The following is a 461,373-nucleotide window of genomic DNA, read 5'->3' as shown; positions in this document are numbered from 1 at the left end:
GAACGCTTCATGCCGCAACGGCGGATCAACAGTCTCGACTTGCCGAGCCCTGCGCACAAACTGGAGATGCTCCAGCGCACCATCGAGCAACTGACCGCTGCCGGCTACCGCTACATCGGCATGGATCACTTCGCCCTGCCCGATGACGAGTTGGCGATCGCTCAGGAAGAACACACCCTGCAACGCAACTTTCAGGGCTATACCACCCACGGCCATTGCGACCTGATTGGTCTGGGCGTGTCGGCGATCAGCCAGATCGGCGATTTGTACTGCCAGAACAGCAGCGACCTCACTGCCTATCAGAACAGCCTGGCCAGCGCGCAGCTGGCGACCAGTCGCGGCCTGGTGTGCAACGCCGACGACCGTTTGCGCCGCGCGGTGATTCAGCAGCTGATCTGCAATTTCAAACTCGAATTCGCCGAGATCGAGCAGCAGTTCAACATCGATTTCCAAGGCTATTTCGGCGCGCTGTGGCCGCAGTTGCAAGGTATGGCCGAGGATGGCCTGATCAGGCTCGAGCGCGAGCGCATCGAGGTGCTGCCGGCGGGCCGATTGCTGGTGCGCTCGGTGTGCATGGTTTTCGATGCGTACCTGGAGCAGCAGAACCGCCAGCGTTTCTCGCGGGTGATTTAAGGCTTGGTCAGCAACGAGCCGACCTTGAGGTTCTGGTCAGGATTGAGCGCCGACTGGTTCATGACTTTCGACAGGGCGAGGTTGGCGGTGATCAGGCCACTGTTGAGGGCGGCAATGGCGCCCCGCAGTGCGGCGAGCTTGTTGATCTTTTCCTCGTTGGAGAGGGTTCTGTCTGACATGACCGCCGCCATGCGGGCTTTTTTCTCGATGATTTCTTTTTGAATCTTGCGAATCATCTTCAGCAACTGTTGGATGTTCTCCGGTAAGCCACTGTTGTCGATGTCACTGTTTTCGCCACCGACAGCGGCGGATTTGGCGATGGCCGCGCCGGACAGCGACACTTTGACGCCCTCGACCAAGGTCGGGGTTGCCGTGTGCGACAAGTCTTCATCGCGATCGATTGCAGCGTCGGTGCTGGTCATCTCCGGCGAAGCGGCAACGCCGCTGCTGCCGGGGCTTAGCGTACCAATGGCGGTCATCGGGGCCTTCCTTGGTTGAGTGCTGATAGCGGGTTATCGGCCGCCGGTGCTGCGGCTTTATGTCTGTAGGACAACGCCGCCACGTGCTGGCCTGAATGTCCTCCCGTGGGTTACCCTTACGGCTTATGTGTGTTTTCCCACAAGGATTGAAGAAATGTCCGAGCCAGTCAAACTGCGCGCTCACAACCAGGCCCACTGCAAGGATTGCAGCCTGGCCCCGCTCTGCCTGCCACTTTCTCTGAATCTGGAAGACATGGATGCGCTCGACGAAATCGTTAAACGCGGCCGCCCGCTGAAGAAGGGCGAGTTCCTGTTCCGCCAGGGCGACACCTTCGATTCCGTTTATGCAGTCCGCTCCGGCGCGCTGAAGACCTTCAGCCTGAGCGATGCCGGCGAAGAGCAACTGACCGGCTTCCACCTGCCGAGCGAACTGGTCGGACTGTCGGGCATGGACACCGAAAAACACCCGGTCTCGGCCCAGGCGCTGGAAACCACTTCGGTTTGCGAAATCCCCTTCGAACGCCTCGACGAACTCGCGCTGCAATTGCCACAACTGCGCCGCCAGTTGATGCGGGTGATGAGCCGCGAGATTCGTGACGACCAGCAAATGATGCTGCTGCTGTCGAAGAAAACCGCTGACGAGCGCATCGCCACTTTCCTGGTCAACCTGTCGGCACGCTTCCGTGCTCGCGGCTTCTCGGCCAACCAGTTCCGCCTGAGCATGTCGCGCAATGAAATCGGCAATTACCTGGGCCTGGCGGTGGAAACCGTGTCGCGGGTGTTCACCCGTTTCCAGCAGAACGAGCTGATTGCCGCCGAGGGCAAGGAGATCCATATCCTCGACCCGATTCAGCTGTGCGCGCTGGCCGGCGGTTCGATCGAAGGCTGATCACGACCCGCGGTTGAGCGAATCGTTTCAGCCGCGGGTATACTGCGCCGTTTGCAGCCCTGCCAGGACACCCCGATGGTCTTCGACTCCTTCGACATCAAATCCCTGATCCGCCCCGTGATCGACTTCCCGAAACCGGGCGTGATCTTTCGCGACATCACCCCGCTGTTCCAGTCGCCGACGGCCCTGCGCCTGGTGATGGACAGCTTCGCCCATCGCTACGTCGAAGCCGACTTTACCCACATCGGCGCCATGGATGCCCGTGGCTTCCTGATCGGTTCGGTACTGGCCTATCAGTTGAACAAGCCGCTGGTGCTGTTCCGCAAGCAAGGCAAACTGCCGGCGGACGTACTGGCCGAAGGTTACGCCACCGAGTACGGCGAAGCGTTTCTGGAAGTGCACGCCGACAGCCTGTGTGAAGGCGATTCGGTGGTGATGTTCGATGACCTGATCGCTACCGGCGGCACGCTGATTGCGGCAGCCAACCTGATTCGCCGCATGGGCGCGCGGGTACATGAAGCGGCAGCGATCATTGATCTGCCGGAGCTGCAAGGTTCGCAGCGTCTTGAGGACATGGGCATTCCTACCTTTTGCCTGACGCAGTTTGCTTTGACCGATAAATAAACAGCGTCTGACCGGCCGCTTTCGCGAGCAGGCTCGCTCCCACAGGGAAATGTATTTCAACTGTGGGAGCGAGCCTGCTCGCGAAGGGGCCGACAGCTACACCGCAGGACTTAGAGCCCCATCTGCTTGCTGATGATTTCATTCATCACTTCCCGCGTCCCGCCGCCAATCGACAGAATGCGGTTATCCCGATACAGCCGCTCCACCAGGCTTTCACGCATGTAACCGAGCCCGCCAAGAATCTGCACGGCTTCGGTGGTGATCCGGTCGGAGGTGTCAGTGGCGAAGTTCTTCGCCATGGAAATTTCCTTGATTACGCTGTGCCCCGCCGCCATTTTTGCCGCTTGCCGGTAAGTGAACTCCCGCGACACTTCCAGCACCGTGGCCATTTCGGCGAGGCGATGCTTGATCACCTGAAACTTGCCGATGGGTTTGCCAAATGCCTCACGCTCGCGCGCCCACTTCAGGCTCTCCTCCAGCGCCAATTGCGCAGTCATGTTGGCCATCAGCGCCAGCGCCAGGCGTTCGCTCTGAAAATTGCCCATGATGCAGGCGAAGCCCATGTTCTCGGCGCCGATGAGGTTTCCTACAGGCACGCGGCAATCGTCGAAGAACAACTCAGCGGTGTCCGACGCCCACCAGCCCATTTTCTTCAACTGCCGACCGACACTGAAACCCGGCGTACCCTTCTCGATCAGCAACAAGCTGATGCCGCCAAACCCCGGCGCACCGGTACGCACCGCGACCGTGTAGAAATCCGCGCGCACGCCGCTGGTAATAAAGGTCTTGCTGCCGCTGACCCGGAAGCAGTCGCCGTCACGCACCGCGCGGGTTTGCAGGTTGGCGACGTCGGAGCCGCCGCCGGGCTCGGTCACCGCCAGGGCGCTGATCTTTTCGCCGCTGAGCACTTGGGGGACGACCCGCTCTCGCACCTCAGGCCGCGCCCATTTGACGATCGGTGGCAAACCGATATCCAGCGAACCCAACCCCGCCACCAGGCCACCAGAGCCACAGCGCATCAGCTCCTCACTGGCGGCGACCTTGGCGAACAGATCGCCTTCATGGCTGCCGCCAAGCGCTTCGGGATAGCCGATACCGAGAATGCCCGCCGCACCGGCCTTGAGGTACAGCTCACGGGGAAAGCTTTCGGCTTCTTCCCACCGATCGATGTCCGGCAGGATCTCGCGTTCGACGAAACGTCTGACGCTGTCGCGGACCAGTTGATGGCTGGGGTCGAAGTATTCCTGAAAGGCAGGCATGGGCGAGCTCCACGGAAGGGTTCGCCGACGTTAACCGAGCGCTTGCTTGGTTATCAATGAAATTGTGTGAATCAGATCGACCGCGGCGCGGCCATCGCTGGCAAGCCAGCTCCCACAGGGTTCGGTGTGGACACATATGCTGTGGGTCACATCCAACACTGTGGGAGCTGGCTTGCCAGCGATGTGGCCCGAAAGGGCGATAGAGACTTACAGGGAGATAGGTTTACGCCCGGCAAACGAATGCGCCAGCGTGCCGCCGTCGACCAGCTCCAGCTCACCGCCCAGCGGCACGCCGTGGGCAATCCGCGAGGCGACCAGGCCTTTGTTGTTGAGCAACTGCGCGATGTAGTGCGCGGTCGCCTCGCCTTCCACGGTCGGGTTGGTGGCGAGGATGACTTCGGTAAAGGTCCCCGCCTCTTCTATCCGCGCCATCAGTTGCGGAATCCCGATCGCTTCCGGCCCCAGGCCATCCAGCGGCGACAAGTGCCCCTTGAGCACGAAATAGCGGCCACGGAAGCCGGTCTGCTCCACCGCATAAACGTCCATCGGCCCTTCGACCACGCAGAGCAGCGTGTCATCGCGGCGCGGGTCGGCGCATTGCGGGCAGAGGTCGTCTTCGGTCAGCGTGCGGCACTGGCGGCAATGGCCGACGCCTTCCATGGCCTGGCTCAAGGCCTGGGCCAGACGAGTGCCGCCGCTGCGATCACGTTCGAGCAACTGCAACGCCATGCGCTGAGCGGTTTTCTGACCCACGCCTGGCAAGGTGCGCAAGGCGTCGATCAGTTGGCGAATCAAAGGGCTGAAGCTCATGGGTAAACAGTCCGACTAAACAACGAGACGCGGTTTATACCCGCGCCTCTGGCCAGCGTCAAATCCTCAGTCCTGGGCGACCCGGACCACCAGTTTGCCGAAGTTGCGCCCTTCCAGCAGACCGATGAACGCCTCAGGCGCCTGCTCCAGGCCTTCGACCACGTCCTCGCGGAATTTCACCTTACCGTCGCGTACCCACGGCACCATGTGGCTGATGAATTCCGGCTGACGATCACCGTAATCGTCGAAGACGATGAAGCCCTGAATACGCACACGCTTGGTGAGCAAAGTGCGTTGCAGCATCGGCAGGCGATCCGGGCCGGTCGGCGCCTCGGCGGCGTTGTAGCCGGCGATCAGGCCGCACAACGGGATGCGCGCCTTGGGGTTGAGCAACGGCACGACGGCATCGAAGACATGGCCGCCGACGTTCTCATAATAAATGTCGATGCCGTTCGGACAGGCTTTGGCCAACTGTTCGGCGAAGTCATCGGCCTTGTGGTCGATGCAGGCATCAAAACCCAGCTCCTCGACCACGTATTTGCACTTCTCGGCCCCACCGGCCACGCCGACCGCACGCAGACCTTTGATCTTCGCCACTTGCCCGACCACCGAGCCGACGGCGCCGGACGCCGCAGCCACTACCAGGGTTTCACCCTCTTTCGGCTGGCCGATGTCCATCAGGCCCATGTACGCGGTCATGCCCGGCATACCCAGCACCCCGAGGGCCATCGACGGGCTCGGCAGGCCGGCCGGGATCGGCATGATGTTGCGGCCGTCGCTGATGCTGTGGCTCTGCCAACCGGTGGCGCCAACCACCAGATCACCGGTGTGGAATTTCGGATGATTGGACTGCTCGACCCGGCTGACCGCACCACCGGTCATGACTTCGCCGATTTGCACTGGCGCAGCGTAGGACGGTGCGTCGCTCATACGCCCGCGCATGTACGGGTCGAGCGACAGGTACAGGGTTTTCAGCAATACCTGACCGTCCTGCAGATCGGGCAATGCCTCGCGCTCGAGACGGAAGTTCTCCGGGGTCGGCGCGCCGGTCGGGCGCGAGGCGAGGACGAAGCGTTGATTGAGGGTGAGAGGGTCGGACATGTCAGCGTCTCCTGTGAATGGGGGAATTCGGTGTATAGGGAGCAGACCTTGGTAGCGGTGGTGTGTTCGATGTTTCTGCAGTTTTGACCGAGGCTCGCTCCCACTGATCGTTCCCACGCTCTGCGTGGGAATGCAGCCCGGGACGCTCCGCGTCCCAATCGCAAGCTGGAACGCGGAGCGTCCCCAGAGGCATTCCCACGCAGAGCGTAGGAACGATCCGCGCCGCGCAGAAACAAAAATGCCAGGCGCAATGCCTGGCATTTTGTGTAGCTCATCTGTCGCCCAAAGGCGAATCAGAACGGCAGTTTCATACCCGCTGGCAGGTTCATGCCGGCGGTCATGCTGCCCATTTTTTCCTGGCTGTTGGCTTCGATCTTGCGCACGGCGTCGTTGACGGCGGCGGCGACCACGGCTTCCAGCATCTCTTTGTCGTCTTCGCTCAGGCCTTCGACCAGGCTTGGGTCGATACTCACGCTTTTAACGTCGTGACGACCGGTCATCACCACGGTGACCATGTCGCCGCCGGCCTTGCCGGTGACTTCGGCGTTGGCCAGTTCTTCCTGCATCTTGGCCATTTTTTCCTGCATCTGCTGCGCCTGCTTCATCAGGCCGGCCATGCCACCTTTCATCATGGGAATCACCTCAAACGTACTTGGATAAAACAGCGCCCGGCCATCTTGGCCGAGCACCTTCAGTTATTAGCCTTGGGTGACCAAGGCGTCGACAGGTTCAATAGTATCGCTTCGCACCACCGCGCCGAACTGCTGAACCATCTGCTGGATGAACGGATCACCGTGGATCGATTCCTCCGCCTCACGCTGGCGATTGGCGCGGCGGCGGGAGGCGGCCTGGGCCGGGGTTTCCTGCTCGGGCTTGATCAGCTCGATGGTCAGCGTCAGCGTGCGCCCGTGGAACTGGTTCAACGCGTCGTTGAGACGACGCTGTTGCGTGGCGTTGAACAGTGCGCTGTGGGCCGGATCGAGGTGCATCAGCCAGTGATCGCCATCGACCGCAATCAATGTGCAGTTGGCGGCGATGCTGCCGGTCATGCCGGAAATCGGCAGCTTCGGGAACAGCTCCAGCCATTGCAGGGCCAGACCGGTGGCCGGCGCGGCGGCAGGTTCCGGCTCGGGTTCAGGCTCAGGATCGGCGGCGTGTTCGCTGGCCAGTTCGTCGAGGTAGCTGTAGGCCGAATCCATGTCCGGCTCGATGTAGTCCTCATCCAGCGGCGGTTCATCGTCCATGTCCATGCCTGGTGTAGCGGCATCGACGTCAGCGACGGACGGCTCGGGAATTGGCGCAGCGGCCCACTCCGGCGCATCCGGGACCACGCTGTCCGGGGTCGGCAGCGGCATCGGCGGCAATTCAGGCTGCTCGCCAGCAGTTTCCAGCACCGGTTCGACGGCGGGTTGCTGTACTGGTGCCGGCTCGGGCTCGGCTTCCACCGGGTCGTTCCATGGCAAATCGACCACGGTTTCGACGGCGACTGGCTCAGGCTCCGGTTGCGCTTCGACAACCGGCGCCACAGGTTCTGGCTCGGCAGCCGGCGCTGCTACCGGTGCGGGCGCGGGTGCTGGCGCAGCAGCCGCAGCCGCAGCGACCACCGGCGCAGGCTTCGGCGCGGCAGCCACTGAGTTTGCGGAATCAACTGTGGCCTGGCTGATCCCCACTGGCTTTAGCGGTTGCCTCGGCGCGTCCGCCGTATCCGCCGGGCGGAACGCGAGCATCCGCAGCAAGACCATCTCGAAACCGCCACGCGGGTCCGGCGCCAGCGGCAAGTCGCGGCGACCAATCAGACCCATCTGGTAATAGAACTGCACATCTTCGGCCGGCAACGCCTGGGCCAGGGCCAATACGCGATCACGGTCGCCATGGCCATTGTCGACGCCTTCCGGCAGCGCCTGAGCGATGGCCACGCGGTGCAGCACGTTGAGAATTTCCGAGAGCACGCCGTTCCAGTCCGGACCTTGCTCGGCCAAGTGACGCACGGCTTCGAGCAGCGCCTTGGCATCGCCCTCGATCAGCGCATGCAGCACGTCATAGACCTGACCGTGATCCAGTGTGCCGAGCATGGCCCGCACGTCGGTCGCGAGGACCTTGCCTTCACCGAACGCGATGGCCTGATCGGTCAGGCTCATGGCGTCGCGCATCGAGCCGTCAGCCGCACGACCAAGCAGCCACAGTGCATCGTCTTCGAACGGTACGTTCTCCGCCGTGAGCACGTGGGTCAAATGCTCGACCACACGCTCGGGCGTCATGTTCTTCAGGGAGAACTGCAGGCAACGCGAAAGAATCGTTGCCGGAAGTTTCTGCGGATCGGTGGTCGCCAGGATGAACTTGACGTAGGGCGGCGGCTCTTCGAGGGTTTTCAACAGCGCATTGAAGGAATGGCTGGAAAGCATGTGCACTTCGTCGATCAGGTAGACCTTGAAGCGCCCACGGCTTGGCGCGTACTGCACGTTATCGAGCAGTTCGCGGGTGTCTTCGACCTTGGTGCGGCTGGCGGCGTCGATCTCGATCAGGTCGACAAAACGGCCTTCATCGATCTCGCGGCATACCGAACACTCGCCGCAGGGGCTGGAGGTGATACCTGTCTCGCAGTTCAGGCACTTGGCAATGATCCGCGCGATGGTGGTCTTGCCGACCCCGCGCGTCCCGGTGAACAGGTAGGCGTGGTGCAGCCGTTGGCTGTCCAAGGCATTGATCAGAGCCTTGAGCACATGGGTCTGGCCGACCATTTCGCGGAACGAGCGTGGACGCCATTTACGTGCAAGAACCTGATAACTCATCGAAAACCGTCGCAGCGAAGGAAGCAGAAGCGGCTAATGCTAGCGGAGCAAGGGCAAAATTGCATCCGGTGTCCTCGTCTAATATGGCTAAGCTGCATCAGCAGAGGCTTTTATCAGCTCGGGATGGGGAATTACCGGAGCGTCTATGCGGTGGGCCGTGGCGGCATTGCTGGGTATCAGCCTCAACGCGATGGCAGCGCAAGCGCCGTTGCGCTTCGCCGTGCCGGACAGTTGGGCGATGCCGATGATGCAACTGCAAGGCGGCAGACCTACCCAGGGCATCCTGCACGACGCCCTGCTCAGCCTGGCGACCCAGGTTGGTGCGCCAGCGCAATTCGTCGTCCTGCCGCGCGCGCGGGTACAGAGCGCCATGGAACACGGCGACATCGATGTGCGCTGCTATGCCGCACAGTCGTGGTTGCCGAATCAGTCCGGCGATTACATCTGGAGCGTGCCGTTGTGGTTTCAGCGCGACCTGCTGGTCAGCCGCAAGGAGCAACCGGCGCAGATCGATCCCGCCCGGCTGCCGCGCCAGGCCATCGGCACCGTCCTCGGTTACAGCTACCCTACCCTGCAACCGCTGTTCGACGCTGACCAGTTGCAACGCGAAGACGCGCGCAATCAGGAACAGGTACTGGAAAAGCTGTTGGCCGGGCGATACCGCTATGCGGTGAGCAATCAGTGGACACTGGACTGGATCAATCAGCGCCTGCTGCCGGAGCAGCAGTTGCAAGGGGTCGCGGTGCTGCAGGAACAGAATATTGGCTGCTATGTGAGGAACGACCCGAAGGTGCCGGTGCAACGGATCCTGCGCACGCTGCTGCGAATGAAAATGTCCGGCGAGATCGACGACATTATCCGGTTGTACACCGGCGCCTCTTCAACCACACCCTAACCGCCTGTGGGAGCGAGCCTGCTCGCGAAAGCGGTATGTCAGGCGACACAGTTGTTGAACACGCCGACGCCTTCGCGAGCAGGCTCGCTCCCACAGGGTTGGCCGGGTCAATAACCGTGCGATTCGCGGAATTTCGGCTCGCGGCTGTGGTGATAATCGATCCATTCCACCACGTCATAAGGCAGATAAAGCTGCTGCCGGGCACGGGACACGGCGATGTACACAGCACAAATGCGCTGATCGAACTCGTAGGCGTCCTTGAATTTCTCGTTACTGAGCAACGTCCGGGTCAACAGCACGCGCTTGAATTCCATGCCGCCGGCCTGCTCGGCCATCATCAACAGACAGGCCTTGCCCGGCTCGATGATCTTTTGGCTCAGTCGCGTCAGGTCGGCAATCATGAAGCCGTTTTGCAGTTGCGCTTCGATCCACAAAAAAGCTTCATCGAAACGGTTGGCCTCACGCACTTGCCGCCAATCGGCCATGTCGCTGAAATACGGATGCGGCCCCTTTTCGCTGGACCCGGCGTTGTAGAAATCGCGGCGGAACAGTTCGATGGCGGTGGTCATGAAATGTTTGATGTCGTCCTGCGCTTCCCTGTCGGGAAAACTGAAGGCGCAACTGGAGTCGTGCAGATGGATGGCCCACATCATAGTGTCCCACGGTGACGCGGTCAGCACCACGCAACCTTCGGGCGGTACGAAGGCTTGCGGGTAGTACTCGATATCGACGTCGGCGTGACGAGCGCCTTCGAACGGCACTTTGCTCTTGTGCGTGTGGCGCGAGATCAGCGGATTGACCAGGCGCTCGACATTGCGCCCCGAACGCACCGAATAGCAGATATCGCTCTGACGGACTTCACGCTTGCGCTTGGGCGCCTCGCCCGTGGCCTGCTGATATTCATCGCCGAGGGTGATCAGCACCTGCTGCCCGCGCTCGATGATTTGCAGCAGCGACGCCGGCACGTCCTGGCTTTCGTCGATGATCACATGGGTGTAGCGCGGCGGGACGCGGCAACCGGCGAGACTGGCGCGCTTGATCATGAGCAACGTCTGAAAACCGCTCTGGCTGGCCCAGGCCGGATTGGCCTCGAGATAGACCCACAGGCGACTGGAGTACTCCAACAGCGCCTGGGCGTCCATGCCGGTCAAGGGCTGCTGGAAGTGCGGCAGATGCCTAGCGGACAGCGTGTGGTCTCTGGAGGCGCAATACAGCTCCAGCACGCGCAGGCAAACTTCGAGGGTGCCTGGCCCGTCGTGGTGACGAAAGCCGAAGATATTCAACTCCTGCGCCAGCGCCGGCTTGCTCGGAATCCGCGCGGGCGCCTTGGCCATATGAAACCGGGGGCCAAGCAGCTGGGCCTGGGCAAAGTCGAAAAACGTCTGACCGATCTCAGTGTTGTGCACTTGGGCGATGTGCTTGCGCAGCGTCGCCAGTTTCGCCGGGGTGCGCGCCAGCACCAGTGTGCGTTTCGAGCGCAGGCATTCGATCAGTGCGCTGAGCATGTAGCTCTTGCCGATGCCCGCATAGCCCTGCACGTGTAGGTCTTCGTCGAGGTTGGCTCGGAAGGTTCGCAGCAGTTTGTCCTGCGCCGCGCTTAACCAGTGTTCACGCTCGCGTGGCGTGACCATTTGCTGGCGAAACGGGTTGTTCTGTTGCTGGTGGCGGACTTTGTAGTCCACATCCCATTGCCCGCCGGGCAACAGAAATGCCTGCGCGGCGACTTCATCGGCCATGAGAAAGCGCAGGTTCAGGCCTTTGAGCGCATTGAGGCCGAAATACAATTTGCGCGAATCGAACAGACGCCGCGCCTCTGCAAGCAGTCCCGCCGATCCGGTGCGCCGAGAGGTGACAGACCAGTCAATGAGTCTGGCGAGAATCTTCTCCGCTGCGCTGGCGCTCAAATCCTGTTCCGTGGCCTGGGCGAGGTTCTGGATGACCAGCACTGCCGCCAGTTCCGGGTCGCTCAGGCTGGCCAGTGTCGCGACACCCTCGGGCTGCAACAGCGCCGTACACACATCATGGGTGATGGGCAGAAATACCGGGGTGGCCAAATCAAAATGTTCCGGGTGCATACAACCTCGCCGCCTGGGCTTTAATACAACACCAGATCAGTCCTGGTCATTCTGGTCGTGCATTTCATGGGACTGCGGCAAGTTTCCCTCACGGCTGGACTCGGGGCTGATCCGCAGCTCGAAGGAGTAGCCGCCGAGCGTGCCGGACATGCCACGTCGTTCAGTGCCGCTGGCCATCGCCCCCGCATCGATCTGCGCCTGCACTTCGTAGAGCGCCATTTCCAGCAGTTTGCGCAGGTGTTCAGGGTTTTGAGCGCTGGCGTGCAGTTGCAGGTCGTACTGGCCGGCCACCGATTCAGTGATGACGGGCTGGTCCTGCACCGCGAGCGGCTGCGCAGTTTCTTCAGCCGCGTTGAACACGGTCGAAGCCGCCAGAATCGCGGCGTGCTCCTCATCCATCAGGTCGAGCACTCGCGACAACTCCAGCGTGCGCTCGGGCTGATCCTGCATCTGCGCTTTGACTTCCAGACGACGTAACTGCCATTCGCGCAGTTTTTCCCGGGTCAGATCGTCAATTTCACCCACTTGCCTTACCTCTCAATGCCAGGCGAGGGAGTATGCCACTGTTCGCCTTCAACAGCCGCACGGGTACCGGGGCGCTGCGCTGCTGATCCGCGCGTTTCTGATGGCGGAGCAACGCCACTAGCCAAATCGCAGGCATAAAAAAACCGCAGTGGGCGAAACCCATGCAGTTCTCTTTGAATCCTTGGTTGGTTCGTTAAGGTGGTGCCCCCACCAGCCACACCCCGGCACACAATGTTCCCGCTGTGGCTGCTTCCTTCCGGATCTGACCAGGTTCACGGGTAATCGTTGCGGGGGGACCGATGGGGTCACCATAACGACGCTTGCCTGTCGGCGAGCCGCGCCATTGTACCTGTCTGAGATGAACTTACAACCGTTGGTTGCAGATAAAAAACCTGAACGGCTTCAAAGACATAAACATCACGGCCTGCGACACCTACAAGGCCAGCACCTCATCCGCCCTGCCGCCCGCCTGCTGGATCACCAGATGAATGAAGTGCAACTTGGCGATCGCCGCCGCCGGCAGTACGAACGGGTAGAAATCCGGCTGGCCCATGCTGCGCGACAGTTCGTTGAGCATGCCGGCCAGTTCGATCCACGCATTGACGAATGACAGGAAAGCGCCACCGCCGGGATGCTCGGGGTCGTACAGGGTGCTGGTGGGAAACGGCTGATAGTCGAAGTCCATTTCCCGCGCGCTCATGCCGAAGCCCAGCGCCGTGTCGACCGCATCCATCATGTGCAGGTAATGCGCCCAGGTTTCCGCCCAGTCTTCCCATGGGTGCATGGTCGCGTAGGCACTGACGTAGTGCTGCGGCCAGTCCAGCGGCGCGCCTTGCTGGTAATGCCGGTCCAGCGCCTCGGCGTAACTGGCGCGCTCGTCGCCGAACAGATTGCGGAACGCGTCCAGCCAAGGGCCGTTGGCGATGAGGCGATCCCAGTAGTAGTGGCCGACCTCATGGCGAAAATGCCCGAGCAGCGTGCGGTAAGGTTCGTGCATCGCCGCCCTGACCTGCTCACGGTGCGCATCGTCGGCCTCTTTGATGTCGAGGGTGATCAGGCCGTTGGCATGGCCGGTCATCGGCGCGTTGCCTTCGAGGTCGACACCGATGAAGTCGAACGCCAGCCCGGTTTCTTCATCCGTGGTTTTCGGGATGACCGGCAAGCCGAGGGTGATCAGTTGCGCGACCAGTCGACGCTTGGCGATTTCGACCTTGCGCCAGCGTTCGGGATTTTCCGTGACGGACAGGTCGGGAATGGTGCGGTTAAGGCTGCAAGCGATGCACAAGGTGTCGTGATCGTTGGCCGGCAGCAGCCAATTGCACGCGGCGGGCATGTCGAGGTTGGCGCAGCGGCGGAACAGTCCGGCGTCGGGATCGGCGTCGAGCGTCCAGGTGCCCTCTTCCGGCCCCGGCTGCAGCGAGGTCAGGCGACTTTCTTCTGGTTGATAGCCAAGCAAGGCGTTACAGGCCAGGCACTGACTGTTGCGAAAGAACAGCGACTGGCCGCAACGGCACGGCCAGACTTTGCTGTTGCGCGAGGATCCGGCCACGAACGGCGCGATGATGCGGGAACTGAGCTGCTCGAAAAAGCGGTGCATGGCGATCTCTCCCTGGGACTGGCCAAGACTAGATCATTCTGAAGACAACATCGTTCCCGAATATAGCCCGCTCCTGAGTGACACCGCCGTTGTGGCGAGGGGATTTATCCCCGCTCGACTGCGCAGCAGTCGCAAAAAAACCGTACACGCGATACAGATGAAATGATCGGTCGCAGGGTTTTGGGGTCGCTGCGCAACCCAGCGGGGATAAATCCCCTCGCCACGGGTGTCGCCGAACGGGGATAAATCCCCTCGCCACAGGTGTCCATCCGGACAGGGGTAAATCCCCTCGCCACAGGGGCTCATCCGGTCAGACAGGGACGCCGTGGGTTTTGAGGAAGGCGATAAACGCTTCCTCGTCCATGACCTTCACCCCCAGCTCGTTGGCCTTGGTCAGTTTCGAGCCGGCACCCGGCCCTGCGACCACGCAATGGGTTTTCGCCGACACCGAACCGGCGACCTTGGCACCCAGGCTTTCCAGATGATCCTTGGCCACATCCCGGCTCATCAATTCGACCTTGCCGGTCAGCACCCAGGTTTCGCCGGACAACGGCAGACCGTCGACGACTTTCTTCTCGCTCTGCCAATGCATGCCGAAATCGCGCAGCTGCTGCTCGGCCCGCTCGGCCAGTTGCCGATGCTCAGGCGAGGCGAAGAATTCGCGCACCGAGTTGGCCTGCTTCTCCGGCAATGCCTGACGCATGTCCAGCCAGTCAGCGTTCATCACCGCTTCCAGCGAGCCGAAGCGGTCGGCGAGTTTCTGCGCACCACCGGGGCCAACGAAAGGAATGTGCAGTTTGTCGAGCAAGCCGCCCAGCGTGGTACTGGCGGCGAATTCGGCGCCCAGTTCGCCCTGATCCTGAATCTGCAAACCATGGCCGAGCAATTCGCTGATGACCTGCCGGTTGTGCGCATCCTCAAAGAAACTGTGGATCTCGTGCGCCACTTCCAGGCCGACATCCGGCAGGTAGGTCAGCACATGCGGCAAGGCCTGTTGCACGCGCTCCAGCGAACCCAGCGAGCGCGCCAGCACCTTGGCCGTTTCTTCACCGACATCGGGGATGCCGAGGGCGTAGATGAGACGTGCCAGGCTCGGTTGCTTGCTGTCTTCAATGGCTTTGAGAAGCTTGTTGCTCGATACCTCGGCAAAGCCTTCCAGATCGACGATGTCGTCGAATTTCAGCGCATACAGATCGGCGGGCGAGCTGACCAGGCCTTCGTCGACCAGCTGCTCGACGCTCTTGTCGCCCAAGCCTTCGATATCCATAGCCCGACGCGAGACGAAGTGAATGATCGCCTGTTTCAGTTGCGCACCGCAGGCCAGTCGGCCGACGCAGCGATAGACCGCGCCTTCGCTGAAGGTTTCCTTGCCCTTGCTGCGCTTGACCAGTTGCGTGCGTTCGACGTGCGAGCCGCACACCGGGCAGCTTTGAGGAATGGCGACCGGGCGCGCGTCATCTGGGCGACGCTCGGTAACTACCTGCACCACTTGCGGAATCACATCACCGGCGCGGCGAATGATCACCGTGTCGCCGATCATCAGGCCCAGCCGCGCGACTTCGTCCATGTTGTGCAATGTGGCGTTGGCCACGGTGACGCCGGCGACTTTCACCGGTTTCAGACGCGCCACCGGAGTCACCGCACCGGTGCGGCCGACCTGGAATTCCACGTCGAGCAGCTCGGTAAGTTCTTCCATCGCCGGGAATTTGTGCGCGATCGCCCAGCGCGGCTCGCGGGCGCGGAAGCCCAGTTCACGCTGGTCGGCGATGCTGTTGACCTTAAACACCACGCCATCGATTTCATAGGCCAGCGAGTTACGGCGCTCGCCGATGTCGCGGTAATACTCCAGGCACTCATCGATGCCCTTGGCCAGCTTCAGTTCGTGACTGATCGGCATGCCCCACTTCTGCAACTGCTTGAGGTTGCCGATGTGGGTGTCGGCGATATCGTGAGACACCTGACCGATGCCATAGCAGCAGAATTCCAGCGGCCGGTTGGCGGTGACCTTCGAGTCGAGCTGGCGCAGGCTGCCTGCTGCCGCGTTACGCGGGTTGGCGAAGGTCTTGCCGCCGATTTCCAGTTGCGAAGCATTGAGGCGCTCGAAACCCGCCTTGGACATGAACACTTCACCGCGCACTTCCAGCGTCGCCGGCCAGCCTTCGCCGTGCAGCTTCAGCGGAATATTGCGCACGGTACGCACGTTGACGCTGATGTCCTCGCCGGTGGTGCCATCGCCACGGGTGGCGCCGCGCACCAACAGACCGTCCTGATACAGCAGGCTGACCGCCAGGCCATCGAGCTTCGGCTCGCAGCTGTATTCCACCGCCGCGCCGCCACCGAACAGATCGCCGGCCGGCACGTCGAGGCCTTCGTTGACGCGGCGATCGAATTCGCGCATGTCGGATTCTTCGAAGGCGTTGCCGAGGCTGAGCATCGGGATTTCGTGACGCACCTGAGTGAACGCGGTCAGCGCCATGCTGCCGACGCGCTGGGTCGGCGAGTCGCTGGTGATCAGTTCCGGGTTGGCCGCTTCCAGTGCCTTGAGCTCGTGGAACAAGCGGTCGTACTCGGCATCGGGAATGCTCGGCTCGTCGAGAACGTGATAGCGATAGTTGTGCTGATCCAGCTCAGCGCGCAGCTCTAGAATGCGGGTTTTGGCGGCGGTCATGGGTGTTCTCTCATAAAGCAAAAGAGCAGCCGAGGCTGCTCCAGTTTTATTCCATTATCGGCGGCGGGGCCAGAAGATCGCAGCCTCGTTGCACTCGTCAGCTCCTACAGTATCGCGATCCTCTGTAGGAGCTGCCGAAGGCTGCGATCTTTTGATCTGGCCTTAGCGCTTCTGGGTCAATGCGCGGCGTTCGAATTCGACGATGCGCTGACGGTAATGCTCAATCGTCTGCGCGGTCAGTACGCTGCGCTGATCGTCTTTCAGTTCGCCGTTCAGTTCCTGCGACAGCTTGCGGGCTGCCGCGACCATCACGTCGAAAGCCTGCTTCGGATGACGCGGGCCTGGCAGACCGAGGAAGAAGCTCACCGCCGGAGTGCTGAAGTGGTCGATGTCGTCCAGGTCAAAGATACCCGGCTTGACCGCGTTGGCCATGGAGAACAGTACTTCGCCGTTGCCGGCCATGCTTTCGTGGCGGTGGAAAATGTCCATCTCGCCGAAACGCAGGCCGCTTTCGAGAATGTTCTGAAGCAGCGCAGGGCCTTTGAAGCCGGCCGGGTCGCGGCAGATCACGCTGATCACCAGGACTTCTTCGGCTTGCGGCTGATCTTTTTCCGCCACGGCCGCTGCAGGCTTGCTGTCTTCGGCGAAATCGTCGTCACGGCTGCTGAAGCTCGGGCCGCCGTCCAGATCGAGGTCGAGGTTGAGGTCGCCCTGCGCCGGGCCGTTGCTGCCGCGCTTGCCACGTTTCGAACCGGACTCGCGCGGCTCGCGGGCTTCGCGGTTGGGCATGCTCACCGACGGCAGATCGTGCTCGTCCAGTTGCGGCTCTTTGTGCGTATCCAGGACGCGGGCCGGGCCCAACAGCTCGGCGCTGGTGTCCTCGTCCGGCAGATTGGACAGGCTCCGGTCGAGACGGAATTTCAGCTTTCCCTTGCCGCCACGCATACGGCGCCAGCCATCGAAAAGAATACCGGCTATCACAATGATGCCGATGACGATCAGCCACTCGCGCAGACCGATTTCCATGTAATCCCGTGCCTCTATAAAAAATGCTGAAAAATAAGGGGTTTACACTGCGTAAACCGCTTTAAAACGTGGCGCCAACTCTATGTTCTGACAGGCGTTTTGCCCACGTATACGAAAAATTGACATTAAACTAGCACGATCAAAGGCTTCGCAGCTACAAGCTTTAAGCTCCAAGCCACAAGCCGTCCACTTGCAGCTTGGAGCTTGTAACTTGCAGCGGCGCCGCTAGGCGTCCACCATCGCCATCGCCTCCTCGACATCCACCGCCACCAGTCGCGAACAGCCCGGTTCATGCATCGTCACACCCATCAACTGCTCGGCCATTTCCATGGCGATCTTGTTGTGGGTGATGTAGATGAACTGCACGGTCTGCGACATCTCTTTGACCAAGCGTGCGTAGCGTCCAACGTTAGCGTCATCCAGTGGCGCGTCAACCTCATCGAGCATGCAGAACGGCGCCGGATTCAACTTGAAGATGGCAAAAACCAGGGCCAGTGCAGTCAGGGCTTTTTCGCCGCCGGAGAGCAAATGGATGGTGCTGTTCTTCTTCCCGGGCGGCTGCGCCATGATCGTCACCCCTGTATCGAGTAGATCTTCGCCCGTCAGTTCCAAATACGCGCGCCCGCCACCGAAAACTTTCGGGAAAAGTGCCTGCAAACCACCGTTGATCTGATCAAAGGTATCTTTGAAACGGTTTCGGGTTTCCTTGTCGATCTTGCGGATGACGTTTTCCAGCGTCTCCAGCGCCTCGACCAGATCGGCGTCCTGCGCATCCAGATAACGTTTACGCTCCGATTGTTGCGTGTATTCATCGATGGCCGCGAGGTTGATTGCACCCAGGCGCTGAATCCGCGCATTGATGCGTTCGAGTTCTTCTTCGGCCTCGCGTTCACTGGCTTGTGCGGTCAATGTGGCGAGCACGCCGTTGAGATCGTAGCCGTCCTCAAGCAATTGATCCTGCAAAGCCTTGCGCCGTACGGTCAGCGCCTGCCATTCCATGCGTTGCTGTTCGAGCTGGCCGCGAATCAACTGCGATTGCTGCTCGGCCTGGGTGCGGCGTTTTTCCGCGTCGCGCAATTCACGATCGGCGTCTTCCAGGGCGATCTGCGCGGTCTTGAGCTCTTCATCGACGGTCATGCGCTTATCGAGCAGTTCTTCGAGTTTCAGACGCAGCTCTTCCAGCGGCGCCTCACCCTCCTCCAGATTCAGACTCAACTGTTCGCGCTTTTCAGTCAGGCGCTCGGCCTGCATCTCCAGACGCTCCAGCGCCTGTCGCGTGGAGTCATGCTGGGCGCGCAACGAGCCGAGACGCACGGCCAATTGATGGGCGTGATCCTTGTGCTGCCGCGCTTCCTGACGCACGCGATCGAGGCGTTCGCGCAGGCTGTCGCGCTGGGCCAGCAGCAACTCGCGCTGCTCGGTGTCGAGCGCCATGGAATCCAGCGCTTCCTGCAAATTCATGCGCGCTTCGCCGACCTGCTCGTGCTCAAGCTCGCGCTGTTCGGCGAGCTCGACCAGTTCTTCATCGAGACGGGTGCGGCGCAATGTCAGCTGTTCGGCTTTGGCCTTACCGGCGGACAACTGCGCTTTCAGTTCGCCTTGCTGGCGCGCTTCGTCCTGCAGCAAGCGGCGCAGATGTTCGCGGCCGTTTTCCTGCTGGCGCTGTTGCGCGCGCAGGGTTTGCAGGCGGGTCTCCATGGCCTCGACCGTGGCTTCACGCTCCTCGCGCTCAAGCTGCAAGTCTTCGATTTCCTGGCCACGGGCGAGCATGCCGCTTTCCGCTTCGCTGGCGCGACGTACACGCAAGAAGTGCCGACCGACCCAATAGCCATCGCGACTGATCAGGCTTTGCCCGGCGCTCAACTGACCGCGCAACGCCAGCGCCTGTTCAAGGCTGTCGACCGGTTTGACCTGGCCGAGCCACGGCGACAGATCGATCTGCGCCTCGACTTTGTCCAGCAGGCTGCCCGCCACCCGCACGCCATCGCTGGCCGGGCTGAGCAGGCGCAAATCGCCTTGAGTGAAACCGGACAGATCGAAGCCGCTGAAATCGTCGACCAGCACCGCTTGCAGATCGGCGCCGAGCACGGTTTCCACCGCCAGTTCCCAACCGGCCTCGACCTTAAGGCCTTCGGCCAGGCGCGGACGCTCGGCGAGGTTGTGTTCCTTTAACCATTCGGCGGTGCCGGTGCCCGGATCGAGCGCCGCTTGCTGCAAGGCTTCCAGCGACGCCAAACGACCGTTGAGCCGCTGCAGATCGCCCTGCGCCTGCTGCTGTGCGGTCAACGCTTGCTGTAATTCCTGACGCAGTTGTTCAAGCTTTTCGACCTGCGCTTCTTCGCTGGTCTGCAAATCTTCGAGGGTCGCTTCGGACTCGGCGAGCTGCTCGTTGAGCGCCATGATCGCCGCGTCTTCCGGGTCGGCGGACAGCAACGCGCGCTCTTCAGCGAGGCGCTTCTGTCGGTCAGCCAGACGCTCCATGCTGCTTTCCAGCTGCTGGATCCGCGACTGCTGGACTTCAGCCTGACGGCGCGGTTCGGCAGCGGTCAGGTTGAAAGCATCCCACTGCTCCTGCCAGCCGTGCATGGTGGTTTCGGCTTCTTCGAGGGCCGCAGCGGCTTCCTCGGCGGCGGCACTGGTGACTTCCTGCTCGGGGGTGAGCATGTCCAGTTCTTCGCCGAGGGTCAGCAACAGCGTGCGGTCGTGGCCCAGATGCGATTCAGTTTCCAGACGCGCGCGCTCGGCTTCTTTCAGATCGTCCTGCAACTGACGCAACCGCTGCTGGCCGTGCTGAATGCTCTGCTCGACCCGGGCGATGTCGCCGCCGACCGAATAGAAGCGGCCCTGCACCAGATTGAAGCGCTCGGACAGATCATGGTGACCGTCGCGCAGGCGTTCGATGGCCGCATCAGCGTTACGCTGTTCAGCGACCAGCGCTTCGAAACTGACCTCCTGATTGCCAATGATCGACTCGCGCTGACCGACCTGCTCATTGAGATCCTGCCAGCGCAGGGCCGACAGTTGCGCCTTGAGCTGACGCTCTTCGGCCTTGAGTTCCTGATACTTTTTCGCCGCCTCGGCCTGACGGTGCAGGCGCTCGAGCTGGCGCTCCAGCTCTTCGCGCAGGTCGGTCAGGCGGGCGAGGTTTTCGTGGGTGCGACGGATGCGGTTCTCGGTCTCGCGGCGGCGCTCTTTATATTTCGAGATGCCGGCGGCTTCTTCGATGAAGTTACGCAGGTCTTCGGGCTTGGATTCGATCAGCTTGGAGATCATCCCCTGTTCGATGATCGAGTAGCTGCGCGGACCGAGGCCGGTGCCGAGGAAAATATCGGTGATGTCGCGCCGACGGCATTTGGTGCCGTTGAGGTAATAGGTGGTCTGGCTGTCGCGGGTGACTTTGCGGCGGATGGAAATTTCCGCATAGGCCGCGTATTCGCCGAGCAGCGTGCCGTCTGAGTTGTCGAAGACCAGTTCGATACTGGCCTGGCTCACCGGTTTGCGGCTGGTCGAGCCATTGAAGATGACGTCGGTCATCGACTCGCCACGGAGGTTCTTCGCCGAACTTTCGCCCATCACCCAGCGCACGGCGTCGATGATGTTCGACTTGCCGCAACCGTTCGGCCCGACGACCGCCGCCATGTTACTGGGGAAGTTCACCGTGGTCGGGTCGACGAAGGATTTGAACCCCGCCAGTTTGATGCACTTCAGCCGCACGCTCAGGCAACCGTCAGCGCAGACACCACCAGATCGCAGCTGCGCTGGGCATACGCCGTGAGCACGATGCGGATCTGCGGCAAATCACGGGCGAGTACGGCGGCGAGCAAGCGTTCGAACAGTTCGAGGAACTCGCTCATTTCCGCCTTGCGCTGTTCGAGGGCGAGGAAATACGCGCGGCTCATCGCCGGCTGGAGGTTCTCGACGGTTTCTTGCAGGTACGGATTGTTGGCAAACGGATAGGCGGCGCGCATCACCGCGAAGCTGTCATCGACGAAGCTGCGGATATCGCCGCGTTCGTAATTGGCGGTCAGGCGCTGCTGAATCTGCACGAAGGGCGCCATGTCCGACTGCACTTGCCAGCCGTTGGCCACGGAATTGCCGAGCAGGATGTACAACTCGCTCATCAGCGTGCACAGGCTCTGCACCTTGTGCGGCGTCAGCTCGGTAACGTGGGCGCCACGACGCGGCAGGATCGCGATCAGGTGACGGCGCTCGAGGATCAGCAAGGCTTCGCGGACCGAACCGCGGCTGACGTTGAGCGCCAGCGTGACCTTCTGTTCCTGGATGCGCTCTCCCGGCTTCATTTCGCCACGAATGATGCGTTCGGCGAGGTGGTGAGCGATTTGCTCGGCGAGGCTGTCCGGCGCCTTGAACGTCATGGTTGTCCTTCAAACTCTATCGATCTGCACAAGCGGCGCAGTGTAGCGCAAATGCACGGTCATGGCGGAGTGCCCACTCAGCGGTTTTTGGCACGAATCCCGCAAAAAAGCGCGGTGACCGATGAAGGTCAATACTGAATAGACACGCTGTTGATCGACGAAACGGATTTTCCTGACCTTTAAGTCAGAAAACCATTGACCGAAAAGTCAGACCTGCTAAATTCGGTTCACGTCGGTTAACAACAATAATGAGTCTGCGAGGCCTTCCGTGATCCAGTTTTTACTTAACCAGGAACTCCGTAGCGAGCACGCCCTGGACCCGAATCTGACTGTGCTCAATTATCTGCGCGAACACGTAGGCAAGCCCGGCACCAAAGAAGGTTGCGCCAGTGGCGACTGCGGCGCCTGCACCGTGGTGGTTGGCGAGTTGCAGACCGATGATACGGGGCGTGAACATATTCGCTATCGCAGCCTCAATTCGTGCCTTACTTTCGTCTCGTCCTTGCACGGTAAACAACTGATCAGCGTTGAAGACCTCAAGCACAAGGGCGAACTGCACAGCGTGCAGAAAGCCATGGTCGAGTGCCACGGTTCGCAGTGCGGCTTTTGCACCCCCGGTTTCGTCATGTCGTTGTTCGCCCTGCAAAAGAACAGCGATGCGCCGGATCAGGCCAAGGCTCACGAAGCGCTGGCTGGCAACCTCTGCCGCTGCACTGGTTACCGCCCTATTCTCGCCGCTGCCGAACAATCCTGCTGCGGCAAGCCTGCGGATCAGTTCGACGCCCGCGAAGCCGAGACCATTGCCCGCCTCAAGGCCATCGCGCCGACCGATATCGGCGAACTCAACAGCGGCGACAAGCGCTGCCTGGTGCCGCTGACCGTCGCTGACCTGGCCGATCTCTACGACGCTTATCCACAAGCGCGGCTGCTCGCCGGCGGCACCGATCTGGCGCTGGAAGTCACCCAGTTCCACCGCACTCTGCCGGTGATGATCTACGTCGGCAACGTCGCCGAGATGAAGCGCATCGAAACCTTCGATGACCGCATCGAAATCGGCGCCGCCACTGCCCTCTCCGACTGCTACGAGGCGTTGAATGCCGAGTACCCGGACTTCGGCGAATTGCTGCACCGCTTCGCCTCGTTGCAGATCCGCAATCAAGGCACCCTCGGCGGCAACATCGGCAACGCCTCGCCGATCGGTGACTCGCCACCGCTGCTGATCGCCCTCGGCGCGCAGATCGTGCTGTGCAAAGGCGAAACCCGCCGCACCTTGAACCTGGAAGATTACTTCATCGACTATCGTGTCACCGCGCGTCAGGAAAGCGAATTCATCGAAAAAATCATCGTCCCGCGCGCCAGCGCCGAGCAGTTGTTCCGCGCCTATAAAGTGTCGAAGCGCCTGGACGACGACATCTCCGCCGTCTGTGCTGCGTTCAATCTGCGCGTGGAGAACGGCGTGATCGCCGACGCTCGGGTGGCCTTCGGCGGGATGGCGGCAATCCCCAAACGCGCTGCGCATTGCGAAGCCGTGCTGCTCGGTCAGCCGTTCAACAACGCCGTGATCGAACGCGCCTGCGCCGCGCTGGCCGAGGATTTCACACCGCTCTCGGACTTCCGCGCCAGCAAGGAATATCGCCTGCTCAGCGCGCAAAACCTGCTGCGCAAATACTTCATCGAACTGCAAACACCGCACATCGAGACTCGGGTGACCGCTTATGTCTAACCATCACGCCGTAGAGAAGACTCAAGCTGAATTGGCCGAACTGTTCGCCCAGGACCTGACCACCGGTGTCGGCCGCAGCGTCAAGCACGACAGCGCCGCCAAGCATGTGTCCGGTGAAGCGCAGTACATCGATGATCGCCTGGAATTCCCCAACCAATTGCACCTGTATGCGCGCCTGTCGGACCGCGCCCACGCGAAAATCCTCAGCATCGACACGTCGCCGTGCTACGCCTTCGAAGGCGTGCGCATCGTCATCACCCACGAAGACGTGCCGGGCCTGAAAGACATCGGCCCGCTGATGCCGGGTGACCCGCTGCTGGCCATCGATGACGTGCAGTTCGTCGGCCAACCGGTGCTGGCGGTCGCGGCGAAAGACCTGGAAACCGCACGCAAAGCAGCGATGGCAGCGATCATCGAATACGAAGACCTGGAACCGGTGCTCGACGTCGTCGAAGCCCTGCGCAAGCGCCATTTCGTGCTCGACAGCCACACCCACCAGCGCGGCGACTCGGCCTCTGCACTGGCCACGGCTGAACACCGCATTCAGGGCACGCTGCACATCGGCGGCCAGGAGCACTTCTATCTGGAGACACAAATCTCCTCGGTGATGCCCACTGAAGACGGCGGCATGATCGTCTACTGCTCGACGCAGAACCCGACCGAAGTGCAGAAACTGGTCGCCGAAGTGCTCGACGTGTCGATGAACAAGATCGTCGTCGACATGCGCCGCATGGGCGGTGGTTTCGGTGGCAAGGAAACCCAGGCCGCGAGCCCGGCGTGCCTGTGCGCGGTGGTCGCGCACCTCACCGGCCAACCGACCAAGATGCGCCTGCCGCGCGTCGAAGACATGCTGATGACCGGCAAGCGCCACCCGTTCTACGTTGAATACGACGTCGGCTTCGACAGCAGCGGCCGTCTGCACGGGATCAACATGGAGCTGGCCGGGAACTGCGGCTGCTCTCCGGACCTGTCCGCCTCGATCGTTGACCGTGCGATGTTCCACTCGGACAACTCCTACTATCTCGGCGATGCCACCATCAACGGTCACCGTTGCAAGACCAACACCGCCTCGAACACTGCTTATCGCGGCTTCGGCGGCCCGCAAGGGATGGTCGCGATCGAGGAAGTGATGGACGCGATTGCCCGGCATCTGAAGCTCGACCCGCTGGCGGTGCGCAAGGCCAACTACTACGGCAAGACCGAGCGCAACGTCACCCACTACTACCAGACCGTCGAGCACAACATGCTCGAAGAGATGACCGCCGAGCTGGAAGAAAGCAGCCAGTACGCCGAGCGCCGCGAAGCGATCCGTCGCTACAACGCCAACAGCCCGATCCTGAAAAAAGGCCTGGCGCTGACCCCGGTGAAATTCGGTATTTCCTTCACCGCCAGTTTCCTCAATCAGGCCGGTGCGCTGATCCACATCTACACCGACGGCAGCATCCACCTGAACCACGGCGGTACGGAAATGGGTCAGGGCCTGAACACCAAAGTCGCTCAGGTCGTGGCGGAAGTGTTCCAGGTCGAAATCGATCGTGTGCAGATCACCGCGACTAACACCGACAAAGTGCCCAACACTTCGCCGACCGCTGCCTCCAGCGGCGCCGACCTGAACGGCAAAGCCGCGCAGAACGCAGCACAGACCATCAAGCAACGCCTGGTCGAATTCGCCGCGCGGCACTACAAAGTCAGCGAAGAAGACGTCGAATTCCGCAACGGCCACGTGCGGGTGCGCGAGCAGATTCTGACCTTCGAAGCGCTGATCCAGCAGGCGTATTTCAATCAGGTCTCGCTGTCCAGCACCGGCTTCTACAAGACTCCGAAAATCTACTACGACCGCAGTCAGGCGCGGGGCCGTCCGTTCTATTACTTCGCTTTCGGCGCAGCCTGCTGCGAAGTGATCGTCGACACCCTGACCGGCGAGTACAAGATGCTGCGTACCGACATCCTGCATGACGTCGGCGCCTCGCTGAACCCGTCGATCGACATCGGTCAGGTCGAGGGCGGTTTCGTCCAGGGCATGGGCTGGCTGACCATGGAAGAGCTGGTCTGGAACAACAAGGGCAAGCTGATGACCAACGGCCCGGCCAGCTACAAGATCCCGGCGGTGGCCGACATGCCGCTGGATCTGCGAGTGAAACTGGTGGAAAACCGCAAGAACCCTGAAGACACGGTGTTCCATTCCAAAGCCGTCGGTGAACCGCCGTTCATGCTCGGCATCGCCGCGTGGTGCGCGATCAAGGACGCGGTGGCGAGCCTCGGGGATTATCAGCATCAGCCGAAGATCGATGCGCCGGCCACGCCGGAGCGGGTGTTGTGGGGCTGCGAGCAGATGCGCCAGCTCAAAGCGGTGAAGGCTGTCGAAGCTGAAACCGCGGTTGTTTGATGATCGTTCCCATGCTCTGCGTGGGAATGCAGCCCGCGACGCTCTGCGTCGCATCCTGAACAGCGGACGCGGAGCGTCCAGTGATGCATTCCCACGCAGAGCGTGGGAACGATCTGAGAGGTGTGTATGTACAACTGGATCGACGCCCTCGCCGACCTGCAGAATCAGGGCGAGCCCTGTGTGCTGGTGACGATCATCGAAGAACTCGGTTCGACGCCACGCAACGCCGGCTCGAAAATGGTCGTCAGTGCCGACCGCCTGTTCGACACCATTGGTGGCGGGCATCTGGAATTCAAAGCCATGCAGATCGCCCGCGAGATGCTCGCCAGCGGTAAGCAGGACACCCATTTGGAGCGTTTCAGCCTCGGCGCCAGTCTCGGCCAGTGCTGCGGTGGCGCTACGGTGTTGCTGTTCGAACCGATGGGCCAGGTGCAGGCGCAGATTGCCGTGTTCGGTGCCGGCCATGTCGGCCGCGCGCTGGTGCCATTGCTCGCCAGCCTGCCCTGCCGGGTGCGCTGGATCGATTCACGGGAAGAGGAATTCCCCCAACAGATCCCCCACGGCGTGCGTAAAATCGTCGCCGAAGAGCCTGTGGATGAGATCGACGACCTGCCCGCCGGCAGCTATTGCATCGTCATGACCCACAACCATCAGCTGGACCTGGAACTCACCGCCGCGATCCTCAAGCGCAACGACTTTGCCTGGTTCGGCCTGATCGGCTCGAAAACCAAACGTGCCAAATTCGAACACCGCCTGCGCGATCGTGGTTTCGACCCGAGCGTGGTGCAGCGCATGCGCTGCCCGATGGGCATCGGCGAAGTCAAAGGCAAACTGCCTGTGGAAATCGCCATCTCCATCGCCGGCGAAATCATCGCCACCTACAACGCCAACTTCGGCCAGCACAGCGCCCGCGCCGAACCGATTGCCCGACTGCTGCCCGCTTCGCGCCGCAGTCAGGCCGCCAAACTCAAAGCCTCAAACTGATTAGAGAACCCTCATGCCTCTGACTCGCAAAGCCTACCGCGCCGCCATCCTGCACAGCATCGCCGACCCTGCCGAAGTCGGCATCGAAGCCTCTTATGAATATTTCGAGGACGGCCTGCTGGTGGTCGGCGACGGCAAGATCAGTGCCCTCGGCCATGCCAGCGAACTGCTGCCAACCCTGCCGGCAGATATCGAGATCAACCATTATCAGGATGCGCTGATCACCCCCGGCTTTATCGACACGCACATTCACCTGCCGCAAACCGGCATGGTCGGCTCCTATGGCGAGCAACTGCTCGACTGGCTGAACACCTACACCTTCCCCTGCGAAAGCCAGTTTGGCGACAAGGCCCACGCCGACGAAGTGGCGGATATTTTCATCAAGGAACTGCTGCGCAACGGCACCACCACGGCGCTGGTGTTCGGCAGCGTGCATCCGCAATCAGTGAATTCGTTTTTCGAAGCCGCTGAAAAGCTCGACCTGCGCATGATCGCCGGCAAGGTGATGATGGACCGTAATGCCCCGGACTATCTGGTCGATACCGCCGAATCCAGCTACGTCGACAGCAAGGCGCTGATCGAGCGCTGGCACGGCAAGGGCCGCTTGCACTATGCGGTGACGCCGCGCTTCGCCCCAACCAGCACCCCGGAACAACTGACCCTGGCCGGGCAACTGCTGACGGAATACCCGGATCTGTACATGCAGACCCACATCAGCGAAAACCTCAAGGAAATCGAGTGGGTCAAAGAGCTGTTCCCGGAGCGCAAGGGTTACCTCGACGTCTACGATCATTACCAGTTGCTCGGCGAACGCTCGGTGTTCGCCCACGGCGTGCACCTGTGTGACGAAGAATGCGCGCGACTGGCGGAAACCGGCTCGGCAATCTCGTTCTGCCCGACCTCGAACCTGTTCCTCGGCAGCGGCCTGTTCAACCTGCCGATGGCGGAAAAGCACAAGCTCAATGTCGGCCTCGGCACCGACGTCGGCGGCGGTACCAGTTTCTCCCTGCTGCAAACCCTCAACGAAGCCTACAAGGTCATGCAACTGCAGGGCGCGCGGTTGAGCCCGTTTAAGTCGCTGTATCTGGCGACCCTCGGGGGTGCGCGGGCGCTGCGCCTGGAAGACAAGATCGGTAACCTGCAACCGGGCTCCGATGCCGACTTCCTCGTGCTGAATTACAACGCCACGCCGCTGCTGAGCTATCGCTTGAAGCAGTCCAATAACATTGCCGAGACGCTGTTTGTGTTGATGACCTTGGGCGATGACCGGACGGTGCAGCAGACTTACGCTGCGGGGACGCTGGTTCATCAGCGCTAACCTCTTCGCACTGATCGTTCCCACGCTCTGCGTGGGAATGCAGCCCGTGACGCTCCGCGTCACTGGACGCGGAGCGTCCCTAGAGGCGTTCCCACGCAGAGCGTGGGAACGATCATCCCCGGTGGTGTTTACCACGGAGGATTTTTGTTGCCGGTCAGATTGTCTTCGCGAGCAGGCTCGCTCCCACCTTTGAAATGCATTCCTCTGTGGGAGCGAGCCTGCTCGCGAAAGCCGCGACTCGGTTTCAGCTTAGAGCTTGGCCGCTGGACGCCCCGGCTTCTTGGTCTGCAACAAATGCGAGAACACCGCATGCAGATCATCCGACGCGCCTTCCTCGTCGAGGTTGAGCTTGCTGTCGATGTGATCCATGTGATGCATCATCAAGTTCACCGCCAGTTCACCGTCACGCTTTTCGATGGCATCGATCAGCTGCGTGTGTTCGTCGTACGAGCAATGCGAGCGGTTGCCGCTTTCGTACTGGGCGATGATCAATGAAGTCTGCGACACCAGGCTGCGCTGGAAGCTGATCAACGGAGCGTTCATCGCCGCTTCGGCAAGTTTCAAGTGGAATTCGCCCGACAGGCGGATACCAGCACCGCGATCGCCACGGGAGAAGCTGTCGCGCTCGTCGTTGACCATCTGCCGCAATTCGGCGATCTGCTCGGCGGTGGCGTGTTGCACGGCCAGCTCTGTGATCGCGCGTTCGACCAGACGCCGGGCGAGGAACACTTGACGCGCTTCTTCAACACTCGGGCTGGCGACAACGGCGCCACGATTCGGCCGCAACAGCACCACGCCTTCATGGGCCAGACGCGACAGCGCGCGGCGAATGATGATGCGGCTGACCCCGAAGATTTCCCCCAGCGCTTCTTCGCTCAGCTTGGTGCCGGGCGCCAGGCGCTGTTCGAGGATGGCCTCGAAGATATGCGCGTAGACAATATCGTCCTGGGTTCCGCTGCGGCCGGCTTTGCCTGCTCGCGGTTGTTTCTTGAGGGGTTGCAACTGTTCGTTCATGGGCACTCGAGTCGGGAAAACTGCGGCGAATAGACCGTGACTGTAATACGGCACAGTAGGTCGCTGGCAAGTATCGCGTAAAAAACAGCGCGATTGTACACAATGAATGGTGGCAACACGACTGTACGGCTGTTTGCGCCTGCGGCTGTATTGCAACGGTTTGTCAGGTTTGAGTTTAGGCTTGATCGCAGAATCCGCTGCATGACCGCAATCCTCCCACAGAGGTTCTGTGTTGTGGCGGACATCTCCATTGCTATAAGGAACACCGCCGTCATGACCGACGCCACCCACGCTCGCCTGCGCCCTCTGGCCGACACTTCGCCTTCCGCCATCGTCGCCGGTTTCATCGCGATGATGACCGGCTACACCAGTTCGCTGGTGCTGATGTTCCAGGCCGGGCAAGCCGCCGGCCTGAGCAGCGGGCAGATTTCCTCGTGGATCTGGGCGATTTCTATCGGCATGGCGGTGTGTTCGATCGGCCTGTCGCTGCGCTATCGCACGCCGATCACCATCGCCTGGTCGACACCCGGCGCGGCGTTGCTGATCACCAGCCTGGGCGGTGTCAGTTATGGCGAGGCAATCGGCGCCTATGTCACCTGCGCGGTGCTGGTGACGATCTGCGGCCTGACCGGCAGCTTCGAACGGTTGGTGAAAAAGATCCCGGCCTCTCTGGCGGCGGCCTTGCTGGCAGGGATTCTGTTCAAGATCGGCAGCGAAATCTTCGTCGCCGCGCAACACCGTACCGGTCTGGTGCTGGGGATGTTCTTCACCTATCTGCTGGTCAAGCGCCTGTCGCCACGCTATGCCGTGCTCGCGGCGCTGCTGATCGGCACCGCGCTATCGGGCTTCATGGGGCTGCTGGATTTCAGCGGCTTTCATCTGGAAGTGGCCACCCCGGTGTGGACCACGCCGCACTTCTCCCTGGCCGCGACCATCAGCATCGGCATTCCGCTGTTCGTGGTGGCGATGACCTCGCAGAACATGCCCGGCATCGCCGTGCTGCGTGCCGATGGCTACAACGTCCCGGCCTCGCCACTGATCACCACCACCGGCATTGCCTCACTGCTGCTGGCGCCGTTCGGCTCCCACGGCATCAACCTCGCAGCAATCAGCGCGGCAATCTGCACCGGGCCACACGCCCATGAAGATCGCAACAAGCGTTACACCGCAGCGGTGTGGTGCGGGGTGTTCTACGGGATTGCCGGGGTGTTCGGTGCCACGTTGGCGGCGTTGTTTGCGGCGTTGCCGAAAGAACTGGTGCTGTCGATTGCCGCGCTGGCGTTGTTCGGCTCGATCATCAATGGCTTGAGCATCGCCATGAGCGAGGTGAAGGAGCGTGAGGCGGCGTTGATCACGTTTATGGTCACGGCGTCGGGGTTGACGCTGTTTTCCATTGGTTCGGCGTTTTGGGGGATTGTTGCGGGGGTTTTGACGCTGGTGATTTTGAACTGGAACAAGCGTTGACGGTATAAAAGCTTCGCGAGCAGGCTCGCTCCCACAGGTAAGTCGAGTCGCTCAGGTGAATCGTGTGGGAGCGAGCCTGCTCGCGAATGCGTCCTGCAGGACGACAAACCTGGCAGGCAGGCATAAAAAAACGGCGACCCGAAGGTCGCCGTTTTTTCAGTATCACTTGGCCGCGTTGATCGGCTTTTCCGGATACCACACGTCCAGCAGCGGGCTAACGGTCATACCGGTCAGTTCGCTACGGTTTTTCAGCCAGGCTTCAACGGCAGCGCGCTGCTCTTCGTTGACCGAGCCACGCTTCTGCAGGCATACCAGACCGAAGTCGTCGCCGCCAACATAACCCAGACCGTTGGCTTCCATGGCTTCTTTGATGAATGCTTCGAGGAAAGCGTCAATGGCTTCTTCGGACAAGTCTTCTTTGAAGTCCAGGTTCAGTTCGAAACCCAGCTCTTGAAATTCATCTACGCACAGTTTTTTGCGCAGACGCTGGGAACGGTTAGTCGCCATTGGAACAATCCTCTTAAGTAATAACGGCCGGCACTTTACCAGTTTAAGCCAGCGATTGCCCGACTCTCTGGTCGCTGCGGCCGACCGCCTGTAAAAAAATAACCACTTGGCCGGCCCCGACACGGCACAAGCCGTTACAGCTTGGGGCATAATGCCGACACTTTCATGACCACTGAGGGCCTTTTCATCCATGTCCTCGTCTTTTTTCCCCTCTTTTGCAGGGTTTTATTGCATATGATCAAATCGTTGCGTCCACTGTTTCTCGCCGGCCTTCTTCTGCCTCTGGCCCTGCCTGTCTCCGCTGCCACCATCAACACTTCCCTCACCCCGAACGTCGAAAAAGCCCTCAAGGCCAGCAAGCTGCAGCCCACTGCGCTGTCGCTGGTGATGGTGCCGCTCGACGGTCCGGGCACGCCGACGGTGTTCAACGCCGACGTCTCAGTCAATCCGGCCTCGACGATGAAACTGGTCACCACTTACGCGGCGCTGGAAATGCTCGGCCCCAACCATCAGTGGAAAACCGAGTTCTACACCGATGGCACCCTGAGCGGCGGCATTCTCAACGGCAACCTTTACCTCAAGGGCGGCGGTGACCCGAAGCTGAACATGGAGAAACTCTGGCTGTTGATGCGCGACCTGCGCGCCAATGGCGTGACCCAGATTACCGGCGACCTGATCCTCGACCGCAACTTCTTCGTGCAGCCGCAATTGCCGGAATTCAACGATGACGGCAACGACGACAACAAGCCATTCCTGGTCAAACCCGACTCGCTGCTGGTCAACCTCAAGGCCCTGCGCTTCGTCGCGCGCAATGACGGTGGCCGCGTACTGATTTCGGTTGAGCCGCCGATTGCCAGCATCCGCATCGAAAACACCGTCAAGGCGCTGCCGTCCAAGCAATGCACCGGCGGCGTGCGCTACAACCCGGTGCCGCAAGCCGATGGCAGCGTGACCGTAACCGTCGGCGGCCAGTTGGGCGAAGGCTGCAGCTCGCAGACTTACCTGTCGCTGCTCGACCACGCGACCTACACGGCTGGCGCCGTCCGCGCGATCTGGAAGGAACTGGGTGGCAGCATCCAGGGCAAGGATCGTCTGGCGCCAACGCCGAGCGGCGCCAAACTGCTCGCCCGCGCGTACTCGCCGGATCTGGCCGAGATCATCCGCGACATCAACAAATACAGTAACAACACCATGGCCCAGCAGCTGTTCCTCAGCCTTGGCCAGCGTTTCCGCAACGATGCCGACGGTGATGACGCGCGGGCCGCGCAGCGCGTGGTGCGGCAGTGGCTGGCGAAGAAAGGCATCACCGCGCCGCATCTGGTGATGGAGAATGGCTCTGGTTTGTCGCGGGCCGAGCGGGTCAGCGCGCGTGAGATGGCCAACATGCTGCAAGCCGCTTGGCACAGTCCGTACGCCGCCGAGTACATTAGCTCGCTGCCGATTGCCGGTACCGACGGCACCATGCGCAAACGCCTGAAAACCACGGCGATGCGCGGTGAGGCGCACGTCAAGACCGGCACCCTGAATACCGTACGCGCGATCGCCGGCTTCAGCCGTGATGTGAATGGCAATACCTGGGCGGTGGTGGCAATCCTCAACGACAAGGCCCCGTTCGGCGCCTCGTCGGTGCTCGATCAGGTGCTGCTGGATCTGTACAAACAGCCGAAACTGCCGCAGACCGCTTCGGTGCTGTAACGCAATCCAAGCCACACCACAAAACCCTGTGGGAGCTGGCTTGCCAGCGATAGCGGACTGTCAGTCACCGAATATGCTGACTGGAATAACCCTATCGCTGGCAAGCCAGCTCCCACAGGTTTGTGGTGTATCGAGCATCAGCGGCTCAGCTCATCTCCCGCTCAACCCGATCCCGGCCATTCTGCTTCGCTGCATAAACCCCTGAGTCGGCGCGTAGCAACAGCGCATCCGCGCCCTCTCCCGGGCGCCAACTGGCTATGCCGAAACTGGCGGTGACTACGCCGACCACGTCCACCGGCGCGCCGCGCAAACCTTCCCACAACTCCCTCGCCAGCATGTAGGCGTGTTCGCCGTCGATGTCCGGGCACAGCACCATGAACTCTTCGCCGCCCAGACGGCAGAACACGTCGGTGCGGCGCAGGCGATGGCCGATCCGCTCGCAGACTGCTTGCAGCACGCGGTCGCCGACGGCGTGGCCGAACTGATCGTTGATGCGTTTGAAGTGGTCGATGTCGAGCATGATCACCGACAACTCACCGCCGCCACGCTCGACCCGGGCCATTTCGGTGGTCAGGCGTTCCTGGAAATAGCGGCGGTTGTGAATGCCAGTCAGCGAATCGGTGATCGACAACGCGCGCAATTCTTCTTCAACGCGCTTGAGATCGGAAATGTCCGAGATATAACCGTGCCACAGCACCCCGCCGCCCGGCAGTTCTTCAGGCGTCGCCTCGCCGCGTACCCAACGCAGACCGCGTTCAGGCAGTTGCACGCGGTATTCCTCCCGCCACGGGCTGAGGTTTTCCGCCGATTCGCGGATTGAGCTGCGCACGCGAATTGCATCCTGCGGGTGGATTCGACTGAAAATCGCCTCGGCGTCGAACAGCAGCGCATCCGGTTCCAGCTCGTAGATCTCGCGAATGCCGTCGCTGGCGTAGATCACGCTGAAGCGTCCGTCGAATTCCATTTTGAATTGGTAAATGCCGCCCGGAACATGGGCGCTGAGCTTCTTTAGCAGAATGTCCCGCGCCGCCAGCACTTCGTGCACGCGCTTGCGTTCGGTGATGTCAATGCAGATCGCCAGATGACCGACCCACAGGCCTTGCTCGTCAAGCACCGGGGTGGCGAGCATGTTCACCGGCAGATGACTGCCATCGCTGCGTACCAGGGTCCATTCGCGTGCTTCATGACCGCCGACTTCGCCGCCCTCGACCAGCATCGCGTGGCAGGTCGGAATGCTTTTGCCGTAGCGCGCACTCAACTCGGCCGAACGCGCCGCCAGCTCGCGAGGCAAATGCAGGTTCTCCAGGGTCATGCGTCCGACGACTTCGGCGCTGCTGTAGCCGAGCATTTGCTCGGCGCCGGGATTGAAAGTGTTGATCACCCCGCGCAGGTCGGTGGCAATGATCGCGACCTGAGTGGCGGCATTCAGCACGCCGCGCAGTTGACCGTGGGTGCCGCGCAACTCCTGCTCGCGCTCATGCAGTTCCTGGGTGCGCACCTCGACCAGGCGCACCGCGCGCTGGCGCTGGCTGACCAGCACGTAAAGCAAGGCGCTGAGCAGTGCGCTGAGCAAGCCGCCCAGAATGATCACGCTGCCCACCGACGAATGGTTGGCTTGCATGAACGCTTCGCTCGGCAGGATATCGACCTGATAGTCGTGATCGGCCATGCGTAGCAAGCGCGTCGCCGCCAGATCGCCGGGCACCGCCTCGTTGGTCGATTCGAACAGCGCCTCGTGCTGACCTTGGGTCGAAAGGTCGAGAATGCGCACCGACAGATAATCGTGCAGGGCATCGGGCAGTCCGTCGGCGAGCAACTGGCGCATGCTGATCACCGCCATCACATAGCCGAACGGCTGCGATTCTCCGGCGCGACTGACCGGCGCCAGTAGCAACACCCCACGCGCGTAGGACGGCTCAATCCCGACCAGGTGCATCGGTTGCGACACCGCCATGCTGCCGAGCTGGTCGGCGCGTTGCAGGGTTTCGCGGCGCAAGGGTTGGGCGAGCAAGTCGTAGCCCAGCGGTGGCGCCAATCGGCTTTGGGTCTGGGTGTACAGCACCGGCACGTACTCCTCGCGCGGCGCCGCCAGCTGCAGCTCGCCCTTGGCGTCCAGTTCGCGAATGGTGAAATTGCTCAGGCCCTCATCACGCACCTGCTGTTCGAACGCGGCTCGCTCAGCACCGCGGACTCTCGGCGCGAAGGTATAGGCCTGGGTGCGCAGCAATAAAGGGCGGGAGTAGCCGTCGAATTCGGCGCGGGACACAGATTCGGAGTTGGCGAAGAACCGCCGCAGACCATCGAGACGTTGCTCCTGATCCTGAAAACGTTCGGCGATGCGGCTGTAGCGTTCGTTGGCCAGCAGTTGGAAACGCTGACGCGATTGTTGCTGAAACTGGTTGAAGGTGCCCCATGCGAGCAGCCCGGTGAGAATCCCGCCGGCAAGCAACACCAGCAAAGCGACCAGCCAGGCTGAGACGTCTTCACTGATGAAACCGAGGATTTTCGGGCGCACGGGGTGCAACGGCATAAGCACGACTCACTCCGCCAGATTTGCGGGAAAACCCCATTGGCGGTGTGTGAGTTATAGCTATTAGCCACTAATTTAGCTAGCACCGCTGGATCCACCGAGCCGTTAAAAATCAAGGCTCTGTGGATCCAACCAGTTAAAGCGTCAACGAGCCGTGATTTTCCAGGCGCGGTGGATCTTGGTATTGCGGGCGAAATCCGGATCAATGGTCTGCGCACTGATTTCCTCGACCGCATAACGCTCGGCGAGGTTTTCCTCCGACTGGAACTTGCGGAAGTTGTTGGAGAAATACAACACGCCACCCGGTGCCAGCCGCGCCATCGCCAAGTCGATCAACTGCACCTGATCGCGCTGCACATCGAAGATGCCTTCCATGCGCTTGGAGTTGGAGAAGGTCGGCGGGTCGATGAAGATCAGGTCGTATTCGTCGCGGCTGCTTTCCAGCCACGCCATCACATCGCCCTGCTCCAGACGGTTCTTGTCCGAGAAACCGTTCAACGAAAGGTTACGCCGCGCCCAGTCCAGATAGGTTTTCGACAGGTCGACGCTGGTGGTGCTGCGCGCGCCGCCCTTGGCCGCGTGCACGCTGGCGGTCGCGGTGTAGCAGAACAGATTGAGGAAGCGTTTGCCGGCCGCCTCTTTCTGGATACGCATGCGCATCGGCCGGTGATCGAGGAACAGGCCGGTGTCGAGGTAGTCGGTGAGGTTGACCAGCAACTTCACCCCGCCTTCATTGACCTCGACGAACTTGCCCTGGGCCGCCTGACGCTCGTACTGCTTGGTGCCGCTCTGCCGCTCGCGGCGCTTGACCACTACGCGGTTCTTGTCGACGTTCAACGCCTGCGGGATGGCCGCCAAAGCGTCGAACATGCGCGCCGAGGCTTTTTCCGGGTCGATGGATTTCGGCGCGGCGTATTCCTGAACGTGCACCCAGTCGTGGTACAGGTCGATGGCCATTGCGTATTCGGGCATGTCGGCATCATAGACGCGGTAGCAATCGATGCCTTCGCGCTTGACCCACTTGCCCATCGCCTTGAGATTTTTCTGCAAGCGATTGGCAAACATCTGCCCGCCTTCGCTCAGGCGCGGTTGTTCGATCACTGGCGCCGGGGCCGGCGTCGGCTTGATCGGGTTGCCGTTCTTGTTGAACTTGCGCTCTTGCGGCTCGTCCGGGGTCTGATCGTAAGCCGCTTGCTCGCGCTCGGCCTGGCGCTGTTCCGGAGTGCGGCGTTCGCCAGTGACGAACTGATCGGGCAGGACCTTGATCAGCAGCAGCTTGCACGGCAGCGCGCCGTTCCAGAACGAATACTGTTTATGGCTGCGAATGCCCATGCGCTTGCCCAGATCCGGGGCGCCGGTGAACACCGCCGCTTCCCAGTTCAGGCAGGCCTGACGCAGACGCTCACCGAGGTTCTGATAGAGATACAGCAGGCTGGCTTCGTCACCGAGACGCTCGCCGTACGGCGGGTTGCAGATCACCAGGCCTTTCTGGTTCTGGTCCGGGCGCGGCTCGAAGGTCGCCACTTCGCCCTGGTAGATCTTGATCCACTCGCTGAGGCCGGCGCGCTCAACGTTATTGCGGCCTGGCTGAATCAGTCGTGGATCGGCTTCATAACCACGAATCCACAGCGGCGGTTTGGCCAGACCGGCAGCGGCACGCTCGACGGCTTCTTCGTGGAGTTTTTTCCACAGCGCCGGCACGTGACCGAGCCACGCGGTAAAACCCCACTGCTCGCGGCGCAGGTTCGGCGCCATGTCGGCGGCGATCATCCCCGCTTCGACGAGGAACGTACCGACACCGCACATCGGGTCAGCCAGTGCGCCACCTTCGGCGGCAATGCGCGGCCAGCCGGAACGGATGAGGATTGCCGCCGCGAGGTTTTCCTTCAGCGGCGCCGCGCCCTGCTGCAAGCGATAGCCGCGCTGGTGCAGGCTGTGGCCGGACAGGTCGAGGGACAGAATCGCTTCGCCGCGATCCAGACGCAGGTGAATGCGCAGGTCCGGGTTGAGTTTGTCGATGGATGGACGATCGCCCTGCGGCGTGCGCAGTTTGTCGACGATGGCGTCTTTGACTTTCAGCGCGCCGAAGTGGGTGTTGTCGATGCCCGAGCCGTGGCCGCTGAATTCAACGGCCAGGGTGCCGTCGCTGAGCATGTGATCCTGCCAGTCGATGTCGAGCACGCCGTGGTAGAGGTCTTCGGCGTCCTTCATCGGGAAACGCTTGAGCACCAGCAACACACGGTTGGCCAGACGCGACCAGAGGCACAGGCGATAGGCGGTTTCCATGGTCGCCATGCCACGCACGGCGGAGGTGTGCTCGCGCGCTTCTTCAAGGCCAAGCCCGACGGCTTCCTCGATGAGCAGGCCTTCAAGGCCTTTGGGGCAAGTGAGGAAGAGTTCGAAACGATCGGACATGGTAATTCCAGAGCCTTTGGCTAGTGGGCCGGCAACGCATTGCCGACCCGGTTTTCAATCAGGCGCTTTTCTGAAAGAGCGCCCGCGTGGCACGAAGGTGTGCCGTTCCATCCCCGCTGCTCGGGTTAAAAGAGCTTAGATGCCGGGACAGATAAAAAAGTTGGTGCAACAAAAAGACTGAAAGCGACCCTTCGTCGAATATTACCCAAGCGCAAACGTGGGTCATTCTCACTAAAGGATTAACCCCCTGAGTCAGCGGGGCGCCGATCATACCGGGGTTTGCGCAATGAACGTTGAATAAATACGCGGTTACTTATCGCCATAGCATCCTTTACGTTACGTGCTTATGACAAAACGATCATTCCCTCTGTGTGACTCATTGGTTAGAACTGAGCACAGGTTGACGTCGCAACGGCGTCAACACCTTGGCTCGCCACGCCGGCAGCGAGCCGCACGATGGCAGGTTTTTTCTGCCAGACCTCAATTGAGGTCAACGCGACACTACAGTCAACAAGTGAGGGAAACACCCTATGAGAAGACTTAAGCGTGATCCGTTGGAAAGAGCATTTTTGCGCGGATATCAATATGGCGTTGGTGGCAAATCCCGTGAGCTTTGCCCATTTACTCTACCGTCGGTACGTCAAGCCTGGATCAACGGCTGGCGAGAAGGACGCGGCGACAACTGGGACGGTATGACCGGCACTGCGGGAATCCACAGACTCAACGAACTTCACGCCGTCGGCTGACACAGGGCATTTATTCCGACACGACAATCTGAATTTGCATTGAATTAACCACGCACGTCCTTCCCGGACGGCGGGCTACGGCCCAGGGGCTCCTTCGAGGAGCCCTTTTTAATGCCTGCAAAAAGGGTTAACCGGGATCCACGTGGCGAGGGGATTTATCCCCGCTCGGCTGCGCAGCAGTCGCGAAGTCCGAACTTCAATCTACCTGGCATATCACTGTGCAAGGTTTGGGGCTGCTGAGCAGCCCAGCGGGGATAAATCCCCTCGCCACAAAGGCTCCCCAAGGCCTCGGCAATCCTCAGCGCAACGCGGCGATGGCGTCTACCGATTCACGAATCAGCGCCGGGCCTTTGTAGATGAAGCCCGAATAGATCTGCACCAGGCTTGCACCGGCCGTGATCTTCTCCGCCGCGTGTTTGCCCTCGGTAATCCCGCCCGCGGCAATGATCGGCAAGCGTCCGGCCAATTCGCCCGCCAGCACTTTCACGGTATGGGTGCTCTTCTCACGCACCGGCGCACCCGACAGACCGCCCGCCTCGTCGCCATGCTCCATGCCTTCGACGCCGACACGGCTCAAAGTCGTATTGGTGGCGATCACCGCGTCCATGCCGGTTTCGATCAACGCCTGGGCAACCTGCGCAATTTCTTCGTCGGTCATGTCCGGCGCGATCTTGATCGCCAGCGGCACATGCTTGCCGTGACGCAGGGCCAGTTCTGCGCGACGGGTGGCCAGATCAGCGAGCAATTGCTTGAGCGAATCACCGAACTGCAGGCTGCGCAGGCCCGGGGTGTTTGGCGAGCTGACGTTGACGGTGACGTAGCTGGCGTGGGCGTAAACCTTGTCCAGGCAGATCAGGTAATCGTCGACCGCACGCTCGACCGGGGTGTCGAAGTTCTTGCCGATGTTGATGCCCAGCACGCCTTGGTATTTTGCCGCAGCGACCCGCGCCAGCAGGTTATCCACACCGAGGTTGTTGAAGCCCATACGGTTGATGATCGCCTCGGCTTCCGGCAGGCGGAAGATCCGTGGTTTCGGGTTACCCGGCTGCGGACGCGGGGTAACGGTGCCGATTTCGACAAAACCGAAACCCAGTTGCGCAAAGCCGTCGATGGCCGCGCCGTTCTTGTCCAGACCTGCCGCCAGCCCCACCGGGTTCGGGAACTCCAGCCCCATGACGGTCACCGGCATTTTCGCCGGCGCCTTGCACAGCAAACCGTTGAGGCCCAAACGTCCACCCGCGCCGATCAGATCCAGCGACAGATCGTGGGAGGTTTCCGGGGAAAGTTTGAACAACAGCTGACGGGCCAGGGTGTACATGGGCGGCAATGACTCGGGCGGCGAAAAGAGGCGGCGATTATAGCCGGGCATCGTCCCCCGGCGCGAGGCGCCTGCGCGAATCAGGCGACTGGCATATGCCTTGCACCACCCCGCTCATCAGTCTGCCGACCAATGACGGCGCGCAGGCCAGGACAATGGCGTCGTCCCCGGGTTTTGCCTGCGCAGAATCCGGGACGACGTTTTTTTTGAGGTAGCGTATGAACGAAACGTCCTTGGGGCCTCTGGCCTGGGTCAATGGCAGCGATGCGCCGGAAAAGAGCGCGATCAATCTCGGCTTCATGGCGCTGAGCGACTGCGCCTCGGTGGTGGTCGCCGCCACCCAGGGCTTCGCCCAGCCCTACGGCCTGACCCTGAACCTCAAGCGTCAGGCGTCATGGGCCAACCTGCGCGACAAACTGGTCAGCGGCGAACTGGATGCCGCGCACAGTCTGTACGGGCTGATTTATGCGGTGCACCTGGGCATCGGCGGCGTCGCCCCGACCGACATGGCGGTGCTGATGGGCCTGAACCAGAATGGCCAGAGCCTGAACCTGTCCCATGGCTTGCAACAGGCTGGCGTGAACAGTCCTGAAGCGCTCGATCGGCATGTGCACCAAAGCCGCGCAAAACTGACCTTCGCCCAGACCTTCCCCTCCGGCACCCATGCGATGTGGCTTTATTACTGGCTGGCGAGCCAGGGCATTCATCCGTTGCAGGACGTCGACAGCGTGGTGGTGCCGCCGCCGCAAATGGTCGCGCACCTGCAAGCCGGGCGCATCGACGGTTTTTGCGTCGGCGAACCGTGGGCGGCGAGCGCCGTGCAGCAGAATCTCGGTTTCACCCTGGCGACCAGCCAGAGCATCTGGCCCGACCACCCGGAAAAAGTCCTCGGTTGCACCCGCGAATTCGTCGAGCAATACCCCAACACCGCGCGGGCGCTGGTCATGGCCATTCTTGAGGCCAGCCGCTTCATCGAAGAAAGCCCGGAAAACCGCCGCAGCACCGCGCAATTGCTCAGCGCCACCGAATACCTCGACACCCCCGCCGCCTGCATCGAGCCGCGTTTCATGGGGGATTACGCCGACGGCCTCGGCAATCGCTGGCAGGACCCGCATGCGCTGCGTTTTCATGGCGATGGCGAGGTCAATCTGCCGTACCTCTCCGACGGCATGTGGTTCATGACCCAGTTTCGTCGCTGGGGTCTGTTGCGCGAGGATCCGGATTATCTGGCCGTCGCCCGCCAGGTTCAGCGTCTGGATCTGTACCGCGAGGCCGCCAGCGCTGTCGGTGTTGCGGCTTCGCACGCCGACCTGCGCAGCAGCCAGTTGCTCGACGGCAAGGTCTGGGACGGCAACGACCCGGCGGGCTATGCGCGCAGTTTCAAGCTGCATGCCCTGAGCGACGCCGCCCCGCTTTTCGCCCAGCGCTGACAGGAGACCGCGAACATGTTGCGCATTCTGCTGATCAACGACACCGCGAAAAAAGTCGGACGCCTGAAAGCGGCGCTGACCGAGGCCGGCTTCGAGGTAATCGACGAGTCCGGCCTGACCATCGACCTGCCGGCGCGCGTCGAAACGGTGCGCCCGGACGTGATCCTGATCGATACCGAGTCACCGAGCCGCGATGTCATGGAGCAAGTAGTGCTGGTCAGCCGCGACCAGCCCCGGCCGATCGTGATGTTTACCGACGAACATGACCCGGGGGTGATGCGTCAGGCGATCAAGTCCGGGGTCAGTGCCTACATCGTCGAAGGCATTCACGCACAACGGTTGCAGCCGATTCTCGACGTGGCGATGGCGCGCTTCGAGAGTGACCAGGCCTTGCGCGCGCAATTGCAGGCGCGCGATCAGCAACTGGCCGAGCGCAAGCGCATTGAGCTGGCCAAGGGTTTATTGATGAAGATGAAGGATTGCAACGAGGAAGAGGCCTATACGCTGATGCGCCGCCAGGCCATGAGCCGCCAGCAGAAGCTGATTCAAGTGGCGGAGCAGATCATTGCCATGAGTGAATTGCTGGGCTGAATGATCGTTCCCACGCGCAGCAAAGGAATGCATCCCGTGACGCTCTGCGTCACTTCGCAAGAGCGGACGCGGAGCGTCCATGGCGGCATTCCCACGCGGAGCATGGGAACGATCTGATCCTCCTGTAGAAGCTGACAAGTGCAACGAGGCTGCGATCTTTTCAAGCCTTGGCACAAATCTCGCTAAGTAAACCGCACAGGTAACCAACGGCGGTTGCCCCACCTACGACAAAGACGTCGCTCACCCCGTTCGCCCCTCGGCGAATCAGGTAGCGGCGTTTTTGCGTTTTGGCCCCACAGAGCGGGGCCGGTGGTGCGGCCGTGAGGCGCTCCACCTGCTGTGCATGACTCCTTTCGAGACTCTTTTCAGCCGAGGTGCGCGATGAATTCAAGCTTCTGGAAATCCGGCCATACCCCGACCCTGTTCGCGGCCTTCCTGTATTTCGACCTGAGCTTCATGGTCTGGTACCTGCTCGGCCCGCTGGCGGTGCAGATTGCCGCCGACCTGCACCTGACCACCCAGCAACGCGGCCTCGTCGTCGCCACGCCGATTCTCGCCGGCGCGGTGTTGCGCTTCGCCATGGGCATGCTCGCCGATCGCTTGTCGCCGAAGACCGCCGGACTGATCGGCCAGGTCATCGTCATCTGCGCGCTGTTCGGTGCGTGGAAACTCGGCATCCACAGTTATGAACAGGCGCTGATCCTCGGCCTGTTCCTCGGCATGGCCGGCGCGTCGTTTGCTGTGGCCCTGCCGCTGGCCTCGCAGTGGTATCCACCAGAGCATCAGGGCAAAGCCATGGGCATCGCCGGTGCGGGCAACTCCGGCACCGTGTTCGCCGCGCTGCTGGCGCCAGTGATTGCCGCCGCGTTCGGCTGGAGCAATGTCTTCGGTTTCGCCCTGATCCCGCTGGTTCTGACCTTGGTGCTGTTCGCCCTGTTGGCAAAAAACGCCCCGCAGCGGCCAAAGCCGAAAGCCATGGCCGACTACTTCAAGGCCCTCGGTGATCGCGACAGCTGGTGGTTCATGTTTTTCTACAGCGTCACCTTCGGCGGCTTCATCGGCCTGGCCAGCGCGCTGCCCGGTTACTTCAACGATCAATACGGTCTGAGCCCGGTGACCGCCGGCTATTACACCGCTGCCTGCGTGTTCGGCGGCAGCCTGATGCGGCCGCTGGGTGGCGCGCTGGCCGATCGCTTCGGCGGCATCCGCACCTTGCTGGCGATGTACACCGTCGCTGCGATCTGCATCGCAGCGGTGGGCTTCAATCTGCCAAGTTCCTACGCGGCGCTGGCGCTTTTCGTCTGCACCATGCTCGGCTTGGGCGCCGGCAACGGTGCGGTTTTCCAACTGGTGCCACAGCGTTTTCGTCTGGAGATCGGCGTGATGACCGGGCTGATCGGCATGGCCGGCGGTATCGGCGGCTTCGCCCTCGCGGCCGGCATGGGCGCGATCAAGCAAAGCACCGGCAGCTATCAACTTGCACTGTGGTTGTTCGCCAGCCTCGGTGTGTTGGCGTGGTTTGGCCTGCACGGCGTCAAGCGTCGCTGGAGAACCACATGGGGCTCGGCGGCAGTAACGGCGGCGCGGGTCTGAAGCCTCAATGGCCCTGCAACTGAGCTTCGCCGAAGCCAGCGCCACCGGCCCGCGCGCGGAGAATCAGGACGCCCTGCGCTCGGTGACACCGGCGCCGACACTGGCGGTGAGCAAGGGTTATCTGTTCGCCATCGCCGACGGCGTCAGCCAATGCGCCGATGACGGCCTCGCCGCGCGTTCGACCTTGCAGGCGCTGGCGCTGGACTACTACGCGACGCCGGAAACCTGGAGCGTGGCCCAAGCGCTGGATCGCCTGCTGCTCGCGCAAAATCGCTGGCTGCAGGCCAACGGCGGTGGGCAACCGCTGTTGACCACGGTCAGCGCGCTGGTGATGCGCGGTCGACGCTTCACCCTCGCCCACGTCGGCGATTGCCGGGTCTATCGCTGGCACGCCGAGCGCTTGCAGCGCATCAGCGAGGATCACGTCTGGGAGCAACCGGGCATGCAACACGTGCTCAAGCGTGCGCTCGGGCTCGATCAGCATCTGGTCCTGGATTTCCTCGACGGCGAACTGCGTGAGGGCGAAAGCTTCGTGCTGCTCAGCGACGGCGTCTGGTCGACCCTGGGCGATACCGCGATCGCGGCGATTCTGCGCGATCAAGCGGATCTGCCCAGCGCAGCGCAAACCTTGGTCAACGCCGCTCATCTGGCCGGCAGTCAGGACAACGCCAGTGCCCTGCTGGTGCGCGTCGATGCGCTGGGCGAAGCGAGCATTGGCGATGCGCTGGTGCAATTGCAGCAATGGCCACTGCCGCCAACGCTGAAACCCGGGCAAGCGTTTGAAGGCTGGCAGGTGCAAGGCATCATCGGCCAGAGCCAGCAATCATTGCTGTATCGCGTGCTCGATAGTCAGGGCCAGCCTTGGCTGTTGAAGACCTTGCCGACGCGGCTCGCCGACGATCCGCAAGCCGGGCAGGCGCTGCTGTCGGAAGAATGGTTCCTCAAGCGCGTGGCCGGCCGGCATTTTCCGCAGATCCATGCCTGCACTCAGCGTCAGCATTTGTATTACGTGATGCGTGAATATGCCGGGACGACGCTGGCCGACGTGTTTCAACTCAGCGGTCCGTTGCCTTTGGCGCAGTGGCAGGACATCGCCGAGCGGCTGTTGCGCGCGGTCGGGCTGCTGCATCGACGGCAGATTCTGCATCGCGACATCAAACCGGAAAACCTGCTGCTGGGGGATGACGGCGAGCTGCGCCTGCTGGATTTCGGCCTGGCTTATTGCCCGGGACTGTCCGAGGACGCGCCGTCGACCCTGCCAGGAACGCCTAGTTTCATCGCCCCGGAAGCGTTTCGTGGCGAGTCGCCAAGTGCGCAGCAGGATTTGTATTCGGTGGGCGTCACCCTGTATTTCCTGCTCACCGGGCATTTTCCCTATGGCGAAATCGAAGCGTTTCAGCGGCCCCGATTCGGCCTACCGGTGAATGCCAGTCGCTATCGCCCGGACTTGCCGGAATGGCTGGCGCAAAGTCTGGAACGTGGCGTTGCCGCCGATCCGCAGCAACGCTTCGAAACCGCTGAAGAGTGGCTGCTGGTGCTGGAACAGGGTGAGCGGCAAAGTTTGAGTGTGCGACCCCGGCCTTTGTTGGAGCGGGAGCCGTTGAAGGTCTGGCGGACCATGGCGCTTCTGGCATTGCTGGGGAATGTGGTGCTGCTGGTTTTGTTGTTTCATGGCTGAGATTGAGTTGTGCCATTCGCGAGCAGGCTCGCTCCCACAGGAGATTGGTGTCGTTCGCAGACACCTTGTGGGAGCGAGCCTGCTCGCGAAGGCATTCGGCGTCACACCGCATAACCCCAAGAATTAACGCGCCACGAACGAGCAACACGCCTCGATTCGGTGCAAAAACACCTCCTGTCACAACCCCAATCCCCAATAAATCCGCGTCCACCCAAGTTGGCACAACCACTGCATTACCCCAATCACCATACATAAAGCCCAACCTTCAACGACGAAGGCTGCGCTTCCCGAGAGAACGGGACCAGGACAAAGGCGTCCTCGCTAGGCAACTAGCGGGACGCCTTTTTTTGTTTGCGCAAAATTTGTCGAGCAAGGCCCGACGGCCCACCAGAGGCCAGCCGCAGCTCCCGGAGAACCTGATGAAAAAACTCAAACTGGTGATGATCGGCAATGGCATGGCCGGGGTGCGTACCCTGGAAGAACTGCTCAAGCTGAGCGACGAGCTCTACGACATCACCGTCTTCGGCGCCGAACCGCACACCAACTACAACCGCATCCTGCTGTCGCCGGTGCTGGCCGGCGAGCAGACGTTCGAAGAGATCGTCCTCAACGACCTCGACTGGTACCTGGAAAACAACATCAAGTTGCTGCTCAACCGCAAAGTGGTGGAGATCGACCGGGTCAAACGCCGAGTGATTGCCGAGGACGGCACCGAGGCCGAGTACGATCGCCTGCTGATCGCCACCGGCTCGACTCCGTTCATCCTGCCAATCCCCGGCAACACCTTGCAGGGTGTGATTGGCTATCGCGACATCGCCGACACCCAGGCCATGATCGACACCGCCAGGACCCACAAGCACGCCGTGGTCATCGGCGGCGGCCTGCTCGGCCTCGAAGCGGCCAACGGCCTGATGCTGCGCGGCATGCACGTCACCGTGGTGCACCTCGGCGAATGGCTGCTGGAGCGCCAACTGGACAAGACCAGCGGCCAGCTTCTGCAATCGGCGCTGGAATCCCGTGGCCTGCATTTCCGCCTGTGCGAACAGACCCAAGCCCTGCACGACGCCGGCAATGGCCGGGTCGGCTCGGTGCAGTTCAAGAACGGCGACATCATTCCTGCCGATCTGGTGGTGATGGCCGCCGGCATTCGCCCCAACACCGAACTGGCAGAAAAGGCCGGCATTCCGTGCAATCGCGGGATTCTGGTCAACGACACCCTGCAAACCTACGACCCGCGCATCTACGCAATCGGCGAATGCGCCAGCCATCGCGGCATCGCCTACGGTCTGGTCGCGCCGCTGTTCGAACAGGCCAAGGTCTGCGCCAATCACCTCGCGCAACTGGGTTTCGCTCGCTATCAGGGTTCAGTGACCTCGACCAAATTGAAAGTCACCGGCATCGACCTGTTCTCCGCCGGCGACTTCATGGGCGGCGAAGGTACCGAGACCATCACCCTCTCCGACCCGATCGGCGGCGTGTACAAAAAACTGGTGATCAAGGATGACGTGCTGGTCGGCGCCTGTCTGTACGGCGATACGGCAGATGGCGGTTGGTATTTCCGGCAGATTCGTGAGAATCACGCCATAGGCGAGATCCGCGATCACCTCATGTTCGGCGAAAACGCCCTAGGCGACGTAGGACATCAGGGCCAGGACAAAGCCATGGTCATGGCCGACAGCGCCGAAGTCTGCGGCTGCAATGGTGTGTGCAAGGGCACCATCGTCAAGGCGATCCAGGAACACGGCCTGTTCAGCGTCGATGAAGTGAAGAAACACACCAAGGCTGCCAGCTCCTGCGGCTCCTGCGCCGGGCTGGTCGAGCAGATCCTGATTAACACCGTCGGAGGCGCGGCGGACGTCAAACCGAAAAGCGAAAAAGCCATCTGCGGTTGCAGCGATCTCAACCACGGGCAGATTCGTCAGGCGATCCGTCAGGAACACCTGCTGACCATCGCCGAGACCATGAGTTACCTGAACTGGCGCACACCCAATGGCTGCGCGACCTGTCGCCCGGCGCTCAACTACTACCTGATTTCCACCTGGCCGGGCGAGGCCAAGGACGATCCGCAATCGCGCCTGATCAACGAACGCGCCCACGCCAACATCCAGAAGGACGGCACCTATTCGGTGGTGCCGCGCATGTGGGGCGGCGTGACCAATCCATCGGAACTGCGGCGGATCGCCGATGTGGCCGACAAGTACAACGTGCCGATGGTCAAGGTCACCGGCGGTCAGCGCATCGACTTGCTGGGGATCAAGAAACAGGATCTGCCCGGCGTGTGGAAAGACCTCGACATGCCGTCCGGCCACGCCTACGGCAAATCCATCCGCACCGTGAAAACCTGCGTCGGCAGCGAGTTCTGCCGCTTTGGCACGCAGAACTCGACGCAACTGGGCATCGAACTCGAGCACGACCTGTTCAACATGTGGTCGCCGCACAAAGTGAAGCTGGCCGTGTCCGGTTGCCCACGCAACTGCTCGGAAGCGGGCATCAAGGACGTAGGAATCATCGGCGTCGACTCCGGCTGGGAGATGTACATCGGTGGCAACGGCGGGATCAAGACCGAAGTCGCCGAGTTCTTCGTCAAACTGAAAACTGCCGAGGAAGTCCGCGAATACAACGGCGCATTCCTGCAGCTCTACCGCGAGGAAGCCTTCTACCTCGAACGCACCGTGCATTACCTGCAACGGGTCGGCATGGAGCACATCAAGAAGAACGTGCTCGAAGACGCCGAGCGGCGCAAGGCCCTGAATGAGCGCCTGCAATTCTCCCTGTCGTTCGAACAGGACCCGTGGAAGGAGCGGCTGGCGCAGCCGCAACTGAAGAAAGAATTCGACGTGATCCCCGTGAAAAACCTGGAGGTGCCGGCATGAACTGGCTCGATATCTGTGCACTGGAAGAGATCAACGCCCTCGGTTCGCGGATCATTGCCGGACCGAAAGGTGACATCGCGATTTTTCGTACAAGCGACGACGAGGTTTTCGCCCTCGATGATCGCTGCCCGCATAAGGGCGGGCCGCTGTCGCAGGGTCTGATCTATGGCAAACGCGTGGCCTGCCCGCTGCACAACTGGCAGATCGACCTCGAAACCGGCGAAGCCCAGGCGCCGGACATCGGCTGTGCGCACCATCATCCGGCGCGAGTCGAGAATGGCCGGGTGCAACTGGCCCTGCGGGACGCCATCTGATGAACCGCCAGACGACCGCCTCGACCTGCTGTTACTGCGGGGTCGGCTGCGGCGTACTGATCGAGCATGACGGCGAGCGCATCCTCGGCGTCAGCGGCGATCCGGCGCACCCGGCCAACTTCGGCAAACTGTGCAGCAAAGGCTCGACGCTGCACCTGACCGGCGACCTCGCCGCCCGCGCCTTGTACCCGGAACTGCGCCTGGGCAAAGGCCTGGCGCGCAGCCGTACTGACTGGGATACGGCACTGGAACACGCCGCCAACGTGTTTGCCGAAACCATCGCCGAACACGGCCCGGACAGCGTGGCGTTCTACATCTCCGGGCAGTTGCTCACCGAGGACTACTACGCCTTCAACAAACTGGCGCGGGCGCTGGTCGGCACCAACAACATCGACAGTAATTCGCGGCTGTGCATGTCCTCGGCGGTGGTCGGCTACAAACGCAGCCTCGGCGCAGATGCCCCGCCGTGCAGTTATGAGGATCTGGAGTTCAGCGACTGCGTGATGATCGTCGGCAGTAACATGGCCTACGCACATCCGGTACTTTTCCGTCGACTGGAGGAAGCCAAATCCCGTCGCCCGCAGATGAAAGTCATCGTTATCGACCCACGTCGCACCGACACCTGCGATTTGGCTGACCTGCATCTGGCGATTCTTCCGGGTACCGATGTCGCCTTGTTCCATGGGATTTTGCATCTGCTGCTGTGGGAAGACTGGGTCGATCGCGATTTCATCAAGGCGCACACCGAAGGCCTCGCCGAACTCAAAACCCTGGTGCGCGATTACACCCCGCAAATGGTTTCGCAACTGTGCGGCATCAGCATCGAGCAACTGCAGCAATGCGCAGAATGGGTCGGCACTGCGCCGAGCTTCCTGTCGCTGTGGTGCATGGGCCTGAATCAGTCCAGCGCCGGCAGCGCGAAAAACAGCGCGCTGATCAATCTGCACCTGGCCACCGGGCAAATTGGCCGGCCCGGTGCAGGACCTTTCTCCCTGACGGGTCAGCCAAATGCCATGGGCGGACGGGAAACCGGCAGTCTGTCCAATCTGCTACCCGGCCATCGTGATGCCGGCAATGCGGAACATCGCGCCGAGGTGGCAGCGTACTGGGGCGTCGAGAGCTTGCCCGAGGCGCCGGGCCTGAGCGCCATCGAACTGTTCGAAAACCTGCGCAGCGGAAAAATCAAAGCACTGTGGATTGCCTGTACCAACCCGGCGCAATCGATGCCCGATCAGAGCGCAATCCGCGCAGCGCTTGAGGCCTGCCCTTTTGTGGTATTGCAAGAAGCCTTTCGCACCACCGAAACCGCTGCATTTGCCGACCTGCTGTTACCCGCCGCCAGTTGGGGCGAGAAAGAAGGTTCGGTGACCAACTCCGAGCGGCGCATTTCCCACGTGCGCAAAGCGGTTGTCGCACCGGGCGAAGCGCGGCCGGACTGGGCGATCACGGTGGATTTCGCACAGCGTCTGGAGAAACGTCTGCGCCCCAGGCAGCCGAGCCTGTTCGCTTTCGATCAACCTGCGCAGTTGTTTGATGAATTCAAAGCGCTGACCCGTGGGCGAGACTTGGATCTGTGCGGAATCAGTTATGCCTTGATCGACGAGATCGGTCCGCAGCAATGGCCCTTCCCTGCTGGCGCCCGCCAAGGCACGCCACGCTTGTACAGCGACGGCATTTTTCCTACAGCCAATGGCCGCGCGCAGTTCATTGCCGATCCGTACCGCGCCGCCAAGGAACAACGCGACGCGCGCTTCCCGCTGACTTTGATCACCGGTCGCCTGCGTGACCAGTGGCACGGCATGAGCCGCACCGGCACCGCCGCGCAATTGTTCGGCCACGTCAGCGAAGCCGTGCTGAGCCTGCACCCTGACGAAATGCGTCGGCACCGCTTGCAGCCCGGTGATCTGGTCAATCTGAAAAGCCGCCGTGGCGCGGTGATTGTTGCGGTCGGCAGCGACGACAGCGTGCGTCCGGGCCAGGCGTTCCTGCCGATGCACTGGGGCGATCGCTATCTCAAGGGCGGCGTCAACACGCTGACCTTGCCGGCGTTTGATCCGCTGTCCAGGCAACCGGAGCTCAAGCACAGCGGCGTGCGTCTGGAGGCAGTCAACCTGCCGTGGCAACTGTTCGCTTTGATCGAGGGTGATGTTCAGCGGCATTTCGAGACGCTACGACCGCTGTGCGAGGCGTTTTCCTACGTCAGCCTCAGCCTTGTCGGGCGTGAGCGGCCAGCGTTGCTGATACGCGCTGCACACGGCCAGGCGCCGGATCCACAGCTGCTGGGCGAGATCGACCAATGCCTGTCCTTGCTGGATGGCCCGGTTCTGGCCTACGACGATCCGCGTCGCGCCATTGGCAAGCGGGTGCGCATCGAGAACGGCCGTATCACTGCGATTCGTCTGGCCGGCGAAACCCTTGCGCAACACTGGTTGCAGAGCCTGTGGCTGGAGGGCCGCGCCGACCAACAACTGCGGCGCTGGCTGCTCGCGCCGATGAGCGCGCCGCCGGGCGCTGTCGGAGCGATCGCCACCGACAAGACCTTGTGCAATTGCGAAAACGTCAGCCTCAACGCAGTCTGCGCCGGCATTCGCCAAGGCCTGGATCTGCAAGGCCTGAAAAACAATCTCCGATGCGGTACGCAATGCGGTTCCTGCGTGCCGGAAATCAAGCGTCTACTGGCTGCCGAAGCGCGGCCGGTCGCGGTCATTTAACGAGGACAACACCATGAATGCGAAAGTCTGGCTGGTGGGCGCAGGCCCTGGCGATCCGGAGTTGCTGACGCTCAAAGCGGTGCGCGCGTTGCGCGAGGCCGATGTGGTGATGATCGATGATCTGGTCAACGACGCGGTGCTGGAGCACTGCCCGGCTGCGCGGGTGATCCCGGTGGGCAAACGCGGCGGCTGCCGTTCGACCCCGCAGGCGTTTATCCATCGGCTGATGCTGCGTTATGCGCGCCAGGGCAAATGCGTGGTGCGCCTGAAGGGCGGCGATCCGTGCATTTTCGGCCGCGGTGGTGAGGAAGCACAGTGGTTGCGCGAGCGCGGGGTTGAAGTGGAACTGGTCAATGGCATCACTGCCGGGCTGGCCGGGGCGACGCAATGCGATATTCCGCTGACGTTGCGTGGCGTGGCGCGCGGGGTAACGTTGGTGACTGCGCACACCCAGGATGACAGCCAGTTGAACTGGCAGGCGTTGGCGCAAGGCGGGACGACGCTGGTGGTTTACATGGGCGTGGCCAAGCTGGGCAAGATTCGTGATCAGCTGCTCGCCGGAGGGATGGCGGCGCATACGCCAGTGGCGATGATCGAAAACGCCTCTTTGGCGCATCAGCGTGAATGTCGCAGTGATCTGACTGCGATGGCTGAGGATGCCTCGGCGTTTGAATTGAAAAGCCCGGCGATTCTGGTGATTGGTGCGGTGGCGGCTGTTGCTCAAGAGCAAAAGATCGCAGCCTTCGGCAGCTCCGGGACGGCGTACAACGTGCAGGCGCTTTAAGCGTCAAAGCCAAATCGCAGACAAAGAAAAGCCCGGCCTGAGCCGGGCTTTTCCATCAGCGGCAGCTAATTACTTAGCTTGAGCTTCAACCTGCGCTTCTACGCGACGGTTTACAGCGCGGCCAGCTTCAGTTTTGTTGTCAGCAACTGGGCGGGATTCGCCGTAGCCAACAGACTGAACGCGGGACGATTCAACACCGTACTGGTTGGTCAGAACCTGCTTAACGGCGTTTGCACGACGCTCGGACAGTTTCTGGTTGTAAGCGTCAGGACCGACGGAGTCAGTGTGACCTTCAACAGTAGTGCTGGTGGATGGGTACTGCTTCATGAAGTCAGCCAGGTTTTTGATGTCGCCGTAGCTGTTAGGCTTGACTACCGACTTGTCGAAGTCGAATTTCACGTCCAGCTCAACACGAACAACTTCAGCAACTGCTGGGCAGCCATCAGCGTCAACAGTTACGTTGGCTGGGGTGTCCGGGCACTTGTCAACGTTGTCGCAAACGCCATCGTTGTCGCTGTCGGAGCAGACTTCAGCAGGTGCTGGAACTGGAGCAGCAGCTGGCTTGGAGCCGCCACCGAAGTTCACACCGATACCGACGCTAGGAGCCCACTCGGTGTCGCCCTGGTCGATGTTGTACTGAGCTTCAACGCCGGCACGGGCGTAGAAGTTCTCGGTGAAGTACAGCTTGGCACCGCCGCCAACGTTGGCGAAGGTGGAACGGTTACGACCGTTCGAACCGTTCTGGTCGATGCTCTGGTCAGAGAAACCGGCCGAAACGTATGGACGAATCATGTCGCCTGGGTTGTTGAAGTGGTACAGAGCGTCCAGAGCGGTGTTAGCGCCTTTGACGTTCTTGCCATCGTCGGCACGTACGTTGTGCACTTCGTCGTAGCCCAGACGCAGTTCAACGTCGTCGGTCAGGAAGTAACCGATCGAACCGCCGAACAGGTTGCCGTTGTTCTTGAAGTTACGAGCGCTGTCGAATTGTTCTTTCTTAGCGAAGCCTTCGATTTCAACTGCGCCTTGGCCTTGTGCCAGAGCGCCGAACGAAGTGGCGGCAATCAGAGAACCAATGGCCAAGCCCAAGGTGTTTTTCAGTTTCATCCGTTAAATCCCCATCTGGTGATTGTGAAGCAGTCCCGCAAACCGGGGGACAACTCGGCGGCAAGTCTATCAGAACTTGCCTACACGTAAGAGATATTTGCGCTGAACTAAGTTTCAGCAATGCCTGCAAATTTCTCACGCAATTTATCTAGAGCGCGTTTGTAACGCATTTTTGTCGCACTCAAACCCATGTGCATGATGTCTGCGATCTCCTGAAACTCCAGCTCTGCGACAAATCGTAGCACCAGAATTTCGCGGTCAATCGGATTCACATACACCAGCCAGCGATCAAGCCCACCCTTCTCCTCCGGCTTCGGCGCCTTTTCTTCAGACGCTTCTTCAAGAGGGTCCAGACTGAGAGCGTCCATCAAGCGACGCTTACGCCGTTCCTTCCGATACTGCGTGATGCATTCGTTGTAAGTGATGCTGTAAAGCCAGGTTTTGAACTTCGATTTCCCCTCGAAGTTCTTCAGGCCGTACAGCACCTTCAGCATCACTTCCTGACAGACATCGTCTGCGTCGCGATCGTTCCCAAGATATCTCGCGCAGACGTTAAATAATGTTCGCTGGTAACGCCGCATCAACTCTTCGTAGGCGCGCGTTACGTGAAACAGCTCGGTATGCGAGCGCGCGACCAACTCCTCATCAGAGAGCTCGCGGGGGTCGTAGCGCGTGGATAGCGGTTGGGCTTTATTCAAAACAAGTCGTGCCGACAGTCAGGTCAATGTCCGCCACAACCAGCCTCGGCTGGCATTTTGCGGCGGCATACATTAGCAGGGTTTGCCGGTTTAGCGGCTACTCACATGCTGTTCCAGCAGGATCCGATTGGAGAGAGAGACTAGCTCACCCTCATCGGTCAGCAATGTGGTTTTAACCGTGCCGATCTCTTCGATCTGGCCTTCGACCTCGCCAACACGCACTTGTTGCCCAACCTCGTACAGCTCACGCACATAGATTCCCGCAAGAATCTGACCGGCGATTTCCCGGCTTCCCAAACCCATGGCCAGTGCAACTGCCAGACCAACGGTAATCAATACGATGACAATTACATGGTTCAGCAGGTCGGTCTTGACCTCGAGCTGGCTGATCGCAACCGAGATGCTGATGATGATCACCAGCCCCTGCGCGATCCGTCCCAACCCGGAAGCGTAGTCCAGCCCTACGCCTTCTGCTGCGCCGCGCACCAGCCCGTTGGCCAGTTGCGCCAGCAGGACACCGACCAGCAACACCAGCGCGGCGCCGAATACTTTCGGCAGATACAACGCCAGCATGTCCAGCGTAGCTGAAACTCGCTCGAGGCCAAGGGATTCTGCCGCAGAAACCAGAAAAATCAGCAGAACGAACCAGTAGACGATTTTACCGATCAGCGTCGAGATCGGCACTTGCAGCCCGGCGCGCGACATCAGCTTGGTCAGCCCGGTGCCGCCCATCAGGCGATCAAGGCCCAGTTTTGCGAGCAATTTGGAGAGCAAGGTGTCGAGCAGCTTGGCCACGACGAAACCCAACAGCAGCACAACCAGTGCGCCGAACAGGTTCGGAATGAAATTAGCGACTTTGGTCCACAACGCAGTCATTGCAGTGACGAGGCTCTGAGTCCAGAGATCAAGTTCCATATTCAATCAGCCTTATCAGCAGTGCGAGCAGTAGTTTTACGAAGACGGGAAACCGGCGAGACATGCGCCGAGCCATTGTTCAGGGCGATCATCAGCGCGGGCAGCCAGCGGCCCAGCAGGCTGAAGAGATCACCGGCGCCGACCTGGCGGTTGGCGGTTTTGAGTACGCGGCCCAGGCACGCATCGTCGTCGCGGCTGGACGGCGAAGCGTTGAGCATGTCGCGCAAAGACTGTTCAAACGGATCGTGCATACGCACCTCTCGTGATGTCTGTGAAAGACGCGGGCAGATTTACTCGGGTCACATGCGCCATGTTCACACCCAGCGCAATCGACGGAACAACCACCACTGACCGAACGCCAGGGCGAGTACCGTCAAGCAGGCAATCAGGAAACCATACGGGCTTTCAGCAAACGGAATACCACCGACATTGATGCCGAGCAGACCGGTGATGAAACTCATCGGCAAGAAGATGCAGGTAATAATGCCGAAGCGGTACATGGTCCGATTCATGTGCACGCTCAAACGCCGGTCTTCAGCCTCCAGCACAAGCCCCACGCGCTCTCGGGTCAATTCGAGCTCTTCCAGATAACGGGTCAGGCTGTTGTTCAATTCGTTCCAGTAGTCGGCGTCGTCTTCGACGAACCACGGCAATTTTATCCGTGTCAGCTGTCCGAAAATATCCCGCTGTGGGGCGAGAAAACGCTTCAGCCCAGCGGCTCTGCGGCGGATGTGCAAAATGGCCCCATGCTCGGGGGTATACCGTTCGTCGGCGTCGAGTTTTTCTTCCTCTTCATCCACCACTTCCGACAGGCACGTGACCAGATCCTGCACTTTATTGGTGAGGAACTGCGCCAGATACAGCATCAATTCCGAGGAAGTTTTCGGCCCTTTGCCCTCACCCAGCAGCGCCAGCAACTCATCCGTAGCGCGCAACGGACGCAAGCGCAGGGAAATCACTCGCTGAGCCGAGGCGAAAATCCGCACCGAGACCATGTCTTCCGGCTCGGCGCCCGGGTTGAGATTGACCCCGCGCAGAAACAGCAACAGCTCGGAGTCGGGCAATGGCAACAGACGCGGGCGGGTGTTCTCTTCCAGCAGCAGATCGCAGGTGAATTCGTTGAGCCCGCTGGACTTGCGCAACCAGGTTTGGGTCTGTGGATGGCTGCGATCCCAATGCAGCCACAGGCTTTCATGGGCCTGCAGCTGCAAATCGTCGAGCTCAGTCCGGGCTATCGAACGCGCACCGCCCTTGCCGTCCAGCACCAGGGCATGCACCAGCCCCCATTGCGCGTTTTCTTCCTCGAACATCCGCATCCCTTGTCGAAAAGCTTATTCAGGCATTTTCAGCGGGCTCGGCGACACGATCACGCCGTTGTTGTCCGCATAAATGTATTGGCCTGGGTGGAACGTCACGCCGGCGAAAGTCACCGGGACGTTGAGGTCGCCGATGCCGCGCTTGTCGGTTTTCATCGGATGGCTGGCCAGCGCCTGCACGCCGAGATCGGTCTGGGCGATGACGTCGACGTCACGGATGCAACCGTAGATCACCAGCCCTTCCCAGCCGTTCTGCGCGGCCTTGGCGGCGATCATGTCGCCCAGCAGGGCGCGGCGCAGCGAACCGCCGCCATCGACCACCAGCACTTTGCCTTTGCCGTTGAGTTCGGCCTGCTCCTTGACCAGCGAATTGTCTTCGAAGCATTTGATGGTCACGATTTCGCCGCCGAAGGAATCCCGGCCGCCGAAATTGCTGAACATCGGTTCCAGCACCTGCACCAGCTCCGGGTAGGCGTCGCACAGGTCAGGCGTAAGGTAATGTTCCATCGAAAAACTCCTGTAACAAGGAAGACGATCAAGGATGCCGCATTCTGATGAGACGAGTTCCGGCGGTCGCTGTTTACCTTAGTCCATGCCATGGTCGCTGAGCGAACCTGAACCGCAGCTGAAACGTTATCGCTAAACAGTCACGAAATATGACCGGAACCGCACAATGCGTCATATCTTAGCCGCAAGCCAGGCTGAACGGAACGACCCTCACACCGCAGCGGCCAGATCCGTCGTCTGCGCCAGCAACGGCGTCTGCTGATCGTTCAACCAGCGCGCCACCAGCGGCCACACTTCAGCCTGCGCTGCTTTGCTCACCAACATTTCGACATGGCCGAAATTGTCCGAGAACCCCTGCTCGCGGCCCAGGTTGATGAACTGCTTGCACTCTGAGCCGATCTGCTCGAACAGCTTGCGGCAGGCCCACGCCGGATCCTGATGATCCCCCGCTGCGGTCACCGCCAGCACCGGCACCTGCACCTCGGCAAGTCCGGCCCACCAGTCCTTATCCTTGTCGCCGAAGCGGCCAAACAAGCCGTACCAGCGCATGCTTTCGATGGCCAGGCCGATCGGCTCGTCTTCCGGTCCGCGTTTGAGGCGTGAGCCAGACAACTGCGCGAAACGCTTGAGAATGAAGCGCCCGCCCCACTCCACCGGTGGGATTTTCAACGGCCAGTAGGTGCGGCTGACCTGCGTGCCGAAAAACGCCGCCGAGGCCACGGCCGGTTCGCCGAGATATTCGCCACCGAGCGCCGCCGCCAGGGTGATGCCGCCGAGCGAATGGCCGATCCAGTGCGGGATCTGTCCGCTCTGCTCACGCACGAACGCGGCAATCGCCGGCAGATCGTAACGGGCGTAGTCGGCCACGCGGTTGCGCCGATAGTCTTCGTTGCGCTGGGACAGGCCGTGACCGCGCATTTCCGGAATCCACACGTCGAAGCCCAGCCGCGTCAGATACGCGCCGAGCCCGAGACCTTTGGGGGAAAACCAGAAGCGCCGATTGGAAAAGCTGCCGTGCAACAGAATCACCGGCACGCCGCGTGGCGCCGTGTCATCGGCCATGCCCAAACGGGTGACGGCGATCTCTACGGACCAGTCCGGGCTGTTGCCGGGTTTCAATCGATAGACGTCTTCGCTCAGATCGCCGCGCCGCTCGGCGCTGATCAGCGCGACAGGAAACAGGTTGCTGCTGCTTTGCATAATGCTCTTGCACAAAAAAGGGCGGCTTCCGATGGAGCCCGCCCTACTTCAATCTCAAGGCCCGGCCCATGTGAGAGCGAGCCTGCTCGCGAAAGCGGTGTATCAGTCAACATCCATGGTGAATGTTGCTGCGTCTTCGCGAGCAGGCTCGCTCCCACATGGGGCGCGGGCCAATTACATACTGATCAAGCCTGACCTTCGGCGAGGAAGAACCAGGTTTCCAGCACGGTGTCCGGGTTCAGCGACACGCTTTCGATGCCCTGTTCCATCAGCCACTTGGCCAGATCCGGGTGGTCCGAAGGACCCTGACCGCAGATGCCGATGTACTTGCCGGCCTTGTTGCAGGCCTGAATGGCATTGGCCAACAGCTTCTTCACCGCCGGATTACGTTCGTCGAACAAGTGCGCGATGATCCCCGAGTCACGGTCCAGACCCAGCGTCAGTTGAGTCAGGTCGTTGGAGCCGATCGAGAAGCCATCGAAGAATTCGAGGAATTCCTCAGCCAGAATCGCGTTGGATGGCAGCTCGCACATCATGATCACGCGCAGACCGTTCTCGCCGCGCTTCAAGCCGTTCTCGGCGAGCAGATCGACCACCTGGCTGGCTTCGCCCAAAGTACGGACGAACGGCACCATGATTTCCACGTTGGTCAGGCCCATCTCGTTGCGCACGCGTTTCAGCGCGCGGCATTCGAGCTCGAAGCAATCGCGGAACGATTCGCTGATGTAACGCGAAGCACCACGGAAACCCAGCATCGGGTTTTCTTCTTCCGGCTCGTAGAGCTTGCCGCCGATCAGGTTGGCGTATTCGTTGGACTTGAAGTCCGACAGGCGCACGATGACTTTTTTCGGCGTGAACGCTGCAGCCAGGGTGCTGATGCCTTCCACCAGTTTGTCGACGTAGAAGTCGACAGGGTCGCTGTAACCGGCAATACGCTTGTCGACGCTGTCCTTGATTTCCTGCGGCAGGCCGTCGTAGTTCAACAGCGCTTTCGGGTGCACGCCGATCATGCGGTTGATAATGAATTCCAGACGCGCCAGACCAACGCCGGCGTTCGGCAATTGCGCGAAGTCGAAGGCGCGATCCGGATTGCCGACGTTCATCATGATCTTGAACGGCAGCTCCGGCATGGCGTCGACGGAGTTCTTCTTGATGTCGAAGCCCAGTTCGCCTTCGAAAATGTAACCGGTGTCGCCTTCGGCGCAGGACACGGTCACGCCCTGGCCATCCTTCAGCAACTGGGTGGCGTTTCCGCAACCGACCACCGCCGGAATGCCCAGCTCACGAGCGATGATCGCCGCGTGGCAGGTACGCCCGCCACGGTTAGTGACGATGGCGCTGGCGCGCTTCATCACCGGTTCCCAGTCCGGGTCGGTCATGTCGGAAACGAGCACGTCGCCCGGCTGGACTTTGTCCATTTCCGAGACGTCTTTGATGATGCGTACTTTGCCGGCGCCGATGCGCTGGCCGATCGCCCGACCTTCCACCAGCACGGTGCCGGTTTCTTTCAGCAGGTAACGTTCCATGACGTTGGCCTGGGTGCGGCTTTTCACGGTTTCCGGACGCGCCTGAACGATGTACAGCTTGCCGTCGTCACCGTCCTTGGCCCACTCGATGTCCATCGGGCAGCCGTAGTGCTTCTCGATGATCATCGCCTGCTTGGCCAGCTCGCTGACTTCGGCGTCGGTCAGGCAGAAACGCGCGCGTTCGGCCTTGTCGACATCGACAGTCTTGACCGAACGACCGGCCTTGGCCTCGTCGCCGTAGATCATCTTGATGGCTTTGCTGCCCAGGTTGCGACGCAGGATCGCCGGACGACCGGCCTCCAGCGTGCCTTTGTGTACGTAGAACTCATCCGGGTTGACCGCGCCTTGTACGACGGTTTCGCCCAGGCCGTAAGCGCCGGTGATGAACACCACGTCACGGAAACCGGATTCGGTATCGAGGGTGAACATCACGCCGGCGGTGCCGGTTTCCGAACGCACCATGCGCTGCACGCCAGCCGACAGGGCGACCAGTTTGTGGTCGAAGCCCTGGTGCACGCGGTAGGAAATCGCACGGTCGTTGAACAGCGAAGCGAACACCTCTTTGGCGGCGCGGATTACGTTTTCCACACCACGGATGTTCAGGAAGGTTTCCTGCTGACCGGCGAACGAGGCGTCCGGCAGGTCTTCGGCGGTGGCTGAAGAACGCACGGCAACGGCCACATCAGGGTTGCCCGCCGACAGCGCGGCGAACGCTGTGCGGATCTCGGTGTTAAGTTTTTCCGGGAATTCGGCGTCCATGATCCATTGGCGGATCTGCGCGCCGGTCTTGGCCAGGGCATTGACGTCGTCGACGTCGAGCGCGTCGAGGGCCTTGTGGATCTGCTCGTTCAGGCCGCTCAGTTCGAGGAAGTCACGATAGGCCTGAGCCGTCGTGGCGAAGCCGCCGGGGACCGAAACACCGGCGCCTGCCAGGTTACTGATCATCTCGCCCAGGGATGCGTTCTTGCCCCCCACATGCTCAACATCGTGTTTGCCGAGCTTATCGAGGGAAACTACGTACTCTACCAAGGTGATCTCTCCACTAACTGTGTTGGAAAAGCTCAGAAACCGGCGGCCCGGGGGAGCCTTGGCCGGTTGTATGGCCTGGACCTGGAAAATAAGTGAGAATGCGGGCCAATGGCGGCCGGCAAATCGCGCCTATCATATCCAAGATTCGTTACTAGCTTAAGGCCCAAGGTGCAAATGAAACGATCTGCTTTCTTCATCTCCGATGGCACCGGCATTACCGCCGAAACCCTGGGTCAAAGCCTGTTGGCGCAGTTCGAAAACATTACCTTCAGCAAATTCACGCGGCCCTACATCGACAGCGTGGAAAAAGCGCGGGCCATGGTACAACAAATCAACAAAGCCGCTGAAACCGACGGCTTTCGCCCGATCATCTTCGACACCATCGTCAATCAGGACATTCGTGAGATTCTCGCAACGTCCAATGGTTTCATGATCGACATTTTCTCGACCTTCCTCGCGCCGCTCGAACAGGAGCTTACCGAGCACTCTTCCTACACCGTCGGCAAATCCCATTCGATCGGACATAACTCCAATTACATGGAGCGCATCGAGGCGGTGAACTTCGCCCTCGACAACGATGACGGCGCGCGCACCCACTATTACGACAAAGCCGATCTGATACTAGTGGGCGTGTCGCGATGCGGCAAAACGCCGACGTGTCTGTACATGGCCATGCAGTTCGGCATCCGCGCGGCCAACTATCCGCTGACCGAAGACGACATGGAGCGCCTGACCCTGCCGACGGCCCTGCGCGCCCATCAGCACAAGCTGTTCGGCCTGACCATCGACCCCGACCGCCTCACTGCGATTCGCAACGAGCGCAAGCCCAACAGCCGTTATTCAAGCTACGCCCAGTGCGAATTCGAAGTGCGCGAAGTGGAAAACCTGTTCCGCCGCGAGAACATTCCGCACATCAATTCCACGCATTTTTCCGTCGAGGAGATTTCGGCGAAGATTCTGGTGGAAAAAGGCGTTGAGCGGCGGTTCAAGTAGGTTTGCAGTGCCTGATCTGACGCTATCGCGGGCAAGCCCGCTCCCACAGGTTCTGAAGGCGTTCACAATTTCTGTGTTCATCACCATTCCCTGTGGGAGCGGGCTTGCCCGCGAAGAACGATAACGCGGTCCGTCAGATCACAAACAGGTCGATGAATCGATTCACCGCTGTGGCTTCAAGCCGCGCCTGATCCTCACAGAGCGCAAATATCTCAGCGCAACGCTGCCCGGCAAACCGCGTGGCCAGATTGGCCTTGAACTTGTCCTCCAGCAACGGAATACCTTCGGCGCGGCGGCGGCGATGGCCGATCGGGTACTCCACCAGCACGTTGTCGGTGCTGCTGCCATCCTTGAAAAACACCTGCACGGCGTTGGCAATCGAGCGTTTGTCAGGCTCAAGGTATTCGCGGGTGAAGCGCGGTTCTTCAACGATGAGCATTTTTTCGCGCAGCACATCGATGATCGGATGCGCCTTGTGGAAGTCGTCTTCGTAGTGCTCCGCCACCAGATTGCCGAATGCCAGCGGCACGGCGGTCATGTACTGCAGGCAGTGGTCGCGGTCGGCGGCATTGGCCAGCGGGCCGACCTTGGAAATGATGCGGATCGCCGATTCATGGGTGGTGATGACGATGCGGTCGATCTCATGCAGCCGATTGCGAACCAGCGGATGCAAGGTCACCGCCGCCTCGCACGCCGTCTGCGCATGGAATTCGGCGGGGAAACTGATCTTGAACAGCACGTTTTCCATCACGTAACTGCCGAACGGCCGGGAAAAGCTGAAAGCGCGCTTGTCCTCGGGCTTGAGCGCCAGATCGTTGTTGATGTGGCTGAACGAAACGTCATAGAAGCCCCACTGCTTCGCGCTCAAAACGCCGGGAATGCCCATCTCACCGCGCATGGCGATGTCGGCCAGGCGCACGCCGCGACTCGCCGCATCCCCTGCCGCCCAGGATTTGCGCGAGCCGGCGTTCGGCGCATGGCGATAGGTGCGCAGCGCCTGACCGTCGGCGAAGGCATGGGACAGCGCCGACAGCATCTGCTCGCGATGGGCGCCCATCAGTCTGGCGCTGACGGCGGTCGAGGCGACTTTCACCAGAATGACGTGGTCGAGTCCAACCCGGTTGAAGGAGTTTTCCAGAGCGATCACGCCTTGAATCTCGTGGGCCATGATCATTGCTTCCAGCACATCGCGGACCGTCAGCGGCGCTTCACCGTTAGCGACGCGTTTTTGCGACAGGTGATCGGCAACGGCGAGGATGGCGCCGAGGTTGTCCGATGGATGGCCCCATTCGGCGGCAAGCCAGGTGTCGTTGTAATCGAGCCAACGGACGATACAGCCGATGTCCCACGCGGCCTTGACCGGATCGAGGCGATAACTGGTGCCCGGCACTCGTGCGCCGAACGGCACCACCGTGCCCTCGACGATCGGGCCGAGGTGTTTCGTGCATTCGGGGAAACGCAGGGCCAGCAGACCGCAGCCCAGCGTGTCGATCAGGCAGTTGCGCGCGGTGTTCAGCGCCTCGGCGGATTCGGGCTTGAAGGTGAGGACGTAGTCGGCGATGTCCTGCAGGACTGCGTCGTAATCGGGACGGTTGTTCAGGTCGACGTTGGCGCTCATGTTCGATTCACTCGTGAAGTGGTTCGTTGATGGGACCTCGGTTCAGGGCTAACGATTTCTTATGATTGAAATGCAATCCACTGTGGGAGCGAGCCTGCTCGCGAAGGCTGAGCGTCAGTCAACATTTGCATGTCTGATGCATCGCTTTCGCGAGCAGGCTCGCTCCCACAAGGATATTGCTGTTGCTTAAAAGCAATCGCCGGGCACGCGGACATAGCCTTCCATGAGCACCCGCGCACTGCGGCTCATGATGGCTTTCTTCACCACCCACTCGCCATTCTCCAGTGTCGCTTCAGCGCCCACGCGCAAAGTCCCCGACGGATGGCCGAAACGCACCGCGTTGCGTTCAATGCCACCCGCAGCGAGATTCACCAACGTGCCGGAAATCGCCGCCGCCGTGCCGATCGCCACTGCTGCCGTGCCCATCATCGCGTGGTGCAGTTTGCCCATCGACAACGCGCGCACCAGCAGATCGACGTCACTGGCCGCAATCGCTTTACCACTCGACGCTACGTAATCCGCAGGCTTGGCGACGAATGCGACTTTCGGCGTGTGCTGCCGCTTGGCGGCTTCTTCCAGATTGGCGATCAGGCCCATGCGCAACGCACCGTAAGCACGAATCGTCTCGAACATCAGCAGCGCTTTCGGATCGCCGTTGATCGCACCTTGCAGTTCGGTGCCGGTGTAGCCGATGTCTTCGGCGTTGACGAAAATCGTCGGGATCCCGGCATTGATCATGGTCGCCTTGAACGTGCCGACACCCGGCACTTCCAGCTCGTCGACCAGATTGCCGGTAGGGAACATCGAGCCACCGCCGCCCTCTTCTTCCGCCGCCGGATCCATGAATTCGACCTGCACTTCGGCCGCCGGAAAGGTCACGCCGTCGAGTTCGAAATCACCGGTTTCCTGCACTTCGCCGTTGGTGATCGGCACGTGGGCGATGATGGTCTTGCCGATGTTGGCCTGCCACACGCGCACCACCGCCACGCCGTTGTGCGGAATGCGGCTGGCGTCGACCAGACCGTTGCTGATGGCGAACGAACCGACCGCCGCGGAGAGGTTGCCGCAGTTGCCGCTCCAGTCGACGAACGGCTTGTCGATCGACACCTGGCCGAACAGGTAATCGACGTCGTGATCGGCGCGGGTGCTTTTCGACAGGATCACGGTTTTGCTGGTGCTCGACGTTGCGCCGCCCATGCCGTCGATTTGCTTGTCGTACGGGTCGGGACTGCCGATCACCCGCAGCAGCAGCGCGTCGCGAGCCGGGCCGGCAACCTGCGCTGCTTGGGGCAGATCGGTGAGGCTGAAGAACACGCCTTTGCTGGTGCCGCCGCGCATGTAGGTGGCAGCGATTCTGATTTGTGGTGCGTGAGCCATGGTGCTCCTTACCGAAGGCATGGGACTTGAAATCCCATGCCCACACGTTGATTTAAACGGCGACCGCCGATCCTTCGAGGAAGTCCTGAGCAAAGCGCTGCAACACGCCGCCGGCCTCGTAGATCGACACTTCTTCAGCGGTATCGAGACGGCAGGTCACCGGCACTTCGACCCGCTCGCCATTCTTGCGATGAATCACCAGCGTCAGATCCGCGCGGGGTTTGCGTTCGCCGATCACGTCGTAGGTTTCGCTGCCGTCGATGGCCAGGGTGTGGCGGTTGGTGCCGGGTTTGAATTCCAGCGGCAACACGCCCATGCCCACCAGGTTGGTGCGGTGAATGCGTTCGAAACCTTCAGCGGCAATCGCCTCGACACCAGCCAGGCGCACGCCTTTCGCCGCCCAGTCGCGGGACGAACCCTGGCCGTAGTCAGCGCCAGCGATGATGATCAGCGGCTGCTTGCGCTGCATGTAGGTTTCGATGGCTTCCCACATGCGCATGACCTGGCCTTCCGGCTCGACACGCGCCAGCGAACCCTGCTTGACCTTGCCGTTTTCCACGACCATTTCGTTGAACAGCTTCGGGTTGGCGAAGGTCGCGCGCTGTGCCGTCAGGTGGTCGCCACGGTGGGTGGCGTAGGAGTTGAAGTCCTCTTCCGGCAGGCCCATTTTTGCCAGGTATTCGCCGGCGGCGCTGTCGAGCATGATCGCGTTCGATGGCGACAGGTGATCAGTGGTGATGTTGTCCGGCAGCACCGCCAGCGGGCGCATGCCCTTCAGCGGACGGGCGCCGGCCAGTGCGCCTTCCCAGTACGGCGGACGGCGGATGTAGGTGCTCATCTCGCGCCAGTCGTACAGCGGCGCGACTTTCGGCCCGGTGTCTTCATGCACGGCGAACATCGGAATATAGACCTGACGGAACTGCTCAGGCTTGACCGAAGACTTCACCACCGCATCGATTTCTTCATCGCTCGGCCAGATGTCTTTCAGGCGGATTTCCCGACCATCGACCACGCCCAGCACATCCTTCTCGATATCGAAACGGATGGTCCCGGCGATCGCGTAAGCAACCACCAGCGGCGGCGAAGCAAGGAATGCCTGTTTGGCGTACGGGTGAATGCGGCCGTCGAAGTTGCGGTTGCCGGAAAGCACCGCGGTCGCGTACAGATCGCGGTCGATGATCTCTTGCTGGATCAGCGGATCAAGGGCGCCGGACATGCCGTTGCAGGTGGTGCAGGCAAACGCCACGACGCCGAAGCCGAGCTGCTCCAGTTCGGTGGTCAGCCCCGCTTCATCGAGGTACAGCGCTACGGTTTTCGAACCCGGTGCCAGCGAGGATTTGACCCACGGCTTGCGGGTCAGGCCGAGCTTGTTGGCATTGCGCGCCAACAGGCCAGCGGCGATGACGTTGCGCGGGTTGCTGGTGTTGGTGCAACTGGTGATCGCGGCGATGATCACCGCGCCGTCGGGCATTTGCCCCGGCACGTCATCCCACTGGCCGGAGATGCCTTTGGCTGCCAGATCCGATACCGCAACGCGGGCGTGCGGGTTGCTCGGGCCGGCCATGTTGCGCACCACCGAAGACAGATCAAAAGTCAGGCCGCGCTCGTACTGCGCGCCTTTCAGGCTGTCAGCCCACAGGCCGGTGAGTTTGGCGTACTGCTCGACCAATTGAACCTGCTGGTCTTCACGACCGGTCAGTTTCAGGTAATCGATGGTCTGCTGGTCGATGTAGAACATCGCCGCCGTGGCGCCGTATTCCGGGGCCATGTTGGAAATGGTCGCGCGGTCGCCGAGGGTCAGCGCTGCTGCACCTTCACCGAAGAATTCCAGCCACGCGCCGACGACTTTCTGTTTACGCAGGTACTCGGTCAAAGCCAGGACCATGTCGGTAGCGGTGATGCCCGGTTGCAGCTTGCCGGTCAGTTCAACGCCAACGCTTTCCGGCAGACGCATCCACGACGCGCGACCGAGCATCACGCTCTCGGCTTCGAGGCCGCCGACGCCGATGGCAATCACACCGAGCGCATCGACGTGCGGCGTGTGGCTGTCGGTGCCGACGCAAGTGTCGGGGAACGCCACGCCTTCGCGCACCTGAATCACCGGCGACATTTTCTCCAGGTTGATCTGGTGCATGATGCCGTTGCCCGGCGGGATCACGTCGACGTTCTTGAAGGCCTTTTTGGTCCAGTTGATGAAGTGGAAACGGTCTTCGTTGCGGCGGTCTTCGATGGCGCGGTTCTTCTCGAAGGCCTGGGCATCGAAACCGCCCGCCTCGACGGCCAGCGAGTGGTCGACGATCAGTTGCGTCGGCACCACCGGGTTGACCTGCGCCGGGTCACCGCCCTGCAAAGCGATGGCGTCACGCAGACCGGCGAGGTCGACCAGCGCGGTCTGGCCGAGGATGTCGTGGCAGACCACCCGCGCCGGGAACCACGGAAAATCGAGGTCGCGCTTGCGTTCGATCAGTTGCTTGAGCGAGTCGGTGAGCGTGGCCGGGGCGCAGCGACGCACAAGGTTTTCCGCCAGCACGCGGGAGGTGTACGGCAGGGTGTCGTAGCTGCCAGGCGCAATCGCCTCGACCGCCGCGCGGGTGTCGAAGTAATCCAGCGGCGTGCCGGGCAGGTTCTTGCGGAATTCTGTGTTCATCGGGTCAGGACTCGGGTCACGGTGGTTGCAAAGGGTGAGCGCGACACCGACCTTGAAATTCACCCCGAACCCTGTGGGAGCTGGCTTGCCAGCGATAGCGGTGGGTCAGTCGACATCAATGTTGAATGTGACTCAGTCATCGCTGGCAAGCCAGCTCCCACAGGGTCTTCGGTGGATCTCGGATCAGCGCTTGGCCCTCACCATTCAGCGACGTTCGATTGGCACGAACTTGCGCTGTTCGACGCCGGTGTATTCGGCGCTTGGGCGGATGATGCGGTTGTTGGCGCGTTGTTCGAACACGTGCGCGGCCCAGCCGGTCAGGCGCGAGCAGACGAAGATCGGCGTGAACAGCTTGGTCGGGATGCCCATGAAGTGGTAAGCCGAGGCGTGATAGAAGTCGGCATTCGGGAACAGTTTCTTCTGCTCCCACATGGTCTTGTCGATGGCCTCGGAAACCGGGAACAGCACCTTGTCGCCGACCTCGTCCGCGAGTTTTTTCGCCCAGCCCTTGATCACCTCGTTGCGCGGGTCGCTGTCCTTATAGATCGCGTGGCCGAAGCCCATGATCTTGTCCTTGCGCTCGAGCATGCCGAGGGTGCCTTTGATCGCCTCTTCCGGCGATGAGAAGCGCTCGATCATTTCCATCGCCGCTTCGTTGGCGCCACCGTGCAACGGACCACGCAGCGAGCCGATCGCCGCCGTCACGCACGAGTACAGATCCGACAAGGTCGAAGCGCAAACCCGTGCGGTGAAGGTTGAGGCATTGAATTCGTGTTCGGCGTAGAGGATCAGCGACACGTTCATGACTTTGACGTGCAATTCACTCGGTTTCTTGCCGTGCAGCAGGTGCAGGAAGTGGCCACCGATGGTTGGCTCGTCGCTGACGCAGTCGATGCGCTTGCCGTCGTGGCTGAAGCGATACCAGTAGCACATGATCGCCGGGAACGCGGCGAGCAGACGGTCGGTCTTGTCGCGCTGTTCAGAGAAGTCTTTCTCCGGTTCGATGTTGCCGAGGAATGAGCAACCGGTGCGCATGACGTCCATCGGATGCGCGTCGGCGGGAATTCGTTCGAGCACTTCCTTCAAAGCTTGCGGCAGGTCGCGCAGCTTGCTCAGTTTGGTCTGATAGTCGGCCAGTTGCGCTTTGGTCGGCAGTTCGCCGTACAGCAGCAGATAGGCGACTTCTTCAAATTGCGCGTCGGCGGCCAGTTCACGCACGTCGTAGCCGCGATAGGTCAGCCCGGCTCCGGCCTGGCCCACGGTGGACAGCGCGGTTTGCCCGGCAACCTGGCCACGGAGCCCGGCGCCACTGAGTACTTTTGCTTCGGCCATTGTGTTCTCCAATCTTCTTGAATTTGTATGGGGAAACTCGTGGGGTTTTGTTCAGCCTTTCTTCTGTGCAAACAACGCATCGAGCTTCTGCTCGAACGTGTGGTAATCGATACGATCGTAGAGCTCCATGCGAGTCTGCATGGTGTCGATGACATTCTGTTGCGTGCCATCGCGGCGGATTGCCGTGTAGACGTTTTCCGCTGCCTTGTTCATCGCGCGGAACGCCGACAGCGGGTAAAGCACCAGCGAGACGTCAGCGCCGGCCAGTTGTTCGGTGGTGTACAGCGGCGTTGCGCCGAACTCGGTGATGTTGGCCAGGATCGGGGCTTTCACACGGTTGGCGAACAGCTTGTACATGTCCAGTTCGGTAATCGCCTCCGGGAAGATCATGTCGGCGCCCGCCTCGATGCACGCTGCCGCGCGATCAAGTGCCGATTCCAGACCTTCCACCGCCAGCGCATCGGTGCGCGCCATGATCACGAAGCTGTCGTCGGTGCGCGCATCGACGGCGGCTTTGATGCGATCGACCATTTCCTGCTGGCTGACAATTTCTTTATTCGGGCGATGGCCGCAGCGCTTGGCGCCAACCTGGTCCTCGATGTGAATCGCCGCCGCGCCGAACTTGATCATCGACTTGACGGTGCGCGCGACGTTGAAGGCCGACGAGCCGAACCCGGTATCCACGTCCACCAGCAGCGGCAGGTCGCAGACATCGGTGATGCGGCGTACGTCGGTGAGCACGTCGTCCAGCCCGGTGATGCCCAGATCCGGCACGCCCAGAGAACCTGCGGCTACACCGCCACCGGACAGGTAGATAGCCTTGAAACCGGCGCGTTTGGCCAGCAGCGCGTGGTTGGCGTTGATCGCGCCGACCACTTGCAAAGGATGCTCGCTGGCGACCGCATCGCGGAAGCGCTGGCCCGGCGTGTTCAGGTTGGAAGTCATGCATCACCTCGTTCAGTGGCTGTCTTGTTGTGGGCGCCGTCCTCGTAGTGACGGGCGATGTTGCGTTTCGAGGCGCCGATGTGGCGGCGCATCAACAATTCCGCGAGCTCGCCGTCACGGTCGGCGATGGCATCGAGAATGCGGTGGTGTTCGGCGAAGGCCTGGTGCGGGCGGTTCGGCGTGGTGGAAAACTGGATGCGGTACATGCGCACCAGTTGATACAGCTCGCCGCAGAGCATCTGCGTCAGCGTGCGATTGCCGCTGCCCTGGATGATCCGGTAATGAAAGTCGAAATCGCCTTCCTGCTGGTAATAACCGACGCCGGCCTGAAACGCCGCATCGCGCTCGTGGGTTTCCAGGACCCGGCGCAGTTCATCGATCTCCTCGACGCTCATGCGCTCGGCGGCGAGGCGGCAGGCCATGCCTTCGAGAGATTCACGGATTTCGTAGAGTTCGATCAATTCGGCATGGCTGAGCGAGACCACCCGCGCACCGACGTGCGGCACACGCACCAGCAGGCGCTGGCCTTCCAGACGATGGATCGCCTCACGCAGCGGCCCCCGGCTGATGCCATAGGTGCGCGCCAGCTCCGGCTCGGAGATCTTGCTGCCCGGGGCGATTTCGCCCTTGACGATTGCGGCCTGGATGCGCCGGAAGACGTTTTCCGACAGCGTCTCGGAATCGTCGCCATTGATGACCGGGGGATCGAGTTGATCCAGCATGATTGTCGACACCTTTAAATCCAATGCGGCAAAAACTAGCCAATCCGGCCCGATGAGTCAAAGGATAAATAGGTATTGTCGACAATCGTCTAATAACCGCAGCCAATCGATCATCTATTACTGTGGGAGCGTGCCTGCTCGCGAAGGCGGCACATCAGCCGGCTTCTGCATCGAATGACACAGCGCTTTCGCGAGCAGGCTCGCTCCCACAAGAGTGGCACCCCTTGCAGCTCATGGGTCGGCGCAAGCGCTGGCGCCATAAAACCACCGTGCTAGAATGCCGCCCGCATTTGCGGGTCTTTGTACGGCTTGCCATAAAAAGCTGCCAGGCATACGCGGGGGCTTGCGCACGGTTGTGCGGGCACCTGAACCGATAACGGAACGCTGCGCACCAGGATTTATGAGACTCAAGCCTTTCCCCACCTTTTTTGCTCTGTTTTGCCTGCCCGGCCTCGCCGCCGCGGGGGAAAAAACCGTGTATGGCCTCAACGAATACGCTTCGCTTGACGGCATCAATCTCGAAGTCGCGGCCAAACTCGACACCGGGGCGAAAACCGCCTCGCTGAGCGCCCGCGACATCAAACGCTTCAAACGCAACGGTGAATCCTGGGTACGTTTCTACCTGGCCATCGACACCGCGCATTCACACCCCATCGAACGGCCGCTGGCGCGAGTCAGCAAGATCAAGCGCCGCGCCGGCGACTACGATCCGGAAGAGGGCAAGCAGTACACCGCCCGTCCGGTTATCGAGCTGGATATCTGCATGGGTTCGGCATTGCGCAGCATCGAAGTGAACCTCACCGACCGAAGTGCGTTCCAATACCCGCTTTTGATCGGCTCCGAGGCGCTGAAACGCTTCGACGCGCTGGTCGACCCCAGTCTTAAATACGCTGCCGGCAAACCTGCCTGCACCATCGCCGCTCACACCGCCGAGTAATTTCCATGCGTTCTCTAACCTTCCACCTGAAAATCCTGATCGCCGTGCTGGTGCTGCTGGGCGTTTCGGTTACGGCCTATCAGATTTTCGTGCTCGGCATCCCGGTGACCGAAGACGCCACCGACGACCTGTGGAACATCGACGCCAAGGTCGAGTTCGTCGCCAGCACCAAAGATCCCGTGAAGATCCAGATGTTCGTGCCGCCGTTGAGCCGCGATTACGTGAGCCTCAACGAAAGCTTCATCTCCAATAACTACGGCGTCGCGGTGAACCGCATCGACGGCAACCGCAAGGTGACCTGGTCGGCCCGTCGCGCCAAGGGTAACCAGACGCTGTATTACCGTCTGGTGCTGACCAAGCGCTACACCGCGGAAAAATCCAAGGTCAAAGGCCCGACCTTCCGTGACAGCATGGTCATCGAAGGCCCGGAAAAAATCGCCGCCGAAGCCCTGCTCGCGCCGATCCGCCAACATTCGGCCGACGTCGAAACCTTTATTGGCGAGGCGATCAAGCGCGTCAACAACGTGAATGACGACAACGTCAAATTGCTGCTGGCCGGCGATCCGTCGACTTCGCACAAAGCCAAGATCGTCGAACTGCTGCTGTCGATTGCCCACGTTCCGGTAGAAAAAGTCCACACCATCCGCCTCGTCGCCGATCAGCCTCAGACTCCCGAACTGTGGCTGCGCAGCTTCAACGGCAACGACTGGCTGTACTTCAACCCGGAAACCGGTGAGCAAGGCCTGCCGACCGATCGCCTGCTGTGGTGGACCGGTGACGAAAACCTGATCACCGTCGACGGCGGCAAGAAAGCCAACGTGACCTTCAGCCTGAACAACAGCGAGATGAACGCGATTCGTCTGGCCAAGCTGACGGACGAAAACACTGACGCCAACTTCCTCGATTACTCGCTGTACGGCTTGCCGCTGCAGACCCAGCAGACCTTCATGATCATGGTGATGATCCCGATCGGCGTGCTGGTGATCCTGATCCTGCGCAACCTGATCGGCCTGCAGACCCTGGGCACATTCACCCCGGTGCTGATCGCCCTTGCCTTCCGCGAAACGCAGCTGGGCTTCGGCATTCTGCTGTTCACGGTGATCACCGCGCTGGGCCTGTCGCTACGCTCGTATCTCGAACATCTGAAGCTGCAAATGCTGCCGCGCCTGTCGGTGGTGCTGACCTTCGTCGTGGTGTTGATTGCGGCGATCAGTCTGTTCAGCCACAAGCTTGGCCTTGAGCGTGGCTTGTCGGTGGCGCTGTTCCCGATGGTGATTCTGACCATGACCATCGAACGGCTGTCGATCACCTGGGAAGAACGCGGCGCCAACCATGCGCTGAAAGTCGCGATCGGCACGCTGTTCGCTGCCTCCCTCGCGCACCTGATCATGACCGTGCCGGAGCTCGTGTACTTCGTGTTTACCTTCCCGGCGATCCTGCTGATTCTGGTCGGTTTCATGCTGGCGATGGGTCGCTATCGCGGCTACCGCCTGACCGAACTGGTACGTTTCAAGGCCTTCCTGAAGAAGGCTGACGTCTGATGTTCGGTTTCTGGAAGACGTGGAAGGCCCTCGAGGCGCGCGGCATCATGGGCATCAACCGCCGAAACGCGGACTACGTGCTCAAGTACAACAAGCGCAGCCTGTACCCGATCGTCGATGACAAGATCCTCACCAAGGAACGCGCCATCGCCGCCGGCATTCACGTGCCGGAGCTGTACGGGGTGATCTCCACCGAGAAGGAAATCGACAAGCTCGACGAGATCATCGGCGGGCGTAGCGACTTCGTGATCAAACCGGCGCAGGGCGCGGGTGGCGACGGCATCATCGTCATCGCCGACCGCTTCGAAGGCCGTTATCGCACGGTGTCGGGCAAGATCCTCGCCCACGAAGAGCTGGAGCATCACATCTCGAGCATCCTCACCGGCCTGTACTCGCTGGGCGGCCACCGCGACCGCGCACTGATCGAATACCGCGTGACCCCGGACCAGATCTTCAAAAGCATCAGCTACGAAGGCGTGCCGGACATCCGCATCATCGTGCTGATGGGTTACCCGGTGATGGCGATGTTGCGTCTGCCGACCCGTCAGTCCGGCGGCAAGGCCAACCTGCACCAGGGCGCCATTGGCGTCGGCGTCGATCTCGCCACCGGCCTTACGTTGCGCGGCACCTGGCTGAACAACATCATCACCAAACACCCCGACACCACCAACGCGGTGGACGGCGTGCAACTGCCCTACTGGGACGGTTTCATGAAACTCGCCGCCGGCTGCTATGAGCTGTGCGGGCTGGGTTATATCGGCGTGGACATGGTGCTCGATCAGGAAAAAGGCCCGCTGATCCTCGAGCTGAATGCGCGGCCGGGGCTGAACATTCAGATCGCCAACGATTGCGGCCTGACCTTGCGTACCCACGCGGTTGAAGCGCGGCTGGAAGAGCTGAAGGCGCGGGGCGTAAAGGAATCGGTTGAAGAGCGGGTGGCGTTTACCCAGGAGATGTTTGGGCATATTCCTGCGGTCGAGGGCTGATTCAGAATCGAGTCGCGGCCTTCGCGAGCAGGCTCGCTCCCACATTGGAATGCAACCCCTGTGGGAGCGAGCCTGCTCGCGAAAGCGGACTTGCTACCAACACGAGCCTCAAGCCTGCCGCCCATCTGCCAATCGCCGACATCCCCTCTAGGAGCAATTCCCGCAGAGGACTACAATCCCCACCCCGCCTCAACGGCCGATCTGCCCCGCCCATGTTGACCTGCTCCGTACACCCACTGCCCTACCGCGCCAACCCCGCCGACTATTTCGCGGCCATTCGCAACGCACCCGGCGCCGTGCTGCTCGACAGCGGCCGGCCGAGCGCTGAACGCGGCCGTTATGACTTGCTCAGCGCTTGGCCGCTGGAACAACTGGCGGTGTTGCCGGACGAGAGCGGCGCGCATTTCCTCCAGCGCCTGCGTGACAACCTCAGCCGCTTGGGCGGAGCGCAGTTGCCTGCCGGACCCGAATTGCCGTTCGCCGGCGGACTGATCGGTTATTTGAGCTACGACTTCGGCCGGCATCTGGAAAACCTGCCGAGTCAGGCACTGGATGACCTGCAACTGCCCGATGCGCGTTTTGGCCTGTACGACTGGGCGCTGATCAGTGATCACCACGGGCAAACCAGCCAATTGGTCTTTCATCCTTCGCTTGTCGACAGTGAACGGCAGCGATTGGTCGCGCTGTTCACTCAGCCTCAAGTTGACGCGCTGGCTCCATTCAAACTGAACGCCCCCATGGCCGCTGATCTCTCGGCCGACGACTACCGTCAGGCCTTCGAACGCATTCAGGACTACATCCAGGCTGGCGACTGCTATCAGGTCAACTTCGCGCAACGCTTCCGCGCGCAATGCCAGGGCGATCCGTGGCTGGCTTACTGCGCTTTGCGTCAGGCCTGCCCGACGCCGTTCTCCGGCTTCCAGAGCCTGCCCGACGGCGGCGCGGTGCTGAGCCTGTCACCGGAACGTTTCGTCAGAGTCAGCCAGCGCCAAGTCGAAACCCGACCGATCAAAGGCACTCGCCCACGCGGCCTGACCCCAGCCGAAGACGCTGCCAACGCCGCCGAACTGCTGGCCAGCCCCAAGGATCGCGCGGAAAACCTGATGATCGTCGACCTGCTGCGCAACGACCTCGGGCGCACCTGCCGCATCGGCTCGGTGCGGGTGCCGGAGCTATTCAGTCTGGAGAGCTATCCGAATGTGCATCATCTGGTCAGCAGCGTGACCGGTGAACTGGCGGCGGATCGTGACGCGCTTGACCTGATCGCTGGCAGCTTCCCCGGCGGCTCGATCACCGGCGCACCGAAGATACGGGCGATGCAGATCATCGACGAGCTGGAGCCAACCCGGCGCGGTTTGTATTGCGGATCGTTGCTGTACCTGGACGTGCGCGGTGAGATGGACAGCTCCATCGCTATTCGCAGTCTGTTGGTCAAGGATGGCCAGGTGTGCTGCTGGGGCGGCGGCGGGATCGTCGCCGATTCGGACTGGCAGGCGGAGTATCAGGAGTCGATGACCAAAGTCAGAATTCTCTTGGAAACCCTGCAAAACCTCTGAGGAATGATCGTTCCCACGCTCCGCGTGGGAATGCAGCCCGGGACGCTCCGCGTCCCATCCAAAGCCGAACGCGGAGCGTCCGTTGAGGCATTCCCACGCAGAGCGTGGGAACGATCATCAGGTAGCGAGGCTTACAGGCTGAGATCGCGGTTTGAGGCCTTGAGAAATTCCCGCTTCAGCTCTTCAAACGTATGCACCGCCGGAAACTGCGGAAACTCGCGAATCACGTTGTCCGGCGCATGAAACAGAATCCCCGCGTCCGCCTCGCCGAGCATGGTCGTGTCGTTGTATGAATCACCCGCCGCGATCACCCGGTAGTACAGGCTCTTGAACGCCAGCACCGACTGACGCTTGGGATCTTTCTGGCGCAGTTGATAGCCCGTCACCCGCCCGCTTTCGTCAGTGATCAAGCGATGGCAAAGCAGAGTCGGGAAGCCCAGCTGGCGCATCAGTGGTTGTGAAAACTCATAAAAAGTGTCCGAGAGAATCACTACCTGGAAACGCTCGCGCAGCCAGTTGACGAACTCCACCGCGCCGTCCAGCGGTTTGAGCGTGGCGATCACTTCCTGAATATCCGAGAGCTTGAGGCCGTGCTCGTCTAGGATGCGCAAACGCTGCTTCATCAATACGTCGTAATCGGGAATGTCCCGGGTGGTGGCCTTGAGGGAGTCGATTCCGGTTTTTTCGGCGAAGGCGATCCAGATTTCCGGTACCAGTACCCCTTCAAGATCCAGGCAAGCAATTTCCACAAGACACTCCCGTTTGTAGTGATTATTTGAGTCAAGCGAGGCCGAACTCTAGCGTCTGCCCCCGAGGCGCGCAACGCAGAGGACGCCCCGGGCGCGGCAGCTTTTTGTTACCATCGGCCCCCTATAGAGCGCCCGAGCGCCATTGACCTGTAGGAAGCCGCCCTGATGAGCCCAACGTTTGACGTCGTGGAACTCGCCACGACCTATGCCAACAAATCCGCCCAGGACATTCTCAAACTCGCCTTCGCCGAGTTCGGCGATGACTTGTGGATATCTTTCAGCGGCGCCGAGGACGTGGTGCTGGTGGATATGGCGTGGAAGCTGAACAAGAACGTCAAAGTGTTCAGCCTCGACACCGGCCGCCTGCATCCGGAGACCTACCGCTTCATCGAGCAGGTGCGCGAGCACTACAAGATCGACATCGAAATCGTCTCGCCGGACTACACGAAACTCGAACCGTTCGTGAAGGAAAAAGGCCTGTTCAGTTTCTACAAGGACGGCCACGGCGAATGCTGCGGCATCCGCAAGATCGAGCCGCTGCGCCGTAAGCTGTCCGACGTCAAAGCCTGGGCCACCGGCCAGCGCCGCGATCAGAGCCCGGGCACCCGCAGCGCTGTGGCGGTGCTGGAAATCGACACGGCGTTCTCGACACCGGAACGCACCCTGTACAAGTTCAACCCGTTGGCGCAGATGACCAGCGAGGAGATCTGGGGTTACATCCGCATGCTCGAACTGCCCTACAACAGCCTGCACGAGCGCGGTTTCATCAGCATCGGCTGCGAACCCTGCACCCGCCCGGTGCTGCCGAACCAGCACGAGCGTGAAGGCCGCTGGTGGTGGGAAGAAGCCACGCAGAAAGAATGCGGGTTGCATGCGGGGAATATCATCAGCAAGAGCAAGGTTTGATCCCCCATTTATAGAAAGACCTGTGGGAGCGAGCCTGCTCGCGAAAGCGCAGTTCCAGTCAACGTTTCAGTTGCCTGATCCACCGCATTCGCGAGCAGGCTCGCTCCCACATTGATATGTGCCAGGCACACAAAAGGTGTACACAAGGTTGTCACCATCAGTGCCATTTATGTGTGCACTTTCAGTTCTGACGCCCTGAAAAGTTACACTCCCCAGCAGAATCCCCATCTGCTTGCCCCTCTGCAAAATCCCTCCCCTGAAAAAAATTCCTGTCCAATCGATCAATTTATATCGCCGGTTTTTCAGCGACTTATGCTGCATCGATAACTATTCGAAATGAGCGTGGCTGCCCATAGATTCATATCTGGCACAAATCTGGCTTTATCGCATACATGTTTTGTATACAAAACTGCAAAACATGCACACTTTCGATCCGCAAGCCTGAAGCGCCCTATCCCGTACAGGCTGCAGATGCCCCGTAACCAGTGATGTTTTCACCGTCGCGACGAAGATTTGTCGAGCCTGAGCGCTCATGCACAGTCATCGCGGTGGCGAACGTCAGGAGCCTGCCGGAATGCGTACAAGTCTTTCGAATAACATCGCGCTGAATCTGCCCTCCTCTACGCTCGATCAACCGTTGCCCGATGACGGACTGAGCGAGCCGCTGCAACTGAGCCCGCGTCTGCACAACAGCGATCTGGCGCCGACCAAAGCCGAAGGCCGGCGCTGGGGCCAGTACAGCATCTTCGCCCTGTGGACGAATGATGTGCACAACATCGCCAACTACTCGTTCGCCATCGGCCTGTATGCGTTGGGCCTGGGCGGCTGGCAAATCCTCTTGTCGCTTGGGATCGGCGCGGCGCTGGTGTACTTCTTCATGAACCTGTCCGGGTACATGGGGCAGAAAACCGGGGTGCCGTTTCCGGTGATCAGCCGGATCAGCTTCGGCATCCACGGTGCGCAAATTCCTGCACTGATCAGGGCGGTTATCGCCATCGCCTGGTTCGGCATTCAGACATACCTCGCCTCGGTGGTCTTCCGCGTCTTGCTGACTGCCGTGCATCCGGGCTTCGCTGAATACGATCACAACTCGATTCTCGGCCTGTCGACTCTGGGCTGGGTGTGCTTCGTTGCCATCTGGCTGGTGCAACTGGCGATCCTTGCCTACGGCATGGAAATGGTGCGCCGTTACGAGGCGTTTGCCGGGCCGGTGATTCTGCTGACCGTTGCAGCCCTTGCCGGGTGGATGTATTTCCAGGCCAACGCGACCATTGCCTGGTCGATCCGCGAGCCGCTGACCGGTGGCGAGATGTGGCGCAACATCTTTGCCGGCGGCGCGTTGTGGCTGGCGATTTACGGCACGCTGATCCTCAACTTCTGCGATTTCGCCCGTTCTTCGCCGTGCCGCAAAACCATCAAGGTAGGAAATTTCTGGGGCTTGCCGGTGAACATTCTGGTATTCGCCGCGATTACCGTGCTGCTCTGTGGCGCGCAGTTCCAGATCAACGGGCGGATCATCGAAAGTCCGACCGAGATCATCGCTTCGATCCCCAACACGTTCTTTTTGGTGCTCGGCTGCCTGGCTTTTCTGATCGTCACCGTCGCGGTAAACATCATGGCCAACTTCGTCGCCCCGGCGTTCGTCCTCAGCAACCTGGCGCCGAAGTACCTGACATTCCGCCGCGCCGGGCTGATCAGCGCAACCATTGCCGTGCTGATCCTGCCGTGGAACCTCTACAACAGCCCGCTGGTGATCGTGTATTTCCTGTCGGGCCTCGGCGCCCTGCTCGGCCCGTTGTACGGGGTGATCATGGTCGACTACTGGCTGATCCGCAAAGGCCGGATCAACGTGCCGCAGCTCTACAGCGAAGATCCCAACGGCGCTTATTACTACAGCCGTGGCATCAATTTCCGCGCGGTGGCGGCGTTTATTCCTGCAGCGCTGATCGCCATCGTTCTGGCATTGGTGCCCGGTTTCCACAGCGTCTCGCCGTTCTCCTGGCTGATCGGTGCCGGCATCGCCGGCATGCTTTACCTGATCATCGCCAAGCGCCAGACCCATTACGCCGAAGTCAGCGGCGAATGCATCGCTGTGGATAACGTCAGCCACTGATCCCTTCGCGGCCCGGTTTTTCGGGCCGCACCACTGCCCGCAATAAGGATTTTTCCATGCGTATTCTCGTGGTCAACGTCAACACCACCGAATCCATCACCGACGCCATCGCCCGCTCGGCGCAGGCCGTCGCTTCGCCCGGTACCGAAATCGTCGGCCTGACGCCGTACTTCGGCGCCGAATCGATTGAAGGCAATTTCGAAAGTTACCTGGCCGCCATCGCCGTGATGGACCGGGTGATGGCCTACGATCAACCCTTCGATGCGGTGATCCAGGCGGGCTACGGCGAGCACGGCCGCGAGGGTTTGCAGGAATTGCTCAACGTGCCGGTGGTGGACATCACCGATGCGGCGGCCAGCACCGCGATGTTTCTCGGCCATGCCTACTCGGTGGTGACCACGCTGGATCGCACCGTGCCGCTGATCGAGGATCGACTGAAATTGTCCGGTCTGTGGGATCGCTGTGCCTCGGTGCGCGCCAGTGGTCTGGCGGTTCTGGAGCTTGAACACGAACCGCAGCGCGCGCTGGAAGCGATCGTGCAGCAGGCCGAACTGGCGGTGACCCATGACAAGGCCGAGGTGATTTGCCTGGGCTGCGGCGGCATGGCCGGACTGGACGAGCAGATCCGCCGGCGCACCGGCGTGCCGGTGGTGGATGGCGTGACAGCCGCCGTGATGATTGCCGAGTCGCTGGTGCGTTTGAAGTTGTCGACGTCCAAGGTGCGGACTTATGCGACGCCACGGCCGAAGAATATTGTTGGTTGGGCGCAGCGCTTTGCTCGATAGACCGCGTTATCGTTCATCGCGGGCAGGCTCACTCCTACATTTGGAATGCGTTCCCCTGTGGGAGCGAGCCTGCTCGCGAATGCAAACGACTCGGTCCCAAGCCTTACTTAGATGGCACTAAACCGCCGCCCCAGTCCCTGCTCATCAAACTGTTCAATCACGAAATCCACAAACGCCCGGGTCTTGCCCGGCAACAATTTGTGCTCGGCGTAATAGATCGAAATGTTGCCGTCATCGACAAACCATTCCGGCAGCACTCGCTGTAACGTCCCTGCCTGAAGATACGCGACCGCAAACGGCATGCTCACTAGCGCAATGCCCAAACCTTGCATCGCCGTTGCACAGGCCGCCTCGGAATCACTCATGGTCATCCGCGCCCGCAACGTCAGCGGGTTGTGTTGCTGATCGCGGTGAGTCAGTTGCCAGGAACGCACGCGCCCGGTCTGCGGTGAGCGAATCAGGATGCCGTCGTGCTGCTTGAGGCCATCGGGATGGCTGATCGGCGCATGTTTTTGCAGATAATCCTCCGATGCCACGAGTACCCGGTGCGCCGGTGCCAGCCTGCGCGCAACCACGCCTTGCGGCAGTTCAAAGCCGCCGCCAATCGCCGCGTCGAAGCCCTGCCCGATCAGATCGACTTGGCGGTTATCGAAATGCCAGTCCGGGTTGATCGCCGGATAACGCCGCAGAAACTCACCGAGCAGCGGCACGATATATAGACGGCCGAACACCGTACCCATGCTGACTTTCAGCGTGCCGGCGGGTTGTCCTCCGGCACTGGCCAGATTGGCCACGGCATTCTGGATGGTGGTCAGGCTGGCGCCGACTTCACTCAAAAACAGCTGCCCCGCTTCGGTCAGGGTCAGGCTGCGTGTACTGCGCTGGAACAGCCGCACGCCGAGCCGCGCCTCCAGTTTCGCCACGCTTTTGCCCACTGCCGCCGGGGTCAGGCTCAAGCGTCGCGCGGCTTCGGCAAAGCTGCCGACTTCGGCGCTGCGCACAAAGCATTCGATACTGCTGAACGTTTCCATGATCGCCACTATAAACTTCTGGTTTACACAGACTATAGCAATCATGGTCTACCCGGTTGTCGATGCCACGCCGATACTCGGCACCAACACCAAGGCATTCCGCCTTGAACACTTGGAGATCGAACATGACCACTCAACACCTCAGCGGCAAAGTCGCTCTGATTCAAGGCGGTTCGCGCGGCATCGGCGCGGCCATCGTCAAACGTCTGGCCGCTGAAGGCGCCGCCGTCGCTTTCACTTACGTCAGCTCCGCCGCCAAAGCCGAAGAACTACAGAACAGCATCACCGGCAACGGCGGCAAAGCCTTGGCGATCAAGGCTGACAGCGCCGACGCCAGCGCGATTCGCCACGCCGTCAGCGCCACCGTCGAAGCGTTTGGACGCCTGGACATTCTGGTCAACAACGCCGGCGTACTGGCCATCGCGCCGCTGGAAGACTTCAAACTGGAAGACTTCGATCAGACCCTGGCCATCAACGTGCGCAGCGTGTTCATTGCGTCCCAGGAAGCGGCGAAACACATGGGCGAAGGCTCGCGGATCATCAACATCGGCAGCACCAACGCCGACCGCATGCCCTTCGGCGGTGGCGGCGTGTACGCGATGAGCAAATCGGCACTGGTCGGCCTGACCAAAGGCCTGGCCCGCGATCTCGGCCCACGGGGCATCACCATCAACAACGTGCAACCTGGCCCGGTCGACACCGACATGAACCCGGCCCACGGCGAATTCGCCGACAGCCTGATCCCGCTGATGGCCGTGGGTCGTTACGGCACCGCCGAAGAAATCGCCAGCTTCGTCGCCTACCTGGCCGGACCGGAAGCCGGTTACATCACCGGTGCCAGCCTGACCATCGACGGTGGTTTCGGCGCCTGACAGACCGGCAAAAAAACGCCGCCCTTCTTTATAGCAAGGGCGGCGTTTTTGTATGGACGGTCAAGCCAGTTCCAGCATCGGCAGGCCAAATACGCTGGGCGTGAAATCTTTCAGCGAGCGGATAATGCCGTCAGCGTGAGCATATTTCTCGTCTGCCATTGCTGCGTCGGGGATGGCGATTGCGGTCATGCCTGCCGCTTTCGCGGCGGTGACGCCGAAGGGCGAATCCTCGAACACCAGACAATCCCCGGGCGCGACGCCCAGACGCCTGGCAGCGGTGAGGAAAATATCCGGCGCCGGTTTGGCCGCGCCGACTTCCGGATCGTCCGCCGTGACGATGAAATCGAACAGCGCAAACCAGTCGCGATGCAAAGTGGTTTTCTGCCCGAACGACTGGCGCGACGAACTGGTGCCCACCGCGATCGGGATGTTGTGCGCCTTGAGGTGACGCACCAGCGCTTCGGCCCCCGGCATCGCCTGCGCCTTGGGGAAACGCTCGCGCATCAGCGGCTCGCGGATCTGCAGAAATTCTTCCGGAGTGATCGGTAACTCCAGCGCCTGCACCACGTAGTTGGCCAGATCATTGGCACCGCGACCAATGATGTTCTGCTTGACGCTCCAGTCGAAGGTTTTCCCGTAGCGCCCGGCAATCAGCGAGGTGACCTCGGTGTAAATGCCCTCGGTGTCGAGCAGCAAACCGTCCATATCGAAAATCACGGCCTTGATCGGGCCGAACGTCTTCAGCGGTGCATTCATCATCGGATCCGTTAACAAAGACATCCCGGGCGACAGGCAACGTGCCGCAACGCGGATCTGATTAATGGGTTCAGCAGCATAGCGAGGCCGATGGACATTGAGCAACGGGCAATGCCATCGACGCCTTTTCGCATTTAGCGAAAACTCCTACAGACACTGCCTACTTCCCCGACTTCTTTCCTCTTTCATCCCCCGCAAAGTCCGCGCTCCCGTTTCTTCACATGCGCGAGCGACTGCGAATGTTTCAACCCGATCAGCTCCTGGCCCTGAACAACAGCATCGGACTGCTGGTGGTGGCCGCCCTGAATCCGAAGCAGCCAGATTTTGAAGCGCTGATCGACGAGTTCCGCCTGTGCCTGAACAACTACGACGCCTGGGCCGAGCAGTTCTGGACTGGAACCGCGCTGGACATCGAGCAGGTGTTCAAGGTTGGCAATGACGTACAACTGAGCGCGCCGATCACCTCGCGCGCACCTGTCAGCTCATCGGTGGTCATGTGTTCGGCCAGCGGTCCGTTGACCTTGGTGCACCTGTTTGAAGCGGCGCGCTTTGTGCCGATCGGCGACACCCCGGTGACCCTCGAACCGCTGCTCAGCGACGTCGACGGCGTGCTGACCTTCGGCGAACCACTGCGCCACACCATCGGCCCGAGCGGGATCCTCGAAGTGACCGATTGCATGCGCGGCCAGCGCTATCGCGTCACCTTCTTTCCCAACGTTTCCTCCGCCCATGTCCGCGCCCTGTATGCCTCTTATGAAGGAGTCATCGCCGGTCTTGAAGGTTGGCTGCGCGCCGAGTGGACAGGCTTTCAGCCGCAATGGACGGAGTTTTCCAGCGCCGGCTTTCTTGATCGTCACGGGCAGTTGCAACGGACCGATTGGCGCGGTCTGGAAAAAGCCCTGAATGGCGTATGGGATGACATTCAACAGCTGTTTGCCCTCCTCGCCGACCTGCAGGAGCACAGCGCAAAGCTCCTCGAATACCTGAGCGAAGTCGAACTCGAGGCGCTGCTTGCCGCTTCAAACGAAGCGATCGCCAACGCCTTGTTGATGCTCAGCGACGAGCCGTTGCTGTTCATTCATCTGGCCGCGTTCACCAGTTGGCTGAAGATGCTGCCGCCGCAATACCTCGCCGAGGTGGTGGCCGAAGTTCGCACCGAGTTGCTGATCAGCTTCCTGTTGATGCGCGTGGCGGGCGGTGCCGGCGTATCGCTGCGTTTGAGCAGCAAGGTCCTGGCGAAAGTCAAGTCGCCACGGGCGCGAGAGTGGCTGGCCGCCTCAGCCTTGCGTCTGGCTGAGCTGACTTCAACACCGGAACTCAAACAGCACGCGAGCACGCTGAAGCCGCTGATGTTTCATGCGCGCGAGGTGGAGCTGAAGCCGACACCGTCGATTCCGCTGAACATTCGTCAGGCCGACGCGGTGGTGCTCCGCGTGCCGAATCCGGCGCCACTCGCGCGGGAAAAATCCCAAGGCATGGCGCGTCTTGAGCGCCACGAGCCCCACGACGACGTCCCCGTCCAGGCGAAAAACCCCAACGGCGATGCCGCCGACTGCGTCCCCAATACCTGCAAAAACGGCTGCCCGGTGTCGATGGTCACCGGCGAAGAACTGCTGACCCTGACCGACGCGGTGCTCGACGGCGTGTTGCCCTTCGAGTTCACCCGTTTGTACCGCAGCAGCGCGGTCGAGATCGACATCGGCCTGGGTTTCGGCTGGAGCCACACGCTCGCGCATCGGCTGGCCTTCGACGGCGATGGCGTGATCTGGATCGACCACGAGAACCGCCGCACCCGTTTTCCCCTGCCCAACGTCGCGCGTCCAGCGATTCACAACAGCCTGTCGCGGGCGGCGATCTTTCTCGGTGATGAGCCGGAAGAGTTGATTCTGGCTCTGGCCGGGGAAACCGCGCGCTTCTATCACTTTCGCGCCGGCCGGCTGACGGCGATCAGCGATGTCTACGGCAATCGTCTGACCCTGCAACGCGATCGCTCAGACCGCATTCAGCGTCTGGACAACGGCGCCGGCCGCGCCCTGCTGTTGCGCTATGACCGCGCGCAACTGGTGGCGGTCGATTACCAAGTCTTTGTTCAGGGCGAGTGGATCACCGAGCAAAACCTCGCCACCTACAGCTTCGATGCGCGGCAACGCCTGCTGGTGGCGACCAACGCGGTCGGCGACAGCGAGCGCTACGACTACGACGACCACCACGTCATCCTCCAGCGCCAGTTGACCGGCGGCGCGAGCTTCTTCTGGGAGTGGCAGCGCGAGGGCAAAGCGGCGCGCTGCGTGCGCCACTGGGCGTCGTTCTCGCAGATGAACACCCGTTACGTCTGGAACGATGACGACGCCAGCGTGACCGTGCATTACGTCGACGGCACCGAAGAAGTCTACGTCCACGACGAGCGCGCGCGGCTGGTGCGCCAGGTTGCGGCCGATGGTGGTGAACAGCTCAAGGCCTATGACCAGCAGGGCCGCTTGATCGCCGAGCAGGATGCATTGGGCGCGGTTACCGAATACCGCTACGACGAACTCGGACGGCTGATCGCGCTGATTCCGCCGGACGATGCACCAACGTCCTACGAGTACCGCAACGGTTTTCTCTACAAGCGTTGCCGTGGTGATGCGGTGTGGATCTATCGGCGCAACGCTGAAGGCGCCGTCACCGAAGCGGTCGATCCCGACGGCCAGGTCACCCATTACTACTACAACCTGCGCGGGCAGTTGTTGTCGCTGCGTTATCCGGACAGCAGCCGCCACCGCTGGGTGTGGAACGAGCTGGGCCAGCTCATCGAAGAAACCCTGCCCGATGGCGGCGTGCGGCGCTTTTCCTACGATGCGCTGGGACGGCGGATTACCACCCAGGACGAATTTGGTGTTGTCAGTCGTCAGCAGTGGGACGCGGCCGGCCGACTGATCCTGACGACTTCTCCTACGGGCAGCACGCGCGCCTACAGCTATGGCGCCTACGGCCAGATCACCGCCGAACGCGATGAACTCGGGCGCATCACCCGCTATGAATATGACGATGATTTGCATCTGGTCTCGCGGCGGATCAACCCCGACGGCACCCGCGTGCAGTATCGCTACGACCATGCGCGGTTGCTGCTGACCGAGATTGAAAACGAGTCAGGGGAAAAGTACCGACTGGATTACACGCCGACCGGATTGATCCGACAGGAAACCGGGTTTGATGGGCGGCGCACGGCTTATGCCTACGACCCCAACGGGCATCTGCTGGAGAAGACCGAGTTCGGCGAGCAGGGTTTATCGCTGGTCACCCGGTACGAGCGCGACAAGGCCGGGCGCTTGCTGGTCAAAACCCTGCCCGATGGGATCAAGGTACGTTATGACTATGATCGCCTTGGCCGGTTAGTTGCCGTTGACGACGGCCAGAACCATCCGCTGGCCTTCGAGTACGACCGTCAGGACCGGCTGATCACCGAGCATCAGGGCTGGGGCACCTTGCGTTACGCCTATGACGCCTGCGGTCAGCTCAAACGCCTGCGCCTGCCGGACAACAGCAAGCTCGATTATCACTACGCCAAGGGCGGTGCGCTGAGCGCTATCGACCTCAACGGCACGCCGCTCACGCGCCACGTCTACCAGTCCGGTCGCGAACAGCAACGCCAGCAAGGTCTGCTGCTTAGCGAATACTCCTACGACGATCAGGGCCGCTTGCTTGCCCACGCTGTAGGTCATCGCCACGCCTCGCTGTACCGCCGCGATTATGCCTACAGCGCCAACGGCAATCTCGAGCACATCGCTGACAGCCGCCACGGCCAGCGCACCTACGGCTACGACGCCCTCGACCGGTTGATCCGCGTACGTCACTCGCGCGACGAACTGCCCGAATCCTTCGCCCACGACCCGGCCGGCAATCTGCTGATGCAGGACCGCCCCAGCCCCGCGCAGATCAAAGGCAACCGCCTGCTGATGCAGGGCGACCGCCATTACGACTACGACGCCTTCGGCAACCTGATCCGCGAACGCCGTGGCCACGGCCAGACCCTGGTCACCGAATACCGCTACGACTGTCAGCACCGCCTGATCGGCCTGACCCGCCCGGACGGCCAGACCGCCACGTATCACTACGACGCCTTCGGCCGCCGTATCCGCAAAACCGTCGACGGCGCCGTCACCGAATTCTTCTGGCAAGGCGAACACCTCGTCGCCGAAAGCAGCGCCACGCAATACCGCAGCTTCCTCTACGAACCCGGCACCTTCCGCCCACTGGCGATGCTCGACGGCAAAGGCCCGAAAAAGGCCTGCCCGTTCTACTACCAACTCGACCACCTCGGCACCCCACAGGAACTCACCGACTACAGCGGCGAAATCGTCTGGTCCGCGCAATACGACGCCTACGGCAAAGTCGCCGCCGTCACCCTCGCTGGCGAGGATTACCTCGACCAACCGCTGCGGTTTCAGGGGCAGTATTTCGATGTTGAAAGTGGGCTGCACTACAACCGCCATCGGTATTACGACCCGAGGCTTGGGCGGTATCTGACGCCGGACCCGGTGAAGCTCGCGGGTGGGTTGAATCAGTACCAGTACGTGCCGAATCCGACGGGGTGGGTTGATCCGTTGGGGTTGACGTCCAACTGCCCGCCGCCGAAGAAGCCTGGGTGTGAGGTGCCGGGGGCGAGTGATGGGGTTAAAGTTGATGAGGGGGAGCCGGACCTACCGGCCATTGCTCACGATATAGATCCACAAACTTTGAAGAGAGTACATACAATCGAGGGAAAGACCTCAACCAAGACAGTCGAGGACTATAAAAGCCAAATGCGTAACGGATACGACTCAGTGGAACCTATCGACGTCATAGAACATGACGGGAATTTATACATTCTGGACGGACACCATCGCGCAGCAGCTGCACGGCAAACTTCGACCAATGTGACAATCAGACTCATAACCGATCTCATAAAATACGACAGAACTCTAAACAGCATTGAAGATGTACTAGAGTCAGCAAACAACGTAGGTTTAGACAGATTGGAGCATCGCAGAAGAAGATGAGTGAACAAAGTGAAACTTTGGAGATCCTGATAAATGATTTTATCGCTATGGTTGAGTCCAGCACTCTGGTATTTGAGAGAAAATTTGGCACTCGAGATATTCGAAGGCTTTGGCGCACCAAGGCAATAAAGCGATGCGGGAGGGTCACTCGAGGCGTTAAATATGAATTGCATGGCATTGGCTGCCGAATCAACTTATCGACCGGAAGTGTAGATTTTAACTATGGCCCCAATGGTGAAATCAATGGATTTGATGTTTGGCGGCTATACAACTTCGCTCGCGAGAGACCATCAAAATATAAAAAATATTGCGACAAAAAAATTATCGAAAAAGAGTTAGAAGAATATATAAATCTAAAAAAAATAAAAAAATTGTCAGCCATAAGTAACCTATATGTATTAGCCGACTCAAAAGAAATCGATTAGACCTCACCACAAAAAGGGCCTGCTCACTCAGGCCCTCAAAACCAAATCGAAACTTTCAATCCACCCTACTCCCCTCACTGCTCATCCCCATCCTCCTCATACTCCATATCCGCCTCATCCGCATCATTCAACGGCACCGTCGCATCATCCATCAGCGACCCGGGATCTTCATTCCCCGGATCATTGATAAATGGCAATCCACTCGGGCCCTTCTCTTCTTTGCCTTCGGTTTCAGGAGTCATGGCGCACCTCTTGCTCGTGTGGGATATATGACGTTCGAAAAGCCCTATCGCCAATCGTTCCTCCGCCTGACGGCCAGACACGAAAAACCCGGCGCCAGGCCGGGTTTTCGTTGATCAATCAGCGATGTTTATTTTTGTGTTTGTTCTTGTGCTTGTGACCGCCGGAATGAGATCCGCCGTCGTCGTCGCCAAGATTGTTACCTACCGCGCCGCCTGCTGCGCCGCCCAAGCCCGCGCCAATGGCGGAGCCGGTGGAGCCGCCGAGGCTGTTGCCGACGACCGAGCCCCCTGCTGCGCCAAGACCGCCGCCAATCGCGGCTTCGGTGCGGTTGCGTTTGTTCGCGCCGACGGCACTGCCGGCCGCGCCGCCAACACCTGCTCCGACCGCTGCGCCCGTGCTGCCGCCAAGTTGCCCGCCAACCACATTACCCAGCGCACCGCCGAGACCACCGCCTACGGCAGCGGTGCCGTCTCCGGCCGCCATCGCGCCCTGCGCCACGACCAAGCCAAAAAACAGTGCAGATAATGACAATCGCATATGAACCTCGCAGTTCCCGAATCGGGACAGTCCGCCCAAGCGGGGCGTATGCAGATTGGAGATGATTTCGCACGAAACGTTCAGCCATGAAAAAGCCCGACATCGAGTCGGGCTTCTTCTGACAGGCCATCAGTCTCAGTGGCGCTTGTGACCTTTGCCCAGGTTGCTGCCGACGGCACCGCCGGCCGCGCCGCCCAGACCTGCACCGATGGTGGCGCCGTTGCGGCCGCCCAGGCTGTTGCCGATCACCGAGCCACCGGCTGCACCGACACCGCCGCCGATCGCCGCTTTGGTGCGGCTGCCCTTGCGTGCGGCGACTGCGCTGCCCGCTGCGCCCGCGACGCCAGCGCCAATGGCGGCACCGGTGCTGCCGCCCATTTTCTGACCGACCACGTTACCCAGCGCGCCACCCAGGCCACCGCCCAGCGCCGCGGTGCCATCACCGGCAGCCATCGCACCTTGAGCAATCAGAAGGCCAAGAACCAGAGCAGGCAGTGTTAAACGCATGACGAAAACCTCAAATAAACGGGATGACGAGAAGAGCGGGATTTAATGCGCTCGGCGCAGGAAAGTCCAGACGCGGGCGGCAGCGTCGTTTGGACCGCAATCAGGGAAAAGGTTTTATGCCGGGCAAAAAAAAGCCCGCTGGGGAGACGGGCTGGAGACTTGCTTTCTAACGGATGGCTTCACACTACGTTGGCCAACGTGAAAAGTTTGTGAAAAAAAACCGACATTAATGTCAACGCCCGCCCCCTCATTCCTGCGCACATAAAAAACCCCGTTCAGTGACGGGGTACGGGATGAAATCACTTTCTGGTCCTTGCCGTGACCTTCGGCAGGAATTTCGCTTTCGGCCCTTTGGGGGCCGTGGATTTGATTTTGCCGATGCTGACCGGATCCTCGCCAAACCCCGACTGATACTCCGACTGACCGCAGCGCACACAGTTGTTGAATGAAAACTCAGCGCCATCATCTTCGATAAATGGACCTGACATAGACTCTCCCCTACGCAACCGGGTCGACACCGGCAAAACAGTTTTGCCTGAAAAATATCGTCCCTCAGCGCTTTTGAGACTAGCTGGTCACTACTGGACTTGCTGTTCAGAAAGGCTGATCACCGACGAATGGAAAAAAGTGTCGCGAGCGATCATTCGCTAAAGATTTCCATCGAACGGCCGCTGCCCTTATTCCTACCAATGAATCTCAAGGAGAGATCATGCAGATCAATGGATTCCCGAACATGCCAGTCGTAAAACTCACGGACGAGCAGATCGCTGCCGGCAAGGCCGGTGCGGAAAAACTCAAGGAAAAGATCGCCTCGGGTGAAATCACCATCAAATACCCGGACAAACCGCTTCTGCAGCCGGGCGTCGTCTACCATCCCAGCGAGCCCGCACCATCGGCGCAGCCTGACGGGACACCGCCCCTCGTTGCCATCGATACACCGCTGACCTATGACTCAAGAGGCGCTGTGTTGCTCAAGCCTCAAGGCTGATAGACGCGAAAAAAGCCCATTCCTCGTGCGAGTGGGCTTTGTCTTCAACGCAATGATCAACGCAGCTTCACCGCCGTTCCGGTGACAAACACCACGACCATGCCACCCTTGCCTGCCGGCATGCTGATCTCGAAGTCCACGCCGACCACCGCGTCAGCCTGCAATGCCCGCGCTCGATCTTTCAGTTCGTCGGTTGCCTGAATGCGTGCTTCTTTAAGAGCCCGCTCCAACGTCTGCGAGCGCCCGCCAAAGAAGTCGCGCATGCCGGCGAACATATCGCGGATCACGTTGACCCCTTGCACAGACTCGGCGCTGACAATGTCCAGATAGGCCGTGATCTGCCGCCCCTCGACGGAATGAGTGGTGGAAATGATCATGAAAGTCGTCCTTTTACTGGAAAAGTGAAGGCGGCGATTGTAACGCGGCACCAGGCCTGGCAACCGTGCCTCAATTGGATTTAACGACCCACAATTGATCCAGCTTCGTCGTAAAACTCGAACTCATCATCTCCCGCCGCATGCCCCAGGCAGGATCCGCCGGTACACTCCCCGCTCGCAACGTTCCATGCCCCCAGCGCTGATTGATCTGGTCCAGCACGCCCATCACCTTCTCCGCCGTCTGCGGTTGCGACTGGGCAAACAAGTCTTCGGTAAACTCTCCGGGCTGCCGAAGATCCATCAATAACACTTCAGCCTTGCTGTACTTGAATCCCGGCCGGAACAATCGATCGATCGCTTCGCTCGCGACCTTGCTCAGCAATCGCACATCATTGGTCGGATAAGGCAACTCGATCAGCGCGCCATTGGCGTACTTCGCCTCTTCCGGATTGAACATGCCGGTGCGGATACTCACGCGGATCTTTTTGCACAGCGAATTCTGCGCGCGCAGCTTTTCCGCCGCTCGATGCACATAAGTAGCAACGGCTTCCTTGATCGGCTCGATGGTAGTCAAACGGTTGCCAAACATGCGGCTGCTGCAGATTTCCTGCTTCGGCGGTTCTGTTTCCGACAGTTCCAGACAGGATGTGCCACCCAGTTCGCGCGCGGTCTTCTCGATCACCACGCTGAACTTGCGCCGCAGTGTCCACGGATCGGCCTTCGCCAGGTCCATCGCGCTTCTGATCTGGATGCTTTCCAGATGAGCTTTCATCCGCCGCCCGACGCCCCACACGTCACCGACATCGGTATTGCGCAGCACCCAGTCGCGTTTGGACGGATCGCAGATGTCGACCACGCCGCCGGTATGCGCTTGCAAGCGTTTGGCAGTGTGGTTGGCGAGCTTGGCCAGCGTTTTCGTGGGGGCGATGCCGACGCCGACCGGGATACCGGTGCGTTTATAAACGGCGGAGCGGATGGTTCGGCCAAACGCGGTCAGGTCCCCAGGAATGCCGCTGAGATCGGCGAACGCCTCATCAATGCTGTACACCTCGACGGCCGGCACCATGGATTCGATGATCGTCATCACCCGTTCGCTCATGTCGCCGTACAACGCGTAATTACTGCTGAACACCTGAATGCCGTGGCGGCGCAGATCATCACGAATCTGAAAGTACGGCGCGCCCATTTTCACAAAAGGTTTGGCATCGTAGCTGCGCGCGATCACGCAGCCATCGTTATTGCTCAGCACGACAATCGGCGTCTTCGCCAGATCGGGCCGGAACACTCGCTCACAGCTGGCATAGAAGCTGTTGCAATCGATCAGCGCGAAAACCTGCTCACGATTTGCCATGGTCGCGCACGCTGTAAGTGACCACGCCCCAGATCACCAACTCATCCCCTTCCATCACGTAGCGAGGTGGGTATTTGCTGTTGGCCGAAAGAAGGATGACGGTGTTGTCGCGCATGTGCAGGCGCTTGCACATGGGTTCGGAGTTGAGACCGGCGATGACAATATCGCCGTGCTCGGCATTCAAGCTGCGATCAACAATCACCAGATCACCGCAAAATATCCCGGCGTCCTGCATGCTCTCGCCTTCGATCTTCGCCAGATAAACGTGCGGCGCACGAATATCAAAAACCTCGTCCAGAGAGATGTGCTTTTCAATGTGATCAGCCGCAGGCGAAGGAAAACCGGCGGGAATCCGAAACGAATACAGCGCAAGCTGTTCGCCCGCGCCTGACAAAGGGCCGAGGATGGTGACGCTCATGATACGAACCTGATAGTGAATTTACTGTATGCGCATACAGTAAACTCGGGACGGTTCGGGGGGTCAATGAGGCGTGTAGGAGATTTCGACGGGTGACAGGGTTTTGTATAGCTTTGGAGAGAGAATGATCACCAAAACACATTTCATGGATGCCGAGCACCAACGGTCCCATATGACCATTTTCCAGACGCCAAAAACCACAAACCCCCGACTTTCTCTAGGAAAATCAGGGGTTTGCGTTTACTGAATGTGGCGGTGAAGGAGAGATTCGAACTCTCGATACAGTTTCCTGTATACACACTTTCCAGGCGTGCTCCTTAAGCCACTCGGACACTTCACCGTATCTCTGCAGACATGTTCTGTCTGTCGAGGCGCGCTAATGTAGTCGAAAGCTTTTCCGATGGCAAACTTTTTTTCAGAATTTTCATGCGCTTAAGAGAGGCCGTTGCGTTCAGCCAGAGCGGACGATGGCAAACCCGCCAATCTCGGGTAAGCCGTGCGCTTCCTTTATAGAAGGCAACACGCGCGCAGCGCTGGCCGAAGCGCAAAACAGTGACTGGCAGGTCAGTCACGGCGCTTTACCTGGCCTGCGGCGGTGGGTAACGTCTGCCCATCTTTCTAATAAGGAATAGCGTCATGAGCGAGTTGATTGCCTACCACCTCGAAGACGGTATCGCGACCCTGACCCTGAACAATGGCAAGGTCAACGCGATTTCTCCGGATGTGATTGCGGCGTTTAATGCGGCGCTGGATCAGGCGGTGGCGGATCGCGCCGTGGTGATCATTACCGGGCAGCCAGGGATTCTCTCCGGTGGTTATGACCTGAAGGTGATGACCGCCGGCCCGAAAGAAGCCGTTGCGCTGGTGACGGCCGGTTCGACCCTGGCCCGCCGCCTGCTCTCTCACCCGTTCCCGGTGATCGTTGCTTGCCCGGGGCACGCTGTGGCCAAGGGCGCTTTCCTGCTGTTGTCCGCCGATTACCGCATCGGTGTCGATGGCCCGTTCAGCATCGGTCTCAACGAAGTGCAGATCGGCATGACCATGCACCACGCCGGTATTGAGCTGGCACGCGACCGCTTGCGGCGTTCGGCTTTCCATCGCTCGGTGATCAATGGCGAGATGTTCGATCCGCAAAGTGCCGTTGATGCAGGCTTCCTCGACAAAGTCGTCACTGCCGAAGAATTGCAGGGCGCCGCCCTGGCTGCCGCGCGGCAGTTGAAGAAGATCAACATGCTGGCGCACAAGAACACCAAGCTCAAAGTGCGCAAGCAACTGCTGGAAACCCTCGATGACGCGATCCTGCAGGATCAGCAACATCTGGGCTGACTCGTCCAGGATCTGCCGGTAAGTGAATAGCCCGACCTTGGAGTCGGGCTTTTTCTTACGTCATACGTCGAAGATTCGCGGAAAGCTCTAGGACGCGCCTGACAGGCAAGACTGAAACATGCGCTTAAACATCGGCCATCTCCGGACTCTATAGCGGCAATTGCCGAAAACAGTGCACATCCGTACACTGCGCCACCTTTTGTCCCGGTGGGCCTGCAAAAATGCTGTTTGTGTTTCGTATGTTGTTGATGGGCCTGCACTTTATTCTGGCCGGCGTGCTCGGCGTGATCCTTGGATTGTGCCGCCCGTTCAACCCGGACAACAGCCGACTTTGCGCCCGCCTCTACGCTTTGCCGGCGATGTGTATCTTGCGTTTGCGGGTCAAGTCCGAGGTCAACGGCTTGATGAACAAGCCCGACAGTTGCGTGATCATCGCCAACCATCAGTCCAACTACGATTTGTTCGTGTTCGGCAATGTCGTCCCTCGTCGCACCGTTTGTATCGGCAAGAAGAGCCTGAAGTGGGTGCCGTTGTTCGGCCAGTTGTTCTGGCTGGCCGGCAATGTGTTGATCGACCGTGGCAATGCGCACAAGGCGCGGCAGTCGATGCTGACGACGACCCACACCTTGCAGAACGAAGACACCTCGATCTGGGTGTTTCCGGAAGGCACCCGCAACCTCGGTGAAGATTTGTTGCCGTTCAAGAAAGGCGCGTTCCAGATGGCAATTGCCGCCGGCGTGCCGATCGTTCCGGTGTGCGTGAGCAGCTATATAAAGCACATGCGCCTGAATCGCTGGCGCAGTGGCAACGTTCTCATACGTTCATTGCCGGCGATTCCTACAGTCGGATTGACCATGGACGACATGCCCATGCTGATCGAGCGATGCCGCGAGCAGATGCGCGAGTGCATCGAATCGATGGATCGGCAACTGCAAGCCGCTTGAAACAAGACCCGCCCCGTGCGGGTTTTCTTTTGCCGGGTGAACTGTAGAAGTTTCACTGACTCTCAAGCAGCGACACGGCTAAGCTGAAGCCTAGTTTCCCTGCCATCTGCCAAGAAGAAGTGAATCACCACCATGGGTCGAGTTGTTGCTGCTGCGGTGTACAGCGAGGGTAAGAAAGTCACCAATATTGCGCTGGACGAAGGTGCTGCCTGGGCGGCCAAACCCGGCCACTTCGTGTGGATCGGCCTGGAAGAACCGGACGCACAGGAATTATCCAACCTGCAACGTCAGTTCAACTTGCATGAACTGGCCATCGAAGACGCGCTGGAAAAACACAGCCGACCAAAACTGGAAACCTTTGGTGACGCACTGTTTATCGTCACCTACTCACCGGTTCGCGAAAACGGCGTTTTGCAATTCATCGAAACGCATATCTTCGCCGGCAGGGGTTACATCATTACCGCACGCAACGGCCATTCCGCGTCGTACGCCTATGTGCGTCAACGCTGTGAAGCGCGTCCGCTGTTGCTCGAGCATGGGGAGGATTTCGTCCTGTATGCGCTGCTCGATTTCGTCATCGAAAACTATCAGCCGGTGGGCGAAGCGATCCACGCTGAGATCGATGAGCTGGAGCGCAACGTGCTGTGCAGCGCCCTCAACGAGCGCGACATCCAGAAGCTGCACGGTTTGCGCCGCGATGTGGTGCGCTTGCGTCGGTACGCGGCACCGATGGTGGAGATCGGCGAGGAGCTGCAAAAGCTGAGTTTCCCGTTCATCGACAAGAACATGCGCCCGTACTTTCGCGATGTGCAGATTCATGTAACGCGGCAGATGGAAGACCTGACCACGCTGGCGGACATTGCCAGCCAGACCATCGAGATTGGCGTGTTGCTTGAGGCATCACGGCAGAGCGTGGTGCAACGCAAGTTTGCGGCGTGGGCGGCGATTCTGGCGTTCCCGACAGCCGTGGCGGGGATCTACGGGATGAATTTCCAGAACATGCCCGAGTTGACCTGGCACTACGGGTATTTTGCAGTGCTGGGGTTTATTGCGGTGGGGTGTGTGAGTTTGTGGGCGAGCTTCAAGCGGTCCGGGTGGCTGTAGCCGGGACCGCGTTGCCCCGGAGATTCGCGAGCAGGCTCGCTCCCACAGGGATTGTGGGAGCAGGCCCTTTTAGCGATGAGCCGTCTCTGGTTTGTGCGCCACGAACCGCATCATCCACTCCGCAACCGTAGCGCCGTGATGTTCCTGCTCAAGGCTGGCCATGCCTTTGCTGTAAATCTGCGAGCCCAGCGCTTCTTGGCGCAGGTCGAGCAGCGCGCGGGAGTAATCGTGAATGAACTCCGGATGGCCCTGGAAGCACAGCACCTGGTCGTTGATGTGATACGCCGCGAACGGGCAGAAATCGCTGGAGGCGATGACCGTGGCGTTTTCCGGTAGCTCGGTTACCTGATCCTGGTGACTGATCAGCAGTGTCAGCTCTTCGCGTACCGGGCTCATCCACGGCGCCTTGGCTGCCAGCTTGTAATTGTGAGTACCGACGCCCCAACCCTGGGAGGCCCGCTCGCTCTTGCCGCCAAGCAGCAACGCCAGCAATTGATGGCCGAAGCACACGCCGAGCAGTTTGTCGCCGCGTTCGTAGCGATCCAAAAGGTAGGTCTTGAGGGTCTGGATCCACGGATCCGTGCCGAACGAATCGGCCTTGCTGCCAGTGACCAGATACGCATCGAAAATCTCGTCGTCGCTTGGATACTCACCCTTCACCACGTTATAGACAGTGAACTCAGCGGCAATCGGTTGCTGCGAGAACAGGCGCTGGAACATCTGCCCATAGCCCTGATATTGGTCAATCAATTCGGGCCGCAGGATGTCGGTTTCGAGAATGCAGATGCGCAGCGACATAAAAAATACCTGACACGTGATGGGAATAACGAACACCCCAGAGCCTGCCCTGAAACACCCGGCCAAGGCAAGCCCCGAAATGCTCGCCGGCCCTAGAACATTTCACCTTTCGCCGCTTTGTCCAGCAGCAGCGCTGGCGGGGTAAAGCGTTCCCCGTATTGCTCGGCCAGATACTGCGCGCGGGCGACGAAGTCCTTCAGGCCATACTGGTTGATGAACTGCAGCGCCCCGCCGGTCCACGCGGCGAAACCGATGCCGAAGATCGAGCCGACGTTGGCATCCGCCGTCGAGGTCAGCACGCCCTCCTCCACACAGCGCACGGTTTCGATGGCCTGCACAAACAACAGCCGATCACGCACATCTTTCGCAGAGATCTGTCCGTCGGCCTTCTCGAAGCGCGTTTTCAGCTCCGGCCATAAATGCTTCTGCGAGCCCGCTGGATACTCATAAAAACCGCCTCCGGCAGCTTTACCCGGTCGCTTGAATTCATTGAGCATCAAGTCAATCACGGCAAAGGCCGGGTGCTCAATCAGCGGTTTCCCTTCAGCCTGTAGGTCCTTGGCCGTCTGTTGACGGATATGGCTGATCAGGCTGAGGGAAACCTCGTCTGAGATTGCCAGCGGCCCGACCGGCATCCCGGCCTTGCGCGCTTCGGTCTCGATCATCGGCGCACTGACGCCCTCGCCGAGCATGGCAATGCCTTCGTTGGTGAACGTGCCGAACACCCGCGAGGTAAAGAAGCCGCGACTGTCGTTGACCACGATCGGAGTTTTCTTGATTTGCAGAACGAAATCGAAACCGCGAGCGAGAGTTTCGGCGCTGGTCTGCGCCCCCTTGATGATTTCCACCAGCGGCATTTTTTCTACCGGACTGAAGAAATGCAGGCCGATGAATTTGCTTTGATCGGGCACCGCCGTCGCCAGGCCGGTGATCGGCAGGGTCGATGTGTTGGAGGCGATGACAGCGTCGCCACCCACCACCTGTTGCGCGGCGGCAGATACCTTGGCTTTGAGTTGGCGATCCTCAAACACAGCTTCGATGATCAGATCGCAACCGGCCAGATCGGCGTCGCTTTCGCTCGCAACGATTCGCGCCAGCACCGCTTCGCGCTGTTCGGCAGTCATTTGGCCACGGGCAACTTTCTTGTCCAGCAGCGTTGCGGAATGCGCTTTGCCCTTCTCGGCAGCGGCAAGGTTGATGTCCTTGAGGACGACGTCGATACCGGCCGAGGCGCTGACAAAAGCGATGCCCGCGCCCATCATTCCGGCGCCGAGCACACCGACTTTGCGGGTTTTATAGGGCGCAAAACCTTGCGGTCTTGAACCGCCGGCGTTGATCTCGTTCAACTGGAACCAGAACGTACCGATCAGGTTTTTCGAGATTTGCCCGGTCGTCAGCTCGGTGAAGTAGCGGGTTTCGATCAGGTGCGCCGTGTCGAAATCGACCTGAGCGCCCTCCACCGCCGCGCATAGAATCTTCTCCGGCGCCGGCAGGGTGCCGTGGGTTTTCGCGCGCAGGATCGACGGCGCAATCGCCAGCATCTGCGCCACTTTCGGGTTCGATGGCGTGCCGCCAGGAATCTGGTAACCCTTGACGTCCCAGCGCTGCACTGGCGCCGGATTGGCGAGAATCCAGGCGCGCGCCTTGGCCAACAGCTCATCGCGATCCGCTGCCAGGTCATCAATCAGCCCGGCCTGCAACGCCTGTTGCGGGCGCACCTTCTTGCCTTCAAGCAAGTACGGCAGGGCTTTTTCGATGCCGAGCATGCGCACCATGCGCACCACCCCGCCGCCGCCCGGCAAAAGGCCCAGGGTCACTTCCGGAAGACCGAGTTGCACCGAGGCGTCATTAACAGCAATGCGGTGGTGACAGGCCAGACAGATCTCCCAGCCGCCGCCCAGCGCAGCACCGTTGATCGCCGCGACCACCGGTTTGCCGAGGGTTTCCAGGCTGCGCAATTGCGCCTTGAGGGTCAGCACCATGTCGTAGAAGGCTTTGGCTTCGGGCTTGCCGACCTTGATCAATTCATTGAGGTCGCCGCCGGCAAAAAAGGTTTTCTTCGCGGAGGTGATGATCACTCCGGCGATGCTGTCATTCTCCGCTGACAAACGAGCAACGCAAGCGGCCATGGCCTCGCGGTACACGGCGTTCATGGTGTTGGCGCTCTGGCCCGGCATGTCCATGGTCAGCACGACGATACCGTCCTGGCCTTTTTCGTAACGAATGGCTTCGCTCATAACAGGGTTCCTTGAAGTCGGGGCTCAGAGGCGTTCGATGATGGTGGCAATGCCCATGCCGCCGCCGACACACAGCGTCGCCAGGCCGTAGCGCAAGTTGCGCGCTTCCAGTTCATCAAGCAGGGTGCCGAGGATCGCGCAACCGGTGGCGCCCAGCGGGTGGCCCATGGCGATCGAGCCGCCGTTGACGTTGACCTTGCCCGGGTCGACGGCCATGTCCTTGATGAATTTCAACACCACCGAAGCAAACGCTTCGTTGACCTCGAACAGATCGATGTCCTCCACGCGCAGTCCGGCCTTGGCCAAGGCTTTGCGGGTCGCCGGCGCTGGGCCGGTGAGCATGATGGTCGGATCTGTGCTGGTGACGGCCGTGGCGACGATACGCGCACGAGGCTGCAGCCCCAACGCGCGGCCCTTGGCTTCGGAGCCGATGAGCATCAGCGCCGCACCGTCGACAATTCCGGAACTGTTGCCCGGCGTGTGCACATGGTTGATCCGCTCGACATGGCTGTAGACCCGCAACGCCGTGGCGTCAAAGCCCATCTGCCCGATCATTTCGAAACTTGGCTTGAGCTTGCCCAGGCCTTCGAGGGTCGATTCGGCGCGGATGAACTCATCGTGATCAAGCAGGATGATGCCGTTCTGATCCTGCACTGGCACCAGCGACTTGTTGAAGGAGCCGTCGGCCCGCGCTCGTGCGGCTTTTTGCTGCGAGTGCAGCGCGTAGGCATCGACGTCCTGCCGACTGAAGCCTTCGAGGGTGGCGATCAGATCGGCGCCGACCCCTTGCGGGGTGAAATGGCTGTGTAGGTTGGTCTGCGGATCCAGCGCCCAGGCACCGCCATCGCTGCCCATTGGCACCCGCGACATCGACTCGACGCCGCCAACCACCACCAGATCCTCGAAACCCGAGCGCACTTTCATCGCGCCAAGATTCACGGCTTCCAGACCCGAAGCGCAGAAACGGTTGATCTGCACACCGGCGACGCTGACGTCCCAGTCGGCCACTTGCACCGCCGTCTTGGCGATGTCCGAACCTTGATCGCCGATCGGCGTGACGCAGCCGAGGACGAGATCATCGACCTGACTGGTATCCAGCGCGGTGCGCGCCTGCAAGGCGCTCAGCAGACCCGCCACCAGGTTGACCGGCTTCACGCTGTGCAGCGCGCCATCGGCCTTGCCTTTGCCACGCGGAGTGCGTAACGCATCGAAAATCAAAGCTTCAGTCATGACGTCCTCGAACCTGATTTATTGTCACTTCACTTTCGCCCTGCGCCGACTGGCAAGCAATGACCACATTGCTCAAAGCGCTTGACGCACACGCTCAGACGGACGGTCATCGGACCTCAGGTGAACCGGTTCAGGTCGTCGAGTTGTCTAGCCAGCGGGCGGCAAAGAAGCTGGCAATACGCCTCATGCCGTTTTAAAAGCTTTTTTCAAGATCACCATATGAAATGGATCTAAGCGAAGGCTGACGTGGGCTCTAAGGTGAAGATGTACGCCATCGTCGTCGGGTTTTGCCGAGACGGGCGTCCCTCAACAGGAAGTGCACCGCGTGCCGTCAGGGATATGCACTCAGGCACGCACCAGGAAATAACAATAAAGGCGGTCAAGCCATGTTCAAACAACCGAAAGTACGTCAAGCAGGACTCATTCTTTTCGCCACGACGCTGTTGTTGATCTTGCCGAATCTGACCAAAGTCATCGGCTGATTCAAACGTCGCGTGCTGTATATCGCCACTGAAAATGTGACTGGCCCGCTACCCGGGCCAGCGTGGTTGTGCCAACCTTTGCGCACTCCCACGACATGGACGGCGATCATTTGAAAACGCTCATTGCGCTCGGTGCCTTGCTGCTGAGCTTGCCCTTGTCCGCCGCACAACTGGATCTGCAGTTGGGCGCAAACAGCCGCACCTGGCAGACCGAAGAGCTGCTCAAGCATCCTCAGCTGCAAACTCTCACGATCAACAATGATGTTTCCTACAAGAAGGACATGACCTATCAGGCCGTGCCGCTGGCCGCATTGCTGACGGGGGTCAAGCCGGAGGATCACTTGCAGGCGGTGGCGCTGGATGGCTTTGCCGCAGAGTTGGCCGCCGCGCCCTTGCTGAACAAGGACGGCGCACGAGCATGGCTGGCAATCGAGGACCCGGCGCGGCCGTGGCCACCGTTGTCTGCCGGCAAGCACAGCGCCGGGCCGTTCTATCTGGTCTGGACCGATCCGCAGGCAGGTAATATCAGCCCCGAACAGTGGCCGTTCGAAGTCGCCAGCATCAAGCTGATGGCGCCAGTGGCCCAACGCTTCCCTGCCCTGCTGCCCGATCCTGCCTTGAAGGCCGATGATCCGGTGAACCAGGGTTTTGCCCTGTTTCAGAAAAATTGCCTGGCCTGTCACCGGTTGAATGGTGCCGGAGACGCGCAGTTCGGTCCGGATCTGAATATTCCGTATAGCCCGACCGAGTATTTCGGGGCGGATTTCTTGAAGCGCTACATCCGCGATCCGCAGAGTTTGCGTCAGTGGCCGCAGGCGAAGATGCCGGGGTTTTCTGCTGAGGTATTGCCGGATACAGATCTTGAAATGCTGGTGGGCTATCTCATGCACATGGCCGGGCGCAAAGTTAAGCCGTAAGCCTTAGGGTGTTATTACTGGCCTCTTCGCTGGCAAGCCAGCTCCCACAGGGTATGCGCAGAGTTCGAATCAGCGGTCATCCTGTGGGAGCTGGCTTGCCAGCGATAGCGGTATCCCGAATCTATTGTTGCTGCACGGAAATAACCGGCGTCGGCGAGACGAACACCTTCGCATGCATCTGCTCGCAGCCGCCGCCCCGGCGCATGCCGCGGACCGGGCAGGCATCGAGATAATCCAGGCCCACCGCCAGCTTCAAGTGTCGCTCCGGGCGCGCCAGTTGGTTGGTCACGTCGAAGCTGTACCACGCGTCATCCAGCCACGCTTCTGCCCAGGCATGACTGGCCAGATGCTCGCAATCTTCGCTGTACAGATAACCCGACACGTAACGCGACGGCACCCCGAGACTGCGCGCGCAGGCGAGAAACGCGTGCGCATGATCCTGACAGACCCCGGCCCGACCGGCGAAAGCTTCGGCGGCGCTGGTGTCGACTTCAGTCGAGCCCGGCGTGTAGCTCATGTGCTGATTCAGACCGTGCATCAAGTCGATCAGCGCGGTGCGGTCTCGTCGCTGCTTGCAGTTCTCAGCGGCAAACTCGCGCAACGCTTCATCGGCTTCGGTCAGGCGCGTGAAGCGCAGGAACGGCAGCGCCGACTGGCTCTCATGTTCGGCCTCGCGCAATTCGTCGATATCGACCTGCCCCCGGGCGCCAATGATGATCGCTTCGTGGGGCTCGTCCATGGTCAGCACATGCAGGATGTTGCCGAACGGATCGAGCTGCGCACGCACCGGACGCGGCAGGTCGAGTTGCCAACTGAGGACATGCTGGCGCTCGCTGTCGTGGGGCGTCAGGCGCAGGTACTGGATGCTCGCGCGCACCTGATCTTCGTAGTGATAGGTGGTCTCGTGGCTTATGGAAAGTCTCATGCAGCCTCCAGGTAGGAACTGTGAATGGCGTTGCCCAACTGGCGCACCAGCGGGATGAATTCGGTCAGCCAGGCGTGCAGGCCTTCTTCGAGAATTTCGTTGATGCCGGTGTAGCGCAGGCGCGCGTCCATTTCCGCCGCCAGGCGTTGTGCCGGTCGGCCGTTGGCGCCGGGTAGTTGCGCGAGGATCTGGTCGATCTCTTCGGTACAGGCACGCAGCGAACGCGGCACATCGGCGCGTAACAGCAGCAGTTCGGCGACATGCCGGGCGCCGGGCGCGTCGCGGTAGATTTCGGTGTAGGCCTCGAATGAGGACAAGGCGCGCAGCAGCGCACTCCACTGGTAATAGGCGTGCGCCGTGCCGTCGCTGACTGCTTCGGCCTGATCGCCGGCCATCTCGTAACGGGCATCGAGCAGGCGCAGCGTGTTGTCCGCGCGCTCGATAAACGTGCCCAGACGAATGAAGCGAAACGCGTCGTTGCGCATGATCGTGCCGTAAGAGGCGCCGCGAAACAGGTGCGAACGCTCCTTGATCCATTCGCAGAAACGGCTCATGCCGTAGCGGCTCAGGCCCTGTTCGGCGATGCCGCGAATCTCCAGCCAGGTCGCATTGATGTTTTCCCACATGTCGGCAGTGATACGCCCGCGCACGGCATGGGCACTGGCTCGCGCTGCGCCAAGGCAGCTGTAGATACTGGCCGGGTTGGCCGCATCCAGTGCGAAGAAATGCAGCAAGCGTTCAGCGTGCAGGTCACCGTGGCGTTCAAGGTAATCGTCCAGGGTGCCGGTGATCAGCAACGGCATGGCGAGTTCGTGCAGACCGTCGCCGCGCCCGTCCTGCGGCATCAGCGACAGCGAATAACTGATGTCGAGCATGCGCGCGAGATTCTCCGCACGCTCCAGGTAACGCGACATCCAGTACAGATCCGAGGCAGTTCTACTTAACATGGCAAGCTTCCTTCAATCCTCGACTACCCAGGTGTCCTTGGTGCCGCCGCCCTGGGAGGAATTCACCACCAGGGAGCCTTCACGCAACGCAACACGGGTCAAACCGCCGGGCACGACCCGGGTTTCGCGGCCGGACAGCACAAACGGACGCAAATCGATATGGCGCGGTGCAATGCCGTTTTCGACAAAGGTCGGACAGGTCGACAGCGACAGCGTCGGCTGCGCGATGTAGGCATGGGGTTTGGCTTTGATGCGCTCACGAAAGGCATCGATTTCCGCTGTCGTCGCGGCTGGCCCAACGAGCATGCCGTAACCGCCGGAGCCTTGGGTCTCCTTGACCACCAGTTCCGGAAGATTGGCCAGCACATGGGACAGCTCGGACGGGTTGCGGCACTGCCAGGTCGGCACGTTTTTCAGAATCGGCTCTTCGTCGAGGTAGAAACGGATCATGTCGGTGACAAACGGATACACCGATTTATCGTCCGCCACTCCGGTGCCGATGGCGTTGGCCAGCACCACATTGCCGGAACGATAGGACGACAGCAGCCCCGGCACGCCGAGCATTGAGTCCGGGTTGAACGCCAGCGGGTCGAGGAAGGCATCGTCGAGGCGGCGATAGATCACGTCGACCGCTTTAGGGCCATCGGTGGTGCGCATGAATACCTTGTCGTCACGCACGAACAGATCCGCGCCTTCGACCAGTTCCACGCCCATTTCCCGGGCAAGAAACGCGTGTTCGAAGAACGCGCTGTTGAAACGTCCCGGCGTCAACACCACCACGCTCGGATTGTCGATCGGGCTTGAGCTTTTCAGGGTGTCGAGCAGCAGATTGGGATAGTGATCGATCGGGGCGATGCGCTGGGCGGAGAACAGTTCGGGGAACAGACGCATCATCATCTTGCGGTCTTCGAGCATGTAGCTGACGCCGCTAGGGGTGCGCAGGTTGTCTTCGAGGACGTAATAAGTGCCATCGCCGTCGCGCACCAGATCGACGCCGGAGATGTGCGAGTAGATGTCGCGGTGCAGATCCAGGCCTTGCATCGCCAACTGGTATTGCTCGTTGGCCAGCACCTGTTCGGCGGGAATGATCCCGGCCTTGATGATGCGCTGCTCGTGGTAGAGGTCGGCGAGGAACATGTTCAACGCTTTGACCCGCTGGATGCAGCCGCGCTCGACAATCCGCCATTCACTGGCGGGAATGCTGCGCGGAATGGTGTCGAACGGAATCAGGCGCTCGGTGCCCTGCTCGTCGCCATAGAGCGTGAAGGTGATCCCGGCCCGGTGAAACAACAGATCGGCCTCGCGGCGGCGCTGCGCGAGCAGCTCGTCGGGCGTCTCGGCCAGCCAGCGGGCAAATTCCCGGTAATGCGGGCGGACCAGGCCGCCGGCATCGTACATCTCGTCAAAATAGGTGCGGATCATGCCGTACTCCTTGTCACTCCGGACATACAGGCCTTCGCAAGGCCCGTGCCATCGGCATAAACGCTTTGATTTCAATCGGTTGTAGATCCACGCCGAAGGCTGCGCACCATTCCTGTGCGGCAAATGCCCCGGCCCGATTGCCCCCGCTTCATTGCGACGCACTGCATCGCCTATCACCAGCATAGTCAGAGTTGATTTCACTGCCCGGCCACGACTGCGGATAATCCGCGCATTCGCTGCAAAACTCCCCCGGCATGCCGCCGCGAAGTAGACAGCTCAACTGATCTGAACTGCCTTGGCAGCCCCGTCCCGACAGGACTTTATTGCATACCCGTCTTCCCTTTTAGCCACCCTCTCCGGTGGCTTTTTTTTGCCCTGGATTCTTGTTTCAGGGTTTTGCCACTGCGATGTGCAGAAGCCAGAAACGACAACGGCCGCCCAGAAGGTCAGCCGTTGTCCGACAAACAATGCGCAATATCAATTCAACCGGTAACGATTGCGCACCTCCTGCTTCACGCCCCAACCCTCGATAATGCCGCCCAGCGGTTCGACCACGGCAGAAAAGCCTTGCTCGAAATCGCCGATGTCGTCATAGGTTGCGTACATCACTTTGCTCAATTCCAGCGACCAGGCGCCGTCGTCGCGCGCACTGACCTGGGCATTGATGGATTCACCGCGAAATTTGCCTGCTGCCCTGCGCGCCCGCTCCTCGTCCGGGAAAATCGCGTAGAACTCGATGGGATGGAACCGGGAAAAATCGAAACCGCCTTCTTTCATGCGGCGCAGAACGTTGCTGCTGATGTCTTCTTGATAGGCTGTGCTCATGAATCGTCCCCCTCGATTGATGGATAGACTTTCCGTATTCCCGCCCCGGGCCTTTTGGCCTAAGTACTACGGCAACGTGGTTGCGCGCGGGAAACAAGCATGTAGCTGACAAGACCAGACCTTAGCGATCCATTCGCTGATCTCGCTTGCAGAGTAGCCCCAAGAGAGCGCCGCTGCCAAGGCCTGGTTTACGAGATGACAGGAAGTGTTCAGACAGGGGTGATGCTGAGGATTTCGATGCCGTTCTGGGTCTTGAGGTTTTTCACCCCGGCATCGGCGGTGCGCCCTTCCAGATCGTTGAGATCCAGCTGGGCGGCGACCGGAAGAAGCCGCTCTTTGACGAGCCGTGCGGCTTCATCATCGGACGGGCATTCCTCACGTTCGAAGACTTCATCGACAATTTCACCGTGATCATCCACGAAAGTGACTTTCCACTTTTGCATCAGTGCCTCCTCGATCAACCCGTAAATGGGCTTACCTCTATCTCGACTTTTTCCCGCGAGAGTTGGTTCAAAAGGATTACAGCCGACAACGGTGAAAATAACCATCCAATCGGTAAGGCGGACTTCTATGGTGAGGGGATTTATCCCCTCACCACAAAAGCTCCCTTGCAGAGCGACTTCAGCATGATCAGTCGTTGCTCGGCTTGTTGACCGCCTGCAGCACGTATTGCGGCAAGGCGAACGCGCCGATGTGGATTTCCGGGTTGTAGTAACGGGTGACGATGCCGCTGCCGATGAAGCGCTGTTGCAGGGTTTCACGGCTGAGCTTGCGGTAGGCCGGGTTGGTCGAGCCCCAGGCGAAGGTCATCGAACCGCCGATGTAGGTCGGCACGGCGGCCTGATAGAAATGCCAGTCCGGGAACAGGCTGCGCAGGCGACCGGCGGTGGTTTTGACTTCGTCGATTTGCATGAACGGCGTGCCGTTCTGAGTCACCAGGATGCCGCCTTCGTTCAGGCAGCGGTGGCACGCCTGGTAGAAATTCTCCGAGAACAGCACTTCGCCCGGGCCGATCGGGTCGGTGGAGTCGGAGATGATCACGTCGAATTTTTCAGTGGTGGTGGCGACGAAACGCATGCCGTCGTCGATCACCAGGTTCAGGCGCGGATCGTCGTAGGCTCCGGCGGAATGGTTCGGCAGGAATTCCTTGCACATGTCGACCACGGTGCCGTCGATTTCAACCATGGTGATGTGCTCGACGCCGGCGTGCTTGGTCACTTCGCGCAACATTCCGCCGTCACCGCCACCGATGATCAGCACGCGCTTGGCAGTGCCGTGGGCAAGGATCGGCACGTGGGTGAGCATTTCGTGGTAGATGAATTCGTCGGCTTCGGTAGTCTGGATCACGCCGTCCAGCGCCATGACGCGGCCCATGCGCGGGTTCTGGAAGATCACCAGATGCTGGTGTTCGGTGCGCACTTCGTGCAGCAGTTTTTCCATGCGAAAACGCTGGCCGTAGCCTTCGTAGAGGGTTTCCAGGTACTCGCTGGTCTTGGTAACGGTCATGGTCAAGTGCTCCGATAAATGCGCGGGCGCCATCGTGGGGACGATTGCCCGGGAAAGGCGCGCATTCTACGTTGCCGAAGATGACAGGTCGAACCTCAGCTTGTTTTTACCACCGCAAACCAATGTGGGAGCGAGCCTGCTCGCGAAAGCGGAGCGTCGGTTGCCGTTGATGGCGACTGACACAACGTCTTCGCGAACAGGCTCGCTCCCACAGGGATGACAGTGTGATCGAAAATCAGCTCAGATCCGGACGTTGCCCCGCGGTCCGGCAATCGCCCAGATGATCAGGCCCAGCACCGGCAGGAGGATGATCAGCAACACCCAGACGATTTTCATTCCGGTGGAGGCGCCGCTTTTCAGCACGTTGATGATGGCCCAGATGTCGAGGGCAAGGATGATCAGGCCAATCAGACCGTTGAACGTGGAACCCATGGTGTCGCTCCAGAATAGTGGCATGCACTTTTAGGATAGACGGTCGAGCGCAGGGTTCCCTTTTATTGCGTTCAGACGTGAACGGCGACCTTCAAGGCTTCCAGCGCTGGCGCGGCGGCGATGCCGGCCTCGGCGCACAACTCCAGCACGCGGGGCACGTCGTTGCCGTAGACCAGGACCATTTGCAATTCATCGTCGAGCAACTGGCTGAAGTTCATCAACGTGTAACCGCCGTTTTCCTTGTTCAGGCTGCTCATTTGCACCTGGATGCGGTTGAGTGCGGTCAGTGCTTCGGTCTTGGCCAGTTGTTTGGGCTTAAGGTTGAAATCCACGCCGGGGCCAAACGAAGCAACGATTTGTGCGAACAGATCGACATAGGTATCGGCCTGGAACAGCACAGTTTCCGGCAGACTGCCGACCACCACCCACTCGCCCAACGGGATCGGGAAGGTGTCGTCGTAGTTGATATCCTGGTTGGCGGCCAGAAAGGCACCGGCATCGGCGTAGGCCTGAGCGGCTTCGTCAGCCACTTTCAGGATCTCGTCCTCGCCCATGCAGCCGGAGCTGATTTTGCTGATGAGTTCGACGAGTGCGGCTTTCATGAGGGCGGATCCTGTGGCGGAGGTGAATTTTCAGGGCGCGAAGGATAGCGCATTCTACCCTTCGCCACAGTCCGTGGACTTTACGCCAGCAACTTTTCCAGCTGCGCGGTGGTATCGACCGCGCCCATGGTCCGCGCCGCATCCAGCGCGGTCACGCCGTTGGCGTCCTTGGCTTTCGGGTCAGCACCCTGGCCGATCAGGTAGTCGACGATTTCAACGCGGTTGAACATTGCCGCCATCATCAACGCGGTGCGGCCGTCGAAGGAAGAACCCTCAATCTCGGCGCCCGCCTCGACCAGCGCCTTGACCACCGCCAGATCGCCCTTGAACGCAGCGCCGGCAATCGGGCTCTGGCTGTTGCCATTGCGCATTTCCGGATCGGCTTTGTGTTTAAGCAGAACCTTCACCGCATCAACATGGCCGTAGTAGCTGGCGAGCATCAACAGGGTGTCGCCCTTGCTGTTTTTCAGGTTCACCGGCAGCCCGGCGGTGACCAGGCGATCAAGCATCTCGGCATCACCGTCGCGCGCCTTGTTGAAAACCTGCTCGGTGAATTCGGCAGCTTCTTCAGGGGTCATCTGGCGGCTTTGGTCAGACATGTGGGACTCCATTTCGGTCTATCGGAAAGCCGACAGTTTCCCGAGCGCGACGGTGGCTGTCACTCGGTTTTTTCCGAGCGCCCCGATAGCCACACTCAATATCGATGTTTGCCCTGTTGAATTTCAGCGAGGATTTGCTCACTGACATGCACGTAAGTTTCGCTGCCGGGCAACCAGGCGAAGATCGGGTCATCGCCGGTAAGCCCGGGGTCAAAGCCTTCGGTTTTCAGGCGAGTCTTCTGGTATTTGAAGGTCCCGGTGGTTTCCATTTTCACTTTCACCCGCAAGAACAACGGCACGGCATAAGCCGGCATACGTTGCCGGACGAAACTCAGCAATTCAGCGAAATCCAGCGTCGCCAACGATTCGGCGGGAGTGATTGCGGCCATCCCCGCACGCCCGTTGGTGTTGGGGATTTCCACACCGTAGGCCACGGCTTCAGCGATCAATGGATGTTGCAGCAACAGGTTTTCGACTTCGGTGGTCGACACGTTTTCACCCTTCCAGCGATAGGTATCGCCGAGGCGATCAACAAATTGCGCATGGCCGAAACCGATATTGCGCAGCAGGTCGCCGGTGTTGAAAAAGCGATCGCCCTTGTTGAACACATCGTGGAGGACGACGCGGGCGGTTTTCTGCGGGTCGGTGTAACCGTCCAGCGGTGCCTTGTCGTCGATCCGCGCCAGCAGCAGGCCCTGCTCGCCCTTGCCGACCTTGCGCATGAAACCATCATCGCCGCGCAACGGCTCGCCACTGTCATGGTCGTAAGCGACCAGTTCCCAGGCCATCAGCGAAAACCCGACGGTGTTGTCGAAATTGAGGATGTTGGTGAAACCGATGTTGCCGTCGCTCGCGGCATACAACTCGCAGATGTGCTCGACGGCAAAACGCGTCTTGAACTCGGCCCAGGCGCCGGGGCGCAAGCCATTGCCGATCATCTTGCGCACGTCGTGGCGGCTGTCATCGGCGCTGACCGGTTGCTCGACCAGGTAGCGACACAGCTCACCGACATAGCCGATGGTGGTTGCGCGATAGCGGCGCACGTCACCCCAGAACTGGCTGGCGCTGAACTTGCGGCGGATGGCGAAACCCGAGGCGCCGTTGATCGCCGATCCCCAGCACACGCACAGGCCCGTGGCGTGATACAGCGGCAAGGTGCAGTAAACGACATCATCCGGGCGCATATCGAGGGCGATCATGCCGAAGCTCGCCGAACTGCGCATCCAGCGTCCATGCTTGAAAACACCGGCCTTGGGCAGGCCGGTGGTGCCGGAGGTGTAGATGTAGAAACACGGATCGTCGAAGAAAATCTGCGCGCTGCTCGGCGGGTTATCGCTACTGGCGTCAGCACTGGCGCTGATCAGATTGACGTAGCCCTCAGGCGCGATGCCCGGATGGCTGTGGGTGTCCTGATCGGCGACGAACCAGGTGCGCGGCGCGGCGATCGCAACCTGATCACGCACGCCGGCATAGGCAGCGGTCAGTTCTTCGCCAACCACAATAGCCACCGGCGCAACCAGATTGATGCTGTGAACAAGCGTGTCGCGCATCAACGAGGTATTGAGCAGCGCACTGACCGCGCCGAGCTTGGCCAGCGCCAGGATTGTCACCAGCAATTCCGCACGGTTCTCGATGAACACCGCGACCACATCGCCTTTGCCGATGCCCTGCTCGCTCAGGTAATGCGCAATGCGATTGGCCCACTGGTTGACCTGCGTGTAGGTCAACGCAACATCGCCCTGCAACAACGCCACACCATCGGGATTGCGCAGCGTCGCCTGCTCGAACGTCCAGCCCAGACCACACGTTTGGGTCGGATCCGTGACATTGGCCACCTTCATGCCCTTGACCACCCGGGGGATGGCTTTGGCGATCATCGGCAGTTTGCGGAGCATCATGCCCCAGGTAATCGTGTCGCTTGGTGCGTGACGCATAAAAGCTCCCCGTTCGATCTTGACGTGCAGACCGCTGTTCTTGTTATCGGGTAATGACTGCGACCGACGCGTTTACGCCGTGGGTCGAGAAGGAAAGTACGTCAGTGCTCGCGGGGCTGTACACGCGGTTTTTGCAATGATTTGTATCCCGTCGCGCCTCCGGGGAAGAGCGGATTCTGGTACGGACGTTTGGTTCCGTTGTACGGAGAAAAATCACGCAAAATGCAGGATGCACGATGGCCATTCATGCAGATTGCACGACACATGCAAAATGCAATGCCTTCAACTTGTTGATTTTAAAGGGATTTTATTCGCATCAATACTGGCACAAACGCTGCAACTACCTCCGCATGCTTGCCATTCAAGTAAATACGGAGCTGATGACATGAGCCTGATTCAAGAAAAATTTACATCGCTGTTCTCCAACTACGAAGTCAGCACTGCGCCACGTCCTGACGGTGGCATCCTGCTCACTCTGCGTAGCAGCGACGGCAAAGTCTTCAAACGCGCCCTCTCGTATCAGCAACTGCATGCCGGCGACCAACTGTCATGGGCGATCAGCGCGATCCGCCGCGACCTGGCCGAACAAGCCAGCGAGCTGCCGCAAATTGCAATGCTGCAGAGCCAGCAGCGTTTTGCTCTGCCGACCTATCACTCGTTGTAATTTGCTTTAAACAAAAACAGGCCGTTGAGCATGCGCTTCACGGCCTGTTTGTTTATGTCTGCCACATATCTACTGTAGGGTCAGAACGCTTCCGGTTCGATTCCAGTAAAGCTGTCAACCGTCACGTGCCCTGCCAACTCCCCGCCTTCACGCGCCAGGCCACAAGTCTTCATGCCGGCCGACTGGGCAGCGTCGAGCTCTTCGACGATGTCCGACAGGAACAGGATTTCATCGGCTTCAACACCCACCGCCTGCTGAATGTTGCGGTAGGACTGCGCCTCACGCTTCGGCCCTGATGTGGTGTCGAAATAGCCGCTGAACAGCGGTGTCAGATCCCCCGCCTCCGAACAACCGAAGATCAGTTTCTGCGCCTGGATCGAGCCGGACGAGTAAACAAACAGTTGATAACCGGCCGCATGCCAACGTTGCAGCGCTTCAACGGCATCCGGATAAACATGCCCTTTCAGCTGCCCTGCCTGATAGCCCTGCGCCCAGACCATGCCTTGCAATGCCTTGAGCGGCGTGGCTTTGCGGTCTTCGGCGATCCAGCTCAAGAGGATTTCAACAACCCGTTCAACATCGGCCTGCGCCTCGTTGCTCTCGCGACGCACGGCGTCGAGCTGTTCGGCGACATCAGCACGCGAAGCGTTCTGGCGCACAAAGTCGGGCAAATGTTCGGCGGCGTAGGGAAACAGCACGTCGAAGACGAAACTCACCGCGCTGGTGGTGCCTTCGATGTCGGTGAGGATGGCTTTGATCGACACGGTTTCAGTCCTCCAGACGCGGGAAGCGGCCGGCGATGTCTTCGCCGGTGAAATTGGCAACCCAGCCTTCCGGGTTGTTGAACAGACGGATCGCCACGAAGTGCGGATGTTCGCCCATGTCGAACCAGTGCTTGGTGCCGGCCGGAACCGAAATCAGGTCGTTCTTTTCACAGAGCACGGCATAGACGTAATCGTCGATGTGCAGGGTAAACAAGCCACGACCGGCGACGAAAAATCGCACTTCGTCTTCGCCGTGACGGTGCTCTTCGAGGAACTTGGCGCGCAGTTCGGCTTTTTGCGGATGGTCGCTGTTGAGGCTGATCACATCGACCGTGATGTAACCGCGCTCGGTCATCAGTTTGTCGATCTGCTCTTTATAAGCGCCGATGACCTCTTCCTGACTGGCGCCGGGCTGGATCTTCGCGGCGGCCTGCCAGCGGTCGAAACGCACGCCTTGCTCGGCCAGCGTCGAGGCGATGTCTTCGAAATGGGTCAGCACCTTGTTGGGAATCTCAGGGCTGGAAACGTGATAAACGGACAGGCTGCTCATGGGCAATTCCTCGGTAGCGGCGGCGCCGTCCGGCTCTTGCAGACCGGTCGGGCGCCGCGTGGCATCAGGCAAACGGGCTGTTTCTGGTGAACTCAGCCTTGGCGGTTCATGACACTGCGGGTTTTCAACTCGCATTCAAACAGGAATTCAAAGGCCTCGATCTGCCGCAGCGCGTCGCTCATCTGCGCGCCCCAGGTGTAGAGGCCATGGCCGCGAATCAGATAACCGACGCAATCGGGATGGGCGTCGAGCCAAGGCTGCACCTTGGCGGCGAGGCGCGCAATGTCCTGATCGTTGTCAAAAATCGGCACACGCACCCGTGATTCATGGGTGGAAATGCCGCTGAAGGCTTTCTGCAATTCGTAATCTTCGAACTCGATGAAGTCTTGCGGAGTCAGGCGCGACAGCACCGTGGCATTCACCGAATGGGTGTGCAGCACCGCACCGATCTCCGCGCGCCAACTGTAGAGCTGGGTGTGCAGCAAGGTTTCGGCGGAGGGTTTCTTGCCCGGCTCCAGGCTATTGCCGGACAGATCGGTAGCGAGCACGTCATCCACACCCAACTGGCCCTTGTGCTTGCCCGATACGGTCAACAGCGCTTCGCTCGGCGACAGGCGCGTCGAATAGTTGCTGCTGGTGGCTGGCGACCAGCCACGGCCATATAGAAAACGCCCGGCGTCAACGATCTGCTGGGCGAGCTGTTCACGGCTAAGGCTCATGGCCTGTCCTCTTGCATACATGTGGCAATGATAACGGCAGCGGCAAGCGCTGCGAGACTGGCAATACTAAAGGTCAATGTCGCGCCGAGGGCATTCCAGCTGTAGCCGGAATACAGCGCACCGAGCGCCCCGCCGGTGCCGGCCAGTGCCGCATACAGCGCCTGGCCCTGACCTTGCTGGCGGGCGCCGAAACTACGTTGCACGAAAGCGATGGCAGCCGCATGAAAGCTGCCAAAAGTCGCTGCGTGCAGCACTTGGGCGAACAACAACACCCAGATAAACTCCGCAAACGAACCGAGCAGCACCCAGCGCAACGCCGCCAGCAGGAAGCTCGCCAGCAACACCCGACGCAGGGAAAAGCGCGCCAGAATGCGGCTCATGGCCATGAACATCAGCACTTCCGCCACCACGCCCACGGCCCAGAGCATACCGATGACGCCACGGCTGTAACCGAGGCGTTCAAGGTGCAGAGTCAGAAAGGTGTAATACGGCCCGTGGCTGACCTGCATCAGCGCGACGCAGGCATAAAACGCCAACACGCCGGGATGGCGCAATTGCTTGAGAAAGCCCTCACCCGCCGGCCGATTGCCTTGCGCCGGTTGCGCATTCGGCACCCACAGGCTGCTGAGAACGATACCGGCCATGATCAGCACCAGTGCCGCCGGGTAGATGTCCAGACTCAGCCATTCGAACAGCCGACCCAGCACTACCACAGTGATGATGAAACCGATCGAGCCCCACAGGCGAATCTGGCTGTAGCGCGACGTTTGCCCCTGCAAATGCGCGAGGGTGATGACTTCGAACTGCGGCAGCACCGCGTGCCAGAAGAACGCATGCAGGGCCATGACCATCGCCAGCCAGGCGTAGGTCTGACTGACGAAGATCAGCGAAAAGGTCAGCAACGTACAGACCGCGCCAAAGCGCACGATGGCCAGACGCCTGCCGGTGTAATCGCCGAGCCAGCCCCAGATGTTCGGCGCCACGCAACGCATCAGCATCGGAATCGCCACCAACTCGCCGATGCGTGCGGCGCTGAAGCCGAGGTGATCGAAGTACAGCGCCAGAAACGGCGCTGTCGAACCGAGCAAGGCGAAATAGAACAGATAGAAACTGGACAGCCGCCAGTAAGGAAGCGCCGCCACGCCGGTTATGCCGCGACGGCTTTGAGCGCAGCCATCAGAGCTGGCCCAGCACCGGCGTGCTCACGCGCACATCGGCGTTTTGCCCACGGTGGCGCAGCAGATGATCCATCAGCACGATGGCCATCATCGCTTCGGCGATCGGCGTCGCGCGGATGCCGACACAGGGGTCGTGACGACCCTTGGTGATCACATCGACCGGGTTGCCATTCACGTCGATCGAACGCCCCGGGGTGGTGATGCTCGATGTCGGTTTCAATGCCAGATGCGCAACGATCGGTTGACCAGACGAGATGCCGCCGAGGATGCCGCCGGCGTTGTTGCTGAGAAAACCCTCCGGCGTCAGTTCATCGCGGTGTTCGGTTCCGCGCTGGGCGACACAGGCGAAACCGGCGCCGATCTCCACGCCCTTAACCGCGTTGATGCTCATCAGCGCGTGGGCGAGTTCGGCGTCGAGGCGATCGAAGATCGGCTCGCCAAGGCCCGGCATGACCCCTTCGGCGACCACGGTGATCTTCGCTCCGACCGAGTCCTGATCGCGGCGCAACTGGTCCATGTAGGCTTCCAGCTCCGGGACCTTGTCCGGGTCAGGGCTGAAGAAGGCGTTCTCTTCGACCGAGTCCCAGGTCTTGAACGGTATTTCGATCGGGCCAAGCTGGCTCATGTAGCCGCGGATGACGATGCCCTGACTGGCCAGATACTTCTTGGCGATCGCACCGGCCGCTACGCGCATGGCGGTTTCCCGCGCGGAACTGCGGCCACCGCCGCGATAATCGCGCTCGCCGTATTTGTGGTGATAGGTGTAGTCGGCGTGAGCCGGGCGGAACAGGTCCTTGATCGCCGAGTAGTCCTTGGACTTCTGGTCGGTGTTGCGAATCAGCAGGCCGATCGAGCAACCGGTGGTGCGACCCTCGAACACGCCGGAGAGGATTTCGACTTCATCGGCTTCCTGGCGCTGAGTGGTGTGGCGGCTGGTGCCAGGCTTGCGGCGATCGAGGTCGCGCTGCAGATCTTCCAGGGAAATCTCCAGACCCGGCGGGCAGCCGTCGACAATGGCGACCAACGCCGGACCATGGCTTTCGCCAGCGGTGGTGACAGTGAACAACTTGCCGTAGGTATTGCCGGACATGCAGGACGCTCCGTGAAATCAAACCCGAATTCTTGATGCGCGCCAGTATACGCAGGCTAACCGAGTAGTTCATCCTCGAACCTTAGTGGTGCTGGCGAGTCCAACCGGCACCTTGACCAATGATGGCGTGATGATGCTGCGAGTTCTGATCTTGAGTCTTACCCTCTTTACCGGCTTTGCCCAAGCGACAGTCCTACAGCGCCCGGTCACTCTGGACACCGGCAGCGGCGAACTTTTCGGCTCGCTGTTGCTGCCCAAGTCCGACAGCCCGGTGCCGATTGTTCTGATGATTTCTGGCTCGGGTCCTACAGATCGCGACGGAAACAACCCCGACGGCGGGCGCAATGACAGCCTCAAGCGCTTGGCCTGGGTGCTGGCCAAAGACAACATCGCCAGCGTGCGCTACGACAAGCGTGGCGTTGCGGCAAGCCTGGCGGCCGCTCCCGATGAACGTGATTTGTCTGTAGAAGGCTACGCGGCGGACGCGGTGGCGTGGGGGCAGAAGCTCAAGGCCGATCCGCGTTTCGGCAAACTGATTCTGCTCGGCCACAGCGAAGGCGCGCTGATTGCCAGTCTCGCCGCGCCGAAGCTGGACGCAGCGGCGGTGATCTCGCTGTCTGGCAGCGCGCGGCCGGTCGATGAAGTGATCCGCGAACAGTTGGCGCGCAGCCTGCCGCCGCCACTGATGCTGCGCAGCAACGAGCTGCTCGACAGCCTCAAGGCCGGCCATACCGATGACAACGTGCCGCAGCCGTTGCAGGTGATCTTTCGCCCGAGCGTGCAGCCGTACCTGATTTCGCTGTTCCGTCAGGACCCGGCGCAAGCCTTTGCCCAGCTGAAAATGCCGGCGCTGATTGTCCAGGGCAGCAACGACATTCAGGTCGGCACCGAGGACGCGAAGCTGCTCAAGGCGGCGAAACCGGACGCGCAACTGACGGTGATCGACGGTATGAATCACGTGCTGCGCATCGTCCACAACGACATGAAGCGGCAATTGGCCTCCTACAAGGACCCGAATTTGCCCCTGGCCGCCGAACTGGGCGCCGCCGTCATCGAATTTATTGACGGAATTCGTGCAAGTTAACTGCGTTTTACCCTCCAGCCTCACGGAAAACGGCCGATAAGCCTTTGTCGCCAGCGCAACGTCTGGCGGCAAGCAGGGCTTGGACAGGATCTCGCCGTTATGACTGAAACCCAGACTTCACCCGACACCAGCGCTGAAAAAGACGCACCGCCAGCGGTCGAACTGCCGTGGGCGGACGTTCAGGCCGAGCACCACAAGATGCTCCGCCTGGCGCCGCTGCAGACCGACCGCAATACCGGCGGCCGGCCGTTGCGCTTTGTCGAATTCGGTTATGCCGAGCGCAACAGCAAAGAGCGCAGCCTGATGCGCATGGCGATCAAGCTGCCCAACCAGCGTGTGCGCAAAGAACAAAATCATCTTGATGTGTGGGTCGACCACGCGAACAAACGAGTGAGTTTCGGTCCCGACAGTGGCTTGCAGATCGAACCGCTGAATCGCGGCATTGGTCGTTTCATGGCCGCGCAAGGCATCAACTGGGCGAAAAAACGCTGGCCCGGCTACACCGTGGACGGCATGGACCTGAACAACAAGGACGCGCTCAACGAAGACACTCGCTTGCGTCGCGACCATTTCCTGCGCGTGCACGGTTTCGATGTGGCTTACGCCGATGCCCAGCATTTGAAAGGCAGCATCAAGGCGGTGCAGGTCGGTGATCTGCTCGGTGACTGGAACAGCGAAAAGCTGCAGATCGTCGAAATTCTTGAAGCCGCGCAGATGCTGCAGCAGGCCGAACAGAATCTCGCCGAGCAGGAAGTGAAGCTGAAGAAGCAGGAAGAAAAAGTCAGCAAGTTCAAGCGTGAAGACGCCGGGTTGCGCTTCACCATTACGTGTCTGGTGGCGTTTGCGGTGTTTCAGGCGGGGTTGTTGATCTGGATTGCTACGCACCGCTGAGGGCTTGAGCGCGTACTGATCGTTCCCACGCGGAGCGTGGGAACGATCTGTCACAACCTTAGACGCGGGACGCGAACAGGGCCTGATGCGCGCGGCACTGCTCGGCTGTCAGCATGAACACGCCATGCCCACCACGCTGGAACTCCAGCCAGGCGAAATCGACTTCCGGGTACAACGCCTCGACGTGCACCTGGCTGTTGCCCACCTCGACAATCAACAAACCTTTCTCGGTCAGGTGATCCGCGGCTTCGGCGAGCATGCGCCGGACCAGATTCAGACCATCACCACCGCAGGCCAGACCGAGTTCCGGCTCGTGCTGATATTCGTCCGGCATGTCGGCGAAATCTTCCGCGTCGACGTAGGGCGGGTTCGACACGATCAGGTCAAAACGCTGACCCGGCAAGCCATCGAAGCCATCACCCTGCACGGTATAGACGCGCTCATCGACGCCATGGCGCTCGATGTTCTGGTTGGCCACTTCCAGCGCCTCGAACGACAGGTCCGCGAGCACTACCTCGGCATTCTGAAACTCGTAAGCACAGGCAATACCGATGCAACCTGAACCCGTGCACAGGTCGAGAATTCGTGCCGGTTCGTTGCCGATCCACGGTGCAAAGCGGTTTTCGATCAGCTCACCGATCGGCGAACGCGGGATCAGCACGCGCTGGTCGACGATGAACGACATGCCGCAGAACCACGCTTCACCGAGCAGGTAGGCGGTGGGAACGCGATCTTCGATGCGGCGCTTGAGCAAGCGCTGCAGATTGACCAGTTCGTCATCTTCCAGAGCGCAATCAAGATAGCTGTCGGCGATTTCCCAAGGCAGGTGCAAAGCGCCCAGTACCAACTGGCGCGCCTCGTCCCAGGCGTTGTCGGTGCCATGACCGAAAAACAGATCCTCCCCATGGAAGCGGCTGACGGCCCAACGGATGTGGTCGCGCAGGGTACGAAGTCGGGAAGTGATCACGGCGTAGAACTCCAGAAAAAACGACTGGCGATTCTAGCAGCCAAAACGCGCGACGACGACGCAGGAAAAACCACGCGGTTCCGGTAGGAGTTTTCTTTTTTTTGCATCAGGCATTGAACGGAACGTGTAACTTGACAAGGCTGCAGGCCAAGAACGACGGCGCCTACGATGGTAGCGATTCACAGAACCGCTCAGCCAGAGGACAATGTCGCAAAAGCCCCACCCCGAGGAGCCCCAGAATGTCCGTTCCAAAAACGATGTTTCAACTCAGCGGCCGCGGTTACGCAGCGGCCACCCTGAGCCATGCCACCGTGGTCATCATCGATGCCCAGAAGGAATACCTCAGTGGCCCGCTGGCCCTGAGCGGCATGGACGCGGCCGTCGCGAACATCAAACAAGTGGTTGCCGCAGCCCGTGCCGCCGGTCGGCCGATCGTGCACGTGCGTCATCTCGGCACCGTTGGTGGCCTGTTCGACCCGCAGGGCGAACGTGGCGAGTTCATCCCTGGTCTGGAACCACAGGGTGATGAAACCATTATCGGCAAACTGCTGCCGAGCGCTTTCCATGGCACTGAGCTACTCGAGCGCCTGCAGAACCTCGGCTCGCTGGACCTGATCGTTTGCGGTTTCATGAGTCACTCCAGCGTCAGCACCACGGTGCGCGCGGCGAAGAACCTCGGTTTCCGCTGCACTCTGGTCGAAGACGCCTGCGCGACACGCGATCTGCCGTTCAAGGGCGGCGTGCTCAGCGCCGAGCGCGTGCAGGAAGCGGAAATGGCGATCATGGCTGACAACTTCGCCACCCTGGCCAAGACTCAGGACCTGATCTGATCCTGCCCTTGTGAGCGGTGCATTGGCGCCGCTCATCCGCTATATCCGCTGATTTGCCGCAAATGCCATAGCCTCAGGAACAACCCGGTCAACTCCCGGTCGAAGGGCCGATACCATTGAGGAAGGTCGGAATGAAGTTATCCGATGGATTTGACGCACGCCGTTTGCGGCCCAAAGGCCAAAGCAACTGGCGTTTTCGATTTGGCGCGGCGATCTCGGCCATTCTGGCGACGTTCGGCGTGCTGCTGGCGATGGCCGGGGCAGCCAGCCTGCTCGGCCGTCCGCCGGCGCTGGGTGACCTGAACGCGTCACCGCTGGGCTCGGCAATCATGCTCGCCGTCGGCTTGCTGTTTCTGTATTTCGGCGTTGCCCTGTGGCGCCGCTGCCGCCGTCGCGCACGGCAATCGCGGGAACTGAACATGGCCCCGCATCTGATGAAAAAACACGACTGACCCAACGGCCTGGCTTTTTGCCGGGCCGTTTTGTGTCGACTTGGGTAAACTGGCCGCCCTTCGCGGAGGCTGACATGCAAGACGACGATTTTTCTCTGTTCAAAAGTGCCATCCAGGGCGTCAAGCCGATCAAGCACGACCGCGCCGACACCGGCAAACCCAAGGCTGACCGCGCGCAGATCGCCAAGCTGCGTCAGTCCGCCACCGTGCGCAGCGACACCACCATCATTGACGGCTTGTCCGACCAGTTCGTGATCGACGTCGGCCCGGAAGACGAGCTGATGTGGTCCCGCGATGGCGTGCAGGAAAGCCAGATGCGCAAGCTCAAGGTCGGGCAGATCCCGTTCGAAGGCAGCCTCGACCTGCACGGCATGAGCGTGGAAAAGGCCCGGGAAACGCTTTGGGCCTTTCTCGCCGAAGCGACCAAGTTCGAAATCCGCTGCGTGCGCGTGACTCACGGCAAGGCCGTGCGCCTCGATGGCAAGCGGCCCATGATCAAAAGCCATGTCAACACCTGGCTGCGCCAGCACGCCCAAGTCCTCGGCTTCTGCTCCTGCCAGGCCCGCCACGGCGGCGCCGGCGCGGTTTATGTGATGCTGAAACGGACGATGATGGAAGGCCGCGACGAATAAAGCCATCACACCGAACTTGCAGGGTTGTGTCCGCCACCGTACCCTTGCCCTTTGCGAAAATCCCCACAGGTAGTTTCATGTCCCTGGAACAGAATTACACCGCGATTCTCGGCCAACTGGGCGAGGACGTCTCCCGCGAGGGCCTGCTCGACACGCCAAAGCGTGCCGCCAAAGCCATGCAGTACCTCTGCCGCGGTTATGCACAGACGCTCGAAGAGGTCACCAACGGTGCCCTGTTCAGCTCCGACAACAGCGAGATGGTGCTGGTCAAGGACATCGAGCTGTATTCGTTGTGCGAACACCACCTGCTGCCGTTCATCGGCAAGGCGCACGTCGCCTATATCCCGAGCGGCAAAGTGCTGGGCCTTTCGAAGGTCGCGCGGATCGTCGATATGTACGCCCGTCGCCTGCAGATTCAGGAAAACCTCAGCCGCCAGATCGCCGACGCGGTAATGCAAGTCACCGGCGCGCTGGGCGTGGCCGTGGTGATCGAAGCCAAGCACATGTGCATGATGATGCGCGGCGTCGAAAAGCAGAATTCGTCGATGATCACTTCGGTGATGCTCGGTGAATTCCGTGAAAACGCGGCAACCCGTAGCGAATTCCTCAGCCTCATCAAGTAATTCGCAACAGAAAAGAGCCGGCGTTGATCGCCGGTTTTTTTTCGCCCGTGAAAAATCGGGTAAGCTGCGCGCCTTTCTTCATTTGCACCGTGAGGCTTTCAACGTGTTCGTCAAAGCGCTTCGTGTCGGCCTCGGCCAACTGGTTATCTTCATCGATTTCATCACCCGCCCGGGCAAGACAAAACGCCCCGCTGCTGCTCAGGCACAAGTCGACGCTGCCGCGAAAGATCTGACGCTGTATCAGTTTCACGCCTGCCCGTTCTGCGTGAAAACCCGCCGCGCCCTGCATCGCCTGAATGTGCCGGTGGCGCTGAAAGACGCGAAGAACAACGAGCAGGATCGCCAGACCCTGCTGGAACAGGGTGGCCGAATCAAAGTGCCTTGCCTGCGAATTGATGAGAATGGGCAGACAACCTGGATGTATGAATCCAAGGTGATTATTGATTATCTGGATAAGCGGTTTGCGGCGGTCTGACATTGATGTGCTGTGGCTGATGGCGCCATCGCTGGCAAGCCAGCTCCCACATTGATCTCAGGTTGTAGACAAGAATTGTGGGAGCTGGCTTGCCAGCGATGAGGCCCGTCAAATCATCACAAAACTCAGACAATGATAAACCGGCCCTCCAGCCGGTTTATTGCTTATCAGGCCGCCCTCTCCATCTGCGCCCGCCGCACCACCGCCGCCAACCGCTTCAGCCCTTCATCCAGCCGCGCCGGATCGATGTGGCTGAAATTCAGGCGCAAATGCCCATGATGCTTGTCCGGCTCGGGAAAGAACGGCTCACCGGGCATGAATGCCACATCGTTAGCCAATGCCTCGTCGAGCAATGTCCGCGTATCCAGCGGTTGCTTCAGCGTCAGCCAGAAGAACAGCCCGCCCTGGGGCATGTTCCACTCAGCCAGATCGGTAAAATGCATTTCCAGCGCCAATTGAAACGCATCTCGCCGCAGCCGATAGAAATCCCGCAACTCACTTAAATGCTGGTGATACTTTTCTGAGCCGATCCATTGCAGCGCCTGCCACTGACCGATGCGATTGGTGTGCAGATCCGCCGATTGCTTGAGTTTGAGCAGGTGCGGGAACAGATCCGCACTGGCGATCAAATAACCGACACGCAAACCCGGGAGCAAGGTTTTCGACACGGTGCCGGTGTAGATCCAGCTGGCTTTTTTCAGGCGCGCCGCAATAGGTTTGGCACTGCCACCATCGAAAGTCAGTTCGCGGTATGGCTCGTCTTCAATGAGCGTGACGCCGAATTCATCAAGCAACGCGGCGACCGCTGCGCGCTTGGCCTCGCTGTAGCGCACGGCGGAAGGATTCTGGAACGTCGGGATCAGGTAGATAAACGCCGGGCGGTGTTGTTCCAGACGTTTGCGCAGTTGCGCCAGGTTGGGTCCGTCGGCTTCTTGCGGCACGGTCAGGCAGTCGGCGCCGAACAGCTGGAAGATTTGCAGCGCGGCCAGATAAGTCGGCGCCTCCAGCAAGATTTCCGTGCCCTTGTCGATATACAGTTTTGCCGCCAGATCCAGAGTTTGCTGGGAACCACTGACCACCAGCACCTGACTCGCCTCGCACGCAAGGCCCAGCGCCCTCGCCTCTGCCGCCAGCGCCTCGCGCAAGGCCGGCTCGCCTTCGCTCATGCCGTACTGCCCCAGCGACAGCGGCATCTCGGCCCATTCCACCTTCGGCAGCATCGCCTCAGCGGGCAGACCGCCGGCAAACGACATCACCTCTGGACGCTGGGCCGCGGCGAGGATTTCTCGGATCAAAGAACTTTTAAGGCGCGAGACACGTTCGGAAAAAGCCATGGAGGTCACCGTAGCGAGGCAGGTAAAAAATGAGTCAAACTGGTTGACTGAAACTACGACAGCTTGAGCGAGTACGTCAACATGCTTGACCTTAAAAACCCCTCCACTCAGCAACAGGCCATGGAAGCGTTTTTCTTCGGCTATCAGGCATTCACTGCCAAGGCTGATGAAATGCTCGAGCGCCGCGGCCTCTCGCGGGTGCATCAACGCATCGTGTTTTTCATCGCGCGCTATCCGAACCTCAGCGTGAAAGAGTTGCTGGCCCTGCTGGGCGTGAGCAAACAGGCGCTAAACATGCCCCTGCGCCAGTTGCAGGAGATGCACCTGGTCGACAGCGTCGCTTCGCAGACGGACAAGCGTAAGCGCCTGCTTGAGTTGACGGCCGAAGGTGCGAAGTTCGAGCAAGCGCTGCGCCGTGAGCAGGTGAAATTGCTCGAGCGGGTATTTGCCGAGGCTGGGGAAGCGGCGGTGAATGGGTGGTTGGCGGTGAATCTGGCGCTTGGGGGAAGTCAGACGCATCTCGAGTGATAAGACCGTCCTCTTCGCGAGCAGGCTCGCTCCCACATTCGAACGCATTCTCCTGTGGGAGCGAGCCTGCTCGCGAAGCCATCCTGATAGCCATATATCCCTATCAGCAAAAAAATCGGCGACAAAAACCAAAACAATATTTGCTTTATTTGTACACAAAAGCATAATCCACTGCGTGCGAGTTCCTGACTATACGGTCAACAAATTCGCGTATGCCTCAAAGGGCCGCTGCCACCCCTCATGGGTCCGGCCCTGGAAATAACAATAAAACTCTTGAGGAGTACTCGCTGTGGAAAGCCGCAAATCCGAAGCACCGCCGCTCGAGCTCACGCCGCCATTACGCAATGGCCTGCTGGAGCGTCTGTTCAAACTCAGCTTGCATGGCACCACGGTGAAGACCGAGCTGATTGCCGGTCTGACAACCTTCATCACCATGGCTTACATCATTTTCGTCAACCCGAACATCATGGCCGACGCAGGCATCGATCACGGTGCGGCCTTCGTCGCCACCTGCATCGCCGCCGCGCTCGGTTGCCTGTTGATGGGGCTCTATGCCAATTGGCCGGTCGGCCTGGCGCCGGGCATGGGCCTCAATGCTTTCTTCACCTACACCGTGGTCGGCACCATGGGCTACAACTGGGAAACCGCCCTCGGCGCGGTGTTCGTCTCGGGCGTGCTGTTCATGTTCCTGACCTTTTCGCGGATTCGCGAGTGGCTGCTCAACAGCATTCCGGTCAGCCTGCGGTTTGCCATGGGCGCCGGTGTCGGTCTGTTCCTGGGCCTGATCGGGCTGAAGACTGCCGGTATCGTCGTTGACAGCCCAGCTACACTGATCAAACTTGGCTCGCTGCGCGAACCCGGCCCACTGCTCGCCGCGATCTGCTTCCTGATGATCGCGATCCTCAGTTACCACCGCGTGTTCGGTGCGATCCTGATCAGCATCATCACCGTCACCCTCGCCGGTTGGGGCCTGGGTCTGGTGCACTACGAGGGCATCATGTCCGCGCCGCCGAGCCTGGCGCCGACCTGGATGGCAATGAACGTCGCCGGCGTGTTCAACGTCAGCATGATCAGCGTGGTGCTGGCCTTCCTCTTCGTGCACATGTTCGACACCGCCGGTACGCTGATGGGCGTGGCCCAGCGCGCCAACCTTGTCGCCGCTGACGGTCGCATCGAGAATCTTTCCCGAGCCATGAAGGCTGACAGCGCATCCAGCGTATTTGGCGCCGTGGTGGGGGTTCCACCCGTGACAAGTTACGTGGAAAGTGCCGCTGGCGTGGCCGCTGGTGGTCGGACTGGTCTTACCGCAGTTACCGTGGGTGTGCTATTTATAGCAGCCATGTTTTTCGCACCGCTGGCTGGCATGATTCCCGCTTATGCCACGGCAGGTGCACTGATCTACGTGGCGATGCTGATGATGGGCGGTATGGCCCACATCGAATGGGACGAAGCGACCGACGCCATTCCGGCGATCGTCACGGCGATCATGATGCCGCTGACCTTTTCGGTCGCCGACGGTATCGCACTGGGCTTCATCACTTACGTCGCGTTGAAGGCCGGCACCGGCAAGTACAAGGAAATTTCCGTCAGCCTGTGGGTGCTCTGCGCGATCTTCATCGCCAAGTTCATCTTCCTGTAAACGCTGCGCGGTTCAGGCTTCAAACCAGCCTCACCCTCACCGGTGGGGCTTTTGCACATCCCGATAACAACAAAGGAGCAATACGATGAGTCTGGAAACCTGGCTGCTGTTCAGTGGCGCTGCACTGGTGGTGATCCTGATCCCGGGGCCACTGTCATTGCTGATGATCAGCAACAGTCTGAATTACGGTTTGCGCCGGTCGTATCCCGCGTTCCTGGGTGGCGTGATCGCCTCGATCTGCCTGCTCAGCGCGTCGGCACTTGGCCTCGGCGCATTGCTAATGGCTTCGGAGCAGTTGTTCAGCGCACTGAAAATAGTCGGTGCGCTGTACCTGTTCTACCTCGCCTGGCAGAGCTGGCAGCAGTCGCGGCAGCCATCGACGGGCGCCGAAGTACCCGAAGCCGCACCGGTGCCGCGTTTTCGCACATTGTTCGGACGCGCTTTTGTACTGGGAGCGAGCAATCCGAAGGACATCCTGTTTTTCGCCGCGTTTCTGCCGCAGTTCCTCCGCGCTGAGCAACCTTTTCTGCCGCAATTGCTGATCATGATCGCGACCTGGGTAGTGCTTGATCTGTGCTGCAAGCTGGCCTATGGCCTGGGCGCCCATGGCGCGGCACGTTATCTGCGCAGCGGCAAGGGCCAGAGTTGGTTCAATCGGGTCAGTGCCGGACTGTTTGGTGGTGCTGGCGCCGCGTCGTTGCTTGGCAGCCACTGAAAAGCGCCACTATTGATCATCCTGCCGGAACGGATCTCGGGCGGGATGATGTGTTGTTTTGAATCAATTCAATTCGAACAACATTCAAACTTTGATACGCAATAGATAGCAACAACCCACCGATATACAGCTCTGGAAAAGCCAACGTAATATTCTTCGCCTTAACGACAATTGCCGGAACAAGGAAGTTCTAATGGCCACACTGATAAGCGAAGCAACAGCACAAACCGACCCTTCAATACATGCGGAACTGCAACCTGTTTCCGATACCGTAATAATCATTGATCTGGGCTATGAAGCCAACGAATACAAGCCCTCAACCATCGATCAGAGCCGAACTAACGAAAAATCGAGTCAGTTGCAAATGGTGGACGAAGTGTTCGGCCCTTTTGAAATTGGCGACATTTCGATTACCCGTACTGCACTCGACGGATTAGGCGCGACCATTGATGGTCAGCCATTGAATGGCGAGAACAGTTTCTTTCGCCGACCAAAACGTTCTTTTATCAATGCCCTGCAGTTCGACGCCAATAAAGTTGAACACTATCTGAAAACTTCAACGGGCAGCGATAGCTACTTGTTGCTCACGCTCCTGTTTGAAATAGCCAGCCAGCGCCCGCTCACTGCTCCCCGGCTCTTGAGGGAGAATGCTACAGAGACTGTACCCAGCAATTACCGCGACAAACTTGTCAAACTTCTGAGTGCCGCACAGTCGCTTGATCTGCAACACGTGCACGTCCCCAAACATCATCCCCGCTGGGCCGCATTGACCAAAAGTTACGCGACGCTGGGCTCCAGCGTGGGCATCCAGGGCTTCGGCATCTTCATGGGAATTCGCGGCGTTGTCGATGCGATCAAAGCCGAAAACACTGCTGAAATAGCGATAAACAGCGCAGGCATTGTATCGGAGCTGGGCTCCATCGCGGCCGATGTCGCGGTGAGCAAGATAGCCACGCAGATGCTCACAGCCGGGCAAAGTGCTTATCGGGACTTCGCCAAAACCCGCTTTGCACTCAGATTGGGTCGATCGGGAGGGTTGGTCGGCGGCATGCTGACGCTGCCCTTCGACATCTTTACCGCCGTGAGGTCGATGAACGCCGCTCAGAATGCCACCGGCAAAGAAGCGATGGATCACTACGTCAGCGCTGGTCTGAGCATTACCAGTGCAGCCATGACTGTCATCCTCGGGTCCGCCGCGATGGCCGGGTTCTCGTTTGCCGGCCCTGTCGGACTTGCAGCCGGCGCGATTCTCGCCATCGGCTCACAAGTCTACGGTGCGGTGCGTATCGTTGACGATATAGATGACTACATTGAATTGACTGTCGATGAACGGTGGCGTAGCGGTTGGTTTTCGTTCTGCATGATGGATGTCGATCAAAACGTTCAAAACCGCTATATCAAGGCAAAGACGCTGTTGCAGCACTCTCTGCAACTGAAAAAGACCGCTAGAACGCTGCTCGATGGCCCCTTGAAAGAGACTACTGAAGCCATCGTCAACGGCAAATTAGATGTGCGTCTGAAACCAACGCGGGTCTGGAAGCGAAACTGGTGGACCAAACAGGATGCGTGGGAATCGGTCAATGTCCCTGAAGTGGTAGGCACTGATGACATCATTGATGCACGCGCAGGGGTTACAAAAGATACACCCGGCGCGGAGTTGGGGGTCGCCGCAGAGGGCAAGAACGTTCTCTGGTTTATCAGCGAGGGCAACGACTCGATCCGAGGGGTAGAAAAAAAACCCAACACCTTCCATTACAAGTCAGGAAAAAAACAACTTTCGGGCGGCGAAGAAAATGACCAGTTCCTGTTTGAGAACGCAGCGGACTTCCTTGAAAGGGGTCGCCATGTCGCAGATCATTCGACGCTGAGCGGCGGCGCAGGAAATGACACACTGGTACTCGGCGGCAGCTACTCCTCCCGAAATACCAACAGAACTGGCTATGACGTAGATCTGCTGGCTGGAACATTGCAGATCATCACGAGCGATGTCGATGCCGACAATAACCGGATATCTATCCTGCACAGTTTGCTGGACAGCATCGAAAACGTTGAGACAGTCCATCGCGCGGCAAGCGTGGTAACGGGCTCCGCGCAAAACAACATCATCAAATCCCGGGGTAGCGACAGCATTGAAGCTGGCGCTGGGGACGACCAGATATTTCTCTCCCACGAAAGAGCAAAAGCGTCGGGAGGCGCCGGCACCGATCAATATTACATCGCGCATGTGGCGGGGCGTTTTTCCATTGTCGATGATGGTGAACAGACCAGCTACATCGTCATGAACTGGCGCAAGGATCTGATTGAATCCTGGGATATCGAAGGTAACGACCTGGTCATCCGCTCAGGTTTCGAAACGTCTGACCACCTCAAAAACGTGTTGACCATTCATGATGTTTATACGAACACCGATCACACTAGAAAGCTGAGCAACAAAAACCTGGTTTTCGTAACCAGCGATGATTTTCATTTCAGACTTGATCTGCCAGACACCATCCCGGACGGCCACATCGTAGAAATAACCGAAATCTTCCTCAAACGTGGCAAACCGGTAAACCCGATCATTATTTATGCAGCGGAATGCTGGATCCGCCACCGCAAACCCGCTGCCTATTACGTCCCGAGAACCGGCAAGACAACCACGTTTTACGCAGTTTTACGTTCTGATGTCATTACCCGGATATATCTGGATTTCCGCAGCGATGAGCTGACAAAAGCGGAGGCGCATTTTTTCTCGGACAAACCCAAGTCATATCACCTGACTGTTGGTTGCCATCTCGTCTATCACTTCGGCGCGAAAAGCATCAAGCTCAATTATTACTCCGCTGCGCGTAACGAAGACGATCACGACAATATTACGAAGATCCTGCGCACCATGGCTGTTCGTCCGTTCAGCCGTTACGTATTGATCTTCAAGGATGGCGTTGTTGCAGATGCCGAGCTTACAGCGCAAACCGAAATCGCACCTGCCTTTACGGATTTCACGGTATCGCGGGATTGGGTGACCCAAATGAAACTGCCGCTCGAGGTTCGCTCTCAGCGCTACTTTCACAATTTGGCTGAAAAAGCAGCTGAACCGATGGGCCGTACAAGAGTTTGCGCAACGCCGATTCGACTGGCCGTGCAAACCGACATGGACAACTACGAAGGAGAAGGTTCGAGTTATCTCATCCACGTACTCCCGGACATGACCATCAAACTCTCGACTCCCGGCGCACTTGCCGATGCCAAAGTTCGCCTGCCCTATTCATCCACTTGGGAACTTGATGCAACGCAGCTCGGCAAGGTCGAAATAAGGCTGGAAGAAAACCGGCTCTCCATCGGCACAACCACTTTTTATCTGCCGGTCTATGGAAGCGAAGATCTGATAGATCAAATCCGCGTAATTACAACCGGTGGAGTTGTGCACACGGTTGATCTGGTCTTTGATCGCATTTATCTGGATGGGCTCGATGCACGTTTTTTCGAAGAGCCAGACGCCTCAAAAGCGCTCCCGCCATATCTTGCCGCATTGGCCAACGACGAAGTCAAAGTCTGGAACGTTATCTGCGTCAACGACGAAACCGCACGCGTGGGCTACAACCTGGCCGCCCATGGCTGGGTATTGCGTGCCGACAAATCCCGCATCGAAAAGTCTGCTTTGAGAGCAGTGAATCGCTGCAGTCACCAGACCAACATTTTCCGCCCTGTTTCGCTGATGAAAGTGCCTCCCGCGTAATTCGCGGTAACTCGTCAACAAACACCCTTTTTTTATCAGCGTACTGTCTACGCGGCACCCGCACGCGTCTGCGCGCTCTTTTTCCGAGTATTTCCCATGGCCAAATCACCCAAAAAAATCCCGACCATAAAATCGCCCGATTCGCCCGATGCCACACATCCCGGATCACCGCCCCTCGTCAGAAATGTGGGCCTGGACATGCCTGACGCCCTGCTTCTGGGCATCGATTCGCCGGCGATCAGCCAAGCGCCAGCCACCTCTGCCGCAGCCAACGCAGTGCCCACGGTCAGCCTTCATGCCTTGCCAGATGCAGCGCATGATTTCAGCGCCACTCGGAACGCAATCGCCTGGCCGCAAGAGCGTTTCCACGAATTGGTGCCGGTGACGCAGAACGATGGCTTGTTCACTGGACCGGATCAGCGCACCTACGCTCAAATCGCCAATGAAGGCCAGTTTGTCGTCGAGCAGGACGGGCAAGGCAACTACCATGTGCCACTGACCTTCGCGCCCGGCGTGCCCGGCCTGCCTCTGACGCGAATCGAGGGTCAGGCGATCTGGCAGATCCAGCGGCCCGAGAGGCCCTCCAACCGGCCTGCGTCCGCCACGCCACACTTGCCCTCATACATCTCGCCGGCCGACGCCATGACGTTGACCAAGCCGGAAATGGCGACAGAAGGCCTTCGTTACAACAGACTCAGGCAGACCTTCGTAACCACGGTAGACGGCACCGTCATGGTGCGCAAAAACCAGGACGGTGAATATCAACAAGCGTTTGCCTCAACGACCAATGCACCCGACGTTTTCTTTGAGCAAATCCCCGGCACCGTTTTCTGGCGGCGAAAAACACCCGGGACGAAGCCATCTGGTACCAAGCCCGAAGCCAGCCAGTCCGACAACGCAGTCCCCGGCCCGAGCAAGCGTCCACGACTTGTCGAGGCCACAGAAACGCTAACCGCGTCGCAAGCCACAACTCCGTCTGAGGAGCTGACCCCGTATTTCTGGCTTCCGTGGGGGCACCTGAACAAACCTGTGCACATCGAATCGGTACAGCTTGGCTGGCTGCATTATCCAATCGTCCCTGTCGGCTCGAACACGACACCCAAAGTGTATTTCGTATGTCATCCCGAGTTTGTCCCGACAGATTTCAATACTTTCGAAAGCATGCTGATAAACATGCCCGAGCGACAGCCGGTAGCGACTTTTCGCATCGGCAGTGATCCGGGTGAGGTCCATCCGGGCAAACGCTTTTTTGAAGAGCCGATATCAACGTCCGTCGCTCGCGCGTTCCCCGATTTCTCTGAAGCAACAGCAAGGGCCGTCGCCCGCAGGTTGTTCGAACTCGCCGATCACTCCGAGACGATTACCGGCACCGGATTGATCAATGTTCAGGCCGTTCTGCATCAGTGGAAACAACTGCCGTTTTCCACAGCTGCCGATTTTGCCGACCCGCTGAACATGCTGGCCGTTGCGCCGGACATCGACCTGGGAAGCAAACGACTTATTCCGATGCCCTCCCAGACCGACAGTGAATTGCAACGACTGAGCTTCGATCCGCAGCATTTCCCCTCCGCCTGGAATCATTACAAGACCTATCCCTCGGATCTGAATCTGCGGCGATTGCTCGGCGCGTTGCTGGTCGGCTGTGGTTACGAGCTGTTTCCACTGACTTATGAGCACAGAATGCCGACGCTGGTCTTCAAACGAGCCGGTCACGATCAGATCTTCTTTTTGAAACTGGGCGCGATCGGTCAGGCCGGCCTGACCCACGTTCCTGGCAACGAACTGACGGAACCGGGCTTGCCCGCCAGAATCGGTCAGGAGGCCTTCAAGGCACTGACCGATGCAGCGGCGCAGAACAAAGTGGTATGGCTGATCGGGGGTGTATTGAAGGTCGCGTCCACGCCAGATTCGGTATTCATTATCCGCGAGCGATGAGCCGCTACCCGCCTGCACCGGCAGTTGCGCCGCAAACGGGCATAAAAAAAGCCCGCAGTGTGAGCGGGCGAAAGACCAAAGAAGCTATATGCGCAGTCGCTTCCCGGTGGGGGCAGCTGCTTGGGGGTCAGCTGCCCCGATACGTGGAATAGCTGTAAGGCGAAATCAGCAGGGGCACGTGGTAGTGCTCCTGCTCGGCGGAGATGCCGAAACGCAACACCACCACGTCCAGAAATGCCGGCTCGGGCAGTTGCACACCGCGGGCGCGGTAGTAATCGCCAGCGTGGAACTGGACCTGATAGACGCCAGTGCGGTAATCGTCGCCTTGCAGCAACGGCGCATCGACCCGGCCATCGCTGTTGGTTGTCGCACTGGCGACCAATTCCAGGTGCGATCCTTCAACGCGGTACAGCTCGACCTTGATCGAGCTGCCCGGGCAACCGTGTGCAGCGTCCAAAACGTGTGTTGTCAAACGTCCCATTGATTCTGCGCGCCCGGCCGCAACAAGCGGTCAGACTTCGCGCCTCCCGAAGTCAGTTGAAAAGGAGACCGCACCGTTTCGGAGCACGAAACGCTGCGGCGAGCGACTGATTAAGACACTTTTCAAAAAAATTGTACACAATAAAAACGACATTTTTCGCTTCCCCCCCGCCATCCGGGCCTTAATCGCCAATTCGCAGGCAAAGCGCCTGATCATTGAACCTTCTATTCATTAGCTGACTGGTCAGGCAGGTTTCTTGCAGGCTGGAACCATTAACAGCAAAAGATGACAGCCGGTGAAAAATGCGAAAATTCAGGCTTACAAAATGTAAATAAAGTTGTATACAATCAGCCCATCGCTGTGACGCCAGCCTGCCAGGCCGCCACACCAATCTGTCAACGTACAAGAAGGAAGACTGCAGTGAGCGCTGACTACCCACGCGACCTGATCGGTTACGGCAGTAACCCTCCTCACCCACACTGGCCGGGCAATGCCCGGATCGCCCTGTCCTTCGTACTCAATTACGAAGAAGGTGGCGAGCGCAATATTCTGCACGGCGACAAGGAGTCCGAAGCCTTCCTGTCTGAAATGGTCGCCGCTCAGCCGCTGCAGGGCGCGCGCAACATGAGCATGGAATCGCTTTACGAGTATGGCAGCCGCGCCGGCGTCTGGCGGATTCTGAAGCTGTTCAAGGAATTCGATATTCCGCTGACCATCTTCGCCGTGGCCATGGCCGCCCAGCGTCACCCGGACGTGATCCGTGCGATGGTCGAAGCCGGTCACGAAATCTGCAGCCACGGCTACCGCTGGATCGACTATCAGTACATGGATGAAGCGCAGGAACGCGAGCACATGCTCGAAGCGATCCGCATCCTCACCGAACTGACCGGCGAACGTCCGCTCGGCTGGTACACCGGCCGCACCGGGCCGAACACCCGCCGGCTGGTCATGGAAGAAGGCGGTTTCCTCTACGACTGCGACACCTACGACGACGACCTGCCCTACTGGGAACCGAACAACCCCACCGGCAAGCCGCATCTGGTGATCCCCTACACCCTCGACACCAACGACATGCGCTTCACACAGGTGCAGGGTTTCAACAAGGGTGACGATTTCTTCGAATACCTCAAAGACGCGTTCGACGTGCTCTACGCCGAGGGTGCCGAAGCGCCGAAAATGCTTTCGATCGGTCTGCACTGCCGCCTGATCGGCCGTCCTGGTCGCCTCGCTTCGCTCAAGCGCTTTATCGAATACGCCAAAAGTCATGAACAGGTGTGGTTCAGCCGTCGCGTCGACATCGCACGTCACTGGCAGCAAACCCACCCGTACCAAGGGACTGCAAAATGAGCCGCTTTCAAACCCTGCTACCGTCGACCCTGAGCCGCGACGCTTTCGTCAAAGCCTTCGCCGACATCTACGAACATTCGCCATGGGTGGCCGAAAAGGCCTACGACCTCGGTGCGGACGCTTCGATCGACGAGATCGAAACCCTGCACCAGCGCATGAGCGATATCCTGTTGAGCGCCGATCATGCCAGCCAACTGGCCCTGATCAACGCTCACCCGGACCTGGCCGGCAAAGCTGCCGTCCAGGGCCAACTGACCGAAGCCAGCACCAATGAACAGGCTGGCGCCGGTATTCACCAATGCACGGCCGAAGAGTTCCAGCGCTTCACCGAGCTGAACGACGCCTACAAAGCCAAGTTCAAGTTTCCCTTCATCATGGCGGTAAAAGGCAGCAACCGGCATCAGATCCTCGCGGCGTTCGAAACGCGCATCAACAATTCGGTGGAAGCCGAGTTCAAATGCGCGCTGGCGGAGATCAACAAGATTGCCCTGTTCCGTTTACTGACTCTTTAGCAAGCCTGGCCCGAGCGTGAATGAACGCGCAAACGCCCAGGGCCCTGCGAGCATCCCCAGCCAACTTATCAAAGGCAGACAAGAAGAATGAAAGCTTACGCCGTACCTTTCGAAAAATACGTCAACCTGGCCGACGCCCGTCTGGGCACCAAGATCATTTCGGTCACCGATGACTGGTTCGCAGACGCCAATCGTCTGTTCCAACCGACCCCGGCCGTATGGAAGGAGGGCGTGTTCGACGACAACGGCAAGTGGATGGACGGCTGGGAGTCGCGCCGCAAGCGCTTCGAAGGTTTCGACAGCGCGGTGATCCGTCTGGGCGTACCGGGCTCGATCAAAGGCGTGGACATCGACACTTCATTCTTCACCGGCAACTACCCGCCGTCGGCCTCGCTGGAAGCGTGCTTCCTGGCCTCGGGCGAGCCGGATGAAAACACCCAGTGGACCGAAGTGCTGTCGGCCGTCGAGCTGCAGGGCAACAGCCACCATTACCATGAAATCAGCAACGACAAAGCGTTCAGCCACCTGCGCTTCAACATCTACCCGGACGGCGGTGTTGCCCGTCTACGCGTATACGGCATTCCGTTCCGCGACTGGTCCGCTGTGGGCGACAACGAGCAAGTCGATCTGGCCGCAGCCCTCAACGGTGGCCGCGCCCTCGCCTGCTCCGACGAACACTTCGGCCGCATGAGCAACATCCTCAACCCGGGCCGTGGCATCAACATGGGCGACGGCTGGGAAACCGCACGTCGTCGCACGCCGGGCAATGACTGGGTGATCGTCGCCCTGGGTCATCCGGGCGAGATCGAGAAGATCGTCGTCGACACCCTGCACTTCAAAGGCAACTACCCGGACACCTGCTCGATCCAGGGCGCGTTCGTGAAAGGCGGCACCGACAGCCAGATCGAAACCCAGTCGCTGTTCTGGCGCGAACTGCTGCCAAGCCAGAAGCTGGAGATGCACGCCGAACACACCTTCGTCGAGCAGATCAAGGCACTCGGCCCGATCACCCACATCCGCCTGAACGTGTTCCCGGATGGTGGCGTGAGTCGCCTGCGTGTATTGGGCAAGGTCGCTAAACAAGGTTGAACCCAATCGCTGGCAAGCCAGCTCCCACAGGTTTTGTGAACGCCACAGTCCACTGTGGGAGCGGGCTTGCCCGCGATGGCGATAGATCTAACAACACAGAATCCGGATAAGAAGAACAGCATGCGCACATTGACGATTGAACCGCTGACCAAAGAAGCCTTCGCCCCTTTCGGTGACGTGATCGAAACCGACGGCAGCGATCACTTCATGATCAACAACGGTTCGACCATGCGCTTCCACAAACTGGCGACGGTCGAAACCGCTACGCCTGAGGACAACGCGATCATCAGCATTTTCCGCGCCGACGCGCAGGACATGCCGCTGACCGTTTGCATGCTGGAACGCCATCCGCTGGGCAGCCAGGCTTTCATTCCGCTGCTCGGCAACCCCTTTCTGATCGTGGTCGCGCCAGTTGGCGATGAACCTGTATCAGGCTTGGTCCGCGCCTTCGTCACCAACGGCAGGCAGGGCATCAATTACCATCGCGGCGTCTGGCACCACCCGGTGCTGACGATCGAAAAGCGGGATGACTTCCTGGTGGTTGATCGCAGTGGCACAGGCAATAACTGCGATGAGCATTTTTTCAAAGAGGATGAGCGGTTGATCCTCGCCCCCCACCAATAAGAGAAGGTCTGATCACTCGACAACAAGAGTGACAGGCGAGAGGTAAAGACTGTGGAAGCACATCTGTTGGAATGGCTGAACCTGAGCGTGCGCTGGGTTCACATGATCACTGGCGTGGCCTGGATCGGCGCGTCGTTCTACTTCGTCTGGCTGGAGAACAACCTCAACCGCGTCAACCCGAAAACCGGTCTGGCCGGTGATCTGTGGGCGATCCACGGCGGCGGCATCTACCACCTGGAAAAATACAAACTGGCCCCACCGTCCATGCCGGACAACCTGCACTGGTTCAAGTGGGAAGCCTACTTCACCTGGATGTCGGGGATCGCGCTGCTGTGCGTGGTGTTCTACTCCAATCCGGTGCTCTACCTCGTGGCACCCGGCAGTGGCCTCAGCGGTCCTGAAGGCGTGGCCATCGGTATCGGCTCGCTGATCGTCGGCTGGTTTGTCTACGACTTCCTCTGCGATTCGGCCCTGGGCAAGAAACCCGCCCTGCTCGGCTTCATCCTGTTCGTGCTGATCATTGCCGCGGCCTATGGCTTCAGCAAAGTGTTCAGCGGTCGTGGTGCGTACCTGCACGTCGGCGCGATCATCGGCACCATCATGGTCGGCAACGTGTTCCGCATCATCATGCCGGCGCAACGGGCACTGGTCGCGGCGATCGCCGAGAACCGTACGCCTGATCCGGCCCTGCCGGCCAAGGGTCTGCTGCGTTCGCGTCACAACAACTACTTCACCCTGCCAGTGCTGTTCATCATGATCAGCAACCACTTCCCGAGCACTTACGGCAGCCAGTACAACTGGTTGATCCTCGCCGGGATCGCGGTGTTGGCGGTATTGGTGCGTCACTACTTCAACACCCGTCACGACAGCCACAAGTTTGCCTGGACCCTGCCGGTGGCAGCGGTGGGCATGATCTGTCTGGCCTACGTCACCGGCCCGGCGCCGATGTCGAACGCACCTGAAGTGGCCAAGGCACCGGCGAAAATCGAGTATCAACCGCTGCCGGAGACGGCACTGGGCGGTGGCGCGAAACCGGCCGAAGCGGCGCAACCTGCGGCACCCGCAGCCCCTGCGGCGGCACCCGCGCAAGCCTCGAATGCCGGCCCCGGTTTCGACAAGGTGCACAACGTGATTCAAGAGCGTTGCACGGTGTGCCACTCGTCCAAGCCGACCAGCCCGTTGTTCAGCGCAGCCCCGGCCGGTGTGATGTTCGACACCCCCGAGCAGATCCGCCAGAACGCCGCGCGCATTCAGGCGCAAGCCATCACCACGCAGATCATGCCACTGGGCAACATCACCCAGATGACCCAGCAGGAACGTGACCTGATCGGTGCCTGGATTGCCCAGGGAGCGCAAACCAATTAATCGTTAAAAGCATCGCTGGCAAGCCAGCTCCCACAGGGTTTTGCATAGCCTGTGTGGGAGCGGGCTTGCCCGCGAATGGCCGCTCCGCGGTCTGCCTGATGCAAAGAAACAGCTGCAAGCAACCCGGCAGCTGTTAATCACAAGAATAAAAAAGATCCGAGGTGTTGCATGTCCGAGCTGTCCAAAGCGCGCATCCCCGACGCACCCGCCATTCAGCGTTTGCCCCTTTTGCAACTGATCCTGGTCGGTCTGCAACATGTTCTGCTGATGTACGGCGGTGCCATCGCGGTGCCGCTGATCATCGGACAGGCCGCTGGCCTGAGTCGTGAAGAAATCGCCTTCCTGATCAACGCCGACCTGCTCGTCGCCGGCATCGCCACTATCGTGCAGTCGCTCGGCATCGGCCCGATGGGCATTCGCATGCCGGTGATGATGGGTGCCAGTTTCGCTGCGGTCGGCAGCATGGTGGCCATGGCCGGCATGCCCGGCATCGGTCTGCAAGGCATCTTCGGTGCAACGATCGCTGCCGGTTTCTTCGGCATGCTGATCGCGCCGTTCATGTCCAAGGTCGTGCGCTTCTTCCCGCCGCTGGTGACCGGCACGGTCATCACCTCGATCGGTTTATCGCTGTTCCCCGTGGCCGTGAACTGGGCCGGTGGCGGTGTCGACGCCGCGCAATTCGGTTCGCCGATTTATCTGGCCATCGCTGCACTGGTGCTGGCCACCATCCTGTTGGTTCATCGCTTCATGCGCGGATTCTGGGTCAACATTTCGGTGCTGATCGGCATGTGCCTGGGCTATGTACTGTGCGGCGTGATCGGCATGGTCGACCTCAGCGGCATGGCCAGCGCACCGTGGATTCAGTTCGTCACCCCGCTGCATTTCGGCATGCCGAAATTCGAGCTGGCGCCGATTCTGTCGATGTGTCTGGTGGTGGTGATCATCTTCGTCGAGTCCACCGGGATGTTCCTCGCGCTGGGCAAAATCACCGGCCAGGAAGTCTGCCCGCGCATGCTCCGTCGTGGCTTGTTGTGCGACGCCGGCGCGTCGTTTTTCGCCGGTTTCTTCAACACCTTCACCCACTCCTCGTTCGCGCAGAACATCGGCCTGGTGCAGATGACCGGCGTGCGCTGCCGCTCGGTGACCATCGTTGCCGGTGGTCTGCTGATCGTCCTCAGCCTGTTGCCGAAAGCGGCGTTTCTGGTGGCATCGATTCCACCGGCGGTGCTGGGCGGCGCGGCGATTGCGATGTTCGGCATGGTCGCCGCGACTGGCATCAAGATCCTCCAGGAGGCAGACATCGGTGACCGCCGCAATCAGTTGCTGGTCGCAGTGAGCATCGGTATGGGCCTGATCCCGGTGGTACGTCCGGAATTCTTCGCCCACCTGCCGATGTGGATGAGCCCGATCACCCACAGCGGCATCGCCATGGCCACCCTCAGCGCGCTGACGCTGAACCTGCTGTTCAACATCCTCGGCGGCAAGGAGCGTGCCGCGATCAATGATTGCCATGCGCACTGATTGAAACCACCACGCCACCTGTGGGAGCGAGCCTGCTCGCGAAAACGCTGTGTCATTCAACATTGATGGCGACTGACACAACCGCTTCGCGAGCAGGCTCGCTCCCACAGGGACTACGCAACTGCTTGTGCCTCAAACAATAAAAACAACAGGGAGCAACAGATGATCCGCACGCAAAGCAACGTTCTGTTGAGTGGCGGCCTGCTGGCCGCGAGTCAGGCCATGGCCGGCGATCTGCTGCTGTGGCAGAGCAACAGCCTCAGCTATCTGTACGGCAAGAACTTCGCGATCAACCCGTCCTATCAGCAGACGGTCACCTTCGAGCACGCCGACAAGTGGAAGTACGGCGACAACTTTCTGTTCGTCGACAAGATCTTCTACAACGGCAAGGAAGACCCGAACAAAGGGCCGCATACTTTCTACGGCGAGTTCACCCCGCGTCTGTCCTTCGGCAAGATCCTCGACCGCAAGATCGAGTTCGGCCCGATCAAGGATGTGCTGTTGGCGATGACCTACGAGTACGGCGAAGGCGAAAGCGAGGCCTATCTGATCGGCCCCGGCTTCGACCTGAAAGTGCCCGGCTTCAACTACGTCACCCTGAACATTTTCCGTCGCCAGACCGAAGGCCCGCGGCCCGGCGATGGTGTCTGGCAAATCACCCCCGCGTGGTCCTACAGCTTCCCGCTGGGCAATTCCGATGTGCTGATCGACGGCTACCTCGACTGGGTCGTCAACAACGACGAAAACTCGCGCGGCACCTACCACGCCAACCTGCACATCAATCCGCAGATCAAATACGACCTCGGCAAAGCCATGGGCTGGAGCCAGAAACAGGTATACGTCGGCACCGAGTACAGCTACTGGAAGAACAAATACGGCATCGAAAACAGCCACGCGTTCGATACCAACCAGAACACCGCCAGCCTGCTGCTGAAGGTGCACTTCTGAGATGGTCCGCAACCGTGCGCCATGCTTGCCGTCGGTGCTCTGTTGCGGGGCACTTGAGCGTTGGCCGAGGAGTCAGTATTCTCCGCGGCCTTCCGAATTCGCTCTAAAAAAAAGCCTGAATTCAATTTCTGACCGAAAAGCCAACTTATCCCGGCTGCGGTCAGTCCTGAGGCATCCCGAAAACACGCTCGTCGACTGTTTTTCAGCAGCCGAACGGGCGTTTTTTGGTTTTTCAAAAGCCTTGGCGCAGCTTTTGCTACCAGCATTCAAAGCTGACCGATCGGATGAAATTTGCGGTACGAAAAAAGGCGCCACATCAGAGCGCCGATCTTAAAAAAATAACGTGGAACACCTACTTTGGGAGCAACCGAATGAAACGTATGTGCACCAGCCTGATGCTGGCCGGATCGATGTTCGCCGGCGGCCAGGCAATGGCCGAAGGCCTGCTGCAGTGGCAGAACAACAGCCTGACCTACCTGTATGGCAAGGACTTCCAGGTCAACCCGCGCATTCAGCAGACCGTGACCTTCGAGCACGCCGATGCCTGGAAGTATGGGGACAACTTCCTGTTCATCGACAAGATCTTCTACAACGGCAAGGATGATGGCGGCGTCGGCTCCAACACCTACTACGGCGAGCTCAGCCCGCGCCTGTCGTTCGGCAAGATCTTCGATCAGAAACTGGCCTTTGGTCCGGTGACTGACGTGTTGCTGGCCATGACCTACGAGTTCGGTGAAGGCGATACCGAGTCGTACCTGATCGGTCCGGGCTTCGACCTGGCGATTCCGGGCTTCGATTACTTCCAGCTGAACTTCTACCAGCGTCACACCCAGGGCGCACGCGCCGGTGACAATGTCTGGCAGATCACCCCGGTGTGGTCCTACACCATTCCGGTGGGCAAATCGAACATCCTCATCGACGGCTTCATGGACTGGGTGGTCGACAACGACTCCAATTCCAAGGGCGACTACCACGCCAACCTGCACTTCAACCCGCAGGTCAAATACGACCTGGGCAAGGCGCTGAATTTCGGCGAGAAGCAGTTGTATGTCGGTGTCGAGTACGACTACTGGTCGGACAAGTACGGGATCAAGGACAGCCAGTACTTCAAGACCGATCAGAGCACCACGAGCTTCCTGGTCAAGTTCCACTTCTGACCCTAAAAGCTTCGCGAGCAGGCTCGCTCCCACATTCAGACCGAGTTCCAATGTGGGAGCGAGCCTGCTCGCGAAGGCCTCACCGCAGATTTCAGGCGGGAGCTACTGCTTCGGAAATCCGCAAAAACCGGCACAGCTCCTCGCGCTTGGCCAACGCATCCCGCCGCCCCAACTCGATCAACTCGCTGCAATACCCCGCCTCGAACAGCAGATAACTGAGCACCCCCGCCCCGCTCGTCTTCGTCGCCCCCGGGCCGCGCAGAAACAGGCGCAAAGCCGCCGGTAACTCCTGGCGATGCCGTGCGGCGATTTCGTCGATCGGCTGACTCGGCGCAATCACCAGCACCTCCACCGGCGCCACACCCAGCGCGCGGGTCGGCGTGCCGGCCGGGAGCAAATGACTGAACTGATTCAGACGCTGCAGCAACTCGATATCGCTTTCCAGGCTGTCGATGAACGTGCTGTTGAGCATGTGCCCGCCGATCTGCGCCAGCGTCGGTTGCTGGCCGCTGTAGGCGCGTTCCAGCGGCTGCTGCGGATCGACGCCGCGCGGGTTGCCGCTGACGCCCACCACCAGCACGCGACTGGCACCCAGATGCAGCGCCGGGCTGATCGGCGCCGACTGGCGCACTGCGCCGTCACCGAAATATTCCTCAGCGATTTTCACTGGCGCGAACAACAGCGGGATCGCCGAACTGGCCAACAGGTGATCGACCGACAACTGCGTCGGCACACCGATGCGGCGGTGCCGCAGCCAGGCGTCGATGGTGCCGCCGCCCTGATAGAACGTCACCGCTTGCCCCGATTCGTAGCCGAACGCAGTCACCGCCACCGCATGCAATTGCTTGCGCGCGATGGATTCGGCGATGCCGGGCAGGTGCAGTTTTTCCTCGAGCAGTTCGCGCAGCGGCGAACTGTTGAGCAGCGCCACCGGCATCTGCCGACCGAGGCCGAGCAGGCTGTGGCTGACGAAGCGGCTGGCTTGATGGATCACGCCCGGCCAGTCGCTGCGCAGCACGCGGTGGCTGCGAAAGCCCTGCCAGAACTGGGTCAGGCGTTCGATGGCGGCGCGAAAGTCCGTGGCGCCACTGGCCAGGCTGACCGCATTGATCGCCCCGGCCGAGGTGCCGACGATCACCGGAAACGGATTGTCCGCGCCCACCGGCAGCAACTCGGCAATCGCCGCCAGCACCCCGACCTGATAAGCCGCCCGAGCCCCGCCGCCGGAAAGAATCAAACCTGTAACCGGTTCAGCAGGACTCATCGCAACACTCCACGGTGCTTGTCAGATCGGCTAATCAACGACGCTTGGGATAAAGCTTCGGCTCGCCCGGTGGGCGACTCTTGAAGCGCCGATGCGCCCACAGATACTGCTCGGGGCAGGCACGCAAAGCACTCTCGACCCACTGATTGATGCGGATGCAATCGGCCTCCTCGGTCTCGCCGGGGAAATCTTCCAGCGGCGGATGAATCACCAAGCGGTAACCACTGCCGTCGGCCAGACGTTCCTGAGTGAACGGCACCACCAGCGCTTTGCCCAGCCGTGCAAACTTGGTCGTCGCAGTGACGGTGGCGGCCTGAATGCCGAACAGCGGCACGAAGATGCTCTGCTTGGCGCCGTAATCCTGATCCGGCGCATACCAGATCGCCCGGCCCGAGCGCAGCAGTTTGAGCATGCCGCGTACGTCATCGCGCTCCACCGCCAGCGAATCCAGATTGTGCCGCTCGCGGCCACGGCGCTGGACGAAGTCGAACAAGGGGTTTTTGTGTTCGCGGTACATGCCGTCGATGGTGTGCTGCTGGCCGAGCAGCGCCGCGCCGATTTCCAGCGTGGTGAAATGCGCGGCCATGAGGATCACGCCTTTGCCTTCGCGCTGGGCCTTCTGCAGATGTTCAAGGCCTTCGACGTGGGCCAGTTTCGCCAGACGCTCGCGCGACCACCACCAGCTCATCGCCATCTCGAAGAAGGCGATGCCGGTGGAGGCGAAGTTTTCCTTGAGCAGGCGTTTGCGCTCGGCGGCGGATTTTTCCGGGAAGCACAATTCCAGATTGCGCCGGGCGATGGTTCGCCGGTCGCTGGCGACGCGATACATTAACGCGCCCAAAACTCGACCGATGGTCAGCAGCGCCGGATACGGCAACTGCACGATCAGCCACAAAAGCCCCAGGCCGCACCAGAGCGGCCAGAAGCGCGGAGCAAGATATGCTTTTCGAAAACGCGGGCGATCCATTAAAGCTTCCGTAAATACAGTGGCCGCGCATTCTACATCGTTCGACCCGGCTTGCGGCTCGCGGGCGTTCTCGTTATAAGTCTCGGCACTTTTAGTGACAAGCCGTTGTATGCCGACATGAGCCAAACCGACCCGTTAGACCAAGATCCCGTATTCCAGCTCAAGGGCAGCATGCTGGCCATCACTGTGCTGGAACTGGCCCGTAACGACCTCGAAAGCCTTGATCGGCAATTGGCCGCCAAAGTCGCCCAGGCGCCGAATTTTTTCAGCAATGCACCGCTAGTTCTGGCTCTAGACAAACTGCCGCCGAATCAGGGCGCGGTTGACCTGCCGGGGCTGATGCGCGTCTGCCGTCAGCATGGTCTGCGTACCCTGGCCATTCGCGCCAGCCGCATCGAAGACATCGCCGCCGCCATCGCCATCGACATCCCCGTGCTACCGCCCTCCGGCGCCCGCGAGCGTCCGCTGGAGACGCCGGAAGCCGAAGTCAAAAAGAAGCCGGAAAAGCCGCCTGAGCCGACCGTCAAACCGACCCGCGTAATCACCACGCCAGTACGTGGTGGCCAACAGATATATGCCCAGGGTGGCGATCTGGTCGTGGTCTCTTCGGTCAGTCCGGGGGCGGAACTTCTCGCCGATGGCAACATCCATGTATACGGCCCGATGCGCGGCCGAGCACTGGCCGGCGTCAAAGGTGACACCAAGGCACGGATTTTCTGTCAGCAATTGAGCGCTGAACTGATCTCCATCGCCGGTCATTACAAGGTCTCCGAGGATTTGCGTCGCGATCCGATGTGGGGCTCGGGCGTCCAGGTCAGCCTGTCAGGCGACGTGTTGAACATCATTCGGCTTTAACGGATACTGCCGCATTTTCCAAGCATCTCTAAAACGTAGCGAAAACGGCTCAAACGAAGTAGGAAAAAGGCCCAAAGCCAAATTCCAGCCAAGGCTGTCCGACTGCAGTAGTTTTCAAGAGATGTTTTTCAGGGGCTGAACAGTCCTTCTTCCTTAGGGGTGAAACACCTTGGCCAAGATTCTCGTGGTTACATCCGGCAAGGGTGGTGTGGGTAAGACCACCACCAGCGCCGCTATCGGTACCGGTCTCGCTCTGCGCGGCCACAAAACAGTGATCGTCGACTTCGACGTGGGCTTGCGTAACCTCGACCTGATCATGGGTTGCGAGCGCCGCGTGGTGTATGACTTCGTCAACGTGGTAAACGGCGAAGCCAACCTGCAACAGGCACTGATCAAAGACAAGCGCCTGGAAAACCTCTACGTACTGGCGGCCAGCCAGACCCGCGACAAAGACGCGCTGACCGTCGAAGGCGTGGAAAAAGTCTTGATGGAGCTCAAGGAACAATTCGAGTTCGTCGTCTGCGATTCCCCGGCGGGCATCGAGAAAGGTGCGCACCTGGCCATGTATTTCGCCGATGAAGCGATCGTCGTGACCAACCCGGAAGTGTCCTCGGTACGTGACTCGGACCGCATGCTCGGCCTGCTGGCGAGCAAATCGCGCCGCGCCGAACGTGGCGAAGACCCGATCAAGGAACACCTGCTGATCACCCGCTACCACCCGGAGCGTGTCGAGAAGGGCGAGATGCTTGGCGTTGAAGACGTCAAGGAGATCCTCTCGGTGACCCTGCTCGGCGTCATCCCGGAATCCCAGGCGGTGCTCAAGGCTTCCAACCAGGGCGTGCCGGTGATTCTCGACGACCAGAGCGATGCCGGTCAGGCTTACAGCGATACCGTCGACCGCCTGCTGGGCAAAGAAAAAGCCCACCGATTCCTCGATGTCGAGAAGAAGGGATTCTTCGAGCGCCTGTTTGGAGGTAGGTAATGAACCTTTTTGACTTCTTTCGTGCCAACAAAAAGCCAAGTACCGCCTCGGTAGCGAAAGAGCGTCTACAGATCATCGTGGCGCATGAGCGCGGCCAGCGCAGCACGCCGGATTACCTGCCAGCCTTGCAGAAGGAACTGGTCGACGTGATCCGCAAGTACGTCAACATCGGCAACGACGACGTACATGTTGCACTGGAAAGCCAGGGCAGTTGCTCGATTCTGGAACTCAACATCACCCTGCCCGATCGCTGAGTCGATCCGGCAGGTATGACGGCGGTTCAGGGCCATTCCCCAGTGGAATGGTCCTGAACCGCCGTTGGCATTTGTTACGAGGCTGTTTTAATGCCGCTGTCCAACATCCGCATCATCCATGAGGACGCCGCCGTACTGGTGGTCGACAAACCGACCCTGCTGCTCTCGGTACCCGGTCGCGCTGACGACAACAAGGACTGCCTGATTACCCGCTTGCAGGAAAACGGCTACCCGGAAGCGCGCATCGTTCATCGCCTGGACTGGGAAACCTCCGGCATCATCCTGCTGGCCCGTGACGCCGACACTCATCGCGAACTGTCGCGGCAGTTTCACGACCGCGAAACCGAAAAAGCCTACACCGCTTTGGCCTGGGGTCAGCCGGAGCTGGACAGCGGCAGCATCGATCTGCCCCTGCGCTACGACCCACCGACCAAGCCACGGCATGTGGTCGATCACGAATTCGGCAAACACGCGCTGACGTTCTGGAAGGTGCTGGAACGTTGCGGCGATTGGTGCCGGGTCGAATTGACACCGATCACCGGGCGCTCGCATCAACTGCGCGTGCACATGTTGTCGATCGGCCATCCGCTGCTCGGTGACGGGCTCTACGCCCACGAGCAAGCGCTGGCGGCCTGGCCACGTCTGTGCCTGCACGCGAGCATGCTCAGCTTCACTCATCCGCAAACCGGCGAGCGCCTGCGCTTCGAATGCCCGGCTCCGTTCTGACAGCCAGCACCGGCCCCATGTGGGAGCGAGCCTGCTCGCGAAAGCGGTATCACATTCAGCATTGATGTTGACTGATCAATCGCTTTCGCCAGCAGGCTCGCTCCCACAGGGGATCCGGTCCGGATTCAATTCCCCGGCCAATACGTTAAACTCCCGCCCATTGCTGTCTGGAGTTTCTTATGCGCGCAGAGTTGAACCAGGGCCTGATCGACTTTCTCAAGGCCTCCCCTACCCCGTTCCACGCCACCGCCAGCCTCGTTCAGCGTCTGGAGGCCGCCGGTTATGTACGCCTCGACGAGCGCGAGCCATGGTCCACCGAGGCCAACGGCCGCTATTACGTCACCCGTAACGACTCCTCGATCGTCGCGATCAAAATGGGCCGCAACTCGCCACTGCACGACGGTATCCGTCTGGTCGGCGCTCACACCGACAGCCCGTGTCTGCGGGTCAAGCCGCAACCGGAACTGCAACGTCAGGGCTTCTGGCAACTGGGCGTCGAAGTCTACGGCGGCGCGCTGCTGGCGCCGTGGTTCGACCGCGATCTGTCGCTCGCCGGCCGCGTGACCTTCCGCCGTGACGGCAAGGTCGAGAGTCAGTTGATCGACTTCAAGGCACCCATCGCGATCATTCCCAACCTGGCCATTCACCTCAACCGTGAAGCCAACCAGGGCTGGGCGATCAACGCGCAGACCGAACTACCGCCGATCCTGGCGCAATTCGCCGGTGACGAGCGCGTCGATTTCCGCGCCGTGCTCACCGACCAACTGGCCCGCGAACATGGTTTGAACGCCGACGTGGTCCTGGATTACGAGCTGAGTTTCTACGACACGCAAAGCGCGGCGGTGATCGGCCTGAACGGCGATTTCATTGCCGGTGCGCGTCTGGACAACCTGCTGTCGTGCTACGCCGGCCTGCAAGCATTGCTCACCGCCGAGACCGACGAAACCTGCGTGCTGGTCTGTAACGACCACGAAGAAGTCGGCTCGTGCTCGGCGTGCGGTGCCGATGGCCCGATGCTTGAACAGACTCTGCGCCGCCTGCTGCCGGAAGGCGACGAGTTCGTGCGCACTATTCAGAAATCCCTGCTGGTCTCCGCCGACAACGCCCACGGCGTACATCCTAACTATGCAGACAAGCACGACGCCAACCACGGCCCGAAACTCAACGCCGGCCCGGTGATCAAGGTCAACAGCAACCAGCGCTACGCCACCAATAGCGAAACTGCCGGTTTCTTCCGCCATCTGTGCATGGCCGAAGAAGTCCCGGTGCAAAGCTTCGTGGTGCGCAGCGACATGGGCTGCGGCTCGACCATCGGCCCGATCACCGCCAGCCATCTGGGCGTGCGCACCGTCGACATCGGCCTGCCGACCTTTGCCATGCATTCGATTCGCGAACTGTGCGGCAGCCATGACCTGGCGCATCTGGTCAAAGTGCTGAGCGCGTTTTATGCCAGTCGCGAATTGCCATAAAGGCTGAAAAGCTTCGCGAGCAGGCTCGCTCCCACAATTGAACTGCATTTTATTGTGGGAGCCAGTCATCTCCCCTTGGAATGCAAATCAACCTGTGGGAGCGAGCCTGCTTGCGAAATCGCCTGTGCAGACAGCAGAATCCTTCCGGCCTGATGCATTCCTGAGCCACATCACACCCCGCCTCGAAAACCCGCCTAGACTGCAAGCATCCCCCACAGACAAGGCAGTCTCCATGATCTCGATGTCCTCCTTCCACGCCATGCTCATTCCCATCCTCAGCGGAATGATCCTGCTGGCCATCGGCTTCAACTTCCGCGACAAGAACGCCGGGGTGTTCGCCATGTGGATCGGTATGCTGATGATTCTCGCCACGGTGGTCTACAAGATCCTCGCCAAACTGAACGAATGACCGAGCCCGGCTCGCATTGCGCCAGAGGGCCTCGTACACTCCAGCGCATTCGCCTATTCCGAGGTTGTCCCCTGGTGTTTGCTCGTCTTTTTGCTTTGCCCGGTCTGCTGCTTGTCTGCCTGATGACGCTGCTGCCGCTGGCGCCCGCCCAAGCGGTCGGTCTGCCCGGCCTGCTCAACACTTCCAAACCGCAGCCTGAAGCCGTGGAACCCCTCGGTCAGTCACTGGACGAAGTGATCAAGTCGCTGGAAAACGACAAGCAACGCGCGCAGTTGCTCAGCGATCTGAAGAAGCTGCGCGACGCTACGAAGAAAGCTCAAGCCACCCCGGAAGAAGGCGTGCTGGGCCTGATCGGCGGCACCCTCGCCAGCTTCGAAAAACAGTTTTCCGGCGCCGACAGCCCGATTACCCGCTGGTCCAACGAGTTCGATCTGGCCAAGGACGAACTGACCAGCAAGCTGCTGCCGGCCAATGAATGGCTGCCGATCATCTTCGGTTTCGCGGTGATCCTGATGGTCTGGAGCCTGCTCGCCGCCGCGCTGATCTGGCTCAGCCACCGCGTGCGTCTGCGCTTCGGTCTCACCGAAGAACTGCCGCAACACCCCAAGGCCCTCGACATGCTGCGCTTTGCCCTGCGCAAGCTCGGGCCGTGGCTGATCGCGTTGGTGATGACGGTGTACATGAGCTACGTGCTGCCGTCTTCGCTGGGCAAAATCCTTGCGATGGTGCTGGCCTATGCCTTGGTGGTCGGCACCTGTTTCTCGGCGATCTGCGTGATCGCCTTCTCCCTGCTCGACGGCCCGCATCGCCATCGCGCGCTGTACATCCTGCGCCATCAGGCGTTTCGGCCGCTGTGGCTGATCGGCAGCTTCGCCGCGTTCGGTGAAGCGCTGAGCGATCCGCGCCTGGTCGAGAGCCTGGGCGTACATCTGGCGCACACCGCCGCGACCACGGCCAATGTGCTCGCGGCGCTGTCGACCGGCCTGTTCATTCTGCGATTCCGCCGACCGATCGCGCACCTGATCCGCAACCAACCGCTGTCGCGGCGCCTGACCCGCCGCGCCCTCAGCGATACCATCGAAATCCTCGGCACCTTCTGGTACGTGCCGGCACTGGTGCTGGTCGGCATCTCGCTGTTCGCCACGTTTGTCTCCGCCGGCGACACCAGCACCGCGCTGCGCCAGTCGCTGATCTGCACGGTGCTGCTGGTGTTATGCATGGTTATCAACGGCCTCGTGCGCCGCCATTCGCTGAAACCGCAACGCGGGCCGAAACGCCATGCGTTGTACTCGGAGCGCCTGAAAAACTTCTTCTATACCCTGACGCATTTGCTGGTATGGCTGATCTTCATCGAACTGGGCCTGCGCGTCTGGGGCCATTCGCTGATCGCGTTCGCCGAAGGCGATGGCCACGACATCAGCGTCAAACTGTTCAGCCTGATCGGCACGCTGATTTTCTCCTGGCTGATCTGGATCCTCGCCGACACCGCCGTGCACCACGCCCTCACCCGCTCGCGCAAAGGCCTGGCGAATGCACGGGCGCAGACGATGATGCCGCTGATCCGCAACGTGCTGTTCGTGGCGATCTTCATCATTGCGCTGATCGTCGCGCTGGCGAATATGGGCATGAACGTCACGCCGCTGCTGGCAGGTGCCGGCGTGATCGGTCTGGCCATCGGCTTCGGTGCGCAGTCGCTGGTCGCCGACTTGATCACCGGCCTGTTCATCATCATCGAAGACTCGCTGGCCATCGACGACTACGTCGACGTTGGCGGCCACCTCGGCACTGTCGAAGGTCTGACCATTCGCACCGTACGCCTGCGCGACATCGACGGCATCGTCCACACCATCCCGTTCAGCGAAATCAAAAGCATCAAGAACTACTCGCGGGAATTCGGCTACGCGATCTTCCGCGTCGCCGTGCCATACAACATGGAAATCGACGACGCGATCAAACTGATGCGCGACGTCGGCCAGAAGATGCGCAGCGATCCGTTGCAGCGCCGCAACATTTGGTCGCCGCTGGAGATTCAGGGTGTGGAAAGTTTCGAGTCCGGCAGCGCGATCCTCCGCGCACGGTTCAAGACGGCGCCGATCAAACAGTGGGAGGTTTCCCGGGCGTTCAATTTGTCGCTGAAAAGGCAACTGGATGAGGCGGGGCTGGATCTGGCGACGCCAAGGATGAGTGTGCAGGTGATTACGCCTGGGGTGGAAATCAAAAAGGAAAGCTGAACAGAGATGGCCCCCTATTGGCAGGTAATACCAATAGGGGGCTAGTTTTATCTGGCTTTGAAACCAGGTTTTCCTTCGGCGGCCCGCCACCTTTTGACTTCCGCCACAATATTTTCCGGACCGCTTTTCCCCGATTCTGGGTAGTAGATCAAATCGGAACCCGCTGGATGTTCGCTCAGTCGTTCAAACTCCATTACAGCTGAGGTTTGCCCCTTCTCAGTCGCGTAATCCGATTGGTATATCTTTTGTACGAAATGCAAGAATTGCTCTTCGGACATTTCATTGATCATTAATTTTTTCATTACTCGCCTCCCTTATGAACTGCCAAATGCTGTTTCGGAGTTAGCAACCGCAGGTTGTCAATATCGTACAACTGCCCACCATCCGATAACGATGAGACGTGGTGCAACTCAAACTTCACTCGTTTACCAACCCGATCGCCCGCTTTCACATACGGTGATCGGCCTTTGCTCATTGCACTGAGACTACCTGGATCAAACGACATCGCCAGTTCCGCATCAGCGGCCACCGCTTTCCAGAAAGTCTCCCTGAATGCCCTGAAATCCTTGAAATTCTTGCCTCGCAATTGATCTGCAATTTTTGAGGGAATTGCCGCCCCCTCACCTTGTGTAGCCGCCTCCAGCCATCCACCCGCAACCGGCGCTCCATGACCACTCGCCACCCCTGGATCATTGCGTCGATCCCGGAACATGACGTACTGCGGTGGCAGGCCCGATTCCGACGGGAAGACCAGAATGAAGTCGTCGAAACGAATGCTGCCCCGCCCTGGGTGAGCGTCGATCCGTCCTTCAATCGGCACGAGGTTGCCGCCGATATATCGCGGTGGGGACGGATTCTCGATGGGGAACAGCGTTGAACTGTCTGCCGGCGTTACTGCGGGAGTCCAGACCGCAGTTGTCGGCGGGATGTCAGTGAGGGTCGCGCTGTAAGTGTTGTTCCCCGCGTTGAAACCAGCTGCAACCACGCGAACGCCGGAAGGCCGTTTTGTCCCCGCTACCGGAACGACAAGCAGTTCGGCGAGAGAGCCCGTCAGCGGCCGGGCGCTCAAACGTACCGGCAGATTCAGTCGTGCTCTTTCGCTTGCCAGCCTGTCCAGATCAGGCAGTTGACCGGGCAGCAGATCTGCCAGTGGGAGGCTGAGCAGAAAGCGTTCAGGCAATTCCCCATTACCCAACACCGGGGAGTAGACAAACGCACTTACCCCCACCATCAGACCGGACGCCGTGCCGGCAGCCAGCCCCGATAAACCGGCCATCGCCGCGCGAATCGAAGCGGCTAAACCCGCCATCAGGTTGTCGGCAATCGCGACCGCACCCGCGGACGTCGCAAATACCAGTTGGGCGTGGCTGGTATTGCCCTGAAAGCGCAACAGGCTACTGTGCCCACCGGAGGTGTCCTGCCGACGCTTTTCCTCAGCAACCCTGCGTGCTTCGGCCTCAGCCTCAAGCGCTGCCTGTTCCTCGGCACGCTTGCGCTCTAGTGCCTCAGCCGCCAAACGGGCCTGTTCCTCTTCGAGCCGCCTGATTTCATCGGCCGCGGCCTGCCGCGCCAGCTCCTCCGCCTGCCGCCGCGCCTGCTCCTGAGCGACGCGGGCCTGTTCCTGTGCAACCTGCCTGGCGTATTCCGCCGCCAACCGCGCCTGCTCCTGAGCGATCCGCTCGGCTTCCTGCGCTTGCACCACGGCAATCATGCCCTTGACCGTGGCCGACTGGCTGTTCAACACGCCAATGCCTTCAACCAGTAACTTGGCGTTGAACAAGGCGCTATAGGCCTGCCGTACGCTGACGCTGGAGCTTCGCCGATTGACTTGCGGTAAACGACCTCCGTTGAAAAAAGTTTCAACCTGGGAGTGGCCGAAACGTTCGATGGCCACGTCCTTGGCCACCAAAAGCGCACCAAACTTCCTGGCGATCAGGGAATCCCTGAATCGCATCTCCCGCGCCAGCGCATCCAAAGGAGGCAATACACTTTGATCGCCTGCTGCCCGTACTTCTGCCAGTTCATGTTCGATGACTTGAGCAATATTTCTGGAAGTATCTTTGTAGATACTTTCCATATCGAGTATTTCACCCAACGGCGCAAAGTTAATGCCTGGTCCCGAACCGTCCCCTGCACCTAAATAATGTAAATATTCATCTTGTTTATCCGGACGCACAACAATCGGCGGAAGCGTTATTCCATTACGCTGCATTTATAAGTCCTCCATGGACAATAATTTTTGTCGCATTGGCCGGTCACCCTGAAACAGCCAATAAAGCGACCGGCACCTGGAGAAATTTATGGAAGTGAATGTTGTGCGGTGCGGTACATAGTTATCGCCGGCCTTTTATCTGTCACGCCGGACGGAACTGATAAAGCGGTAGGAGTTTTCGCTGATAACTTATGCTCAAACGTAAATCTGTCGGAGCGCATAGCGCTTTCCTGACTCGATCGCACTTGCGTGCAAAGCCTTTGTCACAGGCAAGGAAGCCAACAACAATAATCAAGGAGAAGCCCATGCAACTGACGCGTATTGCCCAGACCCTTTTGCTCACCCTGGTCGCCAGCCACGCCAGTGCCGCGACGATGGACAGCGCCCGCACGCGCATCGCCGAGCAGGCGCAGAAGCTCGAACCGGAGCTGCTGGAAACCCGCCGCGACCTTCACGCTCATCCAGAACTTGGCAACACTGAAAAACGCACCGCTGAACTGGTCGCCAAACAGTTGCGAGCCATGGGCCTGGAAGTGAAAACCGGCGTCGCGCGCACCGGCGTGGTCGCCATTCTCAAAGGCGCCCTGCCCGGCCCGACCGTGGCCCTGCGCGCCGACATGGATGCGCTGCCGGTCAAGGAAGTCTCCGACTTGCCGTTCGCTTCGAAAGCCAAAGGCACGTATCTGGACAAGGAAGTCGACGTCATGCACGCCTGCGGCCACGACGCCCACACCGCCATCCTGCTCAGCGCGGCGAAAATTCTGACCGGCATGCGCGACACCCTGCCCGGCACCGTGGTGTTCTACTTCCAGCCCGCCGAGGAAGGCCCGAGCGACTTCATTCCCGACGGCAAAAACACCTGGGGCGCGAAGATGATGGTCGAGGAAGGCGTAATGAAATCGCCGAAACCAGACGCGGTGTTCGGGCTGCACGTCTGGGCCGGCGTCCCCGCCGGCCAGATCGCCTACCGCCCCGGCCCGACCCTGGCCAGCTCCGACGACCTGCGCATCAAGATCTATGGCAAACAAACTCACGCCGGCCGCCCCTGGGACGGCATCGACCCGATCACCGTCGGCGCGCAAACCATCGTCGGCCTGCAAACCGTGGTCAGCCGCCGCACCGACATTTCCTCTTACCCGTCAGTGGTCAGCATCGGCACCATCAACGGCGGCACCCGCTACAACATCATCCCCGAATCGCTCGACATGACCGGCACGATCCGCTCCTACGACTACGGCATCCGCCAGAAACTGCACAGCGACGTGCGCCAGACAGTCGAGAAAATCGCCGAAAGCGGCGGCGCTAAAGCCGACGTCACCATCATCGAAAAATACGACCCGACCATTAACAACCCGGCACTGACCGAGAAAATGCTGCCGACGTTGAAGTGGGCGGCCAAGGATGACGTGGTGCAGGGACCGCTGGTGGGTGGGGCGGAAGATTTCTCGTTCTTCGCCAAGGAAGCGCCGGGACTGTTTGTGTTTCTTGGAGTGACCCCGAGGGACCAGGACATGAGCAAAGCCGCGCCGAATCACAATCCGGGGTTCTTTGTGGATGAGTCGGCGCTGGTGGTTGGGGTGAGGACACTGGCGTCGTTGGCGACGGATTATCTGTATGGGAATGCGAGGGTGGGCAAGTAGAGAGGGGTTGACTGTGGGGGCGCTTTCGCGAGCAGGCTCGCTCCCACAGAACAGCAAAATCAAAATCAAAAGATCGTCCGATCGCGGCCCGAGCCTTCGGCAGCTCACACACGATGAGCGTTAGCTCAAGTTCCGCTTTTGATCCTGGAGCCCGTCGGCAGGCTGAGCGCAGGTATTTATCCGAGGGTGGGAGCGCAGCGACCAGAAGGTCAAACCACATCAACCCCTACATGAATCGCATCATGCCGCCAAAACTCCAGATCACAATCGATCAACCGCCCATGCTGATCATAATTGACCCGAGCAATCCTCAATCCCGGACTCCCCACCGACACCCGCAAAGCCGCCGCCGCATCGACAGATAAAGAGGTAGGCACAATCTCAAACCGCACCCGCCCATAGTGCAAATCGAAATGCCGCGCATACAACTCAGTGATCGACTGATTCAAATCGAACTCAAGAATCCCCGGAAAAAACTGCGGATTCAGATAGTGCTCCACATACAACACCAGTCGGCCATCAATCCGCCGCGAGCGGCAAATCTGGATCACGCTCGACAACGCCGGCAGCTGCAACCACGCACACACCGCCGCCGACGCCGGCTGCAACCGCGCCGAAATCACCTCGGTCGACGGCTCACGCCCCTGCGCACTGACCATGGCGTGAAAATGACTGCGCTGCATCAGGTTGTACGCCAGACGCGGCGGCGACACGAACCAGCCGCGCCGCTCCTCACGATAAATCTGCCCTTGCGCCTCCAATTGCAACAGCGCTTCACGCACAGTGATCCGCGTCGTCCCGAATAACTCGCTGAGCTTGCGCTCAGCGGGCAACTTGCTCCCGGCCGCCAGCAAACCATGATCGATCTGCTCCTGCAGCACCTGGCCAATCGCTGTCACCGCTTTCGTTGCCTCATCGCGCATCAACGTTACCTATCTGGACTAGACCAGCACTGTTTCGGGGCAAATCCGAACGCCGATCAAAGCGCCTTCGTATGTTGCAAGCCTAGGCAGTGCAGATGACCGACAGATGACAAAACTACCGAACGGTCGCTTTCACGGCTTGCAATACATCGGCCAAGTCCCCTGCCCTACGGGCCTTTGGGTATGGTCTACGCTGATCTGGCACCTTCCTGACAATGGTTGATAAAAGATCAGCCACGCGGCCATCGACATCAAAATGTCATCCAGCCGACCTAAATTGGCTCAGGTATTGCTGACCTAGACCAACACCAACCGCAATCGCAGCGTTGAACACGACCAAGGAGCTTCGGAATGAAACAGCTTTTCCTGGCAACACTGTTAGGCTCGACCATCGCTATGTGCAGCGCCGCCATGGCTGCCGACACCGATCTGAAAACCCTCGAAGCCGCTGCGAAAGCGGAAGGCGCCGTCAACAGCGTCGGTATGCCCGATGACTGGGCCAACTGGAAAGGCACCTGGGAAGACCTGGCCAAGAAATACGGCCTGAAACACATCGACACCGACATGAGCTCGGCCCAGGAAATCGCCAAATTCGCTGCTGAAAAAGACAACGCCACCGCCGACATCGGCGACGTCGGTGCCGCCTTCGGCCCGATCGCGGTCAAGCAAGGCGTGGTGCAACCCTACAAGCCAAGCACCTGGGATCAGGTGCCGGACTGGGCCAAGGACAAGGACGGCAACTGGGCACTGGCCTACACCGGCACCATCGCCTTCATCGTCAACAAGAAGCTGCTGAACGGCTCCGACGTGCCGACCAAATGGGCTGACCTGAAAACCGGCAAATACAAAGTCTCCATCGGCGACGTGAGCACTGCTGCCCAGGCCGCCAACGGTGTCCTCGCTGCGGCACTGGCCAATGGCGGTGACGAGAAAAACATCAAGCCTGCCCTGCTGTTGTTCGCCGACCTCGCCAAACAGGGTCGTCTGTCGATGGCCAACCCGACCATCGCCACCATGGAAAAAGGCGAGATCGAAGTCGGCGTGGTCTGGGACTTCAATGGCCTGAGCTACAAAGCCAAGATGGCCAACCCGGATGATTACGTAGTGCTGATTCCATCCGACGGCTCGGTGATTTCCGGCTACACCACGATCATCAACAAGTACGCGAAAAACCCCAACGCCGCCAAGCTGACCCGCGAATACATCTTCAGCGACGCCGGCCAGACCAACCTCGCCCGCGGCAACGCCCGGCCGATCCGCGCCGAACACCTGCAACTGCCGGAAGACGTGAAAGCCAAACTGCTGCCGAACGAGCAGTACAAGAACGTCACGCCGGTCAAGGATGCCGACGCGTGGGAGAAGACATCCAAAGCCCTGCCGCAGCAGTGGAACGAGGAAGTCATCGTAGAGATGAAGTAATCCTGTGATCCCCCTGTTCGGGATCCGCTGAAGATCCGAATGTGGGAGCGAGCCTGCTCGCGATAGCGGTCGAACATTCAACGACGATGTTGGTTGATCCACCGTTATCGCGAGCAGGCTCACTCCTACACGGGGATCTCGGCTGGATCTGAAATTTCCTGTTTCGCGGAGTTCTTGCCCCTATGAAGCACAACGTCATCCTTGTCGTGCTCGACGGCCTCAACTACGAGGTTGCGCGTCACGCCATGGGGCATCTGCAGGCTTATGTTGGCGCAGGACGCGCGGCGCTCTATCAACTGGAGTGCGAACTGCCCGCCCTGTCCCGACCGCTTTACGAATGCATTCTCACCGGCGTGCCGCCGATCGACAGCGGCATCGTTCACAACAATGTCTCGCGCTTGTCCAACCAGCGCAGCATCTATCACTACGCCCGCGATGCCGGGCTGAAAACCGCCGCTGCGGCGTATCACTGGGTCAGCGAGTTGTATAACCGCTCACCGTTCGTGGCCGCGCGCGACCGCCACACCGACGATCCGACATTGCCAATCCAGCACGGGCATTTCTACTGGAACGACCATTATCCGGATTCGCACCTGTTCGCCGACGCCGAGAACCTGCGCCTGCGTCATGCGCCGGATTTCCTCCTGATCCACCCGATGAATATCGACGACGCCGGGCACAAGCACGGCCTCGACAGCTCGCAATACCGCAACAGCGCGCGCTCGGCTGACGTCATCCTCGCCGACTATCTGCAGAGCTGGCTCGACGCTGGTTACCAGGTACTGGTGACCGCCGACCACGGAATGAACAACGATCGCTCGCACAACGGCCTGCTGGCGGAAGAACGTCAGGTGCCGCTGTTCGTCCTCGGCGAGGCGTTCAGCCTCAACCCTGACGCCACACCAACGCAGACCGAGATCTGCGGCACGGTCTGCGAACTGCTCGGCGTCCCCCACGACAAACCTGTGTGCCGGGAGCTGCTCAAGTGAATGCCATGAATCGCGGCAAATGGCTCGCGGCGCTGTGTCTGGTGCCCTTCGCGCTGTTCTTCATCGTCTTCGAAATCGCCCCGCTGGTCTGGGTGATGATCAACAGCCTGCAGTCGGAAGAGTCCGGCTGGGGCCTGGCCAACTTCAGCAAGATCTTCGGTTCGAAGTTCTATCGGCAGGCAATCCAGTACAGCCTGGAGATCAGTTTCTGGTCGAGCGTATTCGGCATCATCATCGCCGTGCTCGGCGCTTACTCGCTGCGTCGGGTCGATTCGAAGCTGCGCAACTTCGTGAATGCCTTCGCCAACATGACCAGCAATTTTGCCGGCGTGCCGCTGGCGTTCGCGTTCATCATCCTGCTCGGTTTCAACGGCAGCATCACCATCATGCTCAAGCAGTCGGGGATCATTCAGGACTTCAACCTGTATTCGAAAACCGGCCTGATCATCCTCTACACCTACTTCCAGATCCCGCTCGGCGTGTTGCTGCTCTACCCGGCTTTCGACGCTCTGCGTGAAGACTGGCGCGAGTCCGCCGCACTGCTCGGCGCCAACGGCTGGCAGTTCTGGCGGCACATCGGTCTGCCGGTGCTGACCCCGGCGTTGCTCGGTACTTTCGTCATCCTGCTGGCCAACGCCCTCGGCGCTTACGCCACGGTTTATGCGCTGACCACCGGCAACTTCAACGTTCTGCCGATCCGTATTGCGGCGATGGTGTCCGGCGACATTTCCCTTGACCCGAACCTGGCCAGCGCGCTGGCCGTGGTGCTCGTGGCGCTGATGACCATCGTCACCGTCGTGCATCAATTGCTGTTGAAGAGGAGCTACCATGTCTCGCGCTGAATCCGGCCCGGCCGGCCTCTACCACCGCGTCGTGGTCTATCTGCTGTTCGCCATCCTGTTGTTGCCGCTGCTGGGCACGCTGGTCTACTCGATCGCCAGCAGCTGGTCGGCGACCATTCTGCCGAGCGGCTTCACCTTCAAGTGGTACATCCAGCTGTGGAGCGATCCGCGCTTTCTGCATGCATTCGGTCAGTCGCTGATCGTCTGTGTCGGCGCGCTGGTGTTATCGGTGGTGCTGATCCTGCCGCTGCTGTTTGTCGTGCATTACTACTTTCCGAAACTCGATGCGCTGATGAACATCCTCATCCTGCTGCCCTTCGCGGTGCCGCCGGTGGTGTCCTCGGTGGGGCTGCTGCAGCTATACGGTTCCGGGCCGATGGCGATGGTCGGTACGCCATGGATTCTGATCGGCTGCTACTTCACCGTGGCGCTGCCGTTCATGTACCGCGCGATCACCAACAACCTGCAAGCGATCAACCTGCGCGACCTGATGGACGCCGCGCAACTGCTTGGCGCCAGCACTTTTCAAGCGGCGTTTCTGGTGGTGCTGCCGAATCTGCGCAAAGGCCTGATGGTGGCGCTGCTACTGTCGTTCTCGTTCCTCTTCGGTGAATTCGTGTTCGCCAACATCCTCGTCGGCACCCGCTACGAAACCCTGCAGGTGTACCTGAACAACATGCGCAACAGCAGCGGCCACTTCACCAGTGCGCTGGTCATTTCGTATTTCTTTTTCGTGCTGGTCCTGACCTGGATCGCCAACATCTTGAACAAGGACAAAAGCGAATGAGCTACGTCAGCGTCCAACACCTGCAGAAAAGTTACGCCGGCACCACGGTGTTCAGCGACATCGATTGCGAAATCATCAAAGGCGAGTTCGTCACCCTGCTCGGCCCGTCCGGGTGCGGCAAGTCGACTTTGCTGCGTTGCATCGCCGGGCTGACCCCGGTGGATGGCGGCAAGATCCTCCTCGACGGTGTCGACCTCGTGCCGTTGAGCCCGCAGAAACGTGGCATCGGCATGGTCTTTCAAAGCTACGCGCTATTCCCCAACATGACCGTCGAACAGAACGTCGCCTTCGGCCTGCGCATGCAAAAGGTCAACGCCGATGACAGCCACAAGCGCGTCTCTGAAGTGTTGAAACTGGTTGAACTGCACGACTTCGCCAGCCGCTATCCGCATCAACTGTCCGGTGGTCAGTGCCAGCGTGTCGCCCTCGCCCGGTCGCTAGTGACCCGCCCGCGCTTGTTGCTGCTCGATGAGCCGCTGTCGGCGCTCGACGCACGGATTCGCAAACACCTGCGCGAGCAGATCCGTCAGATCCAGCGCGAACTCGGCCTGACCACGATCTTCGTCACTCACGATCAGGAAGAAGCGCTGACCATGTCGGACCGGATTTTCCTGATGAATCAGGGCAAGATCGTCCAGAGCGGCGACGCCGAAACCCTCTACACCGCGCCGGTCGATGTATTCGCCGCCGGCTTCATCGGCAACTACAACCTGCTCGATGCCGATGCCGCCTCAAAGCTGTTGCAACGGCCGGTCAACCACCGCATCGCCATCCGCCCGGAGGCCATCGAACTGAGCCTTGACGGCGAACTCGATGCGCAGATCCGCAGTCACAGCCTGCTCGGCAACGTCATTCGCTATCGCGTCGAAGCGCGCGGGGTGGAACTGGTGGTCGACGTACTCAACCGCTCCGCCGCCGATCTGCATCCCGACGGACAACGCCTGGCACTTTCCATCGATCCGACGGCATTGTGCGAAGTTGCTTAAAAGCAGCTGCAAGCTTCGAGCTACAAGCTTCAAGTTGTAGACTGCGGCGTACTTGATTCCAATTCTTGCAGCTTGAAGCCTCATGGCTTGGAGCTGTTCTCGGAGAGAACCGATGGCTTTGGCAATTTTTGATCTGGACGAAACGTTGATCCACGGCGACTGTTCCTCGCTATGGAGTGAGCAGATGGCCCGCCTCGGCTGGGTCGATGGCGAGTCATTCATGCAGCGCGACAAGGAACTGATGGATGCCTACGGCCGCGGACATCTGGCGATGGAAGACTATATGGCCTTCAGTCTCGAACCGCTGATTGGCCGCACCCCTGCGGAAATCGAGCACTTGGTTGGCCCGTGGGTAGAGGATTTCATTGAACCGATCATCTTCAGCGACGCGACCAAAACCATCGCCGCCCACCGCAAGGCCGGCGACCGGATTCTGGTGATTTCGGCATCCGGTGCGCACCTGGTTCGCCCGATCGCCGATCGTCTGGGCATCGACGAGATATTGGCCATCGACCTCGAAGTCGCCCATGGCGTATACAGCGGTAAAACCGTCGGCACCCTGACTTACCGCGAAGGCAAGATCACCCGCTTGCTGGAATGGCTGGATGCCGAAGAAGAAAACCTCGAGGGCGCGAGTTTCTATTCCGATTCGCGCAATGACTTGCCGCTGCTGTTGAAAGTGGATTTTCCACACGTGGTCAATCCGGATCCGGTGCTGCTCGAGCACGCAGAAAAGGCCGGCTGGCCGATCCATCTCTGGAAATGACGAAGATTTAATGTAGGCGTGAGCCTGCTCGCGATGGCGGTGTTCCAGTCAACATTGATGTTGGCTGACACGCCGCCATCGCGACCAGCTCACTCCTACAGGAACCTGTTGTCAGCTAAGACTGTCGTCAATCACCAACACCAACTTGCCGGCCACCGTATTGCTCGCCAGTTCGGCAAACGCTGCTTCGGCATCCTTCACCGCAAACGCTTTGGCCAATTGCGGACGCAAGCGGCCCTCGGCAAACAACGGCCAGACATGCTGGCCCAGGTCACTGAGCAGATCCGCCTTGAATTGATCGCTACGGCTGCGCAACGTCGAGCCGAGCAGTTGCACACGCTTGGCCAACACCTGCGCCAGATCCAGTTTCGCCTCGCGCCCGCCCATCAAACCGATCAGCACCCAACGCCCGTCCAGCGCCATCAGCTTGAGGTTCAGCGCCGAATAATTGCCGCCCACCGGGTCGAGAATCACATCGAACGGCCCGAAGTCGCGCAGGCTCTCCAGATCATCGGTACGCACCACGCCGCCCTGCGCACCCAACGCTTCGCAGTAAGCCAGGCGTTCGGCGGAACCGACGCTGACCCAGCAAGGGTTACCGAAGGCCTTGCACAGCTGAATGGCTGCTGAACCGATTCCACTTGCGCCGGCGTGCAGGAGAATTTTCTCACCGGGTTTCAGCGCTGCAAGTTGAAACACATTCAGCCAGACGGTGGCGTACACCTCGGGCAATGCCGCCGCCTCGATCAGCGAAACACCTTCGGGCACGGGCAGCACATGCCGTCCGTCGACGACCACCTCTTCAGCCATGCCGCCCCCGGCCAATAAGGCGCAAACCCGGTCGCCAACTTGCCAGGACGAGCCCGCGCCGACCTCGCTGATCACCCCGGAGCACTCAAGACCAAGCACTTGGCTGGCCCCGGGTGGTGGCGGATAAAGCCCTGCTTTCTGTAATAAATCGGCGCGATTGAGGCCGGCTGCCGCCACCCGGATGCGGACTTGTCCTACATCGCACGTCGGCCTCGGCTCTTCAACCCATGCCACTTGACCTTCAACGCCTTGCAATGCCTTCACACTGCCTCCATAGTGAGTCTGGACTGAGCCCGAAGCTGTAGCGCCGGGCTTTTTGCATTATGCGACCGGCTCTCAAAGAACCGGCGACTTCAAAGACGGCCTAATATGCGTTATCAATTGTCCCCGCGTCGAATCAGCATGAAGCATCTGCTCCCCAGCACCGCCCTCGCTCTTTTCATCGGTATCGGTCTGTTGCCGGTGTCGGGCACCACATTCGCAGCCAACAGCTGGGACAAGTTGCAGCCTGATCGCGATGAAGTCATCGCCAGCCTGAACGTCGTCGAGTTGCTCAAGCGTCACCACTACAGCAAGCCGCCGCTCGACGATGCGCGCTCGGTGATCATCTACGACAGCTACATCAAGCTGCTCGACCCGTCGCGCAGCTATTTCATGGCCAGCGATATCGCCGAATTCGACAAGTGGAAGACGCAGTTCGACGACTTCCTCAAAAGCGGCGACCTCAACGCCGGGTTCACCATCTACAAGCGCTATCTGGACCGCGTCAAGGCGCGTCTGGACTTCGCCCTTGCCGAGCTGAACAAAGGCGTCGACAAGATGGACTTCAACACCAAGGAGACCTTGCTGATCGATCGCAAGGACGCGCCTTGGCTCAAGTCCACCGCAGAACTCGACGACCTCTGGCGCAAACGCGTCAAGGACGAAGTGCTGCGCCAGAAGATCGCCGGCAAAGACCCGAAGCAGATCCAGGAAACCCTGACCAAGCGCTACAAGAATCAGCTGGCGCGCCTCGACCAGACCCGCGCCGAAGACATCTTCCAGGCGTACATCAACACCTTCGCCATGTCCTACGACCCGCACACCAACTATCTGTCGCCGGATAACGCGGAAAACTTCGACATCAACATGAGCCTGTCCCTCGAGGGCATCGGCGCCGTGTTGCAGAGCGACAACGATCAAGTGAAGGTCGTGCGTCTGGTGCCGGCAGGCCCGGCGGACAAGACCAAGCAGGTCGCTCCCGCCGACAAGATCATCGGCGTTGCCCAGGGCAACAAGGAAATGGTCGACGTGGTCGGCTGGCGTCTGGACGAAGTGGTCAAACTGATTCGCGGTCCGAAAGGCACCGTGGTGCGCCTGGAAGTGATTCCGGCGAGCAATGCGCCGAACGATCAGACCACCAAGATCGTGCCGATCACCCGTGAAGCGGTGAAGCTCGAAGACCAGGCCGTGAAGAAGTCGATTCTCAGCCTGAAACAGGACGGCAAGGACTACAAACTTGGCGTGATCGAGATCCCGGCCTTCTACCTCGACTTCAAGGCATTCCGTGCCGGCGATCCGGACTACAAGAGCACCACTCGCGACGTCAAGAAGCTGCTGACCGAGCTGCAAAAGGAAAAAGTCGACGGCGTGGTCATCGACCTGCGCAACAACGGCGGCGGCTCCCTGCAGGAAGCCACCGAGCTGACCAGCCTGTTCATCGACAAAGGTCCGACCGTACTCGTGCGTAACGCCGACGGCCGTGTCGACGTCCTCGAAGATGAAAACCCGGGCGCGTTCTACAAAGGCCCGATGGCGCTGCTGGTCAACCGCCTGTCCGCCTCGGCCTCGGAGATCTTCGCCGGCGCCATGCAGGACTACCACCGTGCATTGATCATCGGCGGCCAGACTTTCGGCAAAGGCACTGTGCAGACCATTCAGCCGCTGAACCATGGCGAACTGAAACTGACCCTGGCCAAGTTTTATCGTGTCTCCGGGCAGAGCACCCAGCATCAGGGCGTGCTGCCGGACATCGACTACCCGTCGCTGATCGACACCAAGGAAATCGGTGAAAGCGCCCTGCCGGAAGCCATGCCGTGGGACACCATTCGCGCGGCGATCAAGCCGGCGGCCGATCCGTTCAAGCCGTTCCTCGCCCAGCTCAAGTCCGAGCATGACTCGCGCACCAACAAGGACGCCGAGTTCGTGTTCATCCGCGACAAGCTGGCCCTGGCGCAGAAACTGATGGAAGAAAAAACCGTCAGCCTCAACGAAGCCGATCGTCGTGCCCAGCATGCCGACATCGACGCCAAGCAGCTGGCGATGGAGAACATCCGTCGCAAGGCCAAAGGCGAAGAACCGCTCAAAGAGCTGAAGAAAGAAGACGAAGACGCACTGGCCGCTGCCGAGCCGGACAAGGTCAAACCGGAAGACGATGCCTACCTGAGCGAAACCGGGCGCGTACTGCTGGATTACCTGAAACTGAGCAATCAGGTGGCCAAGAAGTAAGTGATGGCAATTTAGTGCTGGCGATCCACGGATCGTCATCAAACAGTCATCATTCTGTCGTGCAATAAAGGACCGGGAGCAGGCGCTCCCGGTCCTTTATTTTATCGCCAGAGACTGCCATGACCACGACCGAACAGCTGAGCGCCTTGAGCTCGATCCTGACTCAAAGCGGTTTGCACAGTCTGTTCCAGCCGATCATCTGTCTCTCCGAACGCCGCATTCTCGGTTACGAAGCCCTCACCCGTGGGCCGTCCAACAGCCCTCTTCACTCGCCGATTGCCCTGTTCGCCGTTGCACGTCAGGCCGGTCGGTTGAGCGAACTGGAAATCGCCTGCCGGCAAAGCGCCTGCCGCCGCTTCAACGAACAGCAACTGCCGGGCAAGCTGTTCCTTAACGTGTCTCCAGAATCCTTGCTCGAAGCCGCGCACCAACCCGGGCGTACGTTGCAACTGCTGCAGGACTTGGGCATTGCGCCGAGCCAAGTGGTCATCGAGCTCACCGAGCAGACGCCAATCGATGACTTCCAGTTGCTGCAAACCGCCCTGCATCATTACCGGGCGATGGGTTTTTCCATTGCGCTGGACGACTTGGGCGCAGGGTATTCGAGCCTGCGCCTGTGGTCGGAATTGCGTCCGGATTACGTGAAGATCGACCGGCACTTCATCGATGGCATTCATCAGGATGCGTTGAAAAGAGAGTTTGTCGGTTCGATTCTGCAAATCGCCAAAGCCTCGCGCGCGCAAGTCATCGCCGAGGGCATCGAGCTACCGGAAGAACTCGCGGTGCTGACTGAAATGGGCGTCGACCTGGTGCAAGGCTACCTGCTCGGCCGCCCTCAGGAACATCCGTCCCGCGACGCTCGCGCGTTGATGCCCAAACACGACAGCAGCGCCGTCGCGCTGAATGACGAAGGCAGCGACCTCAGCGCCCTGCTCAACGAGCAGCCCGCCGTGCAACGCGATACGCCCACCGCGACGGTACTGGAAGCCTTTCGCCGCCAGGCCAACCTCAATTCGCTCGCAGTGCTCGACGAACAAGGCCAGCCCTGCGGCATCGTCCATCGCCACTCGCTGTCGGACGCACTGCTCAAACCGTTTGCCACCGATCTGTTCGCGCGCAAACCGATCAGCCGCCTGATGAACGATGATTTCCTCGCCGTGGAAATCAGCCAGTCGCTGCAGCAAGTCAGCCGCCTGATCACCAGCCGCGCCCGCCAGCGCATCGAAGAAGACTTCATCATCACCCTCAACGGCAGTTACCTCGGCCTCGGCCGGGTGATCGACGTGCTGAAACTGATCACCGAACTGAAAATCCAACAGGCACGCTACGCCAATCCCCTCACCCTGCTCCCAGGCAACGTACCGATCCAGCAGTGCCTCACCCGCCTGCTGCAACAGGCCCGCGAGTCGATCATCTGCTACGTCGACATCGACAGCTTCAAACCCTTCAACGACATCTACGGCTACGGCCGTGGCGACGAAGTCCTGCTCTGCCTCGCCCAATGCCTCAACGAGCGCATCGACCCCACCCGCGACTTCGTCGGCCACATCGGCGGCGACGACTTCCTCCTCGTCCTAGGCCCCGAAGACTGGCGCAAACGCCTCAACCAACTGCTCGACGACTTCCAAAACCAATGCCGCCGCTTCTATCGGCCTGAACACCTTGAGGCGGGATGTTTTATTGCGCCGAATCGCCAGGGTGTGCGGCAGGAGTTTGCGTTGTTGTCGTTATCGATCGGGGTGGTGCATTTGCGACCTGAGGCTTGTGCAGCGCTTGATGCCAGCCAGCTTGCGGAGATGGCTTCGCAGGCTAAGCATCATGCGAAGGATGTTGTGGGGTTTAGTGTTTATTTGATTGATAGCCTCATCGCGCCCGACCTCCATTTGCCGCATCTAATTGGACAACGCTGAATATCGACAAGATCCCTGTGGGAGCAGGGCTGCAACGAAGGCAAGCCGACGCAACTAATTGCTGGCTTTAATATCAGTTCAACTAGCAAAGAAAATAATGATCATTTTATTGAGATATCGTCCTCACCATGTAGATCTATCCTCACCAGCAGCCTTCTCAAGGTCTTCCCTCCAGACCTCTTTCGCCAAGCGATAAACTTCTTCAAAAAAGCTACGCGGACTATTTAACGAATACCACTCCCCCCTAGGCCAACTGGAAGTTTCGCACTCATCAATATCAAATAAGCTACTGAAATCGTAGCTTGAATCATCTAACGCTGACTCTAAGGCTTCAAATAGAACCAACTTATGCCTATACGAAAGATACGGCAGTTTCAGACAATACCTCCGTATAAGATTTTCCCTGTCAGTAGGTATATTCGGATTATATACGCCGAGTTCTAGACCTCGGGTCTCTTCTTGATCATAAACATCAAATACGCCAATAAACCAGCTAAATCTTGGATTGAAAGGCCTATCTAAATACGGATGTTTCAACATTATTTTTTCTCCGAAGGAAAGCCCGTAAATGGTTCTTGCGTATTTGTCTTATCAAACTTAACTTCAAACCAGTTCATGTCTTCATTCAAAACCGGATTTTGCGAATCCCGCCTATTCGGTTTGTACCCTCGCCCTGCTCCAGGCAATTCCAACCTAACTATCGGAGTATCATGCTGATCGTCACCCGTATGCATGATCGAGCCATTTTTATTCCTTGTCATCGCCTTGTTTAATGCCCCCAAATGCATTCGCCAGTTGTGAAATTGTGAACTTGGATTTCCTCTGGGAGGCCTCGGAACGACACCTGTGTGAGGATCAGCGCCGTTGATAGCTCGCTGTTTTAGTGCCCGATCGGGAATTTCCGAACTATGTTTTTTCACAGTGTGCATGTCATAAAGTTCTTCATACTCACTCACACGCCGTTTCGCATTCTCCTCAGCCACTTCATCAATCCTCGCCCGTCGTTCCTGCGCCGTCATCTTTGGCAGCGGGGGCGCTCCCTCTTCGACGACCACGCGACCAGCCTCGTACCGCATAGGACGTCGCGGCGCTGACGGTGGACAAATGCAACTCAACCCCAACGGATCCACCCACCCCGTCGGATTCGGCACGTACTGGTACTGATTCAACCCACCCGCCAGCTTCACCGGATCCGGCGTCAGATACCGCCCTAACCTAGGGTCGTAATACCGATGCCGGTTGTAATGCAATCCGCTTTCAACATCGAAGTACTGCCCCTGAAAACGCAGCGGTTGGTCGAGGTAGTCTTCGCCGGCCAAGGTGACGGCGGCGACTTTGCCGTAGGCGTCGTATTGAGCGGACCAGACGATTTCGCCGCTGTAGTCGGTGAGTTCCTGCGGGGTGCCGAGGTGGTCGAGTTGGTAGTAGAACGGGCAGGCCTTTTTCGGGCCTTTGCCGTCGAGCATCGCCAGTGGGCGGAAGGTGCCGGGTTCGTAGAGGAAGCTGCGGTATTGCGTAGCGCTGCTTTCGGCGACGAGGTGTTCGCCTTGCCAGAAGAATTCGGTGACGGCGCCGTCGACGGTTTTGCGGATACGGCGGCCGAAGGCGTCGTAGTGATAAGTGGCGGTCTGGCCGTCCGGGCGGGTCAGGCCGATCAGGCGGTGCTGGCAGTCGTAGCGGTATTCGGTGACCAGGGTCTGGCCGTGGCCACGGCGTTCGCGGATCAGGTTGCCGAAGGCGTCGTAGTCGTAATGACGGTCGCCCTGCATCAGCAGGCGATTGCCCTTGATCTGCGCAGGGCCGGGGCGGTCCTGCATCAGCAGGTTGCCGGCCGGGTCGTGGGCGAAGGATTCGGGCAGTTCGTCGCGTGAGTGACGTACGCGGATCAACCGGTCGAGGGCGTCGTAGCCATAAGTACGCTGGCCGTGGCGGCTGTCGGCAATGTGCTCGAGATTGCCGTTGGCGCTGTAGGCATAATCGCGGCGGTACAGCGAAGCGTGGCGATGACCTACAGCGTGGGCAAGCAAGCGGCCCTGATCGTCGTAGGAGTATTCGCTGAGCAGCAGACCTTGCTGGCGTTGCTGTTCACGACCGCAGTGATAGACGTGGCGCGTGAGCGGCGTGCCGTTGAGGTCGATGGCTGACAGCGCACCGCCCTTGGCGTAGTGATAATCGAGCTTGCTGTTGTCCGGCAGGCGCAGGCGTTTGAGCTGACCGCAGGCGTCATAGGCGTAGCGCAAGGTGCCCCAGCCCTGATGCTCGGTGATCAGCCGGTCCTGACGGTCATACTCGAAGGCCAGCGGATGGTTTTGCCCGTCATCAACGGCAACCAAGCGCCCGAGGCGATCATAGTCGTAGCGGACTTTGAGCCCATCGGGCAGGGTTTTGACCAGCAAACGCCCGGCCTTGTCGCGCTCATAGTGGGTGACCAGACTGGGGCCGAAATCACCAAACTCGGTCTTCTCCAGCAAATGACCATTGAGGTCGTAGACGTAAGCCGTGCGCCGCCCATCAAACCCGGTTTCCTGTCGGATCAATCCGGTCGGCGTGTAATCCAGTCGGTATTTTTCCCCTGACTCGTTTTCAATCTCGGTCAGCAGCAACCGCGCATGGTCGTAGCGATACTGCACGCGGGTGCCGTCGGGGTTGATCCGCCGCGAGACCAGATGCAAATCATCGTCATATTCATAGCGGGTGATGCGCCCCAGTTCATCGCGCTCAGCGGTGATCTGCCCGTAGGCGCCGTAGCTGTAGGCGCGCGTGCTGCCCGTAGGAGAAGTCGTCAGGATCAGTCGGCCGGCGGCGTCCCACTGCTGACGACTGACAACACCAAATTCGTCCTGGGTGGTAATCCGCCGTCCCAGCGCATCGTAGGAAAAGCGCCGCACGCCACCATCGGGCAGGGTTTCTTCGATGAGCTGGCCCAGCTCGTTCCACACCCAGCGGTGGCGGCTGCTGTCCGGATAACGCAGCGACAGCAATTGCCCGCGCAGGTTGTAGTAGTAATGGGTGACCTGGCCGTCGGGATCGACCGCTTCGGTAACGGCGCCTTCAGCGTTGCGCCGGTAGATCCACACCGCCTCACCACGGCAACGCTTGTAGAGAAAACCGTTGCGATACTCGTAGGACGTTGGTGCATCGTCCGGCGGAATCAGCGCGATCAGCCGTCCGACTTCGTCGTAGCGGTATTCGGTGACCGCGCCCAATGCATCCTGCTCGGCGATCAATCGCCCCTGCTGGTCATAAGCCTTGAGCTGCTCGCCACCATCGGCCGCGACCTGGCGCACCAGCCGCGCGCGCTCGTCGTGGACGTAGACTTCTTCGGTACCGTCGACGTAATGCACGGTCACGCTGGCGTCGTCATCGTTCCAGACGTAACGGGTGTTCATCTGCGAGAACGACGCCCAGTGCCTCACGCAGCGCGCCGCTTTGCCCTCGCGCTGCCACTCCCAAAAGAAGCTCGCGCCGCCAGTCAACTGGCGCTGGAGGATGACGTGGTGATCGTCGTAGTCGTAGCGTTCGCTGTCGCCGACCGCATTGGTCGCGACCAGCAGGCGTTGCCGGGCATCGAAGCTGTAGGTGGCGAGGGTTTGCTCGGTGGTCCACTCGCCCTGAACGAACACCTGATACTCGACCGCCACCAGTTGCGCGCGGTCATAACGCAACAGCAGCGCGCGCCCGGCGCCGTTGTCCAGACGCTGTATGCGGTCGGAGCGATCGCGTTGCAGGGTTAGACGATTGCCGTAGACATCGCTGATCGCCGTCAGTCGGCCGGCGCGAAAGTGATAGAAGCGCGCGTTTTCCCCGGCCAGGGCGAGGATCAGTTCTTCCGGTTCATCAGCGAGAAAGATCGCCGCCCGCGACAGGCTGTTGTGAATCGCCGGGCGCGCGACGTTGGGCAGGGGAAAGCGGGTGCGGCGGTTCTCATGATCGATCCAGATCACGCCATCGCCGTCGAAGGCCAGCCGATGCGCCAGCGTGTGGCTCCAGCCAAAACCCAGGCCGATGTCGATCTCGACCGCGCTGCTGCGGTACAAGCGGGTGAACTCGAAGGGCAGCACGCCGTCGAGCACCGCGTCGGTCAGGGTCAGCAGTTCTTCGCCGGTGACCATCGACACCGGGCAGCCGTTTTTGCAGGTATTGGGCACGCAATCCGCGGCGTCGCCGTTGGGGTTTTTCGCCTGGTCGGGGACGTCGTCGTGGGGCTCGTCTTTCTTCAACATGGCGTTGCGCTTGGCATCCCAGCGCAATTGCATCCGGCCCTTTTTCACCCCGGCGGCGATGCCCCGCGCGGCAACGGCTTTGTAGCGGTCGACGTATTCAATAAAGGCGTTGACGATGCTGAACAGCGCCTTGACCAGACGCTTGGCGACGTTGAACAGCTGCGTTGCGCGGTCAGCCAGGCGCAGCGTCAGATAAGCGATCCCCGCCCCCGCTCCGACAAACGTCAGCACCACGCTGATCAACACATCGATGATCAGTTGCACGATCATCATCGACGCCACTTCAGCAGACTTGCCGGCAACCTCGCTGGGCGGCAGCATGTCCAGCCACAGGCTCGCCGACCGTAGCAGCAAGCACATCGCCGCTTCGTCACTGACCAGCAACTGCAGTTTTTCCATGAGATCCGGCGCAGTCTGCGCCAGCTCGATCAGCTCAGCCGCGCCACTGCCCAAACGCTCGGCAAACTTGCCGGGGTCCTGGAGAATTTCCGAGAGCAGACCGAGGCTGTCCCATACCCCCTCGATGGCCGCCCAACTGCCGGCGAGCATGCCGTTGCTGGCTGCGGTCGCCACCGACTGTGACCACTGCGGCTTGAAACCTTGCCACTCGCTACGCAGCCAACGTTCCAGTTCGCCGGTCAAGCCGTCATAGGAATCGAACAGCTCGGCGACTTGATTGGAGGTGACCGCGCCATGAACATGCACGCGGTAGAACTTGCCCTCTTCGCCTCTGAATTCAGCCTTGCCCTGCTGATCAAGGGTGACCGGCGTGGTCTTGCCGCTATCCACGTCGACCACATCGACGGAAATGTTGCCCAGCGGGATGTCGTAGACCGATTCGAATTTGCTCTCGATTTGCATCAGCCCGCCCTGCGGGCACTGGACGACGCTGGAGGAAAAGCCGTCGTCGCTGCTGCTGACCGCCGTGCTGCGATCGCCGAAGCGGATGATCCGCTCCATACCCACCAGCGATGGCAGGTCTGTTGCCTCGCTGATCTGGTCCGCCCTGCGACTGAGCCAGTGATCAAGCTGTTTGCGGTAGAAGCTGAGCGTTTGCGGAAAGCTGTCGAGTTCCTGCTCGATGCGCGCGATGGCTTCCATCAACACACGCAGGCAGACAAGGTGAGCTGAAAAACGGGCTGAAGCATGAGCGGTCCCTCGCGCAAGAAATTAGTCGCGGGAACTGTGCGGGGGATCAGAAAGGAAAGAAGTCAGGCGAGTAGGCAAAGGATGTAGGACTAGTCTGCAATCCAACATCAATCGAAAAACGTGCAGGCAGAAACGTAAACGCGGCGTGAGGAAAACCTCACGCCGCGTTTACTTAGAAGACATACATGGAATTACTGCGTTGAATCACCGGCCATCAGCTGTTGCAGCTTAAGCTCGGCCAACGGGTGGCCGGCTTCGGCGGCCATGCTCCACCAACGAGCGGCCTCAGCGGGATCCGGCGCCTTGCTCGGGGTACCGGCGAGGCTGATCACGCCGACTTGATACGCCGCTTTACCATCACCAGCCAACGCCGCCAGACGCAGTAAGCGCACGCCTTCTTCACGCGCGCCCAACCCGACGCCGCGAAAAGTCAGAATGTGCCCATAAAAGCTTTGCGCACCGACATCGCCGAGGTTGGCCATTCGTGCAAACTGGCCTTCGAGCCAGCGCCAGCCACGCGGCTGGCGAACGAACCACGACCAATGAAACAGCCTGCGGGCCAGCCAGTAACCGGCCCGCGCCTTGAGGCGCAGAAACACTCAGGCCTCCGCCGATTCCGGGTATTCGTATTCGAAGACGCGCACCACTTCCGACGCATGCCAGGACGCCGCTGCAACGCCATCCGAAGGCCCGGAAAAGCGCCCCAGACGCTCGACACATTCAAAAAAACCGGTACGCGGCAAGCGACTGGCGCCCTGACTGATGACCAGCGAACTGCGCAACGGTTGCTCGGCTTTGGCATCCAGTGCCGCCAGATGCTCCAGCGCAGCCGTCAGTGTCTGCATCGCCGGCGTCGGTAGCTGCAAACGCTCAAGCAAGGCTCGATAGGTCAGAAGATGGCGCTGACGACGCGCCTGGTCCAGCTCCCCCAGCAATCCGTCCCAATGTTGACGGCTGATGCGTACGCTCACGATTCATCCCTCCAACCTGGCACCGTCAGTTCCCAGGCCAGGCTGCGGCGAATCGCGGCGTCGGGCTGACGCTCACCACTTTCGATCATGGCCAGATATGACGGGCTGATGCCTACCGTGCGGGCCAGCGCCTCGATGGCGATGCCCTTCCCTTCGCGCAAACTGCGTAATTGATCCAGACCCGGAAGAATCGGCTCCGGCGAGGTGGCGAGCGGCGCTGCTGGCTGCTGCGCCGGTGTTGCGTTGATCCCTGCTGCTTTCAGTAGAGCCTGATATTGAGCCCACGGCAGAACCGCGTATTCGGGTTCGCCATCGCGTGCAATTATCTGAATATCCATGACTACCCCGTAGGACAACACCACTTAGCGAGTCGGCACTTTTCCCTAGAAGTGTAATCCTAACAGCGGCTAAGGTCGCGAGTGGTATCTATCTGTAGGCAGTCTTGGTCAGTCAGGGCTTTTTCGGGCCTTGCAGCTGCAATTGTTCAGGGGTATCGGGGAGGCGTTCAACCACCGCCAGCTTCTCGGGTTGCTGACGCTTGCGCCACAGGCGGAAGGCGTTGAGTTCGTCATCGAGGGTTTTCATCAGCCAGGCGAGGACAGCGATGTCATCGAGCATGCCGAACATGGGGATGAAATCCGGAATGGCATCCACCGGGCTGAGGAAATACATCAGGCCCGCCACCACCGAAATCAGCGACTTGGCACTGATCGCGCGATACTCGCCACGCCAGTAGGCCAGGCACAGCGACTGCAGCAAGCGCAGATCATCCTTGAGTTTGCCCAGGCGATTGCCTTGCGCGGCGCCTTTGCTGGCCACGGCAAACAACAGGGTCGGCAGGCGTCCACGGGCCAGCAGGCGACCGGCCAACGGCAGGAATCGAGCGAAATTCCACGGAGCTTTCATCTATTCTTCCCGTTGAAATGTTATCCACACAAATTGTGGATAACCTTGTGAACAGAGCTGCATTTCAGCGCTGAGAGCCCCGTTTCATAAGGGCTGCGCTCAGATCGGGCGTTTTTTACTCACATAAAAAAGCCCAATATTTCATTGACTTGGCAGCTCAGGGCGTCTAGCGCGGGTAGCCTCAAAGCTATGACTGTGCTGATCGCTGTCAGTTCGCTCTGTTTACCTTTCCTGACCTGCAGATGCAACAACGCCCCGCATAAGCGAGGCGTTGTTTTCGAGCCGTTGCGTGTTACTTGGCAGCGGCTTCTTCTTTGGCTGGATCCTTGATGGCCAGCAGTTCCAGGTCGAAAACCAGAACCGAGTTGGCCGGGATTGCCGGGCTTGGCGACTGAGCGCCGTAAGCCAGATCGCTAGGGATGTACAGTTTGTACTTCTCGCCAACGTGCATCAGTTGCAGACCTTCAACCCAACCCGGGATCACGCCACTGACTGGCAGATCGATCGGGCTGCCGCGCTCGACGGAGCTGTCGAACACGGTGCCGTTGGTCAGCTTGCCGGTGTAGTGAACAGTTACGACGTCGGTCGGCTTAGGCTGTGGGCCATCGGCTTTCTTCACTACTTCGTACTGCAGGCCGGAAGCGGTGGTGGTTACACCGGCTTTCTTGCCGTTTTCTTCGAGGAATTTCTTGCCGGCGGCTGCCGACTCTTCGCTCATCTTGGCCATACGCTCTTCAGCACGCTTTTGCAGCGAGGCGAAGGCTTCGACCAGTTCTTCATCTTTCAGCTTCTGTTCTTTCTTGCCAACGGCATCTTCGATGCCCTGGGCTACCGCTTTGGAGTCCAGATCATCCATGCCTTCCTGGGCAAGGCTTTTGCCCATGTTCAGGCCGATGCCGTAGGAAGCTTTTTGCGCCGGGGTTTTCAGCTCTACGCTGGTCTGCGAGTCACAACCCGCGAGTACCAGGCTAACCAGGGCTACCGCCGCCGCCAACCGATGCTGTTTCATGCTATTTCCTTGTTCATGCGCCGAATGGGCAATCGAGTAAAGCCGCGAGCTTATCAGGCCGCCACGACCAATGGCTACCGGCATGAGAGCAGGAATCTTCCGATAAGTTCAGGGATTAAAACGCATTTGGGCAACGGCTGGATGAAGCTTCTGTCATCCGTGGACGACAAGGCTCGTCGGCTCACGGCTCAACATCTGGCGTAATGGCCACTTGCCCAGCCAGCGCCGCTCAGGCATAACAGCGCAACAATTCGACAAGGATGTTCAACTTGCGCCTCTTATCCCGCGTTCTCGCGCTGCTGATCGTGCTGGCGGTAATCGCCCTCGCGGTGATTGTCTATTACGTCGCCAACCCGAAATTGCCCTTCTACACCCCGCCGCAACAGGTACGTTACCTGGATCAATGGAGCGAAGCGCAACGCCAGACCTACTATTTCACGCCGCAGGGCACGCAAGTCAAAGGCCTGCGTTACGAGTGGTTTGAAGCGCTGGAACTGCCCTTCTCCGAACAGCGCTTCGCCTCCCCTGAATATCTCGCCCGTTTCGGCTTCCTGGTCGACCCGCAGCAGAAAGCGAGCGCGAACAACCCCGGCAACCTCCCCGTCGGTTTTGCCCGGCACCAGAATCCTGGCAATGTCTCGGAGCACTATCTGGACATCACCTGCGCCGCTTGCCACACCGGCGAGTTGCGCTTCAAAGGCCAGGCCGTGCGCATTGATGGCGGCACCGCACAACACGTGTTGCCTTCCAGCGTTCCTACATTGCGCGGTGGCAGTTTCGGACAGGCCCTGGTCGCCAGTCTCGCCTCGACTTACTACAACCCGTGGAAGTTCGAGCGCTTCGCCCGTCAGGTGCTCGGAGATGATTACGAAGCGCGCCGCGAACAATTGCGCAGCGAGTTCAAGACCTCGCTGAACACCTTCGTCAAAGTGGCCTGGAACGACACCCATCGCGGCCTCTATCCGACCGAAGAAGGACCGGGGCGCACCGACGCGTTCGGCCGGATTGCCAACGCGACGTTTGGCGATGCGATTTCCCCTGCCAACTACCGTGTGGCCGATGCCCCGGTGGATTACCCGCAGCTGTGGGACATGTGGACGTTCGACTGGGTGCAGTGGAACGGCTCGGCTCAACAGCCAATGGCGCGCAATATCGGCGAGGCGCTCGGCGTCGGTGCCACGCTGAATTTCTTCGACGCCAACGGTCAGCCGCTGCAAGGCGCTGCGCGCTATCCCTCCAGCGTGCGCGTGCGCGATCTGCACGCTATCGAAGAAACCTTGCAGCAGTTGAAGCCGCCGACCTGGCCGGAAGATCTGTTCGGTGCGATCGACAAGCCGCTGGCCGCCAGAGGCCGCGCGCTGTTCGCGGAAAACTGCGCCGGCTGCCATGTCCCGCGCCAATCCCAAGAAGGCGAACGCTGGGTGCAGCACCTGCACATGATTCCCGTGGACGTGATCGGCACCGATCCGAATGCGGCCAACAACGTTGCCAGTCACCGTTTCGACTTGAGCGCACTGCAATGGGATGTCAATGAGCTGAAAAAGATGGACGTCAAACTGCACCCCGAACCCAAGGAGCCGCTTGATCTGAGCCAATTGTCGGTGGCCAAGGGCCTGGCTTACGTCACCGCGTTCGTGGAAAACCGTGCCTATCGCGACGCGCAGATCACGCCGGAAGAAAAACCGCGCATGGACGGTTTCGGCCTGCCGATCGGCGTGCGCGAGAAGGTCGCTTACAAGGCTCGACCGCTGGCTGGCGTGTGGGCGACTGCGCCGTTTCTGCACAACGGTTCGGTGCCAAGCATCTATCAGTTGCTGTCACCGCAGGATGAGCGCGCCACCACCTTCTATAAAGGCACGCTCGAATACGACCCGCACCACCTCGGCTATCGCACCGAACCTTTCACCAACGGTTTTCTGTTCGACACGCGCATCAGCGGCAACCATAACAGCGGCCACGAATTCCGCGCCGGCGCTCGCGGCAACGGGGTGATCGGCCGCCTCCTGCAACCCGAGGAGCGCTGGGCGTTGCTCGAATATCTGAAAGTATTGGGCGGACCACTGGAGGCGCAGTTGCCATGATCATGCCGACATTCAAAAGAGAACTGCCGCCACTCGCGCGTTTCTGGCTCTGGTTGGGGCGCTTGCTTGGCAAGACGCTGCTGATCCTGCTGGTCATCGCCCTGCTCGGCTGGGCCATCGCCACCGCGTGGTTTGCCTGGCAGCATCGCGGGCCGGTGTCGGCGCAGGAACAGATTCCAGCAGGCGAAGCGGCGATGACCCAAGACGTCATCCAAACCGCAGTGCGCATCGTCGACCAGCACCGCGAACCCACGCGTTATCTGCGCGATGCCCACGCCAAAGCGCATGGCTGCGTGAAGGCGCAAGTGCAGGTGTTACCGGAACTGGCGCAATCGCTGCGACGGGGTGTGTTCAGCGAGCCGGGCAAGACCTGGCAGGCGCTGATCCGGTTGTCCAACGGCAATGCCTATCCGCAATTCGACAGCATTCGCGATGCGCGCGGAATGGCGATCAAGTTGCTTGAGGTTCCTGGCACGCAACTGCTCGGCAATCGCCAGGAGCAGCATGAACAGGATTTCGTGATGTTCAGCCATCCGAATTTCTTTGTCAGCGATGTCGCCGAGTATCGTCAGAATGTGGCGGCGCAGGCTGACGGCAAGAGGGTCATGGCGTTTTTTCCGACATGGGATCCGCGCACCTGGCAGGTCCGTCATCTATTCATCGCGTTGGCAACCCTGTCAGCGCCGCCGGACAGTCCGACCGAGACCACATATTTCTCGGTATCGCCCTACAAGTTCGGTGAGGCCAATGCGAAATTCCGCGTCGTGCCGGATCCGGAGCGTTGCCCGGCGTATACGCTGCCCAAACAAAATCACGACTTGCCGAATTTCCTGCGCAGCGCATTGAATCAGCAGTTGTCGACGGATCGGGTGCCGGCGTGCTTCGCCTTGCAGATCCAGCGCCAGGACGCGAACAAGTACATGCCGATCGAGGACACCAGCATTGAGTGGCGTGAGCAGGATGCGCCGTTTGCAACGGTGGCGCGGATCACCCTGCCCGCGCAGGACTTCGATACGCCGGCGCTGAATCTGCAATGCGACAACCTGTCGTTCAATCCGTGGTTCGGCATTGAGGCGCATCGGCCGATTGGCGGGATCAATCGCTTGCGCAGGGCGGTGTATGAGGCAGTGAGCGATTATCGGCATGCCCGCAATGCGGCGCAGTAGCGCGGCGATTTCATAAATCGCAGACAGCAAAAAGCCCGCACTAGGCGGGCTTTCCGTGGTGTCTGGCGTTCAGTTCCAGATACCGAATATGGCGCAGCGGACGGGACTCGAACCCGCGACCCCCGGCGTGACAGGCCGGTATTCTAACCGACTGAACTACCGCTGCGCGAAACGCTTGAAACGAATGGTGGGTGATGACGGGATCGAACCGCCGACATTCTGCTTGTAAGGCAGACGCTCTCCCAGCTGAGCTAATCACCCTTCGCTTCGTTACGGGGCGCATTATGCCACAAGTTTTCGTAAAGTGTTGATTTAATTGAATATTTTTCAAAAAAATCTGAAAACCGGTGAAACGATACATCCCGCGGGTACAACCTTGAGACAGAAAAAAACCCGCATCAGCGGGTTTTTCCGTGGCGACCTGGCGTTCAGTGGTCCAGGTTACCGAATATGGCGCAGCGGACGGGACTCGAACCCGCGACCCCCGGCGTGACAGGCCGGTATTCTAACCGACTGAACTACCGCTGCGCTAAACACTTGAAACGAATGGTGGGTGATGACGGGATCGAACCGCCGACATTCTGCTTGTAAGGCAGACGCTCTCCCAGCTGAGCTAATCACCCTTCGCTTCGGTGTGGCGCGCATTCTACGGAGCACCCCAACCTCTGGCAAGCACTTTTTTAAATAATTTTCCGAGGTCTTCCAAAGGCTTAGAGAAGGGTTGGCCTATGCCCCGGCGAAGACAATAATGCCCCCCTTTGTATAAAGGAGTGACTCGCCCCATGTGGTTCAAGAACCTGCTGATCTATCGCCTGACCCAAGACCTGCCTGTCGATGCCGAGGCGCTGGAAACTGCACTGGCGACCAAACTGGCGCGGCCGTGTGCAAGCCAGGAGCTGACCACTTACGGTTTCGTCGCACCGTTCGGCAAAGGCGAAGATGCGCCGCTGGTGCACGTCAGCGGCGATTTCCTGCTGATCTCTGCGCGCAAGGAAGAACGTATTCTGCCGGGCAGCGTCGTGCGTGACGCGGTCAAGGAAAAGGTCGAAGAGATCGAAGCCGAGCAGATGCGCAAGGTCTATAAGAAGGAACGCGACCAGATCAAGGATGAAATCATCCAGGCGTTCCTGCCGCGCGCATTCATTCGTCGCTCGTCGACCTTCGCCGCGATCGCGCCGAAACAGGGCCTGATCCTGGTCAACTCCGCCAGCCCGAAACGCGCCGAAGACCTGCTGTCGACCCTGCGCGAAGTGATCGGCACCCTGCCCGTGCGTCCGCTCACCGTAAAAATGGCACCGACTGCGGTGATGACCGAGTGGGTCACCACGCAGAAAGCCGCCGACGATTTCTATGTGCTGGACGAGTGCGAACTGCGCGACACCCACGAAGACGGCGGCATCGTCCGTTGCAAGCGTCAGGACCTGACCAGTGAAGAAATCCAGCTGCATCTGAGCACCGGCAAAGTCGTCACTCAGCTGTCGCTGGCCTGGCAGGACAAACTGTCGTTCATGCTCGACGACAAGATGACCGTCAAGCGCCTGAAATTCGAAGATCTGCTGCAGGATCAGGCGGAACAGGACGGTGGCGACGAAGCTCTGGGCCAACTGGATGCCAGCTTCACCCTGATGATGCTGACCTTCGGCGACTTCCTGCCGGCACTGGTTGAAGCGTTGGGTGGGGAAGAGATGCCGCAGGGGATCTGACTCTGACGAGCATCTAACCTGTGGGAGCGACCCTGCTCGCGAATGCGGTGCGCCAGTCAACATTAATGTGTCTGGCTCACCGCATTCGCGAGCAGGCTCGCTCCCACAATGTTTTGTGGTGTAACCAAAAATAAGGATCAAGCCATGCGCGCACTGGCTGCACTCAGCCGCTTTGTCGGCAATACCTTCGCTTACTGGGTTCTGATATTCGCCGTCGTGGCCTTTCTGCAACCGGCGTGGTTCATCGGCCTGAAAAGCGCGATCGTACCGCTGCTGGGTCTGGTGATGTTCGGCATGGGCCTGACCCTCAAACTCGACGACTTCGCTGCCGTCGCTCGCCATCCGTGGCGGGTGGCGCTGGGCGTGGTTGCGCATTTCGTGATCATGCCCGGTGTGGCGTGGTTGCTCTGCCAGGTGTTTCACCTGCCGCCGGAAATCGCCGTCGGCGTGATTCTGGTCGGTTGCTGCCCGAGCGGCACCTCTTCAAACGTGATGACCTGGCTGGCACGCGGTGATCTGGCGCTTTCCGTGGCGATTGCCGCGGTCACTACCCTCCTCGCCCCACTACTGACCCCGGCACTGATCTGGCTGCTGGCCTCGGCATGGTTGCCGGTATCGTTCATGGAGCTGTTCTGGTCGATCCTGCAAGTGGTGCTGCTGCCGATCGTTCTCGGCGTGGTCGCGCAGCGTCTGCTCGGCGACAAGGTGCGGCATGCGGTGGATGTGTTGCCGCTGGTGTCGGTGGTCAGCATCGTGATTATCGTCACCGCCGTGGTCGCGGCGAGTCAGGCGAAAATCGCCGAGTCCGGCCTGTTGATCATGGCCGTGGTGATGCTGCACAACAGCTTCGGTTACCTGCTCGGCTACTTCACCGGGCGCCTGTTCGGCTTGCCTCTGGCTCAGCGCAAGTCGCTGGCACTGGAGGTCGGCATGCAGAATTCGGGACTGGGCGCGGCATTGGCCAGTGCGCACTTTTCGCCACTGGCGGCGGTGCCGAGCGCGCTGTTCAGCGTCTGGCACAATATTTCCGGAGCACTGCTGTCGACGTACTTCCGGCGCATGAGCGAAAAAGAAGATCGCGACAACCTCGCACAACGGGCTGCCGATTGAGGCTGAAAACTTGATCCCCGGGTTAATGCTCGTCAGTATATTGCGCAACGCGGGGACGACCCTGCGGCTCGCTCGAGTCATTCATCTGGGGACGACCCCGTCAATCGATGGAGGTCCTGCATGTCCTGGATCATTCTGTTTTGCGCCGGCCTGTTCGAAGTCGGCTGGGCCGTCGGCCTGAAATACACCGACGGCTTCACCCGCCCGCTCCCCACCGCCCTGACCGTTGCCGCCATGGCTATCAGTCTGGGTCTATTGGGCTTGGCGATGAAGGAATTGCCGTTGGGTACGGCGTATGCGATCTGGACCGGTGTCGGTGCCGTGGGTACGGTGATCGCCGGGATCATTCTGTTTGGTGAATCGATGGCGTTGATTCGGCTGGTCAGTGTGGCGTTGATCGTTACCGGGTTGATCGGGCTCAAGGTCAGCGCTTAAGCCACCGGCCCCATCGCTGGCAAGCCAGCTCCCACAAGATTGGTGTACACCATCGAACCTGTGGGAGCTGGCTTGCCAGCGATGAGGGCCGTCCAGTCAACAACTATCTAACAGCCCCGCGCAACTCCCCCACCAACACCTGCAACTTCGCTGGCTCAGTCCCTTCGGTAATCGCCGGCCCGGCCACCAGCGTCACCCGCGACCACAGGCGATGGAACAAGCCCTTGTTCGGATCGCGACTGAAGAAACTCCCCCACAATCCTTGCAGCGCCAGCGGAATCACCGGCACCGGCGTCTCCTCCAGAATGCGCGTCACGCCGCCACGAAACTCGTTGATCTCGCCATCGGCGGTCAATTTGCCTTCCGGGAAAATGCACACCAATTCGCCGTCCTTCAGATACTGAGCGATGCGGGTGAAGGCTTTTTCGTAGATCTGGATATCTTCCTGGCGTCCGGCAATCGGAATCGCGCCCGCCGTGCGAAAGATGAAGTTCAGCACCGGCAGGTTGTAGATCTTGTAGTACATGACAAAGCGAATCGGCCTACGCACCGCCCCGCCGATGAGCAAGGCGTCAACGAACGACACGTGGTTGCACACCAACAGCGCCGCGCCCTCGTCCGGGATCGCTTCAAGGTTGCGGTGCTCGACGCGGTACATGGAATGGCTGAGCAGCCAGATCATGAAGCGCATGCTGAATTCCGGAACGATCTTGAAGATGTAGGCGTTGACGCCGATGTTCAGCAGCGACACCACCAGGAACAGTTGCGGGATCGACAGCTTGGCGACGCTGAGCAAAACGATCGAAACAATCGCCGACACCACTATAAACAACGCGTTGAGAATGTTGTTGGCGGCAATCACCCGCGCCCGTTCGTTTTCAGCCGTACGCGACTGGATCAGCGCGTACAGCGGGACAATATAGAAGCCACCGAAAATGCCCAGGCCAAGGATGTCGATCAACACCGCCCAGGTGTGAACGAAGCCCAGCACGGCAATCCAGCTATGGCCGGTGACGCTGTCCGGGATTCCCCCGGAATGCCACCACAGCAACAGGCCGAACACGGTCAGGCCAAACGAGCCAAACGGCACCAGTCCGATCTCGACTTTGCGCCCTGAGAGTTTCTCGCAGAGCATCGAACCCAGCGCGATGCCCACCGAGAACACGGTCAGGATCAGCGTGACCACGGTTTCGTCACCGTGCATCCATTCCTTGGCGTAGGCCGGGATCTGCGTCAGGTAGATCGCCCCGACGAACCAGAACCACGAGTTGCCGACAATCGAGCGCGACACCGCAGGCGTCTGGCCCAGACCGAGTTTCAACGTCGCCCAGGACTGACTGAAGATATTCCAGTTCAGGCGCATTTCCGGCGACGAGGCCGCCGCGCGCGGAATGCTGCGGCTGGCCAGATAACCCAGCACGGCAATGCCGACGATCGCTGCGGAGACTACCGGCGCGTAGTGCTCGGTGGACATCATGATCCCGGCGCCGATGGTGCCGGCGAGAATTGCCAGAAACGTGCCCATTTCCACCAGACCGTTGCCGCCGACCAGTTCATCGTCGCGCAAGGCCTGCGGCAGGATCGAATACTTCACTGGGCCGAACAACGCCGAGTGCGTGCCCATGGCGAACAGTGCCACCAGCATCAGCGACAGATGATCGAAGAGGAAGCCGATCGATCCTACGGCCATGATGGCGATTTCCGCGAGCTTGATCAGACGGATCAGCGCGTCCTTGGCGAATTTTTCCCCGAACTGCCCGGCCAGCGCCGAGAACAGGAAAAACGGCAGGATAAACAGCAGCGCGCAGAGGTTGACCCAGATCGACCGATCGCCCTCGATGGTCAACCGATAGAGGATGGCGAGGATCAACGACTGCTTGAACACATTGTCGTTAAACGCGCCGAGCGACTGGGTAATAAAGAAGGGCAAAAAGCGCCGGGTGCGCAACAGGTTGAACTGTGAGGGGTGACTCATCTTCCGTGTTTCCTGATGTTAGGTAGTGAGGCCTGGGTGCTTGTTATTGGAATCCCGCACCACGATCCAGGCCACACCTTACCTAAACTTTTCGGATTATTTCTTCAAACCTGCAATACACGGCGAGACAAACAGCTCGCCACGCCACGCGCCCTGCACGGTGCGCTTGCCGACGATCAGCCACATTGCCGCCAACAAAATCACCAGCGCCGTACCGAACACACTGAAAAATGTCAGGTTGAGGATACTTGCCAGTTTCAGCGTCGCCAGCGAATACACGCCCAACGGGAAGGTGAAGCCCCACCAGCCGAGGTTGAACGGAATACCGTCACGCAGATAACGCACGGTGATCAACAGCGCCATCAACATCCACCACAGACCAAAACCCCACAGCGTGATCCCAGCGACCAGACCCAGGCCCGAAGCGATTTCACCGACGCCGGGCAGACCATTCGCGGCAAAAATCGCTGGTGCCTCACCGCCCAACAGCAACATGCCCAGCGCACCGGTGCCGATCGGACCGAGGGCCAGCCAGCTCGACGCGGCCATGTTTTCGTGGGGCAGTTTGTGCAAGGCCATGCGCAACAACAGGATGGTCAGAATGCTGAACGCCACCGGCAGCGAGAATGCCCAGAGCACATAGCTGGTGGTCAGTACGACGAGTTGCCCATGGGCGTCGGGCAGATGCGGGGCGAGCAGGCCGCCGCTGGCCGCTGCCACTTCCGCCGCCACTACCGGCAGCAACCAGACCGCGGTCATCTGATCGATGCTGTGTTCCTGACGGGTAAACATCATGTACGGAATCAACACACCACAGGCCAGCGACATCGCCACATCGATCCACCACAACACTTCAACAAGTTGAATAACACCGTCGCCCCAGCGCGGCAGGCCGAACAACAGAAAGCCGTTAATGATCGTCGCCAGGCCCATGGGAATGGTGCCGAAGAACATCGATACGGTGGAATGGCCGAAAATCCGCCGCGCCTCGTCAAAGAACAAAATCCAGCGCGCGGCGTAGGCAGCAGTAAACAAGCTGAACAACAGAATGTTGAACAGCCACAGCCCCTCGGCCACGACGCGTAATCCGGGAATGGCAAGCGGCAACTGGGCCAGCGCCAATGCCAGCACACCGGTGCCCATGGTTGCGGCGAACCAGTTCGGCGTGAACTGGCGGATCACTTCACGCGGATGCTGAAGCTGGCTGAAAGGTTTGTAGCCGGGGGTGACGCTGTTGGGGCAAATCATCATGAACTCCTGTCCTCTGGTGAGGTTGAGTCCATGGTAGATCCGAATCGAATATCGATATAACGGGTAATATCTCTAACTGTTATCTGTTTCGCAGATAAGCGTCCACACGCGCTAAGGAGCGCTGCAAACTCTGCCCGTCTGCGGACGCAGACTGAGTACCAGCGCAGCAACGGCCAGCACGATCAACACAACGCCGTAACCGTCGGTGGTCGCCAGCAGTCCAAAGTTGCGCGCCAGATACCCGGCCAGCAACGCCGGCAAACAGAACGCCAGATAACTGAGCACGTAATACGCCGACATCAATCCGGCTCGCTCGTGTGGCGAGGCCAGCGACACCAGACTGCGCACCGCACCGAGGAAACCCGAACCGAAGCCGCAACCGGCGACCAAGGTGCCAAAGAAAAACAGCGACAGACTGGCGCCATGCACACCGAGCAGGATCAGGACCAGCCCGATTGGCAGCAAGCTCGCGCCCAGCCGCAACGCCTGAGCGGCCGGACGATTGCGCATCATGAAAATCATCAACGCACCGGTCACGGTGAGCGCCGCGACCGTAGCGCCGCCGATCAGATTGGAGGTAGAGCCAGTGGCGGTGCGCACCAACGACGGTGCCAGCGAGGCATAAAAACCACCGAGCGCCCAGGTTGCGGTGTTCAGTGGCAGCACCCGCCACAACGTTGAACGCGCTTGCACCGGCACGTGCAGGGTCGGTCGCAACGAGGCCAGCGCCCCACCTTGCCGCGAGACACTTTCCGGCAGGCGCCAGACATAAACGCCCTGCAACACGAACAACGCCAACAGCAACCAATAGGTCAGCTGCAACGGCGCCGGTGCGAATTCTGCCAGCAAGCCACAGCCCAAACCGCCCAAAGCCATCCCGAGTAACGGCGCGACACTGTTGATCAGCGGCCCCTGCTGACGGTCGGTGTCGAGCAGCGTTGCACTCAATACGGCAGTGGCCATGCCGGTGGCGAAACCTTGCAGCACCCGTGCGCTGATCAACCACGACACGCTGTCGGCATAAATGAACAGCAGCATCGCCAGCGCATTGAGCAGCACGGCACTGAAGATCACCGGTTTGCGTCCGAGATGGTCGGAAAGCGAACCAACCGTCAGCAACGCCGCCAACAGACTGAAAGCGTAAACGGCGAAGATCAGCGTCAACATCGCTGCCGAGAAACGCAGCTGATCCTGATACAAGTGATACAACGGCGTCGGAGCGGTGGAAGCGGCGAGAAAACTGAGTAAGGTGATCGCCAGAAACCACAAGCTGGACCGGTGGGAAGCGACACTATTCAAGGGGCTGGTCATGGGCATACTCCGCAAAAGCTAATTTTTTGCTTTTGCGCAGTGTGCTACCGCCCAGCGCTTAAAGCAAATTCTTTGTGTTAAGGTCTGCCGCATGGCTATTAAAGAAGGTTTACGCCCCGGTGGCCGCAGTGCCCGGGTGCAGGAGTCGATTCATTCGGCGGTCAATGCGCTGCTGCAAGAGCAGGAACGTTCCACCGTGACCGTCCCGCAGATTGCCGCCCGCGCGGGGGTTACGCCGTCGACGATCTACCGCCGCTGGGGTGATCTTGCGGCGTTGCTGGCGGACGTCGCCCTCGCCCGCATGCGCCCGGACAGCGAGCCGGCGAACACTGGCAGCCTGCGCGGCGATATCCGCGCCTGGGCCGAGCAATATCTCGACGAGATGAGCTCGGAGGTCGGGCGCAACATGATGCGCGATGTGCAGGCCAGCGCTACGCCGGGCTATTGCGTGGCGATCATTGGTGCGCAGTTGCAGACCATTGTCGATCGCTATCCGGATGAAAACACACCGAGTGTCGATCGCTTGATCAATCTGGTGGTGGCGCCGGTGGTGTTCCGGATTCTGTTTTCGGCCACGGCGCTGGAGGTGGCTGAGTTGCATCGGTTGATCGATATTGCATTGCGGCAGGACTGACGCCTCGCGAGCAGGCTCGCTCCCACAAGGGAATGCATTCCAGAACGTGGGAGCGAGCCTGCTCGCGAAGAGGCCCGCCCGGGCACCACAAAAACCACCCGGTACCCCGCCTGCGACACCCCGCCACGCCACGACCTTGGTCGACACTGACTAACCGTCGCGCGCGTGCGAGACTGTCCGCCCGGGCAGGAGTGCCGGGGAGTCTTTTGTCGGGAGTGCTGCATGTCGTTGTCCACCGGGCTGATCGCCGTCGTTGCCCTGGCCTACATGGCCATCATGTTCGCCATCGCCTTCTACGGCGACCGTCGCAGCACGCCGTTGCCGCCACGTGTGCGTGCCTGGGTGTACAGCCTGTCGCTGGCGGTCTACTGCACCAGCTGGACGTTCTTCGGCGCGGTCGGTCAGGCGGCGGAACAACTGTGGTCATTCCTGCCGATTTACCTCGGGCCGATCCTGCTGCTGGTCGGCGCGCCGTGGGTCCTGCAGAAAATGGTGATGATCAGCAAACAGGAGAACATCACCTCCATCGCCGACTTCATCGCCGCGCGCTACGGCAAGTCACAATCGCTGGCGGTGGTGGTGGCGCTGATCTGTCTGGTCGGAGTGCTGCCCTATATTGCCCTGCAACTCAAAGGCATTGTCCTCGGCGTGAACCTGTTGATCGGCGCCGGCGCCGATGCCATGGGCACCCGCGCCCAGGACACGGCGCTGATCGTGTCGCTGGTGCTGGCGTTGTTCACCATCGTTTTCGGTACGCGCAACCTCGACGCCACCGAACACCACCGTGGCATGGTGCTGGCGATCGCGTTCGAGTCGCTGGTCAAGCTGTTCGCCTTTCTCGCCGTCGGCGCCTTCGTCACGTACGGCCTGTATGACGGTTTCGACGACCTGTTCAATCAGGCGATGCTCGCCCCGCGCCTTGAGGCGTATTGGAAGGAAACCATCAACTGGCCATCGATGGTGGTGCAGACCGGCGTGGCGATGATGGCGATCATCTGCCTGCCGCGGCAATTTCACGTGACCGTGGTGGAGAACATCGACCCGCAGGATCTGCGACTGGCGAAATGGGTCTTCCCCGCCTATCTGGCTTTGGCCGCACTGTTTGTAGTCCCGATCGCCCTTGCCGGTCAGATGATGCTGCCCAGCGATGTGCTGCCCGACTCGTTCGTGATCAGCCTGCCGCTGGCCCAGGCCCATCCGGCGCTGGCGATGCTGGCGTTTATCGGCGGCGCATCGGCAGCGACCGGCATGGTGATCGTCGCCAGCGTCGCCCTGTCGACCATGGTCTCCAACGACATGCTGCTGCCGTGGCTGTTGCGCCGCAACAACGCCGAGCGCCCGTTCGAAGTGTTCCGCCAGTGGATGCTCTCGGTGCGCCGGGTCAGCATCGTGGTGATTCTGCTGCTGGCCTACGTCAGTTATCGCTTGCTCGGCTCGACCGCAAGTTTGGCGACCATCGGCCAGATCGCTTTCGCGGCGGTAACGCAACTGGCGCCGGCCATGCTCGGCGCGCTGTACTGGAAACAGGCCAACCGCCGGGGCGTGTTCGCCGGCCTCGCCACCGGCACGTTCCTCTGGTTCTACACGCTGGTTCTGCCGATTGCCGCGCACAGTCTCGGCTGGTCACTGGCGAGCTTCCCCGGCTTAGCGTGGCTGCACAGCAATCCACTGAACCTGCCGATCACCCCGCTGACTCAAGGCGTGGTGCTGTCGCTGGCGGGTAACTTCACCCTGTTCGCCTGGGTCTCGGTGCTCTCGCGCACGCGGGTTTCGGAACATTGGCAGGCCGGGCGTTTCATCGGCCAGGAAATCAGCGCGCGACCTAATGCCCGTTCGATGCTGGCGGTACAGATCGACGATCTGCTGCAACTGGCGGCGCGTTTTGTCGGCGAAGAACGCGCGCGGCAGAGCTTCATTCGTTTCGCCTACCGTCAGGGCAAGGGCTTCAACCCCAACCAGAACGCCGACAGCGAATGGATTGCCCACACCGAACGCTTGCTCGCCGGTGTCCTCGGCGCTTCTTCGACGCGCGCTGTAGTAAAGGCCGCCATCGAAGGTCGGGAAATGCAGTTGGAGGACGTAGTCCGAATCGCTGACGAAGCCTCGGAAGTGCTGCAGTTCAACCGCGCCCTGCTGCAAGGCGCGATCGAGAACATCACCCAGGGCATCAGCGTGGTCGACCAATCGCTGAAACTGGTGGCGTGGAACCGGCGTTATCTGGAGCTGTTCAACTACCCCGATGGCCTGATCAGCGTCGGCCGGCCGATTGCCGACATCATTCGCTACAACGCCGAACGCGGTTTGTGCGGCCCCGGCGAAGCGGAAGTGCACGTCGCGCGACGCTTGCACTGGATGCGTCAGGGCCGCGCACACACTTCCGAACGGCTGTTCCCCAATGGCCGGGTGATCGAGCTGATCGGCAACCCGATGCCCGGCGGCGGTTTCGTCATGAGCTTCACCGACATTACCGCGTTCCGCGAAGCCGAACAGGCCCTGACCGAGGCGAACGAAGGGCTGGAGCAACGGGTCAGCGAACGTACCCAGGAACTGTCGCAACTCAATGTCGCGCTCACCGAAGCCAAGGGCAATGCCGAGGCGGCCAACCAGTCGAAAACCCGCTTCCTCGCCGCCGTCAGCCACGACTTGATGCAACCGCTGAACGCCGCGCGACTGTTCTCCGCCGCCCTCTCCCACCAGAACGAAGGCTTGAGCGCAGAGGCGCAGCAGCTGGTGCAACACCTCGACAGCTCGCTGCGTTCGGCGGAAGACCTGATCAGCGATCTGCTGGACATCTCGCGCCTGGAAAACGGCAAGATCAACCCGGACCGCAAAGCGTTCGCCGTCAATGAACTGTTCGACACCCTCGGCGCGGAATTCAAGGCGCTGGCTCAAGAGCAAAAGCTCACGTTCCGGGTGCGCGGCAGTCAATTGCGCATCGACAGCGACATCAAACTGCTGCGGCGGATTCTGCAGAATTTCCTCACCAACGCGTTCCGCTACGCCAAAGGCCCAGTGCTGCTGGGCGTGCGTCGGCGCGGTGGTGAGTTATGTCTGGAAGTCTGGGATCGCGGCCCGGGCATTCCGGAAGACAAGCAGCAAGTGATTTTCGAAGAATTCAAACGCCTCGACAGCCACCAGACCCGCGCCGAAAAAGGTCTGGGCCTGGGTCTGGCGATCGCCGACGGCTTATGCCGCGTGCTCGGGCATACCTTGCGCGTTCGTTCCTGGCCGGGGCGCGGCAGTGTGTTCAGCGTGACAGTGCCGATCGCCCGCACGCAAACCCCTCCAGTCAGCGCCACGGTGGAACTGAACGGAAAACTGCTCAGCGGCGCGCAGGTGCTGTGCATCGATAACGAAGACAGCATCCTGATCGGCATGAACAGCCTGCTGAGCCGCTGGGGCTGCCAAGTGTGGACGGCGCGCAATCGCGAAGAATGCGCAGCGATATTGAATGAAGGCGTGCGGCCGCAACTGGCGCTGGTCGACTATCACCTCGACCACGGCGATACCGGCACAGAGCTGATGGCGTGGTTGCGCACGCGCCTGGGCGAGCCGGTACCCGGCGTGGTAATCAGCGCGGATGGACGCCCGGAGACCGTGGCGCAAGTGCATGCGGCGGGCCTGGATTACCTGGCCAAACCGGTGAAGCCGGCAGCGTTGCGGGCGCTTTTGAGTCGGTATTTGCCGTTGTAGAAGGTGACCTTGCAGACGCCTTAGTGAGCAGGCTCGCTCCTACAATTGGATCGAATACCACCGCAAGGAACAGGTCGGCTATCAGGCCGCCTTCGCGAGCAGGCTCGCTCCCACAGAAAAGCAAAGCAGCGAAGCTGCCCGCGGCAAAGCCGTCCCACTCAACAATGAGCGCAAGCTCGAGTGCTTTTGATCTTGATTCACCGGCGACGTAGCGAAGGAACCCGAGCCTGCGAGGGCCGAACGCAGGAGCAAGCCTTTTGGGTTACCTTTTTGGCGTTTGAAAAAGGTGACTCGCCGTAAGGGCGAAACCGCCAGCCGCCATCACCGCAGCAACGGATATGCCCCCAAAATCAGCCCAAAAAACGACGCCTACTCAGGCAACTCAACCAACCCATCAACATCCGTCATCGCCCGCTCCAGCAAATCCGCCGGCAAGCTCTTGCTCGCCCGCGCACCGAGCAACTTCAACTGCTCACTGCGGCTGACCAGATTACCGCGCCCCTCTGTCAGCTTGTTGCGCGCTGAGCTGTAAGCCTTGTCCAGTTGCTGCAGACGATTGCCCACTTCGTCCAGATCCTGAATAAACAACACGAACTTGTCGTACAGCCAACCCGCGCGCTCGGCGATTTCCCGGGCGTTCTGGCTCTGGCGCTCCTGCTTCCACAGACTGTCGATCACCCGCAGCGTAGCCAGCAGCGTAGTCGGACTGACGATCACGATATTGCGGTCGAAAGCATCCTGAAACAGCGAAGGCTCAGCCTGCAAGGCCGCAGAAAATGCCGCTTCGATCGGCACGAACAGCAAGACGAAATCGAGGCTGTGCAGGCCTTCCAGGCGCTTGTAATCCTTGCCGGCCAAACCTTTGACATGATTGCGCAGCGACAACACATGCTGCTTGATCGCGACCTGCCCCAACGTTTCGTCATCTGCCGCAACATACTGTTGATACGCGGTGAGGCTGACTTTCGAGTCGACCACGACTTGCTTGTCGCCGGGCAGGTAAATGATCACATCGGGCTGGAAGCGTTCACCGTCCGGGCCTTTGAGATTGACCTGGGTCTGGTATTCGCGGCCCTTCTCCAGACCTGCGTGTTCAAGAACGCGCTCGAGGATCAGTTCGCCCCAATTGCCCTGGGTTTTCTGGCCCTTGAGCGCGCGAGTCAAGTTGGTCGCTTCGTCGCTCAAACGCAGATTCAATGCCTGCAAACGCTCCAGCTCCTTGGCCAGCGAGAAGCGCTCGCGGGCTTCGGCCTGATAGCTTTCTTCCACGCGTTTTTCAAAGGACTGGATGCGTTCTTTCAACGGATCAAGCAACTGCCCGAGCCGCTGCTGGCTGGTTTCGGCAAAGCGCTGCTCACGCTCATCGAAGATCTTTCCGGCCAGCTCGGCGAATTGCGCACGCAACTCATCGCGCGAGCCTTGCAGGTCGTTGAGACGTTGTTGATGGCTTTCCTGTTGTTCGCGAAGTTCGGCACTCAGCGAGGCCGCGTGGGCGTCGAGGCGGCGCAACTCAGCGTCTTTGTTGGCGCGTTCGAGGTTCCAGGCGTGGGAGGCATCGCGGGCGTCGTCGCGCTCGATCTGCAGCAATTCAACTTCGCGGCGCAGCGCGGCGAGGTCTGCCTGTTTGGCGGCGTTGGCCTGGCCAAGATCGGCGATTTCATCGCGGCTCGCTTCAAGCTGCGCGGTGAGGCCGTCCTGGGCCAGTTGCGCCATCGCCAGGCGCTCCTCGAGCAAGGCCAGATCGGCCTGGGCGTTGCTGGCCCGGCGTTGCAGTTGCCAGGCCAGCGCCAGCAGCGGCACCCCTGCTGCCGCAAGACCAAGCAATACGCTGGTCAAGTCCATAGCCATAGCGACTCCTGCCAATCGGATAAAGCCTGAAGGTTAACCAAGGTGTCTGGGCTTGGACAGCTCAGTCTTCGATCAGACCGAGTTCCTGCTGCGCGCGACGGTCACCGGCACGGGCGGCCTGACGCAGCAGCTCTTGGCCGATACGCCGGTCACGGGCATTGCCGCACTCGCGGCAAATCAATTGGCCGAGGCGGCTTTGTGCGGCGACCACGCCTTCGCGGGCCGGTTGCTTGAGCAGGCGGCCCGCGAGGTGTTTGGCGCTGGGGCTGTCGCTCAGGCGCGGCGCATCGAGCAGCCATTCAGCCACACGCACGGAAAAACGCTTGGGAGCGGTAACAGAGGTCGGGTTGGAGGTAACAGAGTCTGATACTGAGCGAAACTTCATAAAGCACTGCGGGACAGATCGGAAGGCGCGCCACTTTACTCTCTTTTTCTTACAGGTAAAGTCGAAAAAAACCCGGCACGCCCGTCCTAGAGCAAGCGCTAGGGACAATCCACAGAAGCTGTGGATAAGTCAGTGGACAACCGCTCTGTGATCCTCGCAAAGCCTTATGGAATGGGGCTCGCAGTCAAACTGACGATTTTTTCACCAACAAAAAAAGACGATATTTTTCATTGACTTAAACTTTTGATACAGGCAGCGACTGGAGTCAGGATCGATGTGACAGTTGCGTTACGCTCTGCGCAACTAATGTGCACAAGTACCTGTGCGCCGGTTATATGCGTGCGCTTTTTCGGGTCATTTTGCGCAGCTGCGAACGACCCAAAGGCTCTGCGAAAAGCCTGCACGCCGACGGACGGTGCGACACGACCTTTCCCGGTGATCCTTTTTTTGGTCATGGGGTTTGCTTCGCCCGAACGGATCCGTTACTATCCGCGGCGTTAGTACCAAGCTGAAAGTCAATTCCGGTCGAACATCTCCCCACGGTCAACTTCCAACAGGAAGACACTGCCGAAAAAAGCGGGAACGACCCCTCGATGGTTTCCAGGTAAATCTTGCGACGACGCTGCCTTTGAACGAAAACAAAGGGCGTTGCGAAGAACACTTACTCTGACCGAACCAACCTGCAAATTGATCAGGATCTTCACCCCGGGCCCAGAACCTTTGCCCTCGCTGTGATGCCTGTCCTCCTAAGTACCTACCTGCCAGCCCAAGCGCGCTCACTTATCAGCGCTTCAAACTGGCTGCTTTGTTCCAGTCGGGTTCTTCGTTCGATCAATGGTGATCAACGTTACTGGAACGTTTTAACGTTGCACGGTTCTTATCCGTGTCATTTGTAGGAACACCTAATAACTATGTCTACTCAAATCCAGACTCAGGATGCCATTCGCACCCTAACCAATGCTTTTGCTCCAATGAACTGCCTGATCATGGCCGCTCGCAAAGGCTGCTTCAGCTTCACCGTGGTCAATGAACACGGTATCGCTCGTCACAGCGAGCGTCTGTACCCCGATCAATACTCCAGCGCCGAACCGCTGCAGGCCGTGATCGAGCGTACCCGTCAGGCACTGGTTGCCTGAAAGCCGGACAGGCTGCAAAAGCAAAGCCCTGCTGAAAAGCGGGGCTTTTTATTGCCTGATATTTCACTTTTAGCGCAACGCTTCTAAGCATGTTCCGATCTAACGCCCGGGATGCGATGGCGGAAATATTTTAAAAACAGGCCTTTACACGCTGAATATGACACTACACTTCAACTCAAGCGGCTTGACCCGCTTGCGGCGAGCCTGAGTCGATCCACTGCTGCCAAGGCCCCTTCAGGACTCGCCCTCAACAACAAGAACCGAGGGTGTTATGGGTATCGCTGCCAGCGAACTGTGCCGCTATGTGATCCGTCCCACACTGATTTATCTGGGACGCCACTGCGCAACTGCCGAATCCCTGCTGCTGGGTATCGCCGCCAGCCAGTCCGCCCTCGGGTCTGCCCTGCATGACCGCCGTGGCCACGGCCTCTACCGGATTGCCGAGCATCGCCATCAGGCCCTCTGGGATGATTATCTGGCGCTCGATCCGGAGCGCGCCAGCCTGGTGCGCGGCCTCGCCAGTCAGCATGCGTTCCTCAGCGGCCCGCATCTGGAACTGACCGTCAACCTGCGTTACGCCACGGCCATCGCCTGGCTGCTGGTGGAAGAACAGAATCCCACCCTCCCCGCTCCGACCGACCTGCTCGGCATGGCACGTATCTGGCGCCAGACCTTTCAACCGCAAGGCCGTTTGCGCGACTTTACCTATGCCTGGCAAACCTGTGTTTCACCGCTGAATCAGGTCGCTTGCTGACCGGGCGGTTTCACAAGTTCTCGCATCAGGTCGCCATTTTGGTCGGATTGTCCTACAAAACCGCTCTAACTCAAGGCATACAGGCTATAGCGCTGGGACGAAAATGTTGGTAATTTTCGCCCCGGTGATCACCAGGAGTTCTAATAATGAAAAAAGTCATGCTCAAAACCACCCTTAGCCTCGCCGTTACCCTTGCCTCTACACAAATCTTCGCGGCAGGTTTTGCCCTCAACGAACAAAGCATCAGTGGGATGGGGACTGGTTTTGCCGGGCGATCTTCTTCTGCCGACGACGCAAGCACTGTTTATGGCAACCCGGCCGGCATGGCGCGCATCAAGCGCGAACAAGTCACCGGCGGCGTCGCCCTGGTCGACGCGCATACCGATATCAGCGATACCAGCTCCAGCCCGAACGGCGGCAGCAACAAAGGCGACATGGTGCCCCTCACTGCCGTACCGATGGGCTTCTATGTAAAACCGATCGATGATCACTGGGCATTCGGCCTCGGTGTGTACGTGCCGTTCGGCCTGATCACGGATTACGAAAATGGCTTTGCCGGCCGTTACTTCGGCAGCAAGTCCGAAGTGCAAGTCATCACTTTCCAGCCAACCGTCAGCTACGCCTTCAACGATAAGGTGTCGATCGGTTTCGGCCCGACCATCAACCGCATCGACGGCTCGCTGGAATCCAACCTGTCGATCACCCAGGCACTGCCGGACGGCAAGGTCAAGATCAAGGGTGACGACACCGCGCTGGGCTACAACGTCGGCTTGCTGGTCCAGGCCACCGACACCACCCGTGTCGGCCTGACCTATCACTCCAAGGTCGACTACAAGCTCGAAGGCGACACCAAGGTCAACTACAACGCTCTGGCGCTTGTGGGCGTTGGTGCCAACCAGAAGTACGACGCTTCGTTGAAGATCACCACGCCGGAATCCGTGGACCTGTCGGTCACCCAGGCAATCAACGATCGCTGGAATGTCTACGCTGGCACCACCTGGACTCGCTGGAGCCAACTGGAAAAGATCACCGTGAAGAACTCCGGCGTGCAGCCTCTGCTGGCCGGTCAGTTCGGTTCGATCAACGAAGACCAGAACTGGCATGACTCCTGGGCGTATGCCGTGGGTACCTCGTACCAGTTGAACAAGGAATGGGTCCTGCGTACCGGTCTGACCTTCGACCAGTCGCCAACCAATAACGAAGACCGCTCGCCACGTATCCCGACTGGCGACCGCACCATCTTCAGTATCGGTGCCGGCTGGAGCCCGACCGACGACCTGACCATCGACGTCGCGTACTCGTACCTCAAAGAAGAGTCGGTCAACATCCGCAACGAAAACGCGCGTGGCCAGACTTACGATGCCAAGTATGAAAACTCGGCAAACGGCTTCGGTGTCGGCGCGACATACCGCTTCTGATGCACCGTGGCGAGGCTGATCCCTCGCCCACGAAAAAGCCCCGCTCTCTTTACAGAAGCGGGGCTTTTTCATGTCTGCAATTTTTCACTGAAACGACAAAATCACCATTGTGGGAGCGAGCCTGCTCGCGAAGGCGGTATGTCAGATGTTGATTTGCTGACTGACACACCGCTTCGCGAGCAGGCTCGCTCCCACAGGGAACAGCATGAATCAGGGCTTAAGCGGCTTGGAGGCAATGGCCTTTTCGATCGCCGCAATAAATTCCGGATCATCCGGTTTGGTCAAACTGGAAAAACTCGCCACGACCTTGCCCTGCCGGTCGACCACGTACTTGTAGAAATTCCACTTCGGCGCATTGCTCTGCGCGGCCAGCACTTGGAACAGGTGCGTGGCGTCGTCGCCGCGAACCTTCTGCGGCTCGGTCATGTTGAAGGTCACGCCATAATTGGCGTAGCAGACCTTGGCGGTTTCCGCGCTGTCCTTGGACTCCTGCTTGAAGTCATTCGAAGGCACGCCGAGCATCTCCAGCCCTTGCGCCTTGTAGCGTTTGTTGAGCGCCTCAAGCCCTTCGAACTGCGGGGCGAAACCGCAGAAGCTGGCGGTATTGACCACCACCAGCGGTTTGTCGGCGTACTGCTTGCACAGATCGATGGATTCCTTGGCGCGCAGCTTGGGCAGCGAGCCTTGTAGCAGCTCAGGACAGTCGGCGGCCTGGGCCAGGCCAGTCAACGCCATCAGCAACGCGGGAACAGCACACCAGCGCATCAACATGTCGAATTTCCTTGGGCAGTCATTCAGGCTTCGACGTTACTCGCCACGCTGCCATCTAGCAAATACTCATACCCAATTGCATCAGCGCCAGACCGCCGCGTTGCCAGCCCCACCACACCAGCGCCAACAGCGCAGCAGCCAGTGCGGTCACGGCGAATCGCGCGCAGATCCGGCTCATGCTGCACTCGCCGCAGCTTGCAGGCGGGCCACCGGACGCTCGCGCACCGGCCAGTTCAGCGCCGCCGCGAGCAGGCTCAAGAGAACCGCCACTTGCCAGATCAAGTCATAACTCCCGGTTCGGTCGTAAACCACCCCGCCCAGCCAGCCACCAAGGAATGAGCCGAGCTGATGGAACAGAAAGACGATGCCACCGAGCATGGACAAATTGCGCACGCCGAACAAGGTCGCCACCGTACCGTTGGTCAAAGGCACCGTCGACAGCCACAGGAAGCCCATGGCCATGCCGAACAGATACGCCGTGGTGGTCGTCACCGGCAACCACAGGAACAGCACGATCACCACCGCGCGCATTAGATACAACGCCGTCAGCAGACGCGGTTTGGACATGCGGCCACCAAGCCAGCCGGCGGTGTAAGTGCCGAAGATATTGAACAATCCGATCAACGCCAGCACCGTAGTGCCGACACTGGCGGGCAGATGCTGATCGACCAGATACGCTGGCAAGTGCACACCGATGAACACCACCTGAAAACCGCAGACAAAAAAGCCGAACGCCAGCAGCCAGAAACCAGAGTGCGAGCAGGCCTCACGCAGCGCTTCGGAAAGAGTCTGTTCATGGCCAAGCACCGGCAGCGGTTTGTCCTTGAGCATGCTCACCAGCGGCACAATCATCGCCACCAACAGGCCCAGCACCAACAGCGCGGCCGACCAGCCGAGCCAGCCGATCAGGCCCAGCGTGCCCGGTAACATCGCAAACTGGCCGAACGAACCGGCGGCGCTGGCGATACCCATGCCCATGCTGCGTTTCTCAGGCGGCACAGCGCGACCCACAACACCAAGAATGACCGAAAACGAAGTGCCCGAAAGACCGATACCGATCAGCAGGCCGGCACTGAGTGACAGAGTCACTGCCGAATCAGACAGGCCCATGCACACCAGGCCCGCCGCGTAGAGGATCCCACCGACCAGCACCACTTTCGCCGCGCCGAAGCGGTCAGCCAGCGCGCCGGTGAACGGCTGCGCCAGGCCCCAGATCAGGTTCTGCAGGGCGATGGCGAAGGCAAACACCTCGCGCCCCCAGCCGAATTGCGCGCTCATCGGCGACAGGAACAGACCAAAACCGTGGCGCACGCCCAATGACAACGCCAGGATCAGCGCACTCCCCAGCAACACCCAACCGCACGTACGCCACATCGATGTCATTGTTATTCTCCAGTCGCGGGTATATACCCGCTTGAGCGCGAAAAAACCGCCGTCAGGCCAGTTCGTCGAGCAGTTTGAGCAAGGTTTCGCGCTTCTCGGCACCGAGACGGTCGATCAGCCGCTGTTGCGCCGCTTCCCACGCCGGCAATGCCGCTGCCAGGCGCTGCACGCCGGTTTCGGTGAGGCGTACGATACGGTTGCGCATGTCCTGGCCTTCGGCCAGCGCCACCAGACCTTCGCCCTCCAGCACACGTAGATTGCGCCCGAGCGTGCTGCGATCCAGGCCCATGGCTTCGGCCAGTTCGGAAATGCTCGGTTGCTCCAGCCGCTGCAGATTGCACAGCAGAGAATACTGGGCAACGTTGATCCCGAAGCCATCGAGAGCGCCGTCGTAATGCCTGCTGACGCCACGCGCGGCGCGACGCAGGTTGGTGCACAAACACTGAGAAGGAAGCATGATGCGTGTATATACCCGCGAGTGTGTTAAATCAAGTTACAGATGAGTTTAATCTGAACATCATTGTTGCCGGTGAGGCCGCCTTCGCGAGCAGGCTCGCTCCCACAGGGGATTGCATTTCGAAGGTGGGAGCGAGCCTGCTCGCGAAGGGGCCGGCATCATCTACGCAAATCCTTCAGACCAAAGCGAGCCCCACCAACACCCCCATCTCCAGCAATTCCAGCAACGCCCCCGCCGTGTCCCCGGTAGTCCCGCCCAACCGCCGCATCATCAAACGCCGCAGCCAGACAAACCCGACCAGCGAAATCAGCACCGCGCCGATACCCGCGATCAAAACGCAGCCCAGCGCACTCAACCCCAGCACCCACCACCCCGCCTTGCGCGGCAGATGATCGGCCAGTGCCTGACCCAAGCCACCCGCACGCACATACGGCGTAGTCAGAAACAACCCCAACAGCGCCGCTCGCCCGAGCACCGGCACGATGATCAGCGCCAGGGTATGCCCTTGTTCGATCAGTGCCAGCAGCGCGGCAAATTTGAGCAACAACACCAGCACCAGCGTGACCACCGCAATCGGCCCGCTGCGCGGATCTTTCATGATCGTCAGCGTGCGCTCGCGATCACCAAAACCGCCGAGCCAGGCATCGGCGCTGTCGGCCAGGCCATCGAGATGCAGCGCGCCGCTGAGCAATACCCACACGGTCAGCAACAGCGCCGCATGCAGCAACATCGGCGCGCTGGCCAACAACAGATTCAACGCATAGAGGATCAACCCGAACAGCAATCCCACCAGCGGATAAAACAGCAGCGAACGGCCGAGCTGTTGCGGCTCGGGCATGCCCGGCAGACGAATCGGCAGGCTGCTGAGAAACTGCAAGGCGATCCACAGCGGTAACATCTCAGTGACCTTCCTTGAGCGCGCCGTCAGCCGCGACCGTTAGCGCAAACAGCGCGCCGTGGCCGACTTCGACATTGAGCAATTGTTCACGCGGCAGACCTCGTGCCTGCGCCAGCAACAAGCGCATCACGCCGCCGTGGCTGACCAGCAGAATCCGTTCGCCGGCGTAAGCCGCCTGCAACCGCGCGACCGCCGCCAGCACCCGCGCGGAAAACGCGCTGACCGGCTCTCCCTGCGGTGGCGTGAAGCCATAGGGATCAGCCCAGAACAGCCCCAGCGCTTCGGCGTCCGTTTCCATCAACGCCGCCGCGCTCTGCCCTTCCCACGCGCCGAAATGCAGCTCTTGCAGATCCTTGTCCAGATGCACGGACAGGTTCAGTTGCTCGCCGAGTTCAGCAGCGAAGCGCGCGCAGCGCTGCAATGGCGAACTGACGATGCGATCCCACGGCCCGCCGTCGACCACCGCCGCACGCATCTGCGTCCAGCCGTTTGCGGTCAGCGCATCGTCGAGGCTGCCGCGCAAGCCGCCGCCGAGTTCCGTTTCGCCATGGCGCAGCAGATCCAGGCGCAGGCTCATGCCGGGCGATCCGCCACGGCTGCTTCGGCGAACGTCGCCATTTGCCCGTGCAGGTCACAGGCCAGACGCAGCAACGGCACCGCCAACGCCGCGCCACTGCCCTCGCCGAGGCGCAGGCCGAGCTCGAGCAGCGGCTCGGCGCTCAAGGTTTCCAGCACATGGCGATGGCCCGGCTCGGCACCGCGATGGCCGAACAACAGCCACTGGCGACAGGCGGGATTCAAGCGCACCGCGACCAGTGCCGCGACCGTACAGATAAAGCCGTCAACCAGCACCGCGATGCCTTCCTGCGCGCAGGCCAGATAGGCGCCAACCAACGCGGCAACCTCGAACCCACCGAGATTGAACAACGTCTGCAAGGCATCGCCACGCTGTGCGGCATGCAGCGCCAGAGCGCGTTCGATGACGTGCGCCTTGTGGCTGACGCCAGCGGCATTCAGCCCGGTGCCGGGACCGGTCAGGTGCGCCACCGGGCAATCGAGCAAGGCGCAGGCCAGCGCACTGGCCGCCGTGGTGTTGCCGATGCCCATCTCGCCGCCGATGAACAACTGGGTGCCGGCGGCTTTCGCGCGCGACACGCTTTCGCGACCCGCCTGCAAGGCCGACTCGCCCTGCGCCTGAGTCATCGCTGCGCCCTGAGCGAAGTTCGCTGTTCCCGCGCCGATGTTCAGATGGCGCACGCCGGGCAGATTCAGCGCCGGGTTCACCGTGCCCAGATCGACCACTTCCAGCTGCGCACCGAGCTGACGCGCCAGCACGCTGATCGCCGCGCCGCCGCTGACAAAGTTGAGCAGCATCTGCCCGGTGACTTCCTGCGGATAAGCCGATACGCCTTCGGCTACCACGCCATGGTCGCCAGCGAAAATCGCGATCCAGACTTGATCCAGCGTTGGCTTGAGCTGACCTTGCAGACCGGCCAGTTGCACGGCCACCGTTTCAAGGCGCCCCAGCGAACCGGCCGGTTTGGTCAGTTGCTGCTGGCGCTCGGTCGCTTGCGCGAAGATCTCGGCATTCACGGTTTTGCATGGGTTCAGCCACCAGGTCGGGCTCATAACGCAGGTCCTTTCAAAGTCATGGGCAGGCCGGCAACGGTCAGAACAACTCGCTGACAACGCTCGGCCAGAGCTTGATGCAGCCAACCGGCTTCATCGACATAGCGGCGAGTCAATTCGCCCAGCGGCACGACACCCATTCCGGTCTCGTTGCTGACAAAAATGATTTCACCCGGCAACGACGCCAGGCAGTCGAGCAAGGCTTCACGCTCGGCGGCGAGACGTTCGGCGTCGTCGAGCATGAGCAGATTGGTCAGCCACAGGGTCAGGCAATCGACCAGCAGGCAGCGCTCGGCGCCGGCGGATTCGCGCAGCACGCGGGCCAGTTCCAGTGGCTCTTCGATCAACGCCCATTCGACCGGGCGACGTGCGCGATGATGGGCGACGCGTTGATTCATTTCGCCGTCCAGCGGTTGGCTGGTGGCGATGTAGGTGACCGCCAGATGGCTGTCGCTGGCGAGTTTTTCCGCCAGACGACTCTTGCCGGAGCGGGCGCCGCCGAGGATCAGTTGGAGCATGGGTTCATCCAAAAATGTGTGGTGAGACAACCGGCCCCTTCACGAGCAGGCTCGCTCCCACCGTTGATCGCATTTCCCTGTGGGAGCGAGCCTGCTCGCGAAGAGGCCAGCCCGGACAACTCAAACTCCACAGAGCTGACGCAACAAATCGGTATCCAGATGCTTCTCCACCAGATCCGCCAGCCGTTCGATATCGCGTTCGCGCAAGCCGTGGTAATCGACTTCCTGCACATCACTCAACCCGGCCCAGCGCAGCAACGCCGCACTCGCCTCGGGGGATTCGAACAAGCCGTGCAGATAGGTGCCGAACACCTGGGCATCGGCACTCTGCGCACCATCGCATCGACCGTCGTCCAGATGCACCGCCGGGTTTTCCAGTGCCGGTCCGCTGGTCACGCCAGCATGGATTTCATAACCGCTGACTGCGGCGTTTTCCAACGCCAGCCGCCCGCGCACGTTGCGCAATTGCTTCTCGGCTTCGAGTTGCGTTTCGAACGCCAGCAGACCCAGCCCCGCGCTGGAGCCGGCAGCGCCTTCCAGCCCGAGCGGGTCGTGCACCTGCTCGCCGAGCATCTGCAGACCGCCGCAAATCCCCAGCACCTTGCCGCCGTAGCGCAGATGCCGATTGATCGCCGCATCCCAACCGTTGGCGCGCAGATAAGCCAGATCACTGCGCACGCTTTTCGAGCCCGGCAGGATGATCAGGTCGGCGGCGGGAATCGCCTGGCCCGGGCCGACGAACTGCAGATCCACCTGCGGATGCAGACGCAGCGGGTCGAAGTCGGTGTGATTGCTGATGCGCGGCAGCACCGGCACCACCACTTTCAATACCTGCTCGGCCTTGTCGGTCTGGCGTTGGTCGATGCCGTCCTCGGCTTCAAGGTGCAGGTCCATCACGTACGGCAACACGCCGACCACCGGTTTGCCGGTGCGTTGTTCCAGCCAGTCGAGGCCCGGTTGCAACAAGGCGATATCGCCGCGAAAGCGGTTGATGATGAAGCCTTTGACCCGCGCCTGTTCACTCGGCGAAAGCAATTCCAGGGTACCGACCAAATGCGCAAACACGCCGCCGCGATTGATGTCGGCGATCAGCAGCACCGGGCAATCCACCGCCTCGGCAAAGCCCATGTTGGCAATGTCACCGGCGCGCAGATTGATCTCCGCCGGCGAACCGGCGCCTTCGACCATTACCAGCGGATACGCAGCGCTGAGTCGCTCGTGCGAGGCGAGCACCGCTTGCATCGCGATGGCCTTGTAATCGTGATAGGCGACGGCGTTCATCGTCGTCACCGCGCGGCCATGAATGATCACCTGGGCGCCGGTGTCGCTGTTGGGCTTGAGCAGCACCGGGTTCATGTCGGTGTGGGGTTCGAGAAAGGCCGCTTGCGCCTGCACTGCCTGCGCGCGGCCGATCTCGCCGCCGTCAGCGGTGACTGCGCTGTTGAGCGCCATGTTCTGCGGCTTGAACGGCACGACCGCCACGCCCTGGCGGGTGGCCCAGCGGCACAACGCCGTCACCAACGTGCTTTTGCCGGCATCGGACGTGGTGCCTTGCACCATCAGAGTGGTCATGGGTGGTCCTTGGTGAAAGCTTGCAAAGCCTGTTCGAGACGCAGCTCTTGCGCGGCATCCGCTGGCAGGCCGAAACGCACGCTGCTGTTGTGGCTGAACAGGCGCAGGAGGATGCCGCGCCGGGCGAGGAATTCGTGCAGCGCTTCGGCGTGCTCGGTGATCAGCCACTGAAACAGCGCGCAGCCACCCTGCGGTGCAAAACCGCAACGGGTCAGCAGCGCCGCCAGCCGTTCGCTCGCTTCATCGCTGCGAATCCGCTGACGGGTATGGCCCTCGGTGTCTTGCAGGCACGCCGTACCGAGTACCCGCGTCGGCCCGCTCACCGCCCACGGCCCGACCTGTTCGGCGAGCAGTTTGAGCAACTTGCGCTCGGCCAGAACGAAACCGAGGCGCACCCCGGCCAGACCGAAAAACTTGCCGAACGAACGCAACACCACCAGCCCGACCTGATGCGAATAGGGCGCCAGGCTCAGTTGCGGTGTGTTATCCATGAACGCTTCGTCGACCACCAGCCAGCCGCCGCGTTGCGCCAGCCGCGCATGCCAGTCGAGCAGGCGTGCCGGGGTCAGGCTGAGTCCGGTCGGGTTGTTCGGATTGACTACCACCAGCACATCGAGACTGTCGAGAAAGAATTCGACCTCCTGCTCGAGCACTTCACGGACGATGTAACCGCTGCGCCGCCAGGCTTCGGCATGCTCGGCATAGCACGGCGACAACACGCCGACCTTGCCGGCCCGGCGCAGACGCGGCAGCAGCTGGATGGCCATTTGCGAGCCGGCCACCGGTAGCACCTGGGCGGCGCCGTAATAATCGCAGGCGGCCTGTTCCAGACCGTCGTCGGTTTCCGGCAAGCGCGCCCAGGCGCGTAGCGGGATCTCCGGGATCGGGAACGGCCACGGCGCGAGGCCGCTGGACAGGTCGAGCCAGTCGGCTTCGGCAATCCCGTAATCGAGTGCAGCCTTGCGCAACCGGCCACCGTGCTCAAGCATAAAATTCCGCCCCCAGGCAAAGCATCAGCAGCCATAACCATACGCCGCGCTGGACCAATTGCCAGCCACGGTCAATGGAATCAGCATCGGCCGGCGCACCTTCGCCCAGTTGCGGGCGTTCATGCAGTTCGCCGTGATAGATCGCCGGGCCACCCAACTCGACGCCCAGCGCACCGGCACCGGCCGCCATCACCGGGCCGGCGTTGGGGCTGTCCCACTGCGGCGCCTGGGTGCGCCAGCACTTCAGTGCGAGTCGGGTTTTGCCCAGTAGCGCGTAGGTCAACGCCACCAGACGCGCAGGAATGTAGTTCAACACGTCGTCGATTTTCGCCGCCGCCCAGCCGAAACGCTCGAAGCGTTCGTTGCGATAACCCCACATCGCATCGAGGGTATTGCTCAAGCGATACAGGACCACGCCCGGCGCGCCGGCGACGGCAAACCAGAACAGCGCAGCGAACACTGCATCGCTGCCGTTCTCCAATACCGATTCGGTGGCGGCACGGGCCACGGCGTTGCTGTCCAGTTCATTGGTCTGGCGGCTGACCAGATAACCGACGCGCTTGCGTGCCTCGTCCAGATCATCGGCGCGCAACGCCGCCGCAACCGGCGCAACATGTTCGCCGAGGCTGCGCATGCCGAGGGCGCAATACAACGCGAGAATCTCGACAATCCAGCCGACATAGGGCGCCCAGGAAAATGCCGTGGCGAGCAGAGTCAGCGGCAGTACCGCGAGCACCCACGCGGTCACGCCATGGCTGCGCCAGCCACGACCGCCGGCGTTGAAGCGTTGCTCGATGCGCCCGGCAAAATTGCCGAACGCCACCAGCGGATGCCAGCGTTTCGGTTCACCGAGCAGCGCATCCAGCGCTACCGCGGCGACACTCAGCAACGCCACACTCATTGACTCACTCCCCAATAATTTTCGTAAAGCAACTCGTTCAGCGGTCGCGCCTGCGCCCAGCCTTCAAGCACCAGCATCGGCGCCGGATAGAATTCCTTGACCGGGCCGAGACACAACACCGCCAGCGGCTTGGCACCGGCCGGCAACTTGAGCAAATCCGCCAAGGCTTGCGGTTCGAACAGCGAGACCCAGCCCATGCCCAGGCCTTCAGCGCGGGAGGCCAGCCACAGATTCTGGATCGCGCAGGACAACGAGGCCATGTCCATTTCCGGCAACGTGCGCCGACCGAAAATGTGTTTTTCGCGATCGTCCATCAGCGCCGCGACCAGCACCTCAGCGCAGTCGTTGATGCCTTCGACCTTGAGTTGCATGAACTCGTCGCTGCGCTCGCCGAGGGCCTCGGCGGTGCGGATGCGTTCTTCTTCCACCAGATCGCGGATCTGCCCGCGCAGAGCGCGATCGCTGATGCGGATGAAGCGCCACGGCTGCATCAGGCCGACGCTCGGCGCTTGATGAGCGGCTTCGAGCAGACGACGCAGCAACTGCGGTTCGACGCTGCCGCCGGTGAAGTGGCGCATGTCGCGGCGCTCGGCGATGGCCTTGTAGACCGCTGCGCGCTCGGCTTCGGAGAAGGTGTTGTCGGTCATGGGCCTTTCGCGAGCAGGCTCGCTCCCACAGGGTTCAGGTGATCCATTGTGGGAGCGAGCCTGCTCGCGAAGGCGGCCTCACGGTCTGGCGCAAACAATGCAGCAATCGCGGTCGGATTGGACGGAAAATAAAAGTGCACATAAGAAGCCGTCATCCGCCCCTCTCGATAAACCGCCTCTGCCCCACGCCCGCCATTGGGACTGAGCCCACGGGCAATCGGCGTCAGCTCTGTGGTGGTCAGGGAATGATGATAGGTATGCCCACGCAACTCCCCTTCCGGCAATTCAACCGCCTGCAACGCCAGCGCCGCGAGACGCTTCTGCATCACCGCCTCGCCCTTGAGCAAACCGACCAGCTCAGCACGGGTGCCTTCCACGTCAGTCAGCGAATCAAGCAGATAAAGCATGCCGCCACATTCAGCGAGCAACGGCTTGCCCGCCGCGTGGTGCGCGCGGATCGCCGCCAGCATTGAGGCGTTTTGCGCCAGCGCGACGTGATGCAACTCTGGATAGCCGCCCGGCAGATACAGGCTGTCCGCCTCGGGCAATTGCGTGTCGCGGATCGGCGAGAAAAACTGCAGTTCGGCGCCCATCGCCCGCAGCAGATCGAGACTGGCGCCATAGGTGAAGGCAAAGGCTTCATCACGGGCGACGGCGATGCGCACACCTTTTAATAGAGGCTCGGCGGCGATGACCTCAGGCGCGGCGAATTCAACGGCTGGTGGCAGCGCGACTTGGCAACTGCTGGCCAGCGCATCGGCAGCCGCGTCGAGACGCAGATCCAGATCATTCAATTCGCTGGCCTGAACCAGACCGAGGTGGCGGCTCGGCAATTCGATGCCCGTCTCGCGGGACAGCGCGCCGTACCAGCGCAGACCTTCAGTGAGGCTGCCTTCGAGCAATTGCGCATGGCGCAAGGTGCCGACGCGGTTGGCCAGCACGCCAGCGAACGGCAAGTCCGGCTGATACTTCGCCAGGCCCAGCGCCAAGGCGCCAAAGGTCTGCGCCATGGCCGTGCCATCGATCACGCCGAGCACCGGCACACCGAAGTGGCGCGCCAGATCAGCGCTGGATGGCGTGCCGTCGAAAAGGCCCATCACGCCCTCGATCAGAATCAGGTCGGCTTCGGCGGCGGCTTCCCACAACAGGCGGCGACTTTCCTGCTCGCCGACCATCCACATGTCCAGTTGATACACCGGCGCACCGCTGGCGCGCTCGAGGATCATCGGGTCGAGAAAGTCCGGCCCGCACTTGAACACGCGCACCTTGCGCCCCTGATTGCGATGCAACCGGGCGAGCGCGGCGGTGACGGTGGTCTTGCCCTGACCGGAGGCCGGCGCGGCGATCAACACCGCCGGGCAGTGACGTGGTGGCTTCAAAGTTCGACGCCTTTCTGCGCTTTGATCCCGGCCTGAAAGGCGTGCTTGAGCATGCCCATCTCGGTGACCGTGTCGCCCATCTCGATCATTTCCGGCTTGGCGCCGCGACCGGTGACCACCACGTGTTGCATCGGCGGGCGCGCCTGCAAATCGCTGAGCACCTGATCGAGATCGAGGTAGCCGTGCTTGAGGGCGATGTTCAACTCATCGAGCACCACCAGGCCGATCGAAGGGTCGCGCAACAATTCGCGCGAGACTTCCCAAGCGGCGGTCGCCGCGGCGATGTCGCGCTGACGATCTTGGGTTTCCCAAGTGAAGCCTTCGCCCATGACGTGGAAACGCACCTGCTCGGGAAAGCGGCGGAAAAACAATTCTTCGCCAGTGCTGTTGCGGCCCTTGATGAACTGCACCACGCCGCACTGCATGCCGTGGCCCATCGCGCGGGCGAGCATGCCGAACGCCGAGCTGCTCTTGCCTTTGCCGTTGCCGGTCAGCACCAGCACCAGGCCGCACTCGTCGGGCGAGTTGGCGATGCGTTCGTCGATCACGGCTTTCTTGCGCTGCATGCGCGCCAGATGGCGTTCGTCACGCTCGGGGGAATCAGTCATGGGGGGAGCTCTCCGTTGAGGCTGGATAACGGCGGGCAGGCACAAGAATAGACGGCAAAAAGCCTGGCATCGCCCACCGTGATGCCGCTGAGATGGATCAGGCCGGTCTCCGGGCTCATGAGCGGCGTTTCGCCGGACTGCGCGCCTTCCCGCTTCTTCCGAGGCAGTGGCTCAAGGCGCAGTTTTCACTCATTTACCGTTGCGGGGGCAGCGCCGGGATCGTCGTGGCTTCGCTCGAAGACCACCCTCACCGGCTTCCCTGTTTCACTCTGTCGACGCGGGGCCACAGAGCACCTGAAACAAGCGGCGAAGGTTAGAGGGTTGGGGGTGGAGCGTCAATTGAAGAGGCGCTTTGCGCGCGAATAACTGCCGTTGATCCATTGTGCAGCGGCAATCTTGTGCCAGACTGCGACAAGTGATATCAAAGAGCCATGCTTTTCCCGAAAAGCCCACTACAACAATAAGGATGACGACGATGCAAGGCATGATCATCAGCAACCCGCGCCTGGAATTCCTGCGCCCGGTGCTGGAACGCTGGTTTGACTGTATCGATCGCTACAACACCGTACGCGGCGACAACGACACGCCGTACTGGCACGACGAGAAAGCCAATCTGGGCCTGCTCGCGGCAGCGGCGTGGATGGCTGAAATGGTCACGCTGAACGACACGCCCACGCGCAAACAGAACGAAGAAGGCGAACGCAATGCTCGCGCAGATCTGCTGATTGCCGGCGCCGAAGACCGCGCGCTCATCCAGGCCACGCAACGCTGGCCACGGGTCAACAACCTCAACCTGAACCAGGCCCTGCTCGACATCACCGTTGATGCCAAGCGCATCAGCTACGCCAGCGATCTCAAGCTCGGCTGCCTCTTCGTCGCCCCGCAAAAACCTCAGCACAGCGCCAGCCCCGAAGAATTGCAGGACATGGTCGACGACCTGCAAAAGGAACACACCTGCGCCGTGGCCTGGTATTTCCCCTACGCCTATCGCAAATTGCACAGCGACGCGGGCAACTACCATCCGGGCATCGCCGTGCTGTTCAAGGAAGCCCGCGGTTGAGCAGTTGAACCATCGAGCCTGCGCCCTCCTCTATGTTTAGGAATGCATTCATAGGGAAGATCAGCAATGCGCAAGGCCCAACTCGCTCTTATCATCGCCGTCGCAGGCGGGCTCGCCGCCTGCGGTGAAACCTCCAGCCTGCAAGTCTCCGACGGCACCGGTCCGTCACCGAAACTGCCCGAACCGAACAAGACGCTGATCCCGACAGTGAACATCGCTCCGGCGGTGGGCTGGCCGGAAGGCACGAAACCGACCGCAGCGGCCGGCACCCAGGTCGCCGCGTTTGCCGAAGGCCTCGATCACCCGCGCTGGCTCTACGTGCTGCCCAACGGCGATGTGCTGGTGGCGGAAACCAATGCGCCGCCCAAGCCCGATGACAGCAAAGGCATTCGTGGCTGGGTGATGAAGAAAGTCATGGGCAAGGCCGGCGCCGGCGTGCCCAGCGCGAACCGCATCACCCTGCTGCGTGATGCCGACCACGATGGCGTCGCGGAAACCCGCACGGTGTTCCTGCAGAACCTCAACTCGCCGTTTGGCATGACGCTGGTTGGCAACGATTTGTACGTAGCCGACACCGACCGCCTGCTGCGCTTCAACTACGAGCCGGGCGCCACCGAGATCAAAACCCAACCGATCAAAGTCGTCGACTTGCCCGGCGGCACGCTGAATCACCACTGGACCAAAAACGTCATCGCTAGCAAGGACGGCAACAAACTCTACGTCACCGTCGGCTCGAACAGTAACGTCGGCGAAAACGGTCTGGATCAGGAAGAAGGCCGCGCGGCGATCTGGGAAGTCGATCGTGCGACCGGCAACCACCGCATCTTCGCCTCGGGTATCCGCAACCCCAATGGCCTCGCCTGGGAACCCACCAGCGGCGCCTTGTGGACAGCGGTCAACGAGCGTGACGAAATCGGCAGCGATCTGGTGCCGGACTACATCACCTCGGTCAAGGACGGCGGCTTCTATGGCTGGCCATTCAGCTATTACGGGCAACACGTCGATGTGCGGGTCAAACCGCAGAATCCTGATCTGGTGGCCAAGGCCATCGCTCCGGATTACGCGGTCGGTCCGCACACCGCTTCGCTGGGCCTGACCTTCGCCGAGGGCAACAGCCTGCCGGCGCAATTCAAGGAAGGCGCATTCATTGGCCAGCACGGCTCGTGGAACCGCAAACCGCACAGCGGCTACAAGGTGATTTTCGTGCCGTTTACTGGCGGCAAGCCGACCGGGCAGCCGGTGGATGTGCTGACGGGTTTCCTCGACAAGGACGAGAATGCGCTGGGCCGCCCTGTGGGCGTGGTGATCGATCAGCAAGGTGGCTTGCTGGTGGCGGATGATGTCGGGAACAAAATTTGGCGCGTTTCGGCCAGCAAGTGAGCTAAGCGCGAAGCAAAAAATGTGGGAGCGAGCCTGCTCGCGAAAGCGGTTTATCAGTCAGATTATTGTCGACTGACACTCCGCCTTCGCGAGCAGGCTCGCTCCCACATATTAGTTATGCATACGCACTAGGGGTTATGCGCCAGCTGCCCCGGCTGCAACACCCGCTTGGCGCTCAGATACGCTTTCTGCCAATAGGCCTTCGACAGGCTATCGAGCTTGACCGTGCCACCCGTGGCCGGTGCGTGCACGAAGCGCCCCTCACCGACATAAATCCCCGCGTGACTGACCTGCGAGCCGCCATTGGTGGCGAAGAAGATCAGGTCGCCGGTCTGCAAGCCTTCCTTGCCGACATTCGGCGCCTGCATGACGATCATTTCGCGGGTCGAGCGTGGCAGCGAAATTCCCGCCGCGTCGCGGTAGACGAAACCGATCAGACCACTGCAATCGAAACCGGAATCTGGCGTGTTGCCGCCCCAGCGATACGGCGTACCGACCAGGCCGAGGGCACGGAACAGCACGTCTTCGGCAACGGGGGAAAAAGCCTCGGAGGGAGCGAACACGATCGGCGCGCGAACCACGGGGGCTGGCGGCGGTGTCCGGCTGGCGCAGGCGCTGAGCAGCGCGGCGCAAAGGATCAAGGTGAGGCGGGCCGACATCGTCATAAGCAGAACATCCTGATCTGGCTGCGGCTTTCTCTGCCGAATGGACAGAAACAAAACCGCCTGCGTCATCACGCAGGCGGTTTGCCATCAATATAGATTCAGGATTCTAGCGGCTACGCGGCAAACTTCAAGTAAGACTTTAACTTCACCTTGTAAAGTTTACGTCTACTCCGTTGCCGTGCCGTTTTGTCGCCGCGAACGCAGCGACATGCAGTTTACTTGCGAGCGGTGACCACGGTCGGCGCCATGGCGAGTGCGCGCTTGGCTTCGATGAAAGTCTTGCTCCAGTAGCTGTCACCCAGGCTGTCGATGCGAACACCGCCGCTGCGTCGACTGCTGGAGTGAATGAACTGGTTGTCACCCAGGTAGATGCCGGCGTGACTGACACGACCGCGACGACCATTGGTGGCGAAGAACAGCAGATCACCCGGCTCAAGGTTGCTGCGCGAAACCAGCGGCGCATCAACGTTGATCATTTCGCGAGTGGAGCGCGGCAGGTTCATGCCCGCCTCTTCACGGAACAGGTAACCGATGAAACCGCTGCAATCGAAACCGGCTTCAGAGGTACCGCCGAAACGGTAACGAGTACCGATCAGTGACATGCCGCGTTCGAGGATGCTGTCAGCCAGAACAGGAAGCTGATAAGGCTTGCTGCCGTTGAACTGGTTGAGTTCTTTTTCGGTGTCCAGCTCTTCCTGATAAATAACGGAGGACTGGGCGGTAGCAGAATTCTTGACCTGTTGCGGCGGCTCTTGAACCGGAGAATGAGCAGCACAACCGAATAACAGGGTAACGAGTGCGAGAGGCACGAGGGGTGCGAAGCGCTTTAGCATGGGCACGACCGTGGCTGATAGTTGTAAAGAAGCCGAGACTATGCCCGCTATCGTCCTCATTTGCAAATTCAATCGAACTTTATGTGACTTCCCGGTTTCGCGTTTACATCTAAGCGCGTAACTCGCCTGGCCGGTGGATCGCCGCAAATAAGCGGGTTTTCTGGCGCCTGAAAGCTGGCAAAAGCCCACTACCAGCCCAGAGTTTCCTTGAGGAAGGGAATGGTCAGCTTGCGTTGCGCTTGCAGGGACGCCTGGTCAAGCTGCTCAAGCAGATCGAACAGCGCGCTCATGCTACGTGTACCCCGAGTGAGAATGAAGTGCCCGACTTCATCGGTCAGGTGCAGGCCGCGACGTGACGCGCGCAATTGCAGCGCACGCAATTTGTCTTCATCGGAGAGTGGGCGCATCTGGAAGATCAGCGCCAGGGTCAGACGGGACTTCAGGTCGGCGAGCTTCACTGGCAATTCGCGCGGTGAAGTGGATGCAGCGATCAGCAGGCGCCGGCCGCTGTCACGCAGACGGTTGAACAGATGGAACATCGCCTCTTCCCAGTCCGCCTTTCCGGCAATCACCTGCAAGTCATCCAGGCAGACCAGTTCGTACTGTTCAAGGTTGTCGAGGATTTCCACGCCGCGATCCATCAACTCGGCCAGCGGCAGATACACCGCCGGTTCGCCCATCTGCTCGAAGCGCAGGCACGCGGCCTGCAACAGATGCGTGCGCCCGACGCCGTGTTTGCCCCACAGGTAGATCAGGCTCTCCGTCCACCCGGCGTCGGCTTCGCAGAGACGCTCGACATAGCCGAGTGCAGCGGCATTGGCGCCTGGGTAGTAGTTGATGAAGGTGGCGTCGTCACGCAGACGCACACCTAGGGGCAGCTGAATCGGTTTCATGCTGACTGAACAGTTCTCAAAGGAACCGTTAGTGGCCTCTGTGTAAAGTTGGCGAAGTTTATACCCGTGAGGCTGAGCGCACAATGCGACAGACCCCAAGCAAAATCAAAGGTTTGCGTTGACGCAGCGGTTTGATGACAGATTCTCTGGCGCCCTCGCTCGCACGAAACGCGGCAGCCCGGCCAAGCGCCGGGCCGCCCGTGCCATCACAGCTCAGGTTCGTCAACGCCGCTGTAGATCCCGGAATCCTTATACAAGTCGTGGACATGACGCACCAGCACCATGATCACCGCCGCCACCGGCAACGCCAGCAGCACGCCGGTAAAACCGAACAGCTCGCCACCCGCGAGGATCGCGAAGATCACCGCCACCGGGTGCAGGCCGATCCGATCCCCGACCAGTAGTGGCGTCAGCACCATGCCTTCCAGCGCCTGACCGACCATGAACACTGCGACGATCCCGACCATCGGGTACAGATCGCCACCGAACTGGAACAATCCGGCGATCAGCGCCGCACCGATGCCGATGACAAAACCCATGTACGGCACGATCGCCGCGAGACCGGCAATCAGGCCGATCAACAGCCCCAGCTCCAGACCGACGATCATCAGGCCAGCCGCGTAAATCACCCCCAACGCAACCATCACCAGCAACTGCCCGCGCACAAACGCGCCGAGCACTTCGTGGCACTCGCCCGCCAGCGAAACCACGCGCTCTTCGCGATCACGGGGCAACAGGCTGCGGATCTTGCCCATCATCACGTCCCAGTCGCGCAACAGATAGAAGCTCACCACCGGAATCAGCACCAGATTCGCCAGCCAGCCGATCAGCGCCAGGCTCGACGCCGTCGCCTGACTCAGCACCACACCGACGATGTCGGTGGTCTGGCCCATGTGCTCGCTGATCGCGGCTTTGACTTTATCGAACTTCCAGAAGCCGTCCGACAGCCCCAGTTTCGCTTGCGCCCACGGTACAGCGGTGTGCTGCAACCAGTCGAGCATCTGCGGCGCCAGCTCGTACAGACGCAGCAACTGCTTGGCGAGCATTGGTACCAGCACCAGCATCAACGCCGTGACGATCAAGGTGAACAAGGCAAACACGGCGATCACGCCCCAGGTTCGCGACAACCCGAGCCGCTCCAGACGATCCACCAGCGGATCGAACAGATAAGCCAGCAACAACGCGACCAGAAACGGCGTGAGGATCGGGTGCAGCAACCATACAAACGCGCAAAGCAGGACTACCCCACCGAGCCAGAACCAACGCCGCGTATCGGCCATTTACCACTCCTGATGCTTCTATATAAGGAAAGACTTACCAGCGAAACCGCAACGACGGTGCCGCCGTTGCCGGGGTTGGCGCTGCCACCGCAGGCGTACCATCCGCAGCTGGCTGGACAGGCGCCACCGGAACCGGCGCTTCGGCCGGCAGCTCCTGCAACTTCGCCAGCGACAATTGCGCGCGTAACTGATCGGCGCTGCCATTGACCCGGTAGACGATCCGATCGCCCTGCACGCTTTGCAGACGCACGCCGAACGGTTCGAGTAACCGCAGCAGAGCCGCATAATGCTCCAGATTCATGCCCTGCACTTCCAGCGTCTGCTGACCCGACGCGCCGGGCTTGGCGACAAATCGCGGCGCCAGACGCTCGGCCACCGCCAGCATCACCGCATCGGCAACCGCAGCCTGATCGGCGCCCTGTACGCTGCCTGCTTCTTTCTGATCACCGAGCCACAAGCGCCATTTTGCCTGCCACTGCCCGCCCTCTTCGCGGGCATGCACCGCCAGCAAGGCGTCGGCGCTGTAGCGTTCCGAAGCACTGCGCAGGGGCGCGGGATCAGCGCTTTCCAGCGCGGGTGCGGTGGCGACCAGTTGCTCGCTGAGATCAGCCAGCGGCAAGCGCAGTGGCAAACCGCGATGTTGTGCGGCCGTGCGCAACGTTGCGGCTGCGGCCTGACCATCACCGACCAGGCTCGCACCTTCAGTTGAATCGTTCAGCCACCAGCCGAGGATCGACGGCCGACTCGCGCCCCACACCGGCAACCCGGCCCGGCGCAAGGCCTGCTCGGTGGTTGCCGGATCGAAGTCGACTTTCAGCACTTCCGGTGGCCCTGCATCGAAACCGAACTGGCTGATGATCTGCTGCGGGTCCTTGCGAATCGGCGCCAGCCCCGGGTTCTGCGCGGCTTTCGGGTCGCCGGTCAGGCGCAGCACCAAGGTATCGAGCGCCGCCTGCGTGGCGCGATCGCGCTCTTCCGGCGCCTGGCCGTTGACCGGCTGACGCACCTGATACAGGCCTTTGAGGTTTTCGGCATGGCTCGCCAGGCTGACCAGCGTCAGGCAGCCTACAAATAACAATTTACAAAAACGCATGGAAAATTCCCGTCGACAGGAGCGGCTGGAACACGCCGCGTGAACCGGTTGAGCAAGGCTGTGACCCCCACCTCTTGCAAAACATTCACACGGTGGCGGTAAGTTTTTGCACAGTCCTAACGATAGACGGTTAATCGCCACACTTTATACAGGCAGTCATACCCTGCGATTGCAAAAAAATTCCATCGATATGGCCCTGCCCGTCGGTGCGAGGATGGCCGCTGCCCCTCAAGCCTGATAAAATCGCGCGCCTTCGCAGACCGGCAACAGCCGGGCCCCTCGAAACTCGCGTGAGGCGATCGCCCATCGAGTTCGATGTTCCCGCTGAACTCGGTCGTTACCCCCTGAATCCCCTCCCCTAAAGGCATGGATCATGAGCAAGCAACCCTCCCTGAGCTACAAGGACGCCGGTGTAGACATCGACGCCGGTGAAGCATTGGTCGAACGCATCAAGAGCGTCGCCAAGCGCACTGCGCGCCCGGAAGTCATGGGCGGCCTGGGCGGTTTCGGCGCCCTCTGCGAAATCCCGGCCGGCTACAAGCAGCCAGTGCTGGTGTCCGGCACCGACGGCGTCGGCACCAAGCTGCGTCTGGCGCTGAACCTGAACAAGCACGACAGCATCGGCATCGACCTGGTCGCCATGTGCGTCAACGATCTGGTGGTGTGCGGCGCCGAGCCGCTGTTCTTCCTCGACTACTACGCCACCGGCAAACTGAATGTCGACACCGCTGCCCAAGTGGTTACCGGCATCGGCGCTGGCTGCGAACTGTCGGGTTGCTCGCTGGTTGGCGGCGAAACCGCTGAAATGCCAGGCATGTACGAAGGCGAAGACTACGACCTGGCCGGCTTCTGCGTCGGCGTGGTGGAAAAGTCGGAAATCATCGACGGCTCGAAAGTCGCCACCGGTGACGCCCTGATCGCCCTGCCATCGTCCGGCCCGCACTCCAACGGCTACTCGCTGATCCGCAAGATCATCGAAGTCTCCGGTGCCGACATCGAAAACACCCAGCTCGACGGCAAACCGCTGACCGACCTGCTGATGGCCCCGACCCGCATCTACGTCAAGCCACTGCTCAAGCTGATCAAGGACACTGGCGCTGTGAAGGCCATGGCCCACATCACCGGTGGCGGTCTGCTCGACAACATTCCGCGCGTACTGCCAAAAGGCGCTCAGGCTGTAGTTGATGTGGCCAGCTGGACTCGCCCGGCCGTATTCGACTGGCTGCAAGAGAAAGGCAACGTTGATGAAACCGAGATGCACCGCGTGCTCAACTGCGGCGTCGGCATGGTCATCTGCGTGGCTCAGGAGCACGTCGAAGTGGCCCTGAACACCCTGCGTGACGCCGGCGAGCAGCCTTGGGTCATCGGCCAGATCGCCGTGGCCGCCGAGGGCGCTGCGCAGGTCGAGCTGAAGAACCTCAAGGCTCACTGATGCCAAAGTCCTGTGATGTCGTGGTGCTGTTGTCCGGCACCGGCAGTAACTTGCAGGCTCTGATCGACAGCACGCGGACCGGCGACAGCCCGGTCCGCATCGCTGCGGTGATTTCCAACCGCGCCGACGCCTACGGCCTGCAACGCGCCCGCGACGCGGGTATCGCCACCCGCTCGCTGGATCACAAGGCATTCGAGGGCCGCGAGGCCTTCGATGCCGCGCTGATCGAACTGATCGACCAATTCAACCCTCAACTCGTGGTACTGGCCGGCTTCATGCGCATTCTCAGCGCTGATTTCGTGCGCCACTACCAGGGTCGCCTGCTCAACATCCACCCGTCGCTGCTGCCCAAATACAAAGGGTTACACACTCATCAGCGCGCGCTGGAGGCCGGCGACACGGAACATGGCTGCTCCGTGCACTTCGTCACCGAGGAACTCGATGGCGGACCACTGGTCGTACAAGCAGTATTACCGGTAGAGTTGCACGACACGCCGCAGAGTCTGGCGCAACGAGTCCACGCTCAGGAACACCTGATCTACCCGATGGCAGTACGCTGGTTTGCCGAAGGCAGGCTGACACTCGGTGACCAGGGCGCTTTACTCGACGGCCAGTTACTCGCCGCCAGCGGCCACTTGATTCGACACTAGGAGATATTATGCGTCGCGCCCTGCTCTTCGCTTGCGCTCTGCTCGCCCTGCCCTTTGCGCAGGCAGCGGACCTTCAACCGTTCTCCGCCAGCTACACCGCCGACTGGAAGCAGCTGCCCATGAGCGGCACCGCCGAACGCAGCCTGACCAAGGAAGCCGACGGCGTCTGGAAGCTCAGCTTCAAGGCGTCGATGATGATCGCCAGCCTGACTGAAGAAAGCACCCTGAAGCTGGACAAGGACACGCTGCTGCCGCAGTCCTACCACTTTGAACGTGGTGGTCTGGGCAAAGCGAAAAAAGCTGATCTGGACTTCGACTGGGCCAATAAACTGGTGACCGGCACCGACCGTGGCGACGCGGTAAAGATCCCGCTGAACCGCGGCATGGTCGACAAGTCGACCTATCAACTGGCGCTGCAGCACGACGTTGCCGCCGGCAAGAAAAGCATGAGCTATCAGGTGGTTGATGATGGCGAAGTCGATACCTACGACTTCCGCGTGCTGGGTTCGGAAAAGGTCGACACCAAGGCCGGCCAGATCGATGCGATCAAGGTCGAGCGCGTGCGCGATCCGACACAAAGCAAACGCATCACCGTGCTGTGGTTCGCCAAGGATTGGGACTACCTGCTGGTGCGCCTGCAACAGGTCGAGACTGACGGCAAGGAGTACAACATCATGCTCCAGGACGGTACGGTCAACGGCAAGACTGTCAAAGGCAGCTGATCGACCGCAACAAAAAAGAGCCCCGCGAATGCGGGGCTTTTTAATGTCCGCAGTTTTCGCAAACACACCAATCCCTGTGGGAGCGAGCCTGCTCGCGAAGGCGTCTGCTCAGCCAACCTTTTCAGTGCCCAACACTGCGCTTTCGCGAGCAGGCTCGCTCCCACAGGTTTTAATTGCAGTCGATTGCGCGGTCAGACAGAAAACCGCGCCACCATCCCGTTCAGATCCACCGCCAACTTCGACAACTCCTGACTCGCCGCACTGGTCTGATTGGCGCCCGCCGATGTCTGCATTGCCAGATCACGAATATTCATCAGATTGCGATCCACCTCGCGCGCCACCGCTGCCTGCTCTTCCGAGGCACTGGCGATCACCAAGTTGCGCTCGTTGATCAAGGTAAACGCCGAGGCAATTTCGTCCAGAGCCGAGCCTGCGCTCTTGGCCAATTCCAGAGTCGAGCGTGCCCGAGAATTGCTCTGCTGCATCGAGCTGACCGCCGAATCGGTGCCCTGCTGGATCCCGCCGATCATCTGCTCGATTTCCTGGGTCGACTGTTGAGTGCGATGCGCCAACGCCCGCACTTCATCTGCCACTACCGCAAAACCACGCCCGGCATCACCGGCGCGCGCGGCTTCGATGGCGGCGTTGAGCGCGAGCAGGTTGGTCTGTTCGGCAATCGAGCGAATCACATCCAGCACTTTGCTGATGCCATGTACCTTTTGCGCCAGCGCCTCGACCTGCGCCGCATTATTGGTGACGTCGCCAGCGAGAAACTCGATCGACGTCACCGTCTGCTGCACTTGCTCGCGTCCTTGCCGGGCGATGCGGTCGGACTCGCGGGAAGCTTCGGACGTGGCCACGGCGTTGTTCGCCACCTCTTCCACCGCTGCTGTCATCTGGTTGACCGCAGTGGCGGCCTGTTCGATTTCCTGGCTCTGCTGATGCAAGCCGCGAGTGGCGTCTTCGGTGACGCTGCTGAGTTCTTCGGCAGCCGAGGCCAGTTGCGTGGACGACTCGGAAATGCGCCGGATCGTGTCGCGCAGATTGTGCTGCATGCTTTTCAGCGCTTGCAGCAGGCGCGCCGGCTCGTCTTTGCCAGTGATGTGAATGTCACCGGTCAAATCCCCACCGGCCACCACCTCGGCCACGCTGAGCGATTGCGACAATGGCACGACAATGCTGCGCGTCAGCAGCAACGCCAGGCCGACGGTAATCAGCGCAGCCATGGCGATCATTACTGCGACCCATAGCTGCGATTGCTTGAACACCAGCCGCGCGGCCTCAGTGGCGAGACCGGCATTTTGCTTGTTCAACTCGACCAGCTCACGCAGAGTAGCGGCGATTTCATCAGCCAGCGGGCTCATCTGATCATTGAGAATCGTCGAAGCCTCAGCGACCCGATTCTGCGCCGACAGCTGTAGGACTTGTGCCTGAAGCTCAAGGTATTTGTGCTCGGTGCCCTTGAAGCGTTCGAACAATACGCGCTCTTCAGGCAGCACGATCAGACCGTCATAACGCTGCTGCGCTTCGCTCAAGCCACTGCGCAGCTCGTCGAGCTTGGCGACATTCTGCTCCAGTGCCTTGGGGTCACGGTTGAGTAACAGGCGCATGGTCAAGGCACGCAGGCGCAGCATGTCCTGACTCATCTCACCGACCGCCATCACGCTTGGCAGCCAGTTGTTGTCGACTTCATCGGACTGCGCACGCATGTTCGACATTTGCAGCAAGGCGAACGCTCCGAGGGCAAACACCATCAGGGCCAGCAGGCCAAAACCGAGACCGGCGCGCGGGGCAATATTGAGACTACGGATATTCATCACTCTGGCTCCTTCCAAAAGCGCTGCATCAGCCTGCAGCGGGTTGCTTTAGAAGGTATCGGCATTGCCTTGAAATTGCGTAAGACGAAAAAGCGATAGGCAGACGAGCGGCTAGTCCGAACCCGTGGCTTTGACGTTTCAGCGCGGAGCAGCGGTTTTTTCTGTGTTGCGCGGCAATATCGCCAGGAAGTTATCCCGCGCGACTTTGCGCGCCACCGCTTCCGGAAGCGCATCGAGAAACGGCTTGTAGCTGTGCATTTCCTGACCGAGCTTGTTGAACCGTCCTACCACGTCAGAGCCGAGCATGAAGCGCTCGGGGTACTTTTCCACCAGCGCCAGCCATTCGGCGCGGGGCTTGCCCTGCTCGTCCAGCAAGTAAGGCGTGAGCATGCTCCACGACAGGTCGATAAACAGATTCGGATAGGCCTCAAGCATGCGCGTCAGGGTTGGCAGGAGAAACGGCAACTGGGTCTGATGCCGATGGATCTCGGCGCTGGTGCCGGCATGCGCCCAGATGAATCGCGTGTGCGGATGATTGCGCAGCGGCTCTTCAACTTCCTTCAGGTACAGCGGATTTTTCTCACGCTTGGAAGTGATGTTGGAGTGCAGCATCACCGGCAGATCGTTTTCCGCAGCGAGGTGATAGATCTTGGTCATAGCCTCGTTATTCGCTCGAGGCGTGTCGCCGGAGGTCAGCGCGGTCAGGTCATCGTGTCGGGTGAACACCTCGCCGATGCCCTGCCACAACCCCGGATACAGGTCGAGCATGCGCTGAATGTGCGCGGCGGAATTCTTGTCATTGGGATTGAAGCCGGACAGGAACGGATGAAAGTACTGGCGCTGCTCCGGCGCAAGTTTTTCCACCGCGTCGGCAATGATCACATCGGTGGCGCTGTACCAATAGGCATCGGCGTCATCGCCGGCGTAGTAGCGCGGACGCTTGGGTTCGTCTTCGTGCCATTTCTTCGCCACGGGAATGCCGGAAATCATCACGTGCTCGATGGAATTGTCCTTCATGGCCGTGAGCAATTTCTGCATGCCGGCGCTTTCCTGGAAAAAATCCACGTAATGCAGGTGCGCATCGCTGTAGGTGTATTCGCGGGCACTGGCGCTGCCAGCGAACAGCAGCAGACAGGCAAGACTCAGACGAGACAAGGACACAAGTAATCTCCGGCAGATGGGCATAGCCTAGACCGCGCCCGAACGACAAGGGTTCATCCCTGCCGAAAAGCGGAACGCCCACTGCCGGGAATGCTCTATAACTGCAAGGTCTGCTTTGATCGAACGATTTTTCCTGCCGCCTGTGAGGTTTCCATGACTGTTACCGTCAATACCGTCTCTGCCGAAGGTTTTCGTCACACCGTCCAGATCGACGACCACGAATTGTTTGCCGATGTACCGAAAACCGCCGGGGGTGAAGGCACCGCGCCAGAGCCACACGATTACTTCGACGCTGCGCTGGGCGCCTGCAAAGCGCTGACCGTGAAAATGTATGCGAAGAAAAAAGACATCCCGCTGACCGGCGTGGGAGTCGAAGTGAAGCGCGACAACAGCCAGGAACAGAAAGGCAAATACGCCCTGCATGTCACCCTGACGCTCAAAGGCGTGCTGACTGACGCCCAGCGCGAGGAACTGCTGCGCGTGGCCGATCGCTGCCCGATTCACAAATTGATGACCACCAGCGAAGTCAGCATCGAAACCCACGCACCACAAGGCTTCGACAGCCAATAATCCTCCTGATGCCAGCGGCGGGTTATGCTTCTGGCATCACCCGCTCAGCCTGGAATGCACCATGGACACGCCACTCCTGATCATCCGCCCGCGCGCCGAAGACGTCGAAGGCCAGCCGATTCTGCGCCCGCTGCCGTCAGCCAAATGCCGCAACGTCGGGCCTTTCGTGTTTTTCGACCACATGCTCGAGACGATTTATCCGACGGGTAAAGGCATGGATATCCGACAGCATCCGCACATTGGTCTGTCGACGCTTACCTATCTGTTCGAAGGGCAATTGCAGCACAAGGACAGTCTGGGCTCCGATCAGGTGGTCGGTGCCGGCGATGTCAGCTGGATGACCGCTGGCAGCGCCATCGCCCACGTCGAGCGTACGCCTGCGCCAATGTTCGCCGAGACCTTCACTTTGCACGGTCTGCAAGTCTGGCTGGCCTCGCCCAAGGCACACGAAGAAGGCCCGGGGCATTACAGTCATCATCCGGCAGCGACGTTGCCGGTCAGCGATAACCTCGGCGTGCAGATTCGCATGATTGCCGGGTCAGGCTTTTGCCTGGAATCGCCGGTCCCGGTGCTTTCTCCTACGCTGTATGCCGAAGTGAAGATGCAGACCGCGACCACATTGCTGATTCCGGCCGAGCATGAAGAACGCGCGGTGTATGTGTTGAGCGGCGATGCGCAGTTGAATGGCGAGGCGATCGAGCCGCATGCGCTGGTGGTGTTGCCGGTTGGCGAAGAGATGAGCCTGTTTGCCGAAAGCGATATGCATGCGGTGGTGTTCGGCGGCGCGGCGCTGGACGGGCCGAGACGGATCAACTGGAATTTTGTTGCCAGTGATCCGGCGGCGATTGATGAGGCACGGCGCAAGTGGGCGGCCGGGGATTGGCCGACGGTGCCGGGGGAAGTCGAGCGGATCGAACTACCCTGAGATTTGTAGAGGGCCTCAGTCAGTCTTCGCGAGCAGGCTCGCTCCCACAGTGGTTAGTGATGCATTCCCTGTGGGAGCGAGCCTGCTCGCGAAGAGGCCAGATCAGACACCGATCAAGTCAGCGCCTGAAAACTGACTCAGCCGTTGAACACTTCATCCAGCAGATCATGCATCGACTTGAACGCGCGCTTGGCGGTCTTTTCGTCGTACATCATCTTGCCCGGTACGTTGGCGTGCGGATCGGTAAACGAGTGCACCGCGCCGCCGTAGCTGAGCAGTTGCCAGTCGACCTTAGCCGCGTTCATTTCCTCTTCGAACGCCGGCAGTTGCTCTTTTGGCACCAATGGATCGGATGCGCCATGCAGCACCAGCACCGAGCCCTTGATGTTCTGCGCATCCGCCGGGTTCAGCGAATCCAGCGTGCCGTGGAACGACACCGCCGCTTTCACCGGCGCACCCGTGCGAGCCAGGTCCAACGCACAGCAACCACCGAAGCAGAAACCGAACACCGCCAGTTTCGACGTATCCACCGCAGCTTCGCCCTGGCTCTGCAATTGCTCGAAAGCCACTTGCAGACGTTTGCGCAGCAGCGCACGGTCGTCCTTGAGCGGCATCATTGCTGCCAGCGCCTCATCAGCGTTCTGCGGACGCACGCTCTGGCCGTAGACATCCGCGATCAGCACCACGTAGCCCTCGGCCGCCACCGCTTTGGCGATGTCTTCAGCACCGGCGCTGACGCCCATCCAGTTCGGCGCCATCAGCAAACCCGGGCGCGCAGCCTTGTGCTCGGCGTCGAACGCCAGGCGACCTTCATAGGCCTGGCCGTCAATCTGATAGACCACGGAACGTACAGTGACTTGGCTCATTTCTGACTCCTGATTGTGTAAACACCAGAATGAAAAAACCCGCCGAAGCGGGTTTTTCCTACAACGTGATCAAACCGACAGTTCAACCAGCAGCTTGTTCAGCCGGCGCACGTAAGCGGCCGGATCCTTCAAGCTGTCGCCCGCCGCCAGGGCGGCCTGATCGAAGAGGATGTGCGACAGATCGCCAAAACGCTCTTCGCTCTGCTCGCCATCGAGTTTCTCGATCAGCGGGTGGCTCGGGTTGAATTCGAAGATCGGCTTCGAATCCGGGACTTTCTGCCCGCTGGCTTCGAGAATCTGGCGCATTTGCAGACCCAGGTCCTGTTCGCCGATGGCCAGAATGGCCGGCGAGTCGGTCAGACGGTGGGAAACGCGGACTTCAGCCACGGAATCACCCAGCGCAGTTTTCAGGCGCTCGACCAGACCCTCTTTGGACTTGGCGACTTCTTCAGCGGCTTTCTTGTCCTCTTCCGAGTCCAGGTTGCCCAGATCGAGGTCACCGCGCGCCACGTCGACAAACGTCTTGCCGTCGAATTCGCTGAGGTAGCTCATCAGCCACTCGTCGATGCGATCGGTCAGCAGCAGCACTTCGATGCCTTTCTTGCGGAAGACTTCCAGGTGCGGGCTGTTCTTGACCTGCGCGTAGGTTTCGCCGGTGAGGTAGTAGATCTTGTCCTGACCTTCCTTGGCGCGGGCCAGGTAGTCAGCCAGACCGACAATCTGCTCGCCGTCGTCGCCCTGGGTCGATGCAAAACGCAGCAGACCGGCAATTTTCTCTTTGTTGGCGAAATCTTCTGCCGGGCCTTCTTTCATGACCTGACCGAAGTTTTTCCAGAAGCCCTTGTATTGCTCAGGTTCGTTCTTCGCCAGTTTTTCCAGCATGTCGAGCACACGCTTGGTCAGCGCGGTTTTCATCGAATCGATGATCGGGTCTTTCTGCAGGATCTCACGCGACACGTTCAGCGACAGGTCGTTGGAATCGACCACGCCTTTGATGAAGCGCAGGTATAGCGGCAGGAACGACTCGGCCTGATCCATCACAAACACGCGCTGCACGTACAGCTTCAGGCCCTTCGGCGCTTCACGCTGGTACAGGTCGAACGGCGCGCGGGCCGGCACGTACAGCAGCGAGCTGTACTCAAGCTTGCCTTCAACCTTGTTGTGGCTCCACGACAGCGGATTCTCGAAGTCGTGAGCGATGTGTTTGTAGAACTCCTGGTATTCCTCGTCCTTGACTTCAGTGCGCGGACGGGTCCACAGGGCGCTGGCGCGGTTGACGGTTTCCCATTCAACGGCTGGAGCCTCTTCGCCTTCGGCCGGAGTGACTTCCTTCGGCAGTTCGATCGGCAAAGCAATGTGGTCGGAGTACTTCTTGATGATGTTGCGCAGACGCCAGCCATCCGCGAATTCGTCTTCGCCGGATTTCAGGTGCAGGACGATGCGGGTGCCGCGCTCTGGCTTGTCGATGGTGGCGACTTCGAACTCGCCCTCGCCTTTCGACGACCAGTGCACGCCTTCGCTGGCATCGGTGCCGGCGCGACGGCTGTAAACGTCAACCTTGTCGGCAACGATGAAGGCCGAGTAGAAGCCGACACCGAACTGGCCAATCAGGTGCGAATCTTTCTTCTGATCGCCGGACAGGTTTTTCATGAAATCGGCGGTGCCGGATTTGGCGATGGTCCCCAGGTGGGTGATCACATCGTCACGGTTCATGCCGATACCGTTGTCTTCGAGAGTGACGGTCTTGGCGTCCTTGTCGAAGCTCACACGGATTTTCAGGTCAGCACCACCTTCGAGCAACTCAGGCTTGGCCAGGGCTTCGAAGCGCAGCTTGTCGACAGCGTCAGAGGCGTTCGAGATCAATTCGCGAAGGAAAATTTCCTTATTCGAATACAGCGAATGGATCATGAGGTGCAGCAGCTGCTTTACCTCGGTCTGGAAGCCCAGGGTTTCCTTTTGAGTTTCCACACTCATGGTCATCAAACTCCAATCAGATGGCAGTGGCCGCGACCCGAAATGGTCTGCGGCGGGTTGTCATCTGAGTTGGGGGCGCTGCTCAGGATTTCAAGGGCTCATCAATTTTGAAGTGCGCACGGGCCGTGGCGATCGGTTCGGCCTCGGTACTCTGCCAGGCAGTTACCGCTACGTTAGCCACGCGACGGCCCTGACGGCAGACCTGACACCTGGCCCAAGTGTCGCGAAACTGCCCGGCGCGCAGGTAATCGAGGGAAAAATCGATGATCTTCGGCACACCCGGCGTGCCGGTGAAAATCAGCAAATGCAGGGCTGCGGCCAGCTCCATGAAGCCGGCAATCACCCCGCCGTGGATCGCCGGCAATAAAGGGTTACCAATGTTGTCCTTGTTCGCCGGCAGCTTGAACAGCAACTCATCGCCGACTCGCGAGCACTCGATACCGATCAGCCCGGCATAAGGAATCAACGCCAGCAGCGGCGTGTAATCGCCCTGCGCGTGGGCCTGTTGCAGCTGCTCCCTGAGATCGTTGCTCATTGGCTCGCTCCCTTGATCGCGCCCGCGAAACCCTTGCTGCCCTTCAGGCCGATGCCCATGCGCATGAATGTGCCGACGACGTGGGCAATCGGTTGCTCGGGATCGTCCTGGTAGGCAAAACCACGGGCAAAGATCACGTCGGTGGTGACGCGATAGCACTGGGCAAAGCCGTATACGGCTTTGTGCGGTTCAGCGGCGTGCATGTAGTCGATGCGCAGATCGAGGGTCGGACAGACTTCGAACTCCGGCAGCACGCACAGTGTCGACATGCCGCAGGCGGTGTCCATCAGCGAAGTGATGGCGCCGCCATGAATGACTCCGGTTTCGGGATTGCCGACGATTTTTTCGCTGTACGGCAGGATCACCGTCAGCCCTTCGCTGGAGGCATTGTGCACCTGCAGACCGAGGACCTGACAGTGGCGCAATGCCGATAAAAAGCGCGTCGCGCGCTCAAAAACGGGGTTTTCGGCCATGTGATAATTACTCGCGTTTGGGCCTTGTGCCAGTAGTGAGAAAAGCGGCAAAAGTTCCGTGATAAAACAAACTTATATATCTGAAACAATTGAGGAACTTAACCCGTAGCGCCGAGTTCTTAAGGCCAGTAGTTATTTTCCATAAGGAGATACACCCCATGCGTAAGACTTTAGCTATTGCCTTGATGTTGACCGCTTCCCTCGGTCTCGCTGCCTGCGATAAAAAATCCGAGGACAAAGCTCAAGATGCAAACCAACATGCTGAGCAAGCTCAGCAAGACATGAACAAAGCTCAGGATAAAGTGAACGACGCAGCAAAAGAAAACGCCGAAGCTGCCAAAGCTCAGGCTGAATCGAACGCCGCTGCTCAAGAAGAAGCCGCCAAAAAGCAATAAGCTTTGTGGTGTGAAAGAAAACCCGCCAAGTGCGGGTTTTCTTTTGCCTGCGATTTACCGATTAGAGCAACACGGTTCTAAAAGTCGGACTAATCATCAGCAACAGCGAACAGATGAAGCCAACTAGCCACATCAGGCTGCGCAACTTCGCCAGATCGGCCAGATAGAACCACAGATAGAAAATCCGCGAGATCACGAAGATGATCGCCAGCGCATCGATCAGCCAACCCGCGGTTTGCGTGGTATGCGCCATCAGCACGCCGACGGCGAAGAGGATGAAGGCTTCGATGCTGTTCTGATGGGCCGCCAGCGCCCTCGCACCGAAGCCAGTCAACTGCGCCTGCTGCTGCCGCGGCAAGTGATTGTCATACCCGCCCTGCTCTTTCATGGCCTTGGCCACCGGCATGCGCGCCACGTAGATCAATAAAGCACTGATAAACACACACCAGAACGGAATACTCATCAAACAGCCTCTTTGTTCGCCTCTGGGACGGGCGCCTCTGTAGGGGTATAGACCATGACATCGAGAACGTCGGAATGAAACTCGCGGCGATACAAAACCACCACGACTCCCGCGCTCATGATCATGAACAGCCACGGGCTGACGAACCACGCCAGCATGCTCATGCCGAAGTAATAAGAACGCAGGCCGAAGTTGAACTGGTTGGCCGCCATCGAAATCACCCGCGCCGCCCGCGAAGCGAACGCCTTGCGTTCCTGCTCGGTCACTTGGCGCTCGCCGATCATCGGCGCTGAACCGACCAGAATCGCCGCGAAGTTGTACTGACGCATGCACCAGCTGAACGTGAAGAACGCATAGACGAACACCAGTGCCAGGCACAGCAACTTGATCTCCGACATGCCTTGCGACGCCTGCTGCACCATCGGAATATCCGCCAACAACGACACGGCTCGGTCGGACGCACCGAGCACGGTGAGGATACCGGCAAGGATGATCAGCGTGCTGGAGGCGAAGAACGACGCGTTGCGCTCCAGATTGCCGATCACGCTGGCATCGGCGATGCGGTTGTCACGCAGCAGCATGCGGCGCATCCAGTCTTCACGGTAAAGGTGCAACACGCTGGCCAGACACGCCGTATCACGGGCCTTCCAGGTGGCATAACGGGTGTAACCGCCCCAGCAGACGACGAACCAGACGGCGGCGAGCAAGTGGATCAGATTGGCTTGGATGAACGACATTCGTTGTCCTGAGCAAGAGGAATGATGGAGGGAACCCTTCGTTTCGACGTGTTGGCTCGTAAAAAGACACGCTCATTGAAGAGTCAAATTTATTCAAAATAGACCGCAGCTATCAGTTTTCAGAGGCTTATACCTGTCAACTCTGACAGTAGCGCCGAGGGTATGGCGAGGCATAAGGTCGTTTTCTCAAACGGGAACACTGACCGCTCCCCTATCAGACAAGGATTTGAGCATGAGACCTTTGAACGCTGCGCTGCCCATTGACACAACGTTTGGCAACCGGGGGTACGCCGAGTCATTTGCTGCGGGAAGCCAGGCTTTGAAAATCGCAGGCTTGCGCCCGGATGGAAAGATCCTTCTCGTGGGAAAAACTGTTGTAGAGGGCAAGGTCAGTTTTCATTTGGCGCAATTACTGGCGGACGGTACTAACGATACTGGCTTCAACGAAAACGGTTTGATCGTAGGTACGTTTACAGGTTCGGGACAAGCCAGCGGAACTGGCGCCTGTCTTTATAAAGACGGCAAGGCGCTGCTTTTTGGGTATCAATATGATGAGGACCAAGGAACCCGATTTGCGCTTGCCAGATTCTTCGCTGATGGTGAAAGAGATCGCGATTTCGGTCCCGATGGGACGGTTTACGTCCCTTTCCTGCCACAGTCCGAATCGCAATTGCCAAAACCGGAAGCTTCCATCAAGTCGCAATCCAGAACCAGGTTAGTACTGACTGCTGATGAAAAAATACTCGTCGGTCAAAGCGACCGACTGTTCAGACTTGATCAGAAAGGAGATTTCGATACCGCTTTCAACAACCAAGGCTGGCTGGATCTTGCAATGGGCATTGCTTCGATTTCAGTAGCAGAGGATGGAGTAATCACAGTCGCAGGTTCGAGGGCTGGAGAAGGAAAGATTGTGCGCCTGAACGTCGATGGAACGCCCCATAAAGACTTCGGCGATGATGGCACCGGGACCGTCTACATTCCATCGGATTACCCGGCCAGCGTACGAAGCCTGATGTTACGTGCTGACGGCAGCGTCTTTGTTGCCGGCCAAGTCGACACATCTCCTAACGACGTTTGGGGTAAAGGACGCAAAGCAATGATGGCCGCGTACAACCCGAACGGTAGACCAAATCTCGCATTCAATCAGGGTAAGCCTGTTGTCACTGATCTTGGATTAACCGACGGTTGCACTTTGTTCGATCTAAGTGGAGAGCCTGAGGATGGTTTGGTTGTGGTGGGGAGTACAGGGCAAATAACCAGGGAGCAAATGCTTGCCTGCCGCTATCTGGCAACGGGTGAACTGGACACAACCTTTGGGGATGGCAAGGGATACGTTACTCACTCTATGGGGCCCGGTATGCAATGGATCTCGGTGGCAGTGCAGCCCGACAAGCGAATACTCCTGAGCCGTGACAGCGACAACGTCAATGTGGGAGCTCTGGTCGTACGTTATCTGGGTTGAGGATTATCAGCTCTGATAAAAAATGCCCCGTATCGATTGATACGGGGCATTTCTGTTTAACCGTGCCTGACCCGCTTGTGGCGGGTCACATCACGTCAGGCAGTCACTTCGCTGCGCTTGCCCAGCAGGCGATCGCAGACCACGGCGACCACCAGGGTCATCACGCACGGCACCAGCCACGCCAGACCCTGCTCGCTCAGCGGCAGATGAGTCAGCTGAGTTGGCATCCAGTCGGCCAGACCAGCGCCTTTCAGGGCGTCGATGGTGCCGAAAACGAAGGAAACCAGCATCACCGGCCCAAGAATGCGCCCGTGCTCATGCCAGAAATCCTTGCAGAAGCTCAGTGCGACCAGAACGATGCACGGCGGGTAGATCGCGGTGAGTACCGGAATCGAGAAAGCAATGAGCTTGGTCAGACCGAGGTTGGAGACCAGCAGCGAAAATGCCGCGAGGATAATCACCAGCGTCTTGTAAGACAGTGGCAGCACACGGCTGAAGTATTCAGCACAGGCACAGGTCAGACCGACCGCCGTGACCAGACACGCCAGCGAGATCAGCACCGCAAGGAAACCACTGCCCAGCGAACCGAAGGTGTGCTGCACGTAAGCATGCAACACCGCCGCGCCGTTGGTGGCGCCGACTGCGACTTCATGGCTGCCGGACCCGAGGCGGAACAGGCTGACGTAGACCAGTGCCAGACCCACGCCGGCAATCAGCCCGGCAATGATCGCGTAACGGGTGATCAGCGCCGGCGACTCGACGCCACGGGAGCGGATCGCGTTGACGATAACGATGCCGAATACCAGTGCGCCGAGGGTATCCATGGTCAGGTAACCATTGATGAAGCCCTGAGAGAACGGTGCCGCCACATATTCCGGTGTGCCGTGACCGATGTCACCCGCCGGCAAGGCGAACGCGGCGATGCCCAGTACTGCCAGTGCAATGATTTTCAGCGGCGCGAGGAAGCGGCCAACGGTATCCAGCAACCGCCCAGGGTAGAGCGAAATGAAGAACACCAGCAGGAAGTACACCGAGCTGTAGAGGAACAGCGCCAGCGGGCTTTCACCGGTCAATGGCGCCAGACCCACTTCAAAGGATACGGTCGCGGTACGCGGGGTGGCGAACAGCGGCCCCACAGCCAGATAGCATGCCGCCGCGAGGATACCGCCGGCGATCTTGCCGATCGGGCTGCTCAGCGCATCCATCGCACCGCCGACCTTGGCCAGCGCCACCACGGTGACCACCGGCAAACCAACGGCGGTAATCAGGAAGCCCAGTGCGGCCATCCAGACGTGAGGCCCGGCCTGCAAGCCGACGATCGGCGGGAAAATGATGTTACCGGCCCCGACAAACAGGGCAAACGTCATAAAACCAAGTGCCAGGATGTCCTGACCTTTCAAAACTTTCATTAAGGTAATACCACACTACTGAAATCGGAATTTAGAGGGGGATTGCCCTGTTGGATTAGGGAAATGCTGTCGATCCGTATGGGACTGACCCTTAAAGCGCGTAGCTGCCTTGTGGGCGGCGGACGCAAAAATGGCGGCCAGCCTAACGAATTTGGCTGACAAACGCACTGTTGGAGGGCGAACTATCCGATACGCGACGTTTCAGTGTCGCGTTTACATAAGAAAAGCAGCTGCAAGCTACAAGTTTCAAGCTGCAAGCTTCTATCTTGCAGCTAGCCGCTTGAAGCTTGCCGCTGCTCTGAAACGACAAAGGCCACCCGAAGGTGGCCTTTGTTGCTGGAGCTAAAAAGTCAGCCGAAGCTTACTTCTTCACTTCCCAGCCAGTCAGCTCGGCCAAGGCCTTGCCGATGTCTGCCAGCGAACGCACGGTTTTTACGCCTGCGTCTTGCAGCGCAGCGAATTTCTCGTCTGCAGTGCCTTTGCCGCCAGAGATGATTGCGCCAGCATGGCCCATGCGCTTGCCCGGAGGAGCAGTCACACCAGCGATGTAGGAAACAACCGGCTTGGTCACGTTAGCCTTGATGTAGGCAGCCGCTTCTTCTTCAGCCGAACCGCCGATCTCGCCGATCATCACGATCGCCTCGGTCTTCGGGTCTTCCTGGAACAGCTTCAGGATGTCGATGAAGTTCGAACCCGGGATCGGGTCACCGCCGATGCCGACGCAAGTCGACTGACCGAAACCGGCGTCAGTGGTCTGCTTCACAGCTTCGTAGGTCAGGGTGCCGGAACGCGAAACGATACCGACCTTGCCTGGCAAGTGAATGTGACCTGGCATGATGCCGATCTTGCATTCGCCTGGGGTGATCACGCCTGGGCAGTTAGGGCCGATCAGGACTACGCCCAGCTCGTCGCACTTGACCTTGGCGTCCAGCATGTCCAGGGTAGGAATGCCTTCGGTGATGCAGACGATCAGCTTGATGCCGCCGAATGCCGCTTCCAGGATCGAGTCCTTGCAGAACGGAGCCGGAACGTAGATCACGCTGGCGGTAGCGCCAGTGGCAGCTACTGCGTCTTTTACGGTGTTGAACACTGGCAGACCCAGGTGCTCGGTGCCGCCTTTGCCTGGAGTTACGCCACCAACCATCTTGGTGCCGTATTCGATGGCTTGCTGGGTGTGGAAACTACCTTGCGAACCGGTAATACCCTGGCAGATAACTTTGGTGTCTTTATTGATCAGGACGCTCATTATTTGCCCTCCGCAGCTTTGACAACTTGTTGAGCAGCGTCGGTCAGGCTGGTAGCAGCGATGATGTTCAAACCGCTTTCTGCCAGTACTTTAGCGCCCAGCTCAGCGTTGTTGCCTTCAAGGCGAACAACAACCGGGATTTTCACGCCGACTTCTTTCACAGCGCCGATGATGCCTTCGGCAATCATGTCGCAGCGAACGATGCCGCCGAAGATGTTGACCAGTACTGCCGCGACGTTCTGGTCGGACAGGATGATCTTGAACGCTTCAGTAACGCGTTCCTTGGTAGCGCCACCGCCTACGTCGAGGAAGTTGGCTGGCTTGCCGCCATGCAGGTTGACGATGTCCATGGTACCCATGGCCAGACCGGCACCGTTGACCATGCAGCCGATGTTGCCTTCCAGGGCTACGTAGTTCAGTTCGAACTTGGCAGCGTGCGCTTCGCGCGGATCGTCCTGCGACGGATCGTGGAAAGCCTTCAGCTTAGGCTGACGGTACATGGCGTTGGCGTCGATGTTGATCTTCGCGTCGAGGCAGTGCAGATCGCCGTCAGCCTTGATCACCAGCGGGTTCACTTCCAGCAGAGCCAGGTCGTGGTCTTTGAACAGCTTGGCCAGACCTACGAAGATCTTGGCGAACTGAGTGACCTGCTTGCCTTCCAGACCCAGCTGGAATGCCAGCTCGCGACCCTGGGATGGCTGAGCGCCAACCAGTGGATCGATAGTGGCCTTGAGAATTTTTTCTGGAGTGTCGTGAGCGATTTTCTCGATGTCCACGCCACCTTCGGTGGAAGCCATGAACACGATGCGACGGCTCGAACGGTCAACGACAGCGCCCAGGTACAGCTCTTTAGCGATATCAGTGCACGATTCAACCAGGATCTTGGTGACTGGCTGGCCATTGGCGTCAGTCTGGTAAGTCACCAGACGCTTGCCCAGCCACTGCTGTGCGAAGGCTTTGGCGTCTTCTTTGCTGCGAACCAGCTTTACGCCGCCCGCTTTACCGCGACCACCGGCGTGAACCTGGGCTTTGACGACCCACTCGTTGCCGCCGATTTTGTCGCAAGCTTCTGCTGCTGCTTCCGGGGTGTCTACTGCGTAACCAGTGGAAACTGGCAGGCCGTATTCAGCGAACAGCTGCTTACCCTGATACTCGTGAAGATTCATGCTTTTTACCGTCTTCGTTAGGTACTGCGCATTCGGCGCTGCGCTCGTTTGAGTGCCGCGCCACCTGTGACTGCTGCTTGCGTAGCTGGGCTACGCAAGACTGCGTCCGGCGGACATTCCGCGGTGAGTCTTGCTTGCAAGGCTCACGACGGGCCGTTGCCGCCGTGGTTTCTTATTATGTCTTAACGCTTCTTGCGGTTGGCAATGTGAATGGCGCCGCCATTCACTGCCAGAGCAGCTTCGTGCAAGGCTTCGGACAGGGTCGGATGGGAGAAAACCATCATGCCCAGGTCTTCAGCGCTGGTGCCGAACTCCATACCGATCGCGCCCTGCTGAACCAGTTCTGCAGCGCTCGGGCCAATCACGTGCACGCCCAATACGCGGTCGGTCTTGGCATCGGCGATGACCTTGACGAAACCACCGGTATCGTTGGCAGCCATGGCACGGCCGGAAGCGGCGAACGGGAAGGTGCCGACGTTGACTTCAACGCCTTCGGCCTTCAGCGCCTGCTCGGTTTTGCCAACCCACGCGATTTCCGGGTGAGTATAAATAACCGAAGGGATCAAATCATAGTTCATCTGAGCCTTGTGGCCCTTGATGCGCTCGACAACCATGATGCCTTCTTCCGAAGCCTTGTGGGCCAGCATCATGCCGCGAACCACGTCACCGATGGCGAAGACGCCCGGTACAGCTGTGACGCAATGGTCATCGACCGCGATGAAACCGCGCTCGTCGATTTCCACGCCGCAGTCGGCAGACAGCAGATCAGTGGTCACCGGACGGCGACCAACGGCAACGATCAGCTTGTCGAAAGTGATGGTCTGTTCGCCGTTGGCATCGGTGTAGTTGACGACGACTTCTTCGCCGTTGACTTTCGAACCGGTAACGCGAGCGCCCAGCTTGATGTCCAGACCCTGTTTGGTCAGGGTTTTCAGCGCTTCCTTGGAAACAGCGGTGTCCGCTGCCATCAGGAAAGTGTCCAGCGCTTCGAGAACAGTCACTTCTGCACCCAGACGCGACCATACCGAACCCAGCTCCAGACCGATCACGCCAGCGCCGATCACGCCCAGACGCTTAGGTACGGACTGGAACTCCAGAGCGCCAGTCGAATCGACGATGACTTTCTGGTCAACCGGGGCCGGTGGAATGTCGATCGGACGCGAGCCTGGCGCGAGGATGACGTTTTCCGCTTCGATGACTTCAACCGAACCGTCCGGCTTGGTGACTTCGACTTTCTTGCCGGCCAGCAGCTTGCCGTGGCCCTGGATCGAAGTAACGCCGTTGGCCTTGAACAGGGTGGCAACGCCGCCAGTCAGGTTCTTGACGATGCCAGCCTTGCGGCCAACCATCGCAGCGACGTCCATTTTGACTTCGCCGGTCGAGATACCGTGAACGTTGAAGCTCTCTTTGGCTTCCTTGTATTTCCACGAGCTGTCGAGCAGCGCCTTGGAAGGAATGCAACCCACGTTCAGGCAGGTACCGCCCAGGGCTTGCTTGCCCTCTGCGTCGGTGTACTTCTCGATGCAGGCAGTGGTCAGGCCCAACTGAGCAGCCTTGATGGCCGCTACATAGCCACCAGGGCCGGCACCGATCACTACTACGTCAAATTTCTGCGACATTCAAAAAATCCTCTTTAGCAATAAAGCTACAAGCCGCAAGCTTCAAGCTGCAAGCCCACCCGCTCGCCTTGAGCTTGAGGCTTGTAGCTGAAAGCTTGCAGCTGCTTTTTAGATATCCAGCAACAGACGAGCCGGATCTTCCAGCAGGTTCTTGATGGTCACCAGGAAGGTCACAGCTTCTTTGCCATCGATCAGGCGGTGATCGTAGGACAGAGCCAGGTACATCATCGGACGGATCACGACCTGACCGTTGATGGCCATCGGACGCTGGATGATGTTGTGCATGCCCAGAATCGCTGCCTGCGGCGGGTTGACGATCGGCGTCGACATCATCGAACCGAAGGTACCACCGTTGGTGATGGTGAAGGTACCACCGGTCATCTCGTCCATCGACAGTTTGCCGTCACGGGCTTTCTTGCCAAATGTTGCGATGCCGCCTTCGATTTCAGCCAGGCTCATCAGCTCGGCGTTACGCAGAACCGGTACCACCAGGCCACGGTCGCTGGAAACGGCAACGCCGATGTCCGCATAGCCGTGGTAAACGATGTCGCCGCCGTCGATCGACGCGTTGACAGCCGGGAAGCGTTTCAGCGCTTCGGTGGCCGCTTTCACGAAGAACGACATGAAGCCCAGGCGTACGCCGTTGTGGGACTTCTCGAACAGGTCCTTGTACTTCGAACGCAGGGCCATGACTTCGGTCATGTCGACTTCGTTGAACGTGGTCAGCATCGCCATGTTCGACTGGGCTTCAACCAGACGCTTGGCCACGGTGGCACGTACGCGAGTCATCGGTACGCGCTTCTCGATGCGGTCGCCGGCAGCGAACACAGGCGCAGCAGCCGAAGGAGCAGCAGCCTTGGCAGGTGCGGCAGCCGGAGCGGCTTTCTTCGCAGCAACTGCTGCTACCACGTCTTCCTTGGTCACACGACCGCCCTTGCCGGTGCCGGCAACGGAAGCGATGTTGATGCCGTTTTCTTCAGCCAGCTTGCGCGCGGCAGGAGCGGCGATCGGGTCATCTTCGCCATCGGCAGCAGCTGGTGCGGCAGCGGCAGTAGCGGCCGGAGCAGCAGCGGCGGCAGGAGCGGCAGCAGCAGCGCCGCCCTCTTCGATCGAGCCCAGGACCTGGTTCGACAGAACGGTAGCGCCCTCTTCGGCAACGATTGCGCCCAGCACGCCGTCCGCTTCAGCCAACACTTCGAGCACGACTTTGTCGGTTTCGATGTCGACGATCAGGTCGTCACGCTTGACGGCCTCACCTGGTTTCTTGTGCCAGGTGGCAACGGTGCCATCGGCAACCGATTCCGGGAATGACGGGGCTTTGATTTCGATAGCCATTATCTGTGGGTCCTTAAAATTCGGTTTCAGTCAGCGCGAAGGCGTTAAACAGTGAAAGCATCTTGCAGCAGTTTTTCCTGCTGCTCGGCGTGCATCGATGCGTAACCACAAGCTGGTGCAGCCGAAGCCTCACGGCCCGCGTACTCAAGTACGAGAGTCTTGTCGAGGTTGGCGATGCTGCGACGCAAGTGATGCTGGCTGCAGTACCAGGCACCCTGGTTCATCGGCTCTTCCTGACACCAAACGGCGTGTTTGACGTTGGTGTATGGAGCCAGGACTTCTTTCAAGTCGTCCTCAGGGAACGGATACAGCTGCTCGATACGCACGATGGCGATATCTTCGCGGCCTTCGGCACGGCGTTTTTCCAGCAGGTCGTAGTAGACCTTGCCGCTGCACAGAACCACGCGCTCGACCTTTTTCGGGTCCAGTGCATCGATTTCCGGGATCACGGTCTGGAACGAACCTTCGGCCAGATCTTCCAGCGTCGAGATGGCCAGCTTGTGGCGCAGCAGCGACTTCGGCGTCAGCACGACCAGCGGCTTGCGCAGCGGACGGATCACCTGACGACGCAGCAAGTGGTAGATCTGTGCTGGCGTGGTCGGCATGCACACCTGAATGTTGTGCTCGGCGCACAGCTGCAGGTAACGCTCAAGACGAGCCGAGCTATGCTCAGGGCCTTGGCCTTCGTAACCGTGTGGCAGCAGCATGGTCAGACCGCAGAGACGGCCCCACTTGTGCTCGCCGCTGGTGATGAACTGGTCGATCACGACCTGAGCACCGTTGGCGAAGTCGCCGAACTGGGCTTCCCAGATCACCAGCGCGTTTGGCGTGGTGGTCGAGTAACCGTATTCAAATGCCAGTACCGCTTCTTCCGAGAGGAACGAGTCGTACAGGTCGAAACGTGGCTGACCTTCGTACAGGTTCTGCAGCGGAATGTAGGTGCCCGCGTCTTTCTGGTTGTGCAACACAGCGTGACGGTGCGAGAACGTACCGCGGCCGATGTCCTGACCAGTCATGCGAATCGGGTGACCTTCGAACGCCAGGGTCGCGTACGCCATGGTTTCGGCGTAACCCCAGTTGATCGGCAGGCCGCCGGCTTGCATCTTCTGACGGTCTTCGTAGATCTTCGCGACCTGACGCTGAACCACGAAGCCTTCCGGAATTTCCAGCAGCTTGGCGGACAGTTCTTGCAGGGTCTTGAGATCGAAACGCGTGTCGTGACGCGCAGTCCAGGCGTGGCCCAGGTACGGACGCCAGTCGACGAACAGCTCTTTGTTCGGCTCTTTGACCAGCGATTTCACTACGTGCAGACCGTTGTCCAGCGCGTTGCGGTATTCGTCGACCTTGGCCTGAACGCGTTCAGCGTCAAGCACACCGGCCTGAGTCAGGCGATCAGCGTACAGCTCACGGGTGGTGCGCTGCTTGGTGATCTGCTGATACATCAGTGGCTGGGTGCCGCTTGGCTCGTCGGCCTCGTTGTGGCCGCGACGACGGTAGCAGACCAGATCGATCACCACGTCACGCTTGAACTGCATGCGGTAGTCGATGGCCAGTTGGGTCACGAACAGCACGGCTTCCGGATCATCACCATTCACATGGAGGATCGGCGCCTGGATCATCTTGGCAACGTCGGTGGCGTACTCGGTGGAGCGCGAGTCCAGCGGGTTGCTGATGGTGAAACCGACCTGGTTGTTGATCACGATGTGCACGGTACCGCCGGTCTTGAAACCGCGGGTCTGCGACATCTGGAAGGTTTCCATGACCACGCCCTGACCGGCGAATGCCGCGTCACCGTGGATGGAGATCGGCAGTACCTTCTCACCGGTCAGGTCGTTGCGACGGTCCTGACGGGCGCGCACCGAACCTTCAACCACCGGGGAAACGATTTCCAGGTGGGACGGGTTGAACGCCATGGCGAGGTGAACTTCACCGCCGGTGGTCATCACGTTGGACGAGAAGCCCTGGTGGTATTTAACGTCACCGGAACCGAGCTCGACCTTCTTCTTGCCTTCGAACTCGTCGAACAGCTCGCGCGGGTTCTTGCCGAAGGTATTGACCAGAACGTTCAGACGGCCACGGTGGGCCATGCCGATGACAACTTCCTTGGTGCCGTACGAGCCGGAACGCTGGATCAGTTCGTCGAGCATCGGAATCAGGCTTTCGCCGCCTTCCAGACCGAAACGCTTGGTGCCCGGGTATTTGGTACCGAGGTATTTTTCCAGGCCTTCACCGGCAGTCACGCGCTCAAGCAGGTGGCTCTTGATGTCGGCGGAGTACGTCGGACGACCACGCACGCTTTCCAGACGCTGCTGGAACCACTGGCGCTGCTCGGAATCGGTGATGTGCGTGAATTCAGCGCCGATGGTGCGGCAATATGTCTGCTGCAACGCTTCGTGAATTTCGCGTAGGCTCGCTTCCTCTTTGCCGATGAACAGGTCGCCGGCACGGAAGGTCGTATCAAGATCGGCATTGGTCAAGCCGTAATGATTGATCGACAGGTCTGCAGGTGCAGGACGCTGCCACAGCCCCAGCGGGTCAAGCTGGGCTGCCTGGTGGCCACGCATACGGTAGGCCTGGATCAATCGCAGCACTTCAACTTGCTTCTTCTCGTGCTCACTGCTCACGCTGCCGGCGGAAACCGGTTGGGCGCGGCGCTGGTTCTTTGCCAGCAGCACGAAATGATCGCGAATCGTCGAGTGCGAAACATCAGTGGCAGAGTTGCCGTCGGCTGGCAACTTCTGAAAGTAGGTGCGCCACTCTTCTGGCACAGCGTTAGGGTCGTGCAGGTAGAGCTCATAAAGCTCTTCCACATAGGCAGCGTTTCCACCTGAAAGGTAGGCGCTGTTCCACATGCGCTGCATCACGCTTTCTTGCATGCTTGGTCACCCTCGGTTAGGGGAACACCATCGGTGTCGACACCGAGCAAACTTGCAGAAGTCCGAATGCAGCGACTAAAACAAGCCACCTAGGATCACACTGATAGTCCGGGTACCAGCCCGGATGCCCCTGCTTGTCTCATTTCTTCAAAAGAAGAGCTGCAGCTTATGGCTACGGCTCTGGTTATAGCCATGACGCGGGTTGAAGCCCGCGCCACAGCCTCTACGGTGCAACGGTTACAGCAGCTGAATCACACGCCGCTCGAAAGCAGCATGTTACGGATGTGACCGATGGCCTTAGTCGGGTTCAGGCCTTTCGGACATACGTTGACGCAGTTCATGATGCCCCGGCAGCGGAAAACGCTGAACGGGTCGTCAAGTGAAGCCAGACGTTCGCTGGTCTTGGTGTCGCGGCTGTCTGCCAGGAAGCGGTAGGCTTGCAGCAGCGCAGCAGGACCCAGGAACTTGTCCGGGTTCCACCAGAAGGACGGGCAAGAGGTCGAGCAGCAGGCGCACAGGATGCACTCGTACAGACCGTCGAGCTTTTCGCGCTCTTCTGGCGACTGCAGACGCTCGATGGCCGGAGCCGGCGTGTCGTTCTGCAGGTAAGGCTTCACCTTCTCGTATTGCTTGTAGAAGATGCTCATATCGACGACCAGGTCACGGATAACCGGCAAACCTGGCAGCGGACGAACGATCAGCTTGTTGCCTTTTACAACGGCAGACAGCGGCGTGATGCAGGCCAGACCGTTCTTGCCGTTGATGTTCATGCCGTCGGAGCCGCAGACGCCTTCACGGCAGGAGCGACGATAGGAGAAACCTTCGTCCTGCTCTTTGATCAGGGCCAGCACGTCCAGCACCATCAGGTCTTTACCACCGGTATCGACCTGGAAATCCTGCATGAACGGCGCAGCGTCCTGATCAGGGTTGTAGCGATAAACACTGACTTGCAACATGGCGGTCACCCTTAATAAGTCCGGACTTTAGGTTCGAAAGTCGGAACAGTCTTCGGCGAGAAGTTCACGGCACGCTTGGTGACGCGCTTGTCACCCGGGAAGTACAGGGTGTGGCACAGCCAGTTTTCGTCATCACGGTCTTCGAAGTCTTCACGGGCGTGAGCGCCGCGGGACTCTTTACGTACTTCGGCCGCGATGGCGGTAGCTTCAGCCACTTCCAGCAGGTTCTGCAGTTCCAGCGCTTCGATACGTGCAGTGTTGAACGCTTGCGACTTGTCGTTGATCTTCACGTTGGCGATACGCTTGCGCAGATCGGCCAGCTGAGCGATGCCCTTCTGCATGTATTCGCCGGTACGGAATACACCGAAGTAGTTCTGCATGCAGCTTTGCAGCTCGCGACGCAGGGTGGCTACGTCTTCACCGTCGGTACGGTTGTTCAGCGCGTTCAGACGCGACAGTGCAGCTTCGATGTCGGACTCGGTAGCGTCGTCGTATTCGATGCCATCGGTCAACGCCTTTTCCAGGTGCAGGCCGGCAGCGCGACCGAATACCACCAGGTCGAGCAGCGAGTTGCCGCCCAGACGGTTCGCACCGTGTACCGATACGCAAGCCACTTCGCCTACCGCGAACAGACCAGGAATGATCTGGTCCTGACCTTCGGCGTTCTGGGTGATCGCCTGGCCATGAATGTTGGTGGCAACGCCGCCCATCATGTAATGGCAGGTCGGCACAACCGGAACCGGAGCAACGACCGGGTCAACGTGGGCGAAAGTCTTCGACAGTTCGCAGATGCCTGGCAGACGGCTGTGCAGCACTTCCTCGCCCAGGTGGTCGAGTTTGAGCATTACGTGGTCGCCATTCGGACCGCAACCGTTGCCGGCGATGATTTCCTTGACCATCGAACGGGCAACCACGTCACGACCTGCAAGGTCCTTCGCGTTCGGAGCATAACGCTCCATGAAACGCTCGCCGTGCTTGTTGATCAGGTAACCACCTTCACCACGGCAACCTTCGGTAACCAGTACACCGGCGCCGGCGATGCCGGTCGGGTGGAACTGCCACATTTCGATGTCTTGTACCGGCACGCCAGCACGCAGAGCCATGCCGACGCCGTCACCGGTGTTGATCAGGGCGTTGGTGGTGGACGCGTAGATACGGCCTGCACCGCCAGTGGCCAGAACGGTGGCCTTGGCACGGATGTAGGAGGTTTCGCCGGTTTCGATGCAGATCGCGATCACACCAACGAATTCGCCTTCCTGGTTTTTCACCAGATCAACAGCGTAGTACTCGTTGAGGAACGTAGTGCCGGCTTTCAGGTTGCCCTGATAAAGCGTGTGCAGCAGCGCGTGACCGGTACGGTCGGATGCAGCACAGGTACGTGCAGCCTGACCGCCCTTGCCGTAGTCCTTGGACTGGCCACCGAACGGACGCTGATAGATGCGGCCTTGCTCGGTACGCGAGAACGGCAGACCCATGTGGTCCAGCTCGAAAACAGCGGCCGGGCCTTCCTGACACATGTATTCGATAGCGTCCTGGTCACCGATGTAGTCGGAACCCTTGACGGTATCGTACATGTGCCAGCGCCAGTCATCGTTCGGGTCGGCGGAAGCGATGGCGCACGTGATGCCGCCCTGTGCGGACACAGTGTGCGAACGGGTCGGGAAAACCTTGGTGATCACCGCAGTCTTGTGGCCGCCCTGTGCCAGCTGCAGCGCAGCGCGCATGCCGGCACCGCCACCACCAATAATGATGGCGTCGAAAGAAATCGTTGGAATGTTAGCCATGAATCAGATACCCCAGAGAATCTGCACACCCCAGACGAAGTAAGCGAACATCGCAACGCCGCATACTGCCTGGAAAAGGAAACGTATCGCCGTTGCGGACTTGCCGAACGCCATTGGCGTCAGGTAGTCGGTCGCGATGGTCCACATGCCGACCCAGGCGTGGGCGCCCAGAGCAACAAGGGCCAGCAGGCTGAAAATACGCATTCCGTTGTGAGCGAACAGTTCATGCCACTGGGCATACTCGAGGCCAGGGTTGGCGACGATGTATCCGATCAGAAAGATGAAGTAAGCCGCGAGAACGACCGCAGACACACGCTGTGCCATCCAGTCATAGAGGCCCGAACGCGACAGGTTAGTGACGTTAGTTACCATATCCAGACTCCTGCCAGAACGATTACCACCACGGAAACGGCGATAACGATTTTCGAGCCCAGTTTGCCGCCTTCCAGCGTCTCACCGATGCCCATGTCCATGATCAAGTGGCGCACACCGGCTACCAGGTGATACAGCAGAGCGGACAGGATGCCCCAAATCACTAGCTTGGCTAGCGGACTGGTCAGACACGCTTTCACCTGACCGAAGCCTTCCTCGGAGCTCAGCGACTTGTCCAATGCGTAAAGCATGATGGCAAGGCACACGAAGAGGATGACACCGGAGATACGGTGAAGAATGGACGTGTAAGCAGTGACTGGGAGTTTGATGGTCCTTAGGTCTAGGTTTACAGGTCGTTGGCTTTTCACGGCTTTTTTTTCACACTGAAGAGCCCCTAACAATCAGGGCAAAGTTGTTGGGGAGTGCACTGGTCAGGTAACCACCACCCAGGGATGCGACCCCCAATGAAAGCAAGCCCAAAAGCCCTTGGCGGTCGGTGGCCGAGTATAGACAGTTAGGCTACTAATGACAACGCGTTCACCTACCCCCAATAGCGGATTGCACAAGTTGCATAAAAGGCGTAAATGGCAGGCAATTTCGAGGAAAAAGTCGGCTTAAAGCCTTCTGGAGCAAGACTTTAGGCAAATTGACATTCGAATTTATCTCACTATAGTGGTGCGGGCCCTGCGTGGGGGGTCTGTCTGATGGTTCAAGCATAAATAGGAGGCCACATGGCTGACAAAAAAGCGCAGTTGATCATCGAGGGCGCAGCCCCCGTCGAGCTGCCCATTTTAACCGGCACCGTTGGTCCCGATGTAATCGATGTTCGGGGCCTGACGGCCACGGGCCGCTTCACTTTCGACCCGGGTTTCATGTCGACCGCTTCGTGCGAATCGAAAATTACCTATATCGACGGCGACAACGGCATTTTGTTGCACCGCGGCTACCCGATCGAACAGCTGGCTGAAAAGTCGGACTACCTGGAAACCTGCTACCTGCTGCTCAACGGCGAATTGCCGACCGCAGAACAGAAGGCCCAGTTCGTCAGCACCGTGAAAAACCACACCATGGTTCACGAGCAGCTGAAAACCTTCTTCAACGGTTTCCGTCGCGACGCCCACCCGATGGCCGTCATGTGCGGTGTAGTCGGCGCCCTCTCGGCCTTCTACCACGACTCCCTGGACATCAATAACCCGCAGCATCGCGAAATTTCCGCGATCCGTCTGGTTGCGAAGATGCCGACCCTGGCAGCGATGGTTTACAAGTACTCCATGGGCCAACCCATGATGTACCCGCGCAACGATCTGACTTACGCGGAAAACTTCCTGCACATGATGTTCAACACCCCGTGCGAGATCAAACCGATCAGCCCGGTACTCGCCAAGGCCATGGATCGGATCTTCATCCTCCACGCCGACCACGAGCAGAACGCTTCGACCTCCACCGTGCGTCTGGCCGGCTCTTCGGGTGCCAACCCGTTCGCCTGCATCGCCGCCGGTATCGCCGCACTGTGGGGCCCTGCCCACGGCGGTGCGAACGAAGCCGTGCTGACCATGCTCGACGAGATTGGCGATGTGTCGAACATCGACAAGTTCATCGCCAAGGCCAAGGACAAGAACGATCCGTTCAAGTTGATGGGCTTCGGTCACCGCGTCTACAAGAACCGCGACCCTCGCGCGACTGTCATGAAGCAGACCTGCGACGAAGTGCTGAAGGAACTGGGCATCAACAACGATCCGCAACTCGAACTGGCCATGCGCCTGGAAGAGATCGCCCTGACCGACCCGTACTTCATCGAGCGCTCGCTGTACCCGAACGTCGACTTCTACTCGGGGATCATCCTCAAGGCGATCGGCATTCCAACCAGCATGTTCACGGTGATTTTCGCCCTGGCGCGTACTGTGGGCTGGATTTCGCACTGGAAAGAAATGCTTTCGAGCCCGTACAAGATTGGCCGTCCGCGCCAGCTGTACACCGGTTACGAGTCGCGTGACATTACCAAACTGGAAGATCGCAAATAAGGGTTTTTCTTTTTTGTGATGGTTTAGTGGTGTGTCAGGAACGGCCTCTTATATAGAGGCCGTTTTTGTTTGTGGCCTCAGCGGCCTTCGGGCCGACTGGTTCTTGGATTTTGGGGGCATATCCGTTGCTGCGGGTGCTGCCGCTGGCGGTTTCGCTCTTACAGCGAGTCACCTTTTTCAGACGCCAAAAAGGTAACCCAAAAGGCTTTGCCCCGGCGTACGGCCCGCTCGCTGGGGCTCGGGGTACCTTCGTTACGGGACCGATCCGGGCGCAGCGGCTACGGTTTGCTTCGCTGCACCTCCTTCCGCTGTGTACGACTGCGTCGTACGGTCGCTGCGCTCCCACACCCGGATCGATCCCGTAACGAAGCCTGCCGAAGGGGCAAGAGATCAAAAGCCGGATCAAAAGCCACAGCAAAAGCAAAAGCCAGATCAAAAGATCGCAGCCTTCGGCAGCTCCAGTTGGATCGCGTGCTAGCTCAAGACCTGGTCGGCTGTCAGGCCGCCTTCGCGAGCAGGCTCGCTCCCACAGAAAGCAAAGCAGCGCAGCTGCCTGCGGCGAAGCCGCCCCACTCAACAATGAGCGCAAGCTCGAGTGCTTTTGATCTACGGGCGACGTCGGAAGGCTGAGTGGAGGGATTGATCCGGGCGTGGGAGCGTAGCGACCGTCTGGCGCAGCCAGACACAGCGGAAGGAGGTGCAGCGAAGCAAACCGGAGCCGCTGCGCCCGGATCAGTCCCGGAGCGAAGGAACCCCGAGCCCCAGCGAGCGGGCCGAACGTAGGAGCTAGCGTTTTTTGCTTACTTTTTTAGGCGCTTGTAAAAAAGTAAGTCGCCGTAAGGGCGAAACCGCCAGCCGCAGCACTGCAAAAAACGGATATACACACCAAACCAACCGATAAACGCCCACAAAAAACGCCCCAATCTCTCAATCAGGGCGTTTTCTTGCAGCTTGCAGCTTACAGCTGATCTCTTAGTGCGAAACCGCCCCACTCGCCCCCAACCCGGTCTGCGAACGCACAAACTGCGGGAAGAACAGCGCCCGCTCATTGTCCGCAGCCGCCGACTTGTCAGTAATCGAGAAGAACCAGATCCCGATGAACGCAATCATCATCGAGAACAGCGCCGGATATTCGTAAGGGAAGATCGCCTTCTCGTGATGCAGAATCTGCACCCAGATGGTCGGGCCGAGGATCATCAGACCAACAGCACTCACCAGACCCAGCCAGCCGCCGATCATCGCGCCGCGAGTGGTCAGCTTCTTCCAGTACATCGAAAGCAGCAGCACAGGGAAGTTGCAGCTCGCCGCGATGGAGAACGCCAGGCCGACCATGAACGCAATGTTCTGGCTTTCGAACAGAATGCCCAGACCAATCGCCAGCACCGCCAGGGCGATAGTGGTGATCTTCGACACGCGAATCTCATCCTTCTCGTTGGCCTTGCCCTTCTTGATCACACTGGCGTACAGGTCGTGAGAAACCGCCGAAGCACCCGCCAGCGTCAGACCGGCTACCACAGCCAGAATGGTCGCGAACGCCACTGCCGAGATGAAGCCTAGGAAGATGCTGCCGCCCACCGCGTTGGCCAGGTGCACCGCCGCCATGTTGTTGCCGCCGAGCAAGGCGCCCGCTGCATCTTTGAAGGCCGGGTTGGTGCTGACCAGCAGGATCGCGCCGAAGCCGATGATGAAGGTCAGGATGTAGAAGTAGCCAATGAAGCCGGTAGCGTACAGCACGCTCTTGCGCGCCTCTTTTGCGTCACTCACGGTGAAGAAGCGCATCAGAATGTGCGGCAGGCCAGCGGTGCCGAACATCAGCGCCAGACCCAGCGAGAATGCCGAGATCGGATCCTTCACCAGACCGCCCGGGCTCATGATTGCCTCACCCTTGGCGTGCACCTTGATCGCTTCGGAGAACAGCGTGTTGAAGTCGAAGCCGACGTGCTTCATCACCATCAGCGCCATGAACGAGGCACCGGACAGCAGCAAAACTGCCTTGATGATCTGCACCCAAGTGGTCGCGAGCATGCCGCCGAACAGCACATACATGCACATCAGCACGCCGACCAGAATCACCGCAACGTGGTAATCGAGGCCGAACAGCAGCTGGATCAGCTTGCCGGCACCGACCATTTGCGCGATCAGGTAGAACGCCACCACCACCAGCGAACCGCAGGCGGACAGGGTGCGAATCTGGGTTTGCCCGAGACGGTAGGACGCCACGTCGGCAAAGGTGTATTTACCCAGGTTGCGCAGGCGTTCGGCGATCAGGAACAGAATGATCGGCCAGCCCACCAGGAAGCCGATCGAGTAGATCAGGCCGTCATAGCCGGAGGTGAACACCAGCGCGGAAATCCCCAGGAAGGACGCCGCCGACATGTAGTCGCCAGCGATCGCCAGGCCGTTCTGGAAACCGGTGATCTTACCGCCCGCCGCATAATAATCGGCGGCCGAATTGTTTTTCTTCGAAGCCCAGTAGGTGATGTACAACGTCGCGCCGACGAAGGCCACGAACATCAGGATCGCCGGAATGTTCAGCGGCTGTTTGGCCACCTCCCCCGTCAACGCGTCAGCCGCCCAGACACTCGGCGCGAAAGCCGCAACACTCAATAGAGCCAGTAGACGCCGGATCATTGCTGAGCCTCCTTGAGAATCGCATTGTTCAGGTCGTCGAACTCGCCATTGGCGCGGCGCACGTAGATGCCGGTCAGGACGAAGGCTGAAATGATCAGGCCGACACCGATCGGGATGCCCCAGGTGATCGAGGATTCAGGACTGAGTTTCGCCCCGAGCACGTGCGGCCCGTATGCGATCAGCAGGATGAATGCGGAGTACAGCCCAAGCATGATTGCCGAGAGAATCCAGGCGAATCGTTCCCGTTTCTGAACCAGCTCCTTGAATCGGGGACTGTTTTGAATCGAGAGGTAAATGCTGTCGTTCATTGTTTTTATCCTCGCAGCACAAATTATTGTTGGAACGTAGCTAATGTATGCGGCTGCGAGAGAGGTTCCAGACGACCTTAGTAGTAGATGGCCATGATGTTCTGGCCATTTTCAAGCACACAAAAACAACTGTGGGAGCGAGCCTGCTCGCGAAGGCGTCGTATCAGTCGATATTGCATCAACTGACAGATTGCATTCGCGAGCAGGCTCGCTCCCACAGGGGTGTGGCGGTGTTTAAATTATTTGGTCCAGTCAGCTACACGATCCGGGTGTTTGGCCACCCAGTCCTTGGCGGCTGCATCAGGCTTGGCGCCGTCCTGGATCGCCAGCATGACCTCGCCGATTTCGTCTTTCGACGCCCACTGGAAGTTTTTCAGGAACTTGGCCACTTCCGGCGCCTTGGCGTCCAGGCCTTTGCTGCCGATGCTGTTCACGGTTTCAGCCTGGCCATACACGCCTTTCGGGTCGTCGAGGAAGCGCAGTTTCCACTTGGCGAACATCCAGTGCGGCACCCAACCGGTGACAGCGATGGATTCGTTTTTCTTCTCGGCGCGAGTCAGCTCGGCGATCATGCCGGCGCCAGAGCTGGCCTTGAGGCTGTACTTGTCCAGACCGTAATCCTTGATCGCCTGATCGGTCTTGAGCATTACGCCTGAACCGGCGTCGATGCCGACAATGCGGTTTTTGAAGGTATCGTCGGTTTTCAGGTCTTCGATCGATTTGGCTTTGACGTACTCCGGCACGATCAGGCCGATCTTCGCGTCCTTGAAGTTCGGGCCGTAATCGACGACCTGATCCTTGTTTTTCGTCCAATAGTCACCGTGGGTCACGGGCAGCCAGGCCGAGAGCATGGCGTCGAGTTTGCCGGTGGCCACGCCCTGCCACATGATCCCGGTGGCGACGGCCTGCAGCTTCACGTCATAACCGAGCTTCTGTTTGATCACTTCGGCCGCCACGTGGGTGGTCGCGACGCTGTCGGACCAGCCGTCAACGTAACCGATGTTCAGGGTCTGTTTTTCAGCGTTGGCGAAAGTGGAACTCATCGCAAGCGCCAAAGCGGCACCTGCGCCTAAAAGTCGTCGCATCTTCATCGTTTACTTCCCCGAAATGCTGCGCCCGACGGATGCCGGGCATCGTCAACGTATTGTTATGGTGCACAGCGCCCCCATCACGCCGGACCTCACACACCGAACATCAGCCGATTTTTCAAAAAGGGTACTGATGGTTTGATCATCAACCTCAAGCGGCCGGCGACCTGCTCTGTCAGCGACCTCAAGGCAGCGAGAAACGACATCAGAAAGCCATTAATCAAGCGAGATTAATTGACGCCAGACAATCCGCCCGAACTTTGCATGTACAACGCCTGCGAGCCACCTGCCCATCTATAAATGCAGGTAACATGCGTCGCTTTGCAGCCACTCGGCCTGACCATGTCCGCGACGTACCGATTTCCTTTTCTGCCTTATCTGTTCACCTGCCTGCTCGGGCTCCTGGCCCTTGGCGGTTTCTGGTATGGCCTCGGCCAACCGGTGATCCTGCCGGACGCTGCAACCCCGACGCACAAGCTGCAATGCGCCTCCTACACGCCGTTCGACAAAGACCAGTCACCGTTCGACGTGCCGTTCAAGTTGCGCCCGGCGCGCATGGATGCCGACCTCGCACTGCTGGCGACGCGCTTTGAATGCATCCGCACCTACTCGATGACCGGCCTCGACGCCCTGCCCGATCTGGCGCGCAAGCACGGTCTGAAGTTGATGATCGGCGCCTGGGTCAACAGCAACCCGGTCGACACCGAGCAGGAAGTCGACCTGCTGATCAAATCGGCCAATGCCAACCCCGACGTGGTCACGGCGGTGATCGTCGGCAACGAAGCGCTGCTGCGCAAAGAGGTCACTGGCGCGCAACTGGCGCGGTTGATCAACAAGGTCAAAAGCCAGGTCAAGCAACCGGTGACCTACGCCGACGTCTGGGAATTCTGGCTCAAGCATCCGGAAATCGCCCCGGCTGTGGACTTTCTGACCATTCACCTGCTGCCGTACTGGGAAGACGATCCGTCGAACATCGACGTGGCGCTGCGGCATGTGGCGGATGTGCGTCAGGTGTTCGGCAACAAGTTCGCGCCCAAGGACGTGATGATCGGCGAAACCGGTTGGCCCAGCGAAGGCCGCCAGCGCGAAACCGCCGTGCCGAGCCGGGTCAACGAGGCGAAATTCATTCGTGGATTCGTGGCGATGGCCGAGCAGGAAGGCTGGCGTTACAACCTGATCGAAGCCTTCGACCAACCGTGGAAGCGCGGCAGTGAAGGCGCGGTCGGCGGCTATTGGGGGCTGTTCGATGCCGATCGGCAGGACAAGGGCGTGCTCGCCGGGCCGGTGAGCAACGTGCCGTACTGGAAAGAATGGCTGGCAGTCGGTGCTTTGATTTTCCTCGGCACGCTGATCCTTGGCGGTGCTGTCCGCACTACAGTTTCGGCGCTGCTGCTGCCACTGCTAGGCGCCGTCGCTGCTTGCTCGATTAGCGCCTGGGGCGATCTGGCGCGGCTGACCACGCGGTTTGCCGGGGAATGGCTGTGGGTCGGCTTGCTGACCGGGTTGAATCTGTTAGTGCTCGCGCATGCCGCGCTGACGTTGAGCGCACGCAACGGTTGGCGCGCGCGAGCCTTCGACTTCCTCGAGCGGCGCGCCGGCTGGCTGGTCGCGGCGGCCGGTTTTGCCGCGGCGGTGATGATGCTGGAGATGGTCTTCGATCCGCGTTATCGCAGTTTCGCCAGCATGGCGTTCGTGCTGCCGGCGCTGGTCTACCTGTGCCGCCCGGTGAGCGTGCCGCGTCGGGAGATTGCTCTGCTGACCTTTATCGTCGGCGCGGGGATTGCACCGCAGTTGTATCAGGAAGGGATGCTGAATCAGCAGGCGTGGGGTTGGGCGCTGGTGAGTGGCTTGATGGTGGTGGCGTTGTGGCGCTGCCTGCGGGTTCGCAACCTCTGATCATCAGAGCGGTTCAGGCCTCTTCGCGAGCAGGCTCGCTCCCACATTGGATCTGTGGCGTTCACAAATCCCCTGTGGAGCGGGCTTGCCCGCGATGACTGACTGTCACGCGCTGCGGGACTCGCGGACCAGGCGCAACCCGGCAATCACCACCGCAAATACCGCTAACGTGGTGTTGTACAACGCCAGCGCCGGCAGGCCGAACACCAGCGCCAGCACCGCCAGCCACCACCCTGTCCGTCCCGGCAATACAAACGCCAATACCGCCGCGCCCACCGCCGCCCAGCCCAGCACCTTGAAATGAATCATCAGCCCGAGGTTCGACCGCACCAGGCACTCCCAACGACCGGCCTCGTCGACACAGATGCCCACCCACTGCCCGTCTTCCATGAAGCCATAGCGCGCGGCATAACTGGCGGCCAGCCACAGCGGCAACAAAACGAGCAGCACAATAACGGGCAAGCGGCGGGACATGGAGCACTCCAATCTGCGGAAATCGGCGGCCAGCTTAATCTGCCGACCGGCATTCGCAAGCACTAACAACTGTTAACTGTTCAGCGAGCCCTCGCAACGTGTATCGTCCAGCTACTATTACCCCGAATTCCGCCTGTTTGGTGCCGCAGCATGGCACTTTGGCGTACGGCCGGTGGTCATAGCCTGCGAACTTCAATCGGCACCTTCCTCTAAGGGATCTAGTCATGCTCCGTTCCTTGCGCTTCGCCGCGCTGTTCAGCGGCCTTATCTTGAGTGCGTCCGCGCTGGCGGCGGATATCGACGCCGCCAGCTATGGCTACCCGCTGACCAACCCGTTCGAGGCGACGATCGCCACGACACCACCGGACCTGCGTCCGGAGCTGCCGCTGGACGACGACATCAATCAAACGGACCGCAGCCTCACCCTGCGCCCGGAGCGTGAATTCCAGCTGCCGGACAATTTCTGGGCAGTCAAAAAACTCACCTACCGCATCGCCACGCAGGACAAACCTGCGCCGCTGATCTTCCTGATCGCCGGCACCGGCGCGCGCTTTGACAGCACGCTCAACGAATACCTGAAAAAGCTGTATTACAAGGCCGGCTACCATGTCGTGCAGTTGTCGTCGCCGACCAGCTTCGACTTCATCAGCGCCGCCTCGCGTTTCGCCACGCCGGGCGTGACCAAGGAAGATGCCGAAGACATGTACCGGGTGATGCAGGCCGTGCGGGCGCAGAACCCGAAACTGCCGGTCACCGAGTATTACCTGACCGGTTACAGCCTCGGCGCCCTCGATGCCGCGTTCGTCGCGCATCTGGACGAAACGCGCCGCAGCTTCAACTTCAAGAAAGTCCTGCTGCTCAACCCGCCGGTCAACCTCTACACCTCGGTGACCAACCTCGACAAGCTGGTACAGACCGAGGTCAAGGGCATCAACAACAGCACCACGTTCTATGAACTGGTACTGACCAAGCTGACCCGTTACTTCCAACAAAAAGGCTACATCGATCTCAACGATGCGCTGCTGTATGACTTCCAGCAGTCCAAACAGCACCTGACCAACGAACAGATGGCCATGCTCATCGGCACGTCGTTCCGCTTTTCTGCAGCCGACATTGCCTACACCTCGGACCTGGTCAACCGTCGCGGCCTGATCACCCCGCCGAAATTCCCGATCACCGAAGGCACCAGCCTCACGCCGTTCCTCAAGCGTGCACTGCAATGCGATTTCGACTGCTACATCACCGAACAGGTTATTCCGATGTGGCGCGCGCGCACTGATGGCGGCAGCCTGCTGCAACTGATCGATCAGGTCAGCCTGTATGCGCTCAAGGATTACCTGCACGACAGCCCGAAAATCGCCGTGATGCACAACGCCGATGACGTCATCCTCGGCCCTGGCGACCTGGGCTTCCTGCGGAAAACCTTCGGTGATCGCCTGACCGTTTATCCACTGGGCGGCCACTGCGGCAACCTTAACTACCGCGTCAACAGCGACGCCATGCTGGAGTTCTTCCGTGGCTAAATATCTCCTGCTGATTGCAGCGTTCCTCTGTGCAGGCGTGGCCCAGGCCGACAACAGTAAAGCCGATGCACCGGTGGTGGTCGACAGCGACGGCTTCAAGCAGCCGCTGACCAAACTCAAGTTCAACCCGGGCCTGGATCAGCGCGAATTCGAACGCTCCACGCTCAATGCGCTGAACGTCTATGACCCGCTGGAATCGTGGAACCGCCGGGTCTATCACTTCAACTACCGCTTCGACCAGTGGGTGTTCCTGCCAGTGGTCGATGGTTATCGCTACATCACGCCAAGCTTCGTGCGTACCGGGGTGAGCAACTTCTTCAACAACATTGGCGACGTGCCGAACCTGGTCAACAGCCTGTTGCAGTTCAAGGGCCAGCGCTCGATGGAAACCACCGCGCGCCTGCTGCTCAACACCACCATCGGCATCGCCGGCCTGTGGGACCCGGCCACCGCCATGGGCCTGCCGCGCCAGAACGAAGATTTCGGTCAGACCCTGGGCTTCTACGGCGTACCGGGCGGCGCCTACTTCGTACTGCCGATCTTCGGTCCGTCGAACATCCGCGACACCGCAGGTCTGGCCGTGGATTACACCGCCGACACTGCGATCAACTTCCTCAACGTCGCCGAAGTCAGCTCCAACCACCCGGAAGTCTGGGCTTTGCGTGCGATCGACAAGCGCTACCAGACCAGCTTCCGCTACGGTCAGATGAACTCGCCGTTCGAGTACGAGAAAGTGCGGTACGTGTACACCGAAGCGCGCAAGTTGCAGATCGCCGAGTAAATCGGCTGCCGCAAAACACTGTGGGAGCGAGCCTGCTCGCGAACGCGGAGTATCAGTCTTTATCAATTATTGACTGGACTACCGCATTCGCGAGCAGGCTCGCTCCCACATTTGTTATGTGTTGCTGATTAACCCTTCAGCGCTTTCCACAGCTTGCCTACGACCGAAACCACGGCCAACACCACAGCCCCGGCAATAATCCCCGCGACACCATTGAGCAGCATCGGCACGGCGAACCCGGCGCTCCCTGCCGCTGCGCCAACACCTTCGATCCAGTGATGCAGCACCGGCACGCCATGGGTCAGGATGCCGCCGCCGACCAGGAACATCGCCGCCGTGCCGACCACCGACAGGGTTTTCATCATGTACGGCGCGGCGCTGAGAATGCCGCCGCCGATCTTTTTCGCCATCTGCCCGGGCTTCTGTGTCAGCCACAGCCCCAGATCGTCGAGCTTGACGATGCCCGCCACCAAACCGTAAACGCCCACGGTCATGACAATGGCGATGCCGGACATGACCACCACTTGCTGCGTCAGCGAGGCATCTGCCACGGTGCCGAGGGTGATCGCAATGATTTCTGCCGAAAGAATGAAGTCAGTGCGGATTGCGCCTTTGATCTTGTCCTTCTCGAACGCCACCAGATCGGTCGTTGGATCGGCCACTGCTTCGGTCAACTGCGTGTGCTCTGCCTCGTCTTCTTCTTTGCTGTGCAGAAACTTGTGCGCGAGCTTCTCGAAACCCTCGAAGCACAGGTACGCGCCGCCGACCATCAACAGTGGTGTCACCAGCCACGGTACGAAAGCGCTGATCGCCAATGCCGACGGCACGAGGATCAGTTTGTTGACGAACGAGCCCTTGGCCACCGCCCAGACCACGGGAATTTCCCGCTCGGCGCGCACGCCCGAAACCTGCTGGGCATTGAGCGCCAGATCATCACCGAGCACCCCGGCGGTCTTCTTCGCGGCCATCTTGGTCATCAATGCAACGTCATCCAGAACGGTGGCGATGTCATCGATCAGCACCAGCAAACTGCTTCCTGCCATGAATCCTGTTTCCTTCTGTGTATGAATGTTGCCAAGCATAACGCGACCGCCGGCCACAGGCTGCATTGTTGAGCGCCGCTCAAGGCCGGTGCTACCATGCGCCACCGCCAGAACAGGCAAGGAACCACCGGGTTTATGAGCACAATCCGCGAGCGTAACAAAGAACTGATCCTGCGCGCCGCCAGCGAAGAGTTTGCCGACAAGGGCTTCGCGGCGACCAAAACCAGCGACATCGCCGCCAAGGCGGGATTGCCCAAGCCCAACGTCTATTACTACTTCAAATCCAAGGAAAACCTCTATCGCGAGGTGCTGGAAAGCATCATCGAGCCGATTCTGCAGGCCTCGACCCCGTTCAACCCGGACGGCGTGCCGAGCGAGGTGCTGAGCGGCTACATCCGTTCGAAGATCCGCATCTCCCGCGACCTGCCCTACGCCTCCAAGGTGTTCGCCAGCGAAATCATGCACGGCGCCCCGCACCTGAGCGCCGACCTGGTCGAGCAGCTAAATGCCCAGGCCAAGCACAACATCGCCTGCATCCAGAGCTGGATCGACCGCGGCCAGATTGCCCCGATCGACCCCAACCACCTGATGTTCAGCATCTGGGCCGCGACCCAGACCTACGCCGACTTCGACTGGCAGATTTCCGCAGTGACCGGGAAGGACAAACTTGATGAAGCCGATTATGAAGCGGCGGCGCAGACGATTATCCGGTTGGTGTTGAAGGGGTGTGAGCCGGATCGGTGAGATCGGGGGAACCGCTTCGCGAGCAGGCTCGCTCCCACATTGGGACCTATGGTGCTCTTAAATCACCTGTGGGAGCGAGCTTGCTCGCGAATGGAGCGACTCGGTCTGCCTATCAGCCCAAATCGCATGCCACAGCGGATAATCGCTAAACCTTTGCACTAAACCTGCCCGCAACGGGTTAGCCACAACATATCGAGCCATTTGCACCAAATCATCCTCCCGCCGCAGTGCGCGATCGTGAAACCCATGCTGCCAGAGGGTGCCTTTTCTACCCGCAGCTGTGTTCACAGCACGCGCGCTTAAGGACTTTGTCCTTTGCATCAGTTCACTCAAGGAACCCTGCTTCAAATCGATCAACCAGTGAAAGTGGTCGGGCATAACCACCCATGCCAACGAGTCGGCAAACCCCAGCTCCTCGGCGTTTCGAAATTGGTCACCGACTAACTTACCTAATGCAAAATCGCGGAAAACAGGTTCGCGATGAAGTGTGTTGGCGGTCAGTAGATATAAGCGGTTAGGTTCGTCGTAACGGCCAATGCGCAGGCGATACGAGGCTGATAGTTTTGGCATTCCTTTGCCCCTTTCATGAGAAGACCGGAAAGATTAGATCCAAAGCACAGACAGGAGGCGGACAGACTGTTGGCTAAATGTGTCTGTTAAATCGCCTTCGCGAGCAAGCTCGCTCCCACAGGGGTTTCCGGACACTGAACATTTTATGTACACATCCAAACCCAATGTAGGAGCGAGCCCGCTCGCGATGGCGATTGCTCATTCAACGCAAATTCAAGCCACCACCCCGCCATCCGCCCTCAAATCCAGCGCTTCCACCGCTCTGATCGCCACCTGCTCATCCACATCCGACAAATCCCCACTGATCCCGATCGCGCCCAGCACTTCACCCGCCTGATTTCGAATCAACACCCCACCCGGTGCCGGCACTACGCTGCCCTGCCCCATGCTGTTCAACGAAGAAAAAAACGCCGGGCGTTGTTGGGCGTCCTGGGCGAGCAGGCGGGAGCCTTTACCCAGGGCGATGGCGCCCCAGGCTTTGCCGATGGCGATGTTCGGGCGCAGCAGGCTGGCGCCGTCTTCGCGTTGCAGGGCGATCAGGTGGCCGCCGTTATCGAGTACCGCGATGGTCAGCGGTGCGGCGTTGATACCGCGTCCTGCGTTGATGGCTTCGCTGACCAGGTTGACTGCGACTTTCAAGGTTAAAGCGCTCATGGTGCCGTCCTCATTTTGTTATAGGGAAAGTCGTGGGACTGCGCGTTTGTGCCGCAGTCCGATGACACAAATAGAACACAATGACTTATTTTTTTGTATACAATAATTCTCGAAAAGCGCCACATGCGACGAAAAGCCACAGCACAGCGGGCTTCCGACGAATGAAACAGGCGCTTGAGAAAATGGATTGACCTGCGCCGTCCGCCGTGAATACACTCTGCGCAAAGCCACTTGTATACAATTACAAAACGTAAAGAGGCACAAAACCATGAGCAAAATGAGAGCAATCGAAGCCGCCGTTCTGGTGATGCGCCGTGAAGGGGTTGATACCGCTTTTGGCATCCCGGGCGCAGCGATCAACCCGCTGTACTCCGCCTTGCAGAAGGTCGGTGGCATCGATCACGTCCTTGCTCGCCACGTTGAAGGCGCCTCGCACATGGCCGAGGGCTACACCCGCACCAAGGCCGGCAACATCGGCGTGTGCATCGGCACGTCCGGCCCGGCCGGTACCGACATGGTCACCGGGCTCTACAGCGCCTCGGCCGACTCGATTCCAATCCTCTGCATCACCGGTCAAGCACCCCGCGCCCGGATGCACAAGGAAGATTTCCAGGCTGTCGACATCACCAGCATCGTCAAGCCAGTGACCAAGTGGGCAACCACGGTTCTGGAGCCGGGCCAGGTGCCTTACGCGTTCCAGAAAGCCTTTTATGAAATGCGCTCCGGCCGTCCAGGCCCTGTACTGATCGACCTGCCGTTCGACGTGCAGATGGCCGAGATCGAATTCGACATCGACGCTTACCAACCGCTGCCATTGGCCAAACCGACCGCAACCCGCGTTCAGGTTGAAAAAGCTTTGGCTTTGCTGGATCAGGCTGAGCGCCCACTGCTGGTGGCCGGCGGCGGCATCATCAACGCCGACGCCAGCGACCTGCTGGTCGAGTTCGCCGAGCTGACCGGCATTCCGGTCATCCCTACCCTGATGGGCTGGGGCACCATCCCTGACGATCACCCGCTGATGGTCGGCATGGTCGGTCTGCAGACTTCGCACCGTTACGGCAACGCGACGATGCTCAAATCCGACGTGGTGCTGGGCATTGGTAACCGTTGGGCCAACCGCCACACCGGTTCGGTTGACGTGTACACCGAAGGTCGCAAGTTCATTCACGTCGACATCGAAGGCACGCAGATCGGTCGTGTGTTCACCCCGGATCTGGGCATCGTTTCCGACGCCGCCGCAGCGCTGACCGTGTTCATCGAAGTGGCCCGTGAATGGCAAGCCGCCGGCAAGCTGAAGAACCGCAGCGCCTGGCTGCAGGATTGCCAGCAGCGCAAGGCCAGCCTGCATCGCAAGACCCACTTCGACAACGTGCCGGTCAAACCGCAGCGCGTTTATGAAGAAATGAACCAGGTGTTCGGCAAGGACACCTGCTACGTCAGCACCATTGGTCTGTCGCAGATTGCCGGCGCGCAGTTCCTGCACGTCTACAAACCGCGTCACTGGATCAACTGTGGTCAGGCCGGCCCGTTGGGCTGGACCATTCCGGCGGCGCTGGGCGTGGTGAAGGCCGATCCGAACCGCAAAGTCGTGGCCCTGTCGGGGGACTATGATTTCCAGTTCATGATCGAAGAACTGGCGGTCGGCGCTCAGTTCAAACTGCCGTACATCCACGTCGTGGTGAACAACTCGTACCTGGGCCTGATCCGTCAGGCCCAGCGCGGGTTCGAAATGGACTACTGCGTGCAGCTGTCCTTCGATAACCTCAATGCGCCGGAACTCAACGGTTACGGGGTTGACCACATCGCAGTCGCCGAAGGCCTCGGCTGCAAGGCGCTGCGTGTGTTCGAACCGTCGGAAATCGCCCCTGCCCTGCGCAAGGCCGAACAGATGATCGAAGAGTTCAAGGTGCCGGTGATCGTCGAGATCATTCTGGAGCGTGTGACCAACATCTCCATGGGTACCGAGATCAACGCGGTCAACGAGTTCGAAGACCTGGCACTGGTCGGCAATGACGCGCCGACGGCGATTTCGCTGCTTGATTAACTGCTGACCGCTCTCCCTGCGGGAGCGAGCCTGTGTGGTGAGGGGATTCATCCCCGTTAGGGCGCGAAGCGGCCTCAAAACCTGAAACCGCGGCGTATCAGGTACACCGCATACAATGGTTTACGACTGCTTCGCAGCCGAACGGGGATAAATCCCCTCGCCACAGCTCGCTCCCCCAGGGGATCCTCACAAGATTTACGGGAGACCACCATGCCGCGTTTCGCAGCCAACCTGTCCATGCTGTTCACCGAACAGGATTTCCTTGCCCGTTTCGAAGCCGCCGCCAAGGCCGGTTTCAGTGGCGTGGAATACCTGTTCCCGTACGACTTCAGCTCGGCTGAAATCAAGGCAAAACTCGAGGCCAACGGGCTGACCCAAGTGCTGTTCAACCTGCCGGCCGGTGACTGGGCCAAGGGCGAGCGTGGCATCGCTTGCCTGCCGGATCGGGTCGAAGAATTCCGCGCCGGGGTCGATCTGGCGATCGCCTACGCGCAAGTGCTGGGCAACACTCAGGTCAACTGCCTGGCCGGTATCCGCCCGCAAGGCGTTGACGATGCCACAGTGGAAAAGACCTTCGTCGCCAACCTCAAATATGCCGCCGACAAGCTGCAAGCGGTGGGCATCAAACTGGTGATGGAAGCGATCAACACCCGCGACATTCCCGGCTTCTACCTGAACAACACGGCGCAGGCCCTGTCGATTCGCGAGCAGGTCGGCAGCGCCAATCTGTTCCTGCAATACGACATCTATCACATGCAAATCATGGAAGGCGATCTGGCCCGCACCCTGCAATCGCACCTGGGCGAGATCAACCACGTGCAACTCGCGGACAACCCGGGGCGCAACGAGCCGGGCACCGGTGAGATCAACTACCGCTTCCTGTTCGAACACCTTGATCGCATCGGTTATCAGGGGTGGGTTGGTTGCGAATACAAACCGCTGACCACCACCGAAGCGGGCCTGGGTTGGTTGAAATCACACAACGCAATCTAAGAAACACAGCAAATCCCCTGTGGGAGCGAGCCTGCTCGCGAATGCGGTGGTTCAGTCAACACGGATATTGAATGTTCCACCGCATTCGCGAGCAGGCTCGCTCCCACATGAAAAGCAGCTCCCCTATTTGCTTGAGCACGACAAAAACAAGAGGATTTTCTCATGGCTAAAATCGGATTCATCGGCACCGGCATCATGGGCCACCCAATGGCGGCGAACCTGCAGAAAGCCGGTCACAGCCTGTTCCTGTCGCAACACCACGACGCGGCCCCGGCCGATCTGGTCGCCGCTGGCGCCGTCGCCCTGGCCAACCCGCGTGAAGTGGCGCAGGAAGCCGAATTCATCATCGTCATGGTTCCGGATACCCCGCAGGTCGATGACGTGCTGTTCCGCGCCGACGGTCTTGCCGCCGGTATCGGCAAAGGCAAAGTGGTCATCGACATGAGCTCGATTTCGCCGACCGCGACCAAAGCCTTCGCCGCCAAGATCAACGAGAAAGGTGCGCAGTACCTCGACGCGCCAGTGTCCGGCGGTGAAGTCGGCGCCAAGGCCGCGACCCTGAGCATCATGGTCGGTGGCGACGCCGATGCCTTCGAACGCGCCCTGCCGCTGTTCCAGGCCATGGGCAAGAACATCACCCTGGTTGGTGGCAATGGCGACGGCCAGACCGCCAAAGTCGCGAACCAGATCATCGTTGCGCTGAACATCCAGGCCGTTGCCGAAGCCCTGCTGTTCGCCTCGAAAAACGGTGCCGATCCGGCCAAGGTGCGTGAAGCGCTGATGGGCGGTTTCGCTTCTTCGAAGATTCTCGAAGTGCATGGCGAGCGCATGATCAAAGGCACCTTCGACCCGGGCTTCCGCATCAGCCTGCACCAGAAGGACCTGAACCTGGCCCTGCAAGGCGCCAAGGAGCTGAACATCAACCTGCCGAACACCGCCAATGCCCAGCAGGTATTCAGCACCTGCGCGGCCATCGGTGGCAGCAACTGGGACCACTCGGCGCTGATCAAGGGCCTTGAGCACATGGCCAATTTCTCGATTCGCGACAAAAAATAATCTGCACCTCTGGCTCGCTCCCTGTGGGAGCGGGCTTGCCCGCGATGACATCGACTCGGTCTGCCTGAAAGACTGCAGCGCCTGAATCGCTGGCAAGCCAGCTCCCACAAGGACCGCGTCGCTGCTCCGTTGTCGCTCTGTCCCAATAACAAGAATTCCGGGAGCCCGCCATGTCGGTCGATCCGCAACAACTGCTGCGCGAGCTGTTTGCCACAGCCATCGACGCGGCTCATCCGAACCAAGTCCTCGAAGCCCATTTGCCTGCCGATCGCACCGGTCGGGTGATCGTCATCGGCGCCGGCAAAGCCGCTGCTGCCATGGCGCAAGTGGTCGAGCGCTGCTGGGAGGGTGAAGTCACCGGCCTGGTGGTGACCCGCTACGGTCACGGCGCCCCGTGCGAAAAAATCGAAGTGGTCGAAGCCGCGCACCCGGTGCCGGACGCCGCCGGTCTGGCCGTGGCCAAACGTGTGCTGGAACTGGTCAGCAACCTGACTGAAGACGACCGCGTGATCTTCCTGCTCTCCGGCGGCGGCTCTGCCCTGCTCGCCCTGCCGGCCGAAGGCATCACCCTCGCCGACAAACAGGCGATCAACAAAGCCCTGCTCAAATCCGGCGCAACCATCGGCGAGATGAATTGCGTGCGCAAGCACCTCTCGGCGATCAAGGGCGGCCGCCTCGGCAAGGCCTGCTGGCCAGCGACGGTTTACACCTACGCGATCTCCGATGTGCCGGGCGACCTCGCCACCGTCATTGCCTCCGGCCCGACCGTGGCCGACCCGAGCACTTCGGCCGAAGCACTGACGATCATCAAACGCTACGGCATCGACATTCCCGCCTCCGTGCGCACCTGGCTGCAAAGTCCGGAGTCGGAAACGGTCAAACCCGGCGATCCGAGTCTGGCGCGCAGTCATTTCCAGTTGATCGCCCGCCCGCAGCAGTCGCTGGACGCGGCGGCGGTGAAGTGCCGTCAGGCCGGTTTCAGCACCTTGATTCTCGGCGACCTCGAAGGCGAATCCCGCGAAGTGGCGAAAGTCCACGCCGGCATCGCCCGACAGATCATCAACCACGGCCAGCCACTGGCGGCGCCCTGCGTGATTCTCTCCGGCGGTGAAACCACGGTAACCGTGCGCGGCAATGGCCGTGGCGGGCGCAATGCCGAATTCCTCCTCAGCCTGACCGACAGCCTCAAGGGCCAGCCCGGCGTCTATGCGCTGGCCGGCGACACCGATGGCATCGACGGCTCGGAAGACAACGCCGGCGCAATCATGACCCCGGACAGCTACGCCCGCGCCGCCGCACTGGGTCTGAGCGCCAGCGACGAGCTGGATAACAACAACGGCTACGGCTACTTCCAGGCGCTCGACGCGCTGATCGTCACCGAGCCGACCCGCACTAACGTCAACGACTTCCGCGCCATTCTGATCCTTGAGAACTGCAAATCATGACGCCTGATAAAAAGGTCAAAATCCTCGCCACCCTCGGCCCCGCCGTCGATGGTATCGACGACATCCGCGAGCTGGTCGAGGCCGGGGTCAATATCTTCCGCCTGAACTTCAGCCACGGCGATCACGCCGACCACGCCAAGCGCTATCAGTGGATCCGCGAAGTCGAGCGTCAGCTCAACTACCCGCTGGGCATTCTCATGGATCTGCAGGGGCCGAAACTGCGTGTGGGCAAGTTCGCTGACGGCAAGGTGCAGTTGCATCGCGGTCAGGCGTTCCGCCTCGATCTCGATACGACAGCGGGCGATGAGCGCCGGGTCAACCTGCCGCATCCGGAGATCATTGCTGCGCTGGAAGCCGGTATGGATCTGCTGCTCGACGACGGCAAGCTGCGCCTGCGCGTGGTCACCAAATACGCCGATGCAATCGACACCAGCGTGCTCAACGGCGGCGAACTGTCCGATCGCAAAGGCGTGAATGTGCCGCAAGCGGTGCTCGACCTCAGCCCGCTGACCGCCAAGGATCGCCGCGATCTGAGCTTCGGTCTGGAACTGGGTGTGGACTGGGTCGCGCTGTCGTTCGTACAGCGCCCGCAGGACATTGTCGAAGCCCGCGCATTGATCGGCGACAAGGCGTTTCTGATGGCGAAAATCGAGAAGCCTTCGGCGGTCGAGCAATTGCGTGAGATTGCTGAGCTGAGCGACGCGATCATGGTCGCTCGCGGTGATCTTGGCGTTGAAGTGCCGGCGGAAAGCGTGCCGCAGATTCAGAAAAACATCATCACCACCTGCCGTGCGCTGGGCAAACCGGTGGTGGTGGCGACGCAGATGCTCGAGTCGATGCGTTTCTCCCCTGCCCCAACCCGTGCCGAGGTGACTGACGTCGCCAATGCCGTGGCCGAAGGCGCCGATGCGGTGATGCTCTCGGCGGAGACCGCGTCCGGTGAGTACCCGCTGGAAGCCGTGCAGATGATGAGCAAGATCATCCGTCAGGTTGAAAACGGCCCGGACTATCAGACCCAGCTCGACGTCAGCCGACCGAAAGCCGAGGCGACGGTTTCCGATGCGATCAGCTGTGCGATCCGCCGGATCAGTAACGTGCTGCCGGTGGCGGTGCTGGTCAATTACAGCGAGTCCGGCGCCTCGACGTTGCGCGCATCGCGGGAACGGCCGAAAGCACCGATCCTCAATCTGACGCCGAACCTGCAAACCGCGCGGCGCTTGAGCGTGGCGTGGGGCATTCATTCGGTAGTCAACGATCGCCTGCGTCAGGTCGACGAAGTCTGCTCGACCGCGTTGGAGATTGCTCAGGCGCAAGGCATGGCCGAGCGTGGCGACACGCTGCTGATCACCGCTGGCGTGCCGTTCGGGCAGCCGGGGTCGACCAATTCGCTGCGCATTGAGACGTTGATTTAACCCACCCTAAAAGTGGGTGCATAACCTTGTGGCGAGGGGATTTATCCCCGTTGGGCTGCGAAGCGGCCCCCCATCGGAGAATGCGGTTTCTCTGTGGAAACCGTCACACCCTCAAAAGCGACGACTGCTGCGCAGCCCGAACGGGGATAAATCCCCTCGCCACAGGGACTTGCAAGACCTTTTGATGTTCCAACTGCCCAGATTTTCTCAACATGCCTGCCAATCATTTCAACACCCACTGCCCCGACTGGGCCGAGGCTTTGCTCAACGGTTTCAGTCAGATTTTCTTTCAGCGCCACCCGCTGTGCGGCCTGCTGGGTCTGTTGGCGATTCTGCTGACCGCGCCGGTGCTGTTCGCCGGCGCGCTGCTTGGTGGCGTCGCCGGTCTGCTCACCGCGCAACGGCGCAACTACGCCAAGGCCGATCGCCAGGCCGGGTTGTTCAGCTACAACGGCGTGCTGCTCGGCCTGCTGCTGAGCCTGTATTTCCCATGGTCGCCACTGCTGCCGCCGTTGATTCTTGCAGCAGGCGGCTTGAGCGCGATGCTCACGCAGCAATGGCTCAAACACGTGTACCGCAGTCGCGCCATACCGGCGTATACCTCGCCGTTCGTGGCGCTCAGCTGGGTGCTGCTGATGTTCGCCGAGCCGTCCGCGCCGGCGGCATCGGTCGACCTGAACACGACAAATCTGCTGGCCGCTGAACTGCGCGGATTCGGCCAGGTGATGTTTCTCGACCATCCTTTGGCCGGGGCGTTGATTGCCAGCGGTTTGCTGATTGCTGATCGCCGCGCGTTCTGCTGGGCGCTGCTGGCGTCGGCGATCGGCCTCGGCTCGAGTCTACTGCACCACGAAACGTCCGCCGCACTGCTCGGGCTCGGTGGCTATAACGCCGTACTCGCCGCCCTCGCCTTCAGCGCTCAGCGACAAAATCCGTGGCTGCCGCTGCTCGCCATTGTCTTGGCGCTGCTGGTGACGCCGCTGTTTGCCGCCCTTGGGTTGGCGACGCTGACCGCGCCGTTCATCCTCGCCTGCTGGTTGATTCGTGCCGGCATTCAAATGCTTGGCAAAGCGTCGCTCGCGCATGAGTCTTGCGCTCACGAGGAGAATCACCCTAGGCTGCGCTGATCTTCGATTCAGGCGTTATCCATGGACAGCAGCAACAATTGGCGCGAACGGCTCTACGTCATGATTTTCCAGAGCGACACCCCGGCCGGGCGTCGCTTCGACGGCATCCTGCTGGTGATCATCCTCGCCAGCCTGGTGATCGTGATGCTCGACAGTATCGACAGCATTCACCGTAATTACGCCGACGTTCTGGCCTATATCGAGTGGGGCTTCACGGCGATTTTCCTCGGCGAATACATCCTGCGTCTGTACTGCTCACCCAAGCCGCTGCGCTATGCCTTCAGCTTTTATGGCTTGGTGGATCTGCTGGCGATCGTGCCGGGCATCCTCGCCCTGTATTACAGCGATGCGCAGTATCTGCTGATCATCCGCATCATTCGGATGCTGCGGATTTTCCGCGTGCTCAAGCTCAGCCCGTACCTCAAGCAAGCCAACTATCTGATGTCGGCGCTGCGTGGCAGCAAGCAGAAAATCGTCGTGTTTCTGGTCAGCGTGTGCACGCTGGTGACAGTGTTCGGCACGCTGATGTACGTGATCGAAGGCCCGGAGCATGGCTTCACCAGTATTCCCAAGGGCATCTATTGGGCGATCGTGACCTTGACCACTGTGGGCTTCGGCGACATCGTGCCGAAGACGCCGCTGGGCCAGGTGATTTCCTCGCTGGTGATGATCACCGGTTATTCGATCATCGCCGTGCCCACAGGGATTTTCACTGCTGAGCTGGCCAACGCCATGCGCGGTGAACAGCTGCAACATGACTGCCCGGGCTGTCAGAAAAAGACCCACGAGCAGAGCGCAGCGTTCTGTTCGCGCTGCGGCAGTCAGCTGTTCAAGAAAGTGGAATAAGCACAGAGCTTTTTAATCTTTAAGCGACTATGCGAGGCCCGCTATAGTCGCTGGCAAATGGCCTCACTTTTTACACAACACCCCCACAGAACAAGGAATGCGCAGTGAAAAAACTCTTTGGCGCCTCACTTCTCGCCGCCGGTCTGGCCTTGGCCAACATCGCCCAGGCAGCACCGACGCTGCTTAACGTTTCCTACGACGTGATGCGCGATTTCTACAAGGACTACAACACTGCGTTCCAGAAGCACTGGCAAGCCGAGCACAACGAAAACATCACCGTGCAGATGTCCTTCGGCGGCTCGAGCAAGCAGGCGCGTTCGGTGATCGACGGCCTGCCGGCTGACGTCATCACCATGAACATGGCCACCGACATCAATGCCCTCGCCGACAACGGCAAACTGGTCCCGGACAACTGGGTCACGCGCCTGCCGAACAACAGCGCACCGTTCACCTCGGCGACGGTATTCATCGTTCGCAAGGGCAACCCGAAAGCTTTGAAAGACTGGCCTGACCTGCTCAAGGATGGCGTTCAGGTCATCGTGCCCAACCCGAAAACTTCGGGTAACGGCCGCTACACCTACCTGTCGGCGTGGGGGTATGTACTGAAAAACGGTGGTGACGAGAACAAGGCCAAGGATTTCGTCGGCAAGCTGTTCAAGCAGGCGCCGGTGCTCGACACCGGTGGCCGCGCCGCCACCACCACGTTCATGACCAACCAGATCGGCGACGTACTGGTGACCTTCGAAAACGAAGCGGAAATGATCGCCCGCGAGTTCGGTCGCGATCAGTTCGAAGTCATCTACCCGACGGTCTCAGCGGAAGCCGAGCCACCGGTTTCGGTGGTCGACAAAGTGGTCGACAAGAAAGGCTCGCGCGCCGCGGCTGATGAGTATCTGAAGTACCTGTGGTCGCCGGAAGGTCAGGAAATTGCGGCGGCCAACTACCTGCGTCCGCGTGACCCGGCGGTGCTGGCGAAGTACACCGACCGTTTCCCGAAAGTCGACTTCCTTTCGGTGGAGAAGACCTTTGGTGACTGGCGCACGGTGCAGAAAACCCACTTCAATGATGGTGGCGTGTTCGATCAGATTTATAGCGGGCAGTAAGTCTTGATCTGAAAAAATCAAAAGGCGACCCACCGGGTCGCCTTTTTGTTGCGCGGCAATACCGGTCATTACACGGCGTAATAACAGTTATCATCCGAAAACGTCTTCTGCCAGTCCACGTTGTCCATTAGCCTCAGCGCTTTCCTGTGCCCGACCCGAGATCCCCTATGACCACCACTCCTCACGCAATGACCCGAGGCATGGTCCTGCTGTTCGCGTTCTGCTGCGGCGCCATTGTTGCCAACATCTACTATGCACAACCGATTATTGGCCTGATCGCGCCGGACATCGGCCTCTCCGACACCATGGCCAGTTTCATCGTCTCGCTGACGCAGATCGGCTATGCGTTGGGCCTGTTCTTTCTGGTGCCGCTGGGGGATCTGCTGGAGAACCGTCGGCTGATGATCATCACCACGGTCGTGGCGATCGCCAGTCTGCTTGGCGCCGCGTTCACTGAACAGCCGAACATATTTCTGCTGATCTCGCTGCTGGTCGGTTTCAGCTCGGTGTCGGTGCAGATCCTGATTCCGCTGGCCGCGCATCTGGCGCCGGAAGAGTCCCGTGGTCGCGTGGTGGGCGGGATCATGGGCGGTTTGCTGCTGGGCATTCTGTTGGCGCGACCGGTGTCGAGCGTGGTCGCCGATCACCTCGGCTGGCGCGCCATGTTCATGATCGCCGCAGCATTGATGGCGGCAATCAGCGTGGTGCTGGCACTGACCGTACCCAAGCGCCAGCCGGATCACAGCGCTACTTATGGCCAGTTGATCGGTTCGCTATGGACACTGCTGCGCCAGCAACCGGTGCTGCGTCAGCGGGCGTTTTACCAGGGCTGCATGTTTGCCACGTTCAGCCTGTTCTGGACCGCCGTGCCGCTGGAGCTGGCACGCAACCATGGCCTGTCGCAAAGCGAGATCGCGATCTTCGCTCTGGTGGGCGCCATCGGTGCCATCGCCGCGCCAATCAGCGGCCGCCTCGCTGATGCCGGTCACACACGCATCGCCTCGCTGCTGGCCATGCTGTTCGCCAGCCTGAGCTTTCTCCCCGCCTTCATTCACCCCGCCTACAGCGTCATCGGCCTGGCCGTGACCGGCGTGGTGCTGGACTTCTGCGTGCAGATGAACATGGTCCTCGGCCAACGCGCGGTGTACTCGCTGGACGCGAAAAGTCGTGGCCGTTTGAACGCGCTGTACATGACCAGCATCTTCATCGGCGGCGCCTTCGGCTCCTCGGTGGCCAGTGCGGTGTACGAGCATGGCGGCTGGTTGTGGATCGTGATTGTCGGCAGCGTCTTTCCGTTGCTGGCGTTGTTGCGGTTTTTGAGCACTTCACGACGCGCTTCATTGGCCACGGCTTAAGGCTTCAAAAGCTTCGCGAGCAGGCTCGCTCCCACAATTGGACGTACCTTCAATACCGAACCAGTTTCTCCATCGCCGCATCCGCCAGAAACGAAGAGCGGCTTTTGACGTTATGCTCGCGTACATAGCGATCAATACGCTGAATCACATAGCCGGGCAGCGTAACGTTGACCTTTTCGGTCTTGCCCAGGTACGGCGAGATATCCAGCTCCAGCATGCCCCAGCCCATCTCGGCAAAATCCGGATGATTGCGATGCGCCGCTGCCGAGGTCGGCATCGGAATCGCCTGACCGGCCGCCGCGATCTCCTGCAGCATGAGGTGAGCCACTTCCACGGCCGCGTTGTAGGCCTCCTCAAAGCTGTCCCCGGCCGTGACTGCGCCGGGAATATCGGGGATCTGAATACCGATGGCAGTGTTCTCGTCACCCCACTCTATGCAGATGGGATATTGCATTACGGATCTCCTTCATGACGGGTTGGCGGGCTGAATAACCCCGCGCGCCGCCGAATGCTTTTGACTGTCCCCAGCGGTAAATCCTTTTTCGGATGCGGGACGGCAATCGTGTTCGGGTTGTAACGATGAGTGAAGATGTGATGACTGCCCGCAACCCGATCCAACGTCCAGCCCGCCTCCTCCAGCTCCTTCATCAATAGCCTGCTCTGCACCAACCGCCTCCTTGGCCTGGCCCATTAAAAGTAACTCTAGAGTTATCTTTACTCAAGCGCAGAATGGGACGGGGTGATGGTTGGTAGTTTTACAAAGTATTCCTGCACCAGTTTCGTTTATTGCGAATTTCGTTTGATTCGAATAACGTCCGCGGATCTTCCTTACAATGCTGGATCAGTCTTATGACCACCGCTACTCCATCTGCCATCAACCTGCCTGTCGAACGAGAGGTCAAAGCCGCGATTGCAGGCCAGCGCGCCCTGAGCGCCTTCCTCACAACCGCTTTTGAAACTCAGCGAATCCAGATTTTTGATGAACAGAACGAAGCCCACAGCGTCGAGCTGCCAACATCGGCGTTGCGCTTGCTGAGCGATATCCTCGCGGCGCTGGCGCAGGGCAACGCTGTGAAGGTTGTGCCGATCCACGCGGAACTGACCACGCAGGAAGCTGCCGATCTGCTCAACGTCTCACGTCCGCACATGATCAAACTGCTGGAGAGCGGTGAGATTTCCTACCATAAAACAGGCAAGCACCGACGTGTGCGTTTTGCCGATCTGATGGAATATAAAACCCGACGAGACACCGCCAGCGAGCAGGCAATGACGCTTCTCGCGGAGCAGGCACAGGCGCTAAGGACAGGATACGAGTGAGGCATTCCTCTTTCACTGCTGTATACGATGCATGCGTTTTATATCCGGCCCCTTTAAGAGATTTCCTGATGTGGCTCGCGTTGTCAGGGCTGTATCGGGCTCGCTGGACTCAGGAAATACACCACGAATGGAAGCGTAACTTATTGAAGAACAGGTCCGACCTGACCCTCGAACAACTCGATCGCACATCGCAATTGATGGACCTGGCCATTCCAGACGCGTGTATCGATGGCTATGAAGACTTGGTGTCAGGCCTGACACTGCCTGATGAGAACGATCGCCATGTTCTAGCGGCCGCAATCCGATGCGGTGCCGATGTAATAGTGACGTTCAACCTGAAAGATTTCCCCACCCGTCACCTCGCGCCATACGGCATTGAAGCTCAGCACCCGGATGAGTTTGTGGAAAACCTTTTCCATCTTGATTCGGCTGCCGTCGTCGCTGCGGCTCAAAGCCAGCGACGGCAATTGAAAACGCCCAATGTGGAGGTGGACAAATATCTTGGCTTTCTCCAACGGCAAGGATTGGTCGAGTCGGTGAAGGCGTTAGGTAACTATCGTGCGATTCTCTGAAAATCAGACGCAAAAAAAACGGCGATCCCAAGATCGCCGTTTCTCTTACTGCCCGAACTTCTTGCCCAACCCCGGCGGGACGCCGTGGATGTTGGTGTCTTCCCACGGGCCGTTGGGGCTGACCGAGCGGCTCCAGCCGTTGTTCCAGCGGTAGTAGGTGCGCTGGCGGTAGAAGGTGTTGGTCTGGTCGTCGAGCACGTAGACGCCGAGCTTCTGGTCCCAGTGGCTGTTGCCGCCCGGTGGCGGGGCGAAGCTGGCCGAGGTGCGGGGCACGGGCTTGGCGGGTTTGGCCGGGATGCTCTTGCCGGGGCTTGGCGAGGTCGACGGGGTTGGACTTGGCTGAGACGGCGGGATCGGCGGCAGGCTGGTGGTCGGTTCCGGGCGTTGTACCGCACATGCACTCAAGCCCAGGGCCAGTGTGAGGACTGTGATGCGGGCGATGGTGTGCATGGCGGTGCTTTCCTGTTGGGTCCGGTTATTTGTCCGGGCTGTCGATAGTCAGTTTTTGTGGCGCGGTGGTGTTGCTGGCCACTGGGCCGCTGCGACCGATCCACTCACCGGAGGTCGGTTGACCGGCTCGTGAGATGCGCGCAACCAGTTGGACTTCAGGGAAGTTGGACAGTTTCAACTGCGGCATCATTGCGTCGGCATCGCCCAGTTCGACGGTCACCGGCAGGTCAGCCACGGTCAGGCGTTTGGCCGCCAGCGGCGCCGGTGGGCCAGAAGTGGCGCGGGCGAAGATGAACACGCTGTCGCCCGGTTGCACCTTGCCTTTGAGTTCGCTGGCCAGGTCCACGCTGACTGTCAGCAATGCACCTTTCGGCGCCGGCGCCTGAGCAATCTGGCCACCGCTTGCCTTCAGCCGTTCGGCGGCACGCTCGATGCCGCCTTGCAGCGCAGCGCGAGAGTTGTCATCCGGCGGCAGTTGCGCGAGCAGGCGATTCCAGTAGTCGATGGCCTCCTGATAACGCTCACCTTCGAACGCGGCGATGCCGAGCAGGCCAAGGCTGGTAACTTCTTTCGGATCGGCCTTCAGCGCTTCGTCGGTCAGTTTCTGAATCTGCTCCGACCACTTTTTACCGTCAGCAAAATACTGCGCCTGCGCCCACTGGCCGAGCAGCTCCGGCTGGCGACCGGAGAGGTTGGCGGCGCGCTCGAACATCTTCGCCGCGTCTGCCGGGCGGTCCTGAGCCATGTAGGTACGGCCGAGGAAATACAGACCTTCAGCGGAATCCGGTTGTGCGGCCACCGCACGTTCCAGACGCTGGGTCATCTCTTCCATCGACTGCGGTGCCTGAGCGAATTCGCGGGTCAGTTCGACCTTGTCGGCGGCGCCGAAATGCAGGTACAGACCGAGGCCCAGCACCGGTACCAGCACGGCGGCCAGCAGCGGCAACGGTTTACCCAGACGGGAGACACGCGGCGCGGCCGCGCCTTCGGTGTCGGCGAGCAGTTCACGCGCAGCTTCCGCGCGGCCGCTGTCCAGTTGCACGGCGTCGAGCACGCCCTCGGCCTGCTGCGCTTGCAGCTCGGCCACCCGTTCCTGGTACAGCGCGACGTTCAACGCGGTGCGATCTTCTTCCCGCTGAGCACGGCGTTCGCGCAGCACCGGGATCAGCAGAAAACTCAGGGCGACCAGAAGCAACAGCCCTGCGGCGAGCCAGAAATCAATCATTCTTGGTTTTTATCCAACAGTTGGTCGAGACGCTGACGTTCTTCGGCAGACAGCGATGACGGCGTTTCGGCGCGTTGCCCGCGACGCCTGCGCACGATCAGCGCGATCACCACGAAACCACCGAGCAGCAGCCCGGCCGGGCCGAACCACAGCAGCGCGGTCTTGGCATTGAGCGCCGGTTTGTAGCGGACGAAATCACCGTAGCGATCGACCATGAAGTCGATGATCTGCTGATTGTCCTTGCCCTCGCCGAGCATGCGGAAAATCTCCTTGCGCAGGTCGGCGGCGATCGGCGCGTTGGAGTCGGCAATGTCTTGGTTCTGGCATTTGGGGCAGCGCAGTTCCTTGGTCAGCTCGCGGAAACGCTCGCGGTCGCCCTCTTTGGCAAATTCGTAGGTGTCGATGGCCGCATGGGCGACACCAGCCAGGCTCAAGCCCAACACCACTGCTGCGAGAAAACGTTTCATGGCTTGGCCTCATCGACCAGCGCCTGATACTTGGCCGCGAGTTTTTCGCGCCAGACCTGCTCGTCGATCACCCCGACGAACTTGTCGCGGATGATGCCTTTGGCGTCGATAAAGAAAGTTTCCGGCGCGCCGTAGACACCAAGATTCAAGCCCAGCGAACCCTCGTCGTCACGAATATCCAGCGCATACGGATTGTGAAACTCGGCCAGCCACTTCAGGGCATCAGCGTTGGTGTCCTTGTAGTTGATGCCGTAGATCACCACGCCGCGCTCGGCGAGTTTGTTCAGCACCGGATGCTCTACGCGGCAAGAAATGCACCAGGTGCCCCAGACATTGACCAGCGCCGGTTTGCCGAGGATGTCGGCCTTGGTCAGCGTCTTGTCACCCTGCACACTCGGCAGGGAAAACTCCGGGAACGGCTTGTCGATCATCGCCGACGGCAGCTCCGCCGGATCCAGATACAGCCCGCGATAAAGAAACACCGCCACCAGCAGAAATATCGCCAGCGGCAACAACATCAACCAACGCCTCATGCCGCCGCTCCCGTCATGCCCAGCGCTTCGCGCACTTTGCTTTTCACCTTGACCCGATAACGCCGATCCAGCGCCGCCAGCAAACCACCCAATCCGGTCAGCAAGCCGCCGAACCAGATCCAGCGCACGAACGGTTTGACGTGTACGCGCACGGCCCAGGCGCCGTTATCCAGCGGCTCGCCGAGGGCGACGTAGAGATCGCGGGTGAAACCGGCATCGATGCCGGCTTCGGTCATCACCGAGTTCTGCACGGTGTACAGACGTTTTTCCGGGTGCAGCACGCTGATTTCCTTGCCGTCACGAATGACGCGGATGGTGCCTTTGTCCGAGGTGAAATTCGGCCCTTCGAAATGCTTGGCGCCTTCGAAGACGAACTGATAGCCCGCCAGGTCCATCGACTCGCCCGGCGCCAGACGCAGGTCGCGCTCGGCACTGTTCTGGCTCGACAACACCACGCCCAGCGCGCACACGGCGATGCCCAGGTGAGCGATCTGCATGCCCCAATAGCTGCGGGTCAGCGTCGGCAAACCTTTGATCAGGCCTTTGTGGCGGGTCTTGTCGAACAGATCGCGCACACCGGCAAGCAACACCCACGCCGCCAGCAGGAACGTCGCGATCACTGCCCAGTTGAAATCGCCATAAGCCACGCCGGCCACCACGGCCAGTGCGACGCTGCCGAGCAGCACCGGAGTGAGCATGCTTGCCAGCCATTTCACTGGCGTGTCCTTCCAGCGCACGATCACGCCGATCGCCATGACCAGCATCAGCAACGCCATCAACGGGATGAACAGCGCATTGAAGTACGGCGGGCCGACCGACAGCTTGGCGCCGCTGATGGCATCAAGAATCAGCGGATACAAGGTCCCAAGGAGGATCATCGATGCAGCGACGACCAGCACCAGGTTGTTGCCCAGCAGCAAGGTTTCACGTGACCACAAATTGAAACCGACCTGGCTTTTCACCACCGGCGCACGCAGCGCAAACAGCGTCAACGAACCGCCCACCACGAACAGCAGGAAAATCAGAATGAACACGCCGCGCTCGGGATCCGAAGCGAAGGCATGCACCGAAGTCAGCACGCCCGAACGTACGAGGAAGGTGCCGAGCAGGCTCAACGAGAACGCGGCGATCGCCAGCAACACCGTCCAGCTCTTGAACACGCCACGCTTTTCGGTGACCGCCAGCGAGTGAATCAACGCGGTGCCGACCAGCCACGGCATGAACGAGGCGTTTTCCACCGGGTCCCAGAACCACCAGCCGCCCCAGCCGAGTTCGTAATACGCCCACCACGACCCGAGGGTGATGCCGATGCCGAGAAACGCCCAGGCGACGATGGTCCACGGCCGCGACCAGCGCGCCCACGCCGCATCGAGACGCCCGCCGAGCAGCGCGGCGATGGCAAATGCGAAGGCCACGGAGAAACCGACATAGCCCATGTACAGCATCGGCGGATGCACGATCAGGCCGATGTCTTGCAGCAACGGGTTGAGGTCGCGACCGTCGGCGGGAATCTGCGGCAGGATCCGCGAAAATGGGTTCGAGGTAAGAATCAGAAACAGCAGGAAACCGGTGCTGATCATGCCCATCACCGCCAGGACGCGGGCGAGCATGACTTGCGGCAACTGCCGGGAGAACACCGAAACGGCGAAGGTCCAGCCGCCGAGGATCAACGCCCACAGCAGCAGGGAACCTTCGTGGGCGCCCCACACCGCGCTGAATTTGTAGTACCACGGCAGCGCGCTGTTGGAGTTCATCGCCACGTAGCCGACCGAGAAATCGTCGGTCATGAACGCATAGGTCAGGCAGCCAAAGGCAAACAGCAGAAAGGCAAACTGGCCCCACGCCGCCGGTTGCGCCAGGCTCATCCACAAGCGGTCGCCGCGCCACGCGCCGAGCATCGGCACCAGCGCTTGGACGAGTGCAAAACACAGCGCGAGGATCATCGCCAGATGGCCCAGCTCAGGAATAAACAGTGCGGCGGCCATCGATCAACCCTCCTTCACAGGCGTCGGCGCGGATTGACCGCTGTCCTTCAGCGCTTTGGTCACTTCCGGCGGCATGTACTTCTCGTCGTGCTTGGCCAGCACTTCATCGGCGACCACCACGCCATCAGCGTTGAGCTTGCCGAGGGCGACAATGCCCTGCCCTTCGCGGAACAGATCCGGGAGGATGCCGCGATAGGCGATGGTCACGGATTTGTTGAAGTCGGTGACGACGAATTTGACGTCCAGCGAATCCTTGGAGCGTTGCAGCGAACCGGCCTCGACCATGCCGCCGGCGCGGATGCGCGTGTCCTGCGGCGCTTCGCCGTTGGCGATCTGCGTCGGTGTGTAAAACAGATTGATGTTTTCCTGCAACGCGCTCAGGGCCAGGCCGACAGCAGCGCCCACTCCGACCAGAATCGCCAGAATGATGATCAGACGTTTTTTGCGCAGCGCATTCACTTGCCGTTCTCCCGGCGCAGACGACGCGCCTCTTGTTGCAGATAACGCTTGCGCGCCGCAATCGGCGCCACCACGTTGAGGGCCAGCACCGCCAGGCAGATGCCGTAGGCCGACCAGACATACAGGCCGTGATGGCCCATGGCGAGAAAATCGCCGAATGAAGCAAAACTCATCGCGCCGCCTCCAGACTCTGCTGCACTTCGGTCTTCACCCAACTGGCGCGGGCTTCGCGCTTGAGTACTTCCAGACGCATGCGCAGCAACAGCACGGCGCCGAAGAAGCAGTAGAAACCCAGCACCGTCAGCAGCAGCGGCAGCCACATTTCCGCGGGCATCGCCGGTTTTTCCGTGAGGGTGAACGTCGCGCCCTGGTGCAGGGTGTTCCACCACTCCACCGAATATTTGATGATCGGAATGTTGATCACACCAACAATTGCCAGCACCGCGCAGGCCTTGGCGGCGCTGTCGCGGTTGCTGATGGCATTGCCCAGCGCGATCACGCCGAAATACAGAAACAGCAGAATCAGCATTGAGGTCAGGCGCGCATCCCACACCCACCACGAGCCCCAGGTCGGCTTGCCCCAGATGGCCCCGGTAACCAGCGCCACAGCGGTCATCCACGCACCTATCGGTGCGGCGCATTGCAGGGCAACGTCGGCCAGCTTCATTTTCCACACCAGCCCGACCACGCCGCACACCGCGAGCATCACGTAGATCGACTGGGCGAGCATCGCGGCGGGCACGTGGATATAGATGATGCGAAAGCTGTTGCCTTGCTGGTAATCCGGTGGCGCGAACGCCAGGCCCCAGATCACGCCAACGCCGATCAGCAGCAACGCTGCAATGCTCAACCACGGCAGGAACTTGCCGCTGATGCCGTAGAACCACTTGGGCGAGCCGAGCTTGTGAAACCAGGTCCAGTTCATACTGTTTCCATCACGGTTGCCGCTCATCATCGCGAGCTGGCAGAGGGTCATGCCTTTCTTCTGATAGAAGTGGTCAATTTTTGACCAGGCCTCATTATTATTCGCCGACGCTGATCTTCAGGCCAGCGGCTATTGCAAAGGGTGTCAGGGTGATCGCCAGCGCTGTGAGGCTGGCCATCCACAACAGGTATCCGGTCGCCGGCATGCCCTGCAACGCCGCTTGTAACGCGCCACTGCCAAGGATCAACACCGGGATGTACAACGGCAGAATCAGCAGCGCCAGCAACAGCCCGCCGCGCTTCAGGCCGACCGTCAGCGCCGCGCCGACCGCGCCGAGCAGGCTCAACACCGGCGTACCGAGCAGCAACGACAGCAGCAACACCGGCAAGCACGCGGCCGGCAAACCGAGCATCAACGCCAGCAACGGCGACAGCAGCACCAGTGCCAGACCGGAGAACAGCCAGTGTGCCAGCACCTTGGCCAGGACCAGAAGCGGCAACGGGTGCGACGAAAGGACCCACTGTTCCAGCGAGCCGTCTTCGAAATCACTGCGGAACAATCCGTCCAGCGACAGCAGGACCGACAACAACGCCGCCACCCAGACTAACCCCGGGGACAGGTTTTGCAAGACTTGAGTTTCCGGGCCGACGGCCAGCGGGAAAAGGGCAATAACGATGGCAAAGAAAATCAGCGGATTGGCCAGCTCCGCCGGGCGGCGGAACAGCAATCGCGATTCGCGGGCAAGCAGCAGGCCGAAGACACTCATACCGCCCATTTCCCCAGATCGATGTCGCGATAACCGGCCGGCATGCGGCTCAGGGTGTGGTGGGTGGTCAGCACCACCAGACCGCCGCGTTCGCAGTGGCCGGCCAGATGCTCTTCCAACTGAGCGACACCCTGCTTGTCCAGCGCGGTGAAAGGTTCGTCGAGTATCCACAACGGCGGGCTGTCCAGATACAACCGCGCCAGTGCCACACGGCGCTGTTGGCCGGCGGAAAGACTGTGGCAGGGAACGTCTTCGAAACCGCGCAATCCTACCGCTGCCAGCGCCTGCCAGATCGCCTCGCGTTCGGCGGGATGATGCAGGGCGCACAGCCACGACAGGTTTTCTTCGGGAGTGAGCAGATCCTTGATCCCGGCGGCGTGGCCGATCCACAACAGGTTTCGCGCCAGTTCGCTGCGTTGCTCGGTCAGCGGCTGACCGTTGAGCAGCACCTGGCCATCGGTGGGTTGCATCAAACCGGCGAGCAGACGTAAAAGACTGGTCTTGCCGCTGCCGTTGGGGCCGCTGATCTGCACCATGTCGCCACTGGCCAGACGCAATTCGAGGTTTTCGAAAAGCAGCCTGAGATCGCGTTCACACGCCAGGGCAACGGTTTGCAGGACAGGACTGGTCAAGGGATCACGGGCCTTATACGGTTCAAGTCGGCTCTAGAGCGGCCGTTAAAGAGATGCAGCATAGATGCTTTGATCGCTCGATCTGGCGAGCTGGATCAAACAATTGCCAGGTTTTTTGAACGAAGCGCACGACGCGCGGCATTATACATGCCGTGCCTTACTCTCAAGAGCGCAATTTCCTCAGGTTGTGTCCGCGTATGACAGGCGAAATGAACATCCTCCCGCTGCCGCCCACCGTGCCGGCGAGCGCTCGCCCGCAGACGGGTGAACTGCTCAAGCTGCTGACGCCGGTCGAAGGCTTGATCGGCGCGGGGCAAAGCGCCAAGGCCGAGGTGTTGTCGCTCAAGCAGGCTGATCAGACCTTTGAATTGCTGCTCAAGGTGACCCTCGACAGCGGCCGTCAGACCACCGTGCAGGCCAGCAGCAACCTGCCGTTGCCACAGGGCACCAACCTGGCGATCACTCAGCCATCGGCCGGCAATCTGGCGATCACCGTACAGCAAGCGATCGCCAGCAGCGTCGCCACCCTGACCCGCATCGATACCGCGCAATTGCCCGCCGGCACCTTGCTGCAAGGCAAAGTCGTGACCTCGCAAGCCCTGCCGCAGACGCCGGGGCAAGCGGCGGTATTTCGCTCGATGGTCACCCTGGTCAACACCGCATTGAGCGGCAGCACCTTGACCGTCGACAGCCCGCAGCCGCTGCGCATCGGCACGTTGTTGTCGGCGCAGGTGCAGGACGCGCAGACCCTTAAATTCGTGCCGCTGAGCAACCGTCAGGAACAACTGGCGGTCAGTCAGCAATTGCTCGGTCAGCAAAGTCGCCAGGGCTCGCTCGATGGTCTGCTGAAGATGTTGCAAAATCTGCCGCCGGCCACTGACCAGACCTCGGCCGATCTGCGCGCGGTGGTCGACAAGTTGCTTGCCAGCCTGCCGGACCTGCAGCAAATGAGCACCGCCAAAGGCGTGGCGCTGGCCTTGGCCAACAGCGGCGCGTTCCTCGAAGCGAAATTGCTCGGCGGACAAAACCCGACTCTCGCCCCGGACATGAAAGCCGACCTGCTCAAGCTGATCGCGCAACTGACTCCGGGCCTGCCGAGCAACACCAATTTCAATGCGATCATCGCCGCCAATACCCTGGCGCAAGCGCTGCCGAGTTTCGTCCGGAACGCCCTCGGCACCCTCGGCCAGGTCAGCGCCAAACCGGTGCCCAGCAGCTTCCCGTTGCCCGAACGACTGCTGGCGAAACTCGAAGGCGACGGCGATCTCGAACAACTGCTGCGCCTCGCCGCCGCTGCGGTGTCGCGTCTGCAAAGCCATCAGTTGTCGAGCCTGGAACAGACCGGCGTCACCGACGATGGCCGCCTGCTCAGCACTTGGCAGCTGGAAATCCCCATGCGCAACCTGCAAGACATCGTGCCGTTGCAGGTCAAATTCCAGCGTGAAGAAGCGCCGGAGCGCGAGCCGCAGCCCCACGAGCGCCGCGATGAGCGCGAAGCCAAACAGCAACTGTGGCGCGTTGATCTGGCCTTCGATCTGGAACCGCTCGGGCCAATGCAGATTCAGGCGCAATTGATCGCCGGCAGCCTGTCCAGTCAGCTGTGGGCCGAGCGGCCGTACACCGCCGACCTGATCGAGAACAACCTGTTCGCCCTGCGCCAGCGCTTGCTCGATTCCGGGCTCAACGTCGGCGACCTCGACTGCCACCACGGCACCCCGCCGCAAGGCAACCAAACCCGCCTCGAACACCGCTGGGTCGACGAAACCGCATGAACGATTCCACTGCCCCACGCCAGGCCATCGCCCTCAAATATGACGGCAACCACGCCCCGACCCTCACTGCCAAGGGCGACGAGGAACTGGCCGAAGAAATCCTGCGCATCGCCCGCGATTACGAAGTGCCGATCTACGAGAACCCTGAACTGGTGCGCCTGCTGGCGCGGATGGAACTGGGCGACAGCATCCCCGAAGAGCTCTATCGCACCATAGCCGAGATCATCGCGTTTGCGTGGAACCTGAAAGGCAAATTCCCCGAGGGACAGGACCCGAACGCGCCGATGGTCGAGAAGGACATCACCGCACGCGGGAATGATTATTGAAATCAGGTCCATGAGGGCCTGAGCAGTCTGCCTCCAACCATTCGTCGCGACTGTCAGATCTGACAGTTGCATGAAAATTCGTCGTAGCTCCAGATAGGACCACAGCGCCGGTATCAACGCGATACCGGCGATACGTCTTTCAGGAGCGCTCCGATGACCTTGAAGTCAGACTCGAAAAAAACGTTTGCAAGTACCTCTTCCACACAGTTATACCCGCCGGATATAACTGGGCTGGTCAAGCCGATCCACGGCGATGAGGGGTATGACGGTGGCCTCGGTGCCGCCGCCCTGACCGCTGATTTACTCGTTATCGTAGATCCCTGGCTTTACCAGGAAATAGGCGACAAATGCTTCCTTTTCTGGCAGGACGAAACAGACCCCGTCCGCACCGAGACTATCGATACGCAAGAAAAACTTAACGTCCCCGTACATTTTCGTATCCCGGCCAGCCAAATCAAGGATGGCGCCGCCTTCCCGGTGTTTTATCGCGTCGAGCGCCGCAGCGGCAACGAGTCGGATTCGGTCATGCTCAAGATATTGGTCAAAGGTGCGCTGCCAGGGGGGGTGCTCGACAAACCCGAACCACTTGGTCATCCCGGACTGCGCTACACGCTAATCCCGGACATCACGGCCGGCATTGACAGTGAGATGGCGAAGCAAGGCATTGTCATGCGTATCGCGTCCTATCAGAACATCTCTGCGTACGACCGAATCGTCGCGCGATGGGGTAACGATGAGCAGGTAATCTACTTTCCAGTCACGCCAGAGCAAGTCAGTGATCCGCAAAATCATCCGATCCTGCTTACGTTTGATGAGGATCTGATCAAGCGTGCAGGGGATGGCAAACACTCGGTTACTTACCAAGTGATTGATCGTTGCGCAAACCGACCGCATGACCACGCGGCGTGGTCCGTTGCCACTGAAGTAAATGTCCGCGTTAAAAAAATCCCGGCGCCGACCGTGACGGGTGAAGAGGCAGGAGTGCTGGATCCGGCTTTTGTCGAGAATGTCCAGGTGATTGCTTCGGGCATCGGACTGGTCGCTGACGACAATGTCCGGGTTCAATGGCAAGGGCGTGCGGAACATGAGACGGACCCGATGACCTATTCGGGAAGCGGAGCCCTTGCGTTTCCAATTCCCCCAGGATGGGTCAATGAAAGCGACCAGTGTGTCGTCAGCATTACGTTACGCGTAGAACGCTCCGCGGACAAACTCACGTCCGACGCAAAAACCGTGAACATCAAAACCACGATCATTCTCACGCCCCCCAAAGTACTCGAGGCTTACGGCGAAAATCACGATCGTCTGAAGATGTCCGATATTTATGAAGCACGACACGTCACCGTTCAGGTTCAGCAATACGTGGGGATGGCGATCGGGCAAACCGTTCGTGTGCGTTGGGCATCAGGGCGTCATGTCTACGACAGCGACATCACCCCCGTAACGGCGGTCGGTGCAATGAATATCTTCGTTCCGCGCATGGAAGTTGTGGATTCCATTGGCAGTACCGTGCCTGTCAACTTTACGGTTCGAACTTTTATCAACGGCCCATTGCATCGCGCTGAACCATTGCAACTGAAAATAGATGCTCAACCGTTCGAATTACCTCCACCGAGATTTTCATCTGACCAAACCCTGGTCACCGTGCGTTATCCGGCAATGACTGACGGATACCAGGCCCGAGTGCGCTGGGGCGGAGTCGTTACGCGCAGGACGGAATGGCAGAACATGCTTCCCGATACCACGGCGGCGTTTTCGATCCCGACTGAATGGCTGAATGAAAACAAAGGAACAACTGTGCTGATCAACTACAGCGTTCACCAGACCGGTTCAAACGAACAGAGCCAGTTCTCCCAGGTATTGAGAGTGGCGCTGTAAACAACAGTGCAATCCACGATTGCGCAGACATCAGGCAAGGAGTGTCAAGCATGGCTATTGAACAGATGTCATGGGATCTGCGTCGCCCGAAGGTACTCGAAGCGCCGGCGGACCAGCTGAATTTTAACAATGTGTACGGCCGACATTACATTAATGTGCAGGTGCCCCATTACACCGGGATGGTTGCAGGACATACCCTGAAAGTGCGCTTCGCTTCAGGTCGGCATACCTTCCGAACCGAGACATTGACCATTGCAAAACCTTCCCCGATAAACCTGATCATTCCGATCCTGGAGGTCGTCGATGCAATCGATAGCGAGGCGTCTGTCAGCTACAGCGTCCGACCAGGCGTCAATGCGCCGCTGATCTATTCGGAGATGTTGGATCTGAACGTGACTGAGCAGCCGTTCGACCTCACCAAGCCCAGGCTCTCCAACGATAGAAGCAACGTGGCGGTAAAATTTCTCAACATGGTCCCCGGTTATACAGTCAGAGTCAGATGGCACGGGGTAGTCGTGCGAGATACCGGAATCCTGCCCACCCAGAACGATTCGTCGATGAACTTCAGCATTCCTGAGCAATGGCGCTCAGAAAATAGAGGCAAGGAGGTACTGATTAATTACAGCCTTCATCGATCGGGCTCTGGCGATAACCTGATGTTCTCCCGACTGTTGCGCGTAACACTTTGAACAAGCGTTGGAAACACTCAAAATATGGAATGAAAGTTTACTTACATTCCATATTTTCTTCCTTCTACCAAGACTTAAACACCGCGCTCAATTACCGAACTTGCTACAAGCCCGACAAAATCATCCTCGACCTCACGCCTCAAAATTTATTAGTGCGCCTGCTTCCCGACGGAGAAATTACCTGCTCATCCAAATGAAAACTAAATGATGCGTCCTCTCCGTTGAAGGTCAGCCGTATAATGGGGAGGTAACTACCTGTTTGCTCAAAGTAATCATTTTGCATGAAGCGGGCACCATTCAACGCAACAGCCGGAGTGGAGGAATAAATATAAACTAACGCCTCCAAGGGTAGCTTCTGCGGAATACCTGCTGGCCATGGAGCGATAACGACTTCATTGGCCCAATCAAGATCAGCAGCATATTCAAAATGGCTTCGTCCTTGTAAAAAAATTGTGAACTGCGCTTTGTCAGGACCCAGACTGCACTGATGATAAAGGCGATTAGCCGTCCCGCTGACCGAGTGATAGTGTGCTTTCCATGCATCAAGGGTAAGAATATTCATTTCTTCACAAGAATCGCCTTCATTTGGAAAGTATTGGTGGCGCCCACAGTATTGCGCCCTATAGGTTCCGGCTGCGCCATCTCCGGGAAATGAGCATCGTACCGTCACAGGTTGTGAATTCGACTTGATGGCAAAATCCATCGACTTGAATATGAAACCATGCTGCTCGGCGTTATAAAGTGCCTTCACCTTTAAGTCCTTGCGAAGGAAAGAGAAAGACACCCCGTTACGGGTGATTGAGTTGGGACTGGGATCCCAAGCGTGATAACTGCTTGTTGCCTTTGCTGCCCTGATCAATATGCCATTACAAAAATAAGCAGCTCTTCCACTGCAATCGTTTGAAACATCCAAGAAACGGGCATTCAGCTGTTCCGCTACTGTTTGCCCATAAATCTGCTCTGCACTGGAAAAACTGAATACATTCTTGTCAGATGCAGATAAATTCAACTTGACGATGGGTATATAAAGCGAGGTCGCCAGGTAATAATCACGTTGAAACTTCTGTGCATCTGCTAACTTTTCTGGAGTTGAGCCATCATAGAATACCGCTTCTACAGGTAATAGCTCTGGCTTGGCTTCATCCCAGGTCTGAACCAAAACCTCTAGTGGCTTGGCCGTCCAGTTGGCATCAACAAGTTTATGCGCTTCGAGGCTGGCTTTGAATTGCGCGGCTACCACAGTACTCAACGAGCATTGGTTCTTGGGCAGCGAACCATGTTCCTGAAAGTTTTTCAGCCATTCGCCTGCGGTTGTAGCCGGTACCGCCAGCTTGGCGCAATTGGCCAGATCCACATTCAGCCGCGCCGATTTAGGCGCAAACCCACATCCATGCTCGGCGCGAGCATCAAGTGATTCCGTCGGGAAAGGATATATGCAGCGCAGATTCAGTGCCTTGTCGTCAACTAGAGCTGACGTTTGATCTTTCAAGATGAATCCGCTTTTTCTGCTTCCGTTCAACGTCGTACTACCCACATCCGAGCGGATATAGGTAAACGCAACAGAACCGAGGGTTGTCGCCTTTGATCCGTAATCCCAGAACTTGAAACTCGAACTGTAATCCACCGCCCGCAGAAGAACACCGGAGCAATAGTAGGCAGGTGTTTCGTTTGAACACTGCGATACAGTGCTTTTGTATCGGGCATTCATATCCGTCACCAATGCCTGACCAGACATGGCACTAGCCTGCGCGAAAAACAGTGAAAGCAAACATAAAAGACACTTCATTCTTTCAGCCTCACAAAACATTGAAAAGGAGAGACATCAACACTTTAAAAGCCGGAAAACCACAAAGCACTTTCGAAACTTAATTCCAAATTCCCGACTGCTCATCTTCGTGAAAACTGAATGCAGTCGGCGATCCATCGATCAAAGTAACCCGTATAACCGGCAACAAGCCCCCTGTAACATTAAAATAATCTTGCTGTGCATATTTCGCCCCCTCCACCCCCACTGCACGAGATTGGTTAAACAGGTAAAAAAAAGCCGCAATAGGTAATTGCGCAGGTATCCCCTCTGGCCAAGTTCTCAACATCACCTCATTATGGTATGGCCGCTCTTCCGCTGGCCGCTCGAAATTATTCCGAGCTTGTAGACTTAACGCAAACTGACTTTTATCAGCTGCAAAACTGCATTGATTCCTATTTCTTTGAGAAAAGTAACCTGACCCACCCACTGAACGATAATGAACTTTCCATTGTTCAATTGTCGTCACGCCCACTTGTAGACATGAACGACTGGTTTGCGGGTAGTAATCATTCGGGCCACATCCTCTATCGGTTGGCCGACTAAATGTATTCGCATCAGATGGATACGAACATAACAGGGGCGTGGAATAACTACCCAATTTCTCGGCAGTATCAAAATCCTTGAAAATAAACCCTTGAGTTTCGCCCCATACCAAAGTTTCGATGCCTAAATCCTTTCGAAAATAGGAGAACGACACGCCGCCTGTTTTTATCGAGTGTGGACTCGGGTCCCAAGCATGGTATTTAGGACTAGTGCCGGTCACCCTCATAATCACACCACTGCAATAGTAAGCAGCCCGGCCGCCACAGTCGTTTACTACGTTGGCATATTTATTGTTCAGACGTTCGGCTGCCGATTGACCGAATACCTGATCAGTAGTCGAGTAGCTGAATACGTTTGTATTCGCTGCTGTCAGGTTCAGTCTCACGATTGGTACATATAGCGATGTTTCTAAATAGTATTCCCGTTGGAATCTCTGTGCATCCGCCAGCTTTCCCGGTGCTGAGCTTTCATAAAACAGTGCCTCTAATGGCAGCTTTTCCGGTTTACTTCTGTCCCAAGTTTCTATCAGGACTTCAGTAGGTTTAGTCGTCCAAGCCGCGCTCACCAATTTGTGAGCCTCCAGAGTAGCCTTGAACTGGACCGCAACTATAGTGCTCAAAGAACATTGGTTCTTGGGCAGCGAACCATGCTCCTGAAAGTTTTTCAGCCATGCGGCTGCTGTTGTCGCCGGTACCGCGAGCCTGGCGCAATTGGCCAGATCCACATTCAGCTGCGCCGATTTAGGCGCAAATCCACATCCATGCTCGGCGCGAGCATCAAGTGATTCAGTCGGGAAAGGATAAATGCAGCGCAGATTCAGTGCCTTGTCGTCAGCTAGAGCTGATGTTTGATCTTTTAGGATGAACCCGCTTTTTCTGTCTCCGTTCAACGTCGTACTACCCACATCCGAGCGGATATAGGTAAACGCAACAGAACCGAGGGTTGTCGCCTTTGATCCGTAATCCCAGAACTTGAAACTCGTACTGTAATCCACTGCCCGCAGAAGAACACCGGAGCAATAGTAGGCAGGTGTTCCGTTTGAACACTGCGATACAGTGCTTTTGTATCGGGCGTTCATATCCGTCACCAACGCCTGACCAGACATGGCGTTAACAGTGGCGGAAAAAACCAAAGGCAATAGCAGTATAAGTTTCATATTAATACCCGGCTGAAACTGAATTCATTTCGAGTATGTTGAGCATGGAATATTGTTATCTACTGTCAGATCTGACAGTCCCGACAGGCGGTACTTATGCGCAAATGAAAAGATCGCAGCCTTCGGCAACACCTACATGAGATTTTTGTAGGCGCTGCCGAAGGCTGCGATCTTTTGATCTTGCTTGCTACTTGACGCTTGAACCCTCTAGCTGCTCTTGTGCAACTTGCGCATCAACTCCGCTTCAGCCTGGGTCAACCCGCACGACTGAGTCAGTTCATCGACGCTGGCGCCCATTCCCACCAGTTTCGCCGCCTGGGCGAATGACAGGCTCGACGGGTCGCGTTGTTCCAGGGCAACGATCTTGTCCGGCAACGGGCTTACCACCGCGCGCAACTCGTGCAGGGCCTCGCCCATGCGCACGTTGCCGTTCTGGTAATCGTCGACGCGTTTGGCCAGTTCCTTGATGCGCTGATCACGCAGCGCATCACCCTGGGCCTGCTGTGCAGCGATCACTCGCTGCGCCTTGATGTACGAGACGAACATCGCCAGCGTGCCGGCCCAGAACAGGAATAGAACAATTACCGCAACCTCGAGAATCAAATCAGATGCTCTCCAGTTCCGACCATTCTTCTTCGCTCATCATCTTGTCCAGCTCGACCAGAATCAGCAGCTCGTTGTTCTTGTTGCACACGCCCTGAATGAACTTGGCCGATTCTTCGTTACCGACGTTCGGCGCGGTTTCGATTTCCGACTGACGCAGGTAAACCACTTCGGCCACGCTGTCGACCATGATGCCGACGACTTGCTTGTCAGCTTCGATGATGACGATACGGGTGTTGTCGCTGATCTCGCCGCTGTGCAGGCCGAAGCGCTGACGGGTGTCGATCACGGTGACCACGTTGCCGCGCAGGTTGATGATGCCCAGCACGTAGCTCGGTGCACCCGGCACCGGCGCGATCTCGGTGTAGCGCAGCACTTCCTGCACGCGCATCACGTTGATGCCGTAGGTTTCGTTATCCAGTTTGAAGGTCACCCATTGCAGGATCGGATCTTCAGAACCTTTTGCATTCGACGCCTGACTACTCATACCCTGACCCCTCGAAAAAACCGCCCCGGGCGGTGTGTGTTCTGTGTGGTGGCATTGGAAAATGCCATCGCCTGATTGTTATGTCGGCTGCTATGTCGGTTTATGTAGCGGCTTGTTGCCACTCAAGTGCTTTGCCCCGCCGCTGGCGATCAACTCGGCCAGTGCGGATACGTCAAGCAATGCACACATGTGCTCGATCACGGTGCCGGCGAGCCATGGCCGCTGACCCCGGTGACTTCTCCATTTGATTTCATTCGGGTCCAGGCGCAACGAGCGGCTGACCTGATGCACCGCCAGCCCCCACTCGTAACCTTGAACCGAAATCACGTATTGCAGGCCCTGACGGAAGTCATCGCGGTAACGATCCGGCATGACCCAACGCGCGGTGTCCAAGACTTTCAGATTGCCGGCCTGGCTCGGCAGAATCCCGAGGAACCACTCCGGCTGGCCAAACAGCGGCGTCAGCTCGTGGCCGGCCAGCGAATAGATCGAGCCGAGGCACACCAGCGGCACCGCCAGGGTCAACCCGGCAACATCGAACAGCAAGCATTCGAAGGCTTCGGCAGCCCAGGCCGGACGGCCATCGGGTTCGACCGGTGGCGGCGGGTTGTTCGGCGGCAGATGCACTTCGACCAGCGGCGGGACCAGCACCTGCGGCTCCGCAATCTGCGGCGCGGGTTCAGGCTCCGGCTCGGGTTCCGGCACGGTCAATAATTGCGTTTGCAGCAGCGGCGCCAAGGTCGACAGCGGCGCGCGCGGTTCGTCGATCAGCGCCACCGGTGCTTTAGCCACGGGGGCAGCAGCAGGCGCGGCAATTGGAGTGACGGATTTCTGCGCGTCGCGGGCCTGCTCCTCCAGCACCGCTGCCTGAAACTCGTCCATGGCCTCGGTGCTTTCCACCACTTCAGGCTGCGCCTGTTCGACGACTGGCGGCAGCGCTTCGACCGCCGCAGGCAAGTCCTCGGGCAGGTCGAGCAGCAGGTCTTCCAGATAGGACTGCAAGGCCTGTTGCGGACGTGACGTGAGTTTCACTGGGCGGTTCATCGGTGATCAACGCCAGGCAGGGAAACGGCGTCGTCTGCTTCGCGAGCAGGCTCGCTCCCACAGGGTTCGGGCAAGCGAATAAAGATCATGCTCAGGCCACCTGCGGAACAAGTTGCTGCGCGAGCAGGTGCTTGAGCAGCGCGCGGTAGGCCAGCACGCCACGGCTCTTGCCGTCGAATTGCGAAGGCGTGACGCCCGCCCGGCTGGCGTCGCGCAGACGAGTATCGACCGGGATGTAGCCGTGCCAGATGTCTTCGGGGAATTTGTCACGCAGCACACGCAAGGTGCCCATCGACGCCTGCGTGCGGCGGTCGAACAAAGTCGGCACGATGCTGAACGGCAACGGCTGTTTGCGCGAGCGATTGATCATCGCCAGGGTGTTGACCATGCGCTCCAGACCTTTCACCGCCAAGTGCTCGGTCTGCACCGGGATCACCAGTTGCTGGCTCGCCGCGAGGGCGTTGACCATCAGCACACCGAGCAATGGCGGGCTGTCGATGATTGCGTAGTCGAAGTCCTGCCACAGCTGCGCCAGACTCTTGGCGATCACCAGGCCCAGGCCACTCTGCCCCGGCGACTGCCGCTCAAGGGTGGCCAGTGCAGTGCTCGATGGCAGCAGGGAAATGCGCTCGTCGCTGGTCGATAACAGCAACTGCCCCGGCAGGCCTTGCGGCACGCTGCCCTTGTGCAGAAACAGATCGTAGTTGCTGTGCTCCAGGCTGTCGGGGTCGTAGCCGAAATAGCTGGTCATCGAGCCGTGCGGATCGAGATCGACCACAACCACGCGCTTGCCCGCCTCGGCCAGCAACCCGGCTAGAGCGATGGAGGATGTGGTTTTACCGACACCACCCTTTTGATTGGCGACTGCCCAGACTCTCATTCAGTTCGTTCCTCCCGGCCAGATCGGCTGGCCGAGACATGCTTCAGCGTGTTAATGCGGGCGACGGAGAATTGACGGCACTCTCGCGTCCCGGCGTCTTGACCGGGGTCGGTGCAGTTTGTGTGCCAGCGCGCTTCAACGCCGCATCCGGTTGCGCATTGGCGGTTCCGGTGCCCGTCAGGCTGCGGCGCACATCAAGATTGCGCGACACCACCAGTACCACGCGGCGGTTCTTTGCCCGACCTTCCACCGTGGCGTTGTTCGCCACTGGCTGAAATTCGCCGTAGCCCACCGACGCCAGTCGCCCAGGGTTTACGCCCTGCATGGCGAGCATCCGCACGATGCTCGCCGAGCGCGCCGAGGACAGTTCCCAGTTGGTCGGGTACTGCGCGGTGCGGATCGGTTGATCGTCGGTGAAGCCTTCGACGTGGATCGGGTTGTCGAACGGTTTGAGGATGGCCGCGACCTTGTCGATGATGTTGAACGCGATGTCGCTCGGCATGGCGTCGCCGCTGCCGAACAACAGGCTGGAATTGAGCTCGATCTCGACCCACAACTCGTTACCGCGCACGGTCATCTGGTTGGAGCTGATCAAATCACCGAACGCGGCGCTGATGTCATCGGCGATGCTTTTCAGCGGATCGCTGGCCCCGGAAATACCGGCGTCGACCTGCTCGGCATCCTTGACCAGCGGCTTGGCCGGGGTCACGGTTTTCGGTCGTTCGTCGCCGATCGGAATCGGTTTGAGCGAGCGGTCGGAGTCGGTAAACACGCCGATCAGCGCTTCGGAAATGACTTTGTACTTGCCTTCGTTGATCGACGAGATCGAGTACATCACCACGAAAAACGCGAACAGCAAAGTGATGAAATCCGCGTAGGACACGAGCCAGCGCTCGTGATTGACGTGTTCTTCCTGGTGGCGACGACGAGCCATGAGGTTATTCCCTTAGTCCATGAAGCCTTGCAGCTTCAACTCAATGGAACGAGGGTTTTCACCTTCGGCGATCGACAGAATTCCTTCCAGCAACATTTCGCGATAACGCGACTGCCGCAGCGCGATGGACTTGAGCTTGGCCGCGACCGGCAAGAGGATCAGGTTGGCACTGGCCACGCCATAGATGGTCGCGACGAACGCCACGGCAATGCCGTTACCCAGTTGCGACGGATCAGCGAGGTTGCCCATCACGTGAATCAGGCCCATCACCGCACCGATGATGCCGATGGTCGGCGCGTAGCCGCCCATGCTCTCAAAGACCTTGGCCGCTTCGATGTCGCGGGATTCCTGGGTGTAGAAATCCACTTCGAGAATGCTGCGAATGGCTTCCGGCTCGGCGCCGTCGACCAGCAATTGCAGGCCCTTGCGCGAATAGCTGTCAGGTTCGGCGTCGGCCACGCCTTCGAGGCCGAGCAAGCCTTCCTTGCGCGCCGTCAGGCTCCAATTGACCACGCGGTCGATGCCGCCGGCCAGGTCGACACGCGGCGGAAAGAAGATCCAGCCGAGAATCTGCATGGCGCGCTTGAACGCACTCATCGGCGATTGCAGCAGCGCAGCACCGACCGTGCCGCCCAGCACGATCAGCGCTGCCGGGCCGTTGGCCAGCGCGCCGAGGTGGCCGCCTTCAAGGTAGTTGCCGCCGATGATGGCGACGAACGCCATGATGAGGCCGATAAGGCTGAGAACATCCATCAGATACACGCCTCGACGATGTGCTTGCCGATGTCGTCCAGACCATACACCGCGTCAGCCAGATCGGCTTTGACGATCGCCATGGGCATGCCGTAGATCACGCAGCTTGCCTCATCCTGCGCCCACACCGAACTGCCGCCCTGCTTGAGCAGACGCGCGCCTTCGCGGCCGTCGGCGCCCATGCCGGTCAGCACCACTGCCAGAACTTTGTCGCCGTAAGACTTGGCTGCAGAACCGAAGGTGATGTCCACGCACGGCTTGTAATTCAAACGCTCGTCACCCGGCAAAATCTTCACCGCGCCACGGCCGTCGATCATCATCTGCTTGCCACCCGGCGCCAGCAGCGCCAGGCCCGGACGCAGGATGTCGCCATCCTCGGCTTCCTTGACGCTGATGCGGCAGAGCTTGTCGAGACGCTCGGCAAACGCCTTGGTGAACGCCGCCGGCATGTGCTGAATCAGCACGATCGGCGCAGGGAAGTTCGCCGGCAACTGCGTAAGCACGCGTTGCAGTGCGACCGGGCCGCCCGTCGAAGTGCCGATGGCAACCAGTTTGTAGGCTTTGCGTTTCGGAGCCGGCGACGAAGCGCTGGCAGCGGATGCACGGGCAGGCGCTGGCGCAGGCGCAGGTGCCGGACGTGCCGGGACAGGGCTGCTGTGGCTCGTGTGGCTGCCGTAGCTCGACGCTGCCGGAGCAGGCGTCGGCGCTGGCGCAGCGGCGGGAGCCGGCGCGCTGTAGGCACTGAAACGACGGTTACTGCGCGAGATGCTGTGGACTTTCTCGCACAGCAGTTGCTTGACCTTCTCGGGGTTGCGCGAGATGTCTTCGAAATTCTTCGGCAGGAAATCCACCGCGCCGGCGTCCAGCGCATCGAGGGTTACCCGCGCGCCTTCATGCGTAAGCGAGGAGAACATCAACACCGGGGTCGGGCAGCGCTGCATGATGTGCCGCACTGCCGTGATGCCGTCCATCATCGGCATCTCGTAGTCCATGGTGATCACGTCAGGCTTGAGGGCCATGGCCTGATCGATCGCCTCTTTACCGTTGGTGGCCGTGCCGACCACCTGGATGCTCGGATCCGCCGAAAGAATTTCCGAGACGCGGCGGCGGAAAAAACCCGAATCGTCCACCACCAGGACTTTGACTGCCATAAACACTCCATTAGGTGCAGCGGCGCGTCATCGCGCCGCCGCCCCGGATTCAAATACGCTTTGTGGCGTAACGCTTGAGCATGCTTGGAACATCGAGAATCAGCGCAATGCGGCCGTCACCGGTGATGGTGGCGCCGGACATGCCCGGAGTTCCCTGTAGCATTTTGCCCAATGGCTTGATGACCACTTCTTCCTGGCCGACCAGCTGATCGACGACGAAGCCGATCCGCTGAGTGCCCACCGAAAGAATCACCACATGGCCTTCGCGCTGCTCTTCGTGAGCGGCGGAGCTGACCAGCCAGCGCTTGAGGTAGAACAATGGCAGCGCCTTGTCGCGCACGATCACCACTTCCTGACCGTCGACGACGTTGGTGGTCGACAGGTCGAGGTGGAAGATTTCGTTGACGTTGACCAGCGGGAACGCGAACGCCTGATTGCCGAGCATGACCATCAGCGTCGGCATGATCGCCAGGGTCAGCGGCACCTTGATGACGATCTTCGAACCCTGGCCCTTGGTCGAGTAGATATTGATCGAACCGTTGAGCTGGGAAATCTTGGTCTTCACCACGTCCATGCCGACACCACGGCCGGACACGTCGGAGATCTCGGTCTTGGTCGAGAAACCGGGGGCGAAAATCAGGTTGTAGCACTCGGTATCGCTCAGGCGATCCGCCGCGTCCTTGTCCATCACACCGCGTTTTACCGCGATCGAACGCAGGACGTTCGGGTCCATGCCTTTGCCGTCATCGGAGATCGACAGCAGGATATGGTCGCCTTCCTGCTCGGCCGCCAGCACCACGCGACCGCCACGGGCCTTGCCCGATGCTTCGCGTTCTTCCGGCGACTCGATGCCGTGGTCGACAGCGTTGCGCACCAAGTGGACCAGCGGGTCGGCCAGAGCCTCGACAAGGTTTTTGTCGAGGTCGGTTTCTTCGCCCACCAGTTCCAGGTTGATCTCTTTCTTCAGCTGACGAGCGAGGTCGCGAACCAGACGCGGGAAGCGCCCGAAGACCTTCTTGATCGGCTGCATCCGCGTTTTCATCACGGCGGTCTGCAGGTCAGCGGTGACCACGTCGAGGTTCGACACGGCCTTGGACATGGCTTCGTCGCCGCTGTTGAGGCCCAGACGCACCAGACGGTTACGCACCAGCACCAGCTCGCCGACCATGTTCATGATCTCGTCGAGCCGCGCGGTGTCGACGCGCACGGTGGTTTCCGCTTCGCTGGCCGGTTTTTCTGCCGGGGCAGCAGCTGGCGCGCGGGCCGGAGCCGGTGCAGCAGCGGCGGCCGGTTTCGGCGCCTCGGCTTTCGGTTCAGGCTTGGCGGCAGGTTTCGGCGCAGCAGCGGCAGCCGGAGCTTTCGCCGCTGGCGTGGCGACGCTCGACGCAGAGCCGGCAGTCGCAGCGCTGGCGTCAAACTTGCCTTTGCCGTGCAGTTCGTCGAGCAGCGATTCGAATTCGTGATCGCTGATCAGGTCACTGCCGGCCGCAGCGGCTGCCGGTGCAGCAGGTGCTGACGGGGCCGAAGCGATGGCCGATTCCAGCGCGTCAACGGCGAAGTTGCCCTTGCCGTGCAACTGATCGAGCAAGGCTTCGAATTCGTCGTCGGTGATGTCCGAGCTGTCGCCCGCAGCAGGCGCGGCCGGAGCAGCCGGCGCTGCTGGTGCCGCCGGAGCGACCGCATCGACAGCAAACTGGCCTTTGCCATGCAGTTGATCGAGCAGCGATTCAAATTCGGCGTCGGTGATTTCATCGCTGGCCGCCGTGTCGGCAACCTGCGCGGGAGCAGCGACAGCGGCCGGAGCCTCGGCCTGGGCCTTGACGGCGTTCAGCGAGTCCAGCAGTTGTTCGAATTCGTTATCGGTGATGTCGTCCGAGGAGTCGCTTTCAACGACCAGTTCTTCGATCATCTCGGCAACCGGCGAAGCCGGGGCTTCATCCGCCGATTGCGGTTCGGCCAGACGCGCCAGCGCGGCCAGCAGCTCCGGCGTGGCAGCGGTGATCGGTGCACGCTCACGGACTTCGCTGAACATGCTGTTCACCGCGTCCAGTGCTTCGAGCACCACGTCCATCAGTTCTGCATCAACGCGACGCTCACCCTTGCGCAGGATGTCGAACACGTTTTCGGCGATGTGACAGCACTCCACCAGCTCATTGAGCTGAAGGAAGCCGGCGCCCCCTTTTACAGTGTGGAAACCGCGAAAAATTGCATTGAGCAGATCTGCATCATCCGGGCGGCTTTCCAGCTCGACCAGTTGTTCGGACAGTTGCTCAAGAATCTCGCCGGCCTCAACCAGGAAATCCTGAAGGATCTCTTCATCGGCGCCGAAGCTCATTAATGGGGTGCTCCTACAGGTCTAAAAACCCAAAAAACCCGAATTCCGAAACTCTAGAATCCAAGGCTGGATAACAAATCGTCCACATCGTCCTGACCGGACACAACGTCTTCTCGTTTATCGGCATGAATCTGCGGACCTTCACCCTGCGAGAGATGTTTTTGTGGATCTTTTTCAGCAAGCATTGCGGCGCGGTCATGTTCGATGCCCGCAAAGCGGTCGACCTGACTGGCCATGAGCACGAGTTTGAGCAGATTGCTTTCGACTTCGGTGACCAGTTGGGTCACACGCTTGATCACTTGACCTGTGAGGTCCTGGTAATCCTGAGCCAGCAGGATGTCGTTGAGGTTGCTCGACACCGCACGGTTGTCCGTGCTGCTGCGTGACAGAAAACCGTCGACCCGGCGCGCCAGTTCGCGGAACTCTTCAGCCCCGACCTCGCGACGCATGAAGCGGCCCCAATCGGCGCTCAACGTCTGCGCTTCATCAGCCAGACTGTTGACCACCGGCGTGGCGCTTTCCACCAGATCCATGGTGCGGTTGGCCGCGGCTTCCGTCAGCTTGACCACATAGCCCAGGCGTTCGGTGGCGTCGGTGATTTGCGACACTTCCTCGGCCTGCGGCATGTGCGGATCGATCTGGAAATTGACGATCGCACTGTGCAGTTCACGTGTGAGCTTGCCCACTTCCTGATACAGGCCGCGGTCACGGGTCTGATTGAGCTCATGGATCAGTTGCACCGCGTCGCCGAACTTGCCTTTTTCAAGGCTCTCGACCAGTTCGACCGCGTGTTTTTTCAGGGTCGATTCGAAATCGCCCTGTGATGATTCGTTATGCTCCATAGCTCCCCCGCGCATTCATCAGCCGATGCGTTCGAAAATCTTCTCGATTTTGTCTTTCAACGCTTGAGCCGTGAAAGGTTTGACTACGTAACCGTTCACACCGGCCTGAGCGGCCTCGATGATCTGCTCGCGCTTGGCTTCAGCAGTCACCATCAACACCGGGAGGTGCTTGAGTTTTTCATCGGCGCGCACGTGACGCAGCAGGTCGATACCGGTCATGCCCGGCATGTTCCAGTCCGTTACCAGAAAGTCGATGCTGCCGCTGTTGAGCACCGGAATGGCAGTGGTGCCATCGTCGGCCTCGACGGTGTTGGTGAACCCAAGATCGCGCAGCAGGTTCTTGATGATCCGCCGCATCGTTGAGAAGTCATCAACGATGAGGATTTTCATGTCTTTGTTCAATTCGACCTCCAAGCAGTCTTAAACGCGCCCAGCACCTGGACGCGCCACTTCAATCAATCGGCGCAGCACTTAAAGTTTGTCTGGAGCACAACGGATCGAGACCGGCGCCGTTCATCACCGCACCAGCCTCGTTTCGCAGTGTCCCCACACTGCCTTCAGCGCGCTCGCCACTCCCCCAAACGCCCCCGCAGACGGGCCGCGCACTGGCTGTGTAACTGGCTGACCCGCGATTCACTGACGCCAAGGACTTCACCGATTTCCTTGAGGTTCAGCTCTTCGTCGTAGTACAGCGCCAACACCAGTCGTTCACGCTCCGGCAAATTGGCAATCGCGTCCGCCAGCGCCGCCTGGAAGCGTTCATCTTCCAGATCGCGTGACGGCTCCATGTGAGCACTAGCGCCATCCTCGTGCAGCCCTTCGTGTTCGCCGTCCTGCAACAGGTCGTCGAAACTGAACAGGCGACTGCCCAAGGTGTCATTCAGAATCCCGTAGTAATCGTCGAGACTCAATTGGAGTTCGGCCGCAACCTCGTGATCTTTAGCGTCACGGCCGGTTTTAGCTTCAATCGAGCGAATCGCGTCGCTGACCATCCTGGTATTACGGTGAACCGAGCGTGGCGCCCAATCCCCTTTGCGCACTTCATCGAGCATCGCGCCGCGGATTCGAATGCCCGCGTACGTTTCGAAACTGGCGCCTTTGCTGGCGTCGTATTTGGTCGAGACTTCCAGCAAACCGATCATCCCGGCCTGGATCAGGTCTTCGACCTGCACGCTGGCCGGCAGGCGCGCCAGCAAGTGATAGGCAATGCGCTTGACCAGTGGCGCGTAGCGCTCGATCAATTCGTATTGCGCGTCACGCGCCGACTTTTTGTAAAGATTCATGCCACTGGCGGTCATATCACAGGCCCTGCGGTTTGCTGCACGAGACGCTCGACGAAAAATTCCAGATGCCCGCGCGGGTTGGCGGGCAGCGGCCAGGTGTCGACCTTCTGGGCGATGGCCTTGAAGGCCAGCGCGCACTTGGAACGGGGAAAGGCTTCGTAGACGGCGCGCTGCTTCTGCACCGCTTTGCGCACGCTTTCGTCGTACGGCACGGCGCCGACGTATTGTAGGGCGACGTCGAGAAAGCGATCCGTGACCTTGGTCAACTTGGCGAACAGGTTGCGCCCTTCCTGCGGGCTCTGCGCCATGTTGGCCAGCACGCGGAAGCGGTTCATACCGTAGTCGCGGTTGAGCAACTTGATCAGCGCGTAAGCGTCGGTGATCGAAGTCGGCTCGTCGCAGACCACCAGCAACACTTCCTGGGCGGCACGAACGAAACTGACTACCGAGTCACCAATACCCGCAGCGGTGTCGATCACCAGCACGTCGAGATTGTCGCCGATGTCGCTGAACGCCTGGATCAGGCCGGCGTGTTGCGCCGGGCTCAGGTGCACCATGCTCTGCGTGCCGGAGGCCGCCGGCACGATGCGAATCCCGCCCGGCCCCTGCAACAGCACGTCGCGCAGTTCGCAACGGCCTTCGATGACGTCGGCCAGTGTGCGCTTGGGTGTCAGCCCCAGCAGAACGTCGACGTTCGCCAGACCCAGGTCGGCGTCCAGCAGCATGACCCGACGGCCAAGCTCTGCCAGCGCCAGCGACAAGTTCACTGACACGTTAGTCTTGCCGACGCCACCTTTGCCGCCGGTCACCGCGATCACCTGTACGGGATGCATGCTGCCCATGTTATTTCTTTACCTTGTCTTGCATAGACGGAGGCCACATTACTGGCTGCGCGTTCCTGATCGGAACAATGCGTGGCAGACCATCGATGTAGGTACAAAAACTGTTCATGATTACCTCAGCCAACCTGCTTGGTCGGGCTGTGATAGATATCAGCGAACATGTCAGCCATGGCTTCTTCGCTGGGTTCTTCCTGCATTTGCACGCTGACGGCGCGGCTGACCAGTTGATGACGACGCGGCAGATGCAAATCATCCGGAATCCGTGGGCCATCGGTCAGGTACGCGACCGGCAATTCATGACTGATCGCCAGGCTCAACACTTCGCCGAGACTGGCCGTTTCATCCAGTTTAGTCAGGATGCAACCGGCGAGCCCGCAACGCTTGTAACTGTGATAAGCGGCGGTTAGAACCTGTTTCTGGCTGGTGGTTGCCAGGACCAGATAATTTTTTGAGCGAATGCCACGCCCGGCCAGACTCTCAAGCTGCATGCGCAACGCCGGATCACTGGCCTGCAGGCCGGCAGTATCGATCAAAACCACGCGTTTGCGTAGCAGTGGATCCAATGCCTGCACCAGCGACTGACCCGGATCGACGTGCGTCACCGGCACGTTGAGAATGCGCCCGAGGGTTTTCAGTTGTTCCTGCGCGCCGATGCGGAAGCTGTCCATGCTCACCAGTGCAACGTTCTGCGCGCCGTACTTGAGCACATAACGCGCGGCGAGCTTGGCCAGCGTGGTGGTCTTGCCCATGCCGGCGGGGCCGACCATGGCAATCACACCGCCCTCTTCCAGCGGCTCGACTTCCGGTACGGCAATCATCCGCGCCAGGTGCGCAAGCAGCATGCGCCAGGCCTGACGGGGTTCTTCGATATCGGTGATCATCGCCAGCAGATCGCGCGACAGCGGGCCGGACAGGCCGATGCGCTGCAGACGGCGATACAGATTGGCCTGGGCCGGACGGCTGCCTTGCAGCTGATTCCAGGCCAGGGTGCCGAGCTGCACTTCCATCAGCTCGCGCAGGCTGTTCAATTCAAAACGCATCGAATCCAGTGCACGCGGATCGACACCCGCGGAGGCCTGCGCAGGGGCTGCGGCCGGGCGCGTCGGTGCGGCGTAGGTCGGCTCGCTCAGCGGTTCGGCAGCGGTCAGCGGCAGGCCTGCGGTCAATGGTAGCCCGGCGAACAATTGCTGATTGGTGTTGCCGTCGGCTTCGCCACGCAGGCTCAGCTCGGCCTGGGCGGTGACGATGCGCGATTGGGTCTTGCGCAGCTCGTCTTCGAGTTCCATGTTCGGAACCCGTGGCGCCAGCGCCGACAATTTGTAATCCAGAGCCGCCGTCAACTCGACGCCGCCGGCAATGCGGCGGTTGCCGATGATGGCGGCATCAGCGCCCAGCTCATCGCGAACCAGCTTCATGGCCTGACGCATATCGGCGGCGAAAAAACGCTTAACTTGCATAAACCACTACCTCAGCCGTTGGGCCCTACTGTCGCAACGATGGTCACTTGCTTGTTGTCCGGTACTTCCTGGTAGGCCAGTACATGCAGCCCTGGCACTGCGAGGCGACCGAAGCGCGAGAGCATCGCGCGAATCGGGCCTGCTACCAGCAGGATCACCGGTTGGCCTTGCATTTCCTGACGCTGGGCCGCTTCGATCAACGAACGTTGCAGCTTCTCGGCCATGCTCGGCTCCAGCAGAACGCCCTCTTCCGAGCCTTGTCCTGCCTTCTGCAGACTATTGAGCAATATCTGTTCCAACCTTGGTTCCAATGTGATTACAGGCAGCTCGGACTCAGTGCCTACAATGCTTTGGACGATTGCACGGGATACGCCGACCCGCACAGCGGCGACCAGCGCGGCGGTATCTTGACTCTTCGCGGCGTTGTTCGCGATCGCTTCGGCGATGCTGCGGATGTCGCGCACCGGCACGTGCTCGGCGAGCAGCGCTTGCAGAACTTTGAGCAACTGCGACAGCGAAACCACGCCCGGCACCAGCTCTTCCGCCAGTTTCGGCGAGCTCTTGGCCAGCAATTGCATGAGTTGCTGCACTTCCTCGTGGCCGATCAGCTCACTGGAGTGCTTGTACAGAATCTGGTTCAAGTGGGTGGCGACCACGGTGCTGGCATCGACCACGGTGTAGCCGAGCGATTGCGCCTGGGCGCGCTGGCTGATTTCGATCCACACCGCCTCCAGGCCGAAAGCCGGATCTTTGGCGTTGATCCCGTTGAGCGAGCCGTACACCTGACCCGGATTGATCGCCAGTTCGCGATCCGGGTAGATCTCGGCCTCGGCGAGGATCACGCCCATCAGCGTCAAGCGGTAAGCGCTCGGCGCCAGATCGAGGTTGTCGCGGATGTGCACGGTCGGCATCAGGAAGCCCAAATCCTGCGAGAGCTTCTTGCGCACGCCCTTGATCCGCGCGAGCAATTGCCCACCCTGATTGCGGTCCACCAGCGGAATCAGGCGGTAGCCGACTTCCAGGCCGATCATGTCGATCGGCGTCACGTCGTCCCAGCCCAGCTCCTTGGTTTCCATGGCGCGGGCCGGCGACGGCAGTAGTTCCTGCTGACGCTTGACCTCTTCCAGCGCCACAACCTTGGCGACGTTCTGCTTCTTCCAGAACAGGTATGCGCCGCCTGCGGCCAGCGCGGCCATGCTCAGGAACGAGAAGTGCGGCATGCCGGGCACCAGGCCCATCACCGCCATCAAACCAGCGGCCACGGCCAGCGCTTTCGGCGAGGCGAACATCTGGCGATTGATCTGCTTGCCCATGTCTTCCGAGCCGGAAGCACGGGTCACCATGATCGCCGCTGCTGTAGATAACAACAGTGATGGCAATTGCGCCACTAAACCGTCACCGATGGTCAGCAAGGCGTAAACCTTGCCCGCATCGCCGAAGCTCATGCCGTGCTGGAAGATACCCACCGCCATGCCGCCGATGAGGTTGATGAACAGAATCAGCAGGCCGGCGATCGCGTCACCGCGGACGAACTTGCTGGCACCGTCCATCGAACCGTAGAACTCCGCCTCCTGGGCAACTTCCTGACGGCGCGATTTGGCTTGATTCTGGTCGATCAGGCCGGCGTTGAGGTCGGCGTCGATCGCCATTTGTTTGCCGGGCATCGCGTCGAGAGTAAAACGCGCGCTCACCTCGGAAATCCGCCCGGCACCCTTGGTCACCACGACGAAGTTGATGATCATGAGGATCGCGAAAACCACGATACCGACCACGTAGTTACCGCCGATCACCACCTCACCGAAGGCCTGAATCACCTTACCGGCGGCGGCGTGGCCGTCCTGACCGTGGAGCATCACCACCCGCGTCGAGGCCACGTTCAAGGCCAGACGCAGCAGCGTCGCCACCAGCAGAATCGTCGGGAACACGGCGAAATCCAGCGGCCGAAGCGCATATACGCAGACCAGCAGGACGACGATCGACAGAGCGATGTTGAAGGTAAAGAAGACGTCGAGCAGGAACGGCGGTACCGGCAACATCATCATCGCCAGCATGACCAGCAGCAGCAACGGCACGCCCAGATTGCCTCGACTGAGATCGGCAACGTTGGTGCGTGCTGTATTGAATAACTGAGTGCGATCCACCGGTTTTCCCCGTTCCTTTAAAGCAAACTTTTGACGCCCCGAACGGGCGCAGGGCGGCTATTGCAAGAAGCTTTCCAACTTTTGCCGGGGAATGAAATAGAGCGGTTTTACTTGGGATTATCGGCTGATTGGGCTGACCCCTTCGCGAGCAGGCTCGCGAAGAGGCCATCGAATGCGGCGCATTTTTTCGATTTAAACGAAGCTGTTTAAAAGACACCTTCAGACACGGTCTCAAGGCTACAAATCCTTGCGCCATTGCCTACAGGCAAGCCAGAATCCGCCGGCTTGTGCGCCTTGGGGTCGGGTTCTATTGTGGTCCGGTCGCTGACGAATCAGCGATCGGGTTTAGCGACTCGGACCAACTCAGTGCATCAGCGATCGTGGCTTCGTTGCGGGATTTCTCGCCCGCAATAACGTTATGGCGGCTGTATGCGGGAGACCTTCGGGTCTACCGGGGTGCCTGAGACCGGTTCGCTAACCTGCGTACAGCTGCCACCTTCACTTGTTTAGCGACAGGGGGAAAGTGGCTCCATAACCTCAGGAGCTTCACCATGATCAAACCAACACCCAACCCACCCGAATCCGACCCCACCTCCCCCTACGAATCCCTCGACTCAAAAAAACTTCACCAAGCCGCCGACCGCGCCCTCGACCACTACCTCTGCCCACCCGGCTCGACCCCACCACCGTTCAGCCCCCGCTCCATGTACGCCGTCACCGCCGACACCAAAAACGAAGACCTGCTGGCCAACGCCTGCGAAACCCTTGCATCGGCCAAAACCATCGCCCAAGAATTCGCCGGACTGGTCAAACCGTCGCAACGCCGAACATTGATGGGCATCGCGCAACTGATCATGCTCGGAGAACTGGCGGTGAATCGGGTGCTGGATAATCTGGAATTGCCGCAGTAGCAGACATTTGTGACAAGCCTTGAATGAGGCGATCTGGATGTTGACGTCTTCGCCGGCAAGTCCGCGAAGGCGACCTCACAGCCAAAACAAGTCTTCAGGATAAAAAACGCCGCACCGCGCAATCGGACGGCGTTTTTTAATGCGGGTTAACGCGCAGTCAGTATCCGCTTGGGCGCAATGTTGCCGAAGCCCAGTTGCTTGCCATTGACGTATCGCGTCCCCCGCAAAATCTGCTCACCTTCGACCTCAACGAAGTCCTCATCCATGTACATCAACACGACCTTGGTCACTGGCGCAATGACTCCCGGGGCCGTCAGACCACTTTGCAGCAGATTGAGCGCCCAATGAAACTGGATGACCGGCAAATCTCCGATTTCGATCTGACCCGTGTCATCCAGGGATCTGAAGTCTCTGCGTGCAGTCACTCGGAATTTTCGCCCGACCTGCACAAACTCCGGTTTGCCATAACGCACCTGCCGATGAGGGCCGGTTGCCCATTGATCGTTGTAATATCTGGGCGAGGTGAAGAGTTCGAACAGCGCCTGATTATCGCGGATGTTTCCCGCTGCACTGAACAGGTAGTTGTAGGAATAGTGGTTAGCCAAGCCGTCCAGTTCAGGTCTGATCGCGTTGATCGGGTTGTCGAGATAATCCGGGATATAAGCATTGGCCATCTGTTTGAAATGGGTGAAATCCAAGTCCATGTCGAAAGTGACGGTGTAACGGATGGCCCGCTCTTTCGGGTTCTGTTCCAGTCGCCCTGACACATATTCCAGGCCCATGCCCTCGAGTTTCCGGTAAATGCGCTCTGCCATGATCGTACTCTCCTGGTTCGGTAAACTTGCGCCCCTATCTCGATGTCATGGACAGCCGTCCGTCTACTGTAAGAGTTGACAGGTGGATGGCACTTCCAGACCAACGCTCTCTCGACGACGTAGCCAACCAAGAGAGGACATCTGCAAACCACCGCTCATCGGAAATACTCGATCACCTGTCAGATCTGACAGTGGCAAGAATTCCTGCTTCCTGCATCAAATGGATGCCATTCCAGGCAATCACTAGAACGCAGGAGACACACCATGAACTCAGTTTCAGCAGACACCGATCCAGTGGCGCCAAAAGTACTTGAAGCACATGGCTCTGCGGGCGATCAACTTGACTTCGATCATGTCTATTTCGCCCGATACGTCACTGCTCAAGTTCCGCACTTCACCGGCATGGCCCGCGGCCATACGGTTCGCATCACTTGGGAAAACCCTCGGCACACCTACCACTCGCAGGTGATCACCGTGGGAACCCCTGGCACTATCGACATCCGCATTCCACGCATGGAGGTGATCGATAGCATTGGCCACACGGTGAAGGTCTTTTACACGGTACGTACGGCCCCGGGCACGACCTTGATTCCTTCGCGCTATTTGCTGCTGCACATTCTCCCTCAGCCATTCGATCTCCTGGCACCGACCCTGTCGAGTGATCAGAAAACTGTCAGCGTCAACTACGCAGGCATGACGACTGGCTATACTGTACGTGTGCGCGCTACCGCCAACACGCGATGGGAAAGTGATACGCGACCTGTTCAGGCAGGTGTCACGCCAGTCTTTACACTTCCTTCTGACTGGCTGACAAACAATCGCGGCGCCAATGCCCTGATCAATTACACCGTGTACAAATCGGGAAGTGGTGAGCGCTTGATGTTTTCGAAGGTGTTGAGGGTGCGGGTAGGCGAGGCGGTTCCTGAGCCGATACTCTTTGAGAATTTTGATGGCCAACCCCATAGCAGCATTACCGTTGGCCAGAGCATCAGTATCACGAGCATGACCATCACACTCACCTCCGGAGCGGGTACAACCGGCATTCAAACTTACAGTAGTCCCATAGCAGGGATGCTCAGCGGCCCAGCTATCGTGACAAACGCCGGCAATGAGCTTCCGACAGGGCAGCAACTGATCACGCTTAGTCTCAAATCAGCCTACTCTCGAGTCAGATTTGCATACACCTATCAACGAAACGCTGCGGAAATCCGCTTTTCCGACAACGCTGGAAATGTGGGATCGAGAAACCTTCCTGCAGACGTCTCTAACAGCCATAAGTGGATTGACTTTACTGCACCCGCTGGCAGGAAGATAACTTCCATTCAAATCGTATCAAGAGACTGGTCTTACCTGGATCACTTTCAATTCTGGGTTTGAATACTGGCGTGGGTCTGATCCGGACAACTGGGCAGTCAAGCAGAAAAGGGGGACGGATTTATTTGACCAATGAATTAAACAGGGGGGTCGGATTCTATTGTGGTCCGGTCGCTGACGAATCAGCGATCGGGTTTAGCGACTCGAACTCAAGTCAAAGATGCATCGGCGTTCCAGGCTCCGTTGCGGATCTGTATGTTCGCGATTTCGTCATGGTGGCTGTATGCGGGAGACCTTCGGGTCTGCCGGGTGCCTTTGACCGGTTCGCTAACCCGCGTACAGCCGCCACCCTCCCTGTTTAGCGACAAGTTGTCGCGGCTCCATTTCAAAGGAGCTTCACCATGATCAAACCAACACCCAACCCGCCCGAATCCGACCCCACCTCCCCCTACGAATCCCTCGATTCAAAAAAACTCCACCAAGCCGCCGACCGCGCCCTCGACCACTACCTCTGCCCCCCCGGCTCGACCCCACCGCCGTTCAGCCCCCGCGCCATGTACGCCGTCACCGCCGACACAAAAAACGAAGACCTGCTGGCCAACGCCTGCGAGACGCTTGCGTCGGCCAAAACCATCGCTCAGGAATTCGCCGAATTGGTCAAGCCGTCGCAGCGCCGGACGCTGATGGGGATTGCGCAGTTGATCATGCTCGGAGAACTGGCGGTGAATCGGGTGCTGGATAATCTGGAGTTGCCGCAGTAGCGCATCCCCTGATGCTCGTTCCCACGCTCTGCGTGGGAACGCCTCAACGGACGCTCCGCGTTCAGCTTCGGAAGGGACGCGGAGCGTCCCGGGATGCATTCCCACGCAGAGCGTGGGGACGATCAGAAAAAACGCCGCATCGTTGAATCGGGGCGGCGGTTTTTCGTTTCGGGGCCTTGCGATCGGTTGCTCAATACCAAAGGATTTTCACTTTTCCATTCTTGGTCCTGGGCGATTCGAACTCGACTTCGCCGCCCACTTTGACCTTCGCATGCAGGGCATCAGACACTGGAATGCTGAACCGGTACTCTTTGGCCGTCAGAAAAAAACCCGTGGCTTCGGCAAGGACAGGCATCGTCCCGAGGGCTTCGGCGTGATGGTGCCTTTGCCGGTTTTTTCCATCGTAGCGGCTGAAAATACCTTTCATCATCGTGCTCCTTGCACTCGCTAGCCTGACCGCGCCAGGTTAGCGGTTTCACCTTGCATCAAACTGCAAAATCACGGCGACTGCACCTGTCAGAGTTGACAGTGAAAGGCTATCTCAGACCAATGGCTGCAGGGCAACGTCAAGAATCCCGACGCAAATCCGGCGGAATCGGCAAATCATCCTTCAACGGATCCGGACGCTTGCCCTTGCCCGCCTGGTGTTGGCGGATCTGGTAGACGTAGGCCAATACCTGCGCCACTGCCAGATACAGCCCGCCAGGAATTTCCTGCTCAAGCTCAGTTGAGTAATAGATCGAGCGCGCCAGCGCAGGCGACTCGAGCAGCATGACGTTGTTGGCCACGGCAATCTCGCGGATTTTCAGGGCGATGAAGTCGCTGCCCTTGGCCAGCAGCACCGGTGCGCCGCCCTTCTCCGAGTCGTACTTGAGCGCGACCGCGTAGTGGGTCGGGTTGGTGATGACCACGTCGGCTTCGGGAATCGCCGCCATCATCCGTCGCTGGGACATTTCGCGCTGGGTCTGGCGGATGCGTTGCTTGACCTCGGGGCGGCCTTCTTGGTCCTTGTGTTCGTCGCGCACTTCCTGCTTGGTCATCAGCAGTTTCTTGTGCGCTTCCCAGAGCTGCACCGGTACGTCGACGGCGGCGATGATGATCAGACCGCAGGCCAGCCACAGCGTGCTCCAGCCCACCAGCAAAACGCTGTGAATGATCGCCATGTCCAGTGGTTCGTGGGCGATGCGCAGAAGATCATCGACGTCGGCGGACAGCACCAACAGTGCCACACCCAAAGTAATCAAAAACTTCGCCAGGGCTTTGAGCAGTTCGACCACAGCCTTGAACGAGAACATGCGTTTGAGGCCGGCGGCCGGGTTCATCCGGCTGAATTTGGGCGCCAGCGACTTTGCGGCGAACAGCCATCCACCGAGGGAGATCGGCCCGATGATGGCGGCGAGCAACAGGGTGATCATTACCGGCTGAATCGCCAGCAAGGCGATCAGGCCCGACTCCAGCAAGAACCGGCCCATCGCGCCCTGGTCCATGACCACTTCGCGGGACAGGGTGAAGTTCAGGCGCATCACGTCCATCATTTCTTGCGCAAGCATGCCGCCGAAAATCAGCAGCGCAGAGGCGCCGGCCATCATCACGGCGAGGGTGTTGAGCTCTTTGGAACGGGCGATCTCACCCTTCTCACGGGAGTCCTTTTTGCGCTTCTCCGTGGGGTCTTCCGTTTTGTCCTGACCGCTTTCGCTCTCTGCCATGACTCAGCGCGCCCGTGCCAGTTCGCGTAGCAACTGCAAGGCCTCGCTGGCCAGCGGTTGATACTGGTTGAGAATGTCCGCCAGGCCCACCCAGACGATGAACAGGCCGAGCACCAGGGTCAGCGGAAAACCGATCGAGAAGATGTTCAGTTGCGGCGCGGCGCGGGTCATCACGCCGAAGGCGATGTTGACTACCAACAGTGCGGTGACGGCCGGCAACACCAGCAGCAGCGCGGCGCCGAGGACCCAGCCGAGTTTGCCGGCCAGTTCCCAGTAATGCGCAACCATCAAACCGCCGCCGACCGGCAGCGTGGTGAAGCTTTCAGTGAGGACTTCGAACACCACCAGATGGCCGTTCATCGACAGGAACAGCAACGTCACCAGCATGGTGAAGAACTGCCCGATCACCGCCACCGAAACGCCGTTGGTAGGGTCGATCATCGAGGCGAAGCCCATGCCCATCTGGATCGCAACAATCTGCCCGGCGACGGCGAAAGCCTGGAAGAACAGTTGCAGGGAAAAGCCGAGCACGGCGCCCACCAGAATCTGCTCGCCGATCAGCAACAGGCCGCTGAGATCCAGCGGGCTGACGGCGGGCATCGGCGGCAGCGCCGGGGTGATGACCACGGTGATCGCCACGGCGAAATACAGGCGCACGCGACGCGGGATCAGGGTGGTGCCGAACACCGGCATGACCATCAGCATCGACGCCACGCGAAACAGCGGCAACATGAACGACGCCACCCAGGTGCTGATCTGGGTGTCGGTCAGCTGAAGCAACGATTGCATGGCTTAGCCGATGACCATCGGAATGTTTTTGTACAGCTGGATGATGTACTCCATGAACGTCTGCACGATCCACGGACCGCCGATGATCAGGGTCACCAGCATCACCAGCAGACGCGGCAGGAAGCTCAGGGTCTGTTCGTTGATCTGCGTGGCAGCCTGGAACATCGACACCAGCAGGCCGACCAGCAGGCTCGGCACCACCAGGATGGCGACCATCATGGTGGTCAGCCACAGGGCTTCACGAAAGATATCGACCGCGACTTCCGGCGTCATGGCGAAACACCTCCAAAACTGCTGGCCAGAGTACCGATGATCAGCGCCCAGCCATCGACCAGCACGAACAGCATGATCTTGAACGGCAACGAAATGATCAGCGGCGAGAGCATCATCATACCCATGGCCATCAGCACGCTCGCGACAACGAGGTCGATGATCAGGAACGGAATGAAGATCATGAAGCCGATCTGGAAGGCGGTCTTAAGCTCGGAGGTCACGAACGCCGGCACCAGAATGGTCAACGGCGCCTGATCCGGGCTGGCAATGTCGGTGCGCTTGGACAGGCGCATGAACAGCTCCAGATCGCTGGTACGAGTCTGCGCGAGCATGAAGTCCTTGATCGGCACCTGGGCCTTTTCCACCGCTTGCTGGGCGGTGAGGGTTTCCGCCAGATACGGTTGCAGCGCGTCGTTGTTCACCCGGTCGAACACCGGCGCCATGATGAACAGCGTCAGGAACAGCGCCATGCCGGTGAGGATCTGGTTCGACGGCGTCTGTTGCAGGCCGAGGGCCTGACGCAGGATCGAGAAGACGATGATGATCCGCGTGAAGCTGGTCATCAGGATGACCGCCGCCGGAATAAAGCTCAGCGCGGTCATGATCAGCAGGATCTGCAGACTGACCGAATATTCCTGCGCGCCGTCGGCATTGGTGCCCAGCGTGATCGCCGGGATCGACAACGGATCGGCGGCGAACGCCAGCGGCGCGGCCAGCAACAGGACCAGCGTCAAGACGATGCGGAGCGCACCCATTACTTCGTATCCTTTTGGTCCTTGCCAAGAATCTTCAGCAGATGCTGAGCAAATTCCGGCGTCGCTTTTTCGCTGGCAGTGGGGACTTCGACCGGCTCTTTGAGCACGTGCAGCGCGGTGATGGTGCCGGGGCTGAGGCCGAGCAGAATCTGCTCGTTGCCGACCTGCACCAGCATCAAGCGGTCACGCGGACCGAGCGCGCGTGAGCCGATCAGCTCGATTACCTGGCCCTTGCCCGCTGGCCCCGCCTGCTGCACGCGGCGCAACAGCCAGGCGAGGAAGAAGATCAAACCCAGCACCAGCAGCAAACCGAACACCAGTTGCGTCAACTGACCGGCCACGCCGCTGTTGACCATTGGCGCGGTGGCGGCAGGCGCGGCATTGGTTGCGCTCGGCTCGGCAGCCAGCACGCTCAACGGCCATGCCAGCAGCACCCAGAGAAACTTTTTCACTCAGCGCAGCTTCTTGATGCGTTCGCTTGGGCTGATCACGTCAGTCAGGCGGATGCCGAACTTCTCGTTGACCACCACTACTTCGCCGTGGGCGATCAAGGTGCCGTTGACCAGCACGTCGAGCGGCTCACCGGCCAGACGATCAAGCTCGATCACCGAACCCTGGTTGAGTTGCAGCAGGTTGCGGATGTTGATGTCGGTACTGCCGACTTCCATCGAGATCGACACTGGAATGTCGAGGATCACGTCCAGATTCGGACCGTCGAGGGTCACCGGATCATTGTTCTTCGGCACGCTGCCGAACTCTTCCATCGGCAGACGGTTGGAGCTGGAAGTGCCGGCGTCGGCGGCCAGCAGTGCATCGATGTCAGCCTGGCCGGCATCACCGGTTTCTTCCAGGGCCGCAGCCCATTCATCGGCCAGTGCCTGGTCGTCCTGCGCGTTCATATCGTCGTTCATCATGTGTCCTCGGCGGGCAACAATTCGGTTAAATACGGGGGTGAAAAGCGCCGCCTCAGCGACGCTCGATCGGCTCGATCACCTGCAACGCGAGGTTGCCTTTGTGCGAGCCCATCTTGACCTTGAAGGCCGGCACGCCGTTGGCGCGCATGATCATGTCTTCCGGCATCTCGACCGGGATCACATCGCCCGGTTGCATGTGCAGGATGTCGCGCAGCTTCAACTGGCGGCGGGCTACGGTGGCACCGATCGGCACGTCGACATCGAGCACGTCCTGGCGCAGCGCGTTGACCCAGCGCTCGTCCTGATCGTCGAGGTCGGACTGGAAACCGGCGTCGAGCATCTCGCGCACCGGCTCGATCATCGAGTACGGCATGGTCACGTGCAGATCGCCGCCACCGCCATCGAGTTCGATGTGGAAGGTGGAGACCACAATCGCTTCGCTCGGGCCGACGATGTTGGCCATGGCCGGGTTCACTTCCGAGTTGATGTACTCGAAATTGACTTCCATGATCGCCTGCCAGGCTTCTTTCAGATCGACGAAAGCCTGCTCGAGCACCATGCGCACTACGCGCAGTTCGGTCGGGGTGAACTCCCGCCCTTCGATCTTGGCGTGACGGCCGTCACCACCGAAGAAGTTGTCCACCAGCTTGAACACCAGTTTGGCGTCGAGAATGAACAGCGCGGTGCCGCGCAGCGGTTTGATCTTGACCAGGTTGAGGCTGGTCGGCACGTACAGCGAGTGCACGTATTCGCCGAACTTCATCACCTGCACGCCACCGACGGCAACGTCCGCCGAGCGGCGCAGCATGTTGAACATGCTGATGCGGGTGTAGCGGGCAAAGCGCTCGTTGATCATTTCCAGCGTTGGCATGCGTCCACGGACGATGCGATCCTGGCTGGTCAGGTCGTAGCTTTTGACACTGCCGGGTTCGGCAGCATTATCGGTCTGTACCAGACCATCATCGACGCCATGCAGCAGCGCATCGATTTCATCCTGGGACAGCAGATCCTGCACGGCCATGTCGTGTTCCTACTGCAGTACGAAATTAGTGAAAAGCAACTGTTCGATGACCACTTTGCCCAGTTCTTTCTGCGCCACTTCCTGGACGCTGGCGGTGGCCTTCTGGCGCAACATCTCCTGCCCGACCGGGGTCGCCAGCGTGGCGAAATCCTGACCGGAGAAGAGCATTACCAGGTTGTTGCGGATAACCGGCATGTGCACTTTGAGCGCGTCCAGATCAGCCTGATTACGCGCCAGCATGGTGATGCTCACCTGCATGTAGCGCTGACGGCCGTTCTGGTTGTAGTTGGCAACGAAGGCCGGCGCCATCGGCTCGAAAATCGCCGCCTGCTTGCCGACCGGCGCTGCTTCAGCGGCCTCGGCAGGCTTGCTCTGCGCGCCGTGCATGAAGAACCAGGTCGCCCCGACGGATGCACCAATGGCTACCAGCAACGCCAGCACGATCACGATGATCAGCTTGAGTTTGCCTTTGGTTGCGGGGTCTTTTACTGCTGCAGCTTCGCTCTTCGCCATGCCAATAATCCGTCACTAATCGGGGGTTTCACAGTCGCACGGCAAGGCAAGAGCAAGTGTTATGCCAGAAGTGTCAGCGCGTCATCTGAACGGCGCCATAAACAAATGTGGGAGCGAGCCTGCTCGCGAAAGCAATGTGTCAGTCAACATAAAGGTTGAATGTCACACCGTATTCGCGAGCAGGCTCGCTCCCACATTGGTATTGCGTTGCGTCAGGCGTAGTAGTCGACCGCGCTGCTACCGATGACGCTGGTGGTCTGCGCGGCAACTTCCGCCACTGTAGCCGGTGCCAATTCCTCATCCACCGAATCCAGGCGGCCACCCGCAGCACTGGTCCGGCCACTCTGCCCCTGCTGCGCCTGCTCCTGGCCTTGCTGCCCCTGCCAGCCACGGTTCTGGTCGGCGACATTGACGTCGACCTGGCCCATGCCCTGCTGGTTGAACATGTCGCGCAGGCGGTGCATCTGGCTGTCGAGCGCTTCACGCACGCTCGGGTGCGCGCTCATGAAGGTGACCTGGGTCTGCTGATCGGGAACCATGTTCACGCGGATATCCAGACGCCCAAGCTCTGCCGGCTGCAACTGAATGTCGGCGGCCTTCAGGTTGACGCTGGACAGGTACATGACGCGGTTGACCACCTCTTCGGTCCAGCCGCTCTGGTGCATGGCGATCGGCTGATTCACCGGCAGCGCATTGGCGGTTTTCGGCGTAGCGGCCTGGGTCAGTGCCGCCAGACGGTTGGCGAAGTCATCGACGCGGGTGTCGCTGGTGGCGGATTTCAAATCTTTCAAACCATCGTCGATCAGCCCGCTGAAAGCTTGTTCGCCGCCCTGACTGGTGCTGTCCTTGTCGGCCTGCACGTCGAGCATGCTGGCCATGCCGGCGGCAAAGTTCTGCGCGGCGGTCAATTCACCGTCAGCCTGAGCTTGAGCAGGCGTGGCTTTCGGTTGCGCCTGGCTGGCGGCAGAAATATGCCCGCCCTGCTCCATCGCCATGCGCACGGCCGGCAGCGAATCGAGCGGGTCGGCTGTCGGATCAAATTCGCTGTCGGTGGCCGCCGGATCTTTGACCATGCCCGACACGACCGCCAATGCAGGCGTTTCGGTTTCCGGCTGGGCTGGCGTGGTGACTGTTGGTGCTTGCACCACAGGCGCTGCCACCAACGGCTGAACGACTTGCGCCAAGGCCGGATCAAGCGTCGGGTCTACAGGCGCGGCATCCGCCACAGGGGTTTGCACAGTTTCAGCGGTGTCATCGGCAGTGGCAGTCGCGTCGTCGCTCGCCGCCGCTTTGTCGGCAGGCAACGCTTTGCCGCTATCGGCAACTGCTGGCTCGGGCGCGGCAGACTGATCTTTGCCGATATCCTTTTTGCCGCTGCTGTCTGCGACCTTATCGCGTGCCGGCTTGACTGAATTGTCAGCGCTCACGGCGGGCTTGACCGGCGCCTGATCGGCGAACACTTTGGCGAAGGTGGAGGCCTTGTCCCCGGCGTCTGCGGCCATTGCCGACGATTTGGCAGAGGCGGCTTGCGCCTTGGCCTGAGCGGCGGTCTGAAGGAGAATGTTGGGGGTCGCAGGCATGACACGGTCTCCGCTGCACTGGGATCGTAGGTACAGTTGAGCAAGTTGACTGCAAGTGCCGGGCCAGTTTGGCCAGACACTTGCGAAAAGCGCCGGATGGCAGCTTCAGTGGATGTGGGCGTGGCGCTTTTCGCTTTCGTACACTGGACGTACTTCGGCGAATTCAGAATGGATATCGGCGACTAGCTGAGCGAGCGCTTCCGGGCTTTTGTCCTTCGCGTTCGACTCCAGGTCCTGGCACAACTTGGCCAGTCGAACCGCGCCCATGTTGCTGGCGCTGCCCTTGAAGCTATGCGCTACATCGGAAAGCGCTTTGGCGCTGGTGATGTCCTGCAACTCGTGCAGGCGGCTTTGCGAATCTGCCAGAAAAGTCTCCAGCAATTCCGTATAGCCGTCCTCCATCACCTCGCGCAAAGTATCGAGGACTTCGCGATTTACATGTGGGTCTGTCACTTGCTCACTCCTTGATCAAGAATGGGCGGATTATGCCTCAATCTCCCAGAAAAACTCCACGCTGGCACTACGACCTTGGTCCGACCAACTGGCGTTGCGCCCCAGTTGCCGGACCAGGCTGATGCCGCGACCCGACAAGCGGACGTGATCCAGCGGGCGATCCATGACCCGCGTTACATCGAAACCCTTGCCGCTGTCCTCGACGCGGATGACCAGGCGCCCACCCTCGCCTCGCGGTTGCACCTGCAAATGTACGCGCACATAACCATCCTCCAGCGCCTCCAGCCGCGCCGCGCGCATTTCATAGTAGCGGGCGAAACCTGCCGCATCGCGTTTGAGGCTCGAGTCCAGCCCGAGCACGCCATGCTCCAGCGCATTGGAATACAACTCGGCGAGCACACTGTACAGCGCCCCGCTTTGCGCGCGCAGGCCATGCACCTCAAGCAGCAACTGCAAGAGGAACGGCAACGGATTGAAGCGCCTGAGCGTGGCACCGCGAAACTCGAAACTGGCCGACCAGTCCAGCGGGCACGACTGGCCGCTGTCGGAATACACCGGCGCCGCGCCTTGGGCCTGCGCCGACTCAAGCAGACTGACTTCGACCATGCTCACATCATCGCGGGCCTGCCCGCGAAAATCGCGCAGCGCCTGTTCGATATCCTCGAACAGCCGATCCGGCTCGCGGTTCGCCGCAAACACCTGCTGCAAGCGCTCGACGCCGAACAATTGGTCATTGGCATCGCAGGTATCGATCACCCCGTCCGATAACAGAAACACCCGATCATCAACGGCCATCGGATACACATCCGTACGGTCATCGAAGGCTTGCGCGCTGAGAATCCCCAAGGGCAAATGCCGCGCCGGCAACGGCACGCGTTCGCCACTGGCCATGCGGTGCAAGTAACCGTCGGGCATGCCGCCGTTCCACACCTCCACCGAACGGCTCTGGAAACTCAGACTGAGCAAAGTGGCACAGCAGAACATGTCCACCGGCAGGATGCGCTTAAGCTTGGCGTTCATCTCGCGCAGGGTTTCGGCCAGGCCATAGCCCTTGGCGGTCATTCCATAAAACACTTCGGCCAGCGGCATCGCCCCCACCGCTGCCGGCAAGCCATGCCCGGTGAAATCGCCGAGCATGACGTGCATGTCACCGGCCGGCGTATACGCAGCGAGCAACAGATCGCCATTGAACAGGGCGTAAGGCGATTGCAGGTAACGGATATTCGGCGCACTCAGGCACCCGGAATGCGCGACCTTGTCGAACACCGCTTTGGCCACGCGTTGTTCGTTGAGCAGATAGTCATGATGTTTCGCGATCAGATCGCGCTGCTGCAGGACCGTGGCCTGAAGGCGACGCAAGCGATCCATCGCCTTGATTTTGGCGGCAAGGATCACCTGGTTGTACGGCTTCGCCAGAAAATCGTCACCACCAGCCTCCAGACAACGGGCCAGCGCTTCACTCTCGGTCAGCGACGTGAGGAAAATGATTGGCACCAGCGCTTCACCCGCCAGCGCCTTGATCTGCCGCGCCGCTTCGAAGCCGTCCATCACCGGCATCAGCGCGTCCATCAACACCAGATCGGGCTGCTGCTCTTTGAACGTTTCGACCGCCTCGGCGCCATTTGACGCCGTCAACACCTGATGGCCCTGACGGCGGACGATGGTCGACAGCAGCAACCGGTCGGCGGCGCTGTCTTCGGCGATAAGAATGGTCAGCGGCTCTTGCGCCTGCATGGGCGTCAACTGATGTCGAAGAGTTTGTCGAAGTTGGAAATCGCGAGGATTTTCTTCACATCGGAGCTGCTGTTGACGACACGGATATCCGACTCGTCGCCACCGGCGTGATCACGCAGCAGGAGCAGCATGCCCAGCGCGGAGCTGTCGAGGTAAGTGGCCTCTTTGAGATCGACCACGATGGATTCGGGTTTGTGTGGGAGCCGTTCATACGACTCGCGAAATTCCTGATGGCGACCGAAATCGAACCGGCCTTTGACCGCGATCGTGAGCTTTTTCTGGTCTGGAGAGACTTCTGTAACGACTGACATTGACTGGCTTCCTTGTCATTGACGAACCTGTACAAGGTTTAGCACCTGGATAGGGTTGGGGCAAGGCGCAACAGTGGAACAAGTGTGGGAGCGAGCCTGCTCGCGAAGGCATTCTGTCAGTTGACTACAGGATTGACTGACACGGCGCTTTCGCGAGCAAGCTCGCTCCCACAGGGGTTTGGCGGTGAGGTTTAGAAGGCATCACGCCTTGGCAACCGTTGCGACAGTTCATCGAGCAGCTTCTGCTCGCGCTTGTCTTCCAGGCGTTGCGCTTCATCACGATAGCGCTGCACCAGTTTGCGCAAGCCCTCGACGCGGGCGAATGCCTGTTGCCACTCTTCACGCGCCTTGTCGAGCTTGTTCTGGTGCCAGACCAGGCTCTGCCGTTGCTGGTCGACGGCGGTGTCGAGTTGCGCCAGGAAACCCTGAAAGCCCAGCAGCCATTGCCCGGTCACGCCGGTGCTGCCGCGCACGATCCACTGCTGCGAGTAATCCAGACGAAAGGCATTGAGGTCGGCCAGTTTGCTTTCGGCAACTTTGACCTGGCCCTGAAAGTAGGCAAGGCGCTGCACGGCGGCTTTCTCGGCCTTCTCGGCCATGTCCACCACCGGTGCCAGGCGCGCAGCGCGGCTGACGGCCATGGCCGGTTACCCGCCCGCCGCAGGGGCGAACAGGGTTTCCAGATAGGCCTGGCTTTCACCCAGATTGATTTTGTCGTTGAGGCCCTGGCGCTGATACCTGACCAATTGCGGCTGCAGGGAAATCGCCAGATCGGTCTCGCGATCGCCACCGGCCACATAGGCACCGACGCTGATCAGATCGCGGCTCTGCTGATAGCGTGACCACAACTGCTTGAAGTACTGCGCGCGCTGCATGTGATCCGGCGAAACCACCGCCGGCATCACCCGGCTGATCGAGGCTTCGATGTCGATCGCCGGATAGTGGCCTTCCTCGGCCAGGCGTCGCGACAGGACGATATGGCCGTCGAGCACGCCCCGCGCCGAGTCGGCAATCGGGTCCTGCTGGTCGTCGCCTTCGGACAGCACGGTGTAGAACGCCGTGATCGAACCGCCGCCCTTCTCCGCGTTACCGGCGCGCTCCACCAGTTTCGGCAGTTTGGCGAACACCGAGGGCGGATAGCCCTTGGTTGCTGGCGGCTCGCCGATGGCCAGAGCGATTTCCCGCTGAGCCTGGGCGAAACGGGTCAGCGAGTCCATCAGCAGCAGAACGTTCTTGCCTTTGTCGCGGAAATACTCGGCGATGCGCGTGCAATACATTGCCGCGCGCATACGCATCAGCGGTGCGTCGTCCGCTGGCGAGGCGACCACTACCGAACGTTTGAGGCCTTCTTCACCGAGAATGTGTTCGATGAATTCTTTAACTTCGCGACCACGCTCACCGATCAGGCCGACGACGATGATGTCGGCTTCGGTGAAGCGGGTCATCATGCCCAACAGCACCGATTTACCGACACCGGTACCGGCGAACAGACCCAGACGCTGGCCACGACCGACCGTCAGCAAACCGTTGATGCAACGGATGCCGACGTCCAGCGGTACGCTGATCGGGTCACGGTTGAGCGGGTTGATGGTCGGGCCGTCCATCGGCACCCAGTCTTCGGCCTTCATACCGCCCTTGCCGTCCAGCGCGCGACCGGCGCCGTCGAGGACACGGCCGAGCATGCTCATGCCCATCGGCAAACGGCCGGTATCGGCCAGCGGCACCACGCGGGCGCCCGGGGCAATCCCGGCGACGCTGCCGACCGGCATCAGAAAGACTTTGCTGCCGGAAAAACCCATGACTTCCGCTTCCACCTGGGACGGGTGGTAGCTGTCGTCATTGATGACCATGCAACGGGTGCCCATGGCGGCGCGCAAGCCTTCGGCTTCGAGGGTCAGGCCGACCATGCGCAGCAGCCGACCTTCAAGGATCGGCGCGCCGGCAATCTCGGTGGCCTCGGCGTAGGTGCTCAGGCGCTTGGCGAAACTGGTCCGTTCAAGGCGCATCGCTGGCGTCCGCGCGCGGCTCGTCAGAGTCGACAGCCGCTGGGGTGTCTTCGGGGATTTCCAGGCTCAAGTCAGGCGCTGCCGGGTGCAAGGCCTGCTCGTGCAACTGGTCGAACAGCTTGGCCATCACTTGGGTCACCCGCGATTCGACGCTGGCGTCGATGCGGCTGTGCTCGGTTTCAACCCGGCAACCGCCCGGCAACAGCGACTCGTCTTCGACGATACGCCAGGTTTCTTCGTGGCGTTCGCGCAGGGCTTTGACCTGGACGAAATCCTGCGGATTGACGTACAGGCGCACGTTTTCCACGCCCAGCGGCAACAGCTTGAGGGCATCGCGCATGACGTGTTCGATCTGTGTCGAGTCGATGGCCAGTTCGCGCTTGATCACTTGTTTGGTGATGTGCTGCACGAGGTCGACCAGCGACTTTTCAATCTGGGTGTCTTGCTCGGCGATCGGTTCGAACAGGTTGGCCATCAACAGCTCAAGGCTGGCGATTTTCGCCGCGAGCGCTGTTTCGGCTTCCTGACGCACCTTCAGCGTGGTGCTGTGAAAACCTTCTTTTTCGCCGATGGCGAAGCCCTCGTTGTAAGCCTCCTGACGGATGCTTTCGAGTTCTTCCAGGGTCAGTGGCTGGACTTCTTCCAGCGGCACTTCTTCCATTTCCGGCGGTTCGGGCTCCGGTTCCGGCTCGGGTTCCGGTTTCGGCGGGTCGAAGCTGGGCAGCGCCCAGGATTCGAAACCACGAACATCGCGGGCGCGGATCAGATCCGTCACAGACTCGTCAGGCTTATCCATGGGCTTAGATCATTTCCTCGCCGCCCTTGCCACCGAGCACGATCTCGCCGGCTTCGGCCATACGACGGGCAATGGTGAGAATTTCCTTCTGAGCGGTTTCGACGTCGCTGACGCGCACCGGGCCTTTCGCCTCGAGGTCGTCGCGCAACAGTTCGGCAGCACGCTTGGACATGTTCTTGAAGATCTTTTCCTTGACGCCTTCGTCCGAACCCTTGAGGGCCAGCACCAGCACATCGGAAGAGACTTCGCGCAACAGTGCCTGGATGCCACGGTCGTCGACGTCGGCAAGGTTGTTGAACACGAACATGAGGTCTTCGATCTGACCGGACAGGTCTTCGTCGACTTCGCGGATCGAGTCCATTAGCTGGCCTTCGATCGAGCTGTCGAGGAAGTTCATGATGTCGGCCGCACGCTTGATGCCACCCAGGGTAGTGCGCGAGGCGTTCGAGTTACCGGAGAACTGTTTCTCGAGAATCTGGTTGAGTTCTTTCAAGGCGGCCGGTTGCACGGTGTTCAACGACGAAACGCGCAGGATGATGTCCAGACGCACTTTATGGTCGAAGTTGCCGAGCACTTCACCGGCCTGATCCGGGTCGAGGTACGCGACCACGATTGCCTGGATCTGCGGGTGTTCGTAACGGATGACGTCAGCGACTGCGCGCGGCTCCATCCATTTCAGGCTGTCGAGGCCACTGGTGTTGCCGCCGAGCAGGATGCGGTCGATCAGGCCGTTGGCCTTGTCTTCGCCCAGGGCCTGGGTGAGCATCTTGCGTACGTAGTCGTCGGATCCGACGCCGAGGCTGGTCTGATCGCCGACGATGTCGACGAACTCGCTCATCACCTGCTCGACCTGTTCGCGATGGACGTTGCCCATCTGCGCCATGGCCACGCCGACGCGCTGAACCTCTTTGGGTCCCATGTGGCGCAGCACTTGCGCAGCATCGGTCGAACCCAGGGACAGCAGCAGAATCGCGGCTTTGTCGACCTTGGTCAGTTTGACGGTGGCGGCTCGGTTATCACTCATCTGCGTTAATCCACTCTTTCACGACCTGAGCCACGCGACCCGGGTCTTCAGCTACCAGACTCTTGATTGCATTCAGCTGCGCGTCATAACCCTCGCTCGGGCTCGGCAACAGAATGCTCTGCGGACCACCGAGGCTCACGCGGTCGTTGGCCAGTTCGCCGTCCAGGCCGCCCATGCCACCGAGTTCCACGTCGCTGCCCAGACCGGCCAGCTCCTTGCCTTTGCCACCGCCGGTGATGTTGTTGAGCACCGGACGCAGCACACCAAACACCAGCACAAGGATGAACAGCACACCCAGCACTTGTTTGACGATGTCCCAGAACCATGGCTGGGAGTAGAACGGAATATCGGCAATCACTTCGCCGCGTTCGGCGGAGAACGGCATGTTGATCACGCTGACGCTGTCGCCACGGCTGGCGTCGAAACCGACGGCGTCCTGCACCAGACGAGTGAAGCGCGCCAATTCGTCGGCGCTCCACGGCGCACGGCTGGTTTCACCGTTGGCCGGGTTGATCTTGACCTGATCGTCGACCACCACCGACACCGACAGGCGATTAAGACGGCCCTGCTGCTGCTTGGTGTGGCTGATCGAACGGTCGAGCTCGAAGTTCTTGGTCGATTGTTGACGCTTGTCCGCCGGGTACGGTGCGAGCATCGGCTGGCCGGTGGCCGGGTCCATGATCTGCTGACCGTTGGCGTCAACCAGTGGCTGACCCGGCTGGATCATCCCGGCCGGTGCGGCGGTGCCACCGGTGGTCTGCGGCGCCGAGGCAGGCGCCGGTGGCTGGTTGCTCAGGGCACCCGGCACACCTTGCGGACCATTGCTGGCGGTGCGTTGTTCGTTGACCGACTGCTCGCTGCGCAACGCCGGTTGGTCCGGGTTGAATTGCTCGGCAGTCGATTCGACGGCACTGAAATCGACGTCGGCCGAAACTTCAGCCTTGTAGCGATCGTTGCCCAGTACCGGTTGCAGAATGTTGTGCACGCGCTGGGTGAGCATGCTTTCCATGCGGCGGCTGTAATCGAACTGCTTGCCGGCCATGGTCATTTCCGAGTTCTCCGCCTGATCGGAGAGCAGGTTGCCCTTCTGATCGACGACGGTGATCTGCGATTTGCTCAACTCGGGCACGGAAGTCGCCACCAGGTTGATGATCGCCACCACCTGCCCCGGCTCCAGCGAACGCCCGCTGTACAGCTCGACCAGTACCGAAGCGCTCGGCTTGCGCTCGTCACGGACGAACACCGAACTCTTCGGAATGGCCAGGTGCACGCGGGCACCCTTGACGTTGTTCAGACTGGAAATGGTCCGCGCCAGTTCGCCTTCGAGGCCGCGACGATAACGGGTCGCTTCCATGAACTGGCTGGTGCCCAGACCCTGTTCCTTGTCGAGGATTTCGAAACCGATGTTGCCGTCGCTGGGAGTGACACCAGCGGCAGCGAGTTTCATCCGCGCACGGGACAGGTCGTCGGCCTTGACCAGCAAGGCGCCGGAATTGGGTTCTACGTTATAGGGAATGTCAGCGGCGGCCAGGGTTTCCATGACCTGCTTGGCGTCCATGCCGGCAAGGCTGCCGTACAGTGGACGGTAATCCGGCTGCTGCGACCACAGCACCACGGCAAAGCCAATCGCCACGCTCGCTGCCAGACCGACCAACAGGCCGACCTGACGCAGCACGGTCATCTGGGAAAGGTTTTCCAGAAAGGACAGGCCGAACAGCGGCGGTTTGCCGTCGATCGGGGTGGCCTTGGCCGGAACGTTATCAGCGACTGCTTCTGCCATGACTTATTTCGCCCTTAAACCGGCATCTGCATGATGTCTTGGTAAGCCTGGACCAGCTTGTTGCGCACCTGGGTCAGAGCCTGGAACGACACGCTGGCTTTTTGCGACGCAATCATCACGTCGGTCAGGTCGACACCGCTCTTGCCGATCTCGAAAGCATTGGCCAGTTGAGTCGACGCCTGCTGGGTATCGCTGACTTTATTGATCGCCTGACCGAGCATGTCGGAAAAGCTGCTGCCCGCGATTTCAGGGACAGCGGCAGTCGATTTACGCGCAGACATGGCATCCACTTTCATGGCCTGCATGTCCATCATCAACCGATTAAATTCAATACCTTGGCTCATGGTCTACTCTCTTGGGCGGCCCGCAATTTTTTGACACTCACTCGGCGGGTACACAGGTATTAGCAACAAGGGTGCCAGCTAGTGGGCACCCTTCTGAGAAAAGCATCTGGAATGTTTTGCAGCATCGATCAGGTGGCGAACAGATAGCCTTCGACGTCCATCCCGGCATCGCGCATTTGCGCCAGTTTGTAGCGCAGGGTGCGCGGGCTGATGCCGAGTTTTTCGGCGGCCTCCTTACGGCGGCCACGCTCGGCGCGCAGGGTGTCGATGATCATCTGAAACTCCCGGCGGCGCAGGTCATCGCCCAGCGCGCCGGAAGAATCCGCCTCGATTTCCACCTCCCGGTTTACCGATGCCGTGACCGGCAACGGCGCAAATGTCACCGCACCGCTCAGGCAAAAATCCTGCGGCTGAATGAAACCGCCCTGCTGCAGGATCAGCGCGCGCTGAATGGCGTTGTCCAGTTCACGCACATTGCCCGGCCACGGGTACGCGGTCAGACATGCTTGAGCTTCGGGGGACAGCTTCGCTGCTGCGTGCTTCATTTTATTGACGTGTTTGGCCAACAACTTTTCCGCCAGCGGCAAGATATCGGCAGTGCGCTCGCGAAGTGGACGCCAGGCCAGGGGGAAAACCGACAAGCGGTAAAACAGGTCTTCGCGAAAACGCCCAGCCGCCACTTCGCCGGCCAGATCACGGTTGGTCGTGGCGACCACGCGAATGTCCAGACTGATCGGCTTGCGCGCGCCCACTCGCTCCACTTCCCGCTCTTGCAGGACGCGCAGCAACTTGGCTTGCAGGCCCAGGGGCATTTCGGAGATTTCATCGAGCAGAATGGTGCCGCCGTCCGCCTGCTCGAACTTGCCGGCCTGCGAGGCGATGGCGCCGGTGAACGAGCCCTTCTCATGGCCGAACAGTGTTGCTTCGAGCATGTTGTCGGGAATCGCCGCGCAGTTGATCGCAATAAACGGCTGGCTCGCCCGTCGCGATTGCTGGTGAATATAGCGCGCCAGCACTTCTTTACCGGTGCCAGACTCGCCGGAAATGAGGACAGTCGAATCACTGCGCGCAACCCGCGCCGCCAACTCAAGCAACTGCGCACTGGCCGGTTCAACGGCGACGGGGCCTTCCGCTTCGCCAGCATCAATGCCGCCCAGCGCATGCCGCGCCACCAGATCGAGCAATGCCTTTGGCTCAAACGGCTTGACCAGATAATCCGCCGCGCCTTGGCGCATTGCATCGACCGCACGCTCGACGGCGCCGTGGGCGGTCATCAATAGCACCGGCAATTGCGGTTGGCGCGCGCGCAGCAACGCGAGCAATTGGTGGCCGTCCATGCCCGGCATGTTGACGTCGCTGACCACCAGGCTGAAAGCTTGCTGCGCGACGGCCGTCAGCGCTTCTTCGGCGCTGCCGACGGCGTGATAGTCGTGGCCGGCGAGCAGCAGCGTATCGGCCAGCGCTTCGCGCAACGAACGGTCATCCTCGACCAGCAACACCTTGATGCCCATGACGTTTATTCAACTCCCTGTGCAGCGGAAAACAGCGGCAGACTGACCTGCGCGCAAGTGCCGCGCCCGGCTCGCGAACGCAGGGTCAATTCTCCCTGATGCGCACGGGCCACCGCTTTGACCACGGTCAGGCCGAGGCCAGTGCCGGTGACTTTGGTAGTAAAAAAAGGCTCGCCGAGGCGCGCCAAAACTGTCGGCTCAATGCCGCTGCCGCTGTCGCTGACACACAGACGCAGGGTGTTGCCTCTGGTGTAGCAATGCACTTTCAGGCGCGCTTCGCCGGCGCTGGCCTGAATGGCGTTTTCAATCAGATTCAGTAATGCCCCGACCAGTGTGTCGCGGTTGCACAGCAGCTCACCGGCATGGCTGTCGCACTGCCAGCGAATTGGCAGATCCTGCACATGGGTCAGCGCCGCTGCCTGCAGCGATTGCATCAAGGCATTGGGCGTAATGCGGTCGGTCAGCGGCAATTCACCGCGAGCGAACACCAGCATGTCGCGCACCTGATGTTCGAGTTCGTGCAGACGCTCTTTCAGGCGGCCGGCAAAGCGTTGCTGGGTTTCCACCGGCAATTGCTGTTCAGTCAAATGACTGGCGTAGAGCAAAGCGGCGGACAGCGGCGTGCGAATCTGATGGGCCAGCGAGGCAACCATGCGCCCCAGCGACGACAAACGCTCATGCCGTGCCAGTTGATCCTGAAGATGCCGGGTTTCGGTCAAGTCGTTGAGCAACACCAACTGCCCCGGCTCGGCATCCAGCGAGCGGGTGGAAATCGACAGACGTCGACCGTTTTTCAAGGAGATTTCGTGACCGTCGTCTTCACGGGGAGCGAAGCAGCGTGCGATCACATGGCGCCAGAGTTCGCCCTCGAGTGGCGAGCCAAGCAGATCGATGGCGGCAGGATTGGCTTCGCGCACCAGACCGTGGCCGTCAATGACGATGACGCCGCCGGGCAACAGGTCGAGGAGGTTTTGCAGGCGATTGGCCAGGCGTTCTTTTTCCGCCAGTTCCTGCATGCGCTGGGCGCTGACTACGGCCAGCTCACCCTTGAGCTCGGTGACCCGCGCTTCGAGCAGGCTGTAGGAGTCGGTCAGCTGGCTCGACATCTGGTTGAACAGCTGGAAGGCCTGCTCAAGTCCCTGACGACTTGCCTGCTCTACGGACGAGGGTTGCCCCACGATATTGGAGGCAGAAGAGATCTGGGCGGCTTGGGGCATTGGGCTCTCTCGCTTGGCTGACCGTCAGTGAAACGGAACGTTGCGAGGGCTATAGCAATACCCGTGCCTAAAAAAAACCGCTTATAAATGAAGCGCTTGAAAAACAGGCGTCAATCATCCGCCTGTTCATCTCCTCCAGCCCGGCTCATGCCGTACTTGCGCATCTTCTCGACCAGGGTGGTGCGACGGATGCGCAGACGCTCAGCGGCGCGGGCAACAATGCCATTGGCATCGTCCAGCGCTTGCTGGATCAGGCCCTGCTCCAGGCCACCGAGGTAGTCTTTGAGGTCGAGTCCTTCCGGCGGCAGTAACGCATTGGCGCTGAAGTCCGGCGTATGGCCGTTGATGGCCACGCGCTCTTCCAGATCGCTGCGCAGGCTGTCGACCATCTGCTCGTCTTCGTCGTCGACGTAGCGGAATTTCTTCGGCAACTCGACCACGCCAATCACCCCGTACGGATGCATGATCGCCATGCGCTCGACCAGGTTGGCCAGCTCGCGGACGTTGCCCGGCCAGCCGTGACGGCACAGCGACATGATCGCCGCCGAGTTGAAACGGATCGAACCGCGCTTCTCGTGCTCCATGCGCGAGATCAGTTCGTTCATCAACAACGGGATGTCTTCGACGCGCTCACGCAGTGGCGCCATCTCGATCGGGAACACGTTCAGGCGATAGTAGAGGTCTTCGCGGAACGAGCCGATCTCGATCATGCTTTCGAGATTCTTGTGGGTCGCAGCAATAATGCGCACGTCGACGCTCTGGGTCTTGTTGCTGCCCACGCGTTCGAAGGTGCGTTCTTGCAACACGCGCAGCAGCTTGACCTGCATCGGCAGCGGCATGTCGCCGATTTCGTCGAGAAACAGCGTACCGCCGTTGGCCAGCTCAAAGCGCCCGGCACGGCTGGTGATCGCGCCAGTGAAGGCGCCCTTTTCGTGGCCGAACAGTTCGCTTTCGAGCAGCTCTGCAGGGATCGCCCCGCAGTTGACCGGCACGAATGGCGCGTCGCGGCGTTTGGAGTGATAGTGCAGGTTGCGCGCGACCACTTCCTTGCCGGTGCCGGACTCACCGAGGATCAGCACGCTGGCGTCGGTATCGGCCACTTGCTGCATCATCTGCCGGACGTGCTGAATCGCACGGCTGGTGCCGACGAGGCTGCGGAATAGATTGGGTTCGCGATGACGGCCGCGTTCGCGAGCCTGATCGTACATCTCACGATAGACCTGGGCGCGGTGTAGCGAATCGAGCAATTTGCTGTAGCTGGGCGGCATTTCCAGGGTCGACAGCACGCGGCGACGCTGGTCTTCAGGCAGGTCAACGGAAGAATTATCGCCCATTAACAAAACCGGAAGGAACTCATCCCAGGTTGCGAGTGTCTTTAGCAAGCCCAAAAGCGCGCCAGGAGCATTAACGGTCCCGATCAGTACGCAAATGACCTCACGACTAGACGACAAAGAGCCGACTGCCTGCTGCCAGTCATGGCTGCCGCAGGGTAAATTTTCTTCGCCAAGAAAATTTAGAATCACCGCCAGGTCGCGGCGGCGGACGCTATCGTCATCGATCAGCAGAATTTTGGTTTCACGCCACATGCAATAGCAACTTCCCTAGTCAACTCAATGCCCGAAAAATAAGGCAAGCGAGACGCTTGCAGGACACCATGTGCCTGTAGACGCCCTAAACCTGATAATAGCCACTAGTTAAGTCAAAAAACCGTGCACAGTCAAGTTTATGGCGCACATGTCTGGTTTAACTGACGGTTAATCAACCAAACAGATGGTAAACCTTTGCAGCCTTTTGCGCTTGGGTGATCTGCGACATCTCGTTGGCTATCGCCTGCCGCTCGCCCATTGCCACCTCGAGAAGCTCTTTGTAGACGAATAGCAGCTCTTCAAGGTTATCGCGCAACGCAACTTCGTCCAGCGAAGCTTCCGCCATGACGTCTTCCATGCAGGAACGGCAAGCCAGATCCAGCTCACCAATGGCTTCCCAGTTTCGTTCGGCCAATGCTCCGACCAACGCTTCGCGGGTATCGGCTATTCGCTGCAATACAAGACTCATGGTGATCTCCTTCAGAACTGCGGAGCCGGCACGGGCGCGATGGCGTCCCAACCTTCTTTGACCGTTGTCAGCAGGCCGGCGACTTCGTCAAGTACACGGGGATCGCTGCTGATGTTCGCCTCGGCGAGGCGCTTCATCATGTAGATGTACAGGCCATCCAGATCGGCCAGTGCCTCTGCATTGTTTTCAAGGTCGAGACCTTCACGCAGGCCACTGACAATGCCGATGGCCTTGCTGATCGCCGTGCACTTGCCGGGAATATCCTTGCGCTCGATGGCGCCCTTGGCCTGCGCAATCCGGGCCAGGCCACCTTCCATCAACATTTGCACCAAACGGTGCGGGCTCGCTTCGGACGTCTGCGCATGGGCGCCGACTTTCTGGTACTGCCGAAGGGCTAACATCGGGTTCATGTTCTACCTCATTGCCACGTTGACTCGTATAACCAGTGTATCGCCAACCGGTCCGAAAACTTTAGATCAAAAGACAAAAACCCGGCGCACGCCGATAAAGCGTAGCCGGGTTTTTGTCGTTATTGACTGTTACTTCGCCGACTGCTGCGCATTCAGCGAGCTGAAGAACGACGTGATGTTGCTCGCCGTTGCCTTCATCTGGCCGACCAGCAAGTCCATGGCGTTGTACTTGGCGGTCAATGTCGTCGTCAGGTTGGCCACGCGCAGATCCAGCGCCGCCTGCTGCTTTTGCAGGCTCGATGTCAGATTAGTCAGGTTGGAACTGCGCTGATCGAGCAGCCCACCAGTCTTGACGTACGGATCAACCGCCGCAGTCATACGCGCCAACAGACCATTCTTGGCATCGGTGCCGCTGAAGAGCTGCTGAACCTGGCCAGCCATGCCAGGAATTTCCATACGCTTGTTGAATACTGCGGTATCGAGCGTCAGCAAACCGGTTTTACTGTCAGTCAACACACCCATCTGTGAAAGCACGGACAATTGGCCTGCTCCGCCCGCCCCCGGATCGGTCAACTGAGCGCGCACATCGGCCATCAACGAACGCGGCAGAGCGTCACCGGTGAACGCCGCCGAAACGGTCAGATTGCCGTCGGCATCCGGCGTTGCCTTGGACAAGGTGTCGATGGTTTTCTTCAGGGTGTTATAGGAATCGATGAACGATTGCAGCGATGTCTGGATGCCGGCGGTATTGGTCGCAACCGAAACGGTCGCTGGCGTTGCGACGCCATTGACCAATGGACTGGCAGCAGTCAGGTTAAGCGTCATGCCGCTGATCGCACCGGTCACGGTATTGGTCTTGCTGGTAACGGCCAGTCCGTCGATGGTCAGGCTAGCGTCCTTGGCCACATCACCGACCGCACCGGATGCCCCTGCCGCAGGACTGTCACCCATCTTCTGGGTGCCATCGATCTCGAGACCGGCGATACCGCTGACCTGCAGGTCCATGCCGGCGCCCGTCTTGTTGGAGCTCAGTACCAGACGCGAGGCGCCGGTACTGTCAGTCACGATGTTCGCGGAAATGCCATTGCTGGACTGCGCGGTGTTGATCGCATCGCGCGTGGACTGCAATGTAGCATTGGCCGGAATCGCGACATTGTAATCAATGCCATTCTGACTGATTTTCAGAGTACCACTCGGAATGGCACTGGCGGCCCCGCCGGCAAAGGCGGCACTGGCAACTTTCGAGCCGGTGGCCAGGTTTTTCACGACGACGCTGTAAGTACCCGGTACGGCGGTTTTATCCGAGGTAGCACCGACAACCGATGGTGTGTCAGACGTTGCGGTAAAACCGGCAAACGCCGGACTCGAAGCTTTGTTCAGATCGCCCATCGCTTTCTGATACGCAGCCAGTGCACTTTTCAGCGAACCGACACCGGAGATCTTCAGGCTGTTGGTTTTGGTCGCAGTATCGATCTGCGTCTGCTTGGCAGACTTGTCGGCGTTGACCAGCGCGGTCACGATCGCGCCGATGTCCAGGCCGGAACCCAGTCCGGAACCCGGTAGAATTGGACTTGCCATGTGCATCTCCCTTCAGATTGTTGCCATTCTTTTGACCGTTACACGCGTCCTGAGAACGAACAAACACTATTCATGCCATTTATCAGACTTTGGCGTCGAACAATACATGACTTGCATTGGCGAGGCTGTCGGCCAGCTTGAGGGCTTCGGCGGAAGGAATCTGTCGAACGACTTCACCCGTCTCGCTCGCGATCACCTTGACGATGACCTTGCCGGAATGCTCGTCGATCGAGAACTCCAGATTACGCTTGATCGACTGGACGAACTTTTCTATCTCTTGCACCGCCAGTTTCAACTTGGCGTCGTCCGAATCCTGATCCTTGGCAGCGACCGGCGCTTCAGTCTTTTGGACTTTAGGCAGCTCTGACGGTTTGTCAGCAACCGGTGGCACTGGCTTGGGAGCCGGATAAGACACGTTAAGCTTTACGCTCATGTCCATGCCCATCACCTCTTAACGTAAAAAAGCGAGAGAGCACGACAAGCGCACTCCCCCGCTCAAACTCATTCCGAAATTACTGAAGCAGCTTCAGTACAGCGGAAGGCAGTTGGTTGGCTTGAGCCAGTACGGAGGTCGAAGCTTGCTGCAGAGTCTGCTGCTTGGTCAGGTTAGCAGTTTCAGCGGCGAAGTCGGTGTCCTGTACACGACCCTGAGCAGCGGTAGTGTTTTCAGTGATGTTCTGCAGGTTCTGGATGGTGCTGGTCAAACGGTTTTGCGAAGCACCCAGGCTGGCGCGGGTTGCACCGATGTTAGCGATAGCTGCGTCGATTGCAGTGATCGCGCTGTCGATGGCGACGGCAGCGTCAGAAGGGCTGGCGCCAGTCAGTACAACAGTGCCGCTGCCAACCGACAGGCTGACGGCGTCGAACTTGGAGCTCAGTACCAGGTCGATGTGGTTAGCCGAACCGGTGTTTGCGCCCACTTGCAGGGTCACAGTACCAGCCGAACCGTCCAGCAGGTTTTTGCCGTTCAGGTTGGTCGAAGCCGAGATACGGGTGATCTCGTCAGACATCTGAGCGAATTCAGCGTTGGTAGCGGTCTGGTCAGCAGTGCCGTTGGTACCGTTACGGGCTTTAACAGCCAGTTCACGCATACGCTGCAGGATGTCGGTAGTAGCTTGCAGAGCGCCTTCAGCGGTCTGGGCAACGGAGATACCGTCGTTGGCGTTCTGGATGGCCTGGGTGTTACCGCGGATCTGCGAAGACATACGGTTGGAGATCTGCAGGCCAGCGGCGTCGTCTTTGGCGCTGTTGATTTTCAGGCCGGAAGACAGGCGCTGCATCGAAGTGGACAGAGCGTCGGAAGCGCGGTTCAGGTTTTTCTGAACGTTCAACGATGTGGTGTTGGTGTTTACTGTTAAAGCCATGACGAATTCCTCGTTGGTTGGGTACTGCGGCTTCCGGCCCTGGCAACCGCCGGGTATGGCCTAGAGAACCTTCGTAATAGTTATCGTCGGGATTGCAGGTTGCTTGAGGGCTTTTTGAAAAAATTTTGCCATCACCACGCCACCCCCGAGAAAACAAAGACTTAGCAGCACATCCAGCGCGAAAAAATGACGTCATAAAACCGCCTGTAACGCAAAGCCGCGGGCCAGCGCTGCGCAGCGGTTCAGCGCCTGGCACTTTCCAGCAATTCAACCAGTTCGTATTCCATATAGTCAGCCAGGCCCAACCAGTCCTGGCGCTCCTGACAGTCGAGCATTTGCGTGAGCACCTGTGCCCACGCCTGCTGGATATCCACTGAGGCAGACGCCAGACATTGCTGGGCCTGTTCGAATACATCGACCATCGTCAGTGCCGCCTCAACGTCACGCCCAAGGCGAAACAACGCGGCACACTGACGACACTGATCCTGACACTGACTCAGCGCACTCATTGCACGAACTCCGGATTGAAAGCGGTCCCGGCAATCAATGCACCGGCGCGGCTACTGTTGAGAAATTCGACCTTTGGATGCGCAGAGATATAACGCTCGAGCACACACAGATAGCCGCGAAAATTCAGCTGAGTGCTGACGCGCTGACCGTGGCCATCGCGCACCCAGTGCCGCGCTTGGTTCACCGGTGGTCCGAGATCGCCGTCATTCCAACCGGCGTGAGTCTTGTTCATCGGGAAAGCGAAGTCAGCGCCAAACAGGGTGATTCGCTCGGAGCCCATCTTCACCGCGAGATCCACCGCCGGATGAATCACGCTGCCGCCGACGTGCAGCTCGCCGCGTGGATACTGTTCTTTCAGCTCGGCATAGATCGGGCTGGCCGAATAGCCGCCATAGCGCTTGCCCTTCCATGCCTTCAATACCTGCGGGTCGCTCATCGGAAGGTACACCAGCGTAATGCCGTCAGATGCCTCAAAGGGCAGATGCCGAAAGCCGATGCGCTGATCGATGCTCACCACCAGATCAGGCACGATGCCATGTTCGCGCAACGGTCGATAAGCGGTATCAACACAGATGAACAACGGCCGCTCGGCAAGCTGACGAATCGCCGCCAGACGTTTGAAATTCTGCTCCAGCGTCGGCCCGGTGGCGATTACGTAGATTTCACGTCCAGCGCAACTGCCGAACAGCTGCGCGACATCGTCATCGCCAAGCAACACCGGCAGACATTCCTGCACGCGTTGCTGGATTTCTGGCGACTGCGGATCGAAATCGCGATTGTTGAACGTCAGGTGCACTTCATTGATCAGCCGGTCGCGGACCTTTGCATTGAAGTCATCGGCCAGCAGCATCTCGGCCGGCAAGGCAAAGAATGGCGTGAAGAAGTCAGGGTGATCACCGGCGTAAAACAGTTCGACCCGAGGATCCTGCAGCCACTGGCGCTGATCGAGCAACTGCAGCACCAGCGCAAAGAGCGCGCCATTGAGAATGTGTACGTACAGTTTTTCCAGGCCGGCGCGCTTGAGCAGCACGCCGGGCAAATCGCCCAGGCCGGTGCCATAGACATGCAGATGCGGTTTTGCCGGCAGGCTTGCCGCCTGAACCTGCGCCTCATGCAGACGATCATGGCGACTGGTCAACTGAATGCCGTCAACGCTCAGCGTCGAGCCCAGTCCTTGCACGAGTTCGGCCTGCACGGACGCGCTGTCTTCAGCCATCAATCGCTCGAACAGCGCCGGCCAGCGCCGTTGCAATACCTCGGCATTGGCTTGGAAAAACTCGCTCATGGCGCCTCGCGCTCCTTCTCGGGCAAAAAAATAGCGTTCAAGGTTAACCTTGAACGCTATTTTTGTATCAGTGGTTTTTGCTGCAGCTTACGGACGATAGATGATCGCCGAGCCCCACGACAGACCGACACCAAAACCGCTCAGCGCAACGCGCTGCCAGTCAGAGTCGAGGACGTGTTTTTCCAACAGCAGCGGAATGCTCGACGACACGGTGTTGCCGGTCTCGACCATGTCCTTGATGAACTTCTCCGGTTCGCCCTCGAAGCGTCGCGCCACGGCGTCGACAATCGCCGCGCTGCCCTGGTGAATGCAGAATGCGTCGATGTCATCGGCCTTGAGATTGGAATCGTCGAGCAGCTCGTGCAAGTGCGCCGGGACTTTCAGCAGAGCGAAGTTGAAGACCTGACGACCATTCATGAAGAACACGCCGTTGCTGACTTTCAAATGCGGTGCGCCGGAACCGTCGGTGCCGAACTTGGCCTTGCCCAGCGCCCAGGTCGGGTTTTCGCCCATCCAGGTGGCGGTGGCGGCATCGCCAAACAGCATGGTGGTGTTGCGGTCTTCCGGGTCAACGATTTTCGAGTACGGGTCAGCGGTGATCAGCAGGCCATTCTTCAGGCCGGCGGCTTCCATGAAGCCCTTGATCGCGTAGATGCCGTAGACGTAACCGGAGCAGCCCAGGGAAATGTCAAACGCTGCCACATTGGTTGGCAGACCGAGTTTGTCCTGCACGATTGCAGCGGTGTGCGGCAGGCCTTCTTCATCACCGTTCTGGGTGACGACAATCAACGCGTCGATCGATTCACGCTTGAGTTCAGGATTGCTGGCAAACAGCGCATTGGCCGCTTCCACGCACAGATCGGAAGTTTCCTGTTCAGCGTCTTTGCGCGGCAGGAACGCCGAACCGATCTTGCCAAGGATGAACTCTTCATCCTTTTCGAATTTTGCACCTTGTGCGTAATTGTCCACGCCGGCTACAGGAACGTAGCTCGCAATGCTTTTTATGCCAATCATTACGGCTTCCCAATAAAAAACAGCCCAAAACCACCGCTCGCAAGGATTCGAGGGGCGCCGACAAACAGAAAACGGCCGCCACAACGGGCAGCCACGGGAAGCGCAAAGGGCTATCACTGGAACCGCAAAACGGGCCAGGCGCCATCTCCCCGGTCAATACAATACAGTGAAGATGCGCGTTATGACTCGCAGGTCACGCTATTTTGCCGAATCGATGGCAGATAGGCTTATTCGATCAGCGACCAATCCAACGGCGTGCCACGCTTGATCGCGTTGCGCGCACGGCGTCCGAGGACGGCTTCGGTGTGCTTGGGCGGCAGGCCGAGACCGGGGCGAATGGCGCGCAGATTGACGCCGGTAAAGGCTTCACCGGCGGCCATGTCAGCGGTGACATACAGCGAGCGGCGATAGACCAGCGACTTGCGCTCGGCCTCGGTCGGACCGTACTGAACACGCCCCATCGCCTGCCAGGCTCGTTCGGTCTCGACCACCAGACTGGCCAGCTCCGCAGGCTCCAGGGAGAAACTCGCGTCCACGCCACCGGCCGAACGATCAAGGGTGAAGTGTTTCTCCACCACCGTCGCGCCCAGCGCCACCGCCGCCACCGACACGCCAACGCCCATCGAATGATCTGACAGCCCGACCTCGCATCCAAACAACTTACGCAGATGCGGGATCGTGCGCACATTGCTGTTGAGTGGCGTGGCCGGATAGGTGCTGGTGCACTTGAGCAACACCAGATCCTTGCAGCCGGCCTCGCGGGCGGCACGCACGGTTTCATCCAGTTCGGCGATGCTGGCCATGCCGGTGGAGATGATCAGCGGTTTGCCGGTCGCTGCCACTCGACGGATCAACGGCAGATCGGTGTTTTCAAAACTGGCAATCTTGTACGCCGGCACCTCGAGGCCTTCGAGAAAATCCACCGCGCTGTCATCGAACGGTGTCGAGAACGCGAGCATCCCCAACTCCTTGGCCCGAGCAAAAATCGGCGCGTGCCACTCCCACGGTGTGTGGGCTTTTTCGTAGAGATCGTAGAGCGACGTGCCGGCCCACAGACTGCCCGGATCCTTGATGAAGAATTCACCTTCAGCCAAATTCAGGGTCATGGTTTCGGCGGTGTAGGTTTGCAGCTTCAAGGCATGCGCCCCGGCCTTGGCCGCCGCCTCGACGATTTGCAGAGCGACGTCGAGGGACTGGTTATGGTTGCCGCTCATCTCGGCAATGATGAACGGCGGCGCATCGGCACCGATGGTGTGCTGGCCAATCTTGAAACTAGACATGCGGGTGATCCTTCAAAACACGGCTGAACGCACAGATTTCCTGGATGAACCCGGCGTCGCGGAAGACTTTCAATGAAGACTGATTGTCGGGCATGACCCGCGCAGTGATGCGTGTCAATTGCGGCCAGTGCGCAGCGACAAATGCTTCGCCACGGCTGAGCACTGCCCTGCCCCAACCGAGGCCGAAACGCCCCTCCAGCAGATAGATCGACACTTCGGCATCGAACCCGCGCAAGTCGTAGCGCAGCACCCCGACCGGACCATCATCCGCCTCGGCGATCAACAGCAACCGTTGCGGATTGCGCAGGGTCGCTGTCAGCCAGTTCAGATGCTGAGTCCAATCGATCACACCGGTTTCCAGCGACCAGCGCCGTACCGCTTCGGCATTGCGCCCATCGAACAACAAACGCGCATCGTCCTGGGTTGCCGGGCGCAGTTTCAGCACCGCGCCGGCCAGCGCCGCCGCCACGCGTTCGGCACCGCGTCCGTCGACCAGTTGCCGCGAACGCTCGGCGAGGCTGCGGCGCAAAAAATGATTGTTCACGACGAAGCCGACCGCATCACGCAACTGCTCGACGCTGACCTGCTCGCGGGCGCCCATGAACACATGCGCACCGGCAGCGGCCATGACTTCGCCATTGGCCTGCTGATTGTTCGCCACAGCGATGCAGATGGTCGGCAAACCCAGCGCCGCGCGCTCCCAACTGGTGCCACCGCCGGCGCCGATAAACAGATCCACTTCAGTCATGCGTTGATGGAAATCGCTGACGAAACTGTGCAGGCGCCAGTTCGGCCGCGTCTCGGCCAACGCTTGCATCTGCGTCCACGCCGGGTTGTCGGCGCCAGCGACGAAGTTCACCTGCAACTCAGTGAAATCAGCCAGCGCCAGCATCGCATGATGAGTTTGCCTCGCCGCGTCGAAACCGCCGAAATTCACCAGCACGCGCCGGGCCTTCGGTTTGATCTCGATGGCATCGCAGTTGAATTCTTCGCGCAGCATGGCGTAGCGCGGGCCGAGCAAGGTGCGACAGCCTGGCGGCAGCAGCGGCGCGTAGTTTTCGCTAAGACCGGACAGGTTCTGATTGAGCAGCAGATCGACGCTGTAGCGCCGCGTGGCCAGATCATCCACGGCGGCGATTCGATGCGCCCAGCGCCGGGCCGCGGTTTGCCAGTGATGATCTAGGCCGTAATGGTCGACGATGATCCAGTCGAACGGCGCCTGTGCGTCCAGCAGTTGGCCCAGTGCATCAATATCGAACTGCCACGGCAACATCGATTCGATGGCCTGCAGCGGGTCTTCGTCACGATAGCGCTCGGGCAGCGCGAAGGTCTCGAAGCCCTCGGCATTCAGGGCATCCAGTCGATGCCCCGGCAAACGCCGACAGGCGAATGCGACATGACTGCCCTGCCCGCGCAGCACCCGCGCCAAGGTCAGGCAGCGGGCAATGTGGCCGCTGCCAATGGTCGGCGAAGCGTCGGCGCGGATCAGCACCCTCATTGCAGTTCTCCGCCGGCCTTTAGCGCCGCGTAAAGGTATTCGGCGCGCTGCCAGTCTTCGGGGGTGTCGATATCCTGGACCAGATATCGCGGCAGAATCACCGGCAGGCTGGCTGGCGAATACAGCACATCACCGCGCAACCACGCCGCGCTGCGGCCCCAGTAAAACTGCCCGGCATCCTGAAACGCCTCGGGCAAGTCCTGCGAACGAGTATTGCGAAACTCGGGATACAACGCCGTCAAGGCGCCGTCCCCGTCGACTGTCAGTGCACGCTGTACCGGAAACGCGAAATCGCAAACCGAGAACGCAAATGATCGATGCGGATGCTGCTCCAGCAACTCCAAACCCTGACGCAGATAACGTGCCTGCAACAGCGGCGCAGTAGCGTAAATGCAGCAAGCGAAATCGAAGGACGGCAACTGCTGCAGTGCGTGCACGATGACCGCCGCAGTGCCGGTGTAATCATCGGCAAGTTCCGCCGGGCGCATGAACGGTACCTGCGCACCGTGCGCCCTCGCGATGTCGGCAATTTCGTCATCGTCGGTGCTGACCACTACCTGCTCGAACAAACCTGATTCCAGCGCTGTGCGGATCGAGCGGACAATCATCGGCACGCCCACGAACGGCAAGAGATTCTTGCGCGGGATACGCTTGCTGCCGCCACGGGCAGGGATGATTGCGACGTTGCTCAAGGGCGTTTTTCCAACAGGAACCAGGTGATGTCATCGGCCGGAAATTGCCGATCACGGTGATAGACGAAGCCATAGTCGAGCAATTGCAGATCGCTATAGCGATCGAGCATTTCCCCGGCAAAATCGCGCTTGAACAGCTTGCCGCTGTTACCGCGGTAAGCGATTTCCATCGGTGCCGGATTGTAGTACTCGGCGATCAGGATGTAGCGCTGGCTCAGCTCGTACATCTGCGCATAGGCGCGCGGCAACAGCTCGGGAGCCAGATGGATCAGCACGCCTTTGCTCAGTGTCAGATCGTAGCGGCGCTCGACAGGAAAATCGAACAACGAGCCGTGCCAGATTTGCGCGATGTCCAGCGCCTGCGCCTGCACGCACGCGCTTTCGTTGATCTCGACACCGAACAGTTCGCAACGCGGCAATAACTGACGCAATGCCTGCAAATTGTTGCCGGCGTTGGTACCCAGCTCCAGCAGACTGTCGACGCGACCCGCGCGGCTCAGCGCTTTGGCGAAAAACCCTAGATTGCCCGCCACCAGCGCCTGGCCGACATTGCGCTCAACGTAATGGTTGCCGAACTCACCCTGCCAGAATCTTTCCTGCTCGCTCAGATCGCGCATACACAGTCTCGTCTACCGCCGCAGCGGTCATCGTTCGGTCAGTCGCCGCAGTTGCTCGACTACATGATCCTGCTGCTCATCAGTCAGCAAGGGGTACACCGGCAAGCTGATCGCCTCGGCGTAATAGCGCTCGGCCTCGGGGAAATCACCCTCGGCAAACCCCAGATCCCGATAGTAAGGCTGCAAATGCACGGGAATGTAGTGCAGATTCACGCCAATACCGGCGGCGCGCAAACCTTCGAAGACCTGGCGGTGACTGAGGCTGATGCACTCGGTCTGCAAGCGAATCACATACAAGTGCCAGGCCGACTCCGCCTCTTCCTGCGCGCTCGGCAAGGTCAGCGGCAGGTAAGCAAGCAACTGATCGTAACGTGCCGCCAGTTCGCGCCGACTTGCGACAAACTCATCCAGTTTGCGCAGTTGCGACAGACCCAGCGCCGCCTGCAGATCGGTGATCCGATAATTGAAACCCAACTCGATCTGCTGGTAATACCACGGCCCGTGGCTGGGTTCGGTCATGTGTTGCGGATCGCGGGTCATGCCGTGGCTGCGCAGGCGTCGCAGACGTTCGGCCAGCGCCGGGCGATTGGTCAGGACCATGCCGCCCTCGGCGCTGGTGATGATTTTCACCGGGTGAAAACTGAACACCGTCATCGCCGCGAAGTCGCCACAACCAACCGGGCGCCCGGCGTAGCTGGCGCCCACGGCGTGCGAGGCGTCTTCGATCACAGTGAAGTTGTAGCGCACCGCCAGGTCGGCAATCTTGCGCATATCGCAACTCTGCCCGGAGAATGCGACGGCGACGAGGACTTTGGGCAGCGTGCCGTCGCGTTCGGCCTGTTCGAGCTTGGCTTCAAGGGCAAAGGCGTCGAGGTTCCAGGTCAGCGGATCAATGTCGACGAAATCAATCTTGGCGCCGCAATAGCGCCCGCAATTGGCCGAAGCCAGAAACGTATTCGGCGAGGTCCACAAGCGATCGCCCGGCCCCAGGTCAGCGGCCAGACAAGCGATGTGCAGCGCCGCGGTGGCGTTGCACACCGCCACGGCGAAATCGGCCTGGCAACGGGCGGCCATGGCCTGTTCGAAGCGTTCGATGGTCGGCCCCTGGGTCAGCCAGTCCGATTGCAGCACCTCGACCACCGCGTCGATGTCCGCCTGATCGAGGCTCTGCCGACCGTAGGGGATCATACCGACAGCTTCGCGTGCAGATCAGCGATCTGCCCCACTGAAAGGAAATGCGGGTTGGTGTCCGAGCGATACTCGAAATCCTCGCTGACCGCGCGCCCACGTTCACCGAGTTTATCGACGGCGAAATCGACGTCGACGCTGGTAAAACGAATCGACGGCTGAATCGTGTAATGGTCTTCAAACTCAAGGGTCATGCGCGCATCGTCCAGCGGCACCATCAGCTCATGCAGCTTCTCGCCGGGACGAATGCCGACGTTCTTGTGTGGCAGATGCTCGGCCATGCCGCGCGCCAGATCGACGATGCGGATCGACGGGATCTTCGGCACGAACACTTCGCCGCCATGCATGCGGGCGAAGCTGTCGAGGACGAACTGCACGCCGTGGTCGAGGGTGATCCAGAACCGCGTCATGCGCTCGTCGGTGATCGGCAATTCTTGCGCGCCGTCAGCGATCAGCTTGCTGAAGAACGGCACTACCGAGCCGCGCGAACCGGCGACATTGCCGTAGCGCACTACGGCGAATCGGGTCTGCTGCTCGCCGGCAATGTTGTTGGCGGCAACGAACAATTTGTCCGAGAGCAACTTGGTCGCGCCGTACAGATTGATCGGGCTGGCCGCCTTGTCGGTGGACAGCGCGACGACTTTTTTTACGCCGTTATCGATCGCCGCAGCGATGATGTTTTCTGCGCCGTTGACGTTGGTGCGAATGCATTCGGTGGGGTTGTACTCCGCCGCCGGCACCTGCTTCAACGCGGCGGCATGCACGACGTAATCGATGCCGCGCATCGCCTGACGCAAGCGCTCGGCGTCACGCACGTCACCGATGAAATAACGCATGCACGGCGCGTTGAAGGTCTGCTGCATCTCGTACTGTTTCAGCTCGTCGCGGGAGAAGACCACGACGCGCTTGGGTTGGTATTGCTCGAGCAGGCGACGGACGAAGTTGCGCCCGAACGAGCCGGTGCCGCCGGAGATGAAGATCGATTGACCGTTGAACATGTTCTGATTCCTGTCCGGCGAGCTTAAGCGAGCAACTGTGCCCATTTGATCGGGGCACTTTCGCCCAGGGTAAAACCTTTGCCGGTCAGGGCCAGGTTGGCGTTGTAGGCCGGGTCGTGCGCGAAGGCGTCGGGCCATTTTTCGCGCAGCGCTTGCAGCGCCTCGACGGCCGTTGGCTGCTCGCCGGTGTGCAGCACCTGCACGGATGGCGTCCAGACGGTGAGGTAACCGGCCTGACCGGCCTTGAGGCACAGGTCGACGTCGCTGTAGCCTGCGGCGAAAGTCTCTTCGTCCAGCCCGCCGAGCGTGTTGAACAAATCCTTGCGCACCATCAGGCATACCTTCGACACGGCCGAGTAATTCTGCTCGACCATCAGGCGCTGCATATAGCCTTCAGCCTTGTGTTTTTCGCCGACGAAGGGCGAACCCACACCCTCGTTCAGACCAAGGATCAAACCGGCGTGCGAGACCATGCCGTCGCGGTCGACCAGCTTGGCACCGACGATACCGACTTCCGGACGCTGGGCGTGATTGAGCAGCGACTCGATCCAGTTCGGATTGACCACCTCACTGTCAGCGGCCAGCAATACCAGATAGTCACCTTGAGCCTGCTGGCTGGCGGCGTTGTACAAGGCGACTTCGCTCAGCGGTTGATCGGCACGCAAGACATTGACCTTGGCATGGTGCAGCGTACCCAGCCAGTCATTGACCGCCGCCGACTGCTGCGCGTTGGCCGCCAGCAATACTTCATAGCGGCTGTAACGGGTTCGTAGTAGCACACCTTCCAGGCACCGGCGCAGCGCCGGCAAATCATCGATGACCGGCACAATGATCGAAACCAGTGGCTGCTCAGTGTGGCGATAATCGATCTGCCAAGTGCCCGGCGCCGCCGAAGTGACCTTGGCCTTGTAGCCGCGGTTGCCAAGATGGCGCAGCAATGCCAAACGTTCGTGGGCGTTTTCTTCCAGAGGCGCCTGCTCGGTGATCAGCAGCGGCTCGTCGAGATGCGCGAGGCCGTCGAGGCCACCCTGCTCGATGATGCGCAGCAACAGATCGAACTCCAGCGCCTTGCTGAAATCGGCCTGATAGCCGCCGGCGTCAAGCAGCACTTGGCGACGGATCAACCAATGCCGCGCCATCAGGGACGGCGCGCTTTGCAGTAGATCAAGATTGAATCCGGGGCGGAACACGTCGACTAGTGCACCATTTTCCTTGCGCTGGATTTCATCGGCGGCGACAGCACGCACACCTTGGGCACCCATCAGTTCAAGGCTGGCGCGCAGCAGGCCGCTAGCGGTGAACTCATCACCGGCCTGAGCCAATATCAACCAGTCGCATGGCGACTGCTGAGCGCTCTGGTTGAGTTTGTCGACGAGATTGCCGGGCGTGACACGGACAAAGTGCAGGGTGTTCTGCGCAGTGGTCGCTGCCGGCGCATCACCGGTGGTGAACACGACAATCCTGAACGCTTTGCAGTGCCCCTCGACCAGGCTGTCGAGCGACACCTGCAACTTGTCGATGTCGTTGTCCAGATCAAGCAGGAAGATACCGAACTGCAGGCCACCACCTTCAGCAGCCACGTGTTGGCTGATCGACTCGAGCTGCTCGATGGCCGGTGCACGAGCAGACAGCCAATTCAACAAACGTCCCGATTGCATCTTGTCGAACGTAACCTGATGATCGTCGACCGTCAGCGCTTCGAGGCGGGCGACCCATTCATCCATCGTTTGCGCCGCCGTCTCGTCATCGAGCACTTGCAGCTGCGCGGCCAGACGCCTGGCAACCACCTGATTGAACGCATTCAGATCATGCGCCTGCCACAACCGGTCGACCACGCTCTGCGGCGTATCGTTATTGCGCGCCTGGAGCAGATGCGCCTGACGCGTCCATACACCTTCCAGCCCTTCCAACTGAAGGCGACCCGCCGGCAGGGTGTGCATCATGAATTCAAACTGTTCCAGAAGATCGAAAAACGTCTGGTTGTAGAACGGCATCTCAACGTACTGCAGTGGGCCGAAACGCCGATCAGGCCGCCGCAATTGCTGATTCCAGGTCGACTCGAAGATCAACTCGGCAGTCAGCGCCCGGCGGACCGTCAGGCTCTCGGCCATCGCCGCAAAGCTCTCCAGAACAAATGCCTTGGCCTGCCCTGCATCGAGGTTCTGGATACCGGTCGGCAGCGAGACGAGGAATTCGGCAAACGCCTCTCGTTCGGCGACCGACTTGCCGTCGAGATAGGTCAGCGAGTGATACACGTCGGTATTGTGTTCGGAAACGCCGTAGTTGATCTCGCGTACCACATAGGGAATCGGCAGGATCCGTGCCTTGGCGCTCGCCAGCAGGAAGTACACGTGCCCGATTTCCTGCCATTGGAAGTTGGTCCCCGGCGGCAATGACGAGTGCCAGGTTTTCATCAGGTCGGTACGGGTCACCGCGTAGAACGGCGGGATGTACTGACTCATGTAGTCAATGACGCGATCCTGCGCCCGCTCGGACGAATAGTCTTCCTGAACCTTCTTGTCGCGGCGGTAGTAGTTCACGCCATCGGCCTTCGCCAGGTACATCAGGCAATAGCCGTGGCACATGCCATAGTCACGATTGGCCTGAAGAAAGCCGACAGACTCGCAGAGCGAATCGAACACGATGAAATCGTCATCCGCCGCCAGCACCATGTATGGCGTGCTCAGTTGCTCGACGCCATAGGCCAGTTTGGCCTGCATCCCCCAGTAGGCAAATTGCGGTACATGATGATAATCGACGGCGGAGAAATTGCCTTCCGGACGTTCCGGCGTGGAATCCAGCACCATGATTCGGCAGGGCAAGCTGCTGTAATACTTCACCGCACGGCGCAGGAACGCCGGCCGGTTGTGAGTAATCAGCACCACCGTCAACAACTCGTTGAGCGGTAGCGTCAGTTCAGAACTGTACTTGCCTTGCATAACTTCTCTCCACAACCGGCGGCTCGCCGAAACAACGCTGGGTAATGTTGCGAATTAACGAACGCGGCGCAGATAACCGTCCGGCGCCACGGTGATCAGCAGTTTGTTCTGCATCTGCCGATCGATCTCGAAATCCTTGTTCTCTTCCAGGTATTTCCACACGGCGGTTTTCGGGTTATCGCCATGACCCCACGGGCGATCCGGAAAAAAGTCCGCCGGCATGTCTTCAACCACGGTGTCCATCACCACGCAGTAGCTGCCCACCGAAACCAGCGGCGCGTACAAGCGCAGCTCCTCGAGTACGTGGTCGTGGGTATGGTTGGAATCGAGGACCAGAATCACTTTCTTGCCCTCGGCAATCGCACGGACTTTCTGCGCGGTCGCCTCATCGATACTCGAACCTTCGATCATCTGGATGCGCTTGGCCATCGGGTGGCTTTCGATGGCTTCACGGTTGTGCGGGCGAATATCGAGGTCGATACCCAGCACTTCGCCGTGGCCTTGCAGCTCCAACAGCGAGGCGTAATAGATGATCGAACCGCCGTGGGCAATGCCGCATTCAATGACCAGGTCCGGTTTGACCTGCCAGATGATCTCTTGCATGGCCATCATGTCTTGCGGCAACTGGATGATCGGACGGCCCATCCACGAGAAGTGGTAACTGTATTTATGGCGGGCCGATTCGTTGAAGAAATCCCGGGCCAGTGCTACCACTTTCTGGTCCTCACCCTGGCGCGAGATCTCTTGTTGGCATTCGGCTTCGAAGGCTTTGTGGATGTTGTTTTCGGTCATCTTAATAATCTCAAGGGTCACTGAAACGAAGCGCTGTCGACGGCGTGATAGACGTAGCGTGCGCCAGTCATCCGCTTGATTTCTTCGAGGTAGTTGGAATTCATCACAAACAGGTGGGCGCCTGCAGGCAGCGCATCCATGGCCTCTTGCGGCGAGGACACCCGCACGCCACTGAGGGGCAGGTAACGTCCCTGCTTGGCCGGGTTGATGTCGACGACGCGATCTACCGCCACACCGGCGCGCTGCAAGGCCAATGAATAAATCACGCCCTTGGACGAAGCGCCCCAAATGGCCGAGCCCTGTGCGGGCGCGGATTGAATGATCTGCACGGCGCGATCGAGACTGGCGGTGAAGGTGGTCGACAGCGTCAGCAACGACGGCGTCTCGACCGGCGCCCGTTGCAGCGTCGAGAGATCGGCAACGATGTACAGATATTGGCCACCGAACAGATGCCCGGCCTCAAGCACGGTGCCGAACATTGCGCGCAAATCGGCGAGACGGAAGTAATTGACGTGCTCATAGAACACGTCGAACCAGGCATTGTGCTCGACGATCCAGTCAAAGCACGGCACTTCGATATAGATCTGCCCGCCCTGATTGGCTGCAGCCATTTGCGCCAGAAACGCCAGCGGATCGCTGATGTGTTCCAGCACATGGCGCAATACAATCGCATCCGCTGCCAACCCCAGCTCGCGGGTGAACGGTGCCTTGATCACGTCAGGATTGTCACCTTCATACGAAGGGTCGATCCCGGTAATGGCGTAATCTTTGCCCCGCAGCATCTCAAGGAAATAACCTTTGCCGCAGCCGACCTCAATCAGGGTCTGGCCCTTGAAGTGCCGGGCGAGGATCGCTTCGACGGCATTGAGGTGCGCCTGAAACTGCACCGAGTGCGCCTGTTCGTTCTGATAGTCGGCGTCATAGCTCAGCTTGTCGGCATCAAAGGCCTGGTTGAAGATCAATCCGCTTTGGCTGTCCTGTACCAGAACAATGTCTGCCGCCCCTGAGGCCCGCGCCTCTTCGGCGCTGGCAAACGTGCGGTTCTGCAACACCGGCAGTCCGGTCGCGCGATAAAGCTCATGCAGCATGTTCTTGCCCCTTCAGTTGCGAGATTCGCTGAGCATCACCCCAGAACGCCATGGGCTCATGGGCGGAATAACCGTAATGGCCCAGATTCAACTTGATCGTCGACTGGCGTTCGCGGACACGCTGTTCAACCAGCGCGCGTACGGAAATCGGCTGGCCGCTGCAGCAGTTGGTGACGCCGTCGACATCAGGCCGGCCGATCAGCGAAGCCAATTGCGCGGCCGCCTCGGTAATCTGCAGATAATCACGCAGCTGGTCGCCCATCGACATATTGAACTGCGCCTCACCGCCATCGATGGCGCGGTCAAGGCTGGCCAGCAGGCTGTTGCTGTTCTGCCCTTCGCCATAAAGGTAAAACAACCGCGCCCATTGCAGGGTGAACGCCTGCTCGCGCTGCAATGCTTGAAGGAACAGGCGCAAGGTGTGCTTGGCCAGACCGTAAGGCGTGCAAGGCTGGGGCAAGACCGACTCGGCCAACGGGCCGCTTTGCAAGCCGTATTCAAAGCAAGTCCCGGTGACCAGCACCTGGCTCACCCCTGCCACGACCGCACGCTTGAGAAACGCGTAATCGGCCGGCAGGTTGCGTTCGAAATGAAACAGCGCCTGATAGTTAGGCAAGCCGCTCCAGGCCAGATGCGCGACGACATCCACGCCATCAACCAAGCGCTCGACATCAAGGTCTGGCGCATGCAGATCGGCGGCGACAAATTCCACCTGCGCGAACCACGGCAAACTGCAAGCCGAGTCGAGGGTGCGCGCAACCGCACGCACTTTGAAGCCTTTGGAAAGCAAAGCGCTGACCAAGTGGCGACCGACGAAGCCGGTGGCGCCAGTGACCAGCACAGTGGTGGTGGTCGCCGTCAAAGCTCGACTCCCTGAAACTGTTTGTCGAGCAGCGGATGACTGGAATCCTTGGCTGACAAATTCTTGACGGGCAGCGGCCATGAGATCGCGAGTGCCGGATCAAGGGCCGACAAACCCGCTTCATGCTCCGGTGCGTAATCGGCATCGGTGAGGTACAGCACTTCCGATTCATCGGTCAGTGACTGGAAGCCGTGGGCAAAACCGGCAGGGATCAAAAAACTGAGGCCATCATCGGCGCGCAGTTCTTGCGCATGCCACTGCAAATACGTTGGCGATTGCGGCCGCAGGTCGACCGCCACATCCCAGACCGCGCCGCGCACACAAGTGATCAGCTTGGATTCGGCATAACCGGCTTTCTGAAAATGCAGACCGCGTACGCTACCTTGGCCCAACGTGCGCGAATGATTGATCTGGCGGATCGCAAAAGGACGTCCCTGGACGGTCAGACGACTCTGGCAGAACAGCCGGGCGAACCGCCCGCGCTCATCGCAGAAGACTTTCTGCTGGATGAGGTACAGGCCCTCCAATGGCGTTTTCTGCAGGGTGTAATCGCTCATGAACGCTCTCTGTACAGATTCAATTGGTTCAAGGTAACGGCGCGCATGTCATCGCCGTGTTGCCACGCCAGATGCCAGTCAAGGGTGTGCGTCAGGCATTGTTCCAGCGTCCAGCGCGGCTTCCATCCAAGCACCTGCCGCGCGCGGCTGCTGTCCAGACGGAGAAGACCGGCTTCGTGCAGCTCACTCGGTTCGATGCGCAGACCGCGGGCCCGCGGCCAACGGTTGGCGAGCAGTTCGACCACTTCACCGACGCTGCACATGTCGGCCTCCCCGGGACCGAAGTTCCACGCACCGGCGTATTCCGGGCCGTACTCGTAGAGCGCAGCAGCCAATTGCAGATAACCGGCCAGCGGCTCCAGCGCGTGCTGCCACGGGCGCACCGCTTGCGGGTAACGCAGGGTCACTGGCTCGTCGGCGGTCCAGGCTTTCAGTACGTCGGGAATCAGTCGCTCTGGCGCAAAATCACCACCGCCCAGCACATTGCCGGCGCGTGCGGTAGCCAGGGCCAGACCGTGTTCGGCATGTTTGTCCGCCGGGAAGAACGACGCTGCATAGGACTGCGCGAGCAATTCGCAGCAAGCCTTGCTGCTGCTGTAAGGATCGTGGCCACCGAGGGCTTCGTCTTCGCGGTACGGCCACAGCCACTCCTTGTTGGCGTAGACCTTGTCGGTGGTGACCAGCACACAGGCGCGCACGCCGCCGACCTGACGAATCGCTTCGAGCAGGTTCAGCGTACCCATGACATTGCTTGAATAGGTGCCGAGTGGATCGCGATAGCCCTCGCGCACCAGAGGCTGGGCCGCCAGATGCAGGACTATTTCCGGCTCGGTCTCGGCGATGATTTCCAGCAAGGCGCCGAGGTCACGCAGATCGCCGCGTTGATCATTGATGCCTTCGTGCACGCGCGCCAGTTCGAACAAGCTCGGCTCGGTCGACGGATCCAGAGAAAAACCGCTGACTTGCGCACCAAGGCTTTGCAGCCACAGGGTCAGCCAACTGCCTTTGAATCCAGTGTGTCCGGTGACCAGGACGCGTTTGCCACGCCAGAACTCCGCACTCAGGCCCATTGCTTCCATGGGGCCTCCCCGCTCTGCCACAGCGCTTCGAGATGGTTCTTGTCGCGCAGGGTGTCCATCGGCTGCCAAAAGCCGGAATGTTCGTAGGCATGCAGCTGTTCCAACTCAGCCAGTTGCATCAACGGCTCGGCTTCCCAGCTGGTCGCATCGCCGGCGATGTAAGGCAGCACCTGCGGTGACAGGACGAAAAAACCGCCATTGATCCAGCCGCCGTCACCTCGCGGCTTCTCGGTGAAGCCCATGACTTGGTGGCCTGTGCGTTGCAACGCACCGTAACGGCCTGGAGGCTGCACGGCCGTAACGGTCGCGAGCTTGCCGTGCGCTTCATGAAAACGGATCAAAGCGCCGATATCGATATCCGAGACGCCGTCGCCGTAGGTAAAACAAAAGGCTTTCTCGTCCTTGAGATAAGGCGCAGTGCGCAAGAGCCGGCCACCGGTCATGGTTTCTTCGCCGGTGTCGACCAGCGTGACGCTCCACGGCTCACTGTAATTCTGGTGCACCTCCATGCGGTTCTCGCGCATGTTGAAGGTGACGTCGGAGGTGTGCAGGAAATAGTTGGCGAAGAAGTCCTTGATCGCATAGCCCTTGTAGCCCAGGCAGATGACGAAGTCGTGGATTCCATGGGCGGAATACTGCTTCATGATGTGCCAGAGAATTGGCTTGCCGCCGATCTCGATCATCGGCTTGGGCTTGAGGTGCGACTCTTCACTGATCCGCGTGCCGAGGCCACCCGCCAAAATTACTGCCTTCATCGTCTCCCCTCTTGTTCTTCACCGGGCTGCGCATGACTTTGTTGAGCGTTGCGGGCCTTGCGGCGACACCTTTTGCCGTTCCGGGCGCAAGTGCAATGACCGCAAGCGCTCGTTTTATGGCGATTTGAGGGGGACTTGCAGGAAACGCGCCAGCTCAGAGTGGAGGTGGTGGGGAACGGGCTGAGGACTTTACTGGGGGCCTATCCGTTATTGCGGGTGCTGCCGCTGGCGGTTTCACTCTTACAGCAACAGCAACACCGCAGAAACGGATATTCACCCAACCCCCGAGAGCCTGGTCAGCCCAAAGGCCGCCAAGGCCAAAAACAAAAAAGGGATGAATCCAAAGACCCATCCCTTACTTCAACGATGCGCAAAAACTACCCGAACAGCGCAAACCCGTCAGCACCCACCGGCAGCTCATACATCTGACCATCGGCCGTCTGAACATGCTCGATGGTTGCAAACCCCGCATACCAGTCCACCAGCCGCACACCATTGTCCGGCACGCCACTGCTACCATCATTGGCACTGTGCAGATACACGTCATCACCAACACGGGTCACGCTCAACTGACTGGCGTCAGCGATCTTGTTCAAAATCAGCGTGTCGTTGGCATCCAGCCCTTCATCCTTGATGGTCACCAAGGCAGACGTGTCCACCACATAGGTATCATCGCCCTGCTCGCCAAACCCGCTGCCGCCCAGGCCCGACGGGCCGGCGCCGCTGAAGATCAACACGTCGTTGCCCTGCCCACCATAGGCCACGCCTCGCCCGAGGGTAATGTTGTCATTGCCTTCATCGCCACTGACCCAGGTAAACAGACCATCGCGCGCAGCTATGATGACGTCATCGCCCGAGCCACCGAACAAGGTGTCGGACTGCCCGGCTGCATCGAGACCGGACGCCAGACCGCCGTAGATGTGATCGTTGCCATCGCCACCCTGAATCTGGTCGTCACCACCACCGCCTTCAAGGACGTTGTCGCCCCACTCACCTTCCAGAACATCATTGAACTGGCTGCCGCGCAGACCTTCGATGTCGATGTAGACGTCATGGAAGGCGATACCGCTCTGCGCGCCCCATTTCAGCGAGGCGCTCAAGCCTTCAGCGCTGTCGTCATAGCTGACGATGTCGAGGCCCGCACCACCTTCAAAGTTATCGGCCCCCGCCCCGCCCAGCAGCACATCGTTCCCGGCACCGGAAACGATCGTGTTGTCCCCGTCATTGCCGTAACCGGTGAAATCGCTGCTGCCGGTATAGGTCAACCGCTCAACGAACGCACTCAGCCTCAACTCGGACAGGCTGGTGTACACATGATCGGTACCACCCATCAAGCTGTCGTCTTCTTCGACAGTCACGCCGGTGCTGTTGATCGTATAAACGTCATCACCAATACCACCAGCCACCTTCACACCACTGGCGTTGACGACAAAACGATCGGCGCCGGAGGAACCGATAACCTCTTCCACATTGAGCAGCGTGTCACCTGCAAGGTTGCTGCCATTGCCGATCACGACATTGGCCACGTCGAAGGCGTAGCGGTAACTCACAGTGTCGTAGCCGTGCGCACCATCGATGCTCATCGAGTCGTTATGACGATAAATCACATCATCGAAGCCCGAGCCCTGAAGCGCTTCGATACCGGTAAAAATATCGCCATAAGCGATGGTCAGGCCGTCGTGGTTGGTGAAGTCTTCGACTCGTACCCCTTCGAGGCTGTCGCTGTAGCTGACGGTGTCGTAACCGTCTCCTCCGACGAAATGATCTGCACCATCACCACCCCACAGCCAGTCATTACCGGCACCAGCGATGATCTCGTTGTCGGTGTCACTGCCGTATGCCTTGAAATCACCGGTACCCGTGAAGGTCAGTTTCTCGACGAAGCCGGCCATCTTGATGCTGTTGAGGCTGGTGCGCAGTTCGTCGTAGCCGCCCCAGTCTTCCTCGACGATGGTCACGTCTTCAGCGCTGACGATGTAGACATCGTCACCGCTGCTGCCTTCCAGTGTCACGCCGGCTACCGAACTGGTGAACGTATCGTTGGAAAACGTCCCGACGATCTTCTCAACGGACACCAGCGTATCGAGCTTGCCGTCGGGGCCGGCGACGGTATTTGTACCGTCGGCCAGTTCGACGTTGATTCCAGAGGTTATTGCGTAGTAATTCGCGGTGTCGAAGCCGTCCCCGCCATCAAGCTCATCCGATCCTGTACTCGCCAGCAGGACATCATCCGCCTCCAGTCCATAGAGTTGGTCAGTGCTGTCGGTGCCCAGCAGGACATCCGCTTCACTCGTTCCATTCACAATTGTCATTACATCTTCCTTGCGTGGTTGTTGAAACCGGAACTGTCAGTGCGGGCGTTGCCTGTCCGGAGCGCATTCCCTCGCTGATCGACTCAAACAAATCAATGAACCTGTGAAAAAGGCGACCCGAGAGATCGCCTTTCAATGAAGCCTTGCGGGCAATTCAATCCGCCAGCCAGCCATACTCCCAATGGCGCAAGTTATCGCCGCGCAGAACATAGTCTCGCAGCACCACCTCACGCAGTTCATCGCCCATGCGATAACTGGCATCAGGGTCAGCCAGATGCATGCGGATCGCTTGCAGCCACTCATCGGTCGTGTTGGTCTTGACCCGGGTGCACGGCAAGTAACCGCGATAGGCCTCGGTGTCGGTGCAGACCACCGGGTAGCCGCAGGCGCCGTATTCCAGCAGGCGCAGGTTGCTCTTGCAGTCGTTGAAAATGTGGAACTCCAGCGGCGCCAAAGCCAGGTCAAGGTTCAGGCTGGCCAGTTTTGCCGGATACACATCCAGGGGTATCACGCCATGAAACTCATGCATGTACGGCAGCAAATCATCCGGGCACATGCCGAAGAAAACCCAGTCGACTTCGTTGGCCAGTTCGCGCACCACGTCGGCGATCACGGCCAGATCGCCATGGTGACTGGTGCCGCCCCCCCAGCCGACACGGGGCTTTTTCGAGGTGCGACGCTGGCTGCGCAGGTGTCCCCACAAATCCTGAGCCAACATGTTCGGCACCACGCGTATGTCGTGGTGCATGTCCGACAGCGCGTTGGCCAGCGGCGCGGTAGAAACGACCACGCGATCACACAGGCCGATCGCTCGGCGCACCATTCGCTCCATGTCCGACTTGCCCGGCATATTGCGAATGTGTGCGTTGCGATGGGGAACATCGATCACATAGTCGTCGAGCTCGAAAATCCGTCGGGCGTTGAAAAACTTCTTCAACGGCGGAATTTCATCAATGGCATGCTCCGAATAGCGCCCTTGCAGGACGATCACATCGGGGGACTGACGCTCGATATCGATGATCGACGGTAAGCCGTAGCAGACCCGTCCCTCCACCCGGTTGGCCGCTTCCAGCTCGATCATTGGCTGACTCATGCGGTAGTGACCGATCGCAGAGGCGTTGATCGGAACCGCAAGCACGTTCGGCAGTTGCGCCTTGGAGAACGCGCTCCAGCCAGTACGCAAGCCCGGTTCAAGGCTGAAGTTGGTGGCGCCAACGCCCTGCAACGTCAGGTTGACGTTATAGGCCGGGTCGCGCGCAACCAGTGGCAGCCAGCGTTGATAGAAGGTGTCCTTCTCCTCGGCGTGCTGCGCTTGCTCTTGCTCCGTCGCCGCGATAACTGGCTGCGTACCCACCGCCAGCACGGCGTGCGGGTTCATCACCACCAGATAACCGTCGCGACCAATGCGCAGGCACAGATCCACGACACTGAGCGTTTGCTTGAAATCCTGCTCATCAAGACCGCCGGCAGCTTCGAATACCGATCTGCGAATCATCAGGCAGTCGCCACCGACCGCGCTCAGGTCATGTACAGCTTGCAGTCGGTGCATATACCCGTCCGCCTGCATCGGCTGGCCGTAGAACGGCAGTCCCGCCGGCCCATTCAGCCCCAGGATGAGACCGGCGTGCAGCACGCCACCGTCCGGGTTGAACAGCTTGGCGCCAACCACCCCGACTTCAGGACGTTGCGCGTGATTGAGCAGTTCGTCGAGCCAGTCGGCCTGAGTAATCACCGCAAAGGCATTGAGCATCAGCATGTACTCACCGCGCGCCTGGCGCGCGGCGAAGTTGTGCACAGCAGCGGCATTGTCCTTTTGCGCATACCGCAGCACGCGAATCCGGTCGCTGCCCAGCTGCGCCATGTCGTCCAGCCACGCCCGCGCTTCGGCGCTTTCGCTGCCGTTATCGACCAGGAGCAATTCGTACTCGGTGTAGGCGGTTTTCTCCAGCAGCGTTTCGACACAGCGCTGCAAGGCGGCAGTCTGGTCCTGAGTGACGATGATTACCGACACCAGAGGGCGCTGCGCGTGACGGTAGTCGACACGATTGAGCAGCCCGTTCTGGCGGATTTCATGAGCAATGCCGAGGCGCTGCAGATGCGCCTCGAGAATTCGCCGACTTTGCTCCACCACGCCAGGCTCGGTGAGCCATTGCGACAGGTCGAATTTCGACTCCAGCAATACCTCGGCGATATGTCCGACAACCTGCAGGCCATCGCTTTCGACCATCCGCCAGAGCATGTCGTGTGGCGCCAGTTCGGCGAACGTTGGCGCAAATCCACCGAGCGCGAGGAAGCGTTCGCGCTGGAATGCCAGCGCTCGGCCGACGTACGGATAACTGCGCATGAGGTCGAGGTTGAAGTCCGGCTTGAACGCCGGTTCCGCCGATTCGCCGTCGCGCACGCTGCCTTCATCACTGTACAGACACGTCAGCGACCGCGAATGCGCGATGCGATCGGCCATCACCAGCAATGCCGGTGCCACCGGGCGATCTCCCGGTTGCAGCAGATAGAACCAGTCGGCGCCTTCGAGTTGCGGCAACAGCGTATTGATCTGCTCCAGACCGTCATCCTGCAACGGCATGTGGAACACGCGATCCTGCAACACTGCTTCGGTACAGGCTACGGACAGTACCAGCACCAGCTCCGGTGGATAGTCCTGTGCAGCGAGCGCTTGCAGGGTGCGCTCGAGACCGTCACGGCTACCCTGCGCATCGATGACGATCGGCACGATCCTCGGCTGCTGCGGCCAGCCAGCAAGCGTTTCCGGCAACCATTGGCGCTGCGTCTCGGTCAGCACCCGACACGCCAGCCACTGCGCATAGAGCTCGCCGAAACTGAAGCTGTCGACACCCACGCCCAGCTCCTGGCGGCTTTGCTTGGTGCCAAGGGTACGGCTCAGCGGCAGTTCTTCCCAAACGCGAGGCGACTCGTCGGCGCTCGTCAGTCGCACGTAGCGAACCCAGCCCTTTGCGGGCGCCGACTCGCCGCTGCGCACTTTGAGCATTTGCGAAAGCCACTCGCGCTCAACCTCGGCAGCATCCTTCATCGGTTGCTGCGCGCTCAGGCGCTCAGGGTAAAGTCGCTCGGCGCTCAGGACATTGTTCGACGTCACCATGTTGCCGCGCCGCAACAGACACACATACAAGGCAAAATCCAGGGTCGCGACGAAGCATGCACCTGCTTCAGTCAGAGCGGGCAACAGTTCGGCGACATCGGCACGCCGGAACAACGCACTGCTGAAGCCGCCGAGGACGTTGACCGGGAATTTTTCGAAAATGCTCAGCACATCGTCGCCTTTGAGCAAGGCGCTCACGGGTGATAGCGAGCTGTTTTCCAAACGGGCCGGCAGAATGATGTCGTTGGCGTCCCACAGCAGCCGCTGAGCGATCACCAGACTGACTTCTTCGCGCTGTAACTCATGGGCTTGCTGTTCGATGCAGGCCGAATAGAGCAGGTCATCGTCACAAAGGAATTTGATGAACTCGCCGCGCGCCTGTTCGAGGCAGGCTTTCAGGTTGCCCACCAGCCCCAGCGTCTGTGGATTGCGAACGTAGCGCACTTGGGCCCCGGTCTGCTCCATGACCAGGCTGACGATGTCCTTGATCTCGTCACCACGACTGTCATCGCACACGACGATGTCGAGATTGCTGTAAGTCTGGCTGACGGCACTGTTCAGCGTGCGCTCGAAAAAGCGCGGATTGAACGCAGGGATGGCAATGCTGACGAGAGGAAGTGAATTCACGGCGGGCTCACAGGCGGTACGAGCCCGCTCGCAAAAACGAGCCCTTGATACCGCAAAAAATCATTAACAGAGGCACAACGTTGGCGGGCGCGCACGCGCCCGCCAACCATCAGATCTTGTTGAACAGACCCAACTGACTGATCTTGCTGAACGCCAGTTGCGCGGCTTGCAGCATGGTCTGTTGCAGGGTCAGACGGGTCATGACTTCAGCCGGATCGGAATCACGGATCGAACCCTGGGTCGTGCTGTTCGCCGTGGTCAGGCTGTCGTTGGTGATGGTCTGCATGTCCAGCGCCTGGCCGCGCGCACCAATGGTGGTCACCGCTGTGCCGATCTGATTGGAAGCGGCATCGATGTTACCGAGGCCTGCCTCCATCGCGCCCTGCAATTTCTGCTTGGCAACCGGGTCGCCGTCAACTGGCGTATTCAGCGCGGTGATCATCTGGCCCAGGGTGTCGAGCACGTTCTGGGTCTGGTGATTGTTCGGCTGGATCGAGAACTGATCGCCAGCGGCCGGCGTGTTGCCCAGCGCGAATGTCACACCGGCAGCGGTGGCGTTACCGCCGGCAACCGTGCCCGAAGAAACCGGCTTGCTGTCGGCGGTCACTGGCGCGGCATACAGATCGAAATCGGTGGCGCTGGTGAACTTGAGCACCGCGCCGCCCTGCGGGAACGCTGCGGTGTAGGCTGCCTGATCGGTGATGGTCGAACCGGTGATCACGCTGGTCGACGGGTTACCCGGATTACGCGTGGTGGTGAACGAGTCCGGCGAGGCCGACAGCTGAAAACTGTGCCCTGCGATAACGGCGTCCGGATTGGTATCGCCAGCCTTCAGGTTGACGTTCAGCTTGAGGTCGACGCCGCGGAAACTGACAGTCTGGTTGGCGCCGCTGCTGTTGCTGATCAGGCCATTCTGGCTGGCTTCGGCGGTCACATCGTTGCCCAGCGCATCGGTAATCTTCAGCTGGGTGCTGCTGACGAAATCGATGGTATACGGCTGCCCGGCAGTGAACTTGGCGTCGTAAGTGGCGGCAGTGCCGACGGTGCCGTTGGACAGCACGACACGGCCGTCATCCACGGCTGGAGCAGTCATTTTGGTGTTGGTGCGGCCGGTGTTGATGGTCTGCTGAAACGCGTCCCAACCAGTGGTGTTGGTACCCACGGTCATGCCGTCGCCGATGCCCAGATCAATGGTGGTCTGGTCGCCGTTGTAGCTGAATGTGCCGTCAGAATTCTTCGAATACGGTGCGGTGTCGGTTTTCGAACCGGAGAACAGGTAGTTGCCGTTGGCATCCTTGGCGTTCATCAGGCCCAGCACTTGTTGCTGGATCTCGCCCATCTCCGAGGCGTAAGCCTGGCGGTCCTTGTCGGTGATCGTGCCGTTGTTCGCGGCCAGCGCAAGTTCCTTGGCCCGTGCCAACGCCGTGGTGATCGAATCCAGCGTGGACTCCTGCACGTTCAACGCACTTTTGGTGGTGTTGACGTTGGTCTTGTACTGATCGAGCATCGCCGCCTGCTGGCCCAATTGCAGCAAGCGCCCGGCACCGATCGGATCATCGGCGGCGGTGTTGATGCGCTGCAGGCTGCTCGCCTCGCTCGCGGTGGCAACGGCCTTGTTGAAGTTACGCTGATAATCCGAAGCTTGCGTTCCGTAATACTGGGCGGTGGAAATGCGCATGAATTACGACTCCTTAAAGGCTGTTGATCAGCGTGGCGAAAGTTTCCTGCGCAGCTTTGATGATCTGCGAAGACGCTGTGTAGTACTGCTGGTACTTGACCAGGTTGCCGGTTTCTTCGTCCAGGTTGACCCCGGAAAGCGAATCGCGGGCACCCTTGGCGTTCTCCAGAATCGCCGTGGTCGCGGCGCTGTCGGACTTGCCTTGGGCGGTCTTGGTACCGACGTTGGTCACCAGGGTGTTGTAGGCGTCGGTCAGGCTGATGCCCTTGCTCGCCGAACCGGTGTCCACGGTCTGTTTGGTTTGCAACGCGACCAGTGCCTGGGCGTTGCGGTTGTCCGAAGACGCCGCGCCGGTCAGGTTCATGGTGAAGGTCTCGCCGGTTTTCGGCGTGCCGCCCACGGTGGTCTGCACGGTGAAGGTCTTCTGCACGTTCGGCGTGACGGTAGTGTCCATCACCGGGTTGCCGCTGGCATCGACGATGCCGACTTTCAAATTCAGCGTGTTCGATTGGCCAGGCACGATGGTGCCGGTGCCGATGGTCGCGCCCTTGGCGTCGACCAGGTTGTACGACTGGCTGCCACCGCTGGCTGCACCGAATACCAGTTTCACTGGTGTCGAGTTCTTCAGCGCCGCCTGCATGTCAGCCTGGGCGGTCGGGTTGTAGATGTCGATCTTGTCGCTGAGCGTCGGCTGGGTGTAAGTACCCAGACCGTTGGCGCTGGCGACGCCGGTCAGCGGACCTGCCGCAGCGATTTTCTTCGGATCGGTCAGGACCGTCTGAATGCTCGCCGCCGCGTTGCGGGTCGGCGTGATCTTGAACGAGTCACCCGCGCTCAGCGCGCCGCCATTCAAGGCCAGGGTGAAACCGTCGATCACTGGCGGCGGATTGGTCGTGGTGCTGAACGCGCCCAGATCGGTGCCGTCGGAACGCTTGACGGTGTAATCGGTAGCGCTGGTGAAGGTCACCTGATAATCGCTGGTGGTCAGCTTGCCGGTGTCCTTGATGGTCACATCGAGGTTGCCCGAACCGGCGCTGTTGCCATCCTTCGCAATGCTGCGCTGACTGATCAGGGCGGCACTGTTGATGTTGTTGAAAATCGCCGCGCCGAAGTCACCGTTCTTGTCGATGCCCTGGGCTTGCTGGCTGTTGATCTGATCGGCAATCACCAGCGCCACGCGACCGAGCTCGTTGAGCGATGGGTCGAGGACTTCCTTGCGATAGGTCAGCAGACCGCCGATTTCGCCACCGCTGATCACCGAAGTGATGTCGATGGTGCTCGAACCGCGATCCATCTGGATCGACATGCGCGACGGGTCGGTCTTGCTCGCGACCATGCTCAGGCTGTTGGTGGTGTTGCCGATGACCAGCGGCTGGCCGCTGCCGACATAGATGTCGAAGCTGGTGCCGCGCTCGACGACTTGCGCGCCGGTCAGCTCAGAGAGCTGACGCACGGCTTCGTTACGGCTGTCGAGCAGGTCGTTCGGTGCCCCGCCACTGGTGGAGATTTCGCCGATTTTCTGGTTGAGATTGGCGATCGCCGTGGCGAGTTTGTTCACCTGGGCAGTCATGTCGCCGAGGCTGCCGTTGATCGTGGTGTTCTGATCGTTGAGCTGCTTGGCGAGGGTATTGAAACGGCTGGTCAGCGCCTGCGCGCCGGTCAGCACCGACTGACGCGAAGTGTCATCGGTGGCCGACGTCGATACGCCCTGCATCGAGGTGAAGAATTTCTGCAGCACACCGGTCAGGCCCGTGTTGGTGTCCGACAGCATGGCGTCCAGCGGCGTCGCCTGCTTGAGAAACGCAGCCGATTCGCTGTCCAGCGAAGTCGCGGTGTGCAACTGCGATTCCAGGTACGAGTTGTACACCCGGCGCACGTCAGCCAGGGTCGTGCCCGTGCCGATGAAAACGCTGCCGTACTGCTGCGAGGACTTGGTGCCCTGCACGGTTTGCTGACGTGAATAACCGGCGGTGTCGACGTTGGCAATGTTGTTGCCTGTCGTAGCCAGAGAGGACTGGCTGGCCGACAGTCCCGACATCCCGATATTGAGCAAACTCATGGTTCAGACCTTATTACCTGGTGCCTTATAAAGGCGTGGTGGAGACACCCGCCGCAGCGTAGTTTTCAAAACTGTTCATCTGCTTGGCAATTTGCGAAATCTTCGTCGCGTAGTTCGGGTCGGTGGCGTAACCGGCCTTCTGCAACTCGCGTACAAACTGTTCTGGGTTATCGGCCGACTTCAGCACTTCTTGATAGCGATTGTTGCTCTGCAGCAACGTCACCAGATCGTGGAAGCTGTCCTTGTACGAGGCGTAGGAACGGAACTCGGCCGTCTCCTTGACCATCGCGCCATTGCGGAACTCGCTGGTGATCGCGCGGGCCGAATCGCCCTTCCAGTTACTGCTGGCCTTGATGCCGAACAGGTTGTGGCTGCTACTGCCATCCTGAGCGCGCATGACCGATTTGCCCCAACCGGTTTCCAGTGCCGCTTGCGCCACCAGATAACGCGGATCGACGCCGATGCGGTCGGCAGCTTCCTTGGCCATCGGCAGCATGGTGTTGACGAATTCGTCGGCGGAACTGAAGGCCTTCTTCGCCGGTGCCAGCGGAATCTGGGCCATGGCGCGGCCGTAGACCTGCATCTGCCCGCCAGCGGCTTTCTGCTCTTCGGCACGGGTCAGCCAGTCGCCGTTGTACAACGCGCCGGAGCCTGTGACAGCGGTAGTCGCAGCCCGTTGCGGCAAGGCGTTGGTCGCTGCTGCAGTGGTCGCAGTGGCCACGCTCGGCGCCGACGGCACCAGACCGGCGAGCAAGCGATCGGCCAGTTTCGGCGGCAATGCCAGACGCCGCTGGTTGATCAGCGCCATGTCGTTGCGATGGGAAATATCGGTGTTGTTCGGCGCATGCACCGAGCGCGATGCCCACAACGGACGCTCGCCGTTGACGCGGGACAGCGGCCCGGTGGCGACGGTGCCAGCGGCAATCGGCGTCGGCACGGCGGCGGCCTTGGCCAGCGCTTCCTGCTGCTTGGCGGCGGACGCAGCCGCAGCCTCGCCCGGCGCCATCGGCTTGTTCTTCGACATCTGGCGGATCAGCACGTCGGCCAGGCCAATACCACCGCCCTCGCGGGACATCGAAACCGCCAGTTGCTGGTCGTACATTTCCTGATACTGCTTGGCCGCCGGCGTGTTCAGCGGGTTGTCCTGACCAAGTGCTTCGGTGGCCGAGCGCATCGACTTGAGCATTTCGCCGAGGAACAGCGACTCGAATTCCTGCGCAACCTTGCGCATGTTTTCGTCGCTGTTCTTGTCGCCGACCTTGAGCTGGTTCAGACGATTGAGGTCGGAGTAGGAACCCGAATCGCTGCTGCTGACCAGACCGCTTTTGCGCATATCCATGGTGGCCGGCCTCAGATCACGATCAGGTCGGCTTGCAATGCGCCGGCCTGCTTCAGAGCTTCGAGAATTGCCATCAGGTCACCCGGTGCTGCGCCGACCTGGTTCACCGCACGGACGATCTCGTCGAGGGTGGTGCCCGGGCCGAACTTGAACATCGGTTTGGCTTCCTGTTCGGCATTCACTCGCGAGCGAGGTACGACGGCGGTCTGGCCGTTGGACAGCGGACCCGGCTGGCTGACGATCGGGTCTTCGGTGATGGTCACCGTCAGGCTGCCGTGGGTCACGGCGGCTGGCGACACTTTCACGTTCTGGCCGATGACGATGGTGCCGGTACGCGAGTTGATGATGACTTTTGCCACCGCCTGACCCGGATCGATTTCAAGGTTTTCCAGAATCGACAGGTAGTCGACGCGCTGGCTCGGATCCAGCGGCGCAGTCACGCGCACCGAACCGCCGTCGATGGCTTGGGCGACGCCAGGGCCGAGCATGTCGTTGACCTTGTCGACGATGCGCTTGGCGGTGGTGAAGTCGGAACGGTTGAGGTTCAGCGTCAGGCTGTTGCCCTGGTTGAAACCGCTCGGCACCGCACGTTCCACCGACGCACCGCCAGGGATGCGACCGGCCGACGGAACGTTGACGGTGATCTTCGAACCATCGCGGCCTTCAGCGTCGAAACCGCCGACCACGAGGTTACCCTGAGCGATCGCATAGACGTTGCCGTCGATACCCTTGAGCGGCGTCAGCAGCAAGGTGCCGCCACGCAGGCTCTTGGAGTTACCGATCGAGGACACGGTGATGTCGACCTGCTGACCTGGCTTGGCAAACGCTGGCAGATCGGCACTCACCGACACCGCCGCGACGTTCTTCAACTGCACGTTGCCCGATCCCGGCGGCACCTTGATGCCGAACTGCGAGAGCATGTTGTTGAAGGTCTGCAGGGTGAACGGGGTCTGCGTCGTCTGGTCACCGGTGCCGTTAAGCCCGACCACCAGGCCGTAACCGATCAACTGGTTGGAGCGCACGCCGGAAATGCTGGCGATGTCTTTCAGCCGCTCGGCGTGTGCGGTGAACGCCGCAGACATCAACAACGCGGCCACCATAAGGCTTTTCAGATTCAACGTAGCCACCTAGAAAGGGAACAGCGGGCTGAGGAAGATACGGTCGAACCAGCCTGGCTGACTCGTATCGGCAAACGCGCCGGTACCCGAGTAGGTGATGCGCGCATCGGCGACACGGGTCGACGACACGGTGTTGTCGGTCGCGATGTCATCGGCGCGGACCATACCGGCGATGCGCACCAGTTCGTCACCGGTGTTGAGCGTCAGCCACTTCTCGCCACGCACGGCGATGATGCCGTTGGGCAGCACGTCGGCTACGGTCACGGTGATCGAACCGGTCAGGCTGTTGCTCTGCCCGGACTTGGCGTCGCCCTTGGTCGAACGGTCGGCGCTGTAGCCAGCGTTCAGGCTCAGGTCACCGCCACCAATCGGGTTGTTGGTGGTCAGGCTGGAGCCGAACAACGAGGTCAGACCGATCGAGTTATCGCTGTTCTTGTCCATCTGCGAGTTGGCGTTCTTGCTCGCCTGGGTGCGCTCGTTCAGGGTGATGGTGATGATGTCACCGACCCGGAACGCCTTGCGGTCGCTGTACAGGTTCTGCTCGAAGCCGGCCTGATAGATCGAGCCATTGTTGGCAGCGGCCGGCAACGGTGTGCGCGGCAACACCGGGGCGTAGTAAGGGTCATTGGGCTTGGGCGTCGGGGCGACGCAGCCCGCGAGCGAGACGACCCCACTCAATGCCAGAACAGATACAAAGCGCTTCATGACCCTACCTCACGGTGTTGCTGGCGACCTCAGGCCGCCCCAAAGACTGGATTACAGATTCTGCGTTACGAACGAGAGCATCTGGTCGGCGGTGGAGATCACCTTGGAGTTCATCTCGTAGGCGCGTTGAGTGGTGATCATGTTGACCATCTCTTCAACGGTGCTGACGTTCGAGGTTTCCAGGGTGTTCTGCAGCGTGGTACCGAAACCGTTCAGGCCCGGGGTGCCGATCTGCGGCGCGCCGGAAGCAGCGGTTTCCAGGAACAGGTTGTTGCCCACCGCTTGCAGGCCGGCCGGGTTGATGAAGTCGGCGGTCTGCAGGTTGCCGATCACTTGCGAGGCCGGGTTGCCGGCGATGGTGATCGACACGGTGCCGTCACGACCGACAGTGAAGGTCTGCGCATCGTTCGGAATGATGATCGCCGGTTCCAGAGCGAAACCGCTGGCGTTGACGATCTGGCCATTGGAGTCGAGGTGGAACGTACCGTCACGGGTGTAGGACGTGGTGCCGTCCGGCTGCAGGATCTGGAAGAAACCGCGACCGTCGATGGCCATGTCCAGCGGCTGCTCGGTGGTTTGCAGGCTGCCGGCGGTGAAGTTTTTCTGGGTGCCGACAATGCGCACACCGGTACCCACTTGCAGACCCGACGGCAGTTCGCTGTCCTGGGTCGACTGGGCGCCTGGCTGACGCTTGATCTGATAGAGCAGGTCCTGGAACTCGGCACGGTCACGTTTGAAACCCGTGGTCGAGACGTTCGCCAGGTTGTTGGAAATGGTGGTCAGGTTGGTGTCCTGGGCGGACAGACCGGTTTTGGCAACCCATAGAGCCGGAAGCATTCGATTCTCCTCGTGCGCCTGTTTTACGGCACGACGTTCTGATAATTAGCTGATCTGCAAGACCCGAGCCATGGCCTGGTCGTCGTCTTTGGCGGTGTTCATCATCTTGACGTGCAACTCGAACTGCTTGGCCAGGGCCAGCACCGAAGTCATTTCTTCCACGGCATTGACGTTGCTCGACTCAAGGAAACCCGAGACCAGTTTGACGTTGGCGTCGGCTTGCGCCGGCTGGCCGTCCTTGGTGTAAATCGAACCGTCGAGGCCCTTGTTCATGTTCTTGATGTCCGGGTTGACCAGCTTGATCCGGTCGACTTCGGCCATGACACGCGGACCTTCGCCCATTGCACGAATGCTGATGGTGCCGTCTTCGCCGACTTCGACCTGCTGCTCGGGCGGCACGGCGATCGGGCCGCCATTACCGATCACCGGCATGCCGTTGCCGGCGCGCAGTACACCGAGGGCGTCGATGTTGAGGCTGCCGGTACGCACGTAGCTTTCACCACCGCTGGGGTTTTGCACGGCGATGAAACCGTTGCCGGATACCGCGACGTCGAGTTCACGACCGGTCTGCACCAGCGAGCCCGGCGTGAAATCGGTGGCAGGACGTTCGCTCATGGCAAACGCACGCGCCGGAAAGCTGTCACCGAACACCGGCATCGAACGCGCCTGCTCGAGATCGCGCTGAAAGCCGTTGGTGGAGATGTTCGCCAGGTTGTTGGCATGCGCCCGTTGCGCCAGTGCGTTCTGGCTGGCGCCGGTCATTGCCACATAAAGGTACTTGTCCACAGTGTTTCCTCTGCATGCCGGACGTTTGCCGCCCACCGCTGTACTGCTCAGCCATAAGCAATTTGCAGACCAACTTTTTATTGGCGGGCGAAGGCCCGGTAAACAGGGGACTTGAGGGGATCGGAGGGGGAATCTGAAATGGGTCGAAGACGAAAAACCGGCGGTGTCATGCCGGTTAGTGGCAATCCTGAGTTCGGCGGGGGATGGAGACTCTGTGGCGAGGGGATTTATCCCCGTTCGGCTGCGCAGCAGTCGCCAAGCCTGCAAATGAGGTCGCTGGGAAGAAAAAGCGGGGCGGCTTCGCCGCCCATCGGGGATAAATCCCCTCGCCACAAAGGCTCTATTTAGCTTTCGGAGGTTTTGCCAACCTCATACTCACGCAACTTGTTGGCAATCGTCGTGTGCGACACACCGAGTCGCTTGCCCAACTGCCGACTGCTTGGATGCTCGGAATACAAGCGTTCCAGCACCGCTTTTTCGAAACGCCCGACGATCTCGTCCAGACTGCCGTCGAGGGAAAAATCGCCAAGCGGCTGACGCACGCCGTAATCCGGCAGGCGAATATGTTCGGCCTTGACCGTGCCGCCGTCGCACAGGGAAACCGCCTGGAACAGCACGTTCTCCAATTGCCGCACATTGCCCGGCCAGTGGTAATGGCTGAGGCGATCCATCGCCGCCGGGGCCAGTTTCGGCAGCGGACAGCCGATCTGCCGACTGGCCTGATCGAGAAAGTGTTCAACCAGCGGCGTCAGACCGTCGAGGCATTCGCGCAGTGGCGGGATGTGCAGCGACAGCACGTTCAAGCGGTGATAGAGATCCTGGCGAAACTCGCCGCGCGCGCACAATTCGGACAAGTCCACCTGCGTCGCGCAGATCACCCGCACGTCCAGATACACCTCTTCATCACTGCCGACGCGACGGAAGCAACCGTCCTGAAGAAAGCGCAGCAATTTGACCTGCAAGCGCGGGCTCATCTCGCCGACGCCATCGAGAAACAGCGTGCCGCCAGCGGTCAACTCCAGCAGGCCAAGCTTGCCCTCAGCGCGAGCGCCTTCGAAAGCGCCGGGGCCGTAGCCGAACAGTTCGGTCTCGGCCATCGACTCCGGCAGTCCGGCGCAGTTGAGCGCCATCAACGGTGACTGTCCACGCGGGCTGGCGAGATGGCAGGCGCGCGCGAGCAGTTCCTTGCCGGTGCCGGTTTCGCCTTCTATTAATAGCGGTGCATCCAGCGGCGCCATGCGTCGCGCTTCGCGGACCACAGCGGCCATGACTTTCGAACTCTGGAAAATACTGTCGAAACCGCGCAGCTCTTGCTTGCGCACATTGTAGATACGCTCGCCGACGCGGTCGGCGCGGTGCAGCGTCAGCACCGCGCCGGCCATGGCCTCGCTGTCGTCGTGTTCCGATTGCAGCGGCGCGATGTCAGCGAGAAAGATGTCGCCCTTGACCTTGACCCGCATGCCGTTGATCCGCGATTTGTTGGCGCGCACCAATTCCGGCAAATCGAAATCCTCGGCGTAGCGCGACAGCGGAATCCCCGGCACCTCATCGACGCGCACCCCGAGCAACTGCGCCGCCGCGCGGTTGGCCGCAACGATCGAACCACCCATGTCGATCGACAGCACCGGAAATTCCAGCGCGCCGAGCAACGCATTCAATTCCATGTGCCGGCGCTCGCTGGGCATCAGCCCGACGCGCTTGACCCCGAACACCCCGCCGATTGCCTCGAACTTGGGGCGCAACGCCTGGAACTGGATGTTGATCAGGTTCGGGCAGTGCAGGTAGATCGCATTGCCATGCTCACCACCCACCTCGCCGCGTGCGACGTTGATCCCGTACGCCACCAGCAGATTGAGAATGTCGCGCAGGATGCCGATGCGGTTCTGGCAGTGGACTTTGATGCGCATAGAAAAAGGCCCGACAGGTTTGAAAGGTAAACACATGTCCTTGTGGGAGCGAGCCTGCTCGCGAAGGCGCCAGCACATCCAGAATCGATGTGTCATACAGACCGCTTTCGCGAGCAGGCTCGCTCCCACAGGGTTTTGTGGCGTGCCCGAGGCAGAGTTTTCTGTCGAGGCACGCAGATAGTTGTCAAGATTATGTGACAGCCCCTGCCCTTTTCAAACCCGCCAATCACCGAAAATGCGCATTACCCGACAAAGCGTAACGATAACTTTACGAAATACGCAGAATTTTCCTACGCACGCACCGGTCAACATGCTGCACGCCCTGTCACTCTGGGGTATTCCTTTAACCATCGCTGGACATAACAAAAACGAATTTCCTAGCAGGAGAGCAGCATGAAGCAGACGCAATACGTGGCTCGCGAGCCCGATGCGCAAGGTTTTATCGACTACCCCGCCGAAGAACATGCGGTGTGGAACACGCTGATCACTCGCCAGTTGAAGGTGATCGAAGGTCGCGCGTGCCAGGAATACCTGGACGGTATCGAAAAACTCGGTCTGCCCCACGACCGCATCCCGCAACTGGCCGAGATCAATAAAGTCCTCGGCGAGACCACCGGCTGGCAAGTTGCCCGGGTGCCGGCGCTGATTCCTTTCCAGACCTTCTTCGAGTTGCTTGCCAGCAAGCAATTCCCCGTCGCCACCTTCATACGTACCCGCGAAGAACTCGACTACCTGCAAGAGCCGGACATCTTTCACGAGATCTTCGGCCACTGCCCGCTGCTGACCAACCCCTACTTCGCTGAATTCACCCACACCTACGGCAAGCTCGGCCTGCAAGCGACCAAGGAAGAGCGCGTGTACCTGGCGCGGCTGTACTGGATGACCATCGAATTCGGCCTGGTCGACACCCCGCAGGGCAAGCGCATTTACGGTGGCGGAATTCTGTCTTCGCCGAAAGAAACCGTTTACTGCCTGTCGGACGAGCCCGAGCATCAGCTCTTCGATCCGCTGGAAGCCATGCGCACGCCGTATCGCATCGACATCCTGCAACCGCTGTACTTCGTCCTGCCCAATCTCAAGCGCCTGTTCGACGTGGCCCATGAAGACATCATGGCCATGGTTCGTCAGGGCATGCAGCTGGGCTTGCACGCGCCAAAATTTCCGCCGAAACCCAAAGCCGCCTGAACCGCGACTTTTGCTGACAATTGCGTCTGTCCGTCGCCGCCACTTTGCTTTAGCGTGACGGCATTGACGGCCCACGCGCTTTAATAAAAAACACACTCGTTTTCAGGAATCCACCATGTCGACTTTGAACCAAGCCCACTGCGAAGCCTGCCGCGCCGATGCGCCAAAAGTCAGCGATGAAGAACTGCCGATCCTGATCAAGCAGATCCCTGACTGGAACATCGAAGTACGCGACGGCATCATGCAGTTGGAGAAAGTTTTCCTGTTCAAGAACTTCAAGCATGCGCTGGCGTTCACCAACGCCGTGGGCGAGATCTCCGAGGCCGAAGGCCACCACCCAGGCCTGCTGACCGAGTGGGGCAAAGTCACCGTGACTTGGTGGAGCCATTCGATCAAAGGCCTGCACCGCAACGACTTCATCATGGCTGCGCGCACTGACGAAGTGGCCAAGACCGCAGAAGGACGCAAGTAATGCACTTCGACGCCATCGGCCGGGTCCCCGGCGACCCGATTCTAGGTTTGATGGAGGCCTATGCGCAGGATGCCAATCCGCGCAAGTTCGACCTCGGCGTTGGCGTCTACAAGGATGCCCAGGGCCTGACGCCGATCCCGGAAGCGGTGAAAATCGCTGAAGCGCGACTGGTCGAAAGCCAGGACACTAAGACCTACATCGGTGGCCACGGCAATCCGCTGTTCGGCAAGGTCATCAATGAGCTGGTACTCGGTGCCGACTCGCAACTGATCACCGAACAACGCGCCGGCGCCACCCAGACCCCGGGCGGCACCGGCGCCCTGCGTCTGGCTGCCGACTTCATCGCCCAATGCCTGCCGGGCAAAGGCGTGTGGTTGAGCAACCCGACCTGGCCGATTCACGAAACCATTTTCGCCGCCGCCAAGGTCAAGGTCAGCCACTACCCCTATGTGGGCAGTGACAATCGCCTCGACGTCGAAGCGATGCTCGCCGTGCTCAAGGAAGTGCCGAAGGGCGACGTGGTGCTGCTGCATGCGTGCTGCCACAACCCGACCGGTTTCGACCTGAGCCATGACGACTGGAAGCGCGTGCTTGAAGTGGTGCGCAGCCGCGATCTGCTGCCGCTGATCGACTTCGCCTATCAGGGTTTTGGCGATGGCCTCGATCAGGACGCTTGGTCGACTCGGCTGTTCGCGGCGCAAGTGCCGGAGCTGCTGATCACTAGTTCCTGCTCGAAGAACTTCGGCCTGTATCGCGACCGTACCGGTGCGCTGATCGTCTGCGCGACCAGCGCTGACAAGCTCATCGACATCCGCAGCCAACTGGCCAATATCGCCCGCAATCTGTGGTCGACGCCGCCGGATCACGGCGCGGCGGTGGTCGCGACCATCCTTGCCGATCCAGAGCTGAAAGCGCGCTGGGCCGATGAAGTAGAAGCGATGCGCTTGCGAATCGCGCAGTTGCGCAGCGGCTTGGTCGAGGCGCTGGAACCGCACGGTTTGCGCGAGCGTTTCGCGCACATCGGTGTGCAACGCGGGATGTTCTCCTACACCGGCCTGTCGCCGGAACAGGTGAAAACCCTGCGCGAGCGGCACAGCGTGTACATGGTCAGCTCGGGCCGGGCCAACGTCGCCGGCATCGACGCCACCCGCCTCGCCTTGCTCGCGGACGCCATCGCCGACGCCTGCAAATAGTTTTTGCAGTACGCAACCCGGTCGGAGCGAGCCCTGTGGTGAGGGGATTTATCCCCGACCGGCTGCGCAGCAGTCGTACACCGTTGATCGCGGAGTGTCAGACATTCCGCGAATGCAGGGTCTGGGGCAGCTTCGCAGCCCAGCGGGGATGAATCCCCTCACCACAGGGCCCGTTCCCACATTTAGTTTTCGGTTGATCTCGCGCCCTGCGGCCATCTGTCGCATTAATTTGAATTAAAAGTCTGATTGTCATTTTTCCTGCTGTATCCTGCGCAGGCTTTGTAAAGCGCGGAGCACCTGATCTATCAACAGACTTAGCGAGGAGCGCACCCATGCACGAGATTCCCAATCTCCCCTTCCCAAGCCTGCACGTACCTGAGCAGACGACCCCGCAACACGCCGGCGCTGAAAAGCCCGAGCCGCAAGAAGCCGCTGACAGCCGCAAAGCCGACAGCGAAGAGTAAGACCCGCCGTACAGACCGTGTGGAAAGCGCTAACATGCGCTTTCCACACTGCCTGAAACCCGAGCCCGCCATGACCGACGAATTCTCCGAAAGCCAAGCTGCCGTGCTGATCGGCGCCACCGAGAAGATGATCGAGATCTGGAATCGCCTCTCACCCGAGAAACAGGCCGCCCTGCTCGAACGTTTCGGCAGCGAAGAAAACGCCCTCGCCGCCCTCGTCACCACGCAATTGGTGGCCCCGGCGAAATCCTGAAAGCGCCGCCCGGCAAATAGTTTTACTTTTCCCCGCCCCTGAACGGTTCACGCCGGTATCATGAGCAGCCTATCTAATCTGCTGCTCCCGTGGATCGTTACCCATGTCGTCTATATCCGAGCCCCAGCGTCCGCTGGCGGTTACGCTGCAAGTTGTCTCCATCGTCCTCTTCACCTTCATCGGTTACCTGAACATCGGCATCCCGCTCGCCGTGTTGCCGGGCTATGTCCACAGTGACCTTGGTTTCGGTGCGGTGATCGCCGGGCTGGTGATCAGCGTGCAATACCTCGCCACCCTGCTCAGCCGTCCATATGCCGGCAAGATCATCGACAACCAGGGCAGTAAACGCGCAGTGATGATTGGCCTCGCTGGTTGCGGCTTGAGCGGTGTGTTCATGCTGATTTCCGCGTGGACACCGAACCTGCCGCTGCTCAGTCTGATCAGCCTCTTAATTGGCCGTTTGGTGCTGGGCAGCGCGGAAAGCCTGGTCGGTTCCGGTTCGATTGGCTGGGGCATCGGCCGGGTCGGCGCGGCGAATACGGCGAAAGTGATTTCCTGGAACGGCATCGCCAGTTACGGCGCCCTGGCGATCGGCGCGCCGTTCGGTGTATGGCTGGTAAGCAGGTTGGGGCTGTGGAGCATGGGCGTGAGCATCATCCTTCTCGCCCTGCTCGGTCTGGCGCTGGCATGGCCGAAGACCGCCGCGCCGATCGTCGCCGGTGAACGCTTGCCGTTCATGCATGTGCTGGGCAAAGTCTTCCCCCACGGCTGCGGGCTCGCGCTGGGCTCGATCGGCTTCGGCACCATCGCCACTTTCATCACCCTGTATTACGCGACCCAGCACTGGGACAACGCCGTGCTGTGCCTGAGCCTGTTCGGCGCCAGCTTCATCGGCGCGCGGCTGCTGTTCGGCAACCTGATCAACCGCCTCGGCGGATTCCGCGTGGCGATTGCCTGCCTGTCGGTGGAAACGTTGGGGCTATTGCTGCTGTGGATCGCACCGGATGCGCATTGGGCATTGGCCGGTGCGGCGCTGAGCGGTTTCGGCTTCTCGCTGGTGTTCCCGGCGCTGGGCGTGGAGGCGGTGAATCTGGTGCCGGCCTCAAGCCGTGGCGCGGCGGTCGGTGCCTATTCACTGTTCATTGATTTGTCGCTGGGGATCACCGGGCCGCTGGCCGGGGCGATTGCGGCGGGGTTCGGTTTTGCTTCGATCTTTCTGTTCGCAGCCTTCGCGGCGTTGAGCGGACTTGGCTTGAGTATCTATCTGTATAGGCACACGGCGAAGTATCGCGAGGTTTAGAAGTCCACCTTGCCGCGCCCGGCCTTGATACTGCCGCGCTTGGTTTTCGACTCCAGCCGACGCTTCTTCGAACCGAGGGTCGGCTTGGTCGGGCGGCGTTTCTTTTCCACTTTGGTGGCGCTGAGAATCAGCTCGACCAGCCGCTCCAGCGCGTCGGCGCGGTTGGCTTCCTGGGTGCGATATTGCTGCGCCTTGATGATCAGCACGCCATCGCTGGTGATACGGCTGTCACGCAGCGCCAGCAGGCGTTCCTTGTAGAACTCCGGCAATGACGAGTTGGGAATGTCGAAGCGCAAGTGCATGGCGCTGGAGACCTTGTTGACGTTCTGCCCACCGGCGCCTTGCGCGCGGATGGCGGTCAATTCGATCTCGGCATCCGGCAGATGCACATTGTTGGAAATCACCAGCATGGAAAAGCGTCCGTAATCAGAGCGTGCAGGATAACCTGATTCACTCAACCTCTGTGGGAGCGAGCCTGCTCGCGAAGGCGGTGTGTCAGTCGATGCAGATGTTTCTGATGGACCGCTTTCGCGAGCAGGCTCGCTCCCACAGGGTTCGGTGTGATGCCAGATTTTTCCATTTCAAAACAACAAACCCGGCACTTGGCCGGGTTTGCTGTTTCCGCTTGAGCGGTTACTTGGCGATCACTGGCAGCGCCTGCTGGGCACTGCGCTTGTTCTTGATCAGGTAGCAGACCCACATGAACACCACCCACACCGGAATCGCGTACACCGAGATCTGAATCCCCGGGATCAGCAGCATCACGCCGAGGATGAACACCACGAACGCCAGGCAGACGAAGTTGCCGTACGGGTACCACAGCGCCTTGAACAGCGGCGTCTGTTTAGTCCGATTCATGTGCTGGCGGAACTTGAAGTGCGAGTAGCTGATCATCGCCCAGTTGATCACCAGCGTCGCAACCACCAGCGACATCAGCAGTTCCAGCGCGTGCTGCGGGATCAGGTAGTTGAGCAACACGGCGACCAGCGTCACTGCCGCCGACGCCAGAATCGAACGCACCGGCACGCCGCGCTTGTCGATCTTCGCCAGAGCTTTCGGCGCGTCACCCTGCTCGGCCATCCCCAGCAGCATACGGCTATTGCAGTAGGTGCCGCTGTTGTACACCGACAGCGCGGCGGTCAGCACGACGAAGTTGAGGATGTGCGCGGCGGTGTTGCTGCCGAGCATCGAGAACACCTGCACGAACGGACTGCCGCTGTACGAATCGCCCGACGCATTGAGGGTTTCCAGCAGGCTGTCCCAAGGAGTCAGCGACAGCAGGATCACCAGTGCACCGATGTAGAAAATCAGGATGCGGTAGATCACCTGATTGATCGCTTTCGGGATCACGGTTTTTGGCTTGTCGGCTTCAGCGGCGGTGAAACCGAGCATTTCCAGACCGCCGAAGGAGAACATGATGATCGCCATGGCCATCACCAGACCGCTCACACCATTGGGGAAGAAACCGCCGTGGGACCACAGGTTGCTCACCGAGGCTTGCGGGCCGCCATGGCCGCTGACCAACAGGTAGCTGCCCAGTGCGATCATGCCAACGATGGCCACAACCTTGATGATCGCAAACCAGAATTCGGCTTCACCGAAGACTTTGACGTTGGCCAGGTTGATCGCGTTGATCAGCACGAAGAATGCAGCAGCGGAGACCCAGGTCGGGATGTCCGGCGCCCAGTAATGGATGTACTTGCCGACCGCTGTCAGCTCCGACATGCCCACCAGAATGTACAGAATCCAGCAGTTCCAGCCCGAAAGGAAACCGGCGAAACCGCCCCAGTATTTGTGCGCGAAATGGCTGAAGGAGCCGGCCACCGGCTCTTCGACGATCATTTCGCCGAGCTGGCGCATGATCATGAAGGCGATGAAGCCGCAAATGGCGTAGCCGAGGATCATCGACGGGCCGGCGGATTTCAGTACCCCGGCAGAACCGAGGAACAATCCGGTACCGATCGCGCCACCGAGGGCGATCAGTTGAATATGCCGATTTTTCAGGCCGCGCTTTAGCTCGCCTGATTGCGAGGGTTGTCCACTCATGAAAAAGGTCTCACGCAAGGTTTGATGATGTTCAGTAGACGTTGCTGCAAGGTTGCGATTTCAGGCAGCCCCGATCAAACCCCAGCGCAGGCACCAGGAGTTCAGCTCATTTACAACGGTCATGCGTCACCTGTTTGTTTTTATCTGTGACGAAATCGAACCCGGCACGCTTGTGGCGCGGCGGAGTGAACAAGGCGGATAGCCTCGAGATTTTTGCGATTACGCAGAGGGTCACAGTTAAAACGCGGCGCATTGTACACCGCTAACCCCCTGCTGCCAGACCCGCCTGATCAGCGTGTCGGTTGCCGGGATTGCATGTGTCCGCCTCGACAGTCTCGAGCGGCTGCAAAATGTGAGTCAGGCCTTTGCAGGCCATCGACGGGGACGAGGAAAAAACCGTCCCACGGGGAGAAGTGGAAATCAGTCGCGGCGTACATTGCGCCTCCTTCTTGTTATTCGCCTGCACGACAGGCATGGGGCGCATCACACCCTGCCTGAAGGCTGGAAACAAGCGCGCCAGAGCCCTGCGTGGCGCACGCTCCGTCGGGTTACGGAAGCTTTTCCTTACAACGGATGGCGAGACGGGAAATCACCGCGTTGGCGGGCCAATATCGTCAGGTTTTCTTTACAAGGCGTAACGAATATTTTCCGAATCAGAAATTTCCGAAGGACGTCTGCATATTGACGGTAGCTAGCTTGCTATCAATTTCACCAACCTAGTTTTTTGTTTTCAAATAAGAAAATTCATCCCGAAAAACAGAACAAAAAGTCTATTTAAAAATTAAATGGATAAATTTTTGCATTCACAAAAACGCTCAACTAGGTTTTTCACGTCTCACCGGCCACCTCGACCGGTCAGTCATAAACCGTGAAATTCTCTAGGAGATCGACCATGCAAGCACTGGAAAAAGACTTGGATACCGAACTGCAACTGGACGAATGGTTTGAAGCGCCAACCCATGAGGCCGCTGTGGAAATGATGCAAGCCGACGCGGTGGTTCCGTTCGGCACGGCGATGTGGCCTCTGTAAGACATCCCGGGCAGGCACGGTCCGGCCGGTCGTGCCTGCCGCTTCATTCCCCGGTCAGTCAGGGAGGATTCATGGACAAGCCCCGCGCCATCTCGCATTTCCTTTACTACCTCGAACATCACCCTGCCCTCGCCGGCCTCGACTCGGCGAAGGTCATGCTTGGCCACACCGCCGATTACGAAGCCCTGACCGGCGCCATTGCCGAACAGGCCGGCGAGCATCCGCGCTTTCAGTTCAGCGCCCGGCGCCTTGACCTGGAAAGCACCGCAGCGCTGTCCGCGGCGATTGCCGACAGCGATCTGTACATTTTCTTCTACGACTCTTCCACCCTGCCCAACCCGCGTCCCGATGGCCCGGAGTTCGTTCGTGCGCTGCAAGCGGTCATGGCGGAAAACTGGAAGAAGTCGCTGCTGTTCAAGGACTACGGCGACTATTTCTACGACACCTTCAGCATCACCCCGCAACGCATCGCCGGACTCAACAGTCACTTGATCCAGCGCATGTCCCAGGCGACCACGCTGAGTTTCAAGGACGATCACGGCTCATGGTTCGAAACACCGATGAGCAGCATCAAAAAGTGGACCGACATCAACGGCGTCGGCAACTTCGACCTCGCCCCCGGCGAAATCGCCACCCACAGCGAAGCTATCAACGGCCATGTGAAGTTCAAGGGCACCTTCCTCAGCACTATCCCCTTCGCGCGCAAGTACGGCGTGCTGGAATCACCGCTGGAGCTGTGGATCGAGAACTCGACCATCAGCCGAATCGCCACCGACGTGCCGGGGCTGGAACATGATTTCAACAAGTACCTGGATGCCAACCCGTCGAACCGGCGGATTGAGGAGTTGGGGATTGGCACCAATGAAGGCGTGAAGGATCTGTATGCGCGCAATGCCGGGTTTGAGGAGCGGCATTGTGGGTTGCATCTTGGATTGGGCGGTGGTGCCAAGGGCAGTCATCACCTGGATCTGATCTTTTCTGGCGGGGTGTTGGCGCTGGATGACAAGCCGGTTTTCGACGGGCGGTTTGTGTTTTAGGCGACTTACGCCTTCGCGAGCAGGCTCGCTCCCACAGGGGATTTATGTAAGCCGCAGATGATTGTTCCCACGCTCCGCGTGGGAATGCAGCCCGGGACGCTCCGCGTCCCTTCCAAAGCCGAACGCGGAGCGTCCGTTGATGCATTCCCACGCAGAGCGTGGGAACGATCGGTGTCAGCACAGATTTTCGTCCAGACAAAAAAACGCCAACCCTGAGGTTGGCGTTTTTGCTTCAGCTTGTAGCTTGTAGCTTGTAGCTTGTAGCTTGCAGCTAGTAACTCACAGCTGCCTTATTCCGGCTTTTTGCGACCGAAACCCGGGCGCTGACCGGAACCTGCCGGTGCGCCACGACGCTTGCCCGAGGGCTTGTCGCCGTCGACCAGTTTGATCCCCGGACGCTTCGGCGCCGGTTTGGCCGGGCGCTTGTTGGTGGTGTCGGCTGGACGATCCGCCACTGGCGTACCGCGACCGGCCGGTGCACGACCTTCGCCACGCTCAGTGCGACCGTTGGCCGGACGCGGTGCGCGCTCGCCGTCACGGGCGACTGGCTTGCGACCTGGACGCTCGCCTTCGATCTGCGGCTCACGGCTCGGGCGCGGTGCGGTGGGTGCGCCAGCGGCTGGACGCAGGGTACGCACGCGCTCGGTCTTGGCCATCGGCCGCGACGATTTGCGCTGCATGCGTTCGAGCTTGTCCTTGCTCTTGGCGTTCAGCTGCGGCATTGCCACCGGGGTCAGGCCGACTTCGGCGCTGAGCACGTCGACTTCGTACTGGCTCATTTCGCGCCAGCGGCCCATCGGCAGGTCGGAGTTGAGGAACACCGGACCGAAACGCACACGCTTCAGACGGCTGACCACCAGACCCTGCGATTCCCACAGACGACGCACTTCACGGTTGCGCCCTTCCATGACCACGCAGTGGTACCAGTGGTTGAAGCCTTCACCGCCCGGCGCCTGTTGAATGTCGGTAAAACGCGCCGGACCGTCTTCCAGCACCACGCCGGCCTTGAGGCGTTCGATCATCTCGTCGTCGACTTCACCGCGTACACGCACGGCGTACTCGCGGTCCATCTCGTAGGACGGGTGCATCAGACGGTTGGCCAGTTCACCGTCGGTGGTGAACATCAGCAGACCGGTGGTGTTGATGTCGAGACGGCCGATGTTGATCCAGCGGCCTTCTTTGGGGCGCGGCAGCTTGTCGAACACGGTCGGACGGCCTTCCGGGTCGTCACGGGTGCAGATTTCGCCGTCGGGCTTGTTGTACATGATCACGCGGCGCACCGATTCGGCGGCCTCTTCGCGTTTGATCACCTTGCCATCGATGGTAATGGCGTCGTGCATGTCGACGCGCAGGCCGAGGGTGGCGTCTTTGCCATTGACCTTGATCCGGCCCTGGCTGATCCAGGATTCCACGTCACGGCGCGAGCCGACGCCGATACGGGCGAGGACTTTCTGCAGCTTTTCGCCTGCTGGGCCGATTTCCTGGTCGTCTTTCTGATTGATGTCACTCATCTGGGCACCTCCCGGTGTGGTCTGTTCAGGCGGCGCCTGAAGTATTGAAAACTGGGTCCAGGCCGAAGGGATCGGCGAAGGGTCGCGAATCATACGCGGATGTGCGCCGTCGCGCATCAGAGACTAGCTGATCGATTGCCGGTTATTTCTTTTTCCGCCGACCGGCACCACCGAGTTTGATCAGGCGCAGCGCGGCTTCGGCCAGCACCGTGCGTTTGTCGTCCTTGTCGAGCTTCTTCCAGGCCTTGATCTCGCGCTTGCTGCGGCCGCAACCCAGGCAGATGTCTTCGGAGAATTTGCAGAGGCTGATGCAGGGGTCTTTGGTTGAGCTCATCATCCTCTCCAGAAACACATCAAACCCTGTGGGAGCGGGCTTGCCCGCGATAGCGGAGTGTCAGTCAACATCATTGGATCTGACCCACCGCAATCGCGGGCAAGCCCGCTCCCACAAGGATCCGGATCAATCGTGGAACTCGCGCCGTTCGGCTTCGATCGCCTCGGCCAGTGCGCGGGCTTCGGCTTCTTCTTCGCTGAGGTCTGGTTCAGGCTGTTCGAGGTCGGCGACAGCGGCCAGGAGTTTCTCGCGGGCCTCGGCGACACCCAGGACGTCCTCTTCCGGTTCGGCGTCAGGCGCCGCTTCAACTTCAACTTCAACAACCGGCTCGATAATCTCAGGCTCGGGCACCGGCGCTTCGCCATCCACCGCATCGCGCAGCAAATCGTCGAAATCGGTTTTGATGCCCTCTTCCATGCTGTCCAGCTCCAGCAGCAGGGAATGGAAACTGGTTTCTTCCTTCTCCTCCTCCGGCTCGGCGCTGGCGTCGGCCAGTTCCTGCAGACTCTGCGGCACCGGCGCGTCATCGAAGTCGAGCACCGGTTCGGCTTCCATCTCGCGCAGTTCGGCCAGCGGCGGCAGGTCTTCAAGGTTTTTCAGGTTGAAGTGGTCGAGAAACGCCTTGGTCGTGGCGAACATCGCCGGTTTGCCCGGCACGTCGCGATAGCCGACGACGCGGATCCACTCACGCTCGAGCAAGGTCTTGACGATGTTGCTGTTGACCGCCACGCCACGCACGTCTTCGATCTCGCCACGGGTGATCGGCTGGCGATAGGCGATCAGCGCGATGGTCTCCAGCAACGCACGGGAATAGCGCTGCGGGCGTTCTTCCCAGAGACGGCCGACCCACGGTGAAAACTTCTCGCGGATCTGCAAGCGATAGCCCGACGAGACTTCCTTGAGCTCGAAGGCGCGGCCCTCGCAGGACTTGCCGAGCAGGGTCAGGGCTTTCTTGAAGACCGCCGGCTCGGGCCGCTCGCCTTCTTCAAACAGTTCATACAGGCGCTCAAGGGATTGCGGCTTTCCCGAGGCCAACAGAAAGGCTTCAAGCAGGGACGCCAGCTCGCGGGGTTCAGTCAGGTTCATACAGGGACTCGTTATTCGGCTCGGGCTCGCACGTGGATCGCGGCGAACGGCTCATTCTGCACCAGCTCGACCAAGGATTCCTTGACCAGTTCAAGGATCGCCATGAAGGTCACCACCACACCGAGGCGACCTTCTTCAGCGGTAAACAGCTCGACAAACGGCACAAAACCGCCGCCCTTGAGCCGTTCCAGCACATCGCTCATGCGCTCGCGGGTGGACAGCGCTTCACGGCTGACCTGGTGGCTTTCGAACATGTCGCCACGGCGCAGGACTTCGGCCATGCACATCAGAATCTCTTCCAGCGCGACGTCGGGCAACAGCTTTCGCGCCCGCGCTTCCGGGGCGTCGAGCTTGGGCACGATCACATCGCGGCCGACCCGGCTCAGCCCATCGATACCTTCGGCAGCAGCCTTGAAGCGCTCGTATTCCTGCAAGCGGCGGATCAGTTCGGCGCGTGGATCGTCTTCTTCATCTTCGACGGTTTCGGCGCGCGGCAGAAGCATGCGCGATTTGATCTCGGCGAGCATCGCCGCCATCACCAGGTATTCGGCCGCCAGCTCCAGACGCACCGATTGCATCAACTCGACGTAGCCCATGTACTGGCGAGTGATTTCCGCCACCGGGATGTCGAGGATGTTGATGTTCTGTTTGCGGATCAGGTACAGCAGCAGGTCGAGCGGGCCTTCGAAGGCTTCAAGAAAGACTTCCAGCGCATCCGGCGGGATGTACAGGTCCAGCGGCATTTCCATGACCGCCTGACCATAGACCATCGCGAACGGCAGTTCCTGCTGGGCGCCGGCCTGAGGATCGACCACGGTTTCCACTGCGGACATTCAGGCCTCGACCATGAACGGCGTCGGATCGCCGCAACCGACGCGGACCACTTCCGGGTCGTCGCCGGTCAGGTCAATCACCGTTGAGGCCTTGATGCCGCCAAAACCGCCGTCGATGATCAGATCGACCTGGTGCTCGAGCAGCTGGCGCATTTCGTAGGGATCGGTGAGTGGGTCTTCATCGCCGGGCATGATCAGCGTCACGCTCATCAGCGGCTCGCCGAGTTCGGCCAGCAGCGCCAGCGCGATCGGATGGCTTGGCACGCGCAGGCCGATGGTGCGTTTTTTCGGATGCAGCAACAGGCGCGGCACTTCGCGGGTGGCGTTGAGAATAAAGGTGTAAGGCCCCGGCAGGTGCGCCTTGAGAATGCGGAAGGTGCCGGTGTCGATCTTGGCGTAATTGCCCAGTTGCGACAGGTCGCTGCAGATCAGCGCGAAGTTGTGCTTTTCATCGAGCTGACGCAGCCGTCGCACACGCTCGATGGCGGTCTTGTCGCCGATCTGGCAACCGATGGCGTAGGACGAGTCCGTGGGATAAATCACCACCCCGCCCTTGCGGATGATCTCGACCGCCTGTTTGATCAGGCGCGCTTGCGGGTTTTCCGGATGTATCTGGAAAAATTGACTCACATTCTCTACCTGTTCAGACGGCGGCAATATCTGTGTCATGTTTGAACCGACACCACAGGGGTGGAAGGTCCTCGGGAACCGGCCGGTACTGGCCGATCTCGGACCAGCCGCCAGGGCCATGGAAGTCACTGCCGGCGCTGACCAGCAGACCGAACTCACGGGCAAGGATCGCCAGGCTGCCCACCTGTTCTGCGGGCTGATGGCCATTGACCACCTCGATAGCATGCCCGCCTGCTTGAATATAGTCGGCAATCAGCTTTCGGCGCTTGCTACGGGTGAAATCGTAGTGCCATGGATGCGCCAGGCTGACCCAGGCACCGGCGGCGCGCAGGGTACCGACGGTGTCTTCCAGCGTCGGCCAGTGCAGTTTGACGTCGCCGAGTTTGCCGGCGCCGAGCCATTTGCGAAATGCCTCGGCGCGATCCTTTACATAACCTTCACGCACCATCCAGTCGGCGAAATGCGGCCGGGCCGGCGCGTTGCCGCTGTCGCCCAGTTCCTGCTGGATCTGCCGGGCGCCGTCGAGGGCACCGGGCATCCCCTTGAGTGCGAGCTTGCGGCTTATTTCTTCGGACCGCAGCCAGCGGCCATCGTGCAATTTGGCGATCGCTTCGACCAACGGCGCGGCGTTGACGTCGAAACCGTAGCCCAGCACATGAATGGTCGCCCCGCCCCAGGTGCAGGACAATTCGACGCCGTTGACCAGTTGCATGCCTAACTCGGTGGCGGCAGTACGCGCCTCGGCGAGCCCCTCAAGAGTGTCGTGGTCGGTCAACGCCAGGACTCGCACGCCGTTTTCGAACGCTCGCGCAACCAGAACCGCAGGCGCCAGGGCGCCATCGGAGGCCGTGCTGTGGCAGTGCAAATCAACATTCACGGGGAGTTGTAACCTCAAATCAGCTGGCGCTATCGCGCGCCCATATGTTTGTTATTATGCCGCCACATCCAGCTTCTGGCTCTCACTGTGAAACAATTCATCGATTTCATCCCGCTTCTGCTGTTCTTCATCGTTTACAAACTTGATCCACGGGTCGTCGACATTGCCGGCCAGCAAGTGACCGTAGGCGGTATCTACAGCGCCACGGCGATGCTGATCATCAGCTCCCTGGTGGTGTACGGCGCGCTGTTCATCAAGCAGCGCAAGCTGGAAAAGAGCCAGTGGCTGACGCTGATCGCCTGTCTGGTGTTCGGCAGCCTGACGCTGGCCTTCCACAGCGAAACCTTCCTGAAATGGAAAGCGCCGGTGGTCAACTGGCTGTTCGCTGCGGCGTTCATCGGTAGCCATTTCATCGGCGATCGCCTGCTGATCAAACGCATCATGGGCCACGCGCTGACCCTGCCGGACCCGGTCTGGACGCGCCTGAACATCGCCTGGATCGGCTTTTTCCTGTTCTGCGGCGCAGCCAACCTGTTCGTCGCCTTCACCTTCCAGAGCATCTGGGTCGACTTCAAGGTGTTCGGCAGCCTGGGCATGACCGTGCTGTTCCTGGTCGCACAGGGCGTTTACCTGTCGCGCCATCTGCATGACACCGATACCACAACGCCAAAAACCGAGGACTGACATGCTCTACGCCATCATTGCCACCGACGTTGCCAACTCGCTGGAAGCTCGCCTGTCCGCGCGACCGGCGCATCTGGAACGCCTGCAAGCGCTCAAGGGCGAAGGCCGCATCGTGCTGGCCGGCCCGCACCCGGCCGTCGACAGCAATGATCCGGGCGCAGCGGGTTTCACCGGCAGCCTGATCGTCGCCGAGTTCGACTCCCTCAGCGCCGCACAGGCCTGGGCCGATGCCGACCCGTACATTGCCGCCGGCGTCTACGCCAACGTGATCGTCAAGCCGTTCAAGCAAGTCCTGCCGTAATCCCGCTATTGAAATGCCGACGGGTTTTATGTGGCGAGGGGATTCATCCCCGCTGGGTGGCGAAGCCGCCCCAATACCCATCCAACGCGGTGTGTCTGACACACCGCATGCTCCCATTTCAGGACTGCTACGCAGCCCAACGGGGCGGTGCGACGTTTCGCTAAATCCCCTCGCCACAGAATATTCATCAGCCACGAATTATTTGTCAGCCACCAACATCACGTCCTGCGCACTGAACCTTCTCGCTTCTCACCCATCTCAATCGCTCATTATTCTCGTTTGCCTGCCGACAACCTGCCCAATATCCATTTGGAAACAGGTGTCGCGATGCGCAAGGGTCCGTTGTGTCTGATGTTGCTCACGTTGTCGATCATGGCCCCCGCCCATGGTGAGGAAACCACCGAAGGCGGCAGCTCGACGCCATTGTCATTGAGCGCCGGCAGCCAGATCACCGAGCTGCAACAGCGGCTCAAGGCCAGTGAGCAGCAGCGCGAAGAACTGAACAAACAACTGCAAAATGCCGACAACACTCGCGAAAGCGCCCAGCTCGCCCGGCTGCGCCAGGAGAACCAGCGTCTGAAGCTGCAACTCAAGGAAGCCCAGGCCAGCCCGCTGCCGCGTTTGCTGACCGATCAACAGCAGTGGTTCGTCACTGGCGCCGGGGTAGCGCTATTGGCGCTGCTCTGCGGTATCTTTGCCAGTGGTGCAAGCCGAAAACGTCGGCAATGGCTAAATTGAGTGAGTCATGAGCGAGCTGTTATTGATTGATGATGACCAGGAGTTGTGCGAACTCCTGAGTAGCTGGTTGAGCCAGGAAGGCTTCCAGGTGCGCGCCTGCCACGACGGCCAGAGCGCCCGCAAGGCGTTGGCCGAAACCGCCCCGGCGGCGGTAGTGCTGGACGTGATGCTGCCCGACGGCAGCGGTCTGGAACTGCTCAAGCAATTGCGCAACGACCACGCCGACCTGCCGGTGCTGATGCTGTCAGCGCGTGGCGAACCGCTGGACCGCATCCTCGGCCTCGAACTGGGCGCCGACGATTACCTGGCCAAACCCTGCGACCCCCGCGAACTGACCGCGCGCCTGCGCGCCGTGTTGCGCCGCAGCCATCCCGCCGCCGTATCGACGCAACTTGAGCTGGGTGATCTGAGTTTCAGCCCGGTGCGCGGCGTAGTCAGCATCGACGAAAAAGAACTGACCCTGACCGTCTCCGAAAGCCGCCTGCTCGAAGCCCTGCTCAAGCAGCCCGGCGAGCCGCTGGACAAACAGGAACTGGCGCAACTGGCCCTCGGCCGCAAGCTGACCCTGTACGACCGCAGCCTCGACATGCACGTCAGCAACCTGCGCAAAAAAATCGGCCCCCACCCCGACGGCCGCCCGCGCATCGTCGCGCTGCGTAGCCGTGGTTACTACTACAGCCTGTAAAACCATCTTGTTCCGTGTACGAGCTGCCCAAGGCGGCGATCTTCAGGCTGCAGGACGCAGAGCGTCCTCGGCTGCATTCCCACGCAGAGCGTGGGAACGATCAGATCGCAGCCTTCAGCACCTCCTGCACTGGATATGTGTAAGGCCGGGCACGAAACGTCTTTACCGAAGCTTTACGCTGCGCTGACCGCCGCTGACCTTGATCTGCGTAATCTGCACTCATCCGGAACGTACCGGGAACGAGACAAGGAGATACACCATGCGCAAGACTCTTATCGCTCTGATGTTCGCTGCCGCTCTGCCAACCGTGGCCATGGCCATGCCGCAAGATGGCGGTCCGCTCGGTGGTCCACTGGATGGCCCGCGCCACGGCGGTCAGATGCACGGCGGTATGCACGGCAAAGGCCCGTACAGCCAGCTCGACCTGACCCGCGAACAGCGCGAGCAGATTCGCAAGATCATGGGCGAGCAGATGCACGAGCGTAAGCAGGTGGTCGACAAGTACCTGGAGAAACTCTCGCCGGCCGACCAGAAAGCCATGAAGGACGAGATCGCGGCCAACCACAAGAAAGCCGAGTCCGATGTCCGGGCACTGCTCAAACCCGAGCAACAGAAGCAGTTCGACGAGATCCAGAAGAAACGCGCCGAACGCCGCGCCGAATGGGCCGAGTTCAAGGCCTGGAAAGCGCAGCAGGCGCAAAAGGCGCAATAATGGCTTGACCCTGGGCCCGACGACTCACCTCGTCGGGCCTGTTCCATTCAAATCGAATGTGGGAGCGAGCCTGCTCGCGAAGGCGGTGTATCAGCCAGCGATGGATTGACTGACACTACGCCTTCGCGAGCAGGCTCGCTCCCACATTTGAACGGTGTGATTTTCGAGGAGTTTCTGTGCGTTCACTGTTCTGGCGGATTCTTGCGAGCTTCTGGCTGGCCATCGCTCTGGTAGCCGGGCTGTCGATTCTGCTCGGGCACATGCTCAATCAGGACGCGTGGATTCTCAGCCGCCATCCCGGCCTCAACACGCTGGCCGCAGAATGGACGCAGACTTACGAAACCCAAGGCGAGGAAGCCGCCCAGGACATCCTCGAACAACGCAAACGCCAGTATCACATCGACGTTCAAGTGCTCAACGAAACCGGCGATCCGGTGGTGCGCGGCACCTTCCCGCGCCGCGCCGCAGCATTCGAAGCGCGGCAGAACAACGATGACCGCCGCCTGCCATGGCGGCGTCTGACCGACGAGATCACCAGTGAAAAAACCGGTGATACCTACCTGTTCATCTACCGCATCCCGCACCCGGAACTCGACGCCTGGCACCGCGAAAGCCTGCTCTGGCCGCTGAGTGCGCTGGGCATCGCGCTGGTGGTGCTGACCCTGTTCAGTTTGCTCGTGACTTTCTCCATCACCCGCCCACTGAGTCGCTTGCGCGGCGCGGTGCATGATCTGGGGCAGACCACATATCAGCAGAACAGTCTGGCGAAACTGGCCAACCGCCGTGACGAATTCGGCGTGCTGGCCACCGATTTCAACCGCATGGGCGCGCGCCTGCAAAGCCTGATCGGCAGTCAGCGCCAGCTACTGCGCGATGTCTCCCACGAACTGCGCTCACCACTGGCGCGCCTGCGCATTGCGTTGGCTTTGGCCGAGCGTGCCAACCCGCAAGAGCGCGAAAAACTGTGGCCACGCCTGACCCGCGAATGCGATCGGCTGGAGGCGTTGATCAGTGAAATTCTGGTGCTGGCGCGAGTCGATGCCGACAACGCCAGCGCTGAAGAAGTCGACCTGAATGCGTTGCTCGCCACGCTGCAAAAGGATGCGCAGCTCAGCTCCCCCGAGCAGACCGTGCGCCTGCACGCCGAGCCACAACTGAATCTCAAAGGCTGGCCGACGATGATCGAGCGCGCCGTGGATAATCTGCTGCGCAACGCCCAGCGCTTCAACCCGAGCGATCAGCCGATCGACTTGCAGGCTGCGCGGCAGGGAGAGCGGATTGTCATCAGCGTGCGCGACCACGGGCCGGGGGTGCAGACCGAACATCTGAGTCAGTTGGGTGAACCGTTTTATCGCGCGCCGGGGCAGACCGCTGCCGGGCATGGCCTGGGGCTGGCGATTGCCAAGCGCGCGGCGGAACGGCATGGCGGCTCGCTGACACTGGCCAATCATCCGCAGGGCGGCTTTGTGGCGAGTCTGGAATTGCCTTTGGTACCGGGAGTCGTGGTCCAGCCCTGAAGCAAAAAATGTGGGAGCGAGCCTGCTCGCGAAAGCGGTGTGTCAGTCAACCAATATGACCACTGACACTCCGTCTTCGCGAGCAGGCTCGCTCCCACAGTTGAAATCGGCTCAGGCTTTAGCGGGCCAGGCGCTGACGAACTCAGCCAGATCAACCTTCTCCGCCACGCGCGGCTCTTTCTGCGGCGTGCCGAGATAGAGAAACGCGATCACTTCCTCGCCTTCCGCCAGTCCCAAACCTTCGGCCACATGCTTCGAGTACGCCAGATCCCCGGTGCGCCACACTGCGCCAATCCCCTGCGCATACGCCGCGAGCAAAATCCCGTGGGCCGCACACCCCGCCGTGAGCAGTTGCTCGGCCTTCGGGTATTTCACGTGCTCCTGCAATTTCGCGATCACCACAACCACCAGCGGCGCGCGCAGTGGGCCGTTGCGGGCCTTGTCGATCATCGCTTCGCTGACTTCGCCGGCTTGCTGGCGGGCCGCCTCGGCCAGCAACTCGCCCATTTGCTCACGTGCCGCGCCTTCGACGGTCAAAAAGCGGTACGGCTGCAAATGCCCGTGATCCGGGGCACGCAAGGCCGCGCCGAACAGGGCTTCGCGCTGCTCGGCAGTAGGGGCCGGTTCGACCAAGCGGGGAACGGAAACACGGTTGAGCAACGCGTCGAGAGCCTGCATCGGCCACCTCCTTTGAAAAATGTGCGGCTATTCTAGCTTCATCTGCGCAGCGCCTGCCGGTTTACATGCCTTGCCCCACAGGTAGAATGGCGCCCTTCTCCCACCAGCCCGAGCGGATTTCATGGCGTTGCCGACCTTACGGATCATTGGTTTTATCATCGGCATCTTCCTGATCACGCTGGCTGTGGCCATGGTCGTGCCGATGGCCACGCTGGTGATTTTCGAGCGCACCAGCGACCTGCCGTCGTTCCTCTGGGCGAGCATGATCACCTTTATCGCCGGCCTCGCCCTGGTGATCCCCGGCAGACCGGAACACATTCACCTGCGCCCGCGCGACATGTATCTGCTGACGGTCAGCAGCTGGCTGGTGGTGTGCATTTTCGCCGCGCTGCCGTTTCTGCTGACCCAGCACATCAGCTACACCGACTCGTTCTTCGAAAGCATGTCCGGGATCACCGCCACCGGTTCCACCGTGCTCAACGGCTTGGACAACATGTCGCCGGGGATTCTGATGTGGCGGTCGCTGCTGCACTGGATCGGCGGCATCGGCTTCATCGGCATGGCGGTGGCGATTCTGCCGCTACTGCGCATCGGTGGCATGCGCCTGTTCCAGACCGAATCCTCGGACCGTTCGGAAAAGGTCATGCCGCGTTCGCACATGGTGGCGCGGTTGATTGTGGCGGCCTACGTCGGTATCACCATTCTCGGCAGCCTGGCGTTCTGGTGGGCGGGAATGAGCCCGTTCGATGCGATCAACCACGCGATGTCGGCGATTTCCACCGGTGGTTTCTCGACCTCCGACCAGTCGCTGGCCAAGTGGACACAACCGGCGGTGCACTGGGTGGCCATCGTCATCATGATCCTCGGCAGCCTGCCGTTCACCCTGTACGTCGCGACGTTGCGCGGCAATCGCAAAGCGTTGATCCGCGATCAACAGGTGCAGGGTTTGCTGGCAATGTTGCTGGTGACCTGGCTGGTGCTCGGCACCTGGTATTGGTGGACCACCAAGCTGCATTGGCTGGAAGCGCTGCGGCATGTGGCGCTGAACGTGACCTCGGTAGTCACTACCACCGGCTTCGCCCTCGGTGACTACAGCCTGTGGGGCAACTTCTCGCTGATGCTGTTTTTCTATCTGGGTTTTGTCGGCGGCTGCTCAGGATCGACGGCGGGCGGGATCAAGATTTTCCGTTTCCAGGTCGCCTATATCCTGCTCAAGGCCAACCTCAATCAGCTGATCCACCCGCGCGCGGTGATCAAGCAGAAGTACAACGGTCACCGCCTCGACGAAGAAATTGTCCGTTCGATCCTGACTTTCTCGTTCTTCTTCGCCATCACCATCTGCGTGATCGCCCTGCTGCTGTCGCTGCTCGGAGTCGACTGGATGACCGCACTGACCGGCGCCGCCAGCACCGTGTCCGGCGTCGGCCCGGGCCTGGGCGAAACCATCGGCCCGGCCGGCAACTTCGCGACCCTGCCGGATGCGGCGAAATGGATTCTGTCGTTCGGCATGCTGCTCGGCCGACTGGAGATCATTACGGTGTTTGTGCTGTGTATTCCGGCGTTCTGGCGTCATTGACCGCATCTGGCACCTGCGCCAGGCGCAAGCGGTACTCGCCGGGCGTGGTGTCGAACCAGCGGCGGAACGCGCGGAAGAAGTTGCTCGGGTCGGCAAAGCCCAACAGGTAGGCGATTTCCAGCAAGGTCATGCTCGGTTGCGCCAGATACTGCTCGGCGAGTTCACGGCGGGTGTCGTCGAGCAATTGCTGGAAACTGGTGCCCTCCTCCTGCAAGCGCCGCTGCAAAGTGCGCTGCGACAGGTGCAGCGTCTGCGCCACGGTGTCACGCTTGGGCTCGCCCTGGGGCAACAAACGACACAGCACCTGGCGTGCCCGGTGTGTCACGCGACTCTCGGAGAACCGCGCCAGATATTCCCCGGCAAAGCGATCATGCAACAGCGCCATGGCTTCGTTGGCTGTCGGCAGCGGCGCCTCCATGTCGGCCCGTTCGAAGATCAACGCGTCGTATGGCGCGTTGAACACCAGCGGTGCGTGAAAGGCTTCTTTATAAGGTTGCAGATTTGTCGGCTGATCGCCCTGAACCAACACTTTGACCGGGTGCAGCGGACGCCCGGTCAGCCAGCCGCACAGCGCCAACGCGCAGGCCAGTGAAGCTTCGGCGCTCTGCCGGGTCGGCGGCAGGTGATCGCCGTGCACGGTGAGAATCAGCGCGTAACCTTCGTCGAGCAAGCGAAAGCTCAAGTCGGCGCTTTCGGCAATGATGCGTTGATAGCGCACCAGACGCTGGAAGCCTTCAGCCAGGGTATTGCTCGACATCAGCGCGTAGCCGGCGACGTGAAACGAGGCCGGGCGCACCACTTTGCCCATGTTCAGGCCGATCGCCGGGTTGCCGGACACCTCGACCGCGCGCTGCCAGAGCCGGGTCATGGAGTCTTGCGGGAAGCGCGCATCCGGATCTTCCAGGGCACTGAAATCCAGCCCCAGTTGTCTGAACAGAACCCGGCAATCCAGGCCGTCCATCTCCAGTGCTTTGACAATCCCCATCGCCCAGCTTGCAGAAGTCGTTCGTTCGCTCATGGTTGTTATTCTTTTACATGACGGGCTGCAGATAACCGCCCTATTTGCGAAGGATACTAAAGTGGCGCCGATTGTCACTGGCCCACGCCAATGATCACTCTAGACTCAAATAAGCTCCCCGCCGAACAACTTGTCGCCAGAACAATCACCACAGAGAGCGCGGTCGTGGAAAACATCAAGCAGTTCAACAGCTTCGCCGAGTTCTACCCGTATTACCTCGCCGAACACAGCAACAGCACCTGCCGTCGTCTGCATTTCATCGGCACTTCTCTGGTCATCTTCATTCTCGCCCTGAGCATCGCCAAAGGCGCCTGGCTGCTGTTGCTCGCGCTACCTCTGGCCGGTTACAGCTTTGCCTGGATCGGCCATTTCTTTTTCGAGAAAAACCGCCCGGCGACATTTCAGCATCCGCTGTACAGCCTGCTCGGCGATTTCGTCATGTACCGCGACATGATTCTCGGTCGCGTGGCGTTCTGAATGAGGGTCTGCCAATGAATGCCCATGCTCGCTTCACCCATATGAAGGACGGCACCGAGGAAGACTGGGCGATTATCGCCGCCGATTTCAGTGCCTATGCCAGACAGCTGCCATCGCGGATCCTCGCGCATTTGAAGCTGCTTGAAGGCGACTTCGGTGGTTTCCCGGTGGATCGCCTGACCCACTCGTTGCAAACCGCGACCCGCGCCTTTCGCGACGGGCGTGACGAGGAATACGTGGTCTGCGCACTGTTGCACGATATTGGCGACACCCTCGGTTCCTACAACCATCCGGACATCGCCGCAGCGATTCTCAAGCCGTTCGTGAGTGCGGAAAATCTGTGGATGGTGGAGAAGCACGGCATCTTTCAGGGCTATTACTTCTTTCATCACCTGGGCATGGATAGGCATTTGCGCGAGCAATTCAAGGACCATCCGCAGTTCCACGCCACTGCCGAGTTCTGCGCCAAATATGACGCGGCGGCGTTTGATCCGGCGTACGACACGCTGCCGCTGAGTTTCTTCGAGCCCATGATGGAAAGGCTATTTGCGCAACCGAAGAACTCGATCTACAAAGCCGCGATGCAAGAACACAGCCCCGCTTGATGTTGTTTATTCTGCCCTCATCGCTGGCAAGCCAGCTCCCACAGGGTTCTGTGCCGTTAACAAAACCTGTGGGAGCTGGCTTGCCAGCGATGAGGACCTTTCAAACACCCGAGAACTAAGCGATCTCGGCAACCTTGGCAGCCCTGAGCTCCGCCTCCCGCGCCTGGGCATCCGCCAATCGATACAACTCGATCGTGCCGTCCCAATGCTCGATCAACGCGGTGCACGACTCGACCCAATCGCCGCAATTAAGGTAGTCCACCTCCCCCACTTTGCGAATCTCGGCATGGTGAATATGCCCGCAAACCACGCCATGCAGTTCGCGCTTCACACACTCGTGGGCGATGGCTTCTTCAAAGTCGCTGATGAAACTGACGGCGGTCTTGACCTTGTGTTTCAGGTACGCCGACAGCGACCAGTAACCGTAGCCATAACGGGCACGCCAGTGATTGAGCCAGCGGTTGAGGGTCAGGGTGAATTCATAGGCCGAGTCGCCGAGAAACGCTAGCCAGCGGTGATAGCGGGTGATCACATCGAACTGATCGCCGTGAATCACCAGCAAATGCCGACCGTCCGCCGTAACGTGCACCGCCTCGTCGACCAGCTGGATATTGCCCAGAATCAGTTTCGAATAGCGCCGCAGGAATTCGTCATGGTTGCCGGTGACATAGATCACCTCAGTGCCGCGCTTGCTCATGGTCAGCAGGCGGCGGATGACGTTGGTGTGGGCTTGGGGCCAGTACATGCCGCTGCGCAGTTTCCAGCCGTCGATGATGTCACCGACCAAATAAACCTTGTCGGCGTGGTAGCCCTTGAGAAATTGCGACAAGTGCTCGGCTTGGCAATCCCGGGTGCCCAGGTGCACATCGGAAATCCACAGGGTTCGCACCCGTTGTTTGCGGCTGGGTCGGGCGAGCTCGGCGCTGGTCATGGGCAACCCTCTGCGATGTTTTCGCCAGCTTGCGCGCGCCCGGTTAATCGACCGTGACAAGCGTGAGTCAGTCGTGTGACAGCGCATCCGGCGTACGGCGGTGTAGACTGACGGCCACTTCGGAGACAACCTGCCATGCGACCGATCCTCACCCTGCGCCAGTACACCCATGACCTGATTGTGCACAGCCACGAGCACGCGCAGTTGGTGTTCGGGCTGTCCGGTGCGCTGGATTTCGAGGTCGAGGGCTGTGGCAGCCAAGTGCGTCAGCAGAGTGTTGTGGTGGTTCCGTCCGGCGCTCATCATGCCTGCGACAGTCCCCAAGGCAGCAGCTGCCTGGTGCTCGACATCCCTGAAGGGCAATGGGTGCAGGAGTCGCTGGGCGCGCATGCCGAGGCCAGTCGGCGCTTGCTCGATCATCCGGGGCGGCTGTCGCTGGACTCGGGGCAGAGCCAATTGGTCAACTGGCTGGCGAACAGTCCGGTCAGCGATCCGTTGATCGCGCAGCAAGGCGCAGTGTTGCTGCTGGCCAGTCTCAATCACGCGCAACCTGCCGAACTCGGCGCGCGTCGCCTGCCCTACGCCGCGCTGGATGCGCACATCGAGCAATACGCCGGCTATCCGCTGCAAGTGGCCGACCTGGCGCGCGTGGCCGGGTTGTCCAGTGCGCGCCTGCACGCTCGGTTCATGGCCGAATGCGGACAGACGCCGATGGATTACATCCGCAGTCGACGCCTGCATCTCGCGGTGCAACTGCTGCGCGACACTGCATTACCGATTGGCGAAGTAGCCAGTCGCGTCGGTTACAGCTCGCAAAGTGCGTTCTCGGCCGCAGTCCTACGTGAGTTCGGCTCGTCGCCCGGACATCTCCGGCGCGATTCCTACGACAAAAGACGATAGCCTGCCGACAGACTTGTAGGCCGAGACGCGGTTCAATGGCCCCATGAAGTTGAACCTGAAAAAAGGAATGCAATGACTCCGCGTACCGCCCTCGGCGCTCTGCATATCGGCGCTTTGATGTTTGGCCTGACCGGTGTGTTCGGCAAACTCGCTGCCGCATCCCCTGCTGTGATCGTATTTGGACGTGCGGCTTTCGCCGTGCTCGCCCTGGCATTTTTCGCCCGTTTCGCCAGCCAGCATGGTTGGCAGAAACTTCAGGCCGTGGACTGGCGGCGCCTCGCCCTCAGCGGCGTGTTGCTGGCCGGGCACTGGGTGAGTTTTTTCGTATCGGTGAAGATCGCCGGGGTGGCCATCGCCACGTTGGGCTTTGCCAGTTTCCCGGCGTTCACGGTGATTCTCGAAGGACTGATTTTCCGCGAACGCATCCGTGCCAATGAAATCGTCCTGGTGGTATTGGTCAGCATCGGTCTGGTGCTGGTCACGCCCGCATTCGATCTGGGCAGCGGCGCGACCGTCGGCTTGCTTTGGGCAGTGTTGTCCGGCCTGCTGTTTTCCCTGCTGTCGCTGACCAACCGCGCCAGCTCCGGGCGCATCCCGGCGGTGCAGGCGGCGTTGTGCCAGAACGTCGTCGTGGCATTGTGTCTGTTGCCGGTCGCGGCGCCGCAGTTGAGTCAGGTTCAAGCGCTGGACTGGTTGTGGATCGCCCTGCTCGGGGTGTTCTGCACGGGCGTGGCGCACAGCCTGTTCGTCGCCAGTCTGGCGGTGATCAAGGCACGCACGGCGGCAGTGGTGTTCGCCATGGAGCCGGTCTACGGCATCACCCTCGCCTGGCTGCTGTTCAGTGAAACCCCGACCCTGCGGATGCTCATCGGTGGCGCGTTGATCATCGTCGCGATTGTGGTGTCGGCGCGGATGTCAGGCGGCAGCGACAAGACAACCGTCGCCGCCGAGGCCGCCTCTCACTGAGTGCGGTCGTTGTGGCCGAGGTCGCGGTCAGGATCGATCTGATCGCGCACTCGCTGCTTCAATACCTTGGCCTCAGGGAAACCACCGTCGGTCTTGCGCTCCCAGATCTGCACACCCGCACAAGTGATATGAAACACCCCACCGGTGCCCGGCACCAACGACACTTTGCCCAAGTCGTCAGCGAAGGTGCTGAGCAGTTCCTGAGCCAGCCACGCCGCGCGCAGCAGCCACTGGCATTGAGTGCAATAAGTGATGACAACTTCGGCTTTGGCGACGGTCATGATCGCTGAAACTCCTGAGACAGAGGGCGCCGCTATAATAGCCGGCTTTACCGCTTGCCCCGAGACTCACAATGCGCCGTTTGCTGTTCTGCCTGCTGCTTGGTTTCCTTCCCCTGCTGGTTCACGCCAGTGAAGCGCCACGACCGAAAGTCGGCCTGGTGCTGTCCGGCGGCGCTGCGCGCGGGCTGGCGCACATCGGCGTGCTCAAGGCGCTGGAAGAACAAGGCATCAGGATCGACGCGATTGCTGGCACCAGCATGGGCGCGGTAGTCGGCGGCCTGTACGCCTCGGGCTACAAGATCGATGAACTGGAAAAGCTCGCCCTGAGCATCGACTGGCAAGCGGCGCTGTCCGATGCGCCGCCGCGTGAGGACGTGCCATTTCGCCGCAAACAGGACGACCGCGATTTTCTGGTGAAGCAGAAACTCAGCTTCCGCGACGACGGCAGTCTCGGCCTGCCATTGGGGGTGATTCAGGGCCAGAACCTCGCACTGCTGCTGGAAAGCCTGTTGGCCCACACCAGCGACACCCGCGACTTCGACAAACTGCCGATCCCGTTTCGCGCCGTGACCACCGACATCGCCAATGGCGAAAAAGTGGTGTTTCGCAAAGGCCACCTGCCGCAAGTGATCCGCGCGAGCATGTCGATCCCGGCGGTGTTCGCCCCGGTCGAGCTCGATGGCCGGTTGTTGGTGGACGGCGGCATGACTGACAACATCCCGCTGGATGTCGCGCGGGAAATGGGTGTCGACATCGCCATCGTCGTCGATATCGGCACACCTCTGCGCAATCGCAAGCAACTGACCACGGTGGTCGATGTGCTCAATCAGTCGATCACCCTGATGACCCGGCGCAACTCCGAAGAACAACTGGCGACTCTGCATGCCAATGACGTGTTGATCCAGCCTGCGCTGGCCGCGTTCGGCGTGACCGATTTCGGCAAGGCTCAAGAGATGATCGACGCCGGTTATCGCGCCACGCGGATCCTCGATGCGCGGCTGGCGCAGCTGAAGCCGACTCAAACCCAGGACGCGGAATTGAACGCCGCCCGCCAGCCTGGGCAACGCACGCCGATCATTACCGGGATCCGCATCGAAAATGACTCGAAAGTCGACGATGACGTGATTCGCTATTACATCCGCCAACCGATCGGCGCGCCGCTGGACCTGGGCCGCCTGCATTCGGACATGGGCACGCTGTACGGCCTCGATTACTTCGATCAAGTGCGTTACCGCGTGGTGCACAAAGGCCAGGATCACACCCTGGTCATCAGTGCCAGCGGCAAGCGCAGCGGCACCGATTACTTGCGGGTCGGCCTCAATCTGTCGGACGACATGCGCGGCGACAGTGCTTTCAACCTTGGTGCGAGCTATCGCGTCAACGGCATCAACCGCCTCGGTGCGGAATGGCTGACCCGCGCGCAGATCGGCGACAAGCAGGAGCTGTACAGCGAGTTCTATCAACCGCTGGATGTCGGCTCACGTTACTTCGTCGCGCCCTATGCGTCGTTCGAGGCGCAGAACGTTGACTCGGTGCTGGATAACGATCCGATCGCCCAGTATCGCGTCGAGCGTTACGGCTTCGGCCTCAACCTCGGCCGGCAGATCGGCAACAACGGTGAAGTGCGACTCGGCGTCGGGCAGGCCTGGGGCAAGGCTGACGTACGCATTGGCGATCAGGATCTGCCGAGCGAGAGTTTCAACGAAGGCTTCTATACCGTGAAGTATTCCTACGACTCGCTGGACAACGTCTACTTTCCGCACGCGGGCAAGGACGTCAGCCTGACCTTCACCCAGTTCGAACCGGGGCTGAGCTCGGACACGCGCTATCGCCAGTGGGAACTGAATTTCGACAAGGCCATGAGCCACGGGCCGGATACGCTGATTCTCGGCGGACGGTACGGCCGCACGCTGGACGATGCCAATGTGGTCACCTCAAGCTTCCTGCTCGGCGGCGCGCGGCAGTTGTCGGGGTTCCGTGAGGACGCGCTGTCCGGGCAGAACGTCAGCCTGATGCGCGCCGTGTACTACCGCCGCCTGACGCCGCGCTCATACCTGCCACTGGACTTCCCGCTGTACGCGGGGGCCTCGCTGGAACGCGGTCGGGCGTGGAACAACGACAATGAATTCGACAGCGGCTACATCAATGCCGCGAGCGTGTTTATCGGCTTCGACACGCCACTGGGGCCGTTGAACTTCACGTATGGGTTGAATGATGCGGATGAGCAGGCGGTTTATCTGAATCTGGGGCAGACTTTCTGACGCCTTCGCGAGCAGGCTCGCTCCCACAGGGAAAGCACATTCCATTGTGGGAGCGAGCCTGCTCGCGAAAGCGGTCTCGGATGAACACGAAATACGTCGGCGCTCAGCGAATCCCCGCCAACAACGTCCTTGCCGTCTGCTTCAACGGCTCATCCCCTTCCCTGAGCAATTCATTGAGCAGCGCGATCGCGCTGTCGATGTCGCCATCGTCGATGCAGGTTTGTGCCTGTTCGAGCTTGCCGGCGGCCTCGGTGTCGGTCTCGCTGGACTCGGGCAATTGCAGATCCAGAGGTTGCAGCGCCAGTGACGACTCGGGATCGCCGAACTCATTGAGGAAGTCGTCGTCGAGCGGCTGGGCGTCGGGTTCGGGGATCCATTCGAGTTCGGCTTCTTCGGCAGATGCAGCCTGTGGCAGTTCGAAATCGACGGGGAGCACTGACAGGCTAGTGCCCAGCTCTGGATCGTCGATGGGCGCTGCGGCGGAATCGGTGCGGCTGTCGTTCAGATCCCAATTTGAATCCATCGACAGCTCGCCAAGATTCAATTCGAAATCATCCTCGAGAGCGCTGAGCGACGATGCGAGCGGCGCGGCTGCGGTCGCTGCCAAGGCCACGGGCAGTTCGGGCGGTATTGGCGTTGCCGCAAATACCGCCGGTGCGGCGCCTGCCAGTTTGGGATGGCGAGCGCGAGTTTCAATCAGTTCGCGCTCATCGACGCCAAGCGCACGCAGGCGGTTCTCCTGCTGTTCGTAAGCGGCGCTGTCACCCTGGCGCCCAAGAACCTCCAGCAACTGCAAACCGAGATCGGTGCGTTCAGGTTCCTTGTGCAAGGCATCGCGCAGCAGCCCGGCCGCTTCGCTGAGGCGGCCGTAGGCCAGATAGATGCCCACGGCCTCCAGCACGTCGCCGGCACCGGGTTCGTCGCGATGATCGGCGGCCGTGTGCGCACCGACAGATTGTTGAAGCTCGGGCTCGTCGACGTCTTCTTCGGCGCTCACAGGCAATAGCGGCATCGGCGTGCCATCTGCTGTCAAACGTTGCTGACGGCGACGTATGAGCAACGCAGCCAGCACGCCCAGCAGCAATAGAAGTCCGCCAAGCAGAAGCCAGTTCACGCCATCGTCTGCCGCCTCGACCGGGGCTGAAACAGCGCCCGGGGCCGGCGCGACCACGGGTGGTGGCGCCGGCTTCTGCACTTCGGCCAGACGGGTTTGCAACGCCTCGATCTGCTTCTTGCCGTCGGCTATTTGCACTTGCTGCTCTTGCAGCCTGAGGTTCTGTTCGTCGAGGGTCTTTTGCAGTTGCTGGGTCAGCAGCACGCTGGCGGCCAGTTGCTCGGCCTGCGCATCGTTGGCAGGTATCGCCGGCGTTGGCGGCACAGGCGCCGCAGAGCGTTTGCCCTGGGCCGCCTGGGGCGGCGCGGTAACCGGTTCGACAGCTGGAAATTCGGAGGATTGCGGGCGCGGATCCGGCTCGTCGGTGGCGGGCACAATGCCCGGCGAACCCGGCGGGTCGATCAGCACCGTGTACTCGCGCAGCAGACGGCCGTTGGGCTGATCGAGCTGCACGAGGAAATTCAGGAAAGGTTCGTTGACCGGTTTGCCGGACGTCACCCGGATCACTTGGCGGCTGCCGCGCAGGATCGGAGTGAATTTGAGGTCATTGAGAAAGAACACCCGCTCGACGCCGGCCCGGCCGAATTCATCCGCCGAAGCCAGGCTGGCCGAGAGATCGTTTTGCGTCAACGTGCCGACATCGACCAGCGCGATGTCGGCCTTGAACGGCTGATTGAGGGCTGAGTGAACAGTGATTTCGCCCAACCCCAACGCCATCGACCAGGTCGAATGGCTGAATACGCCAGCGAGCAGCAGCCATTTGGCGCCCCCGCGCAGCACGTGCCGACTTGCGAGCATGAGCATCCCTTAAATAAGCAAAACCGGTTTCTATGCGTTCGCACATCCGGTACGAACACGATATTGCCCAGTAGTTCTTATAGTCCGCTCAGCGCGATCTCTCAAAAAATCGCCACCGGGATGTGCCTCAAGATTTTTCCAGGTTGGCCAGAATGTGCCCGTGCACACGCATGCACACCTTCAAATCCGCCTCATCGACGCCCTCGAACAATTCGTGGCGCAGTTGCGTGGCAATGGTTTCGATTTGTTCGATCAGAGGCAAGGCAGGTGCACAGAGCACGATTTTTTTCGCCCGACGGTCTTCCATCACTGACTGGCGTTGCACCAGTCCCTGGTTCTCCAGACTATCAAGCAAGCGCGCCAGGGTCGGGCCTTCGACGCCGACACTCTGCGCCAGTTCGCGTTGGGTCGGCGCCTCTTCGAAACGCGCCAGATGCAGCAGCACCAGCCAGCGCGCCTGCGACAGGCCCAGCCCGGCGAGGCGACGATCCAGTTCGGCACGCCAGCCACGGGACATCTGGGCCAGTTGCATACCAAAGCGATGTTGATCGGTTAACGGCATAAAACACTCACGGTTAGACTGAAAATACGGAAAATCTAATTATTAGTCAGCTAAGCATGGGCGGCAGTTATAGGCAAGAGTCGCTCTGTACTGAATCGTTACAACTGCACGGGGCTTGGCGCATACGTCGTTTCACATCTCGAATTCAGACTGCAAAGCCGCCCGCACACAATAAAGCACGCCTTCAGGAACACGCCCGGCGAACAACTCGGCGACTTCGGCGACGGACGGCAACTCGCCTTCACCATCGAGGAACGCGTCCTGCACTTCGCCCATCAATTCCTCAGGCAAATCCAGCGCCTGCTCCAGCGACAACTGCTGCTTGCCGATGGCTTCGGCGAGCATGGCGTAGACGTTCTTCTCCGAGCACTGCAACTGCCCGGCGATCTGCAGCGGGGTCATGCCGGCGCGGGCCAGGGTGATCAGCTCGTGACGGACATCGGCGACCACCTTCGGCGCCTCCGCCTCGCCGCCGAGCACTTCGAGGAAGGCTTCGCCATAACGTTCCAGCTTGCGTGCGCCGACGCCGCTGACCCGGGCCATTTCCGCCAGCGAGGTCGGCTGGCTGCGGAGCATTTCCAACAACGTCGAGTCGGGGAAGATGACGTACGGCGGCACGCCGTGTTCTTCGGCGAGCTTGCGGCGCAATGCACGCAAGGCTTCCCACTGTTCGCGTTCCTCGCCGCGCACCAGCTGGCTGGCCTGGCTCTTGCTGCCGGTTTTGGCGGTGACTTGCGGTTTCAGGTCGCGGCGCAGTTCCAGTTTCACTTCGCCTTTGAGCAAAGGCCGGCAACTGTCATTAAGACGCAGACCGCCATAACCCTCGTGATCGACATCGGCCAACCCACGTGCCACCAACTGGCGAAACAGCGAGCGCCACTCGCTCTCGCTCAACGCCTTGCCCACACCAAACACCGACAAATGCTGGTGGCCAAAGCTGCGAACCTTTTCGTTGTCCTTGCCCAGCAACACGTCGACCAGATGACCGACGCCATAGCGCTGGCCGGTGCGGAAAATCGCCGACAAGGCCTGACGAGCAGGTTCGGTGGCGTCCCAGGTCTGCACGCCGTCGACACAGTTGTCGCAGTGCCCGCACGGCTCAGGCATGTCTTCATCGAAATAGGCCAGCAAAGCCTGGCGGCGGCAGCGGGTTTCTTCGCACAGCGACAGCATCGCGTCGAGCTTGTGCTGCTCCAGACGCTTGTGGCGCTCGTCGCCTTCGGAGTTCTGCAGCATCTGCTTGAGCATCACCACGTCTTGCAGACCGTAGGCCATCCACGCATCCGCCGGCAGACCGTCACGGCCGCCGCGCCCGGTTTCCTGGTAATACGCCTCAAGGGATTTCGGCAGATCAAGGTGCGCGACAAAGCGTACGTTGGGCTTGTCGATGCCCATGCCGAAAGCCACGGTCGCGACCATGATCAGGCCTTCCTCGTTGAGGAAGCGCTTCTGGTGATAGGCGCGCAGATCATTGGGCAGACCGGCGTGATACGGCAGCGCCGGGAAGCCCTGCTCGCTGAGAAACGCCGCAACTTCTTCGACCTTCTTACGCGACAGGCAGTAAACGATGCCGGCATCGCTGCGCCGCTCGGCGAGGAACGCCAGCAACTGTTTGCGCGGCTGCTCCTTGGGCACGATGCGATAGAAGATGTTCGGGCGGTCGAAACTCGACAGAAAGCGCTCGGCGTTCTGCAGGTGCAGGCGATCGACAATTTCTTCGCGGGTACGCTTGTCGGCGGTCGCGGTGAGGGCGATGCGCGGAACGTTGGGGAACAGCTCTGCCAATTGACCCAGTTGCAGGTATTCGCGGCGGAAATCGTGACCCCATTGCGACACGCAATGCGCTTCGTCGATGGCGAACAGGGCGATTTCCAGGCTTTGCAGGAACGCCAGCATGCGTGGCTGCACCAGACGCTCGGGCGCGAGATAGAGCATTTTCACTTCGCCGCGCTTGATCCGCAGGGCGAGATCACGCTGCTGCTCGGCACTCAGCGTGGAGTTCAGCGCAGCGGCGGCCACGCCCAGTTCTTCAAGAGTGGCGACCTGATCGTCCATCAGCGCGATCAACGGCGAAACGACCACCGCCAGGCCCTCGCGCAACAGTGCCGGCACCTGGAAGCACAACGACTTGCCGCCACCGGTAGGCATCAGCACCAGCGCATCACCGCCGCTGGCCACGCGCTCAATGATCGCACCCTGACGGCCACGGAAACTGTCGTAGCCGAAGATGTCCTTGAGGACGCGTTGAGCCTGTTCGAGCATAAAAACTCCAAAAATCTACCGATACATCCCTGCTCAGGCTGGTTCAGAGCAGCCTCGGCTGCTTAAACAAAACGTAAGAACACATTGCATGACCAGCGCAGCGCCGGCAGGGATCGCAAAACGCGGCAGTATACCCGAGGCCTTCGCCGCAGAGGGTGCCGCTGAGAAGACACTGATAAACCTGCCACACACAAAACCCTGTGGGAGCGAGCCTGCTCGCGAAAGCGACCTGTCAGTCGATAGAAAAGTGCCTGATACAGCGCCTTCGCGAGCAGGCTCGCTCCCACAGCGTTATTGAACTTTCCAGTAAGCCCGGTAATTCGGGCAAATCTGCCAAGCGGCTGGCTAGAGCGCGCAAGAAAGCCTAGAATTCCTGCATTGTTTATTCCCCAAGGTAGCCCCGTAATGTCCTTCGCTGAGCAACTGACCCGCCTGCAAGTCTTCCTCGATGCCGACGAGCTGCACGACGAGGCGCTGGATTACGTCGCCGCCCACGGTTACCTGACCGCGCTGTCTATCTGCTCCGAAGACGTTCCGGAGCGCGAGTGGATCGACGCGCTGTTCGCCGAAGAACCGCATTACGCCGACGAAGCCCAGCGTGCCGAAATCGAAGCCACACTGATCGGCCTCAAAGCGCACATCGCTCGTCAACTGGCCTCGGATGAAGAATTTGAATTGCCGTGCGAACTGGATCTGGGCGAAGAGCCGGACGATTCCGAATTGCGCGGCTGGTGCATCGGTTTCATGGAAGGCGTGTTCCTGCGTGAAGCGGTCTGGTTCGATACCGCCGAAGAAGAAGTCAGCGAAATGCTCCTGCCGATCATGGTCGGTTCCGGCCTGTTCGACGAGCAGCCTGAGTTCGAAGACATCGCCAAGGACGCCAACCTGATGGACGACATGATCGTTCAGATTCCGGAAGCCCTGACCGCGCTGTATCTGCTGTGCCAGGCCCCCGACGAAAAACCGGCGATCCTCAAGCCTCGTCATCACTAAGACCCGGCCTATGGACAACCCCATAGGCAACCGCCCCCTGATGTTGCGCTACGTCCTGCTGGCCATCGGCTGGCTCAGCGTCGCATTGGGGGTGATCGGCATCTTCCTGCCGGTCCTGCCCACCACCCCCTTCCTCCTGCTCGCCGCGGCCTGCTTCGCGCGCAGCTCTCCGCGCTTCTATCGCTGGCTGGTCGAACATCCACGGCTGGGGCCATGGATTCGCGACTACCTCGAAGGCAACGGCATCCCGCTCAAAGGCAAGGTCTACGCGATCGGCCTGATGTGGGTGAGCATTCTGTTCTCGTGTTATCTGGTGCCGCTGATATGGGCGCGGGGGTTCATGCTGACCAGTGCGGTGTTGGTGACGGTTTATATTTTGCGGCAGAAGACATTGCGTAAATCCTGATACATCGCAGTTGATCATGCTTGGCGAACTGGCGGTGAGTCGGGTGCTGGATAATCCGGAGTTGCCGGGGTGATGTTGGTCTGCTGAGTTACTTGGTGATCAACCCGGCCTCTTCACGAGCAAGCTCGCTCCCGCAATTGATCCTGGTCGGACACATATTCTGCGTCCACTGAAGAACCCTGTGGGAGCGGGTTTGCCCGCGAAGGCCGACTCATAGCCAACACATCTGTACAGACAGACAAAACCCACCGTCCCGAATCAACCGGGGCGGCGGGTTTTGTTGTTTCAGACCTCAGCTCAGACCGTATCCACCTTCAACGAATGATCATTGAGCATGCCGCTGATGATCGTCGCCGTGTCGTGGCCGCTGGCAATCATGCCGCCTGCGCCCGGTGTCACGCCGTAGTGGCTGGCGAGGTTGACGCCGGCCAGGTCGATGGTCTGGCTCGGCGCGGCGCCGGCCATGGCGCTGACGTCGATGCTGGTCATCACCGAGGCGCCGCTGCCGCTGACGGTGAAGTGCAGATAGTCGTCCAGCGACGCGGTACTGGCGTTTTCGCCTTGCAGCAGTTGCGACAGATCGAGCCTGTCGGTACCGGGGGTGAAATCGGTAATCAGGTCATGGCCGCTGTTGCCCTTGAGCCACTGGAAGGTGTCGGCCCCTGCCCCGCCCGTCAGCGTATTGTTGCCCATGCCACCGATCAGCAAGTCATCGCCAGCGCCGCCATTGAGGAAGTCGTTGCCGAGGCCGCCGTTGATCACGTTGTTGTTGCCGTCGCCGGTGAGGCTGTCGTTGAAGTTCGAGCCGATCAGGTTTTCGATACCGGTCAACGTGTCAGTACCGGCGCCGAGGGTGTTCTGCGCACCGAGCAGGCCGAGATTGACGGTGACGGCGGCTGTGGCGTGGGCGTAGCTGGCGGTGTCGCTGCCAGTGCCGCCGTCGAGCAGATCGTTGCCCGCGCCGCTGTAGAGCAAGTCGTTGCCAGCGTCGCCGTGCATTTCGTTATTGCCGGAGCCTGCCGTGAGTACGTCGTTGCCGTCGCCGGCATTGATCACGTTGTTGCCGCTGCCCGCCACCAACACATCGTCGCCAGCAGTGCCGGTCAGGGTGTGGCCGTCCTGATAGCTGATGCTGACGTTGGCCGTGTCGCTGCCGCCGTGGTTGTCGTTGGCGGCGTAAGTGCCGTGGTAGTCCGGCGTGATGTCGTGGGCCGCGGCGTAGTTGAGGGTCATGGTCAGCTGGTAGTTCTCCGCCGCATTCGGGTTGCCGCCACCATTACCAATGTTGGTGATGTGAATCTGGTAGACGCCGTCCGCCGAGGCGCTGAGGGTCTGGCCGTCCGCCAGCGCCATCCAGGCACCGCCGTTGAGCGAATACTCCATGCTGATCTTACCGGCACCCAGATTGTGATCCAGATTGAGGGTTTCGCCCTGGCGCAGGTTCACGGTAATGCGGTCTTCATCGTTGGCATTGCTGTTGCTCACCATGCCCAGATAACCGCTGACCACCAGCACGGCGGTCATGGTCGCGGCATTGGCGCTGAAGGCGCTGCGCACGTTGGCCAGGTTCTGGTTGGCCGCATTATTGTTCTGCCCAGTGAAACCGATCAGGCCGGTACCGGTGAAGTCTGCCGCTTTGGAAACCCAACCGGTGTTGAAGCTGGTTGGCGTGGCGTTGAGGGTGTCGCCGTTCGGATCGGTGTCGTTGGCCAGCAACAGCTCGCCCGGCACAACGATGTTGCCTGACAGCACGTTGGTGATGACGTGATCGTCCATCGCTACCGGTGGCGCGTTGGGAATCACTTTTACCGTCAGGGAGGAGCTGGCCAGATCGCCGTCGTTGTCACTGACGGTGAAGCCGATGTTTTCGGTGATCACCACGGCGGTGGTTTTCTGCGAGGTGTAGCTGTATTCGCCGGTGTCGAGGTTGACCACCAGCGTGCCGCTGTTGTTGGTGGCGATACTGACGGTGTTGTTGGCGGTATTGAAAGTGCCGTGATTGGCGCCGCCGCTCGCGGTCAACGAACCCTGGCCACTGAGGGCTTTCGGATCGTAGGTGTAGGTGGTGCCGTCGACCACGATCGACTTGATGAAACCGCCATCGGCGCCGAACGAACCACCGTCGCCCAGCAGCGAACCGGTGACCGGCGCGCCCTGCACGGTGCCGGAGAGCACCGAGTTGAGCTGGTTGAGATCGGTGACCACCACCGCATTGGTATTGGTGTGGTTGATGCCGTCGTAGGCCAGCGGATCGAGGTTGGCGTTGCTCACGCCACTGCCCAGACCGATTGCATAGTTCTTGATGTTGTTGGCGTCGAGGAAGTTTTTCAACGCGGCCTCGTCAGCCGTGCCGATGTCGCCCTCGTTGGGCTTGCCGTCGGAGAAGAAGTAGCCGACGTTCTGTGCCCCGGTGAGTTTGCCGGAGGTGTTGAACGCGGTCTGCATCACCGCCACGGCGGCATCGTAGTTGGTGCCGCCGCCGGCGTTGAGGCCGGCGAGCAATGTCTTGGCAGTAGCGACATCGACCCACACCGTGGTGCGGTCGGCGGCATTGCTGCTGAACGTCACCAACTGCACTTTCACATCGCCCAGATCATCGTACTTGTCGAGCAAGGCGCCAATGGCCTGCTTGGCCAGCGCCAGCCGCGACAGGCCCGGCACGCCAGAGGGATCGGCCATGCTGCCGGAGATGTCGAGGACGATGAGAATGTTGGAATCGATCTCCACTGCGGTAACCGAGCGATCCGAGGCAACGGCTTTCGGCACATCGTCGACGATGTTCACCACCAGGGTGCTGGTGGTGCTGTTGCCCAGTGCATCGGTGGCTTTGTAGGTGAACGTTTCGCTGAGGGTGTTCGGCCCGTCGTTGGCGTTCGGCGCGGTTTTCGGCGCCGAGGTCAGCGTGTAGGTGTAGGTGCCGTCAGCGTTGAGCAGCAGTTGCCCGTAGCTACCGGTGGCGTTGCCGACCAAGGTGTAAGTGATCGCGCCGCTGCCGCCACTGACCGAACCGACCAGCGTGCCGCTGGCGGTTTCACCGGTATTGCCCGGTTCGCTGCCGGTGACTGTGCCGGGGGCGAGATCCTGGCCATCCTTGTTCAGGTCGAGGGCTTTTTCGTAGACCGTCACATCCTGATCCACCGAGGCGACCAGTTTGCTGTCGGCGACGTTGATGGTTAGCGTCGTGGTGCTTTCGTCGCCATCGCTGTCACGGATGGTGTAGGTGAACGTGTCGGTCGCGCCCGGCGGGCTCACCGAGTTCGGGTTGCTGTGGTAAACCGCATTGCCCGCCGCGTCGAGGGTCAGGTAGCCGTAGTTGCCGTTGATGTTGCTGTTGAGCCCGCCGCTGGCCGACGTCGCGGTGTTGCTGCCGGCGCGCACGCCGACCACCGTTGCGGCACCATCGGCGCCGCTGAGGTCATTGCCGAGCACACTGACATTGACCGTGCCGCCCTCCGCCACCGAGCCGGTATCGGCGTTGGCAGTCGGCAGATCGTCGACGATGTTGACGTTGATCTGACCGCTGGCGGTACTGCCATCGGTATCAGTGGCGACCACGTCAAAGCTCTCGCTGAGGCTGTTGGCGCCGTTGGCGTTCGGATGAGCTTCGTTGTCGACCAGGGTGTAGCTGTAACTGACCACGCCGGTGGCCGGATCGTAACCGGTGATGGTGAAGGTGCTGCCCAGCGGCGAGACCACCGATTGCGGCAAACCGGCGGCGACGCCATTGCTGATCACCGCAATGCCGCCGACCGTGAGGGTTTGCAGGCCATCAAGCGCAGTGACGGTGAAGCTGCCGCTTTGGGTCAGCGCCGAGGTGTTGGGGCTGCTGCCGTCGCTGAGGTTTTTCTCGTAGACGGTGATTTCGCCGCCCTTCACATCGAGGCCGTCGAGGCACACCGGATCGTCGTTGTTATGAATGTTCAGCACCAGGTTGGCGGTGCTGGTGTCGCCGTCCGCGTCGGTGATGGTGTAGGCGAAGGTTTCCGTGCCGTTGCCGCCGCCATGGAGGTTTTTGAAGTCGGCGTCGTTGGCGTCCAGCGTGTAGGTGTAAGTGCCGTTGGCGTTGAGCACCAGCGTGCCGTAAGTGCCGGTGAAAGTACCGGCGGTTACCGGGCCGCTGGCGACGCGGTCGGCGCCCTGCACGTCGTTGTCGAGGACGTTGCCGGTCAGGGTCACCTGGGCTTCTGTTGCGCTGTCGGCATTGCTGTCATTCAGCGCCTTCGGCACGTCATCGACGATGCTCACAACGATCGTGCTGGTGACGACATTGCCCAGCGAATCGGTGGCCTGATAGGTGAAGGTTTCGCTCAGGCTGTTGGCGCCGTCGTCAGCATGCGGCGTGGTGGTCGCTGGCGAAGTCAGGGTGTAGGTATAAGTGCCATTGGCATTGAGGACGATCTGCCCGTAATTACCGGTGGCGCTGCCGACCAGTGCATAGCTGATCGCACCGACTGCACCGGTGACCGAGCCGACCAGGGTGCCGGAAGCGGTTTCGCCAGTGCTGTTCGGATCGCTGCCGACCACACTGCCCGCTGCCAGATCCTGGCCGTCCCTGGTCAGGTCGAGGGCTTTTTCGTAGACGGTGACGTCGGTGTCGCTGACCGCTTTCAGGCAGCTGTTGTAGACGTCGATGGTGATGGTCGTGGTGCTTTCGTCACCGTCGGCATCGCGCACGGTGTAGGTGAACACATCCACCGCGCCCGGGCCGTTCACCGCGTTGGGATTGCTGTGATAAACGGCGTTGCCGTTGGCATCCAGGGTGAGGTAGCCGTAGGTGCCGTTGATCTGCGAATTGAGTCCGCCGATGGCCGAAGTCGAGGTGTCGGCACCGGCGCGCACGCCAACCACTGCACCCGTGACCGCCGGGCCGTCAGCGCCGCCGATATCGTTGTTGAGTACGTTACCGCTGACGGTACCGCCCTCCGCCACCGAAGCCGCGTCCGCATGCGCGGTCGGTAAATCATCGACGATATTGACGTTGATCTGGCCGCTGGCGGTGCTGCCATCGGTGTCAGTCGCCACCACGTCGAAGTTCTCGGTGAGGCTGTTGGCGCCGTTGGCGGTTGGATGGGCTTCGTTGTCGGCCAAGGTGTAGCTGTAACTGACTACGCCGGTCGCCGGGTCATAACCGCTGATGGTCAAGGTGCTGCCCAGGGGTGTGATCACCGATTGCGGGAAACCTGCGGCCACGCCGTTGGTGATCACGGCGATGCCGCCGACTGTGAGGGTCTGCAGACCATCGAGAGCGCTGACGGTGAAAGTGCCGTTCTGGGTCAGGGCTGGCGTATTGGGGCTGGTGCCGTCGCTGAGATTTTTTTCGTAGACGGTGAGTTCGCCACCGTTGACGTCGAGGCCGTTGAGCAGCACCGGATCGTCATTGTTGTGGATATTCAGTACGAGATTGGCAGTGCTGGTATCGCCGTCGGCATCGGTGATCGTGTAGGCGAACGTTTCGGTGCCGTTACCGCCGCCGGTCAAGGCTTTGAAATCGGCGTCACTGGTATTGAGCGTATAGGTGTAAGTGCCGTCGGCGTTCAGAACCAAGGTGCCGTAAGTACCAGTGAAAGTGCCCGGCGTGACTGGACCGGTGGGTACGCGGTCAGCGCCTTGGATGTCGTTGGTCAGGACGTTGCCGGTCAGGGTCAGTTGGCTTTCCGAGGCGGTGCCGTTGCTGTCATCGTTGGCTTTCGGCAGGTCGTCGACGATGTTCACGTCCAGCGTGCCGGTGGCGGTGGTGCCGTTGTCATCGACTACCGTGACTGCGAACTGCTCAGGCAGATTATTCGCGCCGTTGGCGTTCGGATGCGCTTCGTTGTCGGCCAGGGTGTAGCTGTAACTGACCACGCCGGTTGCAGCGTTGAACCCGGTAATGGTCAGCGTGCTGCCCAGTGGCGTGGTGATCGATTGCGGGAAGCCTGCGGCAACGCCATTGGTCACCACGGCAATTCCACCAACAGTCAGCGTGGTGACGCCGTCCAGTGCGGTGATGGTGAACGTGCCGTTTTGCGTCAGTGCGCCAGTGTCCGGGGCGCTGCCGTCGCTGAGGTTTTTTTCGTAGATCGTCAGCTCGCCACCAGCGACGTTCAGGCCGTCGATGATTACCGGATCGTCGTTGTTGTGGATCTGCAGAACCAGATTGGCAGTGCTGGAATCGCCGTCGGCATCGGTAATGGTATAGGCAAAGGTTTCCGTGCCGTTGCCGCCGCCGGTCAAGGCTTTGAAGTCGGCATCGCTGGTATTCAGGGTGTAGGTGTAAGTGCCGTCGGCGTTCAGAACCAATGTACCGAAAGTACCAGTGAAAGTGCCCGGCGTAACCGGGCCGGTAGGTACGCGGTCGGCACCTTGCACGTCGTTGGTAAGGACGTTGCCGGTCAGGGTCAGTTGGCTTTCCGAGGCGGTACCGTTGCTGTCGTCGTTGGCTTTCGGCAGGTCGTCGACGATGTTGACGTCGAGGGTACCGGTGGCGGTGGTGCCGTTGTCATCGACCACCGTGACTGCGAACTGCTCAGGCAGATTATTCGCGCCGTTGGCGTTCGGATGCGCTTCGTTGTCGGCCAGGGTGTAGCTGTAACTGACCACGCCGGTTGCAGCGTTGAAACCGGTGATGGTCAGCGTGCTGCCCAGTGGTGTGGTGATCGATTGCGGGAAGCCTGCGGCGACGCCGTTGGTCACCACGGCGATGCCGCCGACGGTCAGCGTGGTGACGCCGTCCAGTGCGGTGATGGTGAACGTGCCGTTTTGCGTCAGCGCGCCAGTGTCCGGAGCGCTGCCGTCGCTGAGGTTTTTTTCGTAGATCGTCAGCTCGCCACCGGCGACGTTCAGGCCGTCGATGATTACCGGATCGTCGTTGTTGTGGATCTGCAGAACCAGGTTGGCAGTGCTGGAATCGCCGTCGGCATCGGTAATGGTATAGGCAAAGGTTTCCGTGCCGTTGCCGCCGCCGGTCAAGGCTTTGAAATCGGCATCGCTGGTATTGAGCGTGTAGGTGTAGGTGCCGTCGGCGTTCAGAACCAAGGTGCCGTAAGTACCGGTGAATGTGCCAGGCGTAACTGGACCGGTGGGTACGCGGTCGGCGCCTTGGATGTCATTGTTGAGGACGTTGCCAGTCAGGGTCAGCAAGGTTTCCGAGGCAATGCCGTTGGCGTCGTCAAACGCTTTTGGCACGTCGTCGGTGATGTTCACGTCCAGCGTGCCAGTGGCGCTGTCGCCATTACTGTCGGTGGCGATCACGGTGAACTGTTCGCTGAGGTTGTTCACGCCGTCGCCGGCCGCGTGGGTTTCGTTGCCGTTGAGGGTGTAGCTGTAGCTGACCGTGCCAGTGGCCGCGTTATAACCGGTGATGGTCAGGGTGTTGCCCAGTTGCGTGGTGATCGACTGGGGAAAGCCGATCGGCACGCCGCCAACAATCACGTTGATGCCGCCGATGCTCAGGCTGTTCAAACCATCCGCTGCCGAGACCGTGAAGCTGCCACTTTGCGTCAGCGCGCCTGGATTGGCCGCTGTACCGTCAGGCAGATTGGCTTCATTGAGGTTCAGCTCGCCATCCGCCCCATTGAGGCCGTTGAGGATGACCGGATTGTTCACCGGTGGCGGTGGCACCACGACCGGTGCTGGCGTGTCGTCGCCATTGTCGATGTCCGCGTCGCGACGATACTCGGGAAATTCGGGAATGCCGTTGAAGCCGGCGGTGGGGAAACCAATGATCGGATCGACTCGGCCGCCGACTTCGGTGAGCAGAACAAAACTGTGCCCGCCGCCCAGTTCACCGGTGTTGCCGGTGGGCGCGTTGGGGCCGGCAGCGGTGGCTTCGGCGGTTTTACTCGGGTCTTCACCGGCGGCGATGGCTTGCTGGATCTGCTCGACATCGGTCAGTTGCGCCTGGCTCGGGGTCTGCGCTTCGTCGACGTTCACCGGCACAGCCTGTTCGGCCAGCAATTGCCCGGTCATGGTGATGCTGCTGCCGCGGCCGAGGGTCAATTGCTCGCCGTTTTGCAGTTTCACTGCCACCGCGCCTTCCGCGCCGGTGATCAGTTGATCGCCGGCGTACAAACGATCGCCTTCGAACAGCGGACGCTTGATGCCGTCGCTCGCCTGGGCGAACACCTGACCAATGACTTTTGTGACCGTACCGATGAGCGTTGCCATGTGAAATCCTCCGCTGCCGACCACCGTCGGCACAGGTTCGCGAAGCAGCCCATGGCTCAATCGGGTTGCCGGGGGCGACGCTCGCACCCTCGACAGTTCGTTTCGCAGGCCCGGTTTGAGGTGAATTGTCAGCGCTATCAAGCACTTGCCAACCCTGTTCAATCCGCCGACCCACTAGCGCTACGTAACGGTGGTGAATCACCCGAGTGACAAAAAACTGTCGCTCATTCACCGTTACGCGTCCCTCCCCTTCAGCAGAACTTCGCAGTGTCTCGCAAAGTGAATGGAACTTTCCTCAAGCCTTTTCGAGCTCCCTAAAGCGCATAAAACAAAGGCTTTCGAGCTGAACAATGTGCTGCTTTTGAAAAACCGCATAAGTTTTTTTTGGAATAAACCTTATGAAAATTTTTTCTTAGCTACGCTCTAGGATGTTCTTAGCTCTGTTGTTACAAGAGTGAAACGCTTACACCCTAAATTTACGTCAAATATTTGGCGACGGTAACACAACATTGAGATCCAGGGAGATGCACCCATGCGCGTTTTAACCCCCCTCTGCAGCGCGGTTTTGCTGGCCATGGCTTGCACTTCCCAAGCCCAGGCGATGAACCTCACCGAGGCGATTCAAAGCACCATCGCCACTCACCCGGAACTGGCTTCGCGCGTGGACGCCCGCCTGTCTGCGGATGAGCAGGTCAAAGTGGCCAAGGGCGGGTTTTATCCGTCGGTCGATCTGAACGCTGCCTACGGGCGTGGCTACAGCGACAACACCAACACCCGCGCCTTCGGTAACCACAACACCGAAATCCTCAATTACACCCAGTCGGAGCTGCGCTTGCGGCAGATGATCTTCGACGGCTTCAACACCGCCAACGAGGTCGAGCGCACCAAGGGCGTGTCCAACTCGCGCGCCTACTACGCGCAAGGCACCGCGCAGGATCTGGCCCTGCGCACCATCGAGGTCTACCTCGAAGTGCTCAAGCGTCGGGAACTGGTGACGCTGGCCAAGAACAATTTGCAGGCGCACTTGCGCGTCAACGATCAGATCGGCCTGCGCACCGAGCGCGGCATCGGCAGCACTGCAGACTCCGATCAATCGGTTGCCCGTCGTGCACTGGCGCAGAACAACCTCGACACCGCCGAAGTCGATCTGGCCGACGCCGAATCGAATTTCTACAGTGTGGTCGGACGCATGCCCGATGAGCTGGAAACCCCGGCCTCGACTCGCGGTGAGATGCCGCCGGACCTGCGTGAAGCGCAGCAGAGCATGGTCGACAACAACCCGTACTTGAAATCCGCCCAGGCTGACGTGCAGTCCGCCGAGAGCCAGTACGAAGTGGCCAAGTCGCCGTTCTACCCGCGCTTCGACGCGGAAGCGGCAGTGGGCGCGAACAACAACGTGCAGGGCGACGAAGGCCACGACAACGAATGGCGTGTCGGTGTGGTGATGAACTACAACCTGTTCCGTGGCGGCAGCGACAAGGCACGTCTGGCCGCGAATGCCCACGACATCAATCAGGCCATGGACATCCGCAACAATGCTTTGCGTCAGCTCAACGAGAACATTCGCTTGGCCTGGAACGCCATGGAAAATGCCAAGAAGCAGACGCCGACCGCTCGCGAATACGCAGAAACCACCAAACGCGTGCGCGCCGCTTATCAGGACCAGTTCGGCCTCGGCCAACGCACCCTGCTCGACCTGCTCGACAGCGAAAACGAGCTGTACAACGCCAACCGTCGCTACACCGAAATCCGCTACACCGAGGAATACTCGATGTACCGCGTGCTGGCGAACATGGGCCAGTTGCTGAGCAAGCAACGCGTGGTGCTGCCGGCTGATGCGATTGCCACGACCGAAGTGAAAAACCAGGCGCGCCTACCGGAACTGAAATAAACGGTGCAGGAACTGACTTTGCCCTGATCGTTCCCACGCTCTGCGTGGGAACGATCCGATAACCGAGCCCGTTCAACAGAGGCAATCACTATGACCAGCATGGAACCCGGCGCCACCGGGGTCGATCCGCGCCTGAGCTTCGACGATCCGTTACTCGACGGTCTGCTGATCCTCTGCAAACTGCACGGCTCCACGGTCAGTCGTGCCAGCCTGAGTGCCGGGCTGCCTCTGAACAAACAACGCCTGAGCCTCGATCTGCTGCCCCGTGCAGCCGCGCGGGCCGGATTGCAGGCGCGGCTGTTGCGCCGTGACCTGAAAGACATTTCGCCGCTGAACCTGCCGATCCTGCTGCTGCTCAACGACGGCCGTACTGCCGTGCTGCGGCGCTTTGGCGAGGACGGCAAAGCCCTGCTGCTGCCCAGTGAAGCCGACGGCGGCGAGCAATGGGTCAGCCGCGAAGAACTCAACGAGCACTACAGCGGCCAGGCCTTGTTCGCCCGCCCGCGCCATGAACTCGAAGACCTGCGCGCGCCGCTGGTGCCACGGGTAAATGCGTGGTTTCGCGACACTCTCAAACTGTCGAAATGGCTGTACAGCGATGCGATTCTCGCCAGTTTTCTGATCAACCTGCTGGGCCTGATGGTGCCGCTGTTTGTCATGCAGACCTACGATCGCGTGGTGCCCAATCAGGCGACCTCGACTTTGTGGGTGCTGTCGGTCGGCCTGTTGATCGGCACCGGTTTTGAACTGGTGCTGCGCGTGGTGCGTGCGCATCTGCTCGACACCGCCGGCAAGAAAACCGATGTGATCCTCTCGGCAACGTTGTTCGAGCGCATCACCGGCATGTCGATGAAGGCGCGGCCAGCAACCATTGGCGGCTTTGCCCAGAGCATTCACGACTTCCAGGGCCTGCGTGAATTTCTCACTGCCGTGACCCTGACGAGTCTGATCGACTTGCCCTTCGTGGTGTTGATGCTGGTAGTGATCGGCCTGCTCGGTGGCTGGCTGGTGGTGATTCCGCTGCTGGCGTTTCCGATCACCATCATTTTCGCCATGGCGATTCAGGTGCGCCTGCGTGACACAGTGCAGAAAAGCCTGAGCCTCGGCGCCGAGCGTCAGGCGGTGCTGATCGAAACCCTCGGCGGCCTGGAAACCCTCAAGGCCTGCGGCGCCGAAAGCGAGCGCCAGCACAAATGGGAAAGCACCCACGGCGCCCTCACCCGCCTCGACAGCCACGCGCGCAACCTGTCGGCGCTGGCCACCAACGGCACCCTGTTCATCCAGCAGTTTTCCGGGATGGCGACGATTGTTGCCGGGGTTTACAGCATCATCGCCGGCAATCTCAGTGTCGGCGCGCTGGTCGCCACTTACATGCTCGGCAGCCGCGTGCTCGCCCCGCTCGGCCAGATCGCCGGGCTGATCACCCGTTACCAGCAAGCGCAACTGACCATGAAAAGCACCGACGCACTGATGGCGCTGCCGCAGGAACGCGACGGCAAACAACGGCCACTGGAACGTACGCAGCTGCAAGGTGCCCTCGACGTCAGCGGCGTGACGTTCCACTACAACGGCCAGAATGCACCGGCGCTGAGCGAGGTCAGCTTCAGCCTGAAACCCGGCGAGCGGGTCGGCATCATCGGCCGCAGCGGCTCGGGCAAAAGCACGTTGGCACGGCTGGTGATGGGCTTCTACGAGGCGGAGGAAGGCCAGTTGCTGCTCGACGGCCTCGACTTGCGCCAACTGGACGTGGCTGACCTGCGCCAGCAGATCGGTTATGTCGCCCACGACTTGCCGCTGCTGGCCGGCAGCCTGCGCGACAACCTGACCCTGGGCGCGCGCTACATCAGCGATTCACGCATGCTCGAAGTCGCCGAACTGACTGGCGTCACCGAACTGGCCCGACAACACCCGCAAGGCTTCGACCGACCGGTGGGCGAACGCGGACAGCTGCTTTCCGGCGGCCAACGCCAAGCGGTGTTGCTGGCGCGGGCATTACTACTCGATCCGCCGATCATGCTGCTCGACGAACCCACCAGCGCCATGGACAACAGCAGCGAAGATGCACTGCGGCAGAAACTGCATGGCTGGGTGCAAGGCAAAACCCTGCTGCTGGTCACCCACCGCACCTCGATGTTGAGCCTGGTGGACCGGTTGCTGGTGCTGGATAACGGCCGGGTCGTCGCTGACGGCCCGAAAGAAGCAGTCATCGAAGCGCTGCGCAAGGGCCGTGTCGGCTCGGCGGCGGTCTAGGAGTTACGCCATGCCTGCTTCTTCCGATAGCAACAAGCGCGGCTACTTCGACAGCTTCGGCAAAAGTGCCGAAGCCGAGTTCATGCCGGAAACCGCCGGCGCGGCGTTGCAGGATTCTCCGCGCAAATCGCGGATCACCGTGTGGCTGGCGGCAGCGCTGCTGATCGCCGCGCTGGTCTGGGCCAAATTCGCCGTGCTCGAAGAAGTGACCATGGGCGAAGGCAAGGCGATTCCGTCGAGCAAAGTCCAGGTGATCCAGAACCTTGAGGGCGGCATTGTCACCGAGATATTCGTTCGCGAAGGCCAGATGGTCGGCAAGGGCGACACCCTGCTGCGTCTGGATGACACGCGCTTTCGCTCGAACAAGGGCGAGAGCGAGGCCGACCGCTACGCGCTGACCGCGCAGGTTGAACGCTTGTCAGCGGAGGCCGAGGGACTCCCCTTCAAACTCTCCGCTGAAGTCATCGCCAAAGCGCCGCAAGTCGCCGAGGACGAGCGCTCGCTGTACGAGCAACGCCAACGCCGCTTGGCCAGCGAACAGCGCACCCTCAGCGAACAGCTGCGGCAGAAGACCCAGGAACTGGCGGAGTTTCGCTCCAAGCAAGGCCAGTTCAGCTCGAGCCTGGCGTTGTTGCAGCAAGAGATGAACATGTCCGAACCGCTGGTGAAAACCGGCGCCGTGTCACCAGTGGAAATCCTCAGGCTCAGGCGCAGCGCGGTGGAGATCCGTGGTTCGCTGAACGCCACCACGCTGGCGATTCCCCGCGCCGAATCGGCGATCGCCGAGATCCGCAGCAAGATCGACGAATCCGAGCAGACCTTCCGTTCCGAGGCCGCCAAAGAGCTGAATGAGAAACGCACCGACCTGTCGAAAATCACCGCGTCGAGCATCGCCATCGACGATCGCGTCAGCCGCACTACGGTGACGTCGCCGGTGCGTGGCGTGATCAAGCAGATGAAGGTCAACACCATCGGCGGCGTGGTCCAGCCGGGCAGCGACATGGTCGAAATCGTGCCGCTGGAAGACAACCTGCTGATCGAAGCCAAGGTCCGCCCGCAAGACGTCGCGTTCCTGCATCCGGGCCAGAAAGCCATGGTCAAGTTCAGTGCCTACGATTACACGATTTACGGCGGGCTGAGCGCCAAACTCGAGCTGATCGGCGCCGATACGATCACCGATGACAAGGGCAACAGCTTCTATCTGATTCAGGTGCGCACCGACAAGAATCACCTGGGCGGCGACGTGAAACCGCTGCTGATCATCCCGGGGATGGTGGCGACGGTGGACATCATTACCGGCGAGAAAAGCGTTTTGGATTACCTGCTCAAACCGGTGCTGAAAGCGCGGACCGAGGCGATGCGCGAACGTTAGCCAATGATCGTTCCCACGCTCCGCGTGGGAATGCCGCCCGGGACGCTCCGCGTCCCTTCACGACGGTGACGCAGAGCGTCAATGGATGCATTCCCACGCAGAGCGTGGGAACGATCATCTGTCGCCATGGTTACGCTGGAAGACCTCCTCCCCCATCGCCGCAATCTGCCCTTCGATCAGCGCTTCAAACGGTTTCAGTAACGGCGCAAACGTCGTCGGCGCTTCGAGGGTTTCCAGCGCCTGCACGATCGCCTCGATCGTCGATAGCGCCCCCGGCCCCGGTGCCTTGCGCAAGCGATAGCGCGACACGCCGCCCTCGGCCAGCGTCACCCGTGGCAGTGCTGCCAGCAGCGGATTGAGGTGCAACATCTTGCGCGCTTTGCGCCAGGTGCCGTCCGGGACGACCAGCAACATTGGCTGATCATTTGGCGCGTAAACCTGCAACGACTGCGCATCCTCAGCCGGGAACAACAAGCGCGCCTGATAACCCGGCCGGTTCAACAGTTTCGGCAAATCCTCGAATACCTCGCCGACAATCAGCTCGGCATTGCTCAGCCCCAGCGCCGCCAGCCGCGCGGTATTCAGCGCGTGACTGACCTCGCTCGGATGCTGCAGCAGCAAGACTCGGGTGCGGCTATCGATGTGTGGAATCAATGGACATAGACAATGGGTCTGGGGGCGCAGGCAGCGTGGGCATTGGGGTCGGGACATGATGGGTTACGCCTGATTCAATTGCGCTTTGAGCAAATCGCGGAAGGTCTGGATCAGCGGCTCGCGGCTGCGGCCCCTGCGCATGATCATCGAAAACGGCGCCTGATAACCGAAGGTCGCCGGCAGCAGAACACGCAGATCACCCTTGTCGGCCCAGGCCTGCGCGTAGTGCTCCGGCAGGTAACCGATGTAGGCGCCGGAGAGCACCAGAATCAGCTGCGCTTCCATATTTTCCACGGTCGCGGCACTGTGTTTGAAACCGTGCCGGGCCAGTTCCGCCTGACTCCAGTAACCGCGCCCGACCATCCGTTGCTGAGTGATGACCTGCTCGGGAATGCGCCGCTCGTTGAACAGTGGATGGCGACTGCTGCAATACAGCCAGTGCTGCTCGCGGTACAGCGGCATGTAGACCAGACCGCTCATGCGCGTGGAAAACGCACCGATGGCCAGATCGAGGCGATTGTCCTGCACGCCGAGTTGCAATTCATAAGGGCTCATCACCGACAGGTGCAGATGCACCGCCGGGTGTTCCTGGCTGTAGGCGCCGATGGCTTCGGCAAACGGCAGGGCCTTGTCGCTGACCGTGGAATCGATCACGCCAAGGTTGAGCGTGCCGCGCAGTTCGCCTTTGAGCGCGGCAGCGTACTGCTCGAAGCCTTCAAGCTCGGCGAGCAGGCGCAGGGTTTCCTGATGGAACAGCTCGCCCTTGCTGGTCAGGCTGAAGCCACCGCGCCCACGATGGCACAGCACCAGACCGAGCGCGGCTTCGAGCTGGCTCATGTAGGTGCTGATCGCCGAGGTCGACAGGTTGAGCTCCTGCTGCGCATTGGCAAAACCCTGATGACGCACGACGCTGACGAAGATGCGCAGGAGTTTCAGGTCGGGTAAAGCGTTGGCCATTTCGGCTCCCAAGGATCGTTCCCACGCTCTGCGTGGGAATGCAGCCCGTGACGCTCTGCGTCACTTGCGAGTACGACTGGACGCGGAGCGTCCGTGGATGCATTCCCACGCAGAGCATGGGAACGATCAGGTGTGGAAGTCTGGCATTAGTTTAGAAAAATCTGAACTAAGTTTTTGCCCGTAGCGATTCTTCCCCATCACTACATTTCGCATCATCGGCCCCACAGCGGCGTCCGAACCTGTGCTCCACGGCGCGCCGGCATAAATAAAACAAAGACGATGAGGCCCTACCCGTGGACAAGATTCTTCACCAACCACTGGGCGGCAATGAAATGCCGCGCTTCGGCGGCATCGCCACCATGCTCCGACTTCCCCATGTACCGACCGCTGCCGGCCTCGACGCTGCCTTCGTTGGCGTGCCGCTGGACATCGGCACTTCGCTGCGCCCCGGCACCCGCTTCGGGCCGCGCGATATCCGCACCGAATCGGTGATGATCCGCCCGTACAACATGGCCACCGGCGCCGCGCCGTTCGACTCGCTGTCGGTTGCCGACATCGGTGACGTGGCGATCAACACCTTCAACCTGCTCGACGCCGTGCGCATCATCGAAGAAGCCTACGACAACATCCTCGAGCACAACGTTATCCCGATGACGCTGGGTGGCGACCACACCATCACCCTGCCGATCCTGCGTGCGATTCATAAGAAGCACGGCAAGGTAGGCCTGGTGCACATCGATGCCCACGCTGACGTCAACGATCACATGTTCGGCGAAAAGATCGCCCATGGCACCACGTTCCGTCGTGCCGTCGAAGAAGGTCTGCTCGATTGCGATCGCGTGGTGCAGATCGGTTTGCGTGCCCAGGGCTACACCGCCGACGACTTCAACTGGAGCCGCGATCAGGGTTTCCGCGTGGTGCAGGCCGAAGAGTGCTGGCACAAGTCGCTGGCGCCGCTGATGGCCGAAGTGCGCGAGAAAGTCGGTGGCGGTCCGGTGTACCTGAGTTTCGACATCGACGGCATCGACCCGGCCTGGGCGCCCGGCACCGGCACCCCGGAAATCGGCGGCCTGACCACCATTCAGGCGATTGAAATCGTCCGTGGCTGCCAGGGCCTCGACCTGATCGGTTGCGATCTGGTAGAAGTCTCGCCCGCTTACGACACCACCGGCAACACCTCGCTGCTGGCCGCCAACCTGCTGTACGAAATGCTCTGCGTACTGCCTGGCGTGGTTCATCGCTGAGGGTCGGGTCATGCACGCACGTGATCAGGTTCTGCATGCGGCCGCCGAGTTGGTCGCCGCGTTTGCCCGTAACGATCGCGAAGCTTACTTCGGCGCATTCAGCACCGATGCCAGTTTCGTTTTCTACACCCTCGACCAGCCATTGCTGTCGCGCGATGCCTATCAGGCGTTGTGGGACCGCTGGCGTGCCGAGGATGGATTCGAGGTGCTGTCGTGCACCTCGAGCAACGCCTTTGTCAGCCTGCAGGGTGACGTGGCGATTTTCATCCATGACGTGGCCACCGAGCTGCGCATGCAAGGGGAGCAACATTTCAGCCAGGAGCGCGAGACGATTGTTTTCAGAAGACAAGCGTCGAGCCTAGAACAACAAGGCCTATGGCTGGCCTGTCACGAACATTTGTCCGCAATGCCGGAAGGGCTGCCACCCCCTTAGCCAATGGTGACGCTCACGCACGATGAGCGCGCCTGATGATCGGAGCAGATCATGAATAACAACAACAACGAAAAAAGCCTTAGCAGCATCGAAACAAACGGGGTCGAACAGATCCCGGATCATGAGCGCGACGCCCGACCCAGCGACTTGTTTCGCTTGATCTTCGGCGGCGCCAATACGTTTGCCACCGCTGTGCTCGGCAGTTTCCCGGTGCTGTTCGGCCTGTCGTTTCAGGCGGGTGTCTGGGCGATTGTGCTGGGTGTGGTGGTCGGTGCGCTGATCCTCGCGCCGATGGGCCTGTTCGGCCCGCTCAACGGCACTAACAACGCCGTGTCTTCCGGTGCGCACTTCGGCGTGCACGGGCGGATTGTCGGTTCGTTCCTGTCGTTGCTGACGGCGATCGCGTTCTTCTCGCTGTCAGTGTGGAGCTCGGGTGATGCGCTGGTCGGCGGCGCCAAACGCCTCGTCGATCTGCCGGAAACCGACCTGACCCTGGGCCTGGCCTACGGTCTGTTCGCACTGCTGGTGCTGACCGTGTGCATCTACGGTTTCCGCATCATGCTGTGGGTCAACCGCATCGCGGTGTGGGCCGCGAGCCTGTTGTTCCTGCTCGGCATCTTCGCCTTCGCCCCCGCTTTCGACAGCCAGTACGCCGGCAGCGTGGCGCTGGGTCAGGCCGGGTTCTGGGCGGCATTCATCGGCGCTGCACTGGTGGCGATGAGCAACCCGATTTCCTTCGGTGCGTTCCTCGGCGACTGGTCGCGCTACATCCCGCGTGAGACGCCGAAGGGCCGGATCATGCTGGCGGTGATCGCCGCGCAACTGGCAACGTTGATCCCATTCCTGTTCGGCCTCGCCACCGCCACTATCGTCGCGATCAAGGCGCCGGACTACATCGCCGCGAACAACTATGTCGGCGGCTTGCTGGCCGTCTCGCCGAGCTGGTTCTTCCTGCCGGTGTGCCTGATTGCGGTGATCGGCGGCATGTCCACCGGCACCACGTCGCTGTATGGCACCGGGCTGGACATGTCCAGCGTGTTCCCGCGCGTGCTGTCCCGGGTCAAGGCGACCTTGCTGATCGGCGTGCTGTCGATCGCCTTCATCTTCATCGGCCGTTTCGCGGCGAACCTGGTGCAGAGCGTGTCGACCTTCGCCGTGCTGATCATCACCTGCACCACCCCATGGATGGTGATCATGATCATCGGCCTGCTGGTGCGGCGCGGCTTCTACTGCCCGGATGACCTGCAAGTGTTCACTCGCGGCGAACAGGGCGGACGCTACTGGTTCAACCACGGATGGAACTGGCGCGGTCTGGGGGCGTGGATTCCGAGTGCGCTGGTCGGCCTGTGCTTCGTCAACCTGCCGGGGCAGTTCGTCGGCCCGCTGGGCGAACTGGCCGGTGGCATCGACATCAGCCTGCCGGTGACATTGGGCCTGGCGTCGGTGGTGTATCTGACGCTGCTGCGCCTGTTCCCCGAACCTCGGGAAGTGTTTGGGCCAACGGATGTGCGCAGTGAAGCCGCCATAAAACCCGAACTACGTCAGGCCGCCTGACACGAATCCCCTGTGGGAGCGAGCCTGCTCGCGAAGACTTCAGCACATCCAACATTGGTGTGACTGACAGACCGCCTTCGCGAGCAGGCTCGCTCCCACAGGAAGCCTTGCAGACCCCATTTGCTTGACCATAAAAAAGACAATCGGAGACACGCCATCATGGCTTTGGATTTATTCGTCGTACTCATTTATGCCGCTGCGATGCTGATTCTCGGCTACTACGGCATGCGCAAGGCCAAGACCCACGAAGACTATCTGGTTGCCGGGCGTAATCTTGGACCATCGCTGTACATGGGCACCATGGCAGCAACCGTACTCGGCGGCGCGTCCACCGTCGGCACGGTCCGTCTGGGCTACGTGCATGGCATTTCCGGTTTCTGGCTGTGCGCGGCACTGGGCTGCGGCATCGTCGCGCTGAACCTGTTCCTCGCCAAGCCCTTGCTGAAACTCAAGGTATTCACCGTTACCCAGGTCCTGGAGAAGCGCTACAACCCGATGGCGCGTACCGCCAGTGCGACGATCATGCTCGCTTACGCGCTGATGATCGGCGTGACCTCGATTCTGGCGATCGGCACCGTGCTGCAAGTGTTGTTCGGTCTGCCCTTCTGGATTTCCGTACTGCTGGGCGGCGGTATCGTGGTGACTTATTCAACGATCGGCGGCATGTGGTCGCTGACCCTGACGGACATCGTCCAGTTCGGCATCCAGACGGTGGGCCTGATGTTCGTGTTGTTGCCGATCTGCCTGTACCGCGTAGGCGGCTGGGACCAACTGGTCGCGCAACTGCCGGCGGCCAGCTTCAACTTCACCAGCATCGGCTGGGACACGATCATCACCTACTTCATGATCTACTTTTTCGGCATCCTGATCGGCCAGGACATCTGGCAGCGGGTGTTCACGGCAAAAAGCGAAAAAGTCGCCAAGTACGCCGGCACCTCGGCCGGGATCTACTGCATCATTTACGGCCTGGTCTGCGCCTTGATCGGCATGGCTGCGCATGTGCTGATTCCGGATCTGGACAACGTCAACAACGCCTTTGCCGCCATCGTCAAAGTCTCGCTGCCTGACGGCATCCGTGGCCTGGTGATCGCTGCCGCACTGGCGGCGATGATGTCCACCGCCAGCGCCGGCCTGCTCGCCGCGTCCACCACCCTGACCGAAGACCTGCTGCCGAAACTGCGCGGCGGCAAACAGTCCAACGTCGCGGTCAGCCGTCTGTTTACGCTGCTGACGGGGATCGCGGTGTTGGGCATTGCTCTGGTCGTCAATGACGTGATCAGCGCGCTGACCCTGGCTTACAACCTCTTGGTCGGTGGCATGCTGATTCCGCTGATGGGGGCGATTTTCTGGAAGCGTGCGACTACTGCCGGGGCGATCAGCGCCATGACGCTGGGCTTTGTCACTGCGCTGGTGTTCATGGTCAAGGATGGCATGGACGCGAACACGCCAATCTATTACAGCCTGGGTGTCAGCCTGGTGAGCTTCGTACTGGTCAGCCTGTTCTCGCCGCGCCCGGCAACCGTGGCCACTGCGGTGTGAATCGACAGTAACGAGGTGATGTTTTCTTCAGCGGGTGTGGCGTCGGTGGCCACACCCGTTTTTTTCGCTTGGCGAAAAGCAAAAGATCGCAGCCTTCGGCAGCTCCTACCATTTGTAGAAACTGCCGACGGCTGCGATCCTGAAATCTCTGATCGCAGGTATTAACGGCGACGTGGCTGGCGTCGGCGCTGTTCGTCGTCCGTGCGAATCGGTACCGGTTGCAGAGGCGGTTCGATCAAACCGAGGGCAACTCCCAAATCGTGCAGCCAGTTCTGGATTTTCTCTTTCATCGTCATGCCCCCTTCAGGGTGGTGCTGAGCGGCCGGAATTCTGAGGCCGCTTCGCACTGATAATAGTCCGAAGTCCTACGCAATGCTCGGCCAAATCCGCAATGATCTGTTACTGAATTGAACAGAATCTGTTGCGATTGGTTCACGCGGTTTCCCGCACTTCATGCAAAGCCACGGGATAGACCGCTTGCTGCACGTCAATCCAGGCATTCAGGTTTGCCCCGGCCATACCCTTGCGCCACATGAGCCATGTTGTCGCACCCGCGAAAGGCTCGGCCAACGGATGCACGGCGACACTTTCGCGACCCGGCAGGCTGGCCAGCATCGACTCGGCCATCAACGCCACACCACTGCCGGCAATCACACAGGCGAGCATGCCCTGATAAGACTCGATCTCCATCGGCCGGCCCATCGCCGCGTGATAATGAGAGAACCACGCTTCCAGACGCATGCGATATGAACAGCCCTGACGGAAGGTGAATACCGAGCGCCCCTCGACATCCCGCGCGCTGTGCACCGGTGGATGGTCGATTTCGGTGATCAGCACTAGGCGTTCTTCGCACAGCGGCACGCCATCGAGCCCGGCCAGTTCCAGCGGTCCGTCGACCAACGCCGCGTCGAGGCGGCCGGTGAGCAAACCTTCGAGCAGTTCGCCGGTCGGCGCCGATTGTACCTGCAAATTCACCATCGGGTATTGCTTGTGATAACGCGCCAGCAGCGCCGGCAGATGAATCGCCGCCGTGCTGTACATGGTGCCCAGCACGAAATCCCCGGCCGGTTGCCCGCCCATCACCGCCGCACTGGCCTGATCGCGCAGAGCGAAGAGTTTGCCGGTGTAGTCGAGCAAAACCTTGCCCGCCGGCGACAGCTGCAAGCGCTGCCGTTCGCGCACGAACAATTCGACACCCAGCTGCTCCTCGAGCTGTTTCAGGCGCGTCGACAGATTCGACGGCACACGATGCAAGCGCTCGGCGGCGCGGGTGATCGAGCCTTCCTCGGCGACCGCCTGGAATATCCGCAGTTGGCTGAATTCCACTGCTTTCTCCTTAACAGAACAAGTTACTCACTATTATTCAATTTTAAAGAAAGTCAATCGATCCTAGCCTGACGGTCATTGCTGCCTTGAAGGAAGCCCGACCATGTCGCCGCTGATACGTTTATCCGCCTGTTTCGTTGCCCTGATGATGGCCATGGGCATTGGCCGTTTCGCCCTGACACCTCAGATGCCGCACCTGCTCAGCGAAGGGCAGATCGACCTCACCGCCGCCGGGCTGATCGCGGCGGCCAACTACTTCGGCTATCTGCTCGGTGCCGTGGATGCGATGTTCGCCCAGCGGCCGCAGCAGGTGCAGCGACGATTGCATGGCGGGCTGTGGCTGTGCGTGCTGTTGACCCTGGCGTCGTTCTGGGCCAACGGTTTCTGGTCGCACTTGCTGATGCGCTTTGGTACCGGAGTGGCGAGTGCCTGGGTGCTGGTGATGATTACTTCGCTCAGTCAGCCGCTGGCGGCGGCAGCGGGTCGCCCGCGCTGGGGGGCTCTGGTTTTTGCCGGGCCGGGTCTGGGGATTTTTCTCACAGGGTTGTTGGCGCTGGCCTCACATCGCTTGCAGCAGACATCGGCAACCCTGTGGCTGATTTACGCGGCCGCCGCGTTGCTGATGATGCTCGGCGTCTGGCGGTTGTTACCGCAGCCCACGGTGGTAGCGAGGCCAGCAACAACCCATGTGAACCCAGCGAATCGCGGCATTGCCCGGCTGGCGTTGGTATATGCGCTGTACGGCATCGGCTACATCATTCCGGCAACGTTCCTGTCGCAGATGGCCAACGCGCAGTTTCACGGCCAGTGGCAGGCGGATCTGTTCTGGCCGTGCTTTGGCCTCGGCGCGGCGATCGGTGTGTGGTTGGTGAGTCTGCGCCGACATGATCCCGAGACCACGCGGCACTGGCTGATGGCGACGTTGTGGCTGCAAGCGGCCGGGGTGTTTGCTTGCCTGCTGGGCAGCGGCGTCGGCCTGGCGCTGGGGGTGATCCTCTGCGGCACACCGTTTCTGGCGTGCATGCAACTGGTCATGCAGCGTTCGCGAGAGCTGGCGCCCCACGACACTCAGCGCAACGCCGGGATGCTCACGGCGTGCTTCGCTGTCGGCCAGCTGAGCGGCCCGCTGCTGGCGGCGCTGAGCAGCCATTTCAGCGGCGGCTTGCAGCCGGCGCTGCTGATCGCCGGTGCCGGCTTGTTGCTGGCCGGCGCGCTGGCAATGCAGGCCAAGGCTACTGGCCCAGCGCCTTGCGCAAACGCCGACGCAGCCACTGTTCGGCGCTGACGAAAGTGATGCCGAGCAGCACCAGCACGGCGCCGATGACGAAGTTCAGGCTCAACTGTTCGCCGAGCAGCAGCACGCCGAAGGTCACGCCGAACAACGGCGTCATGAACGAGAACACCGCAAGGTTGGCCGCCAGATAACGGCGCAGCAGCCAGAACCACACCAGGTAACTGAAGAACGACACCACCAGGCCCTGGAACAGCACACTCGCCACCGCCACGGTGGTCAGGCTGACGTGGGTGATCTGGCCGCTGAACAGCGCGATCAACAGCAGGCCGATGAAGCCGACCAGCAACTGATAGAACAGGGTCAATGTCACCGGCGCTTCCGACAGTCGCGAGGCGCGCACCACCACGGTGGTCGCGCCCCAACAGGCGCCGGCCAATACGCCGAAGGCATCGCCCAGCAGCATGCGCCGATCAAGGTTGTCCCACGACACACCGCCGGCGAAGGCAATCGCGATGCCGATGAACGCCAGCAGAATCCCCAGCCATTGCAACGGGCGCAACCGCTCGCTGGCGAGCAGGAAATGCACGCCGAGTGCGGTGAAGATCGGCGCGGTATACAAGAACACCGACATATGCGCGGCGGTCGTCAATTGCAGACCTTCGGCGATGAACAGAAACTCCAGACCAAACAGCGCACCGGCCAGCAAGCCGCCGCGCCAGGTGCTGCCGACCTGATCCCAACCGCCCTTCCAGCAGATCAGCAAACCGACCAGCAACGCAGAAATCCCCGAGCGCCCCGCCGCTTGCATCACCGGCGCGATGTCCGTTGCCGCCCACTTGATCAGGACTTGCTGCACACCCCAGATCAGGCACAGGCCGATCATCACTTGCAGGGCAAAACCGTCGGCATTGCGCCGCTCGGCACTCACCGCATCACCTCGAACACACACAACATGGCAGGCCATCCAATGGTCAGAAAACAGTGTCGGGAATTATCAATCAGTCGCGCGGAAAAAGCCGTCTGGAAAAGACATTAAGTTGGTCAGTGGCGTCAGCGCTGAATGGTTGACGGCTGCGCCGTCATTCGCGAGCAGGCTCGCTCCCACAGAGGATTCGGTGAACACGTGGGAGCGAGCCTGCTCGCGAAGAGGCCAGCACTGCCAACACAACTGCCGGATCAGCTCACGTGAATCGCTTCGCCATCAAATAACCCACCGTGCAAGCAACCGCCGTCGCCACTGTCCCCCACGCCCAGTCCATCAAACTCACCTGCACCGACCAGTCGCGCAAGGTTGCCCAGTTGGTCAGGTCATAAGTGCCGTAGGCCACCAGTCCCAATAGCGCGCCCAGCTTCGCCGCCCTCTGCCAGCTCAGCGCCGGCAACACCACGAACACCACGCAGCCAATAACGTACAGGCAATAAAAAACCGCTGCGGGCAACAGCAGCGGTTTTTCCAGCATCAGCGAACCGAGCAGTTCGCGATAGGTCGGCGCCATCAGCAGCCCGAGCCAGATGCCATCGAGCAGCAGAAACGTCAGCAGCGTTGCGACGTAAGCGATCAGCGCCTTTTTCATCGATCCAACCTCTTGTGTGGCCTGCAACATGGGCCACTCAAGGCTCAGGTTAGTTCAATGCGATCGGCGTGGATGACGATCTTGCCTTCCTTGTACAGCGAACCGATGGCTTTCTTGAAGTTGCCCTTGCTGACGCCGAACAGGCTGCTGATCAACGCCGGATCACTCTTGTCACTGACCGCCAGGGTGCCGTCGTTTTCGCGCAACTTGCCGAGGATCTTCGAACTCAGACTGCTCGCCGCTTCCTGACCAACCGGTTGCAGGCTCAGGCTGATCTTGCCGTCGGCGCGCACTTCCTTGATGAAGCCTTTCTCGCGCATGCCCGAACGCATGAACTTGAAGATCTCGTTCTTGTGGATCAGGCCCCAGTGCTTGTTGTTGATGATCGCCTTGAAGCCCATGTCGGTGGCTTCGGCCACCAGCAGATCAACTTCCTGGCCCGGGCTGTAGGTGGCCGGGGTCTTGTCCAGGTAACGATCGAGGCGCGCGGTGGCGGTGATGCGGCGCGTGTGTTTGTCGAGGTAGACGTGCACCACGCAGTATTCGCCAGCGGTCATCTGGCGCTTTTCTTCCGAGTACGGCAGCAACAGATCCTTCGGCAGCCCCCAGTCGAGGAACACGCCGATGCTGTTGACTTCAACCACTTTCAGGCTGGCAAATTCGCCGACCTGAACTTTGGGTTTTTCCGTGGTGGCGAGAAGTTTGTCTTCGCTGTCCAGATAGATGAATACGTTGAGCCAGTCTTCATCTTCGCTGGGAATATCTTTAGGGATATAACGGTTGGGCAAAAGAATTTCGCCGTCGGCACCGCCGTCCAGATATAAACCGAAGTTAGTGTGTTTAACCACTTGCAAACTGTTGTAACGCCCGACTAAAGCCATTTCCGAAACCCTCAATACGTGGGCGGCATTCTACCCGTTTTTGCCGCCAACGTCGGGCGACAGATCCTCGCAGCGGAAAATCTGCGTCAACCTGTTGATTTTTTTTGATCACTGCCCGATGAGGTGCCGCTCGTCAGTCCGGCCGGGCGGCTTACGGCTGCGCACAATTGCCTCACGCCGATTCGATGTTCTTATTTAAAACAGGGAGTTAGCTAAAAATTAACAGTGTCGATCAGGCAATAATGCAGCGCTGGGCTTGGTTATTCCGGGGGATATTTACCAAGCTATTGTCAAGTTATTCCTGTACGATGCCTGGCCGAGTTACTTTTCTAAAGGTTAATGGCCGCCATGCGTGTAAAAGCATCCACCAGCAAAGCAAAGCCAGCTCCAGCCGTTGAAACCAGCGAATCGATCAACGATCAGATCGCAGCATTCCTCAAGTCCGGCGGCGAGATCCAGCAAATTGCCAAAGGCGTCAGTGGCCAGACATTCGGCCCGTCCAAGCAGATCAGCCTGGGCAAGAAGTAACACCGGTTTTACCCCGTCCAGAGGCGCTTTGAGCTTCGAAGCGCCTGGACTGGCACCGCGCAACACCCCTTCGCTTTAAACAAAAATTCCCGAAAATCGACGAACGGCCATCAATGCCGGGCATTCGCCGGTATCCTTGCACGCGTCTAGATCAAGCGTTTCAGCAGGCCTTCGCCCTGCGCTCGCGGTTCATGGAGTGACGCATGCGCCCATTTCCCTGTTTATTGTTCGTCAGCCTGCTGTCAGGCGCGACCGCGCACGCGCAGGTTTTTCAGGGTGAACTGGGTGACTTCGATCTCAAGCTAGGCACCACGCCCAGCCGCAGCATGGCCCAGGGTCTGGTCAAACCGGCGGCGGTCGGCTCGTTCCACGGCGGCCTTGATCTGAGCCACGACAGCGGCGTGTATTTCGGCCAGTACGCGCCGAGCATGGGCATCAGCCCGGGCAAGAACCTCGAGATCGATTCCTACGTCGGCTTCAAGCAGCCGTTCGATCAGGTGCTCGGCTATGAAGTCGGGATGATCCATTACAGCTATCCCCGCGTGGACACCCTCGACAGCCAAGAGCTGTTTGGTGGCCTCACTCTGCTCGGCAGTCGCTTCGGCATTGCCCTGAGCAACGACCCGGATAAACAGAACAACACCTTGTTTGCCGACCTCACTGGCAATCAGCCGTTCGGCATCGGCGTGAGCATGAAATACACCACGCACCAGTTGAATACACCGGCGGCGGTGGACGGTGGCTATATCAGCAGTTTCACTGACTGGTCGGTGAAACTGTCGCGGCCGTTCATGGGCGTCGATCTTGACCTGATCTACAGCGACTCCAGCCTCAGCGGCAGTGATTGCTCGGCCTATTCCGGGCACAACAGCGAGTGCGACGGCCTCGTCACCCTCAAGGCTGTACGCACGTTCTATTGATCGGCTGAACTGCCGCGCGCATCCTGCATCACATAAGAATCAGATTTCCGACGCCAGGCTTTCGCAAGGATTTGCCCATGTCTCGCTGGTTCAAACAGATTGCCGCCCTGCTCATCTTCACCCTCGCCCTAGGCGCTTGCAGCCGCGTGGGCCTGGCCTACCGCAACCTCGACGTGATTATTCCATGGTCGCTGAGTGACTACGTGGACATGAACGGCGAGCAGAAAGACTGGTTCAACGAAAGGCTCAGAGAACACCTGAGCTGGCACTGCACCACGCAGCTACCGGGTTACCTCGACTGGCTGGACCGTTTGCAGGCCATGGTCGAGAGCAATCAGGTCAGCGACGCCGCGCTACAGGAGCGCACCGCCGAAGCCAAGCAGGCCATTGCCGAAACCGCCCGGGAAATCACCCCTTCGGCCATTGAGTTGCTGCAAGGCCTGGACGATAAACAGGTGGCAGAAATGAACGACGCGTTTGCCAAGGATTTGCGCAAACGTCAGCAGGAATACGTGAAACCGCCGCTGGCCCAGCAGATCAAGGAGCGCGGCGAGCGCATGGAAAAACGCCTGAACGATTGGCTAGGCCCGCTCAGTGATTCACAGAAACAACGCGTCGTGGCCTGGACCAATGCCTTGGGCGACCAGAACACCCAATGGATCGCCAACCGCGCGCACTGGCAGCAACAGTTCAGCGCCGCCGTTGCGCAACGCCAAAGCGCGGAATTCCCACAACGTATCGAGACACTTCTGGTCAATCGCGAGCGGTTGTGGACAGCGGATTATCGCAAGGCCTACGCCAACACCGAAGCCCAGGCGCGCTCGCTGTTTGTCGACTTGATGGCCGAGAGCACGCCGCAGCAGCGTGAGCGCTTGCTGAAGAAAATCGAGGGAGTGCGCAAAGACTTCAATGACCTCAAGTGCCTGAAGGCCGCGCAGAAACCTTGAAATTACTGGAATCCAATGTGGGAGCGAGCCTGCTCGCGATAGCGGTGTATCAGACAGTTCAATGTCACTGACAGACCGTATTCGCGAGCAGGCTCGCTCCCACAGGGCGGTTTTCACTGGTTCAGGCGATTTGAGCCTTTGAGGCGACTTCATCAAACGTCACCTCATCCAGCGCATCCTCCTGCTCATCCAGCACCTGACGCGGATGGTCGTTGCCGGGGATGCTGCTGTCGATCAGGCTCAGCAGGCTGGAGCCGCGCGGGGTCAGAATGAAGTTGTTGCCAGTACTACCCTCGTGATCCGGCCGCGGCTCGATGAATCCGCGCTCCAGCAAGAGCTTTTCATAATCACAGGCCAGGGTTTTCAAGTGATCGAGATTGTCGATCGGCTCGCCGGCGCTGGCTTTCTCGGCCGCATGGTCTTCGGCATAAGCGCGGGGAGCGAAGCTGTGGCCAGCGCTGTTCTGCACTTCATGCAGCAAACGTTCAATCAAATCCCAGTTATAAGTCGTCATCCTGATCCAACCTCCGGTGCGGGTGATTTTGTGCCGCTTTCAAGGTTGTGACCGAAGCGCTGCGCAGCCGTTCAGCAGTATTTCCGGACCCGACCGACCGGCGGCTGTCGATTCCCTCGCACGATGAACGACTAGGCTGAAACAGCCGGTTCAACCCGCAGGAGACATCGTCATGAACGTTACAAACCATCCGGTGGTATCACGCGAAGAATGGCTCGCCGCCCGCCAGCAGCATCTGGCCCGCGAAAAAGCCTTCACCCGGGAACGCGATCGCCTCAGCGCCGAGCGCCGCGCCCTGCCGTGGGTGAAGGTCGACAAGGACTATCACTTCCAAGGCCCGAACGGCGAGCTGAGGCTCAATGATCTGTTCGGCCAAAACAGCCAGTTGATCATCTACCACTTCATGTTCGCCAAAGGTTGGGAGCAAGGCTGCCAGGGCTGCTCGTTCCTCAGCGACCACATTGACGGCGCCAACCAGCACCTGGCCCATCACGACGTCGCGGTGGTCGCCGTCTCCCACGCGCCGTTCCGCGAGTTTCAGGCGTTCAAACAACGCATGGGCTGGAAATTCGACTGGGTCTCGTCAGAAGGTTGCGATTTCAATTACGACTTCGGCGTTTGCGCCCGGGCTGAGGACGTCGCCGAGGGCAAGGCTACCTACAACTACGAAAAAACCGACAGCGCCGAGGAAGAAATGCCGGGGCTGAGCGTGTTTTATCGCAATGACGAAGGCGAGATTTTTCACACCTATTCCACATACGCGCGCGGCCTGGACATGCTGGTTGGCGCTTACCACTATCTGGATCTGACGCCCAAGGGCAGGAATGAAGACGAGATCATGGAATGGGTGCGGCATCATGATCGGTATGACGGTGCGCCGAAGTCGGGTTGCTGTCAGAGTGAGCAGCGGTCTTGAGCGCAATCCGTGCATGGGCTCCCCCGGTGCACTTCTACCCAGAGAGGCCCGACGAGCGGATTCTACAGCACCTGCGAATGTGCGATGCTAAGTCATCGGGGCCTTTCGGACATTCCTCCGCTACAATTGGCGCACCTGACATTGAGGGGGCAAGATGGAAAAGCTGAGTTTAGAAACCAAGAAAATCTGGTTCGCCAAGCATCGCAGAGCCAACTTCGCAGCTAGTTTGCGCCTGGAAGGCTTCGCTCCTTCACCTTGCGATGGGGAAATCAAACTCCCTACTCGGGAGGCTGCCCTGAAAGCCGTCCGGCACGTAAAAGTTTGAGTAATGATAAATATGGTGCTGACCAAGCCCCGGATTGCTATCCGGGCTCAGACGTACTCATCAATCTGCTCGATTTGCGCACCGCAGAGGATTTGGACGAAGCGGAACGCTATATCAACGAATTAGCTGCTGCGAAACTGGAATTCATTGCCCCCCCATACAGTCTTGCTACGTTGAAAGACGTTCACCGCACCTTGTTCGACAAAGTCTATTCTTGGGCGGGTGAAATCCGCACGCTGGCAATCAGCAAGGGCAACACCCGTTTTTGCAGCCCGGAATTCATTGAGCGCGAGGTCGCAAAAGAGTTTTCGAAAATGGCCAATGCAGGCTGGTTCGAGGACTACTCACGTGATCACCTCATCCACTCAGTGGCCGAGATGTATGGAAATATCAACGTTGCCCACCCGTTCAGAGAGGGTAACGGACGAACCCAGCGTATTGTCTTTGAATACATCATTTACAACGCAGGTTATTCGATCGATTGGCATTCGGTGGATCGCCAAGGGTGGATTGACGCATGCATTCACTCCTTCTACGGAGTTGAGCAACCTCTTGTCGATATCTTTGATCACTGCATCGGCGCGTCGATAGCTGAAGCGAACTTTTGATCCGCATTCCTCCTGCGAAGCTTACTGAACTTTTGCCACGCTTCAGCCCTCAACCGGTTAACCCGCCTTAACCGGAACTGAGGCCTGCCCATGAAAACCCTGATCAAGCTGTCCCTCGCCGCCACCCTTGTCTGCGCCCTGCCCGTCTGGGCCTGCACGCCGGAAGAGGCGACGATCAAACGCGAACAACTGGCCAAGGAAGTCTCCAAGCTCACCGAGCAGAATCCGGAAAAAGCCAAGGAGATTAACGCCGAGCTGCAGAAAATGGATCTGGGCACGGCCAGCGCCGATCTGCCGGACAAATGCCAGTTGATCGATCAGCGTCTGAAGGAACTGGGGTCGGCAGAGAAAAAAGCCGACAGTTGAGGCGAAAAAAAACCGGACAATGTCCGGTTTTTTATATGCGCTGCTAAAGCTTACTCAGCCGCAGGCTCGGCTGGCTTACGACGCTTGAGCGGGGCCATGCCGTCGCTGCTCACCAGAGAATCCGGCTTTGGACGGTTGACGCTCTTGCGCTTGGTCGGCGTCTTGGCGGCGGTTTTCTTCTTGTCGCCCTTGGCGTCGGTCTTTTTCTTCTTCACGCCGACGGCTTTGCCCGAGGCCTTGACCTTTTTCGGCCCGCCGTAGGTGCCTTTGACTTCCTTGATGGTGCGGCGCTCGAAGCTTTGCTTCAGGTAGCGCTCGATGCTCGACATCAGGTTCCAGTCGCCGTGGCAGATCAGCGAGATCGCCAGACCGTCGTTGCCGGCGCGGCCGGTACGACCGATGCGGTGTACGTATTCGTCGCCGCTGCGTGGCATGTCGAAGTTGATCACCAGATCCAGACCGTCGACGTCCAGACCACGGGCGGCAACGTCGGTCGCGACGAGGATCTTCACACCGCCCTGCTTCAGACGATCAATCGCCAGTTTGCGATCCTTCTGGTCTTTCTCGCCGTGCAGCACGAACGCCTTGTATTCCTGGGCCACGAGGCGGCCGTAGATGCGGTCGGCCATGGCGCGGGTATTGGTGAAGACGATGGCCTTCTGGTAGGTCTCGTTGGCCAGCAGCCAGTTCACAATCTGCTCTTTGTGCTGATTGTGGTCGGCGGTGATGATTTGCTGGCGAGTCGTCGAGTTGAGCTGGCTGACGGCGTTGAGCTGCAGGTGCTCAGGGTTGTTCAGGACCTTGGCGATCATCTCGCGCAGACCTGAACCGCCGGTGGTCGCGGAGAACAGCATGGTCTGCTGACGGTTCGGGCACTCATCGACCAGACGCTGCACGTCTTCGGCGAAGCCCATGTCGAGCATGCGGTCGGCTTCGTCGAGCACCAGCACTTCGACTTCTTTCAGGTCGAGGTTGCCGGCGTTGAGCTGCTCGATCATCCGCCCCGGGGTGCCGATGAGGATGTCCGGCACTTTGCGCAGCATGGCCGCCTGCACCTTGAAGTCTTCGCCGCCAGTGATCAGGCCGGACTTGATGAAAGTGAACTGCGAGAAGCGTTCGACTTCCTTCAAGGTCTGCTGGGCCAGTTCACGGGTCGGCAGCAGGATCAGCGTCTTGATGCTGACGCGGATCTTCGCCGGGCCGATCAGGCGATTGAGGATCGGCAAGACGAAAGCGGCGGTTTTGCCGCTACCGGTTTGCGCCGTCACCCGCAGATCACGCCCCTGGAGCGCCAGCGGGATGGCCGCGGCTTGCACTGGCGTTGGCTCGACAAATTTCAGCTCGGCCACGGCTTTGAGCAGGCGTTCGTGCAGGGCGAATTGGGAAAACACGGGTGCTACCTCGAAGATATGCAAAAAAACAGCTGCATAGGTTACCGGTTTCGAGCGCTCAGGCCGAGTTTCTTTGTGCAAACGGCGACAATCAGTGGTTTTTTTGTTGCCCGATTTGTCACTCGCTGCAATACACAGCGTCTTAAATGCTCTAATCGGCCCTCGCGTCTTACAGAAGAAACGTTTCGCTCATGGATATCAAACAGCTCTGGCTCAAAGCCCAAGGCCTCTGGGGCACGCTCGAAGAGCACCCACTTCTGCAATCGGGACTGGCGCTGCTGGTGCTGCTGGTCATCGCGCTGGTGCTCGGACGAGTGGCGCGTTACCTGATCCTGCACGCCAGCCGCATGCTCGGCCGCCAGCCGGCGCTGCACTGGATCAACGACTTTCGCCACAACAAGGTGTTTCAACGACTGGCGCAGATGACGCCGTCGCTGGTGATCCAGTTCGGCCTGCACCTGGTGCCGGAGCTGAGCAAAACCGCGATGAATTTCCTCGGCAACGTCGCGCTGGCCTTCACCATTCTGTTCCTGCTGCTGGCGGTCAGCGCCCTGCTCAACGCCCTGCTCGACATCTATGCCCGCACCGAGCACGCCCGCACGCGCTCGATCAAAGGCTACGTGCAACTGGCGAAAATGGTTTTGTACGTGTTCGGCGCGATCATCATCGTCGCTACATTGATCGACCGCTCGCCGCTGTTGCTGCTATCGGGTCTGGGTGCGATGTCGGCAGTGATTCTATTGGTCTACAAGGACACGCTGCTGTCGTTCGTCGCCAGCGTGCAGCTGACCAGCAACGACATGCTGCGGGTCGGCGACTGGATCGAAATGCCACAAGTCGGCGCCGATGGCGACGTGGTCGACATCACGTTGCACACGGTCAAAGTGCAGAACTTCGACAAGACGATCGTCTCGATCCCGACCTGGCGGCTGATGTCCGAGTCGTTCAAGAACTGGCGCGGCATGCAGCAGTCCGGCGGTCGGCGGATCAAGCGCAGCCTGTTCATCGATGCCAGCGGCGTGCGCTTCATCCGCGACGACGAGGAAGAAAAGCTCTCGCAGGTGCACCTGCTGACCGACTACATGGGCCGCAAGAAAGCCGAGCTCAAGGCCTGGAACGAAGCGCAGGGCAATGTCGCAGCCATGTCGGCCAACCGCCGCCGCATGACCAACATCGGCACCTTCCGCGCCTATGCGCTGGCGTATCTGAAGAGTCACCCGGAGATTCAGCCGAACATGACCTGCATGGTCCGGCAGATGCAGACCACCGCGCAGGGCATTCCGCTGGAAATCTACTGCTTCACCCGCACCACGGTGTGGGCCGATTACGAGCGGATTCAGGGGGATATTTTCGATTACCTGCTGGCGGTGTTGCCGGAGTTTGGCTTGAGTCTGTATCAACAGCCGAGTGGCGGGGATTTGCGCGCCGGGTTGCTGCCAGCGGTGTTGGGCTCGGCGAGTATTCCCGAGCCGGAAAAACACCTGATGTAACCTAAAGATCCAATGTGGGAGCGAGCCTGCTCGCGAATGCAATGTGTCAGTCGACCCATACTTATCTGACCCAACGCCTTCGCGAGCAGGCTCGCTCCCACAGGGGTTATGCGGCGGCCGGGGATCTGCGGATGCCCAACCGGCTGATCCACACCGCTGCCAGAATCACCCCCCCGCCAAGGAACAACCGCCCCAGTTCCTCATGCTGATTCCAGATCAGCAGATTCAACAGCAACCCCACCGGCACGTGCAGGTTGTTCATCACCGCCAGTGTTCCGCCGTTGACCATGCACGCGCCCTTGTTCCACCAGTACAGACCCAACGCAGTCGAGACTAGTCCGAGAAACAGCAACACGCCCCATTGCAACGGCGCTTCCGGGAGAAAGTTCGACTTGCCGAACAACAGGAACGCTGGCAGCACAACCGCCAATGCACCGAGGTAGAAATAACCGAAGCGGCGGTAATGCGGCAGATCACTCGGATGCTTCGCCACCAGATGCTTGTACAGGACCTGCCCGGCGGCATAAGTGAAGTTGGCCAGTTGCAGCAGCAGGAAGCCCATGAAGAAGTCGGGACTGATGCTGTCGAAGCGAATCACCGCCGCACCGCCGACTGCCACCAGCGCAGCAATCAATGCCCACGGGTTGAAGCGGCGGTTCAGCGCGTCTTCGATCAACGTCACGTGCAGCGGCGTGAGAATGGTGAACAGCAACACCTCCGGCACCGTCAGCACGCGGAAGCTCAGGTACAGGCAGACGTAAGTCACACCGAACTGCAACGCGCCGATCAGCAACATGCCACGCATGAACGCCGGCTCCACCGAACGCCAGCGCGTCAACGGAATAAACACCAGCCCGGCCAGCACCACACGCACCAGCACCGCGAAGTAACTGTCGACATGCCCGGCCAGGTATTCGCCGATCAGACTGAAGGAAAACGCCTGGATCAGCGTGACACAAAGTAGATAGCCCATGCTCGCCTCGAAAATCGAATGGCGGCGACGATAGCGGTTTTTGCGCCAGACCGCGAACCCTCGAACAACACAAATCCCTGTGGGAGCGGGCTTGCCCGCGATGAGGGAGGGTCAGGCAAGTATTTGTCGACTGACACTCCGCCATCGCGGGCAAGCCCGCTCCCACAGGGACTTATGTGAAATTCGGATGTGCAGTGTTCAGAAAAATCGCAGACAAAAAAAAGCCCGATCTCGCTAAAGCGTTCAATCGGGCTACAGCACTCAGGAGCAAAAGTGCAAAGGGAGGTTCGATGCGCGTGGAACCTTGAAGGGGTTGCGCCAGGTCACTTAAACAATCGGCGATTATCTGGCGATTAACCGATCAAGCGACCTGAGACAGTTTGGCGTTGGCCTGATTCAGGCCCTTCTCCTGGAAGTCACCGCCCAGGTTCATGCCCTCAGCATGGATAAAGGTCACGTCGTTGATCCCGATGAAACCCATCACCTGCCGCAAGTACGGTTCCTGATGATCCGCCGGGCCACCGGCATACACACCACCGCGAGCAGTCAGGACAAAGGCGCGCTTGCCGCTGAGCAGACCTTGCGGGCCGGTTTCGGTGTACTTGAAGGTCACCCCGGCACGCAGCACATGGTCAAGCCAGGCCTTGAGCGTGCTCGGGATCGCAAAGTTGTACATCGGTGCCGCCAGCACCAGCACGTCGGCGGCAAGCAGCTCATCAGTCAATTGGTTGGAGCGGTCCAGCGACGCCTGTTCGCTGTCGTTGCGCTGCTCGGCGGGCTTCATCCAGCCGCCCAGCAAGTTGGCGTCCAGATGCGGCACCGGGTTCGCGGCGAGGTCACGCACGGTGATCTGATCGGCAGGGTGCGCGGCTTTCCACTGAGCGATGAAGGTCTGGGTCAGTTGACGGGAAACCGAGTCTTGCTGGCGGGCACTGCTTTCGATGATCAGAACGCGGGACATGGTGTGTAGCCTCCATCCGAGAATGTTGTAAGTCGATGGAGTGAAGGTTAAACAGAGTCGAATCGATGAAAAAGCGCAAATATCCGCTGTAATCCATCGATAAATTCGTTTATAAGCTAGACCCATATCCCCTGTGGGAGCGAGCCTGCTCGCGAAAGCGGAATGTCAGTCACATCATCTCTGGATGACACTCCGTCTTCGCGAGCAGGCTCGCTCCCACAGGAAAATAGCGTTATTTCGGGGTGCAGGTCAGTTTGATGCGCAGCTTGATGATCTCGCGGGTGAACTTGGCCGTGGCGTTTTTATGCTTGCCCGCCGGCACATCGATGCTACGCGTGCGTGGTGCTTCCGGGCCGTTGCTGAACACCGCACGGCAGGTCGCGTCGACATCACCGTAGTTGGCCACGCGGATCGAGCCGATGTCGTTGTCCGTGTCGTAAGTCTCGTAGTCGATCTTCATGCCGTTGAGATCCTTTTGCACATCGATCGGATAGGCAAACGCGGTCAACGGCAGTAGCGCCAGCACCACACAACAGAATTTTTTCATTCGGCAGTCTCCATGAGGGACGGCCAGCTTAGGACAAGAGGAGCTATTGATGAAAGCGCCCCGCGTGACCCTTGATCAATGGCGAACGTTGCAGGCCGTGGTCGACCACGGCGGATTCGCCCAGGCCGCCGAGGCCCTGCACCGTTCGCAATCGTCGGTGAGCTACACCGTCGCCCGCATGCAGGATCAGCTCGGCGTGCCATTGCTGCGCATCGACGGGCGCAAAGCCGTGCTCACCGAGGCCGGCGGCGTATTGCTGCGCCGTTCGCGGCAATTGGTCAAACAGGCCAGCCAACTCGAAGACCTCGCCCATCACATGGAGCAAGGCTGGGAAGCGGAAGTGCGGCTGGTGGTCGATGCGGCCTACCCGAGCGCGCGGATCGTCCGCGCCCTGACCGCGTTCATGCCGCAGAGTCGCGGCTGCCGCGTGCGTCTGCGCGAGGAAGTGTTGTCGGGCGTCGAGGAAGTGCTGCTCGAAGGCGTGGCGGACCTGGCAATCACCGGCCTGAGCATTCCCGGCTACCTGGGTGCGGAATTGAGCGATGTCGAGTTCGTCGCCGTCGCCCACCCTGATCACCCGCTGCATCGGCTCAATCGCGAGCTGAGCTTTCAGGATCTGGAAACCCAGATGCAGGTGGTGATCCGCGACTCCGGCCGCCAGCAGCCGCGCGATGTCGGCTGGCTCGGCGCCGAACAGCGCTGGACCGTCGGCAGCCTCGCCACCGCCGCGACTTTTGTCAGCAGCGGCCTGGGCTTTGCCTGGCTACCGCGGCACATGATCGACCGCGAGCTCAAGGATGGTTCGCTCAAGCTGCTACCGTTGGACCGAGGCGGCAGCCGCAATTCGAGCTTCTATCTGTATTCGAACAAGGACAAACCCCTGGGCCCGGCCACGCAAATCCTTATCGAATTGTTGCGCACCTTCGACACCTTGCCGCTGGACGCACCGTTCGCCGCACCTGAACAAGCCTGACACGGAGTTCACCGATGGCGTATTTCGAGCACGAAGGTTGCAACCTGCACTACGAGGAATATGGCCACGGTGCGCCGTTGCTGCTGGTTCACGGGCTCGGCTCGAGCACCCTGGACTGGGAAATGCAGATCCCCGCGCTGGCCGCGCACTACCGGGTGATCGTCCCGGACATTCGCGGCCACGGGCGCTCGGACAAACCCCGCGAGCGCTACAGCATTGCCGGGTTCAGCGCCGACCTGCTGGCCTTGATCGAGCACCTGCGCCTCGGCCCGGTGCACTACGTCGGGCTGTCGATGGGCGGGATGATCGGCTTTCAACTGGCCGTCGATCAGCCTCAGGCGCTCAAGAGCCTGACCATCGTCAACAGCGCGCCACAAGTCAAATTGCGCACCCGCGACGACTACTGGCAGTGGTTCAAACGCTGGAGCCTGATGCGCGTGCTCAGCTTGGAAACCATCGGCAAAGCCCTCGGCAGCAAACTTTTCCCCAAGCCGGAACAGGCCGATCTGCGACGGAAAATGGCCGAACGCTGGGCAAAAAACGACAAACGTGCTTATCTCGCCAGCTTCGATGCGATCGTGGGCTGGGGCGTTCAGGAACGACTTTCCCGGGTGTCCTGTCCAACGCTCGTCATCAGCGCCGACCGTGACTACACACCGGTGGCGTTAAAAGAAACCTATGTAAAACTGCTGCCGGATGCGCGGCTGGTGGTAATTGACGACTCGCGCCATGCCACCCCGCTCGATCAACCCGAACGCTTCAATCACACGCTGCTGGATTTTCTCGCCACAGCCGACCTTCACTCTCAGGATCACTGACCCATGCTGAAAAAACTCGCCCTCGCCGCCGGCTCCGTACTGTTTGCCGCCAACCTGATGGCTGCTACCCCGGCCAAGGCGCCCCACGTGCTGCTGGACACCACCAACGGCCAGATCGAAATCGAACTGGACCCGGTCAAGGCACCGATCAGCACGAAGAACTTCCTTGAATACGTTGACAGCGGCTTCTACAACAACACCATTTTCCACCGCGTGATCCCGGGCTTCATGGCTCAGGGCGGCGGCTTCACCCAGCAGATGCAACAGAAAGAAACCAAGGCGCCGATCAAGAACGAGGCCAGCAATGGCCTGCACAACGTTCGTGGCACCCTGTCGATGGCGCGTACTTCCAACCCTGATTCGGCGACCAGCCAGTTCTTCATCAACGTTGCCGACAACGCATTCCTCGATCCGGGCCGTGACGCTGGTTACGCGGTGTTCGCCAAAGTGGTCAAGGGCATGGATGTCGTGGACATCATCGTCAACTCGCAGACCACCACCAAAAGCGGCATGCAAAACGTGCCTGTCGACCCTGTGATCATCAAGTCGGCCAAGCGCATCGACTGAGTTTCGCCGGGCATATCGAGCGGCGTGGGGCTGAGCCTGCGCCGCTCGCACTGATAAAAGGAGAGCCCGGATTCCGGGCGGTTATCTGATGCTCTATCGCCGTTTCGAACAACTGATCGATATCTTCCGCGACGCCCCGACGGCGTCTCCGCCGGACCGCGTCTGGCCCTTCTACGTCTATTACCTGAAGCAGGTCTGGCCGAGTTTCGCTGCACTGCTCGTCATCGGCCTGTTTGCCTCATTGATCGAAGTAGCGCTGTTCAGCTACCTGAGCCGCATCATCGACCTGGCACAAGGCACGCCCAACCCGAATTTCTTCAGCGACCACGCCCTCGAATTGACCTGGATGCTGGTGGTCGCTCTGGTGCTGCGACCGATCTTCTTTGCCCTGCACGACCTGCTGGTGCATCAGACCCTGAGCCCGGGCATGACCAGCATGATCCGCTGGCAGAACCACAGCTACGTGCTCAAGCAGAGCCTGAATTTCTTCCAGAACGACTTCGCCGGGCGCATCGCCCAGCGCATCATGCAGACCGGCAACTCGCTGCGCGATTCTGCCGTGCAAGCGGTGGATGCACTGTGGCACGTGGTGATCTATGCGATCAGCTCGCTGGTGCTGTTCGCCGAAGCCGACTGGCGCCTGATGATCCCGTTGCTGACCTGGATCGTTGCCTACATCGGCGCGCTGTATTACTTCGTGCCGCGCGTGAAAGAGCGTTCGGTGGAAGCCTCTGACGCGCGCTCGAAATTGATGGGCCGTATCGTCGACGGCTACACCAACATCGCCACGCTGAAACTGTTCGCTCACACCAACTTCGAACAGCACTACGCCAAGGAAGCGATCGAGGAACAGACCGTCAAAGCGCAGATGGCCGGTCGCGTGGTGACCAGCATGGACGTGGCGATTACCACCATGAACGGCCTGCTGATCGTCGGCACCACGGCGCTGGCATTGTGGCTGTGGACGCAGTCGCTGATCACCGTCGGCGCGATTGCCCTGGCCACCGGCCTGGTGATTCGTATCGTCAACATGTCCGGCTGGATCATGTGGGTGGTCACCGGCATTTTCGAAAACATCGGCATGGTCCAGGACGGTCTGCGCACCATTTCGCAACCGGTCAGCGTCACCGACCGCGAGCAGGCCAAACCGCTGGCCGTGGCCTCGGGCGAAGTGCGTTTCGAGCACGTGGATTTTCACTACGGCAAGAAGAAAGGCATCATCGGCGACCTCAATCTGACGATAAAACCGGGGGAAAAAATCGGTTTGATCGGCCCGTCCGGCGCCGGCAAATCAACCCTGGTCAACCTGTTGCTGCGCCTATACGACGTCGAGGGCGGGCGCATCCTGATCGATGGGCAGAACATTGCTGAAGTCGGCCAGGAAAGCCTGCGTGCGCGGATCGGCATGATCACTCAGGACACCTCGCTGTTGCACCGCTCGATCCGCGACAACTTGCTTTACGGCAAACCCGACGCCACCGACGCTGAACTGTGGGAGGCGGTGCACAAGGCTCGCGCCGATGAGTTCATTCCACTGCTGTCCGACGCTGAAGGCCGCACCGGTTTCGATGCCCATGTCGGCGAGCGCGGGGTGAAACTGTCGGGCGGTCAGCGCCAGCGCATCGCGATTGCGCGGGTACTGCTCAAGGACGCGCCGATCCTGATCATGGACGAAGCCACTTCGGCGCTGGACTCGGAGGTTGAAGCGGCGATTCAGGAAAGCCTCGAGACCTTGATGCAGGGCAAAACCGTAATCGCCATCGCCCACCGTCTCTCGACCATCGCGCGCATGGACCGTCTGGTGGTGCTGGAAAACGGCAAGATCGCCGAGAGCGGCACCCACGCCGAACTGCTCGCCCATCGTGGCCTGTATGCGCGGTTGTGGGCGCACCAGACCGGAGGGTTTGTCGGTATCGACTGATCGCGCGATATGATCGTTCCCACGCTCCGCGTGGGAATGCCTCAAGGGACGCTCCGCGTCCAGTGACGCGGAGCGTCACGGCCTGCATTCCCACGCAGAGCGTGGGAACGATCATGGTCAGGTTTGGCGATAAGGCAACGCTGTCCGGGCCTCTTCGGCATAGGCCAGAACCCCGGCGCGCTCTTGCTGGAGGAAATCCTTCACCGCCGCTTTCAACCCCGGATGCCGCAGGTAATGCCAGGAATGGGTGATCACCGGTTCAAAGCCGCGAATCAACTTGTGCTCGCCCTGCGCCCCGGCGTCGAAACGCTGGATGCCATGGGCAATCGCGTAGTCCATGCCCTGATAAAAACACGTCTCGAAATGCAGCCGATCAAACTCGGCCAGGCAGCCCCAATAACGCCCGTAGAAACTGTCGCCACCGACCAGACTGAACGCCATCGCCACCGGCCGTGAGCCCTGTTTGGCCAGGACCACGCGAATCGCTTCGGGCATGCGTTCGGCCAGCAGGCTGAAAAACTCCCGCGTCAGATACGGCGCCTGACGCCGCACCGCATAAGTGTTGGCATAGCAGGCGTAGACGAAATCCCACTGTGCCTCGTCCAGCTCACGCCCCTCCAGCCACTCGAACTCGAAGCCCTGCCCCGCCACCTGCTCGCGTTCCTTGCGCATCTGCTTGCGCTTGCGTGAACTGAGGGCGTCGAGGAAGTCCTGAAAGTCGCGGTATTCACGGTTCTGCCAGTGATATTGACAGCCGATACGCTGCAGCCAGCCCGGTTGCTCGGCCATCGCCGCATCGGTAAACGGATCAGTGAAATTGATGTGCGCGCTGGAGAGTTCTTCGATCTGCAAATAGCCCGGCAGGCTTTTCAGCAGTTCGAAACCGTCCTCCACTGTTGCCGCCAGCAAGCGCGGACCGCTGACCGGACTGAAGGGCACTGCGGTCAGGAGTTTGGGGTAGTAATCGATGCCGGCACGCGCGCAGGCGTCGGCCCAACCGTGATCGAAGACGTATTCGCCGTAGGAATGCCACTTGCGATAACTGGGCAGTGCGGCGATCAGTCGATCATCTTCGATGTGCATTAAATGTTCGGGCTGCCAGCCTGAATGCGGGCCGACACTGCCGCTGTCTTCCAGCGCGCTGAGGAAGGCGTGGCGCAGGAACGGCTGGTTGTCCGGCACCAGCGCATCCCAGCTTGCCGGGGCGATTTCTGACAGGTCTTGCAGGCGTTGCAACGGCATTCACTGGCACTCCACAGCTTGGCGACAAAGCCCGGCGAGTATCGCTTATCGCGACCCCGTTGCACACGCTCAATCGGCCGACAGCGCTCTAACTCGATAGTTCACGGCTGGTACGCATCGTCATCAACCTGCCATCACTGTGCCACCGCTCTGTCATAAACCATCGCGATACTGGCGCCTGTTTTTAGAGCGCCGGGTTCTAACCCGGACACAGTTTTCCGGCCTTCAGGCCGGTTGTGCCCAGGATGGTTCAGCCATCCCCTTCATCTTCGGAGATTGCTATGCGTCTTGCTTCCACGAAAACTGCAGCGGCCCTGTGCGGCGGCTTGTTGCTGGCCATGAGCGTTCCGGCCAGTGCTGCAGTCGACGCCAAACTGCTCGACATGCTCAAGGCCAACGGGTCGATTTCCCAGGCGCAGTACATCGAGCTGCAAACAGAACTGGCCAAGGATCAGAAGGCTCAGCAAATCGCCCAACAGGCGCAGCAGGAAACCAACGAACAAGTGGCGGCGGTCGCGAAGAAGACCAACGAACAGAGCCTGTTCGACCAGAAACTGGCTTGGGCGGCGAAGACCCAGTTCAAGGGCGACGTACGTATTCGTCAGGAAACCATCAAGATCGACGGCGAGCCGAACAACGGCGGCCGCGACAAGGACCGCCAGCGCATCCGTGCGCGTCTGGGCGCCTACACCGAGATCAACCCGCAAGTCGACACCGGCATCCGCATCGCCACCGGCGGCGGTGACGACGCGCGTTCGACCAACCAGGATCAGGACAACTACTTCGACAAGAAGCAGATCTGGCTCGACCTCGGCTACATCGACTATCACCCTGATCAGATCAAGAATCTGCACGTGATCGGCGGCAAGATGCTGCAACCGTGGGTGAGCATGGGCGACGTGATCTGGGACAGCGATATCAACCCGGAAGGTCTGGCCGTTACTTACAAATACCCACTGGGCGGCAGCGCCGAACTGTTCGGCAGCCTGGGTAACTACAACCTCAAGGACAACGTTGACGGCGACGGCGTGCAATTCCGCCACGACCTGCGCCTGACCGCTGGCCAGTTGGGCAGCCGCTTCAACATCACCGACAACCTGAAAATGACCTTGGGCGGCAGCGTCTACGCCTACCAGAACGACGAAGACAGCCGCTGCACCGGCACCTCGACGCCGTGCGCCCTGGCGGTCAACGGCAACTCGGCGAACAACGAATTCCGTCTGTATGAAGGGTTCAGCCAGATCGACATCGGCGGCCTGCCAATGCCACTGTCGTTCTACGGCCAGTACGTGAAGAACAACGATGCCGTGACCGATCAGGACACCGCATGGTTGCTCGGCGCCAAGTCGAAAGTGTTCGGCTTCAACCTCGATTACAACTATCGCGACGTGCAGCGCAATGCCGTGGTCGGCGCCTTCACCGACTCCGACTTCGCCAACGGCACCACCGGTTCGCGCGGGCACAAGTTCAAGGTCGGTTACGACATCGACAAGAACTTCGCCGTCGGCGCCACGTACTTCCTGACCAAGGCCGACTTCGCCAGCCGCAGCCAGCGCGATGCAGATGCCAACACCCTGCAGCTGGATGCTGAAGCGAAGTTCTAAGAAAACAGCTACAAGCTTCGAGCGACAAGCTGCAAGTCACCGCTCCCCTTGCGACTTGTCGTTCGAAGCTGATGTCCTGCAGCCCGGTGCAATGCCAGCGATCCCCATCATCCGTTCGCTGACGCTGCCCCGGGCTGACTCTTTCAAGGACTGTCGTCGCGCCTCTGCGTCGCCAGACGCTCAGCCAAAGCATCCACTCCCTCTTCCGGTTTTTCCGGCAGCGCCTTCAGGGTTGCCTGCATCACGCGCATCTGCCGCATGAAGCGCCGGCAGTTGCGGCAGAACAACAGGTGATGACGCACCATCAGCGTCTCGCGAAAGCTCAGTTGGCCATCAAGATAATCGCTGGATCGTGCCACTTGCTCCTTGCAGGTCAACATTCTCCCGTCTCCTCAAAATGTTCCACGGTCGCAAAGACCTTCAAACGTGCCCGGTGCAGCAGCACGCGGACATTGGAGAGCGAAATCTCCAGAAGATTACAGATCTCTTCCAGCTCCAGGCCCTGGCGTTCGCGCAACAGCAGGACACTGCTCTGCAACTCGGACAGACTCAGCAAGGTGTGTTCGAGGCATTCGCGCAGTTCGTTTTCGGTGAGTAGCGCTTCGGGGGTGTCCTGATGCCAGGCAAATGGCGCGACCAGCCAGTGGCCATCGCTGGAAGAGAAGCGATCGTCACCGATGGTGCCGTGAGGTGATGGCAGGTCGTCGAGCAGGACTTCCCGGCGATTGAGCTTGTAGCGACTCTTGGCCGAATTGGCGGTGATGGTCAGCAACCAGGTCTTGAGGCTGGACCGGCCTTCGAAACTGGCTAGATGGCGCACCACCGACAGCCAGGCATCCTGCACCACTTCCTCGACATGACGCTGGCCGACAATCGCATAAGCCACAGCGCGCATAGCGCTCTGATACGTGGTGACCAGTTCCTTGAAAGCCTTTTGCTCACCCGCCAGCAGGCGCGTGAGCAGTTGGGTGTCGTCAGCCGCCATCCATCAATCCCCTTGTCCGGACTTCGAAAATGAACGCGGCAGGTGTTCACCTGCCGCGACGTCCGAAAAATTACAGCGTTTCAATCGCTTCGGATGTAGGAAAGATCGACGCGATTAAGGGGAAATTAACCTGTTTCAGCGCTTGCGCAGCAACACGCTACCGATCGAATAACCGGCACCGAAGGAGCTCAGCACCGCCAGCGAACCCGAGGCCAGATCATCCTGGTATTTGTGGAAGGCAATGACCGAACCGGCCGAGCTGGTGTTGGCGTAGCTGTCGAGAATCACCGGGGCTTCTTCTTCGGTAGCTTCGCGGCCGAGCAGCTTGCGCACGATCAGGTGGTTCATGCTCAGATTGGCCTGGTGCAGCCAGAAACGCTTCACGTCGCCGACGTTGAGCTGGTTCTCTTCCAGGTGCTCGCCAATCAGCTCGGCGACCATCGGGCAGACATCCTTGAACACCTTGCGGCCTTCCTGCACGAACAGCTTGTCGCGGGCACCGATGCCCTCTTCCGCCGCTCGGTTGAGGAAGCCGAAGTTGTTGCGGATGTTGTTGGAGAACTTGGTCAGCAATTTGGTGCTGACCACGTCGAACTGGTACTCGGAGGTCGCCAGATCCGCGCGTTCGATGATCACCGCAGTCGCGGCATCACCGAAGATGAAGTGGCTGTCGCGATCACGGAAGTTCAGGTGCCCGGTGCAGACCTCCGGGTTGACCATCAGGATCGCCCGCGCCTGGCCCAGTTGCACGCTGTTGGCGGCGGCCTGGATGCCGAAGGTGGCGGAAGAACACGCCACGTTCATGTCGAAACCGAAACCTTCAATGCCCAGCGCTTCCTGGACTTCGATGGCGATGGCCGGGTACGCGCGTTGCAGGTTCGAACAGGCGACGATCACGCCGTCGATGTCGGCGGCGGTTTTGCCGGCTCGTTGCAGGGCTTGTTCAGCCGCGCCGACGGCCATCTGGCAGAGCACCGACCATTCGTCGTTGGAACGCTCGGGCAGGCGCGGGGCCATGCGTTGTGGATCGAGGATGCCGTCCTTGTCCATGACAAAGCGGCTCTTGATGCCCGAGGCCTTTTCGATGAACGCGGCGCTGGATTCGGTCAGGGCCTGGACTTCACCGCTCGCAATGGCCTCGGCGTTATCGGCGTTGAACTGGGCGACGTAGGTATTGAAAGACTGCACCAGCTCTTCGTTGGAGATGCTGTTGGCCGGTGTGTACAGGCCGGTGCCGCTGATGACGACGTTATGCATGGTCGTTTCTCTAATCTGTTCAGGCAGAAAGTGCTGGAACCGTCGTACCAACACGCAAAGGGTCTATTCCCATCCGGGGGACGCAAACCTGGCATCGTTTTATTCCGCAGCGCGACACGGCCGAAGGCTCTGGGTCGCGAAACGGCGGGTTATGGTGGCGAAGTTTGCCATAAACCCGAGGTTTTGGCGCCGTTCTCAAGCACAACTGCCATTCACTCCATGAACTCAACTCTGTGGCGAGGGGATTTATCCCCGTTCGACTGCGAAGCAGTCGCCAACCCACCACGCTCGGTATCTGATGAACCGAGGTCGCAGGTTTTGGGGCGGCTTCGCCACCCAACGGGGATAAATCCCCTCGCCACAAAGCCCGCGTCCAAAGGGGGACTGTGTATGGCTGCAGGTCAGGGCTCGACCTGGCTCCACTGTTTGTTCAGGCGCTTGTCGGAGATCGGCACTTTGGTGCCCAACTGTTGCGCGAACAACGACACGCGGTATTCCTCCAGCCACCAGCGGTACAACTCCAGCTGCGGATCGCGCTTGCCTTCCTGCGCATGCTTGGCCGCGCGGGTCTGGTATTGCGCCCACAGGCCAGCGAGTTCGCCACTCCAGACGCGATCCTTCTGCACCTGTGCGCCGAGTTTCTCGAAACGTTGCTCGACCGCTTTCAGATAACGCGGCAACTCCTTGAGCCACTGCATCGGCGTTTCGCGGACGAAACCCGGATAGACCAGATTGCCGATCTGCTGCTTGATGTCGTTCAACGCCACTGCCTGGGCAAGATCGATCTTGCCCTTGAAGCGTTTTTGCAGACCGTGCCAGATCTTGAGGATTTCCAGCGTCAGCCGCGCGACCCGCTCGGCGTGCTCAGTCCAGCTGCCACGCTTGCGCTCGGCCAATGCCGCCAACCCGGCGCCATCACGGGGCAACGGGTCCTCCCCTTCGAGAATGCAGCTGTCGAGGCTGGCCAGCAGAATGTCTTCGACCAGCGCATCGACCCGGCCCAGCTCACGATAAAGCAAGCCCAGTTCAGTCTGCCCGGGCAACTTGCCGCGCAGGAACTTGGCCGGCTCGGCCAGTTGCTGCATCAACAAACGCTGCAAGGCCCGACGATGCTGGAACTCGGCTTCGGCCGGGGTCGAGAAGCGCCCTTCCTTGACCGCGCCGCCCTCTTCCACCAGCGCCGGGTACACCGTCATCGACAGCCCGGCGATCTTCTGCTGGGTCTTTTCCGCCACTGGCGCGAAGACTTTCGCCTCCACCGGTTGCTGACTTTTCGCACTCTGCGGCACCGCCAGCGCGGCCTGGCTGGCTTCGGCGAAGCGTGCGGTCAGCTCAGCCAGGTCGCGGCCTTCGCCAAGGAACTTGCCCTCGCCGTCGACGATTTCCAGGTTCATGCGCAGATGGCTTTCAACCTGCTGCGCCGCTTCCGCCCACGCCTCATCGCTGACTCGCGCGCCGGTCATGCGCAGCAGCTCGCGACCGAGCGCTTGCGGCAGCGAACCTTCGGCGAAAGTCATGCGCTGCAACGCGGCCTTGATGAAGTCCGGCACCGGCACGAAGTTCTTGCGCAGGGCTTTCGGCAGGTTGCGCACCAGAGCAATGCACTTGGCCTCGATCAGGCCCGGTACCAACCATTCCAGACGCTCCGGCGGCAGCATCGGCAGCAGCGGCGCCGGCACGCGCAAGGTCACGCCGTCGCGCGGGTGATTGGGTTCGAAATGGTAGGTCAGCGCCAGTTCCAGATCGCCGATGTGCAACGTATCCGGGTATTCACGGGCGGTGACTTCACTGGCCTCGCGAGCCAGCACGTCTTCTTCGCGCATGATCAACAGCTGCGGATCTTTCTGGCTGTTGACCTTGTACCAACTGTCGAAGGTCGCGGTCTGGTGGATCTCCGCCGGCAGACGCGCATCGTAGAAGGCGTACAAGGTTTCTTCGTCGGCGAGAATGTCGCGACGGCGAGCCTTGGCTTCCAGTTCGTCGAGCTGTTCGAGCAGTTTCTGATTGGCGCTCAGGCATTTGGCCCGCGACTGAATCTCGCCGCGCACCAGGCCTTCGCGGATAAACAGCTCACGGGATACCACCGGATCGACCGGGCCGTAATGCACCGGGCGACGACCGACGACGATCAGGCCGAACAGGGTGATCTGCTCGTAGGCGACGACCTGGCCGCGCTTCTTTTCCCAATGCGGCTCGAAGTGGTTCTTCTTGATCAGGTGCCCGGCCAGCGGTTCGATCCAGTCGGCGTCGATCTTGGCGACCATGCGCGCGTAGAGTTTGGTGGTTTCGACCAGCTCAGCAGTCATCAGCCACTGCGGACGCTTCTTGCCGATGCCCGACGACGGATGAATCCAGAAGCGCCGTTGCCGCGCGCCGAGGTAATCGCCGTCTTCGGTTTTCTGGCCGATCTGGCTGAGCAATCCGACCAGCACCGCTTTGTGCAGCTTCGGATAATCCGCCGGCTCCTTGTTCAGGCTCAACTGCATGTCGCGGCAGATCAGGCTCAACTGACGATGAGAATCACGCCACTCGCGCAAACGCAGGTAATTGAGGAAATTCTTCCGGCACCAATTGCGCAGCGGATTGGCGGTCAGCGCCTGACGCTGTTCTTCAAAACCACGCCACAGATTGACCTGCCCGGCGAAGTCGGAATCCGGATCCTTCCATTGCGCATGGGCCTGATCCGCCGCTTGCTGACGCTCCGGTGGACGTTCGCGCGGGTCCTGAATCGACATCGCACTGGCGACGATCAGCACTTCCTGCAGACTGCCGAGCTTGGCCGCTTCCAGCAGCATGCGGCCCATGCGCGGGTCGACCGGCAAGCGCGCCAACTGGCGACCGAGTGGTGTCAGCTGACTGTTGCGATCCACCGCCGACAGCTCTTGCAGCAGGTTGAAACCGTCGCTGATTGCCTTGCCGTCCGGCGGTTCGATAAACGGGAAAGCGGTGATTTCACCGAGGCGCAGATGGAGCATCTGCAAAATAACGGCGGCGAGGTTGGTGCGCAGAATTTCCGGATCGGTAAATTCCGGGCGGCCGAGGAAATCCTCTTCGCTGTACAAACGCACGCAGATGCCCGGCTCGACCCGCCCGCAACGACCTTTACGCTGATTGGCGCTGGCCTGGGAAATCGCTTCGATCGGCAAGCGCTGAACCTTGGCCCGATAGCTGTAACGACTGATTCGCGCGGTGCCGCTGTCGATCACATAGCGAATGCCCGGGACGGTCAGCGAAGTCTCAGCGACGTTGGTCGCCAGCACCACGCGGCGGCCCGGGTGCGACTGGAAAATGCGCTGCTGTTCCGCCGGCGACAGGCGCGCGTACAGCGGCAGGATTTCGGTGTGCTTGAGCTGGGCCTTGCGCAGCATGTCGGCAGCATCGCGAATCTCCCGCTCGCCGGGCAGGAACACCAGCACATCGCCGGGGCTGCGTCGTTCGCTGCGCTCGTAGGCGGCGATTTCGTCGAGGGTGGCGAGAATCGCCTGATCGACGGTCAGGTCATCCTCGACCCGGTTGCCCTCTTCGTCCTGCTCCAGGGTCAGCGGCCGGTACCAGGTTTCCACCGGGAAGGTACGGCCCGATACTTCGACGATCGGCGCGTCATCGAAGTGCTTGGAGAAGCGCTCCAGATCGATGGTCGCCGACGTGATGATGACCTTCAGGTCGGGACGGCGTGGCAGCAGGGTTTTCAGGTAACCGAGGAGGAAATCGATGTTGAGGCTGCGTTCATGGGCTTCGTCGACGATGATCGTGTCGTAGCGTTCCAGATAACGATCGTTCTGGGTTTCCGCCAGCAGAATGCCGTCGGTCATCAGCTTGATCAGGGTGTTGGCATCGCTCTGATCCTCGAAGCGCACCTGATAGCCGACCAGCGCACCGAGCGGCGTGCCGAGCTCTTCGGCGACACGGCTGGCGACACTGCGCGCGGCGATCCGACGCGGCTGGGTATGGCCGATCAGACCGTGCTGGCCGCGCCCGATTTCCAGACAGATCTTCGGCAACTGGGTGGTTTTACCCGAGCCGGTTTCGCCAGCGATGATCAGCACCTGATGTTGTTCGAGGGCCTTTTTGATCTCGTCGCGCTTGGCCGCGATCGGCAAACTGTCGTCGTAACGAATCACCGGCAGGCTCGCGCGGCGCGCCAGCACCTGATCACAGGATGCCTGCATCCGCGCCACCCACTGGGCCAGTTTGGCCTCGTCGGGTTTCTTGCGCAGCTCAAGCAACTGCCGCCGCAGCCGGTGACGGTCGGCGAGCATGGCGTGATCGAGGTTTTTCAGCAGTTTGTCGATGGAGGGCGATTCGTCGGTCATCGGGTAGGCAATTCGGTCGTCTATTTATGCAGGGGGCGGATTGTGGCAGAAAAGCAGCTGCAAGCGCCAAGCTACCAGCCGCAAGTCACTGCGGCTTTCAACTTGCAGCTTGAAGCTTGCCGCTTGCAGCTGCGTCTTGTTATTCGTTATCAAGGCCCTTGCGCCGGTATGGGAAGACGTCGATAACCTTCCCCGCCCGAATCGCCTCCTGCAAGCCCTTCCAGTAATCGGCGTTGTACAACTCGCCATGCAATTGATCGAACAATTTCCGCTGGCCCGAATCGGCAAACAGGAACGGCGGAAACTCTTCGGGAAACACGTCCAGCGGTCCGATCGAGTACCACGGCTCGGAGGCCATTTCGTCCTCCGGCGTGCGCGGTTGCGGGATGTGGCGGAAGTTGGCTTCGGTCAGGAAACAGATTTCGTCGTAATCGTAAAACACCACGCGCCCGTGACGGGTGACGCCGAAGTTTTTCAGCAGCATATCCCCGGGAAAAATATTCGCCGCCGCCAGCTGCTTGATCGCCAGGCCGTAATCCTCAAGCGCTTCACGTACCTGGGCGTCGTTGGCATTTTCCAGATACAGATTGAGCGGGGTCATCCGGCGTTCGGTCCAGCAGTGGCGGATCAGCACGGTTTCGCCTTCGACCGAAACCGTCGACGGCGCCACCTCAAGCAGTTCTTCGAGGCACGCCGGATCGAACTTGCTCAGCGGAAAGCGAAAATCAGCAAACTCCTGGGTATCGGCCATACGCCCGACCCGATCGACGCTTTTCACCAGACGATACTTTTCGATCACCGTGGCCCGGTCGACGTTTTTCGACGGCGAAAAGCGGTCCTTGATGATTTTGAACACAGTATTGAAACCCGGCAGGGTAAACACGCTCATGACCATGCCGCGCACGCCCGGGGCCATGATGAACTGGTCGTCGGTATTGGCCAGGTGATTGATCAGCGCGCGGTAGAACTCCGACTTGCCGTGCTTGTAGAAGCCGATCGAGGTGTACAGCTCGGCGATGTGCTTGCCCGGCAGGATGCGCCGCAGAAAACCGATGAACTCTGCCGGCACCGGGACATCGACCATGAAATACGAACGGGTGAAAGAGAAGATGATCGACACATCGGCTTCGTCGGTGATCAATGCATCGATCTGAATACCCCGACCTTCGCGGTGCAACAGCGGAATCACCAGCGGCCATTGCTCGTCGCGGGTGTAGATGCGTCCGACCAGATACGCGCCCTTGTTGCGGTAGAGCACCGAGGAAAATAGCTCGACACTCAGCTCCGGGTCCTTGCACACCCAGTCCGGCAGGTTCTCGCGCAATTGCGCTTCGAGCCGCAGCAAGTCGCCGGGCAAATCAGCGTAATCCTCGCTGAAGCGGTAATCGGCGAAGATGCTGGCGAGCATCCCGGACAACTGGCCCTGCGGCTTGTACGTACGGGTTTGCGCGGCGCGGGCACGGCGCAGGCTCGGGCGCGTGGTGTGGATGAACATGCAGCCGTCGCTGATCAGGTCGTGGCTGAACAGCCCGCAAAAAATCGAGTTGTACCAGGTTTCGGACAGCTCATCGTCGAAGCGCAGGTCAATCACACTGATGTAGGCGCTTTTCACCAGCGGCCAGCAGCTGACGTTCATCAGGGTTTCGTCATCGAAATACTCGCGCAGGCGAGCGACGGTTTCGCCAACCTTTTCTTCGTACAGACTGATCCGCGCCGCCGAGGCGACCTGCGCCTCCTGCCAGCGCGCCTGTTCGAAGCGCTCCCGCGCACCATCGGTGATGCGGCGAAAATGTTCGCGGTAATCGTCGAAGCCGGCGAGGATCATCCGCGCGATCTCGGTGGCTGGCCATTGCTGCGACATAAATGAAACCTCGGCGGAAATTCGGTTGGTCTGAGCTTAGTCACGGAAACGCTCGCAGGAAAAGCGCAATTTCTGCCAAAACCGATACAGCGCTGACCGTTGACGGGATTTCTCGCGCAGGTAAATCCCGAGGCAGAATTAAAAGCCCGAATAGCGGTTGCCATGATCCGGACGCTCGGCAACACTCTCGTCCCGATCAAGGAAGGAGCCCGCCGTGAGCCCTGTCGATATTTTCCGTATGTTGTCGCTGGCCGCTATCTGGGGCGCGAGTTTTCTGTTCATGCGCATCATTGCCCCGGTGATCGGCACGATCCCGACCGGGTTCTTCCGCGTGTCGATTGCCGCTGCCGGGCTGCTGGTGATCCTTGGGCTGATGCGCATCAGCTGGGACTTCAAGGGCAAGCTGAAGACCGTGATGCTGCTGGGCGTGATCAACTCGGGGATTCCGGCGACGCTGTATTCGGTGGCGGCGCAAGTATTGCCGGCCGGCTACTCGGCAATCTTCAATGCCACCACGCCGCTGATGGGCGTGCTGATTGGCGGCCTGTTTTTCAGCGAAAAACTCACAGCGGCCAAGCTCAGCGGTGTGTTCCTCGGCCTGTTCGGCGTCGGCGTGCTGACACGCGCCGGTCCCGTGGCCTTCGATCTGCAACTGCTGATGGGCGCGGTCGCGTGCCTGCTGGCGACCACTTGTTATGGCTTTGCCGGTTTCCTCGCGCGGCGCTGGCTGGATCAGGCCGGTGGGCTGGACAGCCGTTTGTCGGCACTGGGCAGCATGCTCGGGGCGACGTTGTTTTTGCTGCCGCTGTTCGCCTACAGCACCATCACCGCGCCGCCGGTCAGCTGGGGCGGCTGGCAGGTCTGGCTGTCGCTGCTCGGCCTGGGCCTGGGTTGCACGGCGTTTGCCTACATCATCTATTTCCGCCTGCTCAGCTCGATCGGCCCGGTGAAATCGATGACCGTGACCTTCATGATCCCGCCGTTCGGCGTGTTGTGGGGGGCGTTGCTGCTGGATGAGCCATTGTCGATGGCGCACATTTATGGCGGGGTGCTGATTGCGGCGGCGTTGTGGCTGGTGTTGAAGCCGGCGGTGGTGAAGCCTGCAAACTCGTCAGTCCGTTAAATTTTCTGCCGCAGATATTCGCGAGCAGGCTCGCTCCCACAGAAAAATACATTCCAATGTGGGAGCGAGCCTGCTCGCGAAAGGCGGCGCAACAAGCGCCACCTGCCTATCGGCTATCCGGTTTTACGGAACACAAATACCAATCCAACAATAATCAGCAGCATCCCCAGCACACTCAACGCCGCCAAGCGATTACCGAAAATAAGGTAATCCATCACCGCCGTCACCGCCGGCACGAGATAGAACAGGCTGGTGACATTCACCAGATTGCCCCGCGCGATCAGTCGATACAGCAACAGCGTCGCCAGCACTGAAACCACCAGGCCCATCCATAACACCGGGACAATAAAGCCTGCGCTGTGCTCGAAGTGAAACGGCTGGAACGGTACGAACACCGCGCACAGCAACAGGCCGGCCAGGTACTGCACTGGCAGCGTACCGAGCGGATTGTCGGTGATGCGTTTTTGCATGATCGAGCCGAGCGTCATGCTCGCCAGCGCCAGCAAACCAAACAGCATGCCCCCCCAGGACATTCCAGCCAGACCGATCCCTTGATAAACCACCATGATCAGCCCGGCCAGGCCCAGCGCCAGGCCGAACAGGCGGCTCGCCGAACGCTGCCGTTCCATCAAGACCACGGTAAGGATCGGCTGAACGCCCATAATCGTCGCCATCACCCCCGGTGTGACTTTGCTGTTCAACGCCAGCAGATAAAAAATCTGATAGGCGCCCAACAGCACCACACCGGTGGCGATCGCGAACAGCATCGGCTTGCCACCCTTGGGCAACTTCAATCTCAGCAGCGGCGCCAGCAAGACCAGCCCGCACAGGGCGATGGCGAAGCGAATCAGCAGAAAGGCAAAGGGCGAAGCATGGGCGAGGCCCCATTTGGAGAAAATTGCCCCGCTGCTCCACAGCAGAACGAACAGGCTCGTGGACGCCGCCGCGAGCGCGGATTGTTTCGAAAGGACAAACATGAATACCACCTGTAGTCAGGCAAGAAGCCAACTCAGCCGAAGCTGAAATTCAGTAGGTTTTTCTGGCGGGCGCGGGGGCAGCAGAAACTGCCGATCAGCCCCGAACACCAACGCCCGGCGGCGAAACGACTGCGCACACCGGCGTGCTACTGACAGGTGGAGGGTAATGACTGATCTGCACAGGCTGCCGATTCCCGCACGGCACGACGCCAGCGTTGACCGCTGAATCGACTACCGCGTTGATGAGGGATGCAGGCATGAATGCTGATCTTTATTGAGGAAATGAACTCGCGAGCCAGGCGGCTCGCGGGGGCTGACTATAACCAGCCCAGGACACAGATTGCAATGACTTGGGCAATGGGCCGGTAGCGACAGTGCGGCGTCGGGTGATTAGGGTAAATGGCGGTGGCAACGGGTTGTCAGGAGACATGGAATGCAAGAGATCACATGCCAAGGGAACGGACGTATTTGCGGTATCAGGTTTATCGGTCGGAGGCGAGGAAGCGGGCCGCTTCGCACATTGCCGGCTTACAAGGCCAACTCAAGGCGGCCGACGCTTCGATTATGGATGTATCCCTGATTCGATTCGAACCGATAAACAATCATGCGCTTCATGCTTTTGAGCTATGGGAAGAACCCTGCTTTTTCTGGCATGAAGTCATCGCGTGGAAATCACGTGAACCACGCGCACTGGACATCTCTATCTGGTTCGACGGGCAGCTCTGCGGCCTGTGTTTTGCGAACCCGAACAATAGTCGACGAAGATTACGAGTTGTGAGATTGGAAGGGCGCCCTGGCGGAACCCATCCTTTGAAAAACAGGATAGGACTGCTAGCGATGATAATTATTGAACAATACGCGCATTTCGTTGGCTGCGATGTTATCGAAATACAAGAGCCGCTGGACGGTGCGATACCCGTTTATCAGAAGCTGGGTTTCAGCTACGACATCGAAGGCCGCCTTGTCAAAACCTTGGAGAATCCAGTACTGTGAAAGCCAATCAATTACTGATCAAACCGGGAGGCAACATGAAAAAAGCGAAACATAGACCTCCCGAAGCACTGGTCAGATCGCTGAAAACCAAAAGACTGGCTGATCATGAATTGACCGCTAATCAACGGCGTCTGTTGCAACTGCTGATCACCGGTATCGAAGATGAGCCCTCGGTGCTGGCCGCTGGCCGATTGTGAAAAAACCGCTCCTCAGGAGCGGTTTTTTATTTCTGAGCCAGCCTCAACCAAACAACCAATACCCCAGCAACGTCAGCACCAGCACCGCCAGCACCGGGCGCATTACGCGGTAGGCCTTGGGATGGCGGCGCTTCCACTGCTTGACCACGCCGCTAAAACGGTCGCTGAAGTTCTTGCTCCAGGCATAAGCCTGGTTGATGCCGCCAACGCGTTCGTCATCAAGATTCTGCGGCGCGGTGGCGCGGCCGAGCCAGCCGCTGATGAAGCGATTGATCCGGGTCATCAAGCGGTTGCTCAGCGGACGTTCGATGTCACAGAACAGAATCACTCGAGTCTGATCGGTTTCATTCTTGACCCAGTGCACGTAGGTCTCGTCGAACATCACGTCATCGCCGTCGCGCCAGGCGTAAACCTGACCGTCGACGAAGATCCGGCAATCATCGGAGTTGGGCGTCGACAAACCGAGGTGATAGCGCAGCGAGCCGGCGAACGGATCGCGGTGCGGGTTGAGGTGACTGCCGCCCGGCAGCAGCGCAAACATCGCGCCCTTGACGTTGGGTATGGCGCTGACCAGCGCCACGGTTTTCGGGCAAAGGGCTTCGGCCGATGGCAGCGGTTTGTCGTACCACTTCAGATAGAACCGCTTCCAGCCCTTCTTGAAGAACGAACCGAAACCGGCATCGTTGTTCTTCTCGGCGGCGCGAATGTAGCCCTCGTCAAACAGGTGCATGGCTTCGTCGCGGATGGTTTCCCAGTTGTCGCGCAGTACATCCAGCTCCGGAAACTTGCTGCGATCCAGATACGGTCTGGATGGCACTGCGGAAAACAGGTACATCAACGCGTTGTACGGAGCGAACAGTGCGGAGTGGTTGACGAACTGGCGCAATACCGGCAAACGCGCCTTGCCGCGCAAATGCACATAGAGCGTGCTGCCCAGAAACAGCAACAGCACAAACGCCTTGGCGGCAAACGAAACGGTCATCAACGACTCCTTGAATAAAGACAACGCTGCGCAATGCCCTTTACCCGGCATGGCAGCCGGCCATGATAAACACTACCGGCTCCGGGAAAAACCCGCCTGACACAAGATTCAGTGTTAAGCATTACGCAACAAAGCCTTTATTAACATGCAGCGCCTGAACCCTGGCTGACTTGAATCAACAGGCTTACTGCTGGTTCTCCTGCTCGGTAAACAGGTCACTGAACAGCATGCTCGACAGATAACGCTCGCCCGAATCCGGCAGCACCACGACGATGGTTTTACCCTGCATCTCTGGTTTCTCCGCCAGACGCACCGCCACCGCCATGGCGGCACCGCAGGAAATGCCGCACAAAATCCCCTCTTCCTGCATCAGGCGCAGAGCCATGGCCTTGGATTCTTCATCGGTCACCTGCTCGACGCGATCGACCATCGACAGATCAAGATTCTTCGGTACAAAACCGGCGCCAATGCCCTGAATCTTGTGTGGGCTCGGCTTGATTTCGGCACCGGCCAGAGCCTGGGTGATGACGGGCGAAGACGCCGGCTCGACAGCCACCGACAGAATCGGTTTACCGGCGGTGTTCTTGATATACCGCGAGACACCAGTAATGGTTCCGCCGGTACCTACGCCAGCCACCAGCACATCCACGGCGCCGTCGGTGTCGTTCCAGATTTCCGGGCCGGTGGTCTTTTCGTGAATCGCCGGGTTGGCCGGGTTATCGAACTGCGCCGGCATGAAGTATTTGTCGGCATCGCTGGCGACGATTTCCGCAGCTTTCTCGATGGCGCCCTTCATGCCCTTGGCCGGCTCGGTCAATACCAGTTCCGCGCCCAAGGCTTTAAGAACCTTGCGGCGCTCGATGCTCATCGATGCCGGCATGGTCAGCATCAACTTGTAGCCACGCGCAGCGGCAACGAAGGCCAGACCGATACCGGTGTTACCGGAAGTCGGCTCGACAATGGTCATGCCCGGCTTGAGTTTGCCGTTGCTTTCGGCGTCCCAGATCATGTTGGCGCCGATTCGGCATTTGACCGAGTAACCGGGGTTGCGCCCCTCGATCTTGGCCAGGATCGTGACCCCGCGCGGCGCGATGCGGTTGATCTGGACCAGCGGCGTATTACCGATGGAGTGGGCGTTGTCAGCGTAAATACGGCTCATGGCTGGGTCCTTATGCAGCGTTGAATTCAGCCTTCCAAGGTAAGCCCGTTGCCGATCACAGTCCAGTCGGGTCGAACGTCTGCAAACGCGCGGAGTCAATCGCTTTGAATCGTCAAGCCACACTCTTGAAGGAACAATGGCATGAAACGTCGTTACAGCTGGCCGCTCTGGACCCTGGCGGGTGTCGTGGTGCTGCTGGTCGCCCTGCATTTCGCCCTGCCCTATCTGGTACGCGACTACCTCAATGACAAGCTCGCGGACATGGGCGATTACCGCGGCCAGATCACCGATGTCGACCTCGCGTTGTGGCGCGGCGCATACAAAATCAACGGTCTGAAGATCGTCAAGGTCGATGGCAAGGTACCGGTGCCGTTCGTCGATGCGCCGTTGATCGATCTGTCGGTGAGCTGGCATTCACTGTGGTACGACCATGCCGTGGTCGCGCAGGTGCAATTCCTCAATCCCGAAATCAACTTCGTCGACGGTGGCCCCAACAAGCAGAACTCGCAGACCGGTCAGGGCACCGACTGGCGTGAGCAGTTGGGCAAGCTGCTGCCGATCACCCTCGATGAGGTGCAGATCAACGACGGCCGTATCACCTTCCGCAACTTCAATTCCAAGCCGCCGGTGAACATGAACGCCAGCAACGTCAACGCCAGCATCTACAACCTGACCAATGTGGTCGACAAGGAAGGCAAACGCGACGCCCGCTTTGAAGGCAAGGCTTTGCTGCTGGGCCACGCGCCATTGGAAACCACCGCCACCTTCGATCCGCTGAGCAACTTCGAAGACTTTGAATTCCGTCTGCGCGCCCGTGACATCGAGCTCAAACGCATGAACGACTTCGCCGCCGCCTACGGCAAGTTCGACTTCAACGCCGGTCACGGCGACGTGGTTATCGAAGCGAAGGCAGAGAAAGCCCGGCTCACCGGCTACATCAAACCTCTGCTGCGCGACGTCGACGTATTCAACTGGCAGCAGGACGTCGAGAACAAGAACAAAGGCCTGTTCCGCTCAATCTGGGAAGCGCTGGTCGGCGGCACCGAGACCGTGCTGAAAAACCAGAACAAAAACCAGTTCGCCACTCGCGTCGAACTCAGCGGCAATGTTCACCAGCAGAACGTCAACACCTTCGAAGCGTTTTTGCAGATTTTGCGCAATGGCTTCATCCAGGCATTCAATGCGCGATATGAGCGGCCGAAGCCGGATGACGCTTAATTTTTGCGGTTGACGACATATCGACCTGTGTCTTCGGCCGCTATCGATGAACGCTGTTGCAGCGAATCCCAGCCCAGACAGGCCAAGGCCAAAGAACGTGGCACTGCTTCACGCCCATTGCTGTAACGGCTGATGCTGCGAGCGCTCACACCGAGCGCTTCGGCCGCATCATTGAGAGAAAGTCCGGTACGGGCGCGCCAATCGATAAAAATGCGCGTGTTCTCATCCTGGGCATTCTGCGCTAGCGCATCCATATACAAGGTGTCTGCACCGATCTGTACGTCGGGTTCAATCCATTCAACGATCCAACCCTCGTCCCCCACTGCGGCAGTCGCAAAGACTTCGCGATCAAGCAGTGGCCGCAGACCTGGATAAGTATGAATATCCATCCCCAAATCAACTGTCAGTTCCTGACCATTGATAAATGTCAGCGCCAACCTGAAATCCGAAAGGACGTGCGCAGATCGCAGACGCGGCCGTTTCATGGGTAACATCGATTTTCTGCCTTTTTACTAACCGAGTAAGAAAGGCTATCGCCAAATCGGCGATACCAAAATACTGGCCATCCGCCGAGACTGAGTCAACATGTGACGCTCCATTCAGAGACTGAATAAGCCGTCTGCGTTCACAGTCGACCGGCGTGCGCGTTATAGTCGAGCATCCGATTATTTCGCCCCGCCCTGCCCGCAAGGTCAGCGTTACCGTTCGAGGATTTGCAGATGAAGTTCGAAGGCACCCAGGCCTACGTCGCCACCGATGACCTGAAGCTGGCGGTCAACGCCGCCATCACCCTGGAGCGGCCGCTGCTGGTCAAGGGTGAGCCGGGCACCGGCAAGACCATGCTCGCCGAGCAACTGGCCGAATCGTTCGGTGCCAAGCTGATCACCTGGCACATCAAGTCCACCACCAAGGCCCATCAGGGTCTGTACGAGTACGACGCGGTCAGCCGTTTGCGCGATTCGCAGCTGGGCAATGAAAAAGTCCACGACGTGCGCAACTACTTGAAGAAAGGCAAGCTCTGGGAAGCCTTCGAGTCCGAGGAGCGGGTGATTCTGCTGATCGACGAAATCGACAAGGCCGACATCGAGTTCCCCAACGACCTGTTGCAAGAACTCGACAAGATGGAGTTCTACGTTTACGAGATCGACGAGACCATCAAGGCCAAGAAACGCCCGATCATCATCATCACCTCCAACAACGAGAAAGAGCTGCCAGACGCCTTCCTGCGCCGCTGCTTCTTCCACTACATCGCCTTCCCGGACCGCAGCACCCTGCAGAAAATCGTCGACGTGCACTACCCGGACATCAAAAAGGACTTGGTCAGCGAAGCGCTCGACGTATTCTTCGACGTGCGCAAGGTACCGGGCCTGAAGAAAAAACCATCCACGTCCGAGCTGGTCGACTGGCTGAAACTGCTGATGGCCGACAATATCGGCGAAGCGGTGCTGCGCGAGCGCGATCCGACCAAAGCCATTCCGCCGCTGGCAGGCGCACTGGTGAAGAACGAACAGGACGTGCAACTGCTTGAGCGCCTGGCGTTCATGAGCCGGCGCGGCACCCGCTAAGAGGCTGCTGCCATGTTGCTCAACCTGTTCAACGAAATGCGTGCAGCCAAGGTACCGGTGTCGGTGCGCGAGTTGCTCGACCTGATCAACGCGCTGAAACAGCGCGTGACCTTCGCCGACATGGACGAGTTCTATTACTTGTCGCGGGCGATTCTGGTGAAGGACGAGCGGCATTTCGACAAGTTCGACCGCGCGTTCGGCGCCTATTTCAATGGCCTGGAGAAACTCGACGATCACTTGCAGGCGCTGATTCCCGAAGACTGGCTGCGTAAGGAATTCGAGCGCTCGCTGAGCGACGAAGAACGCGCGCAGATCCAGTCCCTCGGTGGGCTGGACAAGCTCATCGAAGAGTTCAAGAAGCGTCTGGAAGAACAGAAGGAACGCCACGCCGGCGGCAACAAGTGGATTGGCACCGGCGGCACCAGCCCGTTCGGCTCCGGCGGTTTCAACCCTGAAGGCATCCGGGTTGGCGACGCCGGCAAGCGTCAGGGCAAAGCGGTCAAGGTCTGGGATCAGCGCGAGTACAAGAACCTCGACGATTCGGTGGAATTGGGCACGCGCAATATCAAGGTCGCTCTGCGTCGTTTGCGCAAGTTCGCCCGCCAAGGTGCCGCAGAAGAACTCGACATCGACGGCACCATCGACCACACCGCCAAGGACGCCGGCCTGCTGAATATCCAGATGCGCCCGGAACGGCGCAACACGGTGAAGCTGTTGCTATTGTTCGACATCGGCGGCTCGATGGACGCGCACGTGAAGATCTGTGAGGAATTGTTCTCGGCCTGCAAGACCGAGTTCAAGCACCTGGAGTACTTCTACTTCCACAACTTCATCTATGAATCGGTGTGGAAAAACAACATGCGCCGCACTTCCGAGCGCACTTCGACTCAGGATCTGCTGCACAAATACGGCGCCGACTACAAAGTTATCTTTATCGGTGACGCGGCCATGGCGCCGTACGAAATCACCCAGGCTGGCGGCAGCGTCGAGCACTGGAACGAAGAGCCGGGTTACGTGTGGATGCAGCGCTTCATGGAGAAATACAAGAAGCTCATCTGGATCAATCCGTATCCGAAAGATACCTGGGGCTATACCTCGTCGACCAACATCGTCCGCGATCTGATCGAGGATCAGATGTATCCGCTGACGTTGCGCGGGCTTGAAGAAGGGATGCGGTTTCTTTCAAAGTAATCGTTAACACGACGAACGCCTTCGCGAGCAGGCTCGCTCCCACATTGGAATGCTTTTACCTGTGGGAGCGAGCCTGCTCGCGAAGCTTTTAGCGATCTTTAAAGCGCTGCAAATACTCGACATGCTCGCGGTGCGCGACGTCCTGCACTACCGGCCTCAATCTCACCTTCGCTCCCGGCAGGCATTGCGCCAATTGTGCCAGTGCCAGCGGCGTCAACGCGCCCAAGCGCGGGTATCCGCCAATGGTCTGGCGATCGTTGAGCAACACGATCGGTTGGCCATCGGGCGGCACCTGCACCGCGCCCAACGGAATCCCCTCGGAGATCATCGGCGCACCCTGATATTGCAGCGCCGCGCCGAGCAGGCGGATGCCCATGCGGTCGGCGCGACTGTCGATGGTCCAGGCGCTGTTGAAGACATCGAACAGGCTCTGCCCGCTGAACTGGCCGATCTGTGCGCCGAGCACCAAGTCCAAAGGCGCATGCGTTTTGAAATCCGGCCGCAGCGCCGAAGGCATTTCCCGTACTGCCAACGCTTCGCCGCTGTAACCGAGCGCCGCCCCTTTGGCGAGCGGAAGGCCCATGCCATCAAGTCCGCCCAATTCTTCGCGCAGCACCGTGGCACTGCTGCCCAGCACCTTAGGCGCAGTAAACCCACCGGGGGCCGCCAGATAAGCTCTAGCGCCAAGCAACGGCTGGGTAAATCGCAATGTCTGCCCTTTCGCCAATCGGAAACTGCGCCACGGCGCCAGCGGCTGGCCGTCAACCTGCGTGCCAAGATCCGCTCCTGCCAGCGCCAGCAGGCAATCCTCTTCAGCCACCACGGCAAAGCCGCCGAGGGTGATTTCAACCACTGCTGCATCCAGCTCATTGCCGAGCAGCCAATTGGCCCAGCTCATCGAACACCAATCCGCCGCGCCGCCCTGGGTCACGCCCAGATGCCGCACGCCAAACCGCCCGGCGTCCTGCAACAGGCACAGCGGCGTGCTGGCCTCGATCATCAATCGACTCATGCCAGCGCCTCCAGTGGGGTGTCATCGCCGCCCAAGCGTATGAATTCGGCGTGGTCGACCGCTTCGAAGCGCACCGTGTCACCGGGCTGCATCAGGCTGTAGCCGTCGCGATGGCGATCAAACAGTTGCGCCGGGGTGCGCCCGATCAGGTTCCAGCCACCGGGCGAGACCACCGGATAGGCAGCGGTCTGCCGCTCGGCGATACCGACGCTGCCGGCGGCGACTTTCTTGCGCGGTGTGTTCAAGCGCGGCGCGGCGAGCATTTCTTCGACCAGGCCCATGAAGGCAAAACCCGGCGCAAAGCCCAACGCGAACACCTGATATTCCCGTGCGCTGTGGCGACGAATCACCTCCTCCACCGCGAGACCGCTGCGTTCAGCCAGCAGTCTCAGTTCCGGGCCGACACTCAAGTCGTACCAGACCGGCAAGACGTGACACTGCCCACCGCTTCGCGCATTCGGCGTCAGATCGACCAGCGCTGCGGTGATCAATTCGCGCGCCTGCGCCGGACTCAACAGCGTCAGATCGTAATGCACCATCAACGTCGTATAGGACGGCACCAGATCGATCAGTTGTGCACCAAACGCCGTGCGCAAGCGCTCGCTGGCGGCGAGCAGCCACGGCATGTTGGCTTCGGCGATGTCATCGAACAGACGCAGCATCAGGCAATCCAGCGCCACCACTTCAACCCGTGGATTCATGACGCACTCGACTGCTGCAAGGCCTGACGAATACGCCGCACGGCGGCCACGGAACTGGCGTTGTCGCCGTGGACGCACAAGGTGTTGGCGCGCAGGTTCAAAGCGCTGCCATCGCTGGCGGTGAGCGCGCCGCCATTGGCGATGGTCAGCGCTTGCTCGATGATTTTTTCGGGATCGTGATGCACGGCACCGGGCAATTGCCGGGAGACCAGCCGGCCGGCGCTGTCGTAGGCACGGTCGGCAAAAGCTTCGAACCACAGGGTTACGCCGTATTCATCGCCGATCTGCTGCGCGGCAGCGTTGTCTCGGGTCGCCATCAACATCAGCGGCAGGCTGCGGTCATACGCGGCCACGGCCTGCACCACCGCGCGCAACTGCGCCGGGTTGGCCATCATGTCGTTGTACATCGCGCCGTGGGGTTTGACGTAACTCACGCGCCCGCCCTGCGCCTTGCAGATGCCGTCGAGGGCGCCGATCTGGTAATGCAGGATGTCTTGCAGCTCTTGCGCGGAATACGCCATGGAGCGCCGGCCGAATCCGACCAGATCCTGATAGGCCGGGTGCGCGCCAATCTGCACGCCGTGTTCGAGGGCCAGCGCCACGGTTTTGCGCATGATGCTCGGGTCGCCGGCATGGAAACCACAGGCAACATTGGCGCAATCGATGTAGGGCATGACCTCGGCGTCCAGACCCATGGTCCAGCTGCCGAAGCTCTCGCCAATGTCGCAATTCAATAGCAGGCGGCTCACGGTGAACACTCCTGTAGCTGCTGGTCTTTTTATCTGTAGGAGACTTCTGCGCAGGGTATCAGTTACTGCGCGTCGAGTTGCTTGCCACGGGTTTCCGGCAGGCTCAGCGCCGCCAGAATCACCACGCCGTAAGACACCGCCGCAAAGGCGCCGATGCCCATGCTCAATGGCACTTTCTGGCTGAGCAGGCCGATCAACAGCGGGAACAACGCCGCCAGTGCGCGGCCGATGTTGTAGCAGAAACCCTGACCCGAGCCGCGAATCCGCGTAGGAAACAATTCAGTCAGAAACGCGCCCATGCCGCTGAAAATCCCCGAGGCGAAGAAGCCCAGCGGAAAGCCCAGCCAGAGCATCACGCCATTGCTGACCGGCATCTGTGTGTAGAGCAGAACGATAGTGAACGAGCCGACGGCAAACAAAATGAAGTTCTTTTTCCGCCCCAGCAGGTCGGTCAGATAGGCGCTGATCACATAACCGACATAGGAACCGACGATCACCATCGCCAGATAACCACCGGTGCCGAGCACGCTCAAACCGCGCTCGTTCTTGAGGAAGGTCGGCAGCCAGGAGGTGATCGCGTAGTAACCGCCCAGCGCACCGGTGGTCAGCAAGGAAGCGCGAAACGTGTTGAAGAGCATGCCGGGGGCAAAGATCTCGTAGAACTTCGCCGGGTTCTCTGGTGTTTGTGCGGCTTTGGCTTCGCGATAGATCTCCGGATCTTTTACCAGGCGACGGACAAAAATCACGAATATCGCCGGCACGATGCCAAGGATGAACAGCGCCCGCCAGGCATCTTCCGCTGGCAATACCGAGAACAGCAACGCGTACAGAATCGCCGTCAGGCCCCAGCCCAGTGCCCAGCCGGATTGCACCATGCCCACCGCTTTGCCGCGATCCTTGGCGCGGATCACTTCACCGATCAGCACCGCGCCGGCGGTCCATTCACCGCCGAAACCGAAGCCCATCAGGGTGCGAGCGATCAGCAATTGTTCGTAGTTTTGCGCGAAACCGCAGAGTAAGGTGAAGAAGGCGAACCACAGCACCGTCAGTTGCAGGGTGCGCACGCGGCCGATGCGGTCGGAGAGAATCCCGGCGACCCAACCGCCGATGGCCGAGGCGATCAGGGTGCTGGTGTGAATCAGCCCCGCTTCGCCCGTGGTGATGCCCCACATCGCGATCAGCGTCGGCACGACGAAGCTGAGCATCTGCGTGTCCATGCCGTCCAGACCGTAGCCGATCTTGCAGCTCCAGAATGTGCGGCGCTCCTGCTGGTTGATGTTGCGGTACCAGTCGAAAGGCCCGGGGCGCGCCGCAGGCTTGGATAAAGGGAGGGTGTCGGGAGCACTCATGGCAAATCTCCGCAGGGCTTTTATTGGTCTTGTTCGAAGCTCCGACGACGCCTATCGTGGGAACCGGATGCGCCGATTTTTCGTCGCCCTGCCCTGCGCCGTCCAACGAATAAAAACCCGCCTTAGGCATAAGAAAAATTTGTCAGCCGAGCCTTGCCCATGAATCTGAAGTTTCTCGAGACCTTTGTCTGGGTCGCGCGCCTGAAGAGTTTTCGCCTGACCGCTGACAAGCTGTTCACCACCCAGGCATCGATTTCCAGCCGCATTGCGGTGCTCGAAGGCGAGCTGGGCGTAAAGCTGTTTTTGCGCGATTCACGCGGCGTCAGCCTGACCCCGGAAGGCCTGAAAGTGCTCGACTATGCCGAGCAGATGCTCGACACCATGGCGGCGCTGAAGCAGTCGATCGAGACCCGTTCGAGCAAGGTCGGGCGGGTGCGTATCGGCGTGATGGACACAGTGATTCATACCTGGCTTAGCCCGCTGGTGGCGCAGATGACCGATCTGTACCCACGGGTGGAAATCGAATTGGTCGCGGATACCGCGCTGAACCTCTGCGATCAACTGCAAAAAGGCTTCCTTGATCTGGTCCTGCAAACCGATCTGGTCCGTCACGAAAGCGTGCGCAGCCTAGAGCTGGCCAGTCATCCGCTGGGCTGGATCGTCGCCAGCAATTCGATCCACAACCGTGACTACGCCGACCTCGCCGAACTGGCGCAGGAGCGGATCATCACCTACTCGAAAAACTCACGACCGCATCAGGATATCGTCGCGCTGATGCAGGCCAGCGGCGTTATGGCGCCACGCTTGAATTGCGTGAACTCGGTGTCGGCGATCACCCGGTTGTTGCGCGATGGCTTCGGTATCGGCGCGCTGCCGCCGGTGCTGGTGACCGAGGAGCTGGCGCGCGGCGAATTGATCGTGCTCGACATCGAGCAGCGGCCGGCGAATCTGCCGGTGGTGGTGTCGTGGCGGGTCGGGGTTGAGTGGGTCGAAGAGATCGTGACGTTGTGTCAGCAGGTGCTAGCGGGGTATGCGCACAAGGTGGGCAAGGACTACATCACCCTTACTGAATGATCAGTGGCGAGGGGATTTATCCCCGCTCGGCTGCGCAGCAGTCGTGATTGCGGCCAACGCGGTCTTTCAGTGCAGGTTTTGGGGCTGCTGCGCAGCCCAACGGGGATAAATCCCCTCGCCACAGAACTCATTCACCACAGAACCCACTCACCACAGAACTCATTCACCACAAAACCCACTCACCCCAGAGCCCACTCCCCCCATAGCCCATTCACCACAGAGCCCACTCGCCACAGAATCCCCCATGCCATAAGGCCTCTCTTGCCAGAGAGGATTGAGCAAGTCTTACAAACCGCGCACGTCGCGATCTTCGATCGGTCGGCTCTGGCGCAGGCGGCGGCCGCCGAGGACGACCCAGTCAATCAGGCGGAACAGGCATTCGATGCCGAACGACAGCAGCAATGCGCCGCTCATGCCCCAGATCATCGCCTCTGGCGTCAGCAAAATCTGGTAGCTGTAGCCGTTCCAGGTTTCCTTGCGAATATCCGGATCGGCGGCCAGCACCACTTGCAGGAAACGCACATACCAAGGGCCTTGCATCGCCTGGAACTGCTTATCCAGCGCGACCTGGCGGGTGAGCAAAGTGTTAAGGCTGTCAGCATCGCTGCGGAAAATCGGGTCTTCGCTGGCCCGGTAATGCGCGACCAGCGCCTGCATATCGCCTTTGAAAAACTGATCGGCCGTGCCCTGGAAACCACGCAGACCGGTCTGCGCTTCGATCAGGTGTGCTTCGACACGTTGCGCGTAATCGTTGATGAACCCCGGCACCTGGACACCGATCAACAGGCCCGCCGCAAACAACACCAGCCGTAGATAACTGAGCAACATGGGTGCAAATCCTTATTCGGTCTTGCCCTGGCTGACGCATTCGCCGCGTCGCCACAGGCTCCATTGGCCCGGTTCGTAGCGGGTCCAGGTTTCGTTTTCGGTCAAAGGCTCGGTGGCAATCACCGTGACCACGTCGTTGGGCGTGGTTTCGGCCTGGAAGTCGACGATTACATCGACATCCTTGAGCCGCGCCGGGCCGAACGGGGCGCGTCGGGTGATCTGAGCCAGTTTGGTCGAGCAATAACAGAACAGCCAGTCACCGTCGCTGAGCAGGCAATTGAACACGCCTTTGCTGCGATATTCGGCGCACGCTGCGACCAGATCCGGCAGCAGCACTTCGATATCGACCGGTTCCGGAAACGCCGCGCGCACACGGTTGAGCAGATCGCAGAATGCCGCTTCGCTGTCGGTATCGCCGACCGGGCGGTAGAAGCTTTTGATTGGAATGAAGTCGGCGAGCTGGCCGTTGTGCGCGAAACACCAGTTGCGCCCCCACAGTTCGCGGACGAACGGGTGGGTGTTGGACAGGCAGACCTTGCCGACGTTGGCCTGGCGGATGTGGCCGATGACCACTTCGCTCTTGATCGGATAACGCTGCACCAGGTTGGCAACTTCCGACTCGCTGCTCGCTGCCGGATCCTGAAACAGCCGAAGGCCCCGCCCTTCATAGAAGGCGATGCCCCAGCCGTCGCGGTGCGGGCCGGTGCGGCCGCCGCGCTGCATCAGGCCGGTGAAGCTGAACACGATGTCGGTCGGCACGTTGGCACTCATGCCCAATAATTCACACATGTGCGGACTCTCGGGTTACAGACGCGGCTCGACCCGCATGCGCTGCGGATTGTTCGGTACTGGCGGGCGGCCGTAGCGGTCGTCACCGGCGCCACCGAATGGCTGATCGTCGTCGCGCTCCTCGGCACGGGCGGCGGCCTTGGCGGCCTCGGTGCGTTCACGCCGTGCTGCCGAGGCACGCTCGATCGGCAGGCGGATCAAGACGAAAACCAGATACACCCCGAAGGCGATCATGCCGTACATGAAAAGATCGGAAACCGCGCGCCAGGCGTTGTTGCCGACCTTGAACAGCATGTCCAGGGCGGTGATGGCGATGGCCGGTGCTACTTTGGCCTTCACCGGATCGACGATGGTCGGGCTGAACAGCAACACCGCCATCAGCACACGCAGCGGCTCGCGCAGCCAGCGCCACATCCAGGTGGTCAGGCGCATCCATACCAGCAGGCAGCCCACGGCGGCAAAGGCGTAAAGGCCCCAGGCGATCAGATAGTCGTTCTCGGTCATGGTGTCCATGGCAAGGCAGGCAAATAGGCGCTTATAGTAACGACTTTTCGCCCATGCGGCTTGTCCCAATACCAGACGGCCAGCAGCCGCCCCTGTGGGAGCGAGCCTGCTCGCGAATACGGACTGTCAGTTGCAACAGCTATGTCTGACACACCGCTTTCGCGAGCAGGCTCGCGCCCACAAGGGCTGCGGCGCTTTCAAGCCCTGCGAACAACCCAATTCCGAATATTGTCCGAGAGCCTTCCATGCCCGAATCCGCCAATGTCATGACTGCCCCGATTGCCCAGCGGGCGCCCGGCGCCGACCCGTATGCCTGGCTGCAGGAGCGCGACAC

The 461,373-nt window shown here is 60.1% G+C and carries 417 protein-coding genes, 5 tRNA genes, 1 other RNA gene and 1 riboswitch (2 of these 424 running past the window's edge); of the genes, 165 read left to right on the top strand and 258 right to left on the bottom strand.

The genetic code is table 11. The features are described from left to right. Positions 1-633, top strand: partial view of an oxygen-independent coproporphyrinogen III oxidase gene (gene hemN, locus BXA01_RS25120; protein WP_076566959.1) — the final stretch only. 750 nt of this gene lie to the left of the window's left edge; 633 of the gene's 1,383 nt are visible here — the last part of the coding sequence; its start codon lies off the left edge, out of view; its stop codon occupies positions 631-633. Here hemN and BXA01_RS25115 read toward each other — a convergent pair. Continuing rightward, a complete protein-coding gene (locus BXA01_RS25115; protein WP_076566956.1) occupies positions 630-1,112 on the bottom strand; it encodes a hypothetical protein in 483 nt (160 codons plus the stop codon). The genes hemN and BXA01_RS25115 overlap by 4 nt on opposite strands. A 154-nt stretch (positions 1,113-1,266) precedes the next feature. Here BXA01_RS25115 and fnr point away from each other — a divergent pair, with 154 nt between their 5' ends. After that, positions 1,267-2,001, top strand: a complete 735-nt coding sequence (gene fnr, locus BXA01_RS25110) for a fumarate/nitrate reduction transcriptional regulator Fnr (RefSeq protein WP_016773865.1) — start codon at positions 1,267-1,269, stop codon at positions 1,999-2,001. A 75-nt stretch (positions 2,002-2,076) separates the two neighbouring features. Beyond that, positions 2,077-2,625, top strand: coding sequence for an adenine phosphoribosyltransferase (locus BXA01_RS25105; protein WP_007918333.1), 549 nt, complete (start codon positions 2,077-2,079; stop codon positions 2,623-2,625). A gap of 110 nt (positions 2,626-2,735) precedes the next feature. Here BXA01_RS25105 and BXA01_RS25100 read toward each other — a convergent pair whose 3' ends face one another. From BXA01_RS25100 to dnaX, 5 genes are all read right to left on the bottom strand, one after another. Next, positions 2,736-3,884, bottom strand: coding sequence for an acyl-CoA dehydrogenase family protein (locus tag BXA01_RS25100; RefSeq protein ID WP_076566953.1), 1,149 nt, complete (start codon positions 3,882-3,884; stop codon positions 2,736-2,738). Positions 3,885-4,091: 207 nt separating this feature from the next. Continuing rightward, positions 4,092-4,694: a recombination mediator RecR gene (recR, locus tag BXA01_RS25095; RefSeq protein WP_016773861.1), complete on the bottom strand. Its 603-nt coding sequence runs from the start codon at positions 4,692-4,694 to the stop codon at positions 4,092-4,094. Between the two features lie 66 nt (positions 4,695-4,760). After that, complete coding sequence (locus BXA01_RS25090) at positions 4,761-5,795, bottom strand: NADP-dependent oxidoreductase (RefSeq protein WP_016773860.1); 1,035 nt, start codon at positions 5,793-5,795, stop codon at positions 4,761-4,763. Positions 5,796-6,088: 293 nt separating this feature from the next. Beyond that, the gene (locus tag BXA01_RS25080; protein ID WP_003223337.1) at positions 6,089-6,427 is read right to left on the bottom strand and encodes a YbaB/EbfC family nucleoid-associated protein; all 339 of its coding nucleotides are present in this window, start codon (positions 6,425-6,427) and stop codon (positions 6,089-6,091) included. A gap of 66 nt (positions 6,428-6,493) precedes the next feature. Next, positions 6,494-8,584 (bottom strand): DNA polymerase III subunit gamma/tau, encoded by a 2,091-nt coding sequence (gene dnaX / locus BXA01_RS25075; RefSeq protein WP_076566949.1) that lies wholly within the window; start codon positions 8,582-8,584, stop codon positions 6,494-6,496. A gap of 145 nt (positions 8,585-8,729) precedes the next feature. Here dnaX and BXA01_RS25070 point away from each other — a divergent pair, with 145 nt between their 5' ends. Then, positions 8,730-9,479, top strand: coding sequence for a substrate-binding periplasmic protein (locus BXA01_RS25070; protein WP_056784211.1), 750 nt, complete (start codon positions 8,730-8,732; stop codon positions 9,477-9,479). A gap of 107 nt (positions 9,480-9,586) precedes the next feature. Here the strand turns inward: BXA01_RS25070 and BXA01_RS25060 are convergent, their stop codons facing one another. The 8 genes from BXA01_RS25060 to BXA01_RS25025 form a co-directional block, all read right to left on the bottom strand. Further along, positions 9,587-11,554 (bottom strand): hypothetical protein, encoded by a 1,968-nt coding sequence (locus BXA01_RS25060; RefSeq protein ID WP_076566944.1) that lies wholly within the window; start codon positions 11,552-11,554, stop codon positions 9,587-9,589. A gap of 36 nt (positions 11,555-11,590) precedes the next feature. Beyond that, positions 11,591-12,079 carry a hypothetical protein gene (locus BXA01_RS27170; protein WP_076566942.1) on the bottom strand — a complete coding sequence of 163 codons (489 nt, stop codon included), beginning with the start codon at positions 12,077-12,079 and terminating at the stop codon, positions 11,591-11,593. 205 nt (positions 12,080-12,284) lie between these two features. Next, positions 12,285-12,381: signal recognition particle sRNA small type (gene ffs, locus BXA01_RS25050), an RNA gene on the bottom strand. Between the two features lie 131 nt (positions 12,382-12,512). Next, the gene (locus tag BXA01_RS25045; protein ID WP_076566939.1) at positions 12,513-13,676 is read right to left on the bottom strand and encodes a zinc-binding metallopeptidase family protein; all 1,164 of its coding nucleotides are present in this window, start codon (positions 13,674-13,676) and stop codon (positions 12,513-12,515) included. Between the two features lie 310 nt (positions 13,677-13,986). Further along, entirely contained in the window at positions 13,987-16,344 is a 2,358-nt protein-coding gene (gene ligA, locus BXA01_RS25040) for an NAD-dependent DNA ligase LigA (protein ID WP_076566936.1), read from the bottom strand. Positions 16,345-16,506: 162 nt separating this feature from the next. Beyond that, entirely contained in the window at positions 16,507-17,370 is an 864-nt protein-coding gene (gene zipA / locus BXA01_RS25035) for a cell division protein ZipA (protein ID WP_016773851.1), read from the bottom strand. 225 nt (positions 17,371-17,595) lie between these two features. Then, complete coding sequence (gene smc / locus BXA01_RS25030; RefSeq protein WP_076566933.1) at positions 17,596-21,084, bottom strand: chromosome segregation protein SMC; 3,489 nt, start codon at positions 21,082-21,084, stop codon at positions 17,596-17,598. A 2-nt stretch (positions 21,085-21,086) separates the two neighbouring features. Next, the gene (locus BXA01_RS25025; RefSeq protein WP_039763015.1) at positions 21,087-21,746 is read right to left on the bottom strand and encodes a GntR family transcriptional regulator; all 660 of its coding nucleotides are present in this window, start codon (positions 21,744-21,746) and stop codon (positions 21,087-21,089) included. A gap of 268 nt (positions 21,747-22,014) precedes the next feature. Between BXA01_RS25025 and xdhA the strand changes: the two genes are divergently transcribed. The 4 genes from xdhA to guaD all read left to right on the top strand — a co-directional run bounded on the left by xdhA (position 22,015) and on the right by guaD (position 28,157). Further along, entirely contained in the window at positions 22,015-23,469 is a 1,455-nt protein-coding gene (xdhA, locus tag BXA01_RS25020) for a xanthine dehydrogenase small subunit (RefSeq protein WP_076566931.1), read from the top strand. Next, positions 23,462-25,855: a xanthine dehydrogenase molybdopterin binding subunit gene (gene xdhB, locus BXA01_RS25015; RefSeq protein ID WP_076566929.1), complete on the top strand. Its 2,394-nt coding sequence runs from the start codon at positions 23,462-23,464 to the stop codon at positions 25,853-25,855. The genes xdhA and xdhB overlap by 8 nt, the downstream gene beginning before the upstream one ends. Positions 25,856-25,981: 126 nt before the next feature. Then, positions 25,982-26,839, top strand: coding sequence for a xanthine dehydrogenase accessory protein XdhC (gene xdhC, locus BXA01_RS25005; RefSeq protein ID WP_076566925.1), 858 nt, complete (start codon positions 25,982-25,984; stop codon positions 26,837-26,839). A gap of 13 nt (positions 26,840-26,852) precedes the next feature. Then, on the top strand, positions 26,853-28,157 hold the full coding sequence (gene guaD, locus BXA01_RS25000; protein ID WP_076566923.1) for a guanine deaminase: 1,305 nt from the start codon (positions 26,853-26,855) through the stop codon (positions 28,155-28,157). A 249-nt stretch (positions 28,158-28,406) separates the two neighbouring features. On the opposite strand, the gene BXA01_RS24995 is transcribed toward guaD, so the two are convergent. Beyond that, positions 28,407-29,171, bottom strand: a complete 765-nt coding sequence (locus tag BXA01_RS24995; RefSeq protein ID WP_076566921.1) for a GntR family transcriptional regulator — start codon at positions 29,169-29,171, stop codon at positions 28,407-28,409. 273 nt (positions 29,172-29,444) lie between these two features. On the opposite strand from BXA01_RS24995, the gene BXA01_RS24990 reads away from it, so the two are divergent. After that, entirely contained in the window at positions 29,445-30,635 is a 1,191-nt protein-coding gene (locus BXA01_RS24990; RefSeq protein WP_076566919.1) for a benzoate/H(+) symporter BenE family transporter, read from the top strand. Between the two features lie 162 nt (positions 30,636-30,797). Here BXA01_RS24990 and BXA01_RS24985 read toward each other — a convergent pair whose 3' ends face one another. After that, complete coding sequence (locus tag BXA01_RS24985) at positions 30,798-31,142, bottom strand: YggL family protein (RefSeq protein ID WP_003223308.1); 345 nt, start codon at positions 31,140-31,142, stop codon at positions 30,798-30,800. 234 nt (positions 31,143-31,376) lie between these two features. On the opposite strand from BXA01_RS24985, the gene dacB reads away from it, so the two are divergent. Next, positions 31,377-32,837 (top strand): D-alanyl-D-alanine carboxypeptidase/D-alanyl-D-alanine endopeptidase, encoded by a 1,461-nt coding sequence (gene dacB, locus BXA01_RS24980; protein WP_076566917.1) that lies wholly within the window; start codon positions 31,377-31,379, stop codon positions 32,835-32,837. 145 nt (positions 32,838-32,982) lie between these two features. On the opposite strand, the gene BXA01_RS24975 is transcribed toward dacB, so the two are convergent. Both BXA01_RS24975 and rlmKL read right to left on the bottom strand, forming a co-directional pair. Beyond that, positions 32,983-35,367: a sensor domain-containing diguanylate cyclase gene (locus BXA01_RS24975; protein WP_076566914.1), complete on the bottom strand. Its 2,385-nt coding sequence runs from the start codon at positions 35,365-35,367 to the stop codon at positions 32,983-32,985. A 144-nt stretch (positions 35,368-35,511) separates the two neighbouring features. Then, positions 35,512-37,782 (bottom strand): bifunctional 23S rRNA (guanine(2069)-N(7))-methyltransferase RlmK/23S rRNA (guanine(2445)-N(2))-methyltransferase RlmL, encoded by a 2,271-nt coding sequence (gene rlmKL, locus BXA01_RS24970; protein WP_076566912.1) that lies wholly within the window; start codon positions 37,780-37,782, stop codon positions 35,512-35,514. A 530-nt stretch (positions 37,783-38,312) separates the two neighbouring features. Between rlmKL and rmf the strand changes: the two genes are divergently transcribed. Then, on the top strand, positions 38,313-38,528 hold the full coding sequence (rmf, locus tag BXA01_RS24960; protein WP_003223300.1) for a ribosome modulation factor: 216 nt from the start codon (positions 38,313-38,315) through the stop codon (positions 38,526-38,528). A gap of 298 nt (positions 38,529-38,826) precedes the next feature. Here the strand turns inward: rmf and BXA01_RS24955 are convergent, their stop codons facing one another. Beyond that, entirely contained in the window at positions 38,827-39,846 is a 1,020-nt protein-coding gene (locus BXA01_RS24955) for a quinone-dependent dihydroorotate dehydrogenase (protein ID WP_076566910.1), read from the bottom strand. A 218-nt stretch (positions 39,847-40,064) separates the two neighbouring features. Here BXA01_RS24955 and BXA01_RS24950 point away from each other — a divergent pair, with 218 nt between their 5' ends. The 8 genes from BXA01_RS24950 (at position 40,065) to cobA (ending at position 51,820) form a co-directional block, all read left to right on the top strand. Further along, positions 40,065-41,276 (top strand): CmpA/NrtA family ABC transporter substrate-binding protein, encoded by a 1,212-nt coding sequence (locus tag BXA01_RS24950; protein WP_076566907.1) that lies wholly within the window; start codon positions 40,065-40,067, stop codon positions 41,274-41,276. Between the two features lie 15 nt (positions 41,277-41,291). After that, positions 41,292-41,867: an ANTAR domain-containing response regulator gene (locus tag BXA01_RS24945; protein WP_007916390.1), complete on the top strand. Its 576-nt coding sequence runs from the start codon at positions 41,292-41,294 to the stop codon at positions 41,865-41,867. Positions 41,868-42,248: 381 nt separating this feature from the next. Next, positions 42,249-43,460, top strand: coding sequence for a nitrate/nitrite transporter (locus tag BXA01_RS24940; RefSeq protein WP_016773839.1), 1,212 nt, complete (start codon positions 42,249-42,251; stop codon positions 43,458-43,460). A gap of 7 nt (positions 43,461-43,467) precedes the next feature. Continuing rightward, the gene (locus BXA01_RS24935; protein WP_076566904.1) at positions 43,468-45,138 is read left to right on the top strand and encodes a bifunctional protein-serine/threonine kinase/phosphatase; all 1,671 of its coding nucleotides are present in this window, start codon (positions 43,468-43,470) and stop codon (positions 45,136-45,138) included. Between the two features lie 419 nt (positions 45,139-45,557). Continuing rightward, positions 45,558-48,011: a nitrite reductase large subunit NirB gene (gene nirB, locus BXA01_RS24930; RefSeq protein ID WP_016773837.1), complete on the top strand. Its 2,454-nt coding sequence runs from the start codon at positions 45,558-45,560 to the stop codon at positions 48,009-48,011. After that, entirely contained in the window at positions 48,008-48,325 is a 318-nt protein-coding gene (gene nirD, locus BXA01_RS24925) for a nitrite reductase small subunit NirD (RefSeq protein ID WP_016773836.1), read from the top strand. Before nirB ends, nirD begins: the two co-directional genes overlap by 4 nt. Beyond that, the gene (locus BXA01_RS24920; RefSeq protein ID WP_076566901.1) at positions 48,325-51,036 is read left to right on the top strand and encodes a nitrate reductase; all 2,712 of its coding nucleotides are present in this window, start codon (positions 48,325-48,327) and stop codon (positions 51,034-51,036) included. The genes nirD and BXA01_RS24920 overlap by 1 nt, the downstream gene beginning before the upstream one ends. 13 nt (positions 51,037-51,049) lie before the next feature. After that, positions 51,050-51,820 carry a uroporphyrinogen-III C-methyltransferase gene (gene cobA / locus BXA01_RS24915; protein WP_076566898.1) on the top strand — a complete coding sequence of 257 codons (771 nt, stop codon included), beginning with the start codon at positions 51,050-51,052 and terminating at the stop codon, positions 51,818-51,820. Between the two features lie 69 nt (positions 51,821-51,889). Here cobA and BXA01_RS24910 read toward each other — a convergent pair whose 3' ends face one another. The 8 genes from BXA01_RS24910 to ppsA form a co-directional block, all read right to left on the bottom strand. Continuing rightward, a complete protein-coding gene (locus BXA01_RS24910; protein WP_076566895.1) occupies positions 51,890-52,924 on the bottom strand; it encodes an OmpA family protein in 1,035 nt (344 codons plus the stop codon). Between the two features lie 107 nt (positions 52,925-53,031). After that, positions 53,032-53,622 carry an RNA polymerase sigma factor SigX gene (sigX, locus tag BXA01_RS24905; protein WP_016773832.1) on the bottom strand — a complete coding sequence of 197 codons (591 nt, stop codon included), beginning with the start codon at positions 53,620-53,622 and terminating at the stop codon, positions 53,032-53,034. A 90-nt stretch (positions 53,623-53,712) separates the two neighbouring features. After that, positions 53,713-54,537, bottom strand: a complete 825-nt coding sequence (locus tag BXA01_RS24900; protein ID WP_016773831.1) for a mechanosensitive ion channel family protein — start codon at positions 54,535-54,537, stop codon at positions 53,713-53,715. 2 nt (positions 54,538-54,539) lie between these two features. After that, positions 54,540-54,788, bottom strand: coding sequence for a hypothetical protein (locus tag BXA01_RS24895; RefSeq protein ID WP_003223293.1), 249 nt, complete (start codon positions 54,786-54,788; stop codon positions 54,540-54,542). Positions 54,789-54,851: 63 nt separating this feature from the next. Further along, complete coding sequence (locus BXA01_RS24890) at positions 54,852-55,847, bottom strand: zinc transporter ZntB (RefSeq protein ID WP_016773830.1); 996 nt, start codon at positions 55,845-55,847, stop codon at positions 54,852-54,854. Between the two features lie 21 nt (positions 55,848-55,868). Beyond that, positions 55,869-56,360 (bottom strand): ribonuclease E activity regulator RraA, encoded by a 492-nt coding sequence (gene rraA / locus BXA01_RS24885; protein WP_016773829.1) that lies wholly within the window; start codon positions 56,358-56,360, stop codon positions 55,869-55,871. Positions 56,361-56,570: 210 nt separating this feature from the next. Beyond that, positions 56,571-57,560 carry an alpha/beta fold hydrolase gene (locus BXA01_RS24880; RefSeq protein ID WP_076566892.1) on the bottom strand — a complete coding sequence of 330 codons (990 nt, stop codon included), beginning with the start codon at positions 57,558-57,560 and terminating at the stop codon, positions 56,571-56,573. Positions 57,561-57,745: 185 nt separating this feature from the next. Further along, entirely contained in the window at positions 57,746-60,115 is a 2,370-nt protein-coding gene (ppsA, locus tag BXA01_RS24875) for a phosphoenolpyruvate synthase (RefSeq protein WP_039762994.1), read from the bottom strand. A 174-nt stretch (positions 60,116-60,289) separates the two neighbouring features. Between ppsA and ppsR the strand changes: the two genes are divergently transcribed. Continuing rightward, positions 60,290-61,108, top strand: a complete 819-nt coding sequence (gene ppsR / locus BXA01_RS24870) for a posphoenolpyruvate synthetase regulatory kinase/phosphorylase PpsR (protein WP_016773826.1) — start codon at positions 60,290-60,292, stop codon at positions 61,106-61,108. Positions 61,109-61,241: 133 nt separating this feature from the next. On the opposite strand, the gene prpD is transcribed toward ppsR, so the two are convergent. From prpD to BXA01_RS24840, 6 genes are all read right to left on the bottom strand, one after another. Then, positions 61,242-62,726 (bottom strand): 2-methylcitrate dehydratase, encoded by a 1,485-nt coding sequence (gene prpD / locus BXA01_RS24865; RefSeq protein ID WP_076566890.1) that lies wholly within the window; start codon positions 62,724-62,726, stop codon positions 61,242-61,244. A 186-nt stretch (positions 62,727-62,912) separates the two neighbouring features. Next, complete coding sequence (prpF, locus tag BXA01_RS24860; protein ID WP_076566887.1) at positions 62,913-64,103, bottom strand: 2-methylaconitate cis-trans isomerase PrpF; 1,191 nt, start codon at positions 64,101-64,103, stop codon at positions 62,913-62,915. Positions 64,104-64,155: 52 nt separating this feature from the next. Next, a complete protein-coding gene (acnD, locus tag BXA01_RS24855) occupies positions 64,156-66,750 on the bottom strand; it encodes a Fe/S-dependent 2-methylisocitrate dehydratase AcnD (RefSeq protein ID WP_076566884.1) in 2,595 nt (864 codons plus the stop codon). A gap of 204 nt (positions 66,751-66,954) precedes the next feature. Further along, positions 66,955-68,082 (bottom strand): bifunctional 2-methylcitrate synthase/citrate synthase, encoded by a 1,128-nt coding sequence (gene prpC / locus BXA01_RS24850; RefSeq protein ID WP_076566881.1) that lies wholly within the window; start codon positions 68,080-68,082, stop codon positions 66,955-66,957. Between the two features lie 51 nt (positions 68,083-68,133). Next, positions 68,134-69,027, bottom strand: a complete 894-nt coding sequence (gene prpB / locus BXA01_RS24845) for a methylisocitrate lyase (protein ID WP_024012298.1) — start codon at positions 69,025-69,027, stop codon at positions 68,134-68,136. Continuing rightward, entirely contained in the window at positions 69,024-69,746 is a 723-nt protein-coding gene (locus tag BXA01_RS24840) for a GntR family transcriptional regulator (protein WP_172834046.1), read from the bottom strand. The genes prpB and BXA01_RS24840 overlap by 4 nt, the downstream gene beginning before the upstream one ends. A gap of 403 nt (positions 69,747-70,149) precedes the next feature. Here BXA01_RS24840 and rloA point away from each other — a divergent pair, with 403 nt between their 5' ends. The 4 genes from rloA (at position 70,150) to pabB (ending at position 74,769) form a co-directional block, all read left to right on the top strand. Next, positions 70,150-70,686, top strand: a complete 537-nt coding sequence (gene rloA / locus BXA01_RS24835; protein WP_041479149.1) for a retropepsin-like aspartic peptidase RloA — start codon at positions 70,150-70,152, stop codon at positions 70,684-70,686. 5 nt (positions 70,687-70,691) lie between these two features. Then, positions 70,692-72,227: an osmotic stress tolerance membrane protein RloB gene (gene rloB / locus BXA01_RS24830; protein WP_076566878.1), complete on the top strand. Its 1,536-nt coding sequence runs from the start codon at positions 70,692-70,694 to the stop codon at positions 72,225-72,227. Further along, entirely contained in the window at positions 72,227-73,213 is a 987-nt protein-coding gene (locus tag BXA01_RS24825; protein ID WP_016773817.1) for an alpha-L-glutamate ligase-like protein, read from the top strand. Before rloB ends, BXA01_RS24825 begins: the two co-directional genes overlap by 1 nt. Before the next feature lie 212 nt (positions 73,214-73,425). Continuing rightward, positions 73,426-74,769: an aminodeoxychorismate synthase component I gene (gene pabB / locus BXA01_RS24820; RefSeq protein WP_076566875.1), complete on the top strand. Its 1,344-nt coding sequence runs from the start codon at positions 73,426-73,428 to the stop codon at positions 74,767-74,769. A 131-nt stretch (positions 74,770-74,900) separates the two neighbouring features. Here pabB and thrH read toward each other — a convergent pair whose 3' ends face one another. Then, on the bottom strand, positions 74,901-75,518 hold the full coding sequence (gene thrH / locus BXA01_RS24815; protein WP_076566871.1) for a bifunctional phosphoserine phosphatase/homoserine phosphotransferase ThrH: 618 nt from the start codon (positions 75,516-75,518) through the stop codon (positions 74,901-74,903). 165 nt (positions 75,519-75,683) lie between these two features. Here thrH and BXA01_RS24810 point away from each other — a divergent pair, with 165 nt between their 5' ends. The 3 genes from BXA01_RS24810 to BXA01_RS24800 all read left to right on the top strand — a co-directional run bounded on the left by BXA01_RS24810 (position 75,684) and on the right by BXA01_RS24800 (position 79,322). Next, positions 75,684-76,424 (top strand): phosphoadenylyl-sulfate reductase, encoded by a 741-nt coding sequence (locus BXA01_RS24810; protein WP_041479156.1) that lies wholly within the window; start codon positions 75,684-75,686, stop codon positions 76,422-76,424. A 574-nt stretch (positions 76,425-76,998) separates the two neighbouring features. Further along, positions 76,999-78,537: an NCS1 family nucleobase:cation symporter-1 gene (locus BXA01_RS24805; protein ID WP_076566868.1), complete on the top strand. Its 1,539-nt coding sequence runs from the start codon at positions 76,999-77,001 to the stop codon at positions 78,535-78,537. A gap of 56 nt (positions 78,538-78,593) precedes the next feature. Next, positions 78,594-79,322: an aspartate/glutamate racemase family protein gene (locus BXA01_RS24800; RefSeq protein WP_076566865.1), complete on the top strand. Its 729-nt coding sequence runs from the start codon at positions 78,594-78,596 to the stop codon at positions 79,320-79,322. 107 nt (positions 79,323-79,429) lie between these two features. Here the strand turns inward: BXA01_RS24800 and BXA01_RS24795 are convergent, their stop codons facing one another. Next, positions 79,430-80,353, bottom strand: a complete 924-nt coding sequence (locus tag BXA01_RS24795; protein ID WP_076567822.1) for a LysR family transcriptional regulator — start codon at positions 80,351-80,353, stop codon at positions 79,430-79,432. Positions 80,354-80,478: 125 nt separating this feature from the next. Between BXA01_RS24795 and BXA01_RS24790 the strand changes: the two genes are divergently transcribed. Further along, positions 80,479-81,225 (top strand): 3-oxoacyl-ACP reductase family protein, encoded by a 747-nt coding sequence (locus BXA01_RS24790; RefSeq protein ID WP_073473945.1) that lies wholly within the window; start codon positions 80,479-80,481, stop codon positions 81,223-81,225. 60 nt (positions 81,226-81,285) lie between these two features. Here BXA01_RS24790 and BXA01_RS24785 read toward each other — a convergent pair whose 3' ends face one another. Then, complete coding sequence (locus BXA01_RS24785; protein ID WP_076566862.1) at positions 81,286-81,981, bottom strand: HAD-IA family hydrolase; 696 nt, start codon at positions 81,979-81,981, stop codon at positions 81,286-81,288. 239 nt (positions 81,982-82,220) lie between these two features. On the opposite strand from BXA01_RS24785, the gene BXA01_RS27775 reads away from it, so the two are divergent. Both BXA01_RS27775 and BXA01_RS24775 read left to right on the top strand, forming a co-directional pair. Then, positions 82,221-86,999 (top strand): RHS repeat-associated core domain-containing protein, encoded by a 4,779-nt coding sequence (locus tag BXA01_RS27775; RefSeq protein WP_076566859.1) that lies wholly within the window; start codon positions 82,221-82,223, stop codon positions 86,997-86,999. Beyond that, positions 86,996-87,424 (top strand): DUF6896 domain-containing protein, encoded by a 429-nt coding sequence (locus tag BXA01_RS24775; protein ID WP_076566856.1) that lies wholly within the window; start codon positions 86,996-86,998, stop codon positions 87,422-87,424. The genes BXA01_RS27775 and BXA01_RS24775 overlap by 4 nt, the downstream gene beginning before the upstream one ends. 74 nt (positions 87,425-87,498) lie before the next feature. Here the strand turns inward: BXA01_RS24775 and BXA01_RS27165 are convergent, their stop codons facing one another. From BXA01_RS27165 to BXA01_RS27375, 4 genes are all read right to left on the bottom strand, one after another. Continuing rightward, positions 87,499-87,666 carry a hypothetical protein gene (locus BXA01_RS27165; protein WP_016773805.1) on the bottom strand — a complete coding sequence of 56 codons (168 nt, stop codon included), beginning with the start codon at positions 87,664-87,666 and terminating at the stop codon, positions 87,499-87,501. Between the two features lie 118 nt (positions 87,667-87,784). Next, entirely contained in the window at positions 87,785-88,204 is a 420-nt protein-coding gene (locus BXA01_RS24770; RefSeq protein WP_024012287.1) for a YMGG-like glycine zipper-containing protein, read from the bottom strand. A 135-nt stretch (positions 88,205-88,339) separates the two neighbouring features. Continuing rightward, complete coding sequence (locus tag BXA01_RS24765) at positions 88,340-88,711, bottom strand: bacteriocin (RefSeq protein WP_076566853.1); 372 nt, start codon at positions 88,709-88,711, stop codon at positions 88,340-88,342. A 299-nt stretch (positions 88,712-89,010) separates the two neighbouring features. Beyond that, on the bottom strand, positions 89,011-89,199 hold the full coding sequence (locus tag BXA01_RS27375) for a hypothetical protein (protein ID WP_024012286.1): 189 nt from the start codon (positions 89,197-89,199) through the stop codon (positions 89,011-89,013). A 221-nt stretch (positions 89,200-89,420) separates the two neighbouring features. Here BXA01_RS27375 and BXA01_RS24755 point away from each other — a divergent pair, with 221 nt between their 5' ends. Continuing rightward, positions 89,421-89,699 carry a hypothetical protein gene (locus tag BXA01_RS24755; protein WP_056784095.1) on the top strand — a complete coding sequence of 93 codons (279 nt, stop codon included), beginning with the start codon at positions 89,421-89,423 and terminating at the stop codon, positions 89,697-89,699. 56 nt (positions 89,700-89,755) lie between these two features. Here the strand turns inward: BXA01_RS24755 and BXA01_RS24750 are convergent, their stop codons facing one another. The 4 genes from BXA01_RS24750 to BXA01_RS24735 form a co-directional block, all read right to left on the bottom strand. Then, a complete protein-coding gene (locus BXA01_RS24750; protein WP_016773801.1) occupies positions 89,756-90,076 on the bottom strand; it encodes a YbjQ family protein in 321 nt (106 codons plus the stop codon). Positions 90,077-90,146: 70 nt separating this feature from the next. Next, the gene (locus tag BXA01_RS24745; RefSeq protein ID WP_076566850.1) at positions 90,147-91,427 is read right to left on the bottom strand and encodes a Y-family DNA polymerase; all 1,281 of its coding nucleotides are present in this window, start codon (positions 91,425-91,427) and stop codon (positions 90,147-90,149) included. Further along, positions 91,414-91,845 (bottom strand): LexA family protein, encoded by a 432-nt coding sequence (locus tag BXA01_RS24740; RefSeq protein ID WP_076566847.1) that lies wholly within the window; start codon positions 91,843-91,845, stop codon positions 91,414-91,416. The genes BXA01_RS24745 and BXA01_RS24740 overlap by 14 nt, the downstream gene beginning before the upstream one ends. 250 nt (positions 91,846-92,095) lie before the next feature. Next, a tRNA-Ser gene (locus BXA01_RS24735) sits at positions 92,096-92,185 on the bottom strand. A 296-nt stretch (positions 92,186-92,481) separates the two neighbouring features. Here BXA01_RS24735 and BXA01_RS24730 point away from each other — a divergent pair. The 3 genes from BXA01_RS24730 to BXA01_RS24720 all read left to right on the top strand — a co-directional run bounded on the left by BXA01_RS24730 (position 92,482) and on the right by BXA01_RS24720 (position 95,219). Beyond that, the gene (locus tag BXA01_RS24730) at positions 92,482-93,171 is read left to right on the top strand and encodes a crotonase/enoyl-CoA hydratase family protein (RefSeq protein WP_076566844.1); all 690 of its coding nucleotides are present in this window, start codon (positions 92,482-92,484) and stop codon (positions 93,169-93,171) included. 221 nt (positions 93,172-93,392) lie between these two features. Further along, on the top strand, positions 93,393-94,115 hold the full coding sequence (locus BXA01_RS24725) for a 1-acylglycerol-3-phosphate O-acyltransferase (RefSeq protein ID WP_076566842.1): 723 nt from the start codon (positions 93,393-93,395) through the stop codon (positions 94,113-94,115). Positions 94,116-94,247: 132 nt separating this feature from the next. Further along, entirely contained in the window at positions 94,248-95,219 is a 972-nt protein-coding gene (locus tag BXA01_RS24720; protein WP_056784082.1) for a magnesium and cobalt transport protein CorA, read from the top strand. A 69-nt stretch (positions 95,220-95,288) separates the two neighbouring features. On the opposite strand, the gene BXA01_RS24715 is transcribed toward BXA01_RS24720, so the two are convergent. The 3 genes from BXA01_RS24715 to BXA01_RS24705 form a co-directional block, all read right to left on the bottom strand. After that, positions 95,289-96,017 (bottom strand): amidotransferase, encoded by a 729-nt coding sequence (locus BXA01_RS24715; protein WP_076566839.1) that lies wholly within the window; start codon positions 96,015-96,017, stop codon positions 95,289-95,291. 92 nt (positions 96,018-96,109) lie between these two features. After that, positions 96,110-98,254, bottom strand: coding sequence for a 3-hydroxyacyl-CoA dehydrogenase NAD-binding domain-containing protein (locus BXA01_RS24710; protein WP_076566836.1), 2,145 nt, complete (start codon positions 98,252-98,254; stop codon positions 96,110-96,112). A gap of 24 nt (positions 98,255-98,278) precedes the next feature. Continuing rightward, positions 98,279-99,484 carry an acetyl-CoA C-acetyltransferase gene (locus BXA01_RS24705; protein WP_076566833.1) on the bottom strand — a complete coding sequence of 402 codons (1,206 nt, stop codon included), beginning with the start codon at positions 99,482-99,484 and terminating at the stop codon, positions 98,279-98,281. A 577-nt stretch (positions 99,485-100,061) separates the two neighbouring features. Between BXA01_RS24705 and BXA01_RS24700 the strand changes: the two genes are divergently transcribed. Beyond that, positions 100,062-100,883 (top strand): c-type cytochrome, encoded by an 822-nt coding sequence (locus BXA01_RS24700; protein ID WP_076566830.1) that lies wholly within the window; start codon positions 100,062-100,064, stop codon positions 100,881-100,883. Between the two features lie 121 nt (positions 100,884-101,004). Here the strand turns inward: BXA01_RS24700 and BXA01_RS24695 are convergent, their stop codons facing one another. The 10 genes from BXA01_RS24695 to BXA01_RS24650 all read right to left on the bottom strand — a co-directional run bounded on the left by BXA01_RS24695 (position 101,005) and on the right by BXA01_RS24650 (position 110,075). Then, positions 101,005-101,808, bottom strand: coding sequence for a transglutaminase family protein (locus BXA01_RS24695; RefSeq protein WP_076566828.1), 804 nt, complete (start codon positions 101,806-101,808; stop codon positions 101,005-101,007). Beyond that, a complete protein-coding gene (locus BXA01_RS24690; protein ID WP_016773788.1) occupies positions 101,805-102,755 on the bottom strand; it encodes an alpha-E domain-containing protein in 951 nt (316 codons plus the stop codon). The genes BXA01_RS24695 and BXA01_RS24690 overlap by 4 nt, the downstream gene beginning before the upstream one ends. Before the next feature lie 12 nt (positions 102,756-102,767). Next, positions 102,768-104,177 carry a circularly permuted type 2 ATP-grasp protein gene (locus BXA01_RS24685; protein WP_016773787.1) on the bottom strand — a complete coding sequence of 470 codons (1,410 nt, stop codon included), beginning with the start codon at positions 104,175-104,177 and terminating at the stop codon, positions 102,768-102,770. A 477-nt stretch (positions 104,178-104,654) separates the two neighbouring features. Next, positions 104,655-105,002: a ribonuclease E inhibitor RraB gene (locus BXA01_RS24680; protein WP_003223226.1), complete on the bottom strand. Its 348-nt coding sequence runs from the start codon at positions 105,000-105,002 to the stop codon at positions 104,655-104,657. Between the two features lie 209 nt (positions 105,003-105,211). Continuing rightward, positions 105,212-105,445 (bottom strand): hypothetical protein, encoded by a 234-nt coding sequence (locus BXA01_RS24675; RefSeq protein ID WP_076566825.1) that lies wholly within the window; start codon positions 105,443-105,445, stop codon positions 105,212-105,214. A 187-nt stretch (positions 105,446-105,632) separates the two neighbouring features. Then, entirely contained in the window at positions 105,633-106,508 is an 876-nt protein-coding gene (speE, locus tag BXA01_RS24670; protein ID WP_016773785.1) for a polyamine aminopropyltransferase, read from the bottom strand. Positions 106,509-106,748: 240 nt separating this feature from the next. Continuing rightward, a complete protein-coding gene (locus BXA01_RS24665) occupies positions 106,749-106,940 on the bottom strand; it encodes a PLDc N-terminal domain-containing protein (protein ID WP_016773784.1) in 192 nt (63 codons plus the stop codon). Positions 106,941-107,011: 71 nt separating this feature from the next. Beyond that, positions 107,012-107,542, bottom strand: a complete 531-nt coding sequence (locus tag BXA01_RS24660; RefSeq protein ID WP_076566822.1) for a hypothetical protein — start codon at positions 107,540-107,542, stop codon at positions 107,012-107,014. 80 nt (positions 107,543-107,622) lie between these two features. Beyond that, a complete protein-coding gene (locus BXA01_RS24655) occupies positions 107,623-108,141 on the bottom strand; it encodes an ankyrin repeat domain-containing protein (protein WP_076566820.1) in 519 nt (172 codons plus the stop codon). Positions 108,142-108,236: 95 nt separating this feature from the next. Beyond that, positions 108,237-110,075 (bottom strand): long-chain-acyl-CoA synthetase, encoded by a 1,839-nt coding sequence (locus tag BXA01_RS24650; RefSeq protein ID WP_076566818.1) that lies wholly within the window; start codon positions 110,073-110,075, stop codon positions 108,237-108,239. 385 nt (positions 110,076-110,460) lie between these two features. Here BXA01_RS24650 and BXA01_RS24645 point away from each other — a divergent pair, with 385 nt between their 5' ends. Next, positions 110,461-110,739: a DUF3509 domain-containing protein gene (locus BXA01_RS24645; protein ID WP_016773780.1), complete on the top strand. Its 279-nt coding sequence runs from the start codon at positions 110,461-110,463 to the stop codon at positions 110,737-110,739. Positions 110,740-110,819: 80 nt separating this feature from the next. On the opposite strand, the gene mtnC is transcribed toward BXA01_RS24645, so the two are convergent. The 5 genes from mtnC to aroC form a co-directional block, all read right to left on the bottom strand. After that, complete coding sequence (gene mtnC, locus BXA01_RS24640) at positions 110,820-111,503, bottom strand: acireductone synthase (RefSeq protein ID WP_076566815.1); 684 nt, start codon at positions 111,501-111,503, stop codon at positions 110,820-110,822. Between the two features lie 4 nt (positions 111,504-111,507). Further along, entirely contained in the window at positions 111,508-112,053 is a 546-nt protein-coding gene (locus BXA01_RS24635; protein ID WP_076566812.1) for a 1,2-dihydroxy-3-keto-5-methylthiopentene dioxygenase, read from the bottom strand. 92 nt (positions 112,054-112,145) lie between these two features. Continuing rightward, a complete protein-coding gene (locus BXA01_RS24630; protein ID WP_016773777.1) occupies positions 112,146-112,772 on the bottom strand; it encodes a methylthioribulose 1-phosphate dehydratase in 627 nt (208 codons plus the stop codon). Beyond that, on the bottom strand, positions 112,769-113,914 hold the full coding sequence (locus BXA01_RS24625; RefSeq protein ID WP_076566810.1) for an MFS transporter: 1,146 nt from the start codon (positions 113,912-113,914) through the stop codon (positions 112,769-112,771). Before BXA01_RS24625 ends, BXA01_RS24630 begins: the two co-directional genes overlap by 4 nt. A 34-nt stretch (positions 113,915-113,948) precedes the next feature. After that, positions 113,949-115,040 (bottom strand): chorismate synthase, encoded by a 1,092-nt coding sequence (aroC, locus tag BXA01_RS24620; protein WP_024012223.1) that lies wholly within the window; start codon positions 115,038-115,040, stop codon positions 113,949-113,951. Between the two features lie 130 nt (positions 115,041-115,170). Here aroC and BXA01_RS24615 point away from each other — a divergent pair, with 130 nt between their 5' ends. Both BXA01_RS24615 and BXA01_RS24610 read left to right on the top strand, forming a co-directional pair. Further along, positions 115,171-116,124: an alpha/beta hydrolase gene (locus tag BXA01_RS24615; RefSeq protein ID WP_076567819.1), complete on the top strand. Its 954-nt coding sequence runs from the start codon at positions 115,171-115,173 to the stop codon at positions 116,122-116,124. 99 nt (positions 116,125-116,223) lie between these two features. Next, positions 116,224-117,015 carry a hypothetical protein gene (locus tag BXA01_RS24610; protein WP_076566807.1) on the top strand — a complete coding sequence of 264 codons (792 nt, stop codon included), beginning with the start codon at positions 116,224-116,226 and terminating at the stop codon, positions 117,013-117,015. A gap of 58 nt (positions 117,016-117,073) precedes the next feature. Here the strand turns inward: BXA01_RS24610 and prmB are convergent, their stop codons facing one another. After that, positions 117,074-117,982 (bottom strand): 50S ribosomal protein L3 N(5)-glutamine methyltransferase, encoded by a 909-nt coding sequence (prmB, locus tag BXA01_RS24605; protein WP_076566804.1) that lies wholly within the window; start codon positions 117,980-117,982, stop codon positions 117,074-117,076. A gap of 239 nt (positions 117,983-118,221) precedes the next feature. Between prmB and BXA01_RS24600 the strand changes: the two genes are divergently transcribed. From BXA01_RS24600 to BXA01_RS24580, 5 genes are all read left to right on the top strand, one after another. After that, positions 118,222-118,812: a cysteine hydrolase family protein gene (locus tag BXA01_RS24600; protein ID WP_016773772.1), complete on the top strand. Its 591-nt coding sequence runs from the start codon at positions 118,222-118,224 to the stop codon at positions 118,810-118,812. A gap of 131 nt (positions 118,813-118,943) precedes the next feature. Next, positions 118,944-119,264 carry a hypothetical protein gene (locus BXA01_RS24595; RefSeq protein WP_041479344.1) on the top strand — a complete coding sequence of 107 codons (321 nt, stop codon included), beginning with the start codon at positions 118,944-118,946 and terminating at the stop codon, positions 119,262-119,264. Between the two features lie 74 nt (positions 119,265-119,338). Beyond that, positions 119,339-119,896 carry a Smr/MutS family protein gene (locus BXA01_RS24590; protein ID WP_016773770.1) on the top strand — a complete coding sequence of 186 codons (558 nt, stop codon included), beginning with the start codon at positions 119,339-119,341 and terminating at the stop codon, positions 119,894-119,896. 77 nt (positions 119,897-119,973) lie between these two features. Next, entirely contained in the window at positions 119,974-120,519 is a 546-nt protein-coding gene (gene folE / locus BXA01_RS24585) for a GTP cyclohydrolase I FolE (protein ID WP_016773769.1), read from the top strand. 103 nt (positions 120,520-120,622) lie between these two features. Next, positions 120,623-120,994, top strand: coding sequence for a glutathione S-transferase N-terminal domain-containing protein (locus BXA01_RS24580; RefSeq protein ID WP_076566801.1), 372 nt, complete (start codon positions 120,623-120,625; stop codon positions 120,992-120,994). Between the two features lie 167 nt (positions 120,995-121,161). Here BXA01_RS24580 and BXA01_RS24575 read toward each other — a convergent pair whose 3' ends face one another. Then, positions 121,162-122,328: an aminotransferase-like domain-containing protein gene (locus tag BXA01_RS24575; protein ID WP_076566799.1), complete on the bottom strand. Its 1,167-nt coding sequence runs from the start codon at positions 122,326-122,328 to the stop codon at positions 121,162-121,164. A gap of 81 nt (positions 122,329-122,409) precedes the next feature. Between BXA01_RS24575 and BXA01_RS24570 the strand changes: the two genes are divergently transcribed. The 5 genes from BXA01_RS24570 (at position 122,410) to BXA01_RS24550 (ending at position 130,860) form a co-directional block, all read left to right on the top strand. Beyond that, positions 122,410-122,856: a MarR family winged helix-turn-helix transcriptional regulator gene (locus BXA01_RS24570; protein WP_076567817.1), complete on the top strand. Its 447-nt coding sequence runs from the start codon at positions 122,410-122,412 to the stop codon at positions 122,854-122,856. 289 nt (positions 122,857-123,145) lie between these two features. Then, a complete protein-coding gene (locus tag BXA01_RS24565) occupies positions 123,146-124,495 on the top strand; it encodes an NCS2 family permease (protein ID WP_024012217.1) in 1,350 nt (449 codons plus the stop codon). Positions 124,496-124,580: 85 nt separating this feature from the next. After that, positions 124,581-125,210, top strand: a complete 630-nt coding sequence (locus BXA01_RS24560; RefSeq protein ID WP_041479336.1) for a LysE family translocator — start codon at positions 124,581-124,583, stop codon at positions 125,208-125,210. A 193-nt stretch (positions 125,211-125,403) separates the two neighbouring features. Continuing rightward, positions 125,404-128,925 carry a calcium-binding protein gene (locus tag BXA01_RS24555; protein ID WP_083957567.1) on the top strand — a complete coding sequence of 1,174 codons (3,522 nt, stop codon included), beginning with the start codon at positions 125,404-125,406 and terminating at the stop codon, positions 128,923-128,925. Between the two features lie 96 nt (positions 128,926-129,021). After that, the gene (locus BXA01_RS24550) at positions 129,022-130,860 is read left to right on the top strand and encodes a hypothetical protein (RefSeq protein ID WP_157115977.1); all 1,839 of its coding nucleotides are present in this window, start codon (positions 129,022-129,024) and stop codon (positions 130,858-130,860) included. A gap of 127 nt (positions 130,861-130,987) precedes the next feature. Here the strand turns inward: BXA01_RS24550 and uraH are convergent, their stop codons facing one another. Beyond that, the gene (uraH, locus tag BXA01_RS24545; protein WP_041479332.1) at positions 130,988-131,341 is read right to left on the bottom strand and encodes a hydroxyisourate hydrolase; all 354 of its coding nucleotides are present in this window, start codon (positions 131,339-131,341) and stop codon (positions 130,988-130,990) included. Positions 131,342-131,761: 420 nt separating this feature from the next. Here uraH and puuE point away from each other — a divergent pair, with 420 nt between their 5' ends. From puuE to BXA01_RS24505, 8 genes are all read left to right on the top strand, one after another. After that, a complete protein-coding gene (puuE, locus tag BXA01_RS24540; RefSeq protein ID WP_042608504.1) occupies positions 131,762-132,688 on the top strand; it encodes an allantoinase PuuE in 927 nt (308 codons plus the stop codon). Further along, positions 132,685-133,200: a 2-oxo-4-hydroxy-4-carboxy-5-ureidoimidazoline decarboxylase gene (gene uraD, locus BXA01_RS24535; protein WP_076566794.1), complete on the top strand. Its 516-nt coding sequence runs from the start codon at positions 132,685-132,687 to the stop codon at positions 133,198-133,200. The genes puuE and uraD overlap by 4 nt, the downstream gene beginning before the upstream one ends. Positions 133,201-133,287: 87 nt before the next feature. Next, positions 133,288-134,289: an allantoicase gene (gene alc, locus BXA01_RS24530; protein ID WP_024012212.1), complete on the top strand. Its 1,002-nt coding sequence runs from the start codon at positions 133,288-133,290 to the stop codon at positions 134,287-134,289. 120 nt (positions 134,290-134,409) lie between these two features. Then, positions 134,410-134,913, top strand: a complete 504-nt coding sequence (locus tag BXA01_RS24525; protein WP_016773758.1) for an ureidoglycolate lyase — start codon at positions 134,410-134,412, stop codon at positions 134,911-134,913. A gap of 51 nt (positions 134,914-134,964) precedes the next feature. Beyond that, positions 134,965-136,278 (top strand): urate hydroxylase PuuD, encoded by a 1,314-nt coding sequence (locus BXA01_RS24520; RefSeq protein WP_076566791.1) that lies wholly within the window; start codon positions 134,965-134,967, stop codon positions 136,276-136,278. 168 nt (positions 136,279-136,446) lie between these two features. Next, entirely contained in the window at positions 136,447-137,799 is a 1,353-nt protein-coding gene (locus tag BXA01_RS24515) for a nucleobase:cation symporter-2 family protein (RefSeq protein ID WP_042608508.1), read from the top strand. A 162-nt stretch (positions 137,800-137,961) separates the two neighbouring features. Beyond that, positions 137,962-138,747: an outer membrane protein OmpK gene (locus tag BXA01_RS24510; protein WP_076566788.1), complete on the top strand. Its 786-nt coding sequence runs from the start codon at positions 137,962-137,964 to the stop codon at positions 138,745-138,747. A 371-nt stretch (positions 138,748-139,118) separates the two neighbouring features. Further along, complete coding sequence (locus BXA01_RS24505; protein WP_056784020.1) at positions 139,119-139,904, top strand: outer membrane protein OmpK; 786 nt, start codon at positions 139,119-139,121, stop codon at positions 139,902-139,904. Between the two features lie 91 nt (positions 139,905-139,995). Here the strand turns inward: BXA01_RS24505 and BXA01_RS24500 are convergent, their stop codons facing one another. Both BXA01_RS24500 and BXA01_RS24495 read right to left on the bottom strand, forming a co-directional pair. Continuing rightward, a complete protein-coding gene (locus BXA01_RS24500; protein ID WP_076566786.1) occupies positions 139,996-141,168 on the bottom strand; it encodes a patatin-like phospholipase family protein in 1,173 nt (390 codons plus the stop codon). 34 nt (positions 141,169-141,202) lie between these two features. Beyond that, a complete protein-coding gene (locus BXA01_RS24495) occupies positions 141,203-142,135 on the bottom strand; it encodes a lipid A biosynthesis lauroyl acyltransferase (RefSeq protein ID WP_076566784.1) in 933 nt (310 codons plus the stop codon). Positions 142,136-142,252: 117 nt separating this feature from the next. Here BXA01_RS24495 and minC point away from each other — a divergent pair, with 117 nt between their 5' ends. From minC to BXA01_RS24465, 7 genes are all read left to right on the top strand, one after another. Beyond that, entirely contained in the window at positions 142,253-142,990 is a 738-nt protein-coding gene (minC, locus tag BXA01_RS24490) for a septum site-determining protein MinC (RefSeq protein ID WP_041479318.1), read from the top strand. Between the two features lie 169 nt (positions 142,991-143,159). After that, positions 143,160-143,972 carry a septum site-determining protein MinD gene (gene minD / locus BXA01_RS24485; protein WP_007913953.1) on the top strand — a complete coding sequence of 271 codons (813 nt, stop codon included), beginning with the start codon at positions 143,160-143,162 and terminating at the stop codon, positions 143,970-143,972. Continuing rightward, positions 143,972-144,226: a cell division topological specificity factor MinE gene (gene minE / locus BXA01_RS24480; RefSeq protein ID WP_003223146.1), complete on the top strand. Its 255-nt coding sequence runs from the start codon at positions 143,972-143,974 to the stop codon at positions 144,224-144,226. Before minD ends, minE begins: the two co-directional genes overlap by 1 nt. Before the next feature lie 90 nt (positions 144,227-144,316). After that, positions 144,317-144,952 carry an RluA family pseudouridine synthase gene (locus BXA01_RS24475; protein ID WP_024012204.1) on the top strand — a complete coding sequence of 212 codons (636 nt, stop codon included), beginning with the start codon at positions 144,317-144,319 and terminating at the stop codon, positions 144,950-144,952. A 179-nt stretch (positions 144,953-145,131) separates the two neighbouring features. After that, positions 145,132-146,421 carry a M18 family aminopeptidase gene (locus tag BXA01_RS24470; protein ID WP_016773748.1) on the top strand — a complete coding sequence of 430 codons (1,290 nt, stop codon included), beginning with the start codon at positions 145,132-145,134 and terminating at the stop codon, positions 146,419-146,421. A 232-nt stretch (positions 146,422-146,653) separates the two neighbouring features. Beyond that, complete coding sequence (locus BXA01_RS27160; protein WP_016773747.1) at positions 146,654-146,830, top strand: hypothetical protein; 177 nt, start codon at positions 146,654-146,656, stop codon at positions 146,828-146,830. Positions 146,831-146,904: 74 nt separating this feature from the next. Continuing rightward, complete coding sequence (locus BXA01_RS24465) at positions 146,905-149,061, top strand: mechanosensitive ion channel family protein (protein WP_076566781.1); 2,157 nt, start codon at positions 146,905-146,907, stop codon at positions 149,059-149,061. A 47-nt stretch (positions 149,062-149,108) separates the two neighbouring features. On the opposite strand, the gene BXA01_RS24460 is transcribed toward BXA01_RS24465, so the two are convergent. Together BXA01_RS24460 and BXA01_RS24455 are read right to left on the bottom strand one after the other, a co-directional pair. Continuing rightward, positions 149,109-149,363: a bacteriocin immunity protein gene (locus BXA01_RS24460; RefSeq protein WP_076566779.1), complete on the bottom strand. Its 255-nt coding sequence runs from the start codon at positions 149,361-149,363 to the stop codon at positions 149,109-149,111. Continuing rightward, positions 149,363-151,273 (bottom strand): S-type pyocin domain-containing protein, encoded by a 1,911-nt coding sequence (locus BXA01_RS24455; RefSeq protein WP_076566776.1) that lies wholly within the window; start codon positions 151,271-151,273, stop codon positions 149,363-149,365. Before BXA01_RS24455 ends, BXA01_RS24460 begins: the two co-directional genes overlap by 1 nt. Before the next feature lie 305 nt (positions 151,274-151,578). On the opposite strand from BXA01_RS24455, the gene BXA01_RS24450 reads away from it, so the two are divergent. Then, positions 151,579-152,913 carry an amidohydrolase gene (locus tag BXA01_RS24450; protein ID WP_076566774.1) on the top strand — a complete coding sequence of 445 codons (1,335 nt, stop codon included), beginning with the start codon at positions 151,579-151,581 and terminating at the stop codon, positions 152,911-152,913. Between the two features lie 209 nt (positions 152,914-153,122). Here BXA01_RS24450 and phnR read toward each other — a convergent pair whose 3' ends face one another. Next, positions 153,123-153,836, bottom strand: coding sequence for a phosphonate utilization transcriptional regulator PhnR (gene phnR / locus BXA01_RS24445; RefSeq protein ID WP_016773745.1), 714 nt, complete (start codon positions 153,834-153,836; stop codon positions 153,123-153,125). A 351-nt stretch (positions 153,837-154,187) separates the two neighbouring features. Here phnR and BXA01_RS24440 point away from each other — a divergent pair, with 351 nt between their 5' ends. The 6 genes from BXA01_RS24440 to BXA01_RS24415 all read left to right on the top strand — a co-directional run bounded on the left by BXA01_RS24440 (position 154,188) and on the right by BXA01_RS24415 (position 159,625). Then, entirely contained in the window at positions 154,188-155,255 is a 1,068-nt protein-coding gene (locus BXA01_RS24440; RefSeq protein WP_076566772.1) for an ABC transporter substrate-binding protein, read from the top strand. Between the two features lie 182 nt (positions 155,256-155,437). After that, positions 155,438-156,244, top strand: coding sequence for an alkaline phosphatase family protein (locus tag BXA01_RS24435; RefSeq protein WP_076566769.1), 807 nt, complete (start codon positions 155,438-155,440; stop codon positions 156,242-156,244). Positions 156,245-156,249: 5 nt separating this feature from the next. Continuing rightward, positions 156,250-157,086 (top strand): ABC transporter permease, encoded by an 837-nt coding sequence (locus tag BXA01_RS24430; protein WP_161984092.1) that lies wholly within the window; start codon positions 156,250-156,252, stop codon positions 157,084-157,086. Beyond that, on the top strand, positions 157,073-157,873 hold the full coding sequence (locus BXA01_RS24425; protein WP_016773742.1) for an ABC transporter permease: 801 nt from the start codon (positions 157,073-157,075) through the stop codon (positions 157,871-157,873). Before BXA01_RS24430 ends, BXA01_RS24425 begins: the two co-directional genes overlap by 14 nt. Then, the gene (locus BXA01_RS24420) at positions 157,870-158,859 is read left to right on the top strand and encodes an ABC transporter ATP-binding protein (RefSeq protein ID WP_076566767.1); all 990 of its coding nucleotides are present in this window, start codon (positions 157,870-157,872) and stop codon (positions 158,857-158,859) included. The genes BXA01_RS24425 and BXA01_RS24420 overlap by 4 nt, the downstream gene beginning before the upstream one ends. A 112-nt stretch (positions 158,860-158,971) precedes the next feature. Beyond that, entirely contained in the window at positions 158,972-159,625 is a 654-nt protein-coding gene (locus BXA01_RS24415; RefSeq protein WP_076566765.1) for an HAD family hydrolase, read from the top strand. A 111-nt stretch (positions 159,626-159,736) separates the two neighbouring features. Here BXA01_RS24415 and BXA01_RS24410 read toward each other — a convergent pair whose 3' ends face one another. Then, positions 159,737-160,699: a zinc-binding dehydrogenase gene (locus BXA01_RS24410; protein WP_076566763.1), complete on the bottom strand. Its 963-nt coding sequence runs from the start codon at positions 160,697-160,699 to the stop codon at positions 159,737-159,739. A gap of 138 nt (positions 160,700-160,837) precedes the next feature. Here BXA01_RS24410 and BXA01_RS24405 point away from each other — a divergent pair, with 138 nt between their 5' ends. Together BXA01_RS24405 and BXA01_RS24400 are read left to right on the top strand one after the other, a co-directional pair. Continuing rightward, positions 160,838-162,922, top strand: coding sequence for a carboxy terminal-processing peptidase (locus tag BXA01_RS24405; RefSeq protein WP_164568687.1), 2,085 nt, complete (start codon positions 160,838-160,840; stop codon positions 162,920-162,922). 119 nt (positions 162,923-163,041) lie between these two features. Continuing rightward, positions 163,042-164,832: a bifunctional diguanylate cyclase/phosphodiesterase gene (locus BXA01_RS24400; RefSeq protein WP_076566759.1), complete on the top strand. Its 1,791-nt coding sequence runs from the start codon at positions 163,042-163,044 to the stop codon at positions 164,830-164,832. A gap of 123 nt (positions 164,833-164,955) precedes the next feature. On the opposite strand, the gene BXA01_RS24395 is transcribed toward BXA01_RS24400, so the two are convergent. The 7 genes from BXA01_RS24395 to BXA01_RS24365 form a co-directional block, all read right to left on the bottom strand. Beyond that, positions 164,956-165,372, bottom strand: a complete 417-nt coding sequence (locus tag BXA01_RS24395; RefSeq protein WP_076566757.1) for a hypothetical protein — start codon at positions 165,370-165,372, stop codon at positions 164,956-164,958. Then, positions 165,372-170,156 carry an RHS repeat-associated core domain-containing protein gene (locus BXA01_RS24390; RefSeq protein WP_076566755.1) on the bottom strand — a complete coding sequence of 1,595 codons (4,785 nt, stop codon included), beginning with the start codon at positions 170,154-170,156 and terminating at the stop codon, positions 165,372-165,374. The genes BXA01_RS24395 and BXA01_RS24390 overlap by 1 nt, the downstream gene beginning before the upstream one ends. Positions 170,157-170,395: 239 nt before the next feature. Beyond that, positions 170,396-170,803, bottom strand: coding sequence for a sel1 repeat family protein (locus tag BXA01_RS24385; RefSeq protein WP_076566754.1), 408 nt, complete (start codon positions 170,801-170,803; stop codon positions 170,396-170,398). Next, positions 170,804-171,175 carry a hypothetical protein gene (locus BXA01_RS24380; RefSeq protein ID WP_003223109.1) on the bottom strand — a complete coding sequence of 124 codons (372 nt, stop codon included), beginning with the start codon at positions 171,173-171,175 and terminating at the stop codon, positions 170,804-170,806. It lies immediately after the preceding gene. Further along, positions 171,172-171,513, bottom strand: coding sequence for a helix-turn-helix domain-containing protein (locus tag BXA01_RS24375; RefSeq protein WP_076566752.1), 342 nt, complete (start codon positions 171,511-171,513; stop codon positions 171,172-171,174). The genes BXA01_RS24380 and BXA01_RS24375 overlap by 4 nt, the downstream gene beginning before the upstream one ends. A gap of 112 nt (positions 171,514-171,625) precedes the next feature. Further along, positions 171,626-172,081 (bottom strand): YkvA family protein, encoded by a 456-nt coding sequence (locus tag BXA01_RS24370; protein WP_016773733.1) that lies wholly within the window; start codon positions 172,079-172,081, stop codon positions 171,626-171,628. Between the two features lie 292 nt (positions 172,082-172,373). Beyond that, entirely contained in the window at positions 172,374-173,090 is a 717-nt protein-coding gene (locus tag BXA01_RS24365) for an FKBP-type peptidyl-prolyl cis-trans isomerase (RefSeq protein WP_076566750.1), read from the bottom strand. A gap of 269 nt (positions 173,091-173,359) precedes the next feature. On the opposite strand from BXA01_RS24365, the gene BXA01_RS24360 reads away from it, so the two are divergent. Then, the gene (locus BXA01_RS24360) at positions 173,360-175,171 is read left to right on the top strand and encodes a di-heme-cytochrome C peroxidase (RefSeq protein ID WP_076567812.1); all 1,812 of its coding nucleotides are present in this window, start codon (positions 173,360-173,362) and stop codon (positions 175,169-175,171) included. Then, the gene (locus BXA01_RS24355) at positions 175,168-176,337 is read left to right on the top strand and encodes a catalase family protein (protein WP_076566748.1); all 1,170 of its coding nucleotides are present in this window, start codon (positions 175,168-175,170) and stop codon (positions 176,335-176,337) included. Before BXA01_RS24360 ends, BXA01_RS24355 begins: the two co-directional genes overlap by 4 nt. An 89-nt stretch (positions 176,338-176,426) precedes the next feature. Here BXA01_RS24355 and BXA01_RS24350 read toward each other — a convergent pair. The 4 genes from BXA01_RS24350 to BXA01_RS24335 form a co-directional block, all read right to left on the bottom strand. After that, positions 176,427-176,503, bottom strand: a tRNA-Asp gene (locus BXA01_RS24350). 19 nt (positions 176,504-176,522) lie between these two features. Continuing rightward, positions 176,523-176,598: transfer RNA gene (locus BXA01_RS24345), tRNA-Val, on the bottom strand. A 190-nt stretch (positions 176,599-176,788) separates the two neighbouring features. Continuing rightward, positions 176,789-176,865: transfer RNA gene (locus tag BXA01_RS24340), tRNA-Asp, on the bottom strand. 19 nt (positions 176,866-176,884) lie between these two features. Next, positions 176,885-176,960, bottom strand: a tRNA-Val gene (locus tag BXA01_RS24335). A 159-nt stretch (positions 176,961-177,119) separates the two neighbouring features. Here BXA01_RS24335 and rdgC point away from each other — a divergent pair. From rdgC to sugE, 3 genes are all read left to right on the top strand, one after another. Continuing rightward, complete coding sequence (gene rdgC, locus BXA01_RS24330) at positions 177,120-178,040, top strand: recombination-associated protein RdgC (protein ID WP_024012190.1); 921 nt, start codon at positions 177,120-177,122, stop codon at positions 178,038-178,040. Between the two features lie 144 nt (positions 178,041-178,184). Further along, positions 178,185-179,150, top strand: a complete 966-nt coding sequence (locus tag BXA01_RS24325; protein WP_041479525.1) for a bile acid:sodium symporter family protein — start codon at positions 178,185-178,187, stop codon at positions 179,148-179,150. Between the two features lie 120 nt (positions 179,151-179,270). Next, entirely contained in the window at positions 179,271-179,585 is a 315-nt protein-coding gene (gene sugE / locus BXA01_RS24320) for a quaternary ammonium compound efflux SMR transporter SugE (protein ID WP_024012188.1), read from the top strand. Positions 179,586-179,688: 103 nt separating this feature from the next. Here sugE and BXA01_RS24315 read toward each other — a convergent pair whose 3' ends face one another. The 3 genes from BXA01_RS24315 to BXA01_RS24305 form a co-directional block, all read right to left on the bottom strand. Next, entirely contained in the window at positions 179,689-181,560 is a 1,872-nt protein-coding gene (locus tag BXA01_RS24315; RefSeq protein WP_076566745.1) for an MFS transporter, read from the bottom strand. Between the two features lie 96 nt (positions 181,561-181,656). Next, entirely contained in the window at positions 181,657-182,808 is a 1,152-nt protein-coding gene (locus tag BXA01_RS24310; protein WP_076566742.1) for a TDT family transporter, read from the bottom strand. A gap of 114 nt (positions 182,809-182,922) precedes the next feature. After that, a complete protein-coding gene (locus BXA01_RS24305) occupies positions 182,923-184,110 on the bottom strand; it encodes an MFS transporter (protein ID WP_076567810.1) in 1,188 nt (395 codons plus the stop codon). 103 nt (positions 184,111-184,213) lie between these two features. On the opposite strand from BXA01_RS24305, the gene BXA01_RS24300 reads away from it, so the two are divergent. Both BXA01_RS24300 and BXA01_RS24295 read left to right on the top strand, forming a co-directional pair. Continuing rightward, positions 184,214-184,756, top strand: a complete 543-nt coding sequence (locus tag BXA01_RS24300) for a TetR/AcrR family transcriptional regulator (RefSeq protein WP_076566739.1) — start codon at positions 184,214-184,216, stop codon at positions 184,754-184,756. Between the two features lie 222 nt (positions 184,757-184,978). Next, entirely contained in the window at positions 184,979-188,449 is a 3,471-nt protein-coding gene (locus tag BXA01_RS24295; protein WP_024012183.1) for a hybrid sensor histidine kinase/response regulator, read from the top strand. Between the two features lie 369 nt (positions 188,450-188,818). Here BXA01_RS24295 and rmuC read toward each other — a convergent pair whose 3' ends face one another. Continuing rightward, positions 188,819-190,183 (bottom strand): DNA recombination protein RmuC, encoded by a 1,365-nt coding sequence (gene rmuC, locus BXA01_RS24290; protein WP_163012613.1) that lies wholly within the window; start codon positions 190,181-190,183, stop codon positions 188,819-188,821. 175 nt (positions 190,184-190,358) lie between these two features. Further along, on the bottom strand, positions 190,359-190,682 hold the full coding sequence (locus BXA01_RS24285) for a hypothetical protein (RefSeq protein ID WP_024012181.1): 324 nt from the start codon (positions 190,680-190,682) through the stop codon (positions 190,359-190,361). Positions 190,683-191,593: 911 nt separating this feature from the next. On the opposite strand from BXA01_RS24285, the gene BXA01_RS24275 reads away from it, so the two are divergent. The 3 genes from BXA01_RS24275 to BXA01_RS24265 all read left to right on the top strand — a co-directional run bounded on the left by BXA01_RS24275 (position 191,594) and on the right by BXA01_RS24265 (position 193,990). Then, positions 191,594-191,818 (top strand): hypothetical protein, encoded by a 225-nt coding sequence (locus BXA01_RS24275; RefSeq protein WP_016773719.1) that lies wholly within the window; start codon positions 191,594-191,596, stop codon positions 191,816-191,818. A 271-nt stretch (positions 191,819-192,089) separates the two neighbouring features. Beyond that, the gene (locus BXA01_RS24270) at positions 192,090-192,572 is read left to right on the top strand and encodes a hypothetical protein (protein WP_024012180.1); all 483 of its coding nucleotides are present in this window, start codon (positions 192,090-192,092) and stop codon (positions 192,570-192,572) included. Between the two features lie 146 nt (positions 192,573-192,718). Next, positions 192,719-193,990, top strand: coding sequence for an OmpP1/FadL family transporter (locus BXA01_RS24265; RefSeq protein ID WP_076566733.1), 1,272 nt, complete (start codon positions 192,719-192,721; stop codon positions 193,988-193,990). A 210-nt stretch (positions 193,991-194,200) separates the two neighbouring features. On the opposite strand, the gene BXA01_RS24260 is transcribed toward BXA01_RS24265, so the two are convergent. From BXA01_RS24260 to cobO, 14 genes are all read right to left on the bottom strand, one after another. After that, entirely contained in the window at positions 194,201-194,761 is a 561-nt protein-coding gene (locus tag BXA01_RS24260; RefSeq protein ID WP_071171497.1) for a glutathione peroxidase, read from the bottom strand. 55 nt (positions 194,762-194,816) lie between these two features. Continuing rightward, positions 194,817-194,939 carry a hypothetical protein gene (locus BXA01_RS27445; RefSeq protein ID WP_024012178.1) on the bottom strand — a complete coding sequence of 41 codons (123 nt, stop codon included), beginning with the start codon at positions 194,937-194,939 and terminating at the stop codon, positions 194,817-194,819. Next, positions 194,936-196,144, bottom strand: a complete 1,209-nt coding sequence (locus BXA01_RS24255) for an MFS transporter (protein WP_076566730.1) — start codon at positions 196,142-196,144, stop codon at positions 194,936-194,938. The genes BXA01_RS27445 and BXA01_RS24255 overlap by 4 nt, the downstream gene beginning before the upstream one ends. A 52-nt stretch (positions 196,145-196,196) precedes the next feature. Continuing rightward, entirely contained in the window at positions 196,197-196,601 is a 405-nt protein-coding gene (locus BXA01_RS24250) for a MarR family winged helix-turn-helix transcriptional regulator (RefSeq protein WP_076566727.1), read from the bottom strand. 175 nt (positions 196,602-196,776) lie between these two features. After that, complete coding sequence (locus BXA01_RS24245; protein ID WP_076566724.1) at positions 196,777-197,499, bottom strand: adenosylcobinamide-GDP ribazoletransferase; 723 nt, start codon at positions 197,497-197,499, stop codon at positions 196,777-196,779. 1 nt (position 197,500) lies between these two features. After that, complete coding sequence (gene cobC / locus BXA01_RS24240) at positions 197,501-198,076, bottom strand: alpha-ribazole phosphatase family protein (RefSeq protein WP_076566721.1); 576 nt, start codon at positions 198,074-198,076, stop codon at positions 197,501-197,503. Next, positions 198,073-199,128, bottom strand: coding sequence for a nicotinate-nucleotide--dimethylbenzimidazole phosphoribosyltransferase (cobT, locus tag BXA01_RS24235; RefSeq protein WP_076566718.1), 1,056 nt, complete (start codon positions 199,126-199,128; stop codon positions 198,073-198,075). Before cobT ends, cobC begins: the two co-directional genes overlap by 4 nt. Beyond that, positions 199,125-199,646: a bifunctional adenosylcobinamide kinase/adenosylcobinamide-phosphate guanylyltransferase gene (cobU, locus tag BXA01_RS24230; RefSeq protein WP_076566715.1), complete on the bottom strand. Its 522-nt coding sequence runs from the start codon at positions 199,644-199,646 to the stop codon at positions 199,125-199,127. Before cobU ends, cobT begins: the two co-directional genes overlap by 4 nt. A 120-nt stretch (positions 199,647-199,766) precedes the next feature. Beyond that, on the bottom strand, positions 199,767-201,218 hold the full coding sequence (locus tag BXA01_RS24225) for a cobyric acid synthase (RefSeq protein WP_076566712.1): 1,452 nt from the start codon (positions 201,216-201,218) through the stop codon (positions 199,767-199,769). Beyond that, positions 201,215-202,207 carry a threonine-phosphate decarboxylase CobD gene (cobD, locus tag BXA01_RS24220; protein ID WP_076566710.1) on the bottom strand — a complete coding sequence of 331 codons (993 nt, stop codon included), beginning with the start codon at positions 202,205-202,207 and terminating at the stop codon, positions 201,215-201,217. The genes BXA01_RS24225 and cobD overlap by 4 nt, the downstream gene beginning before the upstream one ends. Beyond that, the gene (cbiB, locus tag BXA01_RS24215; RefSeq protein ID WP_076566707.1) at positions 202,200-203,108 is read right to left on the bottom strand and encodes an adenosylcobinamide-phosphate synthase CbiB; all 909 of its coding nucleotides are present in this window, start codon (positions 203,106-203,108) and stop codon (positions 202,200-202,202) included. The genes cobD and cbiB overlap by 8 nt, the downstream gene beginning before the upstream one ends. Beyond that, complete coding sequence (bluB, locus tag BXA01_RS24210) at positions 203,105-203,755, bottom strand: 5,6-dimethylbenzimidazole synthase (RefSeq protein WP_024012169.1); 651 nt, start codon at positions 203,753-203,755, stop codon at positions 203,105-203,107. Before bluB ends, cbiB begins: the two co-directional genes overlap by 4 nt. After that, entirely contained in the window at positions 203,752-205,134 is a 1,383-nt protein-coding gene (locus tag BXA01_RS24205; RefSeq protein ID WP_076566705.1) for a cobyrinate a,c-diamide synthase, read from the bottom strand. Before BXA01_RS24205 ends, bluB begins: the two co-directional genes overlap by 4 nt. Beyond that, positions 205,131-205,742, bottom strand: a complete 612-nt coding sequence (cobO, locus tag BXA01_RS24200) for a cob(I)yrinic acid a,c-diamide adenosyltransferase (RefSeq protein ID WP_016773703.1) — start codon at positions 205,740-205,742, stop codon at positions 205,131-205,133. Before cobO ends, BXA01_RS24205 begins: the two co-directional genes overlap by 4 nt. A gap of 83 nt (positions 205,743-205,825) precedes the next feature. Further along, positions 205,826-206,055, bottom strand: a riboswitch (cobalamin riboswitch). Between the two features lie 162 nt (positions 206,056-206,217). On the opposite strand from cobO, the gene BXA01_RS24195 reads away from it, so the two are divergent. Together BXA01_RS24195 and BXA01_RS24190 are read left to right on the top strand one after the other, a co-directional pair. After that, positions 206,218-206,802 (top strand): hypothetical protein, encoded by a 585-nt coding sequence (locus BXA01_RS24195; RefSeq protein ID WP_076566702.1) that lies wholly within the window; start codon positions 206,218-206,220, stop codon positions 206,800-206,802. Positions 206,803-206,868: 66 nt separating this feature from the next. Further along, the gene (locus BXA01_RS24190) at positions 206,869-208,182 is read left to right on the top strand and encodes a PQQ-dependent sugar dehydrogenase (RefSeq protein ID WP_076566699.1); all 1,314 of its coding nucleotides are present in this window, start codon (positions 206,869-206,871) and stop codon (positions 208,180-208,182) included. A gap of 128 nt (positions 208,183-208,310) precedes the next feature. Here BXA01_RS24190 and BXA01_RS24185 read toward each other — a convergent pair whose 3' ends face one another. The 5 genes from BXA01_RS24185 to BXA01_RS24165 all read right to left on the bottom strand — a co-directional run bounded on the left by BXA01_RS24185 (position 208,311) and on the right by BXA01_RS24165 (position 212,946). Beyond that, positions 208,311-208,847 (bottom strand): C40 family peptidase, encoded by a 537-nt coding sequence (locus BXA01_RS24185; protein ID WP_076566696.1) that lies wholly within the window; start codon positions 208,845-208,847, stop codon positions 208,311-208,313. Positions 208,848-209,062: 215 nt separating this feature from the next. Further along, on the bottom strand, positions 209,063-209,680 hold the full coding sequence (locus BXA01_RS24180; protein ID WP_016773699.1) for a C40 family peptidase: 618 nt from the start codon (positions 209,678-209,680) through the stop codon (positions 209,063-209,065). Positions 209,681-209,868: 188 nt separating this feature from the next. Beyond that, entirely contained in the window at positions 209,869-210,573 is a 705-nt protein-coding gene (gene hda, locus BXA01_RS24175; RefSeq protein WP_007919828.1) for a DnaA regulatory inactivator Hda, read from the bottom strand. Positions 210,574-210,779: 206 nt separating this feature from the next. After that, positions 210,780-211,853 carry an AI-2E family transporter gene (locus tag BXA01_RS24170; RefSeq protein ID WP_041479548.1) on the bottom strand — a complete coding sequence of 358 codons (1,074 nt, stop codon included), beginning with the start codon at positions 211,851-211,853 and terminating at the stop codon, positions 210,780-210,782. A 34-nt stretch (positions 211,854-211,887) separates the two neighbouring features. Beyond that, complete coding sequence (locus BXA01_RS24165) at positions 211,888-212,946, bottom strand: DUF2066 domain-containing protein (RefSeq protein WP_076566693.1); 1,059 nt, start codon at positions 212,944-212,946, stop codon at positions 211,888-211,890. A 373-nt stretch (positions 212,947-213,319) separates the two neighbouring features. Here BXA01_RS24165 and purM point away from each other — a divergent pair, with 373 nt between their 5' ends. Genes purM through BXA01_RS24150 form a run of 3 tightly spaced genes read left to right on the top strand, consistent with a single transcriptional unit; the run spans position 213,320 to position 215,750 of the window. Further along, positions 213,320-214,378 carry a phosphoribosylformylglycinamidine cyclo-ligase gene (gene purM, locus BXA01_RS24160; protein ID WP_039763675.1) on the top strand — a complete coding sequence of 353 codons (1,059 nt, stop codon included), beginning with the start codon at positions 213,320-213,322 and terminating at the stop codon, positions 214,376-214,378. Beyond that, positions 214,378-215,028 carry a phosphoribosylglycinamide formyltransferase gene (purN, locus tag BXA01_RS24155; protein WP_076566690.1) on the top strand — a complete coding sequence of 217 codons (651 nt, stop codon included), beginning with the start codon at positions 214,378-214,380 and terminating at the stop codon, positions 215,026-215,028. Before purM ends, purN begins: the two co-directional genes overlap by 1 nt. A gap of 8 nt (positions 215,029-215,036) precedes the next feature. Next, the gene (locus BXA01_RS24150; RefSeq protein ID WP_056783915.1) at positions 215,037-215,750 is read left to right on the top strand and encodes a DUF3108 domain-containing protein; all 714 of its coding nucleotides are present in this window, start codon (positions 215,037-215,039) and stop codon (positions 215,748-215,750) included. 191 nt (positions 215,751-215,941) lie between these two features. On the opposite strand, the gene BXA01_RS24145 is transcribed toward BXA01_RS24150, so the two are convergent. Further along, positions 215,942-217,567, bottom strand: a complete 1,626-nt coding sequence (locus tag BXA01_RS24145; protein WP_076566687.1) for a methyl-accepting chemotaxis protein — start codon at positions 217,565-217,567, stop codon at positions 215,942-215,944. 138 nt (positions 217,568-217,705) lie between these two features. Continuing rightward, the gene (locus BXA01_RS24140) at positions 217,706-218,752 is read right to left on the bottom strand and encodes an amidohydrolase family protein (RefSeq protein WP_076566685.1); all 1,047 of its coding nucleotides are present in this window, start codon (positions 218,750-218,752) and stop codon (positions 217,706-217,708) included. 129 nt (positions 218,753-218,881) lie between these two features. Between BXA01_RS24140 and BXA01_RS24135 the strand changes: the two genes are divergently transcribed. Then, positions 218,882-219,298 carry an OsmC family protein gene (locus BXA01_RS24135; RefSeq protein ID WP_016773690.1) on the top strand — a complete coding sequence of 139 codons (417 nt, stop codon included), beginning with the start codon at positions 218,882-218,884 and terminating at the stop codon, positions 219,296-219,298. 61 nt (positions 219,299-219,359) lie between these two features. Then, complete coding sequence (locus BXA01_RS24130; protein WP_076566683.1) at positions 219,360-220,223, top strand: pirin family protein; 864 nt, start codon at positions 219,360-219,362, stop codon at positions 220,221-220,223. 137 nt (positions 220,224-220,360) lie between these two features. Here the strand turns inward: BXA01_RS24130 and BXA01_RS24125 are convergent, their stop codons facing one another. The 4 genes from BXA01_RS24125 to BXA01_RS24110 all read right to left on the bottom strand — a co-directional run bounded on the left by BXA01_RS24125 (position 220,361) and on the right by BXA01_RS24110 (position 224,071). Further along, positions 220,361-221,089: a dienelactone hydrolase family protein gene (locus tag BXA01_RS24125; RefSeq protein WP_076566680.1), complete on the bottom strand. Its 729-nt coding sequence runs from the start codon at positions 221,087-221,089 to the stop codon at positions 220,361-220,363. Positions 221,090-221,158: 69 nt separating this feature from the next. Continuing rightward, a complete protein-coding gene (gene htpG, locus BXA01_RS24120; protein WP_056786759.1) occupies positions 221,159-223,063 on the bottom strand; it encodes a molecular chaperone HtpG in 1,905 nt (634 codons plus the stop codon). An 82-nt stretch (positions 223,064-223,145) separates the two neighbouring features. Then, the gene (locus tag BXA01_RS24115) at positions 223,146-223,598 is read right to left on the bottom strand and encodes a PaaI family thioesterase (RefSeq protein WP_073472701.1); all 453 of its coding nucleotides are present in this window, start codon (positions 223,596-223,598) and stop codon (positions 223,146-223,148) included. After that, on the bottom strand, positions 223,595-224,071 hold the full coding sequence (locus BXA01_RS24110) for a PaaI family thioesterase (protein ID WP_076566677.1): 477 nt from the start codon (positions 224,069-224,071) through the stop codon (positions 223,595-223,597). The genes BXA01_RS24115 and BXA01_RS24110 overlap by 4 nt, the downstream gene beginning before the upstream one ends. Before the next feature lie 158 nt (positions 224,072-224,229). On the opposite strand from BXA01_RS24110, the gene BXA01_RS24105 reads away from it, so the two are divergent. Further along, positions 224,230-224,466: a hypothetical protein gene (locus tag BXA01_RS24105; RefSeq protein WP_007959016.1), complete on the top strand. Its 237-nt coding sequence runs from the start codon at positions 224,230-224,232 to the stop codon at positions 224,464-224,466. A 61-nt stretch (positions 224,467-224,527) separates the two neighbouring features. Here the strand turns inward: BXA01_RS24105 and BXA01_RS24100 are convergent, their stop codons facing one another. Further along, positions 224,528-224,929: an MAPEG family protein gene (locus tag BXA01_RS24100; protein ID WP_056783897.1), complete on the bottom strand. Its 402-nt coding sequence runs from the start codon at positions 224,927-224,929 to the stop codon at positions 224,528-224,530. Continuing rightward, positions 224,929-225,666, bottom strand: coding sequence for a DUF599 domain-containing protein (locus tag BXA01_RS24095; protein WP_016773682.1), 738 nt, complete (start codon positions 225,664-225,666; stop codon positions 224,929-224,931). Before BXA01_RS24095 ends, BXA01_RS24100 begins: the two co-directional genes overlap by 1 nt. A gap of 232 nt (positions 225,667-225,898) precedes the next feature. Here BXA01_RS24095 and BXA01_RS24090 point away from each other — a divergent pair, with 232 nt between their 5' ends. Beyond that, a complete protein-coding gene (locus tag BXA01_RS24090; protein WP_076566674.1) occupies positions 225,899-227,128 on the top strand; it encodes a hypothetical protein in 1,230 nt (409 codons plus the stop codon). Between the two features lie 95 nt (positions 227,129-227,223). Here the strand turns inward: BXA01_RS24090 and brnQ are convergent, their stop codons facing one another. The 10 genes from brnQ to sdhC form a co-directional block, all read right to left on the bottom strand. Then, positions 227,224-228,537 carry a branched-chain amino acid transport system II carrier protein gene (brnQ, locus tag BXA01_RS24085; protein ID WP_016773681.1) on the bottom strand — a complete coding sequence of 438 codons (1,314 nt, stop codon included), beginning with the start codon at positions 228,535-228,537 and terminating at the stop codon, positions 227,224-227,226. A gap of 361 nt (positions 228,538-228,898) precedes the next feature. Beyond that, a complete protein-coding gene (gene sucD / locus BXA01_RS24080) occupies positions 228,899-229,783 on the bottom strand; it encodes a succinate--CoA ligase subunit alpha (RefSeq protein ID WP_016773680.1) in 885 nt (294 codons plus the stop codon). Continuing rightward, complete coding sequence (gene sucC, locus BXA01_RS24075) at positions 229,783-230,949, bottom strand: ADP-forming succinate--CoA ligase subunit beta (protein ID WP_016773679.1); 1,167 nt, start codon at positions 230,947-230,949, stop codon at positions 229,783-229,785. Before sucC ends, sucD begins: the two co-directional genes overlap by 1 nt. Before the next feature lie 182 nt (positions 230,950-231,131). Next, the gene (gene lpdA / locus BXA01_RS24070) at positions 231,132-232,568 is read right to left on the bottom strand and encodes a dihydrolipoyl dehydrogenase (protein WP_016773678.1); all 1,437 of its coding nucleotides are present in this window, start codon (positions 232,566-232,568) and stop codon (positions 231,132-231,134) included. Between the two features lie 108 nt (positions 232,569-232,676). Beyond that, complete coding sequence (gene odhB, locus BXA01_RS24065; RefSeq protein WP_024012151.1) at positions 232,677-233,903, bottom strand: 2-oxoglutarate dehydrogenase complex dihydrolipoyllysine-residue succinyltransferase; 1,227 nt, start codon at positions 233,901-233,903, stop codon at positions 232,677-232,679. Between the two features lie 44 nt (positions 233,904-233,947). After that, a complete protein-coding gene (locus tag BXA01_RS24060) occupies positions 233,948-236,779 on the bottom strand; it encodes a 2-oxoglutarate dehydrogenase E1 component (protein ID WP_076566671.1) in 2,832 nt (943 codons plus the stop codon). Between the two features lie 251 nt (positions 236,780-237,030). Continuing rightward, entirely contained in the window at positions 237,031-237,735 is a 705-nt protein-coding gene (locus BXA01_RS24055) for a succinate dehydrogenase iron-sulfur subunit (protein ID WP_016773675.1), read from the bottom strand. Positions 237,736-237,746: 11 nt separating this feature from the next. Continuing rightward, entirely contained in the window at positions 237,747-239,519 is a 1,773-nt protein-coding gene (gene sdhA / locus BXA01_RS24050) for a succinate dehydrogenase flavoprotein subunit (RefSeq protein ID WP_024012149.1), read from the bottom strand. A gap of 3 nt (positions 239,520-239,522) precedes the next feature. Continuing rightward, on the bottom strand, positions 239,523-239,891 hold the full coding sequence (sdhD, locus tag BXA01_RS24045; RefSeq protein ID WP_008049683.1) for a succinate dehydrogenase, hydrophobic membrane anchor protein: 369 nt from the start codon (positions 239,889-239,891) through the stop codon (positions 239,523-239,525). After that, positions 239,885-240,259 (bottom strand): succinate dehydrogenase, cytochrome b556 subunit, encoded by a 375-nt coding sequence (sdhC, locus tag BXA01_RS24040; protein ID WP_016773673.1) that lies wholly within the window; start codon positions 240,257-240,259, stop codon positions 239,885-239,887. Before sdhC ends, sdhD begins: the two co-directional genes overlap by 7 nt. Before the next feature lie 363 nt (positions 240,260-240,622). Here sdhC and gltA point away from each other — a divergent pair, with 363 nt between their 5' ends. Beyond that, positions 240,623-241,912 (top strand): citrate synthase, encoded by a 1,290-nt coding sequence (gene gltA, locus BXA01_RS24035; RefSeq protein ID WP_003222994.1) that lies wholly within the window; start codon positions 240,623-240,625, stop codon positions 241,910-241,912. Between the two features lie 972 nt (positions 241,913-242,884). On the opposite strand, the gene BXA01_RS24030 is transcribed toward gltA, so the two are convergent. The 3 genes from BXA01_RS24030 to BXA01_RS24020 form a co-directional block, all read right to left on the bottom strand. Continuing rightward, on the bottom strand, positions 242,885-244,543 hold the full coding sequence (locus BXA01_RS24030; RefSeq protein WP_016771015.1) for a cation acetate symporter: 1,659 nt from the start codon (positions 244,541-244,543) through the stop codon (positions 242,885-242,887). Beyond that, the gene (locus BXA01_RS24025) at positions 244,540-244,851 is read right to left on the bottom strand and encodes a DUF485 domain-containing protein (protein WP_016771016.1); all 312 of its coding nucleotides are present in this window, start codon (positions 244,849-244,851) and stop codon (positions 244,540-244,542) included. The genes BXA01_RS24030 and BXA01_RS24025 overlap by 4 nt, the downstream gene beginning before the upstream one ends. Before the next feature lie 239 nt (positions 244,852-245,090). Continuing rightward, positions 245,091-245,942, bottom strand: a complete 852-nt coding sequence (locus BXA01_RS24020; RefSeq protein WP_041479599.1) for a glycine betaine ABC transporter substrate-binding protein — start codon at positions 245,940-245,942, stop codon at positions 245,091-245,093. Between the two features lie 297 nt (positions 245,943-246,239). Here BXA01_RS24020 and BXA01_RS24010 point away from each other — a divergent pair, with 297 nt between their 5' ends. Next, positions 246,240-247,835, top strand: coding sequence for a glycoside hydrolase family 17 protein (locus BXA01_RS24010; RefSeq protein WP_076566668.1), 1,596 nt, complete (start codon positions 246,240-246,242; stop codon positions 247,833-247,835). A gap of 105 nt (positions 247,836-247,940) precedes the next feature. Here the strand turns inward: BXA01_RS24010 and BXA01_RS24005 are convergent, their stop codons facing one another. Further along, positions 247,941-248,309 (bottom strand): hypothetical protein, encoded by a 369-nt coding sequence (locus BXA01_RS24005; protein ID WP_073472711.1) that lies wholly within the window; start codon positions 248,307-248,309, stop codon positions 247,941-247,943. Positions 248,310-248,533: 224 nt separating this feature from the next. Between BXA01_RS24005 and BXA01_RS24000 the strand changes: the two genes are divergently transcribed. Then, on the top strand, positions 248,534-249,832 hold the full coding sequence (locus tag BXA01_RS24000; protein ID WP_076566665.1) for a serine/threonine protein kinase: 1,299 nt from the start codon (positions 248,534-248,536) through the stop codon (positions 249,830-249,832). Beyond that, a complete protein-coding gene (locus BXA01_RS23995) occupies positions 249,825-250,613 on the top strand; it encodes an MlaA family lipoprotein (RefSeq protein ID WP_041479602.1) in 789 nt (262 codons plus the stop codon). The genes BXA01_RS24000 and BXA01_RS23995 overlap by 8 nt, the downstream gene beginning before the upstream one ends. A gap of 128 nt (positions 250,614-250,741) precedes the next feature. Here BXA01_RS23995 and BXA01_RS23990 read toward each other — a convergent pair whose 3' ends face one another. Beyond that, entirely contained in the window at positions 250,742-251,656 is a 915-nt protein-coding gene (locus BXA01_RS23990; RefSeq protein WP_076566662.1) for a DUF808 domain-containing protein, read from the bottom strand. A 135-nt stretch (positions 251,657-251,791) separates the two neighbouring features. Here BXA01_RS23990 and BXA01_RS23985 point away from each other — a divergent pair, with 135 nt between their 5' ends. Continuing rightward, entirely contained in the window at positions 251,792-252,400 is a 609-nt protein-coding gene (locus BXA01_RS23985; protein WP_041479604.1) for a TetR/AcrR family transcriptional regulator, read from the top strand. A 57-nt stretch (positions 252,401-252,457) separates the two neighbouring features. Here BXA01_RS23985 and BXA01_RS23980 read toward each other — a convergent pair whose 3' ends face one another. Together BXA01_RS23980 and BXA01_RS23975 are read right to left on the bottom strand one after the other, a co-directional pair. Further along, a complete protein-coding gene (locus BXA01_RS23980) occupies positions 252,458-252,970 on the bottom strand; it encodes an REP-associated tyrosine transposase (protein WP_076566659.1) in 513 nt (170 codons plus the stop codon). 213 nt (positions 252,971-253,183) lie between these two features. Next, positions 253,184-253,624, bottom strand: a complete 441-nt coding sequence (locus BXA01_RS23975; protein WP_076566656.1) for a GlcG/HbpS family heme-binding protein — start codon at positions 253,622-253,624, stop codon at positions 253,184-253,186. A 268-nt stretch (positions 253,625-253,892) separates the two neighbouring features. On the opposite strand from BXA01_RS23975, the gene gcl reads away from it, so the two are divergent. The 9 genes from gcl to BXA01_RS23930 all read left to right on the top strand — a co-directional run bounded on the left by gcl (position 253,893) and on the right by BXA01_RS23930 (position 265,005). Further along, positions 253,893-255,668, top strand: a complete 1,776-nt coding sequence (gene gcl, locus BXA01_RS23970; RefSeq protein WP_042607573.1) for a glyoxylate carboligase — start codon at positions 253,893-253,895, stop codon at positions 255,666-255,668. A 210-nt stretch (positions 255,669-255,878) separates the two neighbouring features. After that, positions 255,879-256,661: a hydroxypyruvate isomerase gene (gene hyi / locus BXA01_RS23965; protein WP_076566654.1), complete on the top strand. Its 783-nt coding sequence runs from the start codon at positions 255,879-255,881 to the stop codon at positions 256,659-256,661. A 162-nt stretch (positions 256,662-256,823) separates the two neighbouring features. Continuing rightward, positions 256,824-257,717, top strand: coding sequence for a 2-hydroxy-3-oxopropionate reductase (locus BXA01_RS23960; protein ID WP_076566652.1), 894 nt, complete (start codon positions 256,824-256,826; stop codon positions 257,715-257,717). Positions 257,718-257,887: 170 nt separating this feature from the next. Further along, positions 257,888-259,162 (top strand): glycerate kinase type-2 family protein, encoded by a 1,275-nt coding sequence (locus BXA01_RS23955; protein ID WP_076566650.1) that lies wholly within the window; start codon positions 257,888-257,890, stop codon positions 259,160-259,162. Next, positions 259,159-260,574 (top strand): pyruvate kinase, encoded by a 1,416-nt coding sequence (gene pyk, locus BXA01_RS23950; RefSeq protein ID WP_076566648.1) that lies wholly within the window; start codon positions 259,159-259,161, stop codon positions 260,572-260,574. The genes BXA01_RS23955 and pyk overlap by 4 nt, the downstream gene beginning before the upstream one ends. A gap of 212 nt (positions 260,575-260,786) precedes the next feature. Continuing rightward, positions 260,787-261,701: an urea transporter gene (locus BXA01_RS23945; RefSeq protein ID WP_076566646.1), complete on the top strand. Its 915-nt coding sequence runs from the start codon at positions 260,787-260,789 to the stop codon at positions 261,699-261,701. Positions 261,702-261,722: 21 nt separating this feature from the next. After that, positions 261,723-262,547, top strand: coding sequence for an ion transporter (locus BXA01_RS23940; RefSeq protein WP_016771032.1), 825 nt, complete (start codon positions 261,723-261,725; stop codon positions 262,545-262,547). A 104-nt stretch (positions 262,548-262,651) separates the two neighbouring features. Further along, a complete protein-coding gene (locus tag BXA01_RS23935; RefSeq protein ID WP_056783861.1) occupies positions 262,652-263,650 on the top strand; it encodes a sulfate ABC transporter substrate-binding protein in 999 nt (332 codons plus the stop codon). A 167-nt stretch (positions 263,651-263,817) separates the two neighbouring features. Beyond that, positions 263,818-265,005 (top strand): MFS transporter, encoded by a 1,188-nt coding sequence (locus BXA01_RS23930; RefSeq protein ID WP_076566643.1) that lies wholly within the window; start codon positions 263,818-263,820, stop codon positions 265,003-265,005. Between the two features lie 49 nt (positions 265,006-265,054). Here BXA01_RS23930 and BXA01_RS23925 read toward each other — a convergent pair whose 3' ends face one another. Together BXA01_RS23925 and BXA01_RS23920 are read right to left on the bottom strand one after the other, a co-directional pair. Next, positions 265,055-265,459 carry a type II toxin-antitoxin system HicB family antitoxin gene (locus tag BXA01_RS23925; protein ID WP_016771035.1) on the bottom strand — a complete coding sequence of 135 codons (405 nt, stop codon included), beginning with the start codon at positions 265,457-265,459 and terminating at the stop codon, positions 265,055-265,057. Beyond that, a complete protein-coding gene (locus tag BXA01_RS23920) occupies positions 265,459-265,671 on the bottom strand; it encodes a type II toxin-antitoxin system HicA family toxin (protein ID WP_076566640.1) in 213 nt (70 codons plus the stop codon). Before BXA01_RS23920 ends, BXA01_RS23925 begins: the two co-directional genes overlap by 1 nt. Positions 265,672-265,854: 183 nt before the next feature. On the opposite strand from BXA01_RS23920, the gene BXA01_RS23915 reads away from it, so the two are divergent. Then, positions 265,855-266,322, top strand: coding sequence for a helix-turn-helix domain-containing protein (locus BXA01_RS23915; RefSeq protein ID WP_076566637.1), 468 nt, complete (start codon positions 265,855-265,857; stop codon positions 266,320-266,322). After that, a complete protein-coding gene (locus tag BXA01_RS23910; protein WP_076566634.1) occupies positions 266,319-266,894 on the top strand; it encodes a PIN domain-containing protein in 576 nt (191 codons plus the stop codon). Before BXA01_RS23915 ends, BXA01_RS23910 begins: the two co-directional genes overlap by 4 nt. A gap of 45 nt (positions 266,895-266,939) precedes the next feature. On the opposite strand, the gene BXA01_RS23905 is transcribed toward BXA01_RS23910, so the two are convergent. The 10 genes from BXA01_RS23905 to ccmA all read right to left on the bottom strand — a co-directional run bounded on the left by BXA01_RS23905 (position 266,940) and on the right by ccmA (position 274,336). Then, positions 266,940-267,344: a hypothetical protein gene (locus tag BXA01_RS23905; protein ID WP_016771039.1), complete on the bottom strand. Its 405-nt coding sequence runs from the start codon at positions 267,342-267,344 to the stop codon at positions 266,940-266,942. Positions 267,345-267,369: 25 nt separating this feature from the next. After that, complete coding sequence (gene ccmI / locus BXA01_RS23900; protein ID WP_076566631.1) at positions 267,370-268,569, bottom strand: c-type cytochrome biogenesis protein CcmI; 1,200 nt, start codon at positions 268,567-268,569, stop codon at positions 267,370-267,372. Then, complete coding sequence (locus tag BXA01_RS23895) at positions 268,566-269,036, bottom strand: cytochrome c-type biogenesis protein (protein ID WP_016771041.1); 471 nt, start codon at positions 269,034-269,036, stop codon at positions 268,566-268,568. The genes ccmI and BXA01_RS23895 overlap by 4 nt, the downstream gene beginning before the upstream one ends. Continuing rightward, positions 269,033-269,569, bottom strand: coding sequence for a DsbE family thiol:disulfide interchange protein (locus BXA01_RS23890; protein ID WP_024012128.1), 537 nt, complete (start codon positions 269,567-269,569; stop codon positions 269,033-269,035). The genes BXA01_RS23895 and BXA01_RS23890 overlap by 4 nt, the downstream gene beginning before the upstream one ends. Next, positions 269,566-271,554: a heme lyase CcmF/NrfE family subunit gene (locus BXA01_RS23885; protein ID WP_041479622.1), complete on the bottom strand. Its 1,989-nt coding sequence runs from the start codon at positions 271,552-271,554 to the stop codon at positions 269,566-269,568. The genes BXA01_RS23890 and BXA01_RS23885 overlap by 4 nt, the downstream gene beginning before the upstream one ends. A 3-nt stretch (positions 271,555-271,557) precedes the next feature. Then, positions 271,558-272,013, bottom strand: coding sequence for a cytochrome c maturation protein CcmE (ccmE, locus tag BXA01_RS23880; RefSeq protein WP_016771044.1), 456 nt, complete (start codon positions 272,011-272,013; stop codon positions 271,558-271,560). Further along, on the bottom strand, positions 272,010-272,186 hold the full coding sequence (gene ccmD / locus BXA01_RS23875; RefSeq protein ID WP_016771045.1) for a heme exporter protein CcmD: 177 nt from the start codon (positions 272,184-272,186) through the stop codon (positions 272,010-272,012). Before ccmD ends, ccmE begins: the two co-directional genes overlap by 4 nt. Next, positions 272,183-272,938 (bottom strand): heme ABC transporter permease, encoded by a 756-nt coding sequence (gene ccmC, locus BXA01_RS23870; protein WP_076567807.1) that lies wholly within the window; start codon positions 272,936-272,938, stop codon positions 272,183-272,185. Before ccmC ends, ccmD begins: the two co-directional genes overlap by 4 nt. Before the next feature lie 97 nt (positions 272,939-273,035). Further along, positions 273,036-273,704 (bottom strand): heme exporter protein CcmB, encoded by a 669-nt coding sequence (gene ccmB / locus BXA01_RS23865; protein ID WP_039763615.1) that lies wholly within the window; start codon positions 273,702-273,704, stop codon positions 273,036-273,038. Further along, positions 273,701-274,336, bottom strand: a complete 636-nt coding sequence (ccmA, locus tag BXA01_RS23860; protein WP_073472746.1) for a cytochrome c biogenesis heme-transporting ATPase CcmA — start codon at positions 274,334-274,336, stop codon at positions 273,701-273,703. The genes ccmB and ccmA overlap by 4 nt, the downstream gene beginning before the upstream one ends. Positions 274,337-274,533: 197 nt before the next feature. Here ccmA and fliK point away from each other — a divergent pair, with 197 nt between their 5' ends. The 4 genes from fliK (at position 274,534) to BXA01_RS23840 (ending at position 279,001) form a co-directional block, all read left to right on the top strand. Further along, positions 274,534-276,108: a flagellar hook-length control protein FliK gene (fliK, locus tag BXA01_RS23855; RefSeq protein WP_076566628.1), complete on the top strand. Its 1,575-nt coding sequence runs from the start codon at positions 274,534-274,536 to the stop codon at positions 276,106-276,108. After that, entirely contained in the window at positions 276,105-276,434 is a 330-nt protein-coding gene (locus BXA01_RS23850; protein WP_076566625.1) for an EscU/YscU/HrcU family type III secretion system export apparatus switch protein, read from the top strand. Before fliK ends, BXA01_RS23850 begins: the two co-directional genes overlap by 4 nt. 153 nt (positions 276,435-276,587) lie before the next feature. Beyond that, entirely contained in the window at positions 276,588-278,312 is a 1,725-nt protein-coding gene (locus tag BXA01_RS23845; RefSeq protein ID WP_076566623.1) for a hypothetical protein, read from the top strand. A 50-nt stretch (positions 278,313-278,362) separates the two neighbouring features. Beyond that, complete coding sequence (locus BXA01_RS23840; RefSeq protein ID WP_076566620.1) at positions 278,363-279,001, top strand: hypothetical protein; 639 nt, start codon at positions 278,363-278,365, stop codon at positions 278,999-279,001. Positions 279,002-279,140: 139 nt separating this feature from the next. Here the strand turns inward: BXA01_RS23840 and BXA01_RS23835 are convergent, their stop codons facing one another. The 16 genes from BXA01_RS23835 to flhA form a co-directional block, all read right to left on the bottom strand. After that, positions 279,141-280,736 (bottom strand): hypothetical protein, encoded by a 1,596-nt coding sequence (locus BXA01_RS23835; RefSeq protein ID WP_231990998.1) that lies wholly within the window; start codon positions 280,734-280,736, stop codon positions 279,141-279,143. Positions 280,737-280,866: 130 nt separating this feature from the next. Continuing rightward, on the bottom strand, positions 280,867-282,507 hold the full coding sequence (locus tag BXA01_RS27155; RefSeq protein WP_076566616.1) for a hypothetical protein: 1,641 nt from the start codon (positions 282,505-282,507) through the stop codon (positions 280,867-280,869). A 207-nt stretch (positions 282,508-282,714) separates the two neighbouring features. Beyond that, positions 282,715-283,110 carry a DUF2802 domain-containing protein gene (locus BXA01_RS23825; RefSeq protein ID WP_042607551.1) on the bottom strand — a complete coding sequence of 132 codons (396 nt, stop codon included), beginning with the start codon at positions 283,108-283,110 and terminating at the stop codon, positions 282,715-282,717. Between the two features lies 1 nt (position 283,111). After that, positions 283,112-283,597 (bottom strand): chemotaxis protein CheW, encoded by a 486-nt coding sequence (locus tag BXA01_RS23820; protein ID WP_016771050.1) that lies wholly within the window; start codon positions 283,595-283,597, stop codon positions 283,112-283,114. Positions 283,598-283,687: 90 nt separating this feature from the next. Further along, on the bottom strand, positions 283,688-284,641 hold the full coding sequence (locus BXA01_RS23815) for a CheW domain-containing protein (protein WP_076566614.1): 954 nt from the start codon (positions 284,639-284,641) through the stop codon (positions 283,688-283,690). 91 nt (positions 284,642-284,732) lie between these two features. Next, entirely contained in the window at positions 284,733-285,521 is a 789-nt protein-coding gene (locus tag BXA01_RS23810) for a ParA family protein (protein ID WP_039763606.1), read from the bottom strand. Between the two features lie 43 nt (positions 285,522-285,564). Beyond that, positions 285,565-286,455 carry a flagellar motor protein MotD gene (gene motD / locus BXA01_RS23805; RefSeq protein WP_016771054.1) on the bottom strand — a complete coding sequence of 297 codons (891 nt, stop codon included), beginning with the start codon at positions 286,453-286,455 and terminating at the stop codon, positions 285,565-285,567. A gap of 12 nt (positions 286,456-286,467) precedes the next feature. After that, positions 286,468-287,208 (bottom strand): flagellar motor protein, encoded by a 741-nt coding sequence (locus BXA01_RS23800; protein ID WP_016771055.1) that lies wholly within the window; start codon positions 287,206-287,208, stop codon positions 286,468-286,470. Further along, positions 287,208-288,359, bottom strand: coding sequence for a protein-glutamate methylesterase/protein-glutamine glutaminase (locus BXA01_RS23795; RefSeq protein ID WP_076566611.1), 1,152 nt, complete (start codon positions 288,357-288,359; stop codon positions 287,208-287,210). Before BXA01_RS23795 ends, BXA01_RS23800 begins: the two co-directional genes overlap by 1 nt. 49 nt (positions 288,360-288,408) lie before the next feature. After that, positions 288,409-290,694, bottom strand: a complete 2,286-nt coding sequence (locus BXA01_RS23790; RefSeq protein ID WP_076566609.1) for a chemotaxis protein CheA — start codon at positions 290,692-290,694, stop codon at positions 288,409-288,411. 53 nt (positions 290,695-290,747) lie between these two features. Continuing rightward, positions 290,748-291,536: a protein phosphatase CheZ gene (locus tag BXA01_RS23785; RefSeq protein WP_016771058.1), complete on the bottom strand. Its 789-nt coding sequence runs from the start codon at positions 291,534-291,536 to the stop codon at positions 290,748-290,750. 18 nt (positions 291,537-291,554) lie between these two features. Further along, positions 291,555-291,926 carry a chemotaxis response regulator CheY gene (locus BXA01_RS23780; RefSeq protein WP_024012118.1) on the bottom strand — a complete coding sequence of 124 codons (372 nt, stop codon included), beginning with the start codon at positions 291,924-291,926 and terminating at the stop codon, positions 291,555-291,557. Between the two features lie 167 nt (positions 291,927-292,093). Further along, entirely contained in the window at positions 292,094-292,834 is a 741-nt protein-coding gene (gene fliA, locus BXA01_RS23775; protein ID WP_016771059.1) for an RNA polymerase sigma factor FliA, read from the bottom strand. After that, complete coding sequence (gene fleN, locus BXA01_RS23770; protein WP_016771060.1) at positions 292,831-293,661, bottom strand: flagellar synthesis regulator FleN; 831 nt, start codon at positions 293,659-293,661, stop codon at positions 292,831-292,833. The genes fliA and fleN overlap by 4 nt, the downstream gene beginning before the upstream one ends. A 116-nt stretch (positions 293,662-293,777) precedes the next feature. Continuing rightward, positions 293,778-295,118, bottom strand: coding sequence for a flagellar biosynthesis protein FlhF (flhF, locus tag BXA01_RS23765; protein WP_024012117.1), 1,341 nt, complete (start codon positions 295,116-295,118; stop codon positions 293,778-293,780). 11 nt (positions 295,119-295,129) lie between these two features. Continuing rightward, positions 295,130-297,259: a flagellar biosynthesis protein FlhA gene (gene flhA, locus BXA01_RS23760; RefSeq protein ID WP_016771062.1), complete on the bottom strand. Its 2,130-nt coding sequence runs from the start codon at positions 297,257-297,259 to the stop codon at positions 295,130-295,132. A gap of 551 nt (positions 297,260-297,810) precedes the next feature. Between flhA and BXA01_RS23755 the strand changes: the two genes are divergently transcribed. Next, positions 297,811-298,170: a DUF6124 family protein gene (locus tag BXA01_RS23755; RefSeq protein WP_076566607.1), complete on the top strand. Its 360-nt coding sequence runs from the start codon at positions 297,811-297,813 to the stop codon at positions 298,168-298,170. Between the two features lie 146 nt (positions 298,171-298,316). Here BXA01_RS23755 and BXA01_RS23750 read toward each other — a convergent pair whose 3' ends face one another. Beyond that, entirely contained in the window at positions 298,317-298,985 is a 669-nt protein-coding gene (locus BXA01_RS23750; RefSeq protein WP_076566605.1) for a hypothetical protein, read from the bottom strand. 264 nt (positions 298,986-299,249) lie between these two features. Here BXA01_RS23750 and BXA01_RS27200 point away from each other — a divergent pair, with 264 nt between their 5' ends. Together BXA01_RS27200 and BXA01_RS23740 are read left to right on the top strand one after the other, a co-directional pair. Continuing rightward, on the top strand, positions 299,250-300,362 hold the full coding sequence (locus BXA01_RS27200; protein ID WP_076566603.1) for a hypothetical protein: 1,113 nt from the start codon (positions 299,250-299,252) through the stop codon (positions 300,360-300,362). Between the two features lie 338 nt (positions 300,363-300,700). Next, complete coding sequence (locus tag BXA01_RS23740; protein WP_076566601.1) at positions 300,701-301,060, top strand: DUF6124 family protein; 360 nt, start codon at positions 300,701-300,703, stop codon at positions 301,058-301,060. 190 nt (positions 301,061-301,250) lie between these two features. Here BXA01_RS23740 and BXA01_RS23735 read toward each other — a convergent pair whose 3' ends face one another. From BXA01_RS23735 to BXA01_RS23475, 53 genes are all read right to left on the bottom strand, one after another. Further along, positions 301,251-301,487, bottom strand: a complete 237-nt coding sequence (locus BXA01_RS23735) for a hypothetical protein (protein ID WP_076566599.1) — start codon at positions 301,485-301,487, stop codon at positions 301,251-301,253. Positions 301,488-301,626: 139 nt separating this feature from the next. Beyond that, entirely contained in the window at positions 301,627-302,766 is a 1,140-nt protein-coding gene (flhB, locus tag BXA01_RS23730; RefSeq protein WP_076566597.1) for a flagellar biosynthesis protein FlhB, read from the bottom strand. A 3-nt stretch (positions 302,767-302,769) separates the two neighbouring features. Beyond that, complete coding sequence (gene fliR, locus BXA01_RS23725; RefSeq protein WP_016771066.1) at positions 302,770-303,555, bottom strand: flagellar biosynthetic protein FliR; 786 nt, start codon at positions 303,553-303,555, stop codon at positions 302,770-302,772. Between the two features lie 3 nt (positions 303,556-303,558). Continuing rightward, positions 303,559-303,828 (bottom strand): flagellar biosynthesis protein FliQ, encoded by a 270-nt coding sequence (gene fliQ, locus BXA01_RS23720; RefSeq protein WP_016771067.1) that lies wholly within the window; start codon positions 303,826-303,828, stop codon positions 303,559-303,561. Beyond that, complete coding sequence (gene fliP, locus BXA01_RS23715; RefSeq protein WP_016771068.1) at positions 303,825-304,583, bottom strand: flagellar type III secretion system pore protein FliP; 759 nt, start codon at positions 304,581-304,583, stop codon at positions 303,825-303,827. Before fliP ends, fliQ begins: the two co-directional genes overlap by 4 nt. Then, a complete protein-coding gene (fliO, locus tag BXA01_RS23710) occupies positions 304,583-305,035 on the bottom strand; it encodes a flagellar biosynthetic protein FliO (RefSeq protein WP_076566595.1) in 453 nt (150 codons plus the stop codon). The genes fliP and fliO overlap by 1 nt, the downstream gene beginning before the upstream one ends. Next, positions 305,036-305,494 (bottom strand): flagellar motor switch protein FliN, encoded by a 459-nt coding sequence (gene fliN, locus BXA01_RS23705; RefSeq protein WP_016771070.1) that lies wholly within the window; start codon positions 305,492-305,494, stop codon positions 305,036-305,038. It abuts the gene before it with no gap. A 55-nt stretch (positions 305,495-305,549) separates the two neighbouring features. Beyond that, positions 305,550-306,518 (bottom strand): flagellar motor switch protein FliM, encoded by a 969-nt coding sequence (gene fliM, locus BXA01_RS23700; protein WP_003222890.1) that lies wholly within the window; start codon positions 306,516-306,518, stop codon positions 305,550-305,552. A gap of 9 nt (positions 306,519-306,527) precedes the next feature. Beyond that, entirely contained in the window at positions 306,528-307,031 is a 504-nt protein-coding gene (gene fliL / locus BXA01_RS23695; RefSeq protein ID WP_016771071.1) for a flagellar basal body-associated protein FliL, read from the bottom strand. Positions 307,032-307,243: 212 nt separating this feature from the next. Next, complete coding sequence (locus BXA01_RS23690; protein WP_076566593.1) at positions 307,244-308,611, bottom strand: flagellar hook-length control protein FliK; 1,368 nt, start codon at positions 308,609-308,611, stop codon at positions 307,244-307,246. 105 nt (positions 308,612-308,716) lie between these two features. After that, complete coding sequence (locus BXA01_RS23685; protein ID WP_076566591.1) at positions 308,717-309,064, bottom strand: Hpt domain-containing protein; 348 nt, start codon at positions 309,062-309,064, stop codon at positions 308,717-308,719. A 30-nt stretch (positions 309,065-309,094) separates the two neighbouring features. Further along, positions 309,095-310,798 (bottom strand): ATP-binding SpoIIE family protein phosphatase, encoded by a 1,704-nt coding sequence (locus tag BXA01_RS23680; RefSeq protein WP_076566589.1) that lies wholly within the window; start codon positions 310,796-310,798, stop codon positions 309,095-309,097. A 5-nt stretch (positions 310,799-310,803) separates the two neighbouring features. Continuing rightward, positions 310,804-311,109 (bottom strand): STAS domain-containing protein, encoded by a 306-nt coding sequence (locus tag BXA01_RS23675; protein WP_016771075.1) that lies wholly within the window; start codon positions 311,107-311,109, stop codon positions 310,804-310,806. A gap of 191 nt (positions 311,110-311,300) precedes the next feature. Then, entirely contained in the window at positions 311,301-311,750 is a 450-nt protein-coding gene (gene fliJ / locus BXA01_RS23670; RefSeq protein ID WP_016771076.1) for a flagellar export protein FliJ, read from the bottom strand. A 6-nt stretch (positions 311,751-311,756) separates the two neighbouring features. After that, positions 311,757-313,115, bottom strand: coding sequence for a flagellar protein export ATPase FliI (fliI, locus tag BXA01_RS23665; protein ID WP_016771077.1), 1,359 nt, complete (start codon positions 313,113-313,115; stop codon positions 311,757-311,759). Beyond that, positions 313,105-313,911, bottom strand: a complete 807-nt coding sequence (fliH, locus tag BXA01_RS23660; protein WP_056783802.1) for a flagellar assembly protein FliH — start codon at positions 313,909-313,911, stop codon at positions 313,105-313,107. The genes fliI and fliH overlap by 11 nt, the downstream gene beginning before the upstream one ends. A gap of 4 nt (positions 313,912-313,915) precedes the next feature. Beyond that, entirely contained in the window at positions 313,916-314,935 is a 1,020-nt protein-coding gene (fliG, locus tag BXA01_RS23655) for a flagellar motor switch protein FliG (RefSeq protein WP_016771079.1), read from the bottom strand. Beyond that, positions 314,928-316,715 (bottom strand): flagellar basal-body MS-ring/collar protein FliF, encoded by a 1,788-nt coding sequence (fliF, locus tag BXA01_RS23650; protein WP_071171439.1) that lies wholly within the window; start codon positions 316,713-316,715, stop codon positions 314,928-314,930. The genes fliG and fliF overlap by 8 nt, the downstream gene beginning before the upstream one ends. Before the next feature lie 14 nt (positions 316,716-316,729). Next, positions 316,730-317,059, bottom strand: a complete 330-nt coding sequence (gene fliE, locus BXA01_RS23645; RefSeq protein WP_016771081.1) for a flagellar hook-basal body complex protein FliE — start codon at positions 317,057-317,059, stop codon at positions 316,730-316,732. Between the two features lie 128 nt (positions 317,060-317,187). Next, entirely contained in the window at positions 317,188-318,570 is a 1,383-nt protein-coding gene (locus tag BXA01_RS23640; RefSeq protein ID WP_076566587.1) for a sigma-54-dependent transcriptional regulator, read from the bottom strand. A gap of 5 nt (positions 318,571-318,575) precedes the next feature. Then, a complete protein-coding gene (locus BXA01_RS23635) occupies positions 318,576-319,787 on the bottom strand; it encodes a sensor histidine kinase (RefSeq protein ID WP_076566585.1) in 1,212 nt (403 codons plus the stop codon). 110 nt (positions 319,788-319,897) lie between these two features. Next, positions 319,898-321,373 carry a sigma-54 dependent transcriptional regulator gene (locus BXA01_RS23630; RefSeq protein WP_041479014.1) on the bottom strand — a complete coding sequence of 492 codons (1,476 nt, stop codon included), beginning with the start codon at positions 321,371-321,373 and terminating at the stop codon, positions 319,898-319,900. Between the two features lie 172 nt (positions 321,374-321,545). Further along, positions 321,546-321,842: a hypothetical protein gene (locus BXA01_RS23625; protein ID WP_016771085.1), complete on the bottom strand. Its 297-nt coding sequence runs from the start codon at positions 321,840-321,842 to the stop codon at positions 321,546-321,548. 11 nt (positions 321,843-321,853) lie between these two features. Beyond that, positions 321,854-322,252, bottom strand: coding sequence for a flagellar export chaperone FliS (gene fliS, locus BXA01_RS23620; protein WP_041479013.1), 399 nt, complete (start codon positions 322,250-322,252; stop codon positions 321,854-321,856). Between the two features lie 129 nt (positions 322,253-322,381). Next, the gene (fliD, locus tag BXA01_RS23615; protein WP_076566583.1) at positions 322,382-323,830 is read right to left on the bottom strand and encodes a flagellar filament capping protein FliD; all 1,449 of its coding nucleotides are present in this window, start codon (positions 323,828-323,830) and stop codon (positions 322,382-322,384) included. 82 nt (positions 323,831-323,912) lie between these two features. Beyond that, a complete protein-coding gene (locus tag BXA01_RS23610) occupies positions 323,913-324,269 on the bottom strand; it encodes a flagellar protein FlaG (protein WP_076566581.1) in 357 nt (118 codons plus the stop codon). Between the two features lie 73 nt (positions 324,270-324,342). Beyond that, on the bottom strand, positions 324,343-325,194 hold the full coding sequence (locus BXA01_RS23605) for a flagellin domain-containing protein (RefSeq protein WP_073472782.1): 852 nt from the start codon (positions 325,192-325,194) through the stop codon (positions 324,343-324,345). Between the two features lie 242 nt (positions 325,195-325,436). Next, the gene (locus BXA01_RS23600; RefSeq protein WP_076566579.1) at positions 325,437-325,703 is read right to left on the bottom strand and encodes a hypothetical protein; all 267 of its coding nucleotides are present in this window, start codon (positions 325,701-325,703) and stop codon (positions 325,437-325,439) included. Then, positions 325,700-326,989 carry a motility associated factor glycosyltransferase family protein gene (locus BXA01_RS23595; RefSeq protein WP_076566577.1) on the bottom strand — a complete coding sequence of 430 codons (1,290 nt, stop codon included), beginning with the start codon at positions 326,987-326,989 and terminating at the stop codon, positions 325,700-325,702. The genes BXA01_RS23600 and BXA01_RS23595 overlap by 4 nt, the downstream gene beginning before the upstream one ends. Before the next feature lie 87 nt (positions 326,990-327,076). Further along, positions 327,077-328,003: a ketoacyl-ACP synthase III gene (locus BXA01_RS23590; RefSeq protein ID WP_016771093.1), complete on the bottom strand. Its 927-nt coding sequence runs from the start codon at positions 328,001-328,003 to the stop codon at positions 327,077-327,079. Between the two features lie 227 nt (positions 328,004-328,230). Further along, positions 328,231-329,283, bottom strand: a complete 1,053-nt coding sequence (pseI, locus tag BXA01_RS23585; protein WP_076566575.1) for a pseudaminic acid synthase — start codon at positions 329,281-329,283, stop codon at positions 328,231-328,233. Beyond that, positions 329,276-330,781: a UDP-2,4-diacetamido-2,4,6-trideoxy-beta-L-altropyranose hydrolase gene (gene pseG, locus BXA01_RS23580; RefSeq protein ID WP_076566573.1), complete on the bottom strand. Its 1,506-nt coding sequence runs from the start codon at positions 330,779-330,781 to the stop codon at positions 329,276-329,278. The genes pseI and pseG overlap by 8 nt, the downstream gene beginning before the upstream one ends. Beyond that, entirely contained in the window at positions 330,778-331,473 is a 696-nt protein-coding gene (gene pseF, locus BXA01_RS23575) for a pseudaminic acid cytidylyltransferase (RefSeq protein ID WP_076566571.1), read from the bottom strand. The genes pseG and pseF overlap by 4 nt, the downstream gene beginning before the upstream one ends. Next, positions 331,470-332,090 (bottom strand): pseudaminic acid biosynthesis-associated methylase, encoded by a 621-nt coding sequence (locus tag BXA01_RS23570; RefSeq protein WP_076566569.1) that lies wholly within the window; start codon positions 332,088-332,090, stop codon positions 331,470-331,472. The genes pseF and BXA01_RS23570 overlap by 4 nt, the downstream gene beginning before the upstream one ends. 27 nt (positions 332,091-332,117) lie before the next feature. Then, complete coding sequence (gene pseC / locus BXA01_RS23565; RefSeq protein ID WP_076566567.1) at positions 332,118-333,278, bottom strand: UDP-4-amino-4,6-dideoxy-N-acetyl-beta-L-altrosamine transaminase; 1,161 nt, start codon at positions 333,276-333,278, stop codon at positions 332,118-332,120. Beyond that, on the bottom strand, positions 333,275-334,276 hold the full coding sequence (gene pseB / locus BXA01_RS23560; RefSeq protein WP_076566565.1) for a UDP-N-acetylglucosamine 4,6-dehydratase (inverting): 1,002 nt from the start codon (positions 334,274-334,276) through the stop codon (positions 333,275-333,277). Before pseB ends, pseC begins: the two co-directional genes overlap by 4 nt. 23 nt (positions 334,277-334,299) lie before the next feature. Next, positions 334,300-337,215 carry a TIGR00180 family glycosyltransferase gene (locus BXA01_RS23555; protein ID WP_076566563.1) on the bottom strand — a complete coding sequence of 972 codons (2,916 nt, stop codon included), beginning with the start codon at positions 337,213-337,215 and terminating at the stop codon, positions 334,300-334,302. A 54-nt stretch (positions 337,216-337,269) separates the two neighbouring features. Then, positions 337,270-338,007: a cephalosporin hydroxylase family protein gene (locus BXA01_RS23550; RefSeq protein ID WP_076566561.1), complete on the bottom strand. Its 738-nt coding sequence runs from the start codon at positions 338,005-338,007 to the stop codon at positions 337,270-337,272. Positions 338,008-338,024: 17 nt separating this feature from the next. After that, positions 338,025-339,095, bottom strand: a complete 1,071-nt coding sequence (locus tag BXA01_RS23545; RefSeq protein WP_076566559.1) for a class I SAM-dependent methyltransferase — start codon at positions 339,093-339,095, stop codon at positions 338,025-338,027. Beyond that, positions 339,085-339,957 carry an NAD-dependent epimerase/dehydratase family protein gene (locus BXA01_RS23540; RefSeq protein WP_231990997.1) on the bottom strand — a complete coding sequence of 291 codons (873 nt, stop codon included), beginning with the start codon at positions 339,955-339,957 and terminating at the stop codon, positions 339,085-339,087. Before BXA01_RS23540 ends, BXA01_RS23545 begins: the two co-directional genes overlap by 11 nt. Next, the gene (gene rfbC, locus BXA01_RS23535; RefSeq protein ID WP_073472805.1) at positions 339,954-340,514 is read right to left on the bottom strand and encodes a dTDP-4-dehydrorhamnose 3,5-epimerase; all 561 of its coding nucleotides are present in this window, start codon (positions 340,512-340,514) and stop codon (positions 339,954-339,956) included. Before rfbC ends, BXA01_RS23540 begins: the two co-directional genes overlap by 4 nt. Next, on the bottom strand, positions 340,511-341,593 hold the full coding sequence (rfbG, locus tag BXA01_RS23530) for a CDP-glucose 4,6-dehydratase (RefSeq protein WP_076566557.1): 1,083 nt from the start codon (positions 341,591-341,593) through the stop codon (positions 340,511-340,513). The genes rfbC and rfbG overlap by 4 nt, the downstream gene beginning before the upstream one ends. Next, a complete protein-coding gene (gene rfbF / locus BXA01_RS23525; RefSeq protein ID WP_039761130.1) occupies positions 341,575-342,348 on the bottom strand; it encodes a glucose-1-phosphate cytidylyltransferase in 774 nt (257 codons plus the stop codon). Before rfbF ends, rfbG begins: the two co-directional genes overlap by 19 nt. 377 nt (positions 342,349-342,725) lie before the next feature. Beyond that, positions 342,726-344,660: a calcium-binding protein gene (locus BXA01_RS23520; RefSeq protein ID WP_076566555.1), complete on the bottom strand. Its 1,935-nt coding sequence runs from the start codon at positions 344,658-344,660 to the stop codon at positions 342,726-342,728. 154 nt (positions 344,661-344,814) lie between these two features. Then, positions 344,815-348,402: a glycosyltransferase gene (locus tag BXA01_RS23515; protein ID WP_076566554.1), complete on the bottom strand. Its 3,588-nt coding sequence runs from the start codon at positions 348,400-348,402 to the stop codon at positions 344,815-344,817. A gap of 109 nt (positions 348,403-348,511) precedes the next feature. Beyond that, positions 348,512-350,080 (bottom strand): flagellar hook-associated protein 3, encoded by a 1,569-nt coding sequence (locus BXA01_RS23510; RefSeq protein ID WP_076566553.1) that lies wholly within the window; start codon positions 350,078-350,080, stop codon positions 348,512-348,514. A 13-nt stretch (positions 350,081-350,093) separates the two neighbouring features. Continuing rightward, positions 350,094-352,139, bottom strand: coding sequence for a flagellar hook-associated protein FlgK (gene flgK / locus BXA01_RS23505; RefSeq protein WP_071171415.1), 2,046 nt, complete (start codon positions 352,137-352,139; stop codon positions 350,094-350,096). A gap of 25 nt (positions 352,140-352,164) precedes the next feature. Continuing rightward, entirely contained in the window at positions 352,165-353,478 is a 1,314-nt protein-coding gene (gene flgJ, locus BXA01_RS23500) for a flagellar assembly peptidoglycan hydrolase FlgJ (RefSeq protein ID WP_076566552.1), read from the bottom strand. 11 nt (positions 353,479-353,489) lie between these two features. Beyond that, a complete protein-coding gene (locus BXA01_RS23495; protein ID WP_024012083.1) occupies positions 353,490-354,578 on the bottom strand; it encodes a flagellar basal body P-ring protein FlgI in 1,089 nt (362 codons plus the stop codon). Positions 354,579-354,605: 27 nt separating this feature from the next. Beyond that, on the bottom strand, positions 354,606-355,301 hold the full coding sequence (flgH, locus tag BXA01_RS23490) for a flagellar basal body L-ring protein FlgH (RefSeq protein WP_076566550.1): 696 nt from the start codon (positions 355,299-355,301) through the stop codon (positions 354,606-354,608). A gap of 51 nt (positions 355,302-355,352) precedes the next feature. Then, entirely contained in the window at positions 355,353-356,138 is a 786-nt protein-coding gene (gene flgG, locus BXA01_RS23485) for a flagellar basal-body rod protein FlgG (protein WP_016771111.1), read from the bottom strand. 45 nt (positions 356,139-356,183) lie between these two features. Next, positions 356,184-356,924, bottom strand: coding sequence for a flagellar basal body rod protein FlgF (locus BXA01_RS23480; RefSeq protein WP_016771112.1), 741 nt, complete (start codon positions 356,922-356,924; stop codon positions 356,184-356,186). Between the two features lie 344 nt (positions 356,925-357,268). Beyond that, positions 357,269-358,831, bottom strand: a complete 1,563-nt coding sequence (locus BXA01_RS23475) for a sigma-54-dependent phenylalanine hydroxylase transcriptional regulator PhhR (protein WP_016771113.1) — start codon at positions 358,829-358,831, stop codon at positions 357,269-357,271. A gap of 393 nt (positions 358,832-359,224) precedes the next feature. Between BXA01_RS23475 and phhA the strand changes: the two genes are divergently transcribed. The 6 genes from phhA (at position 359,225) to BXA01_RS23450 (ending at position 363,698) form a co-directional block, all read left to right on the top strand. Continuing rightward, positions 359,225-360,016, top strand: coding sequence for a phenylalanine 4-monooxygenase (gene phhA, locus BXA01_RS23470; RefSeq protein WP_016771114.1), 792 nt, complete (start codon positions 359,225-359,227; stop codon positions 360,014-360,016). 115 nt (positions 360,017-360,131) lie between these two features. Beyond that, complete coding sequence (locus BXA01_RS23465; RefSeq protein ID WP_076566548.1) at positions 360,132-360,488, top strand: 4a-hydroxytetrahydrobiopterin dehydratase; 357 nt, start codon at positions 360,132-360,134, stop codon at positions 360,486-360,488. Continuing rightward, a complete protein-coding gene (locus tag BXA01_RS23460) occupies positions 360,488-361,681 on the top strand; it encodes an amino acid aminotransferase (RefSeq protein WP_076566546.1) in 1,194 nt (397 codons plus the stop codon). Before BXA01_RS23465 ends, BXA01_RS23460 begins: the two co-directional genes overlap by 1 nt. A 332-nt stretch (positions 361,682-362,013) precedes the next feature. Next, on the top strand, positions 362,014-362,145 hold the full coding sequence (locus BXA01_RS27440) for a hypothetical protein (protein WP_016771117.1): 132 nt from the start codon (positions 362,014-362,016) through the stop codon (positions 362,143-362,145). A 70-nt stretch (positions 362,146-362,215) separates the two neighbouring features. After that, entirely contained in the window at positions 362,216-362,398 is a 183-nt protein-coding gene (locus tag BXA01_RS23455) for a hypothetical protein (protein ID WP_039761215.1), read from the top strand. A gap of 112 nt (positions 362,399-362,510) precedes the next feature. After that, positions 362,511-363,698 carry an MFS transporter gene (locus BXA01_RS23450; RefSeq protein WP_076567803.1) on the top strand — a complete coding sequence of 396 codons (1,188 nt, stop codon included), beginning with the start codon at positions 362,511-362,513 and terminating at the stop codon, positions 363,696-363,698. Here the strand turns inward: BXA01_RS23450 and arfB are convergent. Next, positions 363,695-364,108, bottom strand: a complete 414-nt coding sequence (arfB, locus tag BXA01_RS23445; protein WP_016771119.1) for an alternative ribosome rescue aminoacyl-tRNA hydrolase ArfB — start codon at positions 364,106-364,108, stop codon at positions 363,695-363,697. The two genes, BXA01_RS23450 and arfB, sit on opposite strands and share 4 nt — an antisense overlap. Positions 364,109-364,331: 223 nt before the next feature. After that, positions 364,332-365,744 (bottom strand): amino acid permease, encoded by a 1,413-nt coding sequence (locus BXA01_RS23440; protein WP_076566544.1) that lies wholly within the window; start codon positions 365,742-365,744, stop codon positions 364,332-364,334. Positions 365,745-366,636: 892 nt separating this feature from the next. Here BXA01_RS23440 and BXA01_RS27150 point away from each other — a divergent pair. Together BXA01_RS27150 and BXA01_RS23435 are read left to right on the top strand one after the other, a co-directional pair. Next, positions 366,637-366,774, top strand: a complete 138-nt coding sequence (locus BXA01_RS27150) for a hypothetical protein (RefSeq protein WP_003222780.1) — start codon at positions 366,637-366,639, stop codon at positions 366,772-366,774. 71 nt (positions 366,775-366,845) lie between these two features. After that, positions 366,846-367,811 carry a leucyl aminopeptidase gene (locus tag BXA01_RS23435; RefSeq protein ID WP_076566543.1) on the top strand — a complete coding sequence of 322 codons (966 nt, stop codon included), beginning with the start codon at positions 366,846-366,848 and terminating at the stop codon, positions 367,809-367,811. Positions 367,812-368,101: 290 nt separating this feature from the next. On the opposite strand, the gene rluB is transcribed toward BXA01_RS23435, so the two are convergent. The 6 genes from rluB to BXA01_RS23405 form a co-directional block, all read right to left on the bottom strand. Further along, the gene (gene rluB, locus BXA01_RS23430) at positions 368,102-369,322 is read right to left on the bottom strand and encodes a 23S rRNA pseudouridine(2605) synthase RluB (protein WP_024012076.1); all 1,221 of its coding nucleotides are present in this window, start codon (positions 369,320-369,322) and stop codon (positions 368,102-368,104) included. 142 nt (positions 369,323-369,464) lie between these two features. Beyond that, complete coding sequence (locus BXA01_RS23425; RefSeq protein WP_073472829.1) at positions 369,465-369,656, bottom strand: DUF1289 domain-containing protein; 192 nt, start codon at positions 369,654-369,656, stop codon at positions 369,465-369,467. Between the two features lie 126 nt (positions 369,657-369,782). After that, positions 369,783-370,742 carry an SMC-Scp complex subunit ScpB gene (gene scpB, locus BXA01_RS23420; RefSeq protein ID WP_076566541.1) on the bottom strand — a complete coding sequence of 320 codons (960 nt, stop codon included), beginning with the start codon at positions 370,740-370,742 and terminating at the stop codon, positions 369,783-369,785. 11 nt (positions 370,743-370,753) lie between these two features. After that, positions 370,754-371,452, bottom strand: coding sequence for a segregation and condensation protein A (locus BXA01_RS23415; RefSeq protein ID WP_172828192.1), 699 nt, complete (start codon positions 371,450-371,452; stop codon positions 370,754-370,756). 123 nt (positions 371,453-371,575) lie between these two features. Beyond that, on the bottom strand, positions 371,576-372,205 hold the full coding sequence (locus BXA01_RS23410; protein ID WP_041478985.1) for an L-threonylcarbamoyladenylate synthase: 630 nt from the start codon (positions 372,203-372,205) through the stop codon (positions 371,576-371,578). Positions 372,206-372,218: 13 nt separating this feature from the next. Further along, positions 372,219-373,082, bottom strand: a complete 864-nt coding sequence (locus BXA01_RS23405) for a PHP domain-containing protein (protein WP_039761090.1) — start codon at positions 373,080-373,082, stop codon at positions 372,219-372,221. Between the two features lie 87 nt (positions 373,083-373,169). Here BXA01_RS23405 and BXA01_RS23400 point away from each other — a divergent pair, with 87 nt between their 5' ends. The 6 genes from BXA01_RS23400 to BXA01_RS23375 all read left to right on the top strand — a co-directional run bounded on the left by BXA01_RS23400 (position 373,170) and on the right by BXA01_RS23375 (position 377,719). Next, positions 373,170-373,766, top strand: a complete 597-nt coding sequence (locus BXA01_RS23400) for a septation protein A (protein ID WP_016771126.1) — start codon at positions 373,170-373,172, stop codon at positions 373,764-373,766. A 1-nt stretch (position 373,767) separates the two neighbouring features. Beyond that, positions 373,768-374,067 carry a YciI family protein gene (locus BXA01_RS23395; RefSeq protein ID WP_016771127.1) on the top strand — a complete coding sequence of 100 codons (300 nt, stop codon included), beginning with the start codon at positions 373,768-373,770 and terminating at the stop codon, positions 374,065-374,067. A gap of 327 nt (positions 374,068-374,394) precedes the next feature. Next, positions 374,395-374,805 (top strand): translation initiation factor 2, encoded by a 411-nt coding sequence (locus tag BXA01_RS23390; protein ID WP_039761083.1) that lies wholly within the window; start codon positions 374,395-374,397, stop codon positions 374,803-374,805. A 7-nt stretch (positions 374,806-374,812) separates the two neighbouring features. Next, entirely contained in the window at positions 374,813-375,490 is a 678-nt protein-coding gene (locus BXA01_RS23385) for a response regulator transcription factor (protein ID WP_016771129.1), read from the top strand. Between the two features lie 259 nt (positions 375,491-375,749). Beyond that, positions 375,750-376,202, top strand: a complete 453-nt coding sequence (locus BXA01_RS23380) for a Spy/CpxP family protein refolding chaperone (RefSeq protein ID WP_042607494.1) — start codon at positions 375,750-375,752, stop codon at positions 376,200-376,202. Positions 376,203-376,378: 176 nt separating this feature from the next. After that, positions 376,379-377,719, top strand: a complete 1,341-nt coding sequence (locus BXA01_RS23375) for a sensor histidine kinase (protein ID WP_076566539.1) — start codon at positions 376,379-376,381, stop codon at positions 377,717-377,719. 111 nt (positions 377,720-377,830) lie between these two features. Here BXA01_RS23375 and BXA01_RS23370 read toward each other — a convergent pair whose 3' ends face one another. Beyond that, the gene (locus BXA01_RS23370) at positions 377,831-378,397 is read right to left on the bottom strand and encodes a nitroreductase family protein (protein ID WP_076566537.1); all 567 of its coding nucleotides are present in this window, start codon (positions 378,395-378,397) and stop codon (positions 377,831-377,833) included. Between the two features lie 121 nt (positions 378,398-378,518). On the opposite strand from BXA01_RS23370, the gene BXA01_RS23365 reads away from it, so the two are divergent. Further along, positions 378,519-379,973, top strand: coding sequence for a TrkH family potassium uptake protein (locus tag BXA01_RS23365; protein ID WP_076566535.1), 1,455 nt, complete (start codon positions 378,519-378,521; stop codon positions 379,971-379,973). Here the strand turns inward: BXA01_RS23365 and BXA01_RS23360 are convergent. Beyond that, entirely contained in the window at positions 379,930-380,991 is a 1,062-nt protein-coding gene (locus BXA01_RS23360; protein WP_217850574.1) for an AraC family transcriptional regulator, read from the bottom strand. The two genes, BXA01_RS23365 and BXA01_RS23360, sit on opposite strands and share 44 nt — an antisense overlap. A gap of 165 nt (positions 380,992-381,156) precedes the next feature. Between BXA01_RS23360 and BXA01_RS23355 the strand changes: the two genes are divergently transcribed. Both BXA01_RS23355 and BXA01_RS23350 read left to right on the top strand, forming a co-directional pair. Then, positions 381,157-381,468, top strand: a complete 312-nt coding sequence (locus BXA01_RS23355; protein WP_016771135.1) for a DUF962 domain-containing protein — start codon at positions 381,157-381,159, stop codon at positions 381,466-381,468. A gap of 14 nt (positions 381,469-381,482) precedes the next feature. Further along, positions 381,483-382,073 carry an HD domain-containing protein gene (locus BXA01_RS23350; protein WP_056783723.1) on the top strand — a complete coding sequence of 197 codons (591 nt, stop codon included), beginning with the start codon at positions 381,483-381,485 and terminating at the stop codon, positions 382,071-382,073. A gap of 115 nt (positions 382,074-382,188) precedes the next feature. Here the strand turns inward: BXA01_RS23350 and BXA01_RS23345 are convergent, their stop codons facing one another. Continuing rightward, positions 382,189-383,004: a UDP-2,3-diacylglucosamine diphosphatase gene (locus BXA01_RS23345; protein ID WP_076566531.1), complete on the bottom strand. Its 816-nt coding sequence runs from the start codon at positions 383,002-383,004 to the stop codon at positions 382,189-382,191. A gap of 135 nt (positions 383,005-383,139) precedes the next feature. Between BXA01_RS23345 and BXA01_RS23340 the strand changes: the two genes are divergently transcribed. Further along, entirely contained in the window at positions 383,140-383,904 is a 765-nt protein-coding gene (locus BXA01_RS23340) for an AraC family transcriptional regulator (RefSeq protein WP_076566529.1), read from the top strand. Positions 383,905-383,976: 72 nt separating this feature from the next. Further along, positions 383,977-384,870: a DMT family transporter gene (locus BXA01_RS23335; RefSeq protein WP_076566527.1), complete on the top strand. Its 894-nt coding sequence runs from the start codon at positions 383,977-383,979 to the stop codon at positions 384,868-384,870. Here BXA01_RS23335 and BXA01_RS23330 read toward each other — a convergent pair. Continuing rightward, positions 384,864-385,151, bottom strand: coding sequence for a SelT/SelW/SelH family protein (locus tag BXA01_RS23330; protein ID WP_076566525.1), 288 nt, complete (start codon positions 385,149-385,151; stop codon positions 384,864-384,866). The two genes, BXA01_RS23335 and BXA01_RS23330, sit on opposite strands and share 7 nt — an antisense overlap. A gap of 71 nt (positions 385,152-385,222) precedes the next feature. On the opposite strand from BXA01_RS23330, the gene BXA01_RS23325 reads away from it, so the two are divergent. After that, positions 385,223-387,412 (top strand): patatin-like phospholipase family protein, encoded by a 2,190-nt coding sequence (locus BXA01_RS23325; RefSeq protein WP_076566523.1) that lies wholly within the window; start codon positions 385,223-385,225, stop codon positions 387,410-387,412. A 103-nt stretch (positions 387,413-387,515) separates the two neighbouring features. Here BXA01_RS23325 and BXA01_RS23320 read toward each other — a convergent pair whose 3' ends face one another. From BXA01_RS23320 to recQ, 3 genes are all read right to left on the bottom strand, one after another. Continuing rightward, a complete protein-coding gene (locus BXA01_RS23320) occupies positions 387,516-389,324 on the bottom strand; it encodes a FimV/HubP family polar landmark protein (RefSeq protein ID WP_076567801.1) in 1,809 nt (602 codons plus the stop codon). A 127-nt stretch (positions 389,325-389,451) separates the two neighbouring features. Next, positions 389,452-389,886 carry a MarR family transcriptional regulator gene (locus BXA01_RS23315; RefSeq protein WP_016771142.1) on the bottom strand — a complete coding sequence of 145 codons (435 nt, stop codon included), beginning with the start codon at positions 389,884-389,886 and terminating at the stop codon, positions 389,452-389,454. 132 nt (positions 389,887-390,018) lie between these two features. Next, complete coding sequence (gene recQ / locus BXA01_RS23310) at positions 390,019-392,148, bottom strand: DNA helicase RecQ (RefSeq protein WP_024012058.1); 2,130 nt, start codon at positions 392,146-392,148, stop codon at positions 390,019-390,021. A gap of 405 nt (positions 392,149-392,553) precedes the next feature. Between recQ and BXA01_RS23305 the strand changes: the two genes are divergently transcribed. Beyond that, the gene (locus tag BXA01_RS23305) at positions 392,554-393,141 is read left to right on the top strand and encodes a UPF0149 family protein (RefSeq protein ID WP_076566521.1); all 588 of its coding nucleotides are present in this window, start codon (positions 392,554-392,556) and stop codon (positions 393,139-393,141) included. A 10-nt stretch (positions 393,142-393,151) separates the two neighbouring features. Beyond that, complete coding sequence (locus BXA01_RS23300) at positions 393,152-393,547, top strand: YbaN family protein (RefSeq protein WP_076566519.1); 396 nt, start codon at positions 393,152-393,154, stop codon at positions 393,545-393,547. Between the two features lie 297 nt (positions 393,548-393,844). Here the strand turns inward: BXA01_RS23300 and BXA01_RS23295 are convergent, their stop codons facing one another. Further along, positions 393,845-401,692 carry a retention module-containing protein gene (locus BXA01_RS23295; protein WP_076566518.1) on the bottom strand — a complete coding sequence of 2,616 codons (7,848 nt, stop codon included), beginning with the start codon at positions 401,690-401,692 and terminating at the stop codon, positions 393,845-393,847. A 532-nt stretch (positions 401,693-402,224) separates the two neighbouring features. Here BXA01_RS23295 and BXA01_RS23290 point away from each other — a divergent pair. The 3 genes from BXA01_RS23290 to BXA01_RS23280 all read left to right on the top strand — a co-directional run bounded on the left by BXA01_RS23290 (position 402,225) and on the right by BXA01_RS23280 (position 407,205). Beyond that, positions 402,225-403,583 (top strand): TolC family outer membrane protein, encoded by a 1,359-nt coding sequence (locus tag BXA01_RS23290; protein ID WP_016771146.1) that lies wholly within the window; start codon positions 402,225-402,227, stop codon positions 403,581-403,583. Between the two features lie 90 nt (positions 403,584-403,673). Then, on the top strand, positions 403,674-405,833 hold the full coding sequence (locus BXA01_RS23285; protein WP_076566516.1) for a type I secretion system permease/ATPase: 2,160 nt from the start codon (positions 403,674-403,676) through the stop codon (positions 405,831-405,833). 10 nt (positions 405,834-405,843) lie between these two features. Continuing rightward, positions 405,844-407,205, top strand: a complete 1,362-nt coding sequence (locus tag BXA01_RS23280; protein WP_076566514.1) for an HlyD family type I secretion periplasmic adaptor subunit — start codon at positions 405,844-405,846, stop codon at positions 407,203-407,205. Positions 407,206-407,319: 114 nt separating this feature from the next. On the opposite strand, the gene BXA01_RS23275 is transcribed toward BXA01_RS23280, so the two are convergent. Together BXA01_RS23275 and BXA01_RS23270 are read right to left on the bottom strand one after the other, a co-directional pair. Further along, complete coding sequence (locus BXA01_RS23275) at positions 407,320-407,916, bottom strand: tRNA-uridine aminocarboxypropyltransferase (protein ID WP_076566512.1); 597 nt, start codon at positions 407,914-407,916, stop codon at positions 407,320-407,322. A 6-nt stretch (positions 407,917-407,922) separates the two neighbouring features. After that, complete coding sequence (locus BXA01_RS23270; RefSeq protein ID WP_076566510.1) at positions 407,923-408,816, bottom strand: LysR family transcriptional regulator; 894 nt, start codon at positions 408,814-408,816, stop codon at positions 407,923-407,925. A 293-nt stretch (positions 408,817-409,109) separates the two neighbouring features. On the opposite strand from BXA01_RS23270, the gene speB reads away from it, so the two are divergent. The 4 genes from speB (at position 409,110) to BXA01_RS23250 (ending at position 413,586) form a co-directional block, all read left to right on the top strand. After that, complete coding sequence (gene speB / locus BXA01_RS23265) at positions 409,110-410,060, top strand: agmatinase (RefSeq protein WP_003222717.1); 951 nt, start codon at positions 409,110-409,112, stop codon at positions 410,058-410,060. 10 nt (positions 410,061-410,070) lie between these two features. After that, on the top strand, positions 410,071-410,493 hold the full coding sequence (locus BXA01_RS23260; RefSeq protein WP_076566508.1) for a YybH family protein: 423 nt from the start codon (positions 410,071-410,073) through the stop codon (positions 410,491-410,493). A 51-nt stretch (positions 410,494-410,544) separates the two neighbouring features. Then, positions 410,545-412,047 (top strand): purine-cytosine permease family protein, encoded by a 1,503-nt coding sequence (locus BXA01_RS23255; protein ID WP_076566505.1) that lies wholly within the window; start codon positions 410,545-410,547, stop codon positions 412,045-412,047. A gap of 159 nt (positions 412,048-412,206) precedes the next feature. Then, the gene (locus tag BXA01_RS23250; RefSeq protein WP_076566503.1) at positions 412,207-413,586 is read left to right on the top strand and encodes a sodium:solute symporter; all 1,380 of its coding nucleotides are present in this window, start codon (positions 412,207-412,209) and stop codon (positions 413,584-413,586) included. Between the two features lie 161 nt (positions 413,587-413,747). Here BXA01_RS23250 and BXA01_RS27435 read toward each other — a convergent pair whose 3' ends face one another. Beyond that, a complete protein-coding gene (locus BXA01_RS27435) occupies positions 413,748-413,876 on the bottom strand; it encodes a PA1414 family protein (RefSeq protein WP_003184145.1) in 129 nt (42 codons plus the stop codon). A 142-nt stretch (positions 413,877-414,018) separates the two neighbouring features. After that, positions 414,019-414,912 carry a putrescine utilization regulator PtrR gene (ptrR, locus tag BXA01_RS23245; RefSeq protein ID WP_076566500.1) on the bottom strand — a complete coding sequence of 298 codons (894 nt, stop codon included), beginning with the start codon at positions 414,910-414,912 and terminating at the stop codon, positions 414,019-414,021. A gap of 103 nt (positions 414,913-415,015) precedes the next feature. Here ptrR and BXA01_RS23240 point away from each other — a divergent pair, with 103 nt between their 5' ends. Next, a complete protein-coding gene (locus BXA01_RS23240) occupies positions 415,016-416,197 on the top strand; it encodes an MFS transporter (protein WP_076566498.1) in 1,182 nt (393 codons plus the stop codon). Here the strand turns inward: BXA01_RS23240 and BXA01_RS23235 are convergent. The 3 genes from BXA01_RS23235 to BXA01_RS23225 all read right to left on the bottom strand — a co-directional run bounded on the left by BXA01_RS23235 (position 416,145) and on the right by BXA01_RS23225 (position 418,601). Next, the gene (locus tag BXA01_RS23235) at positions 416,145-417,074 is read right to left on the bottom strand and encodes a DMT family transporter (protein WP_041478962.1); all 930 of its coding nucleotides are present in this window, start codon (positions 417,072-417,074) and stop codon (positions 416,145-416,147) included. The genes BXA01_RS23240 and BXA01_RS23235 overlap by 53 nt on opposite strands. A 253-nt stretch (positions 417,075-417,327) precedes the next feature. Continuing rightward, positions 417,328-417,720, bottom strand: coding sequence for a DUF2177 family protein (locus BXA01_RS23230; protein WP_024012046.1), 393 nt, complete (start codon positions 417,718-417,720; stop codon positions 417,328-417,330). Positions 417,721-417,764: 44 nt separating this feature from the next. After that, positions 417,765-418,601 carry a CvfB family protein gene (locus BXA01_RS23225; protein WP_016771157.1) on the bottom strand — a complete coding sequence of 279 codons (837 nt, stop codon included), beginning with the start codon at positions 418,599-418,601 and terminating at the stop codon, positions 417,765-417,767. Positions 418,602-418,940: 339 nt separating this feature from the next. On the opposite strand from BXA01_RS23225, the gene BXA01_RS23220 reads away from it, so the two are divergent. From BXA01_RS23220 to BXA01_RS23210, 3 genes are all read left to right on the top strand, one after another. Further along, positions 418,941-419,129 (top strand): hypothetical protein, encoded by a 189-nt coding sequence (locus BXA01_RS23220; RefSeq protein WP_016985943.1) that lies wholly within the window; start codon positions 418,941-418,943, stop codon positions 419,127-419,129. A gap of 203 nt (positions 419,130-419,332) precedes the next feature. Further along, positions 419,333-420,049 carry a TorF family putative porin gene (locus tag BXA01_RS23215; RefSeq protein ID WP_016771158.1) on the top strand — a complete coding sequence of 239 codons (717 nt, stop codon included), beginning with the start codon at positions 419,333-419,335 and terminating at the stop codon, positions 420,047-420,049. 77 nt (positions 420,050-420,126) lie between these two features. Next, the gene (locus BXA01_RS23210) at positions 420,127-420,996 is read left to right on the top strand and encodes a DUF6279 family lipoprotein (protein ID WP_076566496.1); all 870 of its coding nucleotides are present in this window, start codon (positions 420,127-420,129) and stop codon (positions 420,994-420,996) included. Positions 420,997-421,117: 121 nt separating this feature from the next. Here the strand turns inward: BXA01_RS23210 and BXA01_RS23205 are convergent, their stop codons facing one another. Then, a complete protein-coding gene (locus BXA01_RS23205; RefSeq protein WP_056783658.1) occupies positions 421,118-421,510 on the bottom strand; it encodes a hypothetical protein in 393 nt (130 codons plus the stop codon). A 172-nt stretch (positions 421,511-421,682) separates the two neighbouring features. Here BXA01_RS23205 and BXA01_RS23200 point away from each other — a divergent pair, with 172 nt between their 5' ends. From BXA01_RS23200 to BXA01_RS23190, 4 genes are all read left to right on the top strand, one after another. After that, positions 421,683-422,426 carry a DUF899 domain-containing protein gene (locus tag BXA01_RS23200; RefSeq protein ID WP_076566493.1) on the top strand — a complete coding sequence of 248 codons (744 nt, stop codon included), beginning with the start codon at positions 421,683-421,685 and terminating at the stop codon, positions 422,424-422,426. A 154-nt stretch (positions 422,427-422,580) separates the two neighbouring features. Next, positions 422,581-422,751: a YhfG family protein gene (locus BXA01_RS27370; protein WP_143979047.1), complete on the top strand. Its 171-nt coding sequence runs from the start codon at positions 422,581-422,583 to the stop codon at positions 422,749-422,751. Further along, a complete protein-coding gene (locus BXA01_RS23195; RefSeq protein ID WP_076566491.1) occupies positions 422,748-423,359 on the top strand; it encodes a Fic/DOC family protein in 612 nt (203 codons plus the stop codon). The genes BXA01_RS27370 and BXA01_RS23195 overlap by 4 nt, the downstream gene beginning before the upstream one ends. Positions 423,360-423,449: 90 nt before the next feature. After that, the gene (locus BXA01_RS23190) at positions 423,450-423,725 is read left to right on the top strand and encodes a hypothetical protein (protein WP_024012041.1); all 276 of its coding nucleotides are present in this window, start codon (positions 423,450-423,452) and stop codon (positions 423,723-423,725) included. A 50-nt stretch (positions 423,726-423,775) separates the two neighbouring features. On the opposite strand, the gene BXA01_RS23185 is transcribed toward BXA01_RS23190, so the two are convergent. Then, positions 423,776-425,116 (bottom strand): DEAD/DEAH box helicase, encoded by a 1,341-nt coding sequence (locus BXA01_RS23185; RefSeq protein WP_024012040.1) that lies wholly within the window; start codon positions 425,114-425,116, stop codon positions 423,776-423,778. A gap of 191 nt (positions 425,117-425,307) precedes the next feature. Here BXA01_RS23185 and BXA01_RS23180 point away from each other — a divergent pair, with 191 nt between their 5' ends. Then, positions 425,308-426,606: a mechanosensitive ion channel family protein gene (locus BXA01_RS23180; RefSeq protein ID WP_056783642.1), complete on the top strand. Its 1,299-nt coding sequence runs from the start codon at positions 425,308-425,310 to the stop codon at positions 426,604-426,606. A gap of 106 nt (positions 426,607-426,712) precedes the next feature. On the opposite strand, the gene BXA01_RS23175 is transcribed toward BXA01_RS23180, so the two are convergent. From BXA01_RS23175 to BXA01_RS23165, 3 genes are all read right to left on the bottom strand, one after another. Beyond that, positions 426,713-427,579 (bottom strand): carboxylate/amino acid/amine transporter, encoded by an 867-nt coding sequence (locus tag BXA01_RS23175; RefSeq protein WP_076566488.1) that lies wholly within the window; start codon positions 427,577-427,579, stop codon positions 426,713-426,715. Positions 427,580-427,940: 361 nt separating this feature from the next. After that, positions 427,941-428,540 (bottom strand): FMN-dependent NADH-azoreductase, encoded by a 600-nt coding sequence (locus BXA01_RS23170; RefSeq protein WP_076566485.1) that lies wholly within the window; start codon positions 428,538-428,540, stop codon positions 427,941-427,943. Positions 428,541-428,772: 232 nt separating this feature from the next. After that, positions 428,773-429,087: a hypothetical protein gene (locus BXA01_RS23165; RefSeq protein WP_016771198.1), complete on the bottom strand. Its 315-nt coding sequence runs from the start codon at positions 429,085-429,087 to the stop codon at positions 428,773-428,775. 49 nt (positions 429,088-429,136) lie between these two features. Between BXA01_RS23165 and BXA01_RS23160 the strand changes: the two genes are divergently transcribed. The 4 genes from BXA01_RS23160 to BXA01_RS23145 all read left to right on the top strand — a co-directional run bounded on the left by BXA01_RS23160 (position 429,137) and on the right by BXA01_RS23145 (position 433,366). Beyond that, positions 429,137-430,060: a LysR family transcriptional regulator gene (locus tag BXA01_RS23160; protein ID WP_016771199.1), complete on the top strand. Its 924-nt coding sequence runs from the start codon at positions 429,137-429,139 to the stop codon at positions 430,058-430,060. Between the two features lie 14 nt (positions 430,061-430,074). Next, entirely contained in the window at positions 430,075-430,878 is an 804-nt protein-coding gene (locus BXA01_RS23155; protein ID WP_076566482.1) for an alpha/beta fold hydrolase, read from the top strand. A 3-nt stretch (positions 430,879-430,881) separates the two neighbouring features. Beyond that, positions 430,882-431,445: a peptidylprolyl isomerase gene (locus BXA01_RS23150; RefSeq protein WP_041478824.1), complete on the top strand. Its 564-nt coding sequence runs from the start codon at positions 430,882-430,884 to the stop codon at positions 431,443-431,445. Positions 431,446-431,533: 88 nt separating this feature from the next. Further along, positions 431,534-433,366, top strand: coding sequence for an ABC transporter ATP-binding protein (locus BXA01_RS23145; RefSeq protein WP_056783633.1), 1,833 nt, complete (start codon positions 431,534-431,536; stop codon positions 433,364-433,366). Between the two features lie 117 nt (positions 433,367-433,483). Here the strand turns inward: BXA01_RS23145 and BXA01_RS23140 are convergent, their stop codons facing one another. Continuing rightward, the gene (locus BXA01_RS23140; protein WP_076566480.1) at positions 433,484-434,608 is read right to left on the bottom strand and encodes a GNAT family N-acetyltransferase; all 1,125 of its coding nucleotides are present in this window, start codon (positions 434,606-434,608) and stop codon (positions 433,484-433,486) included. 281 nt (positions 434,609-434,889) lie between these two features. On the opposite strand from BXA01_RS23140, the gene BXA01_RS23135 reads away from it, so the two are divergent. Further along, complete coding sequence (locus tag BXA01_RS23135; protein ID WP_076566478.1) at positions 434,890-436,212, top strand: putative porin; 1,323 nt, start codon at positions 434,890-434,892, stop codon at positions 436,210-436,212. Positions 436,213-436,355: 143 nt separating this feature from the next. On the opposite strand, the gene BXA01_RS23130 is transcribed toward BXA01_RS23135, so the two are convergent. From BXA01_RS23130 to aceK, 5 genes are all read right to left on the bottom strand, one after another. Beyond that, positions 436,356-436,592 carry an anti-sigma factor family protein gene (locus BXA01_RS23130; protein ID WP_076566476.1) on the bottom strand — a complete coding sequence of 79 codons (237 nt, stop codon included), beginning with the start codon at positions 436,590-436,592 and terminating at the stop codon, positions 436,356-436,358. Next, positions 436,586-437,197 carry an RNA polymerase sigma factor gene (locus BXA01_RS23125; RefSeq protein WP_041478829.1) on the bottom strand — a complete coding sequence of 204 codons (612 nt, stop codon included), beginning with the start codon at positions 437,195-437,197 and terminating at the stop codon, positions 436,586-436,588. The genes BXA01_RS23130 and BXA01_RS23125 overlap by 7 nt, the downstream gene beginning before the upstream one ends. 135 nt (positions 437,198-437,332) lie before the next feature. Next, on the bottom strand, positions 437,333-438,454 hold the full coding sequence (locus BXA01_RS23120; RefSeq protein ID WP_076566474.1) for a beta-ketoacyl-ACP synthase III: 1,122 nt from the start codon (positions 438,452-438,454) through the stop codon (positions 437,333-437,335). A gap of 401 nt (positions 438,455-438,855) precedes the next feature. Continuing rightward, positions 438,856-442,767 carry an ATP-dependent RNA helicase HrpA gene (gene hrpA, locus BXA01_RS23115; RefSeq protein ID WP_076566472.1) on the bottom strand — a complete coding sequence of 1,304 codons (3,912 nt, stop codon included), beginning with the start codon at positions 442,765-442,767 and terminating at the stop codon, positions 438,856-438,858. Positions 442,768-442,906: 139 nt separating this feature from the next. Then, a complete protein-coding gene (aceK, locus tag BXA01_RS23110; protein WP_076566470.1) occupies positions 442,907-444,628 on the bottom strand; it encodes a bifunctional isocitrate dehydrogenase kinase/phosphatase in 1,722 nt (573 codons plus the stop codon). Between the two features lie 214 nt (positions 444,629-444,842). Here aceK and BXA01_RS23105 point away from each other — a divergent pair, with 214 nt between their 5' ends. Next, entirely contained in the window at positions 444,843-445,751 is a 909-nt protein-coding gene (locus BXA01_RS23105; protein ID WP_076566468.1) for a DMT family transporter, read from the top strand. Positions 445,752-445,864: 113 nt separating this feature from the next. On the opposite strand, the gene BXA01_RS23100 is transcribed toward BXA01_RS23105, so the two are convergent. Continuing rightward, positions 445,865-446,728 carry a DMT family transporter gene (locus BXA01_RS23100; protein ID WP_076566466.1) on the bottom strand — a complete coding sequence of 288 codons (864 nt, stop codon included), beginning with the start codon at positions 446,726-446,728 and terminating at the stop codon, positions 445,865-445,867. 399 nt (positions 446,729-447,127) lie between these two features. Between BXA01_RS23100 and BXA01_RS23095 the strand changes: the two genes are divergently transcribed. Both BXA01_RS23095 and BXA01_RS23090 read left to right on the top strand, forming a co-directional pair. After that, positions 447,128-447,721 (top strand): hypothetical protein, encoded by a 594-nt coding sequence (locus BXA01_RS23095; protein WP_231990996.1) that lies wholly within the window; start codon positions 447,128-447,130, stop codon positions 447,719-447,721. After that, the gene (locus BXA01_RS23090; RefSeq protein ID WP_076566462.1) at positions 447,718-447,918 is read left to right on the top strand and encodes a hypothetical protein; all 201 of its coding nucleotides are present in this window, start codon (positions 447,718-447,720) and stop codon (positions 447,916-447,918) included. Before BXA01_RS23095 ends, BXA01_RS23090 begins: the two co-directional genes overlap by 4 nt. 43 nt (positions 447,919-447,961) lie before the next feature. On the opposite strand, the gene BXA01_RS23085 is transcribed toward BXA01_RS23090, so the two are convergent. Both BXA01_RS23085 and cysK read right to left on the bottom strand, forming a co-directional pair. Next, positions 447,962-448,900: an aspartyl/asparaginyl beta-hydroxylase domain-containing protein gene (locus tag BXA01_RS23085; RefSeq protein ID WP_039760974.1), complete on the bottom strand. Its 939-nt coding sequence runs from the start codon at positions 448,898-448,900 to the stop codon at positions 447,962-447,964. Between the two features lie 184 nt (positions 448,901-449,084). Then, on the bottom strand, positions 449,085-450,059 hold the full coding sequence (gene cysK / locus BXA01_RS23080; RefSeq protein ID WP_076566460.1) for a cysteine synthase A: 975 nt from the start codon (positions 450,057-450,059) through the stop codon (positions 449,085-449,087). Positions 450,060-450,200: 141 nt separating this feature from the next. Here cysK and BXA01_RS23075 point away from each other — a divergent pair, with 141 nt between their 5' ends. After that, a complete protein-coding gene (locus tag BXA01_RS23075) occupies positions 450,201-451,277 on the top strand; it encodes a DUF748 domain-containing protein (RefSeq protein ID WP_076566458.1) in 1,077 nt (358 codons plus the stop codon). Here the strand turns inward: BXA01_RS23075 and BXA01_RS23070 are convergent. Continuing rightward, positions 451,274-451,771 carry a helix-turn-helix domain-containing protein gene (locus BXA01_RS23070; RefSeq protein WP_076566456.1) on the bottom strand — a complete coding sequence of 166 codons (498 nt, stop codon included), beginning with the start codon at positions 451,769-451,771 and terminating at the stop codon, positions 451,274-451,276. The two genes, BXA01_RS23075 and BXA01_RS23070, sit on opposite strands and share 4 nt — an antisense overlap. A 225-nt stretch (positions 451,772-451,996) precedes the next feature. On the opposite strand from BXA01_RS23070, the gene BXA01_RS23065 reads away from it, so the two are divergent. Together BXA01_RS23065 and BXA01_RS23060 are read left to right on the top strand one after the other, a co-directional pair. After that, the gene (locus tag BXA01_RS23065; RefSeq protein WP_076566454.1) at positions 451,997-452,842 is read left to right on the top strand and encodes an AAA family ATPase; all 846 of its coding nucleotides are present in this window, start codon (positions 451,997-451,999) and stop codon (positions 452,840-452,842) included. Between the two features lie 12 nt (positions 452,843-452,854). Beyond that, on the top strand, positions 452,855-454,033 hold the full coding sequence (locus BXA01_RS23060) for a vWA domain-containing protein (RefSeq protein ID WP_016771218.1): 1,179 nt from the start codon (positions 452,855-452,857) through the stop codon (positions 454,031-454,033). Between the two features lie 88 nt (positions 454,034-454,121). Here BXA01_RS23060 and BXA01_RS23055 read toward each other — a convergent pair whose 3' ends face one another. The 4 genes from BXA01_RS23055 to BXA01_RS23040 form a co-directional block, all read right to left on the bottom strand. Continuing rightward, positions 454,122-455,045, bottom strand: a complete 924-nt coding sequence (locus BXA01_RS23055; RefSeq protein ID WP_076566452.1) for a biotin-dependent carboxyltransferase family protein — start codon at positions 455,043-455,045, stop codon at positions 454,122-454,124. Then, entirely contained in the window at positions 455,042-455,746 is a 705-nt protein-coding gene (locus BXA01_RS23050; protein WP_076566450.1) for a 5-oxoprolinase subunit B family protein, read from the bottom strand. The genes BXA01_RS23055 and BXA01_RS23050 overlap by 4 nt, the downstream gene beginning before the upstream one ends. Continuing rightward, positions 455,743-456,495, bottom strand: a complete 753-nt coding sequence (locus BXA01_RS23045; protein WP_076566448.1) for a 5-oxoprolinase subunit PxpA — start codon at positions 456,493-456,495, stop codon at positions 455,743-455,745. The genes BXA01_RS23050 and BXA01_RS23045 overlap by 4 nt, the downstream gene beginning before the upstream one ends. A gap of 62 nt (positions 456,496-456,557) precedes the next feature. After that, the gene (locus tag BXA01_RS23040; RefSeq protein ID WP_076566446.1) at positions 456,558-457,844 is read right to left on the bottom strand and encodes an MFS transporter; all 1,287 of its coding nucleotides are present in this window, start codon (positions 457,842-457,844) and stop codon (positions 456,558-456,560) included. Between the two features lie 159 nt (positions 457,845-458,003). On the opposite strand from BXA01_RS23040, the gene BXA01_RS23035 reads away from it, so the two are divergent. Next, positions 458,004-458,918, top strand: a complete 915-nt coding sequence (locus BXA01_RS23035; protein WP_076566444.1) for a LysR family transcriptional regulator — start codon at positions 458,004-458,006, stop codon at positions 458,916-458,918. Positions 458,919-459,203: 285 nt separating this feature from the next. Here the strand turns inward: BXA01_RS23035 and BXA01_RS23030 are convergent, their stop codons facing one another. From BXA01_RS23030 to BXA01_RS23020, 3 genes are read right to left on the bottom strand one after another with little or no spacing between them, the layout of a single operon-like run. Beyond that, a complete protein-coding gene (locus tag BXA01_RS23030; protein ID WP_016771223.1) occupies positions 459,204-459,746 on the bottom strand; it encodes a DUF2937 family protein in 543 nt (180 codons plus the stop codon). Between the two features lie 12 nt (positions 459,747-459,758). Continuing rightward, the gene (locus BXA01_RS23025; RefSeq protein ID WP_039760955.1) at positions 459,759-460,535 is read right to left on the bottom strand and encodes a class II glutamine amidotransferase; all 777 of its coding nucleotides are present in this window, start codon (positions 460,533-460,535) and stop codon (positions 459,759-459,761) included. Between the two features lie 15 nt (positions 460,536-460,550). Then, complete coding sequence (locus BXA01_RS23020; protein ID WP_076566442.1) at positions 460,551-461,048, bottom strand: MFS transporter; 498 nt, start codon at positions 461,046-461,048, stop codon at positions 460,551-460,553. 236 nt (positions 461,049-461,284) lie between these two features. On the opposite strand from BXA01_RS23020, the gene BXA01_RS23015 reads away from it, so the two are divergent. Next, positions 461,285-461,373 carry the beginning of a S9 family peptidase gene (locus BXA01_RS23015; protein ID WP_076566440.1) on the top strand. It continues 1,966 nt past the right edge of the window, so only the first 89 of its 2,055 coding nucleotides appear in the window; the start codon lies at positions 461,285-461,287; its stop codon lies off the right edge, out of view.

Origin of the sequence: Pseudomonas sp. B10 (assembly GCF_900156235.1) — a bacterium.
Taxonomy (GTDB): domain Bacteria; phylum Pseudomonadota; class Gammaproteobacteria; order Pseudomonadales; family Pseudomonadaceae; genus Aquipseudomonas; species Aquipseudomonas siliginis.
This window is presented reverse-complemented; position numbering and strand designations above follow the sequence as displayed.

What these genes read in the sequence shown, in the direction of transcription:
- BXA01_RS24595 (WP_041479344.1), top strand. Translation starts at nt 118,944, where the DNA reads ATGAAGTTATCCGATGGATTTGACGCACGCCGTTTGCGGCCCAAAGGC.
- BXA01_RS24125 (WP_076566680.1), bottom strand. Translation starts at nt 221,089, where the DNA reads ATGAGCCAAGTCACTGTACGTTCCGTGGTCTATCAGATTGACGGCCAG.
- BXA01_RS24150 (WP_056783915.1), top strand. Translation starts at nt 215,037, where the DNA reads ATGCGTCGCGCCCTGCTCTTCGCTTGCGCTCTGCTCGCCCTGCCCTTT.
- BXA01_RS27165 (WP_016773805.1), bottom strand. Translation starts at nt 87,666, where the DNA reads ATGACTCCTGAAACCGAAGGCAAAGAAGAGAAGGGCCCGAGTGGATTG.
- BXA01_RS23200 (WP_076566493.1), top strand. Translation starts at nt 421,683, where the DNA reads ATGAACGTTACAAACCATCCGGTGGTATCACGCGAAGAATGGCTCGCC.
- BXA01_RS25025 (WP_039763015.1), bottom strand. Translation starts at nt 21,746, where the DNA reads ATGACGTTCAAGGCGCCGGACAGCCTCGCCGAGCAAATCGCTCACCAC.
- BXA01_RS24740 (WP_076566847.1), bottom strand. Translation starts at nt 91,845, where the DNA reads ATGAGCGTCACCATCCTCGGCCCTTTGTCAGGCGCGGGCGAACAGCTT.
- BXA01_RS23230 (WP_024012046.1), bottom strand. Translation starts at nt 417,720, where the DNA reads ATGAAAAAGGCGCTGATCGCTTACGTCGCAACGCTGCTGACGTTTCTG.
- cobC (WP_076566721.1), bottom strand. Translation starts at nt 198,076, where the DNA reads ATGAGCCTGCGCCTGGATCTGCTGCGCCATGGCGAAACGGAACTCGGC.
- BXA01_RS23070 (WP_076566456.1), bottom strand. Translation starts at nt 451,771, where the DNA reads ATGTTACCCATGAAACGGCCGCGTCTGCGATCTGCGCACGTCCTTTCG.
- BXA01_RS23150 (WP_041478824.1), top strand. Translation starts at nt 430,882, where the DNA reads ATGCTGAAAAAACTCGCCCTCGCCGCCGGCTCCGTACTGTTTGCCGCC.
- BXA01_RS23495 (WP_024012083.1), bottom strand. Translation starts at nt 354,578, where the DNA reads ATGGTGGCCGCGTTGTTGATGTCTGCGGCGTTCACCGCACACGCCGAG.
- speE (WP_016773785.1), bottom strand. Translation starts at nt 106,508, where the DNA reads ATGACCGTTACCAAGACCAGCGAGTACCTGGAAACCCTCTACGAAGGC.
- BXA01_RS23360 (WP_217850574.1), bottom strand. Translation starts at nt 380,991, where the DNA reads ATGAGCGAACGAACGACTTCTGCAAGCTGGGCGATGGGGATTGTCAAA.
- BXA01_RS24450 (WP_076566774.1), top strand. Translation starts at nt 151,579, where the DNA reads ATGCAACTGACGCGTATTGCCCAGACCCTTTTGCTCACCCTGGTCGCC.
- BXA01_RS24190 (WP_076566699.1), top strand. Translation starts at nt 206,869, where the DNA reads ATGCGCAAGGCCCAACTCGCTCTTATCATCGCCGTCGCAGGCGGGCTC.
- BXA01_RS23365 (WP_076566535.1), top strand. Translation starts at nt 378,519, where the DNA reads ATGGCGTTGCCGACCTTACGGATCATTGGTTTTATCATCGGCATCTTC.
- BXA01_RS23125 (WP_041478829.1), bottom strand. Translation starts at nt 437,197, where the DNA reads ATGGCGGCTGACGACACCCAACTGCTCACGCGCCTGCTGGCGGGTGAG.
- BXA01_RS25045 (WP_076566939.1), bottom strand. Translation starts at nt 13,676, where the DNA reads ATGCACCGCTTTTTCGAGCAGCTCAGTTCCCGCATCATCGCGCCGTTC.
- prpF (WP_076566887.1), bottom strand. Translation starts at nt 64,103, where the DNA reads ATGGCTCACGCACCACAAATCAGAATCGCTGCCACCTACATGCGCGGC.
- BXA01_RS24790 (WP_073473945.1), top strand. Translation starts at nt 80,479, where the DNA reads ATGACCACTCAACACCTCAGCGGCAAAGTCGCTCTGATTCAAGGCGGT.
- BXA01_RS23625 (WP_016771085.1), bottom strand. Translation starts at nt 321,842, where the DNA reads ATGAGTCTTGTATTGCAGCGAATAGCCGATACCCGCGAAGCGTTGGTC.
- BXA01_RS24095 (WP_016773682.1), bottom strand. Translation starts at nt 225,666, where the DNA reads ATGTCGTTCATCCAAGCCAATCTGATCCACTTGCTCGCCGCCGTCTGG.
- BXA01_RS27445 (WP_024012178.1), bottom strand. Translation starts at nt 194,939, where the DNA reads ATGAGCCGGATCTGCGCGCGATTCGCCGTGACCGCACTGGCTGCTGCG.
- purM (WP_039763675.1), top strand. Translation starts at nt 213,320, where the DNA reads ATGAGCAAGCAACCCTCCCTGAGCTACAAGGACGCCGGTGTAGACATC.
- BXA01_RS23810 (WP_039763606.1), bottom strand. Translation starts at nt 285,521, where the DNA reads ATGAGAGTCTGGGCAGTCGCCAATCAAAAGGGTGGTGTCGGTAAAACC.
- BXA01_RS24975 (WP_076566914.1), bottom strand. Translation starts at nt 35,367, where the DNA reads ATGCCGTTGCACCCCGTGCGCCCGAAAATCCTCGGTTTCATCAGTGAA.
- alc (WP_024012212.1), top strand. Translation starts at nt 133,288, where the DNA reads ATGAAAGCTTACGCCGTACCTTTCGAAAAATACGTCAACCTGGCCGAC.
- BXA01_RS24555 (WP_083957567.1), top strand. Translation starts at nt 125,404, where the DNA reads ATGGCCACACTGATAAGCGAAGCAACAGCACAAACCGACCCTTCAATA.
- BXA01_RS23455 (WP_039761215.1), top strand. Translation starts at nt 362,216, where the DNA reads ATGACCGACGAATTCTCCGAAAGCCAAGCTGCCGTGCTGATCGGCGCC.
- BXA01_RS23035 (WP_076566444.1), top strand. Translation starts at nt 458,004, where the DNA reads ATGAATCTGAAGTTTCTCGAGACCTTTGTCTGGGTCGCGCGCCTGAAG.
- fliK (WP_076566628.1), top strand. Translation starts at nt 274,534, where the DNA reads ATGACAGGCGAAATGAACATCCTCCCGCTGCCGCCCACCGTGCCGGCG.
- BXA01_RS27370 (WP_143979047.1), top strand. Translation starts at nt 422,581, where the DNA reads ATGGAAAAGCTGAGTTTAGAAACCAAGAAAATCTGGTTCGCCAAGCAT.
- rdgC (WP_024012190.1), top strand. Translation starts at nt 177,120, where the DNA reads ATGTGGTTCAAGAACCTGCTGATCTATCGCCTGACCCAAGACCTGCCT.
- BXA01_RS23940 (WP_016771032.1), top strand. Translation starts at nt 261,723, where the DNA reads ATGGACAGCAGCAACAATTGGCGCGAACGGCTCTACGTCATGATTTTC.
- BXA01_RS23370 (WP_076566537.1), bottom strand. Translation starts at nt 378,397, where the DNA reads ATGCAGGCTCTCGACGCGTTGCTCAACCGTGTTTCCGTTCCCCGCTTG.
- BXA01_RS24650 (WP_076566818.1), bottom strand. Translation starts at nt 110,075, where the DNA reads ATGCGTCACGCACCAAGCGACACGATTACCTGGGGCATGATGCTCCGC.
- recQ (WP_024012058.1), bottom strand. Translation starts at nt 392,148, where the DNA reads ATGCTCGAACAGGCTCAACGCGTCCTCAAGGACATCTTCGGCTACGAC.
- fliM (WP_003222890.1), bottom strand. Translation starts at nt 306,518, where the DNA reads ATGGCCGTGCAGGATCTGCTGTCCCAGGATGAAATCGATGCGCTGCTG.
- BXA01_RS24675 (WP_076566825.1), bottom strand. Translation starts at nt 105,445, where the DNA reads ATGCAAAAGTGGAAAGTCACTTTCGTGGATGATCACGGTGAAATTGTC.
- fliL (WP_016771071.1), bottom strand. Translation starts at nt 307,031, where the DNA reads ATGGCGAAGAGCGAAGCTGCAGCAGTAAAAGACCCCGCAACCAAAGGC.
- sucD (WP_016773680.1), bottom strand. Translation starts at nt 229,783, where the DNA reads ATGAGCGTCCTGATCAATAAAGACACCAAAGTTATCTGCCAGGGTATT.
- BXA01_RS23175 (WP_076566488.1), bottom strand. Translation starts at nt 427,579, where the DNA reads ATGGGCTATCTACTTTGTGTCACGCTGATCCAGGCGTTTTCCTTCAGT.
- BXA01_RS23315 (WP_016771142.1), bottom strand. Translation starts at nt 389,886, where the DNA reads ATGCCGTTAACCGATCAACATCGCTTTGGTATGCAACTGGCCCAGATG.
- BXA01_RS24785 (WP_076566862.1), bottom strand. Translation starts at nt 81,981, where the DNA reads ATGAATGCACCGCTGAAGACGTTCGGCCCGATCAAGGCCGTGATTTTC.
- BXA01_RS23690 (WP_076566593.1), bottom strand. Translation starts at nt 308,611, where the DNA reads ATGCCTGCGACCCCCAACATTCTCCTTCAGACCGCCGCTCAGGCCAAG.
- BXA01_RS24400 (WP_076566759.1), top strand. Translation starts at nt 163,042, where the DNA reads ATGACCACGACCGAACAGCTGAGCGCCTTGAGCTCGATCCTGACTCAA.
- sucC (WP_016773679.1), bottom strand. Translation starts at nt 230,949, where the DNA reads ATGAATCTTCACGAGTATCAGGGTAAGCAGCTGTTCGCTGAATACGGC.
- BXA01_RS23785 (WP_016771058.1), bottom strand. Translation starts at nt 291,536, where the DNA reads ATGGAGCATAACGAATCATCACAGGGCGATTTCGAATCGACCCTGAAA.
- BXA01_RS27155 (WP_076566616.1), bottom strand. Translation starts at nt 282,507, where the DNA reads ATGAAACTTATACTGCTATTGCCTTTGGTTTTTTCCGCCACTGTTAAC.
- BXA01_RS23100 (WP_076566466.1), bottom strand. Translation starts at nt 446,728, where the DNA reads ATGTTTGTCCTTTCGAAACAATCCGCGCTCGCGGCGGCGTCCACGAGC.
- BXA01_RS23380 (WP_042607494.1), top strand. Translation starts at nt 375,750, where the DNA reads ATGCGCAAGACTCTTATCGCTCTGATGTTCGCTGCCGCTCTGCCAACC.
- BXA01_RS23605 (WP_073472782.1), bottom strand. Translation starts at nt 325,194, where the DNA reads ATGGCTTTAACAGTAAACACCAACACCACATCGTTGAACGTTCAGAAA.
- minE (WP_003223146.1), top strand. Translation starts at nt 143,972, where the DNA reads ATGAACCTTTTTGACTTCTTTCGTGCCAACAAAAAGCCAAGTACCGCC.
- BXA01_RS24810 (WP_041479156.1), top strand. Translation starts at nt 75,684, where the DNA reads ATGAGCCCAACGTTTGACGTCGTGGAACTCGCCACGACCTATGCCAAC.
- BXA01_RS24355 (WP_076566748.1), top strand. Translation starts at nt 175,168, where the DNA reads ATGATCATGCCGACATTCAAAAGAGAACTGCCGCCACTCGCGCGTTTC.
- xdhB (WP_076566929.1), top strand. Translation starts at nt 23,462, where the DNA reads ATGTCTAACCATCACGCCGTAGAGAAGACTCAAGCTGAATTGGCCGAA.
- BXA01_RS24470 (WP_016773748.1), top strand. Translation starts at nt 145,132, where the DNA reads ATGCGCGCAGAGTTGAACCAGGGCCTGATCGACTTTCTCAAGGCCTCC.
- BXA01_RS27150 (WP_003222780.1), top strand. Translation starts at nt 366,637, where the DNA reads ATGCAAGCACTGGAAAAAGACTTGGATACCGAACTGCAACTGGACGAA.
- BXA01_RS24255 (WP_076566730.1), bottom strand. Translation starts at nt 196,144, where the DNA reads ATGACATCGATGTGGCGTACGTGCGGTTGGGTGTTGCTGGGGAGTGCG.
- BXA01_RS24295 (WP_024012183.1), top strand. Translation starts at nt 184,979, where the DNA reads ATGTCGTTGTCCACCGGGCTGATCGCCGTCGTTGCCCTGGCCTACATG.
- BXA01_RS23640 (WP_076566587.1), bottom strand. Translation starts at nt 318,570, where the DNA reads ATGGGCATCAAGGTGTTGCTGGTCGAGGATGACCGTTCGTTGCGCGAA.
- BXA01_RS24285 (WP_024012181.1), bottom strand. Translation starts at nt 190,682, where the DNA reads ATGAAGTTTCGCTCAGTATCAGACTCTGTTACCTCCAACCCGACCTCT.
- BXA01_RS23795 (WP_076566611.1), bottom strand. Translation starts at nt 288,359, where the DNA reads ATGGCAGTCAAAGTCCTGGTGGTGGACGATTCGGGTTTTTTCCGCCGC.
- BXA01_RS23465 (WP_076566548.1), top strand. Translation starts at nt 360,132, where the DNA reads ATGTCGACTTTGAACCAAGCCCACTGCGAAGCCTGCCGCGCCGATGCG.
- BXA01_RS23050 (WP_076566450.1), bottom strand. Translation starts at nt 455,746, where the DNA reads ATGAATCCACGGGTTGAAGTGGTGGCGCTGGATTGCCTGATGCTGCGT.
- cobO (WP_016773703.1), bottom strand. Translation starts at nt 205,742, where the DNA reads ATGACTGATTCCCCCGAGCGTGACGAACGCCATCTGGCGCGCATGCAG.
- BXA01_RS24495 (WP_076566784.1), bottom strand. Translation starts at nt 142,135, where the DNA reads ATGGATCGCCCGCGTTTTCGAAAAGCATATCTTGCTCCGCGCTTCTGG.
- BXA01_RS24750 (WP_016773801.1), bottom strand. Translation starts at nt 90,076, where the DNA reads ATGATCATTTCCACCACTCATTCCGTCGAGGGGCGGCAGATCACGGCC.
- fliP (WP_016771068.1), bottom strand. Translation starts at nt 304,583, where the DNA reads ATGGGTGCGCTCCGCATCGTCTTGACGCTGGTCCTGTTGCTGGCCGCG.
- BXA01_RS23305 (WP_076566521.1), top strand. Translation starts at nt 392,554, where the DNA reads ATGTCCTTCGCTGAGCAACTGACCCGCCTGCAAGTCTTCCTCGATGCC.
- BXA01_RS24710 (WP_076566836.1), bottom strand. Translation starts at nt 98,254, where the DNA reads ATGAGCGAAGCCATTCGTTACGAAAAAGGCCAGGACGGTATCGTCGTG.
- BXA01_RS23060 (WP_016771218.1), top strand. Translation starts at nt 452,855, where the DNA reads ATGTTGCTCAACCTGTTCAACGAAATGCGTGCAGCCAAGGTACCGGTG.
- BXA01_RS24460 (WP_076566779.1), bottom strand. Translation starts at nt 149,363, where the DNA reads ATGAAAAAATTAATGATCAATGAAATGTCCGAAGAGCAATTCTTGCAT.
- BXA01_RS24500 (WP_076566786.1), bottom strand. Translation starts at nt 141,168, where the DNA reads ATGAGTCCTGCTGAACCGGTTACAGGTTTGATTCTTTCCGGCGGCGGG.
- BXA01_RS24020 (WP_041479599.1), bottom strand. Translation starts at nt 245,942, where the DNA reads ATGAAGATGCGACGACTTTTAGGCGCAGGTGCCGCTTTGGCGCTTGCG.
- BXA01_RS24525 (WP_016773758.1), top strand. Translation starts at nt 134,410, where the DNA reads ATGCGCACATTGACGATTGAACCGCTGACCAAAGAAGCCTTCGCCCCT.
- cbiB (WP_076566707.1), bottom strand. Translation starts at nt 203,108, where the DNA reads ATGAGTGTGGCGTTGCTGAGTGTCGCCGCGGTAGCGCTGGATGCGCTG.
- BXA01_RS23325 (WP_076566523.1), top strand. Translation starts at nt 385,223, where the DNA reads ATGCGCCGTTTGCTGTTCTGCCTGCTGCTTGGTTTCCTTCCCCTGCTG.
- BXA01_RS24135 (WP_016773690.1), top strand. Translation starts at nt 218,882, where the DNA reads ATGACTGTTACCGTCAATACCGTCTCTGCCGAAGGTTTTCGTCACACC.
- fliI (WP_016771077.1), bottom strand. Translation starts at nt 313,115, where the DNA reads ATGCGCCTTGAACGGACCAGTTTCGCCAAGCGCCTGAGCACCTACGCC.
- BXA01_RS23130 (WP_076566476.1), bottom strand. Translation starts at nt 436,592, where the DNA reads ATGTTGACCTGCAAGGAGCAAGTGGCACGATCCAGCGATTATCTTGAT.
- BXA01_RS23960 (WP_076566652.1), top strand. Translation starts at nt 256,824, where the DNA reads ATGGCTAAAATCGGATTCATCGGCACCGGCATCATGGGCCACCCAATG.
- fliQ (WP_016771067.1), bottom strand. Translation starts at nt 303,828, where the DNA reads ATGACGCCGGAAGTCGCGGTCGATATCTTTCGTGAAGCCCTGTGGCTG.
- guaD (WP_076566923.1), top strand. Translation starts at nt 26,853, where the DNA reads ATGCCTCTGACTCGCAAAGCCTACCGCGCCGCCATCCTGCACAGCATC.
- BXA01_RS24720 (WP_056784082.1), top strand. Translation starts at nt 94,248, where the DNA reads ATGGGTCGAGTTGTTGCTGCTGCGGTGTACAGCGAGGGTAAGAAAGTC.
- pseI (WP_076566575.1), bottom strand. Translation starts at nt 329,283, where the DNA reads ATGTCTAGTTTCAAGATTGGCCAGCACACCATCGGTGCCGATGCGCCG.
- fliE (WP_016771081.1), bottom strand. Translation starts at nt 317,059, where the DNA reads ATGAGCCAAGGTATTGAATTTAATCGGTTGATGATGGACATGCAGGCC.
- BXA01_RS25070 (WP_056784211.1), top strand. Translation starts at nt 8,730, where the DNA reads ATGCGGTGGGCCGTGGCGGCATTGCTGGGTATCAGCCTCAACGCGATG.
- BXA01_RS23040 (WP_076566446.1), bottom strand. Translation starts at nt 457,844, where the DNA reads ATGAGTGCTCCCGACACCCTCCCTTTATCCAAGCCTGCGGCGCGCCCC.
- BXA01_RS24440 (WP_076566772.1), top strand. Translation starts at nt 154,188, where the DNA reads ATGAAACAGCTTTTCCTGGCAACACTGTTAGGCTCGACCATCGCTATG.
- BXA01_RS24775 (WP_076566856.1), top strand. Translation starts at nt 86,996, where the DNA reads ATGAGTGAACAAAGTGAAACTTTGGAGATCCTGATAAATGATTTTATC.
- odhB (WP_024012151.1), bottom strand. Translation starts at nt 233,903, where the DNA reads ATGGCTATCGAAATCAAAGCCCCGTCATTCCCGGAATCGGTTGCCGAT.
- BXA01_RS23055 (WP_076566452.1), bottom strand. Translation starts at nt 455,045, where the DNA reads ATGAGTCGATTGATGATCGAGGCCAGCACGCCGCTGTGCCTGTTGCAG.
- BXA01_RS23390 (WP_039761083.1), top strand. Translation starts at nt 374,395, where the DNA reads ATGCGCAAGGGTCCGTTGTGTCTGATGTTGCTCACGTTGTCGATCATG.
- cobU (WP_076566715.1), bottom strand. Translation starts at nt 199,646, where the DNA reads ATGCTCCAACTGATCCTCGGCGGCGCCCGCTCCGGCAAGAGTCGTCTG.
- BXA01_RS24030 (WP_016771015.1), bottom strand. Translation starts at nt 244,543, where the DNA reads ATGATCCGGCGTCTACTGGCTCTATTGAGTGTTGCGGCTTTCGCGCCG.
- BXA01_RS23395 (WP_016771127.1), top strand. Translation starts at nt 373,768, where the DNA reads ATGCTCTACGCCATCATTGCCACCGACGTTGCCAACTCGCTGGAAGCT.
- BXA01_RS23240 (WP_076566498.1), top strand. Translation starts at nt 415,016, where the DNA reads ATGTCGCCGCTGATACGTTTATCCGCCTGTTTCGTTGCCCTGATGATG.
- BXA01_RS24325 (WP_041479525.1), top strand. Translation starts at nt 178,185, where the DNA reads ATGCGCGCACTGGCTGCACTCAGCCGCTTTGTCGGCAATACCTTCGCT.
- BXA01_RS24610 (WP_076566807.1), top strand. Translation starts at nt 116,224, where the DNA reads ATGACTGAAACCCAGACTTCACCCGACACCAGCGCTGAAAAAGACGCA.
- BXA01_RS23630 (WP_041479014.1), bottom strand. Translation starts at nt 321,373, where the DNA reads ATGTGGCGTGAAACCAAAATTCTGCTGATCGATGACGATAGCGTCCGC.
- BXA01_RS24225 (WP_076566712.1), bottom strand. Translation starts at nt 201,218, where the DNA reads ATGACCACTCTGATGGTGCAAGGCACCACGTCCGATGCCGGCAAAAGC.
- BXA01_RS23475 (WP_016771113.1), bottom strand. Translation starts at nt 358,831, where the DNA reads ATGCGCATCAAAGTCCACTGCCAGAACCGCATCGGCATCCTGCGCGAC.
- fliD (WP_076566583.1), bottom strand. Translation starts at nt 323,830, where the DNA reads ATGGCAAGTCCAATTCTACCGGGTTCCGGACTGGGTTCCGGCCTGGAC.
- BXA01_RS24415 (WP_076566765.1), top strand. Translation starts at nt 158,972, where the DNA reads ATGGCTTTGGCAATTTTTGATCTGGACGAAACGTTGATCCACGGCGAC.
- BXA01_RS23845 (WP_076566623.1), top strand. Translation starts at nt 276,588, where the DNA reads ATGACCTTGAAGTCAGACTCGAAAAAAACGTTTGCAAGTACCTCTTCC.
- BXA01_RS24910 (WP_076566895.1), bottom strand. Translation starts at nt 52,924, where the DNA reads ATGAAACTGAAAAACACCTTGGGCTTGGCCATTGGTTCTCTGATTGCC.
- BXA01_RS24090 (WP_076566674.1), top strand. Translation starts at nt 225,899, where the DNA reads ATGAGACCTTTGAACGCTGCGCTGCCCATTGACACAACGTTTGGCAAC.
- scpB (WP_076566541.1), bottom strand. Translation starts at nt 370,742, where the DNA reads ATGAACCTGACTGAACCCCGCGAGCTGGCGTCCCTGCTTGAAGCCTTT.
- BXA01_RS23890 (WP_024012128.1), bottom strand. Translation starts at nt 269,569, where the DNA reads ATGAGGCGTTGGTTGATGTTGTTGCCGCTGGCGATATTTCTGCTGGTG.
- BXA01_RS23225 (WP_016771157.1), bottom strand. Translation starts at nt 418,601, where the DNA reads ATGGCTTTAGTCGGGCGTTACAACAGTTTGCAAGTGGTTAAACACACT.
- BXA01_RS24590 (WP_016773770.1), top strand. Translation starts at nt 119,339, where the DNA reads ATGCAAGACGACGATTTTTCTCTGTTCAAAAGTGCCATCCAGGGCGTC.
- BXA01_RS25105 (WP_007918333.1), top strand. Translation starts at nt 2,077, where the DNA reads ATGGTCTTCGACTCCTTCGACATCAAATCCCTGATCCGCCCCGTGATC.
- BXA01_RS24375 (WP_076566752.1), bottom strand. Translation starts at nt 171,513, where the DNA reads ATGGATATTCAGATAATTGCACGCGATGGCGAACCCGAATACGCGGTT.
- BXA01_RS23285 (WP_076566516.1), top strand. Translation starts at nt 403,674, where the DNA reads ATGACCAGCATGGAACCCGGCGCCACCGGGGTCGATCCGCGCCTGAGC.
- fliA (WP_016771059.1), bottom strand. Translation starts at nt 292,834, where the DNA reads ATGACCGCCAGTGGCATGAATCTTTACAAAAAGTCGGCGCGTGACGCG.
- cobD (WP_076566710.1), bottom strand. Translation starts at nt 202,207, where the DNA reads ATGCTTGAGCACGGTGGCCGGTTGCGCAAGGCTGCACTCGATTACGGG.
- BXA01_RS23145 (WP_056783633.1), top strand. Translation starts at nt 431,534, where the DNA reads ATGCTCTATCGCCGTTTCGAACAACTGATCGATATCTTCCGCGACGCC.
- BXA01_RS23170 (WP_076566485.1), bottom strand. Translation starts at nt 428,540, where the DNA reads ATGTCCCGCGTTCTGATCATCGAAAGCAGTGCCCGCCAGCAAGACTCG.
- cysK (WP_076566460.1), bottom strand. Translation starts at nt 450,059, where the DNA reads ATGAGCCGTATTTACGCTGACAACGCCCACTCCATCGGTAATACGCCG.
- BXA01_RS23120 (WP_076566474.1), bottom strand. Translation starts at nt 438,454, where the DNA reads ATGCATAACGTCGTCATCAGCGGCACCGGCCTGTACACACCGGCCAAC.
- BXA01_RS25080 (WP_003223337.1), bottom strand. Translation starts at nt 6,427, where the DNA reads ATGATGAAAGGTGGCATGGCCGGCCTGATGAAGCAGGCGCAGCAGATG.
- BXA01_RS23210 (WP_076566496.1), top strand. Translation starts at nt 420,127, where the DNA reads ATGTCTCGCTGGTTCAAACAGATTGCCGCCCTGCTCATCTTCACCCTC.
- flgH (WP_076566550.1), bottom strand. Translation starts at nt 355,301, where the DNA reads ATGAAGCGCTTTGTATCTGTTCTGGCATTGAGTGGGGTCGTCTCGCTC.
- fliG (WP_016771079.1), bottom strand. Translation starts at nt 314,935, where the DNA reads ATGAGTGATAACCGAGCCGCCACCGTCAAACTGACCAAGGTCGACAAA.
- BXA01_RS24505 (WP_056784020.1), top strand. Translation starts at nt 139,119, where the DNA reads ATGAAACGTATGTGCACCAGCCTGATGCTGGCCGGATCGATGTTCGCC.
- BXA01_RS23925 (WP_016771035.1), bottom strand. Translation starts at nt 265,459, where the DNA reads ATGCAATATCCCATCTGCATAGAGTGGGGTGACGAGAACACTGCCATC.
- BXA01_RS24430 (WP_161984092.1), top strand. Translation starts at nt 156,250, where the DNA reads ATGAATCGCGGCAAATGGCTCGCGGCGCTGTGTCTGGTGCCCTTCGCG.
- pseC (WP_076566567.1), bottom strand. Translation starts at nt 333,278, where the DNA reads ATGATCCCCTACGGTCGGCAGAGCCTCGATCAGGCGGACATCGACGCG.
- BXA01_RS23425 (WP_073472829.1), bottom strand. Translation starts at nt 369,656, where the DNA reads ATGAGCTCAACCAAAGACCCCTGCATCAGCCTCTGCAAATTCTCCGAA.
- BXA01_RS23675 (WP_016771075.1), bottom strand. Translation starts at nt 311,109, where the DNA reads ATGTCAGTCGTTACAGAAGTCTCTCCAGACCAGAAAAAGCTCACGATC.
- BXA01_RS27160 (WP_016773747.1), top strand. Translation starts at nt 146,654, where the DNA reads ATGATCTCGATGTCCTCCTTCCACGCCATGCTCATTCCCATCCTCAGC.
- BXA01_RS23610 (WP_076566581.1), bottom strand. Translation starts at nt 324,269, where the DNA reads ATGGACATGAGCGTAAAGCTTAACGTGTCTTATCCGGCTCCCAAGCCA.
- motD (WP_016771054.1), bottom strand. Translation starts at nt 286,455, where the DNA reads ATGGCTCGTCGTCGCCACCAGGAAGAACACGTCAATCACGAGCGCTGG.
- BXA01_RS24560 (WP_041479336.1), top strand. Translation starts at nt 124,581, where the DNA reads ATGAGTCTGGAAACCTGGCTGCTGTTCAGTGGCGCTGCACTGGTGGTG.
- BXA01_RS23340 (WP_076566529.1), top strand. Translation starts at nt 383,140, where the DNA reads ATGCGACCGATCCTCACCCTGCGCCAGTACACCCATGACCTGATTGTG.
- BXA01_RS23275 (WP_076566512.1), bottom strand. Translation starts at nt 407,916, where the DNA reads ATGTCCCGACCCCAATGCCCACGCTGCCTGCGCCCCCAGACCCATTGT.
- BXA01_RS24420 (WP_076566767.1), top strand. Translation starts at nt 157,870, where the DNA reads ATGAGCTACGTCAGCGTCCAACACCTGCAGAAAAGTTACGCCGGCACC.
- BXA01_RS24600 (WP_016773772.1), top strand. Translation starts at nt 118,222, where the DNA reads ATGTCCGTTCCAAAAACGATGTTTCAACTCAGCGGCCGCGGTTACGCA.
- BXA01_RS23025 (WP_039760955.1), bottom strand. Translation starts at nt 460,535, where the DNA reads ATGTGTGAATTATTGGGCATGAGTGCCAACGTGCCGACCGACATCGTG.
- BXA01_RS24765 (WP_076566853.1), bottom strand. Translation starts at nt 88,711, where the DNA reads ATGCGTTTAACACTGCCTGCTCTGGTTCTTGGCCTTCTGATTGCTCAA.
- BXA01_RS23085 (WP_039760974.1), bottom strand. Translation starts at nt 448,900, where the DNA reads ATGACCGTTTCGTTTGCCGCCAAGGCGTTTGTGCTGTTGCTGTTTCTG.
- uraD (WP_076566794.1), top strand. Translation starts at nt 132,685, where the DNA reads ATGAGCCGCTTTCAAACCCTGCTACCGTCGACCCTGAGCCGCGACGCT.
- nirB (WP_016773837.1), top strand. Translation starts at nt 45,558, where the DNA reads ATGAAAAAACTCAAACTGGTGATGATCGGCAATGGCATGGCCGGGGTG.
- BXA01_RS24165 (WP_076566693.1), bottom strand. Translation starts at nt 212,946, where the DNA reads ATGCGTTTTTGTAAATTGTTATTTGTAGGCTGCCTGACGCTGGTCAGC.
- zipA (WP_016773851.1), bottom strand. Translation starts at nt 17,370, where the DNA reads ATGGAAATCGGTCTGCGCGAGTGGCTGATCGTCATCGGCATCATTGTG.
- BXA01_RS23155 (WP_076566482.1), top strand. Translation starts at nt 430,075, where the DNA reads ATGGCGTATTTCGAGCACGAAGGTTGCAACCTGCACTACGAGGAATAT.
- BXA01_RS23140 (WP_076566480.1), bottom strand. Translation starts at nt 434,608, where the DNA reads ATGCCGTTGCAACGCCTGCAAGACCTGTCAGAAATCGCCCCGGCAAGC.
- BXA01_RS24635 (WP_076566812.1), bottom strand. Translation starts at nt 112,053, where the DNA reads ATGAGCAGCCTGTCCGTTTATCACGTTTCCAGCCCTGAGATTCCCAAC.
- BXA01_RS23320 (WP_076567801.1), bottom strand. Translation starts at nt 389,324, where the DNA reads ATGCTCGCAAGTCGGCACGTGCTGCGCGGGGGCGCCAAATGGCTGCTG.
- ccmD (WP_016771045.1), bottom strand. Translation starts at nt 272,186, where the DNA reads ATGAGTTTTGCTTCATTCGGCGATTTTCTCGCCATGGGCCATCACGGC.
- BXA01_RS23905 (WP_016771039.1), bottom strand. Translation starts at nt 267,344, where the DNA reads ATGCACACCATCGCCCGCATCACAGTCCTCACACTGGCCCTGGGCTTG.
- BXA01_RS24665 (WP_016773784.1), bottom strand. Translation starts at nt 106,940, where the DNA reads ATGGGTTCCACGTTCAACGGTCTGATTGGCCTGATCATCCTTGCCCTC.
- BXA01_RS23895 (WP_016771041.1), bottom strand. Translation starts at nt 269,036, where the DNA reads ATGAAACGTTTTCTCGCAGCAGTGGTGTTGGGCTTGAGCCTGGCTGGT.
- dacB (WP_076566917.1), top strand. Translation starts at nt 31,377, where the DNA reads ATGATCAAATCGTTGCGTCCACTGTTTCTCGCCGGCCTTCTTCTGCCT.
- BXA01_RS23985 (WP_041479604.1), top strand. Translation starts at nt 251,792, where the DNA reads ATGAGCACAATCCGCGAGCGTAACAAAGAACTGATCCTGCGCGCCGCC.
- recR (WP_016773861.1), bottom strand. Translation starts at nt 4,694, where the DNA reads ATGAGCTTCAGCCCTTTGATTCGCCAACTGATCGACGCCTTGCGCACC.
- dnaX (WP_076566949.1), bottom strand. Translation starts at nt 8,584, where the DNA reads ATGAGTTATCAGGTTCTTGCACGTAAATGGCGTCCACGCTCGTTCCGC.
- BXA01_RS25100 (WP_076566953.1), bottom strand. Translation starts at nt 3,884, where the DNA reads ATGCCTGCCTTTCAGGAATACTTCGACCCCAGCCATCAACTGGTCCGC.
- rfbF (WP_039761130.1), bottom strand. Translation starts at nt 342,348, where the DNA reads ATGAAGGCAGTAATTTTGGCGGGTGGCCTCGGCACGCGGATCAGTGAA.
- BXA01_RS24315 (WP_076566745.1), bottom strand. Translation starts at nt 181,560, where the DNA reads ATGAGTCACCCCTCACAGTTCAACCTGTTGCGCACCCGGCGCTTTTTG.
- BXA01_RS23435 (WP_076566543.1), top strand. Translation starts at nt 366,846, where the DNA reads ATGGACAAGCCCCGCGCCATCTCGCATTTCCTTTACTACCTCGAACAT.
- BXA01_RS23755 (WP_076566607.1), top strand. Translation starts at nt 297,811, where the DNA reads ATGATCAAACCAACACCCAACCCACCCGAATCCGACCCCACCTCCCCC.
- BXA01_RS24685 (WP_016773787.1), bottom strand. Translation starts at nt 104,177, where the DNA reads ATGATCCGCACCTATTTTGACGAGATGTACGATGCCGGCGGCCTGGTC.
- BXA01_RS24645 (WP_016773780.1), top strand. Translation starts at nt 110,461, where the DNA reads ATGAGCCTGATTCAAGAAAAATTTACATCGCTGTTCTCCAACTACGAA.
- BXA01_RS24110 (WP_076566677.1), bottom strand. Translation starts at nt 224,071, where the DNA reads ATGGCCGAAAACCCCGTTTTTGAGCGCGCGACGCGCTTTTTATCGGCA.
- BXA01_RS24550 (WP_157115977.1), top strand. Translation starts at nt 129,022, where the DNA reads ATGGCCAAATCACCCAAAAAAATCCCGACCATAAAATCGCCCGATTCG.
- BXA01_RS24260 (WP_071171497.1), bottom strand. Translation starts at nt 194,761, where the DNA reads ATGTTGATGCGCTGGTGTGCTGTTCCCGCGTTGCTGATGGCGTTGACT.
- gltA (WP_003222994.1), top strand. Translation starts at nt 240,623, where the DNA reads ATGGCTGACAAAAAAGCGCAGTTGATCATCGAGGGCGCAGCCCCCGTC.
- BXA01_RS23750 (WP_076566605.1), bottom strand. Translation starts at nt 298,985, where the DNA reads ATGGCAGAGCGCATTTACCGGAAACTCGAGGGCATGGGCCTGGAATAT.
- BXA01_RS24920 (WP_076566901.1), top strand. Translation starts at nt 48,325, where the DNA reads ATGAACCGCCAGACGACCGCCTCGACCTGCTGTTACTGCGGGGTCGGC.
- purN (WP_076566690.1), top strand. Translation starts at nt 214,378, where the DNA reads ATGCCAAAGTCCTGTGATGTCGTGGTGCTGTTGTCCGGCACCGGCAGT.
- BXA01_RS24390 (WP_076566755.1), bottom strand. Translation starts at nt 170,156, where the DNA reads ATGGAAGCCATCGCGCGCATCGAGCAGGAACTCGACAGCTTTCCGCAA.
- BXA01_RS23590 (WP_016771093.1), bottom strand. Translation starts at nt 328,003, where the DNA reads ATGATTGGCATAAAAAGCATTGCGAGCTACGTTCCTGTAGCCGGCGTG.
- BXA01_RS23600 (WP_076566579.1), bottom strand. Translation starts at nt 325,703, where the DNA reads ATGAGTGCGCTGAGTCAGTGTCAGGATCAGTGTCGTCAGTGTGCCGCG.
- BXA01_RS24825 (WP_016773817.1), top strand. Translation starts at nt 72,227, where the DNA reads ATGTTCGGTTTCTGGAAGACGTGGAAGGCCCTCGAGGCGCGCGGCATC.
- BXA01_RS24300 (WP_076566739.1), top strand. Translation starts at nt 184,214, where the DNA reads ATGGCTATTAAAGAAGGTTTACGCCCCGGTGGCCGCAGTGCCCGGGTG.
- BXA01_RS24515 (WP_042608508.1), top strand. Translation starts at nt 136,447, where the DNA reads ATGTCCGAGCTGTCCAAAGCGCGCATCCCCGACGCACCCGCCATTCAG.
- BXA01_RS23885 (WP_041479622.1), bottom strand. Translation starts at nt 271,554, where the DNA reads ATGGCCGCCGCACTGTTTATTCCTGAGCTGGGCCATCTGGCGATGATC.
- rlmKL (WP_076566912.1), bottom strand. Translation starts at nt 37,782, where the DNA reads ATGTCCGATCGTTTCGAACTCTTCCTCACTTGCCCCAAAGGCCTTGAA.
- BXA01_RS23135 (WP_076566478.1), top strand. Translation starts at nt 434,890, where the DNA reads ATGCGTCTTGCTTCCACGAAAACTGCAGCGGCCCTGTGCGGCGGCTTG.
- BXA01_RS23300 (WP_076566519.1), top strand. Translation starts at nt 393,152, where the DNA reads ATGGACAACCCCATAGGCAACCGCCCCCTGATGTTGCGCTACGTCCTG.
- ccmB (WP_039763615.1), bottom strand. Translation starts at nt 273,704, where the DNA reads ATGAGTGTCTTCGGCCTGCTGCTTGCCCGCGAATCGCGATTGCTGTTC.
- BXA01_RS23075 (WP_076566458.1), top strand. Translation starts at nt 450,201, where the DNA reads ATGAAACGTCGTTACAGCTGGCCGCTCTGGACCCTGGCGGGTGTCGTG.
- BXA01_RS24195 (WP_076566702.1), top strand. Translation starts at nt 206,218, where the DNA reads ATGCAAGGCATGATCATCAGCAACCCGCGCCTGGAATTCCTGCGCCCG.
- BXA01_RS23595 (WP_076566577.1), bottom strand. Translation starts at nt 326,989, where the DNA reads ATGAGCGAGTTTTTCCAAGCCAATGCCGAGGTATTGCAACGGCGCTGG.
- rloA (WP_041479149.1), top strand. Translation starts at nt 70,150, where the DNA reads ATGAGACTCAAGCCTTTCCCCACCTTTTTTGCTCTGTTTTGCCTGCCC.
- hrpA (WP_076566472.1), bottom strand. Translation starts at nt 442,767, where the DNA reads ATGACCGACGAATCGCCCTCCATCGACAAACTGCTGAAAAACCTCGAT.
- BXA01_RS24510 (WP_076566788.1), top strand. Translation starts at nt 137,962, where the DNA reads ATGATCCGCACGCAAAGCAACGTTCTGTTGAGTGGCGGCCTGCTGGCC.
- BXA01_RS24995 (WP_076566921.1), bottom strand. Translation starts at nt 29,171, where the DNA reads ATGAACGAACAGTTGCAACCCCTCAAGAAACAACCGCGAGCAGGCAAA.
- BXA01_RS23990 (WP_076566662.1), bottom strand. Translation starts at nt 251,656, where the DNA reads ATGGCAGGAAGCAGTTTGCTGGTGCTGATCGATGACATCGCCACCGTT.
- BXA01_RS23440 (WP_076566544.1), bottom strand. Translation starts at nt 365,744, where the DNA reads ATGAGTGGACAACCCTCGCAATCAGGCGAGCTAAAGCGCGGCCTGAAA.
- BXA01_RS24405 (WP_164568687.1), top strand. Translation starts at nt 160,838, where the DNA reads ATGAAGCATCTGCTCCCCAGCACCGCCCTCGCTCTTTTCATCGGTATC.
- BXA01_RS24000 (WP_076566665.1), top strand. Translation starts at nt 248,534, where the DNA reads ATGCTCCGTTCCTTGCGCTTCGCCGCGCTGTTCAGCGGCCTTATCTTG.
- BXA01_RS24055 (WP_016773675.1), bottom strand. Translation starts at nt 237,735, where the DNA reads ATGTTGCAAGTCAGTGTTTATCGCTACAACCCTGATCAGGACGCTGCG.
- BXA01_RS23165 (WP_016771198.1), bottom strand. Translation starts at nt 429,087, where the DNA reads ATGAAAAAATTCTGTTGTGTGGTGCTGGCGCTACTGCCGTTGACCGCG.
- BXA01_RS23955 (WP_076566650.1), top strand. Translation starts at nt 257,888, where the DNA reads ATGTCGGTCGATCCGCAACAACTGCTGCGCGAGCTGTTTGCCACAGCC.
- flhF (WP_024012117.1), bottom strand. Translation starts at nt 295,118, where the DNA reads ATGCAAGTTAAGCGTTTTTTCGCCGCCGATATGCGTCAGGCCATGAAG.
- rfbC (WP_073472805.1), bottom strand. Translation starts at nt 340,514, where the DNA reads ATGAGCGATTACACCCTGCAGAAAACGCCATTGGAGGGCCTGTACCTC.
- BXA01_RS23555 (WP_076566563.1), bottom strand. Translation starts at nt 337,215, where the DNA reads ATGCAAGGCAAGTACAGTTCTGAACTGACGCTACCGCTCAACGAGTTG.
- fliS (WP_041479013.1), bottom strand. Translation starts at nt 322,252, where the DNA reads ATGAACCCGATGTTAGCCCTTCGGCAGTACCAGAAAGTCGGCGCCCAT.
- BXA01_RS27775 (WP_076566859.1), top strand. Translation starts at nt 82,221, where the DNA reads ATGTTTCAACCCGATCAGCTCCTGGCCCTGAACAACAGCATCGGACTG.
- bluB (WP_024012169.1), bottom strand. Translation starts at nt 203,755, where the DNA reads ATGACCGACAACACCTTCTCCGAAGCCGAGCGCGCAGCGGTCTACAAG.
- BXA01_RS24800 (WP_076566865.1), top strand. Translation starts at nt 78,594, where the DNA reads ATGCGTATTCTCGTGGTCAACGTCAACACCACCGAATCCATCACCGAC.
- BXA01_RS24795 (WP_076567822.1), bottom strand. Translation starts at nt 80,353, where the DNA reads ATGGAAACGTTCAGCAGTATCGAATGCTTTGTGCGCAGCGCCGAAGTC.
- htpG (WP_056786759.1), bottom strand. Translation starts at nt 223,063, where the DNA reads ATGAGTGTGGAAACTCAAAAGGAAACCCTGGGCTTCCAGACCGAGGTA.
- BXA01_RS23800 (WP_016771055.1), bottom strand. Translation starts at nt 287,208, where the DNA reads ATGGATGTTCTCAGCCTTATCGGCCTCATCATGGCGTTCGTCGCCATC.
- BXA01_RS23095 (WP_231990996.1), top strand. Translation starts at nt 447,128, where the DNA reads ATGGCGGTGGCAACGGGTTGTCAGGAGACATGGAATGCAAGAGATCAC.
- BXA01_RS27375 (WP_024012286.1), bottom strand. Translation starts at nt 89,199, where the DNA reads ATGTCAGGTCCATTTATCGAAGATGATGGCGCTGAGTTTTCATTCAAC.
- BXA01_RS23780 (WP_024012118.1), bottom strand. Translation starts at nt 291,926, where the DNA reads ATGAAAATCCTCATCGTTGATGACTTCTCAACGATGCGGCGGATCATC.
- BXA01_RS24025 (WP_016771016.1), bottom strand. Translation starts at nt 244,851, where the DNA reads ATGAACGACAGCATTTACCTCTCGATTCAAAACAGTCCCCGATTCAAG.
- BXA01_RS24705 (WP_076566833.1), bottom strand. Translation starts at nt 99,484, where the DNA reads ATGACTGAAGCTTTGATTTTCGATGCGTTACGCACTCCGCGTGGCAAA.
- BXA01_RS23510 (WP_076566553.1), bottom strand. Translation starts at nt 350,080, where the DNA reads ATGCGCATTTCCACCGCCCAGTATTACGGAACGCAAGCTTCGGATTAT.
- BXA01_RS23975 (WP_076566656.1), bottom strand. Translation starts at nt 253,624, where the DNA reads ATGAGCGCTTTAACCTTGAAAGTCGCAGTCAACCTGGTCAGCGAAGCC.
- BXA01_RS24715 (WP_076566839.1), bottom strand. Translation starts at nt 96,017, where the DNA reads ATGTCGCTGCGCATCTGCATTCTCGAAACCGACATCCTGCGGCCCGAA.
- flgK (WP_071171415.1), bottom strand. Translation starts at nt 352,139, where the DNA reads ATGAGTTTGCTCAATATCGGGATGTCGGGACTGTCGGCCAGCCAGTCC.
- gcl (WP_042607573.1), top strand. Translation starts at nt 253,893, where the DNA reads ATGAGCAAAATGAGAGCAATCGAAGCCGCCGTTCTGGTGATGCGCCGT.
- BXA01_RS23850 (WP_076566625.1), top strand. Translation starts at nt 276,105, where the DNA reads ATGAACGATTCCACTGCCCCACGCCAGGCCATCGCCCTCAAATATGAC.
- aroC (WP_024012223.1), bottom strand. Translation starts at nt 115,040, where the DNA reads ATGTCCGGCAATACCTACGGCAAGTTGTTCACTGTCACCACCGCTGGC.
- BXA01_RS24310 (WP_076566742.1), bottom strand. Translation starts at nt 182,808, where the DNA reads ATGATTTGCCCCAACAGCGTCACCCCCGGCTACAAACCTTTCAGCCAG.
- BXA01_RS24250 (WP_076566727.1), bottom strand. Translation starts at nt 196,601, where the DNA reads ATGCTTCCTTCTCAGTGTTTGTGCACCAACCTGCGTCGCGCCGCGCGT.
- BXA01_RS24130 (WP_076566683.1), top strand. Translation starts at nt 219,360, where the DNA reads ATGGACACGCCACTCCTGATCATCCGCCCGCGCGCCGAAGACGTCGAA.
- BXA01_RS23385 (WP_016771129.1), top strand. Translation starts at nt 374,813, where the DNA reads ATGAGCGAGCTGTTATTGATTGATGATGACCAGGAGTTGTGCGAACTC.
- BXA01_RS24180 (WP_016773699.1), bottom strand. Translation starts at nt 209,680, where the DNA reads ATGCTAAAGCGCTTCGCACCCCTCGTGCCTCTCGCACTCGTTACCCTG.
- BXA01_RS23350 (WP_056783723.1), top strand. Translation starts at nt 381,483, where the DNA reads ATGAATGCCCATGCTCGCTTCACCCATATGAAGGACGGCACCGAGGAA.
- BXA01_RS23250 (WP_076566503.1), top strand. Translation starts at nt 412,207, where the DNA reads ATGGCTTTGGATTTATTCGTCGTACTCATTTATGCCGCTGCGATGCTG.
- sdhD (WP_008049683.1), bottom strand. Translation starts at nt 239,891, where the DNA reads ATGGTAACTAACGTCACTAACCTGTCGCGTTCGGGCCTCTATGACTGG.
- BXA01_RS24275 (WP_016773719.1), top strand. Translation starts at nt 191,594, where the DNA reads ATGTCTACTCAAATCCAGACTCAGGATGCCATTCGCACCCTAACCAAT.
- pyk (WP_076566648.1), top strand. Translation starts at nt 259,159, where the DNA reads ATGACGCCTGATAAAAAGGTCAAAATCCTCGCCACCCTCGGCCCCGCC.
- lpdA (WP_016773678.1), bottom strand. Translation starts at nt 232,568, where the DNA reads ATGTCGCAGAAATTTGACGTAGTAGTGATCGGTGCCGGCCCTGGTGGC.
- BXA01_RS23220 (WP_016985943.1), top strand. Translation starts at nt 418,941, where the DNA reads ATGGCCGCCATGCGTGTAAAAGCATCCACCAGCAAAGCAAAGCCAGCT.
- BXA01_RS24880 (WP_076566892.1), bottom strand. Translation starts at nt 57,560, where the DNA reads ATGCAAAGCAGCAGCAACCTGTTTCCTGTCGCGCTGATCAGCGCCGAG.
- BXA01_RS23160 (WP_016771199.1), top strand. Translation starts at nt 429,137, where the DNA reads ATGAAAGCGCCCCGCGTGACCCTTGATCAATGGCGAACGTTGCAGGCC.
- BXA01_RS24990 (WP_076566919.1), top strand. Translation starts at nt 29,445, where the DNA reads ATGACCGACGCCACCCACGCTCGCCTGCGCCCTCTGGCCGACACTTCG.
- BXA01_RS24890 (WP_016773830.1), bottom strand. Translation starts at nt 55,847, where the DNA reads ATGTTCGAGGAAGAAAACGCGCAATGGGGGCTGGTGCATGCCCTGGTG.
- BXA01_RS23295 (WP_076566518.1), bottom strand. Translation starts at nt 401,692, where the DNA reads ATGGCAACGCTCATCGGTACGGTCACAAAAGTCATTGGTCAGGTGTTC.
- BXA01_RS23740 (WP_076566601.1), top strand. Translation starts at nt 300,701, where the DNA reads ATGATCAAACCAACACCCAACCCGCCCGAATCCGACCCCACCTCCCCC.
- BXA01_RS24570 (WP_076567817.1), top strand. Translation starts at nt 122,410, where the DNA reads ATGCTTGACCTTAAAAACCCCTCCACTCAGCAACAGGCCATGGAAGCG.
- BXA01_RS24370 (WP_016773733.1), bottom strand. Translation starts at nt 172,081, where the DNA reads ATGAAAGCTCCGTGGAATTTCGCTCGATTCCTGCCGTTGGCCGGTCGC.
- prpC (WP_076566881.1), bottom strand. Translation starts at nt 68,082, where the DNA reads ATGGCCGAAGCAAAAGTACTCAGTGGCGCCGGGCTCCGTGGCCAGGTT.
- BXA01_RS23680 (WP_076566589.1), bottom strand. Translation starts at nt 310,798, where the DNA reads ATGCAGGCGCAAGAGCCGCTGACCATTCTTATCGCCGAAGACAGCGCC.
- BXA01_RS24425 (WP_016773742.1), top strand. Translation starts at nt 157,073, where the DNA reads ATGTCTCGCGCTGAATCCGGCCCGGCCGGCCTCTACCACCGCGTCGTG.
- BXA01_RS24170 (WP_041479548.1), bottom strand. Translation starts at nt 211,853, where the DNA reads ATGGCCGATACGCGGCGTTGGTTCTGGCTCGGTGGGGTAGTCCTGCTT.
- BXA01_RS23205 (WP_056783658.1), bottom strand. Translation starts at nt 421,510, where the DNA reads ATGACGACTTATAACTGGGATTTGATTGAACGTTTGCTGCATGAAGTG.
- BXA01_RS24680 (WP_003223226.1), bottom strand. Translation starts at nt 105,002, where the DNA reads ATGAGCACAGCCTATCAAGAAGACATCAGCAGCAACGTTCTGCGCCGC.
- rraA (WP_016773829.1), bottom strand. Translation starts at nt 56,360, where the DNA reads ATGGAACATTACCTTACGCCTGACCTGTGCGACGCCTACCCGGAGCTG.
- sugE (WP_024012188.1), top strand. Translation starts at nt 179,271, where the DNA reads ATGTCCTGGATCATTCTGTTTTGCGCCGGCCTGTTCGAAGTCGGCTGG.
- BXA01_RS24435 (WP_076566769.1), top strand. Translation starts at nt 155,438, where the DNA reads ATGAAGCACAACGTCATCCTTGTCGTGCTCGACGGCCTCAACTACGAG.
- BXA01_RS23290 (WP_016771146.1), top strand. Translation starts at nt 402,225, where the DNA reads ATGCGCGTTTTAACCCCCCTCTGCAGCGCGGTTTTGCTGGCCATGGCT.
- BXA01_RS23180 (WP_056783642.1), top strand. Translation starts at nt 425,308, where the DNA reads ATGGATATCAAACAGCTCTGGCTCAAAGCCCAAGGCCTCTGGGGCACG.
- BXA01_RS24770 (WP_024012287.1), bottom strand. Translation starts at nt 88,204, where the DNA reads ATGCGATTGTCATTATCTGCACTGTTTTTTGGCTTGGTCGTGGCGCAG.
- fleN (WP_016771060.1), bottom strand. Translation starts at nt 293,661, where the DNA reads ATGGGCAGCATGCATCCCGTACAGGTGATCGCGGTGACCGGCGGCAAA.
- BXA01_RS24475 (WP_024012204.1), top strand. Translation starts at nt 144,317, where the DNA reads ATGCCGCTGTCCAACATCCGCATCATCCATGAGGACGCCGCCGTACTG.
- BXA01_RS24700 (WP_076566830.1), top strand. Translation starts at nt 100,062, where the DNA reads ATGGACGGCGATCATTTGAAAACGCTCATTGCGCTCGGTGCCTTGCTG.
- BXA01_RS24455 (WP_076566776.1), bottom strand. Translation starts at nt 151,273, where the DNA reads ATGCAGCGTAATGGAATAACGCTTCCGCCGATTGTTGTGCGTCCGGAT.
- BXA01_RS24395 (WP_076566757.1), bottom strand. Translation starts at nt 165,372, where the DNA reads ATGTTGAAACATCCGTATTTAGATAGGCCTTTCAATCCAAGATTTAGC.
- fliF (WP_071171439.1), bottom strand. Translation starts at nt 316,715, where the DNA reads ATGGCAGAAGCAGTCGCTGATAACGTTCCGGCCAAGGCCACCCCGATC.
- BXA01_RS24100 (WP_056783897.1), bottom strand. Translation starts at nt 224,929, where the DNA reads ATGAGTATTCCGTTCTGGTGTGTGTTTATCAGTGCTTTATTGATCTAC.
- BXA01_RS23840 (WP_076566620.1), top strand. Translation starts at nt 278,363, where the DNA reads ATGGCTATTGAACAGATGTCATGGGATCTGCGTCGCCCGAAGGTACTC.
- folE (WP_016773769.1), top strand. Translation starts at nt 119,974, where the DNA reads ATGTCCCTGGAACAGAATTACACCGCGATTCTCGGCCAACTGGGCGAG.
- pseG (WP_076566573.1), bottom strand. Translation starts at nt 330,781, where the DNA reads ATGAGGGTGCTGATCCGCGCCGACGCTTCGCCGACCATTGGCAGCGGC.
- BXA01_RS24940 (WP_016773839.1), top strand. Translation starts at nt 42,249, where the DNA reads ATGAATTCAAGCTTCTGGAAATCCGGCCATACCCCGACCCTGTTCGCG.
- BXA01_RS23020 (WP_076566442.1), bottom strand. Translation starts at nt 461,048, where the DNA reads ATGGACACCATGACCGAGAACGACTATCTGATCGCCTGGGGCCTTTAC.
- acnD (WP_076566884.1), bottom strand. Translation starts at nt 66,750, where the DNA reads ATGAACACAGAATTCCGCAAGAACCTGCCCGGCACGCCGCTGGATTAC.
- BXA01_RS23570 (WP_076566569.1), bottom strand. Translation starts at nt 332,090, where the DNA reads ATGCGCGATCTGAGCGAGCAGGAAAGATTCTGGCAGGGTGAGTTCGGC.
- flgG (WP_016771111.1), bottom strand. Translation starts at nt 356,138, where the DNA reads ATGCTTCCGGCTCTATGGGTTGCCAAAACCGGTCTGTCCGCCCAGGAC.
- BXA01_RS25090 (WP_016773860.1), bottom strand. Translation starts at nt 5,795, where the DNA reads ATGTCCGACCCTCTCACCCTCAATCAACGCTTCGTCCTCGCCTCGCGC.
- rmf (WP_003223300.1), top strand. Translation starts at nt 38,313, where the DNA reads ATGAGAAGACTTAAGCGTGATCCGTTGGAAAGAGCATTTTTGCGCGGA.
- BXA01_RS23030 (WP_016771223.1), bottom strand. Translation starts at nt 459,746, where the DNA reads ATGTTGCTCAGTTATCTACGGCTGGTGTTGTTTGCGGCGGGCCTGTTG.
- BXA01_RS23520 (WP_076566555.1), bottom strand. Translation starts at nt 344,660, where the DNA reads ATGACAATTGTGAATGGAACGAGTGAAGCGGATGTCCTGCTGGGCACC.
- BXA01_RS24690 (WP_016773788.1), bottom strand. Translation starts at nt 102,755, where the DNA reads ATGTTAAGTAGAACTGCCTCGGATCTGTACTGGATGTCGCGTTACCTG.
- BXA01_RS27440 (WP_016771117.1), top strand. Translation starts at nt 362,014, where the DNA reads ATGCACGAGATTCCCAATCTCCCCTTCCCAAGCCTGCACGTACCTGAG.
- BXA01_RS27435 (WP_003184145.1), bottom strand. Translation starts at nt 413,876, where the DNA reads ATGAAAGAGAAAATCCAGAACTGGCTGCACGATTTGGGAGTTGCCCTC.
- cobA (WP_076566898.1), top strand. Translation starts at nt 51,050, where the DNA reads ATGAATGCGAAAGTCTGGCTGGTGGGCGCAGGCCCTGGCGATCCGGAG.
- BXA01_RS23270 (WP_076566510.1), bottom strand. Translation starts at nt 408,816, where the DNA reads ATGGCCAACGCTTTACCCGACCTGAAACTCCTGCGCATCTTCGTCAGC.
- rluB (WP_024012076.1), bottom strand. Translation starts at nt 369,322, where the DNA reads ATGAGTGACATCAATCAGAAAGACGACCAGGAAATCGGCCCAGCAGGC.
- BXA01_RS24985 (WP_003223308.1), bottom strand. Translation starts at nt 31,142, where the DNA reads ATGGCGACTAACCGTTCCCAGCGTCTGCGCAAAAAACTGTGCGTAGAT.
- BXA01_RS24725 (WP_076566842.1), top strand. Translation starts at nt 93,393, where the DNA reads ATGCTGTTTGTGTTTCGTATGTTGTTGATGGGCCTGCACTTTATTCTG.
- fliN (WP_016771070.1), bottom strand. Translation starts at nt 305,494, where the DNA reads ATGAACGACGATATGAACGCGCAGGACGACCAGGCACTGGCCGATGAA.
- hda (WP_007919828.1), bottom strand. Translation starts at nt 210,573, where the DNA reads ATGAAACCGATTCAGCTGCCCCTAGGTGTGCGTCTGCGTGACGACGCC.
- ligA (WP_076566936.1), bottom strand. Translation starts at nt 16,344, where the DNA reads ATGACCGCCGCCAAAACCCGCATTCTAGAGCTGCGCGCTGAGCTGGAT.
- BXA01_RS23635 (WP_076566585.1), bottom strand. Translation starts at nt 319,787, where the DNA reads ATGCCCCAAGCCGCCCAGATCTCTTCTGCCTCCAATATCGTGGGGCAA.
- ccmC (WP_076567807.1), bottom strand. Translation starts at nt 272,938, where the DNA reads ATGAACTGGACCTGGTTTCACAAGCTCGGCTCGCCCAAGTGGTTCTAC.
- BXA01_RS24935 (WP_076566904.1), top strand. Translation starts at nt 43,468, where the DNA reads ATGGCCCTGCAACTGAGCTTCGCCGAAGCCAGCGCCACCGGCCCGCGC.
- fnr (WP_016773865.1), top strand. Translation starts at nt 1,267, where the DNA reads ATGTCCGAGCCAGTCAAACTGCGCGCTCACAACCAGGCCCACTGCAAG.
- BXA01_RS23545 (WP_076566559.1), bottom strand. Translation starts at nt 339,095, where the DNA reads ATGCTGCATGAGCTTTATCGCGCGACCGGACTGCCGGTGTTGCAGAAC.
- BXA01_RS24895 (WP_003223293.1), bottom strand. Translation starts at nt 54,788, where the DNA reads ATGCACGATCCGTTTGAACAGTCTTTGCGCGACATGCTCAACGCTTCG.
- prpB (WP_024012298.1), bottom strand. Translation starts at nt 69,027, where the DNA reads ATGACTTCCAACCTGAACACGCCGGGCCAGCGCTTCCGCGATGCGGTC.
- BXA01_RS23460 (WP_076566546.1), top strand. Translation starts at nt 360,488, where the DNA reads ATGCACTTCGACGCCATCGGCCGGGTCCCCGGCGACCCGATTCTAGGT.
- BXA01_RS23815 (WP_076566614.1), bottom strand. Translation starts at nt 284,641, where the DNA reads ATGAACCGCCCAGTGAAACTCACGTCACGTCCGCAACAGGCCTTGCAG.
- BXA01_RS23345 (WP_076566531.1), bottom strand. Translation starts at nt 383,004, where the DNA reads ATGACCAGCGCCGAGCTCGCCCGACCCAGCCGCAAACAACGGGTGCGA.
- BXA01_RS24245 (WP_076566724.1), bottom strand. Translation starts at nt 197,499, where the DNA reads ATGTTACCGCTGTGGATCGCCTTGCAGTTTCTCAGCAGCCTGCCGATT.
- sdhA (WP_024012149.1), bottom strand. Translation starts at nt 239,519, where the DNA reads ATGGCTAACATTCCAACGATTTCTTTCGACGCCATCATTATTGGTGGT.
- BXA01_RS24695 (WP_076566828.1), bottom strand. Translation starts at nt 101,808, where the DNA reads ATGAGACTTTCCATAAGCCACGAGACCACCTATCACTACGAAGATCAG.
- uraH (WP_041479332.1), bottom strand. Translation starts at nt 131,341, where the DNA reads ATGGGACGTTTGACAACACACGTTTTGGACGCTGCACACGGTTGCCCG.
- BXA01_RS23835 (WP_231990998.1), bottom strand. Translation starts at nt 280,736, where the DNA reads ATGTCTGGTCAGGCATTGGTGACGGATATGAATGCCCGATACAAAAGC.
- ccmI (WP_076566631.1), bottom strand. Translation starts at nt 268,569, where the DNA reads ATGATTGATTTCTGGCTCGCCGCAGGGCTGTTGCTTCTGGTCGCCCTG.
- arfB (WP_016771119.1), bottom strand. Translation starts at nt 364,108, where the DNA reads ATGCTGGTGATTTCCAACAATGTGCATCTGCCGGATGCCGAGATCGAA.
- phnR (WP_016773745.1), bottom strand. Translation starts at nt 153,836, where the DNA reads ATGCGCGATGAGGCAACGAAAGCGGTGACAGCGATTGGCCAGGTGCTG.
- BXA01_RS24745 (WP_076566850.1), bottom strand. Translation starts at nt 91,427, where the DNA reads ATGGCAAATCGTGAGCAGGTTTTCGCGCTGATCGATTGCAACAGCTTC.
- BXA01_RS23790 (WP_076566609.1), bottom strand. Translation starts at nt 290,694, where the DNA reads ATGAGCTTCGGCGCCGATGAAGAGATCCTTCAGGATTTCCTGGTTGAG.
- pabB (WP_076566875.1), top strand. Translation starts at nt 73,426, where the DNA reads ATGTTGACCTGCTCCGTACACCCACTGCCCTACCGCGCCAACCCCGCC.
- fliR (WP_016771066.1), bottom strand. Translation starts at nt 303,555, where the DNA reads ATGCAATCGTTGCTTCAGCTGACCGACACCCAGATCAGCACCTGGGTG.
- BXA01_RS24185 (WP_076566696.1), bottom strand. Translation starts at nt 208,847, where the DNA reads ATGACGATGTCGGCCCGCCTCACCTTGATCCTTTGCGCCGCGCTGCTC.
- BXA01_RS23820 (WP_016771050.1), bottom strand. Translation starts at nt 283,597, where the DNA reads ATGAGTAGTCAGGCGTCGAATGCAAAAGGTTCTGAAGATCCGATCCTG.
- BXA01_RS27200 (WP_076566603.1), top strand. Translation starts at nt 299,250, where the DNA reads ATGAACTCAGTTTCAGCAGACACCGATCCAGTGGCGCCAAAAGTACTT.
- BXA01_RS23980 (WP_076566659.1), bottom strand. Translation starts at nt 252,970, where the DNA reads ATGCCAAAACTATCAGCCTCGTATCGCCTGCGCATTGGCCGTTACGAC.
- ppsR (WP_016773826.1), top strand. Translation starts at nt 60,290, where the DNA reads ATGAAACGATCTGCTTTCTTCATCTCCGATGGCACCGGCATTACCGCC.
- BXA01_RS23915 (WP_076566637.1), top strand. Translation starts at nt 265,855, where the DNA reads ATGACCACCGCTACTCCATCTGCCATCAACCTGCCTGTCGAACGAGAG.
- BXA01_RS25115 (WP_076566956.1), bottom strand. Translation starts at nt 1,112, where the DNA reads ATGACCGCCATTGGTACGCTAAGCCCCGGCAGCAGCGGCGTTGCCGCT.
- aceK (WP_076566470.1), bottom strand. Translation starts at nt 444,628, where the DNA reads ATGTCGCAGCAATGGCCAGCCACCGAGATCGCGCGGATGATCCTCGCC.
- BXA01_RS24615 (WP_076567819.1), top strand. Translation starts at nt 115,171, where the DNA reads ATGATGCTGCGAGTTCTGATCTTGAGTCTTACCCTCTTTACCGGCTTT.
- BXA01_RS23735 (WP_076566599.1), bottom strand. Translation starts at nt 301,487, where the DNA reads ATGAAAGGTATTTTCAGCCGCTACGATGGAAAAAACCGGCAAAGGCAC.
- flhB (WP_076566597.1), bottom strand. Translation starts at nt 302,766, where the DNA reads ATGGCAGAGAGCGAAAGCGGTCAGGACAAAACGGAAGACCCCACGGAG.
- BXA01_RS23930 (WP_076566643.1), top strand. Translation starts at nt 263,818, where the DNA reads ATGACCACCACTCCTCACGCAATGACCCGAGGCATGGTCCTGCTGTTC.
- BXA01_RS24730 (WP_076566844.1), top strand. Translation starts at nt 92,482, where the DNA reads ATGAGCGAGTTGATTGCCTACCACCTCGAAGACGGTATCGCGACCCTG.
- BXA01_RS24115 (WP_073472701.1), bottom strand. Translation starts at nt 223,598, where the DNA reads ATGAGCAACGATCTCAGGGAGCAGCTGCAACAGGCCCACGCGCAGGGC.
- BXA01_RS24660 (WP_076566822.1), bottom strand. Translation starts at nt 107,542, where the DNA reads ATGAAAGCCGCACTCGTCGAACTCATCAGCAAAATCAGCTCCGGCTGC.
- cobT (WP_076566718.1), bottom strand. Translation starts at nt 199,128, where the DNA reads ATGAGCCCGACCTGGTGGCTGAACCCATGCAAAACCGTGAATGCCGAG.
- BXA01_RS24145 (WP_076566687.1), bottom strand. Translation starts at nt 217,567, where the DNA reads ATGAATATCCGTAGTCTCAATATTGCCCCGCGCGCCGGTCTCGGTTTT.
- BXA01_RS23945 (WP_076566646.1), top strand. Translation starts at nt 260,787, where the DNA reads ATGCCTGCCAATCATTTCAACACCCACTGCCCCGACTGGGCCGAGGCT.
- BXA01_RS24655 (WP_076566820.1), bottom strand. Translation starts at nt 108,141, where the DNA reads ATGTCTGACCAAAGCCGCCAGATGACCCCTGAAGAAGCTGCCGAATTC.
- BXA01_RS24005 (WP_073472711.1), bottom strand. Translation starts at nt 248,309, where the DNA reads ATGTCCCGCCGCTTGCCCGTTATTGTGCTGCTCGTTTTGTTGCCGCTG.
- pseB (WP_076566565.1), bottom strand. Translation starts at nt 334,276, where the DNA reads ATGTTCAACGGTCAATCGATCTTCATCTCCGGCGGCACCGGCTCGTTC.
- rloB (WP_076566878.1), top strand. Translation starts at nt 70,692, where the DNA reads ATGCGTTCTCTAACCTTCCACCTGAAAATCCTGATCGCCGTGCTGGTG.
- BXA01_RS24105 (WP_007959016.1), top strand. Translation starts at nt 224,230, where the DNA reads ATGCGTAAGACTTTAGCTATTGCCTTGATGTTGACCGCTTCCCTCGGT.
- BXA01_RS24630 (WP_016773777.1), bottom strand. Translation starts at nt 112,772, where the DNA reads ATGAGCCTTAGCCGTGAACAGCTCGCCCAGCAGATCGTTGACGCCGGG.
- BXA01_RS24575 (WP_076566799.1), bottom strand. Translation starts at nt 122,328, where the DNA reads ATGGCTTTTTCCGAACGTGTCTCGCGCCTTAAAAGTTCTTTGATCCGA.
- minC (WP_041479318.1), top strand. Translation starts at nt 142,253, where the DNA reads ATGAGCCAAACCGACCCGTTAGACCAAGATCCCGTATTCCAGCTCAAG.
- flgJ (WP_076566552.1), bottom strand. Translation starts at nt 353,478, where the DNA reads ATGGATATGCGCAAAAGCGGTCTGGTCAGCAGCAGCGATTCGGGTTCC.
- BXA01_RS25060 (WP_076566944.1), bottom strand. Translation starts at nt 11,554, where the DNA reads ATGCACCCGGAACATTTTGATTTGGCCACCCCGGTATTTCTGCCCATC.
- xdhC (WP_076566925.1), top strand. Translation starts at nt 25,982, where the DNA reads ATGTACAACTGGATCGACGCCCTCGCCGACCTGCAGAATCAGGGCGAG.
- BXA01_RS23215 (WP_016771158.1), top strand. Translation starts at nt 419,333, where the DNA reads ATGCGCCCATTTCCCTGTTTATTGTTCGTCAGCCTGCTGTCAGGCGCG.
- BXA01_RS23330 (WP_076566525.1), bottom strand. Translation starts at nt 385,151, where the DNA reads ATGACCGTCGCCAAAGCCGAAGTTGTCATCACTTATTGCACTCAATGC.
- BXA01_RS23335 (WP_076566527.1), top strand. Translation starts at nt 383,977, where the DNA reads ATGACTCCGCGTACCGCCCTCGGCGCTCTGCATATCGGCGCTTTGATG.
- BXA01_RS24265 (WP_076566733.1), top strand. Translation starts at nt 192,719, where the DNA reads ATGAAAAAAGTCATGCTCAAAACCACCCTTAGCCTCGCCGTTACCCTT.
- fliH (WP_056783802.1), bottom strand. Translation starts at nt 313,911, where the DNA reads ATGGATAAGCCTGACGAGTCTGTGACGGATCTGATCCGCGCCCGCGAT.
- BXA01_RS24755 (WP_056784095.1), top strand. Translation starts at nt 89,421, where the DNA reads ATGCAGATCAATGGATTCCCGAACATGCCAGTCGTAAAACTCACGGAC.
- fliJ (WP_016771076.1), bottom strand. Translation starts at nt 311,750, where the DNA reads ATGGCCGTCAGCCGCGCTGCGCGCCTGGCACCGGTGGTGGACATGGCC.
- BXA01_RS24950 (WP_076566907.1), top strand. Translation starts at nt 40,065, where the DNA reads ATGAACGAAACGTCCTTGGGGCCTCTGGCCTGGGTCAATGGCAGCGAT.
- BXA01_RS24945 (WP_007916390.1), top strand. Translation starts at nt 41,292, where the DNA reads ATGTTGCGCATTCTGCTGATCAACGACACCGCGAAAAAAGTCGGACGC.
- prpD (WP_076566890.1), bottom strand. Translation starts at nt 62,726, where the DNA reads ATGAGCGCCAACGTCGACCTGAACAACCGTCCCGATTACGACGCAGTC.
- BXA01_RS23190 (WP_024012041.1), top strand. Translation starts at nt 423,450, where the DNA reads ATGAAAACCCTGATCAAGCTGTCCCTCGCCGCCACCCTTGTCTGCGCC.
- BXA01_RS24010 (WP_076566668.1), top strand. Translation starts at nt 246,240, where the DNA reads ATGCAGGTAACATGCGTCGCTTTGCAGCCACTCGGCCTGACCATGTCC.
- BXA01_RS23255 (WP_076566505.1), top strand. Translation starts at nt 410,545, where the DNA reads ATGAATAACAACAACAACGAAAAAAGCCTTAGCAGCATCGAAACAAAC.
- BXA01_RS23260 (WP_076566508.1), top strand. Translation starts at nt 410,071, where the DNA reads ATGCACGCACGTGATCAGGTTCTGCATGCGGCCGCCGAGTTGGTCGCC.
- rfbG (WP_076566557.1), bottom strand. Translation starts at nt 341,593, where the DNA reads ATGGAAGCAATGGGCCTGAGTGCGGAGTTCTGGCGTGGCAAACGCGTC.
- BXA01_RS24900 (WP_016773831.1), bottom strand. Translation starts at nt 54,537, where the DNA reads ATGGAACTTGATCTCTGGACTCAGAGCCTCGTCACTGCAATGACTGCG.
- BXA01_RS24060 (WP_076566671.1), bottom strand. Translation starts at nt 236,779, where the DNA reads ATGCAAGAAAGCGTGATGCAGCGCATGTGGAACAGCGCCTACCTTTCA.
- phhA (WP_016771114.1), top strand. Translation starts at nt 359,225, where the DNA reads ATGAAGCAGACGCAATACGTGGCTCGCGAGCCCGATGCGCAAGGTTTT.
- BXA01_RS23550 (WP_076566561.1), bottom strand. Translation starts at nt 338,007, where the DNA reads ATGACCGAAAACAACATCCACAAAGCCTTCGAAGCCGAATGCCAACAA.
- brnQ (WP_016773681.1), bottom strand. Translation starts at nt 228,537, where the DNA reads ATGAAAGTTTTGAAAGGTCAGGACATCCTGGCACTTGGTTTTATGACG.
- BXA01_RS24805 (WP_076566868.1), top strand. Translation starts at nt 76,999, where the DNA reads ATGCGTACAAGTCTTTCGAATAACATCGCGCTGAATCTGCCCTCCTCT.
- BXA01_RS24270 (WP_024012180.1), top strand. Translation starts at nt 192,090, where the DNA reads ATGGGTATCGCTGCCAGCGAACTGTGCCGCTATGTGATCCGTCCCACA.
- BXA01_RS23280 (WP_076566514.1), top strand. Translation starts at nt 405,844, where the DNA reads ATGCCTGCTTCTTCCGATAGCAACAAGCGCGGCTACTTCGACAGCTTC.
- nirD (WP_016773836.1), top strand. Translation starts at nt 48,008, where the DNA reads ATGAACTGGCTCGATATCTGTGCACTGGAAGAGATCAACGCCCTCGGT.
- BXA01_RS24955 (WP_076566910.1), bottom strand. Translation starts at nt 39,846, where the DNA reads ATGTACACCCTGGCCCGTCAGCTGTTGTTCAAACTTTCCCCGGAAACC.
- BXA01_RS23065 (WP_076566454.1), top strand. Translation starts at nt 451,997, where the DNA reads ATGAAGTTCGAAGGCACCCAGGCCTACGTCGCCACCGATGACCTGAAG.
- BXA01_RS24140 (WP_076566685.1), bottom strand. Translation starts at nt 218,752, where the DNA reads ATGCCCATCTGCCGGAGATTACTTGTGTCCTTGTCTCGTCTGAGTCTT.
- BXA01_RS24365 (WP_076566750.1), bottom strand. Translation starts at nt 173,090, where the DNA reads ATGAAACAGCATCGGTTGGCGGCGGCGGTAGCCCTGGTTAGCCTGGTA.
- hyi (WP_076566654.1), top strand. Translation starts at nt 255,879, where the DNA reads ATGCCGCGTTTCGCAGCCAACCTGTCCATGCTGTTCACCGAACAGGAT.